Annotated in this window: 378 protein-coding genes, 4 tRNA genes, 3 rRNA genes, 1 other RNA gene, 3 pseudogenes and 1 riboswitch (2 of these 390 running past the window's edge); of the genes and pseudogenes, 190 read left to right on the top strand and 199 right to left on the bottom strand. The window is 60.9% G+C overall.

The window, feature by feature from the left end; genetic code table 11:
* Positions 1–347, top strand: partial view of an outer membrane protein assembly factor BamE gene (locus ABFB52_RS04990; protein ID WP_085746878.1) — the 3' portion only. The gene continues 181 nt to the left of window position 1, outside the view; only the last 347 of its 528 coding nucleotides appear in the window; the start codon falls outside the window, past its left edge; its stop codon occupies positions 345–347.
* A gap of 61 nt (positions 348–408) precedes the next feature.
* On the opposite strand, the gene ABFB52_RS04985 is transcribed toward ABFB52_RS04990, so the two are convergent.
* The 3 genes from ABFB52_RS04985 to ABFB52_RS04975 are packed head-to-tail and all read right to left on the bottom strand — an operon-like array spanning position 409 to position 2,561.
* Entirely contained in the window at positions 409–723 is a 315-nt protein-coding gene (locus ABFB52_RS04985) for an RnfH family protein (protein WP_129972374.1), read from the bottom strand.
* Positions 716–1,150: a type II toxin-antitoxin system RatA family toxin gene (locus ABFB52_RS04980; protein ID WP_129972375.1), complete on the bottom strand. Its 435-nt coding sequence runs from the start codon at positions 1,148–1,150 to the stop codon at positions 716–718. The genes ABFB52_RS04985 and ABFB52_RS04980 overlap by 8 nt, the downstream gene beginning before the upstream one ends.
* 7 nt (positions 1,151–1,157) lie before the next feature.
* Positions 1,158–2,561, bottom strand: coding sequence for a sodium-dependent transporter (locus tag ABFB52_RS04975; protein WP_085746876.1), 1,404 nt, complete (start codon positions 2,559–2,561; stop codon positions 1,158–1,160).
* A 119-nt stretch (positions 2,562–2,680) separates the two neighbouring features.
* On the opposite strand from ABFB52_RS04975, the gene smpB reads away from it, so the two are divergent.
* Entirely contained in the window at positions 2,681–3,163 is a 483-nt protein-coding gene (smpB, locus tag ABFB52_RS04970) for an SsrA-binding protein SmpB (RefSeq protein WP_007953781.1), read from the top strand.
* A gap of 50 nt (positions 3,164–3,213) precedes the next feature.
* Here the strand turns inward: smpB and ABFB52_RS04965 are convergent, their stop codons facing one another.
* Positions 3,214–3,981: an FCD domain-containing protein gene (locus tag ABFB52_RS04965; protein ID WP_039769141.1), complete on the bottom strand. Its 768-nt coding sequence runs from the start codon at positions 3,979–3,981 to the stop codon at positions 3,214–3,216.
* A 262-nt stretch (positions 3,982–4,243) separates the two neighbouring features.
* Here ABFB52_RS04965 and ABFB52_RS04960 point away from each other — a divergent pair, with 262 nt between their 5' ends.
* The 8 genes from ABFB52_RS04960 (at position 4,244) to ABFB52_RS04925 (ending at position 14,186) form a co-directional block, all read left to right on the top strand.
* A complete protein-coding gene (locus ABFB52_RS04960; protein WP_085746875.1) occupies positions 4,244–5,938 on the top strand; it encodes a lactate permease LctP family transporter in 1,695 nt (564 codons plus the stop codon).
* Between the two features lie 150 nt (positions 5,939–6,088).
* On the top strand, positions 6,089–6,913 hold the full coding sequence (locus ABFB52_RS04955; RefSeq protein ID WP_085746874.1) for a (Fe-S)-binding protein: 825 nt from the start codon (positions 6,089–6,091) through the stop codon (positions 6,911–6,913).
* The gene (locus ABFB52_RS04950) at positions 6,910–8,364 is read left to right on the top strand and encodes a LutB/LldF family L-lactate oxidation iron-sulfur protein (RefSeq protein WP_129972376.1); all 1,455 of its coding nucleotides are present in this window, start codon (positions 6,910–6,912) and stop codon (positions 8,362–8,364) included. The genes ABFB52_RS04955 and ABFB52_RS04950 overlap by 4 nt, the downstream gene beginning before the upstream one ends.
* Positions 8,364–9,035 (top strand): lactate utilization protein C, encoded by a 672-nt coding sequence (locus ABFB52_RS04945; protein WP_129972377.1) that lies wholly within the window; start codon positions 8,364–8,366, stop codon positions 9,033–9,035. Before ABFB52_RS04950 ends, ABFB52_RS04945 begins: the two co-directional genes overlap by 1 nt.
* Positions 9,032–11,854, top strand: a complete 2,823-nt coding sequence (locus ABFB52_RS04940) for an FAD-binding and (Fe-S)-binding domain-containing protein (RefSeq protein ID WP_129972378.1) — start codon at positions 9,032–9,034, stop codon at positions 11,852–11,854. The genes ABFB52_RS04945 and ABFB52_RS04940 overlap by 4 nt, the downstream gene beginning before the upstream one ends.
* Positions 11,855–11,984: 130 nt before the next feature.
* Positions 11,985–12,263: a hypothetical protein gene (locus ABFB52_RS04935; RefSeq protein ID WP_007953788.1), complete on the top strand. Its 279-nt coding sequence runs from the start codon at positions 11,985–11,987 to the stop codon at positions 12,261–12,263.
* Positions 12,264–12,358: 95 nt separating this feature from the next.
* Positions 12,359–12,748, top strand: a transfer-messenger RNA (tmRNA) gene (gene ssrA, locus ABFB52_RS04930).
* 184 nt (positions 12,749–12,932) lie between these two features.
* Positions 12,933–14,186, top strand: a complete 1,254-nt coding sequence (locus tag ABFB52_RS04925; protein ID WP_129972379.1) for an integrase domain-containing protein — start codon at positions 12,933–12,935, stop codon at positions 14,184–14,186.
* Positions 14,187–14,424: 238 nt separating this feature from the next.
* On the opposite strand, the gene ABFB52_RS04920 is transcribed toward ABFB52_RS04925, so the two are convergent.
* The 4 genes from ABFB52_RS04920 to ABFB52_RS04905 are packed head-to-tail and all read right to left on the bottom strand — an operon-like array spanning position 14,425 to position 17,527.
* Complete coding sequence (locus ABFB52_RS04920; RefSeq protein WP_129972380.1) at positions 14,425–16,329, bottom strand: hypothetical protein; 1,905 nt, start codon at positions 16,327–16,329, stop codon at positions 14,425–14,427.
* Positions 16,316–16,819, bottom strand: a complete 504-nt coding sequence (locus ABFB52_RS04915; RefSeq protein WP_129972381.1) for an ABC-three component system middle component 5 — start codon at positions 16,817–16,819, stop codon at positions 16,316–16,318. Before ABFB52_RS04915 ends, ABFB52_RS04920 begins: the two co-directional genes overlap by 14 nt.
* Positions 16,819–17,367 carry an ABC-three component system protein gene (locus tag ABFB52_RS04910; RefSeq protein WP_129972382.1) on the bottom strand — a complete coding sequence of 183 codons (549 nt, stop codon included), beginning with the start codon at positions 17,365–17,367 and terminating at the stop codon, positions 16,819–16,821. Before ABFB52_RS04910 ends, ABFB52_RS04915 begins: the two co-directional genes overlap by 1 nt.
* Positions 17,368–17,371: 4 nt before the next feature.
* Positions 17,372–17,527 carry a hypothetical protein gene (locus tag ABFB52_RS04905; RefSeq protein ID WP_165369521.1) on the bottom strand — a complete coding sequence of 52 codons (156 nt, stop codon included), beginning with the start codon at positions 17,525–17,527 and terminating at the stop codon, positions 17,372–17,374.
* Between the two features lie 599 nt (positions 17,528–18,126).
* Between ABFB52_RS04905 and ABFB52_RS04900 the strand changes: the two genes are divergently transcribed.
* The 7 genes and pseudogenes from ABFB52_RS04900 to ABFB52_RS04870 all read left to right on the top strand — a co-directional run.
* Positions 18,127–18,456 (top strand): hypothetical protein, encoded by a 330-nt coding sequence (locus tag ABFB52_RS04900; RefSeq protein WP_129972383.1) that lies wholly within the window; start codon positions 18,127–18,129, stop codon positions 18,454–18,456.
* Positions 18,457–18,534: 78 nt separating this feature from the next.
* A complete protein-coding gene (locus ABFB52_RS04895) occupies positions 18,535–19,503 on the top strand; it encodes a DUF932 domain-containing protein (protein ID WP_129972384.1) in 969 nt (322 codons plus the stop codon).
* Positions 19,504–19,584: 81 nt separating this feature from the next.
* Positions 19,585–20,589 (top strand): lambda-exonuclease family protein, encoded by a 1,005-nt coding sequence (locus tag ABFB52_RS04890; RefSeq protein WP_129972385.1) that lies wholly within the window; start codon positions 19,585–19,587, stop codon positions 20,587–20,589.
* Between the two features lie 77 nt (positions 20,590–20,666).
* Positions 20,667–21,578, top strand: a complete 912-nt coding sequence (locus ABFB52_RS04885) for a hydrolase or metal-binding protein (RefSeq protein ID WP_129972386.1) — start codon at positions 20,667–20,669, stop codon at positions 21,576–21,578.
* 41 nt (positions 21,579–21,619) lie between these two features.
* Entirely contained in the window at positions 21,620–22,117 is a 498-nt protein-coding gene (gene radC, locus ABFB52_RS04880) for a DNA repair protein RadC (protein ID WP_129972387.1), read from the top strand.
* 105 nt (positions 22,118–22,222) lie between these two features.
* The gene (locus tag ABFB52_RS04875; protein WP_165369522.1) at positions 22,223–22,399 is read left to right on the top strand and encodes a hypothetical protein; all 177 of its coding nucleotides are present in this window, start codon (positions 22,223–22,225) and stop codon (positions 22,397–22,399) included.
* Positions 22,400–22,641: 242 nt separating this feature from the next.
* Positions 22,642–22,977 (top strand): annotated as a pseudogene (locus ABFB52_RS04870) (integrase core domain-containing protein); the annotation flags it as partial.
* Positions 22,978–23,112: 135 nt separating this feature from the next.
* Here the strand turns inward: ABFB52_RS04870 and ABFB52_RS04865 are convergent.
* Genes ABFB52_RS04865 through ABFB52_RS04850 form a run of 4 tightly spaced genes read right to left on the bottom strand, consistent with a single transcriptional unit; the run spans position 23,113 to position 30,719 of the window.
* Positions 23,113–25,797: a TnsA endonuclease N-terminal domain-containing protein gene (locus ABFB52_RS04865; RefSeq protein ID WP_129972388.1), complete on the bottom strand. Its 2,685-nt coding sequence runs from the start codon at positions 25,795–25,797 to the stop codon at positions 23,113–23,115.
* Positions 25,787–27,595 (bottom strand): site-specific DNA-methyltransferase, encoded by a 1,809-nt coding sequence (locus ABFB52_RS04860; RefSeq protein ID WP_129972389.1) that lies wholly within the window; start codon positions 27,593–27,595, stop codon positions 25,787–25,789. Before ABFB52_RS04860 ends, ABFB52_RS04865 begins: the two co-directional genes overlap by 11 nt.
* Positions 27,595–30,510 (bottom strand): ATP-dependent DNA helicase, encoded by a 2,916-nt coding sequence (locus ABFB52_RS04855; RefSeq protein ID WP_129972390.1) that lies wholly within the window; start codon positions 30,508–30,510, stop codon positions 27,595–27,597. The genes ABFB52_RS04860 and ABFB52_RS04855 overlap by 1 nt, the downstream gene beginning before the upstream one ends.
* Positions 30,507–30,719, bottom strand: coding sequence for a helix-turn-helix domain-containing protein (locus ABFB52_RS04850; RefSeq protein ID WP_129972391.1), 213 nt, complete (start codon positions 30,717–30,719; stop codon positions 30,507–30,509). Before ABFB52_RS04850 ends, ABFB52_RS04855 begins: the two co-directional genes overlap by 4 nt.
* Before the next feature lie 123 nt (positions 30,720–30,842).
* Between ABFB52_RS04850 and ABFB52_RS04845 the strand changes: the two genes are divergently transcribed.
* Together ABFB52_RS04845 and ABFB52_RS04840 are read left to right on the top strand one after the other, a co-directional pair.
* Positions 30,843–34,118, top strand: coding sequence for a DUF3883 domain-containing protein (locus tag ABFB52_RS04845; RefSeq protein ID WP_256656666.1), 3,276 nt, complete (start codon positions 30,843–30,845; stop codon positions 34,116–34,118).
* Positions 34,119–34,206: 88 nt separating this feature from the next.
* Positions 34,207–34,365 (top strand): annotated as a pseudogene (locus ABFB52_RS04840) (DUF4113 domain-containing protein); the annotation flags it as partial.
* A gap of 69 nt (positions 34,366–34,434) precedes the next feature.
* Here ABFB52_RS04840 and ABFB52_RS04835 read toward each other — a convergent pair.
* On the bottom strand, positions 34,435–35,388 hold the full coding sequence (locus ABFB52_RS04835; protein ID WP_129972394.1) for an inovirus-type Gp2 protein: 954 nt from the start codon (positions 35,386–35,388) through the stop codon (positions 34,435–34,437).
* A 321-nt stretch (positions 35,389–35,709) separates the two neighbouring features.
* Complete coding sequence (locus ABFB52_RS04830) at positions 35,710–35,910, bottom strand: AlpA family transcriptional regulator (RefSeq protein WP_129972395.1); 201 nt, start codon at positions 35,908–35,910, stop codon at positions 35,710–35,712.
* A gap of 716 nt (positions 35,911–36,626) precedes the next feature.
* Between ABFB52_RS04830 and ABFB52_RS04825 the strand changes: the two genes are divergently transcribed.
* From ABFB52_RS04825 to ABFB52_RS04805, 5 genes are all read left to right on the top strand, one after another.
* Complete coding sequence (locus ABFB52_RS04825; protein WP_129972396.1) at positions 36,627–37,028, top strand: hypothetical protein; 402 nt, start codon at positions 36,627–36,629, stop codon at positions 37,026–37,028.
* A 213-nt stretch (positions 37,029–37,241) separates the two neighbouring features.
* The gene (locus ABFB52_RS04820) at positions 37,242–37,724 is read left to right on the top strand and encodes a cysteine hydrolase family protein (protein ID WP_129972397.1); all 483 of its coding nucleotides are present in this window, start codon (positions 37,242–37,244) and stop codon (positions 37,722–37,724) included.
* Positions 37,725–37,862: 138 nt separating this feature from the next.
* On the top strand, positions 37,863–38,231 hold the full coding sequence (locus tag ABFB52_RS04815) for a DUF6124 family protein (RefSeq protein ID WP_129972398.1): 369 nt from the start codon (positions 37,863–37,865) through the stop codon (positions 38,229–38,231).
* A gap of 216 nt (positions 38,232–38,447) precedes the next feature.
* Positions 38,448–39,035, top strand: coding sequence for a ribosomal protein S5-alanine N-acetyltransferase (gene rimJ / locus ABFB52_RS04810; RefSeq protein WP_129972399.1), 588 nt, complete (start codon positions 38,448–38,450; stop codon positions 39,033–39,035).
* A gap of 68 nt (positions 39,036–39,103) precedes the next feature.
* A complete protein-coding gene (locus ABFB52_RS04805) occupies positions 39,104–40,537 on the top strand; it encodes a glycosyltransferase family 39 protein (protein ID WP_129972400.1) in 1,434 nt (477 codons plus the stop codon).
* Between the two features lie 64 nt (positions 40,538–40,601).
* Here ABFB52_RS04805 and ABFB52_RS04800 read toward each other — a convergent pair whose 3' ends face one another.
* Positions 40,602–41,423 carry a phosphatase PAP2 family protein gene (locus ABFB52_RS04800; protein WP_129972401.1) on the bottom strand — a complete coding sequence of 274 codons (822 nt, stop codon included), beginning with the start codon at positions 41,421–41,423 and terminating at the stop codon, positions 40,602–40,604.
* Positions 41,420–42,091, bottom strand: coding sequence for a histidine phosphatase family protein (locus ABFB52_RS04795; protein ID WP_129972402.1), 672 nt, complete (start codon positions 42,089–42,091; stop codon positions 41,420–41,422). Before ABFB52_RS04795 ends, ABFB52_RS04800 begins: the two co-directional genes overlap by 4 nt.
* Before the next feature lie 244 nt (positions 42,092–42,335).
* On the opposite strand from ABFB52_RS04795, the gene ABFB52_RS04790 reads away from it, so the two are divergent.
* From ABFB52_RS04790 to ABFB52_RS04780, 3 genes are all read left to right on the top strand, one after another.
* Entirely contained in the window at positions 42,336–44,255 is a 1,920-nt protein-coding gene (locus ABFB52_RS04790; protein WP_129972403.1) for a methyl-accepting chemotaxis protein, read from the top strand.
* Between the two features lie 469 nt (positions 44,256–44,724).
* Positions 44,725–45,108, top strand: a complete 384-nt coding sequence (locus ABFB52_RS04785; RefSeq protein WP_129972404.1) for a hypothetical protein — start codon at positions 44,725–44,727, stop codon at positions 45,106–45,108.
* A 238-nt stretch (positions 45,109–45,346) separates the two neighbouring features.
* Entirely contained in the window at positions 45,347–46,378 is a 1,032-nt protein-coding gene (locus tag ABFB52_RS04780; RefSeq protein WP_129972405.1) for an AraC family transcriptional regulator, read from the top strand.
* A 275-nt stretch (positions 46,379–46,653) separates the two neighbouring features.
* Here ABFB52_RS04780 and ABFB52_RS04775 read toward each other — a convergent pair whose 3' ends face one another.
* The 7 genes from ABFB52_RS04775 to ABFB52_RS04745 all read right to left on the bottom strand — a co-directional run bounded on the left by ABFB52_RS04775 (position 46,654) and on the right by ABFB52_RS04745 (position 53,633).
* Positions 46,654–47,022: a glyoxalase superfamily protein gene (locus tag ABFB52_RS04775; protein ID WP_011332360.1), complete on the bottom strand. Its 369-nt coding sequence runs from the start codon at positions 47,020–47,022 to the stop codon at positions 46,654–46,656.
* 117 nt (positions 47,023–47,139) lie between these two features.
* A complete protein-coding gene (locus ABFB52_RS04770) occupies positions 47,140–48,597 on the bottom strand; it encodes a D-aminoacylase (protein ID WP_129972406.1) in 1,458 nt (485 codons plus the stop codon).
* Between the two features lies 1 nt (position 48,598).
* On the bottom strand, positions 48,599–49,459 hold the full coding sequence (locus ABFB52_RS04765; RefSeq protein WP_007953817.1) for a MurR/RpiR family transcriptional regulator: 861 nt from the start codon (positions 49,457–49,459) through the stop codon (positions 48,599–48,601).
* Between the two features lie 15 nt (positions 49,460–49,474).
* Positions 49,475–50,824 carry a GntP family permease gene (locus tag ABFB52_RS04760; protein ID WP_129972407.1) on the bottom strand — a complete coding sequence of 450 codons (1,350 nt, stop codon included), beginning with the start codon at positions 50,822–50,824 and terminating at the stop codon, positions 49,475–49,477.
* 249 nt (positions 50,825–51,073) lie between these two features.
* The gene (locus tag ABFB52_RS04755; protein WP_129972408.1) at positions 51,074–51,967 is read right to left on the bottom strand and encodes an NAD-dependent epimerase/dehydratase family protein; all 894 of its coding nucleotides are present in this window, start codon (positions 51,965–51,967) and stop codon (positions 51,074–51,076) included.
* 103 nt (positions 51,968–52,070) lie between these two features.
* A complete protein-coding gene (locus ABFB52_RS04750; protein WP_102718609.1) occupies positions 52,071–52,982 on the bottom strand; it encodes a LysR family transcriptional regulator in 912 nt (303 codons plus the stop codon).
* A gap of 60 nt (positions 52,983–53,042) precedes the next feature.
* Positions 53,043–53,633: an NAD(P)H-dependent oxidoreductase gene (locus ABFB52_RS04745; RefSeq protein ID WP_129972409.1), complete on the bottom strand. Its 591-nt coding sequence runs from the start codon at positions 53,631–53,633 to the stop codon at positions 53,043–53,045.
* Between the two features lie 203 nt (positions 53,634–53,836).
* Between ABFB52_RS04745 and ABFB52_RS04740 the strand changes: the two genes are divergently transcribed.
* On the top strand, positions 53,837–54,151 hold the full coding sequence (locus tag ABFB52_RS04740; protein WP_129972410.1) for a putative quinol monooxygenase: 315 nt from the start codon (positions 53,837–53,839) through the stop codon (positions 54,149–54,151).
* Here the strand turns inward: ABFB52_RS04740 and ABFB52_RS04735 are convergent.
* On the bottom strand, positions 54,141–54,905 hold the full coding sequence (locus ABFB52_RS04735; RefSeq protein ID WP_129972411.1) for a sulfite exporter TauE/SafE family protein: 765 nt from the start codon (positions 54,903–54,905) through the stop codon (positions 54,141–54,143). The two genes, ABFB52_RS04740 and ABFB52_RS04735, sit on opposite strands and share 11 nt — an antisense overlap.
* Before the next feature lie 82 nt (positions 54,906–54,987).
* Here ABFB52_RS04735 and ABFB52_RS04730 point away from each other — a divergent pair, with 82 nt between their 5' ends.
* From ABFB52_RS04730 to ABFB52_RS04710, 5 genes are all read left to right on the top strand, one after another.
* On the top strand, positions 54,988–55,869 hold the full coding sequence (locus ABFB52_RS04730; RefSeq protein WP_129972412.1) for a LysR family transcriptional regulator: 882 nt from the start codon (positions 54,988–54,990) through the stop codon (positions 55,867–55,869).
* Between the two features lie 45 nt (positions 55,870–55,914).
* Positions 55,915–56,490: an NAD(P)H-dependent oxidoreductase gene (locus tag ABFB52_RS04725; RefSeq protein WP_085746848.1), complete on the top strand. Its 576-nt coding sequence runs from the start codon at positions 55,915–55,917 to the stop codon at positions 56,488–56,490.
* A 51-nt stretch (positions 56,491–56,541) separates the two neighbouring features.
* Positions 56,542–56,919 carry a MerR family transcriptional regulator gene (locus ABFB52_RS04720; protein ID WP_085746847.1) on the top strand — a complete coding sequence of 126 codons (378 nt, stop codon included), beginning with the start codon at positions 56,542–56,544 and terminating at the stop codon, positions 56,917–56,919.
* Positions 56,920–57,065: 146 nt separating this feature from the next.
* Positions 57,066–57,575 (top strand): flavin reductase, encoded by a 510-nt coding sequence (locus ABFB52_RS04715; protein WP_129972413.1) that lies wholly within the window; start codon positions 57,066–57,068, stop codon positions 57,573–57,575.
* Between the two features lie 59 nt (positions 57,576–57,634).
* Entirely contained in the window at positions 57,635–57,910 is a 276-nt protein-coding gene (locus ABFB52_RS04710; protein ID WP_007953837.1) for a LysR family transcriptional regulator, read from the top strand.
* A gap of 51 nt (positions 57,911–57,961) precedes the next feature.
* On the opposite strand, the gene ABFB52_RS04705 is transcribed toward ABFB52_RS04710, so the two are convergent.
* From ABFB52_RS04705 to ABFB52_RS04675, 7 genes are all read right to left on the bottom strand, one after another.
* On the bottom strand, positions 57,962–58,519 hold the full coding sequence (locus ABFB52_RS04705) for a chorismate lyase (RefSeq protein ID WP_129972414.1): 558 nt from the start codon (positions 58,517–58,519) through the stop codon (positions 57,962–57,964).
* A 74-nt stretch (positions 58,520–58,593) separates the two neighbouring features.
* Positions 58,594–58,959 (bottom strand): helix-turn-helix domain-containing protein, encoded by a 366-nt coding sequence (locus tag ABFB52_RS04700; RefSeq protein ID WP_129972415.1) that lies wholly within the window; start codon positions 58,957–58,959, stop codon positions 58,594–58,596.
* A gap of 130 nt (positions 58,960–59,089) precedes the next feature.
* Positions 59,090–60,541: an efflux transporter outer membrane subunit gene (locus tag ABFB52_RS04695; protein WP_129972416.1), complete on the bottom strand. Its 1,452-nt coding sequence runs from the start codon at positions 60,539–60,541 to the stop codon at positions 59,090–59,092.
* Positions 60,542–60,550: 9 nt separating this feature from the next.
* The gene (locus ABFB52_RS04690) at positions 60,551–63,628 is read right to left on the bottom strand and encodes a MexW/MexI family multidrug efflux RND transporter permease subunit (RefSeq protein WP_085746844.1); all 3,078 of its coding nucleotides are present in this window, start codon (positions 63,626–63,628) and stop codon (positions 60,551–60,553) included.
* The gene (locus ABFB52_RS04685; RefSeq protein ID WP_129972417.1) at positions 63,625–64,725 is read right to left on the bottom strand and encodes an efflux RND transporter periplasmic adaptor subunit; all 1,101 of its coding nucleotides are present in this window, start codon (positions 64,723–64,725) and stop codon (positions 63,625–63,627) included. The genes ABFB52_RS04690 and ABFB52_RS04685 overlap by 4 nt, the downstream gene beginning before the upstream one ends.
* A 135-nt stretch (positions 64,726–64,860) precedes the next feature.
* On the bottom strand, positions 64,861–66,018 hold the full coding sequence (locus ABFB52_RS04680) for an oxidoreductase (protein WP_129972418.1): 1,158 nt from the start codon (positions 66,016–66,018) through the stop codon (positions 64,861–64,863).
* A 230-nt stretch (positions 66,019–66,248) separates the two neighbouring features.
* Positions 66,249–67,253, bottom strand: coding sequence for an NAD(P)-dependent oxidoreductase (locus tag ABFB52_RS04675; protein ID WP_256656667.1), 1,005 nt, complete (start codon positions 67,251–67,253; stop codon positions 66,249–66,251).
* Between the two features lie 26 nt (positions 67,254–67,279).
* On the opposite strand from ABFB52_RS04675, the gene ABFB52_RS04670 reads away from it, so the two are divergent.
* Positions 67,280–68,416 (top strand): LLM class flavin-dependent oxidoreductase, encoded by a 1,137-nt coding sequence (locus ABFB52_RS04670; RefSeq protein ID WP_085746841.1) that lies wholly within the window; start codon positions 67,280–67,282, stop codon positions 68,414–68,416.
* A gap of 36 nt (positions 68,417–68,452) precedes the next feature.
* Here the strand turns inward: ABFB52_RS04670 and rfbA are convergent, their stop codons facing one another.
* From rfbA to ABFB52_RS04645, 5 genes are read right to left on the bottom strand one after another with little or no spacing between them, the layout of a single operon-like run.
* Positions 68,453–69,376: a glucose-1-phosphate thymidylyltransferase RfbA gene (gene rfbA / locus ABFB52_RS04665; RefSeq protein WP_129972420.1), complete on the bottom strand. Its 924-nt coding sequence runs from the start codon at positions 69,374–69,376 to the stop codon at positions 68,453–68,455.
* Between the two features lie 42 nt (positions 69,377–69,418).
* Complete coding sequence (rfbB, locus tag ABFB52_RS04660) at positions 69,419–70,501, bottom strand: dTDP-glucose 4,6-dehydratase (protein ID WP_129972421.1); 1,083 nt, start codon at positions 70,499–70,501, stop codon at positions 69,419–69,421.
* Positions 70,502–70,555: 54 nt separating this feature from the next.
* On the bottom strand, positions 70,556–72,733 hold the full coding sequence (locus ABFB52_RS04655; RefSeq protein ID WP_129972422.1) for a prenyltransferase/squalene oxidase repeat-containing protein: 2,178 nt from the start codon (positions 72,731–72,733) through the stop codon (positions 70,556–70,558).
* Between the two features lie 22 nt (positions 72,734–72,755).
* Positions 72,756–74,006, bottom strand: a complete 1,251-nt coding sequence (locus ABFB52_RS04650; RefSeq protein WP_129972423.1) for a hypothetical protein — start codon at positions 74,004–74,006, stop codon at positions 72,756–72,758.
* Complete coding sequence (locus ABFB52_RS04645; RefSeq protein WP_346836118.1) at positions 74,003–74,875, bottom strand: DapH/DapD/GlmU-related protein; 873 nt, start codon at positions 74,873–74,875, stop codon at positions 74,003–74,005. Before ABFB52_RS04645 ends, ABFB52_RS04650 begins: the two co-directional genes overlap by 4 nt.
* Before the next feature lie 663 nt (positions 74,876–75,538).
* On the opposite strand from ABFB52_RS04645, the gene ABFB52_RS04640 reads away from it, so the two are divergent.
* Entirely contained in the window at positions 75,539–75,883 is a 345-nt protein-coding gene (locus tag ABFB52_RS04640; RefSeq protein WP_007953863.1) for a cupin domain-containing protein, read from the top strand.
* A gap of 94 nt (positions 75,884–75,977) precedes the next feature.
* Here ABFB52_RS04640 and mmsB read toward each other — a convergent pair whose 3' ends face one another.
* The gene (gene mmsB / locus ABFB52_RS04635; RefSeq protein ID WP_085713193.1) at positions 75,978–76,865 is read right to left on the bottom strand and encodes a 3-hydroxyisobutyrate dehydrogenase; all 888 of its coding nucleotides are present in this window, start codon (positions 76,863–76,865) and stop codon (positions 75,978–75,980) included.
* A 9-nt stretch (positions 76,866–76,874) separates the two neighbouring features.
* Positions 76,875–78,401: a CoA-acylating methylmalonate-semialdehyde dehydrogenase gene (locus ABFB52_RS04630; RefSeq protein ID WP_129972425.1), complete on the bottom strand. Its 1,527-nt coding sequence runs from the start codon at positions 78,399–78,401 to the stop codon at positions 76,875–76,877.
* 149 nt (positions 78,402–78,550) lie between these two features.
* On the opposite strand from ABFB52_RS04630, the gene ABFB52_RS04625 reads away from it, so the two are divergent.
* Positions 78,551–79,498: a LysR family transcriptional regulator gene (locus ABFB52_RS04625; protein WP_039772937.1), complete on the top strand. Its 948-nt coding sequence runs from the start codon at positions 78,551–78,553 to the stop codon at positions 79,496–79,498.
* On the opposite strand, the gene ABFB52_RS04620 is transcribed toward ABFB52_RS04625, so the two are convergent.
* The 13 genes from ABFB52_RS04620 to ABFB52_RS04560 all read right to left on the bottom strand — a co-directional run bounded on the left by ABFB52_RS04620 (position 79,495) and on the right by ABFB52_RS04560 (position 100,123).
* Positions 79,495–79,995 (bottom strand): OmpA family protein, encoded by a 501-nt coding sequence (locus ABFB52_RS04620; protein WP_170844893.1) that lies wholly within the window; start codon positions 79,993–79,995, stop codon positions 79,495–79,497. The genes ABFB52_RS04625 and ABFB52_RS04620 overlap by 4 nt on opposite strands.
* Entirely contained in the window at positions 79,995–81,263 is a 1,269-nt protein-coding gene (locus tag ABFB52_RS04615) for a diguanylate cyclase (RefSeq protein ID WP_085746836.1), read from the bottom strand. The genes ABFB52_RS04620 and ABFB52_RS04615 overlap by 1 nt, the downstream gene beginning before the upstream one ends.
* Entirely contained in the window at positions 81,260–81,835 is a 576-nt protein-coding gene (locus ABFB52_RS04610) for a YfiR family protein (protein WP_085746835.1), read from the bottom strand. The genes ABFB52_RS04615 and ABFB52_RS04610 overlap by 4 nt, the downstream gene beginning before the upstream one ends.
* Before the next feature lie 119 nt (positions 81,836–81,954).
* Complete coding sequence (recD, locus tag ABFB52_RS04605) at positions 81,955–84,063, bottom strand: exodeoxyribonuclease V subunit alpha (protein WP_102718593.1); 2,109 nt, start codon at positions 84,061–84,063, stop codon at positions 81,955–81,957.
* Positions 84,060–87,749: an exodeoxyribonuclease V subunit beta gene (gene recB / locus ABFB52_RS04600; RefSeq protein ID WP_129972426.1), complete on the bottom strand. Its 3,690-nt coding sequence runs from the start codon at positions 87,747–87,749 to the stop codon at positions 84,060–84,062. The genes recD and recB overlap by 4 nt, the downstream gene beginning before the upstream one ends.
* Complete coding sequence (recC, locus tag ABFB52_RS04595) at positions 87,746–91,198, bottom strand: exodeoxyribonuclease V subunit gamma (protein ID WP_129972427.1); 3,453 nt, start codon at positions 91,196–91,198, stop codon at positions 87,746–87,748. The genes recB and recC overlap by 4 nt, the downstream gene beginning before the upstream one ends.
* A gap of 154 nt (positions 91,199–91,352) precedes the next feature.
* Positions 91,353–91,468 (bottom strand): 5S ribosomal RNA (gene rrf / locus ABFB52_RS04590).
* Between the two features lie 150 nt (positions 91,469–91,618).
* Positions 91,619–94,509 (bottom strand): 23S ribosomal RNA (locus ABFB52_RS04585).
* A 238-nt stretch (positions 94,510–94,747) separates the two neighbouring features.
* A tRNA-Ala gene (locus tag ABFB52_RS04580) sits at positions 94,748–94,823 on the bottom strand.
* Between the two features lie 10 nt (positions 94,824–94,833).
* Positions 94,834–94,910: transfer RNA gene (locus ABFB52_RS04575), tRNA-Ile, on the bottom strand.
* 123 nt (positions 94,911–95,033) lie between these two features.
* A 16S ribosomal RNA gene (locus tag ABFB52_RS04570) occupies positions 95,034–96,570 on the bottom strand.
* Together the 16S, 23S and 5S rRNA genes with 2 tRNA genes alongside form the textbook arrangement of a ribosomal RNA operon.
* 633 nt (positions 96,571–97,203) lie before the next feature.
* On the bottom strand, positions 97,204–98,697 hold the full coding sequence (locus ABFB52_RS04565) for a CoA-acylating methylmalonate-semialdehyde dehydrogenase (RefSeq protein ID WP_129974074.1): 1,494 nt from the start codon (positions 98,695–98,697) through the stop codon (positions 97,204–97,206).
* 76 nt (positions 98,698–98,773) lie between these two features.
* Positions 98,774–100,123: an aspartate aminotransferase family protein gene (locus ABFB52_RS04560; protein ID WP_011332325.1), complete on the bottom strand. Its 1,350-nt coding sequence runs from the start codon at positions 100,121–100,123 to the stop codon at positions 98,774–98,776.
* Between the two features lie 139 nt (positions 100,124–100,262).
* Here ABFB52_RS04560 and ABFB52_RS04555 point away from each other — a divergent pair, with 139 nt between their 5' ends.
* The 6 genes from ABFB52_RS04555 to ABFB52_RS04530 all read left to right on the top strand — a co-directional run bounded on the left by ABFB52_RS04555 (position 100,263) and on the right by ABFB52_RS04530 (position 106,651).
* Entirely contained in the window at positions 100,263–101,183 is a 921-nt protein-coding gene (locus ABFB52_RS04555; protein WP_007958517.1) for a LysR family transcriptional regulator, read from the top strand.
* A gap of 94 nt (positions 101,184–101,277) precedes the next feature.
* On the top strand, positions 101,278–101,928 hold the full coding sequence (locus tag ABFB52_RS04550; protein ID WP_011332324.1) for a TetR/AcrR family transcriptional regulator: 651 nt from the start codon (positions 101,278–101,280) through the stop codon (positions 101,926–101,928).
* A gap of 8 nt (positions 101,929–101,936) precedes the next feature.
* The gene (locus ABFB52_RS04545) at positions 101,937–102,518 is read left to right on the top strand and encodes a YigZ family protein (protein WP_129974075.1); all 582 of its coding nucleotides are present in this window, start codon (positions 101,937–101,939) and stop codon (positions 102,516–102,518) included.
* Between the two features lie 537 nt (positions 102,519–103,055).
* The gene (locus tag ABFB52_RS04540; protein WP_102718464.1) at positions 103,056–104,606 is read left to right on the top strand and encodes an ABC transporter ATP-binding protein; all 1,551 of its coding nucleotides are present in this window, start codon (positions 103,056–103,058) and stop codon (positions 104,604–104,606) included.
* A 12-nt stretch (positions 104,607–104,618) separates the two neighbouring features.
* The gene (locus ABFB52_RS04535) at positions 104,619–105,725 is read left to right on the top strand and encodes an ABC transporter permease (protein WP_102688497.1); all 1,107 of its coding nucleotides are present in this window, start codon (positions 104,619–104,621) and stop codon (positions 105,723–105,725) included.
* Positions 105,725–106,651 (top strand): ABC transporter permease, encoded by a 927-nt coding sequence (locus ABFB52_RS04530; RefSeq protein WP_129974076.1) that lies wholly within the window; start codon positions 105,725–105,727, stop codon positions 106,649–106,651. Before ABFB52_RS04535 ends, ABFB52_RS04530 begins: the two co-directional genes overlap by 1 nt.
* On the opposite strand, the gene ABFB52_RS04525 is transcribed toward ABFB52_RS04530, so the two are convergent.
* Positions 106,648–107,064: a hypothetical protein gene (locus tag ABFB52_RS04525; protein WP_085748601.1), complete on the bottom strand. Its 417-nt coding sequence runs from the start codon at positions 107,062–107,064 to the stop codon at positions 106,648–106,650. The two genes, ABFB52_RS04530 and ABFB52_RS04525, sit on opposite strands and share 4 nt — an antisense overlap.
* Before the next feature lie 83 nt (positions 107,065–107,147).
* Here ABFB52_RS04525 and ABFB52_RS04520 point away from each other — a divergent pair, with 83 nt between their 5' ends.
* The 3 genes from ABFB52_RS04520 (at position 107,148) to ABFB52_RS04510 (ending at position 109,763) form a co-directional block, all read left to right on the top strand.
* A complete protein-coding gene (locus ABFB52_RS04520) occupies positions 107,148–107,498 on the top strand; it encodes a MerR family transcriptional regulator (protein ID WP_011332318.1) in 351 nt (116 codons plus the stop codon).
* A gap of 36 nt (positions 107,499–107,534) precedes the next feature.
* Positions 107,535–108,221 (top strand): SDR family oxidoreductase, encoded by a 687-nt coding sequence (locus tag ABFB52_RS04515; RefSeq protein ID WP_129974082.1) that lies wholly within the window; start codon positions 107,535–107,537, stop codon positions 108,219–108,221.
* Positions 108,222–108,404: 183 nt separating this feature from the next.
* Positions 108,405–109,763, top strand: a complete 1,359-nt coding sequence (locus ABFB52_RS04510; RefSeq protein WP_129974077.1) for an 8-oxoguanine deaminase — start codon at positions 108,405–108,407, stop codon at positions 109,761–109,763.
* 45 nt (positions 109,764–109,808) lie between these two features.
* Here the strand turns inward: ABFB52_RS04510 and ABFB52_RS04505 are convergent, their stop codons facing one another.
* Positions 109,809–110,900 carry a calcium:proton antiporter gene (locus ABFB52_RS04505; RefSeq protein ID WP_102718466.1) on the bottom strand — a complete coding sequence of 364 codons (1,092 nt, stop codon included), beginning with the start codon at positions 110,898–110,900 and terminating at the stop codon, positions 109,809–109,811.
* A gap of 287 nt (positions 110,901–111,187) precedes the next feature.
* Here ABFB52_RS04505 and ABFB52_RS04500 point away from each other — a divergent pair, with 287 nt between their 5' ends.
* From ABFB52_RS04500 to ABFB52_RS04490, 3 genes are all read left to right on the top strand, one after another.
* Positions 111,188–112,261 (top strand): BMP family ABC transporter substrate-binding protein, encoded by a 1,074-nt coding sequence (locus ABFB52_RS04500; protein WP_011332314.1) that lies wholly within the window; start codon positions 111,188–111,190, stop codon positions 112,259–112,261.
* Between the two features lie 162 nt (positions 112,262–112,423).
* Positions 112,424–113,389: a 2-oxoglutarate and iron-dependent oxygenase domain-containing protein gene (locus ABFB52_RS04495; RefSeq protein WP_129974078.1), complete on the top strand. Its 966-nt coding sequence runs from the start codon at positions 112,424–112,426 to the stop codon at positions 113,387–113,389.
* A gap of 80 nt (positions 113,390–113,469) precedes the next feature.
* The gene (locus ABFB52_RS04490; RefSeq protein ID WP_007958502.1) at positions 113,470–114,423 is read left to right on the top strand and encodes an adenosine deaminase; all 954 of its coding nucleotides are present in this window, start codon (positions 113,470–113,472) and stop codon (positions 114,421–114,423) included.
* 49 nt (positions 114,424–114,472) lie between these two features.
* Here ABFB52_RS04490 and ABFB52_RS04485 read toward each other — a convergent pair whose 3' ends face one another.
* The 3 genes from ABFB52_RS04485 to ABFB52_RS04475 all read right to left on the bottom strand — a co-directional run bounded on the left by ABFB52_RS04485 (position 114,473) and on the right by ABFB52_RS04475 (position 117,948).
* Positions 114,473–115,852, bottom strand: coding sequence for an MFS transporter (locus tag ABFB52_RS04485; RefSeq protein WP_102688504.1), 1,380 nt, complete (start codon positions 115,850–115,852; stop codon positions 114,473–114,475).
* Between the two features lie 126 nt (positions 115,853–115,978).
* Complete coding sequence (locus tag ABFB52_RS04480) at positions 115,979–116,713, bottom strand: helix-turn-helix transcriptional regulator (protein WP_007958496.1); 735 nt, start codon at positions 116,711–116,713, stop codon at positions 115,979–115,981.
* Between the two features lie 305 nt (positions 116,714–117,018).
* On the bottom strand, positions 117,019–117,948 hold the full coding sequence (locus tag ABFB52_RS04475; RefSeq protein WP_007958495.1) for a LysR family transcriptional regulator: 930 nt from the start codon (positions 117,946–117,948) through the stop codon (positions 117,019–117,021).
* Positions 117,949–118,065: 117 nt separating this feature from the next.
* Here ABFB52_RS04475 and ABFB52_RS04470 point away from each other — a divergent pair, with 117 nt between their 5' ends.
* The 3 genes from ABFB52_RS04470 to ABFB52_RS04460 all read left to right on the top strand — a co-directional run bounded on the left by ABFB52_RS04470 (position 118,066) and on the right by ABFB52_RS04460 (position 119,744).
* Positions 118,066–118,359, top strand: coding sequence for a putative quinol monooxygenase (locus ABFB52_RS04470; protein ID WP_129974079.1), 294 nt, complete (start codon positions 118,066–118,068; stop codon positions 118,357–118,359).
* Positions 118,360–118,390: 31 nt separating this feature from the next.
* Positions 118,391–119,404: a zinc-binding alcohol dehydrogenase family protein gene (locus tag ABFB52_RS04465; protein ID WP_129974080.1), complete on the top strand. Its 1,014-nt coding sequence runs from the start codon at positions 118,391–118,393 to the stop codon at positions 119,402–119,404.
* A gap of 166 nt (positions 119,405–119,570) precedes the next feature.
* A complete protein-coding gene (locus ABFB52_RS04460) occupies positions 119,571–119,744 on the top strand; it encodes a hypothetical protein (protein WP_165369572.1) in 174 nt (57 codons plus the stop codon).
* 11 nt (positions 119,745–119,755) lie between these two features.
* Here ABFB52_RS04460 and ABFB52_RS04455 read toward each other — a convergent pair whose 3' ends face one another.
* Both ABFB52_RS04455 and ABFB52_RS04450 read right to left on the bottom strand, forming a co-directional pair.
* Positions 119,756–120,958: a multidrug effflux MFS transporter gene (locus tag ABFB52_RS04455; protein WP_129974081.1), complete on the bottom strand. Its 1,203-nt coding sequence runs from the start codon at positions 120,956–120,958 to the stop codon at positions 119,756–119,758.
* Positions 120,959–121,061: 103 nt separating this feature from the next.
* Complete coding sequence (locus ABFB52_RS04450) at positions 121,062–121,259, bottom strand: cation transporter (RefSeq protein ID WP_007958490.1); 198 nt, start codon at positions 121,257–121,259, stop codon at positions 121,062–121,064.
* A 148-nt stretch (positions 121,260–121,407) separates the two neighbouring features.
* Here ABFB52_RS04450 and ABFB52_RS04445 point away from each other — a divergent pair, with 148 nt between their 5' ends.
* From ABFB52_RS04445 to cueR, 3 genes are all read left to right on the top strand, one after another.
* Positions 121,408–121,791, top strand: a complete 384-nt coding sequence (locus ABFB52_RS04445; RefSeq protein ID WP_085609268.1) for a hypothetical protein — start codon at positions 121,408–121,410, stop codon at positions 121,789–121,791.
* A gap of 213 nt (positions 121,792–122,004) precedes the next feature.
* The gene (locus ABFB52_RS04440) at positions 122,005–124,398 is read left to right on the top strand and encodes a heavy metal translocating P-type ATPase (RefSeq protein ID WP_085748598.1); all 2,394 of its coding nucleotides are present in this window, start codon (positions 122,005–122,007) and stop codon (positions 124,396–124,398) included.
* The gene (cueR, locus tag ABFB52_RS04435) at positions 124,395–124,808 is read left to right on the top strand and encodes a Cu(I)-responsive transcriptional regulator (protein ID WP_007958485.1); all 414 of its coding nucleotides are present in this window, start codon (positions 124,395–124,397) and stop codon (positions 124,806–124,808) included. Before ABFB52_RS04440 ends, cueR begins: the two co-directional genes overlap by 4 nt.
* On the opposite strand, the gene ABFB52_RS04430 is transcribed toward cueR, so the two are convergent.
* Both ABFB52_RS04430 and ABFB52_RS04425 read right to left on the bottom strand, forming a co-directional pair.
* Positions 124,762–125,979, bottom strand: coding sequence for an MFS transporter (locus ABFB52_RS04430; protein WP_085748599.1), 1,218 nt, complete (start codon positions 125,977–125,979; stop codon positions 124,762–124,764). The genes cueR and ABFB52_RS04430 overlap by 47 nt on opposite strands.
* Positions 125,980–126,035: 56 nt before the next feature.
* Positions 126,036–126,932, bottom strand: coding sequence for a PA4780 family RIO1-like protein kinase (locus ABFB52_RS04425; RefSeq protein WP_011332300.1), 897 nt, complete (start codon positions 126,930–126,932; stop codon positions 126,036–126,038).
* 441 nt (positions 126,933–127,373) lie between these two features.
* On the opposite strand from ABFB52_RS04425, the gene ABFB52_RS04420 reads away from it, so the two are divergent.
* Positions 127,374–129,320 (top strand): methyl-accepting chemotaxis protein, encoded by a 1,947-nt coding sequence (locus tag ABFB52_RS04420; RefSeq protein WP_085748600.1) that lies wholly within the window; start codon positions 127,374–127,376, stop codon positions 129,318–129,320.
* Between the two features lie 209 nt (positions 129,321–129,529).
* On the opposite strand, the pseudogene ABFB52_RS04415 reads toward ABFB52_RS04420, so the two are convergent.
* Positions 129,530–130,805 (bottom strand): annotated as a pseudogene (locus ABFB52_RS04415) (acetyl-CoA C-acetyltransferase).
* 177 nt (positions 130,806–130,982) lie between these two features.
* Between ABFB52_RS04415 and ABFB52_RS04410 the strand changes: the two are divergent.
* From ABFB52_RS04410 to ABFB52_RS04395, 4 genes are all read left to right on the top strand, one after another.
* Positions 130,983–132,335, top strand: coding sequence for a 3-oxoacyl-ACP reductase (locus ABFB52_RS04410; RefSeq protein WP_085748603.1), 1,353 nt, complete (start codon positions 130,983–130,985; stop codon positions 132,333–132,335).
* Positions 132,336–132,337: 2 nt separating this feature from the next.
* Positions 132,338–133,192, top strand: coding sequence for a MaoC/PaaZ C-terminal domain-containing protein (locus ABFB52_RS04405; protein ID WP_085748604.1), 855 nt, complete (start codon positions 132,338–132,340; stop codon positions 133,190–133,192).
* A 318-nt stretch (positions 133,193–133,510) separates the two neighbouring features.
* On the top strand, positions 133,511–135,052 hold the full coding sequence (locus ABFB52_RS04400) for a collagen-like triple helix repeat-containing protein (RefSeq protein WP_085748625.1): 1,542 nt from the start codon (positions 133,511–133,513) through the stop codon (positions 135,050–135,052).
* Between the two features lie 135 nt (positions 135,053–135,187).
* Entirely contained in the window at positions 135,188–136,858 is a 1,671-nt protein-coding gene (locus ABFB52_RS04395) for a POTRA domain-containing protein (RefSeq protein ID WP_085748605.1), read from the top strand.
* A 17-nt stretch (positions 136,859–136,875) separates the two neighbouring features.
* Here the strand turns inward: ABFB52_RS04395 and ABFB52_RS04390 are convergent, their stop codons facing one another.
* The 4 genes from ABFB52_RS04390 to ABFB52_RS04375 all read right to left on the bottom strand — a co-directional run bounded on the left by ABFB52_RS04390 (position 136,876) and on the right by ABFB52_RS04375 (position 140,490).
* Positions 136,876–139,275: an autotransporter domain-containing protein gene (locus ABFB52_RS04390; RefSeq protein WP_085748606.1), complete on the bottom strand. Its 2,400-nt coding sequence runs from the start codon at positions 139,273–139,275 to the stop codon at positions 136,876–136,878.
* Positions 139,276–139,475: 200 nt separating this feature from the next.
* On the bottom strand, positions 139,476–139,883 hold the full coding sequence (locus tag ABFB52_RS04385; protein WP_085748607.1) for a response regulator: 408 nt from the start codon (positions 139,881–139,883) through the stop codon (positions 139,476–139,478).
* A gap of 63 nt (positions 139,884–139,946) precedes the next feature.
* Entirely contained in the window at positions 139,947–140,159 is a 213-nt protein-coding gene (locus ABFB52_RS04380; protein WP_085748608.1) for a Flp family type IVb pilin, read from the bottom strand.
* 124 nt (positions 140,160–140,283) lie between these two features.
* Positions 140,284–140,490 carry a Flp family type IVb pilin gene (locus ABFB52_RS04375; RefSeq protein ID WP_085748626.1) on the bottom strand — a complete coding sequence of 69 codons (207 nt, stop codon included), beginning with the start codon at positions 140,488–140,490 and terminating at the stop codon, positions 140,284–140,286.
* Positions 140,491–140,831: 341 nt separating this feature from the next.
* On the opposite strand from ABFB52_RS04375, the gene cpaB reads away from it, so the two are divergent.
* Genes cpaB through ABFB52_RS04335 form a run of 8 tightly spaced genes read left to right on the top strand, consistent with a single transcriptional unit; the run spans position 140,832 to position 148,298 of the window.
* The gene (cpaB, locus tag ABFB52_RS04370; protein ID WP_085748609.1) at positions 140,832–141,773 is read left to right on the top strand and encodes a Flp pilus assembly protein CpaB; all 942 of its coding nucleotides are present in this window, start codon (positions 140,832–140,834) and stop codon (positions 141,771–141,773) included.
* Between the two features lie 20 nt (positions 141,774–141,793).
* Entirely contained in the window at positions 141,794–143,017 is a 1,224-nt protein-coding gene (locus tag ABFB52_RS04365; protein WP_085748610.1) for a type II and III secretion system protein family protein, read from the top strand.
* Complete coding sequence (locus ABFB52_RS04360; RefSeq protein ID WP_085748611.1) at positions 143,014–144,204, top strand: pilus assembly protein; 1,191 nt, start codon at positions 143,014–143,016, stop codon at positions 144,202–144,204. The genes ABFB52_RS04365 and ABFB52_RS04360 overlap by 4 nt, the downstream gene beginning before the upstream one ends.
* On the top strand, positions 144,201–145,469 hold the full coding sequence (locus ABFB52_RS04355; protein WP_085748612.1) for a CpaF family protein: 1,269 nt from the start codon (positions 144,201–144,203) through the stop codon (positions 145,467–145,469). Before ABFB52_RS04360 ends, ABFB52_RS04355 begins: the two co-directional genes overlap by 4 nt.
* 18 nt (positions 145,470–145,487) lie before the next feature.
* Positions 145,488–146,372, top strand: coding sequence for a type II secretion system F family protein (locus ABFB52_RS04350; RefSeq protein ID WP_085748613.1), 885 nt, complete (start codon positions 145,488–145,490; stop codon positions 146,370–146,372).
* A 1-nt stretch (position 146,373) separates the two neighbouring features.
* Complete coding sequence (locus tag ABFB52_RS04345) at positions 146,374–147,258, top strand: type II secretion system F family protein (protein ID WP_129973604.1); 885 nt, start codon at positions 146,374–146,376, stop codon at positions 147,256–147,258.
* Positions 147,259–147,286: 28 nt separating this feature from the next.
* On the top strand, positions 147,287–148,009 hold the full coding sequence (locus tag ABFB52_RS04340) for a tetratricopeptide repeat protein (protein WP_085748615.1): 723 nt from the start codon (positions 147,287–147,289) through the stop codon (positions 148,007–148,009).
* A gap of 16 nt (positions 148,010–148,025) precedes the next feature.
* Positions 148,026–148,298: a DUF3613 domain-containing protein gene (locus ABFB52_RS04335; protein WP_085748616.1), complete on the top strand. Its 273-nt coding sequence runs from the start codon at positions 148,026–148,028 to the stop codon at positions 148,296–148,298.
* A 59-nt stretch (positions 148,299–148,357) separates the two neighbouring features.
* On the opposite strand, the gene ABFB52_RS04330 is transcribed toward ABFB52_RS04335, so the two are convergent.
* Together ABFB52_RS04330 and ABFB52_RS04325 are read right to left on the bottom strand one after the other, a co-directional pair.
* Positions 148,358–149,134: a response regulator transcription factor gene (locus ABFB52_RS04330; protein WP_085748627.1), complete on the bottom strand. Its 777-nt coding sequence runs from the start codon at positions 149,132–149,134 to the stop codon at positions 148,358–148,360.
* Positions 149,135–149,259: 125 nt separating this feature from the next.
* A complete protein-coding gene (locus tag ABFB52_RS04325) occupies positions 149,260–149,730 on the bottom strand; it encodes a prepilin peptidase (protein WP_085748617.1) in 471 nt (156 codons plus the stop codon).
* Between the two features lie 75 nt (positions 149,731–149,805).
* Between ABFB52_RS04325 and ABFB52_RS04320 the strand changes: the two genes are divergently transcribed.
* A complete protein-coding gene (locus ABFB52_RS04320; RefSeq protein WP_129973603.1) occupies positions 149,806–150,252 on the top strand; it encodes a TadE/TadG family type IV pilus assembly protein in 447 nt (148 codons plus the stop codon).
* Entirely contained in the window at positions 150,249–152,996 is a 2,748-nt protein-coding gene (locus tag ABFB52_RS04315) for an ATP-binding protein (protein WP_129973602.1), read from the top strand. Before ABFB52_RS04320 ends, ABFB52_RS04315 begins: the two co-directional genes overlap by 4 nt.
* On the opposite strand, the gene ABFB52_RS04310 is transcribed toward ABFB52_RS04315, so the two are convergent.
* The 5 genes from ABFB52_RS04310 to ABFB52_RS04290 all read right to left on the bottom strand — a co-directional run bounded on the left by ABFB52_RS04310 (position 152,993) and on the right by ABFB52_RS04290 (position 157,430).
* Entirely contained in the window at positions 152,993–154,990 is a 1,998-nt protein-coding gene (locus ABFB52_RS04310; protein ID WP_129973601.1) for a pilus assembly protein TadG-related protein, read from the bottom strand. The two genes, ABFB52_RS04315 and ABFB52_RS04310, sit on opposite strands and share 4 nt — an antisense overlap.
* A gap of 149 nt (positions 154,991–155,139) precedes the next feature.
* Positions 155,140–155,697, bottom strand: a complete 558-nt coding sequence (locus ABFB52_RS04305; RefSeq protein ID WP_129973600.1) for a DUF4136 domain-containing protein — start codon at positions 155,695–155,697, stop codon at positions 155,140–155,142.
* A 54-nt stretch (positions 155,698–155,751) separates the two neighbouring features.
* Positions 155,752–156,366 carry a DUF4136 domain-containing protein gene (locus ABFB52_RS04300; RefSeq protein ID WP_129973599.1) on the bottom strand — a complete coding sequence of 205 codons (615 nt, stop codon included), beginning with the start codon at positions 156,364–156,366 and terminating at the stop codon, positions 155,752–155,754.
* 12 nt (positions 156,367–156,378) lie between these two features.
* Complete coding sequence (locus ABFB52_RS04295) at positions 156,379–157,128, bottom strand: methyltransferase (RefSeq protein WP_129973598.1); 750 nt, start codon at positions 157,126–157,128, stop codon at positions 156,379–156,381.
* Complete coding sequence (locus ABFB52_RS04290) at positions 157,128–157,430, bottom strand: MazG-like family protein (RefSeq protein WP_011332275.1); 303 nt, start codon at positions 157,428–157,430, stop codon at positions 157,128–157,130. The genes ABFB52_RS04295 and ABFB52_RS04290 overlap by 1 nt, the downstream gene beginning before the upstream one ends.
* A 143-nt stretch (positions 157,431–157,573) precedes the next feature.
* On the opposite strand from ABFB52_RS04290, the gene ABFB52_RS04285 reads away from it, so the two are divergent.
* On the top strand, positions 157,574–157,867 hold the full coding sequence (locus ABFB52_RS04285; protein WP_007951010.1) for a hypothetical protein: 294 nt from the start codon (positions 157,574–157,576) through the stop codon (positions 157,865–157,867).
* A gap of 37 nt (positions 157,868–157,904) precedes the next feature.
* Positions 157,905–159,254, top strand: coding sequence for an MATE family efflux transporter (locus tag ABFB52_RS04280; protein ID WP_129973597.1), 1,350 nt, complete (start codon positions 157,905–157,907; stop codon positions 159,252–159,254).
* A gap of 9 nt (positions 159,255–159,263) precedes the next feature.
* Here ABFB52_RS04280 and ABFB52_RS04275 read toward each other — a convergent pair whose 3' ends face one another.
* The 6 genes from ABFB52_RS04275 to ABFB52_RS04250 all read right to left on the bottom strand — a co-directional run bounded on the left by ABFB52_RS04275 (position 159,264) and on the right by ABFB52_RS04250 (position 165,955).
* On the bottom strand, positions 159,264–160,058 hold the full coding sequence (locus ABFB52_RS04275) for a DUF4123 domain-containing protein (protein WP_085748623.1): 795 nt from the start codon (positions 160,056–160,058) through the stop codon (positions 159,264–159,266).
* On the bottom strand, positions 160,055–161,404 hold the full coding sequence (locus ABFB52_RS04270; RefSeq protein ID WP_129973596.1) for a contractile injection system protein, VgrG/Pvc8 family: 1,350 nt from the start codon (positions 161,402–161,404) through the stop codon (positions 160,055–160,057). Before ABFB52_RS04270 ends, ABFB52_RS04275 begins: the two co-directional genes overlap by 4 nt.
* Positions 161,405–161,636: 232 nt before the next feature.
* On the bottom strand, positions 161,637–163,550 hold the full coding sequence (speA, locus tag ABFB52_RS04265) for an arginine decarboxylase (RefSeq protein ID WP_011332271.1): 1,914 nt from the start codon (positions 163,548–163,550) through the stop codon (positions 161,637–161,639).
* A gap of 218 nt (positions 163,551–163,768) precedes the next feature.
* Positions 163,769–164,140, bottom strand: coding sequence for a translation initiation factor Sui1 (locus tag ABFB52_RS04260; protein WP_007951016.1), 372 nt, complete (start codon positions 164,138–164,140; stop codon positions 163,769–163,771).
* 186 nt (positions 164,141–164,326) lie between these two features.
* Positions 164,327–164,884: an NUDIX hydrolase gene (locus tag ABFB52_RS04255; RefSeq protein ID WP_085746565.1), complete on the bottom strand. Its 558-nt coding sequence runs from the start codon at positions 164,882–164,884 to the stop codon at positions 164,327–164,329.
* 3 nt (positions 164,885–164,887) lie between these two features.
* Positions 164,888–165,955, bottom strand: coding sequence for a DUF2333 family protein (locus ABFB52_RS04250; RefSeq protein WP_102688343.1), 1,068 nt, complete (start codon positions 165,953–165,955; stop codon positions 164,888–164,890).
* 428 nt (positions 165,956–166,383) lie between these two features.
* Here ABFB52_RS04250 and gcbA point away from each other — a divergent pair, with 428 nt between their 5' ends.
* The 14 genes from gcbA to ABFB52_RS04180 all read left to right on the top strand — a co-directional run bounded on the left by gcbA (position 166,384) and on the right by ABFB52_RS04180 (position 184,874).
* Positions 166,384–168,054: a diguanylate cyclase GcbA gene (gcbA, locus tag ABFB52_RS04245; RefSeq protein WP_085746563.1), complete on the top strand. Its 1,671-nt coding sequence runs from the start codon at positions 166,384–166,386 to the stop codon at positions 168,052–168,054.
* 50 nt (positions 168,055–168,104) lie between these two features.
* Positions 168,105–170,051, top strand: a complete 1,947-nt coding sequence (locus ABFB52_RS04240) for a methyl-accepting chemotaxis protein (RefSeq protein WP_129973595.1) — start codon at positions 168,105–168,107, stop codon at positions 170,049–170,051.
* 58 nt (positions 170,052–170,109) lie between these two features.
* The gene (locus ABFB52_RS04235; RefSeq protein WP_129973594.1) at positions 170,110–171,867 is read left to right on the top strand and encodes a protein-disulfide reductase DsbD; all 1,758 of its coding nucleotides are present in this window, start codon (positions 170,110–170,112) and stop codon (positions 171,865–171,867) included.
* Between the two features lie 132 nt (positions 171,868–171,999).
* Positions 172,000–172,455 (top strand): type II 3-dehydroquinate dehydratase, encoded by a 456-nt coding sequence (aroQ, locus tag ABFB52_RS04230; protein WP_007951022.1) that lies wholly within the window; start codon positions 172,000–172,002, stop codon positions 172,453–172,455.
* A gap of 24 nt (positions 172,456–172,479) precedes the next feature.
* Positions 172,480–172,947 (top strand): acetyl-CoA carboxylase biotin carboxyl carrier protein, encoded by a 468-nt coding sequence (accB, locus tag ABFB52_RS04225; RefSeq protein ID WP_007951023.1) that lies wholly within the window; start codon positions 172,480–172,482, stop codon positions 172,945–172,947.
* A 17-nt stretch (positions 172,948–172,964) separates the two neighbouring features.
* Positions 172,965–174,323, top strand: coding sequence for an acetyl-CoA carboxylase biotin carboxylase subunit (gene accC, locus ABFB52_RS04220; protein ID WP_064593229.1), 1,359 nt, complete (start codon positions 172,965–172,967; stop codon positions 174,321–174,323).
* A gap of 166 nt (positions 174,324–174,489) precedes the next feature.
* A complete protein-coding gene (gene prmA / locus ABFB52_RS04215; RefSeq protein WP_129973593.1) occupies positions 174,490–175,368 on the top strand; it encodes a 50S ribosomal protein L11 methyltransferase in 879 nt (292 codons plus the stop codon).
* Between the two features lie 30 nt (positions 175,369–175,398).
* Positions 175,399–176,667, top strand: coding sequence for a DUF3426 domain-containing protein (locus tag ABFB52_RS04210; RefSeq protein ID WP_129973592.1), 1,269 nt, complete (start codon positions 175,399–175,401; stop codon positions 176,665–176,667).
* Positions 176,668–176,852: 185 nt separating this feature from the next.
* A complete protein-coding gene (gene dusB / locus ABFB52_RS04205; RefSeq protein ID WP_011332261.1) occupies positions 176,853–177,863 on the top strand; it encodes a tRNA dihydrouridine synthase DusB in 1,011 nt (336 codons plus the stop codon).
* Positions 177,860–178,180 carry a DNA-binding transcriptional regulator Fis gene (gene fis / locus ABFB52_RS04200; RefSeq protein ID WP_002555375.1) on the top strand — a complete coding sequence of 107 codons (321 nt, stop codon included), beginning with the start codon at positions 177,860–177,862 and terminating at the stop codon, positions 178,178–178,180. Before dusB ends, fis begins: the two co-directional genes overlap by 4 nt.
* A gap of 82 nt (positions 178,181–178,262) precedes the next feature.
* Positions 178,263–179,870: a bifunctional phosphoribosylaminoimidazolecarboxamide formyltransferase/IMP cyclohydrolase gene (gene purH / locus ABFB52_RS04195; RefSeq protein WP_039772035.1), complete on the top strand. Its 1,608-nt coding sequence runs from the start codon at positions 178,263–178,265 to the stop codon at positions 179,868–179,870.
* 172 nt (positions 179,871–180,042) lie between these two features.
* Positions 180,043–181,335, top strand: coding sequence for a phosphoribosylamine--glycine ligase (gene purD / locus ABFB52_RS04190; protein WP_129973591.1), 1,293 nt, complete (start codon positions 180,043–180,045; stop codon positions 181,333–181,335).
* 102 nt (positions 181,336–181,437) lie between these two features.
* Positions 181,438–184,215, top strand: coding sequence for a hybrid sensor histidine kinase/response regulator (locus tag ABFB52_RS04185; RefSeq protein ID WP_129973590.1), 2,778 nt, complete (start codon positions 181,438–181,440; stop codon positions 184,213–184,215).
* A 62-nt stretch (positions 184,216–184,277) separates the two neighbouring features.
* Complete coding sequence (locus ABFB52_RS04180; protein WP_007951032.1) at positions 184,278–184,874, top strand: MarC family protein; 597 nt, start codon at positions 184,278–184,280, stop codon at positions 184,872–184,874.
* Positions 184,875–184,940: 66 nt separating this feature from the next.
* On the opposite strand, the gene ABFB52_RS04175 is transcribed toward ABFB52_RS04180, so the two are convergent.
* From ABFB52_RS04175 to cobG, 5 genes are all read right to left on the bottom strand, one after another.
* Positions 184,941–192,251: a TcdA/TcdB pore-forming domain-containing protein gene (locus tag ABFB52_RS04175; RefSeq protein ID WP_346836136.1), complete on the bottom strand. Its 7,311-nt coding sequence runs from the start codon at positions 192,249–192,251 to the stop codon at positions 184,941–184,943.
* A gap of 154 nt (positions 192,252–192,405) precedes the next feature.
* Positions 192,406–194,109, bottom strand: coding sequence for a precorrin-3B C(17)-methyltransferase (gene cobJ / locus ABFB52_RS04170; protein WP_129973588.1), 1,704 nt, complete (start codon positions 194,107–194,109; stop codon positions 192,406–192,408).
* The gene (locus ABFB52_RS04165) at positions 194,109–194,840 is read right to left on the bottom strand and encodes a precorrin-2 C(20)-methyltransferase (protein WP_129973606.1); all 732 of its coding nucleotides are present in this window, start codon (positions 194,838–194,840) and stop codon (positions 194,109–194,111) included. Before ABFB52_RS04165 ends, cobJ begins: the two co-directional genes overlap by 1 nt.
* Positions 194,840–195,466 carry a precorrin-8X methylmutase gene (locus ABFB52_RS04160; protein ID WP_011332253.1) on the bottom strand — a complete coding sequence of 209 codons (627 nt, stop codon included), beginning with the start codon at positions 195,464–195,466 and terminating at the stop codon, positions 194,840–194,842. Before ABFB52_RS04160 ends, ABFB52_RS04165 begins: the two co-directional genes overlap by 1 nt.
* Positions 195,459–196,757 carry a precorrin-3B synthase gene (cobG, locus tag ABFB52_RS04155; protein WP_129973587.1) on the bottom strand — a complete coding sequence of 433 codons (1,299 nt, stop codon included), beginning with the start codon at positions 196,755–196,757 and terminating at the stop codon, positions 195,459–195,461. Before cobG ends, ABFB52_RS04160 begins: the two co-directional genes overlap by 8 nt.
* A 144-nt stretch (positions 196,758–196,901) precedes the next feature.
* Here cobG and cbiE point away from each other — a divergent pair, with 144 nt between their 5' ends.
* The 23 genes from cbiE to ureC all read left to right on the top strand — a co-directional run bounded on the left by cbiE (position 196,902) and on the right by ureC (position 220,886).
* On the top strand, positions 196,902–198,113 hold the full coding sequence (gene cbiE, locus ABFB52_RS04150) for a precorrin-6y C5,15-methyltransferase (decarboxylating) subunit CbiE (RefSeq protein WP_129973586.1): 1,212 nt from the start codon (positions 196,902–196,904) through the stop codon (positions 198,111–198,113).
* On the top strand, positions 198,106–199,203 hold the full coding sequence (locus ABFB52_RS04145) for a cobalt-precorrin-5B (C(1))-methyltransferase (RefSeq protein WP_129973585.1): 1,098 nt from the start codon (positions 198,106–198,108) through the stop codon (positions 199,201–199,203). The genes cbiE and ABFB52_RS04145 overlap by 8 nt, the downstream gene beginning before the upstream one ends.
* Complete coding sequence (locus ABFB52_RS04140; RefSeq protein WP_129973584.1) at positions 199,200–199,919, top strand: cobalt-precorrin-6A reductase; 720 nt, start codon at positions 199,200–199,202, stop codon at positions 199,917–199,919. Before ABFB52_RS04145 ends, ABFB52_RS04140 begins: the two co-directional genes overlap by 4 nt.
* Before the next feature lie 186 nt (positions 199,920–200,105).
* Positions 200,106–200,507, top strand: coding sequence for a DUF2946 domain-containing protein (locus ABFB52_RS04135; RefSeq protein WP_129973583.1), 402 nt, complete (start codon positions 200,106–200,108; stop codon positions 200,505–200,507).
* A 48-nt stretch (positions 200,508–200,555) separates the two neighbouring features.
* On the top strand, positions 200,556–201,035 hold the full coding sequence (locus tag ABFB52_RS04130; protein WP_085746552.1) for a copper chaperone PCu(A)C: 480 nt from the start codon (positions 200,556–200,558) through the stop codon (positions 201,033–201,035).
* Between the two features lie 21 nt (positions 201,036–201,056).
* The gene (locus ABFB52_RS04125; RefSeq protein ID WP_085746551.1) at positions 201,057–201,503 is read left to right on the top strand and encodes a DUF2946 domain-containing protein; all 447 of its coding nucleotides are present in this window, start codon (positions 201,057–201,059) and stop codon (positions 201,501–201,503) included.
* Positions 201,504–201,587: 84 nt separating this feature from the next.
* Positions 201,588–203,708, top strand: a complete 2,121-nt coding sequence (locus tag ABFB52_RS04120; RefSeq protein WP_129973483.1) for a TonB-dependent copper receptor — start codon at positions 201,588–201,590, stop codon at positions 203,706–203,708.
* A 79-nt stretch (positions 203,709–203,787) separates the two neighbouring features.
* On the top strand, positions 203,788–205,167 hold the full coding sequence (locus tag ABFB52_RS04115) for a PepSY domain-containing protein (RefSeq protein ID WP_129973482.1): 1,380 nt from the start codon (positions 203,788–203,790) through the stop codon (positions 205,165–205,167).
* A gap of 162 nt (positions 205,168–205,329) precedes the next feature.
* Entirely contained in the window at positions 205,330–207,456 is a 2,127-nt protein-coding gene (locus ABFB52_RS04110) for a TonB-dependent receptor (protein WP_129973481.1), read from the top strand.
* Positions 207,457–207,468: 12 nt separating this feature from the next.
* Positions 207,469–208,257 (top strand): ABC transporter ATP-binding protein, encoded by a 789-nt coding sequence (locus tag ABFB52_RS04105; RefSeq protein WP_129973480.1) that lies wholly within the window; start codon positions 207,469–207,471, stop codon positions 208,255–208,257.
* Positions 208,254–209,201, top strand: coding sequence for an ABC transporter substrate-binding protein (locus tag ABFB52_RS04100; RefSeq protein WP_129973479.1), 948 nt, complete (start codon positions 208,254–208,256; stop codon positions 209,199–209,201). Before ABFB52_RS04105 ends, ABFB52_RS04100 begins: the two co-directional genes overlap by 4 nt.
* Positions 209,198–210,208 carry an iron ABC transporter permease gene (locus ABFB52_RS04095; RefSeq protein ID WP_129973478.1) on the top strand — a complete coding sequence of 337 codons (1,011 nt, stop codon included), beginning with the start codon at positions 209,198–209,200 and terminating at the stop codon, positions 210,206–210,208. The genes ABFB52_RS04100 and ABFB52_RS04095 overlap by 4 nt, the downstream gene beginning before the upstream one ends.
* 205 nt (positions 210,209–210,413) lie before the next feature.
* Positions 210,414–211,679, top strand: a complete 1,266-nt coding sequence (urtA, locus tag ABFB52_RS04090) for an urea ABC transporter substrate-binding protein (RefSeq protein WP_007950596.1) — start codon at positions 210,414–210,416, stop codon at positions 211,677–211,679.
* 252 nt (positions 211,680–211,931) lie between these two features.
* Positions 211,932–213,434 carry an urea ABC transporter permease subunit UrtB gene (urtB, locus tag ABFB52_RS04085; protein WP_102688365.1) on the top strand — a complete coding sequence of 501 codons (1,503 nt, stop codon included), beginning with the start codon at positions 211,932–211,934 and terminating at the stop codon, positions 213,432–213,434.
* On the top strand, positions 213,434–214,513 hold the full coding sequence (urtC, locus tag ABFB52_RS04080; protein WP_129973477.1) for an urea ABC transporter permease subunit UrtC: 1,080 nt from the start codon (positions 213,434–213,436) through the stop codon (positions 214,511–214,513). Before urtB ends, urtC begins: the two co-directional genes overlap by 1 nt.
* Positions 214,514–214,536: 23 nt before the next feature.
* Positions 214,537–215,379: an urea ABC transporter ATP-binding protein UrtD gene (urtD, locus tag ABFB52_RS04075; protein ID WP_169432587.1), complete on the top strand. Its 843-nt coding sequence runs from the start codon at positions 214,537–214,539 to the stop codon at positions 215,377–215,379.
* Between the two features lie 154 nt (positions 215,380–215,533).
* Positions 215,534–216,232, top strand: coding sequence for an urea ABC transporter ATP-binding subunit UrtE (gene urtE / locus ABFB52_RS04070; protein WP_007950600.1), 699 nt, complete (start codon positions 215,534–215,536; stop codon positions 216,230–216,232).
* A gap of 43 nt (positions 216,233–216,275) precedes the next feature.
* The gene (locus tag ABFB52_RS04065) at positions 216,276–217,115 is read left to right on the top strand and encodes an urease accessory protein UreD (RefSeq protein ID WP_129973476.1); all 840 of its coding nucleotides are present in this window, start codon (positions 216,276–216,278) and stop codon (positions 217,113–217,115) included.
* 225 nt (positions 217,116–217,340) lie between these two features.
* Positions 217,341–217,643 (top strand): urease subunit gamma, encoded by a 303-nt coding sequence (gene ureA / locus ABFB52_RS04060; protein WP_039766748.1) that lies wholly within the window; start codon positions 217,341–217,343, stop codon positions 217,641–217,643.
* Between the two features lie 9 nt (positions 217,644–217,652).
* A complete protein-coding gene (locus tag ABFB52_RS04055; protein WP_129973475.1) occupies positions 217,653–218,186 on the top strand; it encodes a GNAT family N-acetyltransferase in 534 nt (177 codons plus the stop codon).
* A gap of 5 nt (positions 218,187–218,191) precedes the next feature.
* The gene (locus tag ABFB52_RS04050) at positions 218,192–218,725 is read left to right on the top strand and encodes a GNAT family N-acetyltransferase (protein WP_064593169.1); all 534 of its coding nucleotides are present in this window, start codon (positions 218,192–218,194) and stop codon (positions 218,723–218,725) included.
* Complete coding sequence (locus ABFB52_RS04045) at positions 218,725–219,030, top strand: urease subunit beta (RefSeq protein WP_007950605.1); 306 nt, start codon at positions 218,725–218,727, stop codon at positions 219,028–219,030. Before ABFB52_RS04050 ends, ABFB52_RS04045 begins: the two co-directional genes overlap by 1 nt.
* Positions 219,031–219,185: 155 nt before the next feature.
* On the top strand, positions 219,186–220,886 hold the full coding sequence (gene ureC, locus ABFB52_RS04040; protein ID WP_085685440.1) for an urease subunit alpha: 1,701 nt from the start codon (positions 219,186–219,188) through the stop codon (positions 220,884–220,886).
* Between the two features lie 48 nt (positions 220,887–220,934).
* Here the strand turns inward: ureC and ABFB52_RS04035 are convergent, their stop codons facing one another.
* A complete protein-coding gene (locus tag ABFB52_RS04035; protein WP_165369551.1) occupies positions 220,935–227,987 on the bottom strand; it encodes an NEL-type E3 ubiquitin ligase domain-containing protein in 7,053 nt (2,350 codons plus the stop codon).
* A gap of 178 nt (positions 227,988–228,165) precedes the next feature.
* Here ABFB52_RS04035 and ABFB52_RS04030 point away from each other — a divergent pair, with 178 nt between their 5' ends.
* A complete protein-coding gene (locus ABFB52_RS04030) occupies positions 228,166–229,293 on the top strand; it encodes a sensor histidine kinase (protein ID WP_085746537.1) in 1,128 nt (375 codons plus the stop codon).
* 4 nt (positions 229,294–229,297) lie between these two features.
* Here the strand turns inward: ABFB52_RS04030 and ABFB52_RS04025 are convergent, their stop codons facing one another.
* The gene (locus ABFB52_RS04025; RefSeq protein ID WP_085746536.1) at positions 229,298–229,603 is read right to left on the bottom strand and encodes a chaperone modulator CbpM; all 306 of its coding nucleotides are present in this window, start codon (positions 229,601–229,603) and stop codon (positions 229,298–229,300) included.
* Between the two features lie 23 nt (positions 229,604–229,626).
* Positions 229,627–230,580, bottom strand: a complete 954-nt coding sequence (locus tag ABFB52_RS04020; protein WP_102688381.1) for a DnaJ C-terminal domain-containing protein — start codon at positions 230,578–230,580, stop codon at positions 229,627–229,629.
* A gap of 293 nt (positions 230,581–230,873) precedes the next feature.
* Between ABFB52_RS04020 and ABFB52_RS04015 the strand changes: the two genes are divergently transcribed.
* Complete coding sequence (locus ABFB52_RS04015) at positions 230,874–232,142, top strand: Hsp70 family protein (RefSeq protein ID WP_129973473.1); 1,269 nt, start codon at positions 230,874–230,876, stop codon at positions 232,140–232,142.
* 108 nt (positions 232,143–232,250) lie between these two features.
* On the opposite strand, the gene ABFB52_RS04010 is transcribed toward ABFB52_RS04015, so the two are convergent.
* The 3 genes from ABFB52_RS04010 to ABFB52_RS04000 form a co-directional block, all read right to left on the bottom strand.
* On the bottom strand, positions 232,251–233,264 hold the full coding sequence (locus ABFB52_RS04010; protein WP_007950612.1) for a membrane protein: 1,014 nt from the start codon (positions 233,262–233,264) through the stop codon (positions 232,251–232,253).
* A 333-nt stretch (positions 233,265–233,597) separates the two neighbouring features.
* Positions 233,598–233,903 carry a PsiF family protein gene (locus ABFB52_RS04005; protein ID WP_085746533.1) on the bottom strand — a complete coding sequence of 102 codons (306 nt, stop codon included), beginning with the start codon at positions 233,901–233,903 and terminating at the stop codon, positions 233,598–233,600.
* A 63-nt stretch (positions 233,904–233,966) separates the two neighbouring features.
* Positions 233,967–234,761 carry a helix-turn-helix transcriptional regulator gene (locus ABFB52_RS04000; RefSeq protein WP_129973472.1) on the bottom strand — a complete coding sequence of 265 codons (795 nt, stop codon included), beginning with the start codon at positions 234,759–234,761 and terminating at the stop codon, positions 233,967–233,969.
* Positions 234,762–234,859: 98 nt separating this feature from the next.
* On the opposite strand from ABFB52_RS04000, the gene ABFB52_RS03995 reads away from it, so the two are divergent.
* Positions 234,860–235,753 (top strand): DMT family transporter, encoded by an 894-nt coding sequence (locus ABFB52_RS03995; protein WP_085746531.1) that lies wholly within the window; start codon positions 234,860–234,862, stop codon positions 235,751–235,753.
* Here ABFB52_RS03995 and ABFB52_RS03990 read toward each other — a convergent pair.
* From ABFB52_RS03990 to ABFB52_RS03980, 3 genes are all read right to left on the bottom strand, one after another.
* A complete protein-coding gene (locus ABFB52_RS03990; protein ID WP_102688374.1) occupies positions 235,750–236,640 on the bottom strand; it encodes a triacylglycerol lipase in 891 nt (296 codons plus the stop codon). The two genes, ABFB52_RS03995 and ABFB52_RS03990, sit on opposite strands and share 4 nt — an antisense overlap.
* Before the next feature lie 91 nt (positions 236,641–236,731).
* Positions 236,732–237,037: a multidrug efflux SMR transporter gene (locus tag ABFB52_RS03985; RefSeq protein WP_011332220.1), complete on the bottom strand. Its 306-nt coding sequence runs from the start codon at positions 237,035–237,037 to the stop codon at positions 236,732–236,734.
* Positions 237,038–237,676 carry an NAD(P)H-dependent oxidoreductase gene (locus ABFB52_RS03980; protein WP_129973471.1) on the bottom strand — a complete coding sequence of 213 codons (639 nt, stop codon included), beginning with the start codon at positions 237,674–237,676 and terminating at the stop codon, positions 237,038–237,040.
* A 119-nt stretch (positions 237,677–237,795) separates the two neighbouring features.
* Between ABFB52_RS03980 and ABFB52_RS03975 the strand changes: the two genes are divergently transcribed.
* Together ABFB52_RS03975 and ABFB52_RS03970 are read left to right on the top strand one after the other, a co-directional pair.
* Positions 237,796–238,698: a LysR substrate-binding domain-containing protein gene (locus tag ABFB52_RS03975; RefSeq protein WP_129973470.1), complete on the top strand. Its 903-nt coding sequence runs from the start codon at positions 237,796–237,798 to the stop codon at positions 238,696–238,698.
* Between the two features lie 98 nt (positions 238,699–238,796).
* Positions 238,797–239,327 (top strand): ferritin-like domain-containing protein, encoded by a 531-nt coding sequence (locus ABFB52_RS03970; RefSeq protein WP_011332217.1) that lies wholly within the window; start codon positions 238,797–238,799, stop codon positions 239,325–239,327.
* A gap of 147 nt (positions 239,328–239,474) precedes the next feature.
* Here the strand turns inward: ABFB52_RS03970 and ABFB52_RS03965 are convergent, their stop codons facing one another.
* Positions 239,475–241,550: an AsmA family protein gene (locus ABFB52_RS03965; protein WP_129973468.1), complete on the bottom strand. Its 2,076-nt coding sequence runs from the start codon at positions 241,548–241,550 to the stop codon at positions 239,475–239,477.
* Between the two features lie 382 nt (positions 241,551–241,932).
* Between ABFB52_RS03965 and ABFB52_RS03960 the strand changes: the two genes are divergently transcribed.
* From ABFB52_RS03960 to ABFB52_RS03930, 7 genes are all read left to right on the top strand, one after another.
* Positions 241,933–242,439 (top strand): hypothetical protein, encoded by a 507-nt coding sequence (locus tag ABFB52_RS03960; protein ID WP_102688377.1) that lies wholly within the window; start codon positions 241,933–241,935, stop codon positions 242,437–242,439.
* Between the two features lie 174 nt (positions 242,440–242,613).
* Positions 242,614–243,246, top strand: a complete 633-nt coding sequence (locus tag ABFB52_RS03955) for a TetR family transcriptional regulator (RefSeq protein WP_007950628.1) — start codon at positions 242,614–242,616, stop codon at positions 243,244–243,246.
* Between the two features lie 204 nt (positions 243,247–243,450).
* Complete coding sequence (gene ureE / locus ABFB52_RS03950; protein WP_129973467.1) at positions 243,451–243,951, top strand: urease accessory protein UreE; 501 nt, start codon at positions 243,451–243,453, stop codon at positions 243,949–243,951.
* Positions 243,948–244,622 carry an urease accessory protein UreF gene (locus ABFB52_RS03945; protein ID WP_129973466.1) on the top strand — a complete coding sequence of 225 codons (675 nt, stop codon included), beginning with the start codon at positions 243,948–243,950 and terminating at the stop codon, positions 244,620–244,622. The genes ureE and ABFB52_RS03945 overlap by 4 nt, the downstream gene beginning before the upstream one ends.
* 22 nt (positions 244,623–244,644) lie before the next feature.
* Entirely contained in the window at positions 244,645–245,259 is a 615-nt protein-coding gene (gene ureG, locus ABFB52_RS03940; protein WP_007950645.1) for an urease accessory protein UreG, read from the top strand.
* A 27-nt stretch (positions 245,260–245,286) separates the two neighbouring features.
* Complete coding sequence (locus ABFB52_RS03935) at positions 245,287–245,859, top strand: HupE/UreJ family protein (RefSeq protein WP_064379124.1); 573 nt, start codon at positions 245,287–245,289, stop codon at positions 245,857–245,859.
* Between the two features lie 179 nt (positions 245,860–246,038).
* A complete protein-coding gene (locus ABFB52_RS03930; RefSeq protein WP_129973465.1) occupies positions 246,039–247,166 on the top strand; it encodes an AGE family epimerase/isomerase in 1,128 nt (375 codons plus the stop codon).
* A 30-nt stretch (positions 247,167–247,196) separates the two neighbouring features.
* On the opposite strand, the gene ABFB52_RS03925 is transcribed toward ABFB52_RS03930, so the two are convergent.
* The 10 genes from ABFB52_RS03925 to ABFB52_RS03880 all read right to left on the bottom strand — a co-directional run bounded on the left by ABFB52_RS03925 (position 247,197) and on the right by ABFB52_RS03880 (position 258,205).
* Positions 247,197–248,102 carry a cation diffusion facilitator family transporter gene (locus ABFB52_RS03925; RefSeq protein ID WP_129973464.1) on the bottom strand — a complete coding sequence of 302 codons (906 nt, stop codon included), beginning with the start codon at positions 248,100–248,102 and terminating at the stop codon, positions 247,197–247,199.
* Positions 248,103–248,231: 129 nt separating this feature from the next.
* Positions 248,232–248,996: an SDR family oxidoreductase gene (locus ABFB52_RS03920; RefSeq protein ID WP_129973463.1), complete on the bottom strand. Its 765-nt coding sequence runs from the start codon at positions 248,994–248,996 to the stop codon at positions 248,232–248,234.
* 110 nt (positions 248,997–249,106) lie between these two features.
* The gene (locus ABFB52_RS03915) at positions 249,107–249,541 is read right to left on the bottom strand and encodes a hypothetical protein (protein ID WP_178082626.1); all 435 of its coding nucleotides are present in this window, start codon (positions 249,539–249,541) and stop codon (positions 249,107–249,109) included.
* A 194-nt stretch (positions 249,542–249,735) separates the two neighbouring features.
* On the bottom strand, positions 249,736–250,452 hold the full coding sequence (locus ABFB52_RS03910) for an ABC transporter ATP-binding protein (RefSeq protein WP_102716973.1): 717 nt from the start codon (positions 250,450–250,452) through the stop codon (positions 249,736–249,738).
* The gene (locus tag ABFB52_RS03905) at positions 250,449–251,321 is read right to left on the bottom strand and encodes an ATP-binding cassette domain-containing protein (protein WP_007950657.1); all 873 of its coding nucleotides are present in this window, start codon (positions 251,319–251,321) and stop codon (positions 250,449–250,451) included. The genes ABFB52_RS03910 and ABFB52_RS03905 overlap by 4 nt, the downstream gene beginning before the upstream one ends.
* Complete coding sequence (livM, locus tag ABFB52_RS03900) at positions 251,318–252,619, bottom strand: high-affinity branched-chain amino acid ABC transporter permease LivM (RefSeq protein WP_129973462.1); 1,302 nt, start codon at positions 252,617–252,619, stop codon at positions 251,318–251,320. Before livM ends, ABFB52_RS03905 begins: the two co-directional genes overlap by 4 nt.
* Positions 252,620–252,622: 3 nt before the next feature.
* The gene (locus ABFB52_RS03895) at positions 252,623–253,537 is read right to left on the bottom strand and encodes a branched-chain amino acid ABC transporter permease (RefSeq protein ID WP_039766704.1); all 915 of its coding nucleotides are present in this window, start codon (positions 253,535–253,537) and stop codon (positions 252,623–252,625) included.
* 229 nt (positions 253,538–253,766) lie between these two features.
* Complete coding sequence (locus ABFB52_RS03890) at positions 253,767–254,900, bottom strand: ABC transporter substrate-binding protein (RefSeq protein WP_039766703.1); 1,134 nt, start codon at positions 254,898–254,900, stop codon at positions 253,767–253,769.
* Between the two features lie 364 nt (positions 254,901–255,264).
* Positions 255,265–256,548, bottom strand: coding sequence for an FAD-binding oxidoreductase (locus tag ABFB52_RS03885; RefSeq protein ID WP_129973461.1), 1,284 nt, complete (start codon positions 256,546–256,548; stop codon positions 255,265–255,267).
* Between the two features lie 166 nt (positions 256,549–256,714).
* On the bottom strand, positions 256,715–258,205 hold the full coding sequence (locus ABFB52_RS03880) for an aldehyde dehydrogenase family protein (protein WP_007950668.1): 1,491 nt from the start codon (positions 258,203–258,205) through the stop codon (positions 256,715–256,717).
* A 161-nt stretch (positions 258,206–258,366) separates the two neighbouring features.
* Between ABFB52_RS03880 and ABFB52_RS03875 the strand changes: the two genes are divergently transcribed.
* The 3 genes from ABFB52_RS03875 (at position 258,367) to nadE (ending at position 261,435) form a co-directional block, all read left to right on the top strand.
* Positions 258,367–259,272 carry a LysR family transcriptional regulator gene (locus ABFB52_RS03875; protein ID WP_085746517.1) on the top strand — a complete coding sequence of 302 codons (906 nt, stop codon included), beginning with the start codon at positions 258,367–258,369 and terminating at the stop codon, positions 259,270–259,272.
* A 107-nt stretch (positions 259,273–259,379) separates the two neighbouring features.
* Positions 259,380–260,603 carry a nicotinate phosphoribosyltransferase gene (gene pncB / locus ABFB52_RS03870; protein ID WP_085685119.1) on the top strand — a complete coding sequence of 408 codons (1,224 nt, stop codon included), beginning with the start codon at positions 259,380–259,382 and terminating at the stop codon, positions 260,601–260,603.
* Positions 260,604–260,607: 4 nt separating this feature from the next.
* Entirely contained in the window at positions 260,608–261,435 is an 828-nt protein-coding gene (gene nadE / locus ABFB52_RS03865; protein WP_007950678.1) for an ammonia-dependent NAD(+) synthetase, read from the top strand.
* Positions 261,436–261,490: 55 nt separating this feature from the next.
* Here nadE and azu read toward each other — a convergent pair whose 3' ends face one another.
* Positions 261,491–261,937 (bottom strand): azurin, encoded by a 447-nt coding sequence (gene azu, locus ABFB52_RS03860; protein WP_007950684.1) that lies wholly within the window; start codon positions 261,935–261,937, stop codon positions 261,491–261,493.
* Positions 261,938–262,278: 341 nt separating this feature from the next.
* Between azu and ABFB52_RS03855 the strand changes: the two genes are divergently transcribed.
* Both ABFB52_RS03855 and ABFB52_RS03850 read left to right on the top strand, forming a co-directional pair.
* Positions 262,279–262,866: a TIGR00730 family Rossman fold protein gene (locus ABFB52_RS03855; RefSeq protein ID WP_129973460.1), complete on the top strand. Its 588-nt coding sequence runs from the start codon at positions 262,279–262,281 to the stop codon at positions 262,864–262,866.
* A 68-nt stretch (positions 262,867–262,934) separates the two neighbouring features.
* Complete coding sequence (locus ABFB52_RS03850; protein ID WP_007950694.1) at positions 262,935–263,114, top strand: hypothetical protein; 180 nt, start codon at positions 262,935–262,937, stop codon at positions 263,112–263,114.
* A gap of 64 nt (positions 263,115–263,178) precedes the next feature.
* Here ABFB52_RS03850 and ABFB52_RS03845 read toward each other — a convergent pair whose 3' ends face one another.
* The 11 genes from ABFB52_RS03845 to rnr all read right to left on the bottom strand — a co-directional run bounded on the left by ABFB52_RS03845 (position 263,179) and on the right by rnr (position 279,947).
* Positions 263,179–264,069 carry a transglutaminase family protein gene (locus tag ABFB52_RS03845; protein WP_102686776.1) on the bottom strand — a complete coding sequence of 297 codons (891 nt, stop codon included), beginning with the start codon at positions 264,067–264,069 and terminating at the stop codon, positions 263,179–263,181.
* Positions 264,069–266,555, bottom strand: a complete 2,487-nt coding sequence (locus ABFB52_RS03840) for a circularly permuted type 2 ATP-grasp protein (protein ID WP_129973459.1) — start codon at positions 266,553–266,555, stop codon at positions 264,069–264,071. The genes ABFB52_RS03845 and ABFB52_RS03840 overlap by 1 nt, the downstream gene beginning before the upstream one ends.
* Positions 266,556–266,643: 88 nt before the next feature.
* Entirely contained in the window at positions 266,644–269,919 is a 3,276-nt protein-coding gene (locus ABFB52_RS03835) for a transglutaminase family protein (RefSeq protein ID WP_129973458.1), read from the bottom strand.
* Between the two features lie 311 nt (positions 269,920–270,230).
* A complete protein-coding gene (locus tag ABFB52_RS03830; RefSeq protein ID WP_011332195.1) occupies positions 270,231–272,534 on the bottom strand; it encodes a YgiQ family radical SAM protein in 2,304 nt (767 codons plus the stop codon).
* Positions 272,535–272,646: 112 nt separating this feature from the next.
* Complete coding sequence (dnaB, locus tag ABFB52_RS03825) at positions 272,647–274,044, bottom strand: replicative DNA helicase (RefSeq protein ID WP_011332193.1); 1,398 nt, start codon at positions 274,042–274,044, stop codon at positions 272,647–272,649.
* A gap of 120 nt (positions 274,045–274,164) precedes the next feature.
* Positions 274,165–274,611 carry a 50S ribosomal protein L9 gene (gene rplI, locus ABFB52_RS03820; RefSeq protein ID WP_003186385.1) on the bottom strand — a complete coding sequence of 149 codons (447 nt, stop codon included), beginning with the start codon at positions 274,609–274,611 and terminating at the stop codon, positions 274,165–274,167.
* A gap of 19 nt (positions 274,612–274,630) precedes the next feature.
* Entirely contained in the window at positions 274,631–275,521 is an 891-nt protein-coding gene (locus ABFB52_RS03815; protein WP_039766674.1) for a hypothetical protein, read from the bottom strand.
* A gap of 36 nt (positions 275,522–275,557) precedes the next feature.
* The gene (gene rpsR / locus ABFB52_RS03810) at positions 275,558–275,788 is read right to left on the bottom strand and encodes a 30S ribosomal protein S18 (protein WP_002551829.1); all 231 of its coding nucleotides are present in this window, start codon (positions 275,786–275,788) and stop codon (positions 275,558–275,560) included.
* A 28-nt stretch (positions 275,789–275,816) separates the two neighbouring features.
* Positions 275,817–276,245: a 30S ribosomal protein S6 gene (gene rpsF / locus ABFB52_RS03805; RefSeq protein WP_007950702.1), complete on the bottom strand. Its 429-nt coding sequence runs from the start codon at positions 276,243–276,245 to the stop codon at positions 275,817–275,819.
* Between the two features lie 307 nt (positions 276,246–276,552).
* Positions 276,553–277,320, bottom strand: a complete 768-nt coding sequence (rlmB, locus tag ABFB52_RS03800; protein ID WP_007950704.1) for a 23S rRNA (guanosine(2251)-2'-O)-methyltransferase RlmB — start codon at positions 277,318–277,320, stop codon at positions 276,553–276,555.
* Entirely contained in the window at positions 277,317–279,947 is a 2,631-nt protein-coding gene (gene rnr / locus ABFB52_RS03795) for a ribonuclease R (protein ID WP_102716970.1), read from the bottom strand. Before rnr ends, rlmB begins: the two co-directional genes overlap by 4 nt.
* Before the next feature lie 225 nt (positions 279,948–280,172).
* Here rnr and ABFB52_RS03790 point away from each other — a divergent pair.
* The 4 genes from ABFB52_RS03790 to ABFB52_RS03775 all read left to right on the top strand — a co-directional run bounded on the left by ABFB52_RS03790 (position 280,173) and on the right by ABFB52_RS03775 (position 283,296).
* A tRNA-Leu gene (locus ABFB52_RS03790) sits at positions 280,173–280,259 on the top strand.
* 182 nt (positions 280,260–280,441) lie between these two features.
* A tRNA-Leu gene (locus ABFB52_RS03785) sits at positions 280,442–280,528 on the top strand.
* Between the two features lie 192 nt (positions 280,529–280,720).
* Entirely contained in the window at positions 280,721–281,731 is a 1,011-nt protein-coding gene (locus tag ABFB52_RS03780; protein ID WP_085746511.1) for an extracellular solute-binding protein, read from the top strand.
* Complete coding sequence (locus ABFB52_RS03775; RefSeq protein ID WP_085746510.1) at positions 281,731–283,296, top strand: iron ABC transporter permease; 1,566 nt, start codon at positions 281,731–281,733, stop codon at positions 283,294–283,296. Before ABFB52_RS03780 ends, ABFB52_RS03775 begins: the two co-directional genes overlap by 1 nt.
* Before the next feature lie 41 nt (positions 283,297–283,337).
* Here ABFB52_RS03775 and ABFB52_RS03770 read toward each other — a convergent pair whose 3' ends face one another.
* From ABFB52_RS03770 to ABFB52_RS03715, 12 genes are all read right to left on the bottom strand, one after another.
* Positions 283,338–285,272: a methyl-accepting chemotaxis protein gene (locus ABFB52_RS03770; protein ID WP_102686853.1), complete on the bottom strand. Its 1,935-nt coding sequence runs from the start codon at positions 285,270–285,272 to the stop codon at positions 283,338–283,340.
* A gap of 140 nt (positions 285,273–285,412) precedes the next feature.
* Complete coding sequence (locus ABFB52_RS03765; protein ID WP_085711159.1) at positions 285,413–286,702, bottom strand: adenylosuccinate synthase; 1,290 nt, start codon at positions 286,700–286,702, stop codon at positions 285,413–285,415.
* Positions 286,703–286,756: 54 nt separating this feature from the next.
* Positions 286,757–287,944 (bottom strand): ATP phosphoribosyltransferase regulatory subunit, encoded by a 1,188-nt coding sequence (locus tag ABFB52_RS03760; protein ID WP_085746509.1) that lies wholly within the window; start codon positions 287,942–287,944, stop codon positions 286,757–286,759.
* A gap of 313 nt (positions 287,945–288,257) precedes the next feature.
* Entirely contained in the window at positions 288,258–289,127 is an 870-nt protein-coding gene (gene hflC, locus ABFB52_RS03755; protein WP_007950723.1) for a protease modulator HflC, read from the bottom strand.
* Positions 289,127–290,296: an FtsH protease activity modulator HflK gene (gene hflK / locus ABFB52_RS03750; RefSeq protein ID WP_039766653.1), complete on the bottom strand. Its 1,170-nt coding sequence runs from the start codon at positions 290,294–290,296 to the stop codon at positions 289,127–289,129. The genes hflC and hflK overlap by 1 nt, the downstream gene beginning before the upstream one ends.
* Before the next feature lie 96 nt (positions 290,297–290,392).
* Positions 290,393–291,694, bottom strand: a complete 1,302-nt coding sequence (gene hflX, locus ABFB52_RS03745) for a ribosome rescue GTPase HflX (RefSeq protein ID WP_007950725.1) — start codon at positions 291,692–291,694, stop codon at positions 290,393–290,395.
* Between the two features lie 12 nt (positions 291,695–291,706).
* Positions 291,707–291,967, bottom strand: coding sequence for an RNA chaperone Hfq (gene hfq / locus ABFB52_RS03740; protein ID WP_007902656.1), 261 nt, complete (start codon positions 291,965–291,967; stop codon positions 291,707–291,709).
* A 93-nt stretch (positions 291,968–292,060) separates the two neighbouring features.
* A complete protein-coding gene (miaA, locus tag ABFB52_RS03735) occupies positions 292,061–293,032 on the bottom strand; it encodes a tRNA (adenosine(37)-N6)-dimethylallyltransferase MiaA (RefSeq protein ID WP_085746507.1) in 972 nt (323 codons plus the stop codon).
* Positions 293,032–294,939, bottom strand: coding sequence for a DNA mismatch repair endonuclease MutL (mutL, locus tag ABFB52_RS03730; protein ID WP_129972334.1), 1,908 nt, complete (start codon positions 294,937–294,939; stop codon positions 293,032–293,034). Before mutL ends, miaA begins: the two co-directional genes overlap by 1 nt.
* Positions 294,936–296,372, bottom strand: coding sequence for an N-acetylmuramoyl-L-alanine amidase (locus ABFB52_RS03725; RefSeq protein WP_085746505.1), 1,437 nt, complete (start codon positions 296,370–296,372; stop codon positions 294,936–294,938). The genes mutL and ABFB52_RS03725 overlap by 4 nt, the downstream gene beginning before the upstream one ends.
* Positions 296,373–296,843, bottom strand: a complete 471-nt coding sequence (gene tsaE, locus ABFB52_RS03720) for a tRNA (adenosine(37)-N6)-threonylcarbamoyltransferase complex ATPase subunit type 1 TsaE (RefSeq protein WP_007950729.1) — start codon at positions 296,841–296,843, stop codon at positions 296,373–296,375. It abuts the gene before it with no gap.
* On the bottom strand, positions 296,831–298,330 hold the full coding sequence (locus ABFB52_RS03715; RefSeq protein WP_129972333.1) for an NAD(P)H-hydrate dehydratase: 1,500 nt from the start codon (positions 298,328–298,330) through the stop codon (positions 296,831–296,833). Before ABFB52_RS03715 ends, tsaE begins: the two co-directional genes overlap by 13 nt.
* Positions 298,331–298,393: 63 nt before the next feature.
* On the opposite strand from ABFB52_RS03715, the gene queG reads away from it, so the two are divergent.
* The gene (gene queG, locus ABFB52_RS03710) at positions 298,394–299,464 is read left to right on the top strand and encodes a tRNA epoxyqueuosine(34) reductase QueG (RefSeq protein ID WP_085746503.1); all 1,071 of its coding nucleotides are present in this window, start codon (positions 298,394–298,396) and stop codon (positions 299,462–299,464) included.
* A 9-nt stretch (positions 299,465–299,473) separates the two neighbouring features.
* On the opposite strand, the gene ABFB52_RS03705 is transcribed toward queG, so the two are convergent.
* The 6 genes from ABFB52_RS03705 to orn all read right to left on the bottom strand — a co-directional run bounded on the left by ABFB52_RS03705 (position 299,474) and on the right by orn (position 310,086).
* Positions 299,474–300,964, bottom strand: a complete 1,491-nt coding sequence (locus tag ABFB52_RS03705; protein WP_085746502.1) for a leucine-rich repeat domain-containing protein — start codon at positions 300,962–300,964, stop codon at positions 299,474–299,476.
* 343 nt (positions 300,965–301,307) lie between these two features.
* The gene (locus tag ABFB52_RS03700; RefSeq protein WP_256656665.1) at positions 301,308–306,071 is read right to left on the bottom strand and encodes an RHS repeat-associated core domain-containing protein; all 4,764 of its coding nucleotides are present in this window, start codon (positions 306,069–306,071) and stop codon (positions 301,308–301,310) included.
* 91 nt (positions 306,072–306,162) lie between these two features.
* The gene (locus tag ABFB52_RS03695) at positions 306,163–307,107 is read right to left on the bottom strand and encodes a hypothetical protein (RefSeq protein ID WP_129972332.1); all 945 of its coding nucleotides are present in this window, start codon (positions 307,105–307,107) and stop codon (positions 306,163–306,165) included.
* A gap of 410 nt (positions 307,108–307,517) precedes the next feature.
* Positions 307,518–308,549, bottom strand: coding sequence for a hypothetical protein (locus tag ABFB52_RS03690; protein ID WP_129972331.1), 1,032 nt, complete (start codon positions 308,547–308,549; stop codon positions 307,518–307,520).
* 299 nt (positions 308,550–308,848) lie between these two features.
* On the bottom strand, positions 308,849–309,460 hold the full coding sequence (locus ABFB52_RS03685; protein WP_085746499.1) for a trimeric intracellular cation channel family protein: 612 nt from the start codon (positions 309,458–309,460) through the stop codon (positions 308,849–308,851).
* 83 nt (positions 309,461–309,543) lie between these two features.
* Positions 309,544–310,086, bottom strand: a complete 543-nt coding sequence (gene orn, locus ABFB52_RS03680; protein WP_065258764.1) for an oligoribonuclease — start codon at positions 310,084–310,086, stop codon at positions 309,544–309,546.
* Between the two features lie 107 nt (positions 310,087–310,193).
* Between orn and rsgA the strand changes: the two genes are divergently transcribed.
* The 4 genes from rsgA (at position 310,194) to ABFB52_RS03660 (ending at position 313,295) form a co-directional block, all read left to right on the top strand.
* On the top strand, positions 310,194–311,225 hold the full coding sequence (gene rsgA, locus ABFB52_RS03675; RefSeq protein WP_039766628.1) for a small ribosomal subunit biogenesis GTPase RsgA: 1,032 nt from the start codon (positions 310,194–310,196) through the stop codon (positions 311,223–311,225).
* A 209-nt stretch (positions 311,226–311,434) separates the two neighbouring features.
* A complete protein-coding gene (locus ABFB52_RS03670) occupies positions 311,435–311,842 on the top strand; it encodes a TIR domain-containing protein (protein ID WP_064379087.1) in 408 nt (135 codons plus the stop codon).
* A gap of 2 nt (positions 311,843–311,844) precedes the next feature.
* Entirely contained in the window at positions 311,845–312,804 is a 960-nt protein-coding gene (locus tag ABFB52_RS03665; protein ID WP_085746498.1) for a caspase family protein, read from the top strand.
* A complete protein-coding gene (locus ABFB52_RS03660; RefSeq protein WP_102686789.1) occupies positions 312,804–313,295 on the top strand; it encodes a toll/interleukin-1 receptor domain-containing protein in 492 nt (163 codons plus the stop codon). Before ABFB52_RS03665 ends, ABFB52_RS03660 begins: the two co-directional genes overlap by 1 nt.
* An 88-nt stretch (positions 313,296–313,383) precedes the next feature.
* On the opposite strand, the gene motB is transcribed toward ABFB52_RS03660, so the two are convergent.
* Both motB and motA read right to left on the bottom strand, forming a co-directional pair.
* Positions 313,384–314,451, bottom strand: a complete 1,068-nt coding sequence (motB, locus tag ABFB52_RS03655; protein WP_129972330.1) for a flagellar motor protein MotB — start codon at positions 314,449–314,451, stop codon at positions 313,384–313,386.
* A 3-nt stretch (positions 314,452–314,454) separates the two neighbouring features.
* Complete coding sequence (gene motA, locus ABFB52_RS03650; RefSeq protein ID WP_007952169.1) at positions 314,455–315,306, bottom strand: flagellar motor stator protein MotA; 852 nt, start codon at positions 315,304–315,306, stop codon at positions 314,455–314,457.
* Positions 315,307–315,473: 167 nt separating this feature from the next.
* Between motA and ABFB52_RS03645 the strand changes: the two genes are divergently transcribed.
* The 3 genes from ABFB52_RS03645 to asd are packed head-to-tail and all read left to right on the top strand — an operon-like array spanning position 315,474 to position 318,746.
* Complete coding sequence (locus tag ABFB52_RS03645) at positions 315,474–317,012, top strand: HDOD domain-containing protein (protein WP_085746496.1); 1,539 nt, start codon at positions 315,474–315,476, stop codon at positions 317,010–317,012.
* Positions 317,013–317,051: 39 nt separating this feature from the next.
* Positions 317,052–317,867 (top strand): rhodanese-like domain-containing protein, encoded by an 816-nt coding sequence (locus ABFB52_RS03640; RefSeq protein ID WP_064379082.1) that lies wholly within the window; start codon positions 317,052–317,054, stop codon positions 317,865–317,867.
* A gap of 18 nt (positions 317,868–317,885) precedes the next feature.
* Positions 317,886–318,746 (top strand): archaetidylserine decarboxylase, encoded by an 861-nt coding sequence (gene asd, locus ABFB52_RS03635; RefSeq protein WP_007952166.1) that lies wholly within the window; start codon positions 317,886–317,888, stop codon positions 318,744–318,746.
* 60 nt (positions 318,747–318,806) lie between these two features.
* Here the strand turns inward: asd and ABFB52_RS03630 are convergent, their stop codons facing one another.
* Positions 318,807–319,208, bottom strand: coding sequence for a lectin OAA (locus ABFB52_RS03630; protein ID WP_102686793.1), 402 nt, complete (start codon positions 319,206–319,208; stop codon positions 318,807–318,809).
* 222 nt (positions 319,209–319,430) lie between these two features.
* Between ABFB52_RS03630 and ABFB52_RS03625 the strand changes: the two genes are divergently transcribed.
* Positions 319,431–321,185 carry a molecular chaperone gene (locus tag ABFB52_RS03625; protein ID WP_129972329.1) on the top strand — a complete coding sequence of 585 codons (1,755 nt, stop codon included), beginning with the start codon at positions 319,431–319,433 and terminating at the stop codon, positions 321,183–321,185.
* A 39-nt stretch (positions 321,186–321,224) separates the two neighbouring features.
* On the opposite strand, the gene serB is transcribed toward ABFB52_RS03625, so the two are convergent.
* Positions 321,225–322,439 (bottom strand): phosphoserine phosphatase SerB, encoded by a 1,215-nt coding sequence (gene serB, locus ABFB52_RS03620; protein ID WP_129972328.1) that lies wholly within the window; start codon positions 322,437–322,439, stop codon positions 321,225–321,227.
* Between the two features lie 134 nt (positions 322,440–322,573).
* Here serB and ABFB52_RS03615 point away from each other — a divergent pair, with 134 nt between their 5' ends.
* Positions 322,574–324,082: an AhpA/YtjB family protein gene (locus ABFB52_RS03615; RefSeq protein WP_102686795.1), complete on the top strand. Its 1,509-nt coding sequence runs from the start codon at positions 322,574–322,576 to the stop codon at positions 324,080–324,082.
* A 379-nt stretch (positions 324,083–324,461) separates the two neighbouring features.
* Here ABFB52_RS03615 and ABFB52_RS03610 read toward each other — a convergent pair whose 3' ends face one another.
* The 9 genes from ABFB52_RS03610 to ABFB52_RS03570 all read right to left on the bottom strand — a co-directional run bounded on the left by ABFB52_RS03610 (position 324,462) and on the right by ABFB52_RS03570 (position 333,822).
* Positions 324,462–325,172, bottom strand: coding sequence for an ABC-type transport auxiliary lipoprotein family protein (locus tag ABFB52_RS03610; protein WP_085746491.1), 711 nt, complete (start codon positions 325,170–325,172; stop codon positions 324,462–324,464).
* Between the two features lie 231 nt (positions 325,173–325,403).
* Complete coding sequence (gene parC, locus ABFB52_RS03605) at positions 325,404–327,668, bottom strand: DNA topoisomerase IV subunit A (protein ID WP_129972327.1); 2,265 nt, start codon at positions 327,666–327,668, stop codon at positions 325,404–325,406.
* A 7-nt stretch (positions 327,669–327,675) separates the two neighbouring features.
* Entirely contained in the window at positions 327,676–328,200 is a 525-nt protein-coding gene (locus ABFB52_RS03600) for a TIGR02281 family clan AA aspartic protease (protein ID WP_085746489.1), read from the bottom strand.
* Positions 328,197–329,186, bottom strand: coding sequence for an esterase-like activity of phytase family protein (locus ABFB52_RS03595; protein WP_129972326.1), 990 nt, complete (start codon positions 329,184–329,186; stop codon positions 328,197–328,199). Before ABFB52_RS03595 ends, ABFB52_RS03600 begins: the two co-directional genes overlap by 4 nt.
* Positions 329,186–331,093, bottom strand: a complete 1,908-nt coding sequence (gene parE, locus ABFB52_RS03590) for a DNA topoisomerase IV subunit B (RefSeq protein WP_129972325.1) — start codon at positions 331,091–331,093, stop codon at positions 329,186–329,188. The genes ABFB52_RS03595 and parE overlap by 1 nt, the downstream gene beginning before the upstream one ends.
* Positions 331,094–331,135: 42 nt before the next feature.
* Complete coding sequence (locus ABFB52_RS03585) at positions 331,136–331,744, bottom strand: YqiA/YcfP family alpha/beta fold hydrolase (RefSeq protein ID WP_064382909.1); 609 nt, start codon at positions 331,742–331,744, stop codon at positions 331,136–331,138.
* A 96-nt stretch (positions 331,745–331,840) separates the two neighbouring features.
* Entirely contained in the window at positions 331,841–332,656 is an 816-nt protein-coding gene (cpdA, locus tag ABFB52_RS03580) for a 3',5'-cyclic-AMP phosphodiesterase (RefSeq protein WP_129972324.1), read from the bottom strand.
* 105 nt (positions 332,657–332,761) lie between these two features.
* A complete protein-coding gene (locus tag ABFB52_RS03575; RefSeq protein WP_129972323.1) occupies positions 332,762–333,214 on the bottom strand; it encodes a DUF1249 domain-containing protein in 453 nt (150 codons plus the stop codon).
* Positions 333,205–333,822: an NUDIX domain-containing protein gene (locus ABFB52_RS03570; protein WP_102686800.1), complete on the bottom strand. Its 618-nt coding sequence runs from the start codon at positions 333,820–333,822 to the stop codon at positions 333,205–333,207. Before ABFB52_RS03570 ends, ABFB52_RS03575 begins: the two co-directional genes overlap by 10 nt.
* Positions 333,823–334,043: 221 nt before the next feature.
* On the opposite strand from ABFB52_RS03570, the gene ABFB52_RS03565 reads away from it, so the two are divergent.
* Positions 334,044–334,790, top strand: coding sequence for an RsiV family protein (locus ABFB52_RS03565; protein ID WP_085701039.1), 747 nt, complete (start codon positions 334,044–334,046; stop codon positions 334,788–334,790).
* Here the strand turns inward: ABFB52_RS03565 and cytX are convergent.
* Together cytX and thiC are read right to left on the bottom strand one after the other, a co-directional pair.
* A complete protein-coding gene (cytX, locus tag ABFB52_RS03560; RefSeq protein ID WP_129972322.1) occupies positions 334,759–336,051 on the bottom strand; it encodes a putative hydroxymethylpyrimidine transporter CytX in 1,293 nt (430 codons plus the stop codon). The two genes, ABFB52_RS03565 and cytX, sit on opposite strands and share 32 nt — an antisense overlap.
* A 108-nt stretch (positions 336,052–336,159) precedes the next feature.
* Positions 336,160–338,049 (bottom strand): phosphomethylpyrimidine synthase ThiC, encoded by a 1,890-nt coding sequence (thiC, locus tag ABFB52_RS03555; protein WP_085711132.1) that lies wholly within the window; start codon positions 338,047–338,049, stop codon positions 336,160–336,162.
* Positions 338,050–338,195: 146 nt separating this feature from the next.
* Positions 338,196–338,301: riboswitch (TPP riboswitch) on the bottom strand.
* 196 nt (positions 338,302–338,497) lie between these two features.
* Between thiC and ABFB52_RS03550 the strand changes: the two genes are divergently transcribed.
* Complete coding sequence (locus ABFB52_RS03550) at positions 338,498–339,931, top strand: TolC family outer membrane protein (protein ID WP_085746481.1); 1,434 nt, start codon at positions 338,498–338,500, stop codon at positions 339,929–339,931.
* 30 nt (positions 339,932–339,961) lie between these two features.
* Here ABFB52_RS03550 and waaA read toward each other — a convergent pair whose 3' ends face one another.
* Positions 339,962–341,242 carry a lipid IV(A) 3-deoxy-D-manno-octulosonic acid transferase gene (waaA, locus tag ABFB52_RS03545; protein WP_129972321.1) on the bottom strand — a complete coding sequence of 427 codons (1,281 nt, stop codon included), beginning with the start codon at positions 341,240–341,242 and terminating at the stop codon, positions 339,962–339,964.
* 11 nt (positions 341,243–341,253) lie between these two features.
* Positions 341,254–342,156, bottom strand: a complete 903-nt coding sequence (locus ABFB52_RS03540) for a LysR family transcriptional regulator (protein WP_007952236.1) — start codon at positions 342,154–342,156, stop codon at positions 341,254–341,256.
* Positions 342,157–342,258: 102 nt separating this feature from the next.
* On the opposite strand from ABFB52_RS03540, the gene ABFB52_RS03535 reads away from it, so the two are divergent.
* The 4 genes from ABFB52_RS03535 to ABFB52_RS03520 all read left to right on the top strand — a co-directional run bounded on the left by ABFB52_RS03535 (position 342,259) and on the right by ABFB52_RS03520 (position 345,702).
* Positions 342,259–342,591, top strand: a complete 333-nt coding sequence (locus ABFB52_RS03535) for an SMR family transporter (protein WP_007952237.1) — start codon at positions 342,259–342,261, stop codon at positions 342,589–342,591.
* Positions 342,592–342,717: 126 nt separating this feature from the next.
* Positions 342,718–343,893, top strand: a complete 1,176-nt coding sequence (locus tag ABFB52_RS03530) for an FAD-dependent oxidoreductase (RefSeq protein ID WP_102686804.1) — start codon at positions 342,718–342,720, stop codon at positions 343,891–343,893.
* Complete coding sequence (locus tag ABFB52_RS03525; protein ID WP_102686805.1) at positions 343,890–344,702, top strand: aldo/keto reductase; 813 nt, start codon at positions 343,890–343,892, stop codon at positions 344,700–344,702. The genes ABFB52_RS03530 and ABFB52_RS03525 overlap by 4 nt, the downstream gene beginning before the upstream one ends.
* A gap of 31 nt (positions 344,703–344,733) precedes the next feature.
* Positions 344,734–345,702: a metal ABC transporter ATPase gene (locus ABFB52_RS03520; RefSeq protein WP_102686806.1), complete on the top strand. Its 969-nt coding sequence runs from the start codon at positions 344,734–344,736 to the stop codon at positions 345,700–345,702.
* A 66-nt stretch (positions 345,703–345,768) separates the two neighbouring features.
* Here the strand turns inward: ABFB52_RS03520 and hldE are convergent, their stop codons facing one another.
* From hldE to ABFB52_RS03495, 5 genes are all read right to left on the bottom strand, one after another.
* Positions 345,769–347,193: a bifunctional D-glycero-beta-D-manno-heptose-7-phosphate kinase/D-glycero-beta-D-manno-heptose 1-phosphate adenylyltransferase HldE gene (gene hldE, locus ABFB52_RS03515; RefSeq protein ID WP_129972320.1), complete on the bottom strand. Its 1,425-nt coding sequence runs from the start codon at positions 347,191–347,193 to the stop codon at positions 345,769–345,771.
* Positions 347,194–347,295: 102 nt separating this feature from the next.
* Complete coding sequence (gene cysC, locus ABFB52_RS03510; protein ID WP_129972318.1) at positions 347,296–347,907, bottom strand: adenylyl-sulfate kinase; 612 nt, start codon at positions 347,905–347,907, stop codon at positions 347,296–347,298.
* Positions 347,900–348,604 (bottom strand): sulfotransferase family 2 domain-containing protein, encoded by a 705-nt coding sequence (locus ABFB52_RS03505; protein ID WP_085746476.1) that lies wholly within the window; start codon positions 348,602–348,604, stop codon positions 347,900–347,902. Before ABFB52_RS03505 ends, cysC begins: the two co-directional genes overlap by 8 nt.
* Before the next feature lie 189 nt (positions 348,605–348,793).
* The gene (gene msbA / locus ABFB52_RS03500; RefSeq protein WP_085746475.1) at positions 348,794–350,599 is read right to left on the bottom strand and encodes a lipid A export permease/ATP-binding protein MsbA; all 1,806 of its coding nucleotides are present in this window, start codon (positions 350,597–350,599) and stop codon (positions 348,794–348,796) included.
* A gap of 15 nt (positions 350,600–350,614) precedes the next feature.
* Positions 350,615–351,787 carry an O-antigen ligase family protein gene (locus ABFB52_RS03495; protein ID WP_085746474.1) on the bottom strand — a complete coding sequence of 391 codons (1,173 nt, stop codon included), beginning with the start codon at positions 351,785–351,787 and terminating at the stop codon, positions 350,615–350,617.
* Positions 351,788–351,897: 110 nt separating this feature from the next.
* Here ABFB52_RS03495 and ABFB52_RS03490 point away from each other — a divergent pair, with 110 nt between their 5' ends.
* A complete protein-coding gene (locus tag ABFB52_RS03490) occupies positions 351,898–352,503 on the top strand; it encodes a toluene tolerance protein (protein WP_129972317.1) in 606 nt (201 codons plus the stop codon).
* Here the strand turns inward: ABFB52_RS03490 and ABFB52_RS03485 are convergent.
* The 17 genes from ABFB52_RS03485 to ABFB52_RS03405 all read right to left on the bottom strand — a co-directional run bounded on the left by ABFB52_RS03485 (position 352,498) and on the right by ABFB52_RS03405 (position 371,411).
* Positions 352,498–353,589 carry a glycosyltransferase gene (locus ABFB52_RS03485; RefSeq protein WP_129972336.1) on the bottom strand — a complete coding sequence of 364 codons (1,092 nt, stop codon included), beginning with the start codon at positions 353,587–353,589 and terminating at the stop codon, positions 352,498–352,500. The genes ABFB52_RS03490 and ABFB52_RS03485 overlap by 6 nt on opposite strands.
* 48 nt (positions 353,590–353,637) lie before the next feature.
* Positions 353,638–354,399 (bottom strand): hypothetical protein, encoded by a 762-nt coding sequence (locus tag ABFB52_RS03480; protein ID WP_085746471.1) that lies wholly within the window; start codon positions 354,397–354,399, stop codon positions 353,638–353,640.
* A 55-nt stretch (positions 354,400–354,454) separates the two neighbouring features.
* Positions 354,455–355,411, bottom strand: coding sequence for a glycosyltransferase (locus ABFB52_RS03475; protein WP_102686810.1), 957 nt, complete (start codon positions 355,409–355,411; stop codon positions 354,455–354,457).
* Between the two features lie 84 nt (positions 355,412–355,495).
* The gene (locus tag ABFB52_RS03470) at positions 355,496–356,896 is read right to left on the bottom strand and encodes a PIG-L family deacetylase (RefSeq protein WP_129972316.1); all 1,401 of its coding nucleotides are present in this window, start codon (positions 356,894–356,896) and stop codon (positions 355,496–355,498) included.
* An 8-nt stretch (positions 356,897–356,904) separates the two neighbouring features.
* Positions 356,905–357,801, bottom strand: a complete 897-nt coding sequence (locus ABFB52_RS03465; protein WP_085685299.1) for an antimicrobial resistance protein Mig-14 — start codon at positions 357,799–357,801, stop codon at positions 356,905–356,907.
* The gene (locus ABFB52_RS03460; RefSeq protein ID WP_085746467.1) at positions 357,801–358,931 is read right to left on the bottom strand and encodes a glycosyltransferase; all 1,131 of its coding nucleotides are present in this window, start codon (positions 358,929–358,931) and stop codon (positions 357,801–357,803) included. The genes ABFB52_RS03465 and ABFB52_RS03460 overlap by 1 nt, the downstream gene beginning before the upstream one ends.
* Positions 358,915–360,672, bottom strand: coding sequence for a carbamoyltransferase (locus tag ABFB52_RS03455; protein ID WP_007952261.1), 1,758 nt, complete (start codon positions 360,670–360,672; stop codon positions 358,915–358,917). Before ABFB52_RS03455 ends, ABFB52_RS03460 begins: the two co-directional genes overlap by 17 nt.
* 172 nt (positions 360,673–360,844) lie before the next feature.
* Positions 360,845–361,180 (bottom strand): YceK/YidQ family lipoprotein, encoded by a 336-nt coding sequence (locus tag ABFB52_RS03450; RefSeq protein WP_085746466.1) that lies wholly within the window; start codon positions 361,178–361,180, stop codon positions 360,845–360,847.
* 159 nt (positions 361,181–361,339) lie between these two features.
* The gene (locus ABFB52_RS03445; RefSeq protein ID WP_129972315.1) at positions 361,340–362,791 is read right to left on the bottom strand and encodes a lipopolysaccharide kinase InaA family protein; all 1,452 of its coding nucleotides are present in this window, start codon (positions 362,789–362,791) and stop codon (positions 361,340–361,342) included.
* A complete protein-coding gene (locus ABFB52_RS03440) occupies positions 362,791–363,543 on the bottom strand; it encodes a lipopolysaccharide kinase InaA family protein (protein WP_129972314.1) in 753 nt (250 codons plus the stop codon). Before ABFB52_RS03440 ends, ABFB52_RS03445 begins: the two co-directional genes overlap by 1 nt.
* Positions 363,540–364,274, bottom strand: a complete 735-nt coding sequence (locus tag ABFB52_RS03435) for a lipopolysaccharide kinase InaA family protein (protein ID WP_085746463.1) — start codon at positions 364,272–364,274, stop codon at positions 363,540–363,542. Before ABFB52_RS03435 ends, ABFB52_RS03440 begins: the two co-directional genes overlap by 4 nt.
* Positions 364,274–365,080, bottom strand: coding sequence for a lipopolysaccharide core heptose(I) kinase RfaP (rfaP, locus tag ABFB52_RS03430; RefSeq protein WP_108559264.1), 807 nt, complete (start codon positions 365,078–365,080; stop codon positions 364,274–364,276). The genes ABFB52_RS03435 and rfaP overlap by 1 nt, the downstream gene beginning before the upstream one ends.
* Positions 365,081–366,202, bottom strand: a complete 1,122-nt coding sequence (locus ABFB52_RS03425; RefSeq protein WP_129972313.1) for a glycosyltransferase family 4 protein — start codon at positions 366,200–366,202, stop codon at positions 365,081–365,083.
* Positions 366,202–367,263, bottom strand: a complete 1,062-nt coding sequence (gene waaC / locus ABFB52_RS03420; protein ID WP_074689605.1) for a lipopolysaccharide heptosyltransferase I — start codon at positions 367,261–367,263, stop codon at positions 366,202–366,204. Before waaC ends, ABFB52_RS03425 begins: the two co-directional genes overlap by 1 nt.
* Position 367,264: 1 nt before the next feature.
* Complete coding sequence (waaF, locus tag ABFB52_RS03415) at positions 367,265–368,299, bottom strand: lipopolysaccharide heptosyltransferase II (RefSeq protein ID WP_129972312.1); 1,035 nt, start codon at positions 368,297–368,299, stop codon at positions 367,265–367,267.
* A 50-nt stretch (positions 368,300–368,349) separates the two neighbouring features.
* Entirely contained in the window at positions 368,350–371,289 is a 2,940-nt protein-coding gene (glnE, locus tag ABFB52_RS03410; RefSeq protein WP_085746459.1) for a bifunctional [glutamate--ammonia ligase]-adenylyl-L-tyrosine phosphorylase/[glutamate--ammonia-ligase] adenylyltransferase, read from the bottom strand.
* Positions 371,286–371,411 (bottom strand): hypothetical protein, encoded by a 126-nt coding sequence (locus ABFB52_RS03405; protein WP_255261909.1) that lies wholly within the window; start codon positions 371,409–371,411, stop codon positions 371,286–371,288. The genes glnE and ABFB52_RS03405 overlap by 4 nt, the downstream gene beginning before the upstream one ends.
* Before the next feature lie 262 nt (positions 371,412–371,673).
* Here ABFB52_RS03405 and aceE point away from each other — a divergent pair, with 262 nt between their 5' ends.
* The 5 genes from aceE (at position 371,674) to msrA (ending at position 381,680) form a co-directional block, all read left to right on the top strand.
* A complete protein-coding gene (gene aceE, locus ABFB52_RS03400; RefSeq protein ID WP_129972310.1) occupies positions 371,674–374,319 on the top strand; it encodes a pyruvate dehydrogenase (acetyl-transferring), homodimeric type in 2,646 nt (881 codons plus the stop codon).
* A gap of 11 nt (positions 374,320–374,330) precedes the next feature.
* Entirely contained in the window at positions 374,331–376,298 is a 1,968-nt protein-coding gene (aceF, locus tag ABFB52_RS03395) for a dihydrolipoyllysine-residue acetyltransferase (RefSeq protein ID WP_102686817.1), read from the top strand.
* Between the two features lie 278 nt (positions 376,299–376,576).
* A complete protein-coding gene (locus ABFB52_RS03390) occupies positions 376,577–377,974 on the top strand; it encodes an alkaline phosphatase D family protein (RefSeq protein ID WP_129972309.1) in 1,398 nt (465 codons plus the stop codon).
* 238 nt (positions 377,975–378,212) lie between these two features.
* A complete protein-coding gene (locus ABFB52_RS03385) occupies positions 378,213–380,909 on the top strand; it encodes a GGDEF and EAL domain-containing protein (protein WP_129972308.1) in 2,697 nt (898 codons plus the stop codon).
* A 105-nt stretch (positions 380,910–381,014) separates the two neighbouring features.
* Complete coding sequence (gene msrA / locus ABFB52_RS03380) at positions 381,015–381,680, top strand: peptide-methionine (S)-S-oxide reductase MsrA (RefSeq protein ID WP_074689601.1); 666 nt, start codon at positions 381,015–381,017, stop codon at positions 381,678–381,680.
* 51 nt (positions 381,681–381,731) lie between these two features.
* On the opposite strand, the gene rlmJ is transcribed toward msrA, so the two are convergent.
* Positions 381,732–382,571, bottom strand: coding sequence for a 23S rRNA (adenine(2030)-N(6))-methyltransferase RlmJ (gene rlmJ / locus ABFB52_RS03375; protein ID WP_085746455.1), 840 nt, complete (start codon positions 382,569–382,571; stop codon positions 381,732–381,734).
* Between the two features lie 122 nt (positions 382,572–382,693).
* On the opposite strand from rlmJ, the gene ABFB52_RS03370 reads away from it, so the two are divergent.
* The gene (locus ABFB52_RS03370; protein WP_129972307.1) at positions 382,694–383,107 is read left to right on the top strand and encodes a hypothetical protein; all 414 of its coding nucleotides are present in this window, start codon (positions 382,694–382,696) and stop codon (positions 383,105–383,107) included.
* 304 nt (positions 383,108–383,411) lie between these two features.
* Here the strand turns inward: ABFB52_RS03370 and ABFB52_RS03365 are convergent, their stop codons facing one another.
* The 4 genes from ABFB52_RS03365 to putP form a co-directional block, all read right to left on the bottom strand.
* Positions 383,412–383,729 (bottom strand): hypothetical protein, encoded by a 318-nt coding sequence (locus ABFB52_RS03365; RefSeq protein WP_102716942.1) that lies wholly within the window; start codon positions 383,727–383,729, stop codon positions 383,412–383,414.
* A 318-nt stretch (positions 383,730–384,047) separates the two neighbouring features.
* A complete protein-coding gene (locus ABFB52_RS03360; RefSeq protein WP_129972306.1) occupies positions 384,048–384,800 on the bottom strand; it encodes a DUF4123 domain-containing protein in 753 nt (250 codons plus the stop codon).
* Positions 384,745–386,760 carry a type VI secretion system tip protein VgrG gene (locus ABFB52_RS03355; protein WP_129972305.1) on the bottom strand — a complete coding sequence of 672 codons (2,016 nt, stop codon included), beginning with the start codon at positions 386,758–386,760 and terminating at the stop codon, positions 384,745–384,747. Before ABFB52_RS03355 ends, ABFB52_RS03360 begins: the two co-directional genes overlap by 56 nt.
* A gap of 227 nt (positions 386,761–386,987) precedes the next feature.
* Entirely contained in the window at positions 386,988–388,472 is a 1,485-nt protein-coding gene (gene putP / locus ABFB52_RS03350) for a sodium/proline symporter PutP (RefSeq protein ID WP_102716940.1), read from the bottom strand.
* A 456-nt stretch (positions 388,473–388,928) separates the two neighbouring features.
* Between putP and putA the strand changes: the two genes are divergently transcribed.
* Positions 388,929–392,882: a trifunctional transcriptional regulator/proline dehydrogenase/L-glutamate gamma-semialdehyde dehydrogenase gene (gene putA / locus ABFB52_RS03345; RefSeq protein ID WP_129972304.1), complete on the top strand. Its 3,954-nt coding sequence runs from the start codon at positions 388,929–388,931 to the stop codon at positions 392,880–392,882.
* 165 nt (positions 392,883–393,047) lie between these two features.
* Entirely contained in the window at positions 393,048–394,850 is a 1,803-nt protein-coding gene (locus ABFB52_RS03340; protein WP_129972303.1) for an acyl-CoA dehydrogenase, read from the top strand.
* Positions 394,851–395,081: 231 nt separating this feature from the next.
* On the opposite strand, the gene ABFB52_RS03335 is transcribed toward ABFB52_RS03340, so the two are convergent.
* From ABFB52_RS03335 to ABFB52_RS03325, 3 genes are all read right to left on the bottom strand, one after another.
* The gene (locus ABFB52_RS03335; RefSeq protein WP_129972302.1) at positions 395,082–397,019 is read right to left on the bottom strand and encodes a methyl-accepting chemotaxis protein; all 1,938 of its coding nucleotides are present in this window, start codon (positions 397,017–397,019) and stop codon (positions 395,082–395,084) included.
* 100 nt (positions 397,020–397,119) lie between these two features.
* The gene (locus tag ABFB52_RS03330) at positions 397,120–397,422 is read right to left on the bottom strand and encodes a cell division protein ZapA (protein ID WP_007952314.1); all 303 of its coding nucleotides are present in this window, start codon (positions 397,420–397,422) and stop codon (positions 397,120–397,122) included.
* Positions 397,419–397,649, bottom strand: coding sequence for a hypothetical protein (locus ABFB52_RS03325; RefSeq protein ID WP_064592964.1), 231 nt, complete (start codon positions 397,647–397,649; stop codon positions 397,419–397,421). The genes ABFB52_RS03330 and ABFB52_RS03325 overlap by 4 nt, the downstream gene beginning before the upstream one ends.
* 280 nt (positions 397,650–397,929) lie before the next feature.
* Here ABFB52_RS03325 and ABFB52_RS03320 point away from each other — a divergent pair, with 280 nt between their 5' ends.
* The 4 genes from ABFB52_RS03320 to selO all read left to right on the top strand — a co-directional run bounded on the left by ABFB52_RS03320 (position 397,930) and on the right by selO (position 406,431).
* Entirely contained in the window at positions 397,930–399,555 is a 1,626-nt protein-coding gene (locus tag ABFB52_RS03320) for a methyl-accepting chemotaxis protein (RefSeq protein ID WP_129972301.1), read from the top strand.
* Positions 399,556–399,788: 233 nt separating this feature from the next.
* Positions 399,789–401,531, top strand: a complete 1,743-nt coding sequence (locus ABFB52_RS03315) for a potassium/proton antiporter (protein ID WP_085667701.1) — start codon at positions 399,789–399,791, stop codon at positions 401,529–401,531.
* 34 nt (positions 401,532–401,565) lie between these two features.
* Positions 401,566–404,919 carry a mechanosensitive channel MscK gene (mscK, locus tag ABFB52_RS03310; RefSeq protein ID WP_085746445.1) on the top strand — a complete coding sequence of 1,118 codons (3,354 nt, stop codon included), beginning with the start codon at positions 401,566–401,568 and terminating at the stop codon, positions 404,917–404,919.
* A 48-nt stretch (positions 404,920–404,967) separates the two neighbouring features.
* Positions 404,968–406,431 (top strand): protein adenylyltransferase SelO, encoded by a 1,464-nt coding sequence (selO, locus tag ABFB52_RS03305; protein WP_129972300.1) that lies wholly within the window; start codon positions 404,968–404,970, stop codon positions 406,429–406,431.
* 132 nt (positions 406,432–406,563) lie between these two features.
* On the opposite strand, the gene ABFB52_RS03300 is transcribed toward selO, so the two are convergent.
* Both ABFB52_RS03300 and ABFB52_RS03295 read right to left on the bottom strand, forming a co-directional pair.
* Positions 406,564–406,965: a transcriptional regulator gene (locus ABFB52_RS03300; protein ID WP_129972299.1), complete on the bottom strand. Its 402-nt coding sequence runs from the start codon at positions 406,963–406,965 to the stop codon at positions 406,564–406,566.
* Entirely contained in the window at positions 406,962–407,258 is a 297-nt protein-coding gene (locus ABFB52_RS03295; protein WP_129972298.1) for a type II toxin-antitoxin system HigB family toxin, read from the bottom strand. Before ABFB52_RS03295 ends, ABFB52_RS03300 begins: the two co-directional genes overlap by 4 nt.
* A gap of 194 nt (positions 407,259–407,452) precedes the next feature.
* Between ABFB52_RS03295 and trxC the strand changes: the two genes are divergently transcribed.
* Entirely contained in the window at positions 407,453–407,887 is a 435-nt protein-coding gene (trxC, locus tag ABFB52_RS03290) for a thioredoxin TrxC (protein ID WP_085746443.1), read from the top strand.
* Positions 407,888–407,894: 7 nt separating this feature from the next.
* On the opposite strand, the gene ABFB52_RS03285 is transcribed toward trxC, so the two are convergent.
* On the bottom strand, positions 407,895–408,665 hold the full coding sequence (locus tag ABFB52_RS03285; protein ID WP_007952339.1) for a ParA family protein: 771 nt from the start codon (positions 408,663–408,665) through the stop codon (positions 407,895–407,897).
* A 369-nt stretch (positions 408,666–409,034) separates the two neighbouring features.
* Here ABFB52_RS03285 and ABFB52_RS03280 point away from each other — a divergent pair, with 369 nt between their 5' ends.
* The 21 genes from ABFB52_RS03280 to ABFB52_RS03180 are packed head-to-tail and all read left to right on the top strand — an operon-like array spanning position 409,035 to position 427,470.
* Positions 409,035–409,760, top strand: a complete 726-nt coding sequence (locus ABFB52_RS03280; RefSeq protein ID WP_085746442.1) for a beta-ketoacyl synthase chain length factor — start codon at positions 409,035–409,037, stop codon at positions 409,758–409,760.
* A complete protein-coding gene (locus ABFB52_RS03275) occupies positions 409,736–410,545 on the top strand; it encodes a lysophospholipid acyltransferase family protein (RefSeq protein ID WP_085746441.1) in 810 nt (269 codons plus the stop codon). The genes ABFB52_RS03280 and ABFB52_RS03275 overlap by 25 nt, the downstream gene beginning before the upstream one ends.
* On the top strand, positions 410,526–410,786 hold the full coding sequence (locus ABFB52_RS03270) for a phosphopantetheine-binding protein (RefSeq protein WP_007952344.1): 261 nt from the start codon (positions 410,526–410,528) through the stop codon (positions 410,784–410,786). The genes ABFB52_RS03275 and ABFB52_RS03270 overlap by 20 nt, the downstream gene beginning before the upstream one ends.
* Before the next feature lie 9 nt (positions 410,787–410,795).
* Positions 410,796–411,050, top strand: a complete 255-nt coding sequence (locus tag ABFB52_RS03265; RefSeq protein WP_007947135.1) for an acyl carrier protein — start codon at positions 410,796–410,798, stop codon at positions 411,048–411,050.
* Positions 411,047–411,592, top strand: coding sequence for a hypothetical protein (locus tag ABFB52_RS03260; RefSeq protein WP_085746440.1), 546 nt, complete (start codon positions 411,047–411,049; stop codon positions 411,590–411,592). The genes ABFB52_RS03265 and ABFB52_RS03260 overlap by 4 nt, the downstream gene beginning before the upstream one ends.
* Positions 411,589–413,268: an acyl-CoA synthetase family protein gene (locus ABFB52_RS03255; protein WP_129972297.1), complete on the top strand. Its 1,680-nt coding sequence runs from the start codon at positions 411,589–411,591 to the stop codon at positions 413,266–413,268. The genes ABFB52_RS03260 and ABFB52_RS03255 overlap by 4 nt, the downstream gene beginning before the upstream one ends.
* Positions 413,261–413,995: a glycosyltransferase family 2 protein gene (locus ABFB52_RS03250; RefSeq protein ID WP_129972296.1), complete on the top strand. Its 735-nt coding sequence runs from the start codon at positions 413,261–413,263 to the stop codon at positions 413,993–413,995. The genes ABFB52_RS03255 and ABFB52_RS03250 overlap by 8 nt, the downstream gene beginning before the upstream one ends.
* Positions 413,992–414,939: a glycosyl transferase gene (locus ABFB52_RS03245; protein ID WP_039766474.1), complete on the top strand. Its 948-nt coding sequence runs from the start codon at positions 413,992–413,994 to the stop codon at positions 414,937–414,939. The genes ABFB52_RS03250 and ABFB52_RS03245 overlap by 4 nt, the downstream gene beginning before the upstream one ends.
* Positions 414,920–416,464, top strand: coding sequence for an aromatic amino acid ammonia-lyase (locus ABFB52_RS03240; RefSeq protein WP_074689588.1), 1,545 nt, complete (start codon positions 414,920–414,922; stop codon positions 416,462–416,464). The genes ABFB52_RS03245 and ABFB52_RS03240 overlap by 20 nt, the downstream gene beginning before the upstream one ends.
* Complete coding sequence (locus ABFB52_RS03235; protein WP_085746436.1) at positions 416,457–416,882, top strand: acyl-CoA thioesterase; 426 nt, start codon at positions 416,457–416,459, stop codon at positions 416,880–416,882. The genes ABFB52_RS03240 and ABFB52_RS03235 overlap by 8 nt, the downstream gene beginning before the upstream one ends.
* Positions 416,879–417,481, top strand: coding sequence for an outer membrane lipoprotein carrier protein LolA (locus tag ABFB52_RS03230; protein WP_102718311.1), 603 nt, complete (start codon positions 416,879–416,881; stop codon positions 417,479–417,481). The genes ABFB52_RS03235 and ABFB52_RS03230 overlap by 4 nt, the downstream gene beginning before the upstream one ends.
* A complete protein-coding gene (locus ABFB52_RS03225) occupies positions 417,465–419,804 on the top strand; it encodes an MMPL family transporter (RefSeq protein WP_129972295.1) in 2,340 nt (779 codons plus the stop codon). Before ABFB52_RS03230 ends, ABFB52_RS03225 begins: the two co-directional genes overlap by 17 nt.
* Positions 419,801–420,961: a sodium:proton antiporter gene (locus ABFB52_RS03220; protein ID WP_102686834.1), complete on the top strand. Its 1,161-nt coding sequence runs from the start codon at positions 419,801–419,803 to the stop codon at positions 420,959–420,961. The genes ABFB52_RS03225 and ABFB52_RS03220 overlap by 4 nt, the downstream gene beginning before the upstream one ends.
* On the top strand, positions 420,948–422,195 hold the full coding sequence (locus ABFB52_RS03215) for an NAD(P)/FAD-dependent oxidoreductase (protein WP_129972294.1): 1,248 nt from the start codon (positions 420,948–420,950) through the stop codon (positions 422,193–422,195). Before ABFB52_RS03220 ends, ABFB52_RS03215 begins: the two co-directional genes overlap by 14 nt.
* Positions 422,192–422,917, top strand: a complete 726-nt coding sequence (locus ABFB52_RS03210) for a class I SAM-dependent methyltransferase (RefSeq protein ID WP_129972293.1) — start codon at positions 422,192–422,194, stop codon at positions 422,915–422,917. Before ABFB52_RS03215 ends, ABFB52_RS03210 begins: the two co-directional genes overlap by 4 nt.
* Positions 422,917–423,399, top strand: coding sequence for a hypothetical protein (locus ABFB52_RS03205; RefSeq protein WP_007952358.1), 483 nt, complete (start codon positions 422,917–422,919; stop codon positions 423,397–423,399). The genes ABFB52_RS03210 and ABFB52_RS03205 overlap by 1 nt, the downstream gene beginning before the upstream one ends.
* Positions 423,396–424,592, top strand: a complete 1,197-nt coding sequence (locus ABFB52_RS03200) for a beta-ketoacyl-[acyl-carrier-protein] synthase family protein (RefSeq protein ID WP_129972292.1) — start codon at positions 423,396–423,398, stop codon at positions 424,590–424,592. The genes ABFB52_RS03205 and ABFB52_RS03200 overlap by 4 nt, the downstream gene beginning before the upstream one ends.
* A complete protein-coding gene (locus ABFB52_RS03195; RefSeq protein WP_085746429.1) occupies positions 424,589–425,053 on the top strand; it encodes a hotdog family protein in 465 nt (154 codons plus the stop codon). The genes ABFB52_RS03200 and ABFB52_RS03195 overlap by 4 nt, the downstream gene beginning before the upstream one ends.
* Positions 425,046–425,774 (top strand): 3-ketoacyl-ACP reductase FabG2, encoded by a 729-nt coding sequence (locus ABFB52_RS03190; protein WP_085746428.1) that lies wholly within the window; start codon positions 425,046–425,048, stop codon positions 425,772–425,774. The genes ABFB52_RS03195 and ABFB52_RS03190 overlap by 8 nt, the downstream gene beginning before the upstream one ends.
* Positions 425,774–427,009 carry a beta-ketoacyl-ACP synthase gene (locus ABFB52_RS03185; RefSeq protein WP_085611127.1) on the top strand — a complete coding sequence of 412 codons (1,236 nt, stop codon included), beginning with the start codon at positions 425,774–425,776 and terminating at the stop codon, positions 427,007–427,009. The genes ABFB52_RS03190 and ABFB52_RS03185 overlap by 1 nt, the downstream gene beginning before the upstream one ends.
* A 20-nt stretch (positions 427,010–427,029) precedes the next feature.
* Entirely contained in the window at positions 427,030–427,470 is a 441-nt protein-coding gene (locus tag ABFB52_RS03180; protein WP_085648021.1) for an excinuclease, read from the top strand.
* Positions 427,471–427,679: 209 nt separating this feature from the next.
* Here the strand turns inward: ABFB52_RS03180 and ABFB52_RS03175 are convergent, their stop codons facing one another.
* The gene (locus ABFB52_RS03175) at positions 427,680–428,111 is read right to left on the bottom strand and encodes a type II toxin-antitoxin system PemK/MazF family toxin (protein WP_236187887.1); all 432 of its coding nucleotides are present in this window, start codon (positions 428,109–428,111) and stop codon (positions 427,680–427,682) included.
* A gap of 165 nt (positions 428,112–428,276) precedes the next feature.
* On the opposite strand from ABFB52_RS03175, the gene ABFB52_RS03170 reads away from it, so the two are divergent.
* Positions 428,277–428,714, top strand: coding sequence for an excinuclease (locus ABFB52_RS03170; RefSeq protein ID WP_102686841.1), 438 nt, complete (start codon positions 428,277–428,279; stop codon positions 428,712–428,714).
* Here ABFB52_RS03170 and ABFB52_RS03165 read toward each other — a convergent pair whose 3' ends face one another.
* Positions 428,715–429,611, bottom strand: a complete 897-nt coding sequence (locus tag ABFB52_RS03165) for a LysR family transcriptional regulator (RefSeq protein WP_085746425.1) — start codon at positions 429,609–429,611, stop codon at positions 428,715–428,717.
* A gap of 118 nt (positions 429,612–429,729) precedes the next feature.
* On the opposite strand from ABFB52_RS03165, the gene ABFB52_RS03160 reads away from it, so the two are divergent.
* The 3 genes from ABFB52_RS03160 to ABFB52_RS03150 all read left to right on the top strand — a co-directional run bounded on the left by ABFB52_RS03160 (position 429,730) and on the right by ABFB52_RS03150 (position 432,994).
* Complete coding sequence (locus ABFB52_RS03160) at positions 429,730–431,007, top strand: MFS transporter (RefSeq protein ID WP_085746424.1); 1,278 nt, start codon at positions 429,730–429,732, stop codon at positions 431,005–431,007.
* 77 nt (positions 431,008–431,084) lie between these two features.
* Positions 431,085–432,353, top strand: a complete 1,269-nt coding sequence (locus ABFB52_RS03155) for an AAA family ATPase (RefSeq protein ID WP_129972291.1) — start codon at positions 431,085–431,087, stop codon at positions 432,351–432,353.
* Entirely contained in the window at positions 432,350–432,994 is a 645-nt protein-coding gene (locus ABFB52_RS03150; RefSeq protein WP_129972290.1) for a retron system putative HNH endonuclease, read from the top strand. The genes ABFB52_RS03155 and ABFB52_RS03150 overlap by 4 nt, the downstream gene beginning before the upstream one ends.
* Positions 432,995–433,065: 71 nt before the next feature.
* Here the strand turns inward: ABFB52_RS03150 and hemE are convergent, their stop codons facing one another.
* The 11 genes from hemE to ABFB52_RS03095 form a co-directional block, all read right to left on the bottom strand.
* On the bottom strand, positions 433,066–434,133 hold the full coding sequence (gene hemE / locus ABFB52_RS03145; RefSeq protein ID WP_007952372.1) for a uroporphyrinogen decarboxylase: 1,068 nt from the start codon (positions 434,131–434,133) through the stop codon (positions 433,066–433,068).
* A gap of 253 nt (positions 434,134–434,386) precedes the next feature.
* Positions 434,387–435,805: an FAD-dependent oxidoreductase gene (locus ABFB52_RS03140; protein ID WP_007909438.1), complete on the bottom strand. Its 1,419-nt coding sequence runs from the start codon at positions 435,803–435,805 to the stop codon at positions 434,387–434,389.
* Positions 435,806–435,838: 33 nt separating this feature from the next.
* The gene (gltB, locus tag ABFB52_RS03135; protein WP_085746421.1) at positions 435,839–440,284 is read right to left on the bottom strand and encodes a glutamate synthase large subunit; all 4,446 of its coding nucleotides are present in this window, start codon (positions 440,282–440,284) and stop codon (positions 435,839–435,841) included.
* A 350-nt stretch (positions 440,285–440,634) separates the two neighbouring features.
* Positions 440,635–442,242 (bottom strand): AAA family ATPase, encoded by a 1,608-nt coding sequence (locus ABFB52_RS03130; RefSeq protein WP_085746420.1) that lies wholly within the window; start codon positions 442,240–442,242, stop codon positions 440,635–440,637.
* Between the two features lie 10 nt (positions 442,243–442,252).
* Positions 442,253–443,353 carry a 3-dehydroquinate synthase gene (gene aroB, locus ABFB52_RS03125; protein WP_129972288.1) on the bottom strand — a complete coding sequence of 367 codons (1,101 nt, stop codon included), beginning with the start codon at positions 443,351–443,353 and terminating at the stop codon, positions 442,253–442,255.
* A 150-nt stretch (positions 443,354–443,503) separates the two neighbouring features.
* Positions 443,504–444,022, bottom strand: a complete 519-nt coding sequence (gene aroK, locus ABFB52_RS03120) for a shikimate kinase AroK (RefSeq protein WP_045121685.1) — start codon at positions 444,020–444,022, stop codon at positions 443,504–443,506.
* 4 nt (positions 444,023–444,026) lie between these two features.
* On the bottom strand, positions 444,027–446,105 hold the full coding sequence (gene pilQ, locus ABFB52_RS03115; protein ID WP_129972287.1) for a type IV pilus secretin PilQ: 2,079 nt from the start codon (positions 446,103–446,105) through the stop codon (positions 444,027–444,029).
* Positions 446,106–446,119: 14 nt separating this feature from the next.
* Entirely contained in the window at positions 446,120–446,644 is a 525-nt protein-coding gene (locus ABFB52_RS03110; RefSeq protein WP_074689563.1) for a pilus assembly protein PilP, read from the bottom strand.
* Entirely contained in the window at positions 446,641–447,264 is a 624-nt protein-coding gene (gene pilO / locus ABFB52_RS03105; protein ID WP_085746418.1) for a type 4a pilus biogenesis protein PilO, read from the bottom strand. Before pilO ends, ABFB52_RS03110 begins: the two co-directional genes overlap by 4 nt.
* The gene (locus tag ABFB52_RS03100; protein ID WP_085746417.1) at positions 447,261–447,827 is read right to left on the bottom strand and encodes a PilN domain-containing protein; all 567 of its coding nucleotides are present in this window, start codon (positions 447,825–447,827) and stop codon (positions 447,261–447,263) included. The genes pilO and ABFB52_RS03100 overlap by 4 nt, the downstream gene beginning before the upstream one ends.
* Positions 447,827–448,891, bottom strand: a complete 1,065-nt coding sequence (locus ABFB52_RS03095; protein WP_085746416.1) for a pilus assembly protein PilM — start codon at positions 448,889–448,891, stop codon at positions 447,827–447,829. Before ABFB52_RS03095 ends, ABFB52_RS03100 begins: the two co-directional genes overlap by 1 nt.
* A gap of 217 nt (positions 448,892–449,108) precedes the next feature.
* Here ABFB52_RS03095 and ABFB52_RS03090 point away from each other — a divergent pair, with 217 nt between their 5' ends.
* Complete coding sequence (locus ABFB52_RS03090) at positions 449,109–451,556, top strand: penicillin-binding protein 1A (protein ID WP_085746415.1); 2,448 nt, start codon at positions 449,109–449,111, stop codon at positions 451,554–451,556.
* Between the two features lie 351 nt (positions 451,557–451,907).
* Here ABFB52_RS03090 and ABFB52_RS03085 read toward each other — a convergent pair whose 3' ends face one another.
* The 3 genes from ABFB52_RS03085 to rpmE form a co-directional block, all read right to left on the bottom strand.
* Positions 451,908–453,176, bottom strand: coding sequence for a malic enzyme-like NAD(P)-binding protein (locus tag ABFB52_RS03085; protein ID WP_007952395.1), 1,269 nt, complete (start codon positions 453,174–453,176; stop codon positions 451,908–451,910).
* Between the two features lie 185 nt (positions 453,177–453,361).
* Positions 453,362–454,144, bottom strand: a complete 783-nt coding sequence (locus ABFB52_RS03080; RefSeq protein ID WP_085746413.1) for a thermonuclease family protein — start codon at positions 454,142–454,144, stop codon at positions 453,362–453,364.
* A gap of 41 nt (positions 454,145–454,185) precedes the next feature.
* Positions 454,186–454,404, bottom strand: a complete 219-nt coding sequence (gene rpmE / locus ABFB52_RS03075) for a 50S ribosomal protein L31 (protein WP_064592895.1) — start codon at positions 454,402–454,404, stop codon at positions 454,186–454,188.
* Between the two features lie 328 nt (positions 454,405–454,732).
* On the opposite strand from rpmE, the gene ABFB52_RS03070 reads away from it, so the two are divergent.
* From ABFB52_RS03070 to hslU, 5 genes are all read left to right on the top strand, one after another.
* Positions 454,733–456,952 (top strand): primosomal protein N', encoded by a 2,220-nt coding sequence (locus ABFB52_RS03070; RefSeq protein ID WP_129972286.1) that lies wholly within the window; start codon positions 454,733–454,735, stop codon positions 456,950–456,952.
* Positions 456,953–457,094: 142 nt separating this feature from the next.
* On the top strand, positions 457,095–458,831 hold the full coding sequence (argS, locus tag ABFB52_RS03065) for an arginine--tRNA ligase (RefSeq protein WP_102718298.1): 1,737 nt from the start codon (positions 457,095–457,097) through the stop codon (positions 458,829–458,831).
* Between the two features lies 1 nt (position 458,832).
* Positions 458,833–459,549: an SPOR domain-containing protein gene (locus ABFB52_RS03060; protein ID WP_039772438.1), complete on the top strand. Its 717-nt coding sequence runs from the start codon at positions 458,833–458,835 to the stop codon at positions 459,547–459,549.
* Positions 459,550–459,807: 258 nt separating this feature from the next.
* A complete protein-coding gene (hslV, locus tag ABFB52_RS03055; RefSeq protein WP_003196958.1) occupies positions 459,808–460,338 on the top strand; it encodes an ATP-dependent protease subunit HslV in 531 nt (176 codons plus the stop codon).
* Positions 460,339–460,393: 55 nt separating this feature from the next.
* Positions 460,394–461,373, top strand: the 5' portion of a protein-coding gene (hslU, locus tag ABFB52_RS03050; protein WP_007952406.1) for an ATP-dependent protease ATPase subunit HslU. It continues 358 nt past the right edge of the window; 980 of the gene's 1,338 nt are visible here — the first part of the coding sequence; the start codon lies at positions 460,394–460,396; its stop codon lies beyond the right edge, outside the window.

The raw sequence follows: 461,373 nt of genomic DNA, 5'->3' as shown, positions 1-461,373 counted from the left end.
ACCCTCTGCTTGCCGACACGTTCCATGCCAACCGCTGGGATTACCTGTACAGCCTGCAACCTGGTGGCGGTGAACGTCAGCAGGAACGCATGAGTGTCATTTTCGACTCGAATGACCGTCTTGTCAGCCTGTCCGGTGACTTCATGCCGGGCGTCAGCCGTGATGAAGCCATTCTCGGCAAGGACAGTGGCACCAGCGTGACCACTCCTGCTGAAAACGCCGAACAGCCGAAACCGGAAAAACCGGCCAAGCCAGGCTCCTTGCTGGATCAGATCCAGAAGGACGTCGATGGTGTGGAAACCGTTCCGGTTCCAACGCCAGAACCGCTGGACACCTCGCCGCAATAATTTGCGACGCAATAAAAAACCCGGAAGTTCCGGGTTTTTTATTGCCTGCCGTTTGGCCAACCTACTGATTTTTCGCCTTGGCCTCGGCAGCCTTGGCGGCGCGCAGACGGCGCACCTCTTTCGGATCAGCCAACAGTGGCCGATAGATCTCGATGCGATCACCTTCCTGAACCTGTCGGGTATCCGGATCAGCGATCACTTTGCCGAAAATCCCCAAGGGACAACTGCTCAGATCCAACTCCGGAAATTCACCATCAATCCCGGACGCCATCAGCGCCGCACGCACCGTCGTACCCTCAGCAACACTGATTACACGCAACACCTGCCGATCAACCGCCGCATACACCACTTCGATTTCGATCACCGGCTCAACCATGCATCTGCTTGGCGCGCTGGCAGAACGCATCCACCAGCGTATTGGCCGCCTGATTGAACAAAGGCCCGAGCGTCGCGCGGACCAGCGGCCCGGCGTAGTCGAAGGACAGATCCAGACTGATCTTGCAGGCCTTCTCGTTCAGCGCCTTGAACACCCAGACGCCGTGCAGCTGATTGAACGGCCCTTCCTCCAGGTTCATCTCGATCGACTGCCCCGGCACCAGCGTATTGCGCGTCACGAAATGCTGACTGAGGCCGCCCTTGGCCACGCCGACACTGGCGCGCATGTGCTCAGGCGAGCTTTCCAGGACTTCAGCAGACGCGCACCACGGCAAAAACTCGGGGTAACGCGCCACGTCATTGACCAGGTCGTAGAGAAATTGCGCCGGGTAAGGCAGCAGCGCCGATCGTTGAATATGTGTCGTCATGTAAGCGTCACTTCCAGAGCTGGGCGGCAAACACTACAAGAATGCCGATGGGCGCCACATAGCGCATCAAGAACAAAGACAGGGCGAACAGCGCCGGGCTGCGAATCGACAATTCATCACGCACCGCCTCACGCCCCATCACCCAACCGGCAAACAGCACGAAGCACAGCCCGCCGAGCGGCAACATGATCCGCGAGGTGAAGAAGTCGATCACCCCAAAGAAGTCCAGGCCACCGGCCGCACCCCATTGGTAGAGATGGAACACCCCGCCATCGTTCACGAAAAATTTGGCTTCCTTCCAGATATTGAAGGAAAACACCGTGCCCAATCCGACGAACCAGCAGGTGAACGCCAACCAAAATGTCACCCAGGCACGACTGATTTTAGTCCGCTCGACCAGATAGGCGACCATCGGCTCCAGCAGGGAGATCGCCGAGCTCCAGGCGGCAATGGCCACCAGAACGAAGAACACCACGCCCATCAACTGGCCGAACAGCACGTTACCGAAAGCAAATGGCAGGCTGACAAACATCAGCCCCGGGCCTTCGCTCGGGTTCAAACCACCGGCGAACACAATCGGAAACAAGGCCAGACCGGCCACCAGCGAAACAAAGGTATCGAGCAGCGCCACACCGACGACCGTGCCGGACAGCGAGGCTTCCTTGGTCATGTAGGCGCCGTAGATCATGATCGAGCCCACGCCCACGCTCAGGGAGAAGAACGCGTGGCCCATGGCCGGCAGCAAGCCGTCGAGGACTTTTTCCGGGTGGAAGTCGAACATGAAATGCACGCCTTCCATGAAATGCCCGGTGGTCATGCTGTAACCCAGCAGCACCAGCACCATCACGAACAGCAGCGGCATCATGATCCGCAGGCTGCGTTCGAGCCCGGCGACCACGCCCTTGGCGATCACTACCGCAGACAACAGCATGAAAACCGTGTGCCAAAGTGTCAGGCGCCACGGATCGGAGATGACATTACCGAAATACGCCCCGACCTGATCGGCCGTCGCGCCCTGGAAGTCTCCGCGCCCCATATCAATGATGTAATCCAGCGACCAGCCGCCGACCACACTGTAAAAAGACAGGATCAGCAACGCCGTGATCATCCCGGCGAACGCGCCCCACGACCACTTGCCCGAGTGCCCCGCTTCCAGCGCCAGCACCTTCAGGGCATTCGCCGGACTCTGGCGGGCACGGCGGCCGATCAGGGTTTCGGCGAGCATTACCGGGATGCCGATCAGCGCGATACACGCCAGAAACATCAGCACGAAGGCGCCGCCACCGTAGACCCCGACCATGTAGGGGAATTTCCAGATGCTGCCCAATCCCACGGCCGAACCGGTCGCGGCGAATATGAAAACCCAGCGGCTAGCCCAACTGCCGTGGACAGAAACCTTGTCTGTCGACATCGTTTATCACGCCCAAGCGTTAGAAAAAGAGGCCGCATTGTCCGGGATTCACTCAACCTGCTCAAGCACGCAGCATCACCGTAGCCGACAGCCGTTTATCTCCATATAATGCCGCCCCTATGGCTAAACAGAAGAAACACCCAACAGGGACCATCGCGCAAAACAAAAAGGCGCGACACGATTACTTCATCGAGCACAAGTTCGAGGCTGGTCTGGTCCTGGCCGGCTGGGAAGTAAAAAGTCTGCGGGCAAGCAAACTGCAACTGGTCGACAGTTACGTGTTGCTCAAGGATGGCGAAGCCTGGTTGCTCGGCAGCCACATCACGCCTCTGATGACCGCCAGCACCCACGTCATTGCCGACCCGGTGCGTACCCGCAAGCTGCTGCTCAACCGCCGCGAGCTGGACAAGCTCGCCGCCGCCGTGCAGCAAAAGGGTTACGCCTGCGTGTGCCTGTCCTGGTACTGGAGCAAGCACATGGTCAAGTGCGAGATCGCTCTCGGCAAGGGCAAGAAGGAATACGACAAGCGCGATACCGAACGCGAACGCGACGCCGGTCGCGAGTTGCAGCGTGCGGTGCGCAACAAGGGCAAGGAAGACTGATTCTTCTGCCTGAATGACCGTTCCCGCGCCTCGCACGGGAGCGGTCTTTTTTACATCCCTTTACGTCGCTCGGCGCGAGCCATGCGCTGCACTTCCTGACGCACCTCTTCCAGCACTTCTTGCACATACAGAATGTGTCGGCTGGACACCTCACGCGCCTGTTCCGCGCGCCCCTCGATAATCGCCAGATACAACTCCCGATGCTGGGTGATCAGCATGTCGCGGGTTTCCGTGCGCTGCTTGTACATGCCACCGATGTTGGTCACGACGTTGCGCTTGAGCAGATCGAACAGCCCGCGAATGGTGTGCAGCAACACCGCGTTATGACTGGCTTCGGCAATCGCCAGGTGGAATTTCGCATCCGCCGCGCCCTCTTCCGCCCGGCTCACTTCGTCATGACGCGAATAGCAGTCCTGTAACTCTTCAAACGCAGCCGTCAGCCGTTCACGATCCACATCCGTGGCGCGCAATGCTGCGTAATAGGCACACGATGCCTCCAGCGTGTGGCGAAACTCCAGCAAATCGCGCTGCGCCTCGGGATTGCTTTCCAGCAATTGCAGCAGCGGATCGCTGAACGTCGAGCCGAGACTTTCCACAACATAGTTGCCGCCGCCCTGCTTACTGACCAGCAAACCCTTTGCCGCCAGTTTCTGAATCGCCTCGCGCAACGAGGGCCGGGAAACGCCGAACTGTTCCGCCAGAGTCCGCTCGGCCGGCAGACGCTCGCCAGACTTCAACGTGCCCTCGAGAATCATCCCTTCCAGTCGCTCGACAATGTCGTCAGACAAACGGCGCTGACGTATCTGATCAAACCCCATCACTCAACTCTCCACCATCCCGACCGCTCGCCGGGCTCTCTATTCTGGCCTATCGACGCTGCGCCGACACCTGCCAGATGACGCCAATACAACCGGTGCAATCCGACTCGCCGTACGGTTGTTCGACAAAAGTTTTAGGGCGGCAAATTGACACACCGACATCAAGGCTTTTACCCTAGCCAACAGCGATTGTAAATTGGTATTACCAATTAACCAAGAACGCTGACAGTGCCTGACCAACAACAATTAGGGGCCACCCCATATGCAAACCTGGCAACAGCTCTACAGCCCGCTCGGCAGTCTCGGCGTGTCCGCACTCGCGGCCGTCATCCCCATCGTGTTCTTCTTCCTCGCTCTGGCGGTGTTCCGCCTCAAAGGTCATGTAGCCGGCAGCATCACGCTCGCCCTGGCGATCCTTGTGGCGATCTTCGCGTTCCAGATGCCGGTCGACATGGCGTTCGCCGCTGCCGGATATGGCTTCGCCTATGGTCTGTGGCCGATTGCCTGGATCATTGTGGCGGCTGTGTTCCTGTACAAACTGACGGTCAAGAGCGGTCAGTTCGAGGTCATCCGCAGCTCGGTGCTGTCGATCACTGACGACCAACGCCTGCAGGTGCTGCTGATCGGTTTCTGCTTCGGCGCCTTCCTCGAAGGTGCCGCCGGTTTCGGTGCGCCAGTGGCGATTACCGCTGCGCTGCTCGTAGGCCTGGGCTTCAACCCGCTGTACGCCGCCGGCCTGTGCCTGATTGCCAACACCGCGCCGGTCGCGTTCGGCGCGCTGGGGATTCCGATCATCGTGGCCGGGCAAGTCACCGGCATCGACGCGTTCAAGATCGGCGCCATGACCGGCCGCCAGCTGCCGCTACTGTCGCTGTTCGTGCCGTTCTGGCTTGTGTTCATGATGGATGGCCTGCGCGGCGTGCGTGAAACCTGGCCGGCAGCACTGGTCGCAGGCTTGAGCTTCGCCGTCACCCAGTACTTCACTTCGAATTTCATCGGCCCGGAACTGCCGGACATCACGTCGGCCCTGGCCAGTCTGATTTCGCTGACCCTGTTCCTGAAGGTCTGGCAACCGAAACGTGCCGCCGGCCAGCACATCGTCGGCGCCGTATCCGCTTCGGTGGTCTCCGCCAGCGTCGGCGGTTTCGGCCAGAAGCGCACCACCGTCGCTTCGCCCTACAGCCTCGGGGAAATCTTCAAGGCGTGGTCGCCGTTCCTGATCCTCACCGTACTGGTGACCATCTGGACCCTCAAGCCTTTCAAAGCCATGTTCGCTGCCGGCGGTTCGATGTACGCCTGGGTGTTCAACTTCGCGATTCCGCACCTGGATCAACTGGTGATCAAAACTGCACCGATCGTTGCCGCCCCGACCGCGATTCCGGCCGTGTTCAAACTCGACCCGATTTCCGCGACCGGCACGGCGATTTTCTTCTCCGCACTGATCTCGATGCTGGTGCTGAAGATCAATTTCAAAACTGGTCTGACCACTTTGAAAGAAACCTTCTACGAACTGCGCTGGCCGATCCTGTCGATCGGCATGGTGCTGGCGTTTGCCTTCGTCACCAACTATTCCGGCATGTCCTCGACCATGGCTCTGGTGCTTGCCGGAACTGGCGCAGCGTTCCCGTTTTTCTCGCCATTCCTCGGCTGGCTCGGCGTGTTCCTGACCGGTTCCGATACTTCGTCCAACGCGCTGTTCAGCTCGCTGCAAGCGACCACCGCACACCAGATCGGGGTCAACGACACCCTGCTGGTGGCGGCCAATACCAGCGGCGGCGTGACCGGCAAAATGATTTCGCCACAATCGATCGCCGTGGCCTGCGCCGCGACCGGTCTGGTGGGCAAGGAATCCGATCTGTTCCGCTTCACCCTCAAGCACAGCCTATTCTTTGCCACGATCGTCGGCCTGATCACGTTGGCTCAGGCCTACTGGTTCACCGGCATGCTGGTGCATTAAGACTACAAGCGACATGGAAATAACCGACGCCGGTTCGTGATTCCGGCGTCAGCAATTCACAACCCGGTCTGTAAGGCTGCTGAAAGCAACGCGCTCTATATTCGGCAGCCTCAACAGACGGATAACCGGGCCCACCCGGAGACACGCCTGATGAGCGAGCTTTTTTACAACGCTGTGCCCAACGCCACTCGCGTCGCACCGCCACTGCCCGAACCCCGGCAATACCCCAGCGAGAAACCGTCGCGGGTCTACCTGTTCGGCACGTGCGTGGTCGACCTGTTCTATCCGGAAGCCGGGATGGACGCGATCCACTTGCTGGAGCGCGAAGGCATCCGGGTCGACTACCCGCAAGGGCAGAGCTGCTGCGGACAACCGGCCTACACCTCGGGTTACACCGAGCAGGCACGGGCGGTGGCGCGCTCGCAACTGGCGCTGTTTGCCGGGGACTATCCGGTGGTGGTGCCGTCGGGTTCGTGCGCCGGAATGATCCGCGAGCATTACGCCGACTTGTTCAAGGACGAGCCGGAAACGCTGAAACAGGTTCAGGCCCTCGCGGCCCGCACCTATGAATTGGCCGAGTTTCTGCTGTTCGTCTGCAAGGTGCAGCTCAAGGACAGTGGCGAGCCGGTGAAAGTGGCGCTGCACACCTCGTGTTCGGCGCGACGGGAAATGAACACCCACCTGCACGGCCGCGAGTTGTTGGCGCAGCTGAGCAACGTGGAACGGGTCAACCACGATCACGAAAGCGAATGCTGTGGCTTCGGTGGGACATTCAGCGTCCGTATGCCAGACATTTCCGGCGCGATGGTGGCTGACAAGACCCGGGCGTTGAAGGAATCCGGCGCGCATCAGGTACTCAGCGCCGACTGCGGCTGCTTGATGAACATCAACGGCTCGCTGGAAAAACAGAAGGAAGCGCTGCGCGGGCAACACCTGGCGAGCTTCCTCTGGCAACGAACCGGAGGTGCGCGATGAGCACTTCCACGATTATTCCTACGGTTGCCGTAGAAGAAGACTTCCGCACCCGGGCGCACAACGCCCTGGGCGATTCGCAGTTACGGAACAACTTCCGCACCGCGATGGATTCACTGATGACCAAGCGGGCAGCGGCTTTCAGCGATGCCCACGAAAGAGAACACTTACGCGCCCTGGGCAACTCGATCAGGGCGCGTGCGCTCTCCAAGTTGCCCGACCTGCTCGAGCAACTGGAACAGAACCTGACCCGCAACGGTGTGACAGTGCACTGGGCGGAAACGGTGGACGAGGCCAATGGCATCGTCCTTTCGATCATCCGCGCTCACGAGGCGCGGCAAGTGATCAAGGGCAAATCGATGGTCAGCGAAGAGATGGAGATGAACCATTTCCTCGAGGCTCGGGACATTGAGTGTCTGGAGTCCGACATGGGGGAGTACATCGTCCAGCTCGACCACGAGAAGCCTTCTCACATAATCATGCCGGCAATCCACAAGAATGCCGGTCAGGTCGCGTCCTTGTTCCACGACAAACTTGGCGTGGAATACACCAAGGACGTTGACCAACTCATTCAGATCGGTCGCAGGGTCCTGCGGCAGAAATTCTTCGAAGCGGACATCGGCGTCTCCGGTGTCAACTTCGCGGTGGCCGAAACCGGCACACTGCTGCTGGTGGAAAACGAAGGCAACGGCCGCATGACCACCACCGTGCCACCGGTGCACATCGCCGTCACCGGCATCGAAAAAGTCGTGGAAAACCTGCGCGACGTGGTGCCGCTGCTGTCATTGCTGACCCGCTCGGCGCTGGGCATTCCGATCACCACCTACGTCAACATGATCTCCGGCCCGCGCAAGGAACATGAACTCGACGGTCCGCAGGAAGTGCATCTGGTGCTGCTCGACAACGGTCGCAGCCAGGCCTTTGCCGACAGCGAACTGCGCCAGACGCTGAACTGCATCCGCTGCGGCGCCTGCATGAATCATTGCCCGGTCTACACCCGTGTCGGCGGCCACACCTACGGCGAGGTTTACCCTGGCCCGATCGGCAAAATCATCACCCCGCACATGGTCGGCCTGGCGAAAGTCCCGGATCACCCGAGCGCGTCTTCGTTATGCGGCGCCTGCGGTGAAGTGTGTCCGGTAAAAATTCCTATTCCCGCACTGCTGCGCCGCCTACGCGAAGAGAACGTCAAAGCCCCCGACAGCCCTCATCAAGTGATGCGCGGTCAGGGCAGCAAATACTCGCGGAAGGAACGCGTCATCTGGAACGCCTGGGCGAAGCTCAACAGCTCGCCGACCTTGTATCGACTGTTTGCGTTTTTCGCCACACGCCTGCGGGCCTTGGCGCCGAACAACGTCGGCCCGTGGACGCAGAATCACAGCGCGCCGAAACCCGCCGCCCGCTCATTGCATGACATGGCTCGCGAACACCTCGCCAAACAAGGAGACCGTTGATGAGCGCCAAGCAAAATATCCTCGGCAAGTTGCGCAAAAGTCTGACCGGCACCACACCGATTGCCGACAACTTTGACGTCGATCTGGTGACTCAGCCTTACACCTACAGCGCCGAACAACGGATCCCGCAGCTGCGCAAACTGATGGAAGCGGTGCACACCGAGATCCACCTGACTTCCGCTGATGCGTGGCCGGCGCTGCTGGCGCAATTGCTGCGTGACCGCCAGTTGCCGAGCCTGTTGATCGCACCGACTACACCTCACGGGCAGCGCATCACACAACACTGGGCGAACAATCCTGATCTGCCGGCGCTGAAGTCCTACGACCGGCCGATGGAAGAGTGGAAAGCCGAGTTGTTCAACGACACCCCGGCCAGCCTGACCGGCACTCTCGGCGCGATTGCCGCCACCGGCAGCCTGATTCTCTGGCCGATCCGCGAAGAACCACGGCTGATGAGCCTGGTACCGCCGGTGCATTTCGCCCTGCTCAAGGCCAGCCAGATCCGCGACAACTTCTATCAGGTGCAGCAGGAATTCGAGTGGGCACAAGGCATGCCGACCAATGCATTGCTGGTGTCCGGCCCGTCGAAAACCGCCGACATCGAACAAGTCCTGGCTTACGGCGCTCACGGCCCGAAAGACCTGGTGGTGTTGATCCTGGAGGACCAATGACCTTACCGGCGACTTTCCTGCGCGATGCGCAGCAACTGATTCCAGCCGAACGGCGTTTCGACGATCCGCTGTCGACCCTGGCCTTCGGCACCGACGCCAGCTTCTACCGGTTGATTCCACAACTGGTGATCCGCGTCGAGTCTGAAGACGAAGTGGTGGCGCTGCTGAAACTGGCCCAGCGCGATCAGGTCCCGGTGACCTTCCGCGCCGCCGGCACCAGCCTGTCCGGCCAGGCGATCAGTGATTCGGTGTTGATCGTGCTTGGGGATAACTGGAACGCCCGGGAGATCCGAGGGCAAGGCACACAAATTCGCCTGCAACCGGGGGTGATCGGCGCCCAGGCCAACGCGTGGCTCGCGCCATTCGGACGCAAGATCGGCCCGGATCCGGCATCCATCAACGCCTGCAAGATCGGCGGCATCGTCGCCAACAACGCCAGCGGCATGTGCTGCGGCACCGCGCAAAACACCTATCACACGCTGGCCGGGATTCGTCTGGTGCTGGCCGACGGCACACGTCTGGATACCGAAGATGCCGCCAGCGTCGAAGCGTTTCGAATCAGCCACGGTGAGTTGCTGGAACGTCTGGCGACTTTGGGCCGCGAGACCCGCGCCAATGCCGAACTCGCCGCGCGAATCCGCCACAAATACCGTCTGAAAAATACCACCGGCCTGTCGCTCAACGCCCTGGTGGATTTCGATGAGCCTGTGGATATCTTGAGCCACTTGCTGGTCGGTTCCGAAGGCACCCTCGGCTTTATCAGCGCGGTGACTTACGACACGGTGATCGACCATCCGAACAAGGCCTCAGCGCTGATCGTATTCCCGGATGTGGAAACCTGCTGCAACGCCGTCACCGTGCTTAAAAGCCAACCGGTGTCCGCCGTGGAACTGCTCGACCGCCGCAGCCTGCGCTCGGTGCAGGACAAACCCGGCATGCCGGATTTCGTACAGCAGCTGTCGAACAATGCCTGCGCGTTGTTGATCGAATCCCGCGCCGCCTCTTCCACTTTGCTGCAGGAACAACTGGCGCAAATCATGGCGTCGCTCAGCGCCTTCCCGGTGGAAAAACAGGTCGATTTCACCGAAGACCCGGTCGGAAACGCCCGCCTCTGGGCGATCCGCAAAGACACCTTCCCCGCCGTCGGCGCCGTACGCAAGACCGGCACTACGGTAATCATCGAAGACGTCACCTTCCCGGTGGAACAACTGGCCATCGGTGTGAACCGTCTGATCGAGCTGTTCGACAAACATCACTACGACGAAGCGATCCTTTTCGGACACGCGCTGGAAGGCAATCTGCACTTCGTCTTCACCCAAGGCTTCAACAGCGCGGAAGAAGTCGCACGCTATCAGGCGTTCATGGACGACGTGGCGCAACTGGTGGCCGTGGAGTTTGGCGGTTCGCTGAAGGCGGAACACGGCACCGGACGTAACATGGCGCCCTTCGTCGAACTCGAATGGGGCAGCGACGCCTATCAATTGATGTGGCAGCTCAAACGCCTGCTCGACCCCAACGGCATTCTCAATCCGGACGTGGTGCTCAGCGAAGACCCGCAGATCCACCTCAAGCATCTAAAGCCGCTGCCGGCGGCCGACGAGATTGTGGATAAATGCATCGAGTGCGGCTTCTGCGAACCGGTCTGCCCCTCAAAAGGTCTGACCCTGAGCCCGCGCCAGCGCATCGTGATCTGGCGCGATATTCAGGCACGAAAACGCGCCGGGATCGACACCACCGAACTGGAAAAAGCCTACGAGTACCAAGGCATCGATACCTGCGCCGCGACCGGTTTGTGTGCGCAACGCTGCCCTGTAGGCATCAACACCGGCGAGCTGGTGAAAAAGCTTCGCGGCCGTCACGCCACGCATACGAAAACCGCCAACTTGATCGAAGGAAATTTCGCCACCACCCTGCAAGGTGCGCGTTTCACCCTGCATGTGGCCAACGGTGCGCGGATGTTGTTAAGTGCACCGCGACTGGCGAAGCTGTCGGCGACCCTGACGCGGCTGTCCAAAGGTCAGGTGCCGCTGTGGACCAACGCGATGCCGCAACCGGAAAAAGCCATTCGCTTCAGCCCGGCCGTGTCTGACGAGCGCCCGCGCGTCGTGTACTTGGCAGCGTGCGTCTCGCGGGTGATGGGACCGGCAGCGGGCGACAAGGAGCAGATGTCGCTGTACGACAAAACCCGTGGGCTGCTGGAAAAGGCCGGTTATCAGGTGGTGTTTCCGGACAATCTGGACAACCTCTGCTGCGGTCAGCCCTTTGCGTCCAAGGGCTATGCCGAACAGGCCGAACACAAGCGTCAGGAGCTGATCGGCGCGCTGCTCCAGGCCAGTCGCGGCGGGCTCGATCCGATCTATTGCGACACCAGTCCTTGCACCTTGCGACTGGTGCAGGATGTGGGAAATGTTCGCCTGGATCTGTATGACCCTGTGCGATTCATTCGTACGCATCTGCTGGATCGTCTCGAGTTCACGCCGCAGGAAGCACCGATTGCCGTTCACGTGACCTGCAGTACTCAGCATCTGGGGGAAAGCCAGGCGCTGATCGACCTCGCGCGCAAATGCAGCAAGAACGTGGTGATTCCCGAAGGCATTCACTGCTGCGGTTTCGCCGGCGACAAGGGTTTCACCACGCCGGAGCTCAACAGCCACTCACTGAGAACGCTCAAGGATGCGGTGCAACAGTGCAGCGAGGGGATTTCCACCAGCCGCACCTGTGAGATCGGTCTGACGCAACACGGCGGAATCGACTACCACGGTCTGGTGTATCTGGTGGACCGGGTGACCCGGGCCAAAGCCCCCGCAACCGCCGTCTGAAGAAAAATAGAACCCTTGCGAGCGACCGCAGTCCACAGAACAGGCCCCGAACAATCGGGGCTTGTCCTCCATTCGGTTGCCCGTCCTGACGGCCAGCGAAGTCTGGATCCCTCAGTTCAAGGAGATTCATATGAAACGTTCTGTACTGTTAGGTCTGTTCGTTACTGCCTCGATGATGGCGTCGGCTTCGTTCGCTGCCGACAAGCCCGCTGACCTGTGTGATGCCAATCTGCAAACCATCAATAACGCCAAGGCGCAGGCCATGGCCTCACCCGACCTGAATCAACGGGTAGAAGCCAGCGTGCAAAAAGCCCAGGCACTCAAGGCTCAGGGCAAGATCGACGAATGCGTGGCTGAAACCCAGCAAACCATTCTGGAAATCCGCAAAACCAGCGGAACCAACAACTGATCGAAGCTCAGGCCAACCTTCGGGTTGGCCTTGTGAGCCGTTTGGCGTACACTGCGCAGGCTTGTTGCTCACAAGATCCACAGAGCACCAGGCTCGGGGCCGTTTAGGATTCGACGCCGGTTGCGAAACTCTAGGTGCATGCCGACTTGGTAACAGAAGTCGTAAATCCACTGTTGCAACTACTTATAGTTGCCAATGACGACCAATACGGTGCTGCTCTCGCTGCTTAATTGCAGCTGACATGCACTCCTGGTACCTTCGGGTCCAGCAATCATCAGGGGATGTCTGTAAACCCAAAATGATTGTCATATAGAACAGAATCGCCGTGCAGTACGTTGTGGACGAAGCGGCTAAAACTTACACAACTCGCCCAAAGCACCCTGCCCGTCGGGTCGCTGAGGGTTAACTTAATAGACACGGCTACGCATGTAGTACCGACAGCGGAGTACTGGCGGACGGGGGTTCAAATCCCCCCGGCTCCACCAAATTAACATCTAAAGACGTCCACGGACGTCTTTTTTTGTGCCTGAAATCCAGTAAATACAGAGGTTTAGAGTCCACGAGCGTCCACCAGCATCCGTGACCATCTACGATTTCGTGTATTCCAAGTGGTATTCCACGCCCTCACCTGCTATTTTTTGGAATACATAAACAGCACTGGAATACACCATGGGGGCCCAAGCCACGCGCCTTTCGGACGTAAAAGTCAAAGCCGCGAAGCCAAAGGAAAAGGACTACATACTCACCGACGGCAACGGCCTTCAGATGCGAGTGAGAATCAATGGCTCAAAGCTATGGAATTTCAACTACATCCAACCCGTGACGAAAAAGCGGATAAATATGGGATTGGGCACCTTTCCTGAGGTAAGCCTGGCTCAAGCACGCAAGAGAACCGTGGAAGCGAGAGAGCTCGTCGCCCAGGGGCTGGACCCTAAAGAGAAACGCGACGCCGAGCGGCACGCGAAAAAAGCAGCCACGGAACACACTTTCGAAAATGTCTCGGCAGCGTGGTTCGAGCTCAAAAAGGATTCAGTTACTCCTGCATACGCCGAGGATATTTGGCGCTCCCTCACGCTGCATGTCTTCCCTGATCTGGCCACCACCCCAATCTCTGCTATCACTGCCCCTAAAGTCATAAATTTGCTGCGCCCCCTCGAGACGAAGGGCAGTCTCGAAACCGTCAAACGTCTAACCCAACGCCTCAATGAGATCATGACCTATGGTGTCAATTCGGGATTGATTCACGCGAATCCGCTCAGTGGAATTCGCTCCGTCTTCAAAAAGCCCAAAAAGAAAAACATGGCGGCCCTTGCGCCCGATGAGCTGAAAGAGCTAATGGTGGCAATTGCCAATGCCAGCATAAAAAGAACTACACGCTGCCTAATTGAGTGGCAACTTCACACCATGACTCGGCCAGCCGAGGCTGCCACTTCCCGCTGGGCTGATATCGACTTCGAAAAGAAGATCTGGACTATACCGGCGGAGCGCATGAAGAAACGTCGGATACACATCATTCCGCTCACGGAGCAGGCTCTGTCACTCCTGGAAGCGATTAAACCCTACAGTGGACACCGGGAGTATGTCTTCCCTGCAGACCGGAACCCTCGCACCCACTGCAACAGCCAGACAGCCAACATGGCGCTAAAGCGCATGGGCTTCGAAGGGCGTCTAGTAAGTCATGGCATGCGCTCAATGGCGAGCACCATCCTCAACGAGCGGGGTTGGGATCCTGAGTTGATTGAAGTAGCGCTCGCCCACGTCGATAAAGATGAGGTACGCAGCGCTTATAATCGGGCAGATTACATCGAACGCAGACGCCCGATGATGGCCTGGTGGAGTGAGCACATCCAAGAAGCGGCAACTGGCAGCTTGTCTATTTCAGCCATTCAGGAGACAAGAGACCTGATTAGGATGAAGGCTTAGTAACCTGTACCGTAAACACGCCCCTATACTCAAAACCTTAAACTGAAGCCCGCTCAAAACATGGCCGGGCAACCTTAGCAAGGCAAGCTGCAAAAGCTATTCGACGTTAAAGCCTGGCTTAGTGCCCTCACTTGCCTTCAGTGAGCTACCTTTTATTGCCGGTCCTCTACAAACTTGGCAGCCTTACTAACAGCTTCTACCACACGGACACCAAATTAATTTTAAGACTTCAAATATGTTATAAATTTAGACTTTTATCATCTTCGGTAAATGTCCGACCTACAACATATGCACTACTATCTAAGAAGGGTGAAATACTTTTAGTCGCATATATTAGCTGATAATCAACCGTATACTTAGAGAGATAATCCCCCATAACCTTTTGAAAATTTCTTGACCTAACATCTTCCATCCCACCATTCTCAATTCCGTCCAAAACCATGAATCTAGGTATACGAACGTAGTCTTTCTCCAAGGAAGTTATAAATAACGCCAAATGGAAGGCGTTATTCAAGTAAACTGTACCACTTTCAGAAAACGCGACTTTCCCATTAATGGACACTGTATTTGAAGCAAAGTCGAACTCAACACTTTCTGCATTCTTAAATTCTTTTTCGGCACCCACATCTTGCCTTAAGATGTTAATCAGATGAGTAGCTATGAGCCCTTTAACTTCGGGCTCACGAAGATAATATTGAGATTTTTTTAGACTTATTAGATCTCCAAGTCGAGTTACCTCAGCTTGCGCCGTATTTTTCTGTGCCGTCAACTCAGATATAGAACGATGAAGTTCTGCCACTCTATCAAGAGTAGAGATTTTCTCTTCTATTTCACCCATCTCACGATACAAATTATAAATCTCTGATTCGCTTTCAGAGTTCACAGATGAAATAGTTGATGTGATTTTTGAAATATTCTGCCTAAGTTCAGTTCTGAGCTTCTTTCTATCCTCGACCAAACTTAGCAAGCGCTCTTCTTTCTTTATTAGAATACGCTCAGACTCTCTTATTTGAATGTCAATTTCATTCTTCATACGAAGTAAATTAAACTGACCATTGACTTTACCTGCTTCCCCTTCGGCCCCACAAAGGCAACAACAGCCATCAGCCTTCTTATCGATTTTCCTATAGCAACCGGGACAAAACTTAAAAACCACATCCCCAACAACAGAACCCACTTTAATGGAATCCTGAATAGATTTTGATTTATCAATCAACTCAGCAAGAAACTCTCTCGAATCCTCAATCTCGTAACTGAGGACTTGAATATCACTTTCACACTCAAGCAGCTTTCCCTTGATCTTGACGCTTTCTACAGCGCCTCCTTCAGTAACCCCCTTCTCTTTAACATAGGAAATAGATGCTGACTGCTTCGCATCTAATACCTTTAAATTAGCAGCAGCGATTTCAGAAACATAATGCGCCCGCGCCTCATCTATAGTTCCAAAGTCTTTTGCAAAAGATGTTTTACCAACGACAGAATATACGGCCTGCAGCTTAGCGACCAGCCTATCTAAATTTTTCTCTTGAACCGCGAGAGATATTTTAGAGTTATAAAGCTCATCATCGTAAAGCCCAAGCAAATAATTCCCGACAGACTCCCGCTTAAATGCAGAATCGAAAGGCTCAGCATTAAACAAACTACCCGAAGAGTTAGATTGATTACTATAAATCAATCTAAAAACCTGATGCAGCGTTACACTATTGCCGTTCGAATCGGCTTTCGCCTCAGGAATATCTAGTAAAGAAAAGATCTTTTGAGAAAAACTCTCTCTCGCTGCTGAAATGGCATAAGGGTAATTAAACCACTCTTCAACTGGTGATTTCAGTGCCTCGTCAATCCCCTTATAACAAACATCCATAGACTGCTTGTCAGCAAGCCTATTAATCCTTCGCAACGTAACCGGGGTACCATTTAGACGCACACCAACATAGATACAATCACACTGTGAGGCCTCGTCCTTCCACTTAACTATCTCATAGCCGAGACCAAACATAAGCAGTTGAACAACAGAAGTTTTTCCACCTCCATTACAGCCACTCAGAACATTAATTCCCTTATGAAATTTTTCTTGATAAGCTACTTTTCCTCCAGCTTTTGCAAGAAGCTCTTCAACAATAATCGTCGGCTTAAGCAACGTCATATCTATATTCCATTAGTCCGCTCGCTTGCTTCAGCCCTTTGGGCCCGACCAAATCCATAACAACTAGATGTTCTTCAATAAACTTTAAAGCCTGTGACGAAACACTATTTTCTTTATCTTGAGCAATTCGAGCCAGTTGATCAGGAATCTCATCGGGCTGCAGCAAATATCTACCGCTATACGCATCCTCCAAAAGAACACCCATTTCCTTCAAATTCAGTATAGCTATATTTTGCACAGGCCTCATCGATTCAAAAAGCCCTTTCGGATCATATATCTGATATCTATTAGCATAACTTTTAAAAACATTTTTAGCCTTTAAAAGATCTTGACCTAGCGATAACTTAGAAACATGAAACGGATTAGCCACGACAAAATCATAAATTCTTAGCCTATCAAGCTCTACCACCTTAACATCCAACATCAATATCAGCGCAGCAAATCTTAACAAGGTATGATTTACATCCACCGCCTTATTGTATAAAAGCATTAACTCCACTCCAAGTGACAGTTACCTGTCAAAAAGAACACCATCCCATTTACTTGCCGATTAAATATATCAAGAACATTGTCGCCAAGCTTATCTTGAATCTCGACAACAAGGCACTCCCTCAATATCAGCTTAAGCTCAGCCTCAGAAGATACGGACGGCAATTTCCCCTTAATTTTAGCATTAAAAATAGATTCAACCTCAGCCAATAAATAGGTAATTATTTTCTGGGCGGATCGGTAGTGCTGGTACTTAATAATTAGCTTAGCAACCAGCTGCTTTAACTCTTCAGCCTCACTTAGCAAATAGCCAAAACCCGCTGCATTCAACTTCTGAGACAAATCCCTTATATCTGTCCTCACGTTACTATAATGATGAAGCTCATCTATTATTTCAGTAGTGGTAGCGTTTCTTGCAACTTCCCCTTTAAAGCTCTCAGACAGCAAATCAAGCTGCCGAGGATGAGGCAGGTTATTATTAGTGATTTTATCACGACCAACTACATCGCCACCGGCAGTGATACCTCTGAACCAGCTAAAAGCACTCATGCGCCTATTTCTTATCGCGACCGACAACGTCTCCCTTGGCCTTTATATTTTTCATATTAACCTTATTCCCCCCTTTATAAGAAAGCGTAACCTTGACACCAAGACCTACTACAGCCAAAGCAAGCAAACCAATCAACCCGTACTGCATGACTTCACTCACTGATGCAACTCCTTTTTAGTTTTATTTAGAAACAAATTTTACATCCGTGCCTCAGCGCTTAGAAATCTGTATAGACTGAAGCGCTCTGACGGACGAGGTTGGGCATGGGATGGTAAGCCAACACCACACATGAAAAGCCTTCGGATGATGCCGAATACTTCTTCAAAAGGAGGATATTACTGCTCCCTGACCGCAGCAGCCAATCAACCGATTGGCATATTGCCATCAGGTACAAAACTATCGTGTGACGCCTCTCACGTAAATGGTTCTGATGAATATATGGGCAGTTTTTTTCTAGAAGGTTCTGAACTCTCTCGAGTTGACTGGGGCAGCAATGCTCCATCTGGGGTGCTATCGGATTCATCCGGACGTCACGATTCACGATTCACGATTCACGATTCACGATTCACGATTCACGATTCACGATTCACGATTCACGATTCACGATTCACGATTCACGATTCACGATTCACGATTCACGATTCACGATTCTAGGGTCTGGTTAGATGGCTGAGCGTGCAACATTTTCATAAATTTCCAATCAAAAAAATTATAGTCCTACATCACTGCCATGACATCCACACCATGGAGCTCAAACCATGTCATTGCAGTGCCCTCGCTGTCACTCCCCCAAAATCGCGTCCTTAAGAACAGCCACGAAAATCACTGCCGCCGTTGGCGCAGTGGGCGGCGCCGCTCGCGGAGTAAGCACCGCGCTTGCCGGTAGCCAGGTGGGCGCCTCTCTCGGCGCTATCGCCGGTCCAATTGGTATCACCCTAGGCACAGTCTCTGGGGCCATTATCGGCGGACTCACTGGAGGCGTGGGAGGCTGCGCTCTCGGTGCCCAGCTAGGAGAAAAACTCGATCGCCATGTGCTCGCCAACAACCTCTGCCTCGCCTGTAATCATCGCTTCAACCTACCAGTCTAATTCTCTTACAACATTCTTCGGCCAGTGCTACGCGATGCGCAGCATTTATGCCGGCCTGCACCCAAAGGAATCACTCCCATGGCTCATCTCGTCGAACAAATGGCTTACGTTGGCGCTACCCCCTGGCATGGTCTGGGCAGTCGCCTTTCCCCGAAACAACCGCTGGAAGTCTGGCAGCGCGAAGCGGGCATGAACTGGCAAATCCAGGACAGCCCAGTGCATTTCAAATCGGACAGTATCGGCGTCCTGGGCTCGATCCACTCCTTTCCGGAACAGAAGGTGCTGTATCGCTCCGATACCAAAGCCCCGCTGTCGGTGGTCTCGCAACGCTACCAGGTGGTCCAGCCGCGTGAAGTGCTGGAGTTCTACCGAGATCTGACTGAGGTCTCCGGCTACGAGTTGGAAACAGCTGGGATACTCAAAGGTGGCCGCAAGTTCTGGGCTCTGGCCAGGACGGGGCAGACTACAGCACTGAAGGGAAATGATCAGGTCAATGGCTATCTGCTGCTAGCCACCTCCTGTGATGGCACGCTGGCCACCACAGCGACACCGACCACTGTGCGTGTTGTTTGCAACAACACCCTGACCATTTCCCTGAACGGCGCTACGCGCGCGATCAAGGTGCCGCACAACACGCGTTTTGATACACAGGCGGTGAAAAAGCAACTTGGCATCGCCGTCTGCCAATGGGATGAGTTCATGTACCGCATGCGCGCACTGGCGGAGCGCAAGGTGCAGTGGCATGAGGCGATGGGGTTCTTCATGAATGTACTTTGTGATGTGGCCCCCAATAGCAAGCTGCCGGAAGTACTGCCGAATGAGCGAGCACTGCGAAAGGTCCAAGGGCTATACGAAGGTCAAGGTCGTGGAGCGACGCTTGAATCTGCTCAAGGAACTGCGTGGGGGTTGCTCAACTCCGTGACGGAGTATGTCGATCACGAGCGACGCGCCAGGAGTACTGAATACCGTATGGACTCAGCCTGGTTTGGCCAAGGTGCCGTCATCAAAGAGCGCGCACTAACCGCAGCGCTGCAACTCGCCGCCTAGATCCACTCACTTACTCAACGATTAAAGCGCCTGGTTAGCTTCTGCTGGCCGGGCGTTTTTTATGCCGTACAGGAAATCATCATGGCTACGCGAACACCGCAAAACCCCAGCAGCAAACCTCGTCCTGCTTTGCGCCTGGTGGGGACCAAACAACTGCCCCGAGAGGACTGGCTGGCCGTACGCAAACAAGGCATCGGCAGCTCAGATGCCGCAGCAGCTGTGGGCCTTAACCCCTACAAGTCCCAGTTGGAACTGTGGCTAGAGAAAACCGGCCGTGACGCCTCACTGCCCAAGATCGACCCTCAGGATGAAGAGAGCCCCGCCTACTGGGGCAACATCCTCGAACCAATTGTGGCGACCCACTACACCCGGCGCAGTGGTCACCGGGTACGACGCATCAATGCCGTGCTGCAGCATCCTGACCCTAAACTACCCTGGATGCTCGCCAACATCGACCGCGAGGTCATCGGCGCCGGCGATGTACAGATCCTTGAATGCAAAACTGCCGGCATCAACGGTGCACGCCTCTGGAAAGAGGGCGTGCCGGAGTATGTGCAGTTACAAGTGATGCACCAGTTGGCCGTGACTGGCAAGCAGGCGGCCGATGTGGCGGTGCTGCTCGGTGGCCAACACCTGGAGATCCATCGCCTCGAACGGGACGAGTCGATGATTGCTCGGCTGATCGACTTGGAGCGGCTGTTCTGGGATTACGTGGTCAGTGACACCCCACCACCGGCGGATGGCACAGCTTCTGCGGAAACGGCGTTGCGCTGCCTCTACCCCGAGGACAACGGTCGGACCCTAGATTTCAGCCAGCATATGGAGCTGGCCAGCACCTACTTGGAGGTCAAGGCTGTTCGCCAGAGCATTGCCCTGCAGGAGACGCGTGAGGCGCAGCTCAAACAAGTCCTGCAGCAGGCCATGGGTGAAGCCTCCCGTGCGGAGTTTGCCGAGGGCTACATCAGCTGGAAGAAGTCTAAGGAAAGCACCGGTCTGGATGTCGAACGCATGCTCAAGGACAAGCCCTACCTGCAGGTCCGCTACAGCAAGACCCGCGAAGGCAGTCGCCGTTTTGTGATTGCCTGAATACACCACCTCACTCAAGCCACTCGGACCGTTTACGTCCCGGTGGCTTTTTTATTTTCAGATGCAGGAGAACCGCCATGCTCAAAGGTTTAGCCATCACCCCACCGATACTAGGGCGTATTTCCATCGGCAAGGTCGTCGAGAGGAACGGCAAACGCCTGCCGGAGAAGGACGATCAGTTCACCATCACCTCACAGGTACAGAGCCGCGACGGCTGGCTGCTGCACCCACTTAATGAAGAACTGCGCAACGGCCAGGACGGCAAGCTTCGCAGCATTCCAATTCGTTTGCTGTTCAATGTGCCTGATCTGAGTTTTCGGGCCGACTACAGCCTGTTCGACCGTACCACCGGCCGGCAGCTGTGCGTCGGCAATGGCGACACCTGCAAGCGACAGTGTGAGGACAGCATCAAGACCCTGCCCTGCCCTTCACCGGATGGCTGTTCACTGGCCCAAGGCAATGCCTGCAAGCCCTATGGTCGGCTGAACGTAGTGATTGGCGACGATGATCCGCTGGGCAGCTTTGTGTTTCGAACCACCGGATTCAACAGCATTCGCACCCTGACGGCACGCCTGCAGTATTTCCAGGCCATCTCAGGCAACCGTCTGGCCTGTCTACCGTTGGAGTTACGCCTGCGCGGTAAGTCCACCCGGCAGAGCCATAGCACACCGATTTTCTACGTAGACATCACGGTACGCAGTGGCCTGAGCATGGAAGACGCTTTACTGGAAGCCAAGCAGCTGGATGAAACCCGGCAAGCCGCGGGCTTCGACCAAGCCGCCCTGGATAACGCCGCGCGACTGGGCTTCAACAACGGCGCGTTTGAAAACAGTGAGGAAGAAACCGGCGTCATCGCCGAGGAGTTCTCAGCCACCACCGAGGTCGTGCACAGCCAGACAGAGCTCCAACCGGTAACGCCTGCAAAAACATCACTGGCCCAAAAGCTGGAATCCCAAGCCAGCCGGCACGCTAGACCCAGCGTCCAGTAACCGCCCCCTCAATTTCCCTGAACTCGCACAGGAAGACCATCATGAAATATCACAAGCTCATAGCCGGTGAAACGACCGGCACCTATGTCATGGAATCCCCTGTCACCGAAGCTGACATCCTGCAGATGGCGCAACAACTGGCGATGAGTCGTTTGTCGAATGGCCGGGCATTGACTGAGTCAAAGCAGGTTTTCAGCCACCTGCAAACACTGCTGCAGTACCACGAGCATGAAGTCTTTGCATTGCTGCTGCTCGATACCAAGCATCGGGTCATTGGTTTCCGAGAGTTATTCAGAGGCACCCTAGACGGAGCCAGCGTGTACCCTAGGGAAGTGGTCAAGATCGCCCTGGAACACAACGCTGCGGCCGTAATCCTGGTACATAACCATCCCTCCGGTGACCCGGAGCCCAGTCAAGCCGATCGCGCACTGACCACAACCCTCAAAAATGCTCTCAACATGATTGGCACCCAAATATTGGATCATGTCGTCGTGGGTAATGACGGCTGCGTATCGCTGGCAGAACGGGGATATCTGTAGGGGCGCTGTGCCCTTGGAGACATGCGCTAGCCAAGCCGCAGCAGCAGGTCGCAACCGATACATCCGGTGCCCGAACCTACATCGCCACCACCCCAGGAGTTTTCCATGGCATTGATACGCTTCCTAATCGCACTTCTCACCTTCATCGGCGCACTGGCAAGCGCTTTCGCACTAGTGCTGGCGGTGATCCTGATTCTGCGATTTCCGCCGATATTGATCGCAGTCGGCATTGCCTGCCTGTTCTTCAGCTGGGTGCTCAAGCGCTTCCCCAAAATCGGATAAACGACATAAGGCAGACAGGAGGCTGAAATGCCTCCTGTCTGCCTAAATGCTGTTTTCTTTTTTTGGTCTGAACTGCTGAAAGCTTAAACCCTAGCCGAACTCAGCAGGTCTGCCCCCGGCATCCTTTTTCAGCAACTTATACACTACCGTTGGGTAGATTTCGGTGATGGGCTGGGTCATGTGCCCCCCGACCGCTCCCGTGATGCGGTGCGGATCAATCTGGCCAAGTGTTTTCTGGAAATGCGCAAGCCCTCAGACAGGCCCTGCGTAAACGGCGGCGTCGCCAGCCGTTAGTTCATCGCTCGGACCGGGGTATTCAATACTGCTCAGCGCTGTACCAGGCACTGCATGCACGGTACGGGGTCAGATGTTCGATGACCGACGGATATGACTGCTACCAGAACGCACTGGCCGAACGGATCAACGGAATCCTCAAAACCGAGCTGCTGCTGAGCAATCCAGAAAATCGGGAGCAGGCGAGAAAGATGTTTGATGAGGCGGTGCAGATCGACAACACGGAGCGGCCTCACATGGCTCTGATAAACAAAACGCCCGATGCGGTGCATCGGGCGTTTTGAGGCCTATCGGCCTACCTGAGCAGGTGTAAACCTATTTCAGGACTAGACAGATTAATGTTAGCCAACTGAGAGACGATCCATCTGGGGGGCTCAGGAAGTAGAGACACCAGCCCACCTCCTATGCAACTCTCCACATTAAAGCAACGTTCGGAAACGCCTCTTGTCAGCATCCGAGGACTTGAGGATACGGTACTCCATCCCACTGGCCACGGCGATCTGCTGAGCGAAGTCCTTTTTGGCCTGCACCACAGCATCTTCGATTTGGTTGTCGGCCTTCACCTCGACGATGACGTACTTCAGGCTGCCATCCGGCTCCTCACGCTGGAAGATGAAGTCGGGATAGTAGCTGCGCACGGTGCGTGAGTCAGGGTCGATATACTGAATGAAGAAATCGGACTGACCGTGCGTCAGCATTCCGGTGAAGTAGATTTTCCTCACTCGCTGCTCACGCATCAAGTCCCAAAATAGCCAGTTCTCTGAGCCCGAATCGAAACAGTAGGTGTCGAGGTGGAAGCTCTTGGCGCGCTCCTCGTCCTTGATCTGCGAGTCGTTCATCCGGACGATCTTATCCTTCGCCGCAGAAACCTCGTAGTAGCCGTTAGCAGGCGTTTTGATCAGGTCGACCTCGTACTCGTCCTTCTTCTCATACTCGTCAAGATCAAACAGCAAACGGAACAGGCGTGGGATGATCTCGTCGTAGAGCAGTTCGTTAAACTCGTTGGTTATGGCCACCAGTTCTTCAGTGCCTTCGCTGGTCGCATCGAGAAGATCCTCGATTTCCAAAGGGCTTAGGTTTAGATAGCGCGACACCTCCGCCACCAGCGATAGCTGTGAAAAGGTACGTTTTTCCCGGCGCATGGTCAGGTCGAAAGTTCGACTACCGGAGGCACGCGCCGCGTCGGCGGCGGTCAAGCCGTTTTGTTGCGTTTCGATCAGGCGGTACTTCTCAACCAGCGAATTCCAGTTTGCCTTATCGGTGCGGTCGAGGCCCAGCTTCTGGCCGGGCACAATTGCCTTCTCACGCATCTGATAGAGCTTGCGCACCCGCACCAGCTTGATCTTGACTGGGGGTTCGACCACGCGCACTTCTACGCGTTCTTTGTCCTTAGCGGTCTTCTGCAGCTCTTCGGCGCTGATATGGAAGTTCTGCTTTAGTTCGTCGTTGAGCGTGCTGAGGTTATCGCTCGATAGGAATACGTGACCGGTGTGCTGGGCTTCGCCGATGGCGCGCAAGCAGCGCATGGTGGCCTGTAGCACAAACACTTTCGATTTGGGCTCGCGGAAAAGTCCCACGCCGAACAGTGAGCGGCAGTTCCAGCCTTCGCGGCCTTTGTTGACCAGCAGGATGAATTGCTTTTCCGAGCCTTCAGTGTCCAGTCGATTGAACTCGCGGATGTCGTCGTTGTTGGTGATTGTGCTGTCACCCACGTTGACCAAGATACGTGAGGTCGGGATACCGTATTTGAGTAGTGCCCGCTCTACGGCGGGCCTGAGTTCACTAGTCAACTCTTCGACAGTGGCCGCAAAAAAAGCCAGCTTTGGTAGTAAGCCTTCCGGGCGCAGCTCACCAGACTCCCTCAAGAAGTTCTCAATGGCGATGTCGACAAACTCGTCGGTGCGCGTGTTGCCATAGCCGTGCAGCGTCACTTTTTTGAGGAAACCCTTGTCGATGGCCTCCTTCAAACCATATGCGTAGACCACTTCTGGCAACACCTGGCGCCCCACATACGGCGTACCCGTGTAGTTATAGCAGGCCACCACATGAGTACCTGCAGCTTTCAAGCTAGCCGCCAGAACGTCGATGGTGGTGCGCAGACTGGTGTCGGCTTCCTTCGCGCCGACTCCCATGTCCTTGGCCAGCTTCTTGCCGAAGGCGTGGTGGGCCTCGTCAACGTAGATACCAAGTTGCTCCAGACGGCGTAACTTTTCGAAGCGCTGGTTGGTGGTCAGCTCTCCTTCTTCTTCCGGCTGTTCGAAGTTGTAGAGGTCGGCAGCATCGGCATAGACGCCGGTGGCAGATAGTGTTTGGCCGGTGGCGCCAAACAGCTTATCGACAGAGTTTTTTTCCTTGTGCTTACGCTTGAGGATGATTTTCTGCGTATTGGAGACGATGATGTTGAAGCGCGAGCGATCCAGCGTGTCCAGCGAGGTGCCCGCTTCTTCGAGGAAGTGAAAGCGCAGGTGTGTGGTCAGGAAGTTGACGTACTCCGGCGGCACCACACGGGTCAGGTTAAAGGACTCGATTTCCTTAAGCGATTGCAACACCGTCTTATCTGGTGCGAACACCAGCGCGTTGTGGCAGTAGCGCGTGTCTTTCTCGAATTTGTTGCCTAGTAGGAACTCGTAGAAGATACAGGTCGCCATCAGGATAGTTTTACCCGTGCCCATCGTCAGCGCGAAGATATAGTTCGGGTAGGCGCGCGAGTTCTTGCGCATAGCTGCGAACACGGCCTTGTACTGTTCCTGAGTGACGGCATCGAACAAACCTGCCTGCCCCCCGTTGCCCGAAACAACGCCCCCTTCAGTCCGATCAGCGAAGCGGCCTTGCTTCTCGAACCACTGCTTAAAGATTTCCTCAACCTTAGCGTTGCCGAGGAACTCCTTGAGAAATACATAGGTTTCCAGCGCCTCAAATTGCGGCTGGCGCAGGAAGGAATTCGGGTTCCTTTCGGGGTTGTTGAAGTCTAGGAACTTGCGGGTCAGCTCCTTGTAGTGCGTGCGGATCGTGCCTCGGTTGGCCTGGTAGAACTGCCAGAGAAACTGGAAGAAGGCAAAGTCGAGCGACGCGTTCACCGCCTTAGCTGCGCGCTTAATCGCCATTGCTCACGCTCCCTTCCCAGGATTCCGACAATAGGTCGGTGATCTTTACACGAATGGTGCCTGCATCTTGGGGAATCTCGTAAACGCCCTTGACTAGATCATTCTTGCCAGGGACGTCCACCACTGCCGGTTGCAGCACCGCGCCGTCGTAGTTCCAGTCGATCAACACTGACTCGACCAGCTCCTTCCAGTCGTCGACCGATTCCTTCGACAGCGAGAGTTTTTGTAAAAGGTTCATCGGGTAGAACCTCTCAATGATCAGCTCGCCGTTCTTGATGGCGACCTTGGCCTGCGAATCGCGCTTGAACTCCAGGTCGGCCTTGTCGCGCAGGATGTCCACCACGTCCACGTCGATCTTGAAAGGCTTGCCGGCGTACTCCAACTGCGCTGCCAAATCTGGCTCGTGCCCCATGCAAATGAGGGTGATCTTCTCGACCGGGCGGTTCGGAAAGTCGTTTTGCCTGTGTTCCCAGGCCTTATAGTCAAAGCCCGCAATCAGCTCGTTCAAGTCGGCGCGTGTGGTAATGCGGTTGACGGGCATGATCTTGATCATGCGCCCGTCCTTCTCACCGTCGAAAACGCTGCTGAATTTCAGTTTTTGCACTTCCAACGCTTCAGTCAGCAGCTCCTTTGCCTGAACGGGGTTGCGGAACACGTCGTAATGATTGACGTTGTAGATCTCAAAGCCGGGAAAATGGGAAAAGGAATCCCGAGTTCGTTGTCGCAACTCGTTGCTTGCCTTCACCTTCAAGAGGCGCTTGGTTGTCGTCTGAACTGCACCGAGGTTAATATCAGCACCGATAAAGCGCCGACCTAGCTGCATAGCGACGGATTGAGTCGTTCCAGACCCCATGAAGCAGTCCAACACTAGGTCACCTGGGTTTGAGCAACACTTGATAACCCTTTCAAGTAGCGCTTCCGGCTTTTGCGTTGGATACCCTGTACGCTCGTCCGCCATCGGATTAATTACCGGCACTTCCCATACGTCACCCGCCTCTTTGTCAGTGCTTTCCTGGTAGAGATAGTTGCCATCCTCATCCTTGAGCCACTCATTGATCCCAAGCTCCTTATTCCACTTGCGAACCGGTTGTGTCCTCGCTTCTTTTACGGGAATAAGATAGGGGTTATAAGTAAAGCCATTCCCCTTCGAATAGAAGAAGAGCGTGTTGTGGAAACTGTCAAACGCTGAAGAATTGGCACCGTACTTATTCGTGTAATACCAAACAATCTCGTTGACAAAATTTTCCGCACCGAAGACTTCGTCAAGTAGGAGCCGCGCATACCCGGTGACTCGATAGTCACAGTGCAGCATGATCGTGCCTCCTGATGCGAGTAGCTCTCGAAGCATCACGAGACGTTCATAGAGAAATTGCAGGTATTCGTCATTCGTCCAAAGGTCGGAATACTGTTTTTCCTGGAAGGCAGCATGCTGGATTCCGACCTTGACCTTATCCTTCTTGCCTTTCGGGCGAATCGTCATCTTGTAGTCCGCGTCAGATGCAAACGGCGGGTCGATGTAGATCAGATCCACCTTGCCACGGAACTCCTTAAGCAGGTGACTCATCACCTGAAGGTTGTCGCCCCAAAAAATCTTGTTACGCCAGCCATCCACCTCTTCGCCATGGACCTCCTTCAACTGTGCCGGGTAATACTGGGTCGAGGTAAACGGGCGCTTGCCGCGCCAGTTCAGCATCGGGTAGCCCTTGATCGGCTCAAACTCGTACTTCTCGACGTTAGTGGTGCCGCCATCGGGTGTGGCCACTCGCAGGCCTTCCTGCGCGGGGATGTTCTTGCTCATTAGTCGTTGTTCCTGAATTTCCAATTCTTGTTGTCGCAGTAGGCTCGCATGTCGCAGCTTTGGCACAACTTGGCTGGGCGTGCTGCGATCTGGTAGTCCTGCCGCTTGATGCGCGCCACGATGTCGTCGAAGCGCGCGATAGTCTTACCGATGGCCCGGTCGTCCTTGGTAAAGGAGACATAGGGGTTCCCACCGTCCTCGCCGGTGTAGTACAGGTGCATCCGGCTAACCTTCTGGCCAGTGCGCCCTTCCACCAGATGGGCGTACACCTCCAACTGGTGCTGATACTGGCGGAGGCGATCCCGATCCTTCTCCATATCGGGCTTTTTCTCGGATTTGAAGTCGATGATCTCGACCGTGTCATTTTCGCCCCGGATCAGGTCGACATTGCCCTTCAAGATGTAATGATCCTTGATGAGCGAGATCTCGACCTCGGCCTCCGTGATACGGTCCCAATTGCCGTTTTCGCGCTCGTAGTAACGCAGCACGTGCAGTAGCGCCGCCTCTTGCGAAGAGGGCGCGAGGTAGACACGGTCCTTCTTGGAAAGCATGGCGTAATTGGTCGAAAACCAGCCCTTAATCGCGTCAAAGGTGATGCTGCCTTCTTCTCCACGCAGCACAGTCTTGTGAATGTCCTCGATGGTCTGGTGCACCAGCGTACCGAAGAGCATCGGGCTTTCGCGGATGGGTGTGAACTCCAGTTCCTTGAAGAAGCGGTACTGCTCGGCGCAGTTCTCGAACACCGTGATGTGCGAGGTGAAGGAGTATTCGCGCTTGAGATTGATCTGCTTAACAGCCTCGAATGTCAGTGCAGACAGATTAACATCACGCCAACCGGGAAGCCCGTAGAACAGCCGCTCAAAGTACTTGGATGGCGATTTGCCGCGCCCCTGCTTTTCCTGCGCGGCCAGCACCAACAGATTCTGGGCACGTGAGAAGGCGGTATAGAACAGCCGCCAGAAGTCGAAGTTCTTGATGTGGTCGAGTGGCTCGAAACGCTCCTTGGAAAGGTAGCCGCCATCTTCCAGGAGTACATCGAGCGCGCTGTATTGCTTGCGCGGCACAGCCTCCAGCGAGCCGCACACCACCACCGGAAATTCCAGACCCTTGGACTGGTGGATGGTCAGGAATGAGACACAGCCCTTGGGAGCGTACTCGGCCTCGTCCTCATACTCGCCGATGCCGCCATCCTGCAGGAAGCGCAGGAACTGGTTGAACAGGTCGCGCAGGTTCTTTTCCAGCCACTCGGGGTTAAGCACGCTGACAAAATGCAGGTACTCGAACTTGTTGAGCAGTTTGGAGAAGGTGCCGAGGTTGCGAGCGGCACGCCCTTTGTCCGCGCCTTGGACGGCCTCCTCGCTGAGGAAACGCGAGAACAGCGGGAACTGCAGCAATTGGTAGAACAGGCCAGAGAAGGCATAGTCGGTGTTCTGCATGAGCACGGCGTGGCGTTTGGCCAGCGGGCGCGCCCAGTCCAGCATCGCCTTGTTCTCCGGCTTACGCAGCTCGTCGATGAAGGGCTTGAAGCACTGATGGTCGTAGAAGTCCCAAATGGGCAGCGTGACGCCTTCGGCCCACGCCCGTACCTTGGGGAACTGCGGGAACAGGAAAATCAGCGCCCCGATCATCAGGCGGATTTCCTCGCGCTCGAAGAACATATTTGAGCGGGGCGAGAACACGGGTATGCCCTGGGCTTCGAGGAAGCGCGCCAGTGCCACCACCTTGTCGTTCTTGACCGACCGGAACAGGAAAGCGACCTGATTCCAGTCCGAGAGTTGGCCGGAGTTCTTCAACCCGTTGAGGAAGGCCAGTACCTCGGCGTGCCAGTTAATGGTGTCGCCGTTGTCGTCACTGGCGGTCAGTCGCACCGCTGTAGGCAGATCGGGGAAGTCATCCCCGCGCGGGACAATCTGCTTGGCGAAGCGGAACACCCGAGTGCCGTCGTCCCAAACCTGCTCCTTCATCCACTCGTTGTAAAAACGGATAATGTCCGGGTGCGAGCGGTAGTTGACGGTGAGCTTGACCTGCTTACACTGGCCGTCGTTGAACAGCGCTGGGAACTCCAGAATATTGCGGATGGTGGCCCCGCGAAAGCGATACAAGCCCTGGTCGTCGTCCCCCACCACGCACAGATTGCGCCGCTCGCCCGCCAGCAACAGAAGGATGCGCTCCTGAATGGTGTTGGTGTCCTGGTACTCGTCCACCATCAGGTGAGTGAGCTTGTCGCGCAGTTGCGCCAGCACCTCGGGGCGCTTTTCCAGCAGTTGCAGAGCCTCGTACTGGATGCCGGAAAAGTCCAGCGAGTTGTGCTCGTTGAGCAGCTCCTGGTACTTGGCAAAACACGTGGCCAGGGCGCGGATTTCCAATTCCGGTGCCACCTCCAGCGTGGCTGCATCGAGCGCCTCCTCGCTGACCTTGTTGAGCCACTTGAGCAGGTTCTCCGATTGCGCCCAGCGGCCCACCTGGTCATAGCCCATGACAAGCTGAGCGTCTGGCAGCTCGCGGAAGTCTTTGATGTGCTGGTAGAGGAAGTACTGCTGATCGAACTGGTCGAACAGTGTGAAGCTGCGCTTGAGCCGGGTGAACTCGCGGTAGTCCTCCAAGAGCCGTAGGCAGATGGAGTGGAAGGTGCCGAGATACATCTCGTTCAGGTTGAATTGGATGTTCAGCTCGGCCAGCCGATTGGAGATACGAGTAGTGAGCTCGCGCGCGGCCTTGTCGGTGAAGGTGACAACCAACAGCGACTCGGGGGCGACTCCCTTGTGAGTGATGAGATAGACGATGCGCTCTACCAGCGTGAAGGTCTTGCCCGACCCAGGCCCGGCAATGATGAGCACCGGGCCATCGGTGGCCAGAATGGCTTCAAGCTGCTGGGGATTGGCCTTGGACTGGAGGGCGGTGGCGTTGGAGGTCATTCAGCCCCCTCGTCATAATCCACTTTCGCTTTGCCGATGCGGCTGGCAATCCACTTGTCTAGGTCGCTGCGCCGAAAGCGCCACGTGCCACCGAGCTTGAAGGCCGGGAGCTTACCGCTGGCCGCCAGGCGATAGACCGTGCGCTTACCTGCCTTCAAAAAGGCAGCAACCTCGTCAATCGTGAGGATCTCGTCTGGCTGGTCGCTCATTGGCTTTCCCATTTCATTTGCAGAGTGTTTTGTTTACTGCCAAATCTTGTCATTTTATTTCCAGATTGTGCAGACTTGTGCAAACTTGGCATCGGAAAGATGCCCGACCGAGAGGGAACAGCGGTGGCATCGAACTACGACGCAATTTGCGAGGAAAACCGGGAGAGCTACGGCACCAAGGGCGCTCAAAAGTCAGGGAAGCTGGCCGCTGGGCTGTACGACGACCGCACGCACTTCATCTTCGAATTGCTGCAAAACGCAGAGGACGCCCTCGGCAGGCGCGGAAACTGGCACGGGTCGCGCAAGGTTGCCTTTACTCTAGATTCGACCCGTCTGAGGCTCTCCCACTTCGGCAAGCCGTTCGACGAGGCTGACGTCCGAAGCGTCTGCGACATTGCCGAGAGCACCAAGAACGAGTCCTCGATTGGCCGCTTCGGCCTTGGCTTCAAGTCGGTCTACACCGTCACCGATCTTCCGGAGATTCACTCTGGTGATGAGGACTTCGCCATTGAGAACTACGTCTTTCCCAAGCGAATGGCGCGTTTGGCGCGCGCGGCGGATGAAACTCAGATCGTCCTGCCCCTGAAACCCGAGGACACGAGCGCAGCCCAGGACATCACGGCAGGGTTTCGCCACTTGGGCCCGGGCGCGCTGCTGTTCCTGCGTCACATCGACGAAATCAACTGGAGCGTCGAAGGCGGCGCCTCCGGGTTCTACCTGCGCAACAGCCCGGAAACGCTTGGGCCCAATGTTCAGCGCATCACGGTGATCGGCAACAAGGATGATCGCCCCGAAATCGATCAGAACTGGCTGGTGTTCCACCGCGACGTGTTTTCTGCCGAACAGCAAAAGGTTGGACGGGTAGAAATCGCCTTCTCGCTGATCGCAGTGAAGGACGCTCCCGGCCGCTGGGCAGTGCAGCCACTGGCCAAGTCACCATTGGTGGTGTTCTTCCCGACCGTGGTTGAAAGCCACCTTGGCTTTCTCGTGCAGGGGCCGTACCGCACCACGCCCAGCCGCGACAACATCCCGCCCGGCGAGCCGTGGAACCAGCATCTGGTTAAGGAAACGTCCAGCTTGCTGCTGGAAGCGATGCGCTGGATGCGGGATAAGGCGATGCTGGATGTCTCGGCGCTTCGGTGTCTTCCACTTGACCGCGAGAAGTTCCCACAAGATTCGCGGTTCGCGCCGATGTTCGATGCCGTCCAGCAGGCATTTCAAAAGGAGGCGCTTCTTCCGACCTTCGACGGCGGGCACGTTAGCGCCGATCAGGCCAAGCTGGCGCGCACACAAGAGCTGCGGGAGCTGTTCAGCCCGGAACAGGTTGCGGCGCTGTTTAACTCGGAGGTCGCCGTTTGGTTGTCTGGCGACATCACTCAGGATAAAGCACCCGAGATTCGCCAGTATGTGATGCGCGAACTCGACATCGACGAGATCACACCGACAAAGCTGGTGCCGAGCCTAAGCAAGTCTTTCCTTGAGGCTCAACCTGATGAATGGGTATTGCGGCTGTACGAATTCCTGAGCGGCCAGGAGAAAGCTCTGCGTCGCCACCTCGACACCGTTTCGCTCATCCGTCTTGATGATGGCAGTCACGTTGTCGCCCGCGAGGATGGGAAAGCCAAAGCATTTTTGCCCAGCGCCATTGTCACCAGCTTCCCGACGATGCGCCGCGCCGTGTGTGCGACAGCCGAGGCGCGCCTGTTCCTGAGTTCGCTAGGCATCACCGAACCCGACCCGGTGGATGACGTGATCTGGAACCTCCTGCCAAAGTACCAGCAGGAAGAAGTGGATGTAGACGACGATGCCTACGCTGCCGACATCGAGCGCATCCGTACTGCCTTCAACACCGATTCGACGAGCCAGAAGGAAAAGCTCCGTTCAGCCCTGCGCGATACCAACTTTGTAATGGTGGTCGACACCGGTGATGGCAAAGCCTACGTCGCCAAGCCCGGAGACATCTACATCGCCACCGACCGCCTGCAGCAGCTATTCGCCGGCGTGCTGGACATCCTGATCGTCGACAACGAATACGACTGCTTGCGCGGTGAAGATATCCGCGACCTGCTGGTGTCGTGCGGCGCAAGCCGCTACCTCATTCCTGAAGCAACACCGTCGGGGCTGGGGCATTCCGAGAAGGTCCAGATTCGCCGTGAAGCAGGCCTTGAGCGCGCAAGTTGGGAAGATTTGCTAGAAGACTTCACTCTTCGCGGGCTGACGCAATTGCTGGAGCTCTTACCCACGCTGAGGCCCGAAGAGGCAGCGGCCAAAGCGAAGGTGTTGTGGGAGGCGTTAGCTGACCTTGAGGCGCGCGGCACTGCTGCGTTCTACGGTTCCTACAAATGGGGTTATTTCCACGAGACAAAGACCGCCCGATTCGACGCCGACTTCATCCGAACGCTCAATGAGGTTGCCTGGGTGCCGACCGCCGACGGCGAGCTCGTACCTCCGGCGTTCGTAGTGTTCGACACCCTTGGCTGGAAAGCCAATCCTTTCCTGCTGACCAAAATTGCATTCAAGCCGCCGATCATCGATCAGTTGGCCAAAGAGGTAGGCATTGATCCGGCGATTCTCGACCTACTACGAAGAGACCCCGCTATCGTTGCTGAGCTGGTGTCTCGATTGAGCGCTAGTTCAATAGCGGGGCCCGAATCATCAACAGACCCCGAGCCAGAGGCCGACGAGCCATCCGACAGCGACGTGTACGACGATGCGAAAGACCTGTACGGCGACGACATGCCAGATATCCCGCCCGGCACACCAGATCCCGATGGTGGCGACGGCGTGGGCAATGGCGCGGGACGCGGCGGCCAAGGCCTCACTGGTACCGGCACACCACGCGGCAACGGCCAGAGCAATGGAGGCGCACATGGTAGCTCAGGTGACCACGGCGCATCTGGCGGTAAAGGAAGTGGAAATGGCGGTGGTTATGGTAAGAGGACGCCCGGCCAGACCGGGGCGCGCCCCTTCATTTCCTACGTCGGCGCACATCCGGATGACGATGGCCCAGACCCCGATGACCTCGATCAAGCGGCGCGAATGCAGATCGAAGGGCACGCCATCGACCTAATCATTGACCTTGAGCCAAAATTGCGCCGCACACTGGATGGTAACCCCGGTTTTGACCTTTACGAGGCCGACAGCAGTGGCAGGCAGATTCGATGGGTAGAAGTGAAGTCAATGACGGGCAGCCTGCGAGATCGGCCCGTGGGGTTGTCACACACGCAATTCGACTGTGCCCGTGAAAAAGGCGATGCGTATTGGTTGTACGTGGTCGAACACGCGACCGATTCGGTACAAGCGCGTGTGCTCCGAATTCAGAATCCCGTCGCTCACGCCAAGACGTTCACGTTCGACCGGGGGTGGAGACAAATCGCTCAAACGGGACTTCCAACTTAAACGATTCAAGATGGGGTTTGAGGGGCAACGGAACAGAAAGTGCACTTAGCGTACGAAAATTTCCGTTTTCTCTTTTCGCCCCACATAGGTTATGCCGGTACTGGATGAAATCAACAGTCGATGGGGTCGCGGCACTCTACGGGTGGCAAGTGTCCCATCGAGCCCAGAATGGGCCATGCGGCGCAGCCTCATGAACCAGAGTTACACGACTAAACTCGACCAGTTATGGCGCATCAACTGTTCATAGCCGGCTGGACAAGTCAGAGCCAGCACGATGGTGCTGAGATTCTGACCTGTAGCTTTTTCAAGCAGTTGCTCAGCGAATACGACCAGTGCGGTAGGTTCTCGCCCCAGCCGGTTTCATGCGCAGATATTGGTTGTCCTTGGTCAGGTAACTCACGGCCTTGATGACCTTTCGACATGCCTCACTGTCAGCTCGCTTGATCACCCCGATTCCGAGCTCGTCACCATAACGGGCCGTGTCATCGTTGCAGCTGAAAAAGTAACCCTGGCCACGAGTGATCTGTTCCCACAACTCACCGACCTTTCTCGCCTTAGCGAAATCGCTGCGTACCTCAGCACCGTTGAAGAAGAAGGCTGCATGGATATGAAAGCCTTTATCCTCTCCGTGCTCGACTGAACAGATATAGCCTGTCTCATGCTCGAAGATGGGATTACGCTCCCGCGCACGAATGAGCTTGTCCAGGTCATTGAACACATGCTCAATGCGCAAGCGTGGACGAGCTATCGTTCGATAATGCAGATCAACACGAACGACCACCGTGCGGGAGTAACGATTAAGCACCTGGCTGACGTATTCGCTGAGCGTGGTTTGCTTCTGACTAGCTTCGTAGCGACGGTCATCCGCTTTGCGCGTGTACCTTTTGCTGCTAATCAACTGACGAATCCGAGCGACCAATACGTTCATGGAATGATGAAAGTCCAGATAGGCGGTCCCTTGTTCATTCAGGCAGGTCACACCTGCCGGACTACGCTCCAGGCCAATGTCCTGGCAAGCTTCCCAGAAGGCTTGCAGATGCTCGCTGTAGACGTAGGGGTGACGATCATCGAAGAGATCGAACATCTGCTGCATGGAGTCGACGTATTTGGAGATCCTGGTCCTTTGTGCACGTTCGTATCCGGATTGAGTTTGGATTATCTCGAAAGCTGGCTTGTCAGTACGCTCAATGGACTGAACGAGTCGTTCGATCCTGATCGAGGCTTGAGACTGGGAGAAGCTGGTGTAGGTGATATTGCTGAATGAGTACATGGTTGAGGACCTGGCTGGTTGGATACACACCAGGTACTCACTGAGTATCTTTTAACTGCTGAGACGCTCTCCGCTTGAGACTATTGAAAGGAAGTAGCTGATTAGATATAGCTATATCAATAAAACCAGCTTTGCCAAGGAAGGTACTGCTCGTAGAAGCAGGGCAATAGAAAACGATATTGCCTTGCGTATCGAGACTTTTCGCTATGAGTCCACCGAGGGAGTTGTCTGAGATGGGAAACACCCCAGTCGGCTGATGCGGCACAAAGCACCATAACCGGGGGAAGCCCCAGTCATGGCGCTTGCTAATTCTCTTTTCAATTAGGCTGCAGCGACCTCGGCCAGGTCACGCTCCTCGATCCTTGCCAGAATCCAATCATGCACCTCGTTTTCAACCCAGCCGACGCAACGGTCACCCAGCGAGACCGGCTTGGGGAAGGTCCCTTCCGAGATGTACTTGTAGACAGTGGACCGGCCCAGGCCGGTGGAATCGATGACGTCTTTCAGACGAATAATCCTCATGAACAGGCTCCTCATGTTTGTTCAGAGGATTGGCAGCGGCGGTAAATAAATACTGATAAGCACGACCGCCAGAACTCATGTGAGTCAGTCCAGCCTTTCCACAAAACGCAGGAACCAGCGGATCACTCAAATTTATTGGATGAAGCTCAGCCTTCCAACCTGAGGTAGGGCGGCCGCTGCGATAAGAACCTCGGCCCTCAGGCAACCCTCATTGCCATTGACAGGGAAGCCAAAGAGACACAATTCCTCTATGTAATTCAGCCAACTTTTGGCGATTAATCCCTTAAGCAGACCTAAAGATCAGTAGCAGCTTCTCGCATAAACTCGCGAGCTTAGCTTAAAAGGCATCGGCTTTATCACCCACTTTATCGTGAAAATATCGAAAATCTGATTAGCTTATCTCACTAAATCCGTTAGTTTTTTAGCCATCAAAGCTGCTTAACCATTGCTTTATCGCCTAAAAATCACAACATCACGCCACACCGTACTGTTACGCTGTAACGTTACGAGTGCCATTGTTTCGTAGTGAAGCTCAGTTTCATCGTGACGTTACGAAGTAACGTTACAAGTACTGTTACTCTGTAGTGAAATGTAGTAACGTCACTCCGTCACTCGACACGTTTAGTCACGAAATAACATAACACCAAACTTAAGAGACGCTATAAATGCATGGGCCAAGGATTGACAAGCGCGAGACGATAGAACCGGAAGACACAATGCGCGCCTGGCTCAACCTGCTAGATGAAAAGAAGCCCAAGTGGGCACTTGACTACCTGATTGCAAAGGGAGTGATCGCTCCGAAGATCCGGCTGTCTGAATCGCCCCGCGACACCATCATCGAATGGAGCCAAAAACAAATAAATACCCCGTTCAATGAGCTGCTGATAAAAAACATGAAAGCAGCATGGCGCCAGAAGCAGTACAGAGACGGACTAGTCGAAAAAAAATCATACAATTTCATTCTTGATACGAAGGTCAAGGCTCAGCTGGACTCCCTTGCCCGAAGACAAAGGAAAACGATTTCTGAGACTCTGGAAGGCTTAATCAAGCAAGCCGAACTCAAGGCCAGGAAAGCCGATGCAAAAAACGGGGCTACAGAATCAATACGCGATTGGTGATATGAAGGTGGTCCTACCACAAACCTATGCTGCAGATCGCAAAGGACAACGGTATTCCAAATGGTATTCCACATCAAAACATGAACCAATAATTTAGTTATAAATCAATTAGTTATTAATTCAGTTCAGATTACCCCGGCCCACCAACTCTCAACGACAAGGCCCGCCCAGTGCGGGCCTTGTCGCATCTGGAGATTCATCCCGGGAGAACTCATGCGCCAGGCACTGCTGATCATCGACGTCCAACCCAGTTTCGCCCCGCCGCAATGGCTGATCGACGGCATTCAATCCCTAATCGGCAAGCTGCCAAGCCTCGCCACGGTCGAGCGTCATGACGAGAGCCGCACACCGTTCCATCGTCAGCTCGGCTGGCACCCGACAGCGGATGACGACAGCCTGATCGCCGCAGACCGCATCTTCATCAAATACGGCTACGCACCCTCCCCGGACACAATCGAATATCTGAAAAGCCTGAACCTGGATCGCGTGCTGGTCTGCGGCCTGCAAACCGAAACTTGCTGCCTCGCTGCCGGGTTTGCGTTGTTCGATGCCGGCTTGCAGCCGACGTTGCTCACGGATCTGACGGTGGGCTCGTCGCTGGATCGCTCGGGCGGGTTGGGTGTGCGGTTATGGGAACATCACTTCAAGCACACGCTGACGTCGAGTGAACTTCACTCCTGTCTGCAGGCGTCCTAGGAAATTTCCCGCAACCCACGTCGACTTCCATGAACTGGTTCAAGATGCTTCCAAACGTTAGTCTTCGCGCTCCGCTGCAACCCGGTAGATGGTTTACCAAAGGGATTCGCCGGGAGCCTGAAACCATGGAGCCTCGTCATGAAAAAAGACAACCCAAGCCTGCCTGATCAAACACCGCCTCACGAGTCCGAATCGAAAGAACCGGCTGTGCTTGCCCAGCCTCAGGAGTACGTGAGAAAGCCGCGTCGCACCCTGCCGTTCAACGAGATTTTCTCCGTGCGCACCGACGTGGACACGGCCACTCTGCTGACCCATGCCTGTGAAACCCTGGCGGCGCTCAACATGATGACGGCGAACATCGCCGATGATTTCACAGGCTCTCAGCGCAGCCGGTTGCTGGCGATCCGGCAGTTGTCGATCATGACCGAGATGCTGGTCAATCGCGCCGTGGAGAACCTTGATCCGGTGAATCTGCTGCCCCGTACGACGGCGCCTGTCATGCACTGAAAACGACCGCTCGTCGATGACGCAAGTCGTTCATCGACATGAACTTTTCTTCACCCCGGCGGCGGTGATGGCCGTGTACATTGGCCTCGCTCATTCAAGAAACTACGGTTCGCCCGCGCTCCTGCGGGCTTTTTTTCGCCCGCAATCTGGCGGCGATTTGTATTTTCCCGCCCACCGGGCAATTCTGGTGTTCAATCCCGAGACCCGGAGCACCCGATGCCGCTGCTGACCCTGCCCTGTCAACGCCTGACGCTCGCGGTACTCGACCCGGATCAGGCGCCGCTGGAAAGCGCGTTCTACCAGCGCAATCAACGTCACCTCGCGCCGTGGTCGCCGATTCGTACCACCGATTATTTTTCCACTGAACAGATCCGCCGGCGCCTTGAAATTCAGGCCAGCGCCTTCGAAGCCGGGCTCGCGGTGCATATGGCGTTGCTGACCCCGGATGGTGAGCAGATGATCGGCGCCTGCAATTTCAGCGGGATCATCCGTGGTGCGTTTCAGGCGTGTTATCTGGGTTATCACATCGACGAGGCGCATCAGGGCAAGGGTTTGATGCAGGAAGCGCTGGAGGCGGCCATCGCCTACATGTTCGATACCCAGAACCTGCACCGGATCATGGCCAATTACATTCCCGGCAATGAGCGCAGCGCCCGGTTGCTGGAGCGCCTTGGATTCGAACGGGAAGGCTACGCCAAGGCGTACCTGAACATTGCCGGGCGCTGGCAGGATCATGTGCTGACGGCGCGGGTCAATCCGCGTTTCGAAACGCAGGAGCAACGCTGGTCGCGGCCGCTGTCGTGACGTTCACAAATTATTAAGGATTGGCCGCGTAAGCTCGGGGTTCCGCTCACTTCCGGTTGCCTGAACCCATGTCGCGTGCCGCCTCTTCCCTGCTTCTGCTTGCCGCTCTGCAGTTCTTTTTCGCCCTTGGTAACCATCAACTGCAAGGTTCCACCGAGGCCCGGGTGGCGGGCATTGCGATGGAGATGCACCTGGACAACGACTGGGTGACACCGCGCCTGTTCGGCGAACCCTTTCTGGAAAAACCGCCCCTGAGCCTGTGGCTGGACGCCGGCGCCCTGCGGGTTTTCGGTGTCTCGCCCTGGGCGGTGCGACTGGCGTCGGCGGTGGCCGGATTGCTCAGCGTGATGCTGCTGTACGCCATGCTGCGCCGGTTCGAACGCCCGAAGGCCATCGCCTGGACGGCGGGGATTCTGCTGGCGACCATGGCCAGTTACTGGAGCAACGTGCGCGGGGTCGGCGAGGATGCGTTGCTCGCACTTGGAGTGACCACGGCACTGTTGGCGTTCTTCCAGGCGCAGCGAGCACCGACATCAGGCAATTCGTTGCTGTTTGTAGTCGGGATTGCGATTGCCACGCTGAGCAAAGGCGTGCTCGGGCTGGCGATGCCGGGTGTGGTGATTTTCGCTTATCTGTTGGCCGACAACCTGATGGACAAGCGCTTCAAGCTGACGGACTGGCTGCGTCCGGGTTTGCTGACCCTGGTCGGCCTGATCCCGCTGATGATCTGGCTCGCCGTGCTCTATCAGCGTGGTGGCATCCAGGCAGTCAGCGAAGTGTTGCTGACCAACAGCGTCGGACGTTTCAGCGGATCGTTCGTCGAAGCCGGCCACTACGAGCCGTTTTACTACTACCTCGCCAAGCTGCCGCAGGCGTTTCTGCCCTGGAACATTCTGGTGTACCTGGGCCTTTGGCATTTTCGCAAGGAACTGAAGGCCAACCGTTACCTGCTGTTTTTCAGCCTGTGGATCATCGCGCAGTTCATCCTGCTGACCCTGGCCTCGAGCAAACGCACGGTGTACCTGATGTCGATGACACCCGCAGCGGCAGTGATTGCAGCGGAATATGCGGGCGTGCTGTTCGACAAGTTGAAGGATCACAAGAACGGTTTTGTCGGACGCATCGCCCGGCATCGTCAGACAGTGGCGGCGGGCATATTGGCGGTGGTCATCGCCAGCTACCTTGGCGCCGCGCAATGGGCACTGCCCAACGCCGATAAACACCTGTCGTTCCTGCCGCTGACCGAACACATTCAGGCCCTGCAGGCGAGCGGCAATCAGGTCGCGTTGTTTCAAGCCAACGAACGGGTCGGCGGCGCCAGCGTGTTCTACACCCAAAGCGTCCTCAAGGGCCTGGACACCGATGCACAGCTTCAGGATTTTCTCAGCGCATCGCCATCGAACATCGCCGTGATGTCGGGGGACAGCGAACCCGCCGCCCCGCTGAAAGTCCACAAGACCATGATGGTCGGGCGCCAGGCGTATTACTTCGTGGGCTATTGAAACCACAACAGCACAAACAAAAAAACCGCCGGTGATGGCGGTTTTTTTCATTTCAGCGGCGAGCTCAGACAGAAACCTCAGGCTGTGCGCCGAACACCTTCCGCTCACGCTTGCTCAACACCGGCAATTCCAGACGAGCCCGTCCGTAGAACGCCAGCGCCGTCAGCAAACACGCCAGCCACACGAAGATACCGGCCCAGAACGTGTGGGACATGTAGTGCCAGCCCTGTAGGACCCGCGTGGTGCCGTAGACAAAACCGAGCAGCAGCGAGCCCCACAACAACGCGCTGGAAAAGCGCCATTGATAACGACGCGCCACGAAGTACAGCGCCAGCATGGTGAAACCACCGGAAGCATGGCCACCCGGCCAGCACCGCCCTTCACCCGCTTCGTGGAACAACTGGAAATTGTTGTACCACTCGATGTGCGGCATCTTTCCGCCGTACAGCGTGGTCTCGATCGGGCAGTAAACGCTGGTGTGCGCCTTGAGGAAATGGATCACCCCGGTGCAGACCGCGAAAGCCACGACCACAAACAGAAAGTCCCTACGGTGATCGGCGGCAAAGCGCAGCACCGGCGCGACTTTGCTGCGCTCGAGAAAACCGCCCAGACGCGGATGTTTTTGCGGTTTAACCAGTGGCCAAACAAACGACAACATCGCGCCGATCAAGGCAATTTCCGCCGTCCAGTTCGGAATGATCCGCGCCCACTTGTGGGTCAGTTTTTCAAAGAAGTGAATCTTGTCGAGCGGAAAGGTGTGGGTCAGTGGATCGAACAGCAAATTGCTGAAAGCGATGTCGATGTTGGTCATGTCGAACATCAGAAAAACCACGGCTGCGCAGAGCAGCGGGATGCCGAAGTTGTAAGCATAAAAGCGGGATTTCATTGGGTGGTCACCGTGCGCCAGTCGGAGGCTTCAATGAAGCCGAGCATCTGTGGGGCCGCCGGGCTGGCGGCGGAAACAAACAGCGATGCGCCGTAACCGAGGGTCGAGGCCGGCACCTTGAGGTCTTTTTCCAGCTGCGCCATGCATTCGCTGTGGGTCACCAGAATCAGGTTGCGCCCCGGGACTTTGTGCGCGAGCGCGTCCTGCAGCATCCGGCCCTTGCAACTGATCAGCCAGTCTTCGCCGGTCGCGGCCTTGTTGAACATGTAGCCGGCGGTCTGCACCGTGCGCACCATCGGGCTGTTGTAGACGTCGGCCTTGTCCAGACCCAACTGCTCGAACTGCGCGCCGACGCTCACCGCGACACTGCGCGAACGGTCGGTGATGCCATCATTGCCACTCAGGCACGGGGCTTTCGAGTGATCGCAGCGCTCGACGTGACGCACCAGCACGATGATTTCGCCTTTGCTCCAACCGTCCTTCAGCGCCTGCGCCCCGGCCACATTGCCGTGGGCAAGGTCCGGCACCGCCGCCGGGGCCAGCAGCCAGAGGGTCAGCGGAATGACCAGCACCGAGGCTGCCAATACCACCCAGGTGTTTCGAAAACGGGCCAGACCGCTCAGATCAATCGAGCGCTTGACGCCGAACAGACTCAGTCGCAATTCCACAAAAAGCCGCCATCACTTGTCATTCGATGCGGCGAGGTTAGAGAGCACGGCGTGGGCAGGCAGTGAAACCCATGTGAAAAAAGTCTTGTGAGTGCCTGTTACAAATTCCGTAGGACAAAAACCTTTCAGCTCTCGGATTTGCGGCCGATACAGTCCTGCTTACACCCTTGCTGGCGCAAAAAAACAACAATCTTCCAGCCTGACCGACGATCAAGACGCACAACGTTTTTCTGGAGGATTTTTGATGAATAGCTGGTTCGGCAACATCAGCGTGAACCTGAAACTGGGGCTCGGATTCGGCCTCGTCCTGGCCCTGACCTGCATCCTGGCGCTCACCGGCTGGACCAGCCTGGGCGGCCTGATTGACCGCAGCAACTGGATGAGCGACATCACCCAGCTCAACGCTGGCCTGACCAAACTGCGCGTGGTGCGCCTGCAATACATGCTGACCAACGGCGACGAAACCGCCGCGCAGAACGTGCAGACCACCCTCGACGGGTTCGCCGCACAACAGCAGAAGCTGATCAGCAGCTTCAAGAGCCCGGAAAACGTCAAGCTGCTCAAGGAGCAGGCGGCGACCATCGCCGAGTACCAGACGTCTCTGAACAAAATGCGTAACGCCTACCGCACCGGCAACACGGCGCGCGACTCGATGGCCGCCAGTGCCGCGACGGCTTACGGCCTGATCGAAGCGCTGAGCAACCGCGTCCAGCAAATGCCGTTGAGCGATGAGCGTTTCGAGCAGTTCCAGGCCGTCACCGCCGCCAAGGAAGCGTTCATCCTGGCGCGCTACGAAGTGCGCGGCTACACCGCCACGGCCAACGCCGAGACCGAGCAGAAAGCCGTCGGCCAATTGGACGTGGCCATTGCCAGCCTCAAGCCACTGAACGTGCATTTCGCCAGTTCGCAGCAGGACGCCCTGCGTCAGCTGGAAACCGCACTGACCAACTACCGCAGCGCCTTGCAGGCCTTCAAGAACGCCAACACCGATGCGGTGCAGGCGCGCAAGGAAATGACCGATCAGGGCGCGACCATCGTGACCCTGAGCGAACAGCTGTATCAGATCCAGCTCGATCGTCGTGATGCAGAAAGCGCCCAGGCCCGCACCCTGCAACTGATCAGCACCCTGCTGGCGTTGCTGGTCGGCATCATCGCTGCCTTCATCATCACCCGTCAGATCACCCGTCCGCTGCAGGAAACCATGGCTGTGGTCGACCGCATCGCCAGCGGCGACCTGAGCCAGAACGTGATCGTCACCCGCCGCGACGAACTCGGCGTGCTGCAACAAGGCATCGCCCGCATGGGCGTGACCCTGCGCGATCTGATCAGCGGCATCCGCGACGGCGTGACCCAGATCGCCAGCGCCGCCGAGGAACTGTCGGCCGTGACCGAACAGACCAGCGCCGGCGTGAACAGCCAGAAGGTCGAGACCGATCAGGTCGCCACCGCGATGCACGAGATGACTGCCACCGTGCAGGAAGTCGCGCGCAACGCCGAAGAAGCCTCGCAAGCCGCAGCCGCCGCCGACGGCGAAGCCCGCGAAGGCGACAAAGTGGTGAACGAAGCCATCGCCCAGATCGAGCGTCTGGCCAGCGAAGTGGTGCGTTCCACCGAAGCCATGAGCGTGCTGCAGCAGGAAAGCGACAAGATCGGCAGCGTCATGGACGTGATCAAGGCTGTGGCCGAACAGACCAACCTGCTGGCCCTCAACGCTGCCATCGAAGCGGCCCGTGCCGGTGAGGCCGGTCGCGGTTTTGCCGTGGTCGCCGATGAAGTCCGTGGCTTGGCCCAGCGCACGCAGAAATCCACCGAGGAAATCGAAGGTCTGGTGGCCGGTCTGCAGAACGGCACGCAGCAGGTGGCCGCCGTGATGAACAACAGCCGCGCCCTGACCGACAGCAGCGTGGCCCTGACCCGCAAGGCCGGCGACTCGCTGGAAAACATCACCCGCACGGTGTCGAACATCCAGTCGATGAACCAGCAGATCGCCGCAGCCGCCGAACAGCAAAGCGCCGTGGCCGAAGAAATCAGCCGCAGCATCATCAACGTCCGTGACGTGTCGGAACAGACCGCTGCGGCGAGTGATGAGACGGCCAAGTCCAGCGTTGAACTGGCGCGGTTGGGTGGGCAGTTGCAGCAGATGGTGAGCCATTTCCGCGTGTAAACCCTGCACACGAAAGCCGATGTACAAAGAAGGGCAGCTGAAAAGCTGCCCTTCTTTTTTGTCCTGAAATTGCCAACTTCAGGAAGTGGATGACGCGTTCTGAAACGCAATTACACACGCTTGATCAGGGGTGTTTAAGGACACGCCGTGATACGTCCCGAAGCCCACAAAACCTTGCGCCGTTGCCTACGGCTACGCCAGAATCCGCCGGCTTGTGCGCCTTGGGCTGGCTGCGTAATTTGATTGCGTCACTGATTTCCAGTGATCGAACTTAGCGGTTCGGAATGTCCCCTACGGTTGCACATGTCGAATCCAGTCAGGCGCCAGCCTGCACTTGATGGTGGCTGTGCGCATGGCACCTTCGGGTGCGCCGGGTTGTGGGTGACTACCGGTCCGCTAACTTGCGCACAGCTGCCACCCTTTTGCTTAGCGGCGAAAAGGTGCAGCCTCAACCAGAGGTTAGTCACCCATGTTCAAGGTAACGCCAAACCCACCGCTCACCGATCCCACAATCATCCCGGATCCGGCATCCCCCTACGAATGCCCCGGCTCGAAACGTTTCAATGAAGCCGCCGAACGCGCCCTCGATTATCACCTGGGCCCACTCAGCGCCCACATCATGGCCGCGCCCTACAAACCCAACACCCTCTACCAGGCTCACCCCGAAGCCGACACCGAATCCCTGCTGGTGGACGCCAGCGAATCCCTCGGCTCCGCCACCGTCATGCTCAACAATCATGTGGCGCTGGTCGAAGGCAGCCACCGTAAGACCCTGCAAGGCATCGCCCAGATCGTGATGATCGCCGAACTGGCCGTTAACCGTGCGCTGGACAAGGTCGTGCCGACGGACTGATGCGGGAGGTGGCGAGTGCGGTGTGCTCGCCGCTTCTTACTGATCGTTCAATGACAAAGCCCGTAGGACGCGGACTTTGTCACAAAGACTTAAGGCTCGTCTCGCTCAAATCCCCCAAGGGTTGATCACCTCCTCCTCAAAGTCGCGCAAGCGTCAGCCATTTACTTTATTCGCGGATTCAAATTACCTTTCAGAGCGCTCATCCGCCCCCGGCGGCCTCGATCAAGAGGATTCGGTCATGCAATCGCTCGGCTTCACCTCCGTCCCACCGCTGCTCAAGTACCTGCGCCATGCCGAACATCTGGGCCTGGCCATCGAGCCTGCGTTGGCGGCGGCCGGGTTGCAGGCGCAGCAGTTGAGCGACAACAGTCTGCGCTTGCCGGGGGAAACCCATGAGCGGTTGCTCGATTACTTTTGCGAACACTCGGGCGATCCGCTGTTCGGCCTCAACGCGGCGAATTTCGTCCTGCCCAACTCGTGGAGCGTGCTGGGTTACATCACCATGAATTGCGCGACATTGGGCGATGCCATGAGCCGCATCATGCCGTTCGAAAAACTGGTGGGCGACATGGGCGTCAGCCGCGCCGAGGTACACGACAGCCACGTACACCTGATCTGGAGCTGTCGCTTTGAGCGGCCGCGGATTCGCCGGCATCTGGTGGAAAACGTACTCGGCTCCTGGCTGCAATACGCGCGCTGGATCGCCGACACCCAACTGTCGCCGGCCGCCGTGTGGCTGGAACACTCGATCCCGGCGGACACGACGCTGGCGCAGTACGAACAGTTTTTTGAATGCCCGGTGCTGTTCGATCAGGCGTATTCAGCGCTGATCGTGCCGTTGCCGTATTTGCAGTTGCCGTTGCGCCAGGCCGATGCACATTTGCTGCGCACCCTGGAAGAACACGCACAAAGTCTGATGGCGACACTGGAGGATGCGTCGCTGGAGCAGCGGGTCAAAAGCATCCTGCGCCAGTTGCTCAAGGAAGGCCTGCCGCGCAAGGAACAAGTGGCCGAACATCTCGCCGTGTCGGTACGCACGCTGCAACGCCAGTTGCATCAGGCCGGCACGTCGTATCAGCAGATCCTCGATGAACTGCGCCAGGAACTGGCCGAGCATTACCTGCTCAACAGCACTTTGCCGATTCAGGACATCGCCCAGTATCTGGGCTTCAGCGAATCACGCTCCTTTCACCGCGCCTTCAAGAGCCGACGCGGGATGCCGCCCGGTGAGTTTCGGCAGACTCACCGGGTTAGTGGTGGTGGCGAGTAAGAGTACGGCTCACAGCAGTCCCCTCACCCCAGCCCTCTCCCGGAGGGAGAGGGAGCCGACCGCAATATGCTCATGATCTACGCCGACCTGAAAGAGCTTCTGTGAATCCATAATCGAGAGGGAGCCGACCGCGAAATACTCACGATCTACGCCGAACTGAAAACGCTTCTGTGAATCCATAATCGCCACGATCTTTCAGGTCGATGCATGACGATAGACACCTCGGTCAGTCCCCTCTCCCCTTGGGAGAGGGTTAGGGTGAGGGGGCTTTTGGCTCAGAGGCTGATCGCGTTGGTGAACACCAGACGATTGCCGAACGGATCGGCGATGGTCATGTCCTGGCTGCCCCAGGGCATGGCCTGAATCTGTGGATGCGAAAACTTGTATTCCTTGGCCAGCAACTGCTGCTGAAACGCCTCCAGTTCATCGGTCTCGATCCGCAGGGCCGAACCCGGTGTTGCATCGCCGTGGTGTTCGGACAAATGCAGCACGCACTCGCCGCGCGAGACCTGCAGGTACAACGGGAAACCGGGTTCGAAACGATGCTGCCAATCGATCTTGAAGCCGAGGAAGTCGACGTAGAATTCCACGGCCTTGGCTTCATCGAAAATCCGCAGGATCGGGGTGGTTTTGCCGAAGCTCATGGGTTGCTCCCTGACTGATTGGCCCCGGAGTGTAGCCGGGGTGGATGTCAGCAATTCGGCTTGGTGATGGCTTTCTTTAATTGCAATGTGCCATCACCGTGACGCAGTCAGCAAAATTCAACGAAAGCCGTCGCGCAGATCGCCCTGGCGCGCGAGGAACCGCCCTGGTCTCTGGCCGTTGGCCTGACCGTCGCGGTAACTCAACACGCCATTGATCCACACGCCATCAATGCCTTGCGCGGCACGTTGCGGGTCGTTGAAATCCGCCACGTCACGCACGGTCGCCGGGTCGAACAACACCAAATCCGCCCAGTGGCCCTCACGAATTTCGCCCCTTTCCTTCAAGCCGAAACGCGCCGCCGACAGACCGGTCATCTTGTGCACGGCGGTGTGCAGCGGAAACAGGCCGACATCACGACTGAAATGTCCGAGCACCCGTGGGAAAGCGCCCCACAGGCGCGGGTGCGGGAACGGGTCTTCCGGCAGGCCGTCGGAGCCGACCATCGACAGCGGATGAGCAAGGATACGGCGCACGTCGTTCTCGTCCATCCCGTAATACACCGCGCCCGCCGGTTGCAGACGCTTGGCGGCATCGAGTAACGACAGGTTCCATTCGGCGGCGATGTCCATCAGGTCGCGACCGCCCATTTCCGGATGCGGCGTCGACCAGGTGATGGTGATGCGGTGGGCGTCGGTGACTTGCTTCAGATCCAGAGTCGAAGAACTCGCTGCATACGGATAGCAATCGCAGCCGACCGGGTGAGTTTTCGCCGCCTCTTCCAGCGAAGCGAGCAACTGCGGACTGCGGCCCCAGTTACCGGCACCGGCGCATTTGAGATGGGAAATGATTACCGGCGATTGGGCGTGGCGTCCGATACGGAAAGCCTCGTCCATCGCCTCCAGCACCGGTTCGAATTCACTGCGCAGGTGGGTGGTGTACACCGCGCCGAACGCATTCAGTTCTTCGGTCAGTTGCATGACTTCATCGGTGGATGCCGAGAACGCGCTCGCATACGCCAGACCTGTGGATAAACCGAGGGCGCCCGCCTCCAGGCTTTCACGCAACTGCTCGCGCATCGCGCTGATTTCATCGTCAGTCGCGGTGCGGAACAGATCATCGAGGTGATTGCTGCGCAGCGCCGTATGCCCGACCAGTGCCGCGACGTTCAGCGTGGTGTTGGCCGCTTCAACCGCAGCCCGATAATCGCTGAAGCGCGGATAGACGAACGCCGCCGCCGAGCCGAGCAGGTTCATCGGATCCGGCGGATCGCCGCGCAAACTGACCGGCGCCGCGCTGATCCCGCAGTTACCGACAATCACTGTGGTCACGCCCTGGCTGAGCTTGGGCAGCATCTGCGGCTGGCGGATCACCACGGTATCGTCGTGGGTGTGCACGTCGATGAAACCCGGCGCCAGCACACGGCCGGCGGCGTCGATTTCATCGGTGGCGCGGGCATCGCCCAAGTCGCCGATCTGCGCGATGCGGCCATCGAGGATCGCCACGTCGGCGGCGTAACCGGGGCTGTTGCTGCCGTCGATGACCAGCGCGTTGCGAATCAGGGTGTCGTACAGCATGTCAGTCTCCCAGCGGCAGGTGATCGTCGCCGCCACGGTATTCGTCGAGGGCGAGTTTGATCCGCCGCAGACGTTCTTGATTGTCTTCAGGATTGGCCAGCGCAAGCTCGGTGGCCAGCACGTCGATGGCGAGCAGCATGCCGTAGCGCGCCGCCGTCGGTTTGTAGATGAACGAGGTCTCGGCGCCTTGCAGCGGCAGGACGATGTCGGCCAGTTCCGCCAGTGGCGAGTCGGCGCGGGTGATGGCGAGAATCCGTGCACCGTAGTTGCGCGCCAGCGCCACGGTCTCCAGCAACTCCGGGGTGATGCCGGTCAGCGAACAGACGATCACTACCTGCTCGGCGCTGAGGCTGGCGGCGGTGACACGCATCATCACGGCGTCGTGGCACACCGCAATCGGGTAGCCGAGGCGCACCAGCCGCACCTGCAACTCATCGCTGCACAGGGTCGAGCAACCGCCGATGCCGAAGGCGTGGATCATCCGCGCCTGGCCCAGCAGTTTCACCGCATCGGCGAAGCGCGATTCGTCGAACGCCGCCAGATGCTGGCGCAGGGTGGTTTCGATATCGCCGACGATCTGCCCGTAAAACGCCGACTGCTCGGGCGTGCCCGCCGGGTCGAGGAAACGGCTGCCAACACCACTGGCCTGGGCCAGTTGCAGGCGCAGGTCGCGCAAGTCGCGGCAACCGACCGTGCGGGCAAAGCGCGACAGCGTGGCGGTGCTGACTTCGGCCCGCTGCGCCAGCTCTTCGAGGCTGGCGGAGGCGGCAAATCCTACGTCGTCGAGCATCAGACGGGCGATGCGTCCTTCACCGGCGCTGAAGGAATCCTGACGGGCGCGGATCTGATAAAGGATGTCCATGGCGGATAACTCCGACTACAGCAGGTAAGAAAGACCGACGGTCAGGGCGAAAGCGACAATCGAGATCAGGGTTTCCAGCACCGTCCAGGTTTTGAACGTCTGGGCCACGGTCATGTTGAAGTATTCCTTGATCAGCCAGAAGCCGCCGTCGTTGACGTGGGAAAAGATAACCGAGCCCGCGCCGGTCGCCAGCACCAGCAGTTCCGGGTGTGGATAACCCAGACCGATGGCCACTGGCGCCACTACGCCGGAAGCCGTGGTCATGGCGACGGTGGCCGAACCGGTGGCGATGCGCATCAACGCGGCGAACAGCCAGCCCAGGATCAGCGGCGACAGGTGAAATTCGTGAGCGAGGCCGACGATCTGATCGGTGACGCCGGCGTCCACCAGAATCCGGTTCAGACCGCCACCGGCGCCCACCAGCAAGGTAATGCTGGCGGTCGGCGCCAGGCATTCGTTGGTGAATTTGAGGATCGATTCGCGGTTGAAACCCTGCGCAATGCCGAGCGTCCAGAAGCTCAACAGCGTCGCCAGCAACAGCGCGATCACCGAGTTGCCGATGAACAACAGGAACTGATTGAAAGCGCTGCCCGGGGTGGAAATCAGGTTGGCCCAGCCGCCGATCAGCATCAGCACCACCGGCAACAGAATGGTCGCCATGGTGATGCCGAAACCCGGCAGGCTGTCGCGGGGTTCGCGTTCGAGGAATTGTTTTTCCAGCGGGTTATCCGCCGGCAACTGAATGCGCGGCACAATGAACTTGGCGTATAGGGGGCCGGCAATGATCGCCGTCGGAATGCCGATGGCAATCGCGTACAGCAAGGTCTGCCCGACCGACGCCTGATACGCCTGCACCGCCAGCATCGCCGCCGGGTGCGGCGGCACCAGCGCATGCACCACGGAGAGACCGGCAACCATCGGCAGGCCGACCATCAGAATCGACACGCCGACCCGCCGCGCCACGGTAAAGGCAATCGGCACCAGCAACACGAAACCGACTTCGAAAAACAGCGGCAGCCCCACCAGAAACGCAATGCACACCATCGCCCAGTGCGCGTTCTTCTCGCCAAAGCGCTCGATCAACGTGCGCGCCATCTGCTCGGCGCCACCGGACTCGGCCATCATCTTGCCGAGCATCGTCCCCAGCGCCACCACCAGCGCAATGTGCCCCAGCGTCTTGCCCACCCCGGCCTCATACGCCCCCACCACGCCGGACGGCGGCATCCCCGCCACCAGCGCCAGGCCGATGGAAATCAGGGTGATGACAATGAACGGATTGAGCCGGTAACGGGCGATCAGAACGATCAGGGCGATGATGGCAACGGCGGCGTACACCAGCAGCCAATAGCCGAAGGAGGGTGTCATGCGGTACTCCTCGAAAGGGTCACGTTCGAATGGGTTGTGAAACTCATAAATCATTTCGAGATCGAGTTTTCAAACGCCGTGAAAGTTATTTTCGTGGAGGGATAAGGGTTGTCGTTTTTGGATATGTCTTGTCGCGAATAATGAAAATCGAAGGGTGGGATTTTCATAATCCTCGGGCACAAAAAAAACGGTGAAAACAAGCAAGCTTGCTTCCACCGGTCTCGGGAACGTCACCTTTTCAGCGTGAACTCACACCATTTCGTTACGAATCCATTCAACCACCGACGTGCGCTTCGGCGCCCAGCCCAGCTGTTCGCGGGCATGTTTGCCGCGTACGCGGCTGTTGGAGCCGAGGCCGTAGTTGGCCATTTCGTAGCCCCACTCGGCTTCGGCGTCTTTCAGTGGCCAGTCTTGTGGCTCGCCGAGGTTCAGGGCCTGGGCCATGGCGGTGGTCATGTCGATGAACGACGCTTCGCCGCTTTCGACGAAGTAGAAGGTGCCCGGAACGTTTTTGGTCAGGGCCAGCAGGTACAGCGCCACCACGTCTTCGATGTGCACGTTGGACCAGATGTTCTGACCGGTGCCGACGTGACGCACAACGCCGCTTTTGCGCGCCTGTTTCAGCAGGCGCGGCAGTTGCACGCTGTCGCGATTGACGCCCAGGCTGTGGCCGTAGATCAGGGTGTTGCAGATGACGGCCGAGTTCACGCCGTCCTGCGCCGCGGCGAGGATCAGGTTGTCGATGGCCACCCGTGCGGCTTTGTCGACAGTCGGCTCCGGCAGGTTGTCTTCGAAGTAGATGACATCGCTGGATTTGCCGCCCGACGCATCGCCGACGATGCTCGAACCGCTGGTGTGCAGGAACACTTTGTTCGAGCCGCGCAGGGCATCGAGCAAGGCTTCGACCGCGCCGCGATGATCGCTGCTGGCGGCGTTGATCACGGCGTCGGCGGCGCGGGCCTGTTCGGCCAGCAGCGTTTGGTCGTCGAGGGTGCCGATGACCGGGGTGATGCCCAGTGCTTTCAGCTCATTGGCCTGTTCCGCGCTGCGTACAAGACCGGTGACGGTGTGGCCGGCCTGGACCAGGTCGGTGGCGATGGAGCCGCCGATAAAACCGGCAGCGCCGGTGACGAATACGTTCATGGAGAAACTCCCTGCGTGAGTAAGTGATGCAACGAGTATCGACCGGCAAGCCCGGTGGAAAAACCCGCCCCCAACCAAATCACTGTTGCGCAGGGGTCACGAATCAGCCTTTGAAATCGGCGCTGGCGTAAGCCGCGAGTTTGCTCTGGATGAAGTCGAGGAAACACTGAATGCGCAGCGCCAACTGCGAGTTGCGGTAGTACACCGCGTTGATCGGCTGGCGATAACCGCTGTTGAATTCCGCCAGCAACACCTTGAGGCGACCTGCGCGAATGTCGTCGATGGTCATGAAATGCGAGAGGCAGGCGATGCCCTGGCCTTCCAGTGCGAGATGACGAACCGTCTCGCCGCTGGAGGCGCTGATTGCCGGGGTGATCGGCCAACGGTCACCGTGAACGTAACGCAGCGGCCACTGGTTGAGGCCTTCGTTCTGGGTGAAGCCAAGCAAGGTGTGCTCGCTCAAATCGGCCACTTCCTGCGGCGCGCCGTGCTTCTCAAGGTACTCGGGGCTGGCGACGATCAACAGCGGACTGCACCCCAGCGAACGGGCGTGCAACGTCGAATCGGCGAGGGTGCCGATGCGGATGGCGACGTCGGTGCTTTGTTCCAGCAGGTCAATGATCAGGTCGTTGCTGTTGAGTTCGAGCTGGATGTCCGGGTACAGCCGGCGGAATTCGTCGATGTACGGCACGACGGCGTGGAGCATGAACGGCGACGCGGCGTTAATTCGCAGTCGTCCTGATGGCGTCTGCTGACGTGAAGAGAGGCGCTCTTCGAGTTGATCCATCTGGTCGAGGATCAGCTTGGCCTGTTCGAAGAAATACTTGCCCTCCTCGGTCAGGTCCATGCGCCGTGTGGTGCGGTTGATCAGCGTGGTGTCGAGCTTGGCTTCCAGCCGCGACAGCGTGCGGCTGACCGCCGACGGCGTCTGTCCGACCTGCTCGGCGGCGGCGGAGATCGAACCGCATTCGATCACGCAGACGAAAATCTGCAACTCATCGGATCTGGCTTTCACGGATGTCCTCGAATCGAAAGGCCTGCTGCGCAAGCTCAGGCCTTCGATAGTAGCCGAGCGTCAGGCCTTGAGGCCAAACACCTCGGTCAGATGCTGCTCGTAACGCGCCACATCCGCTTCGATGTTCGGACGTTTCATCACGTCCACGCAGAGGAAGGTCGGCAGGCCGGTCATGCCGAGGAACTCGTTGGCCTTGTGGAACGGGAAGTACACCGCGTCCACGCCTTTGGCTTCGAAGAAGTCGGTCGGGTCATCGAACGCCTGTTGCGGTGCGTTCCAGGTCAGCGACAGCATGTACTGCTTGCCCTGGATCAGACCGCCGCTGCCGTACTTCTGCGAAGCATCCGAACGGGTGCGGCCGTCGCTGGCGTAGAGGCTGCCGTGGCCTTCGGTGAAGACTTCGTCGATGTACTTTTTCACGGTCCACGGCGCGCCCATCCACCAGCCCGGCATCTGATAAATGATCACGTCGGCCCAGAGGAATTTGGCGACTTCTTCGGCGACGTCGTAACCCTCGTCAATGAAGGTGGTCTTGACGTCGACACCGCCACGATCCAGCACGCTCAGCGCGGCTTCGTGCAAGGTGGTGTTGTAACGACCGTCGGAGTGGGCGAATTTTTTACCGCCATTGAGCAACAGCACTTTTTTCATGGGAGAGCCTCGATCGGATTCCGATGCGCAGCGCAGAGCGCTGGATGGAGAAGGGGAAAAATTGAATGGCGGCAGATTAGCGATGCGCCTCGCGCGGAATAAGCACCGGTTGCGCAAAATTCATTTGAGTAAAACGCACGAATCGAATGCCGATTGTTGCCGTAGGATTGGCCGCCATCTGAATCTGAATGGAGTTTTTTGCGATGAGCGAACGCCAGGGTTTCATCCTGCACGCCAAGACCCGCCCGGAAAAAGCCGAGGCCTTCGAAGCGTTTTTCCGCGCCTACGTCGAACCGAGCCGCGCCGAACCCGGCTGCATCGAGTACCACATGCTGCGCGACAAGGAAGACCCGAGCCTGTTCATCTTCTACGAGATCTGGGAAAGCCAGGCGCATCTGGACGTGCACTCGAACCTGCCGCACATGCAGCAGTTCCTGGCCCAGCGTATGGAATACCTGGAGCGGGATTTCGATATCCGCCCGATTGAAATGCTCAGCGCCTCGTCCGCTAACCGCTGACCAGCAGATGGGCGCCGAGCGCGCCCAGACCGATGAAGAACACCCGCCTGAACAGCACGGCGCTGATGCGCTGTCGCAGCCATTGCCCGAGCCACATGCCGAGCACTGCCGGGATCAGCGCCAGCAGTGAGGCGCTCAGTTCTGCGCCGCCAAGTGAGCCGCGCCAGAGCAACCCACCGGCCAGCGCCAGAGTCGACACGGTGAAGGACAGGCCCAGCGCCTGCACCAGTTCATCGCGGCTCAAGCCCAGGGCCTGCATGTACGGAACGGCGGGAATCACGAACACACCAGTAGCCGAAGTGATGACGCCGGTGATCACGCCACACAGCGGGCCGAGCCACGTTTCATGGCGGCGACTGACACTCAGCGTCGGCAGAAACAATCCACTCAACGCATAGAGCAACAGCGCCGCGCCGAGCCCGCGCACCACCCAATGCCCGCCGGCCATGCCGATCCACAAAGTGCCGACCGCCGTGCCGAAGAAGATCGCCAGCAGCATAGGCCACAGCCGTTTCACCAGCCCCTGCAAATGCCCGCCGAACGCCAATTGCCAGACGTTGGTGAGCGTCGCCGGGATGATCAGCAACGCCGCAGCCTGCGACGGTGCCATAGCCAGACCGAGCAAACCCATGGCGACGGTGGGCAGGCCGAGACCGATCACGCCCTTGATCATGCCGGCGACGACGAAGGTCGCAATCACCAGCAATGAAAGGGTCAGACCGAGGTTTTGATAGAAATCTGCGAGTGCGTTCATGGCGATACTGTGCGCCTGCGCGGATGAACTGAAAATCTGTCATACACTGAGGCAGCCTCTCTCTCAGCAAGAGCCACGCGTCATGCACTTCGACCTCACCGACCTGCGCCTGTACCTGCACATCCTCGACAGCGGCAACATCACCGCCGGTGCTGCACGCAGTCATCTTTCGCTGGCGGCGGCCAGTGCGCGGATCCGGGCGATGGAAGCGTCGCTGGGCACCGAGCTTCTTGAGCGCGGGCGCCGTGGTGTCAGACCGACGCCGGCCGGCAAGGCACTGGCGCAACATGCGCGGGTGTTGCTGCAACAGGCCGAACGCCTGCAACAGGATCTGGCCGAGTACGCCCGCGGCGTCAAAGGTCAGGTGCGGTTGCTGTGCAACACCACGGCACTCAGCGAATACCTGCCGGAGGTGCTGGCGGATTTCCTGCGCGAGCACCCAAACCTCGACATCGATCTGCGGGAACTGCCCAGCGCCCGCATCACCCATGCCTTGCGTCAGGGCGCAGCGGATCTGGGCATTGTGTCCGACGCGATCGACACCACCGACTTGCAGACCCGAGCCTTTCGCGATGATCCGCTGGTGCTGATTCTGCCGCTGGAACATCCGCTGTCTGACGCGACCGAAGTCAGTTTCAGCGACGCTCTGCGCCATGACTTCGTCGGGCTGCAGGCCGACAGCGCTTTGGCGATTTACCTGGAAGAGCAGGCGCTGCACAACGGCTCGCGGATGCAGATCCGCATCCGTGCTGATGGTTTCGACGGCGTGATGCGCATGGTGGCCCGAGGTGCCGGTCTGGGCATCGTGCCGCTGGCGGCGGTTCAGCGCGCCACGCCGCAAGCCTTCAAGACCCTGCCGATGAATGAAGGCTGGGCCAGGCGCAAGCTGTTGCTGTGTGCCCGGGACTTCTCCGCCCTCCCCGCCTATGCCCGCGCCTTGCTCGACGCCTTGACTCTGCCCTGAGGGGCAGACTTTACCCTTGGGGTTTCTTCTTCAAGGACAGTGATTATGGGCAAGCGGATTCTGCTGATTCTCGGCCATCCATCCAGCGAAAGTTTTTGCGCGGCACTGGCCGGACGCTATTTGGAATCGGCCCGCGAGGTCGGGCATGAGGTGCGACAACTGCCCCTCGGCCAGCTCGATTTCGACCCGGTCCTGCGCGACGGCTACAGCCGAGCCCAGACACTTGAACCGGATCTGCTCCAGGCTCAGGCCGACCTGCTGTGGGCCGAACATCTGACGCTGGTGTACCCGATCTGGTGGGGTGGAATTCCGGCGCTGCTCAAAGGTTTTTTCGACCGGGTCCTGCTCCCCGGCTTCGCGTTCAAATATCGCGAGGGCAAAGCGTTTCCCGACAAACTCCTGCACGGTCGCAGCGCCCATTTGCTGGTCACCATGGACACGCCGCCCTGGTATTACCGCTGGATCTATCGCATGCCCGGCCTGCACGAAGTGCGCAAGAACACATTGGCGTTCTGCGGGATCGAACCGCGCCGGACGCTGACCTTCGGGCCAGTGCTCGGCGCCAGCGACCATCAACGCGAAACCTGGCTGAAGCAGGCCGGATCGATTGCCCGCCATTGAGTTTTCCGCTATTGGTGCGCATGCCCGCTGACGGAGAAAAGGGATTTGCACATGTACATCGGCCAGGCCGCACAGCGTTCGGGAACCACGATCAAGACCATCCGCCATTACGAGTCGATCGGCCTGCTGCCCGAGGCCCGGCGCCAGGGCAAATACCGGGTTTACGACCCGCAGACGGTCGAACTGCTGAGCTTTATCAAATGCGCGCAGGCGCTGGGTTTTCGCCTCAGGGAATTGCAGGCGATCTTTGCCGGCCAGCCCGAACTGACGCCTTATGAAAAAGCCCGCCGCGCGATTGCCGGCAAGCAACAGGAGATCGCGGCGCAGCTGTTGAAACTCAGCCGACAGCAAGAGGAATTGAGCGCGCTGGAGGCCAGTCTTGAACACGCGCAACAGCAATGCCTGTCGAGCGTATCGACCACAAAATAAGCACAAGGAATAGCTTGCAAGGTACGTATACATACGTACTATATCGCCAGAGCGAACGTGTTGCCCGATACCCGTTTTCGCACAACGACAACGGACAAGGAAGAACGGATCGGCTCCATTAAACCTACATGGAATGAGGTGACGCGATGGTTGATTCAACGGAGTTTCGTAATGCAATGGCGATGCTGGGGAGTGCCGTCACCATCGTCACGACCGATGGCCCTGCGGGGCGATTCGGCTTTACTGCATCGGCGGTGTGCAGCGTGACGGATTCACCGCCCACGCTGCTGGTGTGCGTCAATCGCTCGTCGTCCAATCACGAGCATTTCAAGACCAATGGCGTGCTGTGCGTGAACGTCCTGACCGGCGATCACCAGTCGACGTCGGGGGCGTTCGCCAATCGGCAGTTGAGCATGCAGGAGCGTTTTTCCAGCGTGAATTGCCGGACCCTGAAAACCGGTTCACCGGTGATCGAAGAAGCGCTGGTCAGCCTCGATTGCCGGGTCAGCAAGGTCGACGAGGTCGGCACCCACAGCATCTTCTACTGTGAAATCCTCGAACTGCAGCAGCACAGCGAGGCCACGGAAGGCCTGGTCTATTTCAACCGCAGTTACTACCGTCTGAACGACGAACTGCGCCTGGCACCCGAGCAGTGATCCAGACACCCGCCGGCCTCGGCTGACGCTGGCCGGCGGGTCATGACAGGGATGTAACCATGCTATTCAATGAAGACAACTTCGCGGATATCGACCTGAACCTGATCATCATTTTCCTGGTGCTGTTCCGCGAACGCAGCGTGTCGCGCACGGCCGAACGTCTGCACGTCAAACAACCCGCCATCAGCGGATCGCTGGCACGCCTGCGCAAGCGGTTCGATGATCCGTTGTTTCTGCGTTCGTCGAGAACCATGCGCCCGACCTCGAAAGCCGAGCAACTGGCGCAAGCGCTGACGCCGGCCATCAAGCAGATCGAAGCGGTGATCCGACTCTGAAAACCGGCGAAAAAAAACCTGCGGGGGTTCGCTTCCGCAGTTTTTTTTTCATCAGGCCGACTTGAGCGCCTGAGCGTACTCGACCTGAGCCCAGAACGCTGGCAGGAAGCACTCGCTGACCAGCAGCGCCGAGCCATTGCGGGTGAAACGCGAACGCCGGGCCAGCAGACGTTTGGCCTGTGGCGCGAAGCGATAGGACAGCGCCGCCAACGGTGCGCCGGGCGGCAGCAAGGCACATTGGAAAGGCTCGCGCAGGGTCTGCTCCGAGGTGTAGAGAATCTCGGCCAGAGGTCGACGGCCATAACCGTTCAGATCCGCCCAGTCGCCATTCAGTGCCGACACGCTGGTCAGGCTGCGCGCGGTGACGCAGGCCTCGCCATCGAGTTTCATCACCACCTCACGCACCCAGCCGATGGTCGACGGCGGCACGTTCAGCGCTTGCGCTTCTTCAGGATTGAGCGGGCCATGGGACTGCTCGACGACTTCGATTGAATAATCGCCCATGGCTTTCAGACGTGGGGTCAATGCCCCGGGCAAAAACAGCCAGTGATGCTCGGAGCCGGTCAATTCCGACAGCGGTCGCGATGACCAGTAATGACTTGTATCCATACCCGCTCACACCTTCCTGGTGATGGTGAATTGTTGGTTGCCGTGGAAGGCCAACCCTTCACCGGCGGTGTCTGTCACTCGGCTCCGACTTCTTCGGTCACTTCGTGTTTGCTGATGACGCTGATGGTCTGTTCATCGGTCTTGACCGCCGCCAGCAGCGAGTCGAGCAATCCCGGAAAACGCACGTCCATGTCTTCACGACGCAAGGACAGCAGGTTTTCCCGACCGTAAGGGCGCTGCCAAATCAGACCGCTGTCACGCAGAACCCGCCAGTGGTGGGTCATGGTCGACTTCGATGCGCCCTTGAGGATCCGGCCGCATGGATGTTCCTGGCCATCGGACAACACTTTCAACACGGTCAGGCGTAGCGGGCTTCCCAATGCGTTCAGCACATTTTCCAGAAGGATCTGATCCTGATTGGGATGATTCGGGACGTTCATAGGTAGGTACCCTTGATGATATAGGCGGGAAAAATCCGGCTTGTATTCGTCTATACGAGAACAGTAAGACTATACACAAGATGCTTTTTCCCCGCGACAGCCGCCCCGAAGGCGGCGTCCCGCAAAACAACTACAAATCGCTGCTCTGCGCTGTCTCCAGCGCCGGCGTCTGGAACCCGCCGCCCAGCGCCGCCATCAACGAAACCGAGCTGTCGATGTGCTTGCTGTTGAGGAAGGCCAGGCGCATTTCGTCCTGAATCAATTGTTGCTCGATGTTAAGCGCATCGAGGAACGTGTCCTCCCCGGCCTTGTAGCGCGACTGCGACAGATCGTAAGACGACTGGGCAATCGAACAGGCATCGCGCTGCACGACGATCTGCTGCTCGAAAGAACGCAGCTGCGTGACCGAAATCGCCACCTCATGCAGCGCCGAATTCAACACCCGGTTGTACTGCGCGATGGAGCTGTCGAGTTCGGCATTGCCAGCCTTGAGATCCGAGCGCAGGCGCCCGGCATCGAAGATCGGCAGCGACACCGTCGGCGCCACATTCCAGAACTTGCTGACCCCGGCGAACAGCGCATCTCCCGTCAGTGCATGAGAACCCGCCGCCGCCACCAGATTGATGTTCGGGTAGAACGTGGTCTTCACCGCCTCGACGTTTTTAGTCTCGGCCTCCACGCGCCAACGTGCGGCGACGATGTCCGGACGACGGCCCAACAACTGGGCTGGCAACTGCGCCGGCAAGGCCACCACACTGGCTTGCAGATTCGATGGGCGCTCGAGCGTGTGCGCACGATCAACGCCTTTGCCGATCAGCGCCGACAACTGGAGACGAGCAATTTCAATGTCTTCGTTGGCGCCGATCAGGGTCGATTCCGAACGCGCCTTGAGGCTCTGCACCTGCTTGAGTTGCGACAGGTTGTCGAGGCCCGAGCCGTAACGTGAATCCGTCAGGTCAACCAGTTTGCTCAAGCGTTCGAGATCGCGCTGGTTGAGCTCCGACACCTGCCACGCATACGCCAACTGGTTGTAAGCCTTGACCACATTGGTCGCGAGAATCAGCCGCGACGATTGCAGGTCGACTTCCGCCGCCCTTGCGCTGTTGAGCGCCGACTCCCACGCGGCACGCTGGCCACCCCAGAGGTCGAAGGTGTAGCCGAAATTGACCGCCAGATTGCGTGCGGTGAAATACTTGTGGCCCTCGCCGCTGTAGTCCTCAAAGCGCGACAGCCGACCGCGAGTGACACCCGCCGACGCGTCCATTTCCGGATAACGCTCGGCGTCGCGCAGGTCGAGAAATGCGTTGGCTTTCGCGACCCGGGCAGCGACTTCCTGCAAGTCCGGGTTGCTGGCGTAAGCCTCTTCGATAAGAGCACCCAGACGTGGATCGCCCAGCGATGTCCACCAGTCCGCACGCGGCCATTGGGCCGGCGGCAACTTGTCTTTCAGGCTGTCGGACGGCGCATCGCCGACCGCCAGCAACTTGCCCTGATGATCGATCCCGGCGTAGTTCACACAACCGGCCGCCAACAGGATGGACGCCGCCAGCGGCGCCAGCATCAAACGTGTAATCGAATGCATGTCACGTCCTCACAGGATGGGTTGCGGCACACCGGCCGGTTCGGCTTCGGGTGCGTGGCTCGGTTGCTTGATCGAACTGAGCAGCGTGTACACCGACGGCAGAATGAACAGGGTGAACAAGGTGCCGATCAGCATCCCCACCACAATCACCAGCCCCAGGCCGAAGCGGCTGTTGGCGCCGGCCCCGCTGGCGAACAACAGCGGCGCAAGGCCGACCACCATGGCAGCGGTGGTCATCAGGATCGGCCGCAGACGCACCTGCGCGGCGTGCTGGATCGCCTGCACGCGGTCCATGCCTTGCTGGCGCTGCAACTCGTTGGCGAACGCGACCATCAGGATCCCGTGCTTACTGATCAGACCGATCAGCGTGATCAGGCCGATCTGGGTGTAGATGTTCATCGACGTCATGCCCAGCGCCAGCGGCACTAGGGCCCCGCAGATCGACAGCGGCACGCTGATCAGAATGATGAACGGGTCGCGGAAGCTCTCGTATTGCACGCTCAGCACCAGATAGATGATCACCAGGGCCAGGCCGAAGGTGAACGCCAGGCTGTTGCCTTCCTGCACGTATTGGCGGGCATCGGACTGCCAGTCGAAACTGAAGCCGGCCGGGAAACCTTCCGATTGTTTTTGCAGGAAGCCCACCGCATCGCCCAGGGTCACGCCCGGCGCCGGAATGGCCTGGAACGTGGCGGAGTTCTGTTGGTTGAACTGGGTCAGGCGATTCGGCTCGACCTTCACGCTAAGGGTGGCCAGCGTCGACAGCGGCACCGGATTGCCCTTCTGATCCTTCACGTAATACAGCTTCAGGGTTTCCGGGGTCAGGCGATCCGCCGACACAGACTGCGGGATCACGTCATAGGAACGGCCGTGAAACGAGAACCGGTTGACGTACTTCTCGCCGATCAGGCTGTTGAGCGTTTCGCCGATGTCCTGCATGCGGATGCCCAGGGCGTTCGCCTTGGCCCGGTCGACCTGGATTTCCACCACCGGGTTGTTGAAGTCCAGATCACTGTCGACCACCGCGAACAGACCGCTGGCTTGCGCAGCCTGTTTGAGCTGATCCATCACGTTGTACAGCGCCAGGTATTCCTGATCGCTGCGGATCACCATCTGCACCGGCAGACCACCGGTAGAGCCCGGCAACGGCGGCATCTGGAACACGAAAATGCTCGTGCCTTCGATCTGGTTCACCCGAGCCTGCAAGTCAGGCTGGATGGTGTTGGCATCGCGGCCGCGTTTTTCCCAGTCCACCAGGTTGATCCCGCCGACGCTGTTGGACAGACCGTCGGAACCGTTCGCCACCCAGTTGCTGTAACCCTCGGGGATTTCGTTGAAGGTCTTGTACAGCTCGTGTGCGTAGGCTTCGAGGTAGTTCAGGTTGGCGTGCTGTGGTGCCTTGATCGCGGTCAGCAGGATGTTCTGGTCTTCCAGCGGCGCCAGTTCGGTCTGCGCCGAGCGATAGAGGAACGGCAGGCTGAAGAAGATCACCAGCGCCACGCTCAGGCTGATCCAGCGCCGCGCCAGCGAACCGCCGAGCAGTGCGCCATAACGACGGGACAGGTACTGGAAGAACCGATCTGCCTTCACCGCCATGAAACCTTCGCTGGTTTTCGCGTCCAGCAAGCGGGTACTCATGATCGGCGACAGGGTCAGGGCGACGATGCCGGAAATCACCACGGCGCCGGCCAGGGTCAGCGCGAACTCCTTGAACAGCGTGCCGGTGAGGCCGCCCATCAGACCGATCGGCGCGTACACCGCCGCCAGGGTGAAGGTCATCGCCACCACCGGCCCGGCCACTTCACGGGCGCCGATCAGTGCCGCGTCGAACGGGGTCTTGCCCTCTTCGATGTGACGGTGGACGTTTTCCACCACGACGATGGCGTCGTCCACCACCAGCCCGATGGCGAGCACCATGGCGAGCAGGGTCAGCAGGTTGAGGCTGAAGCCGAACATCTGCATCAGCATCGCCGCGCCGAGCATCGACAGCGGAATCGTCACCAGCGGAATCAGCACGGTGCGGAACGTACCGAGGCACAGGTAGATCACCAGCACCACGATCACCAGCGCTTCGAGCAGGGTGTAGCTCACCTCGTCGATCGACGACTGAATGAAGTGCGCCACTTCGAACGGGATCTGCACGGTCACGCCCGGTGGCAGGGTTTCCTGGATCTGCGGCAGCAATTCACGCACACGTTTGACGATCACCAACGGGTTGCCGGTCGGTGCGGCGTCCAGACCGAGGAACAGCGCCGGTACGTCGCTCATCGCGCCGCTGGTGTCGGTGGAGGCGGCGTTGAGTTCCACAGTGCCAACGTCACGCACACGGATAATGTGGCCGTTGTCGTTGCGCAGCACCATGTCGCGGAAATCTTCGACGCTGTTCAGGTCGGTGTTGACCCGCAGGTTGCTGACCACGTACAGGCCTTTGACCTGACCGGGAGCCGCCTGGAAGTTGTTGCCCTCGATGGCCGCCGAAACGTCCTGCCCGGTCATGCCGTAGCCGGCCAGACGCTGCGGGTCGAGCCACAGGCGCATGGACAGTTTCTGCTCGCCCATGATGTTGATCTTGGCCACCCCTTCGATGCCGGCGAACATCGGTTCGACGACGCGGGAGATGTAATCCGACATCTCCGGAATGGTCAGGTTGGAACTGGCAAACGCGACGTAGGCCACGCTGGTGAAGCCGCCGGAAGTGCGTTCCACCACCGGATCGTACGCATCCTTCGGCAAGCGGTATTTGATCTGGTTGACCTTGGCCATGACCTCGGTCAGCGCCGCGATGGAATCACTGTTCAGTGCCATGCGGATCGTCACCTGGCTGCGGCCCTGGGTCGAGGTCGACGACAGATAGTCGATGCCCTCGACCGAGGCCACGGCCTGGCTGATCGGCTGCGTGACGAAGCCTTGCATCAGCTCCGAAGAGGCGCCGGGGTACTGGGTCGTGACCGTGATGGTCGACGTCTCCAGCATCGGGTACTGGCGGATCGGCAGGTTCATCAGCGCGCGCACCCCGAACAGCAGGATCAGCGTGCTGACCACCACGGCCAGCACCGGGCGGCGAAGAAAGAGGTCGGTGAAATTCATTTTTCCAGCCCACTGAGTTTAAGAGCAATCGTGTCCGGCACGCCTTCCACCGCCACGCCGTCGTGGAGCTTGAGCTGGCCGGACGTCACCACTTGCACGCCTTCGGTCAGGCCCTTGTCGACCACCGCCCAGCCATCGCGGCGCTCGCCGACCTTGATGCTTTCGCGCTTGACCTTCTGCACGCCGGACTCGTCGGTGTAGACCGAGAACACGCTTTCGCCGTAGGCGTTGTAGGTGATCGCGGTTTCCGGAATCAGCAGCTCGGCGGTCTGCGGCAGGGTCACCGAGACCCGTGCGTACATGCCGGGACGCAGGCGTTTGTGCGTGTCGGTGATGACCGCTTGAACGTTGATGGTGTGGGACTGGTTGATCTGCGGATCGACCGCGACGATCTTGCCGGAGAAGGTCACATCACCCCACGCATCGACCTTGGCCTGCACGGTCTGGCCCAGTTGCACTTGCGAGCCATCGCGCTCGGCGAGGGTGAAGTTGACGCGCAGCACGCCCGGATCGGTCAGGGTTGCCACCGCGCTGCCGGCCTGCAGGTATTGGCCCAGGTGCGCCTGGCGAATGCCGAGGGTGCCGGCGAACGGCGCACGGATATGCCGTTGAGCGATCTGCGCCTGCATGCGCTCCATGTCGCCTTTGGCCGCGTCGTATTGAGCGCGGGCACTGTCGAAGGCGCGACGGCTTTCGGCGCCGGTCTTGGCCAGTTCCTGGACCCGGGCGAACTGGGCCTTGGCCGATTCGTACTCGCCTTTCAGGCGAACCAGTTCGCCTTGCTCCGGCGCATCGTTGAGCTTGAGCAGCACTTGCCCCGCCTTCACTTCATCGCCGGACTCGAAATCGATGTCCACCACTTTGCCGCTGACTTCAGCCGACACCAGCACCTGACGCTGGGCTTCGAGTTTGCCGATGGCTTCGAGGTAGTAGGTGTAGGGTTGTTTCTTGACCACGGCCAGACCGACCCGGGTGCTGGGGATCCGTTGCTCGGCAGCCGCCGGTGGCGGCGACCAGAAACGCCAGCCCAGTGCAGCGGACAACACCACCACAAGAATAATAAAGATCAGCGACTTGATAATGTTTCGAGCAAGCATGTGGCACTCCCTTGACTCTTTGCTGCGAGCACAAAAGTTTGAGTTTTAAGAAAATAAAGGTGCAACTAAAAGCGGGCGCGTTATCGATCCCTGTGAACTTTCACTTGTAAACGCGCCCGCTTTATTTATCCGCTGTTACGCCGCGGCCAGTACGTTGGTTTTATCCAGGTAATACTTGCCGATACCATGCAAGTTCAAAGGCGACAACGTGAAGTGCTTCGAACCGGTGTGAATATCGCGGAAGCAACGCTCCAGGAAGTGCGACTTGTAGACGGCTTTGGAACCGGCCATCGAGTAGATCTGGTTGACCGCATTGACCGAGTTCTCGGTCAGCACCGAGGCTGCCAGGCCGACACGGGCGCTGACCGGTTCGCCGATGGTTTCACCCCGGTTGATCACCTGATGGATCGCATCTTCCAGCAGCAGTTGTGCGGTATGCACCGAGGAGATGGCGCGACCGGTCTTCTCGAAGATCACCCCTTCCAGGCCCGGGTCGGTGTTCACGGCGCGGTCATTGCGGAAATGATCGACCGCCGCTCGGGCCACGCCCAGTACGGTGGACATCGCCGCCAGGGTGCCGAACTCGTAGTAACCGGTGGCATAGGCCCGGGAATTGCGCGCTTCGGGGGATTGCTTGAGGGTTTCGACATCCAGCGAGAAAGACTTGTGGACGATCACGTTGGAGCACTGGAAGTGATGGCTGCCGGTGCCGCGCATGCCCAGAGTGTCCCAGGTCGGCAGGATGGTGCACTGGCTGGCGGGCACGAAGAACATCCGCACTTCCGGATTAGTGTTGTTTTCGGTGCCTTTGACGGTGGCGGTGCAGACCAGCCAGTCGGCGTGGGCCGAGCCGCTGGCGAACGCCCATTTGCCGCTCAGCAGGTACTCGTCGCCCATCGGCAGCGCTTCGCCACCGGAGTGGATGGCGCCGATCACGAAACCGTCGCAGTGGTTGTAGATCGCTTCGGAAGTGGCTTCCGGCAGGTAATCCGACAGGCGCCCCATCGCCACTTGCACCGCCAGCTGCCAGGACAGCGAAGCGTCAAACCGGGCGAATTCCAGCAGCAGGGCCGAGGTGGTCTGGATATCGACCTGGGATCCGCCGAACGCCTTGGACACCGAGGTACGGCCAAAACCGTCCTTGAAGAATCGGGACATCACATCCTTGTGCGTCGCGTTGGTCTGCTCGCTGTAATCGCGGTGCTGAATAATCAGCGGATTCAGTGCACGCACCTTCTCGAGCCATTCATTGGATTCGGAGGGAAGGCTGTTCCATTGCATTAGATTTTTCATAACGGCTCCTAGCTATTATTTATTTACGATCAGCAGACGAAAAAACAGACAGAACTTTTTATTGTTGTTAAACCCCGATAAAAATGTACGTCTACAGTCGTACATTTGACAAGCACTATTATCAGACTTCTTTCATTTCCCAAATAAAAGAGCAATTACTGTCCGACAATAACGCGAGGCGCAAGAGGCCACGTAACTTGCGAACAAGTTACGTTGCTTGAATCTTTTGATTACTTCACGCCGGCACGCCGGTCACTGACTTTCGACAGTGAGGCCCAGTCCTGATCGGCCTGACCATGGGCCATGCCGTCCAGCAGGTTGTCCCTCAACACGCTGGCAAACGGCAGGGGCACCTGGGCCGCTTCACCGGCCTCCAGCGCCAGGCGTACATCCTTGAGACCCAGCGACAATTTGAAACCGGCCGGCTCGAATTTCTCATCGACCATCAGCTTGCCGTAGCCCTGATAGACCGGCATGGCGAACAGGGCCGAGGTGATCATCTCGATGAACGCCTCGCGACTGATACCGTAGCCGCCGGCCAGGGTCGAGGCTTCGGCCATGGATTCGATTGCCGAGGCGATCATCAGATTGGCCGACAGTTTGGCGGCGCAGGCCACTTCAGCCGTGTCGCCGAGCGTCCAGGTCTTGCGCCCCAGCACATCGAACAGCGGCTGCACCCGGGCCAGTGCTTCGGCGGGCCCGGAGGCGAGAATATTCAGATTGCCGGCAGCCGCCACATCGACCCGCCCCAGCACCGGTGCCGACACGTAACCGACGCCGCGTGTTTCATGCACGGTCGCCAGTTCTCTGGCCAGCGCCACGGACACCGTGGACATGTTGACGTGCACGCTGCCGGCCTGCAGACCGTCCAGCGCCTTGGCGTCGAAGAACACCGAGCGGATTGCCGTGTCATCGCCGAGCATGGAAATCAGCACCTCGGCCTTCGCCGCCAGCGCCGGTGTCTCGACAGGTTCGGCGCCGGCCTTGGCCAGTGCTTCCAGCGGTGCCGACGAACGATTCCACACGCGGACCCGATGCCCGGCTTTCAGCAGGTTCAGCACCATCGGTGCGCCCATCGTGCCCAGACCGATAAATCCCAGTTCCATGTCGCGTTCCTCTCTCGATGAGGTCTTCAAGTCCGTTTGTGCAATGACCCGTGTTTGCGATTGTACGTGTACAGGCGTACATTTCAAGTGCCGCGACGATTCATTCTTCGCGGCAAGGGTTTCAAACACACCTTTACCCAAGGCAAGGAGGCTTTATGCAATTCGGGATCTACACCGTTGGCGACGTCACACAAGACCCTACCAACGCCCGTACCCCCAGCGAATCCGAGCGCATCCAGGCCACCCTGCAAATTGCGCAGAAGGCCGAAGACATCGGGCTGGACGTGTTCGCCACCGGCGAGCACCACAATCCCCCGTTCATCACCTCCTCTCCCACCACGCTGCTGGCCTACATCGCAGCCAAGACCCAACGCATCATTCTCTCGACGTCTACCACCCTGATCAGCACCAACGATCCGGTGCGTCTGGCCGAAGAATATTCGCTGCTGCAAAACCTCTGCGGCGGCCGTATGGACCTGATGCTCGGCCGGGGCAACACCGCGCCGGTCTATCCCTGGTTCGGCAAGAGCATCGCCGACGGTCTGCCACTGGCGATGGAAAACTATCGCCTGCTGCACCGGCTCTGGCGCGAAGAAGACCTCAACTGGAGTGGACGCTTTCGCACTCCGCTGAAAAACTTCACCTCGATCCCGAGGCCCCTCGATGACCTGCCGCCCTTCGTCTGGCACGGCTCGATCCGCACCCCGGAAATCGCCGAGCAGGCCGCGTATTACGGCGACGGTTTTTTCGCCAGCCACATCCTCTGGCCCCGTGAGCATTTCATGGCGCTGGTCGAGTTCTACCGCGCGCGGTTTGCCCATTACGGTCACGGCACGCCGGAGCAGGCGATCGTCGGTCTCGGCGGGCATATTTTCATGCGTCGCAACTCGCAGGATGCACGCCGTGAATTCCGCCCCTACTTCGACAACGCCCCGGTGTATGGCCACGGTCCATCCTTGGAAGAGTTCATGGAGATGACCCCGCTGGCGGTTGGCAGCCCCCAGGAAATCATCGACAAGACCCTGACCTTCCGCGAGTACTTCGGCGACTATCAGCGCCAGCTGTTCCTGTTCGACCATGGCGGCATTCCGCTGAAGACCGTGCTGGAACAACTCGACATGTTCGGCAAGGAAGTCTTGCCGGTGCTGCGTGAAGAAACCCGCAAACGCCGCTCGCCGCTGGCGGCCGAAGCGCCGACACATGCCAATCGCCTGGCCCGGTTGCAAACCCTGTCGGCCGATCCGCACGCCACGGCCAAAGCTGCACAACTCGACAGCGTGACCGGCCACTGAACCTGTGGGAGCGAGCACGCTCACTCCCACACTTGATCAGGCAGCGCCTTTCAACGGGCGCTGCGCATCCATCGCCACCACCACGTCATCGTGGATCAAACGCGCCAGATACTGACCGTAACCGGTCTTGCTCATGCTGCCCGCGTGCACCAGCAATTGCGCGTCGTCGATCCAGCCCTTGTTGTAGGCGATCTCTTCGAGGCAGGCGATTTTCAGGCCCTGGCGTTTCTCGATGGCCTGCACGAAATTGCCGGCCTCAATCAACGCATCGTGGGTTCCGGTATCCAGCCAGGCCATCCCACGACCCATCACCGATACGTTCAATTTCCCGCGTTGCAGATAGACGTTGTTGACATCGGTAATCTCCAGTTCACCTCGCGGCGATGGCTTGATGTCGGCGGCAATCTTCAGCACTTCGTTGTCGTAGAAATACAGGCCGGTGACGGCATAGTTGGACTTCGGATCGCTCGGTTTTTCGCAGATGCTCAGGGCCTTGCCGACAGCATCGAATTCCACCACGCCAAAGCGCTCGGGATCGGCCACGTAGTAACCGAACACCGTAGCGCCTTCATCACGCGCCGCCGCTAGCAGCAGGGTTTCGCCGAAGCCGGCGCCGTAGAAAATGTTGTCGCCGAGCACCAGGCAGACGTTGTCTTCACCGACGAATTCGCGACCGATGATGAATGCTTGAGCGAGACCGTCCGGGCTCGGTTGTACCGCGTAGCTCAGGCTCAGGCCCAACTGGCTGCCGTCGCCGAGCATGCGCTGGAAGCCCGGCAGATCTTCCGGGGTGGAGATGATCAGGATCTCGCGGATTTCCGCCAGCATCAGCACCGACAGTGGGTAGTAGATCATCGGTTTGTCATACACCGGCAGCGACTGTTTCGAGACGCCCAGGGTGATCGGGTGCAGACGCGAACCGGCGCCGCCCGCCAGCAGAATTCCTTTGTACTTGGCCATGCTTTTTTCCTTTCAAGCAGTGAGATTTGAATGACTGAATGTTCAAGCCACGAGGGCTTCGTCGCGTTGCTCGCCGAGGCGCTCCAGCGCGTAGGCACCGGACATCACCCGCACCCACCTGGCGCGGTTGTCCAGATACCAGTCGACGGTTTTCTGCATGCCGCTTTCGAAGGTTTCCTGCGGGGTCCAGCCCAGCGTTGCGTGGATTTTCCCGGCATCGACGGCATAGCGTTTGTCGTGGCCCGGACGATCCTTGACGAAGGTGATCAGGTCGCGGAAGTGCGCGACGCCCGCCGGCTTTTCCGCACCGCGTGCCTCAAGCAAATCGCACAGGGTGTGCACCACTTCCAGGTTGGTCTTCTCGTTGTGGCCACCGATGTTGTAGGTCTGCCCGACCTCACCGAGCGTGACCACCGCATACAGTGCGCGAGCGTGATCTTCGACAAACAGCCAGTCGCGGATCTGCGCGCCATCGCCGTACACCGGCAACGGCTTGCCTTGCAGCGCATTGAGAATGACGTGAGGAATCAGTTTTTCCGGGAAGTGATACGGCCCGTAATTGTTCGAGCAATTGCTCATCACCACCGGCAGGCCAAAGGTGCGATGCCAGGCGCGGACCAGATGATCGGAACCGGCCTTGGTCGCTGAGTACGGCGAACTTGGCGCATACGGCGTGCGCTCGGTGAACGCCGGATCTTCGGGTTCCAGGTCGCCATACACTTCATCGGTGGAAATGTGATGGAAACGGAACGCCGCCTGTCGCGCCGCGTCCAGTCGGTTCCAGTAACCACGCGCCGCTTCGAGCATCGTGTAGGTGCCGACGATGTTGGTTTCGATGAAGGCTTGCGGGCCATCGATCGAGCGGTCCACGTGGGACTCGGCGGCCAGGTGCATCACCGCATCCGGTTGCAGGCGCGCGAACAGTTCGTCCAGCGCCGGCTTGTCGCAGATGTCGACCTGGCAGAACCGGTAACGCGGCGAATCGGACACATCGGCCAGCGATTCAAGGTTGCCGGCGTAGGTCAGTTTGTCGACGTTGATCACTTCACATTCGGTCTCTTCAATCAGAAACCGCACCACGGCCGAGCCAATGAAGCCCGCGCCCCCTGTCACTAAAATTTTCATCAGCGCCTCCCCTGGCAAAATGATGACTTAACGTCCTTCGATGCAGTGTGCGGGTCAGTTCAACAACGCGACCCAGTATTGCGACAGCCCTTGTTCGAGAATCAGCAGTGTCTGGATGCAGACGAAGCTTTCGTCAGTGGTTGCCGAGGTTGCGTTGAGCGGGCCGAAACCACCGTCCTGCTTCTGATGGGCAGCGATCCAGTCTTTCGATTCCTGCAGATACGTCGGCTGCGCGTCGAGCAGATACATCGCCGCGATGGCCATGTAAGTACCCACCAGGCTGACCGCTTTGCCCGGCCGGTAATGGAACGAGCCGTTGGTCAGTTGCAGCTTTTGCAGCCAGGCGACGGTTTGCTCGGCATCGACGATGCGGCGGTTGAGAATGAACAGCGTCGACACCACGCGGTACACCGAAAACGCGTCCGGCGGATAACCCGGCTTGTTGGCGAAACCGCCATCGGCCGAGCGGCAGCGCAAGGCAAACGCCATCACGCGCTGCTCGCCCAGCGCCTTCGCCTCAAGCGCATGCAGCGACAGCACCGCCAGGTTGGTGTGCCAGATGTCCGAGCCGAAACCCGGCACATCGCCGAACCCGCCATCGGGGTTTTGGCACGCTTGCAGGTAACGCACGCAACCGCCGATATCGTTCGGCAACGCGCCCAGCACTCGCAGCGACAGCACCGCGCAGTAGGTCGCGAACACATCGCTGAGATGCCCCGGTTGCTCGGCAAATCCGCCGTCGGTGTTTTGCGAGGCCCTGATGCAATCGATCAGGCTGGCCTTGTTTTCGATTTGCAGACCCAGCGCATGCAAGTCCGAGATCACGTGCAACCCGGAGAACACCTGCCAAGTCTTGTCGGCACGGAACCCCAGTGGCGCGGTTTCGGCAGTCAGCCCGTAAGGCGTTTCATTCGATGCCCGAGCCTTGGCCAGCCAAGCCAGATAACGCTGCAGATCGACATTGATGGTCGGCACGCCATTCGGATGAATGCGCTGCACATCACCACCGCCATCGATCACTTGCAGCTCACGGTTTACCAACGCCGCATCGTCATGATGAGTGACGGCAGCGGCCGGTTCGATGGACTGCAAGGCGTGGGCCGCGGCGAGCTGGGTTTTCAGACTCTTCAGGTGCAACGGCAGGTACGTCAGGTTGCCGATACTGAAAATCCCCGGCTGACGCGGCGGCGCCCAGAACTGGCGAATGAACGGCACGGTCGGGTCATCCGGGGTCGACCAGAAATAGCCCTTGCCCATGAACAGCCCGCCATTGCGGGCGTCGTGAAACTCCAGCAACGCTGCCGTCACCGAAGCCCGGTCGGCTTCGCTCGCGCCGGACGGCAAGGCTTGAATCGCCTGCAACAGCAACGCCACGTCGTAGGCAGTCTTGATCGGAAATGGCGACTCGTGATTTTTGTACGAAGTGTGCCAGTCGCAACGCACTTTGCCGTTGATCCCGACCCGATCCCAATACCCGCCGTACGCCGGATCGCGGAACAGCGCCAGGGTTTGCAGCAGGAACGAACGGGCCAGATTCGACAGCGCATTGTCGTCCCGCGTATCAGCCAGTTGCGCCAGCACCAGGCTTACCTGAGCCCGCACACCGCAACGGGTCAGCGCCACATCGACACAGGATTGGCTGTCGCTGCCGGCCACCCGGCCGATCAGGTTTTCTGCATGAATCTGCAAGTGCCCGACCAAGCCGAGACCCAACGGCTGATTGTCGATACGCGCCAGCAAGGCCGTGGCGCTGATGTCGAGATCGATCGAGGTCGCGAGCTCCAGCGGAGTCGACCAGTCGCTGCTGTACAGGCCGGCGACCGTGGAACGGGCGTAGAGCGCTCCGACCTTTTCCAGCAGGCCGTGGATCGCGGCATTGTTCGCCGCGTCCTGCGGCACCCGGCGCTGATAGGCAATCAATGCCGCCAGCGCATCCAGTTGCAGCGCCAGCGTGCGGCAGCGTCCGGAGCCGTGCGGCGTCCAGTAGCGGTCGGCGAGCTCATGGAAACCGCCATTCGAAGCATCATGCAAACGCATCAGCCCGTCATGGGCAAAACGCAGTTCGACATCGTCGCCGTGCTCGGCCTGGTAGAGCGTCGCCGCGACCTGATCCTGCAACTGCTTGTCGCTGGAAATCGCAACCTCGCCACTGGCATCGGTCACGGCGAAAAAGCCGCCGTGGCCGATGTCCTTGAGGCCTTGATCAAATTGAAACTGCGGATGCAGTGACATGGTGAATCCCTCTTCCTTGAGGTTAAGCGGCTTTGCTTTCAGTCAGCGACACAACGCTGCCCTGGCACAACTCAATGATGCGCGTCGCGGCGCGGGCGGCACCTTCGCCATCCGGCGCGGCCACTTGCTGATGCGGCGCGTAGTAGGTCGATGCGTCGGTGTCTTTTTCCAGTTCGCCCTGGATCAGTTCGACGATCGCATCGCGGTCGTGGCCCAGATGCGTCGGGAAACCCAGCAGCTCCAGACGGCGCAGCGCTTCGAGTTCGTGGTACTCGGATTTGGACGGCAGCACGAACAGCGTCGGAATCTGGAGTGCGGCGATTTCCGTCACGGTGATCCAGCCCGGCGCCGAAATCAGCAGGCTGGCTTCGCGCAGCAGGCCCATCCAGTCGGGGTAGTACGGCACGCAGACGACGCCGTCCTGAGCCTGGATATCCTGACGGCCGAGTAACACCAGTTTCAGTTCCGGATTGCGCTCGCGCAGGATCTTGAAGCTGTCCAGATACGCAGCGAGCAGCGCATCCTTGTTCTGGGCAAACATCGTGGTGCCGCTGATCGAAGCCACAATGAACGGCGAGTCGCCGAGGTTCAGTTGCTCGCGCACGTTCAAGCCGGTCTGCACATTGATGTCGCGGATCATCGGGCCGACAAAATGCGCCTTGCCGCTGACCAGCGCTTCGGCCACCGGCGTGCCCTGATCGAGGGAAGCCACGTACGGTTTGTCGGTCAGCACCAGTTGGCTCTGATTGATCATCCAGTTGAACTGGCTGTGCAGCGCGGTGCGGGCCCGGGCCATTTCCAGCGCGTTGACTTCGAAACCGCCGTCGGCCAGATCATGGTCTTCGAGCTGGCACAGGGTGAAGTCGTAGCGCTCGGTGACGAACACCAGCGGCGTACCGCTGAAAATCGCGGCCAGGCAGGCGGCCATGTTGTAGTCCGACACCAGAGCGGTCGGTTTGTACTCGGCGATCAGGGCCAGGTAAGACAGAATCCGCTCGCCGGACAAGAAGGTATTGGCGATATAACCGCCAATGAAATTATTCCAGTCGAGTTCTTTCGACAAGTTGCTCTTTTTCGAGTAATCGACCAAACGACCGGCAATATCCACAACTTCTACGCCAGACTTTTCGAACATCGGCGTGAAGGTTGGCTGCAAGGAAGCCAGTGCAACGGTCAATGGCATGTCCGGACGCTGTTTCTTGATCGCCTGAGCGATGGACAGCGCGCGCATGTTGTGACCGGAACCGGTTGGATTGGGGGCAAATAAAATCATTCCTGAATCTCCATTAGTTGAACAACGCCATGAACCACAGTGTTTTCCAATACATCCCTTATAACCACCGAGTACGGCTTGATAACGGCACCGTCACCAATATTCAGTGGACCTACCAAGATGGCGCCCTCGCCAATAACGCAACGACTTCCAATGCGCACCGGTGCCTCCTCCCAAGGCAGTGAGCGGAATGAATGATCATGGGTGGAGGCAACGATCGTGACCCCCTCGGACAACTCGCTGAAAGCACCGACGGATACGCCGCCGGCCGCCTCGATAACCACACCGGCCGCGAGTCGCGCGCCGGTGCCCAATTCGATGCCACCCAGTTGCGACATACCGCCCTGACGGCTGCTGCGCCCGATCAGGATGCAGTCCCGGGCGATTTCCACCGACGCCCCGCCGCGCAATTCGGCATCGATCAGGGCGTCGTCGCTGATGTCCCAGGTCTGGGTGTCGGGGTTCAGCGACTTGAGCCGCGCGACCGACTGCGTGGACCGATCGAGCATTGACGGCAAGCCTTGGCGCGCCCGGTCCCGGACTTTGGCCAGCACCGGTTCCGGGCTCGGTCGGCCGTCCTCGACCACGGTGCGCCGGGCAATGACCCGCGCCGGACGACCGACGACGATTGCGTCCGGCGGCACATCCGCTGTCACCAACGCGCCAGCCGCCACCACGGCCCCGGCACCGATGGAGACACCGGCAGCCACGGTGGACTTGGCGCCCAGCCAGACGTTTTCGGCAATCCGAACCGGCGACTGCGCCGTCCCCAGGCATTGGGCACCGGTGGCGAACATGCTGGATTTACCGATGGACGCGTGCTGCAAATCGCACCTGAAGCCGATGAAGCAGTCATCGCTTATCTGCACATTTGTCAGGCGACTGCCGACACGCACCCAGACGTGCCGACCAAGTTCACTCGCACTATCAACAATTGTCGAAACTTCAATTACGTTTATGTCGTCCACAATAAAGCCTCATTCCATTGATGCCGGGCACATAAAAATTCGATAGGCGTGCGTATCCCGCAGATATAAATCCGCCAGCGCACAAATAATAATTAACTGTTTATTTAAGGCTTCTACTCAAAGCACGCGAGACATTGCGTCCGCGCCGCTTATTAACTGTCCGGTTCATTCAACTGTCATTATTCATTAACAACAGGTAGAAGTTCACACTTGAGCCAAGAGCCAAGTCAGTTTCGAGATGAGAAAAAGCCGATTCAAGTCTGTCCGTGACTCAGGTTAAGCTCCCTTTGGAGGAATAGTTCTTTAGTACGAATGTTATAGTACAGACGATTTTGTTTTGCAATAGGTGTCAGAATGGTTATCTCGTTTTAGTCTAAAAATTGATTGAACTTTTATGGTGCACGCTTGTACCAAAACCTTCTTATATGCACAGCGTTGGTGCAATTCGGTAGATGCGCAGATCTCCTCAGCGCTTACAGGCATCTGGAGGTCGACCCAAGACATTCCAACAGCACCCGCGAAGGCTACGGTGACGGCTCCAACTCCCTTTGGCCTGGAGCCGTCATGCCCGCACCTATCACCGTTCTGCGCGACACCCATCCCCTGCCCGTACTCGACGCCTGCAAATGGGAAAAACTCGAGGGCGACCCGCACACCGTCAACCTCAACGCCTACACCAGCGAAGACGGCAGCAAGATCATGGGCACGTGGATCTGCACGCCGGGCAAGTGGCGGGTGGATTACGTGAAGTGGGAGTACTGCCATTTCCAGGAAGGCTACTGCGTGATTACCCCGGACGGCATGGAGCCGATCCATCTGCGCGCTGGCGACATCTTCGTGGTCGAGCCAGGCATGAAGGGCACCTGGGAAGTGGTCGAGACAGTGCGCAAATATTTCGTGTTCGCCTGATACAAAAAAGCCGGGAAACCACCCGACGTGATTTCCCGGCAACACCTACTGCATCTGAATTGCAGACCTGCGACGAGCGCAGGCCTGACGACGATTACTGCGGCTTGCGATAGCTGTTGATGATCGCCGAGAAGTCCTTACCCCCTTCCCCGCGCTGACTCATCGCCTGATACAACTGCTGCGCCACCGCGCCCAGCACCACCGGCTGATGGGCCTGACGCGCCGCTTCGGTGGCCAGCCCCAGATCCTTGAGCATCAGCTCGGCGCCGAAGCCACCGGTGTAACCGCGCGAGGCCGGCGCCGTTTCGACGATCCCCGGCCACGGGTTGTACATTTCCGAACTCCAGCAACGCCCGGTCGAGCTGTTGATGATCCCGGCAAGCACGCCGGTGTCGATCCCCAGCGCGTCGCCCAGGGCCATCGCCTCGCTGACGCCGACCATCGAAATGGCGAGCAACAGGTTGTTGCAGATCTTGGCGATCTGGCCGGTGCCGACCTCACCGCAATGCACGATGTTGCGGCCCATCTGCGCCAGCACCGGTTGCAGGGTGGCGAACAGTTCAGGAGTGGCGCCGACCATGAAGGTCAGCGTCCCGGCCGTGGCGCCGCCAGTACCGCCGGACACCGGTGCATCGGCCATGGCCACGCCTTGTTTGGCGGCCGCCGCTGCCACATCGCGTGCGGTCTGCGGATCGATGGTGCTGCAATCCACTGCTGGCACGCCTTTACCGATCCCGGCCAGCACACCGTCCTCACCGAGCCAGACGCTGCGCACATGCACCGCCGCCGGCAGCATGGTGATCACCAGTTCTGCATCTTCAGCGGCCTCGCGAGCCGAAGCGCGGATAGTGCCGCCCAGTTGCTCGAGTTCCGCCAGCACGGTTTTGTTCAGGTCCACCAGATTCAGCGAATGCCCGGCCTTGATCAGGTTGCGCGCCATCGGCGCGCCCATGTTGCCCAGACCGATAAATGCGATTTTCATGGCCATTCCTCAGCGCAGGTTGATGGTGGTATTCACGCCGTCGTTGACGCTGTCGTCATCGAACCAGCGCGCCGTGACCGTTTTGGTCTGGGTGTAGAACTGCACCACTTGCTTGCCGTACGGGCCGAGGTCGCCGAGTTTCGAACCGCGCGAACCGGTGAAGCTGAAGAACGGTACCGGCACCGGAATCGGGATGTTGATGCCGACCTGGCCAACGTCGATTTCAGTCTGGAACTTACGCGCCGCCGCACCGCTCTGGGTGAACAGGCCGGTGCCGTTGCCGAATGGGTTGGCGTTGACCAGCGCGATGGCCTGATCGAGGGTGTCGACTTCCAGCACCACCAGCACCGGGCCGAAGATTTCCTGGGTGTAGATCTGCATGTCGGTGGTCACCCCGGAGAACAGGGTCGGGCCGACAAAGTTGCCTTTCTCGTAGCCCGGCACGCTGATGTCGCGACCGTCCAGCTCGAGTTTGGCGCCTTCCTTGATGCCGCTTTCGATCAGATCGAGAATCCGCGCCTTGGCCTTTTTCGAAATGACCGGACCGACATCGGTGCCCGGCTCGTTGCCGGCGTTGACCTTGAGTTTCTGCGCCAGCGCTTTCAGATCCGGCAACCATTCTTTGGCCGCACCCACCAGCACCACCACCGAGGTGGCCATGCAACGCTGACCGGCCGCACCGAAACCGGCGCCGACCAGCGCATTGAGCGCTTGCTCGCGATTGGCATCCGGCAGCACCACCGCGTGGTTCTTCGCGCCCATCATCGATTGCACGCGCTTGCCATGCTTACCGGCCAGGTCATAAACGTGGGTGCCGACGGCGGTCGAACCGACAAACGAAACCGCCTTGATGTCCTTGTGGGTGCAAAGGCCATCGACCACGTCCTTGCCACCATGGACGACGTTCAAAACACCGGCCGGAATGCCCGCTTCAATCGCCAGTTCCACCAGCAACATGGTCGACAGCGGATCCTGTTCGGATGGCTTGAGGACGAAGGTGTTGCCGCAGGCGATGGCCATCGGGAACATCCACAGCGGAATCATTGCCGGGAAGTTGAACGGAGTGATGCCGGCGCAAACGCCGATCGGCTGGCGCAAGGTGTAGGTGTCGACGCCGCCGGCCACGTTCTCGGCGAACTCGCCCATTTGCAGGCTGCCGATGGAGCAGGCGTGCTCGACCACTTCCAGGCCACGGAAAATGTCGCCTTCGGCATCGGCAATGGTCTTGCCCTGCTCGGCGCTCAGCACCACGGCGATGCGTTTGGAATGCTCACGGATCAACGCCTGCAGCTTGAGCATGATGCGCATGCGCGCGCCGATCGGGGTCAGTTTCCAGGTCTGGAAGGCGCGCTGTGCGGCGCTGACGGCGGCGTCGACTTCAGCGGCGGTGGCGAACGGAACCTTGGCCAGAACCTGCTGGGTCGCCGGGTTGACGATGTCGTGCCACTCGGTGGTCTGCGACTCGACCCACTCGCCGTCGATCAGCAGCTTGACCTTCTGGATCGTGGTTTCGTTGGGCGTAAGCGATGCGTTCATGCTGGTCTCCAGAACTTGTTTTTATCTTAGGAGCCAAGGCGAAAGGTTCGCCTTGAGATGAGGCGTGTGTCACGAATTGGTTGTCGGACTGTTTTTGGAGTATAGATGTGCAAACTTCTAATAAGAACGCACATATAAGCCCGTCCATCATGCAAAAAAACATCACGTCTCTAGGTTCGCTGAACTGGGACGACCTCAAGTTTTTCCTCGAAGTCGCCCGTACCCGCAAGGCCAGCACGGCGGCCAAGCGCCTGGCGGTCGACTACACCACCGTGTCGCGGCGGATCAGTTCGCTGGAAGCGGCGCTCGGCACTTTGCTGTTCGAAAAGTCGCGTACCAGCGGTTTCGTACTGACTGCCGAAGGCCAGCGCCTGCTGAGTTATGCCGAGTCGATCGAAAGCACGCTGCACATGGCCTGCGAGCAGGTGTCAGGCTCCGGCGTCGCGCTGTCCGGGCATGTGCGCATGGGCTGCACCGAAGGTTTCGGCAGCTTCTTCATCACCCCGCAACTGAGCCACTTCGTCGACGCCTACCCGGCGATCTCGGTGGACATCCTGCCGCTGCCGCACTTCATCAGCCTGTCCAAACGCGAGGCCGACATCGTCATCGCCCTCGAACGCCCGGAACACGGGCCGTACGTGTGCTGCAAACTCTGCGACTACCGCTTGCAGCTCTACGCGACCCAGGAATACCTCGACAAACACCCACCGATCCGCCGACCCGCCGACCTGGGCAAGCATCAATTCATCAGTTATGTGGATGATCTGGCGTTCAGCTCGGAGCTGCTGTATCTGGCGAACGTGTTGCCCGGCGCCAGCGCCAATTTGCGCAGCACCAGCGTGATCGCGCAGTTCGTGGCGGCGCAGCAGGGGCGCTCATTGGCGATTCTGCCGTGCTTCCTCGCGGCACAGGATCCGCGCCTGCTGCCGGTGTTGCCGGAGGAAATCGACATCACCCGGCAGTTCTGGATGTACTGCCGGGAGGATCTGCGCAAGTTGAAGCGGATCACGTTGCTGTGGGATTACATCCGTGAGGTGACAGAGCGCAATCAGGCGCTGTTGATGGGTGAGACCCGCGAAATGCAATTCGCCGATTAATCGGCGCTGACCACAATCGACACCCGGCGGTTTTCGGTGCGGCCGGCGGCGGTGTCGTTCGAGGCGACCGGTTCGCGGCTGCCGAGTCCTTGCAGCTGGATGTTCTCTTCTTTCATGCCGACCGAGGTCAGCACTTTGCCGACGCTTTTCGCGCGACGCAGAGACAGCTGCTGGTTGTAGGTTTCCTTGCCCGAAGCATCGGTGTGGCCATCGACCCGCACGCGCTCGATGCCGACACCCAGCAACGCTTTGCCGATGCGCTCGACGATTTCGGTACTTTGCTGGTTCAGGCTTTCGACATCGCTGCCAAACAGCACTTTGCCCGACAGGCCGAACTCCCAGCCATCATCGGTCAACTCGAAGCCTTGCTGCTTGAGGACCGCAACCTGGGCGGGCGTCAGGCCTTTTTGCGGGGCGGTCTGGCAACCGGTCAGGGCCAGCATGGCCGTCAGCAACAGGGTGGAAAACAGTCGAAAGGAAAGTGAGAACACGGGCATCAGCTCCTGGTTTGAACGGGATCGACCGGGTGCTCCGACCCGGCCGTGGATTGGGCGCCGCGCGACAAACGCTTGGCTTGATACATCGCGGCATCGGCCGCATCGAGCAAGGTGCCGGGCGTGACGCCATGATCGGGGTAAACCGCGATGCCGATACTGAGCGACGTCACGACACTGCTGTCGCCCGGCAGCGCAATCGGGGTGTCCATGCTGGCGAGGATCTTGTCGGCAATGCGCTCGGCGTCTTCGGTCTTGTGCAAGGGCGTGAGCAGAACGGCGAACTCGTCACCGCCCAGACGCGCCACCAGATCCTCTTCACGCAACTGCGCCCGCACCCGATTAGCCACCGCCACCAGCACCGCGTCACCGGCGGCATGACCGAAGTTGTCGTTGATGTCCTTGAAGCGGTCGCTGTCGAGAAACAGCACCGCCACGCGCTCGTTGAGTTTGTGGGCGCTGCGTAGCGCACGGATCAGGCGGCCTTCGAAAAAGGCCCGGTTCGGCAAGCCGGTGAGACTGTCGTGGCTGGCCTGGTGGGCGAGGGTTTCGTTCTCGCTTTGCAGGTGGGTTTGCCAGTCTTCGAGTTCATCGAGCAAGGCATTGAAGTCATTGCCGAGGTTGTCCAGTTCGGCAATCTTCGCCCGTGGCACCCGTCGATCCAGTGCCCGCTCGCTGCGGGCCGCATGCGCCACCGCCGCCAGGCTGTGCAACGGGCCGATGATCCTGCGCAACTGACGCTGCGCCAGATAGAGCGCGACCCAGGCGCTGATCGCCGTGCAGAGAATGATCCCCGCCAGACCGCTCAACAGAAAGCGCATCAGGCTGCCGCCGTGGCCGATCAGTAAAATGCGCCCGATCTCGCGATCCTGATGCTGAATCGGCAGGTTGATGGGTTTTTCCAGAATCACTCGCGCGACCTGCATCTCCAGCTCGGAAATCAGGCCGTTCTCCGGACGCTGCCAGCGCGCGAGCAATTGGCCCTGAGTGTCCAGCACCTGGGCATCGGCCACTTCTTCGGTCGAGGCGATCAACGCCAGCGCTTCGGTCGCGGCGGCCTTGTCGTTGAACACCACGGCGGCTTCCACGGTGTAACTGATCGAGCGGGCGATCAAGTGCAGGTTGTGATCGGCATAGACCCGCAGCGCCAGCACCCCGAGCAGCGTCAGCGACACGCTGGCCATTGCCACGGCGACCAGCGCCACAATCAGGTTGCCACGGCCGATGACCGAGCCGAGGGTCGGGCGCCCTGTGGATTTGTCGCGTCTCATGGCACCGCCGGTTTGCGGCGCGACAACTGCAGCACGCTGGGATGAATGCGCACACCGCTGCGGGCAACGGAGTCGAGATTGACCTCGAACGACACTTGTTCATCACCAACCCGCAGGCAGAACAGGCTACCGACCGTGCATTGATCGCCGCCTTCGCTGATGCTCAGCACCGGATGGCCGATCAGGGACGCGAACAGCCGGCTGCGTTCGTCGGTCGTAAGCTTACCGATGTAGACCGCGTCGCACTCGCTGACGATGGCCGGATTGTCGGCCAACAGTCGACGCACGATGACCGGACGGCCCGTGGCCTGGGTCGTGCCCTTGACCAGGTCGTCGGTGTATTCGGTCGGGCCGACGATGCACAAACGTAATTGCGCCGGCTCTACCGGCCAGCGCGCGTAACTGAGGATACCGAGGACAACCTGGGTGACGGATTTGGCCCGCTGTTCGGCCATGCCCGTCGGGGGTTGAGCCTGGGCAGCGGCCACACCCGTGAGCAAACAGAGCACACCGGCAAGCAACGCCCGCTTGCAGCCAACTACGCGCTCTGTCGCCCAGACAGCCACCTTCATGCAGGGATTCTCTTGGATCGTTACGAAATGATGCCGCAACGATAGCACAGGGTTGGAACACCAGCGATACAGCGACCTCTGACCGGTCGATCAATTATCGGCGGCAATCGAAGGCACCTTCATCCTTTATGCGGCGCCCCTTCTTCCAGTTCCAGCATCAGTCCACTCAGGCGCTTCACCTTGCGCTGCACCGCTTCTTCAAACACGCCGCTCCGAGGTTCGATCAAGGTGAACCAGTCCTTGGCCCGGGTAATTCCGGTGTAGATCAGCTCCTTGGTCAACACGGGATTCAGGGCGTCCGGCAGGATCAACGCGGTATGGGCAAACTCCGAGCCCTGCGACTTGTGCACGGTCATCGCATAGACGGTCTCGACATCGTTGAGCCGGCTCGGCAGCACGAAACGCACCCCGCCGCGCCCGTCGTTACGCGGGAACGCCACTCGCAACACCGACTTGCCGGCATCCGGGCCATCGCGCTCGGGCAATTTCAGGGCGATACCGATGTCACCGTTCATCAGCCCCAGACCGTAGTCATTTCGGGTCATCAGCACCGGCCGGCCTTCGTACCATTGCTGATCACTTTCGATCAGCCGCGCTTTGAGTAACGCGTCGGTGATGCGCTGGTTCAGCCCCTCGACACCCCACGGCCCTTTGCGCACTGCGCACAACAACTGGAAGGTATCGAAGGCCCGCAGGACGTCACGCGCCCAGTCGACCCAGCCTGAATGTTCGAGCGGCGTTCCAATCGCCGGACGTCGATCGCGCAAGACGCTCAGATAATGTCGATAACCGTGAGGGCCTTCGCCGTGTCCATCGAGCACCAGGTGCTCAAGTTTCCGGTCGTGCTCGTTCTGAAGCGGCAACGAAAACACATCTCCATGAGTCTTGGCTTCCAGCAACCGCCGAGCCTCGTCCGGGAGTTGCTGATTCACCCGCCGCGCCAGTTGGCCGATGCCGCTGCCCTCGCCGAAACGCCGCGAGTGACGCAACATCACCACTTGCTGGGCCAGCGGGTGCGAACCGTCAGTGCCTTCGTGCAAGCCGCTGTCCTGCAGGGATTCGCCGCTTACACTCTCCAGCCACTGGCGGGTCTGCGGACTGTACCAACCGGCTTCGGCATCGCGGCACAAATCTCCCAGCACCGCACCAGCCTCCACCGAGGCCAGTTGATCCTTGTCGCCCAGCAACACCAATCGGGCATGAGGCGGCAAGGCATCGAGCAGGTTGGCCATCATTTCCAGGTCGATCATGGACGCTTCATCGACCACCAGAACGTCCAGGGGCAGACGGTTACCGGCATGGTGGCGAAAGTGCCGCGTGCCGGGACGACTGCCGAGCAGGCGGTGCACCGTGGTCACCTCGGTCGGGATTTTTTCCCGGACGCTGTCAGCGACCTTCAGCGATTGCACCTGCTGACTGATGGACTCGGTCAGCCGCGCCGCCGCTTTACCGGTAGGCGCCGCGAGCCGAATGCGCAATGGTTGATGCGCCTCGACCGCAGGTGCCTGGAGCAACGCCAGCAAACGGACCACCGTCGTCGTCTTGCCGGTACCTGGACCGCCCGTGATGATGCTGAAGGCACTTCGGGTGGCCAGGGCGCAGGCGAGTTTCTGCCAGTCGATGACATCCGCACGCTGCGCTGGATCGAACAGCTCGTCCAGCCGCCGTGCAAGATCGGATGGTGTCGCTTCCTGCTCCGCGAGCCGCTGACGCAGTGCGCTGTCGATACGCCGCTCGTAGGCCCAATAGCGCCGCAAGTACAAGCGCTTGCCGGACAACACCAGCGGGCGTTCCTGCGACGACGCACTTTCGTCGGCGGCCAGTGCCACCAGCGAACTGCCGGCCAGTACCTTGCACCAGTGCGCTCCGTCGAGGGTTTCGAGCAGTTGCGATGGCAGCAGCAACACGCCGGGTTGTGCATCCCCCTCTGGCGGTAGGGACAAAGCGAAATCCGGCGCCTTGAGGGTTTCGAACAGATCCAGACAGACATGACCATGGCCGAGCTGGTGACTGGTCAATGCGGCGGCGAGCAACACCAGCGGATCGACATCGGGTGCCAACTCATGAAGAAAGGCCACGAATGCCTTGTCCAGTGCCCGCAACCAGCCACGCTCGACCCATTGGGTCAGCAACAGCAACAGATCATCGGCACGGGTCAGGGGCGTCAGTTGCGCGAGGCTGTCGGCGGTCAGCGGCGTTGGCAGCAGGTCGGCGAATGTCCGGTTCATAGCAATACTCCCTGTTCCCACGCGGGCTCGGCCTTGGGTTGCGGTTTGCCCTGGAACATCAAGTCCAGACGCTCGATCAGCGCCCTTGGTGGTCGCGCGAAGTAAACGCCACCGCCAGGGGCCCGTGTCCCGCGCAGGAACAGATACAACGCGCCGCCGATATGCCGGTCGTAGTCGTAATCGGCGAGCCGCGCCTTGAGCTGACGATGCAGTGCCAACAGGTACAGCACGTATTGCAGGTCATAACGGTTGTCGAGGATCGACTGCTCCATGGCCCGCTCGGTGTACGCAGCGTCATCGACGCCCAGCCAGTTGGATTTGTAATCGGCCACGTAGTAACGACCCTCGTGCTCGAACGTCAGGTCGATAAAGCCTTTGAACATGCCATTGAGCTGCACCGCTTCGGCACCGACCCGGGCCACGCCGTTGTGGGTGAACTGACGCACCTGTTCGTCGAGCTTGAGCACGTCGACTTTGTGGCTGGCAAACCAGAACTCCATCTCGACCCGATACTGCTTCAATTGCTCAAGCACCACTGGCGGTTGGTCGAGCCCTGCGGGCAGTGGCAGTTTGAGCAAGTGTTGCAACCAGTCGCCGAGGGTGGTGATCCAGCCCTCCCAACCCCGTCGATTGCAACGCCGGGCGATCGCATCATCGAGCGACTCACGGGTGACCGCGAAGCCCTCCTCACCCGCCCACTCGAGCAAACCGTGAAGAAACGTTCCCGGATTCGGTCCGCGAGGGAAGCGGTGAATGTCGGCCCCGCCGGCGAAGATCTCGCGCGGAGCTTCAGGATCGAGGCGTTCGTCGTCGAACAGCTTTTGCGCTTGCGGACTGTCGGGGGCTTCGTCGTTGCCAGCGCTTAGCACGTCACTGATGCGCAAGGCACTGTACGAAGCGATCCACCAGTTCTCGCTGGCCCTGCGGCTCGGTAAAAGGGTGGCACGCAGCTTGGCTTCGTTACGCGGAGGCTGGTACTCCTCGCTGGTGGCCGCCGGCATTTCAACAACGCTCAGCGCCGAACAATCCTGTTGCAGATCGTCCAGCCAGCGAGCCAATCCGCTGGATTCACCCAACGTTGCGCCACCGCCCAACAGATAGCCCAGCGCAGAAAGATGCAGTACCGAGCTGCTGTGGTTACCGCGCTTGAGATCCGTCACCCCGAGCCAGCACGCATGTTGTGCGCGAGTCAGCGCGACGTAGAGCAAACGCAGATCCTCCGCCAGGCGCTCGTTGTCCGCCAGGGCGATCAGTTCGGCGTCGGGCTTCAGACTGATGCGGGCCTTGCCGGACTCATCGTGGTAATGCAGCGGCAATCGACTGCCATCCACGGGTTTGGCCGAGCAGATGAAAGGCAGGAACACCAACGGGTATTCAAGCCCTTTGGACTTGTGAATGGTCACGACCTTGACCAGTTGTTCGTCGCTTTCAAGACGCAGGATCTGCTCTTCACCTGCCTGCCCTGACAGCGCCAGATGCTCGGCCAGATGACGGATCAGTGCCTGCTCGCCATCGAGTTCCGACGCGGCCTGTTGCAACAACTCCGACAGATGCAACAGGTTGGTCAGCACCCGCTCGCCATCACTGCGGGCAATGAGCATCTGCGGCAGTTGAAAGTCGTGCAGCAGGCGCCGCAACATCGGCAGCACCCCTTGCTTGCGCCAGAGCTCACGATAACCTCGGAACTGCATGACCCGGGTTTCCCAGACCAACTCGTCCTGATTCAGACGTTCCAGCTCAGCCAGCGGCAGGTTCAGCGTGATGCACGCCAGCGCCGCTTTCAGGGAGCGTTCGACATCCGGCTCGGCACACGCCTTGAGCCACGACAGCAGGTCATGGGCTTCCTGAGCGGCAAAGACCGAGTCCTTGTCCGACAGATAAACGCTGCGGACTCCGCGCGCTGCGAGCTCACCGCGTACCGCCTGCGCCTCTTTACCGTCGCGCACCAGGATCGCAATGTCCGCTGGCCGCAGTCCACGCCAATCCTCGCCGTCCTGCGCAAACCCGGCACGACCGGTTTGCCCGCCATTGAGCAGAGTCGTGATCTCACTGGCGCAGGCCGCCGCCAACTGCTGGCGATAAACCGCCCCGGACAGTGGTTTGTCGGTGGATAAATGCCAGATGTTCAGCGCCGGTATGTCCAGCCCGGATACCTGCAAATGTTCTTTACGACCCTGAGCCTCCACAGGCTGGAACGGCACCGGGTTATCGCCACTTTTCTCTCGGAACAGAAATGCTCCGCGCCCTTGCTCACGGGACTCGGCACGTTCGAAAACATGGTTGACCGCACTGACCATCCCGTGACTGGAACGGAAGTTGGTGCCCAGGGTATGCAGGCGTCCGGTTGTGGCCTGGCGGGCTCGCAGGTAGGTGTAGATGTCCGCGCCACGGAAGGCATAGATCGCCTGCTTGGGGTCGCCAATCAGGAACAGCCCGGTCTCGGGGTTATTCTCTTCAATGCGATAGATGCTTTCGAAGATCCGGTACTGCACCGGGTCCGTGTCCTGGAACTCATCGATCAGTGCGACCGGGAACTGCTCGCGGATGAGCGTGGCGAGCCGCTCCCCACCGTCGGATTGCAAGGCCGAGTCCAGACGCAATAGCATGTCGTCGAAACCCATTTCGGCTCGACGGCGCTTCTCGTCTTCAAAGCGGGCACCGACCCATTTGGCAGCATGCTGCAGCACGGCCGCATCGGGCGTCGGCAAATTGTCGAGGCTCGACTTGAGCACAGGCATGGCATCCAAGCCCGGGTGACTCGGCGGCTCGCCCTTCCAGGCTTCAGCCATGCCCTCCGGCGTGAGCCTGGCGAACCCGGTGCCGATATCCAGTTGCTCGAACGACTCGTCCTCGGCCCAGGCCTTGAGCTTTTCGAACCAGGGTTCGAAATAGCGAGCTTGCATCTTGCGCCCGTCCACGGTTTTGTTGGCGACGCCCTGATGACAGATCGCGAGCAACTCATCGGCCCACTGCCGCCATGGTCCCTTCAACTCCACCAATGCCGCACGGCGTTCCTGCAGGCATTCTTCGATCAGCTCGGAGGGGGTCTTGTCAGAGTCCGCTTCGCGCTCGGTGCCAAACAGCCCACGCACTCGCGGTAACAGGGCCGCCGGACCTCCCCAGTGACTGCGGACCCAGCTCAATGCATCGCCCTGCATCGGATAGCAGAACAGCCGCCAATAATCGCGCAGCACTTCGCCGAGCAGGTCGCTGTGATCGGTTTCCAGGGTCTGGGTAAACAGACTGCCGCTGTCGAACGCATGCTCGCGCAACATTCGCTGACACCAACTGTGGATCGTCGAAACGGCGGCTTCGTCCATCCATTGCGCGGCGATATCCAGGCGGTTCGCGCAACCGGGCCATTGTTGCGGATCGAACTCTGCACGCAGTTCATCGATCAGCGCATCAGGGGGAGGCGTCTCGTCACGAAAGAAACGGGCGGCCTCGGCCAGACGCGTGCGTATACGTTCGCGCAGTTCTTTGGTGGCCGCGTCGGTGAAGGTCACCACGAGAATCTGCGGGGGCAACAGCTCTCGACCGAAACCACTCGCCTCGCCTCCGTGGCCGAGGATCAACCGCAGATACAACGCCGAAATGGTGAACGTCTTGCCAGTGCCCGCACTGGCTTCGATTAGCTGACTGCCTCTTAACGGGAATGCCAGGGCGAGCGGCTGTTGGTTGCTCATGCGCCTGCCTCCTCTTGGGTCCATGAACGCCACGGTGCCTCAAGCAGAGGGCGATACAGTGCATCACACCAACCGGAGAATGTTTCATCCGCCTGCAATGCATCGAAGTCGACGAATTGTCGGGACAGAGCCGGGCTTTCGCGACGCTCGCCTTCGCTGGTCTGACCATCCCCCTCATAGGCTTTACGGGCAGCCGCTTCAGCCTTGACCGGATCGGTCTGGGCCAGCCATGCAAAAGCCGTTTTTACCGCGACTGGCAGCGGCTGGCACATGCCCGTCTGCCAGGCGAGCAGCAGATCCTCGAGAATTCGCCCCGCTCGAGTCTGTTCCAGAGGTTCAAGAAGGAGCGTGTCATCACTGGCCACCAGTGCGGTCGTCAGGGAGAGTCCACTGGCGCACGCGACGAGATGGCTGACCCAGGGCTTGGTCATGCGATGCCATTTGCGGCTCTTGATCGAGCCTATGCTGTTGGGGATTGTTGTGACCGACAGTACGCCGCCATCGGCGCGCCGGTGCAAACCGCCTAGCCATCCTTCAAGGCGCAGTTCCTGCCATTCAAAATTGATCGGTAGCGCGTTGGTTAGCGGTGTCGGCCATAACGCCAACAGCTGTTGATATCGTTGCAACAAGTCTGGCAAAGGCTCGATCAACTCTCGTTGAAGGCATTCACCGAACCCGGCCATGGGCAGCAGTCCGCTGTTCTGCAGGCGTCGGGCTTGAGACTCGAGCGCCTGATCAACATTGTCCGGGTGTCTCAAGGCTGCCCCGAGCAAGCTGTCGCTGAGCATGTATCGCTGCAACGCATCCAGCACAAAGGGTTCCTCGTCAGCCTGAGGTACCTGCGCCGCTTCAAAGTAAACCTTGAGTCGCTGAGTGAAAAAGTGTCGAACCGGATTGCGCAGGAAGTCCTGCAGCAGCTCCAGACTCAACGGTTCCTCCTGAACATGGGGGGCAAGCATTGTTGCGACGTCATTCTGCTCGTGATGCTGATGCAGCACTTGCCATTCGCTGGCATAGCTGAACAGTTTGTCTTCCTCATGGAAGTAGCGCGAACTGAATGGCTGCAACGGATGCTCCTGAGTCATGGCAATCAGAAGATCTTCGTTGTCGTCGACCGATCGCCATCCATTGGCGAGATGATCGCGCAACTGGCCGATCAACACAGAGGCTGGCCGCTCGCTGTTGTCGCGAATGCTGCGGCCCACCCAACTGATGTAAAGCTGATGACGGGCGGACAAGAGCGCTTCGAGCAGAAGATAGCGATCATCCTCCCGACGGGATCGATCTCCCGGCCGGTAGTCGCTGCCCATGAGATCGAAGTCCAGCGGCGGTTGAGCGCGTGGATAATCGCCATCGTTCATTCCCAACAGGCAAACCAGCTTGAACGGGATCGCGCGCATCGGCATCAGTGTGCAAAAGTTCACGGCACCGGCCAGGAAGCGCTGCGACAGACGCCCCTGATCCAGTCCCGCCAGCCAGGCCTCGCGGACGACGGTCAGTGGCAGCTCGTCCAGCAGAGCGACGGTTTCACAAGTTTCCAGCCAGGTTTCGCGCAACTCCTCGAGTTGAGCCAGCAGATAGTCGTCATGCTCATCTTCAGGCTTGAAAAACAGCTGCATCAACGCCTGAAGCCGATGTCCCCATTCCTGCGGTTGCGCGGGTTTCATCAGTTGCTGATGCGAGAGTTCCAGTGCATCCAACAACGCTACCAACGGGCCGATCAACGCGGCATCGAGACCACCGATTTCATCGTAGGGTTCGATATCCCCACAGGCTCCGGAACTGCCGACGGCATAGCCGAGCAGCATCCGACGCAGGCCGAAGCGCCAACTGTTTTGCTCCAGTTCGTCGGGCAATCCCAGTTCGGCCCGTTGCCCGGCATCGATGCCCCAACGTACGCCGGCCCCTTCGATCCAGCGATGCAGAGTCGGCAAGTCTCGCTCCTGCACACCAAACCTGGCGCGTAACGCAGGAACGTCGAGCAGGTCGAGAATTTCACTGACGGGGAAACGACTGTCCGGCAGCTTGAGCAGATGCTCGACAGCGATCAGTAATGGATCCCGTCCGCGCTGCCCCTGATCGGCCATGGTGAAAGGAATGAAGCGTGGATCCTGACGATCCAGTTGGCCAAATACGGCGCGGATATGCGGCGCATAACTATCGATGTCAGGCACCATCACGATCACATCGCGAGGGCGTAATTGAGGGTTGGCACTGAAACGGGCCAGGAGTTGGTCGTGGAGAATCTCCACTTCGCGCTGGGCGCTATGAGCTATGTGAAAGCGGATCGAATCGTCTTGAGTCAGATCGACTGCCGGCCAGAGCGTTCGAGTCTCGCTGAGCGGCCGCAGCTCCAGAATGTCGTCCTGTAACTGATTGAGCATGTTCTTCGGCTGGTTTTCGCTGAACAGATCGATACGTCCATTGCGAAATGCTGCGCGATAGCTGTCCGGCTCGTCGTAGCTGTCGAGAAGGTTGATGTAATCGCGACCTTGCTTGCCCCACGCTGCGAGGAGCGGGTGAGCATGTTGGTGGAGCGATTCCGAATCCAGCACCACAGGCATGCCGTTTTTTCGGGCCTGCCGCTTGTACTGATGACGCAAGAGATCCTTGTCGGCAACGATATCGGCCCAGTGATAACGACAGGGGTTATGGACGCACAATAAAACCTGGCTGAAACGAGACAACCCGGCCAATGCTTCCAGTACCTGGGCGGGCAACGAGGAAATTCCGAAAACGATCACTCGCTGTGGAAGTCCGGTCGGTGCGCGTTCAAGACTGTTGATGCGCTCCATGAACCGCTGGTGCACGCCCGCGCGACTCTGGGCCATGCCTTGCTCGCCCACATCGTCCAGCAGAGCGCGCCACAATTCTGCCTGCCAGCAACTGGTCGGCGAGAGCGGCTTCGCTTCACCTCTTACATTTCGGAGTTGATGATGCCCCTCTGCCCAGTCCTCAAGCCAATCAGCGCGGTAAACCTGGTATTGGTCGAAGAGGTCTGCCAGACGTTCGGACAACTGGTAGCGTTTGCGCAGATCACTGTCATGGGTGAGAAAGCGTTGTAGCGGTTCGAAATGCGGACGGGTGATGACCTGTGGCAACAGGCGCATCAGACGCCAGGTCAACGGTGCCTTGTCGAGCAGCGACTTTGCCGGAATTTCCTCTCGTCCCAGAACCATCCGGTAAAGCTGCCACATGAAACTGCCCGGCAGTTGCACATCAATAGCGGCGGCGATACCACAGCCGCCGGAGTCGTCCTCTTCAGGGTCCTCAGCCAGTGCCAGCTTGAGCCATTGAGCGATGCCGTTGCTCTGTACGAGCGCGATTTCGTTCTCCAGGGGAGCCAGTGGATAGCGCCGCATGATGCTGATCACAAGGCTGCGCAGTTCATCCAGGCTGTTGCTCTGAACGACCATGAATGCAGCGTTGAGGGACTGGGTGTCCGGCATGAAGGCTTCCTTGGAAAAGTACAAAAGCTAGGGCTGAACCTTAGCATTGTCGGCCGGCGGCGACAGCCGCAAGGCGGCTGAGAATGCTGTAAGAACTTTCCTGCGGGCAAAACAAAACCCCAACTGCTTTCGCAATTGGGGTTTCGGAATTTAATCTTGACGATGACCTACTCTCACATGGGGAAACCCCACACTACCATCGGCGATGCATCGTTTCACTTCTGAGTTCGGGATGGGATCAGGTGGTTCCAACGCTCTATGGTCGTCAAGAAATTCGGGTACTGAGTCGTGGCCAGAGGGCCTCGCTTCAGCAAATTGGGTATGTGACAGCTAGGTGTTTTGTGAGCGTCGAACTTTCGGTTCATTTTCGTCTTCACACACCGCAATCTGGCCTTTCGACTCAAATTGCTTGGGTGTTATATGGTCAAGCCTCACGGGCAATTAGTATTGGTTAGCTCAACGCCTCACAGCGCTTACACACCCAACCTATCAACGTCGTAGTCTTCGACGGCCCTTCAGGGAACTCAAGGTTCCAGTGAGATCTCATCTTGAGGCAAGTTTCCCGCTTAGATGCTTTCAGCGGTTATCTTTCCCGAACATAGCTACCCGGCAATGCCACTGGCGTGACAACCGGAACACCAGAGGTTCGTCCACTCCGGTCCTCTCGTACTAGGAGCAGCCCCTCTCAAATCTCAAACGTCCACGGCAGATAGGGACCGAACTGTCTCACGACGTTCTAAACCCAGCTCGCGTACCACTTTAAATGGCGAACAGCCATACCCTTGGGACCGGCTTCAGCCCCAGGATGTGATGAGCCGACATCGAGGTGCCAAACACCGCCGTCGATATGAACTCTTGGGCGGTATCAGCCTGTTATCCCCGGAGTACCTTTTATCCGTTGAGCGATGGCCCTTCCATACAGAACCACCGGATCACTAAGACCTACTTTCGTACCTGCTCGACGTGTCTGTCTCGCAGTCAAGCGCGCTTTTGCCTTTATACTCTACGACCGATTTCCGACCGGTCTGAGCGCACCTTCGTACTCCTCCGTTACTCTTTAGGAGGAGACCGCCCCAGTCAAACTACCCACCATACACTGTCCTCGATCCGGATAACGGACCTGAGTTAGAACCTCAAAGTTGCCAGGGTGGTATTTCAAGGATGGCTCCACGCGAACTGGCGTCCACGCTTCAAAGCCTCCCACCTATCCTACACAAGCAAATTCAAAGTCCAGTGCAAAGCTATAGTAAAGGTTCACGGGGTCTTTCCGTCTAGCCGCGGATACACTGCATCTTCACAGCGATTTCAATTTCACTGAGTCTCGGGTGGAGACAGCGCCGCCATCGTTACGCCATTCGTGCAGGTCGGAACTTACCCGACAAGGAATTTCGCTACCTTAGGACCGTTATAGTTACGGCCGCCGTTTACCGGGGCTTCGATCAAGAGCTTCGCGTTAGCTAACCCCATCAATTAACCTTCCGGCACCGGGCAGGCGTCACACCCTATACGTCCACTTTCGTGTTTGCAGAGTGCTGTGTTTTTAATAAACAGTCGCAGCGGCCTGGTATCTTCGACCGGCGTGGGCTTACGCAGCAAGTGCTTCACCCTCACCGGCGCACCTTCTCCCGAAGTTACGGTGCCATTTTGCCTAGTTCCTTCACCCGAGTTCTCTCAAGCGCCTTGGTATTCTCTACCCAACCACCTGTGTCGGTTTGGGGTACGGTTCCTGGTTATCTGAAGCTTAGAAGCTTTTCTTGGAAGCATGGCATCAACCACTTCGTCGCCTAAAGGCAACTCGTCATCAGCTCTCGGCCTTAAGATCCCGGATTTACCTAAGATCTCAGCCTACCACCTTAAACTTGGACAACCAACGCCAAGCTGGCCTAGCCTTCTCCGTCCCTCCATCGCAATAACCAGAAGTACAGGAATATTAACCTGTTTTCCATCGACTACGCTTTTCAGCCTCGCCTTAGGGACCGACTAACCCTGCGTCGATTAACGTTGCGCAGGAAACCTTGGTCTTTCGGCGTGGGTGTTTTTCACACCCATTGTCGTTACTCATGTCAGCATTCGCACTTCTGATACCTCCAGCAAGCTTCTCAACTCACCTTCACAGGCTTACAGAACGCTCCTCTACCGCATCACTTACGTGATACCCGTAGCTTCGGTGTATGGTTTGAGCCCCGTTACATCTTCCGCGCAGGCCGACTCGACTAGTGAGCTATTACGCTTTCTTTAAAGGGTGGCTGCTTCTAAGCCAACCTCCTAGCTGTCTAAGCCTTCCCACATCGTTTCCCACTTAACCATAACTTTGGGACCTTAGCTGACGGTCTGGGTTGTTTCCCTTTTCACGACGGACGTTAGCACCCGCCGTGTGTCTCCCATGCTCGGCACTTGTAGGTATTCGGAGTTTGCATCGGTTTGGTAAGTCGGGATGACCCCCTAGCCGAAACAGTGCTCTACCCCCTACAGTGATACATGAGGCGCTACCTAAATAGCTTTCGAGGAGAACCAGCTATCTCCGAGCTTGATTAGCCTTTCACTCCGATCCACAGGTCATCCGCTAACTTTTCAACGGTAGTCGGTTCGGTCCTCCAGTCAGTGTTACCTAACCTTCAACCTGCCCATGGATAGATCGCCCGGTTTCGGGTCTATTCCCAGCGACTAGACGCCCTATTAAGACTCGCTTTCGCTACGCCTCCCCTATTCGGTTAAGCTCGCCACTGAAAATAAGTCGCTGACCCATTATACAAAAGGTACGCAGTCACAGAACAAAGTCTGCTCCCACTGCTTGTACGCATACGGTTTCAGGATCTATTTCACTCCCCTCTCCGGGGTTCTTTTCGCCTTTCCCTCACGGTACTAGTTCACTATCGGTCAGTCAGTAGTATTTAGCCTTGGAGGATGGTCCCCCCATATTCAGACAAAGTTTCTCGTGCTCCGTCCTACTCGATTTCATGACTAAGAGACTTTCGCGTACAGGGCTATCACCCACTATGGCCGCACTTTCCAGAGCGTTCCGCTAATCTCAAAGCCACTTAAGGGCTAGTCCCCGTTCGCTCGCCACTACTAAGGGAATCTCGGTTGATTTCTTTTCCTCAGGGTACTTAGATGTTTCAGTTCCCCTGGTTCGCCTCTTGCACCTATGTATTCAGTACAAGATAACCATCTTGTGATGGCTGGGTTCCCCCATTCAGACATCTCCGGATCAAAGTCTGTTTGCCGACTCCCCGAAGCTTTTCGCAGGCTACCACGTCTTTCATCGCCTCTGACTGCCAAGGCATCCACCGTATGCGCTTCTTCACTTGACCATATAACCCCAAGCAATCTGGTTATACTGTGAAGACGACATTCGCCGAAAATTCGAATTTCTCAACTAAGAGAACTCACAAATTTTACCTTAGCCTGATCACCACCAGTGAAAGTGGCCATCAGTCTATCTTTCTATCACATACCCAAATTTTTAAAGAACGATCTAATCAAAAGACTAGAAATCAATATTCAGTTCGAATATTCATTTCTAAACTCTCAAACTTTCGAAGCAGTTTATGGTGGAGCCAAGCGGGATCGAACCGCTGACCTCCTGCGTGCAAGGCAGGCGCTCTCCCAGCTGAGCTATGGCCCCATAACAAAATTGGTGGGTCTGGGCAGATTCGAACTGCCGACCTCACCCTTATCAGGGGTGCGCTCTAACCAACTGAGCTACAGACCCAATTTCGAGCTTGTAACTGCTAGCTGTGAGCTATCAGCTTGGAGCTTAAAGCTGCTTCTATCGTCTTCTTCAATGAATCAAGCAATTCGTGTGGGAACTTATGGAGCAGCTGATGTCGTCGATTAAGGAGGTGATCCAGCCGCAGGTTCCCCTACGGCTACCTTGTTACGACTTCACCCCAGTCATGAATCACACCGTGGTAACCGTCCTCCCGAAGGTTAGACTAGCTACTTCTGGTGCAACCCACTCCCATGGTGTGACGGGCGGTGTGTACAAGGCCCGGGAACGTATTCACCGCGACATTCTGATTCGCGATTACTAGCGATTCCGACTTCACGCAGTCGAGTTGCAGACTGCGATCCGGACTACGATCGGTTTTATGGGATTAGCTCCACCTCGCGGCTTGGCAACCCTTTGTACCGACCATTGTAGCACGTGTGTAGCCCAGGCCGTAAGGGCCATGATGACTTGACGTCATCCCCACCTTCCTCCGGTTTGTCACCGGCAGTCTCCTTAGAGTGCCCACCATTACGTGCTGGTAACTAAGGACAAGGGTTGCGCTCGTTACGGGACTTAACCCAACATCTCACGACACGAGCTGACGACAGCCATGCAGCACCTGTCTCAATGTTCCCGAAGGCACCAATCCATCTCTGGAAAGTTCATTGGATGTCAAGGCCTGGTAAGGTTCTTCGCGTTGCTTCGAATTAAACCACATGCTCCACCGCTTGTGCGGGCCCCCGTCAATTCATTTGAGTTTTAACCTTGCGGCCGTACTCCCCAGGCGGTCAACTTAATGCGTTAGCTGCGCCACTAAGAGCTCAAGGCTCCCAACGGCTAGTTGACATCGTTTACGGCGTGGACTACCAGGGTATCTAATCCTGTTTGCTCCCCACGCTTTCGCACCTCAGTGTCAGTATCAGTCCAGGTGGTCGCCTTCGCCACTGGTGTTCCTTCCTATATCTACGCATTTCACCGCTACACAGGAAATTCCACCACCCTCTACCATACTCTAGCTCGCCAGTTTTGGATGCAGTTCCCAGGTTGAGCCCGGGGATTTCACATCCAACTTAACGAACCACCTACGCGCGCTTTACGCCCAGTAATTCCGATTAACGCTTGCACCCTCTGTATTACCGCGGCTGCTGGCACAGAGTTAGCCGGTGCTTATTCTGTCGGTAACGTCAAAATTGCAGAGTATTAATCTACAACCCTTCCTCCCAACTTAAAGTGCTTTACAATCCGAAGACCTTCTTCACACACGCGGCATGGCTGGATCAGGCTTTCGCCCATTGTCCAATATTCCCCACTGCTGCCTCCCGTAGGAGTCTGGACCGTGTCTCAGTTCCAGTGTGACTGATCATCCTCTCAGACCAGTTACGGATCGTCGCCTTGGTGAGCCATTACCTCACCAACTAGCTAATCCGACCTAGGCTCATCTGATAGCGCAAGGCCCGAAGGTCCCCTGCTTTCTCCCGTAGGACGTATGCGGTATTAGCGTTCCTTTCGAAACGTTGTCCCCCACTACCAGGCAGATTCCTAGGCATTACTCACCCGTCCGCCGCTGAATCCAGGAGCAAGCTCCCTTCATCCGCTCGACTTGCATGTGTTAGGCCTGCCGCCAGCGTTCAATCTGAGCCATGATCAAACTCTTCAGTTCAAACATCTTTGGGTTTTTAAGAAACCCTAAACTTGGCTCAGCAATCGTTGGTTACATCTTTGATTTCTCGCGGAGTAACTTGTGATGCTGATAATCTTGTTGACTATCAGTCTGACTCCACAAGCACCCACACGAATTGCTTGATTCAGTTGTTAAAGAGCGGTTGGTTAAGATCTTTCGTCTCAACCGAGGCGCGCATTCTACAGCAGCCTCATTTGCTGTCAAGTGATTATTTTCAGAAGCTTTCGAAGATTTCTTCAACAACTTCAACCACTTGCGCTTCCGATCTCTCGTTAGCGGGAGGCGAATTCTACAGCGTTACACGCTGCTGTCAACACCTCTTTTTCTCCGCTTTCGACCGAGAAGATCGAACCGTTGAAAGCGCCGAACAAGTCGACATTTCCAACTGCTTCCAGGCTTCGATGAACTGAAGCGACCCGCTTTCGAAACCTACTTAACTCATTGAATCTCAGGGAGTTTTCCGTTTCGACTGTGCCGGAAGTGGGGCGAATTATAGAGACTCAGAATTTGCCGTCAACCCTTATTTTCATAAATCTGTCATATCGGTCAAAAAAGCCCCGAAACGCGAAGGCCGACCTTAAAAGGTCGGCCTTCGTTGCACTGCCCTTCTACTTACAAGCTAGGGAAAGCGAATTGCGAAGCCTCATGGCTCGCACGCTGCGGCCAGCGCTGGGTGATCGCCTTGCGACGGGTATAGAAGCGCACACCATCCGGACCATAGGCATGCAGATCGCCGAACAGCGAACGCTTCCAACCACCGAAGCTGTGGTAAGCCACTGGCACCGGCAATGGAACGTTGACGCCGACCATGCCGACTTCGATCTCGTCGCAGAACAGACGCGCCGCTTCACCGTCACGGGTGAAGATGCAAGTGCCGTTGCCGTATTCGTGATCGTTGATCAGTTGCATCGCCTCTTCCAGGCTGTTCACCCGGACGACGCACAGCACCGGCCCGAAGATCTCTTCTTTATAGATACGCATCTCAGGAGTGACGTTGTCGAACAGGCAGCCCCCCAGGAAGAAGCCTTCTTCATGACCGGCAACGCTCAGACCACGACCGTCGACCACCAGGGTCGCGCCCGCCGCCACGCCGTCTTCGACATAGCCGCTGACCTTGTCGCGCGCCTGACCGGTGACCAGCGGCCCCATGTCCAGACCGCAAGAAGTGCCGGCACCGATTTTCAGCGCCTTGATCTGTGGAACCAGTTTGGCCACCAGTGCGTCAGCCACCTGATCGCCCACACACACGGCTACCGAAATCGCCATGCAGCGTTCGCCGCAGGAACCGTAAGCCGCGCCCATCAGCGCGCTGACTGCGTTGTCCAGATCCGCATCCGGCATCAGCACCGCGTGGTTCTTCGCGCCGCCCAGTGCCTGAACGCGTTTGCCGCGCTTGGTGCCTTCGGCATAGATGTATTCGGCAATCGGCGTCGAACCCACGAAGCTCAGCGCTTTGACTTCCGGCGCTTCGATCAGCGCGTCCACCGCAGTCTTGTCACCGTTCACCACGCTCAGCACACCTTTCGGCAGACCGGCTTCCAGCAGCAACTGAGCGATCAGCAGGGTCGAGCTTGGATCACGCTCGGACGGTTTGAGGATGAAGCAGTTGCCGCAAACGATCGCCAGCGGATACATCCACAGCGGCACCATCGCCGGGAAGTTGAACGGCGTAATACCGGCCACCACGCCCAGCGGCTGGAAGTCCGACCAGGCGTCGATGTTCGGGCCGACGTTGCGGCTGTACTCGCCCTTGAGGATTTCCGGCGCTGCGCAGGCGAACTCGACGTTTTCGATACCACGCTTCAGTTCACCGGCAGCGTCTTCCAGGGTCTTGCCGTGTTCTTCGCTGATCAATTGCGCGATGCGCGCTTCGTTCTGCTCCAGCAGTTGCTTGAAACGGAACATCACCTGGGCACGTTTGGCCGGTGGCGTGTTGCGCCAGGCCGGGAACGCAGCCTTGGCGGCGTCGATGGCGTGCTGGATGGTTTCGCGGCTGGCCAGTGGCAGCTTGTGGATAGCCTGACCGGTGGACGGGTTGAACACATCGACCGCGCGACCGTTCTCGGTCACCAGTTCGCCATTGATCAAATGCGGGATAACGCTCATCGGGGAACTCCTGAATTCTTGTGCGCAGACGCCCGGAAGGGCGCCTGCTATTGGCGTATCTATATAGAAGGAAAAATCAGTCGAGCTTGTTCAGCACTTCGCCGACCGCGTCGAACAGACGATCAAGGTCCTGCGGCTTGCTGTTGAAGGTTGGGCCGAACTGCAGGGTGTCGCCACCGAAGCGCACGTAGAACCCGGCTTTCCACAACGCCATGCCGGCTTCGAATGGACGCACGATGGCGTCGCCGTCACGGCCCGCAATCTGGATCGCACCGGCCAGGCCGAAGTTGCGAATGTCGATGACGTTCTTCGCGCCTTTCAGACCATGCAGAGCATTTTCGAAATGCGGTGCGACTTCGGCCACGCTCTGTACCAGGTTTTCCTTTTGCAGCAGGTCGAGTGCCGCGAGACCTGCGGCGCAAGCCACCGGGTGCGCCGAGTAGGTGTAGCCGTGCGGGAATTCCACGGCGTATTCCGGGGTCGGCTGGTTCATGAAGGTCTGGTAGATCTCGGAGCTGGCAATCACCGCGCCCATCGGGATCGCGCCGTTGGTGACTTGCTTGGCGATGCACATCAGGTCCGGGGTCACGCCGAACGTGGTGGCGCCGAACATGGTGCCGGTACGGCCGAACCCGGTAATCACTTCGTCGAATACCAGCAGGATGTTGTGCTGGTCGCAGATTTCACGCAGACGCTTGAGGTAGCCCTGTGGCGGAACCAGCACGCCAGCGGAACCGGCCATCGGCTCAACGAACACCGCTGCGATGTTCGACGCATCGTGCAGTTCGATCAGCTTCAGCAGCTCATCGGCCAGGGCGATACCGCCCTGCTCCGGCATGCCACGGGAGAACGCATTGCTCGCCAGCAAAGTGTGCGGCAGGTGATCGACATCCATCATCGCCTGACCGAACAGCTTGCGGTTGCCGTTGACGCCGCCGAGGCTGGTGCCGGCGATGTTCACACCGTGGTAGCCACGGGCGCGGCCGATCATCTTGGTCTTGGTCGACTGGCCTTTGAGGCGCCAGTAAGCGCGGACCATTTTCACCGCGGTATCGGCGCATTCGGAACCGGAGTCAGTGAAGAACACGTGGTTCAGGTTACCCGGGGTCAGATCGGTGATTTTCTCCGCCAGCTGGAACGACAGCGGGTGGCCGTACTGGAAGCCCGGCGAGTAATCGAGGGTGCCCAACTGCTTGGCCACCGCTTCCTGGATTTCCTTGCGGGTATGCCCGGCGCCGCAGGTCCACAGACCGGACAGCGAGTCGTACACCTTGCGGCCCTTGTCGTCGATCAGCCAGCTGCCTTCCGCACCAACGATCAGACGCGGGTCGCGCTGGAAGTTGCGGTTGGCGGTGTACGGCATCCAGTGCGCGTCCAGCTTCAGTTGACTGGCCAGTGGCGACGGCGCGTTTTCAGGCATGTTCATCGGGCAAAACCTCGCAGGGCAATAAGCTTCAGAGAGATAGAAAGCGTTGTTGCAGCTAAATTGCCACGCGGATAAAGTCGGTGAAATTCAACTCTTCTAACCTTCAGTTAGAACTCTGCTAAACAATGAGAACATCAGCATGAGCAGCCGCCGCCCCGATCCACTGGCCCAGGTCAGTGACTTTGATATTCGCCTGCTGCGGATTTTTCGTAGCGTGGTGGAGTGCGGTGGCTTCTCGGCGGCGGAAACCGTACTCGGCATCGGTCGCTCGGCGATCAGTCAGCAGATGAGTGATCTGGAACAACGTCTCGGCCTGCGTCTGTGCCAACGCGGGCGCGCCGGTTTCTCCCTGACCGAAGAAGGTCGCGAGGTCTATCAGTCGGCGTTGCAGCTGTTGAGTGCACTGGAGAGCTTTCGCACCGAGGTCAACGGCCTGCATCAGCACCTGCGCGGCGAGTTGATCATCGGCCTGACCGACAACCTCGTCACCCTGCCCCACATGCGCATCACCCACGCGCTCGCGCAGTTGAAGGAGCGCGGGCCGGACGTGCAGATCCAGATCCGCATGATCGCTCCCAATGAAGTCGAGCAAGGCGTGCTCGATGGGCGCCTGCATGTCGGCGTGGTGCCGCAGGCCAGTGCGTTGTCGGGACTGGAATATCAGCCGCTGTACAGCGAACGCTCGCTGCTTTATTGCGCGGTCGGCCATCCGCTGTTTTACGTTGACGATAAACAGTTGGATGACGAGCGCCTCAACAGTCAGGACGCCATCGCCCCGACCTTCCGTTTGCCGGCAGAGATCCAGGCGCACTATCAGGCCCTCAATTGCACCGCCAGCGCTTCCGACCGCGAAGGCATGGCGTTCCTGATTCTGACCGGGCGTTACATCGGTTACCTGCCGGATCACTACGCCAGTCTCTGGGTACAACAAGGTCGCTTGCGCGCACTCAAGGCCAGCACCCGCTTCTATGATTTGAGCCTGGCTTCGGTCACCCGCAAGGGCCGCCGCCCTCATCTGGTACTGGAAAGCTTTCTCGAAAGCCTCGCAGCCACCCGCTGACGACCGGGTTTTATTCGCCCGGGGCTTGTCCCGCGCCGTTGGTTGCGCTATCAACGCAACTGGTTGCACCCCACAGACCAACCCGGAAGTGCCTATGACCTTTGAAGTCCCCGCTCACGGCGGCAAACCTGCCAGCCGCATTCGTCAGAAGAACGAAGAGACCATCATCAAAGCCGCCGAAGACGAGTTCGCCCGTCACGGGTACAAAGGCACGAGCATGAACACCATCGCCACCAAGGCCGGACTGCCCAAGGCGAATCTGCATTACTACTTCACCAACAAACTGGGACTGTACGTGGCGGTGCTGAGCAACATCCTTCAATTGTGGGACAGCACCTTCAACACCCTGACGGCCGAGGACGATCCGGCCGAAGCGTTGACCCGCTACATCCGCGCGAAAATGGAATTCTCCCGTCGCCAGCCGCAAGCATCGCGGATCTTTGCGATGGAAGTGATCAGCGGCGGCGAATGCCTGACCGAATATTTCAACCAGGATTACCGCGCCTGGTTCCAGGGCCGCGCCGGGGTGTTCCAGGCCTGGATCGACGCGGGCAAAATGGACCCGGTCGACCCGGTGCACCTGATCTTCCTGTTGTGGGGCAGCACCCAGCATTACGCCGACTTCGCCACCCAGATCTGCCGGGTGACCGGTCGCAGCAAGTTGACCAAACAGGACATGGAAGACGCCGGCAACAATCTGATCCGCATCATTCTCAAAGGCTGCGGCCTCACTTCTTCTATATAAGTCGTTTTATGCCATTCACCCTCAGCGGCTTTTGCGAATTCCGCGAAGAGATTCGCAAAAGCCGTTTCATCACTTTCGCCGCGCCGATCGGCAGCCCCGCTGAGGCGCAAGCCTTCATCGAGCAGCACAGCGACTTGAACGCTTCGCACAATTGCTGGGCGTGGAAACTCGGCGATCAGTACCGCAGCAACGACGACGGTGAACCCGGCGGCACTGCCGGGCGACCGATTCTCGCGGCCATCGAAGCGCAGGACTGCGGTCAGGTCGCGGTGCTGGTGATCCGTTGGTACGGCGGCATTCAACTGGGCACCGGCGGTCTGGCCCGGGCCTATGGCGGCGGCGCCAACAAATGCCTGCAGGCAGCGCCGAAGATCGAGTTGATCAGTCGCGTGCCCGTGCGTTGCGCCTGCGCCTTTGGCGAACTGGCGCTGGTGAAACTGCGGGTCGCGGATCTGGGCGAATTGGTGGTCGAGGAAAACTTCACCGCCAATGGTGTCGAGCTGCAACTGGCCGTGGGTGAAGCGCACATCGAGCAGTTGCAGAATCAGTTGGCCGATCTGAGCCGTGGGCGAATCCTGCTGCAGCGTTGAAGCCCCGCCATTTTTTAGGGCACAAGCCGATTTGCTTATACCCGAGACTTGCCCACATCCGCTGTGCACCCGGCTGTGGATAACCTGAGCACAGGAGGCTGTAACCCTTCTGTCACGTGGCTTTGCGGGATTTGCTCACTTTTCGTCCAATCGCCCATCACAACGAACAATTTCACGTAAAAACAATCGCTTAGCGTTGTTTATCGCTTTTAGAAGAAAGCCCGGCAGTGCTTATGCCCGCGATTTTGTCTTGCGCACAAATACTGTGGAGCAACCTGTGGATAAGCCGTTCATGGCTGGCGCAGTCGCAGGTTCTGCATGGCTTTGGCGAGGTTGTTCGTTTTTTGATCAGCCCGGTGCGGGCAAAACTGGAGCCTGATCAAAGGCTTTGCCCTCAAGTGGTGCCGCGCAAGACGTCGAATTCATTTCACAGGCTCTACGCCACAGGCTGGCAAATAGCAGTCGCCTGCGTTCCTGACTCAATGGCCAGGAAATTGCTTTATCCACAGGCACAACTCCAAGCGACCCGAGCCTGTCATGCCAAACCCCACGTCCACACCGCGCCTGCAACTGCGCCACATCAGCAAACGTTATCCCGGTTGCCTCGCCAATGACGCCATCGACCTGAGCATCGCCCCCGGTGAAATCCACGCGCTGCTCGGTGAAAACGGTGCAGGCAAAAGCACGTTGATGAAGATCATCTACGGCGTCACCCAGGCCGATTCGGGCGAGATGCTGTGGCAGGGTCAACCGGTGAGCATGCGCAATCCGGCCCAGGCGCGGCAGTTGGGCATCGGCATGGTGTTCCAGCACTTCTCGCTGTTCGAGACTTTGAGCGTGGCGCAAAACATTGCATTGGCGATGGGTGCAGCGGCCGGTTCGCCGAAACAGCTTGAGGCGAAAATCCGTGAAGTGTCGCGCCGATATGGCATGGCGCTGGAACCCCAGCGACTTGTCCACAGCCTGTCGATCGGCGAGCGGCAACGAGTCGAGATCGTTCGTTGCCTGATGCAGGACATTCGCCTGCTGATTCTCGATGAGCCGACCTCGGTGCTCACGCCGCAGGAAGCCGACGAGTTGTTCATCACCCTGCGCCGGCTCGCGGCCGAGGGCTGCAGCATTCTTTTCATCAGCCACAAACTCGGCGAGGTGCGCGCCTTGTGCCACAGCGCCACGGTATTGCGTGGTGGCCGAGTGGCCGGGCATTGCGTACCGGCCGACTGCACTGATCGGCAACTGGCGCAATTGATGGTGGGAGAAGCCGCGACATTGATCGGCGAGTTCACGAAGGTCACCGGTGGCGTGGCGTTCTTGCAGGTCAGTGGATTGAACTGGCACAACCCGGATCCGTTCGGCTGCTCCCTGAGCGACATCGATCTGCAGGTGCGCAGCGGTGAAATCGTCGGCATCGCCGGCGTGGCGGGCAACGGTCAGGACGAGTTACTCGCCTTGCTCAGCGGCGAACAAACGTTGCCCCGCGAATCAGCGGCAACCATCCGTTTCCGAGAACACCCCGTCGCCGATCGGCGCCCGGATGCGCGACGCAAACTCGGCCTGGCGTTCGTCCCCGCCGAACGCCTCGGGCATGGCGCGGTGCCGGACATGAGCCTGGCGGACAACGCCCTGCTCACCGCTTTTCAACAAGGCCTGGTCAGCCACGGCTTGATAGAGCGCGGCAAGGTCGAAACCCTCGCCCGAACGATCATCCAGCGCTTCGGCGTGAAAACCCCGGACACCCAGACCGCCGCCCGCAGCCTGTCCGGCGGCAACCTGCAGAAATTCATCCTCGGCCGGGAAATCCTCCAGCAACCGAAACTGCTGATCGCCGCGCACCCGACCTGGGGCGTGGATGTCGGCGCGGCGGCCACCATCCACCGCGCGCTGATTGCCCTGCGCGATGCCGGGGCGGCGATTCTGGTGATCTCCGAAGACCTCGACGAACTGTTCCAGATCAGCGACCGCCTCGGCGCGCTGTGCGGCGGGCGCCTGTCAGCGTTGCAGGACACGGCGCTGACCCGCCTCAGCGACGTCGGCGGCTGGATGGCCGGCCAGTTCGACACCCCTCAATCACAACCGGCCACGGTTTAACGGAGTTTTCCCATGTTGCTTTCCCTCGAACCCCGTGGCCGGCAGTCGCGCCTGATGCTGTGGTGCTCGCCGGTGCTGGCGGCGGCGCTGACGCTGGTCTGCGGATCTTTGCTGTTCGTCGCCCTTGGCCATGATCCGCTGAAGACTTTGCACACCTTGTTGATCGCCCCGATCAGTGACCTGTACGGCGTCTCCGAGCTGCTGGTCAAAACCCTGCCGATTCTGTTGTGTGCGTTGGGCCTCGCAGTGGCCTATCAGGCGCGGATCTGGAACATCGGCGCCGAAGGCCAATTGCTGCTCGGCGCCCTCGCCGGCAGTGCGCTGGCGGTGAACATCATCGATGTGCAAAGCCGTTGGGCGCTGGTGCTGATCCTGCTGACTGGCACGTTCGCCGGCGCCGCGTGGGCCGGGCTCACCGCCTGGTTGCGCACGCGCTTCAACGCCAACGAAATCCTCACCAGCATCATGCTCAATTACATCGCGCTGAACCTGTTGCTGTTCTGCGTACACGGGCCGCTGAAGGATCCGGCCGGATTCAACTTTCCCGAGTCGGCGATGTTCAGCGACGCCAGCCGCCTGCCGCTGTTGATGGAAGACGGGCGGGCACATATCGGCGTGTATTTCGCCTTGCTCGCGCTGGTCGCGGTGTGGGTGTTGCTGCAGAAAAGCTTTGTCGGTTTCCAGATCAAGGTGCTAGGGCTGGACAAGCGTGCGGCAGGGTTTGTCGGGTTTCGCGAAAAGCGGCTGATCTGGCTCGCCCTGCTGATCAGTGGTGGATTGGCCGGGCTCGCCGGTGTCTGCGAAGTCACCGGGCCGATCGGCCAACTGGTGCCGCAGGTCTCGCCGGGCTACGGCTATGCGGCGATCACCGTGGCGTTCCTCGGGCGGCTCAATCCGATCGGCATTCTGTTTTCCAGCCTGTTGATGGCATTGCTGTACATCGGTGGCGAGAGCGCACAGATGACGCTGAACCTGCCGCAGGCGATCACCCAGTTGTTCCAGGGAATGATGCTGTTTTTCCTGCTGGCCTGTGACGTGCTGATCCTCTATCGGCCACGTCTTAATCTGCGCTGGGTGCGGCGCACTTCTACCACCGCCGTAACCGCCGGAGCGCTGTGATGGATATCGATCTGCTGAGCAATATTTTCTATGCCATGGTGCGCTGCGGTACGCCACTGCTGTTGGTGGCGCTGGGTGAATTGATCTGCGAGAAGAGCGGCGTACTCAACCTTGGCCAGGAAGGCATGATGCTGTTTGGCGCGGTGATTGGTTTCATCGTCGCGTTCAACAGCGGCAACCTTTGGTTGGGCGTTGTGTTGGCGATGCTCGCCGGGATGCTGTTGTCGTCGCTGTTTGCGCTGGTGGCGCTGGTGTTCAACGCCAATCAGGTGGCAACCGGGCTGGCGCTGACGATTTTTGGCGTGGGCCTGTCGACCTTTGTCGGAGCGGCGTGGGTTGGTAAACCGCTGGCGGGATTCGAGCCGCTGGCGATTCCCTACCTGAGCGAAATCCCGCTGATCGGTCGGATGCTGTTTGCCCAGGATCTGCTGGTGTACCTGTCGTTCGCGCTGTTCGCGCTGGTGGCGTGGGTGATCGTGAAAAGCCGTGTCGGGCTGATCATTCAAGCGGTCGGCGAGAACCCGGATGCGGCCAGTGCCATGGGTTTGCCGGTGCTGACCGTGCGCACACTGGCGGTATTGTTCGGCGGGGCGATGGCCGGACTGGCCGGCGCTTATCTGTCGCTGGCGTACACGCCGATGTGGGCCGAGAACATGACCGCCGGACGCGGCTGGATCGCCCTGGCGCTGGTGGTGTTCGCCAGTTGGCGGGTGTGGCGACTATTGCTCGGGGCGTATCTGTTCGGACTCGCCAGCATCCTGCACCTGGTGGCGCAGGGGTTGGGGCTGGCGATTCCTTCGAGTCTGCTGGCGATGTTGCCGTACGTCGCGACGATTCTGGTGCTGGTGTTGTTGTCGCGGGATGCGCTGCGTACGCGGTTGTATGCGCCGGTGTCACTGGGGCAGCCGTGGCAGGCCGGGCGCTAAGCCGTTACGGCTCGCGACAGCGGCCGAACCGGCAACGCCTGAGCAATGCCCCACGCCACTTCGAGAACCAGGAAACCCACCACCAACGAGCTGGCGCCGTGGGCCACGGCATACGTCATCCACCCGGCGAAGAGAAATCGCGTCACCGCGTCATAGCGCCCATAAACCGGCTGCGGATCACGAATCCGCAGCACCGCCCACATGCACACCACCGAACCGAACAAATTGGCTATCAACAGATGTGCAGGTTCGAACGGCGGCAGCTCGCCGGGCAGCTCCAGCGCCTGACTGAGCGCCGTCAGCAACCCATGCAACACAGCAAAACTCCACGGCGTGACAAACGCCGCCGTCACGATCAAGTCATACCAGGCGCTGCCGCGCACCACCTGCCGATACTGCGTTGAAGTCCACATCATCCTTGCTCCGAAAATTCAGGGAGCAACTACGGTAAAGCCTGGAGTATGCTCCAGGGTCAAACACTTTCGAGACCTGCAAGATGCGCATCGGTGAGTTGGCCCAGGCCTGCGATGTCAGCCGTGACACGCTGCGTTTTTACGAGGAGCGCGGATTGATCGCGGCGCAACGCAGCGCCAACGGTTATCGCGACTATCCGCCGGAGATGGTGCAATTGGTGCTCTATATCAAAACGGCGCAACGTCTGGGCTTTACCCTTGGCGAGATTGGCAACAGCGTTGGCGCGTTGTGGCACTCGCCAAACCCCGACACCACCGTCACGCAACTGCTGCAAGACAAACTCAAGCTGGTCGAAACCCGCATGGCCGAGCTCGGTGAGTTGCGCCAGGAATTGCAACATCGGCTCGGTCAACGTTGTCCATTGAACCCATGATCTTTCAACCTTCTAGGAAAGCCAATCATGTCCGCACTGAATCCTGCCAAGCACGCACTGATCATCGGCGCCTCCCGGGGCCTGGGCCTGGGTCTGGTGAAAACCCTGCTGGCCGACGGCTGGCAAGTCACCGCCACGGTTCGCAACCCTTCCAACGCCGAGGCTGTCAAAGCACTGGGTAACGTACAGATCGAAAAACTCGACATGGACGACCAGCAAGCGGTAATCGCCCTGAGCCAGAAGCTCAAGGGCGAGACCTTTGACCTGCTGTTCGTCAACGCCGGAGTCAAAGGCCCTGACGTGCAAACTCCGGGCGGCGCGACGCTGGCGGAAGTCGGTCAGTTGTTCTTCACCAACGCGGTGGCACCGATCAATCTGGCCCAGCGCTTTGTCGGGCAGATCCGCGACGGCAGCGGCGTGCTGGCGTTCATGAGTTCGGTGCTCGGCAGTGTGACCATGCCCGACGCGCCGGAACTGGCGCTGTACAAGGCCAGCAAGGCGGCGCTGAACTCGATGACCAACAGCTTCGTCACGCAGTTGGGCGAGCAGAAACTCACTGTGCTGTCGCTGCATCCGGGCTGGGTGAAAACCGACATGGGCGGCGAAGGTGCCGACATCGACGTGGAGACCAGCACCCGTGGCCTGGTGGATCAGGTGGACGCGTTTGCCGGCAAGGGCGGCCACCACTTCGTGAACTACAAGGGTGAAACCATTCCCTGGTAATCACTGAACCCTGTGGGCGCTCGCTCCCACAGGGTTATCCCGGTGTCTGGTCGGGTCGGGCTTGCCCGTCGCAACATTTTGTTCGAAACTCCGCACCTCGTCCTTCGCGGCGACCCTGGATCAGCAGACAGGGCAACACTGAGCTGGCAACCCTGAACCCCACTTTCAGAGGAGCCGGCCACAATGCCTGCGACCCGTACCTGGTTAAAAAATCCCCTCGCCATTTTCACGGCCAACGGTCTCGATGCCCGTGGCGGTCTGGTGCTGCAAGACGGTGTGATCACCGAAGTGCTCGGCGCCGGCCAGCAACCTTCCGCCCCATGCAATGAAGTGTTCGACGCCCGTGAACACGTGATCCTGCCGGGCCTGATCAACACCCATCATCACTTCTATCAGACCCTGACCCGCGCCTGGGCGCCGGTGGTCAATCAGCCGTTGTTCCCGTGGCTGAAAACCCTCTACCCGGTGTGGGCGCGCCTGACGCCTGAAAAACTCGCCCTCGCCACCAAAGTCGCGCTGGCCGAGTTGCTGTTGTCGGGTTGCACCACCGCCGCCGACCACCATTACCTGTTCCCGGATGGTCTGGAAAACGCCATCGACGTGCAAGTCGAAACCGTGCGCGAACTGGGCATGCGCGCGATGCTCACCCGCGGTTCGATGAGCCTCGGCGAGAAGGACGGCGGCCTGCCTCCGCAGCAGACCGTGCAGGAAGGCCAGGTGATTCTCGACGACAGCCAGCGCCTGATTCACGAGTACCACGAACGTGGCGACGGCGCGCAAATCCAGATCGCTCTGGCGCCGTGTTCGCCGTTCTCGGTGACCCCGGAAATCATGTCCGCCAGCGCCGAACTGGCGAACAAGCTTGATGTGCGTCTGCACACCCACCTCGCCGAAACCCTCGACGAAGAAGACTTCTGCCTGCAACGCTTCGGCCTGCGCACCGTGGATTATCTGGACAGCGTCGGCTGGCTCGGCCCGCGCACCTGGCTGGCCCACGGCATCCATTTCAACCCCGACGAGATTGCCCGCCTCGGCGCGGCCGGCACCGGTATCTGCCATTGCCCGAGCTCGAACATGCGTCTGGCGTCCGGCATCTGCCCGAGTATCGATCTGACCGATGCCGGCGCGTTGTTCGGTATCGGTGTGGATGGCTCGGCGTCCAACGATGCCTCGAACATGATCCTCGAAGCGCGTCAGGCTCTGTACATCCAGCGCCTGCGCTATGGCGCCGAAAAGATCACTCCGGAACGTGTGCTGGGCTGGGCGACCAAGGGTTCGGCGAGCCTGTTGGGCCGTACCGATATCGGTGAACTGGCGGTGGGCAAGCAGGCGGATCTGGCGTTGTTCAAACTGGATGAACTGCGCTTCTCCGGCAGCCATGACCCGATTTCGGCGTTGCTGTTGTGCGGTGCGGACCGAGCGGATCGCGTGATGGTCGGCGGCAAGTGGCGTGTGGTTGACGGGCAGGTTGAAGGGCTGGATCTCAAAGGCCTGATTGCCGATCACAGCCAAGCGGCTCGGCAGTTGATTGCCGGCACCTGATCTCCCCCCTCTGATCGTTCCCACGCTCCGCGTGGGAACGATCAATCACAACCCCAGCAGCGACAACATGATGAACGTCGCAAACAGCACAAAGTGCGTCATGCCCTCAATCGCATTGGTCTCGCCGTCATTGAGGTTGATCGCGCTGACGATCAGCGTGATAAAGATCATCACCGTCTGCACCGGCGTCATCGCCATCTGAAACGGCTGCCCCGTGTAGAGCGCCATCGCCTCCATCACCGGCACCGTCAGGATCACCGTCGACAACGAAGCGCCCATCGCAATGTTGACCACCGACTGCATGCGGTTGGCCAACGCCGCGCGTAACGCAGTCAGAATCTCCGGCGCCGCGGAAATCGCCGCCACCAGAATCGCCGTGATGACCGGCGGTGCGCCCGTCCCTTCCAGACCCAGATCGAGAGTCTTGGACATCACCTCGGCCAGTGCGCCGATCACCACCACACCGAACACCAGAATGCCGATCGACAGCGCCAGGCTGACCGGTTTCGGCTCTTGTTCCACGGGCTCTTTCTTGCGACGTTTGTCCGGGTAGCTGTAGCTGAAAAAGTAGCTGTGCGGCCCGACCTGCATGCGCAGGAACAACGCATAAAGCAGCACCATCGCGCCGATGGTGAAGGCCGAATAGATTTTCCAGTTGGCCTCGGGGATGAACTCCGGCACCACCATCGACACGCCCATGGCGGTGAGGATCATCACGCTGTAGCTGCGGGCCGAGTCATCGTTGTAGGACTGCTCACCATGCTTGATCCCGCCCATCAGCGCGGCGAGGCCGAGGATGCCGTTGATGTCGAGCATCACCGCCGAATAGATCGTGTCGCGCACCAGGGTCGGCGAGGCTTCGTTGCTCATCATGATCGCCAGGATCACCACTTCCACCAGCACGGCGGCGAGGGTCAGGATCATCGTGCCGTAAGGATCGCCGACTTTTTCCGCGAGCAGTTCGGCCTGATGGGCGACGCGCATCGAGGCGGCGACGATGAACGCGATCAGCACCAGCCCGGCCGTCAGCGCGACGATCTGGCCGCTGTGCAGCAGCCAGTGCTCCAGCGGATACGCAACACAGGTGGCAATGACGGCCAACAGCAGAAAGCTTTCTTGCTTGAGGATGGTGAACATGACGGGCCTTTTTGCCGAAGAGTGCGAATGAGCTACTGACTGCGGGGCGGCGCTAACGTTTCGTTACACCTTAGCGCACCAGTGGATGGCGTCCTTGTACGGACATGCACTTTTTTCGGCCCGGCCGGCCTCATCGCGAGCAGGCTCGCTCCCACTGATCAACGTGTTGCCACATGGGAGCGAGCTTGCTCGCGAAGGCCCCGCCGCGATTTCGACTCGATTTGTTGTCCGCTTGGTCAGTCTTTTGCATTGCCCTCCCCACACACAACAAAAGGGAGTTCGCGTTCATGCAAAAACGTCCACTGCAAACACTGCTGTGCATCGCCATGGGCCTTGGCCTCAGCCTGAGCGCCAGTGCCGCCGATCCACTGAAAGTCGGTTTCGTCTACATCGGCCCCATCGGCGACCACGGCTGGACGTATCAGCATGAACAGGGGCGCAAGGCGCTGGCGGAAAAACTCGGCACGCAGATCACCACCAACTACGTGGAAAACGTCGCCGAAGGCGCCGATGCCGAGCGGGTGATCCGCAACATGGCCAAGGACAATTACGACCTGATCTTCACCACCTCTTTCGGCTACATGAACCCAACGGTGAAAGTCGCCAAACAGTTTCCCAAGGTGACCTTCGAACACGCCACCGGCTACAAGCAGGACAAGAACCTCGGCACCTATCTCGCGCGCACCTACGAGGGCCGTTACGTCGGTGGCTTCCTCGCGGCGAAGATGACCAAGACCAAAAAGATCGGTTACGTCGCCTCGTTCCCGATCCCCGAAGTGATCCGCGACATCAACGCCATCCAGCTGGCCTTGAACAAGTACAACCCCGGCACCGAGATCAAAGTGGTATGGGTCAACTCGTGGTTCGATCCCGGCAAAGAGGCCGATGCCGCCAACGCGCTGATCGATCAGGGCGTGGACGTGGTGTTCCAGCACACCGACAGCCCGGCGCCGATCCAGGCCGCCGAGCGACGCGGTGTGTATGCCGTGGGCTACGCTTCGGACATGGCGCACTTCGGGCCGAAAGCGGTGCTGACCTCGATCGTCAACGACTGGGCGCCGCACTACATTCAGGCGACCCAGAGCGTGATCGACCACAACTGGAAATCCCAGGACTACTGGGGCGGTTTGAAGGAGGGCACGGTCGAACTGCCGATCAGCGATCTGGTGCCGGCACCGGTGAAGGCCGAAGCCGAGCAGATCATCGCCGACATCAAGAGCGGCGCCCTGCAACCGTTCACCGGGCCGATCAAGGATCAGGCCGGCGTCGAGAAAATCCCGGCGGGGGTCAGCGCCACCAACGCCGAACTGGCGTCGATGAACTACTACGTCGAAGGCATGAAGGCCGAGATGCCGAAGTAAATTCCAACATCTACCCTGTGATCGTTCCCACGCTCCGCGTGGGAATGCAGCCCGGGACGCTCCGCGTCCCTGCCGAAAGCGGACGCGGAGCGTCCATTGAGGCATTCCCACGCGGACGGTTCGACGCCTCGACGTGGGAACGATCATTAAAGAGCATTCGAAATGAACCAACTTCCGATCATCGACATCTCGCCGCTCTACTCCGACGACCAGAACGCCTGGCCCGCCGTCGCCGAACAGATCGACCACGCCTGCCGCGAATGGGGCTTTTTCTACATCAAGGGCCACCCGATTTCTGCGCAGCGCATCGAATCCCTGCTCGCTCACGCCCGGCGCTTCTTTGCATTGCCGACCGCGGAAAAGCTCAAGATCGACATCACCCGGACCGTCCATCATCGCGGCTACGGCGCCATCGCTACCGAACAACTCGACCCGGACAAACCCAGCGACCTCAAGGAAACCTTCGACATGGGCTTGCACCTGCCGGCCGATCATCCCGAGGTGCTGGCGGAAAAACCGTTGCGAGGCCCCAACCGTCATCCGGCGATTCCCGGTTGGGAAACACTGATGGAGCAGCATTACCTCGACATGCAGGCACTCGCGCAAACCCTGTTGCGGGCCATGACGTTAGCGCTGGGCATCGAGCGCGACTTCTTCGACACACGCTTCAACGAGCCGGTCAGCGTGCTGCGGATGATCCATTACCCGCCGCGCCACACCGCCAGTTCCGCCGAACAGCAAGGTGCCGGCGCGCACACCGATTACGGCTGCATCACGTTGTTGTATCAGGATGCCGCCGGCGGCTTGCAGGTGAAAAACGTCAAAGGCCAGTGGATCGACGCACCGCCCATCGACGGCACGTTCGTGGTCAACCTTGGCGACATGATGGCGCGCTGGAGCAACGACCGTTATCGCTCGACCCCGCACCGGGTGATCAGCCCGCTCGGCGTGGATCGCTACTCGATGCCGTTCTTCGCAGAACCGCACCCTGACACGCGTATCGAGTGCCTGCCCGGTTGCCAGGACGCACAGCATCCGGCGAAATATCCGACCACCACCTGCGCCGAATTCCTGCTGTCGCGCTTCGCCGATACCTACGCCTATCGCCGGGACCAAGAAGCGGTGTGATGGATCGGTTGGTCAGGTTTTGCCAATTGTTTCGGCGGGCATCTGTAGAATGCCGTCATTGCACCTGATGAGAAAAGAATATGTACGACTGGCTCAACGCCCTGCCCAAGGCCGAACTGCACCTGCACCTCGAAGGCTCGCTGGAGCCCGAACTGCTGTTCGCCCTGGCCGAACGCAACAAGATCGCCCTGCCGTGGAGCGATGTCGAAACCCTGCGCAAGGCTTACGCCTTCAACAATCTGCAGGAATTCCTCGACCTGTATTACCAGGGCGCCGATGTGCTGCGCACCTCCCAGGATTTCTACGACCTGACCTGGGCCTACCTGCTGCGCTGCAAAGAACAGAACGTGATCCACACCGAACCGTTCTTCGATCCGCAGACCCACACCGACCGTGGCATCCCGTTCGAAGTGGTGCTCAACGGCATCGCCGCCGCGCTGAAAGACGGCGAGCAGCAACTGGGCATCACCAGCGGTTTGATCCTGAGTTTCCTGCGTCACCTGAGCGAAGACGAAGCGCAGAAAACCCTCGACCAGGCGTTGCCGTTCCGTGATGCATTTGTCGCCGTAGGTCTGGACAGTTCCGAAATGGGTCACCCGCCGAGCAAGTTCCAGCGCGTGTTCGATCGTGCCCGTCACGAAGGTTTCCTGACCGTCGCCCACGCTGGCGAAGAAGGTCCGCCGGAGTACATTTGGGAAGCCATCGACCTGCTGAAAATCCAGCGTATCGACCATGGCGTGCGCGCCATCGAAGACGAGCGCCTGATGCAGCGGATCATCGACGAGCAGATCCCGCTGACCGTATGCCCGCTGTCGAACACCAAGCTCTGCGTGTTCGATCACATGTCGCAGCACAACATCCTCGACATGCTCGAGCGTGGCGTGAAGGTCACGGTGAACTCCGATGACCCGGCGTACTTCGGCGGTTACGTGACCGAGAACTTCCACGCGCTGCACACTCACCTGGGCATGACCCAGGATCAGGCCAAGCGCCTGGCGCAGAACAGCCTGGATGCGCGGTTGGTAAAACCGTAACAGTACAAAGCCGTTCGAACACGCCCGTGTTCGAACGGCTTTTCAGGTCTCAGCGCACAACTGCTTCAGTCAGCTCTTCCAACGTCTTGCCCCGGGTCTCCATCCCGAACAGCCACACCACTCCCGCCGCAATCGCAAAGCACAGCGCCCCCAGCGCAAACACCCCGCCCTGCCCGGTAATCGGAAACACCAGCCCGGTGACCAACGGCCCGAGCAACGACCCCACGCGCCCGATGGCCGAGGCGAACCCCGAGCCCGTCGCCCGCGCCGAGGTCGGATACAGTTCCGGCGTGTAGGTGTAGAGCACCGCCCACATGCCGAACAGGAAAAACTGCATCAACAGGCCCGTGCCGATCAGCAGCGCCACGTTGCCGCCAAACACCGCGCTTTGTCCGTACAGAAACGCCATCACCCCGCCGCCGAGCAACGTGACGATGCACACCGGCTTGCGTCCCCAACGTTCCACCAGCCAGGCCGCCATCAGGAAGCCGGGAATCCCGCCGAGGGAAATCAGCACCGTGTAATACACCGACTGCGTCACGGCGAAACCCGACTGTTGCAACAACGCACTGAGCCAGGACGTCAGACCGTAAAAGCCGAGCAACGCAAAGAACCACAGGCTCCAGATCATCGTCGTGCGCTGGCGATACAGCGGTGACCAGATCTGTTTGAGTGCCGAAAGGAAATGGCCCGGCGGGGACACGCTGCGTGGCAGACGAACCGGCTCCGGCAATGCAGCACCACCGAGTGAGGCCTGTACCCGCGCCTCGATCCCGCGCAACACTTTGTCCGCCGCGTCATGCTTGCCGGCCTGTTCCAGCCAGCGCGGCGACTCGGGAATGAAAAAGCGGATCGCCAGCACGAACACTGCCGGCACCGCCAGCACCAGAAAGATGTCGCGCCAGCCAATCAACGGCAGCAGGAAATACGACAGCACGCCCGCCGCGACGAAACCCAGCGGCCAGAAACCGTCCATCAAGGCGATGTAACGACCCCGACGCTGTGCAGGAATCAACTCCGACAACATCGACTGGGCAATCGGAAACTCCATACCCATGCCGATTCCCAGCAGGATGCGAAACAGCGTCAGGCTCTCGACCGTCTGCGCCGTGGAACACAGGTAACTGGCCAGTCCCCACAAGACGATGCTCCACTGGAACACCGGTTTGCGGCCGAACCGATCCGCCAGCAATCCGGACAGCGACGCCCCCAGCACCATGCCGAAAAAACTCGAACTGGCCAGCAGGCCAGCCTGCGCACTGCTCAGGCCGAACTCGGCTTTGATCGAGCCGAGCAGGAAGGTCATCATCGCCAGATCCATGGAGTCGAAAAAAAACGCCAGGGCGATGATGATGAAGATGATCCGGTGATAACCGCTGACTGGCAGGCGCTCCAGTCGATCTGCCGCGCTGAAGTTTCCCGTGTCCATGCCACCTCCTCAATCCGAAAAGTCCCCGGATCGAGTGTGCGCGATAGCGGTTGCGCGCCTGTGCCAGATGCGACGTGTTCGCAGCCGTTGGCGACGTTCAGTTGCTGTTCCGTGGAAGAAAGCGCTCTACAACGCCATTTCCAGCTCGGTTTCACAGGCAAACCGGTGAATTTCCCGCTGGCCCGCCGCCGTCAGTTGCAAGGCTCTGGAATCGTTGGGCAGCACCAGCCAGCCCGACTGCATGAACAGCTGCAGCAACGCCGCGCCCAGCGAGCCCCCCATGTGCGGGCGACGCTCGCTCCAGTCCGGGCAGGCGCACGCCACCTGAGCGTTGCGGTGGGCCAGCGCCTGGATGTACACCCCGCGCCCGGCCAGTTGTGTCGAGCCTTTGTGCGTGACCACCACTCTATGTTCAAGCTGCTCGATCCAGCCGGCGTCGAGCAGGCGCTGGTACAGGTCGGCGGCCAGCGTTCCACCCAGATGGTCGTCGCAAAACCGCGCGCGAAGCAGTGACGAAGGCGCCGCCTGGGGTCTGACGACCGGCGAGGCACGCTTGAATACGTCGGGGATTTCTCGTGGAGCGCTGGCCAACGTGGCGCTGGCCAGCGCTTCGATGGCCGCGCCGATTTCGGGAGCCGCCAGGCGGAAGAAGCGTTTGCGACCGCGCGCCTCGACCTTCAACAGACCGCCAGCGGACAAGCGCCCCAGATGCGCACTGGCCGATGACGGCGATAGCCCCGCCAGCAACGCCAGCTCCTCGGTCTGCCGCGCCGAGCCATCCATGAGCGCCCACATCATTGCGCTGCGTTTGGGATCGGCCAGCAACGTGGCGATCTGGCTGATGCAAGGTGCATGTTCCATCTATTCACTCCCTGTTGAATCGTATCGTCTACAGCTCATAGACATCTTGACCAGTAATCAGTCGTCGGCCAAGGCGCGCAAAATACCTTGAGCCCAAGCGAGGCAGCGCGCCGCAGCAAGGAAACCGCAGCACTGTCGCGACCCTCGTCCCTACCCGGCCGGTTGCGGTCTGATCGTTCTCGCATCGGCCTTTTGGTGCGGGCATCAGGCGGCCGCTAGTATAAGCGGGTTGCTCGCGCCGTCCTGCGCCGGAGCGGCCGTGGTTGGTGATTGTTCCTGAGAGAAATTTCGCTATTTACCTGCGACTAATGGTCAGACTTCTGGAAAACGGGAAAACGGCTACTCAATTCGGCGCAACGGCTGGCGAGCATCTCCCTCAGAAGGTTCACCGGCTTACTCAATTGTGCGCGATGGGCGCACAGCAGATTCAGCGGAGCGCGTTCGCAGAGCAGCTCCGGCAACAGCACTTTCAGCCGTCCCGCCAGCACATCACCGGCCACATCGAGCCACGACTTGTAAGCGATGCCGGCTCCCGCCACAGCCCAAAGGCGCACCACATCGGCGTCGTCACTGAAGCGGTCGCCACTGACGGTCAGGCCGACCTCGCGCTTGCCGTCGTGGAAACTCCAATGGTCGTGCACCCGGCCTCCGAGCATATAAAGCAGGCAGTTGTGCTGTGCGAGCTGTTCCAGATGCAGCGGTTCGCCGTGCCGGGCCAGGTAGGCCGGTGATGCACACAGCACCCGTCGGTTGTGCGGGGCAATCGGCAACGCCACCAGACTGGAATCCTCCGGCTCGCCGTAGCGCAAGGCGATGTCCACCGGCTGGCGAAACAGGTCGGCGATGCGGTCACCCAGCAGCAGGCGCACCGTCAGTTTCGGGTGTTCGCGCTGAAAATCATCGAGCCACGGCAACAGCAAGTTGCGCCCGAAATCCGAGGGCGCCGACAGCTGCAGAATTCCGCTGACCTGATCCTGCCCGCTGGCCAGCAGGCGGCGACCCTCATCAAGGTTGCTCAGCGCCGCCCGGGCGTATTCGAGAAACCCTTCACCTTCAGCCGTCAGCCGCAAACTGCGAGTGGAGCGTGCCAACAGCCGTGCGCCCAGTTGTTGCTCGATCCGCTTGAGCGCGGCACTGGCCACGGCGGCGGACATGTCCATTACCCGCGCCGCCGCCGACAGGCTGCCCAGATCCGCCGCCCGGACAAACAACTGCAAGTCATCGAAACGCAGCATCGTCAGCCCCGATTATCAAAAAAATATTGAAAGAGACTGCTCTTTTAGCCGGTTTTATCTCCGGCAGAAATAGCCAATCATGCCATCCATCGAATTCATCCCGTCCCGGAGTCGAACATGTCCCAGCCTTTCACCGCCATCGCCACCCTGATTGCCCGACCTGGCCAGCAGAACGCCCTCGAACATCACCTGCGTGCCCTGATCGAACCGACCCGCGCCGAAGCCGGTTGCGGTCAATACGAACTGCACCAGGATCTGGCCAACCCGCTGGCCTTCTACATGATCGAGCAGTGGGCCAGCGACGAAGCCCTGCAAGCCCATGATGCCAGCGCCCATATCCAGCATTTCCGCAGCAAGGCCGAGGCGTTCCTCGAACACTTCGAACTCAAGCGCCTGCGCGTCATCGCCTGAAACCTTCCTTTATTCACTTTCGGAGTTCGCCATGAAAGCCATCGTCTATTACGCCTCGCTCCCGATCAGCGACGAAAAATCCCTGCAAGACATCGAACTGCCAGAGCCGGTAGCCGGCCCGCGCGACCTGCTGGTGGAAGTCAAAGCGATTTCGGTCAACCCGGTGGACACCAAGGTTCGCCAGAACGTCGCGCCGGAAGGCGGCGCCGCCAAGGTGCTGGGCTGGGACGTGGCCGGTGTGGTCAAGTCGGTCGGCAGTGAAGTGACCTTGTTCAAGGCCGGCGACAAGGTGTTCTACGCCGGCTCCATCGCCCGGGCCGGTGGCAACAGCGAACTGCACGTGGTGGATGAGCGGATCGTCGGCCATATGCCAAAAACCCTCGGTTTCGCCGAAGCCGCTGCTCTGCCGCTGACCGCGATTACCGCTTGGGAATTGCTGTTCGAACGCCTGCAGATTCGCGAAGGCAATACCGATGAAGGCCAGAGCCTGCTGATCGTCGGTGCGGCGGGCGGCGTCGGTTCGATCCTCACCCAACTCGCCAGCCAGTTGACCGGGCTCAAGGTGATTGGCACCGCCTCTCGCCCTGAGACCCGCGACTGGGTGACCGAGTTGGGTGCTGACCTGGTGATTGATCACAGCCAGCCGTTGAGCGAAGAACTGAAACGCGCCGGTGTCACCCACGTCACCCACGTTGCCAGCCTGACCCAGACCGACCAGCACCTGGACCAACTGGTCGAAGCCCTGGCGCCGCAAGGCAAACTGGCGCTGATCGACGATCCGAAGGCGCTGGACGTGACCAAGCTCAAGCGCAAGAGCCTGTCGCTGCACTGGGAGTTCATGTACACCCGCTCGCTGTTCGAAACGCCGGACATGATCGAGCAGCACAAACTGCTCAACCGGGTGGCCGGGCTGATCGACAGCGGCACCTTGAAAACAACGGTCGGCGAGCACTTCGGCACGATCAACGCGAGCAACCTGCGCCGCGCCCATGAACTGCTGGAAAGTGGCAAGGCCAAGGGGAAAATTGTTTTAGAAGGTTTCTAAAACTCGCAAGACCGCAGCCTTCTCCAGCCTCCGATGTGGCTGGCTCGGGGGCTGCGGTGTTTTTTTGCCGTCAGTCAGATGCTTGACCCTTGTCACAATTGCGATCGTATTCAGGACTACAATCGAGTCCTCTGCGATGCAATCTTTTACGTACGGGAGGTCAGCAATGAAGATCCTGATAAAAGAAGTGGCAAAGTCCCAGTGGCAAGTTCGTCTCGACCAGCACGCCGTGACCTTCCGCAGTGAGGCCGAAGCTCGCGCCTTCACTCGCACCCTCGAAGCGCGTATCTGCGCGCCCCATCAGATTCCCGACCCCGGCCAGCAGCGCGCTGTCGGCTGAGGCAATTCGTCTTAGATTTCAGCCTGCGCCTTTGCCAGCGCCCGGGCATTCTGTATGCGCCGGGTGAGCGTCGCTGCGCACACCACCAGCAAGCCACACAAGCTGATGACGATGGCCATCGGCACGGCGGTGCCATCGTGCAGGATCCCCACCAGCGCCGAAGCCCCGGCGGCGACGCTGAACTGCATGCTGCCGAGCAACGCTGAAGCACTGCCGGCGCGACCACCCTGCCCGTTCATCGCACACGCCGCCGCATTGGGGCTGATGCAGCCCAGGCTGGCCACGCAGATGAACAACGGAATCAGCAATGGCCACAGCGCCTCGGTGTGCAAAGAGCTGACCGCAAGAAGCGTCAGCCCGGCACCGAAGTAAACCCAGACCGCTCGCGATAGCAGAAACGCTGGGCCACGCTTGGCCAACAGTCGCGCGTTGACCTGTGCAACAAGAATGAACCCTGCGGCGTTGGTACCGAACAGCCAGCCGAAATGCTCGGCCGGTACGCCATACAACTTGATGAAAATGAACGGCGAGCCGGCGATGTAGGCAAACATCCCGGCGATGGCGATGCCGCCGGTCAGGGCATGGCCCATGTAGACCGGATCAGCCAGCAGCCGGCCGTACTGACGCAAAGCGCCGGACAGCGGCTGACGCGGAACATGCGCCGGCAGACTTTCCGGCAGACCGAGGGCCACCGCCAATCCAGCGAGGGCACTGAACACCGTCAGCACCAGGAAGATCGACTGCCACCCCGTCGTGTTGACCAGCAGACCGCCGAGCATCGGCGCCAGAATCGGGGCCAGCCCCATCACCAGCATCAACTGCGAGAAGACTTTCGCCGAACCCACCGCGTCGCACTTGTCGCTGACCACCGCCCGGGCAATCACCATCCCCGCACAACCACCCAGCGCCTGCACGAGCCGCGCTCCGATCAGCCATTCCAGATTCGGCGCATAGGCGCAGGCCACTGACGCCAGCGTGAACAGCGTGAGACCGATCAGCAACGGAATCCGCCGGCCGAAGCGATCCGCCAACGGCCCGTAAGCCAGTTGACCGATGGACAGGCCGAAGAAGTAAGCCGACAGCGTCAGCTGGACGTGTTTCTCGTCGGTGCCGAACGCCAGCGCCATGGTGGGAAACGCGGGTAGATAGAAGTCGATCGCCAACGGACCGAAAGCGGTCAGGGCACCGAGAATCAGAAGGGTACGGAAGTTCATCAGGCGTCCAGGTCGGGCGGGGAGTTGAGTTGAGTTCAGCCCGACAGTCTAGCCGCGCGAGGACGCCTTGAACATTCCGGTAGCTCGCTAACTATTAAAAAGATCAGGCGAGTTTGATGGCGTAGCCTTCTTCGCTGATCGCCTCGATCACCTGCTCGGCACTCAGCGCACTTTCGACGCCGACTTCCTTCGCCGCCAGATCGACCCGCACGCTGGCGGCCGGATCCTTGCTCTGCACTGCTTGGGTGACGGCTTTGACACAGTGACCGCAGGACATGCCTTCAACAGTGAACACTTGCATGGAATGACTCCTTTGAGTGAGGTTGCCGGCAGTTTCGGGCTTGCCACGATGGCAAGGTCAAGTTCTGCAAAAAACTGCCGGGCTGGCAATCGTCGCCGCGCTCGGCCAAGCTGCATGCATCAATGACATGAATTCAGGAGATTCAGCCATGCGCTGGTCAGCTTTCAGCCTGTTTGGCTTTCTCAGCCTCTTTGCCGCGATCCCTTCGGTGCATGCCGCCGGGGAAGATTACGGGGTGCTGATCATTTCCCGCGAGCGCCTGGAAGTCGCGACCTCGTGCGAAATCGGCGTGTATATCCAGGATCAACTGTCGGCGCGCCTGTTCCAGGAGCAAAGCACGTCGTTCAACCTGCCGCCGGGCAATGTCTCGCTGCGCCTTAAACTGCTGCCGGGACAAATGCCGGGCTGCAACCCGGGCATGCTCGCGCCGGGCTCGCAGGAGATCAGACTGCATGCCGGCGACATCCTGAAATTCCGCATCGCGATGAACCAGGAAGGCATGTACCTCAAGCCGACCGGCCTCGGTTACTAAGGCCTGCCGCTCGTTCCCACGCTCTGCGTGGGAATGCCTCTTGTGACGCTCTGCGTCACGCTTTGGGACGCAGAGCGTCCCCGGCTGCATTCCCACGCGGAGCGTGGGAACGATCAGGCGAACAAGCGAGCAGCCGGTAGCGGAAACTGGCGCTTGACCTTGCCAGCATGGCAAGGTTGATCCTGTAGGCATCTTCTACAGGGAGTACGACCGATGTCCGATTCCATCACGTTCGATCTGCCCATCAGCGGCATGACCTGCGCCAGTTGCGCCGGTCGTGTCGAGCGGGCGTTGAGCAAAGTCAGCGGCGCCAGCGCCGTCAGCGTCAACCTCGCCACCGAACAGGCTCGGGTGCAGGCCCCCGGCGACAGCCTGCCGGCGCTGATGGAGGCGGTCGAACGCGCCGGTTACAGCGTGCCGCAGCAAACCGTGGAATTGAACATCGACGGCATGACCTGCGCGTCCTGCGTCGGTCGTGTCGAACGTGCCCTGAATAAAGTGCCGGGGGTGAAAAGCGTCAGCGTCAACCTCGCCAATGAACGTGCTCATCTCGAATTGCTCGGCGCGGTCGATCCGCAAACCCTGATCGCCGCCGTGAGCAAAGCCGGCTATTCGGCCAGTCTCTTCGAACTCGAACATCCACAATCCGACAATCGCCAGCAACGCCTGAACCATGAACGCTGGGCGCTGATCTGCGCCATCGCCCTCGCCTTGCCGCTGGTGTTGCCGATGCTGCTGCAACCGTTCGGCATTCACTGGATGCTCCCGGCCTGGGCGCAGTTCGCCCTCGCCACTCCGGTGCAATTCATCTTCGGTGCGCGTTTTTATGTGGCGGCGTGGAAAGCCGTACGCGCCGGCGCCGGCAACATGGACTTGCTGGTCGCGCTGGGCACCAGCGCCGGTTATGGCCTGAGTCTCTATGAATGGGCGACTGCTGACGGACGCATGCCGCACCTGTATTTCGAAGCCTCGGCGGTGGTCATCGCTCTGGTGCTGCTCGGCAAATACCTGGAAAGCCGCGCCAAACGCCAGACCGCCAGCGCCATCCGCGCACTGGAAGCGTTGCGCCCGGAGCGGGCGATTCAAGTCATCGATGGCCGCGAACAGGACGTCGCCATCAGCGCCCTGCGCCTCGGTGACCTCGTATTGGTCAAACCCGGTGAACGCTTCCCGGTGGACGGCGAAGTGCTGGAAGGCCAGAGCCACGCTGACGAAGCGTTGATCAGTGGCGAAAGCCTGCCGGTACCCAAACAACCGGGCGACAAGGTTACCGGCGGGGCAATCAATGGCGAAGGTCGCTTGCTCGTGAGCACCACGGCGCTCGGCGCGGAAAGCGTGCTGGCGCGGATCATCCGCCTGGTGGAGGACGCCCAGGCCGCGAAAGCACCGATCCAGAAACTGGTGGATAAAGTCAGTCAGGTGTTCGTGCCGACCGTGTTGCTGCTGGCCCTGGCCACGCTGATCGGCTGGTGGCTGTACGGCGCGCCGCTGGAAACCGCGTTGATCAATGCCGTCGCAGTGCTGGTGATCGCCTGCCCCTGCGCCCTCGGCCTGGCGACACCGACCGCGATCATGGCTGGCACCGGCGTGGCCGCGCGGCACGGGATTCTGATCAAGGATGCCGAAGCACTGGAACGTGCCCATGAAGTCAGCGCCGTGGTGTTCGACAAGACCGGCACCCTGACCTCCGGCACGCCGCGCATTGCGCATTTCAGTGCGATCGACGGTGACGAAAACGCCCTGCTGACAGCGGCCGGCGCGCTGCAACGCGGCAGCGAGCATCCGCTGGCCAAAGCGGTGCTGGATGCCTGTGCCGAACGCAGCCTGAACGTACCGGATGTGAGCGACAGCCAGTCTCTGACCGGGCGCGGCATCGCCGGCAGCCTCGACGGCCGGCGCCTGGCGCTGGGCAACCGGCGCTTGCTGGAAGAAAGCGGTCTGAACGCCGGAAACCTGAGCGAATCCGCCAAGGCCTGGGAAACCGAAGGTCGCACGCTGTCGTGGTTGATCGAGCAAAGTCCGGCGCCCCGCGTACTCGGTCTGTTCGCCTTCGGCGACACCCTCAAGCCCGGCGCGCTGCACGCGGTGCAACAACTGGCCGCCCAGCACATCCACAGCCACCTGCTGACCGGCGACAACCGCGGCAGCGCACGGGTGGTGGCCGAAGCGCTGGGCATCGAAAACGTCCACGCCGAAGTGCTGCCGGCGGAAAAAGCAGCCACCGTCGCCGAGCTGAAAAAAACCGGCGTCGTGGCCATGGTCGGCGACGGCATCAACGACGCCCCGGCACTGGCCGCTGCCGACATCGGCATCGCCATGGGCGGTGGCACCGACGTGGCGATGCACGCCGCCGGCATCACCCTGATGCGCGGCGATCCTCGGCTGGTGCCGGCCGCGCTGGAGATCAGCCGCAAGACCTACGCGAAGATCCGCCAGAACCTGTTCTGGGCCTTCGTCTACAACCTGATCGGCATTCCACTGGCGGCGTTCGGCTTCCTCAATCCGGTGCTGGCCGGCGCGGCGATGGCCCTGTCGAGCGTCAGCGTGGTGAGCAATGCGCTACTGTTGAAAACCTGGAAACCCGAGGATCTGGAGGACAACCGATGAACATCGGCCAAGCGGCCCGCCACAGTGGCCTGAGCGCGAAGATGATCCGTTATTACGAGTCGATCGGTCTGCTCAAGGCTGCCCATCGCACCGACAGCGGCTATCGCGTCTACGGTGACGATGACCTGCACACGCTGGCATTCATCAAGCGTTCGCGGGACCTGGGCTTTTCGCTGGAGGAAGTCGGCAAGCTGCTGACCCTCTGGCAGGATCGCCAGCGCGCCAGCGCCGATGTGAAGGCCCTGGCCCGCCAGCACATCGACGAGCTGAATCAGAAGATCCGCGAACTCGGCGAACTGCGCGACACCCTGCAGGATCTGGTCGAGCACTGCCACGGCGACCATCGCCCGGACTGCCCGATCCTCAAGGAACTGGCGTCGGGCTGCTGCGCGCAACCCGCCCGCGCCTGAGCAACAGGATTTTCATCGACAGCACTGTGGCGAGGGGAATGCCGTGGAACAACAGCACCACGGCACCCGGCGCCCACCACTCATAGAACGGTGCGGCGATCAGCATGCCGACGCCGAACCCGGTCATCTGCAACAGCGTCAGGAAGCTGAAGATCGGCAGGCGCAGGGGCTCCGGTTCCCGTTGCAGCCGTGACATCAGGCCGACTTCCGAGAACCCGTCGCCCAATCCGGCCGGCAGCGAAAACAGCAACAGACCGACGACGCTGTGCTGCTGGAACATCAGGATGAAGCCGCAGGACATCAGCAGCACGCCGCCGAAATAGCGGCGCTCCAGATGGATGTTTTCCGAGCCGTTCAGGCGACTGGCGATTCGCGCACCAAGCAGTTTGCCGGCGGCCCAGACCGCGAGCATCAGGCCCAGCGTGGTGCTGGCTGAGTCCGGCGTGAGCAGTCTGGAAATGATCGGGAAACCGACGTTGTGAGCAGCGCTGCCAAGGGTGTCAGCCATGGTCACCGCCAGCATCGCGGCCACCACCGGAGCGCTGCGCAGGCCTTGCAGCAAAGCCGACCATTCACCCTGTTTAGCGCTGGATTCGGCCACCGGCTCCGGTGCGCTGAACCGCAGCGGCGCAATCAACACTGCCGCCAACAGATAGGTCAGCGCATTCAGCGCAAACACCGTTTCAAAACCAAATCCCGCGACCAGCAGCCCGGACACCAGACTGCCGCCGACCATCGCCATGGACGAGGCGGACGTGATCCAGGCATTGGTCTTGAGCAACTGCGCCGGCTCGATCAAGCGCGGCAACTGGCTGTTGAGGCCGATGGCGAACATCGAATTACCAAAGCCCAGACCGAACGCGATCAGCGGCAGCAACAACGCCTGCTGACTGACCGGCACGATGAGCAACAGCCCAAGCACAGCGGCGCGCAACAGATCGAAGGCAATCAACGGCAGACGGCTACTGCATCGACGATAAAACGCCGTGCCGATCAAGCTGGCAAAAATCCCGCCGCCCACCCGACTGGCCAGGAAGATCCCGACGCTCATCGCGCTGTTACTCAGCAGATAGACATAAGTGGCCAGCGCAACCATGTTCAGGAAAGCGCCGAAATCGGAAATCAGCCGCGCCGTGATGATCAGCCGGGCATTGTGAGAGGTGGTGGTCACAATCAATCCTTGAATGTGTAAAACCCGGCCGAAGCCGGGTTTTCTTTTTCAGATGCTCACTGCATCCACGGTGGCGGAGGCGGTTCGTCGGACTTGCCCTTGGGCTCGTCGTCCGCCGCGCGGATGGCTTGCTTGCGCTCCTCATCCAGACGCGCCGCTTCGATCTCGCGCAGCACCCCGCCGACATCGGCCAGGTCCTCGGGATCGTCGAACTCGCCGGTCAGCACGCTGGCCGGGTGCAACGTACCCGCTTCGTACAACGCCCACATTTCCTTGGCGTACTTGGTCTTCTTCAACTCCGGGGCAAAGCGACCGAAGTACGAAGCCATGTTGCCGACGTCACGCTCGAGCATGCTGAACGCGTGGTTGTTGCCGGCGGCGTCCACCGCTTGCGGCAGGTCGATGATGACCGGCCCTGTCGGCGTCAGCAGCACGTTGAACTCCGAGAGGTCACCGTGCACCAGACCGGTACACAACATCAGCACGATCTGCGAAATCAGGAACGCGTGATACTCGCGGGCCTGATCCGGCTCCAGCACCACATCGTTCAGACGCGGCGCGGCATCGCCGTATTCATCGGCCACCAGCTCCATCAGCAGCACGCCTTCGAGGAAGTCGTACGGCTTGGGCACACGCACACCGGCGTTGGCCAGGCGGAACAGCGCCGCGACTTCGGCGTTCTGCCAGGCGTCTTCGGCTTCCTTGCGCCCGAACTTGGAACCCTTGGCCATCGCCCGGGCCTGTCGGCTGTTGCGAACCTTGCGGCCTTCCTGATACTCGGCCGCCTGGCGGAAACTGCGTTTGTTCGCCTCCTTGTAGACCTTTGCGCAACGTAACTGATTGCCGCAGCGCACCACATAAACAGCTGCTTCTTTGCCACTCATGAGTGGACGCAGCACTTCGTCGACCAGACCGTCCTCGATCAGGGGTTCAATGCGTTTTGGAGTCTTCATCAGCTTTTATTGTGGGTCCTTTATTACCAAACACGCGAATGTCATTCGTTATACGGCAATCCTCGCATCACGGGGAGGGGTTGCCGACCTGTGAACCTGTGGATGCACACACTGTGCCGGATAAACCGGGCCGATCCGCCTCTTTATCGACCGCTGCGAATCATAGCCGAGGCTGCCGAAGTTGTTGGCGACAGGACTTGAGGGCATTTGCGACAGAATCTGACATCCCGCCGCATGCAGCTCGTAAGAATTTTCCATTCCAGCCTCAATTTCCCCCTCCGGCAGCCGAATTCCTCAGAGACAGAGGAATTTGTCCGACAATCGTTCCAAAAAAACTTCGATGTCGCACTCAAGGAAACGGGTGGAAAACAACGTTTTTCGGCTGCCAATAACCGCGAGTCATCTGCACTGCGTGGGCCTACAAGAAAATCTGGAGCGCGGATGAACATCAAACAGAAGTTGACCTGGGCGTTTGCAATCATCGCCTGCTTGCCCGTGGTGCTGGTCGCCACGCTGGTGGTACTGAACCTGCGCAGCGATGCACGGGACGATTTTGTCGACAGCAGCGGGCGCGAGATCCGTCAGGTCAGCAACGCCATGCAGCTTTTCTTTGACGGCATCAGCCAGAACGTCGACTACCTGGCGACGCAACCGCTGATCAAGAACACCGACGACAGCCTCAAGACCTACATGAGCGCCAACGCCGAAAGCATTCCGCAGGGCGAGATGGACAAGAAGGTCTTCGCCTTTCTGCAGGATCTGGGCAACAGTCACCCGGCCTACGCCTACGCAATCGTCGGCACCGCTGCCGGCGGCTACGTATCCTGGCCCGACGATCCCAAGCTGAGCAACTACGACCCGCGTCAACGCCCGTGGTACAAGGCCGCGCAGGCCAAGCCCGGCAAGCCGTTTCGCACCGCCGCCTATTACTGGGCGCAGGACGATGCGACCTATGTCAGCACCGTGCGCACCATCGACAACAAGCTCGGCAGCAACGGCGGCGTGGTCAGTATCGACGTGACGCTCAAGCAGCTCACCGAGATCGTCAAACAGATCAAACTCGGCGAAAGCGGTTACTTGATGCTGCTGGAGAACAGCGGCACGGTGCTGGTCGATCCCAAGCAGCCGGAGCACAACTTCAAGCCGCTCGACAGCCTCGGCGAGGGCTACGCGCAACTGGCCAAGGCCGGCAAAGGGCTGGTGGAAGTCGAGCTCAACGGCGAACGTTACATGGCCAACGTCTGGCCTTCGGAACAACTGGGCTGGACCTTCATCGGCCTGATCAAACAGAACGACGTGATGAGCTCGGCCACTAAACTCACCTGGCTGATCGCAATCATCGCTACCGTGCTGGCGGTGATCTTCGCGGTGGTCGGCGCCAGTTTCGCCAGCCTGATCGTGCGGCCGATCCGCAGCGTGGCCAGCGGTCTGGAAGGCATCGCCCAGGGCGAAGGCGACCTGACCAAGAACCTCGACATCCGTGGCAGCGACGAAACCGCGCAACTGGCCAACTGGTTCAACCAGTTCCTCACCGCGATCCGCAGCCTGATCCAGCACATCGGCGGCGCGGCCGGGAAAATCCTCGCCACTTCGCAGAGTTCGACCCGGGTTTCCGGCGACATGGCCGAAGCCGCTGGACGCCAGCGCGAAGCGGTGGACATGGTCTCGACCGCGTTCCACGAAATGGTCGCCACCGCCAACGAAGTCGCCCGCTCGTGCAGCCAGGCAGCGGAGTCGGCCGACAGCGGCCAGCGTCAGGCCCGCGAAGGTCAGCAACAGATCGATGCGGCGGTGCACAGCGTCGATCAACTGAGCCAGGAACTGGAGCAATCGGCGCAGTCGATGCAACAACTGGAACGCGACAGCAACGACATCCAGTCGATCCTCGGCACCATCCGCTCCATCGCCGAACAGACCAACCTGCTGGCACTCAACGCGGCTATCGAGGCGGCGCGGGCCGGTGAGCAAGGCCGTGGATTTGCGGTGGTAGCCGATGAGGTTCGCGCACTGGCCAAACGCACGGCTGACTCGACGGCGGAAATCGACGGGTTGCTGGGCAACCTCGCCAAACGCACCAGCGCGGTGACCCAGCAGATGCGCGCCAGCCTCGATGTGTCGCAGCAATCGGTAGCGCGGATTGGCGAGGCGCGGGAGAGCTTTGGGCAGATTCGTGAGTCGGTGGATGTGATTCGCGACATGAACACGCAGATTGCGACGGCGGCGGAAGAGCAGCATCAGGTGGCTGAGGACATCAATCGGCACATCAGCCAGATTCATGGTGATGCGCAGTTGGTGGCGGAGCTGGCGAATTCGGCGCGGCTGGATTCGCAGAGTCTGGCGGGGTTGTCGAATGAGCTGGATGGGTTGGTGCGGCGGTTCCGGACTTGAGATTGGGGGGAGCCCTGAAAAGCCCCCTCACCCTAGCCCTCTCCCGGAGGGAGAGGGGACCGAATGGGGGATGCTTCAGAAATCCGCCGACCTGAACGAGCGTTGTTGAATCCATAATCGACGCTGATCTTTCAGGTCGATGTACAGCGTAAGACAACTCGGTAGGCCCCCTCTCCCTCCGGGAGAGGGCTGGGGTGAGGGCTGCTTTTTCAGCGCTCGATAATTGCCGTCACACCCTGCCCCCCGCCGCACAAATCGAAATCAACCCCCGCCCCTGCCCCGCCGCATCCAGCAACTCGCCAGGTTCGCCACGATCCGCCCGCCCGTCGCGGCAAACGGATGCCCCGCCGCCAGCGAGCTGCCCTTGACGTTCAAACGGCTGCGATCAATCGAGCCCAGCGGCGCATCCAGCCCCAACCGGGTCTTGCAGTATTCCGGATCTTCCCAGGCCTTCAACGTGCACAACACTTGCGCGGCAAAGGCTTCGTGGATTTCGTAGTAGTCGAAGTCCTGCAAGGTCAAACCATTGCGCGCCAGCAAGCGTGGCACCGCGTACACTGGCGCCATCAAAAGTCCTTCGGCGCCGTTGACGAAATCCACCGCCGCTGCTTCGCCGTCGCGCAGATACGCAAGGATTGGCAGACCACGTTCCTTCGCCCACTCCTCGCTGCCCAACAGCACCACCGACGCGCCATCGGTCAACGGCGTGGAGTTGCCGGCGGTCAGCGTGCCCTTGGCGCTTTTCTCGAAGGCCGGTTTCAGGGTCGCGAGTTTTTCCAGGGTCAGGTCCGGGCGCAGGTTGTTGTCGCGGGTCAGGCCGAGGAACGGGGTCATCAGGTCGTTGTGCCAGCCTTCGCTGTAGGACGCCGCCAGTTTGTGATGGCTTTCGAAGGCCAGTTGATCCTGTTCTTCGCGGGGGATGTTCCAGGTCTGCGCCATCAACTCGCAGTGCTCGCCCATCGACAGGCCGGTGCGCGGTTCGCCGTTGCGCGGGAATTCGGGGATCAGGTGTTTCGGGCGCAATTGCAGAAAGGTCTTGAGCTTGTCGCCGGTGGTCTTGGCGCGGTTGGCTTGCAGGAGGATCTTGCGCAGGCCTTCGCTGACGCTGATCGGCGCGTCCGACGTGGTGTCGACGCCGCCGGCAATCCCGCAGTCGATCTGGCCGAGGGCGATCTTGTTTGCCACCAGCAACGCCGCTTCCAGGCCGGTGCCGCAGGCCTGTTGAATGTCATAGGCCGGGGTCGCCGGTGACAGGCGCGAGCCGAGCACGCATTCGCGGGTCAGGTTCATATCCCGTGACAATTTCAGCACCGCTCCCGCGACCACTTCGCCGATGCGCTGGCCGTGCAGGTTGTAGCGTTCGATCAGGCCTTCGAGGGCGGCGGTGAGCATCACCTGATTGCTCGCGGTGGCATACGGCCCGTTGGAACGGGCGAACGGAATGCGGTTGCCACCAATGATCGCGACGCGGCGCAGCTGACTCATGAAATGCTCCTTGTGAAATATCCGGACTGAAAATCGAGCGCTGAAAACCCGGTCGGGCCACAAAAGCGCCGAGGGCAAACTACTCTGCTGTTCTAGCGTAGGCCTTATTGCGTGGATCGAACGATTGATTGCCCTTCGCAGTCCACACTTTGAACCCCATCTTCTGGAGAGCGTTCCATGTCTGACCGCTATATCGACTTCGCCAACTCGTCCATCGGCCACCGCCTGGTCGGAGCCCTGGGCCTGCCGTCGCCGGTGAGGCTGGAACGCTGGCAGGCCGGGCGCCTGCGGCCGGTGGAAGGTGCGCTGCTAATCGGCGGCGGGCCGCTGGCCGAGCGGGTCAGCACCTTCGCCAATCGCCTGACCGACGCGATCTACCGCTACGGCGACCAACCGGCGACCGCCACCCAATGGATTCCCGGCCATGGCCCGAAACTCAAGGCCGTAGTGTTCGACGCCAGCGATTTGCAGCACACCGACCAGCTCAAACAGCTGCGCGAATTCTTCCAGCCACTGATGAAGAACCTCGACAGCAGCGCGCATCTGGTAATCCTCGGCCGCGCCCCGGAAACCCTGCGCGAACCGTTTGCCGCCAGTGCGCAGCGCGCGCTCGAAGGTTTCTCCCGCTCGCTGGCCAAGGAGCTGCGCAGCGGCGGCACGCTGCAACTGATCTACGTCGGCGAAGGCGCCGAGGATCAGCTCGAAGGACCGCTGCGGTTTTTCCTCTCGCCAAAAAGCGCATTTGTCTCCGGGCAAGTGATTCGTCTGACGGCCTGCGCCACTCAAGTTACCGACTGGACCCGCCCGCTGGCCGGGCGCAAGGCGCTGGTCACCGGCGCGGCGCGAGGCATCGGCGCCTCCATCGCCGAAACTTTGGCCCGTGACGGCGCCGAGGTGATCCTGCTCGACGTGCCGCCCGCGAAAACCGATCTCGAAGCCCTGGCCGCTCGCCTCGGCGGGCGCGCCATCACCCTCGACATCTGCGCCGAAGACGCCGCTACGCAACTGATCGAACAGTTGCCGGACGGCCTCGACATTCTGGTGCACAACGCCGGCATCACCCGCGACAAGACCCTGGCCAACATGACGCCCGAGTTCTGGGACGCGGTGCTCGCGGTCAATCTCAAAGCACCGCAAGTGTTGACCAAGGCCCTGCTCGACAGTGGCACCTTGCGCGATAACGCCCGGGTGATTCTGCTCGCCTCGATCAGCGGCATCGCCGGCAATCGCGGGCAGACCAATTACGCGGCGAGCAAGGCCGGGCTGATAGGACTGGCCCAGGCCTGGGCGCCGACGCTGCTGGAACGCGGCATCAGCATCAACGCCGTGGCGCCGGGTTTCATCGAGACCCAGATGACCGCGCACATTCCGTTCGGCCTGCGTGAAGCCGGGCGCCGCATGAGTTCGTTGGGTCAGGGTGGCCTGCCGCAAGACGTCGCCGAGGCCGTGGCCTGGCTGGCCCAGCCGGGCACCGGCGCGTTCACCGGGCAAGCGTTGCGGGTGTGCGGTCAAAGCGTGCTGGGGGCCTGAACATGACCATCGAATGGCAAACCCTGCACCACGAGCCGAGCCTGCCGGGGCTGTATGCCCGGGCGGCGACCCGACGCAAAATCACCGGCACCACCCTGCCCGACAGCGGCTTGCGCTGCGCCGTCGAGGTGGATGGCAAACGTCTGGCGGCGTATCGCAAGGTCTGCGGTTTCGCCGATGACGGCCTGCTGCCGCCGACCTATCCGCATATCCTGGCGTTCGCCCTGCAGATGCAATTGCTGACGGCCAAGGAGTTTCCGTTCCCGCTGCTGGGGCTGATTCATCTGAGCAACCGCATCCGCGTATTGCGGCCGATGGGCGGGATCAGTCGCGCACAAGTCAGCGTCCGGGTGCATAACCTGCAACCGCATCCGAAGGGCGCGACCTTCGATCTGCTGACCACCCTCGACGATCAACTCGGCCCGTTGTGGGAAGCCGAAAGCCGGATGCTCTGTCGTGGCGTGAAGCTCGAAGGCGAAGCGGTCGAGCAGACCTGGGAGCCGACGCTGCCCCTCGCGCAAGTGGCGCAATGGAACGCGCCGACGGACATCGGCCGGCAGTACGCGAAAGTCTCCGGCGACTACAACCCGATCCACTTGAGTGCCGCCAGCGCCAAGCTGTTCGGTTTCCCAACCGCCATCGCTCATGGTCTGTGGAACAAGGCCCGGACGCTGGCGGCGCTGGCGGATCATCTGCCCAAGGCCAACCTTGAGGTCACCGTGCACTTTCGCAAACCGGTGCGCCTGCCGAGCGAGGTGAGCCTGTTCGCCAGCGCGGCCGGTTCCAGCGGTGAGTTACGCCTGATCGGCGCCGGGGATCTGGAGCACATGGTGGGCAACTGGCAGCCGGTAGCCTGACATCGAGGCCGGGAAAACCTGCTCAATTGTGTATATATCACTTAAGTTTTCCCGCGCCGCGAACAACTTCTTCGCCAACAGCCAGCCTTGATTTTCAAGGCTTTTTTTTGCTCGCCTATATCCTCGGTATTAGTCGTTAGGGGGCACTCGCCGCCCCCTGCATAAAGGCGTTAATACCAACTTGAGAATGGCGTGGATCCAGCCTTGCGACTGATATGAGCACAACGGACGAAGGCATTGCCGGCAACAGAACCGGCGAGCCGTCGAAGTCAACGAACGTTGTCACAGGTGCAAGGAACAACCCTCATGAAAACCCACATGAAAGCTCAGGCGTGGTGCAAGTCGGCAACAGCACTGGCCCTTATTCTCTCTCTCGGTCTGGCCGGTTGCAGCAGTGGCGGCGGCGGTCATCACAGCAGCTCCGACAGTTCTTCCCCCGACAGTTCGACTGCGGGTACTGGCGGCACCGGTGGCACGGGTGGTACCGGAGATACCGCAGGCACTGGCGGTACTGGTGGCACTGGTGGCACTGGAGGGACGACAGATCCGACCAATCCGACCAATCCAACTAATCCGACCAACCCGACAGATCCGACCAACCCAACCAATCCGAGCACTCCGACCCCTCTGGTTACCACCACACTGGTGCAGGACGTCGGGAATACCGTCAGCGGCGTCGGCGATGGTGTCGGCCAGGTCGGCGACTCCCTGAGCGGCGTGCCGATTGTCGGTGGCGTGGTGCAAAGTGCCGCCAAAACCGCCGGCAACGTGGTGACCACCCTGGGCGACGGCGTGGCCAACGGCATCGGCAAACTGGCGACCACCGACAATGGCCTGGGCGTCACCGCTTCGGCGGTCGGCGGCGTGGTGCAGGATGTGGGCAACGGCGTGTCCGACCTGAGCGGCAAACTGGCGACCGCCACGGGCAGCGTTCCGGTAGTCGGCGGCGTGGTCACCCGTGTAGCACCGGTGCTCAATGGCGTCGGTGAACGGGTCACCATGCTCGGCGACACGCTCAGCACCGCTACCACCACCGGCCCGCTCGGCTCGGTCACCAAAGAAGTGGGCAGCAAACTGGTGCCGGTGATTGCCATGGTCGAAAGCACCACGGACAAACTCGGCAGTGCCACGGGCCTGGGCGCTCCGGTGAACGGCCTGCTGCAGAAAGTCGGCAGCACCGTCGATGGAGTAGGCGACAAAGTCACCGACGCCGGCAATGGCAACGCCCTGACCAACACCGTCGGCGGAGCCCTGAGCAATGTCGGCACCGCTGTCGGCAAGGCTGGCGGGCTGGTGAACAACGGGACCGGTTCGGGAACGGGCGTCGGTGGCGGTCTGGGCAGCAATGGCCTGCTGCAAACCGTCGGCGGCGCCGTGGTCAACGTCGGCGCAGGCTTGAGCAGCGGCAATGGCAGTCTCGCCGCACCGGGTGGTGTGCTGGCTGCGGCGGGTAATACCGTGGCTTCACTCAACACCGTGCTCGGCGGCTCGGGATCGCCGATCACCAGCCCGACCACTCCCCTGGCAACCCTGGGCAACAACGTGGGCGCCGGACTTGCGCCGGTTACCACTGCGGTCACCAGCCTGACCCAGAATGTCGGTGCCGCCACCGGGCTCGGCTCTCCGGTCGCGGGTCTCACCAGTCAGGTTGGCGGCGCCGTCGGCAATCTGGGCAACGCGATCGCCGGCACCAACAGCAATCCGGTCGTGGCGGCGGTCGGTAACACTGTCACCACGGTGGGCAACACGGTCACTGCGGTCGGCGGGCTGGTCAACGGTGGCACTGCCACCGGGACTGGCGGCGGACTGGGTGGAGTTCTCGGTGGCCTGACCGGCGCCCTGGGAGGCAACAATCGCTGATTTGCACCTGGCCGATTCGACGGCCTTACCTACAGCGCCTACGCTTGGTTGAGGGCGGAAGATTCCCACGAGTCTTCCGCTTTTTTCTTAGGAGAAACCCTGCCCCGTGCTGCGGGTTTGAACATGGAGTGTCCTATGCGCGTCATGGCATCCCTGATGTTGCTCAGTCTCAGTTCCACCGCCCTCGCCGACACCCTGCCCAGCTTTCTCAACAGCAACGAAACCATTCGCAACCTGCCGGTGCCGAACCTGCCCGCCGACGCTTACCGGCCGAACGCCGCGCCGCTGCAAGTGCCGGAGCCCGGTGCCACGGCCACGCAGCCGTTGCTGATGGGCACGAAGATCAACCTCAGGACCGTGCAGATCGAAGGCGGCACGCTCTACCCGTTGAACGAACTGGCCGAAATCTACAAACCGCTGATCGGCCGCGAGAGCAGCCTCGCCGACCTGATCGAAGCCACCCGCACGATCACCCGTCGCTACCAGCAGGACGGTTATCTGCTGTCCTACGCCTTTCTGCCACAGCAGACCTTCGATGACGGCGTGGCGCGCGTCGTGCTGGTGGAAGGTTACGTGCGCGACGTGCAGATCGCCGGCGACGTCGGACGGGTCAAAGCCCTGCTCGACCGACTGGCCGCCAAGCTCCAGGCCGAACGCCCGCTGACGCGCAAGACGTTCGAGCGCTACACCACGCTGATGACCCGCATTCCCGGCGTGACGATCCAGGCCCAGGTGCCGCCGCCCGGCACCACCGACGGTGCAACGACGCTGGTGGCCCAGGCCAGTCGCAAGCCGTTCACCAGCACCCTGAGCACCACCGAAGACAACCGCAATGGCACCCAGGCGTTGCTCGGCGTCAGCAGCAATTCACAAACGTCGATGGGCGAACAGTTGAGCCTCAGCGGCCTTTTTCCACCGGGGGATGATCACGAGCATTACTACCGGCTGGACTACAACCAGTTCATCAACGACGAAGGTGCGCAGCTGAGTCTGTCGGCCTCACGCTACCGCGCCGATCCCGGCACCAACGTGCAGTTGAGCAACGGACTGGAACTCAAGCCGCACCGCGAAAACGACCGTTATTCGCTCGGTTTCACCCTGCCGCTGATTGCCGCCTCGGATGAACTGCTGACCGCCGGATCGCGCCTGTACGCGGTCAACGACAAGACCCGCTACAACGTGATCGGCTACCCGCTGAGCGTCGAAGAACGCACCGACATCCGCGCCCTCGCCTTCGAAAGCGACTGGCGCAAGGTCGATGCCCGACAACTGCGCATCCTCAGTGGCGGCGTGTATCAAGGGTTCGACAGCCTGGGTGCGCATACCAACAACAGCGCCATCGACCTCGACTTCTTTCGGGTACGACTTTCCGGGGTGCAGAGCGACAAGTTCCTCGACAACTGGCAAGGGGTGCTGTCGGCTGCGTTGTACTGGAGCCGTGACACCCTGCCGGACAGTGAGCGCGCTGTGTTCGGCGGGCAGAATTTCGGCCGCGGTTATCCCGACGATCAGGCGTCCGGCGACAAGGGTTGGGGCGTGGCTTACGAGATCAATTACAGCTTCAACCGCGACGGCAACTGGGTGCGCATCCTGCAACCGTACTTCGTGCTCGACCGCTCGCGAAGCTGGTTCAATGAGTTGCCGGTGCAGGCCAACAACCTGTCATCGGCGGCAGTCGGCCTGAGATTTGGCGATGCGAAGTACTACAACATCGCCCTGGAAGCGGCCAAGGCGATGTCGGATGAAGCGCTGGACACCTTCAATCGCCGGCCGCGCTACAGCATCAGTTTCAGCTATCAGCTGTAGCACGATCGACCGCTGAATCAGAAGGCGTAGCGTACTTTTGCCGTGAAACCGTCAGCGTCAAAACCGCTGGCGGTCACGTAGTTGTACGACCCGCCGAGACTCCACGCGCCCATCCGGTAGTTGGCGCCCAAGCCCAGTTCATAACTGTCACGCACCGGGGTGGTGCCACGGCTGGTGAACGAATCACCACCCAGCACGAACGACGACGTGGTGCCGGTCTTGTCGCCAATGACGTCATGCCAGGCCATCAGCTTCGCTTCGGGCTCAAGGCTGCCGGTGCCCACATCGAACGCAGCGGCCAGACGTGCACCGACACCCATTTCGCCCACTTCATAACGCTGACTGCCGACATTCAGCGAGGCCGAACTGCCCTTCTCGCGATAGCTGTCCATGCCCACGTTGGCGTAACGCGCCCCGACCTGCGGCTCAAGCACCACATCCGGCATCAGGTGCACGCTGTAACCGGCCAGCGCACTCACGCCGAACACATTGCTCTCGTAATCACCCTTGGCGCGGGTGCCGGCGATGTAACGGCGCGACTCGTTGTCGTTCCAGCCGTACATCAGCGACGAATCGACGAACCAGTTGTCGTGGGTCCAGTTGCCGTACAGGGTCAGCGCATGGCCGGTGACCTGGGTCTTGTTGCCGCGATCGGATTTCACATCGGAGTCGAGGTAGCTGTACGCCAGACCGACCGCCAGATCGGCATTCAACTGACCATCGGCACCCACGGCGATGCCATGGCTGTCGGCATCGTAACCACTGACACCACGACGCTCATCCTGGTTGGCATCACTGCTCAAGGCTTGCAGCCAGACACCTTTGTCTGTCGGCACGCCGGCGTTACGGGCGCGACTGGAACGCTCATTGATGACACCCGACACCAGCGTCTGACTGTTGGTAGCCGCGTGAAGCACCCCACGGCTGACATCCGGGCTGAGGGTTTCGGACAACCGCGCCAGTTGCGCATCGGTGCTGGCGTTGGCGAACGCCTGGAACACCGGGTCCTGCTCATCGAGCCGCGACAACAGACTCGACACGCGGCCCACTGCCGTTGCCGCATTGCGACTGCCACCCGCCACAAGGGTGTTTTGCGCCAGCACCTCTTCGGACTTGTTGGTCACCACCGACGTGATGTCATTGCCCACGACCCCGAAACTCTTCACATCCAGCAAAGCAGAGGAAGACGTCACGGTGAGGTTATTGCCGCCGACAAGACTGCCCGAGCTGATCAGGGTGTACTTCGTACCACCCGGCGTCACCCGGAAATCACTGGAACGCGCCAACAGACGCAACGTCGCACCCGGCGCGATATCGGTAGTGCCCGTGACCTTCAACACCGGCAGCGCCGGATTGGTGTCATTGCCCAGGTACATTTCCAGCACCGAGTCGGACTCTTCCATGTCGAAGTCACCGATGATCGTGGTGTGCGGCTTCACCAGCGTCAGCGTGCCGTCCTCGATAGTCACGTAACCGGACTTGATGGTCGAACCGTCGAAAACCGCATCGCCGTCGATGATCACGCCGGACAGACCGATCAGATCCCCTTTGACCGTACCGCCGAAAAAGTCGAAATAGCTTTCGCCGTCATCGACCTGGATTGCCGCCGTGCCACCCTCGATCGAACCGAACAGTTGATAAATGGTGAAAGGACTCGCACCCACTGCCTGACCGCTGACGTGCACGCCAATGGACTCGCCGGAAATCGTGCCGTAGTTGGACAGGTTCAAGATCGCTGTACTGGCAGAGGTATTGAAGTTCACGCCTTCAAACGTCACCGCCTCAGCGTTCGCCCCGGTGGCGCGAATAGTCCCGAAGTTATTGACGCTCCCCTTGAGCGTGGCACCGTCAAGAAACAACCCCAGCGCGTCCGACCCGCTGGCGCTGATCGTGCCGTTGTTGCCGATGCCATTCAGTTTGGTTTGCACCAGCATCACACCGCTGGAACTCGCCCCGCTGGCCTCGATCAGCCCATCGTTGCTGAGCGAGCCGTTCAGCTCACTGCCCATATCCGAAATCCCGGTGGAGGTGCCCGATCCAGCCAGTCCATTGACCGAGATCGAACCCTTGTTGATCAGGTTCCCGGCTATTTTGCTGGGCGTCACACCGGAAGCCCCCAGCGCAATGCCCACGCCAAACTTGGCCCCGTCAATGCGGATACTGTCGTTGTTACGCAACTGGTCTGCCGTCAGCCCCAAAAACTGAGCGCCATAGGTCAGCGTCGAAGGCGCGCCGGGAGCAATCGTCCCGTTGCCACGCAGGTCGATCAGACCATAGTTCTGCAGGTTGCTGTTCAATGGCCCGCCGCTCAGGTCGTAGCTCAAATTGGCGCCGGCAGCGGCAACAACGCCCGCGTGCAGCGAAGTTGCAGCAACAGACAGCGCCAGTAACGAGCGGCACAAGCGATCAGTGTTCAATCGAGATTCCCTTCCAAAACATGAAAAACAGTTTCAGCAGGGGGTATCAATTTCACTCAGGCATCCCTACCGAACCCACCAGGTCGTCCGGTTTGGGCGCGGGGAATGTACACGAGCCATCATTTCGACACCATCAAAATGTCAAAGGGATGGCGTCAATTTCAAGATCGGCGTATTCGAAGTAGAAGCTGCGTGAGCACTCAGGAGATATTGATCTTTGGCTTGGGAAACAGATTGTCCAGGGTCTCCAGCAGCCGCACGTGATAGATCGGCTTGCGGAACAGGTCCAGCACCTGCAACCGCAGCATGTCGCTGACATCCTCCATGTCCGCATGCCCCGACGTTACGATCACCGGCAGATGCTGGCGCGAGGTGTGTTCGCGCAGGCGCTTGATCAGCGACATGCCGCTTTCCTCCGGCATGCGAAGATCGGTGATCACCAGGGCGATATCAGGATGGCGGGTCAGGTGATGCAGGGCGAGTTTGACCGACGTCGCGGTGTGACAGATAAAGTCCTCGCCCTCCAGCAACTCCGCCAGCTCCAGCAACGCGTCCTCTTCGTCGTCAACAAGAAGCAACTGTTGGCGGGGCTGTGAAGAAGCAGTCATTGGACAATCCCTGAGAAACTGATGATGGAACCGAGTGTAGTGCGAGATTGGCGAGCCATCGAGTCAGGGTGTCTGTACCGGTGCAGTCTGGGCCGTACCGCCCAGCGCTACTAGAATGTTGTTGAAGATGGCCAGTACCTTGGCGCCGACCGGCGTCACGAACACCACGACCACCACTGCTACCATCGCCACCACAATTGCATATTCGATGGCTGACGCCCCTTCGCTGCTGTGCAGAAACCGGCGGGCGCGCAACAGCAAGTATTCAAATAGCATGGAGGTTCTCCTTCGTGCCGGGGCACTCAGACTGCCGCATCCAGAGTCGCCTGCGATTCTCCGGTCCGGGACGCGGAACGGAAAACCTGCAGGCAGGATTCGAAGGTCAACGGGATGAACGCGATCAAGGTACGGGGCGAGTGACCGCAGTACCACCGAGTGAAACCAGAACGGAGTTGAAGATGTTCAGAACCTTGGCGCCGATCGGGGTCACGAACACTACGACCACCACCGCCACCATCGCCACCACAATCGCGTACTCGATCGCCGAAGCACCTTCTTCACTGTTGAGGAACAGCCGCACTTTGGCCGCCAGATAGTCGAGACTCATACGAAACATACGTCAACTCCTTCGCGCCTTTGGCGCCGATGTCACGCTACAGCGGCAAGGTTCCACCGTGCCATTTGAGCATTGTCAACAAACCCCCTCCCAACAACTGTAAGAACGGATTAATCACAAAGGATTAATCGCTTCGTCATCCCCTGCTTTTCGACTGCTAATTGGCCAACACCCATACTTTCGTGGGTTATTTGCCTGTCAGAAATGGCGTTTTGGCTTGTTTCAGCTAGCGTGGAAATAGCGAAATAGTTGGATGTTCATAGCTGCCTGATTGCGATGTTCCCTTGGTAGGAAGTGCGGGCTGGTAGTGCAGCAGGAAAGGGAGAGCCGTCATGAACAGTCGTGTGACCATGGGCCTTGCAGCGTTGCTTTTACTGGGCGCCATCGTTGTCGGATATTGGGGCCTGGTGCTCAGCCGCCAACCCGCTCCGGTGGCCGAGGCTCCCGCGCCGACGGTGGTCACCGTCGAAACAACCGTCGCTGCCGCCGAAGACCAGACCCGTCAACCTGTCGTGGTGCTGGTGCGTGACGTCCCGCCATTCACCCCTCTTGCTGCCGCCGACCTGGCCGTTGAAAAACTGCTCAGCGCCCCTGCCGGCAGCCTCGGCACAATCGAACAGGCCGTGGGCCGCACTCCGTGGCGCCACCTGAGCGCCGGCACCTGGCTCAACGAAGAAAGCTTCGAGGCCGGCGGCACACTGGCGCGCATGATCCATAAAGACGAGCGCGCGCTGGCCGTGTCGGTCGATGAAGTGATCGGCGCAGCCGGGCAGTTGATCCCCGGGGATTACGTCGACGTGTTGTTGTTCCTGCGCCAGGACGCCGCCAATCCGCAGCAGTCGGCGCAGATCGTTGTGCCAGCCATGCGCGTGCTCGGTGTCGGCGAGCAATACGGCCTGACCAATGACGGCCAACCGTCCGCCCCTGCGTTGAGTGCCGACGACAAGATCAAACAGGACCAGCGCCGGCTTACCGCGCGCACCGTGGTGCTGGCGGTGCCTGAACAATTGTTGAGTCGAATGATGCTCGCCACCCAGGTCGGGACGTTGCGCCTGGCCGTACGCAGCAGTGAGGAACAGCGCCTGGCCAAGTATTGGGCCGGCGAAAGTCAGGCACCGGAAAAACTGGTCGCCGCCAACAGTCAACTCTTCCAGTTCACGCAGCTGGCGCTGGGGACAACGCCGAAAGCGTCGTCGAGCGGCGACCAAGCTGTGGCGGCACGACCCGCAGTGGAAGTGATTCGCGGCAATCAGACCAACCAACAAAACCCATGACTGAGCAAGGATCCAAGTGCATGCAGAGTCGTTCCTGGCCGACCTTCAATCCCGTGCTCCGGGCCTTGCTGCTGATGGGACTTTCAATCAATGCTGCGCACGCGGCCACCGGCAACTGCGCGGCCCTCGGACGCTTGCCGCCGGTGATCGAAATCAACGAAGGCTGGCAACAGGACATGCAGTCACCGGTGGCGATCACACGCCTGGCCATCGGCGATCCGAAAATCGCCGACGTGCATGCCAATGGCAATTCCTCGTTCCTTCTGACCGCCGTGGCGCCGGGCGCGACCAGTCTCATGGTCTGGACCGGCTGCTCCAGAGAGCCGCGCCAGAGCATGGTGTTCGTCAAGGGCGCCGCCACCTCGGCCCTCACCAACACCAGTGCGCTGCCGTCGGATGATGCGCTGTTGCCCTCGCAGGTGCAGACCGACATTCGTTTCGTCGAAGTCAGCCGCACCAAGCTCAAGCAGGCCTCGGCTTCGCTGATCGGCACCCGCGGTAATTTCCTGTTCGGTTCCCCCGGCACCCTGCCGCCCATCGACGGCGTTCCGCAACCGCGATTGCCGGTGGACAACTCGCTGTTCAACTTCTCGTGGATCGGCGGCAAGACCATGGCGATCATCAATGCCCTGGAAGGCAGTGGGTTCGCCTACACCCTGGCGCGGCCAAGCCTGGTGGCTCTCAATGGGCAAAGCGCAAGCTTCCTCGCAGGCGGGCAGATTCCGATACCGGTGCCCAGTTCCGGCAGTGACAACGTATCGATCGAATACAAGGAATTCGGCATCCGCCTGACCCTGACGCCCACCATCATCAGCCACGATCGCATCGCCCTGAAGGTGGCGCCGGAAGTCAGCGAACTGGATTTCAGCAACGCGGTGAACATCGCCGGCACCACGGTGCCCGCCCTGACCATTCGCCGCACCGACACCAGCATTTCCCTCGCCGATGGTGAGAGTTTTGTCATCAGCGGTTTGATCAGTACCAGTAACAGTTCCCAGGTCGACAAGTTTCCCGGGCTGGGCGATATCCCGGTGCTCGGGGCCTTTTTCAAAAGCTCGCAGATCAAGCGCGAAGAGCGCGAGCTGCTGATGATCGTCACCCCGCATCTGGTGCGCCCGCTCTCGGCGGAGGCGCAACTGCCGTCGTTGCCGGGTGAAAAACTGCGCAACTACGACCCGAATTTCTACCGCATGTTCTTCCTGGAAAACGGTAACTTCGACAAGCGCAGCGGGTTGTCCCAATGAGCCAGAGCCTGAGTCAGACCTTCCTCGCCATCACCCGCAACAGCACCGATCTGGAATGGCTGCAAAGCGCGCTTGCACCGCTGGGCCAGGTGGTCAGTGCCGGTGGCGGCAGTCTCGACGAATTGCTCGCTCTGGTGGACGTCACCTTCGCCAGTCTGGTGTTCGTCGGCCTCGACCGCGAACACGTGGTGGCCCAGAGCGCGCTGATCGAGGGCGCGCTGGAGGCCAAGCCGATGCTGGCGATCGTTGCCCTCGGCGACGGCATGGACAACCAGTTGGTACTCAACGCGATGCGCGCCGGGGCAAGGGATTTCGTCGCCTATGGTTCGCGCTCCAGCGAAGTGGCCGGGCTGGTGCGCCGCTTGAGCAAGCGTCTGCCGCCAGCGCCCCACAACACGCAACTGGGTGGCCTGACGGTTCTGTACGGGGTGCAGAGCAGTTCCGACGGCGCGTTACTGGCTAACCATATGGCGCTGGTGGTGCAAAAGAGCGGGCAGCAGACGCTGCTGCTGGATCTCGGTCTTCCCCGTGGCGACAGCCTGGCGTTGCTGGGGCTGGAGAGTTCGTTCCACTTCGGCGATGCCTTGCGCCACCTGCGCAGGCTCGACGCCACACTGATCGACAGTGCATTCACCAGCACCGAAGCGGGGCTGCGGATTCTGGCGTACGCCGACAATGACGAACCGCTGGAGAGCACCAGTGCCGCCGAGCTGTTCATGTTGCTCAGCGCGTTGCGCCAGCACTTCCAGCACATTGTCGTGAACCTCACCGGCCAGCCCGACAGCGAAGCCCTGCGCACCTTTGTCAGCCATTGCGACAAGCTGATCTGGTACACCGACCAGAATGTTCTCGATTGCCGGCGCAACCTGGCGGTGTTCAATCTGTGGCGGGAAAAAGGCATGAAGCTCGACCACGGGCGGCTGCTGGTCGATCGCTATTTGAGCAACGTCGCGCCGGATGCGGACACCCTCGGCAAGACCTTCAACCTGGAAGTGATCGCGGTGCTGGCCTTGAGTCCGGAGCTGCGCATGAATGCCAAGAACCAGGGCGTCAGCCTGTTTGAACTGGCACCCCGGGAGAAACTCACCCAGAGCCTGCGGGTGCTCGGCGAACGGCTGGCCAAACGCTCCGAAGGCTTGGCCAAACCCAAGGTCACCTGGTTCGACCGGTTGCGAGGCACCTCATGAGCCCGGAAAAACTCTTCGGTGCACCGGCGCGGGGCCAGTCGGGCAACACCGACCACGAAGGTCTGAAACTGGTCCTGCATCGCTACATCATCGATGCCATCGAGGAGTCCGGAAAAAACCTGCTGGAAGGTTCGCGGCAGTTGCTGGCGCAATTCGTCACCGACAAGGTCGCCGAATACATCGCCCGTCTGCATCTGGCGATTTCGCGCTACGAGATGGAGCGGCTGGCGGAAGAAATCGTCGATGAACTGACCGGATTCGGCCCGCTGGAAGTGCTGCTGCGCGACACCGCCGTAACCGAAATTCTGGTCAATGGCCCGCACCGGGTGTTCGTCGAGCGCGAAGGCGTACTGCATCAGAGTGACCTGCGCTTCATCGATGCGCACCACGTCGAACGGGTCATGCAGCGCATTCTCGCGCCACTCGGTCGGCGGCTGGACGAGTCTTCGCCGATGGTCGATGCACGTCTGCCGGACGGCAGCCGGGTCAACGCGATCATCCCCCCGATCGCCCTCGACGGCCCGTGCCTGTCGATTCGGAAATTCCGCAAGGACATGCTCAAGAGCAGCGACCTGATCGCGATGCAGACCATCGACCTGCCGATTTTCGAGTGCTTCCAGGAGGCCGTGGGCAAGCGCTGCAACATCCTGATCAGCGGCGGCACGGGCACCGGCAAGACCACGCTGCTGAATATCCTCAGCCAATTGATCAACCCCCACGAACGATTGGTGACCATCGAAGACGTCGCCGAGCTGCAACTCGGCCATCCCCACGTGGTGCGTCTGGAAACTCGCCCGCCCAATGCCGAGGGCCATGGCGAGGTCAAGGCCAGCGACCTGATCCGCAACGCCCTGCGGATGCGTCCGGACCGGATCATTCTCGGCGAGATCCGTGGCGTCGAAGTGCTCGATGTGCTCACGGCGATGAACACCGGTCACGACGGTTCAATGAGCACGGTACACGCCAACAACGCCCAGGATGCACTGCTGCGGCTGGAAACCCTGGTCGGCCTGACCGGGCGCTCCGTGGCCGAACGCACCCTGCGGCAGATGATCTGCGCGGCACTCGACGTAATCATTCAGTTGACCCGCATGCCCGATGGCAGGCGCTGTGTCAGTGAAGTGGTGGAAGTGGTCGGCGTGCGTGAAGACGTCTACGTCACCAATACCTTGTTCCGTCTGGATCGACGCACCGGTTTCGGCTTCCTGCGCGAAGCGGTCAACCCGGCCGGCGACAAGTTGCGGCACGAGTCGAGTCTGGGCTGAGCGCATGGAGCCTTCGTCATGATCGGACCGGTGATCCTGATCGTCCTCTGCCTGCTGTTGCTGGGGCTGTCGATTCGACTGTTCCTGCAGGGCGTGCGCAAGACTGCCAACGAGCGAGTGCTCTCTCGCCTCGCCGCCGGGCAGCCGCAAGCAGCCGCCGAAAAATCCTCGTGGACCGGGCTGGAGCGGATGTTCCTGCGCGCCGGCCTCGGCCGGCCGAACGAGCACTTTGGGCTTTGGCTGTCGTTGTGGGTCGTGGCCATGATGCTGGGTTACCTGCTGGCCGACTGGATCGGTCTGCTGGTGCTGATACTGGCGCCGCCGCTGATTTTGCGGTTGTACATCGCGTGGCGATATCGTCGCCGGCTCAATCGGATGATCGAACAGTTGCCACAGTTGCTCGACCACACCGTGCGCAGTCTCAAGTCCGGCCGGACCCTGACCGATGCAGTGATGGGCGGCATCGAAACCAGTGAGGATCCGTTGAAAACCGCAATGGGCCGGGTGCAGCGCAACGTGCAGTTGGGGGTGAACCTGCCGGATGCGGTCAGTGATTTTGCCGAGCTCTACGAGCAGGACGAACTGCGCATGTTCGCCCTGGGCCTGAAGGTCAACCATCGCTACGGCGGCAACGCCAGCGAGTTGCTGGAGAACCTGATCAAACTGATTCGCGAGCGCGACCAAGGTGCCCGCCAACTGCGCGCCCTGACCGGCGAAACCCGGATGACCGCGTGGGTACTCGGATCGCTGCCGGTGATTCTGGTCAGCTACTTCATGCTGACCAATCCCGGCTACATGCTCGGCATGTGGAACGACTCGGGCGGTCGGACCATGTTGATCGTTGCGGTGGTGTTGCAGGTCTCCGGTTGCCTGGCGCTGTGGCGCATGTTGAGGAGTGTCTGACATGGTGATGCTGGCCAGTCTCATGTTGTTGCTCGGGGCACTGTTGCTGGTCGGCAATCACCTGCTGACCGAGCGGCGTCGGGTGCGCCAGGTCAACCAGCGTCTGCAGGGGCACCTGGTGCGCGAGAACCGTTTCGGCAACTGGTTACGGGCGCTCGGCAGCAGCCGGTTCGGCCAGCGCTCGGTGAGCATCGACAGCGAAACCCAGACCCTGCTCAGCCGTCTCGGCTGGCGCCGCGCCAGTGAGCGCTCGTTGTTTGCCGCCTGCCAGATCGGCACGCCGCTGCTGACACTGGGGCTGGGGCTGTTTCTGAAGGAAGTATTTTTCCCCCTCGCACCCAACGGCTGGCTGGTGCCGATGATCGCCACCGGCGTCGGCTATCTGCTGCCCAAACGTCTGTTGGCGTATGCCGCTGCCCGTCGGCAGAAAATCATTGCGGTGGAAGTGTCGACGTTCATTCCGCTGCTGCGGATCCTGTTCGAGTCCGGCATGGCCGTCGAGCAGGCCCTGCGCGTGCTCAGCACCGAAGGGCAAAAACTACTGCCGGAGCTGACCAGCGAACTGCGCCTGATTCTGGCCCGTGTCGACTCGGGCCTGGAACTCGGGCAAGAGCTGAACAAAGCGGCCGTGATGCTGGCGGTGGATGAGTTCACCGACACCTGCGTGATCCTGCAACAACTGATTCAACAGGGCGGCGGTGCGATGAAATCGCTGCTGGCGCTCAAGCAACTGCTGGATGACCGACGCCTGACACGCTTGCAGGAATACATCTCGAAGATGTCGGCGAAGATGTCGGTGGTCATGATGCTGCTGCTGTTTCCGGCCTTGCTGATCGTTTTGGCGGGCCCCGGTTTTACCGCAATCACCCGGGCGTTTGCGTCCTGAGAATGACAATGGCGATGGAGAGCGATGGATGAAAGCACTGATGGTCGTGGCAAGTCTGTTGCTGCTCGGCGGCTGCGCAACGGACGGTCAGGCGCCTTGGACGACGATGCTGGCGCCGGCCAGTTGCAGCAAGTTGAGTTCCGAACAGGAGCTGTCGCTGAACCTGGCCGATGACCTGGTCAACGACGGCAAGCTGCACGCCAGCCTGGCCAACCTGCAGGGCCTGCCCGACAACCTCGTCGAAGTGCGACTGCGCAAGGCCAAGGTCTATCGCCTGCTGGGGCGCAGCGAAGCCGAGCCGTTGTATCGCAGCCTGCTCGGCACGTGCCTGAACGCCGACGCCGAACATGGCCTGGGCCAGCTGTATGCCGCCCGTGGCGACAACGGACAGGCACAGGCCCACCTGCAACGGGCGGCGCGGCTGGCGCCGACCAATGAAAACATCCGCAACGATCTGGGCGTGGTGTACCTCAATCAGCTGCGGCTCGAAGACGCTCGTTTCGAGTTTCTGACGGCCATCGAGTTGAAGCAGAACAATCAATTGGCGACGCTGAATCTGGTCACCCTGTTGCTCTATCAGAACAACTGGCAGCAGGCCGCGGAAGTGGTCAGCCGCGCGCACCTGACCCCGGAGCAGTTCACCGATGCCCAGGAACGCGCGGAGAAACTCAAGTCGCCGGTCAAGGCCAGACCCGTCGCCGGCAATCAGGTCGCGGTGGCGGCTGACGCGCAACCGGCGACGATCAAGTGAGCCTCAAGGAGGTGCCATGAACACGTTAAAAACGCTGTGCTGCCTGAGCCTGCTGAGTCTGCCGCTCGGCGCGCTGGCCATCGACGCCGGCCCGGCCTCGGCCCAGCAGCAGGAAACCGAAGGCTGGCTGTTGCTGCAAAGCCGCAACAAGGCCGCGTCCCCCGATCCGCAGGCGGCCACGGCCACCGAGCGTGAGCTGGCGATGCAGCGCTGGCTGAAGAAGTACCAGTACGAAATCCCCGACTTCTATGACCCGGATGCCGGGGGCAAAATCGAGACAAAAAACTGATTCGAGGAAGACGCCTTGGCGACTGTCCCGGTCGACCCAAGGGCCGCCGGGGACATCAATCAGTGCGCCGTAACTCGCTGCCGCAGAGCCGCCGCACTCGGCGACAAGGCCAACGCCAGTTGCGTGCGGTTGTGCATGTGAGTCAGACGCAACACTTGCGAAACGTAGAGCTTCACAGTGTTTTCGGTAATGCCCAGCTCACAGGCAATCTGATAATTGGTTTGACCCTTGCCCACCAGGCGCGCCACGTCCAGTTGCCGTGGCGACAGCTGATTGAAGATCTCGGGAATCTCCAGTTCACCGGCCCCACGGGTGGCTTCGTCACTGACAGGAGCCGGGCCGCGACGCACCTTGTCCAGATCCTGATAGAGATCATCGATGGACGACGACAGGTCCTGAAGCTTTTGATTCAGATGGCCAAGTTGCAGGGTTTTCTGCCGTTCCTGCAACACCGCTTCCTGGCGTTGCAGGCCTTCGAGCAGTTCATCCAGATTGACCGGTTTCTGGTAATAGTCGGCAATCCCGGCGCGCAGGGCCTTGATCACGTCCTGCTTGTCCGCCCGACCGGTGAGCATGATGGCTTCGAACGCCCGGTGTTTGCCGGCCAGCCGTTGCAGTTCCTGCACCAGTTGAATGCCATCCATGTCCGGCATGTGCAGATCGCACAGCACCAGTCCGATCGCGGTGTCAGCCGTAAAACGCTCGATCGCCTCCTTGCTGGACTCGCACGGAACACAGCGGTAGCCGCTGCTCTCGAGAAATTCACAGAGTTCTTCGACGATCAGAGGCTGATCATCGACAACGATGACTTTTACCGCAGATGTAAGCTTGTTCACGTGCTGCTCCATGCCCGGGCCAAAGCTGACCATTCCTGTACTGTCAGCCACTGGCTGTATAACTCGTTACTTTGAAGGTAGACCCACTTTCCGACTATGTACATAAGACTAGTGGCGCTTGGCGACTAATGGATCCAAGGTAGTGCAAGCACAAATCCGATCAGCACGAACGGCGCAAATGGCAGCTTTTTTGACATGGATGGCGCCATACATCGAAGTTGATGCCTAAGCCCTTGACTCATATGCAGCCAGACTCTTGGCGCAAGCAGAATCCAGATCAGGCTCGCCGCACCCGCACCGATAAAAATCCCGAGCAGCGAGACGCCGTCCGTCGCAAGACCAAGAGCTGTCATTAGTTTCACATCACCGGCGCCCATTCGGCCCAGAAAATACCCGGGCAACGTGAATGCCAGGGCCACGACACAGGCCCAGCCTCCCTGCCCGGCTTCGGCGCCCATCCAGGTGGTACCGAAAGACAGCAGATAGACCAGCGCAAGGGTCCCGACACCCAGCGTCAGGACGTTGGCAATCCTTCGTTGCCGGGCGTCCTGGGCCGCGCAAGCCGTCAACCAGATCAGAAGGACAAGGCTCTGCATGCGGTAAAAACCGTCCGTTTTTGCTGAATGATTCTATGCTGATACTACGCAGTGACTGTCAGGGTAGACGCACGGATGAAAACCGGCTCTCGGAAGGCGCAAAAAGGTGCGGTGGCGATCGAGTTCGCCCTGGTGTTCGTGATCTTTTTCGCGGTGTTTTACGGTCTGGTCAGCTATGCCCTGCCGTTCGTGCTGATGCAGACGTTCAACCAGGCCACAGCCGAAGCCATACGCCGCGCCGTGGCGGTTGACCCGACAATTCCCAACTATTCAACCGTGGTGGTCAGCACCGCCAATGCCGCGCTGAGCCAACAATTGTCGTCAACGCTGCCTTCTCTGAATGTGGTGGTCGGCACTGATACGTCAACGGTCTATGACTCGACGGCGGGCACGCTCACCGTCAGCGTCAATTACCCGGTGAGCAAACTCAATCAGGTCATTCCGTTTCTGGTGTTGCCGGGCATCGGCGCGGTCCCCAGCCTGCCCACCAACCTGACCGCCATTTCGAGCCTGAAATTTTGACCCCGGGTGACAACCTGCTCGGCCGCCTGCTCAAGCGGGGCATGGTCGCCAGCGATTTGCCAGACGCACTCGGCACCCCGCTGACGGGCCTGCACATCCACCTCGACAGCGAAGGCGGCGTATTGCAAATGGCTGGCCCGTTACGCCTGCTGCTGACGCAACAGACGCCCCGTGACAAACCGTTGCCGTTGCGCGACTACCTGCTGGCGCACAGCACGCTGGCCATCGAGGGTCGGCCGCAGGACTGGCAAGGCCACCTGCTGGATCTGGACTTCCCCGGCCTCGGCGAGCAGACCTTGCAACTGCGCGGCTGGGTTCAGCCGCTGGGCAATGGCTGGCTGCTGCAACTGATCGACATCGCCGACCTGTTGTCCGAACGCCAGCAAGCGCATCAGCGCGAGGCGTGCCACATGATCGCCGAGCAGATCAGCAAGCAGTTGCGAAGCTGCAGCCTGGGACGATTGCCGATGCTCGTCAGCGAACAATTGCAAGTGATCGCCCAGCGCTGGCAGATCCCGTGCCTGGCACTTGCCCTGCTCGATGAACAGGAACAGGGCTGGCAGATCCATCAGCAATTCCACGCCCATGACGCCCCGGCGCTGTGGCATGACGGCCAGCGTCTGGGCACGCCGCTCGACAGCCTCAATGGCGCCGGCCCGCAACGCCTGGGTGAACATTACGGCCAGTACGAACACTCGCGGGTCCAGGGCCTGTTCGGCAATGCCGAAGGCTTCGCCGTACCTTACAGCGATGATCGAGGCGTGATGGCGTGGCTGCTCTGCGGTTTTTACGCGGTGGACAAGACCGCGCCGTACCTGACCGACCGCGACTGGCTGATGCTGGCGGGCGCACTGGCCGGCCCCCTGCTCGGTCGCTTGCGCGAACAACAGCATCAACTGCAGCTGGAACGGCTGGAGTCATTGCAGTCGCTGCTCGGCACAGGCTGGTGGGAAATCAGCAGTAGCGAGCAGATTCAACTGGCCCCGACGCTGGCCGCCACTCTGCAACAGGACAGCTCGACGCTGACGCTCGACACCTGGCTGACACTGATCCATCCCGCCGATCGCGAAGAGGTCCGCAGCCGCCTGCAAGCATTGCAAATGCACGGGGAAATCCTCGACCTGTGCGTGCGCCTGCATGCTCGCGACGCGAGCCAGACGCCGGCGTGGTATCGCCTTCAGGGGCAAGTCACCGGCACCGGCGAGCATCGGCGTCTGGTGGGTTTCATGCTCGACATCAGCGACATCAAGAACCAGCAGCAACTGGCCGCCGCCGCCCATGCGCGGCTGGACAACCTGATCGCCAGTTCGCCGGCGGTGATTTACGTCCAGCACTACGTCGAAGGCGCCTTGCTGCCGGCGTTTTTCAGCGCCAGCCTGCAACCGCTGCTGGGCTGGAGCCTGGAGGACTGTGACGCCAGTGCACTGGCAGAGCGGATTCACCCGGATGATCGAACCCTGTATTTCGAACGCACCCGGCAACTGCTGCGCGAAGGCTCGGTGCGCGCCCGCTATCGCATGCGTGACAGTCGAGGCGACTATCACTGGCTGCTCGACGAAGCCCGGCTGCTGCGCAATGACCTCGGTCTGCCGGTGGAGGCCGTCGGTCTGTGGCTGGACGTTACCGAAGCGACGCTGGCTGCCGAGCAAGTCAGACAGAGTGAGGAACGCTACCGGATTCTGGTCGAGGACTCGCCGGCGATGATCTGCCGCTATCGTCCGGACCTGATCCTGACGTTCGGCAACCGGCCGCTGGCAACCTATCTGGAATGCGCCCCCGAAGACTTGGCCGGGGTCGATCTGGGCAGCTGGATGTCCGACGTTCAGCGCGCGGCCTTCGTTGAACGCCTGGCGCAGTTGACCCCGCAATCTCCCGTCAGCACCGCCGAAATCAATCTGCAATTGCCGGGGCGCGAACATGCGTGGTGGGTGTGGTCGGATCGCGGCGTGTTCGATGAGCACGGCAACCTGATCGAAGTCCAAGCCGTTGGCCGCGACAACACCGAAGTGCGCCGCTCCCAGCAGCAACTCACGCAAAGCGCAAAAATGGCCACCCTTGGCGAAATGGCCACCGGTCTGGCCCACGAAATCAATCAGCCGCTGAACGTCATGCGCATGGCCATCGTCAACGTGCAGAAGCGCCTGAGCAACGGCGATGTGCAGATCGATTACCTGACCGACAAACTCAATCGCATCGACGCCCAGGTGCAGCGCGCCGCCAAAGTGGTGGATCACATGCGGGTGTTCGGTCGCCGCTCCGAGATCGAGCAGCAGCTGTTCAATCCGGCCAGTGCCATCGAAGGCACGCTGTCGCTGCTGGCCGAGGGCATGCGCGGCAAAGGCGTGGATTTGCGCATCAGCGAGACCGCGTTCGAGGTTCAGGTACGCGGGTACGTCGATCAGCTTGAACAGGTGCTGATCAACCTGATGGTCAACGCCCGGGATGCGCTGCTGGGCAAACGCGAGTGCGACCCAACGTTCAAGCCGTGGATTGCGATCTACGCCGAGCGCGACGATCAGCACGTGCGGCTGTGGGTCGAGGACAACGGCGGCGGTATCGACCCGCGTCTGCTGGAGCGGATTTTCGAACCGTTCTTCACCACCAAACCGATAGGCGTCGGTACCGGCCTTGGGTTGTCGGTGAGTTACGGGATCATCGAGAACATGGGCGGCCACTTGAGCGTGCGCAACTCGGCGGACGGTGCACGGTTCTGCATCGAACTGCCGATCGCCCCCGACGACTAGATCACCAGATAGGCCTTGCCGGTCTGGCCGCAGGTCATGTTGGCGCCGACGTCGACATCCATCAGATTGATCCCCAGCCCCTTGAGCAAATTGTTCAGCAACGGATCCAGCAACGGACTCACCAGGTCGGTGATCACCGGTTGCAGGATCGTCGTAACATCGCTGATCAGGCTGGCGACGCCTGTGACAATCGCCCCCAGCGGGTTGCTGCCCTGGGGTTTGTAGACGATCAGATTGATCCCGGCGAGGGTGCTTGCCAGGCTGTTGACGATGTTGCTTGAGGGCGCGGCGGCAATCACGCTCGGCGGCAGTTTCAGGTTGGGCGGTGTGGCGAATGGTGTGGTGCTGGAAAACACCAGGTTCTGGGTGTTCTGCGCCACGCTGGTGTTGACCATGATCGCGATGCCGCCGGCGCCGTATGGCACGTGAGTGCTCGGGTCACAGCTGCCGATCCCCAGAATCTTGTGGCAGGTCACCGTGCCCAGATCCACCAGCGGCAACGGTGTGACGGTGGGTTGGGCGGCAGATGAAAAGGCGTTGGTCGGATCGATCTTGCCCACCTTGAGATCGGCAACCGAGGTGATGGTGCGGGCCGTCAGGCTTTTGGTGCCGGTGTTGTCAGTCGGGCAACTGTAATCGGTGACATAACTGATGGCGCCGCCGGCATCCAGGCTGATGTCGATCTGCGGCGAGGGCAGCAGCTTCGGGTCCAGTTGTTCACAACCGGCGCCGAGCAGGCAGCCGACCGAATTCAGTGTAGCGACCAGATTGAGGCTCAACAGCGCATTGAGCGTCGGTGTCAGCGTGCCAACCAGTCCGAGTACCGCATTGGCCAACCCGGTTACCCCGGACAGTACCGGCAGATTTACCGAAAGCAGCGTGCGAATCTGCGCAGTGCGCACATAAATCCGGTTCGGCCCGGTGGGGTTGGCCCTGGCCAGCGCCGGATCGCCGATCGCCGAGAATTGCGGCGGCTCGATGACCTTGACCCGCACTGTGACATTCGCCAGCCCCAGCACGTTGATCGGCAGGGTCGCGGCCACCGCACTTTTGCTGTTGGCCAGTTGAATCACACCCTGAACCAGTTGCAGCAACTGCAGATTGGCATCCAGCCCGGCGGCCGTGGTGCCGGTCTGCAATTGCAGGATGTCGCCGAGTTTTACCGGTGCGGCATTGATCGCCGCCACTTGCAGCTGGCCCAGCGCGGTAATCACTTCAGCGGTGGCGCCATTGAGCTGCACCGCCGTAATCGCGGCCTGGATCAGTTGGGTCACCGTGGCCTGGGTATTGAGCAACTGGGTGTAATTGCCGGCGGCGACGTTGAGGTTGATCGCCAGTTGGTTCAGATAACTGAGCAGGTTGATATCGGTGTTGAGCAAGCCATTCCACCCCACGGCCGTCAGGTTGACGTTACCGCCAAGCAGCCCGGAAAACAGCGGGTTGAGGATGTTCGATTGCGCGGTGTTGATGCTGGCCAGGTTACTGCGGATGTTCAACTGAGCGACGGTCGGCTTGGGTTTTGCCGCCACCGCCGAAGCATAAAGCACGGTGTTGAGACTGACCGGTGTGCCACTGAACAACGCCTGCACGCCGCCGGCAAAACTGGTGGTGACGGTACGGTTGGCCGCAACCTTGACCGCCTCCGATTGTGTCGCGTCCACCGTAAATGTGCGCAGGCCGGTAGCGGCTGTCGCCAACTTTCCGCAATCGATCACAAGGACGTTGGTGGCATCGGCGACAAACCCGTTGCGCGTCGCGCTTTGCCCCGCGTAACTGGCAGCGGTGAGGCCTGGCAGGCAATTGCCGCCACGGCTGACGGCTTCCAGGGCGGCGGTGTCCACCAGGCGCTGCAGTTTGCGTTGTTCCATATACAGACGGCCGGTATCCACCACCAGCAGCATCAACACCAGCGCCAGGCTGAGGGTGGCGGCCGCCATCAGGCCGATCGCCCCCCGCTGCCGGGCTGGCCCGCCGCATTGCGGATGACGCGACATGGCGCACTCCTTTGCCGGCGCACTGCCGGGCGCAACCTCCATTGGTGGATTTGAGTGTAGACGCGCTGCACCGACACTGCTGGCAACGCGCCAGTTTCACCCGCCCATAAAAAACGGGAGCCATGGACTCCCGTTTTGTTTGCGCAGGCTCAGCGCGGAGGGTAATTCGACAGGATCCGCGCCACCGTCTCGCGGATGGCATTGCTGCGATCCGCCGGGTTCGGCGTGCGGCTGAGCATTTGCTCGTCGCTGCCGCGCCACACCAGTTTGCCGTCCTTGCCGTCGAGCAGATCGACCTGGATGGTCGCCACCTTGTAGGTGATGTTGCGGGTTTCGTTGTACATCGGTGCGCCCCAATAACCGTTCCACGGGCCACCCCAACCGCCGCCGTAGTTGGTGGTCACCTGTTGCTGGCGGTCCTCGACGATCAGGTAGGTCTGCACATTCAGATCGCCTCGGGCGCCCGAGGCGGCCGGGCGCAGGCCCCGCTGATCCAGTTGGTCGGCGACGGCCTGACGGATGCGTTGTTCGGTCAGATCACTCTTGACCCGTGGATCGTCGGGGCGGTATTGCAGGGCGGGGTCTTTCCAGCTCCAGCTGCGATACGCGGCGAAGTCGCGGCTGGCGTCGAAATCATGATTGACCTGGTTCGAGGCGCAGGCACTGAGCAGCGCGACCACGACCAGTAAAACAAGACGGCGGAACATGGTTTTTCTCCGGTGGAAGACATGAACCTGAGGGAGCTTCTCAATTGCAGGAAGCTAACTGGGAGGATACGCCGACATGGCCTTTTCGACAGCCTCGCGAATCGCGTCGGTGCGATCACTTTGCTTGCCTTGAGTGCCGGTTTCGGCGCTGGCGCTCCAGACCGGCTGACCACTGCCGGCGTCGAACAGATCGACCCGTACCACCACGACCTGTTCTTGGTAGGTACGAACGATCGGCACCGTGTTGTACATCCCGTAACCGCGGCCGTAACGGTCATAACCACCGTATCCGCCGCCGTAGTAACCGTAATCGTCCTGCACCTGACGCAGGCGGGTTTCCAGGCTCAGGTTGGCACTGGCCAGCAGGTCGGCCGGGCGATTGTCATGCATCGGGCGCAGACCGCGCTGATCCAGCGCACTGCTGACGGCTTCTGCCACTTGCGCCGAGTCCGCCCAGGCTGTGCCCGGCGGCAGCTGACCGTTGAGCCACGCCCAGCTGCGATAGCGCCCGTAATCACGAGGGGGCGCGGGATAAGCGCTGCGGTCGAAGGTGGTTGCCGCTTGTGGTGGCGCCGGCGGCAACGGCCGCGACTGCGCCACGTAAGGGTTGCTGCCCTGGCAGGCGGCCAACCCCAGACAGATCAGCAGTAACCCTGAATGACCTTTCATTTCTCGCTCCGATCAGATCGGCCGGCAGATCCAGTGCAAGTAGCGCCCAAGCCCGGCGAAGCTTGGGTGACGACGGTGGGCGAGTTCCATCTCGAGCAAATCAATCAACTCGGCGCGGGCCTGGAATTCCACCGGCATGTAATCGTGGAAAACCCGCACCCCGCTCTGGGTTTCGACCTGCCACAACCCGCCGAGTTGCGTTGCCAGTTCCCGTGGATCGAGCGGCTGCTGCGGGGTCAGGCTCTGCTTTTCACCGGCCATGTCGTTCTTGCGCATTTTCTTGAAATGGCCTTTGAGCAGGTTCCGGTAAATCAGCGCATCGCGGTTGTAGAACGCCAGCGACAACCAGCCGCCGGGCTTGGTCAACTGATGCAGCACCGGCAGGATCGCGTGCGGTTCGGCCAGCCATTCCAGCACCGCATGGCACAGCACCAGATCGTAGGGCTCGGTGAGCTGGCCGAGCAGTTCCTGCCAGGACGCCTGAATGAACGTCGCGGTTTGCCCGGCGTCGGCAAAGCGCTGGCGTGCGCCTTCAAGCATCGGCTCGGCCGGCTCGGTGAAGGTCACCTGGTGCCCGCGCTCGGCCAGCCACAGCGACATGTGGCCCAGGCCGCCACCGATGTCCAGCACCCGCAACGGACGATCCGGCAGGGTTTCGGCGAGGTCGGCTTGCAGCACCGCCAGGCGGATCGCGCCTTTGGCACCGCCGTAGATTTTTTCGGCGAAACGGGTCGCCAACTGATCGAAATGACGGTCGCTCATCAGCTGAACCGCCGTTCGCTGTCGGCGAGTTTGCTGCGCACCACTTCATTCATGTCCAGCCCCAGTTCGCTGCACAGCAGCAACAGATAGAGAACGATGTCGCCGACTTCCTGCCCGGCGTGGGCGAGTTTGTCCGCCGGCAGTTCGCGGGACTGGTCTTCGGTCAGCCACTGGAAGATTTCCACCAGTTCGGACATTTCCACGCTGGCGGCCATGGCCAGGTTTTTCGGGCTGTGAAATTGCCGCCAGTCATTGCGGTCGCGAATGGCGTGCAGGCGTTCGGTCAGTTCAACAAGGTTCATCGGGCTCTCCTGAAGGCGTATAGCTTCGGGGGGAAGCTGCGCGAAGGCAAGCGCCAGTCGCCCGTTAAAACCCTCTATGCTTGCAGGGAACTCGACCGCACCCGCTGCGGCCCAAGGCTCAGCTCTTTCATCAGGAAACAGACATGCAGGTAGAAAGCTTTTTCGAATGGCTGGGCCAGGCGCTCGGCTCGATCATCCGCTTCATCGTCGATGGCCTCAGCGGCCTGTTCAATCTGCTGGGCAACGCCGGCGGCAACTTTGTCGACGGGCTGTCGAAGGCGCTGGGCATGGACACGTCGATCATCAGCATCATCGCGCTGATCGTCGGCCTGATGCTGCTGTGGTCGGCGATCCGCGCGTTCATGAATGCCTCAATCATTGCCGGGATTATCTGGTTGCTGCTGGGATTGTGGCTGCTGAGCTGGATCATTCACTGACACCTCCCGCTACAATGCCGCTCCCCAAGGAGCCCGCATGTCCAACCTGATCGCCGACTGGCGCGACCGCCCGACCCATCGCCGGGTCTGGGCCCTCGCCGCCCCCATGATCCTCTCCAACATTTCCGTGCCGCTGGTGGCGTTGGTCGACAGCACCGTCATCGGGCATCTGCCCCACGCCCATCAACTGGGCGCGGTGGCGGTAGGTGCCAGCCTGTACACCTTTCTGGCCTGGGCCATGGGTTTTCTGCGCATGGGCACCACCGGCTTCGCCGCCCAGGCCGCCGGGCGCAGCGACGGTGCGGCCTTGCGGCAGATTCTGCTTCAGGGCCTGCTGCTGGCAATGGGGCTGGCGCTGCTGCTCGGCACCCTGGGCGTACCGTTGAGCGGGGTCGCGCTGCACTTCATGCAACCGTCGGCGGAGCTGGATCAACTGACCCGCGACTTCTTCCACACCCGGCTGTTCGGGCTGCCGGCGGCGCTGGCCAGTTATGCGCTGGTCGGCTGGTTCCTCGGCACCCAGAACGCCCGGGCACCGCTGGCGATTCTGCTGAGCACCAACCTGATCAACATCGTGCTCAACCTGTGGTTCGTGATCGGCCTGGACTGGGGCGTGGTCGGTTCGGCCCGGGCCTCGGTGATCGCCGAATGGAGCGGCGCCCTGCTCGGCCTGTGGATGACTCGCAAGGCACTGCGCGCCTATCCCGGCCACATCGCCTGGGCCGCCCTGAAACTCTGGCAGAGCTGGCGCCCGCTGCTGGCCGTCAACCGCGACATTTTCATCCGCAGCCTGGCCCTGCAATCGGTGTTTTTCCTGATCACCGTGCAGGGCGCGCGACTCGGCGATGCCACGGTCGCGGCCAACGCGCTGCTGCTCAACGGCCTGCTGCTGACCGCCCACGCGCTGGACGGTCTGGCCCACGCCGTCGAAGCCCTGTGCGGCCACGCCATCGGCGCCCGTGATCGTCTGGCCCTGCGCCGGTCGCTGGTGGTTGCCGGTGGCTGGTCGTTGCTGGCCAGCCTGGGCTTTGCAGCACTGTTTCTGTTGGCCGGCCACTTATTCATCGAAATGCAGACCGACATCCAGAGCGTGCGCGAGACCGCGTTCATTTACCTGCCCTACCTGGCCGTCCTGCCGTTGATCGCGGTCTGGAGCTATTTGCTCGACGGCCTGTTCATCGGTGCCACCCGCGCCCGGGAAATGCGCAACGGCATGCTGGCGACCGTGATCCTGCTGCTGCCGGTCGCCTGGGCGCTGCAAGGTCTGGGCAATCACGGCCTGTGGATTTCATTCCTGCTGTTCATGGTGCTGCGCAGCCTGACGCTCGGAGGGCTGGCGTGGTGGCTGCGGCGCACCGATGGCTGGTTCAACGGGGCCGCTCACTGAAGCGGCGCTTCACGACGGGTCGTTGAGCCAACGCCGACGCAACAATTCGAGCCGTTCCCGTGGGGGCAATCCTTGCGGCAGCGGCGTCAGTTCGGCACGTGGATGCTGCAAACGCAGCCACAACCAGTCGTCCAGCAACGCCTGCTCGCTGAACCCCAGTTCCAGGCCTTGCTCCTGAAAGGAAGACATCAGCCGATAGTCGTTCCCTGTCGCCTGACTCCAGCGCCAGACATGCTGATCCAACAGGCAACGGTGCAGGCGTTCACGCTGCTGGCGGGTCAGGCTTTGCTCGATCCGCAGCGGCTCCACGGCCAGCCCCGGATTGCGCAGTTGCTGCCAGCCCTGACTGCCGCCGGCCAGATCGGCCCAGGTCCCGCCGAACCAGCGCAGCCATGCGATCGGCCCAAGCCAGCAGCTCAATTGCCGGGCATTGCAGGCATCGAAAAAGTAGCTGGCGGTCTGGCGATTGTAGAAATTGAGCAGTGCCCGGTGATTCAGACCGACGGACACGGTCAGCATCCGCTGCAAGTGTTCGCGCAACAACGACGCCGAGGCCTCGCTGCCAAGCAGCAGCCCTTGCCAGGTCAGCGGATCGGCGTGGCAGAGCGCCGACAGCGCCGGGCTGTCACGTAGGTCGATCAGCCACGGGCCCTGGTCACTGACCGGTTGAAACTCCGTCCCGTCGAACAGCTTCAGGCTGTGCACACCGGCGAAACCCTGGCGCAGCGTCTGCACTGCCTGCGGCGCCTGTGCGATGTCCAGCAACAACCACTGCGCACGCTGTCCGGGGGTCGAAACACTCATCTTGCGTCGCTCGTCTTGAGCCCGCCGACCAATCGACAGCTGCACAATGACGCCGCGCAATGGCGATAACTGCCGCCACCCGGTATCAGGCACAACAACAATAACGGCTCCGCCGCTTTCAGCCATTGAGGCAGGCCCGCGCTCGCCAGACGCTCGGGCAGTGGCGGCGATGCGTCATCCTCGATGGCTTTGGTGAGTGCCGGGATCTGCAAGACACCGCTGATCACCGGCTGTTCAGGGTTGCCTTCCAGAAAGCTCACCACCACCTCTGCTCCGTCCTGCAATGATGCCATCGGCGTATCGGCCAACGCCGGAGCCAGCGGCAGCCAGCAGTGGCTGGGGCGGGCCCCTTCTCCCTGATAGAGCCAGTCGAACTGAACGGCCACCGGGCGCACCGCATCCGGTTGCGCCTCCTCGACCGATACCACCCAGGCACGTTGCGGGCTGCGCATGCGCGCCCCCAGGTGTTCAATGGGTGATCGGAACACCGGCAACCGGTCAGCGGCAAAAATCCGGTTGCTGTAAGGCGGTTCGAGCAACTGATCGGCTCGATGCTCGATTCGGCTCACCAGCCAGTGCCCATTGGCTTCTGCAAGGGGCTGGCCGGTAATCGTCAACCAGTGACCACTGCGCAGGGTTGGCGAATCGGAATGCCCCCGCGCCGTACGTGTCCGCCGCGAGCCTTCTGCGTACAGGCCGGCATGCTCGCCCAGTTGCCAGCGGCGCACTGTTGGCGACGGTTCCCCATCCCCGCAATCGAATCGCAGGTTCGCGGCGTGTGGCAGCCTGGCGGGATCGTCCCCGAACACCAGGCAATGTCCACGGTTCCCATGTTCGAAGTGATAGTGAATGCGTGCCTGCCCGCACAACCGCTGTACCAGTTGCAGATCCGACTCGCCGTACTGGGTGCAGAACGTCCGGGGCGGATACGCGCCTTGCAGGTCAAATCGGCGCCGGGTGCCACTGATACCGTGCTCCCTGAGCACCTGATCCAGAATCTGCGGCACGGAGCGGTCGCTGAAAATGCGCTGGCTGTAGCGCAGGCCCAGACAACTCAACCGAGGCCCCAGCCGCGCCCGGCACAACCGGGCGTCGCGCCCCTGTTCATGCTGGACAAGACTGTGCAACTGCCCGTGAACACCATTGCCGCAAGGCCCGAAACACAGGCGCGCCGAACGATACATCAGCCCGGCAAGGTCCAGATGCGGATCATCGACCAGCAAGTCGATCTCAAACGCAAAAGGCTCGCTGATGGCTTCGCAACCCGTGAATGCCAGGACTTCAAGCGAGTCGGACAGGCCCGCTACATCGAGACGAAACGACGGCTCGTCGGCTGGATCGAACATGGGGAGATTCTCTACAGGGGGGCGGGCGGGGATTCTCGCCGAGACCCATGGCCGAGTAGAGGGCCGAACTACAAATTCGGAAATGACCTACGCGAAAAGCAGACGACGTCACTTTGCTCGTCTGGACGAAAGCATTTTCGCGAAGAGAAAAAGAAGCGTCTCACCTGGTTGTCTGAAACGTCCGCAGTAAGCGGAACAATTTCAGACAACCAGATGAAAGCGGAACCTGGCCTCAGGAAGACAGGTAAGAGGAGCGGGTCAGACCCAGACGCAATGCATCGAGAAACTGAGTGCGCTCGCTGGCGCTGATGCGGGCACTGGCGCACTTGTCGCGGTAGTGGGTCATCAGCTCTTCCGGTGACAGGTGCACGTAGCGCAGCATGTCTTCGATGGTGTCGTGGGTTTCAATACCGGCGTGGTACACGCTGCCGTCGGCGTTCTGGTAGATGTTCACCGAGTCGGTGTCACCGAACAGGTTGTGCATGTCGCCGAGGATTTCCTGATAGGCGCCGACCAGGAATACGCCCAGCAAGTAATCTTCACCTTCGTTCAGCGCGTGCACCGGCAGGCTGGTCTCGATGCTCTGCTCGTCGACGTACTGATTGATCTTGCCGTCGGAGTCGCAGGTCAGGTCTTGCAGAACGGCACGACGCAGCGGCTCTTCGTCGAGACGGTGCAGCGGGATGATCGGCAGGACCTGATCGATCGCCCAGGTGTCCGGCAGGCTCTGGAACACCGAAAAATTGCAGATGTACTTGTCGGCCAGCTTGTCGTTGAGTTCGTCCAGCACCTGACGGTGCGAACGCTGACGCGCTTTCAGCGAGTTGTGCAGGCGACGGCACACGGCGAAGTAGCACTGCTCGGCCAGGGCTTTCTCGGCCAGGGTCAGTTTGCCGTCGGCGTACTGGGCGGCCACGTCGCTCATGTAGTGGGTGGCGCGCCAGTAGGTTTCGGTGACCATTTCGATGTCGGTCGGGCCGAGCAGGTCAACCAGCCACTGCACGGTTTCCGGCAGCGCTTCCTTGTTCTCGATCTGTGGCACGTCGTCGTTGTGCTTCTCGACGTCGGTCACCTGCACCACCAACATCGCGTGGTGGGCGGTCAGCGATCGGCCGCTTTCGGAGAAAATGTGCGGATGCGGCAGAGCCTGCGCGTCGCAGAACTCTTTGAGCATGCCGACCACGACACCGGCGTAGTCGTCCATGTCGTAGTTGATCGAACTGGCGTTGCGCGAGTGCGTACCGTCGTAGTCCACACCCAGACCACCGCCGACGTCGATGTGATCGACCGGCAGACCGAGGTTGCGCAGTTCGCCGTAGTAACGGATCGCTTCCTTGAAGCCATGCTGGTAGTCAGCGAGGTTGGCGATCTGCGAACCCATGTGGAAGTGCAGCAGACGGATGCCCTGATCCAGGCCCGCCGCGCGGAAGCGCTCGACCACGGACAGCAGTTGCGCCGCCGACAGACCGAACTTGGATTTCTCACCACCGGTATCCGCCCACTTCGACGACGCCAGCGACGACAGACGCACGCGCAGGCCGACCTGTGGCTTGACCTTCAGCGAGGCGGCTTCTTCGATCACCAGACCGACTTCGGATTCTTTCTCGATCACGATGAACACGTTGTGGCCGAGCTTCTGGCCCATCAGCGCCAGACGGATGAACTCACGGTCCTTGTAACCGTTGCAGACGATGGTGCCGCCCTTCGGCGCCAGTGCCAGCACCGCCAGCAGCTCAGGCTTGGAGCCGGCTTCCAGACCGATGGAAACGTTCTGGGTGGCGATGATGTTCTCGATCACCGCTTCCTGCTGGTTGACCTTGATCGGGTACAGCGCGGTGTATTTGCTCTGGTATTCCAGACGCTCGATGTTCGCATCGAAAGCGCCGGTCAGCTGACGGACGCGGTCTTGCAGGATGTCGGGGAAACGCACCAGCAGCGGCAGGGACAAGCCACTCTTGCGCAACTGGTCGACTTGTTCGAACAGATCGATAGGCGAGCTGCTCGGGCCGTTCGGACGAACTTCGACGCGACCGGCGTCATTGATCGCGAAATACCCGGCCCCCCAATGGCGAATCCCGTAAACACTGCGGCTGTCCGCAACTGTCCATTGGCTGCCATCGTCTTTGCGTGTGCGTCGTACGGACATCGAAGTCCCCTATAAAGAAGTCATAGTGCGTCGCCTGATCTCAGGCCGGCGCAGTCTAAAGAATGAAAATGACGGTTCGTCAGCGGGGCGGTAGACCGCGCTGACAGCGTTGAGTTTAGAAACCGGTCATGAACAGGCTCTGTGAAAACCATGGAAACGACGTCAGGCCCAGGAACGCTGGAGCTGAATCAAGCCGCCGGTGGGTTTCACAGAGGCTGCTAGCCGCCGGACTTCTTCGCCTTGAAACCGTGCTTGACCAACTCGGCCAGGAGCAGCTCGACATGGTCGCCCTGAATCTCGATGATCCCGTCTTTCAACGCGCCGCCGGTGCCGCAACGTTTCTTCAACGTTGTCGCCAGCTCCTTGAGTGCGTCTTCGGCCAGGGGCACGCCGGTGATGGTGGTCACCGTCTTGCCGCCACGGCCCTTGCTCTCGCGGCGCACGCGGGCAATGCCGTCGCCGGCCGGGATCACGGTTTGTTTGCAGATACAGGCGTCCACCGGCTTGCTGCATTCCGGGCAATGACGACCTGCGTCGGTGGAAAATACCAGGCCGCCCAGGGCGGCGAAGGATGCGGCTTTTTTGGCCACCGGCAATCCTCTCGGGAGGACAAAGACTGATCGCAGCCTTGGGCAAGGCTATCGACCGCGAAGCCCCACTCAGGCAGGGGCAGCGCTACTGTGCCATCGGCTCGTGAAAGCGGGCCGGCACAGCTTGAAAAGGTCGCGCAGTGTAACGGCAAAAACGCCGATTGCTAAGTGCCAATCGGCGCCAATTTATGTGTTCTTTGCGACGTCGCTTTGCTGAGCCTTCAGATAGCGTTTCAACGCGGCCAGAGAGTCCGGGCAATAAGGCTTTTGCTGGATTTCCAGCATGACCTGCGCGACCGGAATGAAGCGCGCTTCGAGCACTTCTTCCGGCTGCAGGATCAGCGGCCCGTCCCACACCGCCGAAAACGCCGAACACCACAGGCGATTGCCGGTGTCCTCGAAGTAGAAATGGTCGTGGGCCGTCAGCTCGACGCCGCTCACCCCCAACTCTTCCTCCAGTTCACGGGCCGCCGACTCGGCGTACGTCTCGTTCGCCTGCACCATGCCGCCTGCCGCCACGTCCCAGTAACCGGGATAAATGGCTTTGCTCAACGTGCGCCGATGCACGCAAAGTTCACCGGCGGAGTTGAACAGCATGATGTAGGTGCCACGGCCGATCAGCCCGCGCTCGCGCAGGTCGGCGCGCACCAGGGAACCGAGCAGGTTGTCCTGCTCGTCGACCCACGCAATCTGCTCGGCATCCGAGGCGGCGCGGTGGGCCGCCTCTCTGGCGCTCTCGTCCATGACTCAGCCCTGATTGAGCAGTTGACGCAAATCGATCACGGCGGCGTTGGCCCGGGAAATGTAGTTGGCCATCACCAGCGAGTGGTTGGCCAGCACACCGAAGCCGCTGCCATTGAGGATCATCGGGCTCCAGACCGGCTCCTGGGAGGCTTCCAGCTCACGAATGATCTGACGCACGCTGACGGTCGCGTTCTTCTTCGCCAGCACGTCGGCGAAATCGACCTCGATTGCGCGCAGCAGGTGCGACAGCGCCCAGGCCTGGCCGCGGGCTTCGTAGAACACGTTGTCGATCTGCATCCACGGAGTCTCGACGACTTCCTCGTCGACCTGCGGCACTTCACCCACCGCCGGCACTTCGGTTTTCAGCGCGGTGTTGAGCTTGACCCGGCCAACGCTGGCCGACAGCCGTTGCGACAGCGAACCGAGACGGGTGCCAACATCGCCCAGCCAGTTGTTCAGGTTGTCGGCGCGGGCGTAGAACAGCGCGTTTTTCTGGGTCGGGTCGGACAGGCGCGCCTGATAACGGCTCAGGGAATTGATGCCTTCCTGATATTCCGACTCGCTGGACGGCAGGATCCAACTCTTGTTGTCGAAGTTGAAGCGCGGCTCGGCCTTGGCCAGGTCGGCGTCTTCAGCCGATTGCGACTGCGAGCGGGCGAAGTCCTTGCGCAGGGCGCGGGTCAAATCGCGAACCTGCACCAGCACGCCGTATTCCCAGCTCGGCATGTTGTCCATCCACAGGCCCGGCGGGAAACGGTCGTTGGAAATGTAGCCGCCCGGCTTGTCGAGCAACGTGCCGGCAACGGTTTTCAGGGTTTCGACGGTGGTGTAGCCGACCACCATCTGCTTGCCCTCTTTCTCGGCGGCAACCTGAGCGTTCTGCGCCACGGGAAACAGCGCCGGCTCCTGGCTCCAGTACCAGCCAAGGGCAATAGTCACCAACAGGTAAATGGCGACCAGCGTGGCCAGCGCCCGGCTGAACAACAGCCCGCCGACATAGCTGCGGGTGGCCGACTTGGGCTCGGCGGCACGTTCAGGCGCGCTGCCCGCGCGGTTCTTCCAGTCCAGCATGGCGATATCCTTTCAATCTTGGGTTCAACGGTTCGACCACAACCATACAACAACGTGCCTCGACCGGGCACCCGTCAATATTGACAGGCGTTATCTCGCTACCCGACACGAGGCCTGTACAGACCGCCCTAAGGGATTCCCCGATATCCAATTCACCACCAATTCGATGCCGATACCCGCAACGCGACAGCACAAACACCCTGCCCCACCTTTCTCATACTCCGATAAATTCACCGGCGTACAGATCGGCAAATGTCCGGTAGATGGGGACTTCCCCGACGATCAGGGTCAAATTGAAACCCGGGAGTCAGAAACTGAATGATGTCGTACCGCAGATTATTGACGTACGACACTCATGTAAGGGAAAAGAGGTGCTAGCATAGAGCCACCAGTCGATCTCAGCATGCACCCTAACTAGTAGTCAGGATATGACCGAGCCAGAAGACCCCAGCCGTGAGCGCCTCAAGCACCACTTTGCCCAGCGGGTAATTCATCAGGCACGTCAGATTCTTGAGATATGGCAGCGCCTGCAACGCAGTGAGTGGTCCACTGCCGATCTCGCCGAACTGAGCGAGGCCAATCTGCGCCTGCTGCGTTTTGCCGAGCGTTTCGAACAGCCCGAACACACGCAGCTGGCCCGCCACATCAGCCAGTCGCTGGAAGCGGTGGACGCCAATCGCGGACGCCTGAGCAGCGGCCTGATCACCGATCTCAACCGTTTGATGCAGCGTCTGTCGCGCACCGGCCTGCGCCATGGCGATCAGCTTGATCAAACCTTCCTGCCGCCCCTGCGCAAACCGATCTACGTGATGCTGCAGGATCACGACCGCGCCGAGCGGCTGGCCAAACAGCTGGAGTTTTTCGGTCTGAGCGCCCAGGCGCTGGACAGCGTGTCGGCGTTTCGCTCGTCGATGGTCGAGCGCCTGCCGGCCGCGATCGTCATGGACGTGGATTTCAGCGGCGTCGGCGTCGGCCTGAAACTCGCCGCCGAAGCCCAGCAAGGTCTGGAAGAACCGCTGCCCCTGCTGTTCTTCAGCCTGCACGAAACCGACACCCCGACCCGCCTCGCGGCAGTGCGCGCCGGTGGCCAGGAATTCCTCACCGGCACCCTCGAAGCCTCGAGCCTGCTGGAGAAGATCGAGGTCCTGACCTGCGTCGCCCAGTACGAACCCTATAAAGTGCTGATCATCGACGACTCCCGCGCCCAGGCCCTGCACACCGAACGCCTGCTCAACAGCGCCGGGATCGTCACCCGCACCCTGATCGAACCGATCCAGGCCATGGCCGAGCTGGCGGACTTCCAGCCGGACCTGATCATCCTCGACATGTACATGCCGGCCTGCACCGGCACCGAGCTGGCCAAGGTCATCCGTCACAACGACCGCTATGTCAGCGTGCCGATCATTTATCTGTCGGCCGAGGACGATCTGGACAAACAGCTCGACGCCATGAGCGAAGGCGGCGATGACTTCCTGACCAAGCCGATCAAGCCGCGCCACCTGATCACCACCGTGCGCAACCGCGCCGCCCGTGCGCGTAACCTGAAAGCACGGATGGTCCGCGACAGCCTCACCGGCCTGTACAACCACACGCACATTCTGCAATTGCTCGAAGACTGCTCGTTCCGCGCCCGCCGCGAGAACAAGCCGCTGAGCTTTGCGATGCTCGACATCGACCACTTCAAGCGGGTCAACGACAGCCACGGCCACCCCATGGGCGATCGGGTAATCAAGAGCCTGGCGCTGTTCCTCAAGCAGCGTCTGCGCAAGACCGATTTCATCGGCCGTTACGGCGGCGAGGAATTCGCCATCGTCATGCCCGACACCGATATAGAAGCGGCGCACAAAGTGCTCGACGAAATCCGTCAGCGCTTTGCCGAAATTCACTATCCGGCCCAGCCGCAGGATCTGTGGTGCACCTTCAGTGCCGGCGTGGTGGAGATGCACGACGACTCCGACAGCCTGATGATGGCCAGCCAGGCCGACGAGGCGCTGTACCGTGCCAAGGGCGAAGGACGCAATCGGGTGCAGACCGCACGCGACTCAAAGCAAAGTGCCACTTTTTCATCGGATTCGACCCAATCGGTCATAACCCTGTAACAGAACCGCAATAAATTCAGACGCTTACCATTCTGCCGTTGGTAGCCGTCATGCGCCTGAAGTTGCTCACCAATCTCAATACTCTGTTGCTGGTCGCCGTCTGCGTGGCCCTCGGCGCCACGCTGTGGTGGTCGCAGAAAGCCCTGGAGCGCCCGTATCTGTTGATGGAGCGATACCTGGGGCTGTCGCAGCAATTTCAGAATGACGTGGCACGCAACGTCGAGGATTACCTCGCCAGCGGCGACGCCCTGCGCCTGAGCAGAGCCAGCCAGGCCATCGATCAGTTGCAGAAGGAGCTCGACGAGCTGCCGCCGGCGCTGGCCGACACCTTGCGCCCGAGCCTCACCGGCCTCGATGAATTCAGCAAGACCGACCTGCTGGCCGCCGGCAAACTGGCCGGCGATCCGCAGGCCCTGCTGTTGCAGGCCGAGCGCGAATTGAGCGCCAGCCTCGATCAGCTCAGCACGTATGCAGGCGGCAACGCGACCTATCTCACGCCTCTGCTCGTTGCCTCTCAACATCTGGGCAAACTGTCGCTGGCCCGAGACAAACTGGTCAGCAGCGGGCGCAGTGAACTGGCCGCCGATGTCGAACGCGAAGTCAGCAACATCCGCGCCCAGGCCCAGACGATCGATGCCCTGCCCTTGCTCGGCGTGGTCGCCAGCAGTGAATCCGGCAGCGACGATTTCGCCGCGATGATGGGCATCGAAAGCACGGAAAAAGCCGCTGCCGAAGATGCTGGTGTCGGCCTCAAACGCGAGCTCAACAGCCTGCTGGGGCGTTACCCGGCGGAGCTGGCGCGCACCCGCGAGCAGATCCAGAAACGCACCGACCTGAGCACCGCGACCCACCAGAAAATCGCCGCCGTGCAGCAAGCCATCGCCGGTCTCGAACCGGTGGTGCGCGCCCAGCACGGGCAGATCCAGGGTGAAGTGCGGCTGATGCAAGGCGTGATGATCGGCCTGATTCTGCTGATCGCGCTGCTGATCGACACCCTGCAGCGACGCCTGGCCCGCACCCTGACCAACCTCGCGCCGGCGCTGTCGACCTGGGCCGAAGGCGATTTCAGCCGCGACATTCATCTGGGCAAGACCAACCGCGAACTGCACGACATCGAAGCCTCGCTCAATCGCCTGCGCGCCTATCTGGTGGATCTGGTCGGGACGATTCGCGGCAATGCCGAGCAAGTGGCCGGCAGCAGCCGCACCCTCGCCGAGCTGAGCAATGACTTGCACAGCGGCGCCGAACATCAGGCCGGCGATACCGCGCTGATCCGTGACTCCCTCGGCGAACTGGAAGCGACCATCCAGCAAGTGGCCGGCGATGCGCGCCAGGCCGCCGACGCCAGTCGCCATGCCGGGCTGGCCGTCGAACACGGGCAACAAGTGATCGGCCAGAGCCTCACCGGCTTGCACGCGCTGGTTGGCGAAGTGCAAGGCAACGCGCAGATGATCGAACACCTGGCCGAAGAATCGGCAACCATCGGCGGCGTGCTGACGGTGATCCGCTCGATTGCCGACCAGACCAACCTGCTGGCGCTCAACGCGGCGATCGAAGCCGCTCGGGCCGGGGAAATGGGCCGTGGGTTTGCCGTGGTGGCCGAGGAAGTGCGCTCGCTGGCGCAACGTACCGCCGGCGCCACCGCCGAAATCCAGACCCTGATCGCCGGCCTGCAAACCGCCGCCCGGCAATCGGTCGAGGGCATGCGCGCGCAGGTCGAACACGCCGAGGCCACGGCCAATCAGGCGCAATCGGCGGACGGTGCGCTGGACAAGATTGTCGGCGCGATCCAGACCATCTCCGACACCGCGATCCGCATCGCCGACATCACCGAGCAACAGAGCGGCGCGGTCAGCGAGATCCGCGATCACAGCGAACGGATTCACCAGTTGGGCGGGGACAATCTGCTGCGCATCGGCCAGGGCCGCGAGCAAGGCGAGAACCTGCTGTTGCTGGGCGGTCAGCTGCACACCGCCGTGCAAGCGTTCCGCGTGTGACACACAGCGCAGGGCCAAGTCCGCTATCATTCCCGCACCTTTGATTCGCGAGATTGTCATGCGCCGTCTGCTCTGCCTGCTGTTTTTCGTCTTCGCCCTGCCGGCCGGAGCCGCCGGTCTGTTCGACAGCAAACCCAGCGCCACACTGGGCTCGGTCAACAACAGCGCCGATTTCCTGCCGGTGCGTGAAGCCTTTCAACTGAGCCTGGTCGAGAGCACGCCGCAATCGGTCAAACTGCGCTTCGTCGCCACCGAAGGCTATTACCTCTACCGCCATCGTTTCCAGTTTCGTGCCGAGCCTGCCGAGGTAAAACTTGGCGCCGCACAACTGCCCCAAGGCGAACAGAAACACGACGAGTATTTCGGCGACGTCGAGGTCTACCACGGCATTCTCGATGTGGAACTGCCGCGCAATGATTCCAGAGCCTTCACGCTGGCCGTCACCTATCAGGGCTGTGCCGACAAGGGTTTGTGCTACCCACCGGAAACCGAACGCCTGAGCATCGAGGGCAACGCAGCGGCGAATGACGCGCCCGCTCCGGTGAAGGGTTGGGACTGGCGTGATCTGGCGCTGTTTTTTCTGGCTGGCCTGGGCTTGACCTTCACGCCTTGTGTATTGCCGATGCTGCCGATCCTGTCCGGCGTGGTGTTACGCGGTCAGGTCGGTGGTTTGCGTGGCTTCAATCTGTCCCTCGCTTATGTGCTGCCGATGGCTGCGTGCTTCGCGCTGCTTGGGGCGCTGATGGGGCTGTTCGGCGCGCAACTGAATTTGCAGGCGCGGCTGCAATCGGCGTGGGTGCTGGTGCCGTTCGCAATGTTCTTTGCGGTGTTTGCGCTGGCGATGTTCGGCGTGTTCGAGCTGAAACTGCCGCACTTCATCAGCAGCCGCCTCGACCGGATTGCCGGACGCACCGAAGGCGGCTCGCTATGGGGCGCGGCGGTGTTGGGTGTGGTGTCGAGTTTGCTGGTATCGCCGTGCGTTTCCGCACCGCTGGCCGGCGCGCTGCTTTATATAAGCGCCAGTGGCGATGCGCTGGGCGGTGGCCTGAAGCTGTTCATGCTCGGGCTGGGCATGGGCGCACCGCTGTTGCTGGTGGCCACCGGCGGCGCAGCGTGGCTGCCGAAAAGCGGGCCGTGGATGATGTACGTGAAGAACGGCATCGGCGTGTTGCTGCTCGGGCTGGCGATCGGTTTGCTCAGCCGCGTGTTGCCGGGGCAGATCACGCTGCTGCTGATCGGCTTGCTGGCTGGTGGCGTTGGCCTGTTCCTCGGTGCTCTGGAATTTGTCTACAAACCACCACGCAAACGCCTCGGCCAGTTGCTGGGCATGTTCCTGCTGTTTTATGCGCTGTCCTGCTGGTACGGCGCGTTCAGCGGGCAGACCGACCCGTTGAATCCGATAGCCCCGGCACGCCTTGCCGACAGCGGCTCGACTGCGCAAAACAGCGGTTCGTGGCAGACCGTCAGCACACCGGCGGAACTGGATCGAGTGCTGCTCGAAGCGAAAACCGTCGGCACCCCGCTGCTGCTCGACTGGTACGCCGACTGGTGCATCAGCTGCAAAGTCATCGAACACGAAGTGCTCAATGACGCGACAGTCGTGGATCGGCTCAAAGGCTATCGCCTGATCCGCTTCGATATCACCGCAAGCAATGCCGAACAGCGCACCCTGCTCGACCGCTACAGCCTGTTCGGCCCACCGGCGCTGATGTTCTTCGGCAAGGACGGGGCGGAACGTCGCGATGTGCGGGTGATCGGCGAGATCAACGCCAGCGACTTCGCCGAACGTGTTGCCAAAGCGAATGACCGGATTTAATCAGTCAGTCACATATTTTGCGCAAACATCGGTCATCGTGCTGGCTATTGCAGAGAACTGGACAGTCACAAAGTCTTTGCGGCATAGTCGCCGGGTTCTGACGAAGGCTCACCCATAACAAGGAACACGCAGATGGCAACGCTACTGGTGCTGCACGGCCCCAACCTGAACCTGCTCGGCACCCGGGAACCCGGGACCTACGGGTCGACCACCCTGGCGCAGATCAATCAGGATCTGGAACGCCGCGCCCGTGAAGCCGGCCATCATCTGCTGTATCTGCAAAGCAACGCCGAGTACGAATTGATCGACCGCATCCACGCCGCACGCGGTGAGGGCGTGGACTTCATTCTGATCAACCCGGCAGCATTTACACACACAAGTGTCGCATTACGTGACGCGCTGCTGGGAGTGAGCATCCCATTCATCGAAGTGCATTTGTCCAACGTGCACAAACGCGAACCTTTCCGCCATCACTCTTACTTCTCCGATGTAGCGGTAGGAGTGATCTGCGGCCTTGGCGCCAGCGGTTATCGACTGGCCCTGGAGGCTGCACTAGAGCAGCTTGAACAACAAGCTATACGCCCCTGACCGACCCTTGGGAGTTGATGATTCATGGATATCCGTAAAGTTAAGAAACTGATCGAATTGCTGGAAGAGTCCGGCATCGACGAGCTCGAGATCAAGGAAGGCGAAGAGTCCGTACGCATCAGCCGTCACAGCAAGACCCCGGCGCAGCAATACTACGCTCCGGCTCCGATGCAGGCTCCAGCCGCTGCACCTGCCGCCGCTGCCGCTCCGGTTGCTGCTGCCGCAGCTCCAGCCGCCGCTGCTGCTCCAGCGCTGAACGGCACCGTTGCCCGTTCGCCGATGGTCGGCACCTTCTATCGCAAATCTTCGCCAACCTCGCCGTCCTTCGTTGAAGTCGGCCAGACCGTGAAGAAAGGCGACACCCTGTGCATCGTCGAAGCCATGAAGATGATGAACCACATCGAAGCTGAAACCAGCGGTGTGATCGAGTCCATCCTCGTCGAAGACGGCCAGCCGGTTGAGTACGACCAACCGCTGTTCACCATCGTTTGAACTGCGGAGAGCCTTTGATGACTGCGAAGTTGGAAAAAGTTCTGATCGCTAACCGCGGTGAGATCGCCCTGCGGATTCTGCGTGCCTGCAAAGAGATGGGCATCAAGACCGTCGCCGTTTACTCCAAGGCCGACAAAGAGCTGATGCACCTGGGTCTGGCAGACGAATCCGTCTGCATCGGCCCGGCTTCTGCCGCTCAGTCCTACCTGCACATCCCGGCAATCATTGCGGCCGCTGAAGTGACTGGCGCTACCGCCATTCACCCAGGCTACGGTTTCCTCGCGGAAAACGCTGATTTCGCCGAGCAGGTCGAGAACTCCGGCTTCGCCTTCATCGGCCCGAAAGCCGAAACCATTCGCCTGATGGGCGACAAGGTATCGGCCAAGCACGCGATGATCGAAGCGGGCGTGCCAACCGTTCCAGGTTCCGACGGCCCGCTGCCGGAAGACGAGGAAACGGCACTGCGCATCGGTCGTGAAGTCGGCTACCCGGTGATCATCAAGGCCGCCGGCGGCGGTGGTGGTCGCGGCATGCGCGTGGTGCACAAGGAAGAAGACCTGATCGCCTCGGCGAAACTGACCCGCTCCGAAGCTGGCGCGGCGTTCGGCAACCCGATGGTCTATCTGGAAAAATTCCTGACCAACCCGCGTCACGTCGAAGTGCAGGTTCTGTCCGACGGCCAGGGCAACGCCATCCATCTGGGCGACCGCGATTGCTCGCTGCAACGCCGTCACCAGAAGGTTCTCGAAGAAGCGCCGGCACCGGGCATCGACGAGAACGCGCGCAAGGAAGTCCTGGCTCGCTGCGTCAAGGCGTGCATCGACATCGGCTACCGTGGCGCCGGCACCTTCGAGTTCCTGTACGAGAACGGTCGTTTCTACTTCATCGAAATGAACACCCGTGTTCAGGTGGAGCACCCGGTTTCGGAAATGGTCACCGGTATCGACATCGTCAAGGAGATGCTCAGCATCGCCGCTGGCAACAAGCTGTCGTATACCCAGGATGATGTGGTGATCCGCGGTCACTCGCTGGAATGCCGGATCAACGCCGAAGACCCGAAAACCTTCATGCCGAGCCCGGGTACGGTCAAGCATTTCCACGCTCCAGGCGGCAACGGCGTTCGCGTCGATTCGCACCTGTACAGCGGTTATGCCGTTCCGCCGAACTACGACTCGCTGATCGGCAAGCTGATCACTTACGGCGCGACCCGCGACGAAGCCATGGCCCGCATGCGCAATGCCCTGGACGAAATCGTGGTTGACGGGATCAAGACCAACATCCCGCTGCATCGTGATCTGACCCGTGACGAAGGCTTCTGCAAAGGGGGCGTGAACATTCACTACCTCGAGCACAAGCTGGCTGGCGAGAAGCACTAAGCTTCAGCCCGCACCAGACAAGGCCGCCTTCGGGCGGCTTTGTTGTTTCCGAAGGTTTCATCTGCTCACACATTCCCCGCTCCCACAAAACCGTCGCGCTCGCGTAAACTTGCGCGCTTCTCGCAGGCCGCTAGGCTGCAATCAATCTTTTTCACAGGTGCCCGCCATGCCTTGGCTGCAAGTCCGTCTCGCCATCAGCCCAGAACAAGCCGAAACCTACGAAGACGCTTTCCTTGAAGTGGGCGCCGTTTCGGTGACCTTCATGGACGCCGAAGATCAGCCGATCTTCGAACCGGAACTCAATACCACCCCGCTGTGGGCGCACACCCACCTGCTGGCCCTGTTCGAGGGCGGCACCGAAGCCGCCCCGGTACTGGCCCATCTGGAACTGCTGACTGGCAGCCCGCTGCCCGAGCATCACAGCGAAGTGATCGAAGACCAGGACTGGGAACGCAGCTGGATGGACGGTTTCCAGCCAATGCGTTTCGGTCAGCGCCTGTGGATCGTGCCGAGCTGGCACGCCGCACCGGAGCCGGACGCGGTCAACCTGCTGCTGGACCCGGGCCTGGCGTTCGGCACCGGCACTCACCCGACCACCGCCCTGTGCCTGGAATGGCTGGACGGCCAGGATCTGAAAGACTGCAACGTGCTGGACTTCGGCTGCGGCTCGGGGATTCTGGCGATTGCCGCCCTGCTGCTCGGCGCGAAAGAAGCCGTCGGCACCGACATCGACGTGCAGGCACTTGAAGCCTCCCGCGACAACGCCGGGCGCAACAACATCGCTGCCGAATTGTTCCCGCTGTACCTGCCGGAAGACCTGCCGCAGGTCAAAGCCGACGTGCTGGTGGCCAACATTCTGGCCGGCCCGCTGGTTTCCCTGGCGCCGCAACTGTCCGGCCTGGTCAAGTCCGGCGGGCGTCTGGCGCTGTCAGGGATTCTTGCCGAACAAGGTGACGAAGTCGCTGCCGCCTACGCGCAGGACTTCGATCTCGACCCGATCGCCAATCGTGATGGCTGGGTGCGCATCACCGGCCGTCGGCGCTAGAATGACCGCCTGCTCAATCCGGATCGCCGCATGACCGACAGCTTCGTCACCCAGTGCCCGCATTGCCAAACCAGTTTCCGTGTCAGCCACGCTCAGTTGAGCGTGGCCCGCGGGGTGGTTCGTTGCGGCTCCTGCCTGCAAGTGTTCAATGCCGCCAAGCAATTGCTGGAGCAACACGCAGGCAAGGAAGCGGTCACGCCGGTGGCGCCGTTAATCAGCGAGCCGCCACCGATCAGCGAGCCGGCGCCTGTCGAGCCACCGGCCATCGTCGAAACGCCCGAGCCGCGCGCCATCAGCCAAAAGCAATGGAGCGCCGCCGAGCTGGATCTGGACAGCCTGGATCTGGACGAAGAACTGGCCCGTCTAGAACAACGGGAAATCCAGCCGACCACCGAATTCGGCCGCCCACGCGAAGACGCCCTGAGCGCCCGCCGCGACAGCCACGAACCGGAAGACACGACGTGGCCGGACAGCCTGTTCAGCGAACCGGCAGATGAGCGCGCCCCCGAAGTCGAAGATGAACCCGAAGCCATCGAGCCCGAACCGGTCCGACCGGAGCGCACCGAACCTTCGCTGTCGCTGGAGCCGGTGGATCTCGACGACGAACCGCCGATTCCGCAACTGCGCCTGCACGATCCGATCGACCCGAATGCCCGCCGCGAACGCCTGTCGGCCAGCGACGACGTCGATGACGAACTGCCACTGATCGAAGCCCCGCGCAAAAAGCGCGAACGCGTCGAATCCAGTGTTCGCGCCGAAGCCTTGCAGGACCTGACCGACGACCCGCTGCAACTGGACTGGCAGAAACGCCGCTCGCCCTGGGGCCGTCGCCTGCTCTGGCTGTTGCTCATCGTGCTGGCCGCCGCCGGCCTGGGCGGACAATACATCGCCTATCACTTCGATGAACTGGCGCGCCAGGATCAATACCGGCCGTGGTTCCAGCAACTCTGCCCGCAAGTCGGCTGCACGGTGCCGTCCAAGGTGGATATCGCCAAGATCAAGAGCAGCAACCTGGTGGTGCGCAGCCACCCGGAATTCAGCGGTGCGCTGGTGGTGGACGCGATCATTTATAACCGCGCGCCGTTTTCGCAGCCGTTTCCGCTGCTGGAGCTGCGCTTCGCCGACCTTAACGGTCACCTGATCGCCAGTCGTCGCTTCAAGCCCGGCGAATACCTCAACGGCGACCTCGAAGGCATGGCGGAAATGCCGCCGCAGACGCCGATCCACATCGCCCTGGACATCCTCGATCCAGGCCCGAAAGCCGTGAACTACAGCCTGAGTTTCCACTCGCCCGAGTGAAACGCTTCACCGCTCCCGGATTGACGGCAGTTTTCTGACTGCGCAGCGCGCGACCAAACCGGCGGTAATAACAGAATAACTGTTCAGATTTTGTTCAATTCAGCCTTTATCCAGTCATCGAGAGCGGGTATCATGCCAACCCTTTTTCGAACTCTCATGATCCGGCCCCACTTCAGGGAAGTCCTATGTCGGCGGTACGCATCGGCCCATATACATTGCAGAACGGCTTGATCCTCGCCCCGATGGCGGGTGTCACCGACCAGCCCTTTCGTCAGCTGTGCAAGCGTTTGGGCGCAGGGCTTGTAGTCTCGGAAATGGTCACCAGCGACATGAGCCTGTGGAACACCCGCAAGTCGCGCATGCGCATGATCCACGAAGGCGATCCCGAGCCGCGCTCGGTACAGATCGCCGGTGGCGATGCGCAGATGCTGGCGGATGCGGCCCGGGCCAACGTCGAACTGGGCGCACAGATTATTGATATCAACATGGGTTGCCCGGCGAAGAAGGTCTGCAACAAGGCTGCCGGCTCCGCGTTGTTGAAGGATGAGGCACTGGTTACCGAGATCCTGAACGCCGTCGTGGCGGCAGTTGATGTGCCGGTGACCTTGAAGATCCGCACCGGATGGGATCGCGACAACAAGAACGGCCTGACCGTGGCGAAGATCGCCGAGCAGGCCGGGATCACGGCGCTGGCGGTGCATGGCCGCACCCGCGCCGACCTGTACACCGGCGAAGCCGAGTACGACACCATTGCCGCGATCAAGCAGGCGGTGTCGATTCCGGTCTTTGCCAACGGCGACATCGTATCGCCGGAAAAGGCCCGCTACGTGCTCGACGCGACCGGTGCCGATGGCCTGTTGATCGGCCGGGCCGCCCAGGGGCGGCCATGGATTTTTCGCGAGATCGAACACTTCCTGCGTACCGGCGAAAAACTGCCGGCGCCGGAGCTGATCGAGGTGGAACGCATTCTGCTTGAGCATCTGGCCGCCCTCCACGCCTTCTATGGGGACGTGATGGGCGTGCGAATTGCCCGCAAGCATGTGGGCTGGTATCTCGCAACCTTGCCGGGCGCCAGGGAATTTCGCGCCCACTTCAATCGTTTGGATGGTACGGAAACACAATGCGCCAACGTTCGGGAGTTCTTCGCCGAACGTTACAAGAGCCTGACAGGGGACGGAGAAGGGGTGGCCGCATGACGATGATGACCGAGACTTTAGTGAGTGGAACAACACCCGTGAGCGACAACGTGAATTTGAAACAGCACCTCAATACCCCGAGCGAAGAAGGCCAGACCCTTCGCGGGAGTGTCGAGAAGGCGCTGCACAATTATTTCGCCCACCTTGAGGGCGCGTCCGTCACGGACGTGTACAACCTGGTGCTCTCCGAAGTCGAGGCTCCCCTGCTCGAAAGCGTGATGAACTACGTCAAGGGCAACCAGACCAAGGCCAGCGAGCTGCTCGGACTGAACCGCGGCACGCTGCGCAAGAAACTCAAACAGTACGATCTGCTGTAAGCATTCAATCAAACCAGAAAGGCGCCCGCGTAAAACCGGTCGCCTTTTTTGCTGACTTCCCTTGCTTTTGATGGAAATTGAGATGACCGACCAGACTACCCGCCTGCCGATCCGCCGCGCCTTGATCAGTGTTTCCGACAAGACCGGGATCCTCGAATTCGCCAGGGAGCTGGAAGCCCTGGGCGTGGAAATCCTTTCCACCGGCGGGACCTTCAAACTGCTGCAGGACAACGGCGTGGCCGCAGTGGAAGTCGCGGATTACACCGGTTTCGCAGAGATGATGGACGGTCGGGTGAAAACCCTGCACCCGAAAATCCACGGCGGGATCCTCGGTCGTCGCGGTATCGACGACGCGATCATGAACGAGCACGGCATCAAGCCGATCGATCTGGTAGCCGTCAACCTGTACCCGTTCGAAGCCACCATCAGCAAGCCAGGCTGCGACCTGCCGACCGCCATCGAGAACATCGACATCGGCGGCCCGACCATGGTCCGTTCGGCGGCGAAAAACCACAAAGACGTGGCCATCGTGGTGAATGCCAGCGACTACGCCAATGTTCTGGAAAACCTCAAGGCCGGCGGCCTGACCTACGCTCAGCGTTTCGACCTGATGCTCAAGGCGTTCGAACACACTGCCGCCTACGACGGCATGATCGCCAACTACATGGGCACCGTGAACCAGGCCGCCGAAACCCTCAGCACCGAAGGTCGCAGCGAATTCCCGCGCACCTTCAACAGCCAGTTCATCAAGGCACAGGAAATGCGCTACGGCGAGAACCCGCACCAGAGCGCGGCGTTCTACGTTGAGGCCAAGCCTGCCGAAGTCGGCATCGCCACCGCCACCCAGTTGCAAGGCAAGGAACTGTCGTACAACAACGTGGCCGACACCGACGCCGCGCTGGAATGCGTGAAGAGCTTCGTCAAACCGGCCTGCGTGATCGTCAAGCACGCCAACCCGTGCGGCGTGGCCGTGAGCCCGGACGCCGAAGGCGGCATCCGTCAGGCCTACGAACTGGCCTACGCCACTGACACCGAATCGGCGTTCGGCGGCATCATCGCCTTCAACCGTGAACTGGATGCCGAGACCGCCAAGGCGATCGTCGAGCGTCAGTTCGTTGAAGTGATCATCGCCCCAAGCGTCAGCGAAGAAGCCCGCGCCATTGTTGCAGCCAAGGCCAACGTACGCCTGCTGGCCTGCGGCGAGTGGTCGGCCGATCGCGTTCCGGCCTGGGACTACAAGCGCGTCAACGGCGGGCTGCTGGTACAGAGCCGCGACATCGGCATGATCGGCGCCGACGACCTGAAAGTGGTGACCAAGCGCGCCCCGACCGAACAGGAAGTCCACGACCTGATCTTCGCCTGGAAAGTGGCCAAGTTCGTCAAATCCAACGCCATCGTCTACGCCAAGAACCGTCAGACCATCGGTGTCGGCGCCGGCCAGATGAGCCGCGTGAACTCGGCGCGTATCGCCGCGATCAAGGCTGAGCACGCCGGTCTGCAAGTGGCGGGTTCGGTAATGGCATCGGACGCGTTCTTCCCGTTCCGCGACGGTCTGGACAATGCGGCCAAGGTCGGTATCACGGCGGTGATCCAGCCAGGTGGCTCGATGCGTGATGCTGAAGTGATTGCTGCTGCTGATGAAGCCGGCATCGCGATGGTGTTCACGGGAATGCGTCATTTCCGTCACTGATACACGGCAGCTACAAGCCTCAAGCTGCAAGCTGCAAGAAAGAGCAGTCAGGTATCGCTCCTTCTTGCAGTTGCAGCCTCATTAATTCAGAGCCATAAGCTGTAATCGAGAGTCACACACTCGCTCTTGCTTGCAGCTTGTAGCTTGCAGCTTTCTCCGAAGGAGTCTCTCTTTGAACGTTTTGATCATTGGCAGCGGTGGCCGCGAACACGCCCTGGCCTGGAAAGTGGCTCAGGATCCGCGTGTGCAGAAAGTTTTCGTGGCACCGGGCAACGCCGGCACCGCGATTGAGGCCAAGTGCGAAAACGTCGCCATCGACGTGCTGGCCCTCGAGCAGCTCGCTGACTTCGCCGAGAAAAACGTTTCCCTGACCATCGTCGGTCCGGAAGTGCCATTGGTGGCCGGCGTCGTCGACCTGTTCCGCTCCCGTGGCCTGGACTGCTTCGGCCCGACCGCTGGAGCCGCGCAGCTGGAAGGCTCGAAAGCCTTCACCAAGGATTTCCTGGCGCGCCACAAGATCCCGACGGCCGATTACCAGAACTTCACCGAGATCGAGCCGGCCCTGGCTTATCTGCGTGAAAAAGGCGCACCGATCGTGATCAAGGCCGACGGCCTGGCCGCCGGTAAAGGCGTGATCGTCGCCATGACCCTGGCCGAAGCCGAAGATGCCGTGCGCGACATGCTCGCCGGCAATTCCTTTGGCGACGCCGGTTCGCGCGTTGTCATCGAAGAATTCCTCGACGGCGAAGAAGCCAGCTTCATCGTCATGGTCGATGGCAAGAACGTTCTGCCGATGGCCACCAGCCAGGACCACAAACGCGTCGGCGACGGCGACAGCGGCCCGAACACCGGCGGCATGGGTGCTTACTCCCCGGCTCCGGTTGTCACCGCCGACGTGCACCAGCGCGTGATGGACCAGGTGATCTGGCCGACCGTGCGCGGCATGGCCGACGAAGGCAACGTCTACACCGGTTTCCTGTACGCCGGTCTGATGATCGACAAGGCCGGCAATCCGAAGGTCATCGAGTTCAACTGCCGTTTCGGCGACCCGGAAACCCAACCGGTGATGCTGCGTCTGCAATCGAGCCTGGTGCTGCTGGTCGAAGCTGCTCTGGCTCAAGCGCTGGACAAGGTTGAAGCACAGTGGGATCCACGTCCGAGCGTCGGCATCGTGCTGGCCGCTGGCGGCTACCCGGGCGACTACGCCAAGGGCGCGCCGATCAACGGTCTGGACGCAGCCGCCGCACTGGAAGGCAAGGTCTTCCACGCCGGTACTGCGCTCAAGGACGGCAACGTCGTGACGGCCGGTGGTCGGGTGCTGTGCGCCACCGCCATGGGCGCCAGCGTCAGCGCCGCCCAGGAGCAGGCCTACAAACTGGCCAAGGCCATCGACTGGGAAGGCTGCTTCTACCGCACCGACATTGGCTACCGTGCCATTGCCCGTGAACGCGGTGAGTCTCAGTAATAAGCTACGCTGTGTTTCCGGCAGGGGCTCATCGCCCTTGCCGGACTGTTCCGACGCTGCGCATCGTTATATTCTGGCATCAACCTACGAAGGGATTTCGCCGTGCGCTGGCTCAGGATTGCCATAGGCTTCACCGTCACGCTGTTGACCTTGCTCTGCATGCTCCCGGCCCAGGCCGCGCAAGGCAGTGGCTGGTCGGTATTGCTTGACGATCAGGGCAACCTCCAGCTGAGCGACATCCGCTCCGCCCGCTACACCAATCAATTCAGCCCTATCGAACTTGACCGCCTGACCGCGGCCGAACCCGATGGCGCCCTGTGGCTGCGCTTCAGGCTGGCGCCCGGCAAGCACGAACAAGTGCTGCGGATCTTCGCCCCCGACCTGTCGCACCTCAATCTGTATGTCCTCGACGGCGATCGCCTGATCGAGCAACGCGCCACCGGCACCACCCAGCCCCAGGTGGAGCGGCCGCTGCCCAGCAGCGACTTCATGCTGCCGTTGCCGCAGAGCGACAAACCCCTCGACGTCTACCTGCGACTGGTTTCCGATCACCAGTTGCGCCCTTACATCACCTTGCAATCGGCGGTGATGGCTGCGGCCAATCACAACCAGACGCTGATCTACGGCCTGCTGTTCGGCTGTCTGGCGATGCTGATCCTGCATAACCTGATCCGCTACGCCTACACCCGCTCGCGCAGCAGCCTGTGGCTCGCAGTGTGTGAAGGCCTGTTGAGCCTGAGCCTGTTGCTGTTGCTCAACCTCGCCGGCCCGTGGCTGCCGAACTGGCATGCGATCCAGACCCCCGGCGCCTATCTGGCCCTGCTGCTGACCGCTCCGGCGGGCCTGATGTTCGCCTACCGTTTCTTCGCGCCGCTCGGCCCGCATCCGCTGAACAAGCTGCTGATCGGCGACATCCTGTTCATCGTGATCTGCAGCCTGCTGCTGTTGTTCGTCAACACCCTGCCGCTGAACATCATTACCTACGCGCTGGTGGCCCTGGCCGGGCTGAGCATGTTGCTGGTGGCGTTCTATCACTGGCAGAAAGGCTACCGCCCTGCCCGCTTGTTCGTCGCCGCGATGGTGGTGTTCAACATCGGCACGCTGATCATCCTCCCGGCCTTGCTGGGGCTGACCCTGGTCGCGCCGCAAGGCCTGATCATGACCCTGATGGGTTTCATCTGCATCAGTGGCCTGCTGATGAGCATCGCCCTCGGCGAGCGTCAGCGCAGCATCACCGAAAGCCGTTTCAGCATCAGCCGCGACCTGGCCGCGAGCAACGCCGAGATCAACGCCAAGGCCGAGTTCCTGGCCAAGATCAGCCACGAGATCCGCACGCCGATGAACGGCGTACTGGGCATGACCGAACTGCTGCTCGGCACGCCGCTGTCGGTGAAACAGCGCGATTACGTGCAAACCATCCACAGCGCCGGCAACGAACTGCTGACCCTGATCAACGAGATCCTCGACATCTCGCGGCTCGAGTCCGGGCAGATCGAACTGGACGATGTACAGTTCGACCTCAACGCGCTGATCGACGATTGCCTGAGCATCTACCGCGCCAAGGCCGAACAGCAGAACGTCGAGCTGATCAGCTTTATCCAGCCGCAAGTGCCACGGGTCATCAGTGGTGATCCGACGCGCCTGCGCCAGACGTTGCTGAGCCTGCTGGAAAACGCGCTGAAGAAAACCGAAGAAGGCGAAGTGCTGGTGGTCGTCGCCCTCGACGAACGCAGCACCGGGCCACGCCTGCGCATTGCCGTGCAGGACAGCGGCCAGCCGATGGATCAGGAAGAACGCGACGCGCTGATGCACGCAGAGTTGCACAGCAAGCACTTCCTGTCGGCCAACCGTCTGGGCGGCAACCTCGGTCTGGTGATCGCCCGCCAATTGATCCGTCTGATGCAGGGCGAGTTCGGCATCAAGAGCGGCGCCAGCCAGGGCAGCACGCTGTGGCTGACCCTGCCGCTGGACCCTGATCGCCTGGAGCATCCGACCTCGGACCTCGACAGCCCGCTGCAAGGCGCACGCGTGCTGGTGGTGGACGACAACGACACCTGCCGCAAGGTGCTGGTGCAGCAATGCAGCGCCTGGGGCCTGAACGTCAGCGCCGTGCCGTCGGGCAAGGAAGCCCTGGCCCTGCTGCGCACCAAGGCGCATTTGCGTGATTACTTCGACGTGGTCCTGCTCGACCAGAACATGCCCGGCATGACCGGCATGCAACTGGCCGCCAAGATCAAGGAAGACCCGAGCCTGAACCACGACATCCTGCTGATCATGCTCACCGGCATCAGCAATGCGCCGAGCAAGATCATCGCGCGCAACTCGGGGATCAAGCGCATCCTGGCCAAACCGGTGGCCGGCTACACCCTCAAGACCACGCTGGCTGACGAACTGAACCAGCGCAATCGTGGCCAGGTGGTGTTCCAGCCACAGGTTGCGAGCACTGCGGCGCCGGTCAAGGTGCCGAGCGATTTCCGCATTCTGGTGGCCGAAGACAACACCATTTCGACCAAGGTAATCCGGGGCATGCTCGGCAAACTCAACCTGCAACCGGACACCGCCAGCAATGGCGAAGAAGCCTTGCAGGCGATGAAAGCCCAGCGCTACGACCTGGTGCTGATGGACTGCGAAATGCCGATCCTCGACGGCTTCTCCGCCACCCAGCAACTGCGGGCGTGGGAAGTAGGCAATCAGCGCATCCGCACGCCGATCGTGGCGCTGACCGCACACATCCTCGCCGAGCACAAGGAACGCGCGCGTCAGGCCGGGATGGACGGGCACATGGCCAAACCGGTGGAGCTGTCGCAACTGCGTGAGCTGATCGAGCACTGGGTGGCCCAGCGTGATCAGCAGAACCGTGCGACGACACAACCGTCGTGAGCCGACAGACACGATAGCGCCTGTTAGACTCCCCCCGACTTCCCCGCCAGCGAGCCCGCGCCATGCTCCACGTGTTATTCAGTGTTTACCTGAAGATGCTGGTGCTCTACAGCCCGTTCTTCGTGTTGTCCTGCTTCATCAGCCTGACCCGCGGTTACTCGCGCAAGGAACAACGCCGCCTGGCCTGGAAAGTGGCGGTCGCCACCCTGGTTTCGAGCGTGTTGCTCTACCTGTTCGGGCGGGTGATTTTCGATGTGTTCGGCATCACGGTGGACGCCTTTCGCATCGGCGCCGGCAGCGTGCTGTTCATTTCCGCTCTGGGCATGGCGCAGGGCAAGTCGGCCGTGCAGACCGACAACGTGCAGCAGGACGTGACGATCGTTCCGCTGACCATTCCACTGACCGTCGGCCCCGGCACCATCGGTGCTTTGCTGGTGATGGGCGTCAGCCAGCCGCACTGGGACGACAAGCTGTTCGCGATCATGAGCATCGCCCTCGCCAGTTTCACGGTTGGCGTGGTGCTGTACCTGTCGAACCGCATCGAACGCATTCTCGGCGATCAGGGTTTGCAGATCGTCAGCCGCCTGATGGGGCTGTTCGTGTGCGCACTGGCGGCGCAGATCATCTTCACCGGGGTCAAAGGCTATCTGGTGCCTTGAACCCTGAAACGAAAAGACCGCCGACGGCAACGTTGGCGGTCTTTTTTCGTCAGCGCCCGCGCACCGTCAACCCGCAGACTCGACGGTTTTCTTCGCATCCGCCTGATCGATCAACGCTTTCAGCGTCACGCCCTCGGCGCCCTCCTTGCGCGCCTTCAGCCAGCGCACCAGCGTCGACACCTGGCACGGACGCAGGCCCTTGACCTCAAGCATGGCATCTCCCCGCAGCGAGGGATCTGATGCATCCGCATTGCGTATCAGCACACAGTGCTCACTGTCGGGATCGATCACCACCAGGTGATCGTCGACCATCCCCACTTCGAGCTTGTGTGGATCGGCCATGGTCAGGATCAAGCGACTCATGACCGCGGGAAAACCCACAAGCGGATAACGGCAATCAACCACCAACGAATCGAGCTTGCGCATCAGCGCCTCGGACAGATGCCACTTCATCCAACCGCGCCCTACCCGCAGAACCAGCGTGCGCACATCGTCCGGGATCACCGGCAGAAGATCGTAGACATCCACCCGTCCCTCGAGCACCAGCACGTCACCCGTGCGCTGGACGTAATCCAGCGGCTTGATCTGGCGCATGCTCGGATAACCCTGAACGACCCGTTCCCGCGATTCATGCAACAAGACTTCAGCGTACTTTCGGGTTCCAAGTAGCTCGTAATCCTCCGGCAGGTCGACAGCGGGAATCTGGATCAGCCGTGCACTGTCAGCGATATACCACTGCACACTGGCCTCCTGAGAAGCGATAGAGATGAATGGACGATGCGCTGCGTTCGCCAGCAAGGCTTGCAAGTCGCTGATCAGATGCTCGCCATGGGCCGCCAGCCAATCGTGTTGCACGCCAATGATCTGCGGTGGTTCCTGATGCTCCAGTTGCAGCACCACGCCTTCGCGCGTCGTGCCCAAGAGACCGGCACCGTCGACCCGTACATCGGCAAAGCGCCACGCCGTCCACTGCTGCTCTGGTTTTGGCAGCATCCGGCTTTGCAACAACTGCGAGCCGTCTCCGAATGCCGCCTGCAGTTGATGCGGATCGATAAACGTCTGGCGCCAGACCTCGCCACTTTCGGGCTCGAACAGCCAGGCCGATTGATTGTCCGGTGTCATGCCCAGCAACCGGAGCTGTGTTGGTTGCGCGTCACACAACAACAAGCGGTTGTCCACGTACCAGGCGTGCAAGCGCGCATCCCCGGCAGTATTGGCAATGCCGACAATCGGGAACTGCTCCACTGCGTATTGTCGGGCGATGGCGTCGAGCGCCAGCCACCATTGTTTGCGCCCCTTGAGCCAGGACTCGGTCAGACCCGCAAAACGCACTTCACCGTCAGCGCCGATTTCGAATGACAATCCGTCCTCGGTGCGGGCCTGATAGCCATTGTGTTCAGCCGTCACCTGCTTCAGGCGCTCGGGCTGCACCCAGCGGTGCGACCACTGAATCTGTTCCAGCGTCACGGTACGTTGCACCCGGCACAGGCTCTGGAACTGCCGGTCGTAGATGACAAACACGTCGCCGTCATCACTGGGCGTCAGCAGCATCAGCTCGTTCAGGTTCTGGATCGAGTCGGGCCAGGCGCGGGCATGGTGGCGGCGCGGTACCGGGCGCACGATCAGGTTGTCACGAGTACGGACCCAGGCCATGTCCCGAGCGTTGTCTTCGATCTTCCAGCAGACCGAAACGTAAGCAGCGAACTGCCAGTCGACCGTGGCGTAGCCTTTGTCTGCATCGACCGGTTTGAGCGATACCCAATCACCCAGTACCGATGTCCAGGCAGGCAACGGCGTGCCGTCATCGAGCAACGTCTGGAAACCCGGCTCAAGTCCACGGGTAACCGAGCTCAGCCACAGTTCACCTTCATGAATCAGGTAGTTGAGGCGCTCAAGCTTACCGTCCTCATACGCGTATTCCTGCACCACATGGACGACACCCTGCCCATCGGCTTCGACGCTACGAATCGTGCTGACGCCGGTGCGTCGAAACATCAAACGAAAGCGATGACTGAGCAGGCCGGTGCCGGCATCGACCTGACAGATATCGTAGCCAATCGGATCATGGAAAAATGCCGAATCGCCGGCCACCACCGACAACAGCCCTTCATCGTCGAACACCTCGTCGTTGCGGATATAGAGGATCCGGTCCTGCACAGCGTCATACCAGCCATTGGTGTAACGCGGCGCCTTGATGTTCTCGAACGGAATCAGGTAGTCGTGGATCGGCGTATAGCGCAGCGCCAATCGATGGGCTCGCGCCAGGTCTTGCAGATGATCCTGCAGGACCTGGCCGTCCAGGCCTCTGGGCGCCTGTTCTTCCAGAAGATCCAGTTCAGTCCGTTTATTGCCGGCAATCCGGAAGAGCCGGCCATTTTCGATCAGCAGGGAAATCTCCGGGGCAATGTCCGCCGTCACCTTGAACTCGCAACCTTTGATACCGAACTGCCCGTTGCTGCCCAGCACGATGTCCTTCTCGACGGCCCACGGCGCGACAATGATCCAGCGGTCCTTTTGTTTGCCCACTGACGTCAGTCCGACATTGACGCCGGGGTTGAGCACGAGTGTGCATGTGCCTCCACCACCCTGAATCCGATAGCTGACCTGCTCGCGCCAAGGCTCGGGGATCACCGGCACAACCAGTTTGCGCGCCTGCGCATCCAGCGTGACCCGGATCTCGGTCGGGCGATAATCGGGGTACATCCGATGGACAATGTAATGGCTGGGGAACGAGTAGAACGAAAACAGGAACAGCCACTGACCGTCCGCTTTTTTCTTCTCCAGACGCCGGGCGATGTCGAAACCCTTGTCGTGGCGCTGTGATGCGAACGGCAGGATCTGGTACTCGTAGCGATAGCAGGTAAGCGGCGTGCACGGCAAGACAATGGCCTGCTCGGCGGACGGTGAGAACTTCATCTCGGCTGGATAGCCCAGTTCTTTGCTGAGGTGAATAGCTCGCGGGTAATCGACCTCGAACTCCGGCACGCCGAAATGATCGCGCAGCGGGTAAAGACGGGTGCTGTCGAGCAGCAGTTTGCCGGTGCTCAGGTCCAGACCATTGATGATCAGCGACGGTCGTGGCAACCAGGCACCTTGCTCGCCGCTGTAGTGAAATCCGTCCCCGTGATGCGCCTGGCCCAGTTCCGCAAAAAACAGCCCGACCGCCTTCGCTTCTTCAGCGATGGTGGCAAAGCTCTGCGCCAGCGCAGTCACGCCAACCGCAAGGCCACCCAGAATCACCCCGGCGCCTCCCAGCACCGCTGCTGCCGTACCCGCACCGGCAAACGCTGCGCCAAGCCCCGCGCCGGTGAGGGCCAGACTGCTGGCATCGAAGGTCAGTTGGGTGGCGTAGGTGGCTGTCTCCACATCATTACGTGCCGTCGCCAACTGATAGATATCGAAACCGACATTGGCCAGACCCAACACCGCGCCGACGCCTTCGTTGCCCAAATGCCCGGCCACAGCGCCGAGGGATGTGCCGGTCAACGGCTCGAGCGCTTCGCCGACCACCTTCGCAGTGGTGCGGGCGATCAGTTTTTCATCGCGCAGCGCGGCCTGCACCAGACCGATCAGTCCCGCCACATCGACCACATTGCCATGCACCAGTTGTGCGTAATTGACGTAGGCATGCCACTGCACCGCCGTTGTCAGTGTGCGGTCTTCGCCTTCGCGACCACGCAAAGCATTCATCAAGGCCTGCACCGCGAAACCGGCATTGAGCGTATGCACTGCCGCTGCCTCGGTCGGATCCACAGCATCACCGACCGGACGCTTGCGCCCGAGGCTCGAAAACAGGTCAGTCAGGTAATTTTTGATTCGCAGCAGGCGATCATCCCGGCTGACGACCGTGGCGACCAACTCGCCGGTCTGTGGATCGATCATGCCCACCCGATAACTGCCCTCGGGCGTCACTTCCAGCGAGTCGAACAACGGCACAAGAGGCGTCACCGAGTCATGGCCCTCCTGCAACCGCGCCGTCATGTCGGCAATCTCCCCGCCCCACCAGTCATTGTCTGAAGACAACAGTGCCTTGCCCAGCCGAGAGTTCTCCATCAGCGTTCGTCCGTGAGCACTGTTCATCCTCTGGCGAACCGACCTGAACGGTTTGTCCGGCAGCGGCTCGTCCCTGAGCAATTGACTTACCTTGCTGCCGTTCGACAGGTTCAGATCGGCGACTTTTTCCCCATGCACATCGATCAGATCGAACTGTGGCCGGCCAGGTTTGCCGTACACGGCGTAATGACGGGCGATCTGTGCCTGCTTGAAAAATTGCCCAAGGGCCATTCTGAAGGTTACGGAGCTGTCGAACTGGAACAGGCCGAAGTTCGGATCGTAGAAGTGATAAATGACCGTACTCCCGTGTACAGTCCGAGCCACCAGCATCGAGTGGTTATCCGAGTTGAGCATCAGGGTTCGCGGCCCCACGGACGCCTCGAGTGTCGCGACCATCTTGTCCAGATCGCCCCGCCCCAGCGCCGTGCCCACATCGGCTGCGTTCACGCCACGCATTTCCTCCAGCGCGGCCAGAAACGCCTTCGAGTCCGGGTGCTCCGGCTCAAGCACCGCCAGAAAGAATCGCTCGCGCAATTGCCGGGTCGCTCCCTCGCCCTGTGTGAGGGCGGCCCCCATCGCCAGCGCCAGCGGAAAACAGCGGCCGGCCGCAGTGTCACCCGGCCCGTGCATCAACAAATCCTGAGGCACCATTTTGACAGTGCCGGCCTCGAACTGACTGAGCACCTGTTCCAGCCGCTCCAGAACCTGTTCGCGGTGTTCCTGAGTGGCGAGCCGCTGGATCTGCGCCACCTGACGCCCCCAGTCAAACAGTGTCGCAGTGTTGGCCAAGGCATTCTTTTTCAGGCCAAGTGCGGTGACCGGATGCGCGGGCAATTCATCACCCACACTGGACATGCCTGCCATGAACGCAGGTGCGCGGTGCTGATAGAGATGCTGTTCAATCGCCGCATAGCGCCCTGCCGTACCGCGCTCACTGAGGCTGTTGATCAGATTGTCCAGCGTACCGCGCAAGGCGGAAAAGCTTTGAGCGTCCAGTGAATCAGCGCCCAGCAATGCTCCGATGGTCAAACGCTGCAACGGGGTGAGCTGTTCGAGTTGCCAGGAACCGGCGCCCACCCCGATCAACAGCTCATCCAGTGCGAGGCTCTGGGCAACCGGATTTTTCGGGAATGCCGGTGGCCGCAGGCGAGTGTCCTGATTGCGGATGGCCTGACGATCATCGAAGCTCAGCGGCAACCTTTCAGCGAACACAAGAGTGCCGTCGTGACCGTTCGTCATCGCCTTGGTGAACGGCTCGCCGAGGTGATCAGCCATCCGCTGCAACAGCTCGGTATTCAGGACATGACGTCCTTCGATGAGCGGCCAGCCGAGTTCGAATTCGACGGTCGTCTGTTTCAACAACTCAGCGATGTTCCCGGCGTAGCGAGTCTTGAATTGGCCATCGCGCCAGCGTTGCTGCTCAGTCTCGAGCCACTTCTGAGTATCGGTTTCGTTTTCCTTCCAGGAGTGATCCAGTTCCTCTTCAGTGAGTTGATTGACCGTCTGCAGAGGTGCGATGGCCATTTCCCGCCGTGACGCCTGCGCGCCCTCGGGCGTTAAAAATGCCTTTTCGAAATCGCCGGTGCCATCCTTGATCGCGACCGGTCCGGTCAAATAAATCGTCCCCTCATTTTTTGGTCGGATACCTTCGTTGTGGTATCCGGCCGCGGCATTTGCCAGATAAGACGCAAAGATGGCTTCCATTCCGGGCAAGTCAAACAAAGGCCCGTAAGACTTTTCCAGCACTTCACCAGCCAGTGTATCCATGGCTTCATGCTCTTGAAGACTGATACCTCTGTCAGTCGCCAACCGTGCGGTGTCATCGATCAGCTCATAATTGAACCTGAAGCGCTGGAGCACGGACTCAAGTACCGCCGAGCCGGCATGCGCCATCATGTAGGCATTGCTGATCGTGTTTCCCTTTGCCACCGCGCGCAATGCGTAGGGACGGACAAGCAGATCCTGTGGAGGCTGAAACACCTGGGTCAAAGGCGGCCGGCTTTTGGCAAACGCTTGCAGTACCGTGCGATGCTCTTCGGGTATTTGCAACAGCTTGTCTCTGTATTGCCCCCGCAACGCTTGTCGACCTGGCATCCAGTCAGGGTTCTGATCCAGCATCAACTGCAAAACACCGAGTCGAGCATCCTCACCAAAGTCGCTTATATCGACACCTGCAATTTCCTTCAGCAACGGCGGCAAGTTATCGACATCGGTGTAACTGCCGCCCTCAAAGTACAAGACCTCTGCTCTTACGATATCCGATGCCGCCGCCAGGTTGCCCCGCATGCGCATTTCCCGCTGGTAAATATCCCGCAACTTCAAAGGTATTTCCGAACCCGCCAGATCGCGCACGCGAACGTCACCTCCGACCAGCGCATCAATACTTTCACGGTTCTTTGCCTTCAACACCCGTAAGTCCTGAGAACTCTGACCATAAGCACGGCTCAACAACTGCACCCTTGCTTCATCGGCTGATTCGCCCTTCGCAACTGCCGCATCAATGTGTTCGCTCATTTGTTGCTTCAACGCAATAGCGCGGGCCACATACATTTCGCCCAATACCTTATCGGAAGTGCTATCGACGCCCCCGTGCTCCATGGCGTCCGCCTTCGCCGCATCGACCATCAAGCGATTGGCCTGCCAGGCCAGCAGCGCATCACTGTCATACCAGACGTTGATCTGATAACCCTGACCAGCCAACACCTGCTTCCAGACATTGATGTAGTCGCGCTGAATCTCGCCGATGCCGCCACCCAGCCAGATGAAGTGCAGGATCTTCGGCACTTGCGTAGCGGGCGTTTTCATCAGTTCGACGCTGTAACTCAGACGCGACTCAAAATCGGCGACTCTGGCGCCGATTTCTGAAAGATCAGGTGTCTTCTTGCTGTCCAGGCCCGGAGCAGGCGCCTGTTCCACTTCACGTCGTACCCGCAGGCCATCGAACTCTGCAAGCGCCCGCTTGAATAGCGCGAGCGGTTGCAGAAGCCTTGGCGAATCGAGCAAACCGACACAAGCAAAGTAGTAACGGATCACTTCGTCATGACGAACAGTATTCTTGTAGGGCAACAGCGCCTGTTCAAGATCAGACAACTTGAACAGATTGACGAACTTCACATAGCCGCCATCGACAACATCAACATTAGCATCCTGCATTTTAATACTTCCCTGAGTGGTGAACCATGTGCACTGCCAATCGGCTGGCACACGTCTGCACTGCAAGTAACAAGACTTGCAACACTTAAAAATCATCAATATAAAAAATTGAGCAAGCTTCACAAAATTGAAACTAGTACAAAACAAAAACCAAAAACACATACAAAACACTTCAAACAATGTCCAGGGAAATATTCAATAACATCGAGCCAACTATCGAAATAAACAAGCCATTAAAAAAACACATAAAAAAACAAGGCCGCGAATGGCGAATTCGCGGCCTTGTTTGTTTTATCGATCATTGCCACTCGACAGTGCGGGGATATCAGCCGGCCGGTTTTTCCCCGTACCAGCGCGGCGTATAAACCCACTCCCCGCCCTCGGCTCGAGGGAAAGTGCAGGTAGTGGAAGAACCGATCAGCACCATGGTGCGCATGTCCACTTGCTCCGGAGTCAGCGCGCCCAGTGTCGTGACGCGCAGCGTCTGCCCCGGCCGACCGATATCGCGGCCCAGCACCACCGGTGTTTGCGGTGTGCGGTGTTGCGCGACGATTTCCAGCGCTCGCCCCAGTTGCCACGGACGGGCACGGGAGATCGGGTTGTAGAAGGCCAATGCCAGATCCGCCTCGGCGGCCAGATCCAGACGCTTCTCGATGATCGACCACGGTTTGAGGTTGTCCGACAGCGACATCACGCAGAAGTCATGGCCCAGCGGCGCACCGGCCTGAGCGGCGGTGGCGAGCGACGCCGAAACACCCGGCAGGATTTCCAGATCGACGCTGTGCCACGCCGGATCCGTCGACTCGTGCAATGCTTCAAGCACCGCCGCCGCCATGGCGAACACGCCCGGATCGCCGGACGAAACCACGATCACCGAACGACCCTCAGCGGCCAACCGGAAGGCGTGACGGGCACGCTGCATTTCTTCGCGGTTGTCGGTGCAATGCTGCACCTGATCGTCGCGGAACGGGCCGGCCATGCGCACATAGGTTTCGTAACCCAACACGTCAGTGGCGCGGGCCAGTTCGGCTTTCACCGCCGGCACCATCAACTCTGCCGCACCCGGGCCAAGGCCAATGACAGCAAGGCGACCACGCGGACGACCGATCTGCGAAACATCCAGCGGCTGTTCGGCCACGGCGATGGCAAGGTCGCGGGATGTTGTGATGATTCGGGCGCCGGGGACTGTATCGCGGGCCAGTTCACCGATGTCACTCGCCGGCGCGGCAAAACGCAACGGCACAGCCAGTTCAAGCGCGGCTTCACGCAATGCCGGGCTGGCCATCTGAACGTCAGCCGCCACCAGACAGGCCAGCGATTGAATTGCCACACCGGCCTGAAGTAACGCATCGCGAATTACATCCGGTAGATCGGCCACATCTGTATCGACCGCCACCGCCACGCTACGCGGATAAATCAGCAACTCACTGGCGTTCGCCGCGCGGGCATCGCTGCCCACATGAATCGAGCGCTGCGCCTGTGGATCTTCCGGCAGTTGCGCCTGCCCAAGCCACGGCGCTGCACCGTCGATGCGTACGCTGTGGCCGGCGAGCAAGTCGGAGACAAAACGCTTGCCCTGCTCCAGATCGCCGAGGGCATAACCGCCGGGCGGGTTGAGCAGGCAGGTGCCGAAACGCAACTCGCCGCTGGTGGTAATCGCCGCTGCCACTTCAAGCGCAGACGCAATCTCGCGGGCCATGACGTTCACCCCGCCGAGGCCACCGAGCAGCGGCACCACGGCGCTGCCGTCTTCAGCCACGGCGAGCACCGCTGGCTCGACGCCTTTTTCCAGCAACAGTGGCGCCAGGGTGCGAATGACAATGCCGGCCGCGCACAGGGCAATGATCGGCGTGTCCTGTTGATACAACTCGCGCAGGGTCGCGCCGAAGTCGCTGTAAGTCAGGTCCGCGCCTTCGACGCGTCCATTGAGCCCGTGAATCTTTGCAGCCGGATAGACCTGCTGCAGGCGACGGGCCGTGGCCAGCGCGCCCTGACCGAGAATGACGATGGCCGGTGTGGAGTGGGTCATCAGCCTTGCCACCGTTCGCCGGGCACAATGATCAGCGAAAAGTACGGCGACGACATCGGCTCGACCTCGTCCAGCGGCACGATCTTCTGGTTGGCCATGGTCGCGCGCTCGACGTACAGCGCCCGCTCGGCCAGGCCCAGCTCCGCCAACACGTCGCGCACTTTCGGGAAGTTGCGCCCCAGTTTCATGATCACCGCCGCATCGGCATCGGCCAGACGACGCTTGAGTTCATCGTGAGGCAGCACGCCGGACAGCACCGACAGGCTCTGATTGCGATACACCAGCGGCGCGCCCAGCACCGACGCGCCACCGAGCATCGAGCAGACGCCCGGCACCACTTCGGCTTCGTAACGGCTGGCGAGGCGATCGTGCAGGTACATGTAGGAGCCGTAGAAGAACGGATCACCTTCGCAGATCACCGCCACGTCGCGGCCGGCCTCCAGATGCGCGGCCACTTCTTCTGCCGCGTCATCGTAGAAATCGCTGATCACTTGCTCGTAGGACAGCGGCGCCGGCAGCACTTCGGTGGTCACCGGGTACACCAGCGGCAGCAGATTCTGCGCGTCCTGCAGGTGCGCTTCGATGATGCCGAACGCGTTGCCCTTCTTGCCCTTGGCCACGAAGTACGCCACCACCGGCGATTCGCGCAGCAGGCGCAAGGCCTTGACGGTAATCAGTTCCGGATCACCGGGGCCGACGCCCAGGCCAATCAAACGTCCTTGAGCCTGCATCATTCGATCTCCGTGGCGAGAGCATTGACCGCAGCGGCGGCCATGGCGCTGCCGCCGAGGCGGCCCTGCATGATCACGAACGGCACGCCACGGCTGTTGGCGGCCAGTTCGGCCTTGGATTCGGCGGCGCCGACGAAGCCCACCGGGAAGCCGAGGATCAGCGCCGGTTTCGGGGCGCCGGCGTCGAGCATTTCCAGCAGATAAAACAGCGCGGTCGGCGCGTTGCCGATCACCACCACGCTGCCTTCCAGATGCGGACGCCACAGTTCCAGTGCCGCTGCCGAGCGAGTGTTGCCCAGCTCGCGCGCCAGCTCCGGCACGCTGTCATCGCGCAGGGTGCAGATCACTTGGTTGTTGGCCGGCAGGCGCGCACGGGTCACGCCCTCGGAAACCATCCGCGCATCGCACAGGATCGGCGCACCGGCAGCCAGCGCATCGCGCCCGGCCTTGCCGGCGCCTTCGGAGAATTGCAGCCCGTCGATGGCCTCGACCATGCCGCAGGCGTGGATCACCCGCACCGCGAGTTTTTCCAGGTCGGCCGGGATGCGAGCCAGGTTGGCCTCGCTGCGAATGATCGCGAAGGAGTTGCGATAGATCTCCTGACCGTCGCGGATGTAATCAAGCATCAAGGGGGCTCCGTGAGCGGGCGGCGAGCAGGGTCGCGGCCGCTTCGATAGTAAGGTTGTGAGCGTGCAGCGCGCCGAAACCCGGCAGGGCTGCATCGCGAAAATAGAGATCGTAGCGACCGGGGCCGACCGCCAGCAAAGTCACCGCTGCCCGATGTGCGGCGGCGCAGGAACGCGGGCAACCGGACAGGTGCACATCCACGGCGTGTGGCAACAGCGTAGCCAGCAGACGGGCATCGTGTTTGGTGTCGGCCAGGCCTTTGCCGCAGCCGTTGGCGCCGGTGCAGGCGATCAGGTGTGACAGGGGGTCTTCGATGCGGGTCAGCAGGTTCAGCTTGCTCAATTTGTCGAGCACTTGAACCGCATCGGTTTCCTGCACATTGGGCAGCAACAGACTCTGCCAAGGGGTGAAACGCAGGCTGCCGTCACCAAAGGTTCTGGCCAGGTGTGCGGCGCCACGCAGCATGTCCGGATCAAGGCGACCGAGCGTCGGTGCGGCACCGACATAGACCTGACCGGACGATTGCTGAGGGTGGATGCCGAGGTGCAAACCCTCCGGTCCGGCTTCGCGCTGCCAATCAGCAGCGGCTTTCAGGCTGATCCGCTGACCGAGTTTTTCCAGGAACACCGGCGCCGGGCATTCATCCAGCAGATGGCGCATTCGCGTCTGCTCCGGCCGGGCCAGATCGAGGAACAACTCCAGCACCGCGACCACCAGCGCATGTCCGTCCGCAAGCGCCACAGCGGCCAGCGGTCGGTCCGTCGGACAACCCGCCAGGCCGAACGCCAGCAGCGTGTCGCCGCGATCTTCGAATGCCGACAACCACAGGTCATGGGGATGTTCGAGCATCGCCAGCGCTTCACCGCCATCCAGTTGCACGGCGAACTTGGCGCTCAGCTCGTGGAAGCGCGGATGGCTTTGCAGGGTTTCGAGGATCTGCCCGGCCAGTGGACGAGTATCGAAGCGCATCTGCGGGTCGATGCCGGCGGCGGGGCTGAGCATCAGGTTGCGCACATCGTCACCCGCTGCGGTTCGCGGCCCGAGACCGGCGGCCAGCAGGCTTTCGATCAGCGCGGCGGACTGCTCGCCGATCCCGCGAATCTGCAGATTGCCGCGGTTGGTCGCCTCGATCGCCCCGCCGGCAAACCGCTCGGCGGCATGGGCCACCGCATCGGCCTGCTCGGCCGTGATCGAACCGCCATCGAGCTTGATCCGGCAGATCCCGCCATCCAGCGCCTGGACGATACGCAGCAACCCCGGACAGGCCGAGGGGCGTATGGCGTTGGACATCGGGCGTTCGTTCAAGGGCTGGCAGCTCTGTGGGAAAGGCGCTTCGCGGGCGAAGGCGCGGTATTATGCCTGCTTTGTCCGACGGCATGAAAAGTCTGCCCGTCGGAACGGCGCGTTTGCGGACACTTTTTTGAGGGGCTACAGATGTCACCCTGGCTGACAGTAGTAGGAATCGGTGAAGACGGCTTCAAGGGCCTGGGCAAGAATGCCCGGCGCGCCTTGATGGGCGCTTCGCGGATCATCGGCGGTCAGCGTCAGCTGGATCTGTTGCCGGTGTGCATCCGTGGCGAGCGCCAGTTGTGGCCGAGCCCGTTTTCCCTGGCCCCGGTGCTCGAGCATCGCGGTGAAGCGGTGTGCGTGCTGGCCAGCGGTGATCCGATGTTCTACGGCGTTGGCGCAAGCCTGGCGCGGCAGGTGCCGGGGGCCGAGATGCTGGTTCTGCCGGCGCCGTCGTCCTGCTCGCTGGCGGCGGCCCGACTGGGCTGGCCGTTGCAGGATGTCAGTGTGCTGTCGCTGGTGGCTCGCCCGCTGGCGGCCCTCAACGCACAACTATTCAGCGGCGTGCGCCTGTTGTTGCTGAGCAATGACGGTCAAAGCCCGGCCGCCGTTGCTGAATTGCTTCGCGAGCGTGGATTCGGCGCCAGTCGCCTGAGTGTTCTGGAGCATCTGGGCGGCGACGCCGAGCGCCGCATCGACGGCACCGCCAACGACTGGAATGATCCGCTCATTGCCGACCTCAACGTGATCGCCATCGAATGCCTGGGCGATCCGCAGACACCGCGCCTGTCGCGTCTCGCCGGTCTGCCGGACTCGGCCTTCCAGCATGACGGCCAACTGACCAAGCGCGACGTGCGCGCGATCACCCTCGCCCGCCTCGCCCCGACACCGGGCGAACTGTTGTGGGATGTCGGCGCCGGCAGCGGCTCGATCGGCATCGAGTGGATGCGCGCTCACCCGAGCTGCCGCGCTCTGGCCATCGAGGCCGATGATGGCCGACAACAGTTGATCGAACACAACCGCGACGCTTTGGGCGTTCCCGGTCTGCAACTGATTCGCGGCAGTGCCCCGCAGGCTCTCGCCGGGCTGGAACGTCCGGACGCGATTTTCATCGGCGGCGGCGTGACGCGCGAAGGCGTGCTCGACACCTGCTGGGAACAACTCAAACCCGGCGGCCGACTGGTCGCCAACGCCGTGACCCTGCAAAGCGAAATGACCTTGATGAGCTGGCGCGAACGCCACGGCGGCGAACTGACCCGCATCCACATTGCCCAGGCGCAGCCGCTGGGCGAGTTCGACACCTGGCGCCAGGCCTTGCCGATCACCCTGCTCGATCTGGTCAAACCCCTCGATGCGTGACGAAACCGCCGAACAACCCGCGCCCTTGCGCAGCGGCCTGACCACCGGCAGCTGCGCCACGGCCACCAGCCTCGCCGCTGCCCGCCTGCTGCTCGGCGGCGTGGTGGCGGACGCCGTGCAGATCGTGTTGCCCAAGGGCAAGCAGGTGCAGATGCGTCTGGAGTTCTGTCGGCTGACTGAGAACGGCGCCGAAGCTGGAACCATCAAGGATGCCGGCGACGACCCGGACGTGACTCACGGCGCTCTACTCTATTCACGGGTGCAACTGATGGCCGAGCCGGGAATCCGCTTCATTGCCGGCAAAGGCGTCGGCACCGTCACTCGGCCGGGGCTGGTGCTGGGCGTCGGCGAACCGGCGATCAATCCAGTGCCGCGCAAGATGATCAGCGATCACCTGACGCTGCTCGCCGAAGAAACCGGCTATCGCGGCGGCTTCGAGGTGACGGTCAATGTCGAGGGTGGCGAAGCCATGGCGCTGAAAACCATGAACCCGCGTCTGGGCATTCTCGGCGGCCTGTCGATCCTCGGCACCAGCGGCATCGTCAGGCCGTTTTCCTGCGCGGCGTACATCGCCTCGATCCATCAAGGCATCGATGTGGCGAAAACCAACGGCTACCTGCACATCGCCGCCTGCACCGGCAACGCCAGCGAGGACACCATGCGCCGGGTCTACAACCTGCCGGAAATCGCCCTGATCGAAATGGGCGACTTTGTCGGCGCGGTACTCAAGCACCTGCGCAAAGTGCCTGTGGATAAACTCAGCCTGTGCGGCGGCTTCGGCAAGATCAGCAAACTGGCGGCCGGGCACATGGATCTGCACTCGCGCCATTCGAGCATCGACTTGCCGCAACTGGCCGAATGGGCGGCGGCGATTGGTGCCGACGACGATTTGCAACAAGCCATTTGCGGGGCGAACACCAGTCAGCAGGCATTGGCGATGGCCAGTGCGGCGGGCGTTGCCCTCGGTGATGAGGTCTGTCGCCATGCTTTGGAATTCGCCCGTAGCGTGGTACCGGCGCAGGTGCAGGTCGAAGTGTTTGCGATTGATCGTCAGGGCGGCATCGTCGGCCATGCGGGAGCCTTTGTATGAAGCGAATCTTGTTGCTCGGCGGCGTGACTGAAGCGCTGGCCATCGCGCGCACTTTGGGGCCGAAACACATTTACAGCCTGGCCGGGGTGGGCCGGGTGCCGACCGATCTGACGTGTCAGGTGCGCGTCGGCGGCTACGGTGGCGCCGAAGGTCTGGCGCAGTTCATTCGCGACGAAGGCATCACACTTTTGCTCGACGCGACCCACCCCTACGCCGCACAGATCAGCCAGAACGCCGCCACCGCTGCGCAACTCACCGGCATCCCCTGCTGGGCCCTGCGCCGCCCCGCGTGGCAACCGCAACCCGGCGATGACTGGCGCGAAGTCGCCGACTGGGCCGAACTGATCACCGCCCTCGAACCCTTCCGCCGCCCACTGTTCACCCTTGGCCGCGAACCGCTGCAACACCTCGACGAAATCCCCGCGCACCAGTTCTGGACCCTGCGCGCCCTCGACGTCTACCCCGGCAACGAACGCTGCGAAGTCATCGGCGCCCGTGGACCGTTTCTGCTGGAGGATGAGCGGGCACTGTTCGAACGCCGGCAGATCGACGTGCTGATCAGCAAGAACAGCGGCAGCACCGCAACCGAGCCGAAACTGGACGTGGCGCGGGAGCTTGGGGTGCCGGTGCTGGTGTTGAAGCGGCCGGTGTTGGCGGGGGTTGATCGGGAGTTTGCGACGGTTGATGACGTCATCTCGGCTCTTGAAAAACCTTGATCAGGACGGAGCTTTTCCTCTCGCGATAGCTTCAGTTGTTGATGCAAGTCCCATGCAATGCAAATTCGAGCCGCTACACTCTCTTGAAAGATCGCTGCGACACCAAACCGCACGACGCTTTTTTACTTATCGGCCCTGATCAGGCTAAATAGCCGCGCCTGATCGCCCACCCTACGGATCTGTCCCATGAACCGACACCGGCTCGCATTTGCCTGGATCGCCTGCTTTGCAGTGCTGTTCAACATGCTCGCCATGCCGTTGACGGGAGCGATGGCGCAGGCGGCGCAGACGCCGGCCGAGCAGTTGCTGTGGAGCAGTTTCTGCACCGGCAGCGGGACGAAGATGGTGGCGATCGACATCGGCAGCCTCGATCAGAAAGCGCCGCAGAGCGGTGACCATCATTCGACCATGCAGCATTGCTGGTGCTGTTCCGGATCGGCGCCGGTGGTGGCGTTGCCGGGGCATTCGCCGCAGCTGTATTTCGCCCGATACGAAAGCAAACGCAGCGTGGCGCCCGCCGTGCTGCAAACTCCGACACCGCGTCAGCAATGGCCGAGCCTCAATCCCCGCGCTTCCCCTCTGGTTTGATTTGTTCCCGCATTTGACCTGCGTTTCAAATCGTTCTGGAGAACTGCCATGTTGAACAAATTCATCGTCATCGCTGCGCTGTTGCTGCCTGCGTGCTTCGCCCATGCCCACGAATACAAGGCCGGCGAGCTGGAAATCGCCCACCCGTGGTCACAGGAACTGCCGCCGAACGCGCCGACGGTTGCCGCGTATTTCATCATTCACAACGCCGGCAAGACGGCTGACCGCCTGCTCAGCGTCGACTCGCCGATCGCCCCGACAGCGGAACTGCACGAGCACGTGATGCAGGGTGATCTGATGAAGATGCAACAGGTGCCGAACGTGGCCATCCCGGCCGGTGGAAACGTGACCTTCGCGCCGATGGCCTATCACGTGATGCTGATGAATCCGACCGACCGCAGTCTGCTGACCGACGGCAAGCGCTTCCCGCTGACCCTGCACTTCGAAAAGGCCGGTGACGTGACCGTCGAAGTCGCGGTGCAGAAGAAGCCGCCGCAAGCCACGCAAGCCCACGCGCACGCCCAGTAACCGTTCCGGCAGACTCCGCCCATGCGCCCCCTGAGCGCCAGGCCCTCCCTGCAACGCCGTCAGACTGAACACCTGACCCGCGGCAGCTGGATCGCCCTGTTCGCCATGTTGATGATCTTCATCGGCCCGCTGATTTCTCAGTCGATGCCGATGGATCAGCACGCCTCGACCTCCATGCCGATGAGCATGGACATGTCGATGGACATGCCGGGAATGGATCATTCCGCGCATGAAGCGAAACCCTCGGCGGAACACTGCCCGCCGCAATCCTCGCACCACGTGCTGTGGGAAAAATGCGGTTATTGCAGCCTGCTGTTCAACTGCCCGGCGCTGACCGGTGGCGGCAGCTTCGCCACTTTCAGCATTCCTCTGGTCAACACCTTCACCCCACCCTCCCCGCGTCTGGGCCATGCCCGGCAGACCTTCTTCCCCGGCGCCCGCACCCGCGCCCCACCCGTCGCAGCGTAAACACCCAACTCTGATTGCACACGGTTGAGAAGACAGCCTCAGGCTGCCGGCCGTGTCGTTTACGACTGTTTGATGGAAATTGTCATGTCCAGGTTTTCTGCTGTCCCGCGCCCGGCTTCTGCCCCGGCGTCCTTTGCCCTGAACGAATCCCGCGTTCGTTTCAGGCACGCTACCGCCGTCCTTTGCGGCGTCCTGCTGTCCCCGCTGGTCCACGCCGACGAACACGCCGGCCACGCTGACGAACTGAGCCCCACGGTGATCACCGCCATCGCCCCGAGCTCGCCGCTGACCATCGTCACCAACCCGAAGGACCCGCGCCAGCCAGTACCGGCCAGCGATGGCGGCGACTACCTGAAGACCATTCCAGGCTTCGCCCTGGTGCGCAACGGCGGCACCAACGGTGACCCGGTGCTGCGCGGCATGTTCGGTTCGCGCCTGAACATCCTCACCAACGGCAGCATGATGCTCGGCGCCTGCCCCGGCCGGATGGACGCGCCGACCTCGTACATCTCGCCCGAGACCTACGACAAACTCACCGTGATCAAAGGCCCGCAAACCGTGCTCTACGGACCTGGCGCCTCGGCCGGCACGATCCTGTTCGACCGCGAACCGGAAAGCTTCGGCGAACTCGGCACCCGGGTGAACGCCAGCGTGCTGGCCGGCTCTCACGGACGCTTCGACAAGGTCGTCGATGCGGCAGCCGGCGGTTCGCTGGGTTACGTTCGGGTGATCGGCAACACCGCGCATTCCGACGACTACCGCGACGGCAACAACGATATCGTTGCCTCACGCTACGACAAGTGGAACGGCGACGTGGCGCTGGGCTGGACCCCGGATGCCGACACCCTGATCGAACTCACCGCCGGCAAGGGCAACGGCGAAGCACGTTACGCCGGACGCGGCATGGACGGCTCGCAATTCCTGCGTGAAAGCCTCGGTCTGCGATTCGAGAAATCCAACATCAGCGACGTGCTGGAGAAGCTCGAAGCGCAGGTCTACTACAACTACGCCGACCACGTGATGGACAACTACACCCTGCGCACGCCGTCCGGCACCGGGATGATGGCCGGTCCCATGGCGTCCAACGTCGACCGCCGCACCCTCGGCGCGCGGATCAAGGCCACCTGGCGCTGGGCCGATATCCAGCTGATCACCGGCCTCGACGCGCAGACCAACGAACACCGGCAGCGCAGCGGCATGGGCATCGATACCTACAAGGATCAGCCGTACACCAAGGACGCCGACTTCCATAACTACGGGGTGTTCAGCGAAATGACCTGGTACGCCGCCGACCGCGACCGGCTGATCACCGGCGCCCGGGTCGACCGTGCCTCGGCCAGGGATTTCCGGCAGACCACCGGCTCGGGAATGATGTCCCGGCCGAATCCGACCGCTGGCGATACCCGCGCCGACACCCTGCCGAGCGGCTTCGTCCGTTACGAGCATGACCTGGCCGACAGCCCGACCACGCTCTACGCCGGCCTCGGCCACGCCCAGCGTTTCCCGGATTACTGGGAGCTGTTTTCGCCCAAATCCGGCCCGGCCGGTTCGGTCAATGCGTTCGATTCGATCAAGCCGGAAAAGACCACTCAGCTCGACTTCGGCGTGAACTACAAGAGCGCCGAGCTCGAAGCCTGGGCCTCCGGTTACATCGGCCAGGTGCGCGATTACATCCTCTTCGATTACACCCCCGGGATGATGGGCATGAGCACGTCCCGCGCCGAGAACATCGACGCGCGGATCATGGGCGGCGAACTCGGTGCCGCCTACAAACTCACCGACAACTGGAAAGCCGATGCGACCCTGGCCTACGCCTGGGGCAAGAACAGCAGCGACGGCAAGGCTCTGCCGCAGATGCCGCCGCTGGATGCGCGCTTCGGTCTGACCTATACCGAAGACAACTGGAGCGCCGGCGCACTGTGGAGGGTGGTTGCCGCGCAAAACCGTATCGACCAGAACAAGGGCAACGTGGTCGGCAAGGATTACGACAAGAGTTCGGGCTTCGGCGTGTTCTCGCTCAACGGCGCCTACCGGATCAACAAACACTGGAAGGTCAGTACCGGCGTCGACAACCTGTTCGGCAAGGCTTACGCCGAACACCTGAACCTGGCGGGCAACGCCGGGTTCGGCTACCCGGCCAACGACCCGCAAGCGATCAATGAACCGGGGCGCACGCTCTGGACCAAGGTGGACATGAGTTTCTAACCCTCAAGGGCGCTCGCTCCCTTGAGGGAGCGGGCGGCAACAGACAACGAGAAGATCCAAGCCAAGCGGAGCACACGTGATGAAACAGCCCAAACCGAATTTCTACAACCTGGCCTGGCGTTGGCATTTCTATGCCGGATTGTTCGTCGCGCCATTCATGGTGATGCTGGCCCTGACCGGCATCATTTACCTGTTCAAGCCGCAGCTCGATTCGCTGATGTACAGCAGCCTGCTGAACGTCCCCGCCGGGCATCACACCGTGCCGGCCGATGACTTGCTGCAAAAGGTCAAAAGCGCTTATCCACAGGGCCAGGTCACCCAGTACCTGCCACCGGCGAATGCCGAGCGCAGCGCGCAGTTTGTCGTGGCCAATGCCGGCCATGAACTGAACGTATTCGTCGATCCGTACCACGGCGACATCCTTGGCGAGCAGGATGCCAGGCAGAACCTGCAAGCCATCGCCCGGGCGATTCACGGCGAACTGATGATCGGCACCGTCGGTGACCGACTGATCGAAATGGCCGCAGGCTGGGGCGTGGTGCTGGTGGTGTCCGGGGTTTTCCTGTGGTGGCCGCGAGGTCAGGCCGCGGGGATTCTGTGGCCACGCCTGAGCAGTCGCGGCCGCGTGCTGTGGCGTGATTTGCATGCCGTTACCGGATTCTGGGGCGCCGCATTGCTGCTGGTGATGCTGCTCAGCGGCATGACCTGGACCGGCTTCTGGGGCAAGCAATACGCGCAGGTGTGGAACGTGTTCCCGGCGGCGATGTGGAACAACGTGCCGACCTCCGACGTCGAGGCTGGCAGCCTCAACAACGCCGCCCGCCAGACCGTACCGTGGGCGATGGAAAACACCCCGATGCCGATGTCCGGCGACCACGCCGAACACATGGCCCACGGCGGCATGCAACACGGCCCCGCTGCACCGACCATCCGCCTGCAGGATGTGCAAAACATCGCCATCGAGCGCAAGGTCGAGCCGGGCTACAGCATCACAATGCCGACCACTGCCACCGGTGTGTTCACCATCGCGGTATTCGCCGACGACCCGCGTAACGACGCGACCCTGCACGTCGATCAGTACACCGGCAAAGTTTTGGCCGACGTGCGCTTCGAGCAGTACGGCGCTGTTGCCCGGGCTACCGAGATCGGCGTGATGCTCCACGAAGGCAAGATGTTCGGCACCTTCAACCAGATCATCGTGTTGCTGATCTGCCTGATGATCCTGCTCAGCGCTGTCAGCGGCGTGGTGATCTGGTGGAAGCGCCGGCCACAGGGCAAGTTCGGCGTGCCACCGCTGCGCCACGACCTGCCGAAGTGGAAAACCGGGGTGGCGATCATGCTGGTTCTGGCGGTGGTGTTTCCGCTGGTGGGGGCTTCGCTGGTGGTGGTGTGGTTGCTGGATCGGCTGCTGGTGTCGCGTCTGGGCCGACAAGCTGAATCTGCCTCAACTTCATCATGAAACAGGCGAGATGCGCGATTTAGACAGATCTTTAAACTGCCGGGGCTTAAACTCCGGCATTTTTTAGTGTTACTGTATAACGCAAATTTGCTGCTCCGCCCGCAGCCATGCACCGTCATGAGCCTGCGGGCTTTTCTTTTGAAGAAGTGATTCACCGCCCCGATGAACAAGTACCTCTTGTCCAGCCTCTGTCTGTTCGCCTTGAACCACAGCGCCCACGCCGACAACGCCCCGCTGACGCTGCCCACCGGCACCATCACCGCCCCGGCCAATGACGACCAGACCGTCAGCCTGACCACGCCGACCAGTGCCGGCTCGCGTCTCAACCTCAGCGCGATGGAAACCCCGGCCAGCGTCGAAAGCCTCAGCGGCGAGCAAGTCCGCGCCCGTGGCGATCGCAGCGTGCAGGACGCGGTGTCGCGCAGCACCGGCATCAGCCGCACCGGCACGCCGGGCGATGGCGGCACCTCGTTGCAGGCTCGGGGTTTTACTGGGCAGAGTTCGGTGATGCAGTTGTATGACGGTAACCGCATGTACACCGGCATGGGCACCGTGACGTTCCCGGTCGACACCTGGTCGGTGGAGCGCGTCGATGTCCTGCGCGGCCCGGCCTCGGTGCTGTACGGCGAAGGCGCGACCGGTGCGGTGGTCAACGTGATCCCGAAAAAGCCGTTCGAAGGCGAAATCGAAAACCACGTGCGCGTCGGTTATGGCTCGTTTGATAGTCAGCAGCAGGCGTTCGACAGCGGCGGCTCGCTGACCGACACCCTGAGCTATCGCCTCAACCTCAATCGCCTGCGCAGCAATGGCTGGGTCGATCGCGGTGATTCGTCCAGCGACTTCATCAGCGCCGCCCTGCGCTGGCAGGCCACCGATGATCTGACCTTCACCCTCGCCCACGATTACGGCGACCAGCGTCCGCAGAACTACTTCGGCACGCCGCTGATCAACGCCCAGTTGAAGGACAGCCTGCGCAACAAGAACTACAACGTGCGCGACGACAAGCAGCACTACAACGATCAATGGACGCGCCTGACCAGCGACTGGCAGATCAACGATGCAGTCAGCGCCAGCAATGAGCTGTACTACCTCAAGGCCCAACGCCGCTGGCAGAACGCCGAGAACTACAACTTCGACGCTGACAGTCAGCAGCTCAGCCGCAGCGGCTACTTCGGTATCGGACACAAACAGGAACAGGTCGGCGACCGCCAGACCTTCACCTTCAAGCATTCGCTGTTTGGTCTCGACAGCCAGACCGTTACCGGCGTTGATTACAACCGCATCCGCTTCCAGCTCGACAGCAACTCGCCGTTCAACGACGTATTGCCGAACGGCCAGCCGCTGGATCTGTACCACCCGCAAACCGGTTACTTCGAGAGCGCCGACCCGTATCGCGATCAATTCGACAGCACCACCAAACAGATGTCGGTGTTCGCCGAAAACCGCACGCAACTGAGCGAACGCTGGTCGTTGGTAACCGGTGTGCGCCGCGACTACGTGCATGTGGATCGCAACAACCTGGTCGACGGCAGCCAGAGTGACAAGACCCTGACCGGCAACAACTGGAAGGCCGGCCTGGTGTTCGCGCTGACGCAGGACACTTCGTTCTATGGCCAGGTCGCCACCAGCACCGATGGCATCGGCGGTCTGATTTCCCTGAGCCCGAGCCAGCAGCAATATGACCTGTCCACCGCGCGGCAAACCGAGATCGGCCTGAAGCAGCTGTTCTGGGATCAGCGTGGCGAATTCACGCTGGCGGCGTATCGCATCGTGAAGAAGAAGCTGCTGACCGACGATCCCGGTAACCCGACGCTCAAGCAGCAGGTCGGCCAGCAATCGTCGAACGGCCTGGAAGCCAGCCTCGATCTGCAATTGCCACACGCCTGGCAACTGCAAACCAACGCGGCGATCGTCAAGGCCAAGTACGACGATTTTGAAGAAGTGGTCGGCGGCGTGCCGGTGTCGCGCAATGGCAATCGTCCGGTGGACGTACCACGGCGCACCGCCAATCTGTGGCTGAGCAAGGCGCTGACCGATGACCTGAAAGCCGGCGCCGGCGTGCGTTATGTCGATGCGCGCTACGCCGACATGGCCAACCATAACGAGCTGCCGAGCTACACCGTGATCGATGCGACGCTGTCGTGGAAAGCCCTGCGCAACACCACGCTGGGGTTGCAGGTGAACAATCTGTTTGACCGGACATATGCGCAAAGCCAATACAATGAGGGCCAGCAGTGGATTCTGGGTGAGCCTCGTTCGTTCTTTGTCACGGCTGACTACACCTTCTAGAACAGGAACGAAATGACCTCACTGTCCCTCACCGATCTCGCCTGGACACCTTTGGGCCACGGCCACTGCCATCACCAGTTCCAGCTGCGTGACGCCTCGTTGCAAGTGGCCGCCGGTGAGTTCGTCGGGCTGATCGGGCCCAATGGCAGCGGCAAGACCAGCCTGTTGCGCTGCGCCTATCGCTTCAGCCAGCCGGAGCACGGTGAGGTCAGACTCGATCACCACAATGTCTGGAAACAATCCTCACGCTGGTGTGCGCAACGCATCGCCGTGGTGCTGCAGGAGTTCCCCGACGCCTTCGGCCTGACCGTCGAAGAAGTGGTCGCCATGGGCCGCACGCCGCACAAAGGCCTGTTCGACGGCGACACGCTGGAAGACCGTCAGCTCGCCACCCAGGCCCTCAAATCCGTGGGCCTCGACGGCTTCGAAGACCACGCGTTCGCCACGTTGTCCGGTGGTGAAAAACAACGCGTGATCCTCGCCCGGGCCCTGACCCAGCAACCGCAACTGCTGATCCTCGACGAGCCGACCAACCACCTCGACCCGCGCTATCAGCTGGAACTGCTGCAGCTGGTCAAGCGTTTGCAGATCGGCACGTTGGCGAGCATCCACGACCTGAACCTGGCCGCCGCGTTCTGCGACCGTTTGTATGTGATCAACCACGGTCGCATCGTCGCCAGCGGCACCCCGCAACAAGTCCTGACCGTCGAACTGCTGCGCGACGTGTTCGGCGTCGAAGCATTGATCGATTCCCACCCCCTCCACGGCTACCCGCGAATCACCTGGATAACCCGACCATGACTGTGCGCTCCCTGCTTTGCCTCGCTCTGTTGCTGGGCACCACCCACGCCTTCGCCGAGGCCACGAAGTACCCGCTGACGATCCAGAGCTGCAACCGTGAAGTCACCTTCAAGGAAGCGCCGAAGCACGCGGTCAGCCACGACATCAACATGACCCAGATGATGCTCGCCCTCGGCCTCAAGTCGAAGATGGCCGGCTACAGCGGCGTCAGTGGCTGGAAGTCGGTAACGCCTGAAATGCAGAGTCTTCTCGACGGTCTGCCGGAGCTGGCAGCCAAGTACCCGTCGGTGGAAACGTTACTCAACGCCAATGTCGATTTCTTCTTCGCCGGCTGGGATTACGGCATGCGCGTCGGCGGCGATCTCACGCCGCAGACCCTGCAACCGTTGGGCATCAATGTGTATGAACTGACCGAATCCTGCGCCTTCGTGATGAAGCGCCCCGCCGCCACGCTGGACGACACCTACAACGACCTGCGCAACCTCGGAAAGATTTTCGACGTGCAGGATCGCGCCAACGCGCTGATCGCTGACATGCAAAGTCAGATCGCCGAAATCCGCAAAGACCTGCCCGCTGAAAAACCACGGGTGTTCCTGTACGACAGCGGCGAAGACCGCGCCATGACCTCCGGCCGCCTCGGCATGCCGCAAGCGCTGATCGACGCCGCCGGCGGGCGCAACGTCCTCGATGATGTCGAAGCGAGCTGGACCCGGGTCAACTGGGAAACCGTGGTCGAGCGCAATCCGCAGGTGATCGTGATCGTCGACTACAGCGAAATCACGGCCGAGCAGAAGATTGAATTCCTGCTGAAGAACAAGGCGCTGCAATCGGTGGACGCGATCAAGAACCAGCGCTTCATCGTCATCCCTTACGTGCAGGCCACGCCGGGGATCGACAACGTGCTGGCGGTGGAAACCCTGGCCAAAGGTTTCCACGGCGAATGATCGATCGTCGCTATGCGCTGCTGCTGATCGCCCTCGGTGCCGTATTGCTGGTGTCCTGCGTGGTGTCGCTGGGCTTCGGCCCGGCGCGAGTGCCGGTGGACGTGGTGTGGCGGATTCTGCTGCACAAACTGTTCGGCCTCGGTGTGCCGGACTGGAGCGCCGGTCAGGAACACATCGTCTGGCTGATCCGCGTACCGCGCATGCTGCTCGGTGCATTGGTCGGTGCCGGGCTGGCGCTGATCGGCGCGGTGTTGCAAGCGGTCACGCGCAATCCGCTGGCCGATCCGCACCTGCTTGGCGTCACCTCCGGCGCCACGCTCGGTGCAGTGATTGTGGTACTGCACGTCGGCGAAATCGTCGGACTGCTGACCTTGCCGATTGCCGCGTTCATCGGCGCGTTGTTGAGCATGTTTCTGGTGCTGGGCATCGCCAATCGGCAGGGTCGGCTGGACAGTGATCGTCTGCTGCTGTGTGGCGTGGCCGTTTCGTTCGTGATGATGGCGATCGCCAACCTGCTGTTGTTCATGGGCGATCACCGCGCCAGTTCGGCGGTGATGTTCTGGATGCTCGGTGGCCTTGGTCTGGCGCGCTGGGAGTTGTTGGCGGTGCCGGCGCTGAGCGTGTTGCTTGGCTTGATTCTGCTGATCGGCATGGCCCGTCCGCTGAACGCCTTGATGGCCGGCGAACAGACCGCCGTCACCCTCGGCCTGAATGCGCGGGCGGTGCGGCTGCGGGTGTTCGTGATTGCTTCGCTGATGACCGGGGTGCTGGTGTCGATCAGCGGCTCCATCGGGTTTGTCGGGCTGATGGTGCCGCACATTGCCCGGCGCCTGATCGGTGCTGAGCATCGGCGTCTGCTGCCGGTGTGCGTGTTGCTCGGCAGCGTCTTTCTCGTCTGGGTAGACGTCGCCGCACGCACGTTGATAGCCCCCGAAGACCTGCCCATTGGCGTCGCCACCGCAGCCCTCGGCGGCCTGTTCTTCATCGGCCTGATGCGCCGCCGCTGAATCCTCCGGGTGCGCCCCAATCTGGCGCACCCCGTTGCACCTTTGCATGCAACACGTCCCCTCATGGTGCGCCGACTTCGTGCGCAACCGCTCTAAACCGACATTTCCCTGCCCAAACCCGACCGGGCACAGCCCTTGCAAAACAGCCTTCAGTCGTTCGCATCTGCCAACCATAAAAAACTTTAACGTTCATGGAGATCGCACAATGAAGCGTCGCAGTTTGATCAAGGCTTTCACACTCACGGCATCCATTGCCGCGATGGGCATGACCTGGACCGTACAGGCCGCCGAGACCATCAAGGTCGGGATTCTGCATTCGTTGTCCGGCACCATGGCGATCTCCGAAACGTCGCTCAAGGACATGGCGTTGATGACCATCGACGAGATCAACGCCAAGGGCGGAGTGAACGGCAAGATGCTTGAGCCGGTGGTGGTCGACCCGGCGTCTAACTGGCCGCTGTTCGCGGAAAAGGGCCGCCAGTTGCTGACCCAGGACAAGGTCGCGGTGGTGTTCGGCTGCTGGACCTCGGTGTCGCGCAAATCGGTGCTGCCGGTGTTCGAAGAACTCAACGGCCTGCTGTTCTACCCGGTGCAATACGAAGGCGAAGAGATGTCGCCGAACGTGTTCTACACCGGCGCCGCGCCGAACCAGCAGGCGATCCCGGCGGTTGAATACCTGATGAGCGAAGAAGGCGGCAGCGCCAAGCGTTACTTCCTGCTCGGCACCGACTATGTGTACCCGCGCACCACCAACAAGATCCTGCGTTCGTTCCTGCATTCCAAAGGCGTAGCGGACAAAGACATCGAAGAGGTCTACACCCCGTTCGGTCATAGCGACTATCAAACCATCGTCGCCAACATCAAAAAATTCTCGGCCGGCGGCAAGACCGCTGTGATCTCCACCGTCAACGGCGACTCCAACGTGCCGTTCTACAAAGAGCTGGCCAACCAGGGCCTGAAGGCCACCGACGTACCGGTGGTGGCGTTCTCGGTGGGTGAAGAAGAACTGCGCGGCATCGACACCAAGCCGCTGGTGGGCAACCTCGCGGCGTGGAACTACTTCGAGTCGGTGGATAACCCGGCTAACAAGAAATTCGTCGCCGACTGGAAAGCCTACGCGAAGAAACACAACCTGCCGGGCGCCGACAAAGCGGTGACCAACGACCCGATGGAAGCCACTTACGTCGGCATCCACATGTGGGCGCAGGCGGCGGAGAAAGCCAAATCGACCGACGTCGACAAGGTCCGCGAAGCCCTCGGCGGCCAGACCTTCGCCGCGCCGTCCGGCTACACCCTGACCATGGACAAGACCAATCACCACCTGCACAAACCGGTGATGATCGGCGAAATCCAGAGCGACGGTCAGTTCAACGTGGTGTGGCAGACCGAAGGGCCGATTCGTGCGCAGCCTTGGAGCCCGTTCATTCCGGGCAATGACAAGAAGCCGGAGTATGCGGTGAAGAGCAACTGAGGCGGATTCAGACCTTGAGGCGGACTTGAGACCTTCCCCCTCACCCCAGCCCTCTCCCTCAGGGAGAGGGGGAAAGGGAGCAGATCTCCATCGTTTTCAAAGCCTGAGTTCGACTCTGTTTTTTCAGGTCGATGCTTGATGAACAGACAACTCGGTCAGTCCCCTCTCCCTCCGGGAGAGGGCTAGGGTGAGGGCTGGATTTCGCAGTCGGACACCGCTCCATCGGCCACCGCAACACAGGAAGCACCACCCATGCCCACTGCCTTTTACCGCATTATCCTGGCCATCTTGCTCCTGTTGCCCATGATGACCCACGCCAGCGACGCCGAAGACTTCGTCGCCGCCAACCCGATGCAACAGGCCAAACTGCTGGAAGCCTGGGCCGCGCAGCCCGATCCGGCGCGTATCGAACTGATCAACGCCCTGCAACAAGGCGAACTGACCGTCGACGGCCAACCCAAAACCCTGCGCCTGAACAACCGCCTGCGGGGTCTGATCGACACCGCTCTGGCCAGCCACCAATTGCTCGCCGCCGACGCCAAAACCCGTCTGACCGCCGCGCAGCAATTGCAGAAAAGCGCCAAACCGGCGCAGCTGAAATTCCTCGACCAGCAACTGGCTGGCGAACAAGACGAAAGCGTCCACGCCGCCCTGAGCCTGGCACTGGCCAACCTGCAACTGGTCGACACCGACCCGGCGGTGCGCCTCGCGGCCGTGCGTCTGCTCGGTGAAACCGGCGACCCGTTGGCCCGCACCCGCCTCGAAGGCCTGCTCGAACCCGGCGTCGAAACCGATGCCAACGTGCGCACTGCCGCCGAAACCAGCCTCGCCCAGGTCAAGCGCAAACTGCTGGTCGGCGAACTGCTCGGCCAGGCCTTCAGTGGCATGTCCCTCGGTTCGATTCTGTTGCTCGCGGCACTTGGCCTGGCGATCACCTTCGGCCTGCTCGGCGTGATCAACATGGCCCACGGCGAAATGCTGATGCTCGGCGCCTACTCGACCTACGTCGTGCAGCTGATGTTCCAGCGCTACGCGCCGAATGCCATCGAGTTCTATCCGCTGATCGCGCTGCCGGTGGCGTTCTTCGTCACGGCCGCCATCGGCATGGCCCTGGAGCGCACGGTGATTCGTCACCTCTACGGTCGCCCGCTGGAAACCCTGCTCGCCACCTGGGGCATCAGCCTGATGCTGATTCAGCTGGTGCGACTGGTGTTCGGTGCGCAGAACGTTGAAGTGGCGAACCCGGCGTGGCTGTCCGGTGGGATTCAGGTGCTGCCGAATCTGGTGCTGCCGTACAACCGCATCGTGATCATCGCTTTTGCGTTGTTCGTGGTGGTGCTGACCTGGCTGCTGCTGAACAAGACCCGCCTCGGCCTGAACGTGCGCGCCGTCACCCAGAATCGCAACATGGCCGCCTGCTGCGGCGTGCCGACCGGGCGCGTCGACATGCTCGCCTTCGGCCTCGGTTCGGGCATCGCCGGGCTCGGTGGCGTGGCCCTGAGCCAGATTGGCAACGTCGGCCCTGACCTCGGCCAGAGCTACATCATCGACTCGTTCCTGGTGGTGGTGCTCGGCGGTGTCGGCCAACTGGCCGGCAGCGTGTTCGCCGCATTTGGCCTGGGCATCGCCAACAAGATTCTCGAACCGCAGATCGGTGCGGTGCTCGGCAAGATCCTGATCCTCGCGCTGATCATTCTGTTCATCCAGAAACGTCCGCAAGGCCTCTTCGCACTGAAAGGACGGGTGATCGACTGATGAACCAGCCTCTACTAGTCACGGCCACACAAAAGGCCGGCCCGAAAGCCACGCTCGCCATCGGCGCGGTGGTGCTCGCCTTGCTGATCGCCCTGCCGCTGCTGTCGCTGTTGCCGGCGGACAGTGCGCTGCATGTTTCGGCCTACACCCTGACGCTGGTCGGCAAGATTCTCTGCTACGCCATCGTTGCCCTGGCGCTGGATCTGGTCTGGGGTTACGCAGGTCTCTTGTCGCTGGGCCACGGTCTGTTCTTCGCTCTCGGCGGTTATGCGATGGGCATGTACCTGATGCGTCAGGCCGCCGGTGATGGTCTGCCGGCGTTCATGACGTTCCTGTCGTGGACCGAATTGCCGTGGTACTGGAGCGGCACCGGCAGCTTCCTCTGGGCGATGTGCCTGGTGGTGTTGGCGCCGGGGTTGCTGGCGCTGGTGTTCGGCTTCTTCGCCTTCCGTTCGCGGATCAAGGGCGTGTATTTCTCGATCATGACCCAGGCCCTGACCTTCGCCGGCATGCTGCTGTTTTTCCGCAACGAGACCGGCTTCGGCGGCAACAACGGCTTCACCAATTTCCGCACGATCCTCGGCTTCGGCATCACCGAACCCGAAACTCGCGCGGTGCTGTTTCTGGCGACGGTACTGCTGCTGGTGGCGAGCCTGTTCATCGGCTGGCGCCTGGCCCGCAGCAAGTTCGGCCGGGTGCTGACCGCGCTGCGTGATGCGGAAAACCGCCTGATGTTCTGTGGCTACGACCCGCGTGGTTTCAAGCTGTTCGTCTGGGTGTTGAGCGCCGTGTTGTGTGGTCTGGCTGGCGCGTTGTACGTGCCGCAGGTGGGGATCATCAATCCGAGCGAAATGTCGCCGACCAACTCGATCGAAGCTGCCGTGTGGGTAGCCCTTGGCGGGCGCGGTACCCTGATCGGCCCGCTGCTCGGCGCCGGCGTGGTCAACGGCATGAAGAGCTGGTTCACCGTGGCCTTCCCCGAATACTGGCTGTTCTTCCTCGGCGCGCTGTTCATCGTCGTGACGTTGTACCTGCCCAAAGGCGTGATCGGTCTGCTGAAGAAACGAGGTGAATCATGAGAGTCACGGCGAGCGCTGAATTCATGCTGGAACCGGCCTTTTTCCCGGTGGAACCGAACAAGGACGAAGGCACCAGCCGCGACTCGATCGGCCTCGGGCAACGCGTCGGTCCGGGCCTCGACACCCGCCACGGCACGATCCTGACCCTGGAAGACATCAGCGTCAGCTTCGACGGCTTCCGGGCGCTGAACAATCTGAACCTGTACATCGGCGTCGGCGAACTGCGCTGCATCATCGGCCCCAACGGCGCGGGCAAAACCACGCTGATGGACGTGATCACCGGCAAGACCCGGCCGAGCCACGGCAAGGCGTGGTTCGGTGAAACCCTCGACCTGACGCAGATGAGCGAAGTGCAGATCGCCCAGGCCGGCATCGGGCGCAAGTTCCAGAAACCGACGGTGTTCGAAGCGCTGAGCGTGTTCGAGAACCTGGAGCTGGCGCAGAAAACCGACAAGTCGGTGTGGGCCAGCCTGCGGGCGAGGTTGAGCGGCGAGCAGAAAGACCGGATCAGCGAAGTGCTCGACACCATTCGCCTGACCACCTCGGTCAATCGCCCGGCGGGGCTGCTGTCCCACGGACAGAAACAGTTTCTGGAAATCGGCATGTTGCTGATGCAGGACCCGCAACTGCTGCTGCTCGATGAACCGGTGGCCGGCATGACCGACGCCGAAACCGAGTTCACCGCCGAGCTGTTCAAGTCGCTCGCGGGCAAGCATTCGCTGATGGTGGTGGAACACGACATGGGCTTCGTCGGCTCGATTGCCGACCACGTCACCGTGTTGCACCAGGGCAGCGTGCTGGCCGAAGGTTCGCTGGAACAGGTGCAGGACAACGAGCGAGTGATCGAGGTTTACCTCGGTCGTTAGCCCTGCGATTCAGATCGTTCCCACGTCGAGGCGTCGAACCGTCCGCGTGGGAATGCCGCCATGGACGCTCCGCGTCCGCCGTTATGTGACGCGGAGCGTCACGGGATTCATTCCCACGCAGAGCGTGGGAACGATCACCGGGGAGAGTTTGAACATGCTGCAAGTCGACAAGCTGCACCAGTACTACGGCGGAAGCCACATCCTGCGCGGCCTGAGCTTTGACGTGAAGGTCGGCGAAGTGACCTGCCTGCTCGGGCGTAACGGTGTGGGCAAGACCACGCTGCTCAAATGCCTGATGGGCCTGTTGCCGGCCAAGGAAGGCGCGGTGAACTGGGAAGGCAAACCGATCACCACGTTCAAGCCGCATCAGCGGGTGCACGCCGGGATCGCCTACGTCCCGCAGGGACGGGAGATTTTCGGCCGGCTGACCGTGGAAGAGAACCTGCTGATGGGTCTGTCGCGATTCCCCGGCAGCGAAGCCAAAGAAGTGCCGGCGTTCATCTACGAGCTGTTCCCGGTGCTGTTGCAAATGAAACAGCGGCGCGGCGGCGATCTGTCCGGGGGGCAGCAACAACAGCTCGCGATTGGCCGCGCACTGGCCAGCCGTCCGCGCCTGCTGATCCTCGACGAACCCACCGAAGGCATCCAGCCGTCGGTGATCAAGGAAATCGGCGCGGTGATCAAGAAGCTCGCCGCCCGGGGCGACATGGCGATTCTGCTGGTGGAGCAGTTCTACGATTTCGCCGCCGAACTGGCCGATCAGTACCTGGTGATGTCCCGGGGCGAGATCGTGCAGCAGGGCCGTGGCGAAAATATGGAAGCCGAAGGTGTGCGCGGGCTGGTGACTATTTGAGGTTACGGTCTAATCTGTAGCGTCCTAACGATAATCAGAAAACATGAACTTACCTGTTGCGACTGCCCTGTTTACCCCGAGCTGGCACGCCGAGCTGGAGCTGGCCTACGCCCGCTTCGGCGATTGCACGCGGCCGACCCGACGCCGGCACCTCGGCCCGTTGCGGGTGCAAAAGCATCTGTACGCCGAAGGGCCCGAGGTCTGCCAGCACATCATCGTCCACCCGCCGGGCGGGATCGCCGGCGGTGACCGGCTGGACATCAGCGCCCGCGTCGAACAAGGCGCCTGGGCGCAGATCACCAGCCCCGGCGCGGCCAAGTGGTATCGCGCGGCAGGGCCCGCTTATCAGTCGCTGAACCTGCATGTCGCCGATGGCGCGACACTGGAATGGCTGCCCCAGGAAACCATCGTCTACAGCGCCGCCCAGGCTGAACTCACGACCTCGATCGAGCTTGAAGGCGATGCGCGACTGTTTTACTGGGACGTGGTAGCGCTGGGTCGTCCGGCCAGTGGCGAACGTTTCGACCTCGGGCATTTCCAGGCGCATCTGGATATTCGCCGTGATGGGCGGTTGTTGTGGCATGAGCGCCAGCGCATCGTCGGCGATGACGGCTTGCTTGATTCGCCGATCGGGCTGGATGGCAATCCGGTGTTTGCGACCTTGCTGGTGACCGGTGAGATCGATGCTGAATTGCTGGAACGCTGCCGCTCGCTAAACCACGACGTGCGTGGGGATCTGACGCAACTTCCCGGACTTTTGGTCGCCCGTTGCCTGGCCAGTGAAGCGTTGCTGGCGCGGGCGTGGCTTATTGAATTGTGGCGCTTGTTGCGGCCGAAATTGATGGGACGCGAGGCTGTACCGCCAAGAATATGGAACACCTGAAAACCAGCCCTCACCCCCCGCCCTCTCCCGGAGGGAGAGGGGGCCTGACCGAGGTGACCGCTGGAAATGTTCAGACACGAGAATTCAACTGACTGAACTGGCCACCGAAAACGACCGAGATCAGTCCCCTCTCCCTCCGGGAGAGGGTTAGGGTGAGGGCTGGGTCTGACTGGCACCCCACTCACCACAAGAACCACACAAATCTGCCCAAATGGATTTAAAACGATGGACCTGACCCCACGCGAAAAAGACAAGCTGCTGATCTTCACCGCCGGCCTCGTTGCCGAGCGGCGACTGGCCCGTGGCGTGAAGCTCAACTACCCGGAAGCCATGGCCTACATCTCGGCAGCGCTGCTCGAAGGCGCTCGTGACGGCCAGACCGTGGCCGAACTGATGCACTACGGCACCACCCTGCTGACCCGCGATCAGGTGATGGAGGGCATCCCGGAAATGATCCCGGAGATCCAGGTCGAAGCGACGTTCCCCGACGGCACCAAACTGGTCACCGTCCACCAACCGATCGTCTGAGGCCGCGCCATGACTTACACCATCCGCGATGCACTGCACGCCGACCTGCCGGTGATCCGTGACATCTACAACGACGCCGTGCTCAACACTACGGCGATCTGGAATGAATCCGCCGTCGACCTCGGCAACCGTCAGGCGTGGTTCAGCGCCCGTCAGGCTCAGGGTTATCCGATCCTGGTGATCGTCGACGCCGACAACACCACCCTCGGCTACGCTTCGTTCGGTGACTGGCGGCCGTTCGACGGTTTCCGCCACACCGTCGAGCACTCGGTCTACGTGCGCAGCGACCAGCGCGGCAACGGCCTCGGCCCGCAACTGATGACCGCGCTGATCGAACGCGCGAAAACCTGCGACAAGCACGTCATGGTCGCCGCTATCGAGAGCGGCAACGCTGCGTCTATCCGCCTGCACGAGCGCGCCGGTTTCATCACCACCGGGCAGATGCCGCAAGTCGGCACCAAGTTCGGCCGCTGGCTCGACCTGACCTTCATGCAACTGACCCTCAATCCTGGCGCGGAGCCGCCGCCCGCCCACAAGGAGTGACACCGATGAACCCCGCCCAACTGCGACGCGTCAATGCTGAAAGTTTTGCGCACTATCGTCAGGGCCTGATCGACCTGCTGCTCGACGCCGTGGGTTATGGCGCCAGCGTCGGCTTCATGGCCGACCTCGATGCCGCGCAGGCCCGCGCCTATTTCGACGATGTGCAGGACAACCTGAACAAGGGCAACGTCTTGCTGTGGGTGGTGGTCAAGGACGAACAGGTGCAAGCCAGCGTCCAGTTGAGCCTGTGCCAGAAGGCCAACGGCCTGAACCGCGCCGAGGTGCAGAAACTGCTGGTGCGCGAACACGCTCGGCGGCGCGGCCTCGGCCAGCAGTTGATGGAAGCGCTTGAGCTGACCGCGCGTCAGTACAAGCGCGGCATGCTTTACCTCGACACCGAGGCCGGCTCCCCCGCCGAAGATTTCTACAAGGCCCTGGGTTACACCCGGGCCGGGGAAATCCCCGATTACGCTTGCGACCCGAACGGCACCTATCGCCCGACGGCCCTCTATTACAAAGTCCTGCAAGGAGCGAACTGATGATTCCCGGCGAATACAAAATCCAGCCCGGCGACATCGAACTCAACGTCGGTCGCCGCACTGTCAGCCTGAAAGTGGCGAACAGCGGCGACCGGCCGATCCAGGTCGGCTCGCACTATCACTTTTTCGAAACCAACGATGCCCTGACCTTCGACCGCGCGGCCAGCCGTGGCATGCGCCTGAACATTCCGGCGGGCACCGCCGTGCGCTTCGAGCCTGGGCAGAGCCGCGAGGTGGAACTGGTGGACTATGCCGGGCACCGGCGGGTGTTCGGGTTTGCCGGGCGGGTCATGGGTGACCTCTGAGTCCGCGTGTACCGCAGCCCCTCACCCCAGCCCTCTCCCAGGGGAGAGGGAGCCAACCACCGATAACTGCCTCACCGCGATCAGTCCCCTCTCCCTCCGGGAGAGGGTTAGGGTGAGGGTCAATGGCTCACCGCTATTTTCCTGAAGGACGCCAGATGAAGATTTCCAGACAAGCCTACGCCGACATGTTCGGCCCCACCGTCGGCGACAAGGTGCGCCTGGCCGACACCGAGCTGTGGATCGAGGTCGAACAGGACTTCACCACCTACGGCGAAGAAGTGAAATTCGGCGGCGGCAAAGTGATCCGCGACGGCCAGGGCCAGAGCCAGTTGCTGGCGGCCGAAGTGGTCGACACCGTCATCACCAACGCGCTGATCATCGACCACTGGGGCATCGTCAAGGCTGACGTGGGCCTCAAGGACGGGCGCATCGCCGCGATCGGCAAGGCCGGCAACCCGGACGTGCAGCCCGGCGTGACCATTGCCATCGGCGCCAGCAGCGAAGTGATTGCCGGCGAAGGCATGATCCTCACGGCCGGCGGCATCGACACCCACATCCACTTCATCTGCCCGCAGCAGATCGAAGAAGCGCTGATGAGCGGTGTCACCACCATGATCGGCGGCGGCACGGGACCAGCCACCGGCACCAACGCCACCACCTGCACTTCAGGGCCGTGGCACCTGGCGCGGATGCTCCAGGCGGCGGACGCATTCCCGATGAACATCGGCCTCACCGGCAAGGGCAACGCCAGCCTGCCGGAGCCGTTGATCGAACAGGTCAAGGCCGGCGCCATCGGCCTCAAGCTGCACGAAGACTGGGGCACCACCCCGGCGAGCATCGACAACTGCCTGAGCGTCGCCGACCAGTACGACGTGCAAGTGGCAATCCATACCGACACCCTCAACGAGTCCGGTTTCGTCGAAACCACCCTCGGCGCGTTCAAGGGCCGGACCATCCACACCTATCACACCGAAGGTGCCGGTGGCGGCCACGCGCCGGACATCATCAAGGCCTGCGGTTTCGCCAACGTGCTGCCGAGCTCGACCAACCCGACCCGGCCGTTCACCCGCAACACCATCGACGAACACCTCGACATGCTGATGGTCTGCCACCACCTCGACCCGAGCATCGCCGAGGACGTGGCGTTCGCCGAAAGCCGCATCCGCCGCGAAACGATTGCCGCCGAAGACATCCTCCACGACCTCGGCGCGTTCTCGATGATCAGCTCCGACAGCCAGGCCATGGGCCGCGTCGGCGAAGTCATCACGCGCACCTGGCAGACCGCCGACAAGATGAAGAAACAGCGCGGGCCGCTCGCGCAGGACGGCGAAGGCAACGATAACTTCCGCGCCAAACGCTACATCGCCAAGTACACGATCAACCCGGCGATCACCCATGGCATCAGTCATGAAGTGGGTTCGGTGGAAGTCGGCAAATGGGCCGATCTGGTGCTGTGGCGCCCGGCATTCTTCGGCGTGAAACCGACGCTGATCCTCAAGGGCGGCGCCATCGCCGCCAGCCTGATGGGCGACGCCAACGCGTCGATCCCGACCCCGCAACCGGTGCACTACCGCCCGATGTTCGCCAGTTACGGCGGCTCGCTGCACGCCACCAGCCTGACCTTCATCAGTCAGGCGGCGCAGGCGTCGGGATTGCCCGAAGCATTGGGCCTGAAGAAGAAAATCGCGGTGGTCAAAGGTTGCCGCGACGTGCAGAAAACCGACCTGATCCACAACGACTACCTGCCCAACATCGACGTCGACCCGCAGACCTATCAGGTCAAGGCCGACGGGGTGTTGCTCTGGTGTGAACCGGCCGAAACCCTGCCAATGGCCCAGCGTTACTTTCTGTTCTGAGCCAAAGCCCCGGTCGTCAAGCTTTCGACGATCGGGGCTGACAGCGCCTCAGCGGGTTGAGGTGTCCATCAGATAACCTGAAGTGCCAGGCTGCTCATCGTCGAGCCCGACCGTCACCGGTTCGCCGGTTTCCAGGCGCGACAGGGCAATCAGTTGCTGATTGCGCTCGATACCACGCTCGATCTCGAGCGCCTGTACCGCCTCTTGGTATGCCGTGCTGGTCACGCCCTCATATTCGTCCTCAAGTCGTTGCAGCTTTTCATCCGCGCTGCGCTTGAGCGCACCGAGTTCATCCGGGTACTTCTCGGTCAGGTACTGCACCCAGTAATCGCGGCTGATCAGTTCTTCATAGAACCGCTCGCCTTTTTCGGCTTTCACCACCGCCTCACGCGCGGTCACCAGCTCCTCGCCCCTGATCGGCCGGGCAAATCGCATGTGGCTGGGTTGCCCCGGCAGTTGCAGACCGTCCTCCCAGCCTGAAGTCAGACCGATCCGGTATTGCAGTCGCACTTCCGCCGGATCGGCGTGACGGCCCATGCTGCGTGCGGCCAGTTTTTCCACCTCGCCCAGGCGGAACAGCTGCCGCGACAAGTCGAGCAAGGCGCGCCCCTTCGCCGCGAGGCCGGGCTGCAAGTGTCGCAAGGCGTTGTACTCGAAGACCTTGACCTCGATTTCACTGAGCGCCAGGGTGCGGCCATCAACACAGGTGGTGTGGGTGGTCGCCATCGAAAACAGCGTGTCGCGCAGCTCCTGACTGCCATCCGCCGCCTCGACAACTTCCCACACGCGCCGGGTCAGGTCGGCGCGAAATACCCGAAACTCTTCGGTATCCGGCATCCGCGACAACAGATGGAAGAACGCCCCGTTGTCAGGCTCGGCAGCCAACCGCTGCCACATGGCCCGATATCGTGCGGCGTCCTCTTGCGGGATGTTTTCAATCCAGGGCGCGGCTTGTTGTTCGAGGATGCTTTCAGCGAGTGTCGGGACCACTTCATCCGGTTCTGCATCACTCTCTGTACCCGCGCCTTCGTCGTCGCTTTCGGTCGTACTTTCCATGTCATCGATCATCCGGTCGATATCGGCATACGTCATACCCAACACATCGCGACGCCCATGGGCATCGGCGTACTCACGCAGGCGCATCAGGCTTTGCTGCGATATCTCGTAGTTCTCCGACAGATTGCTGCCGGCGAGCAACATGGCATGGTCGCGGTCGTACAACTCGACAGGAATCGACGAGATCTCGTTGTTGCTCAGGTCGATCACTCGCAGACGGGGCGCTTGCAGCACGCCTTCCGGCCATGCCGTGAGCAGGTTGTCACGCAGGTCCAGCCGCTCCAGTCGCTCGAGACGAGTGACGCTGAATGTGCGCAGGCCGTTATGGCTCAGGTCCAGCCACTGCAACTGCGACAGCCCCTCGAGCGCTTGATCCAGCGCTGCGGAATCCGCGAGGCCGGTGAGTGACAGTTCCAGTCGTTCCAGCTGACGCATTTGCCCGACAGGCTCAGGGATTGCCGGCAAGTGGTTGCCGCTGAGGTTGAGCTTTCGCACCTGCGTGAATGCCCTGAGGAAAGCACTGGAGCCATCGGTGGAAAGCTTGACCCCCGCCAGATTCAGGGTGCTCACCGCAGGAAACGCCTCTGACAGTTCGGGCAGATTGCCGACTTGCAGACCTTCGAGGTTCAGCTCTCGATCAGTCACGCCATTCCAGTCAATCGTACCTTCACGCCAGCATTCGATGATCCGCTGCGCCGCAAGTTGGCGGGTGCGCGATGACACGACCCAATCCATGCCGCGGGTTTCATGGGTGAACAGCCAATCGTTCAGACGCCGGGTCAGCGACTCGAATGTCTGCTCCCATGCGTCGATTCGCGCACCGATCTGCACCTCGGTCAACCCGGCGCCCTGCATCCGTACTATCGCCTGCTGCGCCTGCGCGCTGTCGTACTGCGGACGCAAACGCCGGACGCGAGCAGCCCACCCGGCCGCCCCCTCGCCCGTTGCCGTGAGCGGAGGCAGCGGCAGCAACCGCCGGGCGATCACCGAGCCGCTTTCCGCAGGCGGCGTGCGATGGCGCGGTTCTTCCAGGGCAAAGCGCTGAAGCGATCCAGGCATCAGACCTCTGGCCTCTTCGATGCGCTGGCGCGCACTGCCCAGCGACACTTTGGCCTGCTCGGTAAGCGGTGTGCCAACCAGGCTGGTATCAAGCAACAACGCATCACGCGCCAGCAACGCCTCCGGCAGCGCGGTCAACTGACTGTCGCTGAGATCCAGCCAGGTCAGCTCCGGCAGAGACTCCGCACCGACCGGCCATTCGCGCAGGGTCGTCGCGCTAAGGTCCAGTGCCATCAGGCGATTCATCCCGCGCACATCGATGCTGTTCAGCGGGTTGTCATGCAGGTTCAGGGTTTCGAGTGCCGGCAGATCGCTTGAGTCCAGCGGCAGTTCGGTCAAGCCACAATGGCTCAGGTCGAGGTTATCGACCCCGCGAAACGTGCGGATAAAACCGCGCAACTGTTCGACCGGGGCCTGCAACCCGGCCAGATTCAGACTTCTGACATGAGCGAACCCCTCAGGCGACAGGGCCGGCAGACTGTCCACCGGCGAGCCGAGAATATCCAGCACCGAGGCATCATTGGGCAGGCTGACATACAGGTTGTAAAACAGGCTCTCGGTGCGCGCGCCATAACGCTGGAACAACCCGCTGCGCCAGCTGGTCTTCAGCGCCTCGGCCACTGCCGAACGTACTGCACCGCCGTTGAGGACCGTCGGCTCGGAACCGACCCACTCCTGAAGCCGGTTGAGTTCGCTGAACTGCTCGCTCAGGGTTTCGATCGCGGCGAAGCGGCTGCCGATGTCTGGCCATTGCGCCTTGAACCCCGTACTCAGGACATCGAAAAGGCTCGGCTCCATGCCGACAAAACGCTTGAGCTCACCGCGGCAGTAATCCGCGACCATTTCGTCCAGATCGATCAAATGCCGGGGCTGGCTGCGGATAAATTCGTAGATCGGCTTGAACACCCGACGCGGGAATTTCGACCAGTCCAGCGACAGGCCGGACAACAGCCGCTGATGGCCTTCATAGATTTCCATCGGCAGGCTATTGATCGCGGTTGATCGCAAATTCAGGCGTTCCAGTCGTGGCAAGTCCAGAACACCGCGCGGCCACTGGTGCATTTGCGGGCTGCCGATTTCGAGCCTGCGCAATTGGCGCATGCCGCCGACGTCGAGCGTCATGGGCACCACCGGGTTCATGCCTCCAGAGGAACAGTGCAGCTCCAGCTCTTCAAGCCGGTTCAGTTCCCGAAGCCGTGTCGCCACTTGCCCGGTAATCGGTGTGGAGAGTTTCAGGCGGGTCATGTGCCGCAACGTCCTCAACGTCGCGAGCACTTTGTCGAACTCCGCAACACTGGCGGTCAATGTCAGTTTTTCGACATTGGGAAATGCCGCAAGCGTGTCGCCCACGACCGGAACGCGCAACATCAGTTCGCGCACATGGGAAAAGTCCGCCGCCAACGAAGGCAGCGACGCGTCACTGATCAGCGTCAGGCGGGCCGCTTGCGGATCGTGTCCGGCCAACGGTGCATTGCGCCAACAGTCCTTGATGTTTTGCACCACACTGACGAACTCGTCCCGAGAAGCGCGCAAACGCAAATTCTGCGACATCAACCATTGATCGAGCGTTGTTTCCAGACTCCGCCACTCGCTCAATCGATTATTGAGCAAATGAAAGATCTGCTGGTCATTCTTGCCCAGACGCCATTGTTCAAGGATGAAACCGCGTGCCTGAACATCGGTAAGATCCGGGTAGACATTCTGGACGTGACCGGTCAACGACGGATCCGGCCCCGGCCCATCGCCACTCGCGCGATAGCCAAGCAGTCGGGAGGCAATACGTTCCGGCGGCTTGAACCATGGTTTTTCTGCGGCGCCTGCACGCAGAAGCCAGGCCGACTGACTGCGCTCGGCAAGCGCTCGTTCAGCGATCGCACCTTGCAGCTCGACGCTCTGTCCGACATGCGGCAGCCCCAGCGCCTGCCGTGCCGGATCGGGCAAGGCATGCATCAACGAGCTGAAAAAGTTATCCCCCCTGTGGGGAATGCCATTGAGCGGCTCGCCACGCTCGTTGGCGGCTTGAAAGGCATCGGCGTACTTGACCAGATACTTGTGCGCAGAGGCCGTTTCGCTGCCGATGGCATCCAGCAGCGGGCCGCTGATACTGCCTTCGCGGAGTTCCAGACGCACGTCATCCGACCAGCCCGGCAGCCGACCCAATGTCTGCAACGCGAGATGACGGCTGTCGGGCGAGGCCATGGTCTCACTGCGCAACCCGGCCAGCGCCCGGGTCAGGCGTCCTTGCTGGCCATACCAGCGACCGAGCTCCTGCAAATGCGAAGGGACCTTCGCAGTGCCGTCCAATCGGGCCAGTTCCTCGGCGTTGGCCTCGCCCAACGCAGCTGTTGCGGCCCGCCCGGTCAGCCCGGGGACGACTCGTTGCAGCTTTGCCGCCCGGGGCTCGACTGGCTCGGTTGCCTTGAGAAGACTGTCGAACAACGCAGGCTGGTGCGCGCTGGCGTAGTCGGCAATCTGCCTGGAGAACTCCTGGGCCCTCGACGCGCGAACCCGTGCAGGCTCGCCACCCAGCAGACGCACCGTCTCCGCCTCATCCAGTGCCGCGAGTATCCGGCTCGGTAGCTCACCGTTCAGCACCTCGGCCCGGCTGATCCGGATCGGCGCCTTGCCGCCGCGCTTCGTCCCGTAACCGATTGCCCGCCCCGAGAAGTCAGGATTGTCGAAGATCTGCAGCCTGCGCCCGAACGGCCAGCGTGGCATGTCGGGAAGCAGCGGCAACAGATGCATGAAGCGACTGTCGACTGCCTGAGTGCCGGTTGCCTGTTCGACGATCGATCCGGCATCGCGCTCGGCGTTGAACAGTTGCATGGCATCGGCCAGTTCCGGCGGCGGCAAGGCGTTGTCCAGGTGCATCTTGCGCAAGGCGTTGTCGGTGACACCGGCCACATCGGCCATCGTCAATAATTGCTCGTCAGCAAACGGGTCAGTGCTGTGGCCGATACGCCGCAACAACATCAACCGGTCCCAGTCCTGCGGGCGTTCCAGGGTATGCCGCCATGCACCGGCGCCGTTATGCGTCAGGGGCGGCTGATAGGCCTGCGAATCGCTCGGATGCTGGATGCGCCAGGCTTTGAGCGACTCGTCGTAAGTCTGCTGGTAAGTCTTGCCGTCGAGGCGGATGCAGGTTTTTCCTCCCGACTCGTACTGCCCCAGCGCATTCGGTACAACGTTCGCGTCCAGTGTGACCGGACTCTCGTAGCCACTCAGATCAGGCTTCCACAAGCGGGCCGTGCCGTCGGGCATTTCCACCTGATGCAGGTTCTCGATGACCGGTGTCGATCGGGCGGCGGTCAGCCGGGCGAGCCCTTTGCCGGCACCCGCCATCAAGGCAATCAACGCCAGGTTCTGCGCGACATCGATCAGATGCGCCTTGGCGGCCTTGCGATCACCCTCGCTCCACTCGATGGCGCCTTCAAGGGTTTCTTCGAGCAGTTGCCCGGCCATCACCACCATCATCACTTCACCCAAAACCGGCACGAACATCGAGACGCCCATCAGCACCAGCATGCCGATGTTCAACAATCCGGCGAATTTTTCCGAACGCACTTTGGCATCGACATCCGCCGTCGGCACTGCATGGCTGCGGGCATCGTCCATCATCCGGTCGCGATGCCGGTGATAAAGGTAATCCCACAAGTCAACGTTTTGCGCCCAGATGCCATGGCCTTTGCGCGGCAGGCCGACCGGGTTCAGATAGGGATCGGTGTTCGGCACCTGCTCGATCGACGGCGCAGGCGGCAGTTCGTGAATACCGGTCAGGGCGGCGTTGAATGGATTGACCGCTTTGTAAAACTCATTGAGCAGCGCTTCATAGGGAGCCAGCCTTTGGGCGAGCGTACGGTTCGGCGGGTCGTCAGTGAACTGGCCGAAGTAACGCGAGCGGTCGCCATACGCGACGAACTGGCTGAAAAACCGTTGGTAGCCGTTGGGTTCCGCTGGATGAGCCTGAGTAGCATCGGGTGCGGTGAACCGCCGCTTGAACATCGCGGCCATCTCCCCGCCCCTGTAGCGCTTGAGCGGGTGACAGGGATCGCCCGGGATATACAGAATCGAATCGTCGCTGTAACGGTACTTCTCACAGATCGTGAACATGACGCAGCCAGTCATGCGCCGGCCCATCAGGCTCAGATCGCGAAACCATATCTGCCGATCGCCCTGGACCGGTGCCAGCTCACCGTCGAGGATTGAACGAATCGAGGCGTAGTCTTCACGCCCGATATCACCTTTGACCAATGCCAGTTCGGCAGCCGCACGCAATGCGGTTTTATGGGCGTCGATGAATTTATCGCGCAGCGCGTGCTCGGCCACCGCGTCCCTGGGGTGCAGGAAATCCTTGAGGTAAGCCTGGTATTTCGCCCCGATATCCAGCGAGCGGCACAGGCCGGTGAACTGCTCGACCGTCAGGGAAGTGCTCAACGGCGCAAGGGTGCCGGGTTCCAGGCTTTCACTGCGAAATCCCGATGTTTCATGAAAAGCCCCGCTTTTGCATTCGCGGGCTTCGAAGTTGTGCAGCGCCGCCTGTAGCAGAGGCAGTTTCAATACCTCAAAGTAATCGATGTCGATGGCGAAGATGCCCATCTCCACCGGTTTGTTCAGCACCAGCCAGGTCTTGTCGACGTCCAGCGTCACGTTGAAGCGGTCCTTGAGGGCCCTGGTCAACAACGGCGCGGCGAAGCTGTCGATGTCCTGAAAGGTTGACATGGCGTTGTCCAGGCGGGTCTGGGCGGCGACGCTGGCGGTCACGGCATCGCCCACGGCTTTGCGTTGATCGCGCGATGCGCGTCTGTACCAGTCCGGTGTGGCGGCATTGGCATTTTTCAGCGCGTCCTGCTGCCGAACCGGTGCGTTGACCAACCAGTCCGGGCTGGCCTTGTGCAGGAAATCGGCGTGCAGACTTTGCGTCGCGAGCGGCCCCGGCGAGGAGGTGACGTTATCGGTTGAAGAGAGGGAGACAGGGATTTCGGGCATGGTTTCACTCCTTGAAATGGAGCGAAAGCAGACCATGGCGAGCCTCAACGGCGGCGGTACATAGGTATCGCGGCACGGCGTCTTGTCAGCGGAGATTTCAGGCCCGAGCGGCACTTTCATTCCCGCCCAAAGGGGCTAATATTCGAACGCCCCGACTTGAATTTCCAGGAACCCGGACATGCGTTTATCCGAATTTATCCGGCAACACGCGGATCACATCGTCGAGGAGTGGGAACAGTTCGCCAGGACCATCACCCCGGCGGCCGAGACCATGGACAGAACGGCGCTGCGCGATCATGCCAGAGAGATTCTGCTGGCCGCCGCCCGCGACATGGACACCGCACAGACCGCCAGCGAGCAGATTGCCAAAGCCAAAGGCGAAGGCCCGGAGAAAACCCCGAGCCTGGACGAGGCCGGTGCCAGCCACGGAGAGTTGCGCCATACAGTGGGTTTCGACCTGGTGCAGATGACGTCCGAGTTCCGTCATTTGCGTGCCTGTGTGATCCGCCTCTGGGTCAACAGTCTGGAATCACCGGACATCGCGTACTTCCAGGACATGATCCGTTTCAACGAAGCCGTTGATGAAGCCCTGGCCGAATCGACGGCCGCTTACGCCGAACAGGTTGCTCATTCACGGGATATCTTTCTCGCCATCCTCGGCCATGACCTGCGCGCACCGTTGCAAGCGGTCAGCATGTCCACCGAGTTGCTGATGCGCAAAACGGCGCTGGAAGGCGATGCGCTGACCTGCGCGCTGAACATCAGACAGGGTGCGCGGCATATGGCGGCGATGGTCAGCGACCTGCTGGAACTGGTGCGCAGCCGCCTGGGCAAGAGCCTGCCGATCGAACCGGCACCGATGGACCTGGCCGACGCGGCGCGCGCGGCCATCGCCGAAGCCTGCGCCGGCAATCCGGAAAGTGATCCGACACTGAAAACCGAGGGTGACACCCGTGGCAACTGGGATGCCGGACGGATCGATCAACTGCTGCAGAATCTGATCGGCAATGCCTTGCAGCATGGGTCTGATCCGCGCGAAGTGATCGTGACGTTGAAGGGAGAAGCCGGGCACGTGCTTCTGACCGTGCACAACTGCGGCAACCCCATTCCCGCAGAAGCCATCGGTACGATTTTCGATCCATTGGTGCGCAGTGCCGACGAAGAACTCGGCCAGCCGTCGACCAGCCTCGGTCTGGGCCTGTTCATCATCAAGGAAGTGGTGACCGCCCACGGCGGGACGATCGAAGTCAGTTCAAGCGAAGCCGACGGAACGCTGTTCAGCGTGACGCTGCCCAGACAGGTTTGAAGCGCTACTCGACCACCAGCCGCGCCAGACGCTGACGGAGCATGCGGTTCTCGGATCGCAACTCCTGCACTTCTTCCAGCAGGTCCAGCGCCAGGGCGACGCCTTCCCATTCCAGGTCAAGGTCGCGCCGCAGCTTGGCGGCGCGTTTGGCCAGGGCCAGTTCGTAGTCGGTGAAGCGCCATTCCCGGGGCTGCGTGCCCTGAGGTTCGAGGATGCCGTGCTCGACGATTTCGATCACGTAGACGTCCGACAGGTCGGCCGCCTCACAGAATTCTGCCATGTCCAGTTGAACGATCAGGGGGCTGCTCATGATGGGCTACTCCGTCGTCAGTATCAGAAGTTCTCTCGCGGATTGAAGGCGGCCTTCTTCGCCAGTTCCTGCCACAGCGCCTTGACGTCATCGCCGTTGGCTTTGGGCATCACGGCCTTGAGCTGGACGAACAGATAACCGCGCTCGCCGGCCTTATTCTGCAGGCCGTGGCCCTTGGCTCGCATGCGCTGGCCATTCTGGCTGCCGGCCGGGACCTTGAGGTTGATCTTGCCGGTCAGGGTCGGCACGGCCACTTCGGCGCCCAGCGCCAGCTCCCAGGGAGCAAGCGGCAAGGTGATGATCAGGTTTTCGCCTTCGACGTCGAATTTCGGGTGCGGCGCGAAACGGATGGTCAGATACAGATCGCCATTGGCGCCGCCACCAATGCCCGGTGCGCCCTGACCCTTGAGGCGGATGCGCTCGCCGTCGGCCACGCCGGCCGGGATCTTCACGTTCAGGCTCTTGCTGGTGTTGCTGACGTGCTGGCCCGAACCGTTGTATTGCGGCACCTGAAAGCTGATCTTTTTCGATTCGTTCGAAAGCGTCTCTTCCAGAAAGATCGGCAGTTCCAGTTCCACGTCTTGCCCTCGCCGTCCGGCGCTGCGGGATTGCCGGCCAGCGCCACCACCGAAACCGGGGCCGCGATTGCCGAAGATCGAACTGAAGAAGTCCGAAAAGTCACCGGTGTCCTGACCGCCACTGTTGCCAAAGCCGCCACGGCTCTGCCAGCCCGGCGGGCCCTGGAACGGCTGACCGTGCTGGCCGTAACGGCGCAGGTCATCGTATTCGGCGCGTTTGTCGGCACTTTTCAGCGCTTCATAGGCTTCCGAGGCGTCCTTGAACTTGGCCTCGGCGTCCTTTTCCTTGCTGACATCGGGGTGGTATTTGCGCGCCAGCTTGCGATAGGCAGCCTTGATTGCCTTGTCGTCAGCCGTCGGCTCCACGCCGAGTATCTTGTAATAGTCTTTGAAGTCCATCGAAGGAATCACCATCCGTTATCGATTTCGCGCCGATCCCAGCATGCGCCTATTCGCGCGTGCCGGGTTGACCGATCTCAAGTTTGTGACCGGGTGGCGCAGCAGAAGTTTATCGGCAGTGGACGGCGGTTCTTGCGACCGCCGGTATTTCTGCCGGCCCATGCCAGCAAGTTTGGGGCAAAGCGCCGAGTTTCAAGCAAGCTTAGTCGTGAAATAGCAGATGACCGGCCTTCGAATCTGTCGCGCACTGACATACACTGCGCGGCCGTTTTTTTGACCGGAACCGAAAGACCATGAAAGACGCCTCTCCAGCCCGTGCCTGCGGCATCGACTTCGGCACGTCCAACTCCACCGTCGGCTGGCTGCGCCCCGGCATGGAAACGATGATCGCGCTGGAAGACGACAAGATCACCCTGCCGTCGGTGGTCTTTTTCAATATCGAAGAGCGCCGTCCGGTATACGGCCGTCTGGCGCTGCACGAGTATCTGGAAGGCTACGAAGGCCGGCTGATGCGCTCGCTCAAAAGTCTGCTCGGTTCCAAGCTGATCAAGCACGACACCAGCGTTCTCGGCACCGCGATGCCGTTCAAGGACTTGCTCGGGCTGTTCATCGGCCAGCTCAAGAGCCGCGCGGAAACTGCCGCCGGTCGGGAGTTCGAGCAGGTTGTACTGGGCCGCCCGGTGTTCTTCGTCGACGACGATCCGCTGGCCGACCAGGAAGCCGAAGACACCCTGGTGGAAGTGGCGCGCAAACTCGGTTTCAAGGACGTGTCGTTCCAGTACGAGCCGATTGCCGCAGCCTTCGACTACGAGTCGACCATCGAAAAGGAAGAACTGGTGCTGATCGTCGACATCGGCGGCGGTACGTCAGACTTCTCGCTGGTGCGCCTGTCGCCAGAGCGTCGTGGTGTGGATAACCGTCACGACGACATCCTCGCCACAGGCGGCGTGCACATCGGCGGGACCGACTTCGACAAACAATTGAGCCTGCAAGGCCTGATGCCGCTGTTCGGCTACGGCAGCCGCATGAAAAGCGGCGCGTTCATGCCGACCAGTCACCACATGAACCTGGCGACCTGGCACACCATCAACTCGGTGTACTCGCAGAAATCGACCCTGGCCCTGGGCAGCATGCGTTACGACATCGAGGACACCGGCGGCATCGACCGTCTGTTCAAGCTGATCGAACAGCGCGCCGGGCACTGGCTGGCGATGGAAGTGGAAGAAACCAAGATCCACCTGACCCACAACGACAGCCGCCATGTGCCGCTGGATCGCATCGAGCCGGGCCTGAGCGTGGAACTGACCCGGGCGTTGTTCGAGTCGGCGATCGAGTCGCAGCTGGAGCGCGTGCGCGGCAGCGTCACCCAGTTGCTGGCAGACGCCAACGTGGCGGTGGGTCAGGTTGATACGGTGTTCTTCACTGGCGGTTCGAGCGGTATTCCGGCTCTGCGCAACAGCGTCTCGGCGATGCTGCCGAACGCGCGGCATGTGGAAGGGAATATCTTTGGCAGTATCGGTAGCGGTCTGGCGATTGAAGCCATGAAACGCTACGGCGTTTAACGCCAGCCTCAAGTTGCAAGCTTCAAGCTACAAGTAAAAGCAAAGGCAAGAGCGACCACCGCTCTTGCCTTTTTCTTGCGGCTTGCAGCTCAAAACTCGCAGCTGCTTTTAAACCATCCCGCCCAGCTTCAGCTCACTCTTCAGATACGCGTAATAGATCGGCCCCGCCACCACCCCCGGCAGGCCGAACGCGGCCTCGAACACCAGCATTGCCAGCAGCAACTCCCAGGACTTGGCACTGATCTGCCCGCCGACGATGCGCGCGTTGAGAAAGTATTCGAGCTTGTGGATAAAGATCAGATAGCCCAGCGCCGCAATCGCCACCCAGATCGACAGCGACAGGCCGACGATGGTGATCAGCGTGTTCGACATCAGGTTGCCGATCACCGGCAGCAGACCGAGCAGGAAGGTCAGCACGATCAGGGTCTTGGTCAGCGGCAGCTTGATCCCGAACATCGGCAGGATCACCGCCAGGAAGATCCCGGTGAAGAAGGTGTTGAGCAGGGAAATCTTGATCTGCGCGAAGACGATGTTGCGAAACGCCTGAACCAGCAAGTGCAGACGGTCGAACAGTGCAGCCGCCAGCGGTTTACGCTTGGTGACGTCCGGCACCCGCTGCAAGGCGATGATCGCGCCCAGCACCATGCCGATCAGCAGCGTCACGAACATGTGCGCCGCGTCCTTGCCCACCAGTTGCAGGTCGGACAAATGCTTGCTCGCCCATTCACCGATGGCCACCCGGAATTCGGCGGCACTGGCCGGCAGGTAGCTGTCGAGAAACGGCGGCAGCTGCCCGCGCGCGCGGTCGACCACGCCCATGAATTTATCGAGGGAAGCGCCGGGGTTTTCCGCCTCGTGCAACAGGAAACTGATGGCCCCGGCAAAGATCAACGCCAGCACACTCACTACCAACGTGCCCAGCAGCGCCACCGCCAGCCACCGCGCACGGCGACCTTCGATCAGCCGTTGCAGTTGCGGGGTGAGCATGTTGACCAGTTCGAACACCAGCAACCCGGCCAGCAGGCTGGGCAGCAGACGCAATGGCAACACCAGCAACAGACCGCCGAAAATGATGATGCAACTGACCCAGAACACTACATGACGCTCAGAAAACGTTGGCATACAGCCTCAAAACGAACGGCGTAAAAGGATTGGCAGTCTGCCAGCGATCCTTGGGGAGCACTAGGGATATGCGGTGTTTGTAGGTTTGGGGCTCGGCTTGAGCCCCCCCCCTCACCCTAGCCCTCTCCCGGAGGGAGAGGGAACTGACCGAGTAGATTTAGAGAACTCCCGTAACCTGAAATACCTGGTCGATTCCGGATTCAGCGCCGCACGTTCAGGTCGGCGCAAAAACCAGCCATCCCCGAATCGGTCCCCTCTCCCTCTGGGAGAGGGTTAGGGTGAGGGCCTGGATCCCAAGCCGGACACATCTGCCAGTCACCACTCAAACCCGCTTTATTTTTTCTTCAGGCAATCACTCATGAAGGTCTTGCGCGCATCACCCGTCAGCGCCTTGGTGGCCGCATCGGCGTTGCAGGTTTTCATTTTCTGTTGCTGCGGGGTCAGGGCCTTGGCGTCGTTTGCTGCCGGGGTTGCCTTGAGGCAGGTGCTCATGAAGGCTTTGCGCTCGTCGCCCTTGAGGCTCTTGGCCGTGGCGTCGGCGTTGCAGGTGGTCATTTTGTTCTGTTGCGCCGTGGCGGCGAAACCCTGGGAGCACAGCAGCAGACCGATCATCAACAAAGGGACACGCAGCATCTTCATGGAGTTTTCTCCTTGGCGCCGCCTCGATGGAGGCGGCCTCCGGCTGAGTGTAGTCAAAGCTTGTTACACCTTCCTGCCCTCAAGATGGCTGCGCCGGTATTGTTCGGGGGTACATCCGGCCTGCCGGGCAAACATGGCGATGAAGGCCGAGCCGCTGCTGTAGCCGAGATCAAAAGCGATTTCCTGCACGCTGCGCGCCGACTCCAGCGCCTCGATGGCCGCGAGATAGCGCAGCCGCTGGCGCCATTCGCCAAAACTCATCCCCAATTCCCGCACGAATTGCCGGGCCAGAGTGCGCTCGCTGACATGCACCTGCGCCGCCCAGTGCGCCAGCGGCTGATTGTTGCCGGGCTCGGCCTGCAGGGTTTCGAGAATGGTCAGCAAACCGGGGCTGCTGGCGTAAGGCAAATAGCATTGGTGAACCGGCGCCTGGCGCAATTGATCCACCAGCACCTGGGCCAGGCGCTGGTCGGCTTCGAACGCCGGGATCTTCACATCACGGGCGGCGAAGTCCTTGAGGATCGCCTTGAGAATGTCGCTGATCGCCAGAGTGCAGGCCTGCGCCGGCAAGTCGCAACAGACATCCGGCGCCAGGCACACCGCCCGATAATTGACCGGCTGATGACTGTAGAAACTGTGCTCGACCTGCGGCGGCACCCACACCGCGTATTGCGGCGGCGACATGAAGCGGCTGCCGTCGACATCCATGTGCAGCACGCCGTGGGCCGCGTACTCCAGCGTGCCCCACGGATGGCGGTGCGGCGCGGCGTATTCATGGGCGTTGAAGTCGGCATAGCGGAAATACACCGCCGACGGCAGTTCGCTGAAATCCAGCAGATCGATGTGTTTACTGTTCATGCTGTCCGTAATCAGGGGCGGGTTGTCCGGTTCGCAGTATAGGCCTGCATCCAGACAGGGGATAATCACCGTTCATCAACGTACTGGTTTCTCCTCCCATGCAATACGCGTTTCCCCTGCTGGCGATTTTTATCTGGGCCGGTAACACCGTGATCAACAAGCTCGCGGTCGGTGCGATCTTTCCCGCCGAGATCGGCTTCTACCGCTGGCTGCTCGCCGGTCTGCTGTTCACGCCGTTCATGCTGAAAAAGGTGATCGCGCACTGGCCGCAGATCCGCCCGAATCTGGGCAAGATTTTCATCCTCGGCGTGCTCGGCATGGCGGTCTATCAGAGCCTGGCCTACTTCGCTGCGACCATGACCAGCGCCACCAACATGGGCATCATCCTGTCGTTGATGCCATTGATGTCGCTGGCCATGGCGATCATCAGCCTCGGCCAGCGCCTGACCGCCGGCGCACTGGTCGGAGCCGTACTTTCATTCGCGGGTGTATTGGTGGTGGTGTCCTCCGGCAGCCTCGGCGCACTGCTGCAACACGGGGTGAACCTGGGTGACGCGATGATGTTGATTGCCACCCTCGCCTACGCGATCTACAGCACCCTGCTGAAAAAATGGCAACTGCGCCTGCCGCCGCTGGTGTTGCTGTATTTGCAGGTGCTGGTGGCGGTGGTGGTGTTGTTTCCGCTGTACGCGACTTCACCGAAAACCGGCCTGACCCTGCAGAACATTCCGCTGGTGCTGTACGCGTGCCTGCTGGCCTCGATGCTTGCGCCGCTGGCGTGGATGCAGGCCGTGCAGCGTCTGGGCCCGAGCCGGACCACGCTGTTCTTCAACCTGCTGCCGCTGATCACCGCGCTGATTGCCGCAGTGGTGCTGAAGGAACAACTGGCGATGTATCACCTGGTCGGTGGCTTGCTGACGCTGGGCGGGGTGATTCTTTCCGAGCGCTGGACCACCGTCCTCGGTCGCTCCCGCACCCCGAGCGCCGCCTAGACCCCGGCGGCTTTCAACCGCGCGGCGTGCTCGACGAACAGCCGCACCGGATCCGCGCCTTTGCCGACCAGTCCCAGCGACTGGTTGACGATGTCGAAGTGATCCATCGGGTAGTCATCGCCGATGACCGTGCCCAGGTGCGAGCTGTAGCGTCCGACCATGCCATCGCACTGCCCCGGCTCGCGCACGAAGGTTTTGGCGAACAACCGACAGCTGCGGTTGGTGCCATCGAACAGGTTGCCACCGCGATCGGTCTTGCCCGGCTGCAAGGTGCCGGACCACGAGTAATACCGCACGCCGTTGACCTCTTCCGGCCCGTGCCCACCCCAGGTTTGCGGCAGGCCCTGTGGATAACGCTGGTTGAACAGCGCCACGCCTTCGGTGGTCAGGGAATGGTGCGAGGCGTGGATATCCACCGGCAGTTTCGGCCCGTGGTAGCCGGTCTCCAGCAGCGCCATCAGCCAGCCGACAAAACGCAACAGCGCCTCGAGGATTCGGCCCTTGGCGCTGTCCGCCGGATAGTGTTTCGCCAGATAGTCGGCCAGTTCCGAACCGTGATTGGGCCCGGCAACCGACGTCACGGACGCCACCAGATCCGGTCGCTTGGCCGCCGCGTAACGTGCCGTCAGCGAACCCTGGCTATGGCCGAACAGATTGACCTTGGCCGCGCCGGTCTCACGAAGGATTTCATCGATGCGCGTCAGCAACTGCTCGCCGCGCACTTCGGTGGAATTGAGTGGCGACACCTGCACTGCAATCACCGTCGCACCACCCCGGCGCAACGCCTTGATGATTCCGTACCAGTACGGGTACAGCACCAGACGGATGAAACCGAGCATTCCCGGCACCAGCACCAGTGGATAACGTGTGGCCGAATCTTGCGACATGGGCAAACATCCTTGTGTTCGGTGAGTGGATGCAGGGCGTGCAAAACGCCCGCCAAGCATCCGCCTCGATGATGACAACTCCACGACCAGCCTACTTCAGCCCCACCACCCCCGCCACAATCAGCCCCACGGACAGCAACTTCACCAGCGTCAGGCTCTCGCCCAGCAGGGCGAATCCGAGAAACACCGTGCCGAGCGAGCCGATGGCCGTCCAGATCGGATAAGCGATGCTCACCGGCAACTCGCGCATCGCCAGGGTCAGGAAGTACACCCCGCCCACCGCCGCGACCACGGTAATCAGCGACGGCCAGAGCCGGGTGAAACCCTCGGCGTACTTCATGCCCATGGCGAAGGTGACCTCGAACCCCGCTGCGATCAGCAGAAACAGCCAGGCCACCTAGAACTCCCGGGCCAGGTCGAGCAAGCGCTGCTCGGCCTCGGCCACCGACACCGCGAAGGTACGCTCGGCGGATTCCTCGCCCTCGGCGGCGACCACCGTGACATCGTTGATGCCGATGAAGCCAAGCGCGGTGCGCAGCCATGGATCGGCGTGGTTAAGCGCCTCCAGCTCACCGCCCGGGCCGAAACCGAAACCGCCGCGACTGGTGACGATCAGCGCCTTTTTGCCGTGCAGCAGTGGCGTGTATTGGGCGATGCCATTGTCCAGCGTATGGTCGAACGTCAGACCCAACCGCACGATCTGATCGACCCAGGCCTTGAGGCCGCTGGGCACGTTGAAGTTGTACATCGGCGTGGAAATCAGCAGCAGGTCGTGATCGAACAACTCGCCCACCAGTTGATCGCTGAGCGCCAGATCGGCCTGCATCGTCAGCGGCCGAGCCTCGGGATCCGGATAAAACGCCGCCGCGACAAACGCCTCGTTCACCGCCGGAATCAACGCCCGGCCGACTTCACGGCGAGTGACCTGAGCCTGTGGATGACGGACTTGCCAGGCACTGAGAAAGGTTTCTGCCAGACGCCGCGAATGGGAACGCTCACCGCGAGGGCTGGCATGGATCACAAGAATCTTGCTCATCTGAATCTCCTTGGGACTAGACTTGAGTGACGGTGTGGCGCCAGATTGCAGCACCCACGTCATCGCCTCAAATGAGCAAAAATCAGTCGGGATGAATTGATTTCATCCGTGGAGTTTCCATGTTCGCTTCATTGCCGCTGACCGCCCTGCGCGCGTTCGAATCCGCCTCACGCCTGTTGAGCTTCAAGGCAGCTGCCGAAGAACTGGCGGTGACGCCGACGGCGATCTCCCATCAGATCCGCTCGCTGGAGGACTGGCTCGGCGTGGCGCTGTTCGAACGCCTGCCGCGTCAGGTGCGCCTGACCGAGGGTGGCGAGCGGCTGTTTCGCAGCTTGCACGGCGCATTTCTGGAGGTGGCGCAAAGCGTCGACACCCTGCGCCCGCAACGCAGCGGCAGCAGCCTGACGCTGTCGACCACCGCCGCGTTCGCCGCGCTGTGGCTGGTACCACGACTGGGGCGGTTTTACGCAAAACATCCGAACATCAATGTGCGGCTGGATACGCATTGCGAAGTGATCGATCTGCATCAGGACGCCAGTGTCGATCTAGTGTTGCGCTACAGCCTCGACGATTACCCGAACCTCTACGGGTTGTGCCTGTTCGATGAATCGTTCGGCGTGTACGGCTCGCCGGAACAGGTGACGCTGGCCGCCCGTCGCACCCCGGCACTGATCAGCGTGCGTTGGCACAACTCGAAACTGTACGCCCACGGCTGGGAAGCCTGGTGCGCGCAGTCAGGCGAGAACTGGCTCAATCAGCAACCGGCCGTCCGCGAATACGACGAAGAGCACTACGCGCTGCAAGCAGCCATTGCCGGACAGGGGCTGGTGCTGGCGAGCAATATTCTGGTGTCCGAGAGCGTCGCCAGCGGTCTGCTGGTGCCGTACAAGGACGAAGTGCAGGTCGACGGCGCCGGTTACAGCGCGCTTTGTGTACCGGGCCGCGAGCGGCATACGCCGGTAAAGGCGTTTTTTGCCTGGCTGCGCGAAGAGGCGCAGCTCTCCGGGCATGCCCCGCGCTGAATCCGACAAAACTTTTTGCAACGTTCATCACTCACAACCAGGTAACGATCACGTCAGCAGAACGTGACGCCAATCGGATTAGCCTCCAGGAGACTGAAATGAGTGACCTGCAATTGTCTGATGTTCAAACCCTGCGCGAGCGCGCACGCCAGCACGTGGAAAACGGCGCAGTGACCGAAAGCTACAGCGCCAACCGTGAAGAAGTGCTGCGCCTGCTCAACGAATCGCTGGCCACCGAACTGGTCTGCGTCTTGCGCTACAAGCGCCACTACTTCATGGCCAACGGCCTGAAAGCCAACGTCGCCGCCGACGAGTTCCTCGAGCACGCCACTCAGGAAGCCGAACACGCCGACCGTCTCGCCGAGCGCATCGTGCAACTGGGCGGCGAGCCCGAGTTCAACCCTGACCTGCTGTCGAAGATGTCCCACGCGCAATACGTGGCCGGCAACACCTTGAAGGAAATGGTTTACGAAGACCTGGTGGCCGAGCGGATCGCCATCGACAGCTACCGCGAGATCATCCAGTACATCGGTGAAAAGGATCCGACCACGCGCCGGATCTTCGAAGACATCCTGGCTCAGGAGGAAGAGCATGCGGATGACATGGCGGATATTCTGAAGGACCTCTAATCCCCGCTCCCCCCGCTGACCGATCGTTCCCACGCTCCGCGTGGGAATGCATCCCGGGACGCTCAGCGTCCCAAGAGCGGACGCAGAGCGTCCATGGCGACGTTCCCACGCAGACGGTTCGACGTGGGAACGATCGGGTTGCTGCAATTACTTGGTAGGTTTGACAGTCACCGGCGCCTTGCCCGCCTTCATCTGCTCCAGCAGCGGCGCGCACTGGTTAGGCTCGCCACCACTCGGCGCCACCAGCGCCAGCAACCCTGCCGCCGGCGCAGCGATCACGCCCAAGGCCACCATCCCCGCCCCGCGCAACATCAGCGGCACCGCTTTCACCCCGGCATCCGGCTTGATGAACTTGCCCCGTACATACAACGGCGAGCGCAGGGAAATCAAACGCCAGCCCTTGGATTCCGGCGTCACCGTCAGATCCAGTTGCTCGGTGGCCATGTTCGCTGTGCCGTCGATGTAGATAATTGCGTTCTCGGTATCGAACACAAACAGTCTTGTCGTCGCCAGACCGGTCTTGATATCGAAGTCCGCCGCCGCGCAATTGATCTTCACTTCCTTGTCGCCAAAGATCTTGCCGACCACGTAGTTGCCGACGTTGAGCCCGGCCAGCTCCATCAACTCGCGACTGATCGCGCCGTCGTTGATCAGCATCTTCAGGTTGCCGTTGGCACCGCCCAAAAGTTTGGCCACCGAGTTGCCGCGACCGGCGATATCGGCATCACCGTTGAGCTCGCCGAAACTGGTCTTCATCGGTTCGAAGGTCGGGAACAGCTGTTTGAGCTTGAACTTGCGCGCGGTCAATTTGGCCCGGCCCTCCAGCGGTTCGGTGCGACCGTTGAGGCGAATCTGCGCATCGAGGTTGCCACCGGCCACGCCGAAGCGCAGCGGCTCCAGACTCAGCTCGCCGTCGTTGAGTTTGAGGTGGGTATAGAGGTCGGTGAACGGCAGTTCTTCGCTGTGGACGATGCGTTTGCCGGTGAATTCGACGTCGGCGTCCATGTCGCGCCAGCGCTCGGTCTTGAACTCTTCCACCGGCAACACCTTGTCCGCCGGCTGCTTGCTCTCGCCGCCACGGGCCTTCTGCTTGGCATTGGAATCGGCACCGATCAGCGGCGCGAGGTCGGCAAACAACAATTGATTAGACAGCAGCGCGCCACTCAGCTTGGGCCGTGGCTGACTGGCGACGTAGGCCAGATCGCCATGGATGTCGCTGCTGCCGATCTTGCCGTTGAACTGTTCATAGCGGAACTGCGCCCCGCCCGGCTCATGCAGCTTGGCGATCAAATGGCCGTCGGTGGCATAAGGCGGGGTATCCGGCAGGGTTACGCCGGTCAGCGGATACAGGTTGCCGAGGCTGGCGCCGGCCAGTTTCAGGCGCAGATCGAGGGCGCCGAGGTTCAGCGGATCGGTCAGGGTGCCGGCGAGTTCGACGCTGGTATCGCCGATCTTCGCCTGGGCCTGCAACGGGAACGGTTTGCTCGCGTCCTGCAGAGCCAGCAAGCCACCGATCTTGCCCTGGCCGGCGAGTTTCTGGCCGTGATACTGGCCGGTGACTTTCAGGCCGAAGGCGTAATCCTGCGGTGCGCCAACTTTGTCCTGTGCGGTTTTCGCGGCTTTGTCACCAACGATGTCGCTGAACGGAATCGGCTTGCCCAGCGGATCGATCAGCAGGTCGAGGTTGGTCTTGAGGGTCTGGTCATCCAGGGTGACGTGGCCCTTGTCGAAGCCGATGGCGCCGATGTCGACCACCCAGTTCGAGGGCTCGGCATTCGGGTCCTTGGGATCGAACTTGAAGGTCCAGTTGGCGCGGCCGTCGGCCAAACGCTGCAGTTGCGCGTTGGGTTCGGTCAGGTCGATGCGCGGGATCGCGACCCGTTGCGCCAGCAAGGCCAGTGGCGAAATGCGCAGCTCGACCCGTTTGAGGGTGACCATCTGCGGTTGCTTCGACCAGTCGGGATTGCCCAGCGTCAGGTCTTCGGCAACCACATGCGGCCACGGCACCCAGGCGCGCCAGCCGCCCTCGTCGAGCTCACGCCGCCAGACCACCGACAGGTTGCCGTTGATGGCGAACGGTCGATGCAGTTCTTCCGAGACTTTGGCGTTGAGCGGCGGTTTGATGCGGTTCCAGTCGAAGAACACGATGATCAATACCAGCACTGCCAGTAACAGCACGAGGGTGGCGAAGGTCCAGGCGAAGATTTTACGCGTGCGCGTCATTGCACAAAGCTCCTGAAGACGACTGCATCCATTGGCACGACGCAGCTGAAACGACGGGCCGTGATGGCCCTCATGAAATCTGTGACTGACAAACAGCCCGCAGGTTTAATCCAAAGCCCCAGCGAGGGGAAAAAACGGTCGCCATTCTGACCGATCGGTCGAATTGGCGTTACCGGACCCGCACTTTTGCGGGGCGCGAGTGGGTGGAAAATACCCACCGCAGTGCAAAACCGCCCGCCTGAAACGCCCGAGCTAGAGCCTCTCAAGCGAACAATCAATTCTGTTGATTATTACCATTGTGTTTATGAACTTTTATATCGACTTATCGAGAGTAGCATTGCCCTCGTACCCACTTTATCGCCCTCCCAAGGAGCAACCCATCATGAAACGCCAACTTCTGTTCAGTCTTACCCTCTCGATGCTGGCCAGCACCGCTTTCGCCCTGCCAGCTGCCGATCAAGCGACTCCGCAAGTCAAAACCAGCCACTCGGTGTTCAGCCAGACTGTTGCCGCTGATGGCTCGGACCGCACTCCACAAGGCCAGACCCTGGCTGAAAACGGTCGTAACCGTCTGGAAGAAAAAGGTCTGGTTCAAGATGGCTATGACAAAACCCCACAAGGTCAAACCGTAGCTGAAGGCGGCCGTGATCGTCTGGAACAGAAAGGTCTGGTTCAAGACGGTTCGGACCGCACTCCACAAGGTCAAACCCTGGCATCTGACGGTTCTGAACGCACCCCACAAGGCCAAACCCTGGCATCTGACGGTTCCGATCGCACTCCACAGGGCCAAACCCTGGCAGCCGACGGTTCCGATCGCACCCCACAAGGTCAAACGCTGGCCGAAGGTGGTGGTGACCGTGTGATCGAACGCAACAGCGCTTTGAGCTAAGCCCATGGCGGCCTGGAAAAAAAGCCCAATCCCCGGATTGGGCTTTTGACTTTTCAGCAGCCTGTATAAAGAAGTCGCGATTTCCCTGCTCCATCTCCCCCGCTGCCGTTCGACGCCGACAAAGCCGATTTGCTAGAGTGCGGCGCTTGTCTTGCCTAAGAACACACCCTTGCGATGCTGCCCCGCGCCGAACAGAAACAACAGACCCGCAACGCCCTGATGGACGCTGCCCGCCACTTGATGGAAAGCGGCCGAGGATTCGGCAGCCTGAGCCTGCGTGAAGTGACGAAAACCGCCGGCATCGTGCCCACCGGTTTCTACCGGCATTTCGCCGACATGGACGAACTCGGCCTGGTACTGGTCAGCGAAGTCGGCCAGACCTTCCGCGAAACCATCCGCCTGGTACGCCACAACGAATTCGTCATGGGCGGCATCATCGATGCGTCGGTGCGGATTTTCCTCGACGTGGTCAGCGCCAACCGTTCGCAATTCCTGTTTCTGGCCCGCGAGCAGTACGGTGGATCGTTGCCGGTGCGTCAGGCCATTGGCCGTTTGCGGGAGGACATCAGCTCCGACCTGGCGGCGGATCTGGCCTTGATGCCCAAGCTCCAGCACCTCAATCGCGAAGGCCTGAGCGTAATGGCCGACCTGATTGTCAAATCGGTGTTCGCCACCCTGCCGGACATCATCGACCCGCCCGCCGAAGCCCTGCCCGAGCATCTGACGCCCCAGGCGAAGATCACCCAGCAGTTGCGCTTCATCTTTATCGGGTTGAAGCACTGGCAAGGGCTCGGCAGTACCGAGTGAGAAAGCAAAAAATCGCAGCCTGGAGCTGCGATTTTTTTTGCGCTGCAAATTGGTGCATGAAAAAAACTTCATGCACCAAAACACCCCGCAATCCTGCAACATCTTGAAACATCCACTAGGCTCCGACAGGGTTTTCCTACGCTTCGTCCGATTGGCAAGCCCCTTGCTCTAGCCTGAGCATTGTCCATTGCTGGAAGCTTTCCGATGCTGGTGATTCATCGCAGAATCGAGCCCCACCCCGTCTGGGCCGCCGAGTTGCACCTGACCTTTGAAGCCAGGAGCAAAAGCCGCTTGCGCTGTTTCAGTGCCGAAGGCGAGGACGTCGGACTGTTTCTGGAGCGCGGTCAACCGCCGCTATATGACGGCGAATGCCTGCAAGCCGAAGATGGCCGGATCGTCCGAGTCTGCGCCCGCCCCGAACAATTGCTGCACGTCACCTGCGCCAACGCCTTTGAACTGACCCGTGCGGCCTATCACCTGGGCAACCGCCATGTGGCGCTGCAAGTCGGTGACGGCTGGTTGCGACTGCTCGACGATTACGTGCTCAAGGCGATGCTCGAACAGCTCGGCGCCGCCGTGGAATCGATCGAAGCGCCGTTCCAGCCGGAACACGGCGCCTACGGGGGCGGCCATCATCATTCGCGGCACGGTGACGAAGACTTCAACTACGCGCCGAAACTCCATCAGTTCGGCGTCCGTCTGTGAACCCGGCCTGGGCGCTGCTGCGCCTGGCCAGTCCGCAATTGCCGATTGGCGGCTACAGCTATTCCCAGGGCCTGGAAATGGCGGTGGATAACGGTCGCGTCGACAGCCCGGACAGCGCCCGCCGCTGGATCAGCGATCAATTGCTGCTCAACCTAGCGCGGTTCGAGGCGCCCATGTTGCTTGCCCATTGCCAAGCCGCAGCGGATGAAAACTGGGATGAATTGCGCAAGCTCTGCGAAAGCCATCGCGCCAGCCGCGAAACCCGCGAGCTGCATCTAGAGAGCCGGCAGATGGGCTATTCGTTGCAGCAATTGCTCAACGGCCTGCCCGAACTCGATCAGCCCGCGCGGGATTTTCTCGAACAATGCGCCGAGCCGCATCTGGCCCTGTGCTGGGCACTGGCCGCGCGCGCCTGGCAGATCAGCCCGCAGGACGCCCTCGCCGCGTGGCTGTGGAGCTGGCTGGAAAACCAGCTCGCGGTGCTGATGAAAACCTTGCCGCTGGGCCAGCAAGCCGCCCAGCGCCTGACCAGCGAACTGCTGCCGCTGCTGCAACAGGCGCAGCAGGATGCCACCCGAATCAATCCCGAACACCTCGGCAGCGCCGCGTTCGGTCTGTCCCTGGCGTGCATGGCCCATGAGCGCCAGTACAGCCGCCTGTTCCGTTCCTAGGGCCTTTTATCTGGAGAATCACATGAACACACAACCCCTGCGCGTCGGCATCGGCGGCCCGGTCGGTTCCGGGAAAACCGCGTTGACCCTGGCCCTGTGCCTGGCGCTGCGCGAACGCTACAACCTGGCCGTAGTCACCAACGACATCTACACCCGCGAAGACGCCGACTTTCTGGTGCGCAACGAAGCGCTGGCGCCAGAACGCATCATCGGCGTGGAAACCGGCGGCTGCCCGCACACCGCGATCCGCGAAGACGCTTCGATCAACCTCGAAGCGGTGGATCAACTGAACCGGCGTTTTCCGGGGCTGGACCTGATTCTGGTGGAGTCCGGCGGCGACAACCTGTCCGCGACCTTTAGCCCGGAACTGTCCGACCTGACCATCTACGTGATCGACGTTTCCGCCGGCGACAAGCTGCCGCGCAAGGGCGGGCCCGGCATTTGCAAATCCGACCTGCTGGTAATCAACAAGATCGACCTCGCGCCGCTGGTCGGCGCCTCGCTGGAGATGATGAACAGCGACACCCAACGCATGCGCAACGGCAAGCCGTTCGTGTTCAGCAACCAGAAAACCGGTCAGGGCCTGGAAGACATCATTGCCTTCATCGAACGCCAGGGCCTGCTGACCGCAGCCTGATTCACTGATCAACAAGGAAGCTTATCCATGACACTCAAACGCATTCTCGGCGCCGTCGCGCTGCTGCTGACTCCGGCCCTGGCCTTCGCCCACCCTGGCCACGGCGACTCTGGCCTGGTGGCCGGCATCAGCCACCCGATCGGCGGTCTCGACCATTTGCTGGCGATGGTGGCCGTCGGTCTGTGGGCGGCGCAGCAGCAAGGCGCCGCACGCTGGGCGCTGCCGTGCACCTTCGTTGGAACCATGCTGATCGGCGGCCTGCTCGGTTTTGAAGGGCTGGAATTGCCGGCGCTGGAAAGCGGGATTGCCGCCTCGGTGCTGGCGCTGGGTCTGGCGGTGGCGCTGGCGGTGCGTCCGCCGCTGGTAATGGCAGTGGCGGCGACGGCGCTGTTTGCGCTGTTCCACGGCGTGGCCCACGGCCTCGAGTTGCCGGACATGTCGAGCCCTTGGGCGTATGCCGCCGGTTTCGTGGTCGCAACGGCTGCGCTGCATGCGGCGGGTTATGCGGTCGTGCGTTTTCTGCCTCAGGCTGCTGCGCCGCTGGTCCGACTGGCCGGAGCGGCTTCGGCGGTGACGGGCGCGTGGTTGCTGGCTGGCTGATTTTTATCGCCTGATCCGGCCTCATCGCCAGCAGGCTGGCTCCACAGGATTGTGTACGCTGCAAATCCATTGTGGGAGCCAGCCTGCTGGCGATAGCGGCCTGACAGACACCGCGTCTCTAAGGCCGGTCTCTCTGCTACCATGTCGCGCAATCGCCCCTGCCGTGACGACGTCCGCCCATGCCCCACGCTTCCCGCTCCACCTCCCTGCCTGAATTGACCACCCTGTTCGGTGAAGTGCAACAGCACTTTCTGAACGTGATCGTGCCCCTCTGGCAAGGACCGGGCTGGAACGCCGACATGGCGTTGCCTTACGAGGCGCTGGACGCCGCACATCAACCGCTGCCACCGCAGCGTTACCGAGCCATGGCCTGCGCACGGCAGCTGTACCTGTTTTCCAGCCTGATCGGGGTTGTGGATAACGCCGAAGCAAGGGCGGCCGCGCTGTTCCGTTCCCTGCAACGGCACTTCCACGATGCCGAGCACGGCGGCTGGTTCTACAGCATCGATCCGCAGGGTAAACCGCTGGATCAGCGCAAGGATCTCTACACCCACGCCTTCATCCTGTTCGCCTGCGCTCACTACTGGGAAAAGTCCCGCGAGCCCTTGGTCGAATCGACCCTCAACGCCGCACTGGAAGTGATCGGCCGACGATTCGCAACGGGTGACGGCCTCTACGAAGCCTGCCTCGACCGCGACTGGGTCACGCTGGAAACCGGCCCGTTGCAAAACCCGCTGATGCACCTGGCCGAAGCCTTCCTGGCCACGTTGGCCGTGCGCGAAGATCCCCAGACCCGGCAGGCGCTGAGCGAGTTATGCACAGCCATGCACAGGTGCTTCATCGAACCGCAACAAGGCGTGTTGATGGAAAAGCCGCTGGGGGCTGTGGATAACTGGTTTGAACCGGGGCATCAGTTCGAATGGTATTTCCTGCTCGAATCCTCACCGCTGTTGCGCGGGTCGAAGCTGCACGCGGCACTGGATCGTGCGTTTGCCTTCACCGAACAACAGGGCGTAGAAGCCGACACCGGTGCGGTGCTGGCCATGCTCGATCCGCAAGGACACGGGAAGGATTCGACCCAGCGCATCTGGGCACAGGCCGAATACCTGCGCGCCCTGACCTTGCGTCCGGGCAGTGAAAGCGCGGTGCTGCGCCAGTTGCAGGCGCTGCAACAGCGCTTCCTGCATGCCGGCGGCTGGCACGAATGCCGTGACGATCAGGGCGAGGTCAGCCGCAAGGACATGCCGTCGACCACGCCGTATCACCTGGCGACCTGCTATCGCGGCCTCGCCGACTATCTGAGCTGACGTCGTGGCGAGCCCGCGCGCTCGCACAAGTCAGGCAATCCACTTCCTGTCGCCAGTGAAGCTGATGGTCAGCCAGCGCGCCGCGTCCGGCTTGCCCAGCTTCGCGGAAATCTCCTCGCGCATCTCATCCAGCTGGCCGACGCTCTGCAGCCGGTAATCCGCCGGCAACACCACATGAATTTCGATGAACCGCGCCCGCCCGTGCTTCTGCACGTAGGACACGTAGTCGTCGAAACCATGCTCGACCTTGGCCGCATCCATCACCTGGCGCACCTGATCGTCCAGCGTGTCCGGCGCAATACCGAGCACGTCCCGCAGCGCCGGGCCGAGAATCTTGAAGGCCGGCGGCAGCATGGTCAGGGCCAGCACGATCAGGATCAGCGGGTCGACGAACTTCGCCCACTCGCCATAACCCTGGGACTTGAGCAGCAGCGCCGCGAGGAAACTGATCAGCAGGCCCACCGACAGCATCGCGTCCACCAGCCAGCTGATGTTGTCGAACTGGATGAGGCTCGACTTGAGCTTGCGATTGCGGTGACGCACGTAGAAGAAGTAGGCGAACTCGACAACGGTGAACACCGCCGCGTAGATGATCACCAGCCCCAGCTCGATTTCACGACCGCCGTTGATGATGCCGAACACACCGTTGAGAAACGCGTAGATCGCGATCAGCAACAGAAAACTGCCCTCGATCAACAGCACCATCGGCTCCAGATGCCAGAAACCGAACTGGAAACGCTGGTTACTTTGCTTGGCGATCAGCTTCGCGGTGATCAGCATCAGGACTTTGATGAACGTTGCAATCAACGAAAAAAAGCCATCGAACAGGATGGACTGGGAACCCGAAACAAAACCGGTGGCGATCCCGGCGATCGACACGGCGAACATCAGGATGGTCGATTGTTTGAGCAGCGACTGCTCACCTCGGTTACTCACTTTGACTCCTCGAAAACCTTGAAAACCGCAGGGTGCGGTGGGGTCCTTGAGGAGTGAGTCTACCTTACTGCCAGAATTTGGCCGATTTGCCCTCTTCGCCAGCAGACTGGCAAAGAGGGCAAAACCGTATCAAGCCTTGTTACGCTCGATGGCAAAACCGGCCCAGGTCTGGCTCACCGGCATCAGCTCCAGGCTGTTGATGTTGATGTGCGCCGGCGCATTCAGTACCCAGAAGATCGTCTCGGCGATGTCCTGCGGCTGGATCGGATCGGCACCGGCGTAGGTCGCGTCGTAACGCGCCTGATCACCGGCGAAACGCACCAGCGAGAACTCGCTCTCGCACAGGCCCGGCTCGATGTTGCTGACACGCACGCCGGTGCCCTGCAAGTCGCAACGCAGGTTCAGCGAGAACTGCTTCACGAACGCCTTGGTCGCGCCGTAAACGTGGCTGCCCGGGTACGGGTAGTTACCGGCGATGGAACCGAGGTTGATGATGCCGGCGCCACGACCGTGGGCGATCAGCCGAGGCAGCAACAGGCGAGTGCTGTACATCAGGCCTTTGACGTTGGTGTCGACCATGGTGTCCCAATCGTCGAGGTCGCACTTCGGTGCAGGGTCCACGCCCAGCGCCAGGCCGGCGTTGTTGATCAGGCCGCGCAGCTTGGCGAACGATGGCGGCAGGTTGGCAATCGCCTCCTCCATCGCCTTGCGATCACGCACGTCCAGCACCAGGCCATGCACTTCGGTCTGATTCGACAGCTCGGCGCACAGCGCGTTGAGGCGTTCTTCACGACGACCGGTTAGCACCAGTTTCCAGCCGGCCTCGGCAAAACGACGGGCACAGGCTTCACCAAAACCGGAGGTCGCGCCGGTGATAAACAGGGTGTTGGACATCGTGTTCTCCTTGCTTCGGCCGCCGGGGCAGCCATTGGAATAGAAAATCAGCGGGCAGCATGCCCGGCCCTGCTTTAACCGGCAACCACCGAATCCTGCTCATTAATTGATCAACGGCCGCTACGCCATATGCGCCGTGGCCTGTAGCCATGTGCACGCACGTTATCCACAAGCCCTTCCACAGTTTCCGGGGGCAAGTGGAAAAGCGCAAAGCCGCGCCACACAAGGCTTTGCGAGCGATTTGCAAAGTTTTTTGCTTGACCCTGAACAACCAGTTGTGCCGGGCAGGGCATTTTGCACGACCGACCGGTCATGGCCATGATTGCGCGAGGCCAGCAATTACGGCCCTTAGCCGAGTCTTTCCAGAGTTTAGTCACAGACTTATCCACAGGATTGACCACAGCCATCCGTGCTGTTTTGTCCTCCCATAAAAAGGTTGACAAACAGGTCTGCCCACCATCAAAAACACACTGCTCAAAAAACAACCACAGCGCTGAAAGCCACGTATTCAAAGGCTTCCAGCCAGCTACACCCACGTTATTCACAGCCAGCTCCACAGCAAACGGGGACAAGTCAAAACTGTGGAAAAACAGCCATTTGCAGCGGCTTTATGTCGCGCTTTGGCAGGTTGGCGATTTTGTTTTCCACAATTTCCCGAAAGTCGTGGTTTCCAGTGAACGAGCAGACGCAAAAAAGCCCCGACACTCACGCATCGGGGCTTGTGGACAACTTCAAACGATCAGTGACCGCCGAGGTAAGCGTTACGCACCTCCTCGTTCACCAGCAATTCCTGGCCGGTGCCCGTCAGGCGGATCTCGCCGTTGACCATCACGTACGCCCGGTCGGACAGTTTCAACGCATGGTTGGCGTTCTGCTCGACGAGGAAAATGGTCATGCCGGTTTTCGCCAGTTCCCGCAGGGTGGCGAAGATCTGTTTCACCACGATCGGCGCCAGCCCCAGGCTTGGCTCATCCAGCAGCAACAGCTTGGGCCGGCTCATCAGCGCCCGGGCGATGGCGAGCATTTGCTGCTCGCCTCCGGACATGGTCATCGCCCGCTGCGTGCGGCGCTCTTCGAGCCGCGGGAACAGCTCGAACATGCGCTGCATGTCTTCCTTGGCGTACTTGTCGCCGATCGGAATGGTGCCCATCAGCAGGTTTTCCTCGACGGTCATGTCGGGGAACACCCGCCGCCCTTCCGGCGATTGCGCAATGCCGTTGGAAGCGATGTAGTGAGATGACTTGTGGGTAATGTCCACGCCCTGATAGAGGATCTGCCCGCCCGCCGCCCGTGGCTGGCCGAAGATCGACATCAGCAGGGTGGATTTGCCGGCCCCGTTGGAGCCGATCAGGCTGACGGTTTCCCCTTCGTTGATCTGCAGTGAAACGCCTTTGAGGGCCTGGATCGGGCCGTAGAACACGTCCAGATCCTTGAGTTCGAGGATGGGTTGCGTCATACGACTTCCTCTTCGTCGGCGCCCAGGTAGGCAGCGATCACTTTCGGATCGTTTCGAATGGCATCCGGACCGCCCTCGGCGATGACGATGCCGTGGTCCAGCACCACGATGTGATCGGAAATGCTCATTACCATGCCCATGTCGTGTTCGATCAGCACCACGGTCAGATCGTGCTCGTCGCGCAGCAGCCGGATCATCGCGCTCAGCGCTTCGGTTTCCTGAGGGTTGAGGCCGGCGGCCGGTTCGTCGAGGCAGATGATCTGCGGCCGCGTGCACATGGCCCGGGCGATCTCCAGACGGCGTTGCTGGCCGTAGGAAAGCTCACCGGCCAGACGGTTGGCGCAGTCCACCAGATCCACCACTTCCAGCCAGTAGAACGCGCAGTCCAGCGCATCACTTTCGGCCTTGCGATAGCCCTTGGTGTTGAGGATGCCGGCCAGCATGTTGCGGTTGACCCACATGTGCTGGGCCACCAGCAGGTTTTCCAGCACCGACATTTCCTTGAACAGTCGAATGTTCTGGAACGTCCGGGCCAGGCCCGCGCGGTTCACCAGGTGGGTGCCGCCGAACATCTTGTAATACAGACGGCTGGCGAAGTTTTTCGGCGAGACGAAGTCGGTCGGCTTGAACGACTCGCCCAGCAGCTGGATGACGTTGGTCTGCTGGCCGCGCACGTTGAGTTCGATCTTGCCGCCGGAAGCCTTGTAGAACCCGGTCAGGCAGTTGAACACCGTGGTCTTGCCGGCGCCGTTGGGGCCGATCAGGGCGAAGATCGAGTTGCGCTTGACCTTCAGGCTGACATCGCTCAAGGCCTTGATGCCACCGAAGTGCATCATCAGTTTTTCAACAGAGAGTACGACTTCACTCATGGCGCAGTCCTCTCATAGTGAATGGCACCTTTGCGTGGAGTGACCCCGGTGCGGCTGATGCGGATCAGCCCGCGAGGTCGCCAGATCATCATCAACACCATCAGGATCCCGAACAGCAGCACGCGGTATTCGGCGAAGCCGCGCAGCAGTTCCGGAGCGACGGTCAGCACGAACGCTGCGATCACCACACCGATGGTCGAGCCCATACCGCCGAGTACCACGATGGCGAGGATCAATGCCGATTCGAAGAAGGTGAACGAGGTCGGGTTGACGAAACCTTGATAGGTGGCGAAGAACACACCCGCCAGACCTGCCGTGGACGCACCGATGGTGAACGCCGAGAGCTTGACCAGCACGTGGTTGAGGCCCATCGAGCGGCAGGCGATTTCGTCTTCACGCAGGGCTTCCCAGGCGCGGCCGACCGGCATCTTCACCAGACGATGCTTGATGTACAGCACGGCCAGCACCACCAGGAACAGCACCGCATAGATGAAGTAATACTTCACGTCCGGGTTGTAGGCGATGCCAAAGAACTCGTGAAACGGTACCCCGCCATCCTTCGCCCGCTTGCCGAACTCCAGACCGAAGAAGGTCGGCAGTGGCGCCGGCATGCCGTTCGGGCCGCCGGTCAGGGACAGCCAGTTGTTGAGCACCAGACGAATGATTTCACCGAAGCCCAGGGTCACGATCGCCAGGTAGTCGCCGTGCAGGCGCAGCACCGGGAAACCGAGGATGCAACCGGCAAGGCCAGCAGTGATCGCCGCCAGCGGCAGCACGGTCCAGAAGCCCAGGCCGAGGTACTGATAACCGAGCGCCAGACCGTAGGCACCGATGGCGTAGAACGCCACGTAACCCAGGTCGAGCAGGCCGGCCAGACCGACCACGATGTTCAGGCCCAGACCCAGCAGCACGTAGATCAGTCCGAGGATGACCACGCCCAGCAGGTAGGAGTTGGAGAAGAACGGCAACGCCACGGCGATGGCAATCATCAGCGGGATGATCCAGCGCAGGCGCGATTTGTAGTCCGGGGCCAGCACGTGCACGCCGGAACCGGTACTCTCGAATCCGTCGAGAATGCGCAGGCCCTTCGGGGTTTGCAGGAACAGACTGAGGGCAAAACGGCCGGCCATGACGATGGCAATGATCCACGCCACGCGGGTCGGTTCGAGGTTGAAGCTGTAGCCGTCGAGTACCACGCCGACAATCGGCCCGAACACGATCAGGGCGATCAGACCGGCGAGAATCCCCTCAACCAGGCTTTTTTTGACATCGATGGATTTTGTAGTGGTTGAAGACATCGCTTACACCTTCGACACAAGAGGACGACCCAGCAGGCCCTGAGGCCGGAAGACCAGAACAAGTACGAGCAGCGAGAAGCTGAACACGTCTTTGTAGTCGGAGTTGACCAGGCCCGAGAACAGCGACTCGGAGATCCCGAGGATGATCCCGCCGAGCATGGCGCCAGGCAGCGAACCGATCCCGCCCAGTACCGCCGCAGTAAATGCCTTGATGCCGATGATGAAGCCGGCATAGAAGTCGAAGGTGCCGTAGTTCATGGTGATCAGCACGCCGGCCAACGCCGCCATGGCCGCACCGATGATGAACACGTAGGAAATGACCCGGTCGGTGTTGATGCCGAGGATCGAAGCCATTTTGCGGTCTTGCTGGGTCGCACGGCACATGCGCCCGAGTTTGGTGTACTTGATGACGTAGGTCAGCAGGCCCATGCCGACGAATGCGGCCACCAGGATGAAGACTTTGGTGTAGGTCAGTTGCACGAAGCCGGTACCGACTTCGACACGCCATGCACCGGTCAGCAGCGTGGGTACGCCCTGTTGTTTGGCGCCCTGGGCGATCTGTGCGTAGTTTTGCAGAATCAGGGAGATGCCGATGGCGCTGATCAACGGTGCCAGTCGGGTGGAGTTGCGCAGGGGTTTGTAAGCGACTCGCTCGATGACCCAGCCATACACCGCCGTGATCACGATGGTGAAGACCAGTGTGCCGAGCATCAGCAGCGGGAAGGATTCAATACCGAAGTAAGCCAGCAGAGCCAGACTGATTGCCGCCAGGTAAGCGGAAATCATGTAAACCTCGCCGTGGGCGAAGTTGATCATGCCGATGATGCCGTAGACCATTGTGTAGCCGATGGCGATCAGGCCATAGACCGACCCGAGGGTCAGGCCGTTGACCAGTTGCTGCAGGAAAATACCATCCATAACGCAATCTCACGCAGTGAGAACCTGCACACCCTGGGGCGCGCGGTTCTTCTAGGAAAAATACAGATTTACGTCGGAGCAATGTCAGACAGGAAACCGCAGCCCCCTTGTGGGAGCTGGCTTGCCAGCGATAGCGATAGAACATTCAACAAAGTTGTCGACTGTCAGGCCGTCATCGCGGGCAAGCCCGCTCCCACAGGGAATGTGGCGTCCGGTTGATCAGGTGCCGTTATTTCTGTTTTTCCAGCTGGTGATATTTGCCGTCCTTGTCCCACTGGTAGACCACGTAGTCGGAGACCTTCAGGTCGCCTTTGGAATCCCAGGTCTTCTCGCCCATGACGGTCTTGACCGGGTTTTTCTTCAACCAGGCAGCGGCCTCCTCGCCCTTGTTCGACTTGGCGCCGTTGAAGGCGGCGGCCAGGGTCTGAACCGATGCATAGGCGTACAGGGTGTAGCCTTCAGGCTCGGTGCCAGCCTTGCGGAATGCATCTACCACGGTCTTGCTGTCTGGCAGCAGGCGTGGGTCGGCACCGAAGGTCATCAGCACGCCGTCGACGAATTGCGGGCCACCGGCGGTGGTCACCAGTTCGTCGGTCACGATGCCGTCATCGGACATGAACTTGACGTCTTTCAGGCCTTGTTCACGCAGTTGGCGAACCAGCGGGCCGGCTTCCGGGTGCAGGCCACCGAAGTAGACGACATCGGCGCCGGCGCCACGGATCTTGGTGACGATGGTGCTGAAGTCTTTTTCGCCACGGGTCAGGCCTTCGTACAGCACCGGTTTCACGCCGCGTTTTTCCAGCTGAGCCTTGGTCGCGTCGGCCAGGCCCTGACCGTAGGTGTCCTTGTCGTGCAGCACGACGACTTTCTTGCCCTTGAGCACGTCGACGATGTAATCGCCGGCGACGATGCCTTGCTGGTCGTCACGGCCGCACATACGGAACATGGCGCTCAGGCCGCGCTCGGTCACTTGCGGGTTGGTGGAGCCCGGCGTGATGGCGATGATCCCGGCTTCGTCGTAGATCTCGGACGCAGGAATGGTGGAGGACGAGCAGAAGTGGCCGACCACACCGGCGACCTTCTGGTTGGTGAGGTCCTTGGCGACCGTCACCGCCTGTTTCGGCTCGCAAGCGTCATCGCCCTTGACCAGGACGATCTTCTCCCCGTTGACGCCGCCCGCCGCGTTGACCGCGTCGGCCGCCGCTTGTGCCCCTTTCATGTACTGTTCGCCAAATGCCGCGTTGGCGCCCGTCATCGGACCCGCCACACCGATTTTCACATCAGCTTGTGCAAACGCAGAAACACCCAGCGCAGTAGCCACTGCGAGGGCCAGAAAGCCTTTCTTGTAAAACGTCTGGGACATGAGGTGGTGCTCCAAGGTTTTTTTTAGTTGGCACTGCGACTTCACTTGAATGCTCAGAGCAAGGGCCGTGCCATCGGTTTTTTATTCTTCAAAAAGTCGCTGCTTTCTTGTTATTTCGACTGTTTCGTTCCCATTTTCATTGGGCGTGCAACCGTCTAAACCGCGGAAGGTGAAACCATTTATTTTTTCAGGCGCAACCCGCACGCGCCATCATTGCAACCGCGGCGCCAAACGACGTGCAACCAGCCTGTAACAGCCCGCGTCACCGAACTGCACACTGCTGGTGCGGGACTGCTACAACCCGCACCATTACAGGCTAGTCGCTACATCGAAAAGCGCCGCTTCCGGCAACATATTTCAACACTCAAATGACGATCCGCAGGCACTGGCCCGCGTGATACAGCGAGAACCCCGCCTCGTACAGACAACTGCGCAAGCCCACACCCGCCAGGGGCTGCATCGGTGCGAAGGGAATCGGCAATGCCTGAGGATTTCCGTTACACAGGTAATCGGCGAAGGCCTTGCCGACCACGGTGCCGGTGGTCACGCCACGGCCGTTATAACCGGTGACGGCCACCAGTCCGGGCGCCGGCTCGAACAGGCGCATCAGGTGATCGGGAGTGAAAGCGATGCGCCCGGTCCAGGTGCATTCCCACTCCACGGGTTTGAGGTTGGGGAAGTAATGCTGCTGCACCCGGTCGGCCCAGGCCTTGAGGAACCAGGTCGGTTTCTGATTGCCGTTGCCGAGGCTGCCCAGCAACAGACGGCCGTCCTTGTCGCGGCGGATGCTGCTCAGCACCTGGCGGGTATCCCACGAGCCCTGCCCTCCCGGGAGGATTTCATGGGCAGCGTCTTCGGTGAGCGGCACCGAAGCGACCTGATAGTAGTAACCGGGAAAGAAGTTGCGCTTGAGTTCGGTCCAGTCGCCTTCGGTGTAGGCGTTGGAAGCGATCACCACTTGTTCGGCCAGCACCGAACCCTGCTCGGTCTGCACCGACCATTTCTGCCCTTGCCGTTCAAGACGCGCGACCGGGGAGTGATCGAACATCTGTCCGCCAAGACTGATGACCGCATTGGCCAGCCCGGTGACATAAGCCATCGGATTGAGCGTACCGGCGCGCCGGTCGAGTAGTGCGGCGGCAATCTTCTGCGTACCGGTCGCCTGTTCACAGGCCTTGCCGGTCAGCAGTTCGACCGGCGCACCCCGGCGTTTCCATTGTTCTTCGCGACTGCGCAGATCCGCCTCACCCTTGGCGTTGTGCGCCATGTGCAGGGTGCCTTCGCGGCGCAACTGGCAATCGATGTTGTATTTATCCACAAGGCTGAACACCAGCGCCGGCGCCGCACCGAGCATGCGGTTGAGCTGGCTGCCGACCGCCTCGCCGAAGCCGGCTTCGATCTCGTCCGGCGGAATCCACATCCCGGCGTTGACCAGCCCGACGTTGCGCCCGGAGCCTCCATGCCCGGCGCGATGGGCTTCGAGCACGCAAACGCTCTTGCCCTTTTCCAGCAGATGCAGCGCCGCCGACAACCCGGTGAACCCGGCGCCGATCACGCAGACATCGACTTCGACCTCGCCCCTGAGCGCCGTGTTATCCGGTCGTTGCGGCGTGAGTTTTTCCCACAGACATTCTTCGCGTAACGGCATTGCCAGACTCCAACAGAAACCTGCCAAACACACCTAAAAGATCGTTCCCACGCTCTGCGTGGTAACGCAGTCAGGGACGCTCTGCGTCCCGAAAGCGAACGCGGAGCGTTCGGTGCAGCATTCCCACGCAGAGCGTGGGAACGATCAATAGCTTTTGAGAAAACTGTCAGTCGAAAGTAATGCCTTGCGCCAGCGGCAACTCCAGCGAGTAGTTCACGGTGTTGGTCTGCCGGCGCATGTACGCGCGCCATGCATCCGAGCCCGACTCACGACCACCACCGGTTTCTTTTTCACCGCCAAACGCGCCGCCGATTTCCGCGCCGCTCGGGCCGATGTTGACGTTGGCGATGCCGCAGTCGCTGCCGACCGCCGACATGAATTTCTCGGCCTCGCGCACATCAGTGGTGAAGATGCACGACGACAGGCCTTGCGGCACGGCGTTGTTCAGGCGCAGCGCCTCTTCAAAATCGCTGTAGCCGACCACGTACAGGATCGGAGCGAAAGTTTCGCTGCACACCACGTCGCTCTGCTCCGGCATTTCAACAATGGCCGGCGCCACGTAGTAAGCATTGGGGAATTGATCTTCCAGTTGGCGCTTGCCGCCGAATACCCGACCGCCCTCGCTCAACGCTTGTTCCAGCGCGTCCTGCATGTTTTCGAAGCTGTGTTTGTCGATCAGCGGGCCGATCAGGTTACCTTCCAGCGGATGGCCAATACGGACCTTGGAATACGCGGCCTTCAGTCGGGTGACGATTTCTTCTTTCACCGATTCATGGGCGATCAGGCGCCGCAACGTGGTGCAACGCTGGCCGGCAGTGCCGACGGCGCTGAACAGAATGGCGCGCACGGCCATGTCCAGATCGGCGCTCGGGCCGAGGATCATCGCGTTGTTGCCGCCCAGTTCGAGGATGCTGCGGGCGAAGCGTGCGGCGACTTTCGGCGCCACTTCGCGGCCCATCCGGGTGCTGCCGGTGGCACTGATCAGCGCGACACGCGGGTCATCCACCAGCGCTTCGCCGGCATCACGACCACCGATGATCACCTGGCTCAGGTGCGCCGGGGCATCGCTGAAATTCTTCAGTACGCGTTCGAACAGCGCCTGACAGGCCAGCGCGGTCAGCGGGGTTTTCTCCGACGGCTTCCATACCACCGGGTTGCCGCAGACCAGCGCCAGCGTGGTGTTCCACGCCCACACCGCGACCGGGAAGTTGAACGCACTGATCACGCCGACCACGCCCAGCGGGTGCCAGGTTTCACGCATGTGGTGGCCCGGGCGCTCGGAGGCGATGGTCAAACCGTACAACTGGCGGGACAGCCCGACGGCGAAATCGCAGATGTCGATCATCTCCTGCACTTCACCGAGGCCTTCCTGGGTGATCTTGCCCGCTTCCCAGGACACCAGTTCACCGAGTTCGGTCTTGTATTCACGCAGCACTTCGCCGAACTGACGCACCAGCTCGCCGCGACGCGGGGCCGGTACCTTGCGCCATTGTTCGAACGCATGATCTGCGCGACTGATGTGCTGCTCGACTTCGGCCGGGCCTTCCCAGTTCACGGCGCCGATGCGGCTGCCGTCGATGGGCGAATGCACCGGCACTTTGCCGTTCTGGTACAGGGCCGGGTTCACACCTAGACGATCAAGCAATGCGGCAACCATGGGTCACTCCTCGAGCAAAAAACTGAATGTGTGCGGGCGCGTTTTCACGACCGGGCAGACCTTTAGTTGTAGCGTCAGGAAGGCTGTGCAACAAACGACCTTTACGCGAGATATCATTCCGTTTATTCATGCTGCGCAGAAAGACAAGAAAAGGATCGCCCATGCTGAACAAACGCCACTTGCCGTCGATCACCGCGTTGCAGTGCTTCGAGGCCGTGACCCGGCACCTGAGTTTCACCCGGGCCGCCGAGGAATTGAACCTGACCCAGAGCGCTGTCAGCAAGCAGGTGGCGCAGCTCGAAGAATTGCTGCAGCACTTGTTGTTCCGCCGGGTGCGCCGGCGTTTGCAGATGACCCCGGCCGGCGATCTGTACCTGGTGGAAGTCAGAAAAATCCTGATCCAGGTCGAGATGTCGACCCATTACCTGCGTTCCTACGGCGGCGAAACCGAAGTCCTGCGCGTCTCTACGCCCTCGACCTTCGGCGCCCGCTGGCTGGTGCCGCGTCTCAAGGGCTGGCGACTGCGCCATCCGTCGATTCATCTGGACCTGTGCAACGAGCAGGAGGCCGATGACCTGCTGCAAGGGCGCAGCGACCTGGCGTTCTATTTCGGCCAGGGCTCACGTCCCGGCACCGAATGCCTGAAGCTGTTCGGCGAAGAGCTGGTGCCGGTCTGCGCACCGAGCAGCCTGCCGGACACTCCGTTGTCTGATCCAACGCAACTCACCGATCTGGTCCTGCTGCAGAATGCTTCGCGCCCGCAAGCGTGGCACGACTGGTTCGACAGCCAGGGCTACCAGACCGAACACAGCTACCATGGCCCGCGTTTCGAAACCTTTTATATGTGCATCCGCGCCGCGCAGGTCGGCTGCGGCGTCGCCCTGCTGCCGAGGTTTCTGGTGGAAGAGGAATTGGCCGACGGCAAACTGGTCATTCCCTGGCAGCATGCAATGCCCAGCACCGATGCCTATTACCTGGCCTACCCGGAACACGCGGCAGAAGTGCCCAAGGTGCGTGATTTCGTGAAGTGGATGCTGGAGCAGATCGACAGTCCCGATGCGGTCTGAGGCGCTGTGCCGGGATAAAAATCGCTGGCAATCCCCACCCCGGATATGCGCCACTAGCGCCATTGATTGATACCGCGCCAACGCGCGGCCCGCCTGGAGACCCCGTTATGAGCGAGAGTGTGTTTGCCGATCGCATCGTGCAGAACCTGCTCGACACCGACTTCTACAAACTGACGATGATGCAGGCGGTGCTGCACAACTACCCCAACGTCGAAGTCGAATGGGAGTTCCGTTGCCGTAACAGTGAAGATCTGCGCCCGTATCTGGCGGAGATCCGGTTCCAGGTCGAGCGTCTGGCCGAGTTGAGCCTGAGCGCCGATCAGTTGAGCTTTCTCGAGCGCATCTCGTTCCTCAAGCCGGATTTCCTGCGCTTCCTCGGCCTGTTCCGCTTCAACCTGCGCTACCTGCACACCGGCATCGAGAACGGCGAGTTGTTCATCCGCCTGCGCGGGCCGTGGCTGCATGTGATCCTGTTTGAAGTGCCGCTGCTGGCGATCGTCAGCGAAGTGCGCAACCGCTATCGCTACCGTGAAACGGTGCTGGAACAGGCCCGCGAACAGCTGTATCGCAAATTCGACTGGCTGACCGCCAACGCCTCGGCGGAAGAATTGTCGCAGTTGCAGGTCGCCGATTTCGGCACACGCCGGCGGTTTTCCTACCGCGTGCAAGAGGAAGTGGTGAACGTGCTCAAGCACGATTTCCCCGGGCGTTTCGTCGGCACCAGCAACGTCCACCTGTCCCGCGAACTGGACATGAAACCGCTGGGCACCATGGCTCATGAGTGGATCATGGCCCACCAGCAACTCGGTCCACGGCTGATCGACAGCCAGATCGCCGCCCTCGATTGCTGGGTTCGCGAGTATCGCGGGCTGCTGGGGATCGCCCTGACCGACTGCATCACCACCGACGCGTTCCTCGGCGACTTCGATCTGTTCTTCGCCAAGCTGTTCGACGGTTTGCGTCACGATTCCGGAGATCCGGTGCAGTGGGGCGAAAAATGCATCGCCCACTATCACAAGCTCGGCATCGACCCGATGAGCAAGACCCTGGTGTTCTCCGACAGCCTGACGCTGCCCAAGTCGCTGGAGATCTTCCGGGCGCTGCGCGGCCGGATCAATGTCAGCTTCGGCATCGGCACCAACCTGACCTGTGACATTCCGGGTGTCGAACCGATGAGCATCGTGCTTAAAATGACCGCCTGCAACGGCCAACCGGTGGCGAAAATCTCCGACGAGCCGGGCAAGACCCACTGCAAAGACCCGAATTTCGTCGCCTATTTGCGACACGTTTTCCAGGTTCCTGCCGTTTCCAGCCTTTCTAGCAAGGAGTGAATTCATGCAAGCCGTACAGCGTGAGATTGCTGAACAGCTCAACGTTCAGCCGCCGTTCGCCGATTACCAGGCCCTCGAAGCGGAAGTCGCCCGACGCATCACCTTCATCCAGGATTGCCTGACCAGTTCCGGACTCAAGACCCTGGTGCTGGGCATCAGTGGCGGCGTCGATTCGCTGACCGCAGGCCTTTTGGCCCAGCGCGCCATGCGTGAACTGCGCGAGCGCACCGGTGACGAGGCTTACAAGTTCATCGCCGTGCGCCTGCCGTACGACGTGCAGTTCGATGAACACGATGCCCAGGCCTCGGTGGACTTCATCGCCCCGGACGAGCGCCACACCGTCAACATCGGCCCGGCAGTGAAGTCCCTGGCCAGCGAAGTCGCGGCCTTCGAAGGCAAGCATGCGGTGTCGGTGGATTTCGTGCTCGGCAACACCAAGGCGCGGATGCGCATGGTCGCCCAGTACACCATCGCCGGCGCGGCCCACGGTCTGGTGATCGGCACCGACCACGCGGCGGAAGCGGTGATGGGTTTCTTCACCAAGTTCGGTGACGGCGCCTGCGACCTGGCCCCGCTCAGCGGTCTGGTGAAAAACCAGGTCCGGGCCATCGCCCGCAGCTTCGGCGCACCGGAATCGCTGGTGGAAAAAGTGCCGACGGCGGATCTGGAAGACCTGTCGCCGGGCAAGCCGGACGAGGCGTCCCACGGCGTGACCTACGCCGAGATCGACGCCTTCCTGCACGGCGAGCCGGTGCGTCAGGAAGCGTTCGACATCATTGTCAACACCTACAAAAAGACCCATCACAAGCGGGTCATGCCGTTTGCGCCTTGAATCCAGGGCATAAAAAAAGCGTCCTTCGGGACGCTTTTTTTTGACCTTGTATTGCTTACTTCAGGGTCACGGTGCCTTTCATCATCGAGATGTGGCCTGGGAACGAGCAGAAGAAGCCGTATTTCTCGTCAGCCTTGAGCTTGGACACGTCGATGGTCAGCGAGTCGGTTTCCTTGGCGCCGATGATCTTGGTGTGAGCGATAACGCGCTCGTCACCGTCCTTCAGGTAGTTCTTGTCGATGCCGGCGGCCAGGCCGTCGGTGGCGATCGGCTGCATGTCGGCTTCTTTGCTGATCACCAGGTTATGGCCCATGACGTTCTTCGGCAGGCTGCCGGAGTGGGTCAGCTCGACGGTGAAGGTTTTGCAGCTCTTGTCGATTTCGATGGCCTTGGTGTTGAAGGACATCTGGTCGGTGGAATCAACGGTGGTTTTGCACTCGGCAGCCATCAATTGGCTGCTGGCCAGCGCCAGCAGGGATACCGCAACAACTTTGGAAAACATGGTGAATCTCCAAGGCAGGGTTAACAAAAACACGAATGGTTGGAAGACTGCCTGAAATCTTCGCAAGTTCCTATGACTTGAGTCAAAAATTGTATACAACTTTCAGGCTATGACACTCATCGAAACAATCTAACAGCCAGACGTTTGGCCGGGCCGTATCTTCAGGGCTCAACGTTCATCTGGAGCATCCGTCATGTCCTTCAACAGCCTGTTGTGCAGTCTGCTCGCCGCCTACGCCTGTGGTGCAAGCGGCACCTATGAAACCCCGAAACGCGAAGTCTAGCCCTTGGATCAAGGCGTGCCAGCCATTACCCTGTGACCGATTGACCCAGGAGGAAGGCATGTCTCTCACATCCGTTTGTGTATTTTGCGGTGCCAACGCCGGCACCACCCCGGCGTACACCAAAGCCGCCATTGCCCTCGGCACAGCTCTCGCAGAACGTAAGCTGACGCTGGTCTACGGCGGTGGCGCCGTCGGCCTGATGGGGATTGTCGCTGACGCCGCGCTGGCGGCCGGTGGCGAAGTGATCGGCATCATTCCGCAGAGCCTGATGGACAAGGAAATAGGTCACAAGAGCCTGACCCGTCTGGAAGTGGTCGACGGCATGCACGCCCGCAAGGCGCGGATGGCCGAACTCAGCGATGCATTCATCGCCCTGCCCGGTGGCCTTGGCACCCTGGAGGAGTTGTTCGAAGTCTGGACCTGGGGCCAGCTCGGCTACCACGGCAAGCCGCTGGGCCTGCTGGAAGTGAACGGTTTCTACAGCAAACTCACTGCATTTCTTGATCACATCGTCGGCGAAGGCTTCGTTCGTGCGCCGCACCGTGACATGCTGCAAGTGAGTGAATCGCCGCAAACACTGCTCGAAGCCCTCGACAACTGGAAGCCCACCGTCCCCCCAAAATGGGTCGACCAGAAACCCGGTTAACCGCCGGGCACCGATACAGGGCAGAATACGCGCCGCTCAACCTCACCTTCGACCCCAGAGGATCGCCCATGGCCAAACCCAATTACTCCTTCGCCAAACGTCAACGTGACCTGGCCAAGGAACAGAAGAAAGAGGAAAAGCTTCAGCGCAAGAAACAGATGGCTGAAGAAGCGGCACTGAACCCTGACGGTGAAGTGGCGACCGATGATGATGTTGAGGCACCGAAAGACCAGGCACCCGACGCCTGAGCTGAATCGCGAAATTGAACACCCTCCATTGTGGGAGCTGACTGGCTCCCACGATGGATCGCACTTACTCCAGTGGCATCACCGTGACCCGCACCTCCGGATCATGACTCCCTCCCCCCAGAATCACCCCACGCAACGGCGAGACATCGGAGAAATCCCGGCCCCAGGCCAGGGTGATGTGCTCCAGTGCCGGCTGCACATTGTTTGTCGGATCGAAGTCCACCCAGCCCAGCACCGGGCAAAACACCGAAACCCAGGCATGGGACGCATCGGCGCCGATCAACCGTGGCTGCCCCGGTGGCGGCTGGGTCAGCAGGTAGCCGCTGACGTAACGCGCCGCCAACCCGCGTGAGCGCACACAGGCGAGCATCAGGTGCGCGAAGTCCTGACAGACCCCGCGCCGGCGCTCCAGCACTTCCACCAGCGGCGTCGCGACCTGTGTCGCTTCGGCATCGAAGGTGAATTCGCTGAAGATCTTCTGCATCAGGGCCTGCACGCCCAGCATCAACGGTCTGCCGGTCGGGAAACAGCTCTCCGAGAACTCGACGAAACTGCGCTTCAGATGCACGTAGGGCGACTGGAATCGATAGCGACAGGCTTCCAGCAACGAGGCGGACAGCGGTTGACTGCTGTAGGTCAGCGCGTTGCGCGTCAGTTCCCAGGCCGGTGACTGCTGGAAATCCACCACGGGTCGCGCCAGCACTTCCACCGTCAGCCGTGCGTTGACCTGCAATTCATCGTGGGGTCGTTCGAAGGCGAGGCGAGTCAGCGGATTGCCGAACACATCCTGCTCGTCACGGCGGGCGGTCGGCTCCGGACTGATCAGCAATTGCTGCTCGCTGCAGCGCTGCCACTCGCATTCGCGCGGCCACAGATGCGCCAGTTGCTGGGCCAGGGACACCGGGCTGTCGTAGCGATAGCAGGTGTCGTGAAGGATCTGGTAATGGGCACTCATCAGACGGACACCGTGCGCTGGCTGACATCATCGACATGGGCGAAATGGCGCAGGGCCAGTCGATCCGACACCTGACTGCTGGCGTCGGCGATTTCCTGCAGCAGGTCCGCCAGACCGTCGAGGGCCGCGCGCACGCTGGATTCGCCGAACAGCGGATTCTCCAGACAGCTCAGATCGAAGCGCGCCAGACGCTCGACCAGCGGCGGCAATCCTGCCTCCCTCGGCACACCGAAGTCATCATTCAGCCGCTTCAAGGTGCGAGTCACCAGCTTCAACTGGAACAGCACAGCATGGGGGTTCTGCTCATCCAGCAGCAACAGGTCGAGCACCGGAATCAACTGCGCCACCGCCAGATAACGCGAGCGATAGGTGATGCTGCTGTTGCCCAGCTCAAGCAACCACTCAAGCCCGGCCTGATCGAACGCGCCAGCGCCGCGCAAGAAACCCGCGAGGCTGCTGCTGAGAAATTGCAGGCGCTCGATCCGCCGGCCGATCATCAGGAAGCGCCAGCCTTCGTCGCGAGTCATGTCGTCAAGGGCAAACCCGGACAGCGCCGCCAGCGACATCACCAACCGGTTGAGAAAATCCAGCAGTTCGCCGAAATCCGGCTCGTCAGTGTCCAGCTCTGAAGCCTCACGCTGCAGCTCCACCAGCGCCTGCCAGTTTTCCCGCGAGAGCTTGCCACGCACTTGCGATGCCGCCCACTGCAAGCGTTGCAGGTTGGAACGCAAACTGAACGACCAGTCCTCGCCGAGCAGCGCCGCGAGCAAGCGCTCCGGCAGTTCACCTTCGTCCGGCAGCAGCATCAGTCGCTCGCCCAGATCCACCGCAGCCTGCAGGGCTTGCGGGTCATCGCCGTCGACGTAACGCGCGAGCATGATCCGCAGCAGCCGCGCGCTGTCGTCGCAACGCTCGCAGTAACGGCCGAACCAGAACAGGTTTTCCACCACCCGCGACGGCAGATACGGATCACGGCGCACCAGATCAGGCACGCCGATGTTGCGCTGGGCTTTCCACTGTTCACCGCTTGGCGGTCGATCCCCGAGCACCCAGGTGTCCTTGCTCGCGCCACCGCGCTGCATCGACACCACTTCGGCATCGGCCTCGGCCGCAACCCGTGTCAGGCCACCGGGCAGCACCCGATAACCGTCGTGACTGGCCACCGCGTACATGCGCATGCCGATTGCCCGGGGCTGCAGTTGCCCGTCTTCGGGCTGCCAGATCGGCGCCTGAGACAACTGGGCGAGTTCTTGCGCGACATACGCATAAGGCCGGGCCCGCATGCGCGCGGAGAGACTTTCACGCTGTTTTTCGCTCAGATCCCGGCCAAACACAGGAGCGAAGCTTTGCGAGGGGAACGCCGGTTTGATCAATAGCTCCGGCAGTTTTTCCAGCGCTTGGGCCAGCACCGGCGCTTCACCGCACCACCACGTGGCAATGGACGGCAGAATCAGCTCTTCGCCGAACAGGTACTGATTGATCTTCGGCAGGAAACCCAGCAGCCCCGGTGACTCCAGCACGCCGCTGCCCAGCGCGTTGGCCACCAGCACCCGGCCCTGACGCACCGCCTCCAGCAATCCCGGAACGCCCAGCGCCGAATCCGTGCGCAATTCCAGCGGATCACAGAAGTCATCGTCGAGCCGACGCATGATCGCGTGCACCCGGCGCAGGCCGCTGAGGGTTTTCAGGTAGACCGTGGCATCACGCACCGTCAGGTCACCGCCCTCCACCAGCGGATAACCGAGCTGGCGCGCCAGATAAAGATGTTCGAAATAGCTCTCGTTGAAGCGCCCCGGGGTCAGCAACACCACCAGCGGCGCGTCATCGTCGCAGGGGGCCTGACGGGCCAGGGTTTCCTGCAAGGTGCGGAAGAAGCCGGCCAGATGCTGCACTTTCAGATCCCGGTACAACTCGGGGAAGGCGCGGGACACGATGGTGCGGTTTTCAAGCGCATAACCGGCACCCGATGGCGCCTGGGTACGATCCGCCGTCACCCACCAGCGCCCGTCCGGCGTGCGCGCCAGATCCACGGCATACAGATGCAGAAAGGCCCCGTCCGGTGGCGCAATGCCCTGACAGGGCCAGAGGAAGTTGTTGTGGCCGAACACCAGCTCCGCCGGCAGCAGCCCTTCGCTGATCAGCCGCTGCGGGCCGTACAGATCCGCCAGCACCGCATTGAGCAGCCGCGCGCGCTGGGCGATTCCGGCGGACAGTTGTTGCCACTCGTCAGCGGCGATCACGTGGGGCAGCAGATCCAGTTCCCACGGACGATCCGCGCCCTTGGGGTCGGCATAGACGTTGTAGGTGACACCGTTTTCCTGAATCTGCCGGGTCAGCAACGCCTGACGCTGCACCAGTTGCGCCGGGGTGCTGCGCTGCAATTGGTCGACCAGTCGCCGCCAGTGCGGGCGCACCGCCCCGCTGTCGTCGAGCAGTTCGTGATAGGTGCCCGCCGTCAGCGGGTAGCGGTCAAGCAGGTCAGGCATGGAAAGCTCGGCAGCCGGCAAGGAACGGTCAGACTAACGCAGGCACATGACGCCCGGATATACGAAAAATCCGGGGGTCGTGTACGAATCAAAAACGTCGTAAATCGAGAGTCATCGGTAGCTCGTCGGAGGTTGTCAGGTTCGGTATCGGAAGTTTCCCCGGCGTGTGTCCGATGCGGAAGAACCGCGCCATACGCCGGCTCTCTGCTTCGTTGGCATTGACCGGCAGCGTTTCGTAATTGCGCCCGCCCGGATGCGCGACGTGGTACTGGCAACCGCCCAGCGAGCGCTGCATCCAGGTATCGAGCAAGTCGAACACCAGCGGCGCATGCACCGGGATCGTCGGTTGCAGGCAATTGGCCGGTTGCCACGCGCGGAAACGCACACCGGCGACAAACTCGCCAACCCGTCCGGTCGGTTGCAGCGGCACCGGGATGCCATTGCAGGTCAGCAGATAGCGCTGCGGCGGCAGCCCCGTGAGCTTGACCTGCAAGCGCTCCAGCGATGAGTCGACGTAGCGCACCGTACCGCCCGCTGCGCCCTCCTCGCCCAGCACATGCCAGGGTTCGAGAGCCTGACGCAATTCCAGATCGATGCCGTTGACGGCGTAATCGCCGACTTTGGGAAAGCGGAATTCCAGATGAGCCGCAAACCATTCGGCACGCAGCGGATAACCGGCATTGTTGAGCTCGACGATGACGTCGGCGAAGTCCTGCTCGATGAAATGCGGCAGCAGGAAACGGTCGTGCAGCTCCGTACCCCAGCGCACCAGTTTCGGCGGCGCATAAGGCTCGCGCCAGAACCGCGCCATCAGCGCCCGCAACAACAGTTGCTGAGCCAAACTCATGCGCGCATGGGGCGGCATCTCGAACGCACGCAACTCCAGCAGACCGAGGCGCCCAGTGGCGCCATCCGGTGAATACAGCTTGTCGATGCAGAACTCCGCGCGATGGGTGTTGCCAGTGACGTCGATCAGCAGATTGCGCAACAAGCGATCGACCAACCACGGCGGGCATTCCTCTCCCGGCGCCGGCATCTGCGCGAAAGCGATTTCCAGCTCATACAGCGCATCGTTGCGCGCTTCGTCGATCCGCGGCGCCTGAGAGGTCGGGCCGATGAACAGGCCGGAAAACAGGTAGGACAGCGACGGATGGTTGTGCCAGTAGCTGATCAGGCTACGCAGCAGGTCCGGGCGGCGCAGAAACGGTGAGTCCGCCGGCGTCGCCCCGCCGAGCACAAAATGGTTACCACCACCGGTGCCGGTGTGTCGACCGTCGACCATGAATTTCTCGGTGGACAGTCGGGTCTGGCGCGCTTCTTCGTACAGAAACTCGGTGCGTTCGACCAACTCGTCCCAGGTCGCCGACGGCTGCACGTTAACCTCTATGACGCCGGGATCCGGGGTGATGCGGAAATTGCTCAGGCGCGGATCGCTCGGCGGCTCGTAGCCTTCCAGCAATACCGGACAATGCAGCTCCTCGGCGGTGGCTTCGATGGCGGCCACCAGCTCCAGATAATCCTCGACCCGCTCCAGTGGCGGCATGAACAGGTACAACCGGCCTTCCCGGGCCTCCGCGCAGAAGGCGGTGCGGGTCAGCCAGTCGGCGGACTCGTCGATCTTCGGCACACGCTCGTCCGCCGGAGCGGGCTCACGGTGATCGTTGAGCTGCGATGTTTCGGGCAGCCCGGGGAAGTCCTGATTCGGATCGTTCGGATGAATGAACGGATACTCTGCCGCCTTCACCCAAGGTTGCGAACCCAATGGCAGGCGATAGCCGAGCGGCGAATCTCCCGGCACCAACCGGCAATGCTCATCACGCAGATACCAGCGCCCACTCTGCCATTGATCGCCCTTGGCGGTGCGCGCCAGCGGCAGCACCTGGCCGATGACCTTGTCCAGCCCCTGACTGAACACCTTGCGCAGCCGCGCACGCTCCAGTGGCTCCTCCAGGCGCGAGTCTTCGGCGCTGACGTTGCTCGGCAAGGCGCCCTCGCGCCAGAGGTAATAGAAATTGTCTTCGTAGGCCGGGAAGACGAAGCGTGTCGGCAATTTCAGGCGTTCGGCGACGCTCGCCAGAAAGCGCCCGGCCAGTTCACCCGTGGCGCCGTAATCCTGCTGCTCATCGGCGATCAGTGCATTGTTATGCCAGATCGGCACGCCGTCGCGGCGCCAGTAGCAATTCAGCGACCAGCGCGGCAGTTGCTCACCCGGATACCACTTGCCCTGGCCGAAATGCACCAGCCCCTTGGGCGCGTAATGTTTGCGCATGCGCTGGAACAGTTCGGCGGAGAGCCGGCGCTTGTCCGGGCCCAGCGCGGCGGTGTTCCACTCGGCGCCGTCGGGGTCGTCGATCGACACGAAGGTCGGTTCGCCGCCCATGGTCAGGCGCACATCGCCTTCCAGCAGATCGGCATCGATCTGCCGGCCCAGCGTCTGGATCGCCAGCCATTGCTCATCGGTGTAGGGCTTGGTGACCCGCGGCGCTTCCCAGATCCGCTGCACGGACATTTCGTGGCTGAACTCGCATTCGCAAGGTTCCACCAGACCGCTGATCGGCGCCGCCGAGGACGGATCGGGACTGCAGGCCAGCGGGATATGCCCCTCTCCGGCGAATAGTCCGGAGGTCGCATCAAGGCCGATCCAGCCGGCGCCGGGCAGATACACCTCGCACCACGCGTGCAGGTCGGTGAAATCCACTTCGGTGCCGGACGGGCCGTCGAGGCTTTTCACGTCGGCGGTCAGTTGAATCAGATAACCGGAGACGAAACGCGCCGCCAGCCCGAGATTGCGCAGCAGTTGCACCAGCAGCCACGCCGAATCCCGGCAGGAGCCGGAGGCGTGTTCAAGAGTGTGTTCCGGGGTTTGCACCCCCGGCTCCATGCGGATCAGGTAATTGATGTCTTCGCTCAGGCGCTGATTGAGCGCCACCAGAAAATCCACGGCCGGCAACGGCGTACGGTCGATGGCATCCAGATAGGCCTTGAATTTCGGCGTCAGCGGCAGGGTTTCGAGGTACGGCGCCAGCTCCTTGCGTTCATCGGCGGCGTAGGCGAAGGGGATTTTCTCGGCGTAGGGCTCGAGGAAAAAGTCGAACGGGTTGAACACCGCCATCTCGGCCAGCAGATCGACCTCGATCCGCAGTTCGGCGGTTTTCTCGGGGAACACCAGCCGTGCGAGGTAGTTGCCCTGGGGGTCCTGCTGCCAGTTGATGAAGTGCTGCTCGGGCGAGACTTTCAGTGAATAGGACAGAATCCGCGTGCGGCTGTGGGCAGCCGGGCGCAAACGCACGATCTGCGGGCCGAGTTCGACAGCGCGGTCGTAGCGGTAATGCGTGACGTGATGCAATGCGACATGAATCGACACGGCGTGCCTCCTGCGAGCCCAAGCGTATTCGAAAGCGCGCAAGACTTATGCCATGCAGAGGCTTGGGCGCTTTCCCGGAATGCTTAGGGCAGTACAGCACCAAAATCGGGCGATGCGTTGAAATGGTTTGGCACAGTTGCACGCAAATGTTGCGAAAGCGGCCGGATACTTGATCGTTCCCACGCTCCCGCGTAGGAATGCAGCCCGTGACGCTCTGCGTCCCTGGAGGCATTCCCACGCAGACGGTTCGACGTGGGAACGATCATTTAGCTCCTAAATGCAAAACGCCAACCCGAAGGTTGGCGTTCTCTTTAGCGCGGTACGACCGGCTTGCGTGCCGGTTTCGGCCCTTTGCCTTTCGCGGCTTCCTTGCGCTCCTTGGCGGCCTGCTGGTTGCGGGCGAATGCCGCGGCCTTGGCCTGTTCACGCTTGTCCCAAGGATTGCCGCCGTCGCTGGCGCGTGGAGGCAGACCGGTGTGCTGGGTGAGGATCTTGGTGGTCTTCTCTTTCGCGACCTTGTGGCTGCCGGCCGGCGTCGAGTTCTTGCGACGGGCACTCTGGTAGCTGTCGGTGGCCGGCTGATGCAGCGGGATCAACTGGTGCTTGCCCGGCCCGATCAGGTCGGCGCGGCCCATGCGGGTCAGCGCTTCACGCAGCATCGGCCAGCCTTTCGGGTCGTGATAACGCAGGAACGCCTTGTGCAGACGACGCTGCTCCTCGCTCTTGACGATGGTCACGCCGTCGCTCTTGTAGGTGACCTTGCGCAGCGGGTTCTTGCCCGAGTGGTACATCGCGGTAGCGGTGGCCATCGGCGACGGGTAGAACGCCTGCACCTGGTCGGCACGGAAGCCGTTGCCCTTGAGCCACAGGGCCAGGTTCATCATGTCTTCGTCGGTGGTGCCCGGGTGCGCGGCGATGAAGTACGGAATCAGGTACTGCTCTTTCCCGGCTTCCTTGGTGTACTTCTCGAACATGCGCTTGAAGCGATCGTAGGTGCCGATCCCCGGTTTCATCATCTGGTTGAGCGGACCTTCCTCGGTGTGTTCCGGGGCGATCTTCAGGTAACCACCGACGTGGTGGGTCACCAGCTCCTTGACGTACTCCGGCGATTCGACCGCGAGGTCGTAACGCAGGCCGGAGGCGATCAAAATCTTCTTCACACCCGGCAAGGCACGGGCGCTGCGGTACAGCTGAATCAGCGACGAGTGGTCGGTGTTCAGGTTCGGGCAGATGCCCGGGAACACGCAGGACGGCTTGCGGCACGCGGATTCGATTTCCGGGCTCTTGCAGGCGATGCGGTACATGTTCGCGGTCGGGCCGCCGAGGTCGGAAATGACGCCTGTGAAACCCGGCACCTTGTCGCGGATCTCTTCGATTTCGCGAATGATCGACTCTTCGGAACGGTTCTGGATGATCCGGCCTTCGTGCTCAGTGATCGAGCAGAAAGTGCAGCCACCGAAGCAGCCCCGCATGATATTTACCGAGAAACGGATCATGTCGTAGGCCGGGATCTTTTCCTTGCCGTACGCAGGGTGCGGAACACGTGCGTAAGGCATGCCGAACACGTAGTCCATTTCTTCGGTGGTCATCGGAATCGGAGGCGGGTTGAACCAGACGTCGATCTCGCCATGCTTCTGCACCAGCGCACGGGCGTTGCCCGGGTTGGTTTCCAGATGCAGCACGCGGTTGGCGTGGGCGTACAGGACCGGGTCGTTACGCACCTTTTCCATCGACGGCAGGCGGATCACGGTCTTGTCGCGGGTCATTTTCGGGCTGGCCAGGATCTGCACGACCTTGGCTTCTTCCGGATCTTCAACCGGACCCTTCTCCTGCTCGATCGCGCAGGCCTGAGTGTCCTGGGTGTTGACGTACGGGTTGATGATCTTGTCGATCTTGCCCGGACGGTCGATGCGCGTGGAGTCGACTTCGTACCAGCCCGCCGGCGTGTCGCGACGGATGAACGCGGTGCCGCGCACATCGGTGATGTCTTCGATCTTGTGACCGTAGGACAGACGCTGGGCGACTTCGACAATCGCGCGCTCGGCGTTGCCGTACAGCAGGATGTCGGCGCTGGCGTCGATCAGGATCGAGTTGCGCACGCGATCCTGCCAGTAGTCGTAGTGGGCGATGCGGCGCAGGGAGGCTTCGATGCCGCCGAGCACTATCGGCACGTGCTTGTAGGCTTCCTTGCAGCGCTGGCTATAGACCAGGCTCGCGCGATCCGGACGTTTGCCCGCCATGCCACCCGGGGTGTAGGCGTCGTCGGAACGGATTTTCTTGTCCGCGGTGTAGCGGTTGATCATCGAGTCCATGTTGCCGGCCGCGACGCCGAAGAACAGGTTCGGCTCGCCGAGCTTCATGAAGTCGTCTTTGGACTGCCAGTTAGGCTGCGCGATGATCCCGACGCGGAAGCCTTGCGACTCCAGCAGCCGGCCGATGATCGCCATGCCGAACGACGGGTGATCGACGTAGGCATCTCCCGTAACAATGATGATGTCGCAGGAATCCCAGCCAAGCTGATCCATCTCCTCCCTGCTCATCGGCAGGAATGGCGCCGGCCCGAAACATTCGGCCCAGTATTTTGGATAGTCAAATAACGGCTTGGCTGCTTGCATGTCGATGACCGGTGTTGAGGTGCAAAATCGCGGGCGCGGAATATAGCACAAAAAATGACCAATTCCGACGGCTGTGGTCGGAAATATCAGGGGCTTTCAGACGACGACAGACTTACTCGTCGTCGTCGAAGTTATAGCTGCCCGGCGCGAGGTTTTCGAAGCGGGTGTACTTGCCAATGAAGGCCAGGCGGATGAAGCCGATCGGGCCGTTCCGCTGCTTGCCGATGATGATTTCGGCGATGCCCTTGTGTTCGGTTTCCGGGTGATACACCTCGTCCCGGTACACGAACATGATCACGTCGGCGTCCTGCTCGATCGCTCCGGATTCCCGCAAGTCGGAGTTCACCGGACGCTTGTTGGGACGTTGTTCCAGGGAACGGTTGAGCTGTGACAGGGCGACTACCGGGCAGTTGAATTCCTTGGCCAGGGCTTTCAGGGATCGGGAGATCTCGGAAATCTCGTTGGTCCGGTTGTCACCGCTGGAGCCGGGGATCTGCATCAGCTGCAGGTAGTCGATCATGATCAGGCCGATGTCGCCGTGCTCGCGCACCAGACGCCGGGTCCGGGCACGCATCTCCGACGGGCTGATGCCGGCGGTGTCATCGATGAACAGCTTGCGGTCGTTGAGCAGGTTGACCGCCGAGGTCAGGCGCGGCCAGTCGTCGTCTTCCAGCTGGCCGGAACGCACCTTGGTCTGGTCGATACGACCGAGGGACGACAGCATACGCATGATCAGCGATTCACCTGGCATCTCGAGGGAGTACACCAGCACCACCTTGTCGCTGCGCAGTACGGCGTTTTCCACCAGGTTCATCGCGAAGGTGGTCTTACCCATCGACGGACGGCCGGCGACGATGATCAAGTCGGCCGGTTGCAGGCCGCTGGTCTTCTCGTCGAGGTCGGTGTAGCCGGTGGACAGGCCGGTGATCGAGTCGGCGGTGTTGAACAGGGTGTCGATGCGGTCGATGGCCTTGGTCAACAGGTCATTCACGCCCACCGGACCGCCGGTTTTTGGCCGGGCCTCGGCAATCGCGAAAATCTGCCGCTCGGCTTCGTCGAGGATTTCCTCGGCGGTGCGGCCTTCGGGGTTGAAGGCGCTGTCGGCAATTTCGGTGCTGATACCGATCAGCTGACGCAACGTCGCACGCTGGCGGACGATCTGCGCATAGGCCTTGATGTTGGCGACGGACGGCGTGTTTTTCGCCAGCTCGCCAAGGTAACCGAGGCCGCCGACCTGCGAGGTCTGACCTTCCTTGTCCAGTTGCTCGGCAAGGGTCACGACGTCGATCGGCAGGTTCTGATCGGCCAGTTTGGCGATCGCACGGAAAATCAGACGGTGGTCATGTCGGTAGAAATCGCCGTCGGAGACTTGATCGAGCACACGTTCCCATGCGTTGTTGTCCAGCATCAGACCACCGAGCACGGCCTGTTCGGCCTCGATGGAATGCGGCGGCACCTTCAGCGCGGCGGTTTGCAGATCGTATTGCTCGGGAGCGGAGATTTCGTTCATGGCCACTTTTTAATCAGGAAAAGCAGGGAGTGCAGAAAGACAAAGGGCACGACCTGTAAACAGGATCGTGCCCGATGTTAACCGTCTGACGGACAAGCCGCCAGTCGATCAGGGTGTTGCTTAAGCTGCTACCACGACAACGCGTACGGTGGCTTCAACTTCGGCGTGCAGGTGCACAGCCACGTCGAATTCACCCACGTTGCGGATGGTGCCGTTCGGCAGACGAACTTCGCTTTTCGCAACTTCAACGCCGGAGGCGGTCAGTGCGTCAGCGATGTCGTGAGTACCGATCGAACCGAACAGCTTGCCTTCGTCGCCAGCGGTGGCAGTGATGGTCACTTCCAGCTCGGCCAGTTGGGCAGCACGGCTTTCAGCCGATGCTTTACGGTCTGCGGCGGCTTTTTCCAGCTCAGCGCGACGCTCTTCGAACGCAGCCAGGTTGGCAGCGGTCGCAGCGGTGGCTTTGCCGAAAGGCAGCAGGTAGTTACGGCCGTAACCGGCCTTAACGTTTACTTTGTCGCCCAGGTTGCCCAGGTTGGCGATTTTTTCCAGAAGGATCAGTTGCATGTGGAAATCCTCTTAACTTTTAACCTTCACCGTTCGCGTTATCGGTGTCTTTCGACACCCGACCGCGAAAATCAATCAGGCTGTCGACAATGGCCAGAACCACGAGCAACGGATAGATCAGCTGCATGAACAGCAACAGCGTCACGTACAACCCCACCAGCCAGAAACCGGCCAGTCGCCTTTGCGCCACCAGCCCGTGAATCAGGGCCAGCCCGGCGAACACCAGCGGTACACTGCACAACGGCGTCAACATGGCCATCTGTGCACCGAGATTCGGGCCCAGAAGCATCAACGCCAGCAGTAACATCGCCGGTCCCAGCGGGATCCGGATGGCGCGAAACTCGCGACCAAAACCACCCGGGTTGTACAACAACGCCTGCCAGTAACGCCCGACAATCAGGCTCAGCACGCTGACGATCTGCAACAAGGCCGCAATCAGGCCGGTCAGGACCGGTGCGATCAGCGACGCGAAACGCGCCTGCTCGTCTACCGACAATTGTTGGTAGGCATCACCGAGAAGCGCGGGCATGACCTTTACCAAGGCCTGCGCCAGCATCTCGATCTGGGGCGCAAACGCCGCCCCGAGCACCACTGAAAACACCAGCCCCATGGCTACGCTGACCAGCAGCGTGCGGACCCAGGACTCGCTTGCGCGCAACACCAGCGCAAGCCCCGAAGACCCCAGCAGCACCAGAAGTGCCCGTGGGTCATCGGCATACAACCACCATATCAATGCCGGCAGCAGTCCCAGCGACACGACGCCCAGGGCGTCGGTCAATCCGCGCCGCAGAAGCACCAGGCTCCCGGCGGCAGCACCCAACCAATACAACAACGGCAATGTTGCACACCCGGCCACTACGAGAGTGGCCTGCATACGGCCGCGCATGATGAACTCAGCTAAGGCACGCATGCATTCAATCCTTTGCTACTTGTCGACTGCCCGGTCTCAGCGGCCGTGGCTGTCGGTGTAGGCCAGCAGGGCCAGGAAGCGGGCGCGCTTGATAGCGGTGGCCAGCTGACGCTGATAACGAGCTTTGGTACCGGTGATGCGGCTTGGAACGATTTTGCCGGTCTCGGATACGTAGGCTTTCAGAGTGTTGAGATCTTTGTAATCGATCTCCTTCACGTCTTCAGCGGTGAAGCGGCAGAATTTACGACGACGGAAGAAACGTGCCATTTGATAGGCTCCTTAAAAGGTCCGTGGATTACTCGTCAGCGTTATCGCTGTTGTCGCTGTCGCTATCGCTGTCATCGCCATCGGCGCTGCCATCGTGCTCAGGACGTTCGCGACGCTCACGGCGCTCACTGCGGTTTTCTTCAGCCTTGAGCATCTCGGACTGGCCGGTAACGGCTTCGTCGCGACGGATGACCAGGTTACGGATCACAGCATCGTTGTAGCGGAAGTTGTCTTCCAGCTCGGCCAGGGCCTTGCCGGTGCACTCAACGTTCAGCATCACGTAGTGAGCCTTGTGAACATTGTTGATTGCGTAGGCCAGTTGACGACGGCCCCAGTCTTCCAGACGGTGGATTTTGCCGCCGTCTTCTTCGATCAGCTTGGTGTAACGCTCAACCATGCCGCCGACTTGCTCGCTCTGGTCAGGGTGGACCAGAAAGATGATTTCGTAATGACGCATGAATGCTCCTTACGGGTTGTAGCCTGCCGCTCAAAAACGGTCAGACAAGGAGTGAATGACACTTATGGACTTGCTGGCGCGGGGCACATGCATGCCTGCCGCCACAGCAAGGGGCGCAATTGTAGAGAAGGGACTGAAGAGGTGCAAGGCAATTGGTGATTATTTGAACAGTCACCAATCCGGGTCACCCCACAAAGCACTGTGGGAGCGAGCCAGCTCGCGATGGCGGCTTAACATCCAACAATGATGCTGAATGTAACTCCGCTTCGCGAGCAGGCTCGCTCCCACATTTTGAAAGGCGTGATGCTTAAGCTTTTTTGGCAGCTGCCTTGGCCTTCGCACCGCGTTGGCGCTGGGCTTCGAACAGGCACACGCCGGTCGCAACCGAGACGTTGAGACTGCTGACGCTACCAGCCATCGGCAGGTGTACCAGGTAATCGCAATGCTCGCGGGTCAGGCGACGCATGCCTTTGCCTTCTGCGCCCATGATCAGGATGGTCGGGCCGGTCAGGTCCTGGTCATAGATGCTGACCTCGGCCTCACCCGCCGTGCCGACAATCCACAACCCACGCTGCTGAAGCTTTTCCAGGGTGCGCGCAAGGTTGGTGACGGCCACCAGCGGAATCACTTCCGCCGCGCCGCAAGCCACTTTACGCACCACAGGGGTCAGGGTGGCCGACTTGTCTTTTGGCACGATGACCGCCAGCGCACCGGCAGCATCCGCCGAACGCAGGCAGGCGCCAAGGTTGTGCGGGTCGGTCACGCCGTCGAGCACCAGCAACAGCGGTGCGCCTTCGGTGCGATCGAGCAGCTCGTCGAGCATCGCTTCGCCCCAGACCTGGCTCGGACTGACGTCCGCCACCACGCCCTGGTGCACGCCTTCGACCCAGGCATCCATTTCACGGCGCTCGGCCTGACCGATCTGAACCCGGTTTTCGTTGGCCAGCTCGATCAGCGTCTGCACGCGCGGATCGTTGCGGCTTTCAGCCAGCCAGATCTGCTTGACGCGTTTAGGGTGGTGACGCAGCAACGCTTCTACCGCGTGAACGCCGTAGATTTTTTCCAACTGACTCATGACTTCGCCTTCGGTTTACGCGCCCCGCCACTTTTGGCTGGAGCGGAACCCGCTTTCGGCGGGCCTTTACGGTGTTTGCTCGGTTTGGCTGGCTTGCCGCCGGAGGCCTTTTCAGGCGCCGACCGTCCGGTCTTTCCCCCGGACGCCGCTTTACCACCGTTTTTGGCGTCGGCCAGCAAGGCCTTCTTCATTTCACGGCTTTTGCGCAGCTCGGCGTTTTTCGCCACGGCGTCGCTCGGGCGATAAGCCTCGGCAACCTTTTCCTTGGCCGGACGACGGCTGGTGGATTTTGCCGGAGCTTTTTCTTCCACAACCTTGGCTGCAGGAGCAGTCGTTTCGGCGCCACGCTTCTTGCGGCCGATCGGCGCGCTGATGGTTTTTTCAGCCATCTCGAAGTCTATCTTGCGCTCGTCGAGATCGACGCGCATCACGCGCACTTCAACGGTATCGCCAAGACGGAAGCTGCGACCGGTGCGCTCGCCCGCCAGGCGGTGATGCACAGGGTCGAAGTGGTAGTAGTCGCCCGGCAGCGCCGTAACGTGCACCAGACCTTCGACGTAGATATCGGTCAGCTCGACGAACAGGCCGAAACCGGTCACGGCGGTGATCACGCCCGGGAACGATTCGCCCACGCGGTCTTTCATGAACTCGCACTTGAGCCAGTTCACTACGTCGCGGGTCGCTTCATCGGCACGGCGCTCGCTCATCGAGCACTGCTCGCCGAGTTGCTCCAGCGCTGCTTCGTCGTACGGATAGATGCGCGCCTTCGGAATGGTCATCGCCCCGGCACGACGAACGTGCGGAGTATCCTGTTTCGAATGGATCACGCTGCGGATCGCCCGGTGCGTGAGCAGGTCCGGGTAACGACGGATCGGCGAGGTGAAGTGGGTATAGGCTTCGTAATTCAGGCCGAAGTGGCCTTCGTTCTGGGCGCTGTACACCGCTTGGCTCAGGGAGCGCAGCATCACGGTCTGGATCAGGTGGAAATCCGGGCGGTCCTTGATGCTGGCCAACAGGGCCTGATAGTCCTTCGGCGATGGACCATCCTTGCCTTTGTGCAGGGACAGACCGAGCTCACCGAGGAACGCGCGCAGTTTTTCCAGACGCTCCGGTGGCGGGCCATCGTGGACGCGGTACAGCGCAGGGATTTCGTGCTTCTTCAGGAATTCGGCGGTGGCCACGTTGGCCGCCAGCATGCATTCCTCGATCAGCTTGTGTGCATCGTTACGGGTGGTCGGACGGATTTCGGCAATCTTGCGCTCGGAACCGAAGATGATCCGGGTTTCCTGCGTTTCGAAATCGATCGCGCCACGCACGTGACGGGCAGCCAGCAATACCTTGTACAGCGCGTAGAGCTGTTTGAGGTGCGGCAAGACGTCGGTGTATTCACCGCGCAGCTTGCGACCTTCGGTAGCCTTCGGCGTTTCCAGCATCGCGCTGACCTTGTTGTAGGTCAGACGAGCGTGGGAATGGATCACCGCTTCATAGAAGCAGTAGTCGGTCATTTCGCCGGACTTGGAGATGGTCATCTCGCAAACCATGGCCAGACGATCGACATGTGGATTCAGCGAGCACAGGCCGTTGGAGAGCTGCTCCGGCAGCATCGGCACCACGCGCTCGGGGAAGTACACCGAGTTGCCGCGCACCTGGGCTTCATTGTCCAGAGCCGAACCGATCTTCACGTAGCTGGAAACGTCGGCAATCGCCACGTACAACTTCCAGCCGCCGGAGAACAGGCGCAGTTTGCCTGGTTTGGCTTCGCAGTAGACCGCGTCGTCGAAGTCGCGGGCATCTTCGCCGTCGATGGTGACGAACGGCAGATGGCGCAGGTCGACGCGCTTCTCTTTATCTTTCTCTTCAACTTCCGGCTTGAGCTTGCCGGCTTCCTTCAGAACGGCTTCAGGCCAGACGTGGGGAATGTCGTAGGTACGCAGGGCGACATCGATTTCCATGCCCGGCGCCATGTAGTTGCCGACGACTTCGATCACGTCACCTTGCGGCTGGAAGCGCGGGGTCGGCCAGTGGGTGATTTTCACCTCGACGAACTGACCGATCTGGGCGTTGGCGTTGCGGCCCGGGGTGACCAGCACTTCCTGCTGGATCTTCGGGTTGTCCGCAACGACGAAGCCGATACCGCCTTCTTCGAAGTAACGGCCGACGATGCTCTCGTGGGCACGGGACACCACTTCGACGATCACGCCTTCGCGACGACCGCGACGGTCCAGGCCGGACACACGGGCCAGGGCACGGTCGCCATCGAACACCAGACGCATTTGCGCCGGACTCATGAACAGGTCGTCGGAGCCGTCATCCGGCACCAGGAAGCCGAAACCGTCGCGGTGACCGCTGATGCGGCCGAGGATCAGGTCGAGCTTGTCCACCGGCGCATACGTGCCACGGCGGGTGTAGATCAGTTGAGCGTCGCGCTCCATGGCGCGCAGGCGGCGGCGCAGGGCTTCGATCTGGTCTTCTGTGGTCAGACCAAACTCTTCGACCAGTTGCTCGCGGGCAGCAGGCGAACCCCGATCAGCAAGGTGCTGAAGGATCAGTTCGCGGCTGGGAATAGGGTTTTCATATTTTTCCGCTTCACGAGCGGCCTCGGGATCGAGGGACTGCCAATCGGCCATTAGAGAGTTTTCACCTTGTCTATATGCGGGTTAGTTTGGCATAGGCGCCATCAAACGGGAAATTTCCGACTATATAAGGCGCGTCTGGAGCCTTGTATCGACGCTTGGAGGGCGTTTTGAACACCGCTGGTAAAAAAAATCATTTTTTTTGCTGGCAGGGGTTTACAGTTAAAAAGGCGCTCCGTATAGTGCGCGCCATCGACGACGTACACACGTTGACGAGATGCCCAGGTGGTGAAATTGGTAGACACGCCAGCTTCAGGTGCTGGTGACCTTACGGTCGTGGAAGTTCGAGTCTTCTCCTGGGCACCAATTTCGAGTTTGAGACTAGATCAGTTTCAAGACTCACACAAAAACCCGCGGAAGCGGGTTTTTTGCATTCTGCGCCCCGCCTTTTTTCTGAAAATGATTTATTAAAATCAAATCAGGGGTTTACAGATCAAAAGGCGCTCCGTATAGTGCGCCACATCAACAGCGGCAACGCTGAAGATGAAGCCCAGATGGTGAAATTGGTAGACACGCCAGCTTCAGGTGCTGGTGACCTTACGGTCGTGGAAGTTCGAGTCTTCTTCTGGGCACCAATTCAAATTCAAGGTCACGATCTTGAATCTCACAAAAACCCGCGAAAGCGGGTTTTTGCGTTTCCGGGGTCTGGAAAAGTCTGAGCCCCAACGCCTACCAGACCAACCCCCTCCCCGCAAGGCGCACTTGAGAAACAATATCGTTTATCATTGTTGCAAGTTTTTGCAATGCGACAGTGAGGAACCCTGCGAATGATGTTTCGAAATACCCTGCGCCGCGGCTTGACCTTCACCCTGCTCGGCCTGGCACTCGCCACCCCCCTCACCCAGGCTGCCGACGCGGTTTCCCTGACTCTCTATAACGGTCAACACAAGGAAGTCGGCGACGCGATCGCCAAAGCCTTCGAAGCCAAGACCGGCATTCACGTCAATGTCCGCAAGGGCAGCAGCAATCAGCTGGCCAGCCAGATCATCGAAGAAGGCGACCGCTCCCCCGCCGACGTCATCTACACCGAAGAATCCCCGCCGCTGAACAACCTCGGCGAGCAAGGCCTGCTGGCCAAGGCCGACGACGCGACCCTCGCCGTTCTGCCGAAAGAATACGTCGCCGGTAACGGCACCTGGATCGGCGTCACCGCCAGGGTTCGTGTAGTGGCCTTCAACCCGAAACTGGTCGATGAAAAGGATTTGCCGAAATCGGTACTGGATTTCGCCGACCCGCAGTGGCAAGGCAAGGTCGGTTTCGTACCGACCAGCGGCGCGTTCCAGGAACAGGCTGTCGCCATCATCAAGAAACACGGCCGCGAAGCCGCCGAAGAATGGCTGACCGGTCTGCGCGCCTTCGGCAAGACCTACAGCAACAACATGGTCGCCCTCAAGGCTGTGGAAAACGGCGAAGTCGCCACCGTGCTGGTGAACAACTATTACTGGTTCGCCCTGCAACGGGAAAAAGGCCAGCTTGATTCGAAACTGCATTACTTCACCGGCGGTGACGTTGGCGGCCTGATCACCGTGTCCAGCGCAGCCGTGCTGAAATCCAGCAAACATCCAAAAGAAGCCCAGCAATTCCTCGCCTACATGGCCAGCGAAGAAGGCCAGCGCGTGATCACCCAGACCACCGCCGAATACCCGCTGCATAAAGGCATGGAATCGGATCGCGGCCTCAAACCTTTCAGTGAACTGGAAGCGCCGGACGTCACGCCGGCCGATCTCGGTAATGCCGAAGAAGCTTTGGAGCTGGAACGCGAAGTTGGCCTGAACTGATGACCGCATCGTTATCCGCCCCCGCTACACGCGGGGGTTACGTGCCACGGCGCAAGCGGCCGTCGATCTGGCTGGTGCTGCCGGTGTTGTTGCTGGTGGTCATGAGCCTGTTGCCGCTGGCCTATGTCGGGCTCAAAGCCTGGCAAGCAGGCTGGTCCGAGGCGCTGCACTTGCTGTGGCGCCCGTATGTGTTCAGCCTGCTGCGCAACACGCTGGCGCTGATGGTTGGCGTAACCGTGACCTGTGGCGTGATCGGCCTGTCACTGGCGTGGTTGCTGGAGCGCAGCAATCTGCCGGGCCGACGGCTGTGGGGCGTGATTCTTTGCCTGCCGTTCGCGGTGCCGGCATTTGTCAGCAGCTTCACCTGGGTTTCGCTCAGCGCGCAGTTCGAAGGCCTCGGCGGGGCAATCCTGGTGATGAGCCTGTCGAAGTACCCGCTGATCTTTCTGCCGGTGGCCGCCACACTGCGCAATCTTGATCCCTCCCTTGAAGAATCGGCACGGACGCTGGGCCAGAATCGCTGGGGCGTGTTTTTCCGCGTCACCCTGCCCCTGCTCTGGCCTTCGCTGCTGGCCGGCTCATTGCTGATCGCATTGCACATGCTGGTGGAATTCGGCGCACTGTCGATCATCGGCCTGCAAACCTTCACCACCGCGATCTATCAGCAATTCGAACTGGAATTCAGCAATGCCAACGCGGCAATGCTGTCGGCAGTGTTGCTGGCGCTGTGCCTGATGCTGTTGTGGCTGGAGTTGCGCGTGCGCGGCAAGGGCCGTCATGTGCGCACTGGCCAGGGCGCGGCGCGTCGGGCTGAACAAGTGCGACTCGGGCCTTGGGCGATTGCCGGTCAGCTGTATTGCCTGATGCTGGCGATTGTCGGCAGCGGGATTCCGCTGGGCATGCTGGCCTACTGGCTCGCCGTGGGGTCGTCAGCAGCCTTCCCGGTGGCAGCAATCACCGAAGCATTGCTGTCGTCACTGGCACTATCGCTGGGTGGCGCGGGATTGTGTCTGGTGCTGGCGGTACCGGTCGGACTGCTGGTGGTGCGCTATAAAGGTCAGCTGGCGATCTGGGCCGAGCGCCTGCCCTATCTGCTGCACGCCCTGCCGGGATTGGTGATCGCCCTGACGCTGGTGTATTTCGCCCTGCATTACGTGCCGGCGCTGTACCAGACCTCCGCGCTGTTGCTGATCGCTTATGCGCTGCTGTTTCTGCCGCTCGCTCAGGCGCCGATCCGCACGGCGTTGAACAAGGCGGCTCCGCAACTCGAAGAAGCCGCCCGCACTCTGGGCGCTTCTTCATTCACGGCGTTCTGTCGAGTGACCCTGCCGATCATCTTCCCGGCACTGGGTGCGGCGTTCGCTCTGGTGTTTCTGGATGCCATGAAAGAACTGACGGCGACACTGCTGTTGAGTCCGACGGGGCTCAACACATTAGCGACCGAAGTCTGGGCGCACACCGCGAATGTCGAGTTCGCAGCCGCAGCGCCCTATGCGGCGTTGTTGATTGTGGTGTCGGGATTGCCGGTGTATCTGCTGACGACCCGGATGTATTTAAGCCGATAGAAAAATCGCAGCCGAGGCTGCGATTTTTTTTGCCCGCGAGATCAGGCCCGGAACTGCCCCAGACTCGCCTTGAGCTGCGCCGCCAGACCATCCAGCACCTTGCCGCTGGCCGTGGTCTCGACCACCGCCTGCGCAGCTTTCTCTGCCTGGGCATGAATCGTCTCGACCCGCCCACGCACGGCCTGCGCGCCCTGCGCCTGATGGGCCGCTGCCTGAGTTGCCAGGCCAATCGCCGCATGCACCTGCTCGACCGACGCCTGCACCGATTGCTGCAACCGTGCGCTGTCACGCAGCACCAGCAAACCTTCGCTGGCCTGACGCCCGGCCTGACCGATCGCCTCGACCGCCTCACGGGCACCCTGCTGCAGCGCCACGATATGCGCCTGAATGTCGCCCGTGGAGCTTTGGGTCTTGCTCGCCAACGCGCGGACTTCATCCGCCACCACTGCAAACCCGCGACCGGTCTCGCCGGCCCGGGCCGCTTCGATGGCCGCGTTGAGCGCCAGCAGGTTGGTCTGCTCGGCGATGCCGTGAATCACGGTCAGCACCACTTCGATCTGCTCGCTCTGCTGCGCCAGCCGCTCGATGACTTTCGCCCCGGTATCGACCTGCCCCGCCAGCGCCTCGATCAGGCTGCCGACCTTGGCCGAAGTGCGAGTGTTCTCGTCGGTGGCCTGGCGAATATCCACCACCTGCTTCAACGCAGCCTGCATCGCATGGCTTTCCGATTGAGCTTCATCGGCCATTTGCGACAGGGCCCGCAGACTTTCGGCCACTTCATCACGCTGCATCCCGGCCGCCGCATCGGCACCGGCATTGCGCAAGGTCATCGCACCGATTTCCACACCGGTACGCTGAGCCACATCCCCGGCCTCGCGCACGATCGGCTGCAACTTGTCCACAAAGCGGTTGACCGCCGACGCCATGTCGCCGATTTCGTCCTTGCTGTTGATCTGCACGCGTTTGGTCAGATCGCCCTCACCTGCTGCCAGATCATCCATGGCGGCGTTGAGCATCTTCAGGCGATTGACCACTCGATGACCGAGCACCACCGCCAGCAGCAACAGCACCCCGGCACCGACCAGCGCCAGGCCCATGCCGATACGCCAGCGCAGAGTTGCTGCTGCGTCCTGCACTGTACTGGTGGTGTTGGCCTTCATTTCAGCAGCCGTGGATTGCGCCGATTGCAGGCGCGCGCGCATGGCGGTGGCGCTGTCGGCAGCAGCGCCTTTGAGGCTGTCACCGACCAGTTGATCGCTGCTGGCAATCAACGCCGTGAAGCGCTGATCGAGCGCCGCCAGATCGGTTTCGACCGAAGCAGTCGAGACACCCATCAGCACCTTGCCGATTTCCACGCCATTGGGGTTGATCGAGGCTTCGAGGTAGTAGACCGACGGATCGTTCTTCGCCGCATCCAGCACTTTATCCAGCGCCCGCTCACCCTGGCCTTTTTCCAAAAGGGCCTTGTTGATCGGGTTTTCGCGGTTGAGGTAGCGGGTCAGATGCTGGCCGGTGGCGTCGTCATACACCACGAACAGCACGTTGGGATTGCGCTGGGCCCGGCGGGCGAACTCGGACAAGGTCGGCACGTCGCTGTCCCACATGGCGCGAGGCGCCACCGAGGCCAGCAACTGGGCCATGTCATTGGCCGAATCCTTCAGGTCTTTTTCCAGAGTCGCACGCAGTTGCGCCTGCTCTTCCTTCAGACGCGAGGAAAGACCGGCGGTAAGACGCTGACGGGTACTCGAGGAGAGGTTGTCGAGGCTCGACGTGACTTCGCGCCCGGCCTGCTCCAGTTCACCGGACAACTTCTGGCTGTCGGCGCCCAGACGAGAGCCGAGATCGGCTTCCAGCGCGGTGACGGTGCTCCGCGTCAGGGCGACGGCCACCAGCACTTGCACCAAAAGGGCGATACCAAGGGTAACGAACACAGGCCGCAACAGACGGCTTTGTAACAGTGAGAGAACGGCTGACACTTTGAATCCCTCTACTTCTGACGCCATTAATTTGATGGCACTCTTGTAGACAGAATCACAGCAAAGGTCATGCCGTCCAACAGGCATAAACGACAAAGGCCCCGATGAAGGGGCCTTTGTGTTTTTACATCAACGACTTATCAAGCGAACGGATGGCGCAGAACGATGGTTTCGTTGCGATCCGGACCCGTCGAAATAATGTCGATCGGCGCGCCGATCAACTCTTCAACGCGTTTGATGTAGGCACGAGCGTTGGCCGGCAGCTCTTCCAGGGTTTTGGCACCCACGGTCGATTCGGTCCAGCCCGGCACTTCTTCGTACACAGGCTGCAGGCCTACGTAGCTGTCAGCGTCAGTTGGAGCAACGGCGTTGCCTTGTGCATCTTTGTAGCCGGTGCAGATGTTGATGGTTTCCAGGCCGTCAAGTACGTCCAGCTTGGTCAGGCAGATGCCCGAGATGCTGTTCACATCGATAGCGCGACGCAGGATAACGGCGTCGAACCAGCCGCAACGACGGGCACGGCCGGTGGTAGCGCCGAACTCGTGACCTTGCTTGGCCAGGTGCGCGCCGACTTCGTCGAACAGCTCAGTCGGGAATGGACCCGAACCTACGCGAGTGGTGTAAGCCTTGGTGATGCCCAGGATGTAGTCCAGGAACATCGGGCCAACACCCGAACCGGTCGCCACGCCACCGGCGGTGGTGTTGGAGCTGGTCACGTACGGGTAGGTACCGTGGTCGATGTCGAGCAACGAACCTTGGGCGCCTTCGAACATGATGTCTTTGCCGGCGCGACGCAGGTCGTGCAGCTCGGCAGTCACGTCCAGCATCAGCGGCTTGAGCAGCTCGGCGTATTCCTTGCACTCGGCCAGAGTCTTTTCGAACTCGATGGCAGGCTCTTTGTAGTAACCGACCAGCATGAAGTTGTGGTAGTCCACCAGTTCACGCAGCTTGTCTTCAAAGCGCGGCATGTTGAGCAGATCGCCAACACGCAGGCCGCGACGTGCAACCTTGTCTTCGTAAGCCGGGCCGATGCCGCGACCGGTCGTACCGATCTTCAGCTCGCCGCGGGCCTTTTCACGGGCCTGGTCCAGTGCCACGTGGAAGGACAGGATCAACGGGCAGGAAGGGCTGATGCGCAGGCGCTCGCGCACCGGTACGCCTTTCTCTTCCAGCTTGGTGATCTCGCGCAGCAGGGCGTCGGGTGCAACCACCACGCCGTTGCCGATCAGGCACTGCACGCCTTCGCGCAGCACGCCCGACGGGATCAGGTGCAAGACGGTTTTTTCACCATCGATCACCAGAGTGTGACCGGCGTTGTGGCCACCCTGGTAGCGCACTACGGCGGCAGCATGTTCGGTCAGCAGATCAACGATCTTGCCTTTGCCCTCATCACCCCATTGGGTGCCCAGGACTACGACATTCTTACCCATAACACTTGTCCTCATTCGCGCAAACTTGGTGCCGGCTTCAGCCGGCAGGAAAACTCAAGAAGCCAGTGGCGATACTTGCCAAAGCCCGTTCTGCTGGATCAATTGCCGGTCGCAGTCCGCATCACGGGCGGCGGCCAAAGGTTGTCCAGGCAATGCCTGAACGACACGCTGACCCTCACTGCGCAACTGGCAAACCTGCTGCCAGAGTGCCGCATCCGTACTGTCAGGCATCCAGATACCGCCAGACGGTAGCTCGATCTCAGCACGCCCCAGGGTCACCAGGGTTTTCAAATCGGTGGAGAAGCCGGTGGCCGGACGGGCGCGACCGAAGTCGGCGCCGATGTCGTCGTAACGACCGCCCTGAGCGATGGACTGGCCAACGCCCGGCACGAACACCGCGAACACCACACCGGTGTGGTAGTGGTAACCGCGCAACTCGCCCAGATCGAAGTACAGCGGCAGCTCAGGGAAGCGCGCCGACAGACGCTCGGCGATCGCCAGCAAGTCTTCCAGTGCCGCCAGTACCGGCGCCGGCGCATTGGCCAGACGCTCGCGGGCAGCGCTCAGTACTTCACGGCCGCCGCACAGGTCGACCAGCGCGCGTAACATGCCGGACAGATCGGCCGGCAGGCCTTCGGTCAGGGTAATGACCTCGTCGATGGCCTTGCGTTGCAACGCGTCGAACAACTGCTGCTCGACCTCACCCGACAGACCGGCCGCCTGGGCCAGACCGCGGTAGATGCCGACATGCCCGAGGTCCATGTGCACGTCCGGCACGTCGGCCAGCTGCAGCATGGCCAGCATCAGGCTGATGACTTCGACATCGCTGCTCGGGCTGGCATCGCCGTACAACTCGGCACCCAGCTGGATCGGGCTGCGCGAGGACGACAAGGCACGCGGCTGGGCATGCAGCACGCTGCCGGCGTAGCACAGACGGCTCGGGCCTTCGCGACGCAGGGTGTGCGCATCGATGCGCGCCACTTGCGGCGTGATGTCGGCACGGAATCCCATCTGCCGGCCCGATTGCGGGTCGATGACCTTGAAGGTACGCAGATCCAGGTCCTGGCCCGCGCCGGTCAGCAGGGATTCCAGGTACTCGATATGGGGAGTCACGACAAACTCGTAACCCCAGCTCTGGAACAGATCCAACACCTGACGACGCGCGACTTCAATGCGCGCCGCTTCCGGTGGCAGTACTTCTTCGATGCCATCTGGCAGCAGCCAGCGGTCTACCGTTGCCATTACGCCATTCCCCTTAGATCCGGGCGGCCAGCCCGAGGGCGAGCCTTGAGTGAAGCAGAAAATGACCGGCCCGTTCAAAACGCACGCGCATGAACGACGCGGCGAAAGGCCTGTTACCGGCTTCGCCCATCACTTTCCTCGAAAAACTGTCGGGCCATTCAACCCGATCTTCTGCAACAAAAACAGCAATCAAACGTGCAGACGCAAAAAAGCCGGGAATTTCCCGGCTGCCGCATCATACACACGTTTTCCCAAAGGATCACCCCGCCCGAGGTTTTAGCCGCCGGGCGGAATGATTCAGGTCAACGTCGTATCAAGGCTTGGACTTTTCCAGGTAACGGAAGAAGTCGCTGCTTGGGTCGAGGACCAGGACGTCGGATTTGTTCGCGAAGCTTTCACGGTAGGCACGCAGGCTACGGTAGAAACCGTAGAACTCCTGATCCTGGCCGTAGGCCTTGGAGTAGATCGCAGCGGCCTGGGCGTCACCGTCACCGCGAATCTCTTCGGATTCACGATAGGCTTCAGCCAGCAGCACGCGGCGTTGACGATCGGCGTCGGCACGGATGCCTTCGGCCAGCTCGTTACCCTTGGCGCGGTGCTCGCGAGCTTCACGCTCACGCTCGGTGCTCATACGTTCGAACACGCTGCGGTTCACTTCTTTCGGCAGATCGATGGCCTTGACCCGGACATCGACCACTTCGATACCCAGCTCTTTCTCCGCCATCTTGTTCAGCGACGCGGTGATATCGGCCATCAGCGCATCGCGCTCACCGGATACCACTTCGTGCAGGGTGCGTTTACCAAACTGGTCACGCAGGCCCGATTCCAGGCGACGGGACAGACGCTCGTCGGCGATTTGCTTGAGGCCGGACGTTGCGGTGTAGAAGCGCTCGGCATCCTTCACGCGCCACTTGGCGTAGGCATCGACCATCACGGCTTTCTTTTCCAGCGTCAGGAAGCGTTGTGTCGGTGCATCCAGCGTCATCAGACGCGCGTCGAATTTACGCACCTGGTTAACGTAAGGAACCTTCACATGCAGACCCGGCTGAACGTCAGCCTGAACCACGCGACCGAATTGCAGCAACACCGCGCGCTCGGTCTGAGCAACGATGTAGAAGCAGTTCCAGCCAACCAGTACCACGACAACGCCAACGATCAGGGCGATCAGCGATTTATTGCTCATCAGCGGGTCTCCCTTGTGCGCGACTGCGGCACGTCAGTGACATGCGGCGTGACGTCCGTGTTGTTGCTGGCGGCAGCCGAACCGGTGACCGGTGCATTGCTGCCCGAACTGTTCTGAATCATCTTGTCCAGCGGCAGGTAAAGCAGGTTGCTCTGGCCGTTCTTGTTGCCGGTCACGAGAACCTTGCTGGTGCTGCTGAAGACTTCCTGCATGGTGTCCAGATATAGACGCTGACGAGTGACCTCGGGCGCCTTGCGATACTCGGCAACCAGCTTGGTGAAGCGATCCGCCTCACCCTTGGCCCGCGAGACCGTTTCGTCACGGTAACCGTTGGCATCTTCGAGGATGCGCTGGGCCTGACCACGGGCTTCCGGCACCACGCCGTTGGCGTAGGTTTCAGCCTGGTTGCGCGAACGCTGCTCGTCTTCACGGGCGCGGATCACGTCATCGAAAGCTTCCTGCACTTCACGCGGTGCCGCTGCGCTCTGTACGTTGACCTGGGTGACGGTGATACCGGTGCGATAGGTATCGAGGAAGCGTTGCAGACGCTCCTTGATCTCGCTGGCCATCAGCTCACGACCTTCGGTCAGCACCTGGTCCATCGCGGTGGAACCCACCACATGGCGCAGCGCACTGTCGGTCGCATGTTGCAGGCTGATTTCCGGCTGGTCGACGTTCAGCACGAAGTCCTGCAGGTTGCTGATCTTGTACTGCACGGTCAGCGGCACTTCGACGATGTTCTCGTCTTCGGTCAGCATCTGGCCCTGCTTGGTGTAGGCACGCTCACGCGTGACGTTCTCCATGTACTTCTTGTCGATCGGCGGGAAGTAGATGTTCAGGCCGGGACCGACAGTCTCGTAGTACTTGCCGAAGCGCAGCACCACGGCTTGCTCCTGCTCGTCCACGACATATACCGCGCTATACAGCCAGACGGCCGCCAGCACGACAAGGCCGATGCCGAGCAGGCCGCCGAAGCCGCCGCTCTTGCCCGAGCCACCACCGTCATCACCGCGTTTTTTTCCACCACCGAACAACCCGTTCAGGCTTTCCTGCAGCTTTCGGAAGGCCTCGTCGAGATCCGGCGGCCCCTTGCGGTCGCCGTTGTTGCGACGCTTGCCACCCCAAGGATCCTGATTGTTCGAGTTGCCACCCGGCTCATTCCAAGCCATAGCGCTCTCCATCTGATAAAGCAAAGACGCACCCACGGCGCGCCGACCAATGCTACAGAATGCCTGCCGTTGCGGCACAACCGCTTTGCCAGGCTTTTATTGCAAAGTGTGTTGCTCGATGAACTCCGTCGGCACAACGCCTTCACGACTCACCAGTCGATTGAGCTCCGAGCGTGGCAATCGAACGGCCAGCAAGCTGACCCCTTCTTCGTCGTGTTCTTCTTTCTGTACCGCGCCCAGTTCGAAGAACTGCGCACGCAGACGCGCGAACCGCTGAGGCAGGCGCAGGGTTCCCACGAACAGGTCGCTGCCCAACAACTCGGCAATCGCCTGCTCGAGCAATTCCAGACCGGTGCCATCACGCGCCGACAGCCAGACCCGCTGGGGCTTGCCGTTTTCATCGCGCTGGATTTGTGGCTCAACGCCTTCAAGCAAATCGAGTTTGTTATAGACCTCGAGGATCGGCAAGTCCTGGGCACCGATCTCGCCCAGCACCACCATCACCTGCTCGATCTGCAACATGCGATCCGGTTCGGCCGCATCGATCACGTGCAGCAGCAGATCGGAGTTGCTCGACTCTTCGAGCGTAGACCGAAATGCCTCGACCAGTTTGTGTGGCAAGTGGCGGATGAAACCCACGGTGTCGGCCAGGACAATCGGCCCCAGGTCGTCCAGATCCAGACGGCGCAGGGTCGGGTCGAGCGTGGCGAACAGCTGGTCAGCCGCGTACACGTCGGACTTGGTCACGTTATTGAACAGCGTGGACTTGCCGGCGTTGGTGTATCCCACCAGAGACACGGTAGGGATATCCGCACGCGAGCGGCCACGACGCGACTGTTCGCGCTGGCTGCGCACTTTTTCCAGACGGCCCTTGATCTGGCGCAGGCGAACCCGCAGCAGTCGCCGGTCGGTTTCGAGCTGGGTTTCACCCGGGCCGCGCATGCCGATACCACCACCTTGACGCTCAAGGTGAGTCCAGCCGCGAACCAGCCGGGTGCTCATGTGGTCAAGCTGGGCCAGTTCTACCTGGAGCTTGCCCTCATGGGTACGGGCGCGTTGGGCGAAAATATCGAGAATCAGACCGGTACGGTCGATCACGCGACACTCGAAAACACGTTCGAGGTTACGTTCCTGACTGGGCGTGAGGACGTGATTGAAGATCACCAGATCGGCTTCTTCGGCGTGGACCAGGTCGCGCAGTTCCTCGACCTTGCCGCTGCCAATCAGGTATTTGGCGGTTGGCCGATGACGCGGCACGTTAAAAAACGCAACGGTCTCGGCGCCAGCCGAATTTGCCAGTTCCTGAAACTCCTGCGGATCTTCGCGCGCCTCAGGGTCCTGTCCATCCAAGTGAACGAGGATGACTCGTTCACCACCACCGTGGCGCTCAAAGAACAAAGGAGACTCCTATCAGGCGTTACCTGGCTCAGCGTCACCTGCTTCGGATTCGGTTGCGCTTGGCAGACGAATTGGACGAACCGGCACGACTGTAGAGATAGCGTGTTTGTAAACCATCTGGCTGACGGTGTTCTTCAGCAGGATAACGAACTGGTCGAACGACTCGATCGTGCCTTGCAGTTTGATCCCGTTCACCAGGTAGATGGAAACCCCCACTTTCTCTTTACGTAAAGTATTCAAGTAAGGGTCTTGTAGCGAATGCCCTTTTGACATGTGCCGCACTCCTTTAAGGATTCAATATAAAAAATAGGTAAACAGATGGCTTTTGCCGCCACACCCCCAAGGATAGACGGCAATTGCAAGGACTCAGCTCAATATGGAGATCGTCCCAAGGTATTTCAAGGCGCGTGGCAGATTGTCGCAATCCAGACTGTCGAGCCAGTGTAAATCTTTCCAGCTGCGCAGCCAGGTGAACTGGCGTTTGGCCAATTGGCGCGTGGCGATGATGCCCCGCTCCTGCATCTCGGCCGACGTCAGCTTGCCATCCAGGAAGTCCCAGACCTGGCGGTAGCCTACCGCACGTATAGACGGCAACCCGGCATGCAGGTCACTTCTATTACGCAGGGCTACGACCTCGTCGATGAATCCCTGTTCCAGCATATTTGTGAATCTTTGTTTAATGCGCTCGTGCAGTACCTGCCGATTAGTTGGAGCAATCGCCAGGTTCGCGACAGTATAGGGCAATTGTTGCAGTCCCGATGCGGCCGCTTCGGTACTTTGTACAGATTGTTTCAGCCGCAGTTCAGTCATGCTCTGACCGCTGACCCGGTAAACTTCCAGCGCACGACTCAGTCGTTGTGGATCGTTCGGATGAATGCGTGCCGCAGACTCCGGATCGATGACCGCCAGTTGATCGTGCAGGGCCTGCCAGCCAAGGCGTGCAGCCTCTTCTTCGATTTGCGCGCGAACCTCGGGATCGGCCGCCGGCATGTCCGCCAGACCTTCGATCAAAGCCTTGTAATAGAGCATCGTGCCGCCCACCAGCAGCGGAATTTTTCCGCGTGCGGTGATCTCGGCCATGGCCTGGAGCGCATCGCGGCGGAAATCCGCTGCCGAATAGGCTTCGGCCGGGTCGAGAATGTCGATCAACCGGTGCGGAAACTCGGCCAGCAGTTCTTTGGACGGTTTGGCGGTGCCGATGTCCATGCCGCGATAGACCAGCGCCGAATCGACGCTGATCAGCTCGCACGGCAGTACCTTGGTCAGCTCGATGGCCAGATCGGTCTTGCCCGCAGCGGTCGGGCCCATCAGGAAAATCGCTGGAGGAAGCTGGCTCATCAACGACCGCGCAGGAACAGTTTGTCCAGATCGTCCAGGCCCAGTTGGGTCCAGGTCGGTCGGCCATGGTTGCATTGACCGCTGCGCTCGGTATTTTCCATGTCGCGCAGCAGGCCGTTCATTTCCGGCAGGGCCAGGCGCCGGTTGGCGCGGATCGCGCCGTGACAGGCCATGGTGCCGAGCAATTCATTCAGATGCGCCTGGATCCGGTCGCTGGTGCCGTATTCCATCAAGTCCGACAGTACATCGCCCACCAGACGGTTGGCTTCGGCCTGCTTGAGCAGGGCCGGGATCTGCCGGATGGCCAGGGTTTCCGGTCCAAGGCGCTGCAATTCAAAACCGAGGCGCTGGAACCATGCCGCATGTTCTTCGGCGCAATCGGCCTCGCGCTGACTGACCGCCAGCGATTCCGGCACCAGCAGCGGTTGGCCGCTCAGGCCTTCGCTGGCCATGGCGATCTTCAGACGCTCGTACATGATCCGCTCGTGAGCGGCGTGCATGTCCACCAAAACCAGGCCTTGGGCGTTCTCGGACAGAATGTAGATGCCCTTGAGCTGCGCCAGCGCATAGCCCAGCGGCGGAATGTCTTCCTGACCGGCTGGCAATGCATTGGTGTTGGCCTCGGGCAGCGGCGCAAAAAACTCGCGGTACGCGGCCTGGGCCTCGGCTACCGGCACGCTCGATTGCGGACGCGGCGTGTATTGATACTGATAAGCCCCGCCAGCGCTGGCACCCGACGAGGTATTGAACGCCGGTTGCGCCTGCGGTTGCTCCAGCAGCGCATTGGCCGCCAGACGCATTTCGCCCTGCGGACCGAACTCACCGGCTTCAAGGCCGGTTGGCCGGACGATCGCGGTGGTGACCGAACCGGCAAGCTGATCTTCCGGCCGCACATCGCCGAGGGCACGGTGCAAGGTGCCATAAAGGAAGTCATGCACCATGCGCCCGTCACGGAAGCGCACTTCGTGTTTGGTCGGGTGTACGTTGACGTCTACTGCTGCCGGGTCGACCTCGAAAAACAGCGCGAACGTCGGGTGCCGGCCATTGAACAGCACATCGCGATAAGCCTGACGCACCGCGTGGGCCACCAGTTTGTCGCGCACCGCACGGCCGTTGACGAAGAAATACTGCAAGTCCGCCTGACTGCGGTTGAAGGTCGGCAGACCGACCCAACCCCACAAATGCAGGCCATTGCGCTCGATCTCGATCGGCAACGCCTGCTCAAGGAAGCCCGAACCGCAGATCGCCGCCACACGCCGTGCGCGCGCCGCGTCATCGTGGGCTTCGTGCAGGCTGAGGATGGTCTTGCCGTTGTGACGCAGATGGAACGCCACGTCGAAACGCGCCAGCGCCAAACGCTTGATCACTTCTTGCAGGTGATCGAATTCGGTTTTTTCAGTCTTGAGGAATTTGCGTCGCGCCGGGGTGTTGAAGAACAGGTCACGGACTTCCACCGACGTGCCGACCGGGTGCGCCGCCGGCTGCACGCGGGGCGCCATGTCACGGCCTTCGGTCTCGACCTGCCAGGCCTGATCGGCATCTCGGGTGCGCGAGGTCAGGGTCAGACGTGCCACGGAGCTGATCGATGCCAAAGCCTCGCCCCGGAAACCCAGGCTCATTACTTGCTCAAGGTCTTCCAGGTTGCGGATCTTGCTGGTGGCGTGACGCGCCAGGGCCAGCGGCAGGTCATCGGCGGAAATACCGCTGCCGTCGTCACGCACACGCAGCAGTTTGACGCCGCCCTGTTCAACATCGACGTCGATACGTTTGGCGCCGGAGTCGAGGCTGTTTTCCAGCAGCTCCTTGATCACCGAGGCCGGGCGTTCGACCACCTCACCGGCGGCGATCTGGTTCGCCAGCCGCGGGCTGAGCAGTTCGATGCGCGCAGCGTTCAGGACCTGATTCATTCTTTGGACGCCAGTTCGGTGCCGGGAATGGTCAGGTGCTGACCGACTTTCAGATCATCGCTTTTCAGATTGTTGGCGCTGCGCAACGTGGCCGGCGAAATCTGGTAACGCACGGCAATCATCGCCACGGTTTCACCCGGACCTACCCGGTGATCACGCGGCCCCTGAGCAATCTTGCCCGAATCACGCAGCCAGGCGATGTAAGTGCCCGGTGGCGGATTCTGCTGGAAGAACTGACGCACGCCGCTGCTGATCGAACGCGCCAGCGCCTGCTGGTGGCTCGCTGCCGAGAGTTTGTTTGCTTCGTTGGCGTTGGAGATGAAGCCGGTTTCCACCAGAATCGACGGGATGTCCGGCGACTTCAGCACCATGAACCCGGCCTGTTCCACGCGCTGTTTGTGCAGCGGGGTGACCCGGCCAATGTTGGTCAGGACTTTCTGGCCGACGTTGAGGCTGGAGGTCAGCGAGGCGGTCATCGACAGGTCGAGCAGAACGCCGGCCAGCATCCGGTCCTTGTCATCGAGACTAACGTTGCCGGCACCGCCGATCAGGTCGGATCGGTTTTCGCTGTCGGCCAGCCAACGGGCGGTTTCCGAAGTGGCGCCACGATCGGACAGGGCGAACACCGACGCACCGAAGGCCGCAGCAGACGGCGCGGCGTCGGCGTGGATCGAGACGAACAGGTCGGCGCCCTTCTTGCGAGCAATCTCGGTACGGCCGCGCAGCGGGATGAAGTAGTCGCCGGTACGGGTCAGTTCGGCGCGGAAGCCTTTCATGCCGTTGACCTGACGCTGCAACTCGCGGGCGATCTGCAGTACCACGTCTTTCTCGCGCTGACCGCGAGAACCGGACGCACCCGGGTCTTCGCCACCGTGGCCGGCGTCGATCACCACAATGATGTCGCGCTTGCCGGCCGGGGCCGGTGGCAGTTTGATCGCAGGCTCGGCCGGGGTGACCGGCACCGCAGGCACGGTCGCAACCGTTGGGGTCGGCGCAGGTGTCGGCGGTGGTGCGGCGTCAGCCGGGTTGTCGAACAGATCGACCACCAGACGGTTGCCATATTGCGCATTCGGCGCCAGCGAGAAGCTTTTCGGGGTGACGGCTTTTTTCAGGTCGATGACCACCCGCAGGTCGGTCGGCGTACGTTGGGCCGAGCGCATGGCGGTGATCGGCGTATTGGCGGTCTGCACATTCAGCGGCGCGCCGAGGGTGGCGCCGTTGATGTCGATCACCAGACGATCCGGCGCGGTCAGCGTGAAGACGCTGTGTTGCACCGGGCCTGTCAGGTCGAACACCAGTCGCGTGTTGTCCGGCGCCCGCCACAGGCGCACGCTGTTGACCTTCGTCTCGGCCACAGCGTTGACGGTTACTGCCATCAACATCAGTCCAGCGGCAGCCACCAACGCGCGAAAGCGCATACCTAACCCCATCATTCAATTGGTTTCCAATGCCAAAGCGGCACACCAGGCCTCGCCGCGCGAGCCCTGGGATAAAATGGTCAGCGAACGTCCGCTGTCTTGCGGGCTAATGGTAATGGTCAGGTCAGGCTTTGGCAAAAAGCCTGCACCTTTATCGGGCCATTCGATCAGGCACAGGGCGTCGTCTTCGAAATAGTCGCGAATCCCGAGAAACTCCAGCTCTTCCGGATCGACCAGGCGATACAGGTCGAAGTGAAACGCCCGGACGTCACCGATCTCGTAGGGCTCGACCAACGTGAAGGTCGGACTTTTCACCGCCCCCACGTGCCCCAGACCGCGAATGATGCCCCGCGACAGCGTGGTTTTGCCCATCCCGAGGTTGCCTTCGAGAAAGATCAGACCATGGCCCTGGGTGATACGGGCGATGCGTGCGCCAAAGTCGCTCATGGCCTGTTCATCGGCCAGGTACAGGGTTACTTCAGACACGGTGCATGCTCCTCCAACAACTGACGAATGGCTGGAATCAGATCACTGGCCGCCAGCCCACGGCCGAATTTACCTTGTTGCGCCCCAGCGTTGGCGTGCAGCCAGACCGCCAGACACGCCGCGTCGAACGCATTCATACCTTGGGCAAGCAGCGCGCCGACCAGACCGGCCAATACATCGCCAAGACCGGCAGTAGCCATGGCCGGATGGCCTTGATGACACAGCGCCAGACGACCATCGGGATGAGCAATCAGACTGCCTGCGCCTTTGAGCACCACCACCGCTGTATATTTTTCGCTCAACGCCAGCGCCGCCGTCGGACGATCGGCCTGCACCTCGGCAGTGCTGATCCCCAGCAGCCGCGCCGCCTCACCCGGATGCGGCGTGATCACGCAATCCTTGGGCAGACTGACAAAACCGGAGGCCAGCAGGTTCAGTGCATCGGCATCCCACACCTGCGGCAGCGAGGCATTGGCAGCAGCCGACAGCAGCGCCCGCCCCCAACTCGCCTGCCCAAGCCCCGGCCCGACCACCAGCACGGACACTTTTTCCAGTAGCCCCATCAACTGATTGGCTGAAGAGGTGCCCAGCGCCATGGCTTCCGGCACCTGGCTCAACGCCGCCGGCACATGTTCCGGACGGGTCGCAAGTGACACCATACCGGCGCCACTGCGCAAAGCACTTTCGGTGCTCAACAGAATTGCCCCGCCAAAGCCGTGATCGCCGCCGATCAGCAGCACATGGCCGAAACGCCCCTTGTGCGCAGCCGGCGCACGGGCCGCCAGACGCGGCAGGTTAACCGCGTTGAGCCGTTGAGCGGCGGCAGGGATGTCACTGAAGTTTTCGGCCAAGGCCTGCAGATCGTTAAACAGCAGTTCGCCGACGTGATCCGCCGCCGCGCCCGTGAACAGCCCGAGCTTCAGGCCGATGAAAGTCACGGTGAGGTCTGCGCGCACCGCATCACCCAGCGCATGACCGGTATCGGCGCACAATCCGGAAGGGATATCGACCGCTACCACCGGCAGTCCGCTGGCATTGATCGCCGCAATCGCAGCGGCATAGGGCTCACGCACCTCGCCGCTCAGGCCGGTGCCGAGCAACGCGTCAACAACGATGCCGCGCAACTCGCAGGACACATCCCACGGGGCAATCGAGACGCTGTCGGCCACGGCTTCGGCGTGCGCCACGGCGGCATCGCCCTTCAAACGTTGCGGGTCGCCGACAGCCAGTACCTGAACCTGCCAACCCGCACGGTGGGCCAGCGCCGCCACCAGATAACCATCGCCGGCGTTGTTGCCGTGCCCGGCCAGCACCGTCAATTCATTCGCGGCCGGCCATTGGCGTACCAGTGCGCGCCAGGTGGCATGGGCGGCACGCTGCATCAATTCGAAGCCCGGCGTGCCGGCGGCGATCAGCCGTGCGTCGAGTTCGCGCACCTGCGCGGCACGGTACAGCGCGTCGGGTAATTGATCTTTAGTGTGCGGCATGCGTCTTCGGGCTCCGATGTCTGGCAGAATTATACGCACCTCAGCTCCGGTTTCTCTCGCCTCATGTCCGCCATCACCACAGATCTGCCTGCCCTCGCCCAATCCATCAAGGACTGGGGCCGCGAGCTGGGCTTCCAGCAAGTCGGCATCAGCGGTCTGGATCTGGCCGAGCATGAGCAGCACCTGCAACGCTGGCTCGAGGCCGGCTACCACGGCGAAATGGATTACATGGGCGCCCACGGCAGCAAACGCTCGCACCCCGAAGAGCTGGTGCCGGGCACCTTGCGCGTAGTCTCACTGCGCATGGACTACCTGCCGGGCGACACGCAAATGGCGCAATTGCTGGCAAAACCGGAAAAGGCCTACATCTCGCGTTATGCCTTGGGCCGCGATTATCACAAGTTGATCCGTAAACGCGTTCAACAACTGGCGGACAGGATTCAATCCGAGATCGGCCCGTTCGGCTTCCGCGCCTTCGTCGACAGTGCGCCGGTGCTGGAAAAGGCCATCGCCGAACAGGCCGGGCTGGGCTGGATCGGTAAAAACACCCTGGTGCTGAACCGCAAGGCCGGCAGTTACTTCTTTCTCAGTGAGCTGTTCGTCGACCTGCCCCTGCCGGTGGATGAACCCCACAGCACCGAACACTGCGGACGCTGCACCGCGTGCCTCGACATCTGCCCGACCAACGCCTTCGTCGGCCCGTATGTGCTGGACGCGCGACGCTGCATTTCCTACCTGACCATCGAACTGAAAAACGCCATCCCCGAAGACCTGCGACCGCTGATCGGCAACCGGGTGTTCGGCTGCGACGATTGCCAGATCTGCTGCCCGTGGAACCGCTTCGCCCGCCCGTCCGGCGAAAGCGATTTCAAGCCACGGCACAATCTGGACAATGCCGAACTGGCCGAGCTGTTCTTGTGGGATGAAGACAAATTCCTCAGCAGCACCGAGGGTTCGCCGTTGCGCCGCGCGGGTTACGAGCGTTGGCTGCGCAATCTGGCGGTGGGATTGGGCAACGCGCCTTCAACGATTCCGGTGCTGGAAGCATTGAAGGCGCGACGGGATCATCCGTCAGAGTTGGTTAGAGAACATGTGGAGTGGGCGTTGCGCCAGCATCTCGATGAAAGTACGTGATGCCCTCACTCACGAACTCTCCACACCACTGTCCTCACCTTCGAAGTCTAAAATCTGCGGTTGTATCTGGTTTTCTCCATCAACTTGAATCAGGACTCTCCTATCCAGGCCAGCGGCCTCGATATAGGCACTGACTCGCTGCAGAGTGGCCTCATCCAGCGGATTGTTTCGAAAGTTAAAATTGACCTGTTGAATATCCGGCACCTCAAAAAGTTCGTCTGGCAAGTGTTCAATTTCGTTATTGCGCAGATCGGCAAATGCCAGGCTTTCGCTTTCAAATAGCCCGACAGGCACCTCGTTCAGCCCCGTATCCGAGAGATAAAGACTGTCCAGGCGCCTCATGAATCTGAGGTCGGGCGACAGCCCGAGCGGGTTGTTGCTCAAGTCCAGCAGCGTCAGTTGTTCAATGTGGGCGAGGCCTTCGACGCTGGCTTCGGTGAGCCGTATGTCACAGTTGTCCAAGGTCAGCGTCACCAGTTCCCTCATCTGGTAAACCTCAACGGGAAACGATTTCAGGGCAAAGCCCGACAGGGTGAGATACCGCACACCCGGAAAACTCGCGAGAAAGGCGCTGTCTTCCAACGGGGCAGTGCTGGTCAGACTCAACTCGCGAACATGGCTGAAATCCGCCGACAAACGAGGCAGGCTGCCAAGTACATCGAGATCGTAATCCAGCGTCGATGGCGAATACGGATTGGCGCTGGTTGCCTTCCGGGACCAATTGTCCTGAAGTTCCTGTGCAAAACGCTCTCGGCTTGTTCTCTGCACGCCAATCTCGGTACTTGTCAGGGGCAACCCCGTGACCGGGTGCCGGGACGGCACCTGCCCGGCCCACGCGCCAAGATCCTTCAACAGAGTGAAGTATTCCGCTTCCAGCCGGGCCACTGCCAGCAGCGGATCACCCGTCAATCGCTCGCGGTGCATGGAAGTCCGAGCATCCTGGGCCATGGTCGGAAACAACGCTGCCAGACGCTCATCTACATTGCGCGCCAGCCCCGACGGGGCATCGCCTCGATCCAACGGGTTCCCTGATGCTATAGGGTGCCAGTACCTGCCCTCGGCGTCCGGCTCCATCAGCGGACCGGAAGCCTTGAGTTCTCTGGCGACCGTCGCGCGAAAAAGGCCGCTTTCGGTATCCCGAACCACTTGTACGAAATGATCGTCGGAAACAGCCACATACTGGCGCTGCTTGAACTCCCGAACGCCCTGCGCATCGACCTCGCCGAGATTTTTTCGGGCGGGCACCCGGTAGTCCGCGAAAGAAGTGGGCGAGGCAACTCCCGCTACTTCATTGATCGCGAAAAGCTCCACGCTCGGCCTGGGATTGGTTATCTGCGCCGTCGTGACAGGATCCGGCAGGAAAAGAGACGGTCGCGGATCCGGGCGATGCGGCAGGGCTGAGAGGGGAGAATCCCCTCTGGGCACACGATGAGAACCATCGGCAGCAGAGTCATTTATTTTGCTGGAGCCAGGTTTGATCCTGGGTGATTTGTCAGCCATGAAACTCTCATCCTTGAGATTGGGTTGCACTGATAACGGAGTGCTACGCGAACCGTATCGAACGCGCAGGTCAGTCAGCCAAACCTGAATTGTCTGGCCCTCGAAAAACCATCATACCGCCGTGCTTGCTGCGCACTGTCGTACATATGTCTACCGCATGAGCCTGCATGCTCACACTGCAGCCTGGAGGCGCGTTGATTGCCTGATCAGTAAATTAAAGAGAAAAGGCGCCTTCAGCGATTCCTCTTGGAACCACCGAAGGCGCGACCGGATCATTCCTCAGAGTGTATCCGGCAAAAGCACGAGTGGGCGCTGCCCTCCCGGCCATGGCACGCCAGGCCCATCAAGCGCCTCGAACGGTATGACCAAACGCATGCATGGTTACCGTCCGGGTGTCATGGTTCGCAAAGAAAAACAGACGTGTGGCCTGGTTAAGCCTGATTTCCGTGTAACCCGTGTCATTGAAGTAACCTGGGTCGCGGAGCTGACGCGGGTTGGGAGACTTGAAAGGGACCATCTCATTGTAATAAGTCTTGCCCCCAAGACCATTTGCAGCTTCGCTTGGAGACTTTCCTCCGTCCTTGATTGCATCCTTGAAACGGAAGAATTTATCCCTTGAAATGTCATCAAGGTCTTCAAAGCCGGGAATGGCGCCTCTTCCTGTTTTTTGACCATCTACCGTCCCTCTGAAGCCCTGTGTCTTGTATGTCCATTTTCGTGGACCTGCGCTCGTTCCCGAAGTGCTTCGCCCCCCCATTCCACTCGCCATGGCTCTGGCGGCCTCGCGAGGATTAGTGCTCAACCCTGACTTGAAAGCCCCCGCCAACCTGCTGGCACCTTTGATAGCCTGACCCGCCAGGCCGGCGCCAAGGGATGCCAACCCAAGTCCCAGACTGATGTAGCCAAGGACGTCACCCGCCGAAGAATCCGGGGCCAGTTCATGAGCCAGCTCGCTGGCGATAGCGGTAACACCCGAGGCGACTCCCAGCCCGATGGCCAGCACACCGAGTGGCGAGGCCGCTCCCAGCGTCAGAAAACTCACCGCAGTCCCCAGTGCTGCTAGCGCAACCCCGGCAATCGACTGCCAGGAAACATGCCCCGTAGGATCCACTCGGTTAACCGGATCGCCAAGGCAATACGCGTAAGCATTCAAGCCGCCTGCATCGAACGGACTCAGGCTGTCCGGGCTGATGAAGCGCATCAGTGTCGGGCTGTAGGCCCGGTAACCATTGCCCAGCAGATACAGACCGGTGACTTCATCCAGTTGCTCGCCATTGAAACCCGCCTGACTGAACAGGCCTCCCTCGACAGGCCGATGCCCGTAGGGACTGTAGGCGCTGTCGAGTGATTGTTCGCCATGCGAGCGACTCAGCACGCTCTGCTGCTGGTCAGCCCCGAAAAGCCGGATACCCGCATCCGCTCCCAGTTGCTGCTGTCCCAATATCAGACGGCCGTGTCGCACGACACTGCGTGATTCAGGACCACTGACTTCGTTGCTCATTTTGTTGTGGTGATAGAAGCGCTGCACCGCCGACTTTCCGGATTGCGACAGCTCGACCAGCCGATCGAAGCCGTCGTATCGGTAACCACGCAGGACCTCCCCACGTGAATCGATAACCTGAGTCAGGCGGCCAAACGTGTCGTAGGCCAGAGTACGGCCCTTATCGTCCTTGATCATCCGGCCGTTGGCGTCGTATTCCAGGGTGACCGGTGCCGGATAGTCGGCATGAGAATGTTGAACCCCGACCAACTGGGCCGGATCCTGTTCGCTGAAACTGAACGTCGTCACGTTGACACCCAGAGGGAACGTGGTTTGCAAGGAGAGAATGTTATCCAGCGCATCGAACGTGAATGTTTGCTGGATAATTTCCTTGCCATAAGGGTCCCGCGGTCGCTGGATCCCTTCACAGTCGTACTGGATGAGTCGACCGCGTGCATCGTAAGAAAACCGCTCATCGCGCAACACCATGAAGCCGCGTTTGAGAACCTTCTGCGCCAGCTTGCCCGTCACGGTGTAACTGGAGCTCAGCGTTTGAGAGGGTAACCCGTTGACTTCAAAACGGCGGGTCAGCTCACGACCGATATCATCGTAGGTCAGATGCGTGAGGATATGATGCCCGGACAGGGTATCCCGGGTTTCGATCCGCTCAAGCAAACCAGCCTTGCCATAGAAGTATCGAGTTTCTATCGGGCCTTGCCTGTGCAAGGTTTCGCGCCCCCAGATGTCGTACTCGGTTTTGTGCCGCGTGCCCGATACGTCCACGTGTTCCAGAGGGCGCCCCGCCAGGGAGTAGGTATGGGAGGTCGTCCGGCGCTGCCCGTCAAAGCGGGTTGTTTCCGACTTCAGACGCCCGGACGGAAAGTACTCGAACAGATTCTCACGTCCTTGCTCGACGCAACTTTCCATTCTGCCGTTTCGTTCATCGTAGGTGAAACGGGTAAGCCCTCCGCCTCCTGTTAGCGCTTTGCGCTCAGTCAAGGCGCCACCCGGACCCGATGAATAAACAAACTCGGTCGTTTCCCCTGCCGCACTCGTGTGCGATGTGGGCTGAGTCTTGCCGGCCGGATAAACTGCAACTGACTTGCGCCCGCCCACCGAAAGCTCGGTCAGCCGATTCAAACCATCGAAGACTTGCTGCCCCAACAGTTTCCCAGCGACTCTGATCGCGACCGGCAAAACCTCGGTGCTGTGGACGGCAAAATCGGTCTGCACCGCATGCCCGTCCGGCAAAACACTGCGAAACAGTCGATCGTACGCATCGTACTCATAACCGGTCCTGTTCCCGGCGGGGTCGGTTTGACTGATCGTTCGACCCAATCCGTCGTACTCAAAGACGGTTTTGCCAAGGCTTTGCGCCTTGAGGTCGAAGACTTCAAGGCTGTCCGGCTTGCCGAAGGCATTGAAGACAGTGACAGTTTTACCCAGGCCTTGCTGCCAGCGCTTCTGCTGGCGAGCCACCGGGTCGAACTCGTTATACTCGACTCGCCCGTCGGCATGGCGAGTCTCCTTGATCTGACCCCAGTTGTCGTAAAACACCTGCGATTTCACAGGACGTGCAACACCGTCCCACCAGTCGGTGCGGGTCTGCTCAGTCAGTCGTCCGACCCGATCATGGAGCGCGGCATAGACCGCTCGCATCGGAAATGAGCCTGCCGGATCCGGGTTGTCGCAATCCTTTTCTTCAACGCCTATGACCCTCCCCAACGCGTCATAGGTAACTTTTTGCATGCCTCCCGACGGATCGGTCAGAACCACCGTGGCCGGCACGTCTACCTTGGCCGTTTCGTGACGCCATTGATACGAAGCAACATTCGTCGTGCCAGAGACAAGCGTCTTGCGTACACGACGTCCAAGCTTGTCGTATTCGAATGTAACCACACTGTCGTCAGCATCGCGCTCGGACAGCGTCAAACCACTCAGGGTGGAAAGCGTTTGCTCGGTCGAACTCGCTGTACCGTCGAACCCCTGCAAGGTTGTCTTCAGCCGCAGGGAGAAATCGTCGGTCGTGTAGGCATGCTTGATACAAGTCGTCGTGCCGTTACGAGTGACCTTCTGCTGCTCCAGGAGGCCGTGTGTAAGAGGGTTGTCCGGTGTTTCCAGATAAGTCAGCGCAAGGGTCGAACGAAGAACTTCGCGATCTGCGACCCACTCGAAAGATTTTTCCTCGACAGGCACCACTCTGGCCAGCGTCCCGCCCTTGAGCACGGAGAGCAAGGCATAGCGATAACGCGTGACGATGGACGCACCGCCACCCGTCGCGGGAGCCACGGTTTTTTGCTTCAGGAAGCGGACAAACTCCAGCGGATCCGCTGGACAATCCGGTGTCTGGGTCGCCGGATAGTATTCAAACCGCGTTGTCACCCCGTCCGCCCCGACCTGTTTGAGCAGGTTGCCGATGGCATCGTATTCAGTGACAGAGGCCTCGGAACGCTTCTCTTTTGTCGTCAGGTCCTCGTAAGTCAGGGTCTGGACTTCAGGCATCCGGAACTGCGCGGGCTGCTGGGTGAAAGGCAGTCTCACGTCACAGTAGTACCGCGTTGCAACTGATGTTTGCGCATTACCGCAAGTGGTCACCTCGGAGATCAACAAATGGAACTTGTTGTAGGTTCGCTTGATACGGGTGTGGACTTTGTTCCCGACAATCAGCCGCTCTTCGCTGGAGTACTGATAGCCCCCCACGGCGCGGAAAAGAGGATCGCCATCGTCCTGGGGATCCGCTGCAACGCCGTGCCCAAGGTAATTATGGTCCGAATAGGTGTATATCTTGCTGACCTTCGGTTGCCCGTATCTGGCGTAAATATCGTGGGCAATGACGCAAGGCAGGCTTTGATCACCCTCGACGGTCGGAAATAGATGGCCGACTTCCTTGTAGCGAATGTTTTCCACGGCACCCAGGGGCGATTCAACTCGGGTCAGATAACCGTCTGCGTACTGCAGCTTCCAGCCCCCACCTTCCGGTAAATCGATGGCGTTGACCTGATCGTTTCTGAGCGTCAGAGCAAACTCAGCGCTGGAGGGCGTCTCCGGATGCCGGGTCAGAATCACCCTTGTGTCTTTGCGGGCGATCTTGAGCAACGTTCTTTGGAAGTCGCTGATCTCGATCAGCATCGGCTGCTCATTGAACGTCCTGTACTTCAGGGAAATACTCACGCCATTGGCTGCGAATATCGTCTCGGGAACCGCGATGTTGGTCGCCCCATGGACCCTGAGCACTTCACGTCGACCATCCTTGTATCGGATCTCGTATCGTCCATCAGCAGTTTTCAGAACCTTGGCGCTTTCCAGCTTCATTTCCTTGAAATGCAAGGCTCCCCGCGACTCGACAGCTTTGTAGCGCTCGCCGCTGGAGAACGTCATAACCTTACTGCGCAAGTCATAATGGGTGATCGACAAGGACCAGCCAGCGCCATAACCGGCATTGCGCGAATTCAACGGATTGAAATTCAGCGCAAGATTGAATGAAGGGCCGTTGAGGTCGACGGACTGAATAGACCCAAGGGATAACGAACAGGTATAAACGCCGGTTCTGGGATCGACCCCGCCGGCTACAAAATCACCAAAATTGAATGCATTCGAATGCACGGACTCCGGAGAGTGGTTACTCATAACTAACATCCTGTCATTTATTTGCGACAAACTGTTTGCGCAAGAAGATTGCAGAGCAACGCCAAGAGAGCGTCAAATTGAAAAATGCATTTCAACTTAATGTGAATGACCGATTTGCAATATCCGGGTTTATACGTATCCGATGTTCGGTGCCATACTCGTCGTAGACATTTAGATCCAGAAACTCCCGGCGTATCACCTTACTTTGGAGTTCTGCTGTTATATGGCTGATTATCGAGATCGTACCGGGATCCTGACGCAACGTCCGAAAGCCACTCGGCGTGCGCGCGGTCACCTGATCGCTGAAAGCAGGACCGATGTAACCGATATAACTTCTCAAACCGGCCGACACTTTTGTTGCATCGCCGGAATAGAAAAACTCGCTTGCATATTCGGTTTCCTGCTGTACCGTCCCGCTGGACCATTCGAGCAAATGAATCAGACGACCTTCTGCGTTTAAGGTCAGACTGTGCTGCTCCATCCTTTCAAACAGACCTGGCCGATCCAGCACCCTTGTCCTGGCCAGCATGAAATTGGCGATCGGATATTGCCTGGGTGAGATGGCCTCCAAGGTGATACTGCTGTCGCGTCCGTCCTGGCCGTTGCTTCGATACCTTTCGCCATCCAGGATGACCTCGGCAGCAATCTGCATCGACCCCGAGCGACTGCTGGAAACCCAGTACTCAAAAACCTGGACGACCTCCGAAGGGTCGGACAATCGATTGCCGGCGGCAGGCACCAATGGCGAGACCCGTGCGTGCCCCCCCTTAATGTCGTGGGCAAAATGATTCTCCCGGGAGCTCGCTGTCCAGTCACCTGTCAGCGGTGCGGCGGAGTTATAGTCAATCAACCGAAGTGTCTCCAGAGCAGAGTGGCCATGGAGCGAAACAGCGTTGCCTTGCGCATCTTCACCAGAAATCAGCACCAACACCCGAATCTGCATGCGACCGTTGGCATAAAGTGCTTTATGGCGAATGGCCGCCGAAGAATCGAACTTCACTTCAATACGCTGGATAATCAAACCTTCTTCAGACATATCAAACCCCTTAAACAAAAAAGTTATCGCGAAGCTTGAATAGCATTCACGCCAACTCATTGATACACGCTCCAAAAACAAATAAAACAGACAACCAGTGACAACATGTAATCACACACAATGAAACGACGATAGACTCACTTCCGACTCTGAACTGCTCAACACCCTCTTCAACAAACGGACATTTAATTACGCACAATAAAAAACCGTTTTCCCGCAATCATTTAAAACTGCGAGAAAACGGCTAAATTAACCATAGCAACAAATCGGGCGATATCAGAAAACCAAGCGCGCGCTGCCACGCGCACCTCCAATCTATAAAGGTGTCGGCACCGCTGTATATTTAATTGGCAAGGTCGGATCCTTTTCGACGAAAAGAACTCAAGTAGTGAATGCACCTCGCCGCAGACTCATCCCCGTTCCAGAAAGAACTCACGCTTTTCAGAGTTGGTCCGAATGGCCAACTTGTGCTCCGTGCCATACTGGTCGATTGCGACAAAGGGAAACACGCCATCCGCACTGGATTCGGCCGCCGTGTATGCGAACTCGGAAAGCGCTTGCACGACGGTCAACTCGCCGTGACGATCATTGACTCTGACGACATACTCTTTGGTCTTTGCCGAAGAATCCAGAGCGTGATCTCGAAATATATAATTTACAAAGGTATTGTCATTAACAGGTAGCGCCACAGTGACATCAGTTTTATTCGGCCTTACCAGAATCCCCTTCAAATAGTTGGTTTTCGACGCATATATCCAGTTGCCATAGGCAAACTTGACATCATCCGTACCTTTCGAAGAAACCCAGTCCACCAGTTTGATCTGCTGTCCCTGATAAACAAGTCCGAGATAGTAGTTCCAGATCCGGTTTCCCGGCTCCTCATTGCCTCGTCTGTTCGAAGTCCAGCGAAACTGTTCTACCGAGTAGGTAACCGGCACCTGAGCGTCCAGAGTGACACTGCTGTCCTGAAAACCGGAAAGACCGGTTCCATTGCTTCGGATAGTTGCCCCGTTCAAAGAAACACTTGCCGCGATTTGCGTCGTGCCGCTACCCGAGGACGATACCCAGAATGTGCGCACTTGCGGGTGGATACCATCATCCGGCTCATCGTCAGAGGGTTGTGCTGCATCCTGTATCACCGGCGCTTCCAACGTAAATCGACCTTGTTCGGTACTGGCACTCCAGCCATCGCGCAAGGTTCTCCCGGTGTTGTAGTGAATAAGTTCAACCGTATTCATGACTTCTGCTGGAACCAGAATGCGATCCCCGTTTCCATCATAACCCGATACCAGCACCTGAACCTTTACTTGCATACGGCCATTGCCGTACAGCACTTTACTTCGCGTTAATGACGAAGAGTCGAACTTCACCTTCAAGTCGATATTGTCCAGCCTTTCAGGATGGACCAACTGGTTTCCTGATACTTCGTTAAGCTCACTCATATTTTTACTCCTTGTGTTTGACGTCATTCCATACCTCCAACGCAAAAGCGAAGTGAGACATGAATAACATGCAACCACAAACCGGCAAAAAATTTAAATGTAAGAACCTGTAGCTAAAATGAAAGCCGAATCAGCAATTTGAAAAACCCGGCCACATTAACTCCGAGATACATTCATCATAAAATGTAAGTTCGAAAGAAAAAAAACCACGAAGAACGTAAAGCAGCCGCACTCGACAACACAGATAGCGAAAAAATCATTCGCTGGCAGAACAGCTACGAATTCATTTGCGCAAGGTCTCAATGTTCGTCGTTATAAACGAACTTCGGCATTTCCCAATGAAAACGAATCGCCAGCAGGCGCAACAGGAAGCCACCAAATAGCGTGATCAGAATCGCCTGCTCGCCCGGCACGTTCAGGAACAGACACAGCATGTAGCACCAGGCCGCAGCGAACGAGACGCTGGCGTACAGCTCACGGCGGAAGATCAGCGGGATGTCGTTGCAGAAGATGTCGCGCAGGATGCCGCCGAATACCCCGGTGATCACGCCGCTGACCGAGGCCACCAGCATGCCGTGGCCCATTTCCAGGGCGGTCATGCAGCCGATCAGGGTGAACGCCACCAGACCGACCGCGTCGAGCACCAGAAACAGCGAGCGCAGATGGCGCATCCAGCGAGCCGTGAACACGGTGATCATCGCCGCGACTGTGGTCAGTACCAGATATTCCGGGTGTTTGACCCAGGTCAGCGGGTAATGCCCGAGCAGCACGTCGCGCACCGAACCACCGCCCAATGCCGTGACGCAGGCGATCAGCACCACGCCGAACCAGTCCATGCCGCGACGGCCCGCAGACAGGGCGCCGGTCATGGCTTCGGCAGTAATGGCGACGAGGTAGAGCATCAGCAACATGGTGGCGATCCTGGCAGGAAGGCGCGCAGTCTACTCACTTCGCCGAGGCACCAAAAGAGGGCACCCCGGCGTGGGTGCCGATCTCAGAACTTGATGAAATGCTTGCGGTAGTGCTGCAGCTCGGCGATGGATTCGCGGATGTCGTCCAGCGCCAGGTGAGTGCTGCCCTTCTTGAAGCTGTCACGCACGTCCGGCGCCCAGCGCGCGGCCAGTTCCTTGAGCGTGGAGACGTCGAGGTTGCGGTAGTGGAAGTAGCTTTCCAGCGACTTCATGTGGGTATAAAGGAAGCGGCGATCCTGGCAGATGCTGTTGCCACAGATCGGCGACTTGCCCTTCGGCACCCACTTCTCCAGGAAGGCGATGGTTTCGGCTTCAGCCTCGGCCATGCTCACGCGGCTTTCACGCACGCGCTGGGTCAGGCCGGAGTTGCCGTGAGTGCGGGTGTTCCACTCATCCATGCGGGCGAGGACTTCGTCGCTGTGGTGGATGGCGATCACCGGGCCTTCGGCCAAGGTGTTCAGGTCACTGTCGGTGACGATGGTGGCCATTTCGATGATCACGTCGTTTTCCGGATCGAGACCGGTCATTTCCAGGTCGATCCAGATCAGATTCTGCGGGTTTTGCATATTTCGGCTCCTGAGCAATGCTGCGCAGTTTAGCCTAGGCAGCCTGCCGGGCGTGCTAAACTCGCGGCCGTTTTACCTAATCGCTGCATTCTTCAGACGGAACACCCATGGCCAAACGCCAACTCAATCGTCGTCAAAACTGGCGCATCGAAAAGATTCAGGGCGAGCGCGCCGCCCGCGCCGCCAAACGCGAGTCCTCGGCTGTCGAGGCGCTCGAAGGCGGCGACCTGGGCCCGGAACAGCACGGCCTGGTGATCGCCCACTTCGGGGTGCAGGTCGAGGTCGAGGCCGTTGACGGTGAGCTGGCCGGCCAGGTCTTCCGCTGCCACCTGCGGGCCAACCTGCCGGCACTGGTCACCGGCGACCGGGTAGTCTGGCGCGCCGGCAACCAGGGCATCGGCGTGATCGTGGCGCAACTGCCGCGCACCACCGAACTCTGCCGTCCGGACAGCCGTGGCCAGCTCAAACCGGTGGCCGCCAACGTCGACATGATCGTCATCGTGTTCGCCCCGCTGCCCGAGCCCCATGCGAACCTGATCGACCGTTATCTGGTCGCCGCCGAGCACGCTGGCATCCGCCCGTTGCTGCTGCTGAACAAATTCGACCTGATCGACGAACAGAACGCCCCGGCGCTGAATGCCCTGTTGGCGGTCTATCGCACGCTGGGTTATCCGGTACTGGAAGTCTCGGCGCACCACGGCAACGGCATGGAGCAATTGCAGAAGCAGCTCGACGGGCGCATCAGCGTGTTCGTCGGCCAGTCCGGTGTCGGCAAGTCGTCCCTGGTCAACAGCCTGCTGCCGGAAGTCGAAACCCGTGTCGGCCCGCTGTCCGAGTTGTCCGGCCAGGGCACGCACACCACGACCACCGCGCGCCTGTTCCACTTCCCTGGCGGCGGCGAACTGATCGACTCCCCGGGCATCCGTGAATTCGGCCTCGGCCACGTCAGCCGCGCCGACGTCGAAGCCGGTTTCATCGAGTTCAACGACCTGCTCGGCACCTGCCGCTTCCGCGACTGCAAGCACGATCGCGAACCGGGATGCGCACTGCTCAAGGCCCTGGAAGACGGCCGCGTGCAGCAGCAGCGGATGAACAGCTACCGCTCGATCATCGCCAGTTTGCCGGAAAACGGCTACTAAACAGCCCTGTCGGCGGCCCTTCCCCAAGGGCTGCCGGTTGTCGGAACCTGGCGGCGTTCCCACCCTCACCTTAAACACAAGCCCTTTCTGTAAGCCTGATTACTTCAGTTTGCAGGACATTTCTCTTTTCCCGCCCAAACCTTGTAGCGCCCTTCCAGAGGCCTAAATTGGGTTCTTCCTTCGCACCTATGCGATCTCCGAGGAACCCCATGCAGACCTATCATTTGTTCATCAGCCACTCGTGGAACCACCCCCACGCCCACGACAATCTGGTTCGCCTGCTCGGCGCTCAACCCGACTTCTGCTTCAAGAACTTTTCCGTGCCACCGCACAATCCGATCATGGGTGCACGCACCGACAAGCAGCTTGAAGAGGCGATCGAAAACAAGATCCGGCCGTGCTCGGCGGTGTTGATCATGGCCGGCATGTATTCGACCTACAGCAAGTGGATCAACAAGGAAATCGAGATCGCCAGACGCATGGGCAAGGTGATCATCGCGATCAAACCGTTCGGTGCCGAACGGATTTCCACCGTTGTACGCAATGCCGCACATGCCGAGTGTGCGTGGAACACCCAGAGCATCATCAAGGCCATCCGCCTGCACACGGCGGTGTAACCATGCGCAAGGGACTGTTTATCGGCATCAACCACTACACTCACGTCGCGCCACTGAGCGGCTGTAACAACGATGCGATGGCAATGGCCTCGGTACTGGAGCGCCACGCCAACGGGCGGCCGAACTTCAGCAGCAAGGTACTGACTTCAGCCGAGGAGAACCTGACACTCGACACGATGAAGCAACAGATCCGGGAGCTGTTTTCCGGCGACTGCGATGTAGCGCTGTTGTACTTCGCAGGCCATGGCCAGTTCGACACCAGCATCGACGAAGGACTGCTGATTCCACAGGACTTCCGGCACGGCGGCGAAGGCATTCGCATCAGCGACATTCTGACGTGGGCCGATCAGGCACCGCACATCAAGAACAAGATCATCATCCTGGATTGCTGCCAGGCCGGCGCAGCAGGTGCCATGCGCAGTCTGCGCGGTGGCAGCAGCGTGATCGGCGAAGGCATGACCATCCTGACGGCCTGCAAGAAAGAACAATCGGCGCTGGAAAGCCGTGGCCACGGGGTGTTCACCGATCTGCTGTTGCAAGCCCTGCACGGCGGCGCAGCCAATGTATTGGGCAAGGTCACGCCGGGCAGTGTGTATTCGTTTGTCGACAATGCGCTGGGGGCATGGGAACAGCGGCCGGTGTTCAAGACCAACGTGTCGCAATTCGTACCGCTGCGCGAAGTCGCGCCGCTGATTGCCGAAGAAACACTGCGCAAGCTCAAGGACTGGTTTCCCGAGCCGAGCTTCGTCTTCCGGCTCGACCCCAGCTACGAACCCACCGAAGCGGCATTCGATCCCGATCACGGCGATGTCTTCAAACAGTTGCAGATGTGCAACCGTCACAGCCTGATCGAACCGGTCGACGCCGAGCACATGTATTACGCCGCCCTCAATTCCACTGGCTGCCGCCTCACCGCACTCGGCGCCTATTACCGAGAGCTCGCGCTCAAAGGACATTTCTGATGCCCGTATTCATCAGCTACCGCCACGGCGATCGCGCTCAGGCGATTGCCATCAACAGCCGCCTGGTTCAGGCCAATATCAAGACCTACCTTGATGTGCTGGATCCTGAATCCCAGACCACCGACGACATCACGGGTGTCATCACCCGTAACATCACCGAGTGCAGCCACCTGCTGGCCGTGGTGTCGGAAAAGACCGCACTGTCGTGGTGGGTGCCGTTCGAAATCGGCGAGGCGACCATCAGCCACCGACGAATCTGCTCGTTCAGAACCGGGCCGGCGGAGCTTCCGCATTACTTGGACAAATGGCCGAAGCTGAGCACCGATCGGGATCTGGACTTCTTCATCGATGCTTACCGCACCGAAGGAAGCGTCAAGCGCTCCATGACCCTGGATTCAGTCACGGCAAATCAGTCAACGCGAACCGCCAATCGACACAACGCCGAAGTGTTTCATGACGCGCTGAAAAACCGTATTCGACGCGGGTTTTAGTCAGCCAGAGCGCCGCAGGGAATACGTCTGTGACCAGCCTTCCCGCCGGACACAAAAAAGCCGACATCGCTGTCGGCTTTTTTGTGGGTCACTGTTTCGGCGCGGGAGCCGGTGCAGCAGGTACCGGGGCTGGCGCCGCGGCGCCCGGCTCGGTCGGTTTCGGCAGCGGGTCGTCGAACAGGTTCAGCCGTTCGCGCAACTCGTGTGCAGGCACCGGCTGCTGATCCGCCGGCAAGGCGTTCGGGTCGACCGGGGTGGCCGGCGCCGCGCCGTTCTGGCCTTGATCTGCCGGTTTCGACGGGTCGGCACCTTGCGAACCTTCGATGGCCGCCTGGGCCTTCTTGGTCAGCACCACGATGTCGATGCGGCGGTTGACCGGGTTGAACGGGTTCTCCTTGTCGAACAGTGCCGACGAGGCGTAACCAACAACCCGCGCCACTTGAGCATCCGGATAACTGCCCGCCACCAATGCACGCCGGGCGGCGTTGGCACGGTTGGCCGAAAGCTCCCAGTTGCCGAAATCGCCGTTGCCCACGTAAGGCTTGGCATCGGTGTGACCACTGATGCTGATCTTGTTCGGTACCGCTTTGATGGTGTCGGCCATGGCCAGCAGGATGTCTTCGAAGTACGGCTTCAGGCGTGCAGAACCGGAGTCGAACATCGGTCGGTTCTCGGCGTCCATGATCTGGATGCGCAAGCCGTTCGGCGTGATCTCGAACAGGATCTGATCCTTGAACTTCTGCAGTTGCGGGTTCTCGTCGACCTTGTTCTGCAGTTCCTGCAGCAACAGTTCCAGGCGTTCCTTCTCGACCTGTTCGGCCATGCCTTCAACCTGTTCGGTGTCGACCGTGACCTTGTCCGGTTGCGGCTGCGACTTCACTTCAGGGTTGAGGGTGTTTTCCGGCGCCAGGGTCGGCGTACCGCCCAGATCGATGATGTACGGCGTGCCGCTCTCGGAGAAACCGACCGGATCCTTGAAGTAACCGGCGATGGCGATCTTCTGTTCCGGGGTCGCGGTGGACAGCAGCCACAACACCAGGAAGAACGCCATCATCGCCGTCGCGAAGTCGGCGAAGGCGATCTTCCACGCCCCGCCGTGATGCCCGCCGGCGATGCGCTTGACGCGCTTGATGATTATCGGCTGGTTATTTTCCATGACTTAGCGACCGCGAACGGCTTGTTCCAGCTCGGCAAAGCTTGGACGGTGAGCCGGGTACAGAACCTTGCGACCGAACTCGACAGCCAGCGACGGCGGCATGCCGGAAGCCGAAGCCACCAGCGAGGCCTTGATGGCTTCGTAGACGTTCAGCTCTTCCTTGGCATCGTGCGCCAGGGAGTGCGCCAGCGGGCCGAAGAAACCGTATGCCGCGAGAATACCGAAGAAGGTACCCACGAGTGCCGCACCCACGTGCAGACCGATGGACTTCTGATCGCCCTCACCCAGGGAGGCCATGGTCACCACGATACCCAGTACCGCCGCGACGATACCGAAACCCGGCATGGCGTCGGCAATGCCGTTCACCGCGTGGGACGGATGCTCGAGGTCTTCCTTCAGGCTGTACAGTTCCATGTCGAACAGGCCTTCCAGCTCGTGGGGAGCCATGTTGCCGGAGGACATGATGCGCAGGTAATCGCAGATGAACGCGGTCATGCGTTCGTCTTTCAGCACCGCCGGGTACTTGGCGAAGATCGGGCTCGCGGCGGCGTCTTCGATGTCGCCTTCGATGGCCATCATGCCTTCGCGGCGGCTCTTGTTGAGGATCTCGTAGATCAGGCCCAGCACTTCCAGATAGAACGTGTGGCTGAAACGCGAACTGAACATGCTCAGGGATTTCTTGAGCACGTGCATCGTCATGTAGCCGGGGTTGGCCTGCAGGAATGCACCGAGTGCAGCACCACCGATGATCATTACCTCGAAAGGCTGGATCAGGGCGGCAATCTTGCCGTGGGAGAGCACGTATCCGCCGAGCACGCTCGCGAATACGACGATGATGCCGATAATTTTAGCCATAGGTAGAAAGGTACTTGTTTAAGTCGGGTTCAAGGTCATATTCGGAAGTTAAAAAATCTCTTCTTCTACTTATCGGCAAAACTGCGCCAGACTATAGCCAGTTCAGGCGAAAAGCCAATTTAGCCCATGCCGGGCGCGTCTACAGTCAGTGAAGATCTCGTCCAGACATGGCTAATGAAACGAACGTCCCACACGTAAAACCGACCACACTCGATGGCTGGGTGAAGCTGCTCGACAGCGTTCGCCTGCCGGTGCCGCAAGATGCCCATGACCGGGTCTGCCGGGCGATTCGCGATGACCGCAGCTCGCTGCGCGACATCGCCGACCTGATGCAGGACAGCCCGGCACTGGCTCTGAGCATCATCCGCGAAGCCAACCGCCACACCCACGGCAACATGACTGCGCCGGCGGAAAACCTCGAAGTGGCGATCAATCGCCTCGGCCTTGGCCGCACCGAAGAACTGCTCGCGCGCCTGCCCGCCGAACCTTCCGCACAGATCCCCCAGGCCCTGCGCCAGTTGCAGATGATCAGCCAGCACGCCACGCAACAGGCCAACGGCTTTTTCGCCAGCCGCCTCGCACGTTTGTGGCAGGACATCCATTGGGGCAGCCTGCTGTTTCTGTCGCCGCTGTGGCCGTTGGCACTGACCTTTCCCCAATTGCTTGAAGAGTGGGAAGTGCGGGTTATCCACAAGGGCGAATCAGCGCGCGTCGTGGAAAAGCAGCTGTTCGGCGTGCGCCTGCTGAAAATCGGCGAAGCGCTGGTGGAAGCCTGGCGTCTGCCGATCTGGGTGCAACAAGGTTATCGGCTGCTGCTGACCGAGCAGCGCGAACTGGTCAAGGTCCTGCGCATTGCCCGCGATGTGGATCATCCGTTGCGCCAGCAAAACCGCCTCGACGACGATCCGACCCTGCGTCGCTGGCTCAATCAGCCGGCCAACACCGTGTTACTGGCCAACGGTCTGGCACTCTCGGCGCAACAGGCCTGGGACAGTCCGCACAGCGAGCGCTGGCAATTCCTGACCAGCCTCTATCTGCAAATCTCGATGGACGAGGTGCAACAACAGTTGCACCAACAGGCCGCCGTCAGCGCTCGCCATCATTCCATGCCGGATCTGTGGCACCCGGCGGTTTCGCTGCTCTGGCCGTGGGGCACCCGTCGTCTGCCTGCCGGAATGCTGCCGGCTGCGGCGCCATCCGCTGAAGATCTGACCCAGTGGCGCCGGCAATGCGCCGAGCTGCTGGCCGTGCCAAGCCGCTTCACCAATGCCATGAGCCTGACTGTCGCCGCCCGTGACGCGCTGGTCGCCAGCGGCATGCGTCGGGTGATGATCCTGATGGCCGACCGCAGCCACGCCAATCTGCGCGTCCATCAAACCTCGGGGTTGCCGAAGGAAGCCGCTGCGCTCAATTTCGTTGTCAGCCAGAGTTCGGTGCTGCAACGCTTGCTCGCGCAGCAGGCGCAAGTGCGGATCACCCCGGACAACAATGCCCAGTTTTCCGCCCTGCTGCCGCCCTCGCTGCGCACGCTGTTCCGGGGCGAGCACCTGTTCCTGCGTTCACTGGTGAACAACGGCCGGGTGATCATGATCGTGGTCGCCGACCAGGGTGGCGGGCCGTTCGCCGACATCACCGTGCAAGCCTTCGGCAAAACCGCGCAGTGCATCGAGAAAGCCCTGCACAGTTTTAGCCAGCGCGGCCAATGACAGCTACAATCCTTCCCCTTTGTGCTCTGGAGACCTCACATGTCTGATTTCTCTGGCCTGGCCCTGGTGATCGAGCCGAGCGACCTGCTGCCGCGCCTCGAATCCCGCGATCTGATTCTGGTGGATCTGACCAGTGCCGCCCGCTACGCCGAGGGACACATTCCCGGCGCACGTTTTGTTGATCCGAAACGCACCCAGCTGGGTCAGGCGCCGGCTCCGGGCCTGTTGCCGAGCAAAGAGAAACTCGAAGAACTGTTCGGTGAACTCGGCCATCGCAAAGACGCGGTCTACGTGGTCTATGACGACGAAGGCGGCGGCTGGGCCGGGCGCTTCATCTGGCTGCTCGACGTGATCGGCCATGACAAATACCACTACCTCGACGGCGGACTGCCGGCGTGGCTGGCGGAAGGTTCGCCGATGTCGATCCAGATTCCTCCAGCGGCGGGCGGCCCGGTTGCCCTGACCCTGCACGAGGAACCGACCGCCACCCGCGAATACCTGCAGAGCCGTCTTGGCGCCGCTGACCTGGCGATCTGGGACGCTCGAGGTCCGCTGGAGTATTCCGGCGAAAAGGTCCTGGCGGCCAAGGGCGGGCACATCCCCGGCGCGGTCAATTTCGAATGGACGGCGGGCATGGATCAGGCGCGCCAGCTGCGCATCCGTACCGACATGCCGCAGATCCTCGAAAACCTCGGGATCACCAAGGACAAAGAAATCATTACCCACTGCCAGACCCATCACCGGTCCGGTTTCACTTATCTGGTGGCCAAGGCTCTCGGTTATCCGCGGGTCAAGGGCTACGCCGGTTCCTGGGGCGAATGGGGCAACCACCCCGACACCCCCGTCGAGCTTTAAGGATTTTTAAGGACAGTCATGAAAGAGCGTTTGTTTATCATCAGCCAGTACCTGCTGCCTCATCACCTGCTGTCGCGCCTGGCCGGCTGCGTCGCCGAGTGCCGCGTGCGCTGGTTCAAGAATGCCTTCACCACCTGGTTCGCCAAGCGTTATCAAGTGGACATGTCGCAGGCGCTGGTTGAAGACGTGACCGCTTACGAGCACTTCAACGCCTTCTTCACCCGCGCGCTGAAAGACGGCGCACGTCCACTGGACCAGACCCCGGGCGCAATCCTCAGCCCGGCCGACGGTGCGATCAGCCAGCTCGGTCCGATCGAACACGGTCGTATCTTCCAGGCCAAGGGCCACAGCTTCAGCGTGCTGGAACTGCTGGGCGGCGACGCGGCCAATGCGGCGCCGTTCATGGGCGGTGAATTCGCGACTGTTTACCTGTCGCCGAAGGACTACCACCGCGTGCACATGCCGCTGGCCGGCACCCTGCGCGAAATGGTCTACATTCCGGGCCGGATCTTCTCGGTCAACCAGACCACCGCGGAAAACGTTCCTGAACTGTTCGCCCGCAACGAGCGCGTGGCGTGCATCTTCGACACCGAGCGCGGGCCGATGGCCGTGGTGCTGGTGGGCGCGATGATCGTGGCATCGATCGAAACCGTATGGGCCGGTTTGGTCACGCCGCCGAAGCGCGAGCTGAAAACCTTCCGTTACGACGAAGCCGCCCGTGCGCCGATTCATCTGGAAAAAGGTGCGGAACTGGGGCGCTTCAAGCTGGGTTCGACCGCGATCGTGCTGTTCGGGCCGGATCAGGTGAAATGGGTTGAAGAATTGAAAGCCGGCTCACCGGTGCAGATGGGTCAGGCCCTGGCACTGTCCAACGCCTGAACCTGTTGATCCGCCCTTTCGCACGTCTGCGAAGGGGCGGACACGACCTGAGTGGCGCCGTTACTCTATCTGCCCACGGAAGCCGATCGGGCCTTCGTTGGCGTAGGTATTGGTGCCACTGAGGTTTTTCCCTCCGTCATTGGATGTGACACTCAACGCGATAACATTCTGGTTATCCCGCCCGCCGATCACCCACTTGCCACCTGGGTGCCACGGGGCATCGTTGCCACCCCACTGGTTTTCAACGTTGTACTGGTTCTGGCCAGTACGCTGAGCCTTGAAGCCAATAGGGCCTTCGCCGGCGTAAGTCATAGTGCCGTTAAAGGTTTTGCCACCGTCGCCGGACTTGATCTCGATCGCGACGACGTTCTGGTTGTCCCGCGCGCCCAGCACCCAGGTTCCACCCGGATGCCAGGGTGCCGAACTACCGCCCCATTGATTTGCCACTGCGTATTTAGACATGAACCTCATCTCCTTGAAGTTTCGGGAGACCTGCCCCGACGTTGACGGCAGGCCGTGCAACCGTGCGTTTCCGATCGCACGTCTGAGAGCCTAGTAGCGCCTGCGGGAATGGCACCAGGCCAGCAGACCAACGGTAAAAAACCCTGACAATCGCCTGCGAAACAGACCACAACTGCTAGAGTTTTTGGCATTGCCCTATTCGCCGCCGGAGCTTGTCACGGCATGAGTGAGCCTCGTTCCCAACCAAAACTGAGCGCCCCGACCCCGACGCAGTTGCGCCTGTCCTTCTGTGAAGCCACCCCGCGCGACCTCAAGCGCTGGATCGCCGACCTGCCGAAAGCAAACATCGGCGAAACCGCGCGCCTGCTGTATCAAGGCTTAGGTGAGCTCAATCAATTGCTGACGCCCAGCGATAATCGCCTGCATCTGCTGGAACTGTTGCGACCCGAGGTTTACTTCGTCTGCCAGCATCTGGAACGGCATTTTCTGCATCAGGCGATCATGCTCGATGAGCGCTCACGCAAGATCAGCAACCTGTGCCAGGCCCTGCAAAGTCAGCTGGCCATCGGTTACAAACAGATCATTCTGCGGATCGCGCCCAAGTATTCCCGGGATCGCGCAGCCCTGGTGAGCGAAGCGCTGCAACGGGCGGCCCATGCGCTGAAAGGGCAACTGGTTCGCGCCACGCAGTTGTACAGCGCCGCACCGGAACAGCTGTGGTTCGAACTGCATCAATTGTTTCGCTGCGCCTGCGAGCTGCAACTGCAACATCGCCGGGTGCGCGACGACCTTGCCAGCCTGACCGCCGAGTTGAGTGTCGAACAGACCTACCTCGCCGCCCTGCTGCTGGGCAGCGCCCGCTGCAATCAGTTGCGGCAGAATCAGATCGTGCGTCTGGCGCAAGTGGTGGAACCGTGGAGCGCCTGGCTGAAGCTGCATCCCGCCCATCCGGGCGAAGGGTTGTTCGCGGTTTCGGCAGAGATCGACGCCGGCCCGCGTTACCGCTACCAATTCCGTAGCGAGCAACAAGCCAGTCTGCTCGGTTTCGATCCGCAACCACTGGTGAACGCCATCGAGGCCCACCTGCTGCATCAGGATGCGACCAGGCCGCTGCCCGTGCCGTCCGGCCTGACGCTCGACACCCTGCAACATTTGCACGCCACCTGGGGCGAAGCTGCCGAACGCAGCTTCCAGCGCACCGTCGGCCAGGGCAACCTGACCGTGTGCGTCGGCATGAGCGCCCTGCACTTCTACCTCGGCGGCGAACGCACCTTCAGCGAACTGCTCAAGCACCCCGGCGCCCGTGCAGCGAATTTCAGCCGCGCGGTGGTTCAGGGCGAAAAGGACAGCTGGAGCCAGGCGTTCGATGCCGCGCCGCAGAGCACATCCGATGAATTGTTGCCCTACGAGGAAATTCGTTACGAACCGCTGATCGACGATGAAGACGACGCCGACAGTCCGCCGCATTACCCGACCTACGCCTTGCCGGTGATCAACCACAGCCCCGGCGGTTATTGTCTGGCCTGGCCGAAGGATGTACCCGCCGAATTGCAGGCCGGGGAAATGGTCGGGATTCAGGACAGCCTCAATCAGGGCTGGAGCATTGCCGTGGTGCGCTGGATCCGCCAGGTGCGCGGCGCCGGTACGCAAATGGGCATCGAACTGGTGGCGCCCCATGCGCGGCCGTGCGGTTTGCAACTGGTGCGTTCGCGGGATGATCACAGCCAGTATCTGCGCGGTTTGTTGTTGCCGGAAATCAGTGCGATCGACTTGCCGGCGACGCTGTTGGCGCCACGGCTGCCGTTTCAGGAAGGCAACAAAGTGCTGATCAACACCCAGGGCGAGGAGCACCGCGCCGGGCTGGATCGGCGGGTGGCCAGCACTCACAGTTTCAATCAGTTTGCCTATCGCTCGCTGGAAACCGCCAGGAATGGCGGGAGCGAAGAGGATTTCGACTCGTTGTGGAAATCCCTTTGAGCCAGGACCGCAGCCGAAGGCTGCGATCCTGCGCCGATGTCAGAGCTGCCCGTCGCGATCGCGGAAGCCCAGCAGGTACAGCACGCCATCCAGACCGAGGGTCGAGATCGCCTGCTTCGCCGACTGCTTGACCAGCGGCTTGGCGCGGAACGCCACGCCCAGACCGGCAATCGCCAGCATCGGCAGGTCGTTGGCGCCGTCGCCCACGGCGATGGTCTGCTCCAGACGCAAACCTTCTTTTTCAGCCAGCTGCTTCAGCAGATCAGCCTTGCGCTGGGCATCGACGATCGGCTCGATCGCCACGCCAGTGCACTTGCCGTCGACCACTTCCAGTTCGTTGGCGAACACGTAATCGATGCCGAGTTTGGCCTGCAATTGCTTGGCGAAGTAGGTGAAGCCGCCCGACAGGATCGCGGTCTTGTAGCCCAGACGCTTGAGTTCGGCGAACAGGGTTTCGGCGCCTTCCGTCAGGCGCAGCGAGGCGCCGATCGAATCGAGCACGCTGACATCCAGGCCCTTGAGCAGTGCCAGACGCTCCTTGAAGCTGGCGCGGAAGTCCAGCTCGCCGGCCATTGCCCGCTCGGTGATTTGCGAAACCTGATCGCCGACGCCGGCGGCCTTGGCCAGTTCGTCGATGACCTCGGCTTCGATCAGGGTCGAGTCCATGTCGAACACCGCCAGACGACGGTTGCGACGGAACAGCGAATCTTCCTGGAAGGCGATGTCGACGTTCAGCTCCTGTGCCACGCTGAGGAACTCGGCGCGCAGGGCTTGCGGATCGGCGGCTTCGCCGCGCACGGAGAACTCGATGCAACCCTTGCCCCTGTCAGCCGGGGTGTCCAGCGGCATACGACCCGACAGACGGTCGATATGATCAATGTTCAGGCCGTATTTGGCGGTGATCGAGCTCACGGCCTGCAACTGGCCGGCGGTGACCTTGCGGGTCAACAGAGTAACGATATGGCGCTTCTTGCCCTGATTGCCCACCCATTGCTGGTAATCCTCTTCGGACACCGGGGTGAAGCGCACCTGCTGGTCGAGCTCATAGCCCTTGAACAGGATGTCCTTGAGCACCGACTTGCCTTGCTCGGAGTCGGGGATTTCCACAAGGATGCCGAACGACAGCATGTCGTGGATCACCGCCTGACCGATGTCGAGGATATTCACACCACCCTGGGCCAGAACACCGGTAATGGCCGCCGTCAGACCCGGACGGTCGACTCCCGTGATGTTAATCAGGACGATTTCGCGCAACGCGCACCCCCGCAACTGGAAAAAAACCGCATTCTACCCACTTTCAGTGACCATCGGGCACCGCCAGCGCTTTGCCGGTCTAGGGCCTGTCGCTATACTGCGCGTCAACTTCACGGACAAAAGAGCCGAGCTCAGTGAACCGGCCCACGCCAGTTAAAACCGATAACTTCTTTCTGCTGATCTTCCGTGCACTGCGCCACCGCCGTGTACCGATTGCATTGCGCATTGCCAGCCATAACGTGATCCTAGTCGCCCTGGCCCTGGTGATCTATGCCTGCGTGATGGGCCTGCAGTTCAAGCAGGCCATGCACGAGCAGGCTGATGCGCTGGGCGAAAGCCTGACCACGCAGACCGCCACCTCCGCCACCGAGCTGCTGGTGTCCAACGACATCCTCAGCCTCAACGTGCTGCTCAACAACCTGACCAAGAACAAGCTGGTGGCCCACGCCGCCATCTACAGCGTGGACAACCGCATCCTCGCCGAGTCCGGTCAGCGGCCCAAGCACGGCCTGCTGGGCGAAGCCGAGGGCATGTACGAGAGCAAGATCACTTTCCAGGACGTGACCGCCGGGCAACTGCGCATCAGCCTGGACATGGATCAGTTCCAGCAGCCGATGACCATCAGCCTGCAAAGCATGGGTATCCTGAGTGCGATCCTGCTGGCACTGTCACTGGCCCTGAGCCTGCGTCTGGGCCGGCACATTTCCACGCCGCTGCTGCAACTGCGCGTGTGGTTGCGCCGGATCGACGAATACACGCCGGGTATCGAACGTCAGGACGAGATCGGCGATCTTGCCCGCCAGTTACACGCCAACTATGCGCCGGAGCCGGCCGAACCGGAGCCTGAGCCGGAACCCGAGTTCGAGGACGACGAGCCGGAATTCGAAGTGCGCAACCTGCGTGATCCGAGTTTCGACGAGAGCCGCCCGATGGCTGCGCAGAAGCCTGCGCCACGCCATGTGGTCAGCACCGTTGAAGACGACGATGACGAAGACCCGTTCGCCGATCTGCGTGACGAGTCGCTGGACGAAACAGCACAACCGGCAGTGCGCCGACCGACCCCGAGCGTGCCGCAACACACGGCGGTGCTGGCGGTACAACTGGGCTCGCAGGAACAACTGCGCCGTTTGCCGCGCGCACGTCTGGAAGAGTTGCAGGATCGCTATCGCGACTGCCTCGAGCAGGCTGCTTCGCTGTACCAAGGCGAAATCGAAACACTGAACGACGGCAGCACCCTGATGCTGTTCCACACCGAAGACAGCGGCGACGATTACCTGACCAACGCCATCTGCTGCGGCGAGCTGCTGCGGGCGCTGGGCCACCAGTTGCAGATCGAAGTCGCCGACAGCGGCATCACCCTGCAATTGCAGCTGGGCCTGACCCTTGGCGACGAGCTGTTCGGCCTGAGCCAGATCGACCTGTTGCTGACCGACTCCGCCCAGGACGCCCTGGCTCTGTCGCAACACAGCCGCAACCTGCTGCTGGTGGAGCGCAAGATCGGTGACGACGCGCTGATTCGCCAGCGTGCCCGGATCCGCCCGATTGCCAGCCCTGAGGGGGCTTGCTGTGTGGAGCGGTTGATGGAGCCTTATCCGTCGATGCTTGAGCGGCAACTGGCGCGGATGCATGAGCGTCGGGCCTGAGGCCTTGCCCTGGATGTGAAGAAGCCCGCAGACGAGTGATTGTCTGCGGGCTTTTTGTTTGTGGCGTTATTGTGATATCACCCGTCGTCAAACAGCCCCTCACCCTAGCCCTCTCCCAGAGGGAGAGGGGACTGACTGAGGTGTATGACGCTATCCGTCGACCTGAAAATTTGAGTCGATTATGGATTCACAGCCGAGCTTTCAAGTCGGCGTACCTCCCGAATATCCCCCAATCAGTCCCCTCTCCCTCCGGGCGGTCCGACGTTTCGGGAGGGTTAGGGTGAGGGGCTTTTCGAGTCGGACACCAATGCATGTCCCACCAACGCCCAGACAAAACAAAGCCCGCACAAGGCGGGCTCTGTCCTGACTCGATCCAGCCTTAGAAGCGAAACACTTCCATATCCGTACGAATCGGCGAAGCCATCGGAATCTTCGGCTGCTTCTCGGCTTCCGCCGCCGGTGCTGCCGGTTTCGGTGCCGGTTTGCGCGGCGCTTCGGCGACCGGTGGCTGATTGGCCAACGGCTTGAGCGCTACCGACAACTGCTCGGCCAGACGCTGCAACAACACGCCCTGCGCCTGCACCTGCGCGGCGGTGGTGCCGGCATGCTGCTCTTGCAGATGGACGATGCGGTTATCGCGCACCTGGCCACGGCGGTCGATCAGGCGCCACTGCGCATCGAGGATCGCCGGTTGCGATTGACCAGAATCCAGACGCGTAATGGTCAACAGCACCTGCACATCCGGGGTGAAGCCCACAGTGGCCGGCGCCAGCACGACGCGCTGACTGTCCAGATGCCCGGCAACCTGACGCAACAGCAACTGATCGATGTCCGACGAAAGGCTTCCGGCCCAGCGACCATCGGTCGAAGCTTGCAGGCTGCCGTCCGGTTGACGCTGCAACAGAGTTTCCCGTTGCAGGTAATCGGCTACGATCACAGGGCCCAGCAAAACCGCCATGCCTGCGCTTTGCGCAGGCTGGGCCGGACTTCCGCTGTCCAGCTGATACAGCGACACCGGCTGGTGAACGCTGCAACCCGCCAGGCCAAGAACGCCGGCGAGCAGGAAAATAAGGGGGCGCAGAGAAGTCATCATCCCGTCCAGGTGGCCGCCACAAGGCTGACCACAGTGAAAATACTCAATAAATATGAAGAACGCTCGGCCACGCCGGCGCTTGGAAAGGCCATATCATCCGTGAATATGCGTTCCGACTCCAGCGCCAAAGCGCCGATCTACGGGTTAAATCGTAGATCGAACGCTCTAGAGAGGCGTTCTCAGTCATTTTCCCCGAAGGAGAAAAGAGTACGAACGCTTCCTGGCCGCTTAATTGAGGTTTTCGACGAGCAGCGCATCCACCCGCTGGAAGCCACGTGGCAGTTTGTTACCACGACGACCACGTTCACCTTTGTAGTGTTCGAGGTCGTCGGCTTTCAGCGACAAGGTACGTTTTCCGGCCTGCAGCACCAAGGTGGCGCCTTCCGGAAGAACGGCGATGTCCGTGACATATTCTTCGCGACTGGCCACACGCTCACCGGAAATACCGATGATCTTGTTGCCTTTGCCCTTACCTAATTGTGGCAGATCGCTGATCTTGAAGATCAACAGACGACCCTCGGTCGTCACCGAGGCCAGCCAGTTGTGCTCGCGGTCGGCGACCGGACGCGGCGCAATCACCTTGGCGTTGTTCGGCAGGCTCAACAGGGCCTTGCCGGCCTTGTTCTTGGCTTGCAGGTCTTCGCCTTTCACCACAAAACCGTAGCCGGCGTCGGAGGCGATCACGTACAGCGAGTCCTCTTCAGGCATCAGCACGCATTCGAACGTGGCGCCCGGGGGCGGCGTCAGACGGCCGGTTAACGGCTCGCCCTGGCCCCGTGCCGATGGCAGGGTGTGGGTGGCCAGCGAGTAACTGCGGCCCGTGGAGTCGATGACCACCGCCGACTGGTTCGAACGCCCCGCCGCCGAGGTCTTGAAGCCGTCCCCGGCTTTGTACGACAGGCCGGTGGCGTCGATCTCGTGGCCTTTGGCCGAACGGATCCAGCCTTTTTCCGACAGTACGACGGTGACTTTCTCGTTCGGCAGCAGATCGTGTTCGGTCAGCGCCTTGGCTTCGGCACGCTCGACGATTGGCGACCGACGGTCATCGCCGTAGGTTTCAGCGTCTTTCAACAGCTCGGTGCGAACCAGCTTCTTCAGCTTGGCTTCGCTGCCCAGCAAGGCTTGCAGCTTGGCCTGTTCCTTGAGCAGTTCGTCCTGCTCGTCGCGCAGCTTCATCTCTTCCAGTCGCGCCAACTGACGCAGACGGGTGTCGAGGATGTAGTCGGCCTGGATCTCGCTGAGGGCAAAACGCTCGATCAGCTTGGCTTTCGGGTGTTCCTCGGTGCGGATGATGTGGATCACTTCATCCAGGTTGAGGTAGGCGATCAGCAAACCGTCCAACAGGTGCAGGCGACGCTCGACCTTGTCGAGGCGGAATTGCAGGCGGCGACGCACGGTCAGCACGCGGAATTCCAGCCACTCCACCAGCAACGCACGGAGGTTTTTCAGCTGAGGCTTGCCGTCCAGACCGATGATGTTGACGTTGACCCGATAGGTCGACTCAAGCTCGGTGCTGGCGAACAGGTGCTGCATCAGCGCTTCGTGATCGACGCGGCTGTTGACCGGTATGATCACGATGCGGCACGGGTTCTCGTGGTCGGATTCGTCGCGAAGATCGGCGATCTGCGGCGCTTTCGACGGTTTGGCCTGCATCAGTGCAGCGATCTGTTCCAGCACCTTGGCCCCGGAGACCTGATGCGGCAGCGCGGTGACGATGATGTCACCGTCCTCGACGTGGTACACGGCGCGCATGCGCACCGAGCCCTTGCCGGTTTCGTACATTTTCAACAGGTCGGCGCGTGGGGTGATGATTTCCGCTTCGGTCGGGTAGTCCGGGCCCTGAATGTGCTCGCAGAGCTGTTCGACCGTGGCTTTCGGCTCATCGAGCAGGCGCACGCACGCGGTCGCGACTTCGCGCAGGTTGTGCGGCGGTACGTCGGTGGCCATACCCACGGCGATGCCGGTGGTGCCGTTGAGCAGGATATTCGGCAAACGTGCCGGCAACACCAGCGGTTCCTGCAGGGTGCCGTCGAAGTTCGGGCCCCAGTCTGCGGTGCCCTGGCCCAGTTCGCTGAGCAGCACTTCGGAATAACGCGACAGCCGCGCTTCGGTGTAACGCATGGCGGCGAAGGATTTCGGATCGTCCGGCGCACCCCAGTTACCCTGGCCGTCCACCAGCGTGTAGCGATAGCTGAACGGCTGGGCCATCAGCACCATCGCTTCATAGCACGCCGAGTCGCCGTGCGGGTGGAACTTGCCGAGCACGTCGCCGACGGTACGCGCCGACTTCTTGTGCTTGGAATCGGCATCCAGCCCCAGCTCGCTCATGGCATAGACGATACGCCGCTGTACTGGTTTCAGACCGTCGCCGATATGCGGCAGGGCACGGTCCATGATCACGTACATGGAGTAGTTGAGGTAGGCATTTTCGGTGAAGTCAGCCAGCGACCGGCGTTCTACGCCATCTAAGCTGTCTGCAAGGTTATCGCTCATGCGGGCCTCATCGGTTCGTTGTCTGGCGCAGCAGCATGGTGCCGCCGCGCTGAGTAAATTCAAGTTTGTTCAGGGCGCTCATGCCGAGCAGCACCTGATCGCCATGCAGCCCCGGCGCCACCAGTGCGCGGACGTCCCGCAGCACGATGTCGCCCAGTTGCAGGCGGTCGATACGGGTGCGATAGCCCTGGCTCAGGCCATTGGCCGTGCTCAGGGTCACACCGAAACCTTCTTCCAGCCGAAGGTTTTTCGCCACCTCGGCCGGGATTGCCACGTCGGTCGCGCCGGTGTCGAGCATGAACTCCACCGGCCGACCGTTGATCAGGCCGCTGGCGACAAAATGTCCCTGGGCGTTGCCGATCAATTTCACTTCGATAAAGCCGTTGCCCTGCAGCGAAGCCACTTCCACGTTGGGATTACGCTGGCGTTCTTCCCACTGGCCGAAAAACCGCGTGGCCAGAAACAGCGCCGCGCACCACGCCAGAATCATCAGCACCCGACCGGCGCGTTTGCCCGGCGGTTGCTGGCTCATGGCTTGGCGCTCCAGCCACCCTCGGGCGCGGCGAAACGCCAGATGATCGGGCGAACCTCGCCATCGGCGCGCGGGCCGAAATTGTTGTCGACGCCGATCCAGGCGCCTTGAGCATCGACCACCAGCGCCTCTTCCAGGCCGAAGTTCTGTGAATAACGCCGATTGGCCTGCAACAGCTCGGCCGCATACGACCAGCAGAGCTCGACCTTGGCCGTCTGCGCATCGCGACGACAGATCTGGTACGCGTTGCGCTCAAGGGTAAACAGCTTGCCGTTGAACAGGGAGATATCGGAAAAATCCCGATTGACCGGACGCGCTTTCGGGAACTGCGGCGGTTGCATTTCCATGCCGCCTTCACTGAGCAGCACGCAGCGACCGTCACAATCCCACACCGTCTGCTGGCGTTTGATCAGCAACAAACCGCGACTTTGCCGCTCGGCAGCCAGCCACATCTGATCGCCCGCCGGACTGATCGCCAGACCTTCAAATATCGCGTTGAACTGCAGCAACATGCCACTGGCCCGCGCCTCGCGCACCATCATCGGCGAGATTTTCAGCCACGACGACGGCCCCTGCGGCGGTGCTTGCAGCACGGCCGCGTGGGCTTCGCTGACGATGTAGCGGTTACCGGCGCTATCACAGCTGATGCCTTCGAAATCCAGATCGCCGCCACGAATGAACGACGCCGCCCAGGTGCGCGAACTGATGCCCCACGGCAAGCCGCTGTCCGGCACTTTCGGCGGATCGATGCGCACGGCCGTGGCCTGCCAGATCCGGTCGCGGATATCGAGACGGTAGATCTGGTCATCGTCACGGTCCGAAACCGTCCACAGGTCATTGCCGCACAAGGCCAGCCCCGACAGGTTGCCGCCGCGCATGCCTTCGACCGGGTGTTCGGCGAGCACGCGCAGTTCTTGCGCAGGCTCCGCCGACACCGTCATCGAACCCAGCAGCAACGCACCCGCCAAGGCCCAGCCAAACCGCATCAGGCCAGAACCTCGGCGAGGTTGCCCTTGGATTCGAGCCAGGTCTTGCGGTCGCCGGCGCGTTTCTTCGCCAGCAGCATGTCCATCATTTCCGAGGTCTGGGCGAAGTCGTCCCCGAGGGTCAACTGCACCAGACGCCGGGTGTTCGGGTCCATGGTGGTTTCGCGCAGTTGCGGCGGGTTCATTTCACCCAGGCCTTTGAATCGGGTGACCTGTGGCTTGCCGCGTTTCTTCTCGGCCACCAGACGGTCGAGGATCCCGTCGCGCTCGGCTTCGTCGAGGGCGTAGTAAATCTCTTTGCCCAGATCGATGCGGTACAGCGGCGGCATCGCCACGTAGACGTGACCGGCATCCACCAGCGGGCGGAAATGCTGGACGAACAGGGCGCAGAGTAAGGTCGCGATGTGCAGACCGTCGGAGTCGGCGTCGGCGAGGATGCAGATCTTGCCGTAGCGCAGCTGGCTCATGTCCTCGGCGCCCGGATCGACACCGATGGCTACGGCGATGTTGTGCACTTCCTGGCTGGCCAGCACTTCGCTGCCGTCGACTTCCCAAGTGTTGAGGATCTTGCCGCGCAACGGCAGGATCGCCTGGAATTCCTTGTCCCGCGCCTGCTTGGCAGAACCGCCGGCGGAATCACCTTCCACCAGGAACAGCTCGGAACGCATCGGATCCTGCCCGGCGCAATCGGCCAGTTTGCCCGGCAACGCCGGCCCCTGGGTGATGCGCTTGCGCTCGACTTTCTTGCTGGCCTTCAGGCGACGGCCGGCGTTGCTGATTGCCAGTTCGGCCAGCGCCAGACCGGTTTCCGGGTTGGCATTGAGCCACAGGCTGAACGCGTCCTTGACCACACCGGAAACGAAAGCCGCTGCTTCACGAGACGACAGACGCTCCTTGGTCTGGCCGGAGAATTGCGGCTCCTGCATCTTCATCGACAGGACGAAAGCAATGCGCTCCCAAACGTCTTCCGGCGCCAGCTTCACGCCACGCGGCAGCAGACTGCGGAATTCGCAGAACTCGCGCATCGCATCAAGCAGGCCCTGACGCAGACCGTTGACGTGGGTGCCGCCCTGCTCCGTCGGGATCAGGTTGACGTAGCTTTCAGTGACCGAGGTGCCACCTTCCGGCAGCCACAGCAAGGCCCACTCGACCGCTTCCTTGGTACCGGCCAGGTTGCCGCATAACGGCGCGTCCGGCAGGCGCTCGAATTCGCTGACCGCGTCCACCAGGTAGGAACGCAGGCCATCTTCGTAATGCCACTCGACCTTCTCGCCAGTGCCTTTGTCTTCGAAACTGATCAGCAGCCCCGGGCACAGAACGGCCTTGGCCTTGAGCACGTGCTTGAGGCGGCTGATGGAGAATTTCGGCGAATCGAAGTATTTCGGATCCGGCGCGAAGTACACGCTGGTCCCGGTATTGCGCTTGCCGACGGTGCCGATCACTTGCAGATCGGTGGCCTTGAAGCCGTCGGCAAAGGTCATTTCATATTCGTTGCCGTCACGCTTGACCCGCACCCGTACCTGGGTCGACAAGGCGTTGACCACCGAAATACCCACCCCGTGCAGACCACCGGAGAACTGGTAGTTCTTGTTGGAAAACTTGCCGCCCGCATGGAGCTTGGTGAGGATCAGCTCGACGCCCGACACACCCTCTTCCGGATGGATGTCGACCGGCATGCCACGGCCGTCGTCGCAGACTTCCAGCGAATGATCGGCATGGAGGATGACCTGGATCGATTTGGCGTGGCCGGCCAAGGCTTCGTCGACGCTGTTGTCGATGACTTCCTGGGCAAGGTGGTTCGGCCGACTGGTGTCGGTGTACATGCCGGGGCGCTTGCGCACCGGGTCGAGGCCCGAGAGGACTTCGATGGCGTCGGCGTTATAGGAGCTAGCGCTGGGAGTGGCCATAGGGTCTCGTCGTCAGTGATTCAATGAAAATGGGGCAAGACTTCACAGTGCGGTGAAATCGATTGCCTGATAGGTATCGGCACCAATCCCGGCAAAGCTGAGCAATGCCGGCAATTGTGTAACAAATCCCTGGAAACTGTGGTCGCCGCCGGCCTGAATGCGCAAGGCGCAGGCCCGGTAATACTGCTGGGCAAGGCGATAATCCAGCGTTTCATCCCCGGTCTGCAACCATACCTGATAACGCTGCGGATCCTGCGGCGCCGGCACTTCCAGCTCGGCCAGGGCCGTCACGTGGTCGTGGGTCAGCTCCCAGGTTTCGTCGGTGTACAGGTTTTTCTGGGTGCCCAGGTATCCGTCGAACATCCGGTGCGGACTGACGGCCGGGTTGACCAGCAAGGCTTTCAAGCCATGGCGCTCGGCCAGGTGAGTCGCATAGTAGCCGCCGAGCGAGCTTCCCACCAGCAATGGCCGGCCGAGTTCGGCGATTGCCTGTTCCAGCTGACCGATGGCTTCGCGCGGGTGGTGATGCAGCGCCGGCACACGCAGTTGATCGCTCAAACCCAGCCGCTCCATCACCTCGACCAGCTGACAGGCCTTTTTCGAGGCCGGCGCACTGTTGAAACCATGGATATAGAGAATCGAACCGGACATTTGAGCTCCCTGGGCGTCGGCTGAAGAAAGCGGAGTTTACAGGGAGTCGAGGGGTGTTGGGCCAGCACCCGAGGAAATCAGCGCTGCGCCCGTCAATCAGTAACCGTCGGAGCCGTAATCAACCTGAAAATCGAAACCCGTGACACGCTCCACACCGGTCTCGATCCGCCCATCCGGCAACAATCGCAACCAGCGATACCCCGGTGCCTGCTCGCCGACCTTGAAGTCTTCGCTGCCCGGCTCGAACTGGATGCAGGTCGACGGCGATGCCATCAGCCGTACGCCGTTGCGCTCGCGGTCGATCTCCTGATGGACATGCCCCCACAGCACGGCACGGGCCTGCGGGAAACGATCGAGTACGTCGAAAAACGCTTCCGGATTGCGCAAGCCGATCGGCTCCATCCAGGCGCAACCGATCGACACCGGATGATGGTGGAAGCACACCAGATGATGGCGATCCGGCGCTTCGCTCAGGGCGCGGGCGAGCAATTGCAGCTGGTCGTCCTGCAAATACCCCGGCACCGATCCGGGCACGGCCGAATCGAGCAGGGTCACGCGCCAGTTGCCGACGTCCACCACGGACTCCAGCAGCGCACTCTTCACAGTCGCCTGAGCCATGATCTGTGGCTCGTCGTGGTTGCCGGGAATCCAGCGGGCCGGCGCGTCGATCTGCGCCGTCATCTGCCGGAATTGCTGGTAGGACTCCAGCGTACCGTCCTGGGACAGGTCGCCGCTGGCAACGATCAGGTCGATCCGCGGTTGCTGTTCGAGCACCAGTTCGATGACTTTTTGCAGGCTCTCGCGGGTGTTCATGCCAAGCAACGTTCCGTCCGCCTCGGCGAACAGATGACTGTCAGAGAGCTGCACCAGCAACGCCGTGTCGGCGGTGGTCAAAGTCGATACGCTCGGCAAGGCGTTCTCCCCCGGGATCGCGGGACTGGAAAGGTGCGGCAATTATGCGGGGGGACAGCGCAAAGAGAAACCGGCGAACCGGACGCAGTTCACAACTTGCGGTGGTTATCGGACCGCCGCGTATTCGTGTCCGCACGCCAGGCAATGACTCAGCCACTCGCCCAGGAACAGATTGAGCTGGGCCTTCTCGTCCGGCTGATGCATGGCCGCATTCGGGTAAGGATAGACGCCGCGAAACCGTCGCGCATGCTCGGCGCTGATCACCTCGGCCATGCGTGCGTCGTGATAGACCTGCACTTCCAGTTGCGGCACCGGCAGCCACGGCAGGCTGTGTTCCTGACGCACCTGCAGGGTCGTGGTGTACGGACAGGTCTGCAGCACCTCCAGCGCCAGCACGCCGAGCATCTGGTCGCCCTGGGTCACGGCAATGCGCCGTGCCTCGGGGTCGCTGCGCATGTCCGGCAACAGTCGCATCAGGCGCGCGTAGTTCGCCTCGCAGGCGGCTTGCAGGCCCACGAGGTCGACGCGGTAGCGATCGCGCAGCTTGTTTACGACCATAGCCCCCTCACTTCGGCGCGATTGAGCGCCAGCCACTGCAAGGCGATGATGCTCGCCGCATTGGCAATCCGTCCGTCACGTACGGCCTGCAGGGCATCTTCAAAAGCCCAGACCGTGACGCGAATATCTTCAGCTTCTTCCTCCAGCCCATGCAGGCCGCCCGCGCCTTCGGTGCTGCAACGCCCCAGATACAAATGCACGAATTCGTTGCTGCCGCCCGGCGATGGAAAGTATTTGGTCATCGGCCACAGGGCCTTGATGTCCAGCCCAGCTTCCTCCTGTGCCTCGCGGTGAGCAACTTCTTCCGGCTGTTCGTCCTTGTCGATCAGACCGGCGACCAGCTCCACCAGCCACGGGTTATCGGCCTTGCCCATCGCGCCGACGCGAAACTGCTCGATCAGCACCACTTCATCGCGCTGCGGGTCGTAGGGCAGCATGCACACGGCATCGTGGCGCACGAACACTTCACGATTGATTTCGCGGCTCATGCCACCGGCGAACAGTTCGTGGCGCAAGTGCAGACGGTCGAGCTTGTAGAAGCCCTTGTAGCACTGCTCGCGTCGCACGATATCGACGGCGGTCGGAATGGCTTTGGCAAAATCGGTCATGAGCATCCTCTTTACTGCAAATCCAATACGAGGCGCCTTACCTGCGACCTCGACTTCGCGCCATCCTAACGCGCCGGTGACGTTTGATGCAGCCCCTTTACTGTCAGCGGGATGGACGGTGGAGGCGAAACCCACTCTAATTAGCTTAGTGGCGAACTGACCGCTTCGTTGAGAGTCGAAGCGGTAACTTTTTGCCTTCCCCTGCTTCAGAAAGGACGCCCATGTCGCTTTTCAAAATCGCCTCCGTGGCCGCCATCGCCCTGACCCTGGGCGCCTGCGCCAGCCTGTTCCAGCCCAACTACCGCACGCCGCTGGAAACCACCCGCGACGCCTCGGAAACGCTGAAACCCGGTTGCTCCAACCCGGACTGCCCGCTGGTGAACATCGATACGTTGCGCTTCCCGGCAGAACCGGCGCTGGACGGCATCATCGAAAAACGCCTGCTGCAGATGACCCGCACCGCACCGAACGCCCCGGTAGCGCCGACGCTGGCAGCGTATCGCGAGCAGTTCCTGGCCAACGCCGGCCCGCGCAACAGCAGCTATTTGCAGGCGAAAGTACGCGAGCAGCATGACGGTCTGGTGATCATCGAAACGTCGAGCTACCTGGACACCGGCGGCGCCCACGGTACGCCGGGCCGCGGTTTCATCAACTATTCGCGTCAGCAGCACAAGGTACTGACCCTGGCGGACATGCTTCTGCCGGGTCAGGAAGAAGCGTTCTGGAAAGCCGCGCAAGTGGCGCACAACAGCTGGCTGATCAGCACCAAGCTCGATCAGGAACCGGAGTTCGTGAAGAGCTGGCCATTCGTTAAAACCCCGAACGTGGCGCTGACCTACGGCGGCGTGATCCTCAAGTACGACGTGACCACCATCGCGCCTTATGCGCTGGGCCACGTCGAACTGAAGATCCCTTACCCGCGCCTGAACGGCATTCTCAAGCCCGAGCTGTTTCCCGGCCGTAACTGAAAGCCCGACCGAGCACCAGTTGCAGCAGCCCTGCCAGCACCAGCGCCGGCAGGGTCGCGCCGACATCCGGATACAGATTGGCCAGCAAGTGATAGGTGCTGATGCCACCCAGCCAGGCCAATAGTGCCGGCCAGCGCAACGCGGCCGACGCCACCTGGGCACTGCGCTTGCGCAGGATGAAGTGATCCACCAGCACCACGCCGAACAGCGGCGCGAACACCGAACCGATCAACAGCAGGAAGTTCTGGTATTGCGCCAGTGGCGCGAGCAAGGCAATCAAGGTGCAGATCACGCCGATGGCCAGCGCCAGATGCTCGACTTTCAGACGCAACAGAATCCCGCTGGAAACCGCGGCCGAGTGAATATCGGCGAAAGCGTTTTCCGACTCGTCCAGCAGAATCAGCAACAGCGGAATGCCGAGACCTGCACCGGCCAGCGCCAGCAGCAGCGCGTTGACTTCACCGCTCGGTGCGAATGCCAGGGTGTAGGCGACGCCCAGGCTCATCAGCCAGAAGTTGCCGATGAAGAAACCGATCGCGGTACCGCCGAATACATTCTTGGCCCGCTTGCCGAAACGCGAATAGTCGGCAATCAGCGGCAGCCACGACAGCGGCATCGCAATCGCAATGTCGAAGCCCACGGCGAGCGGCATCGAGCCATCCCCGGCCTGTGCCCACAAGGCGGCGAGATCAGCCTTGGCGAACAGGTTCCAGGTCAGCCAGATGCACGCGGCCAGAATCAGCCAGATGCCCCACTTGCGCAGGATCTTGCGCACGAACGTCAGCGGCCCGCTGACCGCGAGCAAAGTCGCCAGTGCCCCGAAGCACAAAGTCCACAGCATCGGACTGGCCCACAGCGAACCTTCGCTGAACGCACGGGTGCCGAGCAGGCTGGCCGCATCGCGCATGACGATGATTTCGAACGAGCCCCATCCGATCAATTGCAGCAGGTTGAGCAACGCCGGCAGGCTCGCGCCTTTGCTGCCGAGGCTGAGTTTCAGCGCAGCCATAGACGACAGGCCGGTGTCGCTGCCGATCACGCCGACGGCGGCCAGCAACAGGACGCCGACCAGGGTGCCGAGGAAGATCGCCAGCAGCGATCCCGACAGGCCCAGCCCCGGCGCCAGCAGCGCACCGGTCTGCAAGACCATCAGGCCGATGCCGAGGGAAAACCATAGGGAAAACAGATCGCGACCGCCAAACACACGCTGGTTGCCGGGTACGGCGAGGTCGGGGGAATAAGTACCGGGTTGAATGCTCAAGGACGTTTCTCACAGAGAAGCAGAAAAAAGCTGCAAGCTGCAAGCTACAAGTCAGAAGCGATATGCGGACTGCTTCTCCTCTTGTAGCTTGTAGCTTGCCGCTCGTGGCTAGACTTTCTTGTACAGCTGACTGCCTTCCTTCTTGAACCGCTCGGCCTGTTCCGCCAGGCCTTGGGCGACGTCCACGTCGACCGCGTCGATCCGCTGGTTGGCCGCGTATTCGCGGACTTCCTGAGTGATCTTCATCGAGCAGAATTTCGGCCCGCACATCGAACAGAAATGCGCGACCTTCGCCGAGTCCTTCGGCAGGGTTTCATCGTGATACGAACGGGCGGTGTCCGGGTCCAGACCGAGGTTGAACTGGTCTTCCCAACGGAATTCGAAACGCGCCTTGCTCAAGGCGTTGTCGCGGATCTGCGCGCCCGGATGTCCCTTGGCCAGGTCCGCGGCGTGAGCGGCGATCTTGTAGGTGATGATCCCGGTCTTCACGTCATCCTTGTTCGGCAGACCCAGGTGCTCCTTCGGCGTCACGTAGCAGAGCATCGCGCAACCGAACCAGCCGATCATCGCCGCACCGATGCCGGAGGTGATGTGGTCGTAGCCCGGCGCGATGTCGGTGGTCAGCGGGCCGAGGGTGTAGAACGGCGCCTCGTCGCAGCATTCCAGCTGCTTGTCCATGTTCTCTTTGATCAACTGCATCGGCACGTGGCCCGGGCCTTCGATCATGCATTGCACGTCGTGCTTCCAGGCGATCTTGGTCAGCTCGCCGAGGGTTTCCAGTTCGCCGAATTGCGCTTCGTCGTTGGCGTCGGCAATCGAGCCCGGACGCAGGCCGTCGCCCAGCGAGAAGCTGACGTCGTAGGCCTTCATGATTTCGCAGATTTCGTCGAAGTGGGTGTAGAGGAAGTTCTCTTTGTGGTGGGCCAGGCACCACTTGGCCATGATCGAACCGCCACGGGACACGATGCCGGTCACGCGTTTGGCGGTCAGCGGCACGTAGCGCAGCAACACGCCGGCGTGGATGGTGAAGTAGTCGACGCCCTGCTCGGCCTGTTCGATCAGCGTGTCGCGGAATAGCTCCCAGGTCAGGTCTTCGGCGACGCCATTCACTTTTTCCAGCGCCTGATAAATCGGCACGGTGCCGATCGGCACTGGCGAGTTGCGGATGATCCACTCGCGGGTTTCGTGGATGTGTTTGCCGGTGGACAAGTCCATCACGGTGTCCGAGCCCCAGCGAATTCCCCAGGTCAGTTTCGCCACTTCTTCTTCGATGGACGAACCCAGCGCGCTGTTGCCGATGTTGCCGTTGATCTTCACCAGGAAGTTACGGCCGATGATCATCGGTTCCAGTTCGACGTGGTTGATGTTGGCCGGGATGATCGCGCGGCCACGGGCGATTTCTTCGCGGACGAATTCAGGGGTGATTTCTTTCGGGATGCTCGCGCCGAAGCTGTGGCCGGCGTGTTGCTGGTTCAACAGGCCAGCGGCGCGGGCCTCTTGCAGCTTCATGTTTTCGCGGATGGCGACGTATTCCATCTCGGCGGTGATGATGCCTTTGCGCGCGTAGTGCATCTGGCTGACGTTGGCCCCGGCCTTGGCGCGGCGCGGGTTGTTGACGTGGGCGAAGCGCAGCTTGGTCAGCTCCGGGTCGGCCAGACGCTCCTGGCCGAAATTCGAGCTCAGGCCTGGCAGGCGCTCGGTGTCGCCACGGTCGTCGATCCACGCCGAACGCACGTCGCCCAGACCTTTGCGCACGTCGATCACCACGTTCGGATCGGTGTACGGGCCCGAGGTGTCGTAGACGGTGACCGGCGCATTGATTTCGCCGCCGAAGTCGGTCGGGGTCACATCGAGGGTGATTTCGCGCATCGGCACGCGGATGTCCGGGCGGGAGCCCTGAACGTAGACTTTTTGCGAACGGGTGAACGGTTGAACCGACTGCTCGTCGACCTTGGCCGAGTCACTAAGGTTGATCGCGTTTTTAGATTTTGTAGTCATCACGGGCTCTCCAGACAGCATCCAGGCAGTGGATTGTCGGAGCAGAACCTGAAAGGCACGGACGCACCAGGACTGGTGCTGTGCATCGTCGTCGAGCGTTCGATTGTCGAACAATTTCCCGGACGAAGCACAAGAGGACTCGCCGGGTGACGAGAAATCTTGTTCCCTACGCAGGCGCTAACCTGATCAGGTTCAACGGGATCCGAAATTATTCGATCTCAGCCTCATAGCAAGGCACCCCGACAAGAACCCGGCCAGTCTAGACACAACCGGCAAAGAACGCCAACACCGCGGCAAACACCATGATGAATGGCGCAATTGGCAGATTGTTGCCTGCTGCTGGCGCAACTACACTCGCTACGCCATGCTGCGCCTTGACGCTGCATGGGCCGCGCCTTACCTTTGGCGCCCGGATTATTTCCATAATATTCATGCTAGGGATCGCCTCATGCTGCGCAAACTCTCACTGGCTGTCGCCGTGTCTTGTGCGTCCACCGCAACGGCCTGGGCAGCAGAAGCGCCTTTATCGACCAGGACCGATCTGGTCAGCGTCTATCAGGAAGCCGTCGACAACAACGCCGACCTGGCCGCTGCCCGCGCCCAGTACGGTGCGCAGAAAGAAGTGGTGCCCCAGGCCCGCGCCGGGCTACTGCCGAACCTGTCCGGCGGCGCTGAAGTCGCCAACGTGCGCACTTCGATCGACCAGCCCTCGGCCATCGCCAATCGCAGCGCGCACTCCTATCAGGCGACGCTGGCGCAACCGCTGTTCCGCGCCGACCGCTGGTTCCAGTACCAGGCCGCCAAGGACGTCAACGAGCAGGCCGCGCTGCAACTCTCGGCCACCGAGCAGAACCTGATCCTGCAAACCGCCGAAAGCTACTTCAACGTGCTGCGCAGCCAGGACAACCTGGCCTCGACCAAAGCCGAGGAAGCCGCGTTCAAGCGCCAGCTCGATCAGTCCAATGAGCGCTTCGATGTGGGCCTGTCGGACAAGACCGACGTGCTGCAATCGCAAGCCAGTTACGACACCGCGCGCGCCAACCGGATCGTCGCCCAGCGTCAGGTCGATGATGCGTTCGAAGCGCTGATCACCCTGACCAACCGCCAGTACAACTCGATCCAGGGCATCGTCCACACGTTGCCGATCCTGCCGCCGGCGCCGAACGACGCCAAGGCCTGGGTCGATACCGCCGCGAAACAGAACCTCAATCTGCTGGCCAGCAACTACGCGGTCAGCTCCGCCGAACAGACCCTGAAACAGCGCAAGGCCGGCCACCTGCCGACCCTCGACGCGGTGGCCAAATACGAGAAAGGCGACAACGACGCCCTCGGCTTCTCCAACCCGAACGCGTTCGGTACGCCGTACAGTGGCAACGTCGAGCAGAGCACCGTGGGCTTACAACTGAACATCCCGATCTACAGCGGCGGACTGACCAGCTCGCAAGTGCGCGAGTCGTACTCGCGGCTGGACCAGACCGAACAACAGCGTGAAGGCCTGCGCCGGCAAGTGGTGGAGAACACCCGCAACCTGCACCGCGCGGTGAACACCGACGTCGAGCAGGTGCAGGCGCGCCGCCAGTCGATCATCTCCAACCAGAGCGCAGTGGAAGCCACGGAAATCGGTTACCAGGTAGGTACGCGCAACATCGTCGACGTGCTCGACGCCCAGCGTCAGCTCTACACCTCGGTACGCAACTACAACAACACTCGCTACGACTACATCCTCGACAATCTGCGCCTGAAGCAGGCGGCGGGGACGTTGAACCCGGGTGATTTGCAGGATCTGACGCGTTATCTGAAAGCCGACTACAACCCGGACAAGGACTTCCTGCCGCCGGATCTGGCCAAGGCTGCGGAAGCGCAGCTCAAGGCCCGGCCTTAAACAAAAAACGCAGCCCTGAGGCTGCGTTTTTTATGGACGGTCGATCAACCTTCCCAGGCCATCGAGCAAGCGCTGCAACGCGCCCTGATTGCGGCGCATCACGCTCAGCCCGGCGTCGGCCATGCGCTGTGCGTCGCGCGGCAATTCGAACAGACGCTGCACTTCTGTCGCCAGACCTTCGGCATCATCCACTTCGGCCAAGGCTCCGGCGCTGCGCAGTTGCGCGGCGATGTCGAGGAAGTTGAACAGATGCGGGCCGCTGATCACCGGTTTCGCCAGCGCTGCCGGTTCCAGCAGGTTGTGGCCGCCGTTGGGCACCAGGCTGCCGCCGACAAACGCGCTATCGGCCAGGGCGTAGAGAAACAGCAGCTCGCCCATGGTGTCGCCGAGCAGCACCGAAGTCTGCGCATCAACGCCCGCGCCAGTGGAACGACGCACCGTGGCGAAACCTTCACGCTGGTACAACTCGAACACCGAGTTGAAACGCTCCGGATGACGCGGCACCAGAATCAGCAGCGCATCGGGATGGTTGGCCAGCAAACGACGGTGAGCGTTCAGCACCACCTCGTCCTCGCCTTCATGGGTGCTGGCGGCGATCCATACCGGTCGCTCCAGCGCCTGCCACTGGCCACGCAGTTCAGCAGCGCGTTGCAGCAGTTGCGGGTCGATGGTCAGGTCGAACTTGATCGAACCGGTGACTTCGACCGTCTCCGGGCGCGCACCGAGATCGCGGAAGCGCTGGGCTTCGGCCTCGGTCTGCACAGCGAACAGGCTCATCTCGGCGAGCATCGGCGCGGTCAGTTTGCTGAATCGGCCATAGCCTTTGGCCGAACGTTCGGACAGGCGCCCGTTGGCCAGCGCCACCGGAATCCTGCGTTTGGCGCATTGGTGAATGTGGTTGGGCCACAGTTCGGTTTCCATGATCACCGCCAGTTTCGGCTGCACGCGATCCAGAAAACGCGCCGCCGCGCAGGGCAAGTCATACGGCAAATAGCAGTGCTGGATGCGCGGCTCGTTGGCGAACAACGCGTGAATGCGCTCCGAGCCGGTCGGGGTCATACAGGTTACGGTAATCGGCAGCTGTGGATAACGTTGCAGCAGCGCGCGAATCATCGGCGCGGCGGCGATGCTTTCGCCCACCGACACGGCATGAACCCAGATGCCGCCCGGTTGCAGGGCCGGCATGCCATAGGAGAATCGTTCGCCAATCCGCTTGGCATACGCCGGCGCCTTGCGCGAGCGCAGCCACAGCCGAATCGCCACCAATGGCAGCCCCAGGTAAAACAGCGCGGTGTAGAGAGATCTATTCATGGCGGCGGAGTTTATCGGCTTTTGCCGCCGATCGCCCGCAGGTGTATGGCAAATCGCTCCGCCAGCCAACGGGCGGCTGGCCCGAGGGGTTCGTCGCGGCGCCAGACCAGCTCCACCACCAGCGCCGGCGGCGTCCATTCGCTGTCGAGTTCCACCATCAGGCCCTGATACGCCGAGTACTGCACCACGTGACGCGGCAGCCAGGCCCAACCGAGATCGCGCACCAGCCATTCGGCCATCACGTAGAAACTGTCGGCGCGCCAGACCTGCGGACTGGCCGGTTCGCTGCCGGGATAGACGCTGGTCTGAGTCGACATCAGCAATTGCCGATGCTGAGCCAGTTGCTGGCAGTTGACCCGTGACTGCGCCGCCAGCGGATGATTGACCCCGCAGACGGTGACCATTTCCACACTGCCCAGCACCCGGCGCTCCAGCGCTTCGGGGATTTCGTCGTGATAGAACAGCAATCCGAGATCGGCACGGCGCTCCACCAGTTTGCGCGAAACCTCGCCTTGGGCGGCGCTGGTCAGTTGCACCTCAAGACTGGGAAACTGCTCGGCCAGCGCGCCGAAGCTTTCCACCAGCGCCTGATAAGGCATCGCTTCGTCCTGGGCTACCCGCAGTTGCGCTTCCTGCCCGCGCATCATGGCCACGGCCCGACCGTTCAGGCGCTCGCACTGACGCAACACTTCACGCGCCTCTTCAAGCAAGGCTTCACCCGTTTCGGTAAGACTCGGCTGGCGACCACTGCTACGCTCGAACAGACTGACACCGAGATCGTCCTCGAGCATGGCAATCGCGCTGCTGATCGCCGACTGCGCCTTGCGTTGCTGACGCGCCACGGCGGAAAACGAACGCTGTTCGGCCACCGCGACGAACACCCGCAACTGCTCCAGATTCCACTGCATGCTCATCGGCCAACCCATCTTGCAAACAGATAGGTAATGACTTTACCCCATCTGGGGAGTCACTAGAATGCCGCCTCAGAAAGCAACGCTACACACGAGGATTTGAACATGAACGCTTACGTCTACCTGGCCATCGCCATCTGTGCCGAAGTGATCGCAACCGTTTCGATGAAAGCCGTCAAAGGCTTCAGCACGCCATTGCCACTGGTGCTGGTCATCGTCGGCTACGCCATCGCGTTCTGGATGCTGACCCTGGTGGTGCGCAGCGTGCCGGTGGGCGTGGCCTACGCGGTGTGGGCCGGCATGGGCATCGTGATGGTCAGCGTCGCGGCGCTGTTCATCTACGGGCAAAAGCTGGATATCCCGGCGATGCTCGGGATGGCGCTGATCGTGCTCGGCGTGGTGGTGATTCAGCTGTTCTCGAAAACGGCCGGCCATTGATCCTGACCTGAGCCCTTGCAGGCAATTGCGCCGGCAAGGGCTGCCCTCCCTCCATTGATCATCGACAAATCCCCTTTTCCCCGAGTCTGTATACTGCGCCCTCGTCTTGAACACTGAGGTCGTTGCATGCCATCTCCAATTTCCACCGACGTGCTGATTGTCGGCGCGGGTGTCGCCGGTCTCTGGCTGAACGCGCGCCTGCGTCGCCAGGGTTTCTCGACCGTGCTGGTGGAAAGCGCCAGCCTCGGCGGCGGGCAGAGTGTGAAGTCCCAGGGCATCATTCACGGCGGCGCCAAGTACGCGCTGCACGGTGCACTGACCGGCGCCTCGGAAGCCATCGCCGACATGCCGCGCCGCTGGCGTGAAGCCCTGGCCGGCAACGGTGAACTGGACCTGACCGGCGTGCGCCTGCTGTCCGAAGCCCATTACCTGTGGTCGCCGGGCACCCTCGCTGGCAATCTGACCAGTTTCTTCGCCAGCAAAGCGGTGCGTGGCCGGGTCGATCAGGTCAAGGGCGATCAACTGCCGGCGGCCCTGCAAGACAAGCGTTTCAAGGGCAAGGTCTACCGCCTCGCCGAACTGGTGATCGACGTGCCGAGCCTGATCCAGCGTCTGGCCGACCTGTCGGGTGACGGTCTGCTCGCCGGCCAGACCATCGAGCCGCTGCTGGAAAGCGGCGTGCTGGTTGGCCTGAAAGTCGACGGCCGTGAGATCCGTGCCCAGCGCATCGTCCTCAGTGCCGGTGCCGGTACCGCCGACCTGCTGACTGCTTTGGGCCTGACTCATCCGGCCATGCAACGCCGGCCGCTGCACATGATCATCGCGAAAGGCCCGGGCCTGAAGCCGCTGTACGCGCACTGCCTCGGTGGCGGCACCAAGCCGCGCATCACCGTGACCACCCACCCGGCCGCTGACGGCCAGTGGGTCTGGTATCTGGGCGGCGACATTGCCGAGTCCGAAGGCGTGGCCCGTGAGCCGGCCGAACAGATCGCCACCGCTAAAAAAGAACTTGGCCAGTTGTTGCCATGGATCGACCTGAGCACCGTGCAATGGGCGACCCTGCGCGTCGATCGCGCCGAACCGCTGCAAACCGGTCTTACCCGTCCAGACAACGCCTTCCTCGCTGAAGAAGGTCGCCTGCTGGTCGGCTGGCCAACCAAACTGGCCCTGGCGCCAGACTTCGCTGACCGCGTGATCGCGTCCCTCGAACGCGACGGCATCCAGCCAAGCCACCCGGCTCCGCTGCCCGAGCTGCCAAAACCACCGATGGGTGTTCCCGCCTGGGAGCAACTGCTGCCATGAGCCTGCCGACCCTGCACGATCTGCATCGCCCACTGGGCAGCACCGGCCTGCTGGTTTCGCCACTGGGCCTGGGCACCGTCAAACTCGGCCGCGACCAGGGCGTGAAATACCCCAACGGCTTCCAGATTCCCGACGACGACGCCGCGCGCATGTTGCTCAAGCAGGCGCGGGAGCTGGGCATCAACCTGATCGACACCGCACCGGCCTATGGCCGCAGCGAGGAACGTCTCGGCCCGTTGCTGCGCGGTCAGCGTCAGGACTGGGTGATCGTCAGCAAGGTCGGCGAAGAATTTGTCGACGGCCAGTCGACCCACGACTTCAGCGCCGCTCACACTCGGATGTCGGTGGAGCGCACCCTGCAACGTCTTGAAACCGATTTTATCGACCTGGTGCTGGTGCACTCCGACGGTAACGATCTGGCGATCCTCAACGACAGCGAAGTCTACGCAACCCTCGCGGCACTCAAGGCCGAGGGCAAGATTCGCGGCTTCGGCTTTTCCGGCAAAACCGTCGACGGTGGCCTCAAAGCACTGGAGCAAGGCGACTGTGCGATGGTCACCTACAATTTGAACGAACAAAACGAGAAGGCGGTCATTGACTATGCTGCTGCCCACGGCAAAGCCATTCTGGTGAAAAAGGCACTGGCCAGCGGTCATGTGTGCCTGAGTCCCGGCGTGGATCCGGTGCGAGCCAGCTTCGAGTTGCTGTTCGCCCAGCCCGGCGTGGCCAGTGCCATTGTCGGGACAATCAATCCGCTGCACCTCGCCCATAACGTTGCGACCGTTGCCCAGGTCCTTCGTGGTCACTGACGCCGCCTCGCGGCCTTAAGCAGGAGCCGACATGCCGCGTACGCTCATCAGAAAGAACCCGAGCAACTTCAAGACGCTGCCGCTGTTCGTCGAAGCCACGTCGGAAGGCCTGACCTACCAGAGCGTCGGCATGCCGCTGAATTTCGCCCAGACCCTGCAGCGACGCAAACCGGTCAACGTGGCTGACGCCGAGCGGTTTGCGCTGGAGCTGGCCAACCTCGGCGTCTCGGTGCGCCTGACGCTGCACTGGCAGAATCGCGATTACTGGGTGCTGGTGCGCCAGCGTCGGCAGGATCGCGGCGATGTGGTGCTCAAGCTGATTTCCGGTTACGTGCCGGCCCATGAGCTGAACATTCCGCTGCACACAGCGATCCAGGAGATCGCCGAAGAATGCCTGCTGGAAACCCCGGAAGGCTGGCTCGGCGGGCGCTTCAATGACACCTGGCTGCCGGCGCCGTATGCCTCGGCGCTGCATTATCGCGAGGCTCTGCCCTTTCGCCTGACGCCGCTGTCCGGTTCGGCACGGCCGGTGCGCTGCGCCAATCTGCAATTGCTTGAACGGCCGCGGGCCTACGTGCATTTGCCGACCGCGTCCCTGCAATTGATCTACGACCTGCGGCTGGACGTGCCCAAGGAAGCCAAGAACCTCAGCCTGTTCCATGTCGATGAACGGCTGGAAGGCGATCAACTGGTCGCCCGACTCGACCGCAAGCGCCCCGATCTGTACTTGATGCCGTTGCAGGACGGCGAACCGCTGCCCGAGCTGTACACGCTGAAGAAAGGTCAGTTGTACCCGGCGGGCACTCGCGGTCTGTACCTGGCGGAAAGTTTCGCCCGGCAGGACGGCTGGCTGGTGCGCGACGAGCGTATTCGCTGGAAGGACTGGCTGCGCCAGCAGGGTCTGACGCCACCGCCCAAGGACACCGGGCTGGCGCGCTTGCGCGGCAAGGCGAAGCAACTGCTGAAGAAGATCGTGCCACGCAAGAAAGTGAACTCCTGAACGGCAAAAGACCGCGCCTGCGAGTGACTCCGGAGAGTCATCGCAGGCGCGGTCTTTATGTTTGCATCACTCGGATTTGCGGATTTTTTCCACAATCGCCGTGGTCGAGCTGTTTTCCACCAGCCCCAGCACCTTAACGGTGCCGCCGTAGGCTTTGACGATATCCGCGCCGACAACCTGGTCGATGCCGTAATCGCCGCCCTTCACCAGCACGTCCGGCTTGACCTCGCGCAGCAGGTTTTCCGGGGTGCCCTCAGCGAAGCTGATCACCCAGTCCACCGCGCCGAGACCGGCGAGAACCGCCATGCGCCGGTCAACGCTGTTGATCGGACGGCCCGGCCCTTTCAGGCGGCTGACCGAAGCATCGTCGTTGATCGCGACGATCAGGCGATCGCCCTGGGCCCGCGCCTGCTCGAGGTAGGTCACGTGGCCGGCGTGCAGGATGTCGAAGCAGCCGTTGGTGAACACGATTTTCTCGTTGTGCGCACGGGCATCGGCGACTGCCAGCAGCAGTTGCTCCAGACCCAGCACACCACGTTCGGAACCTTCCTCGCGCTGAATGGCGCGACGCAGTTCCGGGGCGCTGATCGCCGCGGTACCCAACTTGCCGACGACGATGCCCGCCGCCAGATTGGCCAGCGCCACCGCGTGCGGCAGTTCTTCGCCAGCGGCAATTGCGGCTGCCAGGGTTGAAATCACCGTGTCGCCGGCGCCGGTCACGTCGAACACTTCACGGGCCCGTGCAGGCAAATGCAGCGCCGGATGATCCGGACGCAACAGGGTCATGCCGTGTTCGCCACGGGTCACCAGCAGTGCGCCGAGACCCAGGTCGTGCATCAGCGTCGCGCCCTTGGTCACCAGCTCGTGCTCATCGGCGCAACCGCCGACGATGGCTTCGAACTCGCTGAGGTTCGGGGTGATCAGGCTCGCGCCACGGTAGATCGAGAAATCTTTGCCCTTCGGGTCGGCCAGCACCGGAATGCCTTTGGCACGGGCGGCCTGGATCAGCGCCTGATGGTTTTTCAGGGCGCCCTTGCCGTAGTCGGACAGCACCAGCACCTTGATGCCTTCGAGCAGATCGTCGACCTGCGCGCCGAGGGCCAGTGCGTCGGTGGCGAACGGTTCTTCGAAGTCGATACGCAGCAATTGCTGGTGCCGGCTCATGACCCGTAGCTTGACGATGGTCGGCTGATGCGCGATGCGCTGGAACAAGGCTCGCACGCCCGCACCCTTGAGGCTGTTGCTCAGGCTGTCGGCGGCTTCGTCGTCACCGGTCACACCGACCAGCGACGCCGGCGCACCCAGCGCGGCAATGTTCAAGGCAACGTTGGCGGCACCGCCCGGGCGGTCTTCGATTTGCTCGACTTTAACGACAGGAACCGGCGCCTCAGGGGAAATCCGTGAGGTACCACCATGCCAGTAACGGTCGAGCATGACATCGCCGACCACCAAGACAGGGGCTTGATCGAATCGCGGCATGGACAACTTCATGGAGCAACCCACATACAAAATGAACAGGGGCGCGATATTAACACAGGGTTGGCGAAGGCTTGTGCGGCGGCTGCAACAGGATGAAACAGCTGGCTTTTTTGCTCATTTTTTAAGCAGAAAAGCCGCCAGTCGCTGGCAGGCTTCGCTCAGTTCGACCGCTTCCGTGTCGATCCGGCATTCCGCTGCCAACGGCGCCTCGTAAGGGCTGTCGATGCCAGTAAAATGCTGGATACGGCCCTCTCGCACGGCCTGGTACAGACCTTTCGGGTCTCGGCGCTCGCACACCTTGAGCGAAGTGCTCACATGCACTTCGATAAAGTCGCCCTCGGCAAACAGTTGCCGCGCAGCGTCCCGCTCGGCCCGAAACGGCGAGATCGCCGCGACGATGACGATCAGGCCGGCGTCAACCATCAGCCGGGCCACTTCAGCCATGCGCCGGATATTTTCCCGACGACTCGCATCGTCCATTCCCAGGTCCCGGCACAAACCGTTGCGCACGTTATCGCCGTCGAGCAAAAACGTGTGCAGGCCGAATTCATGCAAATGCACTTCCAGGGTGTTGGCCAACGTCGATTTGCCGGCACCGGACAATCCGGTCAGCCACAGGCAGCGAGGATGCTGGGCCTTGAGCGCAGCCCTGTCCCGAGGTGAAAGGGCCAGGCCGTAGGGGTGAATGGCCGATGCGGTCGCCAGACTCGAGAGCCCTTCATTCATAACCGAGCAACTCATAGTCACGTTGATAGACCCGACGTACCAGACGCCGGGTTCGCAAGGTACAGAACTCTCGCGCCTTGGTCGGCTGGCGCAGCACGGAAACGTTGACGTGTGGCAGCTGACACACCATCCCCAACTGCTCGCAGACAATCTGAAAATCCCGCTCCAGATGCTCCTGATAGCCGATGAAATCCATGGCCAGATGGCCCAGCGAGTCGGTCAAAAAATCGCTCTGTGCGGCAAAATGCAGTTGTCGCGAGATCGTCTCCGTATGCAGCCAGCGGGCAATGAAATCGTCGAAGTCCCGGTACTGCCGAACCAGTTGCTGCGCGGCATGATCACGCCCGCTCAACGTATTGCCGTGGAGAAACGCATAAGCCGAATACGCCCGCTCCAGAGGATCTCGTACGAAAGCAAACTTGTACGCAGCGGCATACTGCTCGGGAAACTGCTGCTCGTACCAGTACAGCGGCAGGTGACCCGGAGTCCTGCCGTTGAACATCGCCGTACAGATACTGCTGCCGGCGCATTTGGGCACGTGGATAAACAGACAGGAACGCTGCGCGAACGATGGGGGGTAGTGCCGATTCGCAGACATCGACTTGTTCACGACCTGACGGTCCACGACTGACAGTCGATCCAGCAGAAATTGCCGCTGTGCCTTGGGCAACAGCTTCCAGAGATAACGTTGCAGCATCGCAGTACCCACGCGAAAGGGATGGCCCTCTCGATTGAAGTCAAAGTTCGTTCGAGAACCTTAACAAGCGTGTTACCGGGATTTATTCAAGTTTGGTCAAGAAGCGTAAAGAAACGGATACATATCTCGGAAGCGCATTGCACGCCCCGAAGGGCGACAGGATGGGGCAGTCCCATCCTGTCGTCGGGATCAGGCGATGTCTTCAGCCGGAGCATCCAGGCCCATCGCATGCAGACGCGAGTAGTAGCCGTTCTGCGCCAGCAACTGTGCGTGGGTGCCACGTTCGACAATCTGGCCCTGATCCATCACCAGAATCAGATCGGCCTTCTCGATCGTCGAGAGGCGATGAGCGATGACCAGCGTGGTGCGGCCCTTCATGACGTGATCCAGCGCTGCCTGAATGTGCCGCTCGGATTCGGTATCCAGTGCCGATGTCGCCTCATCGAGAATCAGCAGCGGTGCATTCTTCAACAACGCCCGTGCTATCGCCAGGCGCTGACGCTGACCGCCGGACAGCAACACGCCATTTTCCCCGACCTGGGTGTCCAGGCCTTCGGGCATTTGCGAGATGAAGTCCATTGCGTAGGCGTCGGTAGCGGCCTTTTCGATATCGGCCCGGGGGGCACCGGCCAGGTCGCCGTAGGCGATGTTGTTGGCAATCGTGTCGTTGAACAGGGTCACATGCTGGGTGACCTGTGCAACGTGGCGACGCAGGTTGCGCAATCGGTAATCTTCGATCTCGACGTCATCGAGCAGAATCTCCCCGATATCGTGATGATAGAAACGCGGAATCAGGCTGGCGAGAGTCGACTTGCCGCTACCGGAGCGACCCACCAGTGCGATCATCTGGCCTGGCGCCGCACTGAAGTTGATGTTCTTCAGCACTTCGCGCTCGGTGCCCGGGTAAGTGAAACTGAGGTTGCGTACCTGCAGATGGCCGCTGACCCGGTCACGCTCCACCGTACCGTTATCCACTTCAGGTTCTACGTCCAGTTGCTCGAAAATGCTTTCGGCACCGGCAACCCCTTTCTGGATGGTCGAACTGACCTCCGACAACTGCCGGATCGGCTTGGGCAGCAGACCCGCGGCCGTGATGTACGCCACCAGATCACCGGCCGTGGCATCGCCACGCAGGAACAGCACCAGGAACATCAGCACGGCCATGGCGCTGTAGATCACCAGCTGCAGCATGGGCGTATAGACCGCTCCGGTCTTGGTCATGCGCAATTGCTTGTCGGTGTTGCTCTGGCTGGCAGCGGCAAAGCGGCGCTCTTCATAGCTCTCGCCACCAAAACTGCGCACCACGCGATAGCCCTGGATGGTTTCGGAAGCCACGTGAGTCACGTCGCCCATGGCCACCTGGATCTTCTTGCTCTGCTTGCGGAATTTCTTGCTGGTACTCCCCACCATTAAGGCAATCAACGGAAGGATCGCCAGCATGACGAGGGTCAGCTTCCAGTTCATCCAGAGCAGATAGGCGAACAGAAACACCACCGTCAGGCCTTCACGGATAACCACCTTGATGGCATCGGTGGCGGCACCGGTCACCATGGTCACGTTGAACGTGATGCGCGAAATCAGATGCCCTGAATTATGGGTGTCGAAATAACGATTGGGCAGCACCAGCAGTTTGTTGAACAACTCGATGCGCAGGTCATGCACCAGTCCCAGCGATACTTTCGCCAGATAAAAGTTGCCGAGAAACGACCCCAGACCCTGCCAGGCAGCGATCAGAATGATCAGCAACGGCACGGCCATCAACAACTGCAGGTCCTTGAGATAAGGAACATTGGGAAAGAGCACCGCTTCGGGATTGCTCAGGCCATCGACAAAATATTTGAGTATTCCCGCCAGCATTGGCTGGGTGGAGGCAAAAATCACGAAGCCCACGATACTCAGAAGGAAAAGGCCGATATAGGGCTTTACGTACCCCAACAGCCGAAAGTAGATCTTCAGGCTGGAATCCTGTTCCGCTTTGGGCGGTACGTCACTCATCGTAGGGCTCACTGATTAGGAAGAACGCGAAATTTTATCACAGGCACCGGGATTGGCCCGAGCCCATACCAAAACACTGGCCAGACCAATAGGCAACCAGCTTACAAACCACTCGGCCCTTGGGGTTCCGGTCAGGCTGGCGGCGTCGAATTGCATGGCCAGGCTCGAGAACAGCCAAATGCCAATGATGCCCCGCCCGTAGAGGGTTTCCCGGGCTTTCCATGCCTGGCACAAGACGGCAATCCAGATTGCACACCACAACAGCAAGCCTGGCAGGCCCAGCTCGATAGCGACATGGGTGAACAGATTATGGGCATGGTCAAAATACATGCCCGAAGCAAACACTTTGTAGTCGCCACCAAGACCCAGCCCACGCAGGGGGTGCTCGGCGATCATTTGCAGGCAGGCCATCAGAATCTGCGGCCGGTAGGAAACGCCGCGCGCCATGACCAACGGCTCGAACAACACGAAAGCCAGCATGGCGACAACCAACGCGCACGCCGCAATTGCACGGCTGCGGCGGTCACCGCACCAGATCGGCATGGCAAGCAGCGTGAGAAACAATGCCAATGCGGCGCCGCGACTCTGGCTGAGCAGTACGAACATGCCCAGAAACGTCATCGCGATGACCCAGACAATCTGCATCCGCCCGGTTTGTGGTGGCCACAGAACAAGCCATACCGCCGCCAGGCCGATGACATAGCCCCCGAGGATCGGGTGGGCCAGCTCGCCCAGGCCTTCCACGCGCGCCATCAGGACATTGCCATCGAGAAGGTAGAATTTGACGATAGCCGCGATTGCCGTGGCCGCCAGCCCGATGCCACCCCATTGCATGATGCGAATCACACGGTCGGGTCTGCCATTGGCGAAAACCGGAAAGAACAGAAGAAAAACCACGATATACAGCAACCGCTTGGCCTCGCGCCCGCTGTCCGCGGCGTTCGTCCATGAAAGACTGATCAAAGACCAGGCCAGAAGCCCGAGCATCGGCAGCCAGATCCAGCGCTGTTCATGAAACATCTCCCTGAGCCGGGCCCGTGCAGACCAGGAAAAGACCAGCGCAGGTATCCAGAGCAATACGACCAGGCCTTGCTGATAGGCTTTGTTGGTAGGCGCAATGGCAATGGCTAACAGAAACCACAACAGACCTGTCGACATCCATGCTTTCGCCCAACGTGTTTCTTGCATCAAACTGCTCCTGATAGAGTTCACCCACCCAGCCCGGCATGGTTAAAGCTGAAACTTTTCGGCATCATTGCCCGCCACAGCGCCCCGTTCTTCCCACAAGGCTTTTCACGATGCAATTTTCCCGGCTGCCAGAGGCCACTTTGAATCAAATGATTGACGGTGCCAGAATCCTGGAGGCCGATAGCTACGGGCCGAAAGTCTACCTGTTGCAGGATGGGAATATTCTGAAACTGTTCCGCCGCAAACGGTTTTTTTCATCCGCACTGTGGCGCCCCTACTCGAAACGCTTCATCGATAACGCCGTCGGACTGCAAAAACTGGGCGTTCCAACCCTTCAGGTCCTGCAGCTTTATAAACTGCAAGCTCCTGGCATGACAGCTGTGCTCTACCAGCCATTGCCGGGAGAGACCTTGCGCCAGATTGCCAGCAAGGAAGGTTTTTCGTGGCAGCAGGCATTGCCAGACCTGGCCGGTCTGATCCGCAATCTTCATGAATCGGGGATCTATTTTCGTTCGCTGCACCTGGGCAACATTGTGGTGACGCCCGACAACTGCATGGGCCTGATCGATGTAGCAGACTTGCGTTTTTTGCGGGCGCCGTTGCCCCGGTATCTGGTCAAGCGCAACCTGCAGCATTTCGCTCGCTATATTGAACGCGAGAAGCTGAACGAAACCTTTCCAATGCAAGCACTGGAACAGGCCGTAATGTCTTCATGAAAGCAGGTCGTGGGCAGCCTGGCTGAAATCGAGCCAGGCCTGGTCAGGCGCCAGCGCCTGATATTGCTCGGCGGCGACTGTTTCGGCCGATGCGCTGAACGCCCTCAGGATCGCGTCACGCCAGGCGGCCACATCCTGAACGGGGGCATACCAGCCGGTATCGGCCAACTGTTCGCGAAACACCTCCAGCTCACTGGATAAAACCGGAACACCCGCCATGACGGCTTCCTGCATGATCAGCCCCAGGCCTTCATTCAGCGACGGCATGGCAACCCAATCGAATGCCCGGTAAAGCTGAGCCGCATCATCCAGATGCCCCGGCAGCAAGACCTTGCCACGCAATTGCAGCTCATCGATCCGCGCCTCCAGCACAGCGCGCCCCGTGCCTTCACCGAGAATCACCAACTGCAGATCAGGTCGCTGAAGCAAGGCTTCGGCGAAAGCGTCGAGCAGGCAACCAAACCCCTTGCCCGCGACCAGTCGCCCAACAGCTCCCAATACCGGTTTGTCCAGCGCAAGACCCAATCGCGCTCGCGCCTGCTCCCGAGGGAGAAGGTCGGCACGAAACGCCAGAGGATCGAAAGCGCTGCGCAACGTCATGACCTGAATCTGCAAGTCCTGACACAACGACGCCGCGAGGGTGTTCGAGACTGCAACCAGCGTCAGTTGCGAGGAGGGAATTCGTTTGAAGAGCGCGCGATCCGCAGGATGAAGCCGCGTCGAACCATGAAAGACCACCACCGCACGAACGTCGGGCATGGCTTCGATGACAGGCAGCAATGTACGTGCTACGCCAAGGCCATCGAGGAGCACCACGCGTGCACGGCTGTTTTTGAGGGCTTTGTGAAATCTGGAACGCATCCAGGGCCTCGTCAGCCGCCAGAAATGCCGCCCTTTCAACCGGGCGGAGGACAGCCCCCACTCCGTCACTTCGCCAACGCTCAGCCCACCTTCGCAGGCGCGGCCTTGAAGCAACCAGGTTTGAACCGGCTCCGACGAGGCGGCCTGAGACAGGATCTGTTGATGCACCTTATGAGTTGAGGCAAACGGAGCACCCCCGGCCCACATGACGTTGAGAATACTCATAGGGAACGAAGCCAATACCTGGGTTTCTGGAAAAAAGCTGCGGTGCATTTAATTGATGAACCAGCCAATACAGACTCCCAACAGCAAAGACAATACGAACTTTATCTGTTCGCGACGACTGCGGCGCGCCTTGCGCTGACGCTCGACAGCCGTTTGCACATGCAGACCGAAACCCGTGTGCATGACGGCGTCCGCTTCCAGCGTCATGGCCGTCAGATTCAAGTCTGCGTAGCGAATGGACAGCGCCTTCTCCCCACTGAATCCGGCAAAAGGTGCGCACAAGCGGTATTCCTTCATCCGGCGCAAGCCAGGATTCAGCGAAAAGCCCTGCCACTCAGGCTTGTCGGACACCAACGGGTAACAAGCTACCCCGCCGACGATCTCCCGCGTCTCCAGCCGAATGTAAGGACTGTGCACCCGCAAGTCATGATTATAGCTACGCAGCCAGACCTGCAGAATTTCCGGGCGCAGGTCGAGAATGGTCCTGGAGTCTTCCACAAATCCCGGGCGATAGAATTCCCAGTCGTCTTCGCAATGGAAGACATAGGGTGTGGTGACATGTGCGTAAGCCAAGTCGATTGATGCCAGCTGCCCCAGCTTCGGGCGATTGATGAATACGGTGCAATGCTCCTTCCAATGAGCAGGAATCACAGCGTGCACACCTTCATCCCCCGCATCCTCCGTGATGAACACTTCACGGATGGGAGCGGTATTGAACCGGTCGAAGCTCTCAAGCGTTATCTTGAGCAGATCCATTCGACCACAGCTGGTGACCACCAGGGTGATGTCACTTTCTTGAGTAAATTGCACCGGAATCTCAATTAGGTAAAAGTCGCCAGCAATATCGATTGCCGGGTAGTGCTTGTCAAATGCCCAGCTTCAGACGCACCTTTTCCAGAAGGCTCAGCGGCGCACGAGCCCGCAGTTCTGGCTTAAGTTCCTCGACGATACGTTGGCCGATTCGTGCAAAGCTGAACTGACTGACCGCGAGCTCGCGACCGTTGCGCGCAATTCGCGGCGCCAGTTCCGGATCGCTGCGCAATACGGCCAGCTTCTCCTGAAGCTGTGCGATGTCCTTGTAGAACACCACGTTGTGCATGTCCTTCAACCCCAGGGCCTGACTTTCCTCTGCCCCCTGATCAAACGCCAGCAATACACAACCGCAGGCCATCGCTTCGAAATTCTTGATCATGAATTCGCCCATGCCAACGTCGGCGCTGACAAAAAAGCGGATTCGGTTGAGCGTGTCGCGGTATTCCTCTCCGGATTTCGTACGAGTGACCACCAAAGGCTCGACGCGCCCCAACTCGTCGAGCAAGGCTTTGCGACCGCTGTAGGCAACACTGTTGGTGCTACCCACGAAAGCCAGCTCGATATCCCGCTCGCGCCCCTGATCTTCAAGTTGTGACTGGTCGTAGCCCTTGGGCACGAAGACGGCGTCGAAACCCTCCTGACGAAGGCGCTCAGTGACCACGAAGCCGGAGCTGATCACTCGTGCCCACGGCAAGCGGCGATAATGCGCGCTGAACTTGCCGGTGTACTTGCACGGAATGTAATTCTGGTAGGCATCGTGTTCCAGAATCACCAGATTGGGGATCGTGCGGATAAATCCGACCTGACGTATTTCCTGCTTGAAACGAAGGAAAAACACGATGCGGTCATATTGCGTAACGTCGACTTCGCGCCGGAAATAGCGACGCAGATTGCGCTGTTCATCGCTGCTCAGCCACCGCAAATCGCACTCGCAATGTGCCGCAACACCTTCGTACAAGCGATCCAGAATCGCCCGCTGATCTTTCTGCACCAGAAATAAAACTTTCATCGTCTTCCTTGCCGCGACAGGCAAACAGAGCAACGCCTGAAGGTCTTTCCGCTCGAAAGCGGACGTACTTCAGGCCCGTACCATCTATAAACGCCAGAACAGTTCATGGCGTCGTACAGCCTTGCGGAAAAATTCGTTTTCACCGTAGGGCGAGCCCGCACGCCCCGCAAGCAGGCGCTGCAGGCCGCGCCGCAGGCGACGCTTGAACGGAGCCGGTGGTTGCAGGTCGTGCATCATGCCCAAGGCCATGGCTTTGTCACGTTGCTGCGAGAGCGTCAACGGCACGCACAATGGCTGCATCGGTTGCGACGAGTCGAATGTCGGCGGCAGGGCGATACCTTGCCCGCTATCACCCATCGGCCAGCGATCGTTATCGTGCAGGTGGTTGGCGTAGCCGAGCAGGACCGGTTGCCAGTCAAGACCACGCAAGACTTCCAGCACGGCGTCCTGGGCGCAGATGTGATCGGGATGCGGATCGAGCGTCGGATGCGGCAGCACGATCACATCCGGGCGCGCGCGGGACAGCACGTCACGCAGGTCGGCCAGCAGATTGTTCCAGGTCGGCGCGCCATCGGCATCACCGGGCAAGGCAAACGGATTCAGCTGACGAAACATCCGTGTATCACTCAAATCAGCTTCCCGCGAACCCACCGGCTGATTCGGCGCAGCCTGCATCGCCGCCAGTTGCAGGCAGAAATACCCGAGCTGCACGCAGTGCTCCTGCGGCACGCCGGCCCAACGCGGTACGGCTAGACTGTCCCAGGCACGCAAGCGCCCCTTGAGACGCGCCGCCTCGACCTTGTTCAGGCCCATCTGTTGATAATGTTCGGCTTCGATCTCGCCGGCGGTCAGCGTCACGATCCAGGCTTCACTGGCCTGGCTGTACAGACCGTAGGCGGCGAGTTCGGCATCGTCGGCGTGAGGGGCGATGACCATCACCCGCTGCTGGCGGTAGTCCGGCTGCTCCAGTGCCCACAGCACCGGCTCGCCGGAGCCCCGGCAAAAGCGCCCGCGCAGACGCAACTGGCCTTGCGACAAGGCCTGCGCCTGCCCGCTGAGGTTCAGATAACGCAGACCGTTGACGCCACGTTCGAACGTCTGCGCATCGGGATGGGTGCCCCCGGCCAACTCGACCCGAGGATCGAAGAAGCGTCCCAGAAAGCTGCTTTTGACATTCACCGCGAGGATCAGCGTAGCGTCGTCCATCAGCATCACGCCTTCGTCGAGGCGCAATTGCTCGCCGTTCAAATGCACTTTTGGCTGCGGGGTAAACGGCGGAAAGCTGTATTGGTAATCGTCTTTCGGCGAATAGAACAGGTGATCGGCGAACCACGCTTCGTGGGCGATCCAGCCAACCAATGCCAGCACCAGCGGCAACCACCAGGCCACCAGCACACCGAGAGCGATCAACACGACCAGTGCGATCAACAGGCCGATGCGTTTATTGCGCCGGTGGCGCTTGAGCAATTGCTGTTTGCGGCTCATGGGCTGACTCATACGGTGAAGACCGGCACAGGATTGCACCAGCGATCCTTGTATTCACGGTCGGCACGACCGAAGGAAAAGCGCAGCGGCTTGTCCAGTGCCCGCGCATGCTCCCAGGCACTTTGCGTATTGAGGAAACTCAGGACGCTGCCGGGGCTGAATTCGCGGGTTTCGGGGTCGACGCCGCCGTTGATGTACTCGACGCTGATCCATTCCGGGGCTTCAACGCGATACACCAGTTGAATGGCAATCGGCGCGTCGTTGAGGAAGATCACCGAGCCGATCAACAATTCGCGCAGCAATTCGATGACTTCGGCCATGCGTGCCGCGCCAGTGGCCGGAAAACCCCAGCGACGCTGAAACAAGTCGCAGTAGATTGCTGCCAGTTCCGCACTCGAGAAGTCGCTGACCGGCCGCACCACACCGCCCGCCTCTTCCAGCAGGCGCAGTTCACGGCGCTGGTTGTAGCGAAACTTCTTCGACAGTTCTTCGGGGGTACGGGCCATGGCCAGTTGTTCGGTCTGCAACTTGAGGCCGCTGAAGCGGTTTTCGTTGAGCGCCGACAGGTAGCGTCCGCGATGGCGCAGCGGGGCCTGGGCATCGACGGCGGCCGGCAGGATCAGCTCGGCGTTGCCGAGGTCGAACAAGCCTTTCTTGCCGTTGCGCTTGAGCACGTCCTTGGACAAGGCCAGGTCGCGGCCCCAGGTCGGGATCGCGGCTTTGACGTCGCCCTGCTGCTCCCAGGCCAGATAACGCACCGGGATGCCGGCCAGATCCGCCAGACGCTCGACCACCATGGGATGAGTCGCGACGCTGCCGCCGAAACGCTGCCAGGCCTGTGCATAAGTTGAGGCGTCAACGGGCGACCAGCCACGTTCGCGCCAGCCTTGAAATCGGTTGAGCATCAGCCCCTCGGTGCCAGATCGGTAACTTGCGGCAAATGCCAGAAGGTGTCGCGTACAGCTCGGTCGGAGAAGCGCTCGCGCAGACGATCGACCATCATTTCGGCGCATTGACGACGCTGCTGCTCGTCCATGCCGGCCAGATGTTTCAGACCCTGGGCCAGATGCTCGGCGTCACCCAGCGGGAACAGAATGCCCACGCCTTCGACCACTTCCTTCGCCCCGCCACACGCCGTGGCCAGCAACGGCACGCCGGCGGCCATGGCCTCCAGCAGCACCATGCCAAACGGTTCGTGGTCGGAGCTCAAGGCAAACACATCGAATGCGCGGAAATAATTGCGCGCGTCCGGCACCTGGCCGAGGAACAACACGCGATCACCGATGCCCAGTTCACGGGCCAGTTCCTTGAGGTCTTGTTCCAGACGCCCTTTGCCGAGAATCACCAGTTGGCTGTTGGCCGGCAGACCGGGCAATGCCGCAGCAAAACCGTGCAGCAGCGTGGCCTGATCCTTGTCCGGGTGCAGACGACCGACGTTGCCGACAATGAACGCATCCGCTGACAGACCGAGGGTCTCGCGGGCTTCACGGGCCGACACCTGACTCATCTGCAACGCCGAGACATCGATGCGGTTGTAGAGGGTCTGGATGCGCGCCGCCGGCCATTTCGGCAGGCAACGGCGCATGTCGTCGCGCACTGCATCGGACACGCCGAGCAGGCTCAGACGCTTGCGGAAAATCTGCGCAAAGAGTTTGCGCGAGCCGCGTTTGTAATCGCCAAACGCGTGATGCACGCCAATCACCGGCAGCGAAGTGCCGAGCAAGGCGATGTAGATCGGCTTGAAGCGATGGGCGATGCAGAAACTGAAATTGCGTGAAGCGGCGATCTTGCGCAGATCGCCGATGGCGCCCAGCTTCAGGCCACGAATGGCCTTGGAGCTGTATTCCATGAACAACACTTCATCGGAGGCGCAGGCTGCGGCCACCTCGCTATCGGCGGCCCCGGTCAGAAAGACCGTGGTGACCCGATAACCGGTGCCCGCAAACAGGCTGGCGTATTGCCGTGCGCAGTCGAGGAACGGCCCGTCATAGCCGTGACAGAACTGCAGCACATGGCGTTCAGCCGAGCGTGTCATAAGCGTTTGCGCCTTCTTTGACCACCAGGATGTCTTCCATGATCAGGTATTGCAGATCCGAGCCGAAGAACATGTTCAGGGCGTCGGTCGGCGAGCAGATCATCGGTTCACCACGGCGGTTGAGCGAAGTGTTCAGGGACACGCCGTTGCCGGTCAGCACTTCCAGCGCCTTCATCATGTCGTAGTAGCGCGGGTTGTATTCGCGCTTGAGCACCTGGGCCCGGGAAGTACCGTCTTCGTGGACGACTTCCGGCACGCGTGTCTTCCACTCTTCAGCCACTTCGAAGGTGAAGGTCATGAACGGCGCCGGGTGATCGATCTTGATCATCTGTGGCGCAACGGTGTCGAGCATCGACGGGCAGAAAGGCCTCCAGCGCTCGCGGAACTTGATCTGGTGGTTGATGCGGTCAGCCACGCCAGCCACGCTCGGGCAACCGATGATCGAACGACCACCCAGTGCGCGCGGACCGAACTCCATGCGGCCCTGGAACCAGGCCACCGGGTTGCCATCGACCATGATTTTGGCGATCTGCTCCGGCATGTTGTCGAGCTTGCGCCAGGTCGGCTTGTTCTCGTGACGGGCGCACGCGGCGATCACGTCTTCATTGCTGTACGACGGGCCGAGGTAGACGTGTTCCATCTTCTCGACCGGCACGCCACGGGCGTTGGACACATAGGCCGCTGCGCCGACTGCAGTGCCGGCATCGCCGGAGGCAGGCTGTACGAACAGTTCCTTGACGTCGTCGCGGGCGATGATTTTCTGGTTGAGCTTGACGTTCAACGCACAGCCGCCGGCGTAGGCCAGCTTGCCGGTTTCCTTGAGCACGTCGCCCAGGTAGTAGTCGATCATCTGCAGCGCGATTTTTTCGAACAGTGCCTGGATGCTGGCGGCGTAGTGGATGTACGGCTCGTCGGCGATGTCGCCTTCGCGCTTCGGACCCAGCCACTCGATCAGCTTCGGCGAGAAGTAGTAACCCTTGCCCTTCTCTTTATAGCGACGCAAGCCGATCACGTTGGCGTAGTCGGTGTTGATCACCAGCTCGCCGTTCTCGAACGAAGCCAGGCGCGAGAAATCGTATTTGCTGGCGTCGCCGTACGGCGCCATGCCCATGACCTTGAACTCGCCGTCCAGCATGTCGAAACCGAGGAACTCGGTGATCGCACCGTACAGGCCGCCGAGGGAGTCCGGATCGAAGAATTCCTTGATCTTGTGGATCTTGCCGTTTTCGCCGTAACCGAAGAAGGTCGTGGCGTACTCGCCCTTGCCGTCGATGCCGAGGATCGCGGTTTTCTCTTTGAAACCCGAGCAGTGATAGGCGCTGGAAGCGTGGGCCAGGTGGTGTTCAACCGGTTCGATCTTGATTTTCTTCGGATCGAAGCCCAGTTGCTCCAGGCACCAGACAATCTTGTTGCGATAGCGCTTGTAGCGACGGTTGCCCATCAGGATCGCGTCGAGTGCGCGGTCCGGGGCGTACCAGTAACGCTTGGCGTACTGCCAGCGAGCCTTGCCGAAAATGCTGATCGGGGCGAACGGAATCGCGACCACGTCAACGTCGGACGGCTTGATGCCTGCCTGCTCCAGGCAGAACTTCGCCGATTCGTAGGGCATGCGGTTCTTTGCATGTTTATCGCGTACGAAGCGCTCTTCCTCAGCCGCCGCGACCAGCTTGCCGTCGATGTACAGGGCTGCTGAAGGATCATGGCTAAGGGCGCCGGACAGGCCAAGAATCGTCAATGCCACAGGGGTCTAGCCTCTTTAGTCTGCATTCAGGCGCGATGCGCCTTGAAAAATGATGTGCCCTCGCACCGGGCGAGAGACAGCTAAAGGGCGGGATTATAGCGTAAACGTGGCGGGAATGACCCTGTGCGAATTGCCCCATGTCGTTCAACCTACTGAACCCTTGTCCATCGGCCTATCCACGGCCTGGTCGCCAATAAACACTGATATTCCCGTCCACCGTCTGGCGATAGATCGTGTACGGCAGAAAAGCCGTATCGAACACACCGGACAGGGTCAGATCGAGCAGGACAACCGGCACCAGAATGCCGGTAGGATCGGGCGGCGCGTGCAGCAGGCAGAAATCGTGGGCGAGTCCGCTGTAGATACGCGGAATCGACTGACAGTAGGTCTTCTGTTTACGCAGGCCGCGCGTGGCGTCTTCATCGTCCTGCAGCACCGTAACGGCGGTGCCGCAGCCGGACAGTGCCAGGGAAAATGCGCCGATAGTGATAGCGTTTTTGATGCTCAAGATTTGCCCTCCGGGAACGTCGGGGCAAACTAGCATCGGGGTTTTGCGAGGGGCAGTTCATGGGTTCCGGGAAGGCCGTAGGACAAGTCACAAGGATTTGTCGCCACATGCCTCACCCGGATCCAACTGCAGAAATGTCTTACGCGCTGGCGAAAACAATCACGCGGTGCCCGCTACATCTTTGGGCAACCGCTGATCAATCACCTGATACAGCGCGCTGCTCTCAGGCCAGTTGCGCATGAAGCGCGCACGATCCCGGGCATAGGCCGGAGCGAAGCTGCCCAACGAGCCGTGCTGACACATCGAATCCAGATCTATCAGCGCCCAGCGATCTTCCTGCCAGAACAGGTTATGCCCCTTGAAGTCGCCATGGCTGATGCGTTCGGCGATCAACCGCGCAAACAGCTGATCCAGCGCCTGCAACTCGCTTTCCGGCGCCGCACCGCTTTCAACGTACGGCGCAAAGCGCTCGATGATGTCCGGCCCGGCCAGATGTTCGGTGATCAGATAGGCCTTGCTGCGCAGCCAGAGAAAACGGGTTTCCAGCACCGCCAACGGTTTTGGCGTGGCGATGCCGAGGAAGGCCAGACGATTGCCTTCGCGCCAGGAATGCCAGGCGCGGCTTGGACGCCAGAAGCGCTTGAGCCAATGGGCAAAATTCTTGATGTTGTAACGCTTGATCACCAGCGCACGCCCGGCAACCTCGACCTTGCCGACACTGGCCGCGCCGCCGGTCTTGTACAGATGGCCCTGATCGAGCAAGGCATCGGCCTGCTCCAGCACCGGCAACATCGCGGGCTCTTCCTCACGACGAATCGAGCGCAGACCGAACGCGCCGCGCTTGACGCTGAACAGCGTGCACTCACGACCGACCTTGATCAGGTAATCCTTCAAGCGCCAGGCGCGCACCTTGTCGATCTGCTTTTGCAAGGCTTCCAGCGGCAGCGCGTGTTCGCTGTTGCTCAGCAGGTAATACACCAACAACTCTTCGGTGAACGGCTCGAGCGACTTGGGCAACTGGGCGAAGAACACTCCGAGGTTTTCCAACACTTTCTGCCGGGACAACGGCTGGCCGGCGTTTTCCGCACAGATACCTGCGCCATCGATCAGATACAGCTGACCGCCGTGGCGCAGCAGGTTGTCCAGGTGCAGGTCTTCCTGCCACAGGCCTTTGCCGTGCAATTGACCGATGGCGCCAAGCGCTTCGGCCAGCACCGCCGATTGTTCGTCGGCCAGCACCGGCAAGGATTCGACCTTGTTCCAGGCATCGCCGAGGCTTTCGGCGCCTTTGAGGAGCTCGAACAGCAGCCAGCCACCCTCGCCGTCCTTCAGGCCGTCGGCCAGCAACAACGGCGTGGTCATGCCCTGGGCGGCGAGCAGTTTCACGCCCTCCAGCTCACGCTGAAAATGCCGCGCTGCCTTGCTACCGACCAGCAATTTGGCCAGCACCGGACGCCCGCGCCACACACCGGCACCGACGTAACGCTGCCCCGGCAACACCCGCAGCAGACTGAGCAACTGCAAATCGGCAACGCCCGCCGCATCCGCGAGCGAAACCGTCAACGGCAGACTCGGCGTGCGCCCGGCATTTTTCAAGTCGGACAACTGCATCAGCGGGTCTCCTTGCGACTGCGCCGCGCGGTCAGCCGCGTGATCCAGCTGTCGACCAGCGAACTGTCCGTCGATTGATCGAGATACGCCGCCAGCAGCTCACGCAATTGCGCCTCGCTCCACTCCGGCGCACGGCGCAGCAGCGGTTCCAGATCCTTGACCCGGTCACGCATGCCGAACAGCAACGGGCGGGTCTTTTCCAGGTCGATCAACTGCGCCTGATAGCCATCGCTCTCGGCGCGCAGGAAAATGTGTTTTGGATAAAAGCAGCCGTGCACCTGACGCATACCGTGCAGATGACGCGCCAACAGGCCGCAAGCCTTGAGAATCGCCGACTGCTGCGCGGAATCGAGATCCGACCAGCGCTGCAACAGCGAATCGAGATCATCCCAGCCCTCCAGCGCGCGGGTCAGCAGGATCGCACGGACTTCACCGTTGACCTTGCGCTCACCGAAGAACGCCGCCTGCAACGCCGGAATGCCCAGCTTGTTGTAACGACTGATATTGCGAAATTCCCGGGCGAAGGTCGGCTCGCCGAATGGCGCATGCAAGGTGCGAGTCAGGTAATTGCACTGGCGCTTGAGGTAATAGCCATGCCCTTCCAGCTCCAGACGAAACACGCTGCTCCAGCCGCCGCCATCGGTGTTGGGCTCATCCACGGCGTCGAGTTGCTTGGACCACAGCGCATCGAACGTGCCGAGACCGTGGCGCTCCAGCAGCGCACGATCTTCAGCGGCCAGAAAATCAGTCATTCGCGTCCCTCGAAAAATCTCACCACGTGGCGAATCCGTTGCTTGTCGGCGGCATTGAGCCGTTCACGTCGGCGATATTGCAGGTAAAAGCGCAGGCGCTGGGTGTTCGACAGGTGATACTTGGCCACCTTGTCGAGACAGGCCAGATCCTTGGTGATCCGGTACTTGAGCCAGAAGCCGCGCCAGAAATCGCCGTTCGGGCAATCGATCAGAAACAGCTGCGCCTGATCGTCGATCAGCAGGTTGCGCCACTTCAGATCGTTATGAGTGAAGCGATGGTCGTGCATGACACGCGTGTAACCGGCCAGTTGCCGGCTGACGCCGTCGACCCAGGCGCGATCCTTGAGCTTGGGATCGTTGCGTTCGGCCAGTGCCGACAGGTCTTCGGTGCGCGGCAGCTCACGGGTGATCATCGCCCCGCGATCGTAGGCCATGCCGTTGCGCTCCAGACCCCACGCCACCACTTCAGCGGTGGGAATGCCCCACTTGGCGAAGCGCTTGAGGTTCTGCCATTCCATCTTCACCCGGGGTTTGCCCAGATAACGCCGCAGACCCTTGCCGGCACCGCTGTAGCGCTTGACGTAATAGTTGACGCCATTGAGCTGCACGCGAATGACTTCGGACAATGGATCGCGAGTCAGGCGCTCGCCCTGAAGGGCAAATACCGCTTCGAGGCTACCGAAATGCTGCGCAAGTTCACTGTACTCAGGCTCCAGATTCCAACCCGCCATCAGAGCGCATCCCCGTAACGCTGTTTGCGCGCATAGAGTTTGTTGGCCTTGCCTTCGAGCCAGCTCAGCAACGGCGCTTCTTCGGCCAGGATCTGGCGCAGCGGTTGCTGGAAGTAGCCTTTGAGGAAACGCAGCTTGTCGCGGCGGGTCAGGCCGATATCCAGCGCGGAAAAGTACAGCGCCGCCAGATCCTTGTTGCGCCAGCGCTGGGTGATCGCCGGGCGGGTCTGGGCGCGGTGCAGATCGATCACCGAGAGTTTGAAATCCTCCGGGGTCACCGGTTTGTCGGTATGCAGCAGGAAGTGGCAGATGTAGCAGTCGCGGTGGTTGACCCCGGCGCGGTGCATCATGCCGGTCATGCGCGCGACCTCGGCGATCAGCGCCCGCTTGAGTTTCGGCTGCGGCGGTTGCTTGACCCAGTCGATGCTGAAGTCTTCGAGACTGATGGTCGGCGCCAGCTCTTCGGTGACGATGAACGAATGCTGATCCGCCGGGTTGCTGCCCTTCTCGCCGTACGCGACGGCGGTCATGGTCGGCACGCCGACTTCCTGCAGACGCTGGATTGCCTTCCATTCCTGACCCGCACCGAGCACCGGCAGCTTGGCGGTCAGCAGGTTCTTGAAGATCTCGCCCCAACCGATGCCCCGGTGGATCTTGACGAAAAAGCCATTGCCGTCGACTTCCGTGCGTAACGTCCGGCGGGCTTCCAGCTCGCGGTACACCTCGCCCTGCAAGCCCTCGACCTCGGCGAACGGATCGCGTCCGGCCCACAGGCTCTTGAACGGTTCAGCCAGCATCAACTTCATTTAAGCGTGCTCCGCCAGAATCACATCGGCCGCGTGCTGCGGCATGCTGTAGAGGTCGGCCGTCTCGGCGAAGGCCAGACCGTTGCGGCTCCAGGCCGCCCGTGCAGCGTCGTCGTTCAACATGTCAGTCAGGTATTGCGTCAGTTGCGCCTGATCGAACGGCTCGTCCAGCACTCGCCCGGCGTCGGCCTCGGCGATGTAATGGGCGTAACCGCAGACCGCGCTGACCAGCACCGGCAACCCGGCGACCAGCGCCTCAAGCAGCACCGTGCCGGTGTTTTCGTTGTACGCCGGGTGGATCAGCAGATCGGCGCCGAGCAGGAAACGCGGGATATCACTGCGCCCCTTGAGGAACGTCACGTTGTCGCCCAGGCCCAGCGTCGCACTCTGCATCTGGAACAATTTGGGGTCATCCTGGCCGATTACAAACAGCCGGGTGCGTTTCTTCAGCTCGGCGGGCAATGCGGCCAGCGCTTTCAGGCTGCGATCGACACCCTTGGTCTTGAACCCGGAACCGATCTGCACCAGCAGCAGTTCGTCGTCCTTCAGATTGAATTCGGCGCGGAAACCGGCGCGAATCTGGTCGGCATCCGCAGGACGGCGGCGATCCTGGGCGATGCCAGGCGGCAGCAGGTGGAAGCGCTCAAGTGGCGTGTCGTAATACTTGATGAACAGCGGCTGCTGCACTTCGGAAATCATCAGCACTTCGGTCTTCGCGTCTTTGGCGAACACCGCACGCTCGTATTCGGCGAAGTGGCGGTAGCGGCCCCAGCGGCGATACAGCGAATGGCGCAGGTTCTGCGCCTTGTCTTCGAAGCAGCCGTCGGCGGCGTAGTAGACGTCCAGCCCCGGCATCTTGTTGAAGCCGATCAGGCGATCCACCGGGCGCCTGGCCAGGTCCGCTTCCATCCACGCGCTGAGCTTTTCGTTGCGCCGGTGATTGAAGAACGCCTTGACCGGCGCCACCAGCACTTCGAAACCGGGCGGCACGTCGCCTTCCCAGATCAGGGTGTAGACGCGGATCTGGTGCCCGCGCTTCTGGCATTCGAGGGCGATGCGCATGAAGTCGCGCTGCAAACCGCCGAACGGAAAATATTTGTACAGGACAAAAGCCAATTGCATCAGCGCAGCTCCTCAGCCATCAACAACGTGCTCAGTCGGCTGGCAACACGCTCGGGATTCAGACGCGTGAAGCACAGGGGCCACTCGCGTTTCAGGTCAAACTGACGGGCATCCTGCGCGGTCGGTTGATAGGTACATTTCTTTTGCAGGCACGGCGCGCAAGGGAAATCGCTGCCGAGGTGAATCTGCAGCTTGCCGTAGGCGCCGGTCAGGCCCGGATTGGTCGGGCCGAACAGGGAAATCGTCGGCACATCCAGTGCCGCAGCCAGATGGCCGAGACCGGTGTCCACCGCGACGCAGGCCTGGGCGCCGGCGAGCACCTTGCCGACCCCGGCCAGGTTCAGCTTCGGCAGCACTTCGGCGTGTTTGAAACCGGCGGCGATGCGCTCGGCCCGGGCTTTCTCCAGCGGGTTGCCCCACGGCAGCTTGATCCCGACGCCGAGGTAACCGACCCGCTCGGTCAGCTCGCGCCAGTAGGCTTCCGGCCAGTGTTTGGTGTCCCAAGTGGTGCCGTGGAGGAACACCACGTAGGCATTCTTGCGCGGCAACTCGACCAGACGCTCGACATTGAGGCCGTAATCGCCCAGACCTTTGGGCAAGTCATAGCCCAAGGCGATAGCGAACAACTGGCGCACACGCTCGACAGCGTGCTGCCCACGGGCCACCGCCAGTTTGCGGTCATAAAAGCGCGCGGCGATCGGCTCGCGGGCCGAGCCCTTGTCAAGACCGGCCACCGGCGCTTTGACGTAGCGGGTCAGCCAGGCGCTTTTCAGCAGGCCTTGAGCGTCGATCACCAGGTCATATTTGTTCGCCCGAACGGATTGCTTGAAGCGTTTCCACTCGCCGCTGGTGATGGTTTTCCAGATGTTCTTGCGCCAGCGGCGGATCGCCACCGGAATCACTTTGCCTACGGCCGGGTGCCAGGTCGGAATCTCGGCGAAGCCTTCTTCCACCACCCAGTCGAACTTGATCCCGGGAATCGCCCGGGCGGCGTCGGTCAGCGCCGGCAACGCGTGAATCACGTCGCCCAGCGATGAAGTCTTGATCAGCAATACCCGCAAGTTAATGAACCTCGACCACAGAGCCCTGCAAGCGCTGCAAGGCATCGTTGACCGCGTCCGGCATCAGCTGGCGCAGGCAGTTGTAATGGCCAAAACGGCAGGTGCGGTCGAAGCAAGGGCTGCAATCGAGGCCCAGACGGACGATTTCCACGTGCTCGGCCAACGGCGGGGTGAAACCCGGCGAGGTCGAACCGTAGACCGCCACCAACGGGCGATTCAGCGCAGCGGCCACGTGCATCAGGCCGGAATCGTTGGAGACCACCGAATCGGCGCAGGACATCAGGTCGATGGCCTCGGCCAGCGAGGTGCCGCCACTGAGGTTCACGGACTCTTCACGCAGGCCCGGAATCAGCCGCGCGCGAATGTCTTCGCCGACCGCGTGATCGTTCTTCGAGCCGAACAGCCAGACCTGCCAGCCTTCGCGGATGCGCGCCTCGGCGACCTTGGCGTAATGCTCCGACGGCCAGCGTTTGGCCTCACCGAATTCGGCGCCGGGGCACAGCACCAGCACCGGGCGATCGAGGGTCAGACCGAACTTGGCCAATGCGGCCTCGCGTGTCACCGGATCGATCTGCAGGCTCGGGCGCGGATAAGGTTTCGGCAACTCGGCGTTCGGCTCGTAGGCCAGCGCCATGAAACGCTCGATCATCAGCGGATAACATTCTTTATCCAGCGTGCGCACGTCATTGAGCAGGCCGTAGCGGAATTCGCCGCGCCAGCCGGTGCGTTTCGGGATGCCGGCGAAGAACGGCACCAGCGCCGACTTCAGCGAGTTCGGCAACAGGATCGCCTGGTCGTACTGGCCGGCCAGGGATTTGCCGATCCGCCGACGGGTCGCCAGCTCCAGCGCGCCGTGGCCGAGCGGGAAGCTCAAGGCCTTGCGCACTTCGGGCATGCGTTCGAGGATCGGCCGGCTCCACTCGGGGGCCAGCACGTCGATTTCGCACTGCGGGTGGCGCTGCTTGAGACACTGAAACAGTGTCTGCGCCATCACCATGTCACCGACCCAACTGGGCCCAACGATCAGAATATTCATGTGGTTTCCATAAACGAACCGGGGAGGCTTTACGCCTCCCCGCTCGAGAATCAGCTTAGCCCCAGCTCACGCCAGATCCGCATCACCTGCCGCCGTTCGTCTGCGAACTGATCGCCCGGTATCACCCCGGCGTCCTTCTGCAAGGCCTGCCGGTGGGCGGCGGAACGATAGGCCTTGTAGGCCTCGCGCAACAGGCTGGCGTCTTCGGCCGGCATCAGCCCTTCGTGCTCCAGCTCTTCCAGAATGCGGATATTGTCCGTCCAGCGCAGCAACGGCGGGTGGGTCTGCGACCACGCCAGAGCCGCGTATTGCACCATAAATTCAATATCGACGATACCTCCGGCGTCCTGCTTGAGGTCGAACGGCGCCGTGGCCTCGAAGGCATTCGCCCCGGTACCGGCGGCAGTGCTCTTGCTGCCGAGGTTGTCGCGCATCTTGGCGCGCATCTCGCTCACTTCCTGTTGCAGTTTCGCCAGATCCCGCACTTTGCCCAGCACTTGGGCCCGGACGTTCTCGAACGCCTGGCCGACATCCTTGCTGCCCACCAGCACCCGCGCCCGCACCAGCGCCTGATGTTCCCAGGTCCAGGCTTCATTTTCCTGATAGCGCGCAAACGCGCCGAGCGAACTGACCAACAGCCCGGATGCTCCGGAAGGACGCAGGCGCATGTCCACTTCGTACAGCTGACCGGAGTTGGTCTGCGCCGTCAGCAAGTGAATGATCCGCTGGCCGAGCCGGGTGAAGAACTGCGTGCCATCGATGGGTTTCGGGCCATCGGTTTCGGCCTGCTGATCGCCATCGTGGATGAACACCAGGTCCAGATCCGAACCATGCCCCAACTCGATCCCGCCGACTTTCCCGTAACCGACAATGATGAAGCCGGGATCGCACAGCGTGCCGTCGGTGCGCAGCGGCGTGCCGTATTTGGCCACGGTCTGGCGCCAGGCCAGGGCCAGCACTTGCTCAAGAATCGCTTCGGCCAGCCAGGTCAGGTAATCGCTGACTTTCATCAACGGCAGGCTGCCGGCGATTTCCGAGGCGGCGACGCGCAAGCGGTGCGCCAGTTTGAAATGACGCAGCGCTTCCATCTGTTGTTCGAGGTCGTCTTCCGGGATCCGCGTCAGGCGCTCGCGCAACTCGGCGGCCAGTTCCGGTGCCAGCGGCGGCTTGAACAGCCGGCCTTCGTTGAGCAATTCATCAAGCAGCAACGGGAAGCGGGTGATCTGCTCGGCGATCCACGGACTGGCGGCGCACAGCGTCAGCAAACGCCGCAGCGCGCCGGGGTTTTCCGTCAGCAGCACCAAATAAGCCGAGCGCCGGGCTACCGCTTCGACCAGCGGCAACACCCGCTCGAGCACCAGATCGGGATTTTCATGCTCCACCGCCTGGGCGAGCAGGCGCGGAATAAAGGCATCGAGACGCTCGCGCCCCAGACGCTGCATCGCCCGCAACTGCGGACTGGCGCGCAGGCTCGCCAGTGCCTTCAGGGCCTTGGTCGCGTCGGCGAAACCGCCCTCCTCCAGCTGGCGACAGGCCGCTTCTTCGTCTTGAGCCTCCTCCCACAGCGGCAGCCATTCACCGCCGACCACCACTTCGCTCTCGACGCCTTCGTCCTCATCCGGATCGGCGATCACTTGCGCAAAGTGCCAAGCCACCCGGCCGCGCCAGAACATCAGCTTCTCGTGGAACGCTTCCCAGTCGGCGAAACCGAGCATGAACGCGATTCGCGCCTGATCCTGAGCGCTGTCCGGCAGCATCTGGGTCTGACGGTCAGCAATCGCCTGGATCGCGTGTTCGGTGTAACGCAGGAATTCGTAACCTTCGCGCAGTTCGCTGATCACCGCTGGCGGCAGATAGCCCTGCCCTTCAAGCGTGCTCAACACCTTTAATAGAGGGCGCTGCTGCAGACTCAGGTCGCGGCCGCCGTGAATCAGTTGAAAGGCCTGGGCGATGAACTCGACTTCGCGGATACCGCCGGAGCCCAGCTTGATGTTGTCGGCCATGCCCTTGCGCCGCACTTCCTGCTGGATCAGTTGCTTCATGGTGCGCAGCGCTTCGATCGCCGAGAAGTCCAGATAGCGCCGGTAAACGAACGGTCGCAGCATTTCCTGCAACTGCTCGCCCGCCACCTGATCGCCGGCCACCACCCGCGACTTGATCATCGCGTAGCGTTCCCAGTCGCGGCCCTGATCCTGGTAATACTGCTCCAGCGCATTGAAGCTCAGCACCAGCGCGCCGGACGAGCCGTACGGGCGCAGGCGCATGTCGACGCGGAATACAAAACCGTCGACGGTGATCGGGTCGAGTGCCTTGATCAGACGCTGGCCGAGACGAATGAAGAATTCCTGGTTATCCAGCGGGCGCTTCACGCCGACGGTTTCGCCGCCCTCGGGGTAGGCGAAGATCAGATCGATGTCCGAGGACAGGTTCAACTCGACCGCGCCAAGCTTGCCCATGCCGAGGATGACCATCTGCTGCGGTTCGCCGCTGCGCCGGCCGGTCGGTGTGCCGAACTGGTCGCAATGGCGGCGGTACAACCATTGATAGGCCTGATCGATGCTGGCGTCGGCCATGTCCGAGAGATCGCGGCAGGTCTGCACCAGATCGGCCTGGCGGTTGAGGTCGCGCCAGATGATCCGCACCTGATGCCGGGTGCGCTGGCGACGCAGGGCTCGGCCCAGTTCATCTTCGGTCTGGGCGAGGCTGACGGCGGCGGCGATCTGCGCGCACAACTCACCTTTGGCGAACGGCCGGTCCAGCTCACCGGACTGCACCAGCGACAACAACATCAAAGGGTCACGAACGCTCTGTTCAATGACGAAATCGCTGGCGGCGCTGACGCGGGCGAACTGCGCCCAGCGTTCCGGCGTCCAGGTGGAGAAGCCAAGATCATCTTCAAGTCCGGCGACGGCCGCACGGAACGACTGCTCCGATCGGCTGACCAACGGCAGGAGAATGGCGGGCAGTTCGGCAAGCGCGGGCAGGGTCATGGTCTATCCTTGATCGGCGTGTAAATGGCCGCTTGTAGTGATGATTGAAAAACCGCTACGCGAAGGACTGTCGAACAAAAGTGAGAAATAGCTGAAATTTCTTTTTCTTTGGCAGCCAGCATCAAACTTTCACCTTTTTCGGATGGCTAAAGACCAACCTTAACGATTATTCTCACAACGCAGTCGGAGGCCACAAGCCTTTCATCTGTAGTTTTACTACTCGTCTATACATTCGAAAGGCTGAAATGCCGGATGATTTGTAGTAAAACTACACGCCGCCGGAACAACCTGTCGGCAATCCAAGAATTTTAAATCGTCTGCCCACAAGGCCAGTCGCAAACTCAGGCAACCGATTCTGGAAGCCTTTCCGCCCTGGAGCAAGCCATGCAAGACCTCGATCCCGTCGAAACCCAGGAATGGCTGGACGCCCTGGAATCGGTTCTCGACAAAGAAGGCGAAGACCGTGCTCACTATCTGATGACCCGTATGGGTGAACTGGCGACCCGCAGCGGTTCGCAGCTCCCTTACGCCATCACCACGCCTTACCGCAACACGATCCCCGTTACCCACGAAGCACGCATGCCTGGCGACCTGTTCATGGAACGCCGCATTCGCTCGCTGGTACGCTGGAACGCGATGGCCATGGTAATGCGTACGAACCTGAAAGATTCTGACCTGGGTGGTCACATCTCCAGCTTCGCTTCCAGTGCGACCCTGTACGACATCGGCTTCAACTACTTCTTCCAGGCCCCGACCGACGAACACGGCGGCGACCTGATCTACTTCCAGGGCCACACCTCGCCAGGCGTTTACGCCCGTGCATTCATGGAAGGCCGCATCACCGAAGACCAGATGAACAACTTCCGCCAGGAAGTCGACGGTCAGGGCCTGTCGTCCTACCCGCACCCTTGGCTGATGCCTGACTTCTGGCAGTTCCCGACCGTTTCGATGGGTCTGGGCCCGATCCAGGCGATCTACCAGGCTCGCTTCATGAAGTACCTGGAACACCGCGGTTTCATCCAGCCGGGCAAACAGAAAGTCTGGTGCTTCCTGGGCGACGGCGAGTGCGACGAACCGGAATCCCTGGGCGCCATTTCCCTGGCCGGCCGCGAGAAGCTGGACAACCTGATCTTCGTCATCAACTGCAACCTGCAGCGCCTCGACGGCCCGGTTCGCGGCAACGGCAAGATCATCCAGGAACTCGAAGGCGTGTTCCGCGGTGCTCAGTGGAACGTGACCAAAGTTATCTGGGGCCGTTTCTGGGATCCACTGCTGGCAAAAGACGTCGACGGCATCCTGCAACGTCGCATGGACGAAGTCATCGACGGCGAGTACCAGAACTACAAAGCCAAAGACGGCGCGTTCGTTCGTGAACACTTCTTCAACACGCCAGAACTCAAGGCGATGGTTGCTGATCTGTCCGACGACGAGATCTGGAAACTCAACCGTGGCGGCCACGACCCGTACAAGGTCTACGCGGCGTACCACGAAGCGGTCAACCACAAAGAACAACCGACCGTCATCCTGGCCAAGACCATCAAGGGTTACGGTACCGGTGCGGGCGAAGCGAAGAACACCGCGCACAACACCAAGAAAGTCGACGTCGACAGCCTGAAGCTGTTCCGCGACCGCTTCGACATCCCGGTGAAAGACGAAGAGCTGGAAAACCTGCCGTTCTTCAAGCCTGAGCCAAACAGCGCCGAAGCCCGTTACCTGGCCGAGCGTCGTGCCGCACTGGGCGGTTTCGTGCCTCAGCGTCGTGCACAGAGCTTCAGCGTACCGACTCCGGATCTGGACACCCTCAAGGCGATCCTCGACGGTTCCGGCGACCGTGAAATTTCCACCACCATGGCGTTCGTGCGGATCCTCGCGCAACTGGTCAAGGACAAGGAAATCGGCCCGCGCATCGTTCCGATCATCCCGGACGAAGCCCGTACCTTCGGTATGGAAGGCATGTTCCGTCAGCTGGGCATCTACTCGTCCGTCGGCCAGCTCTACGAGCCAGTCGATAAAGACCAGGTGATGTTCTACAAGGAAGACCAGAAAGGTCAGATCCTTGAAGAAGGCATCAACGAAGCAGGCGCCATGAGCTCCTTCATCGCGGCCGGTACTTCGTACTCCAGCCACAACCAGCCAATGCTGCCGTTCTACATCTTCTACTCGATGTTCGGCTTCCAGCGTATCGGCGATCTGGCATGGGCCGCTGGCGACAGCCGTACCCGTGGCTTCCTGATCGGCGGCACCGCCGGCCGTACCACCCTGAACGGTGAAGGCCTGCAGCACGAAGACGGTCACAGCCACCTGCTGGCTGCCACCATCCCGAACTGCCGCACCTACGATCCGACCTACGGCTACGAGCTGGCGGTGATCATTCAGGACGGCATGAAGAAGATGACCGAAGAGCAACAGGACATCTTCTATTACATCACCGTGATGAACGAGTCCTACCAGCAGCCAGCCATGCCGGCCGGTGCCGAAGAAGGCATCAAGAAAGGCATGTACCTGCTCGAAGAAGACACCCGCGACGCGGCGCACCACGTACAGCTGATGGGCTCCGGCACCATCCTGCGTGAAGTCCGTGAAGCGGCGAAGATCCTGCGTGAAGAGTTCAACATCGGCGCCGATGTGTGGAGCGTCACCAGCTTCAACGAACTGCGTCGCGACGGCCTGGCCGTAGAGCGCAGCAACCGTCTGAAACCTGGCCAGAAGCCTAAGCGCAGCTACGTCGAAGAATGCCTGAGCGGCCGTAAGGGTCCGGTCATCGCGTCTACCGACTACATGAAACTGTTCGCCGAGCAGATCCGTCAGTGGGTACCGTCCAAGGAATTCAAAGTCCTGGGCACCGACGGTTTCGGCCGCAGCGACAGCCGCAAGAAACTGCGTCATTTCTTCGAAGTCGACCGTCATTTCGTGGTGTTGGCAGCCCTGGAAGCACTGGCTGACCGTGGTGATATCGAACCTAAAGTCGTGGCCGAGGCCATTACCCAGTTCGGCATCGACCCGGAAAAACGCAACCCACTGGACTGCTGAGGAGAAACTCTGTGAGCGAACTCATTCGCGTACCTGACATCGGCAGCGGTGAAGGTGAAGTAATCGAACTGTTTGTGAAGGTCGGCGACCGTATCGAAGCCGACCAGAGCATCCTGACCCTGGAATCGGACAAGGCCAGCATGGAAGTGCCGGCCCCGAAAGCCGGCGTCATCAAGAGCCTGAAAGTGAAGCTGGGCGATCGCCTGAAAGAAGGCGACGAACTGCTGGAACTGGAAGTCGAGGGTGCCGCAGCTGCGGCCCCTGCTCCGGCTGCTGCGCCTGCCGCCAAGGCTGAAGCTGCACCGGCAGCCGCTCCTGCACCGGCTGCTCCAGCTGCTGCCCCTGCTGCCGCTTCGGTTCAGCAAGTGCACGTGCCGGACATCGGTTCGTCGGGCAAGGCCCAGATCATCGAGATCCAGGTCAAGGTCGGCGACACCGTCGAGGCTGATCAGTCGCTGATCACCCTGGAATCCGACAAGGCGAGCATGGAAATCCCGTCGCCTGCCGCTGGCGTGGTCAAGGCCATCAGCGTCAAGTTGAACGACGAAGTCGGCACCGGCGACCTGATCCTGGATCTGGAAGTGGCGGGTGCTGCGGCCCCTGCTGCTGCCGCTCCGGCCCAGGCTGCTGCTCCAGCCGCTGCGGCTGCACCAGCACCGGCCGCCGCGCCAGCTGCACCGGTTGCCGACAGCGTTCAGGACATCCACGTTCCGGACATCGGTTCGGCCGGCAAGGCCAAGATCATCGAAGTGCTGGTCAAGGCTGGCGACAGCGTTGAAGCCGACCAGTCGCTGATCACCCTGGAATCCGACAAGGCGAGCATGGAAATCCCGTCGCCTGCCGCTGGCGTGGTGGAAAGCGTTTCCATCAAGCTGGACGACGAAGTCGGCACCGGCGACCTGATCCTCAAGCTGAAAGTCAAAGGTGCCGCTCCAGCTGCTGCCCCGGCTCCAGCTGCCGCTGCTGCTCCGAGCGCTCCGGCGCCGGCCGCTGCTGCTGCTCCGGCTGCCGCTGCACCTGCTGCTGCCGCTCCGGTTGCTGCGCCAGCCAAGCCAGGCGCCAAAGTTCACGCCGGCCCTGCCGTGCGTCAACTGGCTCGCGAATTCGGCGTCGAGCTGAGCGCTGTCGGCGCCAGCGGTCCGCACGGTCGCATCCTGAAAGAAGACGTGCAGGTTTACGTCAAAGCCATGATGCAGAAGGCCAAGGAAGCACCGGCCGCTGCCGCTGGCGCAACCGGTGGCGCGGGCATCCCGCCGATTCCGGTCGTCGACTTCAGCCGTTTCGGCGAAATCGAAGAAGTGCCGATGACCCGCCTGATGCAGGTCGGTGCTGCCAACCTGCACCGCAGCTGGCTGAACGTGCCGCACGTAACGCAATTCGACTCGGCGGATATCACCGAGCTGGAAGCGTTCCGCACCGCACAGAAAGCTGTCGCAGAGAAGGCCGGCGTCAAGCTGACCATCCTGCCGCTGCTGCTCAAGTCCTGCGCGCACCTGCTCAAGGAACTGCCGGACTTCAACAGCTCGCTGGCACCAAGCGGCAAGGCGATCATCCGCAAGAAATACGTGAACATCGGCTTCGCCGTCGACACCCCGGATGGCCTGCTCGTACCGGTCATCAAGAACGTCGACCAGAAGAGCCTGCTGCAACTGGCCGCCGAGGCCGCTTCCCTGGCTGAAAAAGCCCGGACCAAGAAGCTCTCGTCGGACGAGATGCAAGGCGCCTGCTTCACCATTTCCAGCCTCGGCCACATTGGCGGCACCGGCTTCACGCCAATCGTCAACGCGCCGGAAGTGGCGATCCTCGGTGTTTCCAAGGCAACCATCCAGCCAGTCTGGGACGGCAAAGCCTTCCAGCCGAAACTGATGCTGCCACTGTCGCTGTCCTACGATCACCGTGTGATCAACGGCGCCGCTGCTGCACGCTTCACCAAGCGTCTGAGCGACCTGCTGGCGGACATCCGCACCATCCTGCTGTAAAGCGCTCGGCCCTCCGGCAACGGAGGGCCGATCGTGCTCCACGTTTTCGAGCGCCACACGCTCGTACCTCAACCCCGTCAGTTTGGCGGGGCTTTTTTTTGCCTGAAATAACTGTCGCCCGAACTTTTCCCACAACTTGCGCTGATATAAGCCACGACTCGAGTCCACTTCCTGTCGATATTTTTCAGCAACAGGCAACTAACCTTGGCGCATCAAAGTTGCACCAACCAGCCGGGTAACTTTATCAATCACCAACATTTATTCGAATGGACTCGAACATGCTGAAACCTACTGTCGGCCCGATCATTGGCTACACGACAACTAATCAGGTGCGGATCTTTATTCGCGGCGGACTGCAGCATAACGCTGCCGTATTTGCCGGTATTCGCTATCGGATATTGGATTCGAAACAATGGCAGACGGGCCAGTTTGTAAAACTGGATTCAACCCGCGACATGACTGAAGTGCTGGTGCTCGATCATTTGCAGGCCGACACCGACTACGAATACCAGACCGGCTGGTTCAGCCCGATGAGTCCCGTTCACAGTGTGGATAGCGTGGCGGAGTTACCGCTGCAATGGCCACGGGAAACGTATCGCCTGCGCACCCGCAGCCATCAGCCCTTGCAGCCGCGCGCTTATATCCTCGGTTCCTGCCGCTACTTGCGCATGACCGCCGGCATCCCGGTTCTTCCGCATCTGGGCGACCGGATTTTCGCGTCGATCAGTCAATTGATCGAAGGCGCACAACCGGCGATCAGCGCCATCATGATGTGTGGCGATCAAATCTACGCTGATGATTTGAACCTGTTCGCACCGGATCGCGACTATGAAGAGTTCATCGCAAAGTATCGTACGGCGTTTTCCCTGCCCAATATTCGACGACTGATGTCGGAGACTTCGACTTACATGATTCTAGATGATCATGAAATAGAAGATAACTGGCCAATGAACGCCAACGAGTCCGATGAAATACTGTTCAGCAATGCGATGAAGGCTTACGAACTCTATCAAGTCAGTCATAGCCCGGCTTACTCCGCAACAACTAACGGCACAATCGACCGTACTTCACTGAAACACTACTGGTATCAATTCAGCGACGGCGATATCGAATGGTTTGTAACGGACAGTCGAACTCGCCGCAACTTGTCGGCCGAGAACCGCCGCATCCTCGATGAAGAACAGGAACAAGCCTTGTGCAATTGGCTGGTGAAGAGCCCGGCACGGGTCAAGTTCGTGGTCACCAGCGTCATGTTCTACCCCGACCGCAAAATCAACGGCGATGATGCCTGGGCGGGCTTCCCCGAACAGCGCCTGCGCCTGCTGGAAACCATTCGCCAACATCGGCTCAGAAACGTCGTGTTCATTTCCGGCGATGTGCATGGCTCGCTGACCTGTCGCCTGACTCACAGCGAAGACCCGGACTTCGAAGTGCACACCGTCGTGTCCTCGCCGCTGAGCAACAGCAAACTGCTGCCCTACGCCACCGCCGCGACTTTTACGCTCGACCAGCCGCTGGCACAGACCGAGGCAGGCGAATACCGGCACGAACTGACCAGCGAGGTCATCAGTCAGGACAACTTTGCGCACATGGTGGTCGAGGCAGGACGGATTCAGGTCAACTATCACGATCGAGATGGCAGGCACCTGCAATCCATCGATATTCCGCTGCGATGAATCCAGCGGCACGGCCGTTCCGGATACCCGAAGGCTCTGGAACGGCCGTCTCCGCGCTTAATAGCATTAGTTTCCGGCAAGTGCTGGAGAAATGTTCAGTGCAGCCGACATATTCTTATAGCACTTGGCCTTCATGTCTCTTGTCAGTCGGTGCCGCAATGATGCAACCTTGCCGCAGGCAACAGTAAAGAGGGCGAGAGCCCGGCGCGTTCAGCAAATTTCCAAGCGAGTTCCCTTCATGAAGAGCCAACCCGATGCCGCCAGCCGTATGGTGGCCGAGGTAGTGACGCAGTTGCCTGTGCCCTCGCGGCTCGGCATGCTGCGTTTCGAGCGCCTGAATGAAGCCAGCTGGGCGATGCTGTTTCTCGATCCCAACTGTGAACGCCAGTTCGGCCAGCCCGCCGTCGAACTCTGCGCCCTGGTCGGCTCGCCCTACGCCAGCCTGATGGAGCCCGAAGCGCGCTATCAGCTGCACGATGCGATCCAGCAACAACTCGGCGACAGCCCGCATTATCTGGTGCGCTACACCCTGCACACGGCCGCCGGCGCGCTGAGCATTCTCGAACTTGGTGAAGCCTACAAACAGCACAACCGCCACTTGCTGCGCGGTTACCTGCTGGCGGTCGACAATGTGTTCGACGAAGCACCAGCGCTGCCGTCCGTCGACCTGGAAACCCAGAACTCGCGCCTGCAAATCGCCCTTGAGCTCAATCAGCGTGCCCAGCAGGAACAGCTGCAACATCTGGAGCGGGTGCGCGCCCAGCAGGATCTGATCCTGCTGCTGGCCCGCCAGCGTTACAGCAGCCAGAACTCCCTGCAAGAAGCCGCCGAACTGATTACCCGCTGCGCCTGCGATATCTACGAAATCGACTGCGCCAGTCTGTGGAACCTTGAAGGCCAGAAGCTGGTGCCGATCTCGGCGTACCACCGCGCCACCCAGGAATACATCCTGCCGGAGGTCATCGACGTCAGCGGCTTCCCCGATTACATGGACGCGTTGCACGGCAGCCGCGCCATCGACGCGCACAACGCGATGCGCGACCCGCGTACCCGGGAAATGGCCGAAGCCCTGCGCCCGCGTGACGTCAACGCCATGCTCGACGCCAGCATCCGCGTCGACGGCCAAGTGGTCGGCGTGCTGTGCCTGGAGCAGACCGGCGTCACCCGCGCCTGGCAGTCCGACGAAATCGCTTTTGCCGGTGAACTGGCCGACCAGTTCGCCCAGGTCATCAACAATCACAACCGCCGCACCGCCACCAGCGCGCTGCACCTGTTCCAGCGTGCGGTCGAGCAAAGCGCCAACGCCTTTTTGCTGGTCAACTGCGACGGCGTGGTCGAGTACGTCAACCCGAGCTTCACCGCGATCACCCAGTACACCACCGAGGAAGTCCACGGCCAGCGCCTCTCGGAATTGCCAGCCCTGGAAAACTTAAGCGAGCTGCTGTTCGACGCGCCGTCGGCGCTGGCCAAGAGCAACAGCTGGCAGGGCGAATTCAAGAGCCGCCGCAAGAACCTCGAACCCTACTGGGGCCAGTTGTCGATCTCCAAGGTCTACGGCGACAACCGTGAACTGACGCACTACATCGGCATCTACGAAGACATCACCCAGACCAAACTGGCGCAGCAGCGCATCGAGCGCCTGGCCTACACCGACAACCTGACCAACCTCGGCAACCGGCCTGCATTTATCCGCAATCTGGATGAACGCTTCGCCCGGGATAGCGATACCCCGATCAGCCTGCTGCTGGTGGACATCGACAACTTCAAGCGGATCAACGACAGCCTCGGCCACCAGACCGGCGACAAACTGTTGATCAGCCTGGCCCGGCGCCTGCGTAACAGCCTGAGCCCGAGCGGCAGTCTGGCGCGGTTCGCCAGTAACGAGTTCGCAGTGTTGCTCGACGACACAGACCTTGCCACCGGGCAGCAGATCGCCAACCAATTGCTGGCGACGCTGGATAAACCGATGTTCGTCGACAACCAGTTGATCAGCGTCACTGGCTCCGTGGGCCTGGCCTGCGCGCCACTGCACGGCCGCGACCCGCAGACCCTGATGCGCAACGCCGGCCTCGCTCTGCACAAGGCCAAGGCCAACGGCAAACATCAGGTCCAGGTGTTCACCGAAGCGCTGAACGCCGAGGCCAGCTACAAACTGTTCGTCGAGAACAACCTGCGCCGGGCCCTGACCCAGAACGAGCTGGACGTGTTCTATCAGCCGAAGCTGTGCCTGCGCAGCGGTCGCCTGCTCGGCATGGAAGCATTGCTGCGCTGGAACCACCCGGAGCGCGGCATGATTCGCCCGGACCAGTTCATCAGCGTCGCCGAGGAAACCGGCCTGATCATTCCGATCGGCAAGTGGATCGCCCGTCAGGCCTGTCGCATGAGCAAGGCTCTGACTGCTGCCGGCATGGGCAATCTGCAAGTGGCGATCAACCTTTCGCCCAAGCAGTTCTCCGACCCGGATCTGGTGGCCTCCATCGCCAACATCCTCAAGGAAGAAGCGCTGCCGGCCAATCTGCTGGAGCTGGAACTGACCGAAGGCCTGCTGCTGGAAGCGACCGAAGACACCCACTTGCAGCTCGACCAGCTCAAGCGCCTGGGCCTGACCTTGGCGATGGACGACTTCGGCACCGGTTACTCGTCGCTCAGCTACCTGAAAAAATTCCCGATCGACATCATCAAGATCGATCGCAGCTTCATCCATGAAATCCCGGACAACCAGGACGATATGGAAATCACCTCCGCCGTGATCGCCATGGCCCACAACCTGAAACTCAAGGTCGTCGCCGAAGGCATCGAGACTGCCGAGCAACTGGCGTTCCTGCGTCGCCACCGCTGCGACGTCGGCCAGGGCTACCTGTTCGACCGGCCGATTCCGGGCGCCGAGCTGATCCAGGCGCTCAAGCGCTATCCGCGCGGCCCGCTCTGCCTGTAAATCCCAAGACAGTACCCGCACATTTTGCCTAGTGATTAACGGGGCATCATTGGGCACACTGGCGGTCAGACTTTTTACATCCCATCCTGACTGAGAGGAACGATCATGGTTCTGCGCTCGGAAATTCTGGTGAACAAAAACGTGCTACCGACTAAAGAACAAGCTCTGCCTGGCCGCGAAACCCCGATGGCCCTGCCTGAAAAACACTTTGTTTTCACCGAAACGCCGTTGCTGGGCCCGTTCTTTCAGGACGTCGACTTCGCGATTTTCGGCCTGGGCTGCTTCTGGGGTGCCGAGCGCCGCTTCTGGCAGCGTGAAGGCGTGGTCAGCACCGTGGTCGGTTACGCCGGCGGTTACACGCCGAACCCGACCTACGAAGAAGTCTGCTCGGGCCTGACCGGCCACGCTGAAGTGGTGCTGGTGGTGTTCGACAAGGCCAAGGTCAGCTACGAAGAGCTGCTGGCGATGTTCTGGGAATTGCACAACCCGACGCAGGGCATGCGCCAGGGCAATGACATCGGCACCCAGTACCGTTCGGTGATCTACGCGACCCATCCGGAGCAACTGGAGGCAGCGTTGAAGAGCAAAGCTGTTTATCAGGCCGAACTGTCGAAGGCGGGTCTGGGTGAAATCAGCACCGAGATTGAACAGGCGCCGACCGTTTACTTCGCCGAGGCCTATCACCAGCAGTATCTGGCGAAAAATCCGGAAGGCTACTGCGGGATTGGCGGCACGGGTGTTTGCATGCCACCGAGTCTGGCGGGTAACTGACCGCGACCACTGATCGTTCCCACGCTCCGCGTGGGAACGATCGGTCAGTGATCAGCTCTCGGCGATCAACCAATCCATCTGCCACCCACCCTGGGTTTGCCCAAGCTTTTTGGACAGCCACGGCAGCAGCTCACGCAATTCTTCCTCCAGCCCCCACGGCGGATTGGCAATCGCCAAGCCGGAACCGTTCAGGCTGTTCGGCGTGTCCAGCGGATGCACCAGCAGCTCCACACGCAGCAGTTTCGGCGCACCGGTGCCGGCCAGATCCTGATAGAAACGACGCAATGCGCGCTGATCCTTCACCGGATACCAGATCGCAGCCACGGTCTGGCGCATCCGGCCAATGGCCTCTTTCATCGACGCCGCACAACGCTGCATTTCATCGAGCTGTTCGAACGGCGGATCAATCAGCATCACCGCGCGTTTCTCCTGCACCGGCAGCATCGCTCGGGCCACATGCCAGCCCTCGCCCAGATGCACTTTCACCCGACGATCGCCGGCCATGTTCTCCTTGAGCTGCACGCCGTCTTCAGGGTGCTTCTCGTTGAGCATCACCCGGTCCTGCGGTCGGGTCAGACGCCGTGCCAGCTCCGGCGAACCCGGGTAATAACGCAACTGACCGTCCGGGTTCATCTCGTGCAGCACCTTCATATAGTCGGCGGTCAGCGCCGGCAGATCCGGCTGATCCCACAACCGCGCGATGCCTTCCAGGTACTCGCCGGTACGGTTGGCCTGATCACCCTGCAGGTCATACAGACCGATGCCGGCGTGGCTGTCGAGATAGGCAAACGGCTGCTCCTTGCGCGACATCAGGGCGATGAGGCGGGTCAAGGTCAGGTGTTTGAACACATCGGCGTGATTGCCGGCATGGAAGGCGTGACGATAATTCATGGCTGCTCCTGCGAGGGCCGTGAAGTTTACCTTTTACCGGGCGGCAAGTCAGGGGTTGGGGGCTGAGTGGGCGTTCCCGGCGCTACACTGGCCGCAACCACCTGACAGGAAGTCTGAAAATCATGTATTGCCGGATCATTGCCCTCCTTTGCCTGCCGGGCTCATTACACGCCTTCGCTGGCGAAGAACACACCGAACAGGCACGCCAGAATCTGAAGAACTACGGTTTGAGCTACTGCATCCTGGCGCCATTCAAAGAACAATCTGCACTGGAAAAAGACATCGGACTGTCCGCCGGAGCCTACTCGTTCATGGGCAAAGGCCTGCACACCATTGTTCAGAATGAGGACACGCTGGAGGTCACGCATGATCCGTATGCCGAGACAGAGAAATACATGGCAGACGCATACCTCAAAAAATCATCGACCAGCAAACAGACTGGTAAAAACATAGTTTTCTATTCTTGTCTGGAAATTTATAACTCCCCGGAATTTGACGCTTTCATCAAGTCGCAGGATCGGTATCTGCAAAACTGAAATCTTCTCGCCTGACTAAATGATCTTTCCAAAACGGATGTTGGAAGGTTCCTTTGGAAAGGGGCGAGTGGGCAGTCTAGCTGTCGGGTACATCCGTGAGAGCCCCCTCACCCTAGCCCTCTCCCGGAGGGAGAGGGGACTGACCGAGGTGATCTTTCGGTTTGCATCGACCTGAAAAATCACCGCGACCTCAGCTTGGCCAAGCGAAGTTCACCACCGAAGTCGCAGGTCGGCGTACATGACCCAAACAACTCGGTCGGTCCCCTCTACCCTTGGGAGAGGGCTAGGGTGAGGGGTTGGGGATCTAAGGCCGGTCACGCAACCTGCGGCCAATCACATCCAAGACATCACAGCCGTCACGCAACGGAATCACGCAGAGCTGGGCGAAGTCGCTGAGGATGACCGAGTCGCACTCGACCGAGCCGCGCATGCACATGTTTTCCAGGACCTGGATTACCGCGCGGATTCGGTAGTTGGCGGCGTCCATTAGGATGTCGAGCGGGGCGTGGGTATCGATGAACAGCGTGGGCATGTCGTTGCAGTTACTGGTCAGCGCCATGAGGCGGTTGTCGGGGTGGGGGATGAAGGGCTCGTAGGGTGGATCGGGTTTCAATGTTGGCACTGGAATCACTCCTAACGTATTGGGTGGAGCCGCCAACTCTCACTTCCACGCATTAGGTGGCGGCTGTACGCAGGTGTGGAAGACCGGGACGTTAGGCACCCGGCGCACTCGAAAGCGCCCCGCGCACAGCCACCAAAAACTCAAACGACAAAAACGCCTGACTGGTGCAGTTTGACGCGCCTAACGATAAAAGGGCTTCCACGCCCTGTCACCGAATTTGCGGTGACAGCCAAAGACTATCCCCGCACCAGCGCGCCCACCAGTTCACGCAAACCGCCGCAACTCGCAGGAAACGTCCGAAGCCTTTGCCCGGAAATTTCACTCTGATTCGTCCCGCAAGTAGTCCAGCAGTGCCGAAGCCGACGATTCGTCCGACGCTGAAACCGCAAAAAACCTGACAACCTTGCAGCGCAAGACATCGGCGGGGAACGCTTCGAACAACGCCGGTTGCTCCTCGCTCAACCACTGCAAGGCGTTGTTGATCCGGGCATCTTCGCCGAATTGCGCCAGCAGTTTTTCCGGCACCGACCACCAAGGAAACTCTCGACCCGAGACCTGCGCTCTACCCCCTATCTCGGCGGCCTGACCGTTGATCAATCCTCGCGTGAGGACCGGTAGTAGTTGCCCGGCATCCACCTCGGACGACTCAAGGATCGGCAACAAATACCGCCCATCCCAAAACCGGAAGAACACCACTTTCCCGTCCGGCATCAGCACCTGGGTCAAACTGCGAAAGTGCTCGACCACCGCCTCAAGCCCCGCCGAAGAAACCGTCAGCCAGCCCCAGTCCCGAGACTCCGTGGTCGCCACCCAATCCAGAAACTCACTGCCCGCGTCGACGATTCCCACGTAGGGCATCACCGCATCCCACTCGGCATAAATTGTTTCCACCCAGACCGGTTTCGGCATCTGCGCTTTCAGCGGCCAGGCCTTCAGTGGCTCTGCCGCACTGGCGCTACTGAAAATCGCGAACAACTGCTCCGACGGCTTCAGCGGCACATCCTTCAACCATTGTTCAGGCTGCACAGACACCACCCTTGCAGCGCTCGCATTCTTCGCAGAACGGCGCATCACCTTTAAGGCTCATGATTTGCGCCGCAGTCAGAATCACAGCCGGTGCCGCCACCAGTTTTTCCGGCAACCCCGGCACTGTCGGCGCCGCGCTCATCGCCGCCATTGGCGCGCCACCCACCACAATCGGCACGCTGCTGAAGATCCCGCCGGGGCCGATGTTGATCCACTGCCCGCCCGCCTGAATCGTCGCGCTCGCCCCGCCGTCGATCACCACTTGCTGGCCTGCGCTGACGTGGAATTGAGCACTGGCGTTGATCGTCTGATTGCTTACGCGGATGTGCCGGTCGCCGGTCACCGTGAGGTGGTCGTCCTGCTTCACTTCGGTCTGGCGCTGGCCGTGGGTGATGCGCTGCTCATCGGCTTTCAGTTCATGCTTGGCGAGACCGGTCACAACGACGCTGCGCTGGTTATCGACCTGCACCTGCTGATCGTTCAGCACATGCTGCGTCCAGTTTCGCTGGGCCCGCAGGTAGATTTCCTCGGCGCCTTTGCGATCCTCGATGCGCAGTTCGTTGTAGCCCCCACCGCCGGGACTGCTCTGGCTGCGGAAAATACTGCGGGTCTTGTCGGCCGGCAGATCCAGCGGCACCGGCGTGGCGGCGTTCGGCAGGCAAGCCATGACCAGCGGTTTGTCGGCATCGGAATCGATGAACCCCACCAGCACTTCCATGCCGACCCGCGGAATCAGCACGCTGCCATAACGGTCATGAGCCCAGCCGCTGGCGACCCGCAGCCAGCAACTGGAATGCTCGTTGAGTTCGCCGTCGCGATCCCAGGCCAGTTGCACCTTGACCCGACCATACTCGTCGCAATGGATTTCACTGTCTTGCGGACCAGTGACCACGGCTGGCTGATAACCGAGCATCCGAGGTTTTTCCGGGCCCATCGGCGGGCGGAAGAACACGTCCCACGGTGTGGCGAGAAAGGTATTACGGTAACCCTGGAATTCGTCACCCTCGCTGGTCACCGATTCCTCCAGCACTTGCGGCTGTCGGCCATGGTGCTCGATTGCGGTCAGCAGCCAGAGGTCATTCAGATCCTGGCGCGGATGCTCGGCCAGTTGCAGGAAATGTCCGCTGACCAAGGCAGATTGATCGCTGCGCCCCTCGGCCTGACGGTAATCGGCGACATGCCGCTCAAGCGTGCGCTGGGCCAGTTGCTTGCCAGTGGCGCGATCGGTGAACTGGCCGGGAAAGTGGTAATCCTCCAGCACCGGGCGCTGGTCGCTTTCCACCCAGCTCTGCAGCGCCAGCCGCGGTTTGGTGAAGTCGTAATCACGCCGGGTGACCACGCTGGTGCGGGTTTCCACTCGAACGGTGAAGCGCTTGATTGCCGGTGCCGATGCAGCCGTGCCGCTGCCCGGCAGGTACAGCGTCGGCTCGGCCAGACGCGGGAACACCGTTTGATCGTCACCGAACACCAACAGATGCCCGTCCGGGCTGTGCTGAAAGTGGAAGTGAATGCCGACTTCGGCACACAGGCGCTGGATGAACGCCAGATCGCTCTCGGCGTACTGCACGCAATACTCACGCGGCGGGTAATCGCTGCCGAGGCGAAATTCGAAGGCGTCGCGCAGGATCGCGTGATCCTTGAGGATCTGCGTCACAATCTGCGGCACGCTTTGATGCTGGAAGATCCGCTGATTGATCCGATGACCCAGATAGGCCAGACGCGGAACGAGGCTGACGTGATAGCGGGTCAGACGCTTGCCGGAATCCCCCTGCCCGACCCGATAGATCTGACCGTGGATACCGGAACCGTCTTCATCAAAACTCAGAAACGCCTGACAGTGCAGCAGGCTTTCCAGATCCAGATCCGGCCGTTCACTGACCAGCTCCAGGTCAAAGCGAAAGGGTTGGCTGATGGCTTCCTTGCCCGTGAACTCAAGGACTTTGAGGTCAAACAGGGCGCCTTCGACGGTCAACGTGAAACGCGGTTGATTGGCAGGCGCGAACATCCGATGTCTCTCTGCAGATTGAGGGCGGGCGATTCTGCATGAGGGGCAAGGGGGGCAGGTTGGGTGACTGAAAAATCAGATTTCCCCTACTTGAAACTTCGATCTCCCCTTCAAGAATTGGCGCATTCGACTACAGACTTTGCCTTCAGAAAAATCGCAGGCAAAAAAAACGGCCCGCTTCCTGGTAGGAAACGGGCCGCTTTCTGGTGAGCCTCAGTTCATTTCCATCACTTGTTCAGATGGAAATCCTTCTCGGCCGCTTCAAAGCGCTGAACCATGCCGGCGCTCGGCTGGCCCATCAGGCTGACGAAGTAGATCGCCAGGCTGGCGAAGATGAAGCCAGGGATGATTTCGTACAGACCCAGCAGTTCGAAATGCTTCCACACGATCACGGTGATCGCGCCGACCAGGATGCCCGCCAGTGCGCCGTCACGGGTCATCTTTTTCCAGATCACCGAGATCAGCACCACAGGACCGAAGGCCGCACCGAAACCAGCCCAGGCGTAGGACACCAGACCCAGCACGCGGTTTTCCGGGTTGGCAGCCAGGGCGATAGCGACCAGCGCAACCAGCAGCACCATGGCGCGACCAACCCATACCAGCTCCACTTGCGAAGCGGATTTACGCAGGAAAGCCTTGTAGAAGTCTTCGGTCAGGGCGCTCGAGCACACCAGCAACTGGCAGCTCAGGGTGCTCATTACTGCCGCGAGAATCGCCGACAACAGCACGCCTGCAATCCACGGGTTAAAGAGGATTTTCGCCAGTTCAATGAACACGCGCTCGTGGTTTTCGGTCACAGGACCGGCCACTTCCGGGTGCGCCGAGAAGTAAGCGATACCGAAGAAGCCCACCGCCACGGTGCCGCCCAGGCACAGGATCATCCAGGTCATGGAGATGCGACGGGCGTTGGCGATGGATTTCACCGAATCAGCGGCCATGAAACGCGCCAGGATGTGCGGCTGACCGAAGTAGCCCAGACCCCAACCCATCAGCGAGATGATGCCGATGAAAGTGGTGCCCTTGAGCATGTCGAAGTTGCTCGGGTCCTGCGCTTCGATCGCCAGGAACGTGGTGTCGACGCCGCCGGTGGCCAGCAGCACGATGATCGGCGTCAGCAGCAGGGCGAAGATCATCAGGGTGGCTTGTACGGTGTCGGTCCAGCTCACCGCGAGGAAACCGCCGACGAAGGTGTAGGCGATCGTCGCCGCAGCACCGGCCCACAGCGCCGTCTCGTAGGACATGCCGAAGGTGCTTTCGAACAGACGGGCACCGGCCACGATGCCGGAAGCGCAGTAGATGGTGAAGAACACCAGAATCACGACTGCCGAAATGATGCGCAGCAGACCGCTCTTGTCTTCGAAACGGCTGGAGAAGTAGTCCGGCAGGGTCAGTGCATCGCCGTTGTGCTCGGTCTGAACACGCAGACGACCGGCGACGAACAGCCAGTTCAGGTAGGCACCGACGATCAGGCCGATGGCGATCCAGCTTTCAGACAGGCCAGACATGTAGATGGCGCCCGGCAGGCCCATCAGCAACCAGCCGCTCATGTCGGAAGCGCCGGCGGACAATGCCGTCACCACGCTGCCCAGGCTGCGGCCACCGAGAATGTAGTCAGAAAGGTTATTGGTGGAGCGATAGGCCATGAAGCCGATCAGCACCATTGCTGCGATGTAGATCACGAACGTGATCAGGGTTGGATTGCTTGCGCTCATTACGTACGTGCCCTGGCTTTGTTTTTATGTAGCGGCGGCGGTTGCACCGTTTGCAGACTGACGTCTGACAGACGATTCGCACGGCCGCGCATTTATGACCAATGTTTCCCCAGGAAAGCCATTGGCCGGTGCGTCGGGTTTCCCCGGTTGCACCTTGGGCGCGAATCCTATGCAACAAAGTAAAACAGGTGCAACCAGTTTCTTGAGAATTAGTTGCACCCAGTCGGATTTATCTTACGGAAGTGGCTTTTTGCTCCCTTTTAACGCAGTGACAACGCTTTTCTAGAAGCAAAAGCACCAAGCAAGAGCAGCACTTTCGTACCAGAAATTATTTCCTGACGAGCTGCAGAATATTCCGACAAAAAAGGGTTGCACCCGGTTGCACCTGTTTCGGCTCGCGGCTAATCTTGCCGCCAGCTGTTGTCGCGCAACTGCGGCACCTATGAGGATAAAAATATGGCTACCACCACCCTTGGGGTCAAACTTGACGACCCGACCCGCGAGCGCCTGAAGGCCGCCGCAACCTCGATTGATCGCACACCGCACTGGCTGATCAAGCAGGCAATTTTCAATTACCTGGAAAAACTCGAGGGTGGTGCAACCCTGACCGAGCTGAACGGTTTGACCGCCAAGGACGCCGACGACGCGGGCGAAGTCCACACCGATCACGCTCACCAATGCTTCCTCGAATTCGCCGAAAGCATCCTGCCGCAGTCGGTGCTGCGCGCCTCGATCACCGCCGCTTACCGTCGCCCTGAACCGGAAGTGGTACCGATGCTGATCGAGCAGGCTCGCCTGCCGGCGCCGATGGCCGAAGCCACCAACAAACTCGCCGCAACCATCGCGGAAAAACTGCGTAACCAGAAGAGTGCCGGCGGTCGTGCAGGCATTGTTCAGGGCCTGCTGCAGGAATTCTCCCTGTCGTCCCAGGAAGGCGTGGCGCTGATGTGCCTGGCCGAAGCGCTGCTGCGTATCCCGGACAAAGGCACTCGCGATGCGCTGATCCGCGACAAGATCAGCACCGGCAACTGGCAGCCGCACCTGGGCAACAGCCCGTCGCTGTTCGTCAACGCGGCGACCTGGGGCCTGCTGCTGACCGGCAAACTGGTTTCCACTCACAACGAAGCCGGCCTGACTTCGTCCCTGAGCCGCATCATCGGCAAGAGCGGCGAGCCGATGATCCGCAAGGGCGTCGACATGGCCATGCGCCTGATGGGCGAGCAGTTCGTGACCGGCGAAACCATCGCCGAAGCCCTGGCCAATGCGAGCAAATTCGAAGCCAAAGGCTTCCGCTATTCCTACGACATGCTCGGTGAAGCGGCGCTGACCGAACACGACGCCCAGAAGTACCTGGCCTCGTACGAACAAGCCATTCACTCGATCGGCAAAGCGTCCCACGGCCGTGGGATTTATGAAGGCCCGGGCATCTCGATCAAGCTGTCGGCCCTGCACCCGCGTTACAGCCGCGCCCAGTACGAGCGCGTGATGGACGAGCTGTACCCGCGCCTGCTGTCGCTGACCCTGCTGGCCAAGCAATACGACATCGGCCTGAACATCGACGCCGAAGAAGCCGACCGCCTGGAGCTGTCGCTGGATCTGCTCGAGCGCCTGTGCTTCGAGCCGCAACTGACCGGCTGGAACGGCATCGGTTTCGTGATCCAGGCCTACCAGAAGCGTTGCCCGTACGTGATCGACTACGTGATCGACCTGGCTCGCCGCAGCCGTCATCGCCTGATGATCCGTCTGGTGAAAGGCGCGTACTGGGACAGCGAAATCAAGCGCGCTCAGGTCGAAGGCCTGGAAGGCTATCCGGTGTACACCCGCAAGGTGTACACCGACGTTTCCTACATCGCCTGCGCCCGCAAACTGCTGTCGGTGCCGGAAGTCATCTACCCGCAATTCGCCACGCACAACGCCCACACCCTGTCGGCGATTTATCACATTGCCGGTCAGAACTATTATCCGGGCCAGTACGAGTTCCAGTGCCTGCACGGCATGGGCGAACCGTTGTATGAACAGGTTGTAGGCAAAGTCTCCGAAGGCAAGCTGAACCGTCCGTGCCGTGTGTACGCTCCGGTCGGCACCCACGAGACCCTGCTGGCGTACCTCGTACGTCGTCTGCTGGAAAACGGCGCCAACACCTCGTTCGTCAACCGCATCGCCGACCAGTCGATTTCGATCCAGGAACTGGTGGCCGATCCGGTGGCGCAGATCGAGCAGATGGCGACCGTGGAAGGTGGTTTCGGCCTGCCGCACCCGCGCATTCCGCTGCCGCGTGACCTGTATGGTTCCGAGCGTGCCAACTCTGCCGGCATCGACATGGCCAACGAACATCGTCTGGCTTCGCTGTCCTGTGCCCTGCTGGCGACCGCGCACAACAACTGGAAAGCTGCGCCGATGCTCGGTTGCGCCTCCAGCAACGAAGCGCCGGTACCGGTGCTGAACCCGTCCGATCTGCGTGACGTGGTCGGCCACGTGCAGGAAGCCACGGTCGAAGACGTCGACAACGCAATCCAATGCGCCCTGAACGCCGCACCGATCTGGCAGGCCACCCCGCCGGCCGAACGTGCCGCGATTCTGGAACGCGCCGCTGACTTGATGGAAGGCGAGATCCAACCGCTGATGGGCCTGCTGGCCCGTGAAGCCGGCAAGACCTTCGCCAACGCCATCGCCGAAGTCCGCGAAGCCGTCGACTTCCTGCGTTACTACGCGGTGCAGGCACGCAACGACTTCAGCAATGACGCCCACCGCCCACTGGGCCCGGTGGTCTGCATCAGCCCGTGGAACTTCCCGCTGGCGATCTTCAGCGGTCAGGTTGCCGCTGCACTGGCCGCCGGTAATCCGGTGCTGGCCAAACCGGCCGAACAGACTCCGCTGGTGGCTGCACAAGCTGTACGCCTGCTGCTTGAAGCCGGGATTCCGGAAGGCGTGCTGCAACTGTTGCCGGGTCGCGGTGAAACCGTCGGCGCCGGTCTGGTGGGCGATGAGCGCGTCAAAGGCGTGATGTTTACCGGTTCCACCGAAGTCGCCCGTCTGCTGCAACGCAACATTGCTGGTCGCCTCGACAACCAGGGCCGTCCGATTCCGCTGATCGCCGAAACCGGCGGCCAGAACGCGATGATCGTCGACTCTTCAGCACTGACCGAACAGGTGGTGATCGACGTGGTGTCGTCGGCCTTCGACAGCGCCGGCCAGCGTTGCTCGGCCCTGCGCGTCCTTTGCCTGCAGGAAGATTCCGCTGATCGCGTCATCGAAATGCTCAAGGGCGCGATGGCTGAAAGCCGTCTCGGCAACCCGGAGCGCCTGTCCGTGGACATCGGCCCGGTGATCGACGCCGAAGCCAAGGCTGGTATCGAGAAGCACATCCAGGGCATGCGCGACAAAGGTCGCAACGTGTACCAAGTGGCCATCGCCGATACCGAGGAAGTCAAACGCGGCACCTTCGTCATGCCGACCCTGATCGAACTGGAAAGCTTCGACGAGCTGCAACGCGAGATCTTCGGTCCGGTGCTGCACGTGGTGCGCTACAAGCGTAAAGAGATCGACCAGTTGATCGCCCAGATCAACGCCTCCGGTTACGGCCTGACCCTCGGCGTGCACACCCGCATCGACGAGACCATCGCCAAGGTGATCGACAACGTCAACGCCGGCAACGTCTACGTCAACCGCAACATCGTCGGTGCCGTGGTCGGCGTCCAGCCGTTCGGTGGCGAAGGCCTGTCGGGTACTGGCCCGAAAGCCGGTGGCCCGCTGTACCTGTACCGTCTGCTGTCGACGCGTCCTACCGATGCCATCGAACAATCCTTCGCTCGCGGTGATGCTGCCGTGGCACCGGACGTTCGTCTGCGCGACGCCATGAGCAAACCGCTGACCGCCCTGAAAGCCTGGGCCGACAGCAACAAGTTCGCCGACCTGAGCACCCTGTGCGTGCAGTACGCAGCGCAGTCGCAAAGCGGTATCACCCGCGTACTGGCCGGCCCGACCGGCGAGAAGAACAGCTACGCGATCCTGCCGCGCGAGCACGTGCTGTGCCTGGCGGACATCGAAGGTGATCTGCTGACCCAACTCGCGGCGGTACTGGCGGTGGGCGGTTCGGCGGTCTGGCCGGAATCCGACACCAGCAAGGCATTGTTCGCACGCCTGCCGAAGGAGATTCAGGCGCGGATCAAACTGGTTTCCGACTGGAACAAGGACGACGTGGTGTTCGATGCGGTTCTGCATCACGGCCACTCCGACCAGTTGCGTGCGGTCTGCCAGCAGATCGCCAAACGTGCTGGCGCCATTGTTGGAGTCCAGGGTCTGTCCCAGGGCGAGACCAACATTGCGCTGGAGCGTCTGGTGATCGAGCGCGCGTTGAGCGTCAACACTGCGGCAGCGGGCGGTAACGCCAGCCTGATGACCATCGGATAAAAGCAGCTGCAAGCTTCGAGCGACAAGCTGCAAGTAAAAGCAAACTGCTCTTACTTGCGGCTTGAAGCTTGTAACTTGTGCCGCCCCATCACCCTTATCTATCTTCCTTTCCCATTTTTATAAGCCTCCCTAGACTGCGGCATACTTTATTTAAGGTAGGCCGCCATGTCCGAGACGCTGCTCAGTTCCCGCAATCTGGCTTTCGAGCTGTACGAAGTCCTCGATGCCGAGGGCCTGACCCGGCGCGAGCGATTTGCCGAGCACAACCGCGAAACCTTCGACGCCGCCATCGGCACGGCACGCAACATTGCCGAGAAGTACTTCGCACCGCACAACCGCAAGGGCGACGAAAACGAGCCGCGCTACGAGAACGGTCAGGCGATTCTGATTCCCGAGGTGAAACCGGCGGTGGATGCCTTCCTCGAGGCTGGATTCCTCAACGCGGCGCGCAGTTTCGACGCTGGCGGCATGCAACTTCCTACACTGTTGTCCCAGGCCTGCTTTGCCCACTTCCAGTCGGCCAACGCGGCTTCTACTTCCTATCCGTTCCTGACCATGGGCGCGGCCAACCTGATCGAAAGCTTCGGCACCGAAGAACAGAAGCAACGTTTCCTGCAACCGATGATCGACGGCCGCTTCTTCGGCACCATGGCCCTGACCGAACCTCATGCCGGGTCGTCGCTGTCGGATATTCGTACACGTGCAGAGCCTGCGTCCGACGGCACCTATCGCCTCAAGGGCAACAAGATCTTCATTTCCGGCGGCGATCACCCACTCTCGGAAAACATCGTGCACATGGTGCTGGCCAAACTGCCGGACGCGCCGGCCGGGGTGAAGGGTATTTCGCTGTTCATCGTGCCCAAGTTTCTGGTCAACGATGACGGCAGCATCGGCAAGCGCAACGACGTGTTGCTGGCCGGGCTGTTCCACAAGATGGGCTGGCGCGGCACGACTTCCACCGCGCTGAACTTCGGCGATAACGGCGAGTGCGTCGGCTATCTGGTAGGCAAGCCGCATCACGGTTTGAGCTACATGTTCCAGATGATGAACGAGGCGCGGATCGGCGTCGGCATGGGCGCGGTGATGCTCGGTTATGCCGGTTATCTGTACTCGCTGGAATACGCTCGCGAACGTCCGCAAGGCCGGGTGCCGGACAGCAAGGACCCGACGACGGCGCCGGTGGCGATCATTCAGCACGCCGATGTCAGACGCATGCTGCTGACGCAGAAATCCTACGTAGAAGGTGCTTTCGATCTCGGTCTGTACGCGGCGCGCCTGTTCGATGACACGACTACGCTGGAAACCGAGGCCGAGCGCAAACAGGCCCATGAACTGCTGGATTTGCTGACACCGATCGTCAAATCCTGGCCCTCCGAGTTCTGCCTCAAGGCCAACGAACTGGCGATCCAGATTCTCGGCGGCCACGGTTACACCCGCGAGTACCCGGTGGAGCAGTACTACCGCGACAACCGCCTGAACCCCATCCACGAAGGCACCCACGGCATTCAGTCGCTGGACTTGCTCGGGCGCAAACTGGCGCAGAACGGTGGTGCCGGGCTCAAGCAGCTGATTCGACTGATCGCCGACACCGCCGAGCGCGCAGTCGCGTACGAATCGTTGACCGCACTGCGTGAGCCGTTGGAGAAACTGGTCGCGCGCCTGCAGACGGTGACCATCGGTCTGCTGACCGACCTGGCTCAGGGCAAGGTCAACAGCAGTCTGGCGAATTCGGCGCTGTACCTGAAGGTATTCGGGCACGCGGTGATTGGCTGGCGCTGGCTGGAGCAGGCGATTCGGGCTGAGGAAGGGTTGGCCAAGGGGAATGCGGCGGATGTCGACTTCTATAAGGGCAAGTTGCAGGCGGCGCGTTATTTTCTGACGTGGGAAGTGCCGGGGTGCCAGCATGAGCTGGCGTTGCTGGAGGCGCGGGATGATACGTGTCTGGCAATGCAGGATGCGTGGTTCTAAAGCCGGCCCTCACCCCAACCCTCCCGAAACGTCGGACCGCCCGGAGGGAGAGGGAGCCGACCGAGGTGTCTTGCGCCGTACATCGACCTGAAAAACCGATTTGATTATGGATTCGGCGAAGCACTTTCAGGTCGACGCATCTCCAGAGCATCCCCCAATCGGTCCCCTCTCCCTCCGGGCGGTCCGACGTTTCGGGAGGGCTAGGGTGAGGGGCTCTTTGGCTCTTGGCACTCAAACCAACTTGAACCCACCCATCTGCCGCGCCAGATCATCCGCCAAACGCTGCAGCATCTGACAATCCTCGCGACACGCCCGAACCTCCCCCGCCGTCGCCCGGGCCAGATCGGAAATCCCCTGCACGTTACGGTTGATCTCCTCAGTCACAACCGACTGTTCCTCAGTCGCCGTCGCCACCTGATGGTTCATGTCGCTGATGCGCTCGACCTGCCCGGTAATCGCAGTCAAAGAAGCCCCCGTACGCTGGCTCGACTCAACTCCTGTCCCCGTCGCGGCCTGCCCGGTACGCATTGAAGACACAGCATTCTCCGCCCCCTGCTTGAGGCTGCCGATCATCTGCTGGATCTCGTCGGTAGACGCCTGAGTCCGACGCGCCAAGGTGCGCACTTCATCGGCCACCACCGCAAAACCACGCCCCATATCGCCGGCTCGGGCTGCCTCGATGGCAGCGTTCAACGCCAACAGATTGGTCTGCTCCGACACCCCGCGAATCACCGCCAGCACCTGATCAATCGACGCCACCTGATGCGCCAACTCACCCACCGCGCCGGCCGCGACGCCAATTTCATCGGACATACTTTCTATATGGCGAATCGACCCGCCGACCACTTCCCGCGCCTGCATCGCTTCATCACGGGCGGTTTGCGAGACGAGCGCCGCATTACCGGCGTTCTGGGCGATTTCCTGCACCGTCAGGCCCATTTCGTGGACGGCGGTGGCGACCATGTCGGTCATTTCCTGCTGGCGGCCGGAGCGCTCGGCGGTGTTATCCACAACCCTGGCCACCTGGCCCACGGCAACGCGCAGACGCTCGCTGGTGGTCAGCACTTCGCCGATCATCCCGCGCTGACTGTCGAGGAAACGGTTGAAGCCCCGCGCAAGGTCGCCCAGCTCATCGGCGCGGCTGGAATCTAACCGGTGAGTCAAATCTCCACCACCGCTACCGATTGCTACCAATGCAGCTGTTACCTGACGAATCGGTCGCACCAACCCCTGGGCCAGCCAGATCACCAGCGCCAGGCAAACCAGCGCCACCACCAGGCCGATGCCGCTGCTCATCCACATCGCCCGGCGGGCTTCGGCGTAGATCTGCGACCGTGGCACTTCGGCCACCAGGGTCCAGCCGAGGTCGCGCAAAGGCAGGCTGAAGGCGAGGAAATCTTCGCCGTCGCGCTGAAAGCTGCTGTTGGCGGCGACTTTATGGCCCATGACCGCTTGTGCTGCCGAGACCCCGATCTGCTCGCTCAAGGTGCGCTTGCCGCTGAACTGTGCCTCGGGATGGACCTGGATAAGACCGTCGGAACGCACGAGATAGACCTTCCCGCGCTCGCCGAAGCTGAAGTTGTGAATCAGCTCCGACAGCTCTTTCATACTCAGACCAAGGCCCGCGACACCGACCACTTTGCCGGCCTCCTCCACCTTCAAATCGATGAACAGCGCCAGCTCTCCGGTGGCTCCGTCGTTGTCGATGTTCAGAGTTCGCGGCTGATTGCTGTCGAGGAAGGAGTAGAACCACGCATCGGCCGGTTTGTCGCGACTCAGGGTGCGATCCAGGCCTTTTTCGGTGATGTAGTGATTGGATTCCGTGCCGATGATCAGCGCGGTAAACGCCTTGTGTTCGGCGCGGATACCTTCCAGATACTGCGCGAAGCCCGCCGTTTTGGCGGAGCCTTCACCATTGGCCAGCCAGTCGCGGACCATGGTGTTGCTGGCGATGTCCTTGGCGGCGGTAAGGGGCTGAACGAGGATTCGTTCGATGTCGTTGCGCGTCGCTTCGATGCTCGACGGCAGCGCCTGTTCGACCAGATAGCTCTGGGCGAGGCGGTTGACCACCAGGGTATAAATGCCAACCACGATCAGAATGCTGACCAGCAGGGCGGTGCCCATACCGAGGATCAGCTGCCATTGAATACTGCGACGCCAGAACTGCATGGAGCACCCCCAAAGAATAAGAGGCTGAAACACTGCAACAGCCGTGCCGATTGTATACAAACCAATCGACAATCTTATTCTTTGGTTGTGCGCAACCCCATCAACCCTGATTGATGGTCTTGGCGATGGTCTCGACCGTGGCGCTGACTTGCTCTTGGTAACGCTCGAGTTCTTCCTGATGCTGCTTCTTCATTTCAATCTGCTGCGAGCACAGATTCATCGCCGCCAATACCAGCAGGCGATCGCCGATCAGGGTCGGGTATTTGCGCTTGGTATCGGCCAGCGCGGCCTTGAGCATCAATGCGGCGTCCAGCAGAGTCTGTTCTTCCCCGGCCGGTGCCTTGATCGAATAGTCCTCCCCCATGATGGAGATGACTTTTACCCCTGCTGTGCCGTGGTTCATGCGCTGACAGGACCTGCGTTGACTCGATCAACCAGGGCCTGGATGCGCGCGGCGGTGGCGCCGTGCTTTTCTTCCTGTTCCATCAGGCTCAGTTGCAGGCTTTCGTTTTCATCCTTGGCCTGGGCCAGTTCCGTGGACAGGGTCTGGTTGGTTTGCGACAGGGTCTGGTTTTGTTGCACCAGGTCGCTGACGAGCTGTTCCAATTGGCTGAGGGATGCTTCCAACATTTTGATCTTCCGGGGCTTTTTCAAAGGGCGCGTACGATAAAGAAAAGTCGTCGTTGACGCCAGGGTTAAACCGGCGCAAGGCCTTGATTTTCCTGGCGGCTCGACCGTTCTTGCGAGTCTTAGAGACTGTCATCTGCCAATCTGGTTCCTGCACTTCGTCGCTTGCGTGCGGATGCGACAAATACGCACACCACCTCAAGACTTTAGTCGTATGACCGATAAGTCACCCAACAGCAGTCTCAGCCCGCACGGATGCGGCCCTTCCCTGGTATCCGCCTCCATGTCCCTTCGCAATATGAACATCGCCCCCCGGGCGTTCACCGGTTTCGCCCTGATCGGCGGCCTGATGCTGATTCTTGGTGTGTTCGCCCTGAACCAGATGAGCAAGATCCGCGCAGCAGGCGAAGACATCGCCACCGCCAGCGTGCCTTCGATCAAGGCCCTCGACGAATTCACCCAGTTGACCCTGCGCCTGCGCGTGCTGTCGTATCGGTTGCTGATCAACCGCGAGCCAGACGTCCAGCAAAAAACCATCGAGCTGTTCGATTTGCGCAACCGGCAGATCACCGACGCGCAACGCGCCTACGAGCCGCTGATCGATGGCCCGCAAGAACGCGCGGCTTACGATCAGTACGTGCAGTTGCTGGCACAGTACCGCCAGCTCGAAGACCGGATGAAGACTCTGTCACGCAACAATCAGATCGACGAACTGCGGCAGATGCTCAACACCGATTTGCTCGCCAATTCCGAAGCGGTGAATACCGCTCTCGCGCGTTTGCTGGAGATCAACACCCAACAGATCGCCGAGACCAATCAGGGCGCCACGGATCAGTATTCGATGTCGTTCAATCTGGTCGTGACCCTGTTGATCATCGCCACCGGCCTGACCTTCCTGTTCGCCTGGTTGTTGACCAGCAGCATCACCAAGCCAATCGCCAAGGCACTCGATGCAGCGGAAACCATCGCCGAAGGCAACCTGACCCAGCTGATCCACGTGGACGGCACCGACGAAGCCGGGCGCCTGCTGGCGGCCATGGCCAAGATGCAGTCGAAGCTGCGCGACACCCTGCAGCGGATTTCCGGCTCGGCCACCCAACTGGCCTCCGCCGCCGAAGAGCTGAACAGCGTCACCGACGAAAGCGCCCGAGGCCTGACCCAGCAGAACAACGAAATCGAGCAGGCCGCCACGGCGGTCAACGAGATGACCAGCGCGGTGGAAGAAGTTGCACGCAACGCCGTCAGCACCTCGGAAGCTTCGAAGAACGCCACCACCTCCGCCGGCGACGGCCGCGATCTGGTGCAGGAAACCGTCAGCGCCATCGAACGCATGAGCGCCGATGTGCAGAGCACCGCGACCCTGATCGGCGACCTGGCCAACGAATCCCGCGACATCGGCAAGGTGCTGGACGTGATCCGTGGCCTGGCTGACCAGACCAACCTGCTCGCGCTCAACGCCGCCATCGAAGCGGCCCGTGCCGGTGAAGCCGGTCGCGGTTTTGCCGTGGTGGCTGACGAAGTCCGTGCACTGGCGCACCGCACCCAGCAGTCGACCAGCGAAATCGAGCGCATGATCGGCAGCATCCAGAGCGGCACCGAACACGCCGTGGATTCGATGCGCAACAGCACCGAGCGCGCCGAGTCGACCCTGAACATCGCCCGTGGCGCCGGTCTGTCGCTGGACACCATCAACACGGCCATCGTCGAAATCAACGAGCGCAACCTGGTGATCGCCAGCGCTGCTGAAGAGCAGGCGCAAGTGGCACGGGAAGTGGATCGCAACCTGGTGAACATCCGCGATCTGTCGGTGCAGTCGGCGACGGGCGCGAATCAGACCAGTGCGGCGAGTAACGAGCTGTCGCGCCTGGCGCTGGATCTGAACAATATGGTTGGGCGGTTTAGCCTCTAACCCTCTGCGTTGATCGTTCCCACGCTCTGCGTGGGAATGCAGCCCGGGACGCTCCGCGTCCCAGAAGCGGACGCAGAGCGTCCATTAAGGCATTCCCACGCGGAGCGTGGGAACGATCATGCGCCAAGCTGAAAAACCTTTTTGACAGCATCACATTTCAACAGGTTAGAATCGCTGGCACGCAGACTGCATGGTCAGTTTGTGCCCGTCTTTCCGCTTCTGGAGTACTGCCTTTGAATGCGACGACCATCAACAGCCTGTTCTTGATCGGCGCGTTGCTGGTAGGCGCAAGCATTCTTGTCAGCTCCCTTTCTTCCCGTCTCGGCATCCCGATTCTGGTGATCATCCTCGCGGTCGGCATGACTGCCGGGGTCGATGGCGGCGGCATCATTTTCGATAACTACCCGACGGCCTATCTGGTCGGCAACCTCGCGCTGGCGGTGATCCTGCTCGACGGCGGCTTGCGCACCCGGGTGTCCAGTTTCCGCGTGGCCCTATGGCCGGCTTTGTCGCTGGCGACGGTCGGGGTACTCATCACCACCGGCCTCACCGGCATGGCCGCCGCGTGGTTGTTCGATCTCAACCTTATTCAAGGCCTGCTGATCGGCGCCATCGTCGGTTCCACGGATGCCGCGGCGGTGTTCTCGCTGCTTGGCGGCAAGGGCCTGAACGAGCGGGTGACCGCCAGCCTGGAAATCGAATCCGGCAGTAACGACCCGATGGCAGTGTTCCTCACCGTGACCCTGATCGACATGCTCGCCAGCGGCCAGACCGGCCTGCACTGGAGCCTGCTGACCCACCTGATCCGCGAGTTCGGCATCGGTGGTGTGATCGGTCTGGGCGGTGGCTGGCTGATGCTGCAACTGGTCAACCGGATCAATCTGGCCGCCGGCCTGTATCCGATTCTGGTGATCGCCGGCGGTCTGGTGGTGTTCGCCCTGACCAACGCCCTGCACGGCAGCGGCTTCCTCGCCGTGTACCTGTGCGGTCTGGTGATCGGCAACCGGCCGGTGCGCAGCCGTCACGGCATTCTGCACATGCTCGACGGCATGGCGTGGCTGGCGCAGATCGGCATGTTCCTGGTGCTGGGGCTGCTGGTCACTCCGCATGATCTGCTGCCGATCGCCTTGCCGGCGCTGGGTCTGGCGCTGTGGATGATTCTGTTCGCGCGGCCGCTGTCGGTGCTGGTCGGGCTGCTGCCGTTCAAGGCCTTCCATGGCCGCGAAAAGGCGTTCATTTCCTGGGTCGGTCTGCGCGGCGCGGTACCGATCATTCTGGCGGTATTCCCGCTGATGGCCGGGCTGCCAAATGCGCAGCTGTACTTCAACCTCGCGTTCTTTATCGTGCTGGTGTCGCTGCTGGTGCAGGGCACGAGCCTGCCGTGGGTGGCCAAGCTGCTCAAGGTGACGGTACCGCCGGAGCCGGCGCCGATTTCGCGGGCAGCGCTCGAAGTCCACGTCACCAGCGAGTGGGAGCTATTCGTCTACAAGCTCGGCGCGGAAAAATGGTGCATCGGTTCACCGCTGCGTGAGCTGAAAATGCCCGAAGGCACGCGTATCGCCGCCCTGTTTCGTGGTCAGCAACTGCTCCATCCGTCGGGTAGTACGGTGCTGGAAGTCGATGATTTACTGTGTGTTATCGGCCATGAACACAACCTTCCGGCCCTCGGAAAACTGTTCAGCCAGGCACCGCAACGCGGCCTCGATCTGCGCTTCTTCGGCGACTTCGTACTCGAAGGAGACGCCCAGCTCAAAGCGGTTGCCGCCCTGTACGGCCTGCCCGCCGAAGGCATCGATCCGGACATGACCCTGGGCCACTTCATTGCCCAGAAAGTCGGCGGTGCACCGATCGTTGGCGACCAGGTGGAATGGAACAACACCCACTGGACGGTTGCGGTCATGGACGGGAACAAGATCGCCAAAGTGGGCGTCAGATTCCCCGAAGGAAGTCGCCCGGGCCCCGGGCTCTTCCTCTAAACTGCGTTCACTCTCACTTGCTTGACCGGTCTCTATGCCTACCCTGCGCTCCTTTTTCCTCGCGGCCCTGCTGGGCCTGAGTCTCACTGTCGGCCCGCTGCAGGCCGCAGAACCGCCGTCCAGCGACGCCGTGCAGGCCAGCCTGGACAAGCTCACCGACAGCAAACTGCCCGAGGCCGACAAGAAGGCCCTGCAAACGGTCCTGCAAAACACGCTGAATCAGCTCAACAACCGGCGTGACTATGAACAGAAGCTGATTGACCTCAAGCAGCAACTGGCCACTGCGCCGAAGCAGACCATCGAGAATTCGCGCGAACTGACCCGCCTCAAGGCCAGCGCCGTGGTGCCGGTGGCGCAGCGCTTCCCGAAGGAAAACATCCAGCAGCTGGAGCAGATGCTCACCGAGCGCTCGACCCAGCAAAGCGATCTGCAAAAGGCCCTGGCCGACGCCAATAGCCTGATCATCACCGCCCAGACCCGTCCCGAGCGTGCCCAGGCCGAGATTTCCAGCAGCCAGACGCGCATCCAGCAGATCAACAACATCCTCAAGACCGGCAAAGACGCCGGCAAGACCGTCAGCGCCGAGCAGCGCGACCTGCTCAACGCCGAACTGGCCGCTTTGAACGCGCTGATCCCGCTGCGCCGTCAGGAGCTGGCCGGCAACAACCAATTGCAGGATCTGGGCAACAGCCAGCATGACCTGCTTTCGGAAAAGTCCGACCGTCTGGATCGTGAGATTCAGGAGCTGCAAACCCTGATCAACCAGAAACGTCTGACCCTGTCGCAGGAAACCGTGACGCAGCAGTCGATCGAGGCCCAGAAGTCCGGCAGCAGCGCCCTGCTCGCCACGGAAAGCGCGGCCAACCTCAAGCTCTCCGACTACCTGCTCAAAAGCACCGACCGTCTCAACGAACTGACCCAGCAGAACCTGCAGACCAAGCAGCAACTGGACAGCGTGACCCAGAGCGATTCGGCCCTCGACGAGCAGATCAACGTGCTCAAGGGCAGCCTGCTGCTGTCGAAGATTCTCTATAAACAGAAACAGGCGCTGCCGCGCCTCAAGGTCGACCGCGACCTGGCGGACCAGATCGCCGACATTCGCCTGTACCAGTTCGAAATCAACCAGCAGCGCGAACAGCTGAGCAATCCGGCGACCTACGTCGACAACCTGCTGTCCACCCAGCCGCCGGAGCAAGTCACGCCGCAACTGCGCAAAAGTCTGCTGGAGCTGGCCAACACTCGCGTCGATCTGCTGGAACGGCTGAGTCGCGAGTTGAGCGCGATGCTCAACGAATCGATCACCCTGCAACTGAACCAGAAACAATTGCTGAGCACTGCGCAAAGCCTGCGCGCGACCCTCGACGAGCAGATGTTCTGGATTCCGAGCAACAAGCCACTGGACACCGAATGGATGCGCGGCGTGCCGGAGCGCCTGAAGCGTCAGATCGACACGTTGCCGCTGGCCTCGAGCTTCAGCGAACTGACCGACGGCCTGACCCAGCGACCGCTGTTGTTCCTGCCGCTGGCACTGCTGATCGGCGCGCTGCTGTGGCGCCGCAAGCAACTGTATTCGCGCCTGAACAAGGTTCACCAGGATATCGGCCACTTCAAGCGTGACAGCCAGTGGCATACGCCACAGGCGATCCTGATCAATATTCTGCTGGCGATGCCAGTCGCGCTGGGCTTGGCCCTGTGCGGGCTGGCGTTGCAGATCGACGCCCGCGGGCAGAACGCCAACATGGGCGCGGCGCTGCTGCAAATGGCCCAGGCGTGGCTGGTGTTCTACACCGCTTACCGGATCCTCGCGCCGGGCGGCGTGGCGGAACTGCACTTTCGCTGGGAAAAGCCGCAGGTCGAATTCCTGCAAGGCTGGGTGCGTCGCCTCGGACTGGTGGTCATGGCGCTGGTGGCGGTGGTGGCGGTCGCCGAGCTGCAACCGGCGGCGCTGGCCGACGATGTGCTGGGCATGCCGGTTGTGCTGACCTGCTATGCGCTGATGGCGTGGCTGCTCAGCCGCCTGCTGATCAGCAGCCCGACCCACGAAAACGCCTCGCTGTTCCGCAAGGCCGTGGGCGTGATGTTCACCCTGCTGCCCATCGCGCTGTTCGTCGCCGTGTGCTTCGGCTACTACTACACCGCGCTGAAGCTCAGCGACCGCTTGATCAACACCCTGTACCTGCTGATGTTCTGGCTGGTGATCGAAGCCACCTTCGTCCGTGGCCTCGCGGTCGCGGCACGTCGCCTGGCTTACCAGCGCGCCCTGGCCAAACGTCAGGCCGCGAAGGAAGCCGGCGACGGCGAAGCGGTGATCGAAGAGCCGACCCTGGACATCGAAAAGGTCAACGAACAGTCTCTGCGCCTGATCCGTCTGGCACTGCTCGGCGGCTTCATCGCCGCGCTGTACTGGGTCTGGGCCGACCTGATCACGGTGTTTTCGTACCTCGACAACATCACCCTCTACGAATACACCAGCGGCACCGGCGCCAACATGAGCATGGTGCCGATCAGCATCGGCGACATGCTCGGCGCGCTGATCATCATCGGCATCACCTTCGCGCTCGCCCGCAACTTGCCGGGCCTGCTTGAAGTGTTCGTTTTGTCGAAACTCAATCTGGCCCAGGGCAGTGCCTACGCGACCACGACGCTGCTGTCGTACGTGATCGCCGGGGTCGGTTTCGTCTCGACCCTGTCGACCCTCGGCGTCAGCTGGGACAAGTTGCAATGGCTGGTGGCAGCGCTGTCGGTCGGCCTCGGTTTCGGCATGCAGGAGATCTTCGCGAACTTCATCTCCGGCATCATGATCCTGTTCGAACGCCCGGTGCGGATCGGCGACACCATCACCATCGGCAACCTCTCGGGTACGGTGAGCAAGATCCGCATCCGCGCCACGACCATCACCGACTTCGACCGCAAGGACATCATTGTCCCGAACAAGACGTTCATCACCGGGCAACTGATCAACTGGTCGCTGACCGACACCATCACCCGGGTGACCCTGAAACTGGGCGTCGATTACGGTTCGGATCTGGATCTGGTCAAGGAACTGCTGCTCAAGGCCGCCCGGGAAAACCCGCGTGTGCTCAAGGAACCCGAGCCGCACGTGTACTTCCTCAACTTCGGCGAAAGCACTCTCGACCACGAATTGCGCATGCATGTGCGCGATCTCGGCGACCGCAACCCGGTACTCGATGAGGTCAACCGCTTCATCAACCGCGAGTTCAAGAAGCAGCACATCAACATTTCGTTCCGCCAGATGGAGGTTTACCTGAAGAACCTCCACGGTCAGGAATACAAGATGGTGCCGATCGAGCCGGAAACCAAAACCATCGTGCCGGTCAGCGATGACCAGAAACCCTTGCAGGAACCGCCGCCGGCCAAACTCGACTAACCCGGCTAATCCCAGCAGAATGCTCGGACATTCTGCTGGAGCCGGCCCTTGAAAGCCCTCGACGAACTGACCTTCGACAACCGCTTCGCCCGCCTGGGCGATGCGTTCTCGGCCCATGTACTGCCTGAACCGATCGACAATCCTCGACTGGTGGTGGCCAGCCCTGCGGCCCTGGTGCTGCTGGATCTCGACCCGGCGGTGGCCGACACCCAGGAATTTGCCGAACTGTTCGGCGGCCACAAGTTGTGGGCCGATGCCGAGCCGCGGGCGATGGTCTATTCCGGGCATCAGTTCGGCGGTTACACCCCGCAACTGGGCGATGGTCGTGGGTTGTTGCTGGGCGAGGTCTACAACGCGGCCGGCGAGCACTGGGACCTGCATCTGAAGGGCGCCGGGCAGACGCCGTTCTCGCGCATGGGCGATGGTCGTGCTGTGCTGCGTTCGTCGATCCGCGAGTTTCTCGCGTCCGAAGCGCTGCATGCGCTGAACATCCCGTCTTCACGCGCCGCCTGCGTGATCGGCTCCGACACTCCGGTGTGGCGTGAGAAACAGGAGCGCGCCGCCATGGTGCTGCGCCTGGCGCCGAGCCACATCCGTTTTGGCCATTTCGAATATTTCTATTACACCAAGCGTCCCGAACAGCAGAAGCTGCTCGGCGAACACGTGTTGGCGATGCACTACCCCGAATGCCTGGAACAGCCGGAGCCGTATCTGGCGATGTTCCGCGAGATCGTCGAGCGCAACGCCGAACTGATCGCCAAATGGCAGGCCTACGGCTTCTGCCACGGCGTGATGAACACCGACAACATGTCGATCCTCGGCATCACCTTCGACTTCGGACCGTTCGCCTTCCTCGACGATTTCGACGCGAACTTCATCTGCAACCACTCCGATGATCAGGGCCGCTACTCGTTCAGCAATCAGGTGCCGGTCGGCCAATGGAACCTCAGCGCTCTGGCCCAGGCCCTGACGCCGTTCATCAGCGTCGAAGCCCTGCGCGAAACCCTCGGCCTGTATCTGCCGCTGTTCCAGGCCCATTACCTCGACCTGATGCGCCGCCGCTTCGGCTTCACCACCGCCGAGGACGACGACCAGCAACTGCTGGAGCTACTGCTGCAACTGATGCAGAACAGCGGCGTCGACTACACGCTGTTCTTTCGCCGCCTGGGCGAAGAGTCAGCCGAACAGGCCGTCGCTCGCCTGCGCGATGACTTCGTCGATATCAAGGGTTTCGATGCCTGGGGCGAGCGCTATGTCGCCCGCGTCGCACGCGATGGCGCGACCGATCAGGAACAGCGCCGTGCGCGGATGCATGCGGTGAATCCGCTGTACATCCTGCGCAACTATCTGGCGCAGAAGGCTATTGATGCCGCCGAGCAGGGTGACTATTCAGAAGTGCGCCGGTTGCATGCGGTGCTGAGCAATCCATTCGAGGAACAGCCTGGAATGGAGAGCTACGCGGAACGGCCGCCGGAGTGGGGCAAGCATTTGGAGATCAGTTGTTCCTCATGAAGCGCACGGTCTCCTGTCTTGGAGCCGTGCACCCTCCCGTCAGGCAACCTGCTAGATGACAGCGCCGGCTGAAAAAGCCGCGCGACATGCTCAGAGTGCAAAGGCCACGACTCTGAACACACTGGTTTCCTTTCAGATAAACACGTCCACAGATAGCTTGAAGTGCTCGGCCAGCCAGCGGACCTGCCGCAGATTCAACTGGCGCTTTCCACTGAGGATTTCCGAAACAACAGACTGAGTCCCCACACCCGGCAAATCGCTCTGGGTCAAACCATGCTCACGCATCAAATACCCCAGTACTTCAAAACCGGGCGGTTTAGGCGTCGGGTGATGCACGCGATCCCATTCTTCAATCCAGTCACCGATGATATCCACCAGGCTCATCAAAGGATGAGACTCATCATCACCCGTCATTTCGAGCAGCTCGTCAAGGGCTTGAACGAGCCTGTCGTAGTCGTCTTCGCTTTTCGGCTTGCGCAGCAAGGGCGAAACGAACTCCCAGTGCTCAGCGGCTTTTTTGATCAGAACACTCATGCCTTAGCCTCCTTCCATTTACCGCGGTCATATTCGCGATGATCCAACACATATCTGATGTACAACTTTTGAGGTCGAAATCTGACATAGGCGATCAACCTGAGCTTGTTACCGCCAATATCGAAAACGTGAAAATCACCCACTTTGTCGACAGCTGGAAACAAGGCCTTCAGCGCCGCAAAATCTGGCGATTTGCTCCCTTTCGCCACTTCCAGCCAGTGGTCCAGTGCTGTAGCTGCGTTAGGCCATTTGGCCTTCGCTTCTCGTATTCGTTTTCCGGTGATGACATGCATGCAACATCCTTATCGCATTCTGCTATGGGGAGTTAATCACAGATCAAAATTATCGCAAGTTGCGATACGGCCGAGCAGACCAACGGACTCAGCCGGTTCATCTCAGCCTAGGCTCACAGCCAAACACTGCACGATTGAAAATATGAGCAAACGTCTCCAACTAGGAGTTATCAGCTCTCCACCGGATTCCGATCATGACCGACCCACTCCTCATCCCCTGCCCCTCCTGCAACGGCCTCAACCGCATTCCCGCCGAGCGCCTCAACGATCACCCGAAGTGCGGGCGCTGCAAGTCCGAGGTGCTGTTGAACAAGCCGTTCGAGCTCAAGCAAGGCGATTACGCCAGTCAAATCAAGGGTGATCTGCCGTTGCTGGTGGACGTGTGGGCGGAGTGGTGCGGGCCGTGCAAGTCGTTTGCGCCGGTGTTCGAGCAGGCGGCTGCGCAGCTGGCGGGCAAATGCCGGCTGGCCAAGCTGGACAGCGAGGCCAATCAGCAGTTGTCGGCGCAGCTGGGGATTCGTTCGATTCCGAGCCTGATTCTGTTCCGCAACGGCCGGGAAGTCGCCCGTCAGAGTGGGGCCTTCCCGTTGTCGCAGTTGATGGCCTGGCTGCGCAGCCAGGGCATCTGACAAGGCTTCAGGCGTCTTCGAGCAGGTTATGCAGTTCGACGAACTGTTGCGTCAGCTTGTGCCGTGGGTCGAGGTGGATCAGCGGCGTGTTGGCTTGATGCGATTCGCGCATGCGCACTGAACTGGCGAGGTAGACCGGCAGCACCGGCAGGCCCTCGGCGATCAGTTCGTCGAGGATCTGCTGCGGCAGGCTGGCCCGGGCCTGGAACTGGTTGACCACAATGCCTTCGACTTCCAGGCCTTCGTTGTGGTCTTCCTTCAACTCGTCGATCTCGGCGATCAGACCGTACAGGGCCTGACGCGAGAAGCTGTCGCAGTCAAAGGGAATCAAAACCCGATCGGCGGCAATCAGTGCCGAGACCGCGTAGAAATTCAGCGCCGGTGGCGTATCCAGATAGATCCGGTCGTAATCTTCCGACAACTCGTCGAGCAGCTTTCGCAGCTTGTTGATCTTGTGCTTGGCCTCAAGCTTGGGCTGCAGGTCAGCCAGTTCGGCAGTGGCGGTGATGATGTGCAGGTTGTCGAAGGGCGTTTCGTAGATATCCGCCTGATTCTTTTTCGAGAACGGCCCCGAAGACAGGGTCTGCTTGAAGAAATCGGCAATGCCCATCGGAATGTCATCACCCGTGAGCCCGGTCAGATACTGAGTGGAATTGGCCTGGGCATCGAGGTCGACCAACAGCGTGCGATAACCCTCGCTGGCGCTTACCGCCGCCAGATTGCAGGCAATGCTGGATTTGCCCACGCCACCTTTCTGATTGAACACCACGCGCCGCATGACAAAACCTCCGTGTATCAAAGAATGACCGAGTGTAGTGGTGCCCGGTGCCGGTTCGCTACCTCGATGGGCACGGACTACAGAGTCGGGCGCCAATATCCCAATGAATACGGCGCAAAAACACCCGATGATCGCCGATTCGCCTGACAGACAGACACCCGACAATCTGGATAATGGCCAAGTGATAGCTCTTGCCGCGTACCATTCGGTTCATTTCGTCGTTCAAAATGTAACCAGCATTTGCTACACACTCGTCGCACCGGGATAATGCGCGCCACCCGGCGCCACGCGCCATGCCATTTCAGGCTAAATCAGCTCAGCGGCGACGTTGGCGAAACCGCGTCAACTCAGCCCGCAGGGGCGGGATAAATGTCCGTGATCAACTTCAACATCGCCCAATGGCGCGCCTGGGCTCCCGGGCTCGACAGTGTGGAAGCCTGGCAAGCCTGGAGCCGACAACCGGTCGTGCTCGAAAGCAGCGATGCCGCACCCGATGTTTCGTTTCTGCCGGCCATGCAGCGCCGTCGTCTCAGCCGTCTGGCGCGGATGGCGTTCAGTGTCGGCTGGCCGCTGGCCGACGGTCGGGAAAACCTGCCGCTGGTGTTCGTCTCCCGGCACGGCGAAACCCCGCGCACCTTTGAAATCCTCAGCGATCTGGCCAACGAACAGCCGCTGTCGCCGACCCAGTTCAGCCTGTCGGTGCACAACGCGATCATCGGCCTGTGGTCGATCATGCGCGGCGAAACCAGCGAAATGACCGCACTCGCTGCGGCTGGCGACGGCCTCGAACACGGCATGCTCGAAGCGGCCACGTTGCTGAACGAAGGCGCCCCGGCGGTGCTGCTGGTGATCACCGAGGAACAGCCGCCCGAAGCCTATTCGACGTGGATCGACGACGTACCGTTTCCCTACGCGGTCGGGCTGTTGCTCACCCCCGGTACCGACTGGCGGCTGACCCTGAACAGCGCCCCCGAAGCACGGTCAAAAACGCAGTGGCCCCACGCACTGAATCTGCTGCGAACCCTGCTCGGTCAGCAACCCCATTGCCAACATGCCTGGAAGACTCGTCTATGGACCTGGCAACGCAACCCGTGATCGGAAAAAACCGCGACGCCTATTACTGGCGTCTGCTGGCCACTGCCACCAGCTTCGCCCTGTTCGGGCTCGGTGGTCTGTGCCTGCGCCTGCTGGTATTTCCATTGCTCGGTTGTCTGCCAGGCGATGCCATTACGCATCGCGAACGGGCACGCCAGACCGTCAGCCGGCTGTTCTGGTTTTTTGTCCGGTTCATGGCCCGTACCGGCGTGCTGACCTATGACATTCAGGGCGCCGAACGCCTCGGCCGTCCGGGGCAGATGATTATCGCCAACCACCCTTCACTGATCGACGTAGTGTTTCTCATCGGTCTGGTGCGCGGTGCCAACTGCGTGGTGAAGAAAAGCCTGTGGGAAAACCCCTTCACTCGCGGCCCGCTGCGCAGCACCGAATACATCAGCAACGACGGCAGCATGGACATGCTCGACGCCGCCGCCGGTGCCTTGCAGAGCGGGCAGACCCTGATCATTTTTCCCGAAGGCACCCGCACCCAGCCAGGTCAGGCGCCAGCCTTTCATCGGGGCGCGGCGGCCATCGCGCTGCGCGGTGCGAAAATCCTCACCCCGGTGGTCATCAAGGTCAGTCCGACCACCCTGACCAAGGCCGAGCCCTGGTATCGCATTCCGAGTCGCCGCGTGCACTTCAGTTTTCACGTCGGGGCCGATATAGACCCACAGACTTTCGCCGCGCAGGGGCCAGCGCCCCAGGCTTCGCGCAAGCTCAACGACTATTTGCACCAATTCTTTATCAAGGAGCTCGCCGAAGATGAGCGATCTAAACCGTGACATCAAAGAGCTGATCATCGACGCCCTGGGCCTCGAAGACATCAGCGCAGAGGACATCGGCGACGACCAGACGCTGTTCGGCGAAGGCCTGGGCCTGGATTCCGTCGACGCCCTGGAGCTCGGCCTGGCGATCCAGAAAAAGTACGGCATCAAGATCGACGCCGACGCCAAGGACACCCGTAACCATTTCTCCAACGTGGCGAGCCTTGCGGCGTTCGTCACGGCAAAACAGGCAGCTTGAGACCGGACCATGCAAACTCGTGACGACATCTTCAACACCCTGCGCGATGCCCTGGTCGAGCTGTTCGAACTGGACCCGGCTCGCGTGAGCCTGGAATCCAACCTGTATCAGGATCTGGAAATCGACAGCATCGACGCCGTCGACCTGATCGATCACATCAAACGCCAGACCGGCAAGAAAATCGCCGCCGAGGAATTCAAGTCGGTGCGCACCGTCAGCGACGTGGTCGAGGCGGTCTACCGTCTGGTTCAACCGGCCGCATGAGCCGACTGATCGGCCTCGGCCTGCTGCTGGCAGGCTTGCTGTATCCCTTTGCGGTGTATTTCGGCATGGAGCATTTCGCGCCATGGCAGTTCGGCCTGCTGCTGGGCGGCCTGTGGCTGGCCCGGGCGCTGACCGGCGAACGCAAGCCCGGCAGTTTGTGGATGGCCGGCGTGGCGATCGTGTTCTGCCTGCTGCTGGCGGTGTTCGACAGCCCTTTGCTGTTGCGCTGGTACCCGGTGCTGATCAGCGGCTTCATGCTGGTGCTGTTCAGCCTGAGCCTGAAATACGGCCCGCCGATGGTCGAGCGTCTGGCTCGCCTGCGTGAACCGCAACTGCCGCCCAAGGCGATTCGTTACACCCGCCAGGTCACCGTGGCCTGGAGCGTGTTTTTCTTTTGCAACGGTTTGTGCGCCGCCCTGCTGACACTGTGGGCGCCGCTGAACTGGTGGATGTTGTACACCGGCCTGATCTCCTACGGATTGATCGGCCTGATGTTTGCCATTGAATGGCTGATACGACAACGGGTAAGAGGTCGCCCATGAACTGGATAAAACTTGAGCAGCTGTTGCTCAAGGCCCTGCCGGCGCGCACGGTAACGAGCGCACCGGCATTCGATCATGCACAACTGTGCGAACAGGCCCTGAGCCTGGCGGCAGGTCTGCAAGCGCGCGGCGTGCAACGTCTGGCGGTACATCTGGAAGATGCCGCCGACCTGGCCGTCGCCCTGCTCGGCGCCTGGCGTGCCGGCGTCAGCGTGTTGCTGCCGTCTGATCTGCAAGCGCAGACCCGCCAGCGCTGGTCGAACGACGTCGATCTGTGGCTGACCGATCAGGCCTATGACGCTCGTCTGAGCGATTTGCTGCAACCTCCCCTGCCCGCTGCCGAACTGGATCTCGACCAGTGCCGCCTGAGCCTGTGCACCTCCGGCTCCAGCGGCGAGCCCAAGCGCATCGACAAATCCCTGCGCCAACTGGCCAACGAAGTCGAAGCCCTTGAGCAACTATGGGGCGCGGACCTGGGTGAAGCCTGCATCCTCGGCAGCGTCGCCACCCAGCACATCTACGGCTTGCTGTTTCGTGTGCTGTGGCCGCTGTGCGCCGGGCGTCCATTCCTGCGCAAGCAACTGGCCTTCCCGGAAGACCTGCAACGCGCCAGCCGCGAGCACCCGGCCTTCGTCTGGGTCGCCAGTCCGGCGCTGCTCAAACGCATGGGCGACAACCTCGATTGGCCAGCCCTGAGCGTCGTTCGCCGGGTGTTTTCGTCCGGTGGCGCACTGCCGGCTGACGCCGCACAAAGCCTGCATCAACGCTTGGGACAGTGGCCGACGGAAATCCTCGGCAGCTCGGAAACCGGCGGCATCGCCTGGCGCCAGGGCGAATCGTTGTGGCAGCCGTTTGCCGGCGTCGAGTTGAGCCAGGACAGCGACGGCGCCCTGCTGATCGCTTCGCCTTATCTGCCCGCCGGGCATGTCGAACACACCGCCGATGCGGCGCGCATTCAGGCCGATGGCCGCTTTGAATTGCTCGGGCGGCTCGACCGGATCGTCAAACTCGAAGAAAAACGCATATCCCTGCCGATGCTTGAACAGGCGCTGGTGGCTCACGACTGGGTCGCCGAAGCGCGTCTGGGCGTGGTGCAGGAGAACCGCGCATCCCTCGGCGCTCTGCTGGTGCTCAGCGAATCCGGCCTGTTTGCACTGCGCGAACACGGTCGGCGCAGCCTGACTGAAACCCTGCGCCGTCATCTCGGCGACCATTGCGAAGCCCTGGCCCTGCCCCGCCGCTGGCGTCTGCTGCGACAGTTGCCGCTGACCTCGCAGGGCAAGTTGCCTCAAGCCGACGTCGAAGCCTTGCTGTTGGCACCACGGCCAAAGGCGCCGGAGATACTGGAGCAGGCCGAAACCGGGGGCGAATGGAACCTGCAATTGAGCGTTCCGCCGGATCTGGCCTACTTCAGCGGCCACTTCCCCAAGGCCCCGGTGCTGCCGGGCGTGGTGCAGGTCGAGTGGGCGCTGAACCTGGGTCGGCAACTGCTGAACCTGCCCGGCGCGTTCGCCGGCATGGAAGTGCTGAAGTTCCAGCAACTGGTGCGCCCCGGCGATGAGGTCCAGTTGCATCTGCGCTTCGATCCGGAACGCGGCAAGTTGTATTTCGCCTACCGCAACGACACCGCCACCTGCTCCAGCGGGCGGATTCTGCTGGGGGCTGGCGATGCATAACCCTTGCGCCGTGATCCCGGTCTACAACCACGAAACCGCCATCGGCACGGTGGTCGACGCCCTGCTCGCCGAGGATCTGCCGTGCATTCTGGTGGACGACGCCAGCAGCAAATCCTGCGCGGCGGTGCTGGACGCGCTGGCCGAGCGCGAGCGGGTTCATCTGGTGCGCCTCACTGCCAATCAGGGCAAGGGCGGCGCGGTGATGACCGGTCTGCGTGAAGCCGCGCGGCTCGGCTTCAGCCATGCCTTGCAGGTCGACGCCGACGGTCAGCATGACTTGCAGGATGTCGCGCGTTTCATCGAAGAATCCCGCGCTCACCCCAAGTCGCTGATCTGCGGTTATCCGCTGTACGACGCCAGCGTGCCCAAGGGCCGTTTGTATGCGCGCTACCTGACCCACGTGATGGTGTGGATCAACACCCTGTCGCTGCAGATTCGCGACTCGATGTGCGGCTTCCGCGTGTATCCGCTGGAACCGACGCTGGGCGTGATCGACTCGGCGCGGATCGGCAAGCGCATGGATTTCGACTCGGACATTCTGGTGCGCCTGGCGTGGCGCAATCAGCCGATGCGCTGGTTGCAGACCAGCGTGCATTACCCGCTGGACGGCGTGTCGCACTTTCGCCTGTTCCACGACAATGTGCTGATCTCGAGCATGCACACACGCCTGTTCTTCGGCATGTTGCTGCGCCTGCCCGCGATCCTCTGGCGACGGTGGCGCGCATGACCGTCGAGACCGACAAGAAGCACTGGGCCGACCGCGAAGAGCGCGGCAGTTTCCTGCTGATGAAATTCACCGCGTTCGCCGCCAAGGTTCTTGGTCGACGCCTGCTGAGTCCGTTGCTGTACGGCATCGTCCTGTACTTTTTCCTGTTCGGCCGCACTGCGCGGCGCAGTGCCTGGCAGTATCAGCAGCGCCTCGCCGACTGGAGCGGTCGCCACGAACTGCGCCCGACCCGGTGGCGAGTATTCCGCCAGTTCATGGCATTCGCCGATTCGCTGCTCGACAAGCTCGACGTGTGGAACGGCAAGCTGAAGATCGAGCAGATCGAAATCATCGACCCGGCGCTGTTGCGCAATCAGTTGCGCGGCAGTCGCGGGCAAATGCTGGTGGGCGCGCATCTGGGCAACCTCGAAGTGTGCCGGGCGCTGGCGGAGCTGGGCGAAAAGGTCACGATGAACGTGCTGGTGCACACCAAGCACGCCGAGCAATTCAATCGTCTGCTGGGCGAGGCCGGGGCGACCAACCTGCGACTGATCCAGGTCAGCGAGCTGGACCCGGTGATCATGCTGCAACTGCACGAACGGCTGGAGCGCGGCGAGTGGCTGGCGATTGCCGGCGACCGCGTGCCGCTGCATGGCGGGCGCAGCGTGACTGTGGACTTTCTCGGCCATCCCGCGCCGTTCCCGCAAGGGCCGTGGCTGCTGGCCGGCCTGCTGAAATGTCCGGTCAACCTGCTGATGTGCCTGAAACAGCCCGACGGCCACTATCGCCTGACTCTCGAGCCGTTCGCCGACGCCGTGGTGTGGTCACGCCGCGAGCGCGAACAGGTCATTCATCAGTGGGCCACCCGCTATGCGCAACGCCTGAGTCACTATTGCCTCGAAGCACCGTGCCAATGGTTCAACTTTTACCCATTCTGGAAAACCGATGACAACGCCAACTCCTGAGCCGGTCACCTTCGGCGAACGCCCTTTGCGCATCGAAGACGTGCTGGCCCTGGCCAACCGTCAGGCGCCCGTGCAGTTGCAGAGCGACGCGCCTTATCGCGAACGCATCGCCAAGGGCGCGCGGTTCCTCGATTCGCTGCTGGACAAGGAAGGCGTGATCTACGGAGTGACCACCGGTTACGGCGACTCCTGCGTGGTTGCGGTGCCGTTGCATCACGTCGAGGCGCTGCCGCGTCATCTCTACACGTTCCATGGTTGCGGGCTGGGCAAACTGCTCGACGCCCAGGCCACCCGCGCGGTGCTGGCGGCGCGTCTGCAGTCGCTGTGCCACGGCGTGTCCGGGGTGCGCATCGAGTTGCTGGAGCGCCTGCATGCGTTTCTTGAACACGACATTTTGCCGCTGATTCCTGAAGAGGGTTCGGTGGGCGCCAGCGGCGACCTGACGCCGCTGTCCTACGTCGCCGCAACCCTGTCCGGCGAGCGTGAAGTGATGTTCCGTGGCGAACGCCGCCAGGCTGCCGATGTGCATCGCGAACTGGGCTGGACACCATTGGTGCTGCGTCCGAAAGAAGCGCTGGCGCTGATGAACGGCACCGCCGTGATGACCGGTCTGGCGTGCCTGGCTTACGCCCGCGCCGATTACCTGCTGCAACTGGCCACCCGCATCACCGCGCTGAACGTGGTGGCGCTGCAAGGCAATCCTGAACACTTCGACGAGCGCCTGTTCGCCGCCAAGCCGCATCCGGGGCAGATGCAGGTCGCCGCGTGGCTGCGCAAGGATCTGGCGATCGACGCACCGACCGCTCCGCTGCACCGTTTGCAGGATCGTTACTCACTGCGCTGTGCACCGCATGTGTTGGGCGTGTTGGCTGACAGCCTGAACTGGCTGCGTTCGTTCATCGAGACCGAACTCAACAGCGCCAACGACAACCCGATCATCGACGCCGAAGCCGAGCGCGTGCTACACGGCGGGCACTTCTACGGCGGACATATCGCGTTCGCCATGGACAGCCTGAAAAACCTCGTGGCCAACGTCGCCGACCTGCTCGACCGACAACTCGCGCTGCTGGTGGACGAGCGTTACAACCACGGTTTGCCGAGCAACCTGTCCGGCGCCAGCGCCGACCGCGCGATGCTCAACCACGGCTTTAAAGCTGTGCAGATCGGCGCCAGCGCCTGGACCGCCGAGGCCTTGAAAAACACCATGCCGGCCAGCGTGTTCTCACGCTCCACCGAGTGCCACAACCAGGACAAGGTGAGCATGGGCACCATCGCCGCCCGCGACGCCATTCGTGTGCTGGAGCTGACCGAACAGGTCGCCGCCGCCACGTTGCTGGCGGCCAATCAAGGCGTATGGCTGCGCGGCCGCGATGAAGATGCACGACCACTGCCGCCATCGCTGGCCGCCATGCACGAGCAACTGGCCCGGGACTTCCCGCCGGTGATCGAAGACCGTGCCCTGGAAGGTGAATTGCGCCTGTGCCTGCAACGCATCGCCGAGCAACACTGGAGGCTGCATGCGTAGTGCCGGAGTGCTTCACGCCGATACGGAAATCCTCGTGCCGTTCTTTGACGTCGACACCATGCACGTCGTCTGGCACGGCCATTACGTGAAATACCTGGAAGTGGCGCGCTGTGCACTGCTCGACAAGATCGGCCACAACTACAACCAGATGGTCGACTCGGGCTATGCCTGGCCGGTGATCGACCTGCAACTGCGCTACGTGCGCGGCGCGGTGTTCGGTCAGCGGCTGAACGTGCGCGCCAGTCTGGTGGAGTGGGAAAACCGCCTGAAGATTCACTACCTGATCACCGATGCCGAGACCGGTGAACGCCTGACCCGCGCCAGCTCGGTGCAGGTGGCGGTCGAGATGAGCAGCCGGGAGATGCAACTGGCCTCGCCGAAAGTCTTCACCGATGCCGTGGAAAGGATGCTGCGATGAATGTGTTGTTGAAATCCTTGGGGGCCCTGGCACTGCTGACGCTGTCGTCGCTGGCCAACGCCTTCGACCTGCAACAGTTGAGCGAGCAACTGGCGAAGCCGGACGTGATCCACGGCCAGTTCACCCAGGAAAAACACCTGCGCGCCCTGCCCCAGCCGCTGATCAGCAAAGGCAGTTTTGTCCTCGCCAAAAACCACGGCCTGCTGTGGCTGCTGAAATCCCCGCTGCAACAGGATTACCGCATCAGCGCCAAGGGCATCGCCCGGCGTGACGCCACCGGCTGGCAACTGCTGCCGAACAAGAGCGCCGGGGCCGAGCAGAACCGCTTGTTCCTGGCGGTGCTGCAAGGCGACAGCAGCGGTCTGCAACGGGATTTCGAACTGGCCCTGAGCGGCGATGCGCAGAAATGGCAACTGACCCTGACCCCGCGTTCGGTGCTGCTCAAGCAGGTGTTCAATCAGATCAATATCAGCGGCGGCGCGTTGGTGAACACCATCGAACTGCTGGAAACCCAGGGCGACAGCACCGTGCTGCGCATGCAGGACAGCACCGCCGGCCAACCTCTGAGCGACGCGGAGCAACATGACTTTGCCGAGTGAACGCAGGCTGCCCTGGCTGTTCCTGATCCTGCTGCTGGCTATCGTCGCACTGGGTTCTTGGCAGTGGCGCGACGGTGCGCCGCTGTCGGCCAACCTGATGGAACTGGTGCCCGGCACCCATCCGGACGCCCTCGAACTGCGCGCCGAACAACGCATGCAGGAGCCGCTCAACCGCGACATCCTGGTGCTGGTCGGTCACGCCGATCGCCAACAAGCCGTCGCGATGGCCCAGACCCTGGGCGAGCAATGGCAGGCCAGCGGTCTGTTCGAAAAGGTCCAGTGGAACCTGCAAGCCGATCTGCCAGCCCTGCGCACGCAATTGCTGCAAGGGCGGCTGGCGATGCTTTCGGCGGATGACCGGCAACTGCTGACCGAACATCCCGACGCCTTCATCCAGCAACGGGTGCAGGCGCTGTTCGACCCGTTCACCGGGTTCAGCCTGGTGCCGAGCCAGGACGACTGGCTGGGCCTGACCGGGCGCATCCAGAACAGCCAGCCGCAACATGGCGCGGTGCAACTGGACATCGGCAGCGGCGCGTTGATCGCCGACGCCGACGGCAAGAGCTGGGTGCTGCTGCGCGCACGCACCACCGGCAGCGCCTTCGACATGAATCAACCGCTGCAAGTCGCCGCCCTGCTGCAACACAGCCGTGAGCAAGCGGCGAGTGCCGACGTGCAATTGCTGGCCGCCAGCGGCCTGCTGTACGCCGCCAACGGTCAGCAGCAGGCGACCCGGGAAATGACCTGGGTCGGCGGCGGCGCCACCATCGGCATCCTGTTGCTGTTGCTGCTCGCCTTCCGCCGCTGGCGGGTGCTGCTGGCGTTCATTCCGGTGCTGGTGGGCATGCTGTTCGGTGCAGTGGCCTGCGTGGCGCTGTTCGGGCACATGCACGTGATGACGCTGGTGCTCGGTTCCAGTCTGATCGGCGTGGCGGTGGATTACCCGCTGCACTACCTGTCCAAGAGCTGGAGTCTCAAACCTTGGCACAGCTGGCCGGCGTTGCGCCTGACCCTGTCCGGGCTGACGCTGAGCCTGATCACCAGCGCCATCGGTTACCTGGCACTGGCCTGGACACCTTTCCCGGCGCTGACCCAAATCGCGGTGTTCTCCGCCGCCGGTTTGCTCGGCGCCTACCTGTCGGCGGTGTGCCTGTTGCCAGCCTTGCTGAAAAACGTCGAACTGCGCCCGGCGCAATGGCCGCTGCAACTGGCTGAGCGTCTGGTGCGACTGCGGGAGAACCTGCTCGAACACATCAGGACGCCGGTGTTGCTGGCCCTGCTGATCGCCTTCTGCGTCGGTGGCCTGCTGCAACTGGAGAGCAGGAACGACATTCGCCAGTGGGTCGGTGCGCCGCAACGTCTGACCGATGAGGCGCAGACCATCGCGCGGATTACCGGCTATCAGCCGACCAGCCAGTTCTTCCTGGTGCGCGCCGCCGATCAGCAGCAATTGCTGGAGCGGCAAGCGGCCCTGAGCGAGCGGCTGGATCAATTGGTCAACCTCGACAAGTTGCAGGGTTATCTGGCGCTCAATCAACTGGTCAGCCCGCCGGCTCAGCAGCAACAGGTGCGTGAAGCGCTGAGCAAGTTGCCGCAGTTCTGGCAGCCGTTGCTGGAAGTCGGCGTACCACTGGCGGCGCTGCAAACCGAACTGCAACAGTTGCAGGCGCTGCCCGCCGAAGACATCGATGCAGCGCTGGCCGGCCCGCTCGGCGAGCCCTACCGCACGCTGTGGCTCGGGCCGACCGAGGACGGCGTGGCAGCGATGGTCAGCCTGCAAGGCCTGAACAATCCGTCGCTGCTGCGGGTGCAAGCGCTGGACCTGCCCGGCGTGATGCTGGTGGACCGGCTCGGGGATCTGAACAAGGTGTTCGCCCAGACCCAGATCAGCGCCGCTGAGCTGAAACTCGCGTCCTGCGTGTTGATCGTGCTGGTGCTGATGCTGCCGTTCGGTCTCGGCGGCGCGCTGCGAATCGTCGCCCTGCCGCTGCTCGCTGCGCTGTGCAGCCTCGCCAGCCTGGGCTGGCTCGGTCAGCCGCTGACCCTGTTCAGCCTGTTCGGCCTGTTGCTGGTGACGGCGATCAGCGTCGACTACGCGATCCTCATGCGCGAACAGGTCGGCGGCGCGGCCGTCAGCTTGCTCGGCACTTTGCTCGCGGCCGCCACAACCTGGCTGTCGTTCGGCCTGCTGGCGGTGTCGAGCACCCCGGCGGTGAGCAACTTCGGCCTGTCGGTGAGCCTCGGTCTGGCGTTCAGCTTCATGCTCGCGCCGTGGGCCGGGCGTCAGGCCCACGCAGTTGCCGTCACGGAGCCTTCAGCATGATGGTGGTGACTTTCTGGCTGATGGCCCTGGCGCTGTTTTTCGTCGCCACCCGGGTCGGCCGGCATTTCGGGCTGATCCCGATCGTCAGTCAATTGCTGCTGGCCAGCTTCGGCCTGCCGCTGCTGATGTACTTCTGGATCGAACCGGGCTGGCAACTCAACGGCGCCGAACTGATCGCGCCGGGCTGGCTGAAAAACCTCTACAGCCTGAGCTTCGCCCTCTTGCTGGGGCACATCCTCAGCGACGTGATCGACCTGCGCCTGGACCGTCAGAGCGTGAAGATCGCCCTGCCGAGTTTCGCCGTGCCGTTCACCTGCGGCCTGGCGACGGCGTACTGGCTGTTGCCGACGCAGCCGTGGATCAACTCGCTGGCGATCGGTCTGGTGTTCGCCATCACCGCGATCCCGGTGTTGTACCTGTACCTGCGCCACATCGACTACCCGCCCGCCGCCACCCGGCGTCTGGTGCAGACCGCGATCCTGATCGACCTGACCTGCTGGACCCTGTTCGGCCTCGCCCAGGGCAGCCTGCACCTGAGCAGTCTGCTGATACCGCTGGGGATGGCCTGCGTGCCGGTGCTGCTGCGGGTATTCGGCATACGCCGGCCATTGACCTACAGCCTCGGTTTTTTTGCGCTGCTGGTGCTGGCCGAACACTACAAACTCAACGCGCTGATTTTCGGCATCGGCTATCTGCTGTGCATGGCCGCGCTCAAGGTGCCACTGGTATTGCCGATCCCGGCGCACTGGATGAACCGCTTGCAGACGTGGGTCGCGATTCCGCTGATCCTGACTTTCGGCATCGTCCAGATCGACGTGCACAGCGCCCTCGCCAGCCTCGGCGCCGGGCAATGGGCAGCGCTGCTGCTGTTGCCGGTCGCCAGCAAAATCGTGGGCAACTGGCTCGGCCTCGGCTGGGCCGGCGCGTCGTTCGCAGGCGCCAGTCGCTGGCGCGAAAGCGTGCTGCTGAACATTCGCGGATTGAGCGAAATCGTCTTTCTCAACCTGCTGTTGCAACAACAACTCATCAGCCCGGCGTTGTACTTTGCGCTGATGCTGATGGGTCTGATCGCGACGCTGTTGCCGGCCTTCATCGGCCTGCACCGGGCGTCACTGAACCCTATTGCCGTACCCAGGAGCTCGCGTGCCAATCGTTGAAATGGAATCCCGTCAGGTCGTGATCATCGGCGCCGGCCCCTCCGGCGCCATCGCCGCCGCATTGCTCAAGCGCAAGGGGCACGACGTGCTGGTGATCGAGCGCCAGCATTTCCCGAGGTTCTCCATCGGTGAAAGCCTGCTCTGCCATTGCCTGGATTTCGTCGAAGAAGCCGGCATGCTCGAGGCGGTGAATGCCGCCGGGTTCCAGCGCAAGAACGGCGCGGCATTCGCCTGGGGCGAGCGCTACAGCGCCTTCGATTTTGGTGACACCTTCACCGCCGGCAAGCCCACGACGCTGCAGGTGCAACGCGCCGACTTCGACAAATTGCTGGCCGATCAGGCGGCATTGCAGGGCGCGGAAATCCGCTACGGCGACGCGATTGTCAGCGTCGATTTCGAACGCCCGCGACCGCAGCTGAATGTGCGCCGCGAAGACGGCAGCGAATACCGCGTCGAAGCCGACTTTGTCCTCGATGCCAGCGGTTACGGCCGCGTGTTGTCACGTTTGCTCGACCTGGAAGCACCATCGAATTTCCCGGTTCGCCAGGCCGTCTTCACTCACGTTGAAGACCACATTGATCATCCCGGTTTCGACCGCGAGAAGATCCTTATCACCACCCACCCGCAGCACCGCGATATCTGGTTCTGGTCGATCCCGTTCAGCAACGGTCGCTGCTCGGTGGGCGTGGTGGCTGCCGCTGAACATTTCGCAGGTCGCGACACCGACCTCGACGCCTGCCTGCGCGGTTTCATCGCCGAAACCCCGAGCCTGGCCAAGGTGCTGAAAAACGCCGTGTGGGATACCCCGGCGCGCACTCTCGGCGGCTATGCGGCCAACGTCAAAACCCTGCACGGCCCAGGCTTTGCGCTGTTGGGTAACGCGGCCGAATTTCTCGACCCGGTGTTCTCCTCGGGCGTGACCATTGCCATGCGTTCGGCGAGCATGGCCGCCGCTGTGCTGCACCGACAGTTGCAGGGCGAAACGGTGGACTGGCAGCGGGAGTTCGCCGAGCCGCTGAAACGCGGGGTCGACACGTTCCGCTGCTACGTCGAAGGCTGGTACGCCGGCACCTTTCAGGACGTGATTTTCCACGAGCAAGGCTCCCCGGAAATCCGCCGCATGATCTGCTCGATCCTCGCCGGTTACGCCTGGGACGAACGCAACCCGTTCGTCAGTGAAGCGCGCCGTCGTTTGAAGACGATCTCCGAACTCTGTGCAAGGGACGACACATGAATTACCTGAGCGACAACTACGTCGAGGAAACCCGCTTCGGCTTCTGGTTCCTGCGCAGCCACACCTGGCAGCACCATGTGCTGCGCGTGGCGATCAACGATCTGCGCGGGCTGTTCAGCGAATCGTTGCCAGCCAGTCCGGTGCTGCTGGATGCCGGTTGCGGCCAAGGCAAGTCGTTCGGTCACCTGCGCCAGACCTTCGCGCCACAGCGCCTGATCGGGGTCGATGCCGATCCGCACAGCCTGGAATTGAGCGCCGCCGAGGCCGCGCGTCAGGGCTTCGACGTTGAGCTGATCGGCAGCGACTGCGCGACTTTGAATGTCCCGGATTCAAGCGTCGACCTGCTGTTCTGTCACCAGACCTTCCATCATCTGGTGGAGCAGGAAAAAGCTCTCGCCGAGTTCTATCGGGTGCTCAAGCCGGGCGGTTATCTGCTGTTCGCCGAGTCCACCGAGGCTTACATTGATACGTGGGTGATTCGCTGGCTGTTCCGTCATCCGATGCACGTGCAAAAGAGCGCGGCGCAGTACCTGGAGATGATTCGCCAGCAGGGTTTCGAGTTCGCCGAACAGAACGTTTCGTACCCGTACCTGTGGTGGAGCCGGTCGAAGGATTTCGGTCTGCTCGAGCGTTTTGGTCTGCGCCAGCCCAAGCCCTTTGGCCAGCGGGAAGAAACCCTGGTCAACGTGGTGGCCCGCAAACCCTTGAACGAGGCTGTCTGATGTTGCGTGTTCTGCTGCTCGCCTGCGTTTTGCTGCTCGGTGCCTGCGCCAGTCAGGCGCCGCTGCCGGCCGGCAACCCGAGCCTGCCGCTGCCGATGCAGCTGCATATCGAGCGCCACCTGGCCGGGCAACAGCAAGACTGGTTGCTGGTGATCCAGCGCGAAGGGCCCGGCATCCGCTGGTCGATGATGGATCCGCTGGGCATTCCCCAGGCGCGTCAGCAGTTGATCGACGGACACTGGCAGGCCGACGGCCTGCTGCCGCCCAACCCGGAAGCCCGGGAGTTGTTCGCCGCGCTGCTGTTCGCCCTGACCCCTGCGGGCGAGCTGTCGCGCAACTACCCCGACGCGCAGCAACAGGGCGGCCAACGTTCCCTGCCGGCGCGCTGGGACATCCGTTACACCCAACCCTTGAGCTTCGAATTGAACCTGCCACAAGGCCCGCACTATCGCGTAACGCCACTCGGTGAACCGACGTCATGACCGCCTACCTCAATGCCCTCGGCGTGATCTGCGCCCTGGGGCGCGACAAGCAAATCGTGGCACGCAACCTGTTTGCCGGCGACTGCTCCGGCATGCGCCGCGAGTCCGGCTGGGTGCCGGAGCGCGAACTGCCGGTGGCCGCCGTACACGGCGATCTGGCGCCGATTCCCGAAGCGCTGGCCGACCAGCGCAGCCGCAACAATCAACTGTTGCTGGAAGCCGCGTTGCAGATTCGCGATGACATTGAGCACGCGATCCAGACTTACGGCCGCGAGCGCATCGGCGTGGTGCTCGGCACCAGCACTTCGGGCATCGACGAGGCCAGCCGTGGCCTGGCGCACTACATTCGCGACCAGCAGTTCCCGGCCGATTACGACTACCGGCAACAGGAACTCGGCGCCCCGGCGAATTTCCTCGCCGACTGGCTGCAACTGAGCGGCCCGACCTATGTCATTTCCACCGCCTGCACTTCCAGCGCACGCGCGCTGATGAGCGCCCGACGCCTGCTCGATCTGGGCCTGTGCGACGCGGTGCTGTGCGGCGGTGTCGACAGCCTGTGCAAACTGACCCTCAACGGTTTCAGTGCGCTGGAAGCGGTCTCGGACGAGCGCTGCAATCCGTTTTCCGCCAACCGCAACGGCATCAACATCGGCGAAGCGGCGGTGCTGTTCGTGATGAGCAAAGAGCGCGGTGCAGGGCCGGGCATTGCCCTGCTCGGCGCGGGCGCCAGCTCCGACGCGCACCACATTTCCGCACCGGAGCCGACCGGCCGTGGCGCGCTGCAATCGATGCAAAAAGCCCTCGATCAAGCCCACTTGCAGGCCGGTGACATCAGCTACCTGAACCTGCACGGCACCGCGACGCAACACAACGACGCCATGGAAAGCCTGGCCGTCGCCGCACTGTTTGCTGAAGGCGTGCCGTGTTCCTCGACCAAACCGATGACCGGCCACACCCTCGGTGCCGCCGGCGCACTGGAAGCGGCGTTCTGCTGGTTGAGCCTGAGTGCCGACAACCCTGACTACGCCTTGCCGCCGCACATCTGGGACGGCCAGGCCGACCCGGCATTGCCAGCGCTGAAGTGGGTGACCGCAAGCGAGCGCCTGGCGTCCATTGCACCCCGCTACCTGATGAGCAACTCGTTTGCCTTCGGTGGCAATAACGTCAGCCTGATTATCGGAGACGCCCCATGAGCCACTGGCCGCTCGCCGAACTGCTGCCCCACGCTGGCGACATGATCCTGATCGACCGGATCCTGAGCTTTGACGACGAACAGATCCACACCACCCTCACCGTCCGGCCCGGCGGCCTGTTCAGCCTGCCCGACGGCAGCCTGCCGGCGTGGGTCGGCGTCGAGCTGATGGCGCAAAGCGTCGCCGCGTTCGCCGGCTGCCATGCGCGGCAGAAAGGCAACCCGGTGGAGCTGGGCTTTCTGCTCGGCACACGCAAGTTCGAATGCAATGTCGCGGCCTTTCCGGTTGGCAGCGAACTGACCATCCATGGCCTGCGCTCGCTGGAAGACGACAACGGCATGGGCGTATTCGAATGCCATATCAACGCGCCCGGCATCGAGGCCAGCGCCCGGCTGAACGTGTTCCGCCCGCCCCAGGCAGCGGACTATCTAGAGCAATCCAAGGAGTCGAACGATGACTGAATCAATACTGGTCACCGGCTCCAGCCGTGGCATCGGCCGCGCCATTGCCCTGCGCCTGGCCAGTGCCGGCCACGATATCGTCCTGCATTGCCGCAGCGGCGTAGCGGAAGCGCAAGCAGTGAAAGCCGAAGTCGAAGCGCTCGGCCGCACCGCGCGCATCCTGCAATTCGACGTGGCGGATCGCGAAACCTGCAAAGCCATCCTCGAAGCCGACGTTGAAGCCCACGGCGCCTACTACGGCGTGGTGCTCAATGCCGGCCTGACCCGCGACGGCGCCTTTCCGGCACTGAGCGACGACGACTGGGACGTGGTGCTGCGCACCAACCTCGACGGTTTCTACAACGTCCTGCACCCGGTGATGATGCCGATGATCCGCCGCCGCGCCGCGGGTCGCATCGTTTGCATCACCTCAGTCTCGGGGCTGATCGGCAACCGTGGCCAGGTCAATTACAGCGCGTCGAAAGCGGGCGTGATCGGCGCCGCGAAAGCCTTGGCGATCGAACTGGCCAAGCGCAAGATCACGGTGAATTGCGTTGCGCCGGGCCTGATCGACACGGCGATGCTGGATGAAAACGTGCCGGTGGAAGAACTGATGAAAATGATCCCCGCACAACGCATGGGCACGCCTGAAGAGGTGGCCGGTGCGGTGAATTTCCTGATGTCGGCGGAAGCGTCGTACATCACCCGCCAGGTGCTGGCGGTCAACGGAGGCTTGTGCTGATGAAGCGCGTTGTCGTCACCGGCATGGCCGGCATTACCTCGCTGGGCAGCGACTGGGACACCATCGCCGGCAATTTCGCCGCCAACCGCAGCGGCATTCGCCGGATGGACGAGTGGGATCGCTTCAGCGAACTCAACACGCGCCTGGCCGGGCCTATCGATGATTTCCAGGTGCCGGCGCACTGGACCCGCAAACAGCTGCGCAGCATGGGCCGTGTTTCGCGGCTGGCCGTCGGCGCGGCGGAAAAAGCGCTGGCCGATGCCGGCCTGCTCGGCGACGAGTCGATCAAGGACGGGCGCATGGGCGTGGCCTGCGGTTCGTCCACCGGCAGCACCGACGAGATCAAGGCGTTCGGCAACATGCTGCTCAACTCGGTGGCCGAGGGCCTCAACGCCAACTCCTACGTGCGCATGATGCCGCACACCACGGCGGCGAACATCAGCATCTTCTTCGGCCTCACCGGCCGTTTGATCCCGACCTCCAGCGCCTGCACCAGCGGCAGCCAGGGCATCGGTTATGCCTACGAGGCGATCAAGTTCGGACGCCTGCCGCTGATGCTCGCCGGTGGCGCCGAAGAACTGTGCCCGACGGAAGCCATGGTGTTCGACGCGCTGTACGCCACCAGCCTGAAAAACGATGCGCCGCACACCTCGCCACGCCCCTACGACAAGGGCCGCGACGGTCTGGTGATCGGTGAAGGCGGCGGCATGCTGGTGCTTGAAGAGCTGGAACACGCCCTGGCACGCGGTGCGCACATTCACGCCGAGATCGTCGGTTTCGGCAGCAACGCCGACGGCCAGCACACCACCCGCCCCGAGCAAGTCACCATGCGCCGGGCAATGGAACTGGCGCTGGAAGACGCAGGACTTGCGCCGGACGTCATCGGCTACGTCAACGGCCACGGCACCGCCACCGAACAGGGCGATGTCGCCGAAACCCTGGCCACCAGTGCCCTGTTCGGTGAACGCATGCCGATCAGTTCGCAAAAGAGCTTCCTGGGCCACACCCTCGGCGCCTGTGGGGCGCTGGAGTCGTGGTTCAGCATCGAGATGCTCAACCGCGACCTGTACGTGCACACGCTCAACCTCGACGAGGTCGATCCGCACTGCGGCAAGCTCGACTACCTGCGCGGCGAATTCCGCCAGATGAGCCACGAATACGTGATGAACAACAATTTCGCTTTCGGCGGGGTCAACACCTCGCTGATTTTCCGTCGCTGGCCCCAACCGAATTAATCCAGGTCAAGGAGACCTCCATGCACTTCAAGAAACTCGCTGCCACCCTGCTCATCTGCGCCTTGCCGGCCGTCAGCCAGGCCCGTGACACGGCGGTCTACCTGCCGTTCGACAAGGCCGTCGCCGAAGCGACCCGCACCGGCAAGATCGACGGCAGCGTGAAGTTCTATCTGGCGGGCAATGCCCCGGCCGGCAAAGTCACCGTCGTCAGCCCCGGCGCCGTGACCAACAAGAAGACCAACGCCTTCAACAAGACCGACCAGGAAGCCTGCGAGTGGGTCGTGCAATCGGCGATCATCAGCCTGCACCAGGCCGCAAAAAACGCCGGCGCCAACGCCGTGACCAACATCGTCAGCTTCTACAAGAGCAACGAGCGCAAGGATGCGAAAACCTACGAATGCCACGCGGGCGCCATCATGGCGGGCGTTGCGTTGAAGGGCGATCTGGCGACGGTTCAATAACGGTCGGAAACGACAAAGGGCGCCTTTCGGCGCCCTTTCACAAACAGGTTGGCTTGTCATCGCCTGTCACCTGTCTGGCTCTGCGATGGCTGGTTGCCCAGGATCCTCAGAGTCTCACAAGCCCCTTTCGGGAACGCCGGCAGTATTGCCTGAAACCTCATATCGAGCAACGGCTGGCATTTGGCTTCGATGCGCCACTTCCGTTGCCATCACAGTCCCAACGCCCGTCTGACCGCAGTTTTAATGGCGTGAAACTCGTCTGTTGCAAGATGTGAGATCAGGTAGATGCGTTTGCCTTGCCGATCCCGGCTTTTGATCCGATCAAGCCGCGAAAGGCTGACCGTGGCAATCATGTCGCACTTTGCCCAACAGGTCGGACTGGCTCCCTGAAGGTGACTTGCAAGTTCAAGATGGTGCCCAAGCAAGCTATCAGGGGCGGTGGTACTCAACGGCACTACTGTTACCAACAAGCTGTTGGTTCGATGTTTACGTATCACAACAACAGGTCTGACTTTGACCATCTCGGGGATTTCATAACCCCTGAAATCGCAAATCAAAACGCTGCCCTCCTTAGGCTGATATCGAAGTGGCATCCGTGACACTCGTTTGAAAAAGAACTGATTTTGCGCAACAACGGCCATATTCCCTACGACAGTTCCGTTACTCGAAATGTACGGAGTCGAGCCAACCAAACCTGTTCACCACAACTACACTCGCTCAAACAGGCCAATACACAGTGCCTGCCGGAACGGCGAGCCCGGTCGGTCAAGTACTCGCGGTTCTCTTTCACCGTCAAGGAGACGACCATGCAAGCGAAAGCCCTGATCACCGCCGCCCTTCTCGGCCTGCTCCCCAGTGCCAGCCACGCCACCAATCTGATGTACATGCCGTTCGAAACAGTCGTGTCGGATGCAATGCGCGCCGGGCGGCTGGATGGCAGTGTGAAGTTTTATCTGGTCGGCAACGGGCCTCAGGGGACTCAGCGGTTGTTGCAGCGCGGGGTGGTCAGCGATTTGAAGACCAACGGCTTCAACAAGAGCGATCACGACTCCTGCGAGTGGGTGTTGCAGTCGAATCTGATTGCGCTGCAGGCCGAGGCCAAGCGTGTCGGGGCGAATGCGGTGACCAACATCGTCAGCTACTACGACCAGCATGTGCGCAAGGATCTGAACACTTACGAATGTCGGGCCGGGGTGTTTGTGACGCGAGTGGCGTTGAAGGGTGATCTGGTGCGGCTGCCCTGATCAACCGGCTTCAAGCTTGCGCGTGAGCAGTTCGACAAACGCCTTGGCCATCGGTGATTTCTGGTCTTTGCGCTGCACGAGCCACACCGCCGTCACGGCTTCGGGATCGAGCAGCGGTCGGTAGACCACGCCGTCGATGCGCATCCGCTGATACGACGCCGGCATGACCGACACGCCCAGACCCGCTGCCACCAGACCGATGATGGTCATGGCTTCGCCGGCCTCCTGGGCGAAGTGCGGGCTGAACCCGGCATCGCGGGCCAGACTGATCAACTGCGAATACAGACCACTGCCGTAGCTGCGCGGGAAGAACACAAACGGCTCCAGAGCCAGCGCCGAGAGGAACAGCCCCTCTTCAGAGCCCTGCGCCAACGGATGTTTGGAGCTGAGCACGGCCACCAGCGGCTCGCGCATCAGTTCGACCACGCTGAGCGAATCCGGCAGGCCCAGCGGGCGCATGATGCCGACCTCGATCGATTCGTCCACCAACGCATCGGCCACCATGGTGCTGCTCATCTCGCGCAGGTTCAGGTGCACGGCCGGGAAACGCTGACGGAAGGAAAATATCGCCTGGGGAATGGTCGAGTTGAACGGCGCCGAAGAGGTGAAACCGATCTTCAACTCTCCCAGCTCGCCGAGCTGTGCACGGCGGGCCACGTCGGCCGCTTTATCGACTTGTGCGAGCACCAGCCGTGCTTCCTCCAGAAACAACCGCCCGGCCTCGCTGAGCTCGACCCGACGATTGGTACGCTCGAACAGTCGCGCGCCGACTTCCTGTTCCAGTGCCTGGATCTGCTGGCTCAGCGGTGGCTGGGAGATGCCCAGTACCTGCGCGGCGCGGCCGAAGTGCAGTTCTTCGGCGACGGCGATGAAGTAGCGCAGATGACGCAATTCCATGAACACCCCATTAGGTCGTGAAAGCTATCAAACAGGTCGAACAATATATTGGATAGAAACATTAGCCAGCTATATGATTTTTTCATTGCCTGCCTGCCCGCGCCCTCCGAGGTCTGATGTGAAAACCGCCGTCGCTCCACTGGCCCATGAAGTCCCGCCCGCTTCGGCGGACGATGTGCTGACCGAACTGCAAGAGATCTACATCGAGAAAGGCACGCCCGCGTTCATGCGCACGGTGCTAGCGCTGTTCAGCGGCGGCTTCGCCACCTTCGCCCTTCTGTACTGCGTGCAGCCGATGATGCCGCTGCTGTCCCACGAATATTCGATCAACGCCGCGCAGAGCAGCCTGATCCTGTCGGTGGCCACCGGCATGCTGGCGTTCGGTCTGCTGATCACCGGCCCGATTTCCGATCGGGTCGGGCGCAAACCGGTGATGGTTGCCGCGCTGTTTGCCGCGGCCCTGTGCACCATCGCCAGTTCGATGATGCCGAGCTGGCACGGCGTATTGATCATGCGCGCGCTGATCGGATTGTCATTGAGCGGTCTGGCGGCGGTGGCAATGACCTATCTCAGCGAGGAAATCCATCCGCAGCACATCGGTCTGGCGATGGGTCTGTACATCGGCGGCAACGCGATTGGCGGCATGAGCGGGCGGTTGATCACCGGTGTGCTGATCGACTTCGTCAGCTGGCACACGGCGATGATGGTGATCGGTGGGCTGGCGCTGATTGCGGCGGCGGTGTTCTGGAAGATCCTGCCGGAGTCGCGCAACTTCCGCTCCCGCTCGCTGCACCCGCGCAGCCTGCTCGACGGCTTCACCATGCACTTTCGCGATGCCGGTCTGCCGCTGCTGTTCCTTGAGGCGTTTGTGCTGATGGGCGCGTTCGTCACGTTGTTCAACTACATCGGTTATCGCCTGCTGGCCGAGCCGTACCACATGGATCAAGTGTTCGTGGGACTGTTGTCGGTGGTGTACCTGTCGGGTATCTACAGCTCGGCGAAAATCGGTTCGCTGGCCGACAAACTGGGCCGCCGCAAAGTGCTGTGGGCGACCATCGCGCTGATGTTCGCCGGCCTCGCCCTGACCATGTTCACACCGCTGCCGCTGGTGATCATCGGCATGCTGATCTTCACCTTCGGCTTCTTCGCCGCGCACTCGGTCGCCAGCAGCTGGATCGGCCGCCGGGCGCTCAAGGCCAAGGGCCAGGCGTCGTCGTTGTACCTGTTCAGCTATTACGCCGGGTCGAGCATCGCCGGGACGGCCGGCGGGGTGTTCTGGCACATGGCGGGATGGAACGGGATCGGGTTGTTCATCGGCGCGCTGTTGCTGGTGGCGCTGTTGGTGGCGTTGAAGCTGGCGAAGTTGCCGCCGCTGGGTGGTGGCGAAAAGGTTTAGCGACAACTGCGCCCTAGCGGTAATCACGGGCCAAGGTACACTGACGGCATTCGCCTGCTTTGGTAAAGGAAGCCAGAATGCGCCTGGACCGTCTCCACATTCAGAATTTTCGTTGCTACGAAGATGCCACGTTCGACTTTCAGCCAGGGTTTAATCTGGTGGTGGGGGTTAATGGGAGCGGGAAGAGTTCGTTGTTGCAGGCGGTTGCCGTTTCGTTCATCGAACTCGGCAATGCCATGAAGCCAAGTCAGACCTCTATAAAAAATGAAGACATTCGCTTTGTCATAGATCGTTTTGAAAACAGAAGCCGCTTTGAGCGCAAGTTCCCATTACTGGTACATGGCATAGGCAGTTTCTTCGGAACTACAGACTGGGTCCTGAAACGAGATGCAGAAGACTTGCCCCATCTTGTAGATTCAGTATTCGACGCCGAGATAGACAAACTAAAACAGAAAATCAACCTGGCCATTCCAGTCGATTTGCCTGTGCTTGCTTTCTATCGCTCCAATCGCCGCTGGCAAGGGGTAGGAGTATCTGCTGAGTTCGCCGCGAAACAACGCGTCTCGCGCTTCGATGCCTACGTTAACTGGTTCGATGCAGTTGCGGATCTCAGAGAATTTGAAAGTTGGTTAATCGGTAGAACGCTCGAACGGATGCAGAACCTCCTTGATTCCAACACCCAGTCACTTGAGTTCGACGACGAACTTTACTGGGTAAACACTGCGATCGAGCGCGCTATTCCCCACGCACAAAATTTTCGCTATGACCTCCGGCTGCAAAGCTTGTTGATCGACCTGGATGGAAAGACCACTCCTTTCAATGAGCTTAGCGATGGTCAGCGCGGGATGGTTGCGTTGTTCGCCGATATCGCCCGCCGCATGTGCATCCTCAACCCCCACATGGGTAAGGACGTTCTGAAAAACACCTCCGGCGTGGTGATCATCGACGAACTGGATATCCATATGCATCCGGCCTGGCAACGCAGCATCGCCCCGGCATTGAGACAGGCATTCCCCAAAGTCCAGTTCATCGCCGCAAGCCATTCCCCACAAATCATCGGCAGCCTGAAGCCTGAGGAAGTCATCGTGTTGCACAACGGGGATCCTACTCATCCGCGGGTCACCTACGGTCTGGATTCCAGCAGCGTGCTTGAAGAGGTAATGGGCGTTACGCAGCGCGAACCAGAGATCGAAGATCTGCTGTCCGAGCTTTTTTCCACGTTGGAAGACAACGACCTCGAAAAGGCAAAATCACAACTTGAGGCGCTGAAAAAGAAAGCCCCCGACCTACCGGAATTCGCCGGCGCCGAAGCACTGATCAGGCGCAAGGAGATTCTCGGCAAATGAAGCGAGTGCTCAAAGGAACTGAACCCGCTTCATTTACAGATTGGAAAAACTCGGCGAACGACGAGTGGAGTCCAACTTACCCAACGCTACAAAACCCGCAAAAACGCGATTTACATAATGCCCTGCTTAAGGAGCAAGGCTTCTTCTGCTGTTATTGCGGCCGGGAAATAGATGCCTCGACCAGCCATATCGAGCACTTCAGACCTCAAGAGCATTTCGAAGAGCTGGCGTTGGAGTTTCACAACCTTCATGCCTCCTGCCTGCGAGAAACCAAGCCCGGCAATCCGTTGCACTGCGGCCATAAGAAGGGCAACTGGTTCGACGAAAACCAACACATTTCTCCCACTGACGAGAACTGTGAACAGCGCTTCCGATATCTGCGAACCGGCGAAATCCAGCCAAAGGACTCTAACGACCTTCCCGCCACAAAGATGATCGAGGTATTGGCGCTAGACATCCCCTACCTCAAAAATCGACGGCAGGACACAATCCGCCGCCTCTTCGATGACGAGTTGGTCATGCAAGTCAGCGAGGAAGAGCTTGAGCGGTTGGTGACGGCGATCAGAAATACCGCGATTCCCAATCAAAAAACCTTCGACCACATCATCGCCCGCTACGCCGAACAGCTCCTCGGACGCTAAACCCATCGCAAACAAAAACGCCCGGCATAAGCCGGGCGTTTTTGTTTTCTACCTTTAGCGCTGAGCGCCGATTACTCGTGATACTGCGCCGACAACTCATGCACCGCACGCAGGAACGCGCCGGCGTGTTCCGGGTCGACTTCCGGGGTGATGCCGTGGCCGAGGTTGAACACGTGGCCGCTGCCTTTACCGTAGCTGGCGAGGATGCGCCCGACTTCGGTGCGGATCGCTTCCGGCTTGGCGTACAGCACGGTCGGGTCCATGTTGCCTTGCAGCGCGACCTTGTCGCCGACGCGGGCGCGGGCGTTGCCGATGTCGCAGGTCCAGTCCAGACCCAGTGCGTCGGCGCCGGCGTCGGCGATGCTTTCCAGCCACAGGCCGCCGTTCTTGGTGAAGAGGATCACCGGCACCTTGCGACCGTCGTGCTCGCGGATCAGGCCGCTGACGATTTTCTTCATGTAGGCCAGGGAGAATTCCTGATACGCCGCCGCCGACAGGTTGCCGCCCCAGGTATCGAAGATCTGCACCGCTTGCGCGCCGGCCTGGATCTGGCCGTTCAAGTAAGAAGTCACCGACTGCGCCAGCTTGTCCAGCAGCAGGTGCATGGCTTGCGGGTTGTCGTAGAGCATCGCCTTGGTCTTGCGGAAGTCTTTCGACGAGCCGCCTTCGACCATGTACGTGGCGAGGGTCCACGGGCTGCCGGAGAAACCGATCAGCGGTACACGGCCGTTCAGCTCGCGGCGGATGGTGCTGACCGCGTCCATCACGTAGCCGAGATCCTTGTGCGGATCCGGGATCGGCAGGGCTTCGATGTCGGCCAGGGTGCTGACGACTTTCTTGAAGCGCGGACCTTCACCGGTCTCGAAGTACAGGCCCTGGCCCATGGCATCGGGAATGGTGAGGATGTCGGAGAACAGGATCGCCGCGTCCAGTTGCGGATAGCGGTCGAGGGGTTGCAGCGTGACTTCGCAGGCGAATTCCGGATTCATGCACAGGCTCATGAAATCACCGGCCTGGGCGCGGCTGGCGCGGTATTCCGGCAGGTAGCGGCCGGCCTGGCGCATCATCCACACAGGGGTGACGTCTACGGGTTGCTTGAGCAGGGCGCGGAGGAAACGGTCGTTCTTCAGGGCAGTCATGTCGGCATCCGGAAAAAAAGTGCGGGCATTTTCTCAGAGCGCGACGCAAAAGGCACGGATGCAGGTCAGCCTTTTGTCTATCGGGTCAATTTGTCGCAATAAATACGGGGCATCAGCAACAGCGAGAAACAACTGTGGGAGCGAGCCTGCTCGCGATAGCGGATTGTCAGCCAATACGTCTGGTGACTGATTCACCGCCATCGCGAGCAGGCCCGCTCCCACAGGCTTATTGCTTTTGGCTCAGGATCCGGGTTTAGACGCCCAGGTAATCCAGAATCCCTTCAGCTGCATTGCGGCCTTCGAAGATCGCCGTCACCACCAGGTCGGAACCGCGCACCATATCGCCACCAGCGAAGATTTTCGGGTTGCTGGTCTGGTGCTTGTACTGTCCCTGCTCGGGCGCAACGACACGGCCCTGGCTGTCGGTCTGGATCTCGAACTGCTCGAACCACGGCGCCGGGCTCGGGCGGAAACCGAAAGCGATGACCACGGCGTCAGCCGGGATGATCTCTTCGGAACCCGGAATCGGCTCGGGGCTGCGACGGCCACGGGCGTCCGGTTCGCCGAGACGGGTCTCGACCACCTTCACGCCTTCGACCTTGTCCTCGCCAACGATGGCGATCGGCTGGCGGTTGTAGAGGAATTTCACGCCTTCTTCCTTGGCGTTCTTCACCTCTTTGCGCGAGCCGGGCATGTTCGCTTCGTCACGACGATAAGCGCAGGTCACCGACTTGGCGCCCTGGCGGATCGACGTGCGGTTGCAATCCATCGCCGTGTCGCCGCCGCCCAGCACCACGACCTTCTTGCCTTTCATGTCGACGAAATCTTCCGGCGACTTTTCAAAGCCCAGGTTGCGGTTGACGTTGGCGATCAGGAAGTCCAGCGCGTCATAAACGCCCGGCAGATCTTCACCGGCAAAACCGCCTTTCATGTAGGTGTAGGTGCCCATGCCCATGAACACGGCATCGTATTCGGCGAGCAGTTGCTCCATGGTCACGTCCTTGCCGACCTCGGTGTTGAGGCGGAATTCGATGCCCATGCCGGTGAAGACTTCGCGGCGATTGCTCAGCACGGTCTTCTCAAGCTTGAACTCGGGGATGCCGAAGGTCAGCAGACCGCCGATTTCCGGGTTCTTGTCGAACACCACCGGGGTCACGCCGCCGCGCACCAGCACGTCGGCACAACCGAGGCCCGCCGGGCCCGCGCCGATGATCGCGACACGCTTGCCGGTCGGCTTGACCTTGGACATGTCCGGGCGCCAGCCCATGGCGAATGCGGTGTCGGTGATGTACTTCTCGACCGAACCGATGGTCACCGCACCGAATCCGTCGTTGAGGGTGCAGGCACCCTCGCACAGACGGTCCTGCGGACACACCCGGCCGCAGACTTCCGGCAGGGTGTTGGTCTGGTGCGACAGCTCGGCGGCCTGGAGGATGTTGCCCTCGGCCACCAGCTTCAGCCAGTTCGGAATGAAGTTGTGCACCGGGCACTTCCATTCGCAATACGGGTTGCCGCAACCCAGGCAGCGGTGGGCCTGGTCGGCCGACTGCTGGGGTTTGAACGGTTCGTAGATTTCCACGAACTCTTTCTTGCGTTGACGCAACAGTTTCTTCTTCGGATCCTTGCGCCCGACATCGATGAACTGGAAGTCGTTATTCAGACGTTCAGCCATTGTTAAAACCTCATCAAACTCTTCAGGCGCATATCACTGCGGGTTGGCACGGGTGCTGGAAAGCAACGACTTCAGGTTGGCAGCCTTCGGCTTGACCAGCCAGAAACGACGCAGGTAGTCATCGAGGTTCTCGGCGAGCTCACGACCCCACTCGCTGTCGGTTTCCGCGACGTACTCGTTCAGCACGTTCTGCAGGTGGCTGCGATAGGCTTCCATCGCCTCGCCGCTGATCCGCTGGATTTCCACCAGTTCGTGGTTGACCCGGTCAACGAAGGTGTTGTCCTGATCGAGCACGTAGGCGAAACCGCCGGTCATGCCAGAGCCGAAGTTGTAACCGGTCTTGCCCAGAACGCAGACAAAACCACCGGTCATGTACTCACAGCAGTGATCGCCAGTGCCTTCCACGACCGTGTGGGCACCGGAGTTGCGCACGGCGAAACGCTCGCCTGCGGTGCCGGCGGCGAACAGCTTGCCGCCCGTGGCGCCGTACAGGCAGGTGTTGCCGATGATGGCGCTTTCCTGAGTCTTATAAACGCTGCCCTTCGGCGGCACGATGGTCAGCTTGCCACCGGTCATGCCTTTGCCGACGTAGTCGTTGGCGTCGCCTTCAAGGTACATGTTCAGACCGCCGGCGTTCCACACGCCGAAGCTCTGACCGGCAGTGCCCTTGAAGCGGAAGGTGATCGGCGCTTTCGCCATGCCCTGGTTGCCGTGCTTGCGCGCGATTTCGCCGGAGATCCGTGCGCCGATCGAACGGTCGCAGTTGCAGATGTCCAGATCGAACTCGGCGCCGCTGAGGTCGTTGATCGCCGACGTCGCCATCTCGACCATTTTCTCGGCCAGCAGGCCCTGGTCGAAGGGCGGGTTGCGCTCGACGCCGCAGAACTGAGGCTTGTCCGCCGGGATGTGGTCGCTGCCGAGCAGCGGAGTCAGATCCAGGTGATGCTGCTTGGCGGTCTGGCCTTCGAGGATTTCCAGCAGATCGGTACGGCCGATCAGCTCTTCGAGGGAGCGCACGCCCAGCTTGGCCAGCCACTCACGGGTTTCTTCGGCGACGTAGGTGAAGAAGTTCACCACCATGTCGACGGTGCCGATGTAGTGATCCTTGCGCAACTTCTCGTTCTGAGTCGCGACGCCGGTGGCGCAGTTGTTCAGGTGGCAGATACGCAGGTATTTGCAGCCCAGCGCGATCATCGGTGCAGTACCGAAGCCGAAGCTTTCGGCGCCGAGGATGGCTGCCTTGATCACGTCGAGGCCGGTCTTCAGGCCGCCGTCGGTCTGTACCCGAACCTTGCCGCGCAGGTCGTTGCCGCGCAGGGTCTGGTGGGTTTCGGCCAGGCCGAGTTCCCACGGAGCGCCCGCGTATTTGATCGAGGTCAGCGGCGAAGCACCGGTGCCACCGTCATAGCCGGAAATGGTGATCAAGTCCGCATAGGCCTTGGCCACACCGGCGGCGATGGTGCCGACGCCCGCTTCAGCCACGAGTTTCACCGAAACCAGCGCCTTCGGGTTGACCTGTTTCAGGTCGAAGATCAGCTGCGACAAGTCTTCGATCGAATAGATGTCGTGGTGCGGCGGTGGCGAAATCAGGGTCACGCCCGGCACTGCGTAACGCAGCTTGGCGATCAGCCCGTTCACTTTACCGCCCGGCAGTTGCCCGCCCTCGCCCGGCTTGGCGCCCTGGGCGACCTTGATCTGCAGCACTTCGGCGTTGACCAGGTATTCCGGGGTCACACCGAAACGGCCGGTCGCGACCTGTTTGATTTTCGAGCTCTTGATGGTGCCGTAGCGCGCCGGGTCTTCGCCGCCTTCGCCGGAGTTGGAACGCGCACCGAGGCGGTTCATGGCTTCGGCCAGGGCTTCGTGAGCTTCCGGCGACAGGGCGCCCAGCGAGATACCGGCGGAGTCGAAGCGCTTGAGCACCGATTCCAGCGGCTCGACTTCACTGATGTCCAGCGGCGTGTCGAGGGTCTTGACCTTGAACAGGTCGCGGATCATCGACACCGGACGGTTGTCCACCAGCGAGGTGTATTCCTTGAATTTGGCGTAGTCGCCCTGCTGCACGGCGGCTTGCAGGGTGTTGACCACGTCCGGGTTGTACGCATGATATTCGCCACCGTGGACGAACTTCAGCAGACCGCCCTGCTGGATCGGCTTGCGCGGACTCCAGGCTTCGGTGGCCAGTGCTTTCTGCTCGGCTTCGATGTCGATGAAACGCGCACCTTTGATGCGGCTCGGCACGCCACGGAAGCTCAGGTCGCAGACTTCTTCGGACAGGCCGATGGCTTCGAACAGCTGAGCACCGCGATAGGACGCGATGGTCGAGATGCCCATCTTCGACAGGATCTTCAACAGACCTTTGGTGATGCCTTTGCGGTAGTTCTTGAACACCTCATAGAGGTCGCCCAGCACTTCACCGGTACGGATCAGGTCGCCCAGCACTTCGTACGCGAGGAACGGATAGACCGCCGAGGCGCCGAAACCGATCAGCACGGCGAAGTGGTGCGGATCGCGTGCGGTGGCGGTTTCAACCAGGATGTTGGAGTCGCAGCGAAGGCCTTTTTCGGTCAGGCGGTGGTGCACCGCGCCGGTGGCCAGCGAGGCGTGGATCGGCAGTTTGCCAGGAGCGATATGGCGATCGCTCAGTACGATCTGGGTACGACCGGCGCGCACGGCTTCTTCAGCCTGATCGGCGACGTTGCGGATCGCCGCTTCGAGGCCGACGCTTTCGTCGTAGTTGAGGTCGATGATCTGCCGCTCGAAACCCGGGCGGTCGAGGTTCATCAGCGAGCGCCACTTGGCCGGGGAAATGACCGGCGAGCTGAGGATCACGCGCGAAGCGTGCTCCGGCGATTCCTGGAAGATGTTGCGCTCGGCACCGAGGCAGATCTCCAGCGACATCACGATCGCTTCACGCAGCGGGTCGATCGGCGGGTTGGTCACCTGCGCGAACTGCTGGCGGAAATAGTCGTACGGCGTGCGCACGCGCTGGGACAGCACGGCCATCGGCGTGTCGTCGCCCATCGAGCCAACGGCTTCGTAGCCTTGTTCGCCAAGCGGACGCAGTACCTGATCGCGCTCTTCGAACGTGACCTGATACATCTTCATGTACTGCTTGAGCTGATCGACGTCGTAGAAAGCCGAACCGTGGTCGTTGTCTTCCATGGTCGCCTGGATGCGCAGGGCATTCTTGCGCAGCCATTGCTTGTACGGATGACGGGATTTGAGACGGTTGTCGATCGCGTCGGTGTCGAGGATCTGCCCGGTTTCGGTGTCCACGGCGAAGATCTGGCCCGGGCCGACACGGCCTTTGGCAATCACGTCCTCAGGCTTGTAGTCCCACACGCCGATTTCCGACGCGAGGGTGATGAAACCGTTGGTGGTGGTGACCCAGCGCGCCGGGCGCAGACCGTTACGGTCGAGCAGGCACACCGCGTAGCGACCGTCGGTCATTACCACGCCGGCCGGGCCGTCCCACGGCTCCATGTGCATCGAGTTGTACTCGTAGAACGCACGCAGATCCGGGTCCATGGTTTCGACGTTCTGCCACGCTGGCGGAATGATCATCCGCACGCCACGGAACAGGTCGATGCCGCCGGTGACCATCAGCTCAAGCATGTTGTCCATGCTCGAGGAGTCAGAACCGACACGGTTGACCAGCGGGCCGAGTTCTTCCAGATCCATCAGATCGTTGGTGAACTTGGTGCGACGGGCCTGGGCCCAGTTGCGGTTGCCGGTGATGGTGTTGATCTCGCCGTTATGGGCGAGGAAGCGGAATGGCTGGGCCAGCGGCCATTTCGGCAGGGTGTTGGTGGAGAAGCGCTGGTGGAACACGCAGATTGCGGTTTGCAGGCGCTCGTCGCTCAGGTCCGGATAAAACGCGGCCAGGTCGGCCGGCATCATCAGGCCTTTATAGATGATGGTCTTGTGGGAAAAGCTGCAGATGTAGTGATCGGTGTCGGCGGCGTTGGCCACCGACGAACGACGACGGGCGCTGAACAGCTTGACCGCCATGTCCTGATCGCTCAGGCCTTCACCACCGATGTACACCTGCTCGATTTGCGGCAGGCGCTCAAGGGCCAGGCGGCCGAGGACGCTGGTGTCGATCGGCACTTTACGCCAGCCGATCAATTGCAGGCCTTCGGCCAGGATCTCGCGGTTCATGTTCTCGCGAGCGGCTTCGGCCTTGGCCGGATCCTGATTGAAGAAGACCATGCCCACGGCATATTGCTTGGGCAGCTCGACGCTGAAGGTTTCCTGGGCAATGGCACGCAGGAACGCGTCGGGCTTTTGAATCAGCAGACCGCAACCGTCACCGGTCTTGCCGTCGGCATTAATCCCACCGCGGTGGGTCATGCAGGTCAGGGCCTCGATGGCCGTTTGCAAAAGGGTATGACTGGGTTCGCCCTGCATATGGGCTATCAGGCCGAAACCGCAGTTATCCTTGAATTCATCTGGTTGGTACAGACCTGCTTTCATAGACACTTTCTCACCAGGCTGCCTCTTAACGAGGCAAATTTCTTTTCAATTCAACCACTTGCTTGCCGCGCCGAACGTACGCCGGCTTTGCGGGGGCAAAAGGGTGGTCATTGTACACAGCGACACAGAGGCTCACAAATTTGACGACGAAATGTCGCAAATTCATGTCGCATTTGTGAAAGGTTTAAAGCGATCTGCTGTGCTAGTCAAAACTTTTTTAATTTTGACCGCAACGACTCAAAGACTACTGTGACGCAGACACCACAAGGCACGCGGTCTGTAGAGACGGCGCGCACTTGTAGAGATTTTGAGGTGCTTGGAGAGGCGGCCTGGGTAAGGCCGCCGAATCTTCAGCGAGTTGTTGCCAGTTCCTGTTGGACGCTGGCGACAGTGCGAGGCCAAGGTTTACCAGCCTGAACCTTCGCTGGCAAGGCCTTGATGGCAGAAACGGCTGCATCACGATTGGCGAAGTTGCCGTAGGTGATCACGTAGAGAGGCTTGCCGTTGAGGACTTTCTTGAAATAACGGTACTCGCCGCCCTGCTCCTTGACGAAGTTTTGCGCGGTCGCTTCGGAGCTGGTACCGAGGATCTGCACCACGTAGTTGCTGGTCGGCTGACCGGCGTACCAGCTGCCACCGGCGGCCTTGGCGACGGTGACCGGCTTCTCGGCCGGTTTGGCGGCGGCAACAGGCTTGGCAGGCGCCGGAGCCGGTTTGGCCGCTGGAGCTGCCGGAGCAGGCACAGGCTTGGCGGTAGCTACCTGGGTCGGCGCCGGGGTCGGCTTGGCTGACGGGACTGGAACCGGAACTGGCGTAGGAGCCGGACCGGCCTGAACGCCCGCGGGTGGCGCGGTGGTGGTCACGGTCGGTGGCGTGTTGCTGGAACCTTCGACCGGCACGCCGTCGTCGCCTTCAGTGATGCCCCCAGCGGCTTCAGCCAGCGGACCGCGCATTACCGGCTGCGAGTTGCCGACCAATGGCAGCGGCATCGGCTGGGTATTGCCGTTGAATTCGACGGACGGTGCGCCACCCGCTTGCGGCGTACCCTGGCCCAAGGGCAGTTGCGCCTGCTCGTTGGCCGGCGCACCGGTGGTCGGTGCCTTGTTGCGACCCGGCATCAGCCAGGCGGCAGCGACCGCGACCACAACGACGGCGGAAATCGCCAATACGTGTTTCTTCGGCATGTTGAACCCCATACTTGGACGCTTGACCGCAGAGCGGCTGGCAATCATGACTTCGATCAGAGCATCGCGAGCAACCTGGTTGATGTTGCCCGGCCAACCCTCGGAGCTTTCGTGAATATCAGAGATCTGATCCGCGGTGAAAAGTTCGACACCCCGGCCGGCGCCTTCAAGCCGCTGGTCGAGATACTCGCGGGTTTCTTCTTCGGTGTACGGCTGCAATTCGATGACGTGGAAGCGCTCTTCCTCAAGGTGCAAAGCCTCGAGCTGGGCGATCAGCGACGACTCACCGAACAGGAACACATGCGGACGGCCTTCCGGCGCGCCGGCGCCCAGCGCCATCAGCGCTTCAAGCGCGGACTCGTCGAGCTGCTCGGCATCGTCCACCAGCAGATAGACTTCCTGACCGGTCAGCGCCAGCTGCACGACCTGATCGAGGATCGCCCCGACTTCGGCCTGGGCCACGTCCAGCGCCTGGGCGATCTGGCGCAGCACACCAGCTGCATCGCCGGCGCCACGGGCGGAAACGACGACGCTCTGCACCGATTGCTTGTTGGTGCTGGCAACCAGCGCCTGACGCAGCAGGGTCTTGCCGCTGCCCTGCGGGCCGGTGACCACCAGCAGCAACTGGCTGTAACGCGCCAGATGATGCAACTGACCCAGCACCGGCTTGCGCTGGGCCGGGAAGAATTTGAAGCCCGGCACCCGCGGTGCGAAAGGGTCGTGACTTAACTGGAAATGGCCGAGGAACGCCTCGTCGGCATGCAAACTAGTCATCGGAATCTTATTAACCTTTAAGCTGAGCCAGAGCGCGGTAATCCGCTCCCAGCGTGGCCTGTAGAACCTCTTTCGGATAATCGTCGGTCACCACCGCTTCGCCCATCCGGCGCAGCAGCACCAGGCGCAAGCGACCGTCGATCACTTTTTTGTCAATTGCCATGTGTTCAAGAAAATCGGCTTCAGTCATCTCTTCCGGCGGGATCACCGGCAGACCGGCACGCTGGAACAGGCGGATGCCGCGATCGCGCTCCTGCTCGCTGATCCAGCCCAGGCGCGCGGACATTTCCAGCGCCATCACGGTGCCAGCGGCGACCGCTTCACCATGCAACCAGACACCATAGCCCATGTGGGTTTCGATGGCGTGGCCAAAGGTGTGGCCGAGGTTGAGCGTGGCCCGTACGCCGGTTTCCTTCTCGTCGGCGCCGACCACCGCCGCCTTGGCGGCGCAGGAGCGTTCGATGGCATAGGTCAGGGCCGCTTGATCCAGCGCACGCAGGGCGTCGACGTTGTCTTCGAGCCAGGTCAGGAAAGGTTCATCACAGATCAGACCGTACTTGATGACTTCCGCCAGGCCGGCCGACAGCTCGCGCGCTGGCAGGGTTTTCAGGGACGCGGTATCGATCAGCACCACGTTCGGCTGATAGAACGCGCCAACCATGTTCTTGCCCAGCGGATGGTTGATCCCGGTCTTGCCACCCACCGAAGAATCGACCTGGGACAGCAGCGTGGTAGGGATCTGGATGAAATCGACGCCGCGCTGGTAGCAGGCGGCCGCGAAACCGGCCATGTCGCCGATCACACCGCCGCCGAGGGCGATCACCGTGGTGCGACGGTCATGACGGGCGGTCAGCAGGCCGTCGAAGATCAGTTGCAGAGTTTCCCAATTCTTGAAGGCTTCGCCGTCGGGCAGCACCACGGAAACCACCGAGAACTGCGCCAGGCTGCGGGTCAGACGTTCGAGATAGAGCGGCGCAACGGTCTCGTTGGAGATGATTGCCACTTGCCGCCCGTGGATATGCGGGGCCAGCAGTTCAGGCTGGTCCAGTAATCCTTCGCCAATGTGAATCGGGTAGCTGCGCTCGCCTAGGTCGACCTTGAGTGTCTGCATGTGTCCCCACGATGAAGATGAAGCAGGCGTCCTGCCTGGAATTATCGAATGTTCACGGCATGTGCTGGTGTGACGCCACTCGCACGCCATCCGCCACAACCCTTGGCGGCCATTACAGGTCGCCGAGGATAGCGCATTTCGTGCGGCGCTTTAACGGGGCGGAAGTTGCTGCAGGCGGTCGAGAATATCGAGCACGACCATGCGCGGTGGCCGCTCGTCGGTTTCCACCACCAGATCGGCGATTTCCCGATAGAGCGGATCACGGATCGCCAGCAGGTCGCGCAGGGTTTTTTCCGGATTGGCGGTGCGCAGCAACGGCCGATTGCGGTCGCGAGAGGTGCGGCCGACCTGCTGCTCGACGGAGGCGTGCAGATACACGACGCGCCCGCCCTCGTGCAGGGCCTTGCGGTTGGCATCGCGCATCACGGCGCCGCCGCCGGTCGCCAGCACCACGCCGTCGAACGCGCACAGCTCGGCGATCATCGCCTGCTCACGGTCACGAAAGCCGGGCTCGCCTTCCTTGTCGAAGATCCACGGGATATTGGCGCCCGTACGCAGTTCAATTTCCTTGTCGGAATCCTTGAACGGCAGGCGCAGCTCTTTGGCCAGTAATCGGCCGATGGTGCTTTTTCCAGCCCCCATCGGTCCTACAAGAATCAAATTTCGCACAGAATCAACGACTCACAGCAATCGCCTGGTTATTCATGATACGCGGAGTGAGAAATACCAGCAGCTCGGATTTTTTCTCCGAAACCACATCACGCCGGAAAAGGCGGCCAAGATACGGCACATCGCCAAGAAATGGCACCTTATCTACAACCTTGCTCTGAGTATTTGAGAAAACGCCCCCGATCACGATGGTCTCGCCGTCGTTCACCAGCACCTTGGCATTGACCTCGTTTTTCTTGATCGGCGGTACATCCTGCACTTTGTTCAGGTAGTCCGGTTCGTCCTTGGTGACCTTGACCTCCATGATGATGCGGTTGTCCGGGGTGATCTGCGGCGTCACTTCCAGCGACAGCGACGCCTCCTTGAAGGACACCGACGTAGCGCCGCTGGAGCTGGCTTCCTGATACGGAATCTCGGTGCCCTTGAGGATCTTTGCGGTTTCCTTGTCGGAGGTGACCACTTTGGGCTGCGAGACGATTTCGCCGTTGCCGGTCTTCTCCATCGCGGTCAGCTCAAGGTCGAGCAAGACGTTGTCGGTGATGAACGCGATGCCGATCCCGGACGTGTTATTGACCGTGCCCATGTCGACGAACGGCGAATTGGTGCTGGTGCTGCCCGGCGTGCCGATGGTGGTCGACGAGCCATTGCTGACCCCGGAAGTGTTCCAGTTGCCCTTGTTCTGGATCGAGCCGCCCCAACGCACACCCAGGCTCTTGTCGTAATCGACGTTGGCCTCGACGATCCGCGCCTCGATCATCACTTGACGCACCGGAATATCCAGCTGCGCCACAATCCGCCGCAGCTCGTCGAGGCGATCCTGGGTCTGGTAGGCAATGATGTTGTTGGTGCGCTCATCGACGGTGATCGAACCCCGTTCGTCGACCTTGGCCTCGGCACTGGTGACCGACTGGAACAGCTTGGCGATGTCCGCAGCCTTGGCGTAGTTCACTTGCAGCAGCTCGCGGCGCAACGGCGCCAGTTCGGCGATCTGTTTCTGCGATTCCAGTTCCTGCCGTTCGCGGGCGGCGATTTCATCTGCCGGTGCCACCAGCAGCACATTGCCGACCTTGCGCTTGTCCAGGCCTTTGGTCTTGAGCACCAGATCCAGCGCCTGATCCCACGGCACGTTCTGCAGGCGCAAGGTAATGCCGCCCTGCACCGTATCGCTGGCCACCAGATTGAGGTTGGTGAAGTCGGCGATCAGTTGCAGCACCGAACGCACATCGATGTCCTGAAAGTTGAGAGAGAGCTTTTCGCCGTTATAGCTGTTGCGGTCGGCGTTGCGCTTTTGCAGGTCATCGACGGTCAACGGCCGGATGCTGACAGTCAGCTTGTTGTCGGTCTGGTAAGTGGAATAGTCGAAAGTACCGCTGGGTTCGACGGTGATCGTCGCCCGATCACCGCTGACACCGGCATTGACGAACTGCACCGGGGTGGCGAAATCCTTGACGTCGAGGCGCACCCGCAGCGGCTCGGGCAATTGGGTACGCGCGAAATTGAGGATGATCTTGCCGTCGTGTTCCTGAATGTCCGGGGCAATGGCCGGGTCGGACAGATCAATGACCACATTGCCCTCACCTGCCGTACCACGCTGGAAATCGACGCCGCGAATGGCCCTGGCGGTCGGCGCAAACGTGCGGACCGGCGCTGCCGCAGGTGCTGCGCGCGGCGCACGAGCCGCCGTACGCAGGGCAACGGCTTTGCTGCCTTGCCCGACCACCACGAACACCGTATTGCCTTCGACCCGGGTGTCGTACGGCGCCAGTTGCGTCAGGCTGATGATCAGCCGCGTCCGGTTATTGGCCTCGACCACCGTGGCCGTGCGGGCATTGCCACTGCCCAGATCGCGAGTCTTGCTCGCCAGCTGACTGGCGACACCCGGCAGATCGAGGGCGATCCGCGCCGGCGAATCGGTGGTGTAGCCCTTGGGCTGCGGGGGCGGACCGTCGAACGACAGCTTCAGCTCGACCCGGTCGCCCGGCAGTGCCGCGACGTCCAGCGCCTTCAGATTGGCTGCCTGTACCATCGGTGAAAGCAGCGCCATCCATAGCGAAAAACCGAGGGTGGAAAAAATCCTGTTCATTATTCGACTTCCACTTATGAGTGCTCTTTCAAAGGAATGGTGCGCGGCCGCTCAAGCCAGGCGCCCTGGCCATCCGGAACGATTTCCACCACCTCGACCTGTGAAGCGCTGATCGCAACGATCCGCCCGTCGTTGCGCCCAAGGTAATCGCCGACCTTGAGCCGATGAACCCCGCCCGCCCCCCGCAGCAAAGCGAAGGAACCGGAGGCGTTGGCAATCGTGCCGACCATTTCGAACTGCTCGATGTTGAAACCTTCGAGGTATTGCTTGACCCGGTTGGGATCGGGTTTCACGTCGCGCGAGCCGTGTTTCTGTCCGGCCAGATCGACCCGCAGCTGACGCGAAAACGGACTGCGCAGGTTGGCGGCGCTGTAGGTGAACGTCGGGAAAGAGCGGAAGGTCGGGGTCGGCTCGATCTTGCCCGGCGGACGCAGGCGCACTTCATTCATGTAAGCGTCGAGGTCGCTGAAGTCATCGCCGCCACAGCCACCGAGCACCAACAACAATGCCGACAAGGCGATAAAACGGATCGGGCTCATTTCTGCAGCCCCTTGTCGTTGTAGCGGTAAGTCTTGGCCAGAATGCTCATGCGCAACTTCGGCCCGCCTTCGGGATTGGCTGGCGCCAGTTCGAAATCGTGCAGAGTGACGATCCGAGGCAACCCGGCCACACCGCTGACGAAAGTCGCAAGGTCGTGATAGGCGCCGGTCACAGTGATCTGGATGGGCAGCTCGATGTAGAACTGCTGGGTAACCTCCGGCAGCAGTTTGATCTCTTCGAATTCAAGACCACTGCCCAGCCCGGTGCGGGTGATGTCTTCCAGCAACCCCGGCACTTCGGTGTCACTGGGCAATTGCCGCAACAGCACACCGAACGAGTTTTCCATCTCTTTCATCTGCTGGGTGTACAGCTCCAGATTGGCCGCCATGCGCGCCTTGCTCGCGAATTGCTCCTTGAGGGTGACCTCCTCCTCACGCTTGAGCTCGAGCTGGTTCTCCAGGTCACTGATGAAAAAGTTATAGCCAAGCGCCAGGACCAGCACCATCAACAGCCCGCCGGCCAGGGTTTTGACCACTGGCGGCCAGGAGCCGATGTTGCTGGTGTCCAGGTCGTTGAAATCGACATTGCGCAGGCTGTCCAGCCACTCGGACGGCTTCATTGGTCGTCCTCCTCGATACGGGGTCGAGTCTGGCGAACGGTCAGCTGGAAGACGTTGGCCTGATCCACCTGGCCAGCGGTGGTGGCTTTCACTTCATTGAGGTTGGGCGCATCGAACCAGTCGGAGGCATCAAGGTTGCGCATCAGGTCGGACACCCGATTGTTCGACTCCGCCGCGCCGCTGATCGACAGGGTATTGCCGACCATTTTCACGTCGGTGAAATACACCCCGTCGGGCAAGGTGCGCGCCAGCTGATCGAAGATCCGCCCGCTGATCTGCCGGTTGCCCTGCAAGTCCTGGATGATGCGCATGCGCTCTACCAGTTGCTGACGATGGGCCTTGAGCTCGCTGATCTGCTTGATCCGTTCGTCGACCACGGCGATCTGCTTGCCGATGTAGTCATTGCGCGCGACCTGCCGCGCGATGGCGGCGCTGATGATCTGATCGGCAATGAGCACCGCCCCCACCGAACCGACCACCACGCCGGTCAAGGCCAGCAGGAAGCGTTTGCGCCGTTCTTCGCGGCGCTCCTCGCGCCAGGGTAAAAGGTTGATCCGCGCCATCAGTCGAAACTCCTGAGCGCGAGCCCGCAGGCAATCATCAGGGCCGGCGCATCGCTCGCCAGGGCCCCGGCGTTGACCTTGCTGCTCAAGGCCATGTCGGAAAACGGGTTGGCGACCTGGGTCGGGGTGTTCAGACGCTCTTCGATCAGCCGATCGAGCCCGGGCACCGACGCCGTGCCGCCGGCCAGCAGAATATGGTCGACGGCGTTGTACTGGCCGGAGGCGAAAAAGAACTGCAGGGAGCGCGACACCTGCTGCACCAGCGCCTCGCGAAACGGTTGCAGCACCTCGCTGACGTAGTCGTCCGGCAGACCGCCCTGTTTCTTGGCGAGCCCCGCCTGCTCAAGGGTCAGGCCATAACGGCGCTGAATTTCCTCGGTCAGCTGTCGACCGCCGAACAGCTGTTCGCGGGTATAGATGATCCGGCCGTTGTGCAGGACGCTGAGGGTGGTCATGGTGGCGCCGATGTCGACCACGGCCACCGTCAGCCGATCCTGTGACGCGGCCAGTTGCGTGGCCAGCAGGCCGAACGAGCGCTCCAGCGCATAAGCCTCGACATCCACCACCCGCGCCGTCAGCCCGGCCAGTGCAAGCGCCGCTTCGCGGACTTCGACGTTTTCCTTGCGACAGGCGGCCAGCAGCACGTTGACCCGTTCGGGGTTGCGCGGCGAAACGCCCTGGACTTCGAAGTCGATGGCGACCTCATCCAGGGGATAGGGAATGTATTGATCGGCTTCGATCTTGAGCTGGTTTTCCAGCTCGTCGTCGGACAGCCCGGCGTCCATCTCGATGACCTTGGTGATCACCGCAGATCCAGCCACCGCCACCGCCACGGTTTTCAGCCCGGTGCGCGCCTTGACCAGCACCCGGGACAGAGCCTGGCCAACGCCCTCGAGCTCGGCGATGTTCTTTTCGACCACGGCGTTGGCCGGCAACGGCTCCACCGCGTACGCCTCGACCCGGTAGCGCTCCCCCTGACGGCTCAGCTCCAGTAGCTTCACCGACGTGGAGCTGATATCGATCCCCAGTAACGTATTGGCCTTTTTATTGAAGAGTCCTAGCACTACCAATTCCCTATGACTTTCCGTGAGTTACGGACTCTGTAATGCGCATTGCGTTCCCTCGCCCCGTCTTGACAGAAGCGCAAATGACGCCCCCAGCGGAAAAGTGCTTATAATGCCCAGCGTTTTTTTCCGCTTTTTACTGCCGGCGCGGGTCGTTCTGTGTGTTAGCCGGGACCCTGTCGCCCAATTCATTCTTTGCCGTGGATGTCCAAAAGCCTTGATTCGTCTGCTGAAATTTTTCGGTTGGTCCATCGTCGCCGTTTTCTGCGGACTGCTTTTAGGTCTCAGCGGCGCGTTTCTTTACCTTAGTCCGGGTTTGCCATCTGTGGAGGCGCTGAGAAGCATTCAGTTGCAGATTCCGCTCCGGGTCTACAGCAGCGACAACAAGTTGATCGCAGAATTTGGCGAAATGCGCCGCACACCGATCCGTTTCGCCGACATTCCCCCCAATTTCATCAATGCGTTACTAAGTGCTGAAGACGACAACTTCGCCAATCACTATGGCGTTGATCCGAGCAGCCTGATGCGTGCCGCGACGCAACTGGTCAAGAGCGGGCACATCCAGTCCGGCGGCAGCACCATCACCATGCAGGTGGCGAAGAACTTCTTCCTGACCAGCGAGCGCAGCTTCTCGCGCAAGACTACTGAAATCCTTCTCGCCCTGCAGATCGAACGCCAGCTGACCAAGGACGAGATCCTTGAGCTGTACGTGAACAAGATCTATCTGGGCAACCGCGCCTACGGCATCGAGGCGGCGGCACAGGTGTATTACGGCAAGTCGATCCGCGAAGTCAGCCTGGCGCAGATGGCGATGATCGCCGGCCTGCCGAAAGCCCCGTCGCGCTTCAATCCGCTGGCCAACCCGGCGCGCAGCAAGGAGCGGCGCGACTGGATCCTCGGCCGCATGTACAAGCTCGGCAAGATCACCGAGGCCGACTACACCGCCGCGATCAACGAACCGCTGAACGCCAGCTATCACGTGCCGACACCGGAAGTGAACGCGCCGTACATCGCCGAGATGGCCCGTGCGGAAATGGTTGGTCGCTACGGCAGCGACGCCTATACCGAAGGTTTCCGCGTTACCACCACGGTGCCGAGCAACCTCCAGGAAATGGCGAACACCGCGCTGCACGAAGGCCTGATGACCTACGACCAGCGTCACGGCTACCGTGGTCCTGAATCGCGCCTGCCGGGCAAGACCCGCGAAGCCTGGGCCACCGAACTGACCAAGCAACGCACCATCAGCAGCCTCGAGCCGGCCATCGTCACTCAGGTCGACAAGAACGGCCTGCAAGTGCTGACCCGCACGGGCGAAGAGCACGTGGCGTGGGACACCATGAAATGGGCCCGTCCGTTCCTCAATACCAACAGCATGGGCGCCAACCCGCGTCAGCCGTCGGATGTGGCACAGATCGGCGACCTGATTCGCGTGCAGCGCCAGCCGAACAATTCGCTGAAATTCAGCCAGATTCCGCAGGCGCAAGGCGCGCTGGTGTCGCTGGACCCGCAGAACGGCGCGATCCGTTCGCTGGTCGGCGGCTTCGCCTTCGAGCAGAGCAACTACAACCGCGCGATGCAGGCCAAGCGTCAGCCGGGCTCGAGCTTCAAGCCGTTCGTCTACAGCGCCGCACTGGATAACGGCTACACCGCCGCCAGCCTGGTCAACGACGCGCCGATCGTGTTCGTCGACGAGTACCTGGACAAGGTCTGGCGTCCGAAGAACGACACCAACACCTTCCTCGGCCCGATCCGTCTGCGTGAGGCGCTGTACAAGTCGCGCAACCTGGTGTCGATCCGCCTGCTGCAGGCGATGGGCGTAGGCAAGACCATCGACTACATCACCCGTTTCGGCTTCAACAAGCAGGACCTGCCGCCAAACCTGTCCCTGGCGCTGGGCACCGCGACCCTGACGCCAATGGAGATCGCCACCGGCTGGAGCACCTTCGCCAACGGCGGCTACAAGATCACCCCGTACATCATCGACAAGATCGAAAGCCGCAACGGCGATACGCTGTTCGTCGCCAACCCGCCGACCGTACCGCAGGGCGGCGCGGCCACCGATGGCATCGCGGCACCCGCTACCGAGTCGTTTACCGTCAATGCCGCGCCGGTTCCGGGTGAAGCGCCGGGCAGCGCGGCTGTGCCGCAAGCTCCAGCAGTCGCCGAGCGCATCGTCGATGGCCGTACTACTTACATCCTCAACAGCATGCTGCAGGACGTGATCAAGCTCGGCACCGGCCGTCGCGCACTAGCCCTGGGCCGCAGCGACATCGCCGGCAAGACCGGTACCACCAACGAATCCAAGGACGCGTGGTTCTCCGGCTACAACGCCGACTACGTGACCACCGTGTGGACCGGTTTCGACCAGCCGGAAAGCCTCGGTCGCCGAGAGTTCGGCGGCACCGTGGCACTGCCGATCTGGATGAACTACATGGCCGCCGCGCTCAAGGACAAGCCGCCGCACGTCCAGCCGGAGCCGGAAGGCATCCTCAGCCTGCGGGTCGATCCGGTCAGCGGTCGTGCGGCATCGCCGAGCACACCAGGCGCGTACTTCGAGCTGTTCAAGGCTGAGGACACGCCACCGTCGGTCAATGAGATCGGCAACGGCACAGTTCCGGGCAGTCCGCTGCCGGCGGATGAACAGGCGCCGATCGATTTGTTCTGATCCTGATCCGCCAAAAAGCCCCGCCTTCGCAAGAAGTGCGGGGCTTTTTGTTTTCTGTCGTACCGAGAATGGCGTTTCACATCAAAGGCCGCCCTCACCCTAGCCCTCTCCCAGGGGGAGAGGGGACTGACCGAGGTGTCTGACGCTGTACGTCGACCTGAATAACCGAGTCGATTATGGATTCACAGCAGGGCCTTCACGTCGGCGTAACTCATCAATATCCCCCATTCGGTCCCCTCTCCCCCTGGGAGAGGGTTAGGGTGAGGGCCGCCCTTGAAGCTGGAACGCATTTTCACGGACAAAAAAAACCCCGCTTAAAAAGCGGGGCTCTTCATGAAGCGCTACAACGACTTAGCCGTTGAACACGTCATCCACGCTTTTCAGCGGGTAGTTCTTCGGATACGGCAGGGTCGCCACACCGGTCTCGATCGCGGCCTTGGCCACGGCGTCGGAGATCACGGTGATCAGGCGCTTGTCCATTGGCTTCGGAATGATGTACTCACGGCCGAATTCCAGGGAGATACCGCCGTAGGCGTCGCAGACTTCCTGAGGAACCGGCAGCTTGGCCAGTTCGCGCAGGGCGTTGGCGGCAGCGATCTTCATTTCTTCGTTGATGCGCTTGGCGCGAACGTCCAGGGCACCGCGGAAGATGAACGGGAAGCCCAGTACGTTGTTGACCTGGTTCGGGTAGTCCGAACGGCCGGTGGCCATGATCACGTCGTTACGGGTGGCGTGAGCCAGTTCCGGAGAGATTTCCGGATCCGGGTTGGAGCATGCGAAGACGATCGGGTTGGCCGCCATGCGCTTGAGTTGCTCGGCGCTCAGCAGGTTCGGGCCCGACAGGCCGACGAATACGTCAGCGCCTTCGATGGCGTCGTCCAGGGTGCGTTTCTCGGTAGGGTGAGCGAACACAGCCTTGTACTGGTTCAGGTCGTCACGGCCAGCGTGGATCACGCCGGTACGGTCAACCATGAAGATGTTCTCGACCTTGGCGCCCATGCTCACCAGCAATTTCATGCAGGAGATGGCGGCTGCGCCAGCGCCCAGGCAGACGATCTTGGCGTCGGCCAGGGTTTTGCCAGCGATTTCCAGGGCGTTGATCATGCCCGCAGCGGTCACGATCGCGGTGCCGTGCTGGTCATCGTGGAATACCGGAATGTCGCACTGCTCGATCAGAGCGCGCTCGATCTCAAAGCACTCAGGCGCCTTGATGTCTTCCAGGTTGATGCCACCGAAGGTGATGGAAATGCGTTTTACGGTGTCGATGAAGGCTTGCGGGCTTTCGGAGTCGACTTCGATGTCGAAGACGTCGATGCCGGCGAAGCGCTTGAACAGCACGCCTTTACCTTCCATCACTGGCTTGGAAGCCAGTGGGCCGAGGTTACCCAGGCCCAGAATCGCGGTGCCATCGGAAATGACTGCAACCAGGTTGCCCTTGCCGGTGTACTTGTAGGCCAGTTCAGGATCGCGGGCGATCTCGCGCACTGGTTCAGCTACGCCGGGGCTGTAGGCCAGCGACAGGTCGCGGGCGGTAGCAGTGGCCTTGGTGAGCTCGACACTCAGCTTTCCTGGACGAGGATTGGCATGATATTCGAGAGCGGCAGTTTTCAGATCAGACATTTTGGCATTCCGCTTTTTACTGTTGGACAGACTGGTCAGCGAGGATACGCGCCTCGCAAAGTCCCCACAAGACTGCCCGGTCACCCCTGTCAAGCGCCCTGCCCTACGACTTTGGGCCAAGAGCCACGGCGCACAAGGGCTAGACTGTTCACAATCGACAGAAAAAATGTCTACAACTTTTTTATTCAGCGGGACGGCTGGAGCATCGAAGGATCGGTCAGCGGCAGCAACCAGCGCGCCTGACCTGATTTCAGTCCACCGCGCCGGGAACGGTCGACCACCCAGCCACGAGCCTCGATCTGCTTGCCCTTCAATGCCTGCAGAGAGGCGCCATCGAAGCGATGCAGCAGATTGGGTGCAACGCGCAGTACAAGCTTGTCCTGCAACTCGATCCAGATTCCGCCGCGATTGCGTTGAACCTTGCTCACACGCCCGCTGACCAGCGCGAAACCCGAGCGCTCGATCTGCTCCGCTTTCAGTACAGGTGAGCGTTTCCACAGGCCAAGCCCGGCCTGTCGCGCGCGGCGTTCAGCGGCTTGCTGACAATCGACCAGATCTACATTTGGCGCTACCGAAACCTGGAAACCGAGGCCATCGGCGAGCATCTGCGCTTCGAGATTCTCACCCCTGGCGCTGAAAACATGGGCCAGTGTTCGCCCGTAACGGTCCCTGGACTCGACGCCGAGTCGCAGGCCTACCCGCCCGTCGCTCTCGGCGACCAGGGCTTCGAGGCGCTTGCGCGCGGCCACTGCAAACGGCTCGTCGCTGCGGCCCTGCTTGCCGAGTTCGGGCGTATTGAGGCCGATCATCCGCACATTGCGCCCGTCGATCAGGCGCAGGGTGTCGCCGTCGACCACCCGCTGAACCGTGGCGCTGTCCAGACCGGTCGGCGCCGGGCAGAAGGCCTGAACGGAGGAGAGCCAAATCGCGGACACAAAAAAGGCGCCCGCAAGGGACGCCTTTTTCATCAGACCGGAAAAGCCGCTGAGGTTTTCCAGAATGAAGGGCCTTAGGCCTTTTTCGCGCCGAAAGCACCGAAACGGTCGGCGAACTTCTGAACGCGACCACCGGTGTCCAGAGTCTTCTGCTTACCGGTGTAGAACGGGTGGCACTCGTTGCAAACGTCGATCGACAGGGCTTTGCCGAAGGTCGAACGGGTTTCGAACTTGTTGCCGCAGCTGCAAGTTACTGCAACTTCTGGGTAATTCGGGTGGATATCGGCTTTCATGGTGTTTTCCTCAGCTGGCGTGCCGCCATCCAACACGATTGTTGAATACCGCACGTAATTAGGCCGCGGATTCTACCAGACAATCCCGATCACGCAAGCTGTCAGGGGTGCCCTCCATCAGAAAAGACTGTTCAATGTTGACGGCGTCTTTTGACGTCAGGCTGCGTTGCTACTCCTCCCCATAGCAAGCTATGAGTCGTCGTAGCGCCTTGCCTGACGCCAAAATCCACTCGTCAACATTTGAACGCTTTCCTGATGGAGGACACAGGACCGACCGTCTGCTAGGCTCCCGGCCTTCTCCACCGCCCCGCCTATGAGAATCCTCCGCGTGCCCGACGCCATTCTGCGCCTCGCCCTGCCTTCGCCCCTGCGCCGCCTGTTCGACTATCGGGCCCCGGCCGGTGTGCTGCGTTCGCAGTTGCAACCGGGCATGCGCCTGCGGGTGCCGTTCGGTCGGCGGGAGATGATCGGGATTCTGGTGGAAGTCACCGACACCAGCGAAGTGCCGGTGGAAAAGCTCAAACCGGCGCTGGCCCTGTTCGACGCCACCGCTCCGCTACCGCCGGCGCTGTTCAAGCTATGCCTGTGGACGGCTCAGTATTATCAGCACAGCCTCGGCGACACGCTGAGCTGGGCGCTGCCGGTGCTGTTGCGTCAGGGCGAACTGGCCGAGGTTCGGCAGGAACGCTTCTGGTCCGCCGCTCCCGGCGCCAGCCTCGATGACCCGCGCATCGCTCGCGCCCCGCGCCAGCGCGAAGCCCTGGCGACGCTGGCCCAGCATCCTCACGGCGTCGCCCATCAGTTGCTGAGCAAACTGATGCTGAGCAAGGACAGCCTCGATTTGCTGCTGGCCAAGGATCTGGTGCAAGTCGAAGTGCGCCGCCACGCCCCCGGCGCGCGCCATGAACACTGGCTGGCCCAGCCCGAACTGCCGCTCAACAGCGAGCAGCGCGCCGCGTACGAGGCGATCCGCGCCGGGTTCGACAGTTATCACGCGTTCCTGCTCGCCGGGGTCACCGGCAGCGGCAAGACCGAAGTCTATTTGCAGCTGATCCGCGAAACCCTCGAGGCCGGCAAGCAGGCGCTGGTGCTGATTCCGGAGATCAACCTCGGCCCGCAGACCCTCGCCCGTTTCGAACAACGCTTCAATGCACGCATCGCCCTGCTGCACTCGGCGGTCAACGACCGTGATCGTCTGGACGCGTGGCTCGCCGCCCGTGACGGCGAGGCCGACATTATTATCGGCACCCGCTCGGCGCTGTTCACCCCGATGAAAAATCCGGGGCTGATCATCATCGATGAAGAACACGACGGCTCCTATAAACAGCAGGAAGGCCTGCGCTATCACGCGCGGGATCTGGCGCTGGTGCGGGCGCGGCAGGAAAACATCCCGATCGTGCTCGGCTCCGCGACGCCATCCCTGGAAAGCCTGCACAACGCCTACACCGGCCGCTACGGACTCCTGCGCCTGAACGAACGGGCCGGCGGCGCCAAGCAGCCACGTTTCCTGCGCCTCGATGTGAAAAGTCGCCCACTGGACAGCGGCATTTCCGGGCCGATGCAGCAAGCCATCGGCCAGACCCTCGCCGCCGGCCAGCAGGTGCTGGTGTTCCTCAACCGCCGGGGGTTTGCCCCGACTCTGCTGTGCCACGATTGCGGCTGGATGTCCGAATGCCAGCGCTGCGATGCGCGGATGACCGTGCATCAGCGCTACGGCGAACTGCGCTGCCACCACTGCGGTTACGTCGAGCGCGTGCCGCGCCAGTGCCCGAAGTGCAACAAGGTCGATCTGCGGCCCGTGGGCGCCGGTACCGAGCGGGCCGAGGAACGGCTGGCGATTCTGTTCCCGGACTATCCGGTGTTGCGCGTCGACCGGGACAGCACGTCGCGCAAGGACGCGATGAACCAGTTGTTCGCCACGATCCAGAAAGGTCAGCCGTGCATTCTGGTCGGCACCCAGATGTTGGCCAAGGGTCACCATTTCCCTCGGGTGACGCTGGTGTCGATCCTCGATGCCGACGGCGGATTGTTTTCCGGTGACTTCCGCGCCAGCGAGCGCATGGCGCAGTTGATCGTGCAGGTTGCCGGCCGGGCCGGGCGGGCGGAAGAACCGGGCAAGGTGATCATCCAGACCCACCTCGCAGACCATCCTTTACTGGTGCAACTGACCGAGCAGGGTTACTTCGCCTTCGCCGAGCAGGCCCTGAGCGAACGCCGCGCCGCCGGCCTGCCGCCGTTCGCCCACCTCGCCCTGCTGCGCGCCGAAGCGCACAAGCCGGGGCAGGCCGAAGGCTTTCTTGATGAGGCGTGCAGCGAGGCCGAGCGTTTGCTGGTCGAACAGAACCTGACCGGCATTGAACTGTTGGGACCCGTGCCAGCGCCGATGGAACGCCGGGCCGGACGCTTCCGCGCGCAGCTGCTGTTGCAGGCCACGGCCCGGGCGCCGCTGCACCGATTGCTGGCGAGCTGGCTGCTGGTACTGGAGCAGATGCCAAGCGGCCGTGCGGTGCGCTGGTCGCTGGATGTCGATCCGGTGGATCTGTACTGACCGGGCAAAACCGGCCGAATTGTCACCACACATCCACATCCTGCCTGCTAAGGTTGGCAAGCCCGTCTTCGCAACGGATAATGCCCAGTTTTTCCACCCGCGCATCGATGCGCCGCCGCGCTTGCGGTCGAAAGAGAAGACCATGAAAGACACCATTCGCCAGCTGATCCAACAAGCCCTCACCCAACTCGTCAACGAAGGTGTGTTGCCTGAAGGCCTGACGCCGGCGATCCAGGTGGAAAACGCCCGGGACAAGACCCATGGCGACTTCGCCAGCAACATCGCGATGATGCTGGCCAAGCCTGCGGGCATGAAGCCCCGCGACCTGGCGGAGAAAATCATCGCCGCCCTGCCGGCTGACGAGAACGTCACCAAGGCCGAAATCGCCGGGCCCGGCTTCATCAACTTCTTCCAGAACACTCAAGCGCTGGCCTCGCGCCTCGACGCCGCACTGGCCGACGCTCACGTTGGCGTGCGCAAGGCCGGCCCGGCGCAACGCACCGTGGTCGACCTGTCGGCACCGAACCTCGCCAAAGAGATGCACGTCGGCCATCTGCGCTCGACCATCATCGGCGACGGCGTGGCGCGGGTACTCGAATTCCTCGGCGACACCGTGATCCGTCAGAACCACGTCGGCGACTGGGGCACCCAGTTCGGCATGCTGATGGCGTACCTGCAGGAAAACCCGATCACCAGCGACGAACTGTCGGACCTGGAAAACTTCTACCGCGCCGCCAAGCAACGCTTCGACGAATCTCCGGAATTCGCCGACCGCGCCCGTGGTCTGGTGGTCAAGTTGCAGGCTGGCGATGCCGAGTGCCTGGCGCTGTGGACCAAGTTCAAGGACATCTCGCTGTCGCACTGCCAGAAGATCTACGAACTGCTCAACGTCAAACTGACCATGGCCGACGTGATGGGCGAAAGCGCCTACAACGACGACCTGATCAACGTGGTCAACGACCTGAAAGCCGCCGGCATGCTGGTCGAAAGCAACGGCGCCCAGTGCGTGTTCCTCGACGAATTCAAGAACGCCGAAGGCGAGCCGCTGCCGGTGATCATCGTCAAGGCTGACGGCGGCTACCTGTACGCCACCACCGACCTGGCGGCCGTGCGCTACCGCAGCGGCAAGCTGAAGGCCGACCGTGCGCTGTACTTCGTCGACCAGCGTCAGGCCCTGCACTTCCAGCAAGTGTTCGCCGTGGCGCGCAAGGCCGGTTTCGTGACCCATCCGATGGAAATGGAGCACATGGGCTTCGGCACCATGAACGGCGCCGACGGCCGTCCGTTCAAGACCCGTGACGGCGGCACCGTGAAGCTGATCGACCTGCTGACCGAAGCGCAGGAACGTGCCTACAGCCTGGTGAAGGAAAAGAACCCGACACTGGCCGAAGACGAACTGCGCGCGATCGCCAAAGTGGTCGGCATCGGCGCGGTGAAGTACGCCGACCTGTCGAAGCACCGCACCAGCGACTACAGCTTCAACTTCGACCTGATGCTCAATTTCGAAGGCAACACTGCGCCATACCTGTTGTACGCCTACACCCGCGTGGCCGGCGTATTCCGCAAACTGGGCAAGGATTTCAGCGAAGTCGACGGCCAGATCGTCCTCGAGGCCGCGCACGAGCAGGAACTGGCAGCCAAACTGGCGCAGTTCGGTGAAGTGCTGAACAACGTTGCGGAAAAGGGCACGCCACATACCTTGTGCACCTACCTGTACGACGTGGCCGGTCTGTTCTCCAGCTTCTACGAGAACTGCCCGATCCTCGCCGCCGACACCCCGGCACAAATGCAAAGCCGTCTGCGCCTTGCCGCGCTGACCGGCCGTACCCTCAAGCAAGGCCTGGAACTGCTCGGCCTGGAAACCCTGGAGCGCATGTAAGTTGGCTGCCAAGAAAAAACCTGCACCCAAGCGTGGCGCCAGCCGTTACCAAGCTCCAGCGAAGCAGCCGATTCCAGGCTGGCTGTGGATGGCCATCGGCCTGACGGTCGGCGCGTTCATCGTGTTCCTGATGAAACTGGAGCCGGGCAAGGGCAGCGACACGGTCAAGCGCGAGAAGGTCGAGCAACAGCAACAACAGAAAGCCAGCAAGATCGCCGAGGCCAACAAGACCCCGCCGAGCCCGACGCAACCGGTGAAGCCGAAGTACGACTTCTACACCCTGCTGCCGGAATCGGAAGTGATCGTGCCGCCTGATGCCGTGCCGGAGAAAACCCTGCCGACGCCACAAGTGCCGGCAATCCCGACCACGCCGGTGACCCCGGCGGAAGCGGCGAAAATCGACACCGCACGCGCACAGGCTGCACTGGCCGGGATCACCCCGCCGCCAGCGCCACCGGTGACCAAGGCTGCACCGGTGACCAAGTTCTTCCTGCAGGCCGGCTCGTTCCGCAAAGAGACAGATGCCGACAAGGTCCGCGCGCAGATCATTCTGCTCGGCCAGGCGGTCGCGGTTGAGTCCGGGACGGTCAAGGATGAAACCTGGTACCGCGTACTGGTCGGCCCGTTCAGCAACCGCGAACAGCTGACCACCGCCCAGAAACAACTGGCGGGCGCCGGCTTCAGCAACCTGTTGTTACAACAACGCCAGAGCCGCTGATCCTCCCCCACCGATCATTCCCACGCTCTGCGTGGGAATGCAGCCCGGGACGCTCCGCGTCCCTTGCCGCAGGGACGCGGAGCGTCCATTGAGGCATTCCCACGCGGAGCGTGGGAACGATCATGTAGCTCTGCGTGGGAGCGATCACTTGCAAACCACCGCTCGTCCCCTCTCCCGCCCCGCAGTTGAAATCCTCTCCACCACCCCCATATGAATGGGCATAAGGCATTTTCGCCCCGCAGTGTGGAGACTCTTCCCTTGACCACCATCGTTTCAGTCCGCCGCCACGGCAAAGTCGTCATGGGCGGCGACGGCCAGGTTTCTCTCGGCAACACCGTGATGAAAGGCAACGCGAAGAAAGTTCGTCGCCTGTACCACGGCGAAGTCATCGCCGGTTTCGCCGGTGCCACCGCCGACGCCTTTACCCTGTTCGAACGTTTCGAAGGCCAGCTTGAAAAGCACCAGGGCCACCTGGTTCGCGCCGCCGTCGAACTCGCCAAAGAATGGCGCACCGACCGCTCCCTGAGCCGCCTCGAAGCGATGCTCGCGGTCGCCAACAAGGACGCATCCCTGATCATCACCGGCAACGGTGACGTGGTCGAACCCGAAGACGGCCTGATCGCCATGGGTTCCGGTGGCGCCTACGCGCAAGCCGCCGCCAGCGCGCTGCTGAAGAAGACCGACCTGTCGGCCCGCGAAATCGTCGAGACCGCTCTCGGCATCGCCGGCGACATCTGTGTATTCACCAACCACACCCAGACCATTGAGGAGCAGGATCTCGCTGAATAAGCCTGACGCGGCCCCTGTGCCACGGCTTGTTTCTGCTTGAGGACCGTCAATTATTATGTCCATGACTCCCCGCGAAATCGTCCACGAACTCAACCGCCACATCATCGGCCAGGACGATGCCAAGCGCGCCGTCGCGATTGCCCTGCGCAACCGCTGGCGCCGCATGCAGCTGCCTGAAGAGCTGCGCGTTGAAGTGACCCCGAAGAACATCCTGATGATCGGCCCGACCGGTGTCGGTAAAACCGAGATCGCCCGTCGTCTGGCCAAGCTGGCCAACGCACCGTTCATCAAGGTCGAAGCGACCAAGTTCACCGAAGTCGGCTATGTCGGCCGTGACGTCGAATCGATCATCCGTGATCTGGCCGACGCCGCGATCAAGATGCTGCGCGAGCAGGAAATGACCCGCGTTCGCCACCGTGCCGAAGACGCCGCCGAGGACCGTATCCTCGACGCCCTGCTGCCACCGGCACGCATGGGTTTCAGCAACGAAGAAGCGCCGACCCAGGATTCCAACACCCGCCAACTGTTCCGCAAGCGCCTGCGCGAAGGTCAGCTGGATGACAAGGAAATCGAGATCGAAGTCGCCGAAATGGCCGGCATCGAGATCGCCACGCCTCCTGGCATGGAAGAAATGACCAACCAGTTGCAGAACCTGTTCGCCAACATGGGCAAGGGCAAGAAGAAGGCCCGCAAGCTCAAGGTCAAGGAAGCGCTGAAGCTGGTACGCGATGAAGAAGCCGGTCGTCTGGTCAACGAAGAAGAGTTGAAGGCCAAGGCCCTGGAAGCGGTCGAGCAGCACGGCATCGTGTTCATCGACGAGATCGACAAGGTCGCCAAGCGCGGCAATGTCGGCGGCGCCGATGTGTCCCGCGAGGGCGTGCAACGTGACCTGCTGCCGCTGATCGAAGGCTGCACCGTCAACACCAAGCTGGGCATGGTCAAGACCGACCACATCCTGTTCATCGCCTCCGGTGCGTTCCACCTGAGCAAGCCGAGCGATCTGGTTCCGGAGCTGCAAGGTCGTCTACCGATCCG

It is taken from the genome of Pseudomonas sp. 9.2(2024) (assembly GCF_039695385.1).
Lineage (GTDB): Bacteria > Pseudomonadota > Gammaproteobacteria > Pseudomonadales > Pseudomonadaceae > Aquipseudomonas > Aquipseudomonas paraglycinae.
This window is presented reverse-complemented; position numbering and strand designations above follow the sequence as displayed.

Coding starts and splice junctions, on each gene's coding strand:
- ABFB52_RS04985 (WP_129972374.1), bottom strand. CDS start 723: ATGGTTGAGCCGGTGATCGAAATCGAAGTGGTGTATGCGGCGGTTGAT.
- ABFB52_RS04980 (WP_129972375.1), bottom strand. CDS start 1,150: ATGACGACACATATTCAACGATCGGCGCTGCTGCCTTACCCGGCGCAA.
- ABFB52_RS04975 (WP_085746876.1), bottom strand. CDS start 2,561: ATGTCGACAGACAAGGTTTCTGTCCACGGCAGTTGGGCTAGCCGCTGG.
- smpB (WP_007953781.1), top strand. CDS start 2,681: ATGGCTAAACAGAAGAAACACCCAACAGGGACCATCGCGCAAAACAAA.
- ABFB52_RS04965 (WP_039769141.1), bottom strand. CDS start 3,981: ATGGGGTTTGATCAGATACGTCAGCGCCGTTTGTCTGACGACATTGTC.
- ABFB52_RS04960 (WP_085746875.1), top strand. CDS start 4,244: ATGCAAACCTGGCAACAGCTCTACAGCCCGCTCGGCAGTCTCGGCGTG.
- ABFB52_RS04955 (WP_085746874.1), top strand. CDS start 6,089: ATGAGCGAGCTTTTTTACAACGCTGTGCCCAACGCCACTCGCGTCGCA.
- ABFB52_RS04950 (WP_129972376.1), top strand. CDS start 6,910: ATGAGCACTTCCACGATTATTCCTACGGTTGCCGTAGAAGAAGACTTC.
- ABFB52_RS04945 (WP_129972377.1), top strand. CDS start 8,364: ATGAGCGCCAAGCAAAATATCCTCGGCAAGTTGCGCAAAAGTCTGACC.
- ABFB52_RS04940 (WP_129972378.1), top strand. CDS start 9,032: ATGACCTTACCGGCGACTTTCCTGCGCGATGCGCAGCAACTGATTCCA.
- ABFB52_RS04935 (WP_007953788.1), top strand. CDS start 11,985: ATGAAACGTTCTGTACTGTTAGGTCTGTTCGTTACTGCCTCGATGATG.
- ABFB52_RS04925 (WP_129972379.1), top strand. CDS start 12,933: ATGGGGGCCCAAGCCACGCGCCTTTCGGACGTAAAAGTCAAAGCCGCG.
- ABFB52_RS04920 (WP_129972380.1), bottom strand. CDS start 16,329: ATGACGTTGCTTAAGCCGACGATTATTGTTGAAGAGCTTCTTGCAAAA.
- ABFB52_RS04915 (WP_129972381.1), bottom strand. CDS start 16,819: ATGCTTTTATACAATAAGGCGGTGGATGTAAATCATACCTTGTTAAGA.
- ABFB52_RS04910 (WP_129972382.1), bottom strand. CDS start 17,367: ATGAGTGCTTTTAGCTGGTTCAGAGGTATCACTGCCGGTGGCGATGTA.
- ABFB52_RS04900 (WP_129972383.1), top strand. CDS start 18,127: ATGTCATTGCAGTGCCCTCGCTGTCACTCCCCCAAAATCGCGTCCTTA.
- ABFB52_RS04895 (WP_129972384.1), top strand. CDS start 18,535: ATGGCTCATCTCGTCGAACAAATGGCTTACGTTGGCGCTACCCCCTGG.
- ABFB52_RS04890 (WP_129972385.1), top strand. CDS start 19,585: ATGGCTACGCGAACACCGCAAAACCCCAGCAGCAAACCTCGTCCTGCT.
- ABFB52_RS04885 (WP_129972386.1), top strand. CDS start 20,667: ATGCTCAAAGGTTTAGCCATCACCCCACCGATACTAGGGCGTATTTCC.
- radC (WP_129972387.1), top strand. CDS start 21,620: ATGAAATATCACAAGCTCATAGCCGGTGAAACGACCGGCACCTATGTC.
- ABFB52_RS04875 (WP_165369522.1), top strand. CDS start 22,223: ATGGCATTGATACGCTTCCTAATCGCACTTCTCACCTTCATCGGCGCA.
- ABFB52_RS04865 (WP_129972388.1), bottom strand. CDS start 25,797: ATGGCGATTAAGCGCGCAGCTAAGGCGGTGAACGCGTCGCTCGACTTT.
- ABFB52_RS04860 (WP_129972389.1), bottom strand. CDS start 27,595: ATGAGCAAGAACATCCCCGCGCAGGAAGGCCTGCGAGTGGCCACACCC.
- ABFB52_RS04855 (WP_129972390.1), bottom strand. CDS start 30,510: ATGACCTCCAACGCCACCGCCCTCCAGTCCAAGGCCAATCCCCAGCAG.
- ABFB52_RS04850 (WP_129972391.1), bottom strand. CDS start 30,719: ATGAGCGACCAGCCAGACGAGATCCTCACGATTGACGAGGTTGCTGCC.
- ABFB52_RS04835 (WP_129972394.1), bottom strand. CDS start 35,388: ATGTACTCATTCAGCAATATCACCTACACCAGCTTCTCCCAGTCTCAA.
- ABFB52_RS04830 (WP_129972395.1), bottom strand. CDS start 35,910: ATGAGGATTATTCGTCTGAAAGACGTCATCGATTCCACCGGCCTGGGC.
- ABFB52_RS04825 (WP_129972396.1), top strand. CDS start 36,627: ATGCGCGCCTGGCTCAACCTGCTAGATGAAAAGAAGCCCAAGTGGGCA.
- ABFB52_RS04820 (WP_129972397.1), top strand. CDS start 37,242: ATGCGCCAGGCACTGCTGATCATCGACGTCCAACCCAGTTTCGCCCCG.
- ABFB52_RS04815 (WP_129972398.1), top strand. CDS start 37,863: ATGAAAAAAGACAACCCAAGCCTGCCTGATCAAACACCGCCTCACGAG.
- rimJ (WP_129972399.1), top strand. CDS start 38,448: ATGCCGCTGCTGACCCTGCCCTGTCAACGCCTGACGCTCGCGGTACTC.
- ABFB52_RS04805 (WP_129972400.1), top strand. CDS start 39,104: ATGTCGCGTGCCGCCTCTTCCCTGCTTCTGCTTGCCGCTCTGCAGTTC.
- ABFB52_RS04800 (WP_129972401.1), bottom strand. CDS start 41,423: ATGAAATCCCGCTTTTATGCTTACAACTTCGGCATCCCGCTGCTCTGC.
- ABFB52_RS04790 (WP_129972403.1), top strand. CDS start 42,336: ATGAATAGCTGGTTCGGCAACATCAGCGTGAACCTGAAACTGGGGCTC.
- ABFB52_RS04785 (WP_129972404.1), top strand. CDS start 44,725: ATGTTCAAGGTAACGCCAAACCCACCGCTCACCGATCCCACAATCATC.
- ABFB52_RS04780 (WP_129972405.1), top strand. CDS start 45,347: ATGCAATCGCTCGGCTTCACCTCCGTCCCACCGCTGCTCAAGTACCTG.
- ABFB52_RS04775 (WP_011332360.1), bottom strand. CDS start 47,022: ATGAGCTTCGGCAAAACCACCCCGATCCTGCGGATTTTCGATGAAGCC.
- ABFB52_RS04770 (WP_129972406.1), bottom strand. CDS start 48,597: ATGCTGTACGACACCCTGATTCGCAACGCGCTGGTCATCGACGGCAGC.
- ABFB52_RS04765 (WP_007953817.1), bottom strand. CDS start 49,459: ATGGACATCCTTTATCAGATCCGCGCCCGTCAGGATTCCTTCAGCGCC.
- ABFB52_RS04760 (WP_129972407.1), bottom strand. CDS start 50,824: ATGACACCCTCCTTCGGCTATTGGCTGCTGGTGTACGCCGCCGTTGCC.
- ABFB52_RS04755 (WP_129972408.1), bottom strand. CDS start 51,967: ATGAACGTATTCGTCACCGGCGCTGCCGGTTTTATCGGCGGCTCCATC.
- ABFB52_RS04745 (WP_129972409.1), bottom strand. CDS start 53,633: ATGAAAAAAGTGCTGTTGCTCAATGGCGGTAAAAAATTCGCCCACTCC.
- ABFB52_RS04740 (WP_129972410.1), top strand. CDS start 53,837: ATGAGCGAACGCCAGGGTTTCATCCTGCACGCCAAGACCCGCCCGGAA.
- ABFB52_RS04735 (WP_129972411.1), bottom strand. CDS start 54,905: ATGAACGCACTCGCAGATTTCTATCAAAACCTCGGTCTGACCCTTTCA.
- ABFB52_RS04730 (WP_129972412.1), top strand. CDS start 54,988: ATGCACTTCGACCTCACCGACCTGCGCCTGTACCTGCACATCCTCGAC.
- ABFB52_RS04725 (WP_085746848.1), top strand. CDS start 55,915: ATGGGCAAGCGGATTCTGCTGATTCTCGGCCATCCATCCAGCGAAAGT.
- ABFB52_RS04720 (WP_085746847.1), top strand. CDS start 56,542: ATGTACATCGGCCAGGCCGCACAGCGTTCGGGAACCACGATCAAGACC.
- ABFB52_RS04715 (WP_129972413.1), top strand. CDS start 57,066: ATGGTTGATTCAACGGAGTTTCGTAATGCAATGGCGATGCTGGGGAGT.
- ABFB52_RS04710 (WP_007953837.1), top strand. CDS start 57,635: ATGCTATTCAATGAAGACAACTTCGCGGATATCGACCTGAACCTGATC.
- ABFB52_RS04705 (WP_129972414.1), bottom strand. CDS start 58,519: ATGGATACAAGTCATTACTGGTCATCGCGACCGCTGTCGGAATTGACC.
- ABFB52_RS04700 (WP_129972415.1), bottom strand. CDS start 58,959: ATGAACGTCCCGAATCATCCCAATCAGGATCAGATCCTTCTGGAAAAT.
- ABFB52_RS04695 (WP_129972416.1), bottom strand. CDS start 60,541: ATGCATTCGATTACACGTTTGATGCTGGCGCCGCTGGCGGCGTCCATC.
- ABFB52_RS04690 (WP_085746844.1), bottom strand. CDS start 63,628: ATGAATTTCACCGACCTCTTTCTTCGCCGCCCGGTGCTGGCCGTGGTG.
- ABFB52_RS04685 (WP_129972417.1), bottom strand. CDS start 64,725: ATGCTTGCTCGAAACATTATCAAGTCGCTGATCTTTATTATTCTTGTG.
- ABFB52_RS04680 (WP_129972418.1), bottom strand. CDS start 66,018: ATGAAAAATCTAATGCAATGGAACAGCCTTCCCTCCGAATCCAATGAA.
- ABFB52_RS04670 (WP_085746841.1), top strand. CDS start 67,280: ATGCAATTCGGGATCTACACCGTTGGCGACGTCACACAAGACCCTACC.
- rfbA (WP_129972420.1), bottom strand. CDS start 69,376: ATGGCCAAGTACAAAGGAATTCTGCTGGCGGGCGGCGCCGGTTCGCGT.
- rfbB (WP_129972421.1), bottom strand. CDS start 70,501: ATGAAAATTTTAGTGACAGGGGGCGCGGGCTTCATTGGCTCGGCCGTG.
- ABFB52_RS04655 (WP_129972422.1), bottom strand. CDS start 72,733: ATGTCACTGCATCCGCAGTTTCAATTTGATCAAGGCCTCAAGGACATC.
- ABFB52_RS04650 (WP_129972423.1), bottom strand. CDS start 74,006: ATGATTTTATTTGCCCCCAATCCAACCGGTTCCGGTCACAACATGCGC.
- ABFB52_RS04640 (WP_007953863.1), top strand. CDS start 75,539: ATGCCCGCACCTATCACCGTTCTGCGCGACACCCATCCCCTGCCCGTA.
- mmsB (WP_085713193.1), bottom strand. CDS start 76,865: ATGAAAATCGCATTTATCGGTCTGGGCAACATGGGCGCGCCGATGGCG.
- ABFB52_RS04630 (WP_129972425.1), bottom strand. CDS start 78,401: ATGAACGCATCGCTTACGCCCAACGAAACCACGATCCAGAAGGTCAAG.
- ABFB52_RS04625 (WP_039772937.1), top strand. CDS start 78,551: ATGCAAAAAAACATCACGTCTCTAGGTTCGCTGAACTGGGACGACCTC.
- ABFB52_RS04620 (WP_170844893.1), bottom strand. CDS start 79,995: ATGCCCGTGTTCTCACTTTCCTTTCGACTGTTTTCCACCCTGTTGCTG.
- ABFB52_RS04615 (WP_085746836.1), bottom strand. CDS start 81,263: ATGAGACGCGACAAATCCACAGGGCGCCCGACCCTCGGCTCGGTCATC.
- ABFB52_RS04610 (WP_085746835.1), bottom strand. CDS start 81,835: ATGAAGGTGGCTGTCTGGGCGACAGAGCGCGTAGTTGGCTGCAAGCGG.
- recD (WP_102718593.1), bottom strand. CDS start 84,063: ATGAACCGGACATTCGCCGACCTGCTGCCAACGCCGCTGACCGCCGAC.
- recB (WP_129972426.1), bottom strand. CDS start 87,749: ATGAGCAACCAACAGCCGCTCGCCCTGGCATTCCCGTTAAGAGGCAGT.
- recC (WP_129972427.1), bottom strand. CDS start 91,198: ATGCCGGACACCCAGTCCCTCAACGCTGCATTCATGGTCGTTCAGAGC.
- ABFB52_RS04565 (WP_129974074.1), bottom strand. CDS start 98,697: ATGAGCGTTATCCCGCATTTGATCAATGGCGAACTGGTGACCGAGAAC.
- ABFB52_RS04560 (WP_011332325.1), bottom strand. CDS start 100,123: ATGAACATGCCTGAAAACGCGCCGTCGCCACTGGCCAGTCAACTGAAG.
- ABFB52_RS04555 (WP_007958517.1), top strand. CDS start 100,263: ATGAGCAGCCGCCGCCCCGATCCACTGGCCCAGGTCAGTGACTTTGAT.
- ABFB52_RS04550 (WP_011332324.1), top strand. CDS start 101,278: ATGACCTTTGAAGTCCCCGCTCACGGCGGCAAACCTGCCAGCCGCATT.
- ABFB52_RS04545 (WP_129974075.1), top strand. CDS start 101,937: ATGCCATTCACCCTCAGCGGCTTTTGCGAATTCCGCGAAGAGATTCGC.
- ABFB52_RS04540 (WP_102718464.1), top strand. CDS start 103,056: ATGCCAAACCCCACGTCCACACCGCGCCTGCAACTGCGCCACATCAGC.
- ABFB52_RS04535 (WP_102688497.1), top strand. CDS start 104,619: ATGTTGCTTTCCCTCGAACCCCGTGGCCGGCAGTCGCGCCTGATGCTG.
- ABFB52_RS04530 (WP_129974076.1), top strand. CDS start 105,725: ATGGATATCGATCTGCTGAGCAATATTTTCTATGCCATGGTGCGCTGC.
- ABFB52_RS04525 (WP_085748601.1), bottom strand. CDS start 107,064: ATGTGGACTTCAACGCAGTATCGGCAGGTGGTGCGCGGCAGCGCCTGG.
- ABFB52_RS04520 (WP_011332318.1), top strand. CDS start 107,148: ATGCGCATCGGTGAGTTGGCCCAGGCCTGCGATGTCAGCCGTGACACG.
- ABFB52_RS04510 (WP_129974077.1), top strand. CDS start 108,405: ATGCCTGCGACCCGTACCTGGTTAAAAAATCCCCTCGCCATTTTCACG.
- ABFB52_RS04505 (WP_102718466.1), bottom strand. CDS start 110,900: ATGTTCACCATCCTCAAGCAAGAAAGCTTTCTGCTGTTGGCCGTCATT.
- ABFB52_RS04500 (WP_011332314.1), top strand. CDS start 111,188: ATGCAAAAACGTCCACTGCAAACACTGCTGTGCATCGCCATGGGCCTT.
- ABFB52_RS04495 (WP_129974078.1), top strand. CDS start 112,424: ATGAACCAACTTCCGATCATCGACATCTCGCCGCTCTACTCCGACGAC.
- ABFB52_RS04490 (WP_007958502.1), top strand. CDS start 113,470: ATGTACGACTGGCTCAACGCCCTGCCCAAGGCCGAACTGCACCTGCAC.
- ABFB52_RS04485 (WP_102688504.1), bottom strand. CDS start 115,852: ATGGACACGGGAAACTTCAGCGCGGCAGATCGACTGGAGCGCCTGCCA.
- ABFB52_RS04480 (WP_007958496.1), bottom strand. CDS start 116,713: ATGGAACATGCACCTTGCATCAGCCAGATCGCCACGTTGCTGGCCGAT.
- ABFB52_RS04475 (WP_007958495.1), bottom strand. CDS start 117,948: ATGCTGCGTTTCGATGACTTGCAGTTGTTTGTCCGGGCGGCGGATCTG.
- ABFB52_RS04470 (WP_129974079.1), top strand. CDS start 118,066: ATGTCCCAGCCTTTCACCGCCATCGCCACCCTGATTGCCCGACCTGGC.
- ABFB52_RS04465 (WP_129974080.1), top strand. CDS start 118,391: ATGAAAGCCATCGTCTATTACGCCTCGCTCCCGATCAGCGACGAAAAA.
- ABFB52_RS04460 (WP_165369572.1), top strand. CDS start 119,571: ATGAAGATCCTGATAAAAGAAGTGGCAAAGTCCCAGTGGCAAGTTCGT.
- ABFB52_RS04455 (WP_129974081.1), bottom strand. CDS start 120,958: ATGAACTTCCGTACCCTTCTGATTCTCGGTGCCCTGACCGCTTTCGGT.
- ABFB52_RS04450 (WP_007958490.1), bottom strand. CDS start 121,259: ATGCAAGTGTTCACTGTTGAAGGCATGTCCTGCGGTCACTGTGTCAAA.
- ABFB52_RS04445 (WP_085609268.1), top strand. CDS start 121,408: ATGCGCTGGTCAGCTTTCAGCCTGTTTGGCTTTCTCAGCCTCTTTGCC.
- ABFB52_RS04440 (WP_085748598.1), top strand. CDS start 122,005: ATGTCCGATTCCATCACGTTCGATCTGCCCATCAGCGGCATGACCTGC.
- cueR (WP_007958485.1), top strand. CDS start 124,395: ATGAACATCGGCCAAGCGGCCCGCCACAGTGGCCTGAGCGCGAAGATG.
- ABFB52_RS04425 (WP_011332300.1), bottom strand. CDS start 126,932: ATGAAGACTCCAAAACGCATTGAACCCCTGATCGAGGACGGTCTGGTC.
- ABFB52_RS04420 (WP_085748600.1), top strand. CDS start 127,374: ATGAACATCAAACAGAAGTTGACCTGGGCGTTTGCAATCATCGCCTGC.
- ABFB52_RS04410 (WP_085748603.1), top strand. CDS start 130,983: ATGTCTGACCGCTATATCGACTTCGCCAACTCGTCCATCGGCCACCGC.
- ABFB52_RS04405 (WP_085748604.1), top strand. CDS start 132,338: ATGACCATCGAATGGCAAACCCTGCACCACGAGCCGAGCCTGCCGGGG.
- ABFB52_RS04400 (WP_085748625.1), top strand. CDS start 133,511: ATGAAAGCTCAGGCGTGGTGCAAGTCGGCAACAGCACTGGCCCTTATT.
- ABFB52_RS04395 (WP_085748605.1), top strand. CDS start 135,188: ATGCGCGTCATGGCATCCCTGATGTTGCTCAGTCTCAGTTCCACCGCC.
- ABFB52_RS04385 (WP_085748607.1), bottom strand. CDS start 139,883: ATGACTGCTTCTTCACAGCCCCGCCAACAGTTGCTTCTTGTTGACGAC.
- ABFB52_RS04380 (WP_085748608.1), bottom strand. CDS start 140,159: ATGCTATTTGAATACTTGCTGTTGCGCGCCCGCCGGTTTCTGCACAGC.
- ABFB52_RS04375 (WP_085748626.1), bottom strand. CDS start 140,490: ATGAGTCTCGACTATCTGGCGGCCAAAGTGCGGCTGTTCCTCAACAGT.
- cpaB (WP_085748609.1), top strand. CDS start 140,832: ATGAACAGTCGTGTGACCATGGGCCTTGCAGCGTTGCTTTTACTGGGC.
- ABFB52_RS04365 (WP_085748610.1), top strand. CDS start 141,794: ATGCAGAGTCGTTCCTGGCCGACCTTCAATCCCGTGCTCCGGGCCTTG.
- ABFB52_RS04360 (WP_085748611.1), top strand. CDS start 143,014: ATGAGCCAGAGCCTGAGTCAGACCTTCCTCGCCATCACCCGCAACAGC.
- ABFB52_RS04355 (WP_085748612.1), top strand. CDS start 144,201: ATGAGCCCGGAAAAACTCTTCGGTGCACCGGCGCGGGGCCAGTCGGGC.
- ABFB52_RS04350 (WP_085748613.1), top strand. CDS start 145,488: ATGATCGGACCGGTGATCCTGATCGTCCTCTGCCTGCTGTTGCTGGGG.
- ABFB52_RS04345 (WP_129973604.1), top strand. CDS start 146,374: ATGGTGATGCTGGCCAGTCTCATGTTGTTGCTCGGGGCACTGTTGCTG.
- ABFB52_RS04340 (WP_085748615.1), top strand. CDS start 147,287: ATGAAAGCACTGATGGTCGTGGCAAGTCTGTTGCTGCTCGGCGGCTGC.
- ABFB52_RS04335 (WP_085748616.1), top strand. CDS start 148,026: ATGAACACGTTAAAAACGCTGTGCTGCCTGAGCCTGCTGAGTCTGCCG.
- ABFB52_RS04325 (WP_085748617.1), bottom strand. CDS start 149,730: ATGCAGAGCCTTGTCCTTCTGATCTGGTTGACGGCTTGCGCGGCCCAG.
- ABFB52_RS04320 (WP_129973603.1), top strand. CDS start 149,806: ATGAAAACCGGCTCTCGGAAGGCGCAAAAAGGTGCGGTGGCGATCGAG.
- ABFB52_RS04310 (WP_129973601.1), bottom strand. CDS start 154,990: ATGTCGCGTCATCCGCAATGCGGCGGGCCAGCCCGGCAGCGGGGGGCG.
- ABFB52_RS04305 (WP_129973600.1), bottom strand. CDS start 155,697: ATGTTCCGCCGTCTTGTTTTACTGGTCGTGGTCGCGCTGCTCAGTGCC.
- ABFB52_RS04300 (WP_129973599.1), bottom strand. CDS start 156,366: ATGAAAGGTCATTCAGGGTTACTGCTGATCTGTCTGGGGTTGGCCGCC.
- ABFB52_RS04295 (WP_129973598.1), bottom strand. CDS start 157,128: ATGAGCGACCGTCATTTCGATCAGTTGGCGACCCGTTTCGCCGAAAAA.
- ABFB52_RS04290 (WP_011332275.1), bottom strand. CDS start 157,430: ATGAACCTTGTTGAACTGACCGAACGCCTGCACGCCATTCGCGACCGC.
- ABFB52_RS04285 (WP_007951010.1), top strand. CDS start 157,574: ATGCAGGTAGAAAGCTTTTTCGAATGGCTGGGCCAGGCGCTCGGCTCG.
- ABFB52_RS04280 (WP_129973597.1), top strand. CDS start 157,905: ATGTCCAACCTGATCGCCGACTGGCGCGACCGCCCGACCCATCGCCGG.
- ABFB52_RS04275 (WP_085748623.1), bottom strand. CDS start 160,058: ATGAGTGTTTCGACCCCCGGACAGCGTGCGCAGTGGTTGTTGCTGGAC.
- ABFB52_RS04270 (WP_129973596.1), bottom strand. CDS start 161,404: ATGTTCGATCCAGCCGACGAGCCGTCGTTTCGTCTCGATGTAGCGGGC.
- speA (WP_011332271.1), bottom strand. CDS start 163,550: ATGTCCGTACGACGCACACGCAAAGACGATGGCAGCCAATGGACAGTT.
- ABFB52_RS04255 (WP_085746565.1), bottom strand. CDS start 164,884: ATGGACGAGAGCGCCAGAGAGGCGGCCCACCGCGCCGCCTCGGATGCC.
- ABFB52_RS04250 (WP_102688343.1), bottom strand. CDS start 165,955: ATGCTGGACTGGAAGAACCGCGCGGGCAGCGCGCCTGAACGTGCCGCC.
- gcbA (WP_085746563.1), top strand. CDS start 166,384: ATGACCGAGCCAGAAGACCCCAGCCGTGAGCGCCTCAAGCACCACTTT.
- ABFB52_RS04240 (WP_129973595.1), top strand. CDS start 168,105: ATGCGCCTGAAGTTGCTCACCAATCTCAATACTCTGTTGCTGGTCGCC.
- ABFB52_RS04235 (WP_129973594.1), top strand. CDS start 170,110: ATGCGCCGTCTGCTCTGCCTGCTGTTTTTCGTCTTCGCCCTGCCGGCC.
- aroQ (WP_007951022.1), top strand. CDS start 172,000: ATGGCAACGCTACTGGTGCTGCACGGCCCCAACCTGAACCTGCTCGGC.
- accB (WP_007951023.1), top strand. CDS start 172,480: ATGGATATCCGTAAAGTTAAGAAACTGATCGAATTGCTGGAAGAGTCC.
- accC (WP_064593229.1), top strand. CDS start 172,965: ATGACTGCGAAGTTGGAAAAAGTTCTGATCGCTAACCGCGGTGAGATC.
- prmA (WP_129973593.1), top strand. CDS start 174,490: ATGCCTTGGCTGCAAGTCCGTCTCGCCATCAGCCCAGAACAAGCCGAA.
- ABFB52_RS04210 (WP_129973592.1), top strand. CDS start 175,399: ATGACCGACAGCTTCGTCACCCAGTGCCCGCATTGCCAAACCAGTTTC.
- dusB (WP_011332261.1), top strand. CDS start 176,853: ATGTCGGCGGTACGCATCGGCCCATATACATTGCAGAACGGCTTGATC.
- fis (WP_002555375.1), top strand. CDS start 177,860: ATGACGATGATGACCGAGACTTTAGTGAGTGGAACAACACCCGTGAGC.
- purH (WP_039772035.1), top strand. CDS start 178,263: ATGACCGACCAGACTACCCGCCTGCCGATCCGCCGCGCCTTGATCAGT.
- ABFB52_RS04180 (WP_007951032.1), top strand. CDS start 184,278: ATGCTCCACGTGTTATTCAGTGTTTACCTGAAGATGCTGGTGCTCTAC.
- cobJ (WP_129973588.1), bottom strand. CDS start 194,109: ATGACCCACTCCACACCGGCCATCGTCATTCTCGGTCAGGGCGCGCTG.
- ABFB52_RS04165 (WP_129973606.1), bottom strand. CDS start 194,840: ATGCAGGCTCAAGGACGTTTGATTGGCCTGGGCGTCGGCCCCGGTGAT.
- ABFB52_RS04160 (WP_011332253.1), bottom strand. CDS start 195,466: ATGCTTGATTACATCCGCGACGGTCAGGAGATCTATCGCAACTCCTTC.
- cobG (WP_129973587.1), bottom strand. CDS start 196,757: ATGTCCAACGCCATACGCCCCTCGGCCTGTCCGGGGTTGCTGCGTATC.
- cbiE (WP_129973586.1), top strand. CDS start 196,902: ATGTCACCCTGGCTGACAGTAGTAGGAATCGGTGAAGACGGCTTCAAG.
- ABFB52_RS04145 (WP_129973585.1), top strand. CDS start 198,106: ATGCGTGACGAAACCGCCGAACAACCCGCGCCCTTGCGCAGCGGCCTG.
- ABFB52_RS04140 (WP_129973584.1), top strand. CDS start 199,200: ATGAAGCGAATCTTGTTGCTCGGCGGCGTGACTGAAGCGCTGGCCATC.
- ABFB52_RS04135 (WP_129973583.1), top strand. CDS start 200,106: ATGAACCGACACCGGCTCGCATTTGCCTGGATCGCCTGCTTTGCAGTG.
- ABFB52_RS04130 (WP_085746552.1), top strand. CDS start 200,556: ATGTTGAACAAATTCATCGTCATCGCTGCGCTGTTGCTGCCTGCGTGC.
- ABFB52_RS04125 (WP_085746551.1), top strand. CDS start 201,057: ATGCGCCCCCTGAGCGCCAGGCCCTCCCTGCAACGCCGTCAGACTGAA.
- ABFB52_RS04120 (WP_129973483.1), top strand. CDS start 201,588: ATGTCCAGGTTTTCTGCTGTCCCGCGCCCGGCTTCTGCCCCGGCGTCC.
- ABFB52_RS04115 (WP_129973482.1), top strand. CDS start 203,788: ATGAAACAGCCCAAACCGAATTTCTACAACCTGGCCTGGCGTTGGCAT.
- ABFB52_RS04110 (WP_129973481.1), top strand. CDS start 205,330: ATGAACAAGTACCTCTTGTCCAGCCTCTGTCTGTTCGCCTTGAACCAC.
- ABFB52_RS04105 (WP_129973480.1), top strand. CDS start 207,469: ATGACCTCACTGTCCCTCACCGATCTCGCCTGGACACCTTTGGGCCAC.
- ABFB52_RS04100 (WP_129973479.1), top strand. CDS start 208,254: ATGACTGTGCGCTCCCTGCTTTGCCTCGCTCTGTTGCTGGGCACCACC.
- ABFB52_RS04095 (WP_129973478.1), top strand. CDS start 209,198: ATGATCGATCGTCGCTATGCGCTGCTGCTGATCGCCCTCGGTGCCGTA.
- urtA (WP_007950596.1), top strand. CDS start 210,414: ATGAAGCGTCGCAGTTTGATCAAGGCTTTCACACTCACGGCATCCATT.
- urtB (WP_102688365.1), top strand. CDS start 211,932: ATGCCCACTGCCTTTTACCGCATTATCCTGGCCATCTTGCTCCTGTTG.
- urtC (WP_129973477.1), top strand. CDS start 213,434: ATGAACCAGCCTCTACTAGTCACGGCCACACAAAAGGCCGGCCCGAAA.
- urtD (WP_169432587.1), top strand. CDS start 214,537: ATGCTGGAACCGGCCTTTTTCCCGGTGGAACCGAACAAGGACGAAGGC.
- urtE (WP_007950600.1), top strand. CDS start 215,534: ATGCTGCAAGTCGACAAGCTGCACCAGTACTACGGCGGAAGCCACATC.
- ABFB52_RS04065 (WP_129973476.1), top strand. CDS start 216,276: ATGAACTTACCTGTTGCGACTGCCCTGTTTACCCCGAGCTGGCACGCC.
- ureA (WP_039766748.1), top strand. CDS start 217,341: ATGGACCTGACCCCACGCGAAAAAGACAAGCTGCTGATCTTCACCGCC.
- ABFB52_RS04055 (WP_129973475.1), top strand. CDS start 217,653: ATGACTTACACCATCCGCGATGCACTGCACGCCGACCTGCCGGTGATC.
- ABFB52_RS04050 (WP_064593169.1), top strand. CDS start 218,192: ATGAACCCCGCCCAACTGCGACGCGTCAATGCTGAAAGTTTTGCGCAC.
- ABFB52_RS04045 (WP_007950605.1), top strand. CDS start 218,725: ATGATTCCCGGCGAATACAAAATCCAGCCCGGCGACATCGAACTCAAC.
- ureC (WP_085685440.1), top strand. CDS start 219,186: ATGAAGATTTCCAGACAAGCCTACGCCGACATGTTCGGCCCCACCGTC.
- ABFB52_RS04035 (WP_165369551.1), bottom strand. CDS start 227,987: ATGCCCGAAATCCCTGTCTCCCTCTCTTCAACCGATAACGTCACCTCC.
- ABFB52_RS04030 (WP_085746537.1), top strand. CDS start 228,166: ATGCGTTTATCCGAATTTATCCGGCAACACGCGGATCACATCGTCGAG.
- ABFB52_RS04025 (WP_085746536.1), bottom strand. CDS start 229,603: ATGAGCAGCCCCCTGATCGTTCAACTGGACATGGCAGAATTCTGTGAG.
- ABFB52_RS04020 (WP_102688381.1), bottom strand. CDS start 230,580: ATGGACTTCAAAGACTATTACAAGATACTCGGCGTGGAGCCGACGGCT.
- ABFB52_RS04015 (WP_129973473.1), top strand. CDS start 230,874: ATGAAAGACGCCTCTCCAGCCCGTGCCTGCGGCATCGACTTCGGCACG.
- ABFB52_RS04010 (WP_007950612.1), bottom strand. CDS start 233,264: ATGCCAACGTTTTCTGAGCGTCATGTAGTGTTCTGGGTCAGTTGCATC.
- ABFB52_RS04005 (WP_085746533.1), bottom strand. CDS start 233,903: ATGAAGATGCTGCGTGTCCCTTTGTTGATGATCGGTCTGCTGCTGTGC.
- ABFB52_RS04000 (WP_129973472.1), bottom strand. CDS start 234,761: ATGAACAGTAAACACATCGATCTGCTGGATTTCAGCGAACTGCCGTCG.
- ABFB52_RS03995 (WP_085746531.1), top strand. CDS start 234,860: ATGCAATACGCGTTTCCCCTGCTGGCGATTTTTATCTGGGCCGGTAAC.
- ABFB52_RS03990 (WP_102688374.1), bottom strand. CDS start 236,640: ATGTCGCAAGATTCGGCCACACGTTATCCACTGGTGCTGGTGCCGGGA.
- ABFB52_RS03980 (WP_129973471.1), bottom strand. CDS start 237,676: ATGAGCAAGATTCTTGTGATCCATGCCAGCCCTCGCGGTGAGCGTTCC.
- ABFB52_RS03975 (WP_129973470.1), top strand. CDS start 237,796: ATGTTCGCTTCATTGCCGCTGACCGCCCTGCGCGCGTTCGAATCCGCC.
- ABFB52_RS03970 (WP_011332217.1), top strand. CDS start 238,797: ATGAGTGACCTGCAATTGTCTGATGTTCAAACCCTGCGCGAGCGCGCA.
- ABFB52_RS03965 (WP_129973468.1), bottom strand. CDS start 241,550: ATGACGCGCACGCGTAAAATCTTCGCCTGGACCTTCGCCACCCTCGTG.
- ABFB52_RS03960 (WP_102688377.1), top strand. CDS start 241,933: ATGAAACGCCAACTTCTGTTCAGTCTTACCCTCTCGATGCTGGCCAGC.
- ABFB52_RS03955 (WP_007950628.1), top strand. CDS start 242,614: ATGCTGCCCCGCGCCGAACAGAAACAACAGACCCGCAACGCCCTGATG.
- ureE (WP_129973467.1), top strand. CDS start 243,451: ATGCTGGTGATTCATCGCAGAATCGAGCCCCACCCCGTCTGGGCCGCC.
- ureG (WP_007950645.1), top strand. CDS start 244,645: ATGAACACACAACCCCTGCGCGTCGGCATCGGCGGCCCGGTCGGTTCC.
- ABFB52_RS03935 (WP_064379124.1), top strand. CDS start 245,287: ATGACACTCAAACGCATTCTCGGCGCCGTCGCGCTGCTGCTGACTCCG.
- ABFB52_RS03930 (WP_129973465.1), top strand. CDS start 246,039: ATGCCCCACGCTTCCCGCTCCACCTCCCTGCCTGAATTGACCACCCTG.
- ABFB52_RS03920 (WP_129973463.1), bottom strand. CDS start 248,996: ATGTCCAACACCCTGTTTATCACCGGCGCGACCTCCGGTTTTGGTGAA.
- ABFB52_RS03910 (WP_102716973.1), bottom strand. CDS start 250,452: ATGACGCAACCCATCCTCGAACTCAAGGATCTGGACGTGTTCTACGGC.
- ABFB52_RS03905 (WP_007950657.1), bottom strand. CDS start 251,321: ATGAGTGAAGTCGTACTCTCTGTTGAAAAACTGATGATGCACTTCGGT.
- livM (WP_129973462.1), bottom strand. CDS start 252,619: ATGTCTTCAACCACTACAAAATCCATCGATGTCAAAAAAAGCCTGGTT.
- ABFB52_RS03895 (WP_039766704.1), bottom strand. CDS start 253,537: ATGGATGGTATTTTCCTGCAGCAACTGGTCAACGGCCTGACCCTCGGG.
- ABFB52_RS03890 (WP_039766703.1), bottom strand. CDS start 254,900: ATGTCCCAGACGTTTTACAAGAAAGGCTTTCTGGCCCTCGCAGTGGCT.
- ABFB52_RS03885 (WP_129973461.1), bottom strand. CDS start 256,548: ATGCCGTTACGCGAAGAATGTCTGTGGGAAAAACTCACGCCGCAACGA.
- ABFB52_RS03880 (WP_007950668.1), bottom strand. CDS start 258,205: ATGGTTGCCGCATTGCTTGATCGTCTAGGTGTGAACCCGGCCCTGTAC.
- ABFB52_RS03875 (WP_085746517.1), top strand. CDS start 258,367: ATGCTGAACAAACGCCACTTGCCGTCGATCACCGCGTTGCAGTGCTTC.
- pncB (WP_085685119.1), top strand. CDS start 259,380: ATGAGCGAGAGTGTGTTTGCCGATCGCATCGTGCAGAACCTGCTCGAC.
- nadE (WP_007950678.1), top strand. CDS start 260,608: ATGCAAGCCGTACAGCGTGAGATTGCTGAACAGCTCAACGTTCAGCCG.
- azu (WP_007950684.1), bottom strand. CDS start 261,937: ATGTTTTCCAAAGTTGTTGCGGTATCCCTGCTGGCGCTGGCCAGCAGC.
- ABFB52_RS03855 (WP_129973460.1), top strand. CDS start 262,279: ATGTCTCTCACATCCGTTTGTGTATTTTGCGGTGCCAACGCCGGCACC.
- ABFB52_RS03850 (WP_007950694.1), top strand. CDS start 262,935: ATGGCCAAACCCAATTACTCCTTCGCCAAACGTCAACGTGACCTGGCC.
- ABFB52_RS03845 (WP_102686776.1), bottom strand. CDS start 264,069: ATGAGTGCCCATTACCAGATCCTTCACGACACCTGCTATCGCTACGAC.
- ABFB52_RS03840 (WP_129973459.1), bottom strand. CDS start 266,555: ATGCCTGACCTGCTTGACCGCTACCCGCTGACGGCGGGCACCTATCAC.
- ABFB52_RS03830 (WP_011332195.1), bottom strand. CDS start 272,534: ATGCAAGCAGCCAAGCCGTTATTTGACTATCCAAAATACTGGGCCGAA.
- dnaB (WP_011332193.1), bottom strand. CDS start 274,044: ATGAACGAAATCTCCGCTCCCGAGCAATACGATCTGCAAACCGCCGCG.
- rplI (WP_003186385.1), bottom strand. CDS start 274,611: ATGCAACTGATCCTTCTGGAAAAAATCGCCAACCTGGGCAACCTGGGC.
- ABFB52_RS03815 (WP_039766674.1), bottom strand. CDS start 275,521: ATGCGTGCCTTAGCTGAGTTCATCATGCGCGGCCGTATGCAGGCCACT.
- rpsR (WP_002551829.1), bottom strand. CDS start 275,788: ATGGCACGTTTCTTCCGTCGTCGTAAATTCTGCCGCTTCACCGCTGAA.
- rpsF (WP_007950702.1), bottom strand. CDS start 276,245: ATGCGTCATTACGAAATCATCTTTCTGGTCCACCCTGACCAGAGCGAG.
- rlmB (WP_007950704.1), bottom strand. CDS start 277,320: ATGAGTCAGTTGGAAAAAATCTACGGCGTTCACGCGGTAGAAGCGTTG.
- rnr (WP_102716970.1), bottom strand. CDS start 279,947: ATGGCCGATTGGCAGTCCCTCGATCCCGAGGCCGCTCGTGAAGCGGAA.
- ABFB52_RS03780 (WP_085746511.1), top strand. CDS start 280,721: ATGATGTTTCGAAATACCCTGCGCCGCGGCTTGACCTTCACCCTGCTC.
- ABFB52_RS03775 (WP_085746510.1), top strand. CDS start 281,731: ATGACCGCATCGTTATCCGCCCCCGCTACACGCGGGGGTTACGTGCCA.
- ABFB52_RS03765 (WP_085711159.1), bottom strand. CDS start 286,702: ATGGGTAAGAATGTCGTAGTCCTGGGCACCCAATGGGGTGATGAGGGC.
- ABFB52_RS03760 (WP_085746509.1), bottom strand. CDS start 287,944: ATGGCAACGGTAGACCGCTGGCTGCTGCCAGATGGCATCGAAGAAGTA.
- hflC (WP_007950723.1), bottom strand. CDS start 289,127: ATGAGCAATAAATCGCTGATCGCCCTGATCGTTGGCGTTGTCGTGGTA.
- hflK (WP_039766653.1), bottom strand. CDS start 290,296: ATGGCTTGGAATGAGCCGGGTGGCAACTCGAACAATCAGGATCCTTGG.
- hfq (WP_007902656.1), bottom strand. CDS start 291,967: ATGTCAAAAGGGCATTCGCTACAAGACCCTTACTTGAATACTTTACGT.
- miaA (WP_085746507.1), bottom strand. CDS start 293,032: ATGAGCCAGCTTCCTCCAGCGATTTTCCTGATGGGCCCGACCGCTGCG.
- mutL (WP_129972334.1), bottom strand. CDS start 294,939: ATGAATCAGGTCCTGAACGCTGCGCGCATCGAACTGCTCAGCCCGCGG.
- ABFB52_RS03725 (WP_085746505.1), bottom strand. CDS start 296,372: ATGATGGGGTTAGGTATGCGCTTTCGCGCGTTGGTGGCTGCCGCTGGA.
- ABFB52_RS03715 (WP_129972333.1), bottom strand. CDS start 298,330: ATGCCGCACACTAAAGATCAATTACCCGACGCGCTGTACCGTGCCGCG.
- queG (WP_085746503.1), top strand. CDS start 298,394: ATGTCCGCCATCACCACAGATCTGCCTGCCCTCGCCCAATCCATCAAG.
- ABFB52_RS03705 (WP_085746502.1), bottom strand. CDS start 300,964: ATGGCTGACAAATCACCCAGGATCAAACCTGGCTCCAGCAAAATAAAT.
- ABFB52_RS03700 (WP_256656665.1), bottom strand. CDS start 306,071: ATGAGTAACCACTCTCCGGAGTCCGTGCATTCGAATGCATTCAATTTT.
- ABFB52_RS03695 (WP_129972332.1), bottom strand. CDS start 307,107: ATGTCTGAAGAAGGTTTGATTATCCAGCGTATTGAAGTGAAGTTCGAT.
- ABFB52_RS03690 (WP_129972331.1), bottom strand. CDS start 308,549: ATGAGTGAGCTTAACGAAGTATCAGGAAACCAGTTGGTCCATCCTGAA.
- ABFB52_RS03685 (WP_085746499.1), bottom strand. CDS start 309,460: ATGTTGCTGATGCTCTACCTCGTCGCCATTACTGCCGAAGCCATGACC.
- orn (WP_065258764.1), bottom strand. CDS start 310,086: ATGCAAAACCCGCAGAATCTGATCTGGATCGACCTGGAAATGACCGGT.
- rsgA (WP_039766628.1), top strand. CDS start 310,194: ATGGCCAAACGCCAACTCAATCGTCGTCAAAACTGGCGCATCGAAAAG.
- ABFB52_RS03670 (WP_064379087.1), top strand. CDS start 311,435: ATGCAGACCTATCATTTGTTCATCAGCCACTCGTGGAACCACCCCCAC.
- ABFB52_RS03665 (WP_085746498.1), top strand. CDS start 311,845: ATGCGCAAGGGACTGTTTATCGGCATCAACCACTACACTCACGTCGCG.
- ABFB52_RS03660 (WP_102686789.1), top strand. CDS start 312,804: ATGCCCGTATTCATCAGCTACCGCCACGGCGATCGCGCTCAGGCGATT.
- motB (WP_129972330.1), bottom strand. CDS start 314,451: ATGGAAAATAACCAGCCGATAATCATCAAGCGCGTCAAGCGCATCGCC.
- motA (WP_007952169.1), bottom strand. CDS start 315,306: ATGGCTAAAATTATCGGCATCATCGTCGTATTCGCGAGCGTGCTCGGC.
- ABFB52_RS03645 (WP_085746496.1), top strand. CDS start 315,474: ATGGCTAATGAAACGAACGTCCCACACGTAAAACCGACCACACTCGAT.
- ABFB52_RS03640 (WP_064379082.1), top strand. CDS start 317,052: ATGTCTGATTTCTCTGGCCTGGCCCTGGTGATCGAGCCGAGCGACCTG.
- asd (WP_007952166.1), top strand. CDS start 317,886: ATGAAAGAGCGTTTGTTTATCATCAGCCAGTACCTGCTGCCTCATCAC.
- ABFB52_RS03630 (WP_102686793.1), bottom strand. CDS start 319,208: ATGTCTAAATACGCAGTGGCAAATCAATGGGGCGGTAGTTCGGCACCC.
- ABFB52_RS03625 (WP_129972329.1), top strand. CDS start 319,431: ATGAGTGAGCCTCGTTCCCAACCAAAACTGAGCGCCCCGACCCCGACG.
- ABFB52_RS03610 (WP_085746491.1), bottom strand. CDS start 325,172: ATGACTTCTCTGCGCCCCCTTATTTTCCTGCTCGCCGGCGTTCTTGGC.
- parC (WP_129972327.1), bottom strand. CDS start 327,668: ATGAGCGATAACCTTGCAGACAGCTTAGATGGCGTAGAACGCCGGTCG.
- ABFB52_RS03600 (WP_085746489.1), bottom strand. CDS start 328,200: ATGAGCCAGCAACCGCCGGGCAAACGCGCCGGTCGGGTGCTGATGATT.
- ABFB52_RS03595 (WP_129972326.1), bottom strand. CDS start 329,186: ATGCGGTTTGGCTGGGCCTTGGCGGGTGCGTTGCTGCTGGGTTCGATG.
- parE (WP_129972325.1), bottom strand. CDS start 331,093: ATGGCCACTCCCAGCGCTAGCTCCTATAACGCCGACGCCATCGAAGTC.
- ABFB52_RS03585 (WP_064382909.1), bottom strand. CDS start 331,744: ATGTCCGGTTCGATTCTCTATATCCATGGTTTCAACAGTGCGCCGGCC.
- ABFB52_RS03575 (WP_129972323.1), bottom strand. CDS start 333,214: ATGGTCGTAAACAAGCTGCGCGATCGCTACCGCGTCGACCTCGTGGGC.
- ABFB52_RS03570 (WP_102686800.1), bottom strand. CDS start 333,822: ATGACCGATTTTGCCAAAGCCATTCCGACCGCCGTCGATATCGTGCGA.
- ABFB52_RS03565 (WP_085701039.1), top strand. CDS start 334,044: ATGTCGCTTTTCAAAATCGCCTCCGTGGCCGCCATCGCCCTGACCCTG.
- thiC (WP_085711132.1), bottom strand. CDS start 338,049: ATGACTACAAAATCTAAAAACGCGATCAACCTTAGTGACTCGGCCAAG.
- ABFB52_RS03550 (WP_085746481.1), top strand. CDS start 338,498: ATGCTGCGCAAACTCTCACTGGCTGTCGCCGTGTCTTGTGCGTCCACC.
- waaA (WP_129972321.1), bottom strand. CDS start 341,242: ATGAATAGATCTCTCTACACCGCGCTGTTTTACCTGGGGCTGCCATTG.
- ABFB52_RS03540 (WP_007952236.1), bottom strand. CDS start 342,156: ATGAGCATGCAGTGGAATCTGGAGCAGTTGCGGGTGTTCGTCGCGGTG.
- ABFB52_RS03535 (WP_007952237.1), top strand. CDS start 342,259: ATGAACGCTTACGTCTACCTGGCCATCGCCATCTGTGCCGAAGTGATC.
- ABFB52_RS03530 (WP_102686804.1), top strand. CDS start 342,718: ATGCCATCTCCAATTTCCACCGACGTGCTGATTGTCGGCGCGGGTGTC.
- ABFB52_RS03525 (WP_102686805.1), top strand. CDS start 343,890: ATGAGCCTGCCGACCCTGCACGATCTGCATCGCCCACTGGGCAGCACC.
- ABFB52_RS03520 (WP_102686806.1), top strand. CDS start 344,734: ATGCCGCGTACGCTCATCAGAAAGAACCCGAGCAACTTCAAGACGCTG.
- hldE (WP_129972320.1), bottom strand. CDS start 347,193: ATGAAGTTGTCCATGCCGCGATTCGATCAAGCCCCTGTCTTGGTGGTC.
- cysC (WP_129972318.1), bottom strand. CDS start 347,907: ATGAATGAAGGGCTCTCGAGTCTGGCGACCGCATCGGCCATTCACCCC.
- ABFB52_RS03505 (WP_085746476.1), bottom strand. CDS start 348,604: ATGCTGCAACGTTATCTCTGGAAGCTGTTGCCCAAGGCACAGCGGCAA.
- msbA (WP_085746475.1), bottom strand. CDS start 350,599: ATGAGTGACGTACCGCCCAAAGCGGAACAGGATTCCAGCCTGAAGATC.
- ABFB52_RS03495 (WP_085746474.1), bottom strand. CDS start 351,787: ATGCAAGAAACACGTTGGGCGAAAGCATGGATGTCGACAGGTCTGTTG.
- ABFB52_RS03490 (WP_129972317.1), top strand. CDS start 351,898: ATGCAATTTTCCCGGCTGCCAGAGGCCACTTTGAATCAAATGATTGAC.
- ABFB52_RS03485 (WP_129972336.1), bottom strand. CDS start 353,589: ATGAGTATTCTCAACGTCATGTGGGCCGGGGGTGCTCCGTTTGCCTCA.
- ABFB52_RS03475 (WP_102686810.1), bottom strand. CDS start 355,411: ATGAAAGTTTTATTTCTGGTGCAGAAAGATCAGCGGGCGATTCTGGAT.
- ABFB52_RS03470 (WP_129972316.1), bottom strand. CDS start 356,896: ATGAGCCGCAAACAGCAATTGCTCAAGCGCCACCGGCGCAATAAACGC.
- ABFB52_RS03465 (WP_085685299.1), bottom strand. CDS start 357,801: ATGCTCAACCGATTTCAAGGCTGGCGCGAACGTGGCTGGTCGCCCGTT.
- ABFB52_RS03460 (WP_085746467.1), bottom strand. CDS start 358,931: ATGACACGCTCGGCTGAACGCCATGTGCTGCAGTTCTGTCACGGCTAT.
- ABFB52_RS03445 (WP_129972315.1), bottom strand. CDS start 362,791: ATGCAGTTGTCCGACTTGAAAAATGCCGGGCGCACGCCGAGTCTGCCG.
- ABFB52_RS03440 (WP_129972314.1), bottom strand. CDS start 363,543: ATGACTGATTTTCTGGCCGCTGAAGATCGTGCGCTGCTGGAGCGCCAC.
- ABFB52_RS03435 (WP_085746463.1), bottom strand. CDS start 364,274: ATGGCGGGTTGGAATCTGGAGCCTGAGTACAGTGAACTTGCGCAGCAT.
- rfaP (WP_108559264.1), bottom strand. CDS start 365,080: ATGAAGTTGATGCTGGCTGAACCGTTCAAGAGCCTGTGGGCCGGACGC.
- ABFB52_RS03425 (WP_129972313.1), bottom strand. CDS start 366,202: ATGCAATTGGCTTTTGTCCTGTACAAATATTTTCCGTTCGGCGGTTTG.
- waaF (WP_129972312.1), bottom strand. CDS start 368,299: ATGAATATTCTGATCGTTGGGCCCAGTTGGGTCGGTGACATGGTGATG.
- glnE (WP_085746459.1), bottom strand. CDS start 371,289: ATGACCCTGCCCGCGCTTGCCGAACTGCCCGCCATTCTCCTGCCGTTG.
- ABFB52_RS03405 (WP_255261909.1), bottom strand. CDS start 371,411: ATGCTGGCTGCCAAAGAAAAAGAAATTTCAGCTATTTCTCACTTTTGT.
- aceE (WP_129972310.1), top strand. CDS start 371,674: ATGCAAGACCTCGATCCCGTCGAAACCCAGGAATGGCTGGACGCCCTG.
- ABFB52_RS03390 (WP_129972309.1), top strand. CDS start 376,577: ATGCTGAAACCTACTGTCGGCCCGATCATTGGCTACACGACAACTAAT.
- ABFB52_RS03385 (WP_129972308.1), top strand. CDS start 378,213: ATGAAGAGCCAACCCGATGCCGCCAGCCGTATGGTGGCCGAGGTAGTG.
- msrA (WP_074689601.1), top strand. CDS start 381,015: ATGGTTCTGCGCTCGGAAATTCTGGTGAACAAAAACGTGCTACCGACT.
- rlmJ (WP_085746455.1), bottom strand. CDS start 382,571: ATGAATTATCGTCACGCCTTCCATGCCGGCAATCACGCCGATGTGTTC.
- ABFB52_RS03370 (WP_129972307.1), top strand. CDS start 382,694: ATGTATTGCCGGATCATTGCCCTCCTTTGCCTGCCGGGCTCATTACAC.
- ABFB52_RS03360 (WP_129972306.1), bottom strand. CDS start 384,800: ATGCGCCGTTCTGCGAAGAATGCGAGCGCTGCAAGGGTGGTGTCTGTG.
- ABFB52_RS03355 (WP_129972305.1), bottom strand. CDS start 386,760: ATGTTCGCGCCTGCCAATCAACCGCGTTTCACGTTGACCGTCGAAGGC.
- putP (WP_102716940.1), bottom strand. CDS start 388,472: ATGAGCGCAAGCAATCCAACCCTGATCACGTTCGTGATCTACATCGCA.
- putA (WP_129972304.1), top strand. CDS start 388,929: ATGGCTACCACCACCCTTGGGGTCAAACTTGACGACCCGACCCGCGAG.
- ABFB52_RS03340 (WP_129972303.1), top strand. CDS start 393,048: ATGTCCGAGACGCTGCTCAGTTCCCGCAATCTGGCTTTCGAGCTGTAC.
- ABFB52_RS03335 (WP_129972302.1), bottom strand. CDS start 397,019: ATGCAGTTCTGGCGTCGCAGTATTCAATGGCAGCTGATCCTCGGTATG.
- ABFB52_RS03330 (WP_007952314.1), bottom strand. CDS start 397,422: ATGAACCACGGCACAGCAGGGGTAAAAGTCATCTCCATCATGGGGGAG.
- ABFB52_RS03325 (WP_064592964.1), bottom strand. CDS start 397,649: ATGTTGGAAGCATCCCTCAGCCAATTGGAACAGCTCGTCAGCGACCTG.
- ABFB52_RS03320 (WP_129972301.1), top strand. CDS start 397,930: ATGTCCCTTCGCAATATGAACATCGCCCCCCGGGCGTTCACCGGTTTC.
- mscK (WP_085746445.1), top strand. CDS start 401,566: ATGCCTACCCTGCGCTCCTTTTTCCTCGCGGCCCTGCTGGGCCTGAGT.
- ABFB52_RS03300 (WP_129972299.1), bottom strand. CDS start 406,965: ATGAGTGTTCTGATCAAAAAAGCCGCTGAGCACTGGGAGTTCGTTTCG.
- ABFB52_RS03295 (WP_129972298.1), bottom strand. CDS start 407,258: ATGCATGTCATCACCGGAAAACGAATACGAGAAGCGAAGGCCAAATGG.
- trxC (WP_085746443.1), top strand. CDS start 407,453: ATGACCGACCCACTCCTCATCCCCTGCCCCTCCTGCAACGGCCTCAAC.
- ABFB52_RS03285 (WP_007952339.1), bottom strand. CDS start 408,665: ATGCGGCGCGTGGTGTTCAATCAGAAAGGTGGCGTGGGCAAATCCAGC.
- ABFB52_RS03280 (WP_085746442.1), top strand. CDS start 409,035: ATGTCCGTGATCAACTTCAACATCGCCCAATGGCGCGCCTGGGCTCCC.
- ABFB52_RS03275 (WP_085746441.1), top strand. CDS start 409,736: ATGGACCTGGCAACGCAACCCGTGATCGGAAAAAACCGCGACGCCTAT.
- ABFB52_RS03270 (WP_007952344.1), top strand. CDS start 410,526: ATGAGCGATCTAAACCGTGACATCAAAGAGCTGATCATCGACGCCCTG.
- ABFB52_RS03265 (WP_007947135.1), top strand. CDS start 410,796: ATGCAAACTCGTGACGACATCTTCAACACCCTGCGCGATGCCCTGGTC.
- ABFB52_RS03260 (WP_085746440.1), top strand. CDS start 411,047: ATGAGCCGACTGATCGGCCTCGGCCTGCTGCTGGCAGGCTTGCTGTAT.
- ABFB52_RS03255 (WP_129972297.1), top strand. CDS start 411,589: ATGAACTGGATAAAACTTGAGCAGCTGTTGCTCAAGGCCCTGCCGGCG.
- ABFB52_RS03250 (WP_129972296.1), top strand. CDS start 413,261: ATGCATAACCCTTGCGCCGTGATCCCGGTCTACAACCACGAAACCGCC.
- ABFB52_RS03245 (WP_039766474.1), top strand. CDS start 413,992: ATGACCGTCGAGACCGACAAGAAGCACTGGGCCGACCGCGAAGAGCGC.
- ABFB52_RS03240 (WP_074689588.1), top strand. CDS start 414,920: ATGACAACGCCAACTCCTGAGCCGGTCACCTTCGGCGAACGCCCTTTG.
- ABFB52_RS03235 (WP_085746436.1), top strand. CDS start 416,457: ATGCGTAGTGCCGGAGTGCTTCACGCCGATACGGAAATCCTCGTGCCG.
- ABFB52_RS03230 (WP_102718311.1), top strand. CDS start 416,879: ATGAATGTGTTGTTGAAATCCTTGGGGGCCCTGGCACTGCTGACGCTG.
- ABFB52_RS03225 (WP_129972295.1), top strand. CDS start 417,465: ATGACTTTGCCGAGTGAACGCAGGCTGCCCTGGCTGTTCCTGATCCTG.
- ABFB52_RS03220 (WP_102686834.1), top strand. CDS start 419,801: ATGATGGTGGTGACTTTCTGGCTGATGGCCCTGGCGCTGTTTTTCGTC.
- ABFB52_RS03210 (WP_129972293.1), top strand. CDS start 422,192: ATGAATTACCTGAGCGACAACTACGTCGAGGAAACCCGCTTCGGCTTC.
- ABFB52_RS03205 (WP_007952358.1), top strand. CDS start 422,917: ATGTTGCGTGTTCTGCTGCTCGCCTGCGTTTTGCTGCTCGGTGCCTGC.
- ABFB52_RS03200 (WP_129972292.1), top strand. CDS start 423,396: ATGACCGCCTACCTCAATGCCCTCGGCGTGATCTGCGCCCTGGGGCGC.
- ABFB52_RS03195 (WP_085746429.1), top strand. CDS start 424,589: ATGAGCCACTGGCCGCTCGCCGAACTGCTGCCCCACGCTGGCGACATG.
- ABFB52_RS03190 (WP_085746428.1), top strand. CDS start 425,046: ATGACTGAATCAATACTGGTCACCGGCTCCAGCCGTGGCATCGGCCGC.
- ABFB52_RS03185 (WP_085611127.1), top strand. CDS start 425,774: ATGAAGCGCGTTGTCGTCACCGGCATGGCCGGCATTACCTCGCTGGGC.
- ABFB52_RS03180 (WP_085648021.1), top strand. CDS start 427,030: ATGCACTTCAAGAAACTCGCTGCCACCCTGCTCATCTGCGCCTTGCCG.
- ABFB52_RS03175 (WP_236187887.1), bottom strand. CDS start 428,111: ATGGCCGTTGTTGCGCAAAATCAGTTCTTTTTCAAACGAGTGTCACGG.
- ABFB52_RS03170 (WP_102686841.1), top strand. CDS start 428,277: ATGCAAGCGAAAGCCCTGATCACCGCCGCCCTTCTCGGCCTGCTCCCC.
- ABFB52_RS03165 (WP_085746425.1), bottom strand. CDS start 429,611: ATGGAATTGCGTCATCTGCGCTACTTCATCGCCGTCGCCGAAGAACTG.
- ABFB52_RS03155 (WP_129972291.1), top strand. CDS start 431,085: ATGCGCCTGGACCGTCTCCACATTCAGAATTTTCGTTGCTACGAAGAT.
- ABFB52_RS03150 (WP_129972290.1), top strand. CDS start 432,350: ATGAAGCGAGTGCTCAAAGGAACTGAACCCGCTTCATTTACAGATTGG.
- hemE (WP_007952372.1), bottom strand. CDS start 434,133: ATGACTGCCCTGAAGAACGACCGTTTCCTCCGCGCCCTGCTCAAGCAA.
- ABFB52_RS03140 (WP_007909438.1), bottom strand. CDS start 435,805: ATGGCTGAACGTCTGAATAACGACTTCCAGTTCATCGATGTCGGGCGC.
- gltB (WP_085746421.1), bottom strand. CDS start 440,284: ATGAAAGCAGGTCTGTACCAACCAGATGAATTCAAGGATAACTGCGGT.
- ABFB52_RS03130 (WP_085746420.1), bottom strand. CDS start 442,242: ATGACTAGTTTGCATGCCGACGAGGCGTTCCTCGGCCATTTCCAGTTA.
- aroB (WP_129972288.1), bottom strand. CDS start 443,353: ATGCAGACACTCAAGGTCGACCTAGGCGAGCGCAGCTACCCGATTCAC.
- pilQ (WP_129972287.1), bottom strand. CDS start 446,105: ATGAACAGGATTTTTTCCACCCTCGGTTTTTCGCTATGGATGGCGCTG.
- ABFB52_RS03110 (WP_074689563.1), bottom strand. CDS start 446,644: ATGAGCCCGATCCGTTTTATCGCCTTGTCGGCATTGTTGTTGGTGCTC.
- pilO (WP_085746418.1), bottom strand. CDS start 447,264: ATGAAGCCGTCCGAGTGGCTGGACAGCCTGCGCAATGTCGATTTCAAC.
- ABFB52_RS03100 (WP_085746417.1), bottom strand. CDS start 447,827: ATGGCGCGGATCAACCTTTTACCCTGGCGCGAGGAGCGCCGCGAAGAA.
- ABFB52_RS03085 (WP_007952395.1), bottom strand. CDS start 453,176: ATGTCTGATCTGAAAACTGCCGCTCTCGAATATCATGCCAATCCTCGT.
- ABFB52_RS03080 (WP_085746413.1), bottom strand. CDS start 454,144: ATGAAAAAGGCGTCCCTTGCGGGCGCCTTTTTTGTGTCCGCGATTTGG.
- rpmE (WP_064592895.1), bottom strand. CDS start 454,404: ATGAAAGCCGATATCCACCCGAATTACCCAGAAGTTGCAGTAACTTGC.
- argS (WP_102718298.1), top strand. CDS start 457,095: ATGAAAGACACCATTCGCCAGCTGATCCAACAAGCCCTCACCCAACTC.